Origin of the sequence: Vibrio sp. B183, assembly GCF_000740665.1 — a bacterium.
GTDB lineage: Bacteria > Pseudomonadota > Gammaproteobacteria > Enterobacterales > Vibrionaceae > Vibrio > Vibrio coralliilyticus.
Genome location: NZ_JPQB01000014.1, coordinates 1 through 409,659, shown reverse-complemented (window position 1 = coordinate 409,659; position 409,659 = coordinate 1). Strand labels below are relative to the sequence as shown.

The 409,659-nt window shown below is 44.0% G+C and carries 345 protein-coding genes, 1 tRNA gene and 4 pseudogenes; 188 read left to right on the top strand and 162 right to left on the bottom strand.

Annotated features, from left to right (window positions below; all coding sequences use genetic code 11):
- Nucleotides 1–19: 19 nt before the first annotated feature.
- Nucleotides 20–496 carry a peptide-methionine (S)-S-oxide reductase gene (locus tag IX95_RS16415; protein WP_038161961.1) on the bottom strand — a complete coding sequence of 159 codons (477 nt, stop codon included), beginning with the start codon at nt 494–496 and terminating at the stop codon, nt 20–22.
- A gap of 283 nt (nt 497–779) precedes the next feature.
- Between IX95_RS16415 and IX95_RS16410 the strand changes: the two genes are divergently transcribed.
- Entirely contained in the window at nt 780–1,433 is a 654-nt protein-coding gene (locus IX95_RS16410) for a Qnr family pentapeptide repeat protein (RefSeq protein WP_038161958.1), read from the top strand.
- A gap of 10 nt (nt 1,434–1,443) precedes the next feature.
- On the opposite strand, the gene IX95_RS27080 is transcribed toward IX95_RS16410, so the two are convergent.
- Genes IX95_RS27080 through IX95_RS16400 form a run of 3 tightly spaced genes read right to left on the bottom strand, consistent with a single transcriptional unit; the run spans nt 1,444 to nt 3,933 of the window.
- Complete coding sequence (locus IX95_RS27080) at nt 1,444–1,536, bottom strand: DUF2474 family protein (RefSeq protein WP_080555943.1); 93 nt, start codon at nt 1,534–1,536, stop codon at nt 1,444–1,446.
- Entirely contained in the window at nt 1,536–2,534 is a 999-nt protein-coding gene (gene cydB / locus IX95_RS16405; RefSeq protein WP_038161955.1) for a cytochrome d ubiquinol oxidase subunit II, read from the bottom strand. Before cydB ends, IX95_RS27080 begins: the two co-directional genes overlap by 1 nt.
- A 10-nt stretch (nt 2,535–2,544) precedes the next feature.
- Nucleotides 2,545–3,933 (bottom strand): cytochrome ubiquinol oxidase subunit I, encoded by a 1,389-nt coding sequence (locus IX95_RS16400; RefSeq protein ID WP_038161951.1) that lies wholly within the window; start codon nt 3,931–3,933, stop codon nt 2,545–2,547.
- Nucleotides 3,934–4,071: 138 nt separating this feature from the next.
- Between IX95_RS16400 and IX95_RS16395 the strand changes: the two genes are divergently transcribed.
- Entirely contained in the window at nt 4,072–5,313 is a 1,242-nt protein-coding gene (locus IX95_RS16395) for an NADH:ubiquinone reductase (Na(+)-transporting) subunit B (RefSeq protein ID WP_038161947.1), read from the top strand.
- Nucleotides 5,314–5,317: 4 nt separating this feature from the next.
- Complete coding sequence (locus tag IX95_RS25930) at nt 5,318–5,473, top strand: DUF2256 domain-containing protein (protein ID WP_080927308.1); 156 nt, start codon at nt 5,318–5,320, stop codon at nt 5,471–5,473.
- Here IX95_RS25930 and IX95_RS16390 read toward each other — a convergent pair.
- Nucleotides 5,446–6,153: an SDR family oxidoreductase gene (locus IX95_RS16390; protein WP_038161943.1), complete on the bottom strand. Its 708-nt coding sequence runs from the start codon at nt 6,151–6,153 to the stop codon at nt 5,446–5,448. The two genes, IX95_RS25930 and IX95_RS16390, sit on opposite strands and share 28 nt — an antisense overlap.
- A 310-nt stretch (nt 6,154–6,463) precedes the next feature.
- On the opposite strand from IX95_RS16390, the gene IX95_RS16385 reads away from it, so the two are divergent.
- From IX95_RS16385 to IX95_RS16375, 3 genes and pseudogenes are all read left to right on the top strand, one after another.
- A complete protein-coding gene (locus IX95_RS16385) occupies nt 6,464–7,435 on the top strand; it encodes an ABC transporter substrate-binding protein (protein WP_019275337.1) in 972 nt (323 codons plus the stop codon).
- A gap of 3 nt (nt 7,436–7,438) precedes the next feature.
- On the top strand, nt 7,439–8,800 hold the full coding sequence (locus tag IX95_RS16380) for a diguanylate cyclase domain-containing protein (protein WP_006961392.1): 1,362 nt from the start codon (nt 7,439–7,441) through the stop codon (nt 8,798–8,800).
- A gap of 188 nt (nt 8,801–8,988) precedes the next feature.
- A pseudogene (locus IX95_RS16375) lies at nt 8,989–9,599 on the top strand (YitT family protein).
- 40 nt (nt 9,600–9,639) lie between these two features.
- Here the strand turns inward: IX95_RS16375 and IX95_RS16370 are convergent.
- Nucleotides 9,640–10,113 carry an HAD family hydrolase gene (locus IX95_RS16370; RefSeq protein WP_038161940.1) on the bottom strand — a complete coding sequence of 158 codons (474 nt, stop codon included), beginning with the start codon at nt 10,111–10,113 and terminating at the stop codon, nt 9,640–9,642.
- A gap of 350 nt (nt 10,114–10,463) precedes the next feature.
- Between IX95_RS16370 and IX95_RS16365 the strand changes: the two genes are divergently transcribed.
- From IX95_RS16365 to IX95_RS16355, 3 genes are all read left to right on the top strand, one after another.
- Complete coding sequence (locus IX95_RS16365; RefSeq protein WP_038161938.1) at nt 10,464–11,603, top strand: efflux RND transporter periplasmic adaptor subunit; 1,140 nt, start codon at nt 10,464–10,466, stop codon at nt 11,601–11,603.
- Between the two features lie 10 nt (nt 11,604–11,613).
- Nucleotides 11,614–14,739, top strand: coding sequence for an efflux RND transporter permease subunit (locus tag IX95_RS16360; RefSeq protein ID WP_038161936.1), 3,126 nt, complete (start codon nt 11,614–11,616; stop codon nt 14,737–14,739).
- A gap of 119 nt (nt 14,740–14,858) precedes the next feature.
- Entirely contained in the window at nt 14,859–16,022 is a 1,164-nt protein-coding gene (locus IX95_RS16355) for a MerR family transcriptional regulator (RefSeq protein ID WP_038161933.1), read from the top strand.
- 55 nt (nt 16,023–16,077) lie between these two features.
- Here IX95_RS16355 and IX95_RS16350 read toward each other — a convergent pair whose 3' ends face one another.
- The 7 genes from IX95_RS16350 to IX95_RS16320 form a co-directional block, all read right to left on the bottom strand.
- Nucleotides 16,078–16,431, bottom strand: coding sequence for a hypothetical protein (locus IX95_RS16350; RefSeq protein WP_152562041.1), 354 nt, complete (start codon nt 16,429–16,431; stop codon nt 16,078–16,080).
- Nucleotides 16,432–16,498: 67 nt separating this feature from the next.
- Complete coding sequence (locus tag IX95_RS16345; RefSeq protein ID WP_038161930.1) at nt 16,499–17,062, bottom strand: response regulator; 564 nt, start codon at nt 17,060–17,062, stop codon at nt 16,499–16,501.
- 6 nt (nt 17,063–17,068) lie between these two features.
- Nucleotides 17,069–18,790, bottom strand: a complete 1,722-nt coding sequence (locus tag IX95_RS16340) for an EAL domain-containing response regulator (RefSeq protein WP_038161926.1) — start codon at nt 18,788–18,790, stop codon at nt 17,069–17,071.
- A 14-nt stretch (nt 18,791–18,804) separates the two neighbouring features.
- Nucleotides 18,805–22,293, bottom strand: coding sequence for an ATP-binding protein (locus IX95_RS16335; protein ID WP_038161923.1), 3,489 nt, complete (start codon nt 22,291–22,293; stop codon nt 18,805–18,807).
- Between the two features lie 424 nt (nt 22,294–22,717).
- Nucleotides 22,718–23,488: a substrate-binding periplasmic protein gene (locus IX95_RS16330; RefSeq protein WP_081885440.1), complete on the bottom strand. Its 771-nt coding sequence runs from the start codon at nt 23,486–23,488 to the stop codon at nt 22,718–22,720.
- Between the two features lie 302 nt (nt 23,489–23,790).
- A complete protein-coding gene (locus IX95_RS16325) occupies nt 23,791–24,075 on the bottom strand; it encodes a hypothetical protein (RefSeq protein WP_051912591.1) in 285 nt (94 codons plus the stop codon).
- A gap of 523 nt (nt 24,076–24,598) precedes the next feature.
- Nucleotides 24,599–27,529, bottom strand: a complete 2,931-nt coding sequence (locus IX95_RS16320; protein WP_152562040.1) for a hypothetical protein — start codon at nt 27,527–27,529, stop codon at nt 24,599–24,601.
- A 219-nt stretch (nt 27,530–27,748) separates the two neighbouring features.
- Here IX95_RS16320 and IX95_RS16315 point away from each other — a divergent pair, with 219 nt between their 5' ends.
- Complete coding sequence (locus IX95_RS16315; protein WP_038161914.1) at nt 27,749–28,126, top strand: hypothetical protein; 378 nt, start codon at nt 27,749–27,751, stop codon at nt 28,124–28,126.
- 87 nt (nt 28,127–28,213) lie between these two features.
- On the top strand, nt 28,214–28,777 hold the full coding sequence (locus IX95_RS16310) for a porin family protein (protein WP_038161911.1): 564 nt from the start codon (nt 28,214–28,216) through the stop codon (nt 28,775–28,777).
- Between the two features lie 4 nt (nt 28,778–28,781).
- Here the strand turns inward: IX95_RS16310 and IX95_RS16305 are convergent, their stop codons facing one another.
- The 4 genes from IX95_RS16305 to IX95_RS16290 all read right to left on the bottom strand — a co-directional run bounded on the left by IX95_RS16305 (nt 28,782) and on the right by IX95_RS16290 (nt 34,774).
- On the bottom strand, nt 28,782–29,537 hold the full coding sequence (locus tag IX95_RS16305; protein ID WP_051912589.1) for a hypothetical protein: 756 nt from the start codon (nt 29,535–29,537) through the stop codon (nt 28,782–28,784).
- Between the two features lie 167 nt (nt 29,538–29,704).
- Nucleotides 29,705–32,806 (bottom strand): efflux RND transporter permease subunit, encoded by a 3,102-nt coding sequence (locus tag IX95_RS16300; protein ID WP_038161908.1) that lies wholly within the window; start codon nt 32,804–32,806, stop codon nt 29,705–29,707.
- Entirely contained in the window at nt 32,803–34,119 is a 1,317-nt protein-coding gene (locus IX95_RS16295) for an efflux RND transporter periplasmic adaptor subunit (RefSeq protein ID WP_038161904.1), read from the bottom strand. Before IX95_RS16295 ends, IX95_RS16300 begins: the two co-directional genes overlap by 4 nt.
- A gap of 4 nt (nt 34,120–34,123) precedes the next feature.
- Nucleotides 34,124–34,774, bottom strand: a complete 651-nt coding sequence (locus tag IX95_RS16290) for a TetR/AcrR family transcriptional regulator (RefSeq protein WP_038161903.1) — start codon at nt 34,772–34,774, stop codon at nt 34,124–34,126.
- A gap of 488 nt (nt 34,775–35,262) precedes the next feature.
- On the opposite strand from IX95_RS16290, the gene IX95_RS16285 reads away from it, so the two are divergent.
- Nucleotides 35,263–35,991 carry an alpha/beta fold hydrolase gene (locus IX95_RS16285; RefSeq protein WP_038161901.1) on the top strand — a complete coding sequence of 243 codons (729 nt, stop codon included), beginning with the start codon at nt 35,263–35,265 and terminating at the stop codon, nt 35,989–35,991.
- Nucleotides 35,992–36,018: 27 nt separating this feature from the next.
- Here IX95_RS16285 and IX95_RS16280 read toward each other — a convergent pair whose 3' ends face one another.
- The 4 genes from IX95_RS16280 to IX95_RS16265 all read right to left on the bottom strand — a co-directional run bounded on the left by IX95_RS16280 (nt 36,019) and on the right by IX95_RS16265 (nt 41,227).
- A complete protein-coding gene (locus IX95_RS16280) occupies nt 36,019–38,292 on the bottom strand; it encodes a glycoside hydrolase (protein ID WP_038161899.1) in 2,274 nt (757 codons plus the stop codon).
- Nucleotides 38,293–38,385: 93 nt separating this feature from the next.
- On the bottom strand, nt 38,386–39,195 hold the full coding sequence (locus IX95_RS16275; protein ID WP_038161895.1) for a DUF2861 family protein: 810 nt from the start codon (nt 39,193–39,195) through the stop codon (nt 38,386–38,388).
- Nucleotides 39,192–39,842 carry a response regulator transcription factor gene (locus IX95_RS16270; protein ID WP_021455851.1) on the bottom strand — a complete coding sequence of 217 codons (651 nt, stop codon included), beginning with the start codon at nt 39,840–39,842 and terminating at the stop codon, nt 39,192–39,194. Before IX95_RS16270 ends, IX95_RS16275 begins: the two co-directional genes overlap by 4 nt.
- The gene (locus IX95_RS16265; protein ID WP_038161892.1) at nt 39,839–41,227 is read right to left on the bottom strand and encodes an ATP-binding protein; all 1,389 of its coding nucleotides are present in this window, start codon (nt 41,225–41,227) and stop codon (nt 39,839–39,841) included. The genes IX95_RS16270 and IX95_RS16265 overlap by 4 nt, the downstream gene beginning before the upstream one ends.
- A 176-nt stretch (nt 41,228–41,403) precedes the next feature.
- Between IX95_RS16265 and IX95_RS16260 the strand changes: the two genes are divergently transcribed.
- Entirely contained in the window at nt 41,404–41,892 is a 489-nt protein-coding gene (locus tag IX95_RS16260) for a GNAT family N-acetyltransferase (protein WP_038161889.1), read from the top strand.
- 34 nt (nt 41,893–41,926) lie between these two features.
- Here IX95_RS16260 and IX95_RS16255 read toward each other — a convergent pair whose 3' ends face one another.
- The 3 genes from IX95_RS16255 to IX95_RS16245 form a co-directional block, all read right to left on the bottom strand.
- Nucleotides 41,927–42,586, bottom strand: a complete 660-nt coding sequence (locus IX95_RS16255; protein ID WP_038161887.1) for an HAD family hydrolase — start codon at nt 42,584–42,586, stop codon at nt 41,927–41,929.
- Between the two features lie 84 nt (nt 42,587–42,670).
- Nucleotides 42,671–43,444 (bottom strand): substrate-binding periplasmic protein, encoded by a 774-nt coding sequence (locus IX95_RS16250; protein WP_038161884.1) that lies wholly within the window; start codon nt 43,442–43,444, stop codon nt 42,671–42,673.
- Nucleotides 43,445–43,593: 149 nt separating this feature from the next.
- Complete coding sequence (locus IX95_RS16245; protein WP_038161882.1) at nt 43,594–45,534, bottom strand: ATP-binding protein; 1,941 nt, start codon at nt 45,532–45,534, stop codon at nt 43,594–43,596.
- A 269-nt stretch (nt 45,535–45,803) separates the two neighbouring features.
- Between IX95_RS16245 and IX95_RS16240 the strand changes: the two genes are divergently transcribed.
- Together IX95_RS16240 and IX95_RS16235 are read left to right on the top strand one after the other, a co-directional pair.
- Nucleotides 45,804–46,736 (top strand): endonuclease/exonuclease/phosphatase family protein, encoded by a 933-nt coding sequence (locus IX95_RS16240; protein WP_038161879.1) that lies wholly within the window; start codon nt 45,804–45,806, stop codon nt 46,734–46,736.
- Between the two features lie 79 nt (nt 46,737–46,815).
- The gene (locus IX95_RS16235) at nt 46,816–47,184 is read left to right on the top strand and encodes a VOC family protein (RefSeq protein WP_038161876.1); all 369 of its coding nucleotides are present in this window, start codon (nt 46,816–46,818) and stop codon (nt 47,182–47,184) included.
- Nucleotides 47,185–47,221: 37 nt separating this feature from the next.
- On the opposite strand, the gene IX95_RS16230 is transcribed toward IX95_RS16235, so the two are convergent.
- Genes IX95_RS16230 through IX95_RS16220 form a run of 3 tightly spaced genes read right to left on the bottom strand, consistent with a single transcriptional unit; the run spans nt 47,222 to nt 50,198 of the window.
- On the bottom strand, nt 47,222–48,322 hold the full coding sequence (locus IX95_RS16230) for an ABC transporter permease (RefSeq protein WP_038161873.1): 1,101 nt from the start codon (nt 48,320–48,322) through the stop codon (nt 47,222–47,224).
- Nucleotides 48,319–49,242 carry an ABC transporter ATP-binding protein gene (locus IX95_RS16225; protein ID WP_038161870.1) on the bottom strand — a complete coding sequence of 308 codons (924 nt, stop codon included), beginning with the start codon at nt 49,240–49,242 and terminating at the stop codon, nt 48,319–48,321. Before IX95_RS16225 ends, IX95_RS16230 begins: the two co-directional genes overlap by 4 nt.
- A 5-nt stretch (nt 49,243–49,247) precedes the next feature.
- On the bottom strand, nt 49,248–50,198 hold the full coding sequence (locus IX95_RS16220) for an HlyD family secretion protein (protein ID WP_038161867.1): 951 nt from the start codon (nt 50,196–50,198) through the stop codon (nt 49,248–49,250).
- 184 nt (nt 50,199–50,382) lie between these two features.
- Between IX95_RS16220 and IX95_RS16215 the strand changes: the two genes are divergently transcribed.
- Entirely contained in the window at nt 50,383–50,733 is a 351-nt protein-coding gene (locus tag IX95_RS16215; protein ID WP_021456992.1) for a hypothetical protein, read from the top strand.
- A gap of 89 nt (nt 50,734–50,822) precedes the next feature.
- Entirely contained in the window at nt 50,823–50,972 is a 150-nt protein-coding gene (locus IX95_RS26675) for a hypothetical protein (protein WP_038161864.1), read from the top strand.
- A 37-nt stretch (nt 50,973–51,009) separates the two neighbouring features.
- On the opposite strand, the gene IX95_RS16205 is transcribed toward IX95_RS26675, so the two are convergent.
- Together IX95_RS16205 and IX95_RS16200 are read right to left on the bottom strand one after the other, a co-directional pair.
- Nucleotides 51,010–52,410, bottom strand: a complete 1,401-nt coding sequence (locus IX95_RS16205; RefSeq protein WP_038161860.1) for a class II fumarate hydratase — start codon at nt 52,408–52,410, stop codon at nt 51,010–51,012.
- Nucleotides 52,411–52,427: 17 nt separating this feature from the next.
- Complete coding sequence (locus IX95_RS16200; protein WP_006961363.1) at nt 52,428–52,808, bottom strand: hypothetical protein; 381 nt, start codon at nt 52,806–52,808, stop codon at nt 52,428–52,430.
- A 346-nt stretch (nt 52,809–53,154) separates the two neighbouring features.
- Here IX95_RS16200 and IX95_RS16195 point away from each other — a divergent pair, with 346 nt between their 5' ends.
- The gene (locus tag IX95_RS16195) at nt 53,155–54,102 is read left to right on the top strand and encodes an endonuclease/exonuclease/phosphatase family protein (protein WP_038161857.1); all 948 of its coding nucleotides are present in this window, start codon (nt 53,155–53,157) and stop codon (nt 54,100–54,102) included.
- A 149-nt stretch (nt 54,103–54,251) separates the two neighbouring features.
- Here the strand turns inward: IX95_RS16195 and trhO are convergent, their stop codons facing one another.
- From trhO to IX95_RS16175, 4 genes are all read right to left on the bottom strand, one after another.
- Nucleotides 54,252–55,232, bottom strand: coding sequence for an oxygen-dependent tRNA uridine(34) hydroxylase TrhO (gene trhO / locus IX95_RS16190; protein WP_038161854.1), 981 nt, complete (start codon nt 55,230–55,232; stop codon nt 54,252–54,254).
- 152 nt (nt 55,233–55,384) lie between these two features.
- Nucleotides 55,385–55,774 (bottom strand): VOC family protein, encoded by a 390-nt coding sequence (locus tag IX95_RS16185; protein ID WP_038161851.1) that lies wholly within the window; start codon nt 55,772–55,774, stop codon nt 55,385–55,387.
- A gap of 287 nt (nt 55,775–56,061) precedes the next feature.
- Complete coding sequence (gene yghU, locus IX95_RS16180) at nt 56,062–56,919, bottom strand: glutathione-dependent disulfide-bond oxidoreductase (RefSeq protein ID WP_006961359.1); 858 nt, start codon at nt 56,917–56,919, stop codon at nt 56,062–56,064.
- Nucleotides 56,920–57,156: 237 nt separating this feature from the next.
- Nucleotides 57,157–57,804 carry an HAD family hydrolase gene (locus IX95_RS16175; RefSeq protein ID WP_006961358.1) on the bottom strand — a complete coding sequence of 216 codons (648 nt, stop codon included), beginning with the start codon at nt 57,802–57,804 and terminating at the stop codon, nt 57,157–57,159.
- A 207-nt stretch (nt 57,805–58,011) separates the two neighbouring features.
- On the opposite strand from IX95_RS16175, the gene IX95_RS16170 reads away from it, so the two are divergent.
- A complete protein-coding gene (locus IX95_RS16170) occupies nt 58,012–58,590 on the top strand; it encodes a hypothetical protein (RefSeq protein ID WP_038161848.1) in 579 nt (192 codons plus the stop codon).
- A 63-nt stretch (nt 58,591–58,653) separates the two neighbouring features.
- Here the strand turns inward: IX95_RS16170 and IX95_RS16165 are convergent, their stop codons facing one another.
- Complete coding sequence (locus IX95_RS16165; RefSeq protein ID WP_038161845.1) at nt 58,654–60,051, bottom strand: alpha-amylase family protein; 1,398 nt, start codon at nt 60,049–60,051, stop codon at nt 58,654–58,656.
- Between the two features lie 258 nt (nt 60,052–60,309).
- On the opposite strand from IX95_RS16165, the gene IX95_RS16160 reads away from it, so the two are divergent.
- The 4 genes from IX95_RS16160 to IX95_RS16145 all read left to right on the top strand — a co-directional run bounded on the left by IX95_RS16160 (nt 60,310) and on the right by IX95_RS16145 (nt 66,439).
- Nucleotides 60,310–61,968 carry an ABC transporter substrate-binding protein gene (locus IX95_RS16160; RefSeq protein ID WP_038161843.1) on the top strand — a complete coding sequence of 553 codons (1,659 nt, stop codon included), beginning with the start codon at nt 60,310–60,312 and terminating at the stop codon, nt 61,966–61,968.
- 187 nt (nt 61,969–62,155) lie between these two features.
- Nucleotides 62,156–63,772, top strand: a complete 1,617-nt coding sequence (locus IX95_RS16155) for a hypothetical protein (RefSeq protein ID WP_235202646.1) — start codon at nt 62,156–62,158, stop codon at nt 63,770–63,772.
- 196 nt (nt 63,773–63,968) lie between these two features.
- Complete coding sequence (locus IX95_RS16150) at nt 63,969–65,429, top strand: hypothetical protein (RefSeq protein WP_038161841.1); 1,461 nt, start codon at nt 63,969–63,971, stop codon at nt 65,427–65,429.
- Between the two features lie 131 nt (nt 65,430–65,560).
- Nucleotides 65,561–66,439 (top strand): NAD(P)-dependent oxidoreductase, encoded by an 879-nt coding sequence (locus IX95_RS16145; RefSeq protein WP_038161837.1) that lies wholly within the window; start codon nt 65,561–65,563, stop codon nt 66,437–66,439.
- Nucleotides 66,440–66,785: 346 nt separating this feature from the next.
- Here the strand turns inward: IX95_RS16145 and katG are convergent, their stop codons facing one another.
- From katG to IX95_RS16120, 6 genes are all read right to left on the bottom strand, one after another.
- Nucleotides 66,786–68,963, bottom strand: coding sequence for a catalase/peroxidase HPI (gene katG / locus IX95_RS16140; protein ID WP_038161835.1), 2,178 nt, complete (start codon nt 68,961–68,963; stop codon nt 66,786–66,788).
- Nucleotides 68,964–68,974: 11 nt separating this feature from the next.
- On the bottom strand, nt 68,975–69,100 hold the full coding sequence (locus IX95_RS26960) for a hypothetical protein (protein ID WP_268745327.1): 126 nt from the start codon (nt 69,098–69,100) through the stop codon (nt 68,975–68,977).
- 185 nt (nt 69,101–69,285) lie between these two features.
- On the bottom strand, nt 69,286–69,903 hold the full coding sequence (locus tag IX95_RS16135; protein WP_038161833.1) for a glutathione S-transferase family protein: 618 nt from the start codon (nt 69,901–69,903) through the stop codon (nt 69,286–69,288).
- A 12-nt stretch (nt 69,904–69,915) separates the two neighbouring features.
- On the bottom strand, nt 69,916–70,947 hold the full coding sequence (locus tag IX95_RS16130) for an NADP-dependent oxidoreductase (protein WP_038161830.1): 1,032 nt from the start codon (nt 70,945–70,947) through the stop codon (nt 69,916–69,918).
- Nucleotides 70,948–71,028: 81 nt separating this feature from the next.
- Nucleotides 71,029–71,613: a TetR/AcrR family transcriptional regulator gene (locus IX95_RS16125; protein ID WP_038161828.1), complete on the bottom strand. Its 585-nt coding sequence runs from the start codon at nt 71,611–71,613 to the stop codon at nt 71,029–71,031.
- 132 nt (nt 71,614–71,745) lie between these two features.
- Nucleotides 71,746–73,470 (bottom strand): sensor domain-containing diguanylate cyclase, encoded by a 1,725-nt coding sequence (locus tag IX95_RS16120; RefSeq protein ID WP_038161827.1) that lies wholly within the window; start codon nt 73,468–73,470, stop codon nt 71,746–71,748.
- Nucleotides 73,471–73,655: 185 nt separating this feature from the next.
- Here IX95_RS16120 and IX95_RS16115 point away from each other — a divergent pair, with 185 nt between their 5' ends.
- Nucleotides 73,656–74,420 (top strand): substrate-binding periplasmic protein, encoded by a 765-nt coding sequence (locus tag IX95_RS16115; RefSeq protein WP_006961345.1) that lies wholly within the window; start codon nt 73,656–73,658, stop codon nt 74,418–74,420.
- A gap of 61 nt (nt 74,421–74,481) precedes the next feature.
- On the opposite strand, the pseudogene IX95_RS16110 reads toward IX95_RS16115, so the two are convergent.
- Nucleotides 74,482–75,729, bottom strand: a pseudogene (locus tag IX95_RS16110) (MFS transporter); the annotation flags it as partial.
- A 490-nt stretch (nt 75,730–76,219) separates the two neighbouring features.
- On the opposite strand from IX95_RS16110, the gene IX95_RS26535 reads away from it, so the two are divergent.
- Entirely contained in the window at nt 76,220–76,375 is a 156-nt protein-coding gene (locus IX95_RS26535) for a hypothetical protein (protein WP_160175002.1), read from the top strand.
- A 5-nt stretch (nt 76,376–76,380) separates the two neighbouring features.
- Here IX95_RS26535 and IX95_RS16100 read toward each other — a convergent pair whose 3' ends face one another.
- From IX95_RS16100 to IX95_RS16065, 8 genes are all read right to left on the bottom strand, one after another.
- Nucleotides 76,381–77,583, bottom strand: coding sequence for a type II secretion system F family protein (locus IX95_RS16100; RefSeq protein ID WP_038161823.1), 1,203 nt, complete (start codon nt 77,581–77,583; stop codon nt 76,381–76,383).
- A gap of 95 nt (nt 77,584–77,678) precedes the next feature.
- Entirely contained in the window at nt 77,679–78,083 is a 405-nt protein-coding gene (locus IX95_RS16095; RefSeq protein ID WP_038161820.1) for a type II secretion system protein, read from the bottom strand.
- A gap of 252 nt (nt 78,084–78,335) precedes the next feature.
- Nucleotides 78,336–78,779, bottom strand: coding sequence for a GNAT family N-acetyltransferase (locus tag IX95_RS16090; protein ID WP_051912587.1), 444 nt, complete (start codon nt 78,777–78,779; stop codon nt 78,336–78,338).
- The gene (yqfB, locus tag IX95_RS16085) at nt 78,776–79,099 is read right to left on the bottom strand and encodes a N(4)-acetylcytidine aminohydrolase (protein ID WP_152562038.1); all 324 of its coding nucleotides are present in this window, start codon (nt 79,097–79,099) and stop codon (nt 78,776–78,778) included. The genes IX95_RS16090 and yqfB overlap by 4 nt, the downstream gene beginning before the upstream one ends.
- Nucleotides 79,096–80,292 (bottom strand): DEAD/DEAH box helicase, encoded by a 1,197-nt coding sequence (locus tag IX95_RS16080; protein ID WP_038161814.1) that lies wholly within the window; start codon nt 80,290–80,292, stop codon nt 79,096–79,098. Before IX95_RS16080 ends, yqfB begins: the two co-directional genes overlap by 4 nt.
- A 121-nt stretch (nt 80,293–80,413) precedes the next feature.
- Nucleotides 80,414–80,884, bottom strand: a complete 471-nt coding sequence (locus IX95_RS16075) for an OsmC family protein (RefSeq protein WP_038161812.1) — start codon at nt 80,882–80,884, stop codon at nt 80,414–80,416.
- A gap of 38 nt (nt 80,885–80,922) precedes the next feature.
- Complete coding sequence (locus IX95_RS16070) at nt 80,923–82,113, bottom strand: sensor domain-containing diguanylate cyclase (protein WP_038161810.1); 1,191 nt, start codon at nt 82,111–82,113, stop codon at nt 80,923–80,925.
- Nucleotides 82,114–82,131: 18 nt separating this feature from the next.
- The gene (locus tag IX95_RS16065) at nt 82,132–82,380 is read right to left on the bottom strand and encodes a hypothetical protein (RefSeq protein WP_038161808.1); all 249 of its coding nucleotides are present in this window, start codon (nt 82,378–82,380) and stop codon (nt 82,132–82,134) included.
- 231 nt (nt 82,381–82,611) lie between these two features.
- Here IX95_RS16065 and IX95_RS16060 point away from each other — a divergent pair, with 231 nt between their 5' ends.
- Together IX95_RS16060 and IX95_RS26885 are read left to right on the top strand one after the other, a co-directional pair.
- Nucleotides 82,612–84,285 (top strand): amidohydrolase, encoded by a 1,674-nt coding sequence (locus IX95_RS16060; protein ID WP_038161805.1) that lies wholly within the window; start codon nt 82,612–82,614, stop codon nt 84,283–84,285.
- Between the two features lie 50 nt (nt 84,286–84,335).
- A complete protein-coding gene (locus tag IX95_RS26885) occupies nt 84,336–84,743 on the top strand; it encodes a hypothetical protein (RefSeq protein WP_021457018.1) in 408 nt (135 codons plus the stop codon).
- On the opposite strand, the gene IX95_RS16050 is transcribed toward IX95_RS26885, so the two are convergent.
- Nucleotides 84,740–85,615, bottom strand: coding sequence for a LysR family transcriptional regulator (locus IX95_RS16050; RefSeq protein ID WP_038161802.1), 876 nt, complete (start codon nt 85,613–85,615; stop codon nt 84,740–84,742). The two genes, IX95_RS26885 and IX95_RS16050, sit on opposite strands and share 4 nt — an antisense overlap.
- Nucleotides 85,616–85,843: 228 nt before the next feature.
- Nucleotides 85,844–85,966, bottom strand: coding sequence for a hypothetical protein (locus IX95_RS26955; protein WP_268745326.1), 123 nt, complete (start codon nt 85,964–85,966; stop codon nt 85,844–85,846).
- A 96-nt stretch (nt 85,967–86,062) separates the two neighbouring features.
- Here IX95_RS26955 and IX95_RS16045 point away from each other — a divergent pair, with 96 nt between their 5' ends.
- The 10 genes from IX95_RS16045 (at nt 86,063) to IX95_RS16000 (ending at nt 95,870) form a co-directional block, all read left to right on the top strand.
- Entirely contained in the window at nt 86,063–86,650 is a 588-nt protein-coding gene (locus IX95_RS16045; RefSeq protein ID WP_235202645.1) for a DUF3459 domain-containing protein, read from the top strand.
- Nucleotides 86,650–87,207, top strand: a complete 558-nt coding sequence (locus tag IX95_RS16040; protein WP_021457431.1) for a sugar O-acetyltransferase — start codon at nt 86,650–86,652, stop codon at nt 87,205–87,207. The genes IX95_RS16045 and IX95_RS16040 overlap by 1 nt, the downstream gene beginning before the upstream one ends.
- A gap of 806 nt (nt 87,208–88,013) precedes the next feature.
- Entirely contained in the window at nt 88,014–88,823 is an 810-nt protein-coding gene (locus IX95_RS16035; RefSeq protein ID WP_152562037.1) for a hypothetical protein, read from the top strand.
- A 64-nt stretch (nt 88,824–88,887) separates the two neighbouring features.
- On the top strand, nt 88,888–89,391 hold the full coding sequence (locus tag IX95_RS16030; protein ID WP_038161795.1) for a hypothetical protein: 504 nt from the start codon (nt 88,888–88,890) through the stop codon (nt 89,389–89,391).
- 881 nt (nt 89,392–90,272) lie between these two features.
- On the top strand, nt 90,273–91,313 hold the full coding sequence (locus IX95_RS16025) for an NAD(P)H-dependent flavin oxidoreductase (protein ID WP_051912586.1): 1,041 nt from the start codon (nt 90,273–90,275) through the stop codon (nt 91,311–91,313).
- A 143-nt stretch (nt 91,314–91,456) separates the two neighbouring features.
- Nucleotides 91,457–92,257, top strand: a complete 801-nt coding sequence (locus tag IX95_RS16020; RefSeq protein WP_051912583.1) for a hypothetical protein — start codon at nt 91,457–91,459, stop codon at nt 92,255–92,257.
- A 177-nt stretch (nt 92,258–92,434) separates the two neighbouring features.
- Entirely contained in the window at nt 92,435–92,812 is a 378-nt protein-coding gene (locus tag IX95_RS16015; RefSeq protein WP_038161788.1) for a RidA family protein, read from the top strand.
- Nucleotides 92,813–92,896: 84 nt separating this feature from the next.
- On the top strand, nt 92,897–93,292 hold the full coding sequence (locus IX95_RS16010) for a hypothetical protein (protein ID WP_152562036.1): 396 nt from the start codon (nt 92,897–92,899) through the stop codon (nt 93,290–93,292).
- Nucleotides 93,293–93,318: 26 nt separating this feature from the next.
- Nucleotides 93,319–93,933, top strand: a complete 615-nt coding sequence (locus tag IX95_RS16005; RefSeq protein WP_038161786.1) for a LysE family translocator — start codon at nt 93,319–93,321, stop codon at nt 93,931–93,933.
- A 308-nt stretch (nt 93,934–94,241) separates the two neighbouring features.
- Nucleotides 94,242–95,870, top strand: coding sequence for an endonuclease (locus IX95_RS16000; protein WP_038161784.1), 1,629 nt, complete (start codon nt 94,242–94,244; stop codon nt 95,868–95,870).
- Nucleotides 95,871–95,924: 54 nt separating this feature from the next.
- On the opposite strand, the gene IX95_RS15995 is transcribed toward IX95_RS16000, so the two are convergent.
- The 4 genes from IX95_RS15995 to IX95_RS15980 form a co-directional block, all read right to left on the bottom strand.
- A complete protein-coding gene (locus tag IX95_RS15995; RefSeq protein WP_006961308.1) occupies nt 95,925–96,872 on the bottom strand; it encodes a hypothetical protein in 948 nt (315 codons plus the stop codon).
- 331 nt (nt 96,873–97,203) lie between these two features.
- Nucleotides 97,204–97,953, bottom strand: coding sequence for a substrate-binding periplasmic protein (locus IX95_RS15990; protein WP_006961306.1), 750 nt, complete (start codon nt 97,951–97,953; stop codon nt 97,204–97,206).
- 154 nt (nt 97,954–98,107) lie between these two features.
- Nucleotides 98,108–99,787, bottom strand: a complete 1,680-nt coding sequence (locus IX95_RS15985; RefSeq protein ID WP_038161782.1) for an RluA family pseudouridine synthase — start codon at nt 99,785–99,787, stop codon at nt 98,108–98,110.
- A 123-nt stretch (nt 99,788–99,910) separates the two neighbouring features.
- The gene (locus IX95_RS15980) at nt 99,911–100,312 is read right to left on the bottom strand and encodes a hypothetical protein (protein ID WP_038161778.1); all 402 of its coding nucleotides are present in this window, start codon (nt 100,310–100,312) and stop codon (nt 99,911–99,913) included.
- Nucleotides 100,313–100,749: 437 nt separating this feature from the next.
- Between IX95_RS15980 and IX95_RS15975 the strand changes: the two genes are divergently transcribed.
- Nucleotides 100,750–102,822: a PhoX family protein gene (locus IX95_RS15975; RefSeq protein WP_038161774.1), complete on the top strand. Its 2,073-nt coding sequence runs from the start codon at nt 100,750–100,752 to the stop codon at nt 102,820–102,822.
- A 121-nt stretch (nt 102,823–102,943) separates the two neighbouring features.
- On the opposite strand, the gene fghA is transcribed toward IX95_RS15975, so the two are convergent.
- Nucleotides 102,944–103,783: an S-formylglutathione hydrolase gene (gene fghA / locus IX95_RS15970; RefSeq protein WP_038161771.1), complete on the bottom strand. Its 840-nt coding sequence runs from the start codon at nt 103,781–103,783 to the stop codon at nt 102,944–102,946.
- A 67-nt stretch (nt 103,784–103,850) separates the two neighbouring features.
- Complete coding sequence (locus tag IX95_RS15965) at nt 103,851–104,999, bottom strand: S-(hydroxymethyl)glutathione dehydrogenase/class III alcohol dehydrogenase (RefSeq protein WP_006961299.1); 1,149 nt, start codon at nt 104,997–104,999, stop codon at nt 103,851–103,853.
- Between the two features lie 526 nt (nt 105,000–105,525).
- Here IX95_RS15965 and IX95_RS15960 point away from each other — a divergent pair.
- Together IX95_RS15960 and IX95_RS15955 are read left to right on the top strand one after the other, a co-directional pair.
- Entirely contained in the window at nt 105,526–107,676 is a 2,151-nt protein-coding gene (locus IX95_RS15960; protein ID WP_038161768.1) for a metallophosphoesterase family protein, read from the top strand.
- A 157-nt stretch (nt 107,677–107,833) separates the two neighbouring features.
- Nucleotides 107,834–108,718 (top strand): LysR family transcriptional regulator, encoded by an 885-nt coding sequence (locus IX95_RS15955; RefSeq protein ID WP_038161766.1) that lies wholly within the window; start codon nt 107,834–107,836, stop codon nt 108,716–108,718.
- Here the strand turns inward: IX95_RS15955 and IX95_RS15950 are convergent.
- On the bottom strand, nt 108,695–110,524 hold the full coding sequence (locus IX95_RS15950) for an MFS transporter (RefSeq protein ID WP_038161763.1): 1,830 nt from the start codon (nt 110,522–110,524) through the stop codon (nt 108,695–108,697). The two genes, IX95_RS15955 and IX95_RS15950, sit on opposite strands and share 24 nt — an antisense overlap.
- Before the next feature lie 264 nt (nt 110,525–110,788).
- Here IX95_RS15950 and IX95_RS15945 point away from each other — a divergent pair, with 264 nt between their 5' ends.
- Complete coding sequence (locus tag IX95_RS15945; RefSeq protein ID WP_171354558.1) at nt 110,789–111,901, top strand: DUF481 domain-containing protein; 1,113 nt, start codon at nt 110,789–110,791, stop codon at nt 111,899–111,901.
- Nucleotides 111,902–111,941: 40 nt separating this feature from the next.
- Here the strand turns inward: IX95_RS15945 and IX95_RS15940 are convergent, their stop codons facing one another.
- Together IX95_RS15940 and IX95_RS15935 are read right to left on the bottom strand one after the other, a co-directional pair.
- Nucleotides 111,942–112,712: a siderophore-interacting protein gene (locus tag IX95_RS15940; RefSeq protein WP_038161757.1), complete on the bottom strand. Its 771-nt coding sequence runs from the start codon at nt 112,710–112,712 to the stop codon at nt 111,942–111,944.
- A gap of 96 nt (nt 112,713–112,808) precedes the next feature.
- On the bottom strand, nt 112,809–113,393 hold the full coding sequence (locus tag IX95_RS15935; RefSeq protein WP_006961294.1) for a LysE family translocator: 585 nt from the start codon (nt 113,391–113,393) through the stop codon (nt 112,809–112,811).
- 146 nt (nt 113,394–113,539) lie between these two features.
- Between IX95_RS15935 and IX95_RS15930 the strand changes: the two genes are divergently transcribed.
- The 8 genes from IX95_RS15930 (at nt 113,540) to lhgO (ending at nt 122,057) form a co-directional block, all read left to right on the top strand.
- Nucleotides 113,540–113,980: an Lrp/AsnC family transcriptional regulator gene (locus tag IX95_RS15930; RefSeq protein WP_006961293.1), complete on the top strand. Its 441-nt coding sequence runs from the start codon at nt 113,540–113,542 to the stop codon at nt 113,978–113,980.
- Between the two features lie 228 nt (nt 113,981–114,208).
- Complete coding sequence (locus IX95_RS15925) at nt 114,209–115,231, top strand: porin (protein WP_038161754.1); 1,023 nt, start codon at nt 114,209–114,211, stop codon at nt 115,229–115,231.
- Between the two features lie 276 nt (nt 115,232–115,507).
- Nucleotides 115,508–117,136, top strand: a complete 1,629-nt coding sequence (locus IX95_RS15920; RefSeq protein ID WP_038161752.1) for a methyl-accepting chemotaxis protein — start codon at nt 115,508–115,510, stop codon at nt 117,134–117,136.
- Nucleotides 117,137–117,389: 253 nt separating this feature from the next.
- Nucleotides 117,390–119,318: a threonine--tRNA ligase gene (gene thrS / locus IX95_RS15915; protein WP_006961291.1), complete on the top strand. Its 1,929-nt coding sequence runs from the start codon at nt 117,390–117,392 to the stop codon at nt 119,316–119,318.
- 3 nt (nt 119,319–119,321) lie between these two features.
- Nucleotides 119,322–119,873 carry a translation initiation factor IF-3 gene (gene infC, locus IX95_RS15910; protein ID WP_071881323.1) on the top strand — a complete coding sequence of 184 codons (552 nt, stop codon included), beginning with the start codon at nt 119,322–119,324 and terminating at the stop codon, nt 119,871–119,873.
- Nucleotides 119,874–119,976: 103 nt separating this feature from the next.
- Nucleotides 119,977–120,171, top strand: coding sequence for a 50S ribosomal protein L35 (gene rpmI / locus IX95_RS15905; protein WP_019275792.1), 195 nt, complete (start codon nt 119,977–119,979; stop codon nt 120,169–120,171).
- Between the two features lie 41 nt (nt 120,172–120,212).
- The gene (gene rplT / locus IX95_RS15900) at nt 120,213–120,566 is read left to right on the top strand and encodes a 50S ribosomal protein L20 (protein ID WP_004401084.1); all 354 of its coding nucleotides are present in this window, start codon (nt 120,213–120,215) and stop codon (nt 120,564–120,566) included.
- Between the two features lie 285 nt (nt 120,567–120,851).
- Nucleotides 120,852–122,057 carry an L-2-hydroxyglutarate oxidase gene (lhgO, locus tag IX95_RS15895; protein ID WP_038161746.1) on the top strand — a complete coding sequence of 402 codons (1,206 nt, stop codon included), beginning with the start codon at nt 120,852–120,854 and terminating at the stop codon, nt 122,055–122,057.
- Between the two features lie 83 nt (nt 122,058–122,140).
- Here the strand turns inward: lhgO and IX95_RS15890 are convergent, their stop codons facing one another.
- On the bottom strand, nt 122,141–122,509 hold the full coding sequence (locus tag IX95_RS15890; RefSeq protein WP_038161743.1) for a cystatin family protein: 369 nt from the start codon (nt 122,507–122,509) through the stop codon (nt 122,141–122,143).
- Between the two features lie 344 nt (nt 122,510–122,853).
- On the opposite strand from IX95_RS15890, the gene IX95_RS15885 reads away from it, so the two are divergent.
- The 4 genes from IX95_RS15885 to IX95_RS15870 all read left to right on the top strand — a co-directional run bounded on the left by IX95_RS15885 (nt 122,854) and on the right by IX95_RS15870 (nt 126,242).
- Nucleotides 122,854–123,687, top strand: a complete 834-nt coding sequence (locus tag IX95_RS15885; protein WP_229629158.1) for a DUF6279 family lipoprotein — start codon at nt 122,854–122,856, stop codon at nt 123,685–123,687.
- 121 nt (nt 123,688–123,808) lie between these two features.
- Nucleotides 123,809–124,576 (top strand): sulfite exporter TauE/SafE family protein, encoded by a 768-nt coding sequence (locus IX95_RS15880; protein ID WP_021456731.1) that lies wholly within the window; start codon nt 123,809–123,811, stop codon nt 124,574–124,576.
- Nucleotides 124,577–124,751: 175 nt separating this feature from the next.
- Nucleotides 124,752–125,903 (top strand): HD-GYP domain-containing protein, encoded by a 1,152-nt coding sequence (locus IX95_RS15875; RefSeq protein WP_038161740.1) that lies wholly within the window; start codon nt 124,752–124,754, stop codon nt 125,901–125,903.
- Between the two features lie 147 nt (nt 125,904–126,050).
- Entirely contained in the window at nt 126,051–126,242 is a 192-nt protein-coding gene (locus IX95_RS15870) for a hypothetical protein (RefSeq protein ID WP_006961283.1), read from the top strand.
- Nucleotides 126,243–126,275: 33 nt separating this feature from the next.
- On the opposite strand, the gene exaC is transcribed toward IX95_RS15870, so the two are convergent.
- On the bottom strand, nt 126,276–127,796 hold the full coding sequence (gene exaC / locus IX95_RS15865; protein WP_038161737.1) for an acetaldehyde dehydrogenase ExaC: 1,521 nt from the start codon (nt 127,794–127,796) through the stop codon (nt 126,276–126,278).
- 256 nt (nt 127,797–128,052) lie between these two features.
- Here exaC and IX95_RS15860 point away from each other — a divergent pair, with 256 nt between their 5' ends.
- Nucleotides 128,053–129,816 (top strand): sigma-54-dependent Fis family transcriptional regulator, encoded by a 1,764-nt coding sequence (locus tag IX95_RS15860; protein WP_038161733.1) that lies wholly within the window; start codon nt 128,053–128,055, stop codon nt 129,814–129,816.
- On the opposite strand, the gene IX95_RS15855 is transcribed toward IX95_RS15860, so the two are convergent.
- On the bottom strand, nt 129,809–130,213 hold the full coding sequence (locus IX95_RS15855; RefSeq protein WP_038161730.1) for a VOC family protein: 405 nt from the start codon (nt 130,211–130,213) through the stop codon (nt 129,809–129,811). The two genes, IX95_RS15860 and IX95_RS15855, sit on opposite strands and share 8 nt — an antisense overlap.
- 97 nt (nt 130,214–130,310) lie before the next feature.
- On the opposite strand from IX95_RS15855, the gene IX95_RS15850 reads away from it, so the two are divergent.
- Together IX95_RS15850 and IX95_RS15845 are read left to right on the top strand one after the other, a co-directional pair.
- Nucleotides 130,311–130,610 carry a putative quinol monooxygenase gene (locus IX95_RS15850; RefSeq protein WP_038161727.1) on the top strand — a complete coding sequence of 100 codons (300 nt, stop codon included), beginning with the start codon at nt 130,311–130,313 and terminating at the stop codon, nt 130,608–130,610.
- Between the two features lie 21 nt (nt 130,611–130,631).
- Nucleotides 130,632–131,075, top strand: coding sequence for a YtoQ family protein (locus tag IX95_RS15845; protein WP_019275802.1), 444 nt, complete (start codon nt 130,632–130,634; stop codon nt 131,073–131,075).
- Nucleotides 131,076–131,120: 45 nt separating this feature from the next.
- Here IX95_RS15845 and IX95_RS26670 read toward each other — a convergent pair whose 3' ends face one another.
- The 5 genes from IX95_RS26670 to IX95_RS15825 form a co-directional block, all read right to left on the bottom strand.
- On the bottom strand, nt 131,121–131,258 hold the full coding sequence (locus IX95_RS26670) for a hypothetical protein (RefSeq protein ID WP_006961277.1): 138 nt from the start codon (nt 131,256–131,258) through the stop codon (nt 131,121–131,123).
- 200 nt (nt 131,259–131,458) lie between these two features.
- Nucleotides 131,459–132,907 (bottom strand): decarboxylating NADP(+)-dependent phosphogluconate dehydrogenase, encoded by a 1,449-nt coding sequence (gnd, locus tag IX95_RS15840; protein ID WP_021456736.1) that lies wholly within the window; start codon nt 132,905–132,907, stop codon nt 131,459–131,461.
- Between the two features lie 37 nt (nt 132,908–132,944).
- The gene (gene pgl / locus IX95_RS15835) at nt 132,945–133,661 is read right to left on the bottom strand and encodes a 6-phosphogluconolactonase (RefSeq protein WP_019275804.1); all 717 of its coding nucleotides are present in this window, start codon (nt 133,659–133,661) and stop codon (nt 132,945–132,947) included.
- Nucleotides 133,658–135,160, bottom strand: coding sequence for a glucose-6-phosphate dehydrogenase (gene zwf / locus IX95_RS15830; RefSeq protein ID WP_038161723.1), 1,503 nt, complete (start codon nt 135,158–135,160; stop codon nt 133,658–133,660). The genes pgl and zwf overlap by 4 nt, the downstream gene beginning before the upstream one ends.
- 344 nt (nt 135,161–135,504) lie before the next feature.
- Nucleotides 135,505–138,381 carry an HD domain-containing phosphohydrolase gene (locus IX95_RS15825; protein ID WP_038161720.1) on the bottom strand — a complete coding sequence of 959 codons (2,877 nt, stop codon included), beginning with the start codon at nt 138,379–138,381 and terminating at the stop codon, nt 135,505–135,507.
- 166 nt (nt 138,382–138,547) lie between these two features.
- Between IX95_RS15825 and IX95_RS15820 the strand changes: the two genes are divergently transcribed.
- The 3 genes from IX95_RS15820 (at nt 138,548) to IX95_RS15810 (ending at nt 140,252) form a co-directional block, all read left to right on the top strand.
- Nucleotides 138,548–138,997, top strand: coding sequence for an SRPBCC family protein (locus IX95_RS15820; RefSeq protein WP_038161717.1), 450 nt, complete (start codon nt 138,548–138,550; stop codon nt 138,995–138,997).
- A 48-nt stretch (nt 138,998–139,045) separates the two neighbouring features.
- Nucleotides 139,046–139,789 carry a phosphatase gene (locus IX95_RS15815; RefSeq protein ID WP_038161713.1) on the top strand — a complete coding sequence of 248 codons (744 nt, stop codon included), beginning with the start codon at nt 139,046–139,048 and terminating at the stop codon, nt 139,787–139,789.
- A gap of 79 nt (nt 139,790–139,868) precedes the next feature.
- Entirely contained in the window at nt 139,869–140,252 is a 384-nt protein-coding gene (locus IX95_RS15810; protein WP_038161711.1) for a cytochrome b562, read from the top strand.
- On the opposite strand, the gene IX95_RS15805 is transcribed toward IX95_RS15810, so the two are convergent.
- From IX95_RS15805 to uhpT, 4 genes are all read right to left on the bottom strand, one after another.
- Nucleotides 140,249–141,568 (bottom strand): MFS transporter, encoded by a 1,320-nt coding sequence (locus IX95_RS15805; protein WP_051912580.1) that lies wholly within the window; start codon nt 141,566–141,568, stop codon nt 140,249–140,251. The genes IX95_RS15810 and IX95_RS15805 overlap by 4 nt on opposite strands.
- Nucleotides 141,569–141,578: 10 nt before the next feature.
- A complete protein-coding gene (gene uhpB, locus IX95_RS15800) occupies nt 141,579–143,090 on the bottom strand; it encodes a signal transduction histidine-protein kinase/phosphatase UhpB (RefSeq protein ID WP_038161708.1) in 1,512 nt (503 codons plus the stop codon).
- Nucleotides 143,090–143,701, bottom strand: coding sequence for a transcriptional regulator UhpA (gene uhpA, locus IX95_RS15795; protein WP_038161707.1), 612 nt, complete (start codon nt 143,699–143,701; stop codon nt 143,090–143,092). The genes uhpB and uhpA overlap by 1 nt, the downstream gene beginning before the upstream one ends.
- A gap of 149 nt (nt 143,702–143,850) precedes the next feature.
- A complete protein-coding gene (gene uhpT / locus IX95_RS15790) occupies nt 143,851–145,242 on the bottom strand; it encodes a hexose-6-phosphate:phosphate antiporter (protein ID WP_019275811.1) in 1,392 nt (463 codons plus the stop codon).
- Between the two features lie 340 nt (nt 145,243–145,582).
- On the opposite strand from uhpT, the gene IX95_RS15785 reads away from it, so the two are divergent.
- Both IX95_RS15785 and IX95_RS15780 read left to right on the top strand, forming a co-directional pair.
- Nucleotides 145,583–145,936, top strand: coding sequence for a hypothetical protein (locus IX95_RS15785; RefSeq protein WP_038161706.1), 354 nt, complete (start codon nt 145,583–145,585; stop codon nt 145,934–145,936).
- A 129-nt stretch (nt 145,937–146,065) separates the two neighbouring features.
- The gene (locus tag IX95_RS15780; RefSeq protein ID WP_038161705.1) at nt 146,066–147,520 is read left to right on the top strand and encodes a PepSY-associated TM helix domain-containing protein; all 1,455 of its coding nucleotides are present in this window, start codon (nt 146,066–146,068) and stop codon (nt 147,518–147,520) included.
- Between the two features lie 52 nt (nt 147,521–147,572).
- Here IX95_RS15780 and pyrC read toward each other — a convergent pair whose 3' ends face one another.
- The gene (pyrC, locus tag IX95_RS15775; RefSeq protein ID WP_038161704.1) at nt 147,573–148,601 is read right to left on the bottom strand and encodes a dihydroorotase; all 1,029 of its coding nucleotides are present in this window, start codon (nt 148,599–148,601) and stop codon (nt 147,573–147,575) included.
- 494 nt (nt 148,602–149,095) lie between these two features.
- Here pyrC and IX95_RS15770 point away from each other — a divergent pair, with 494 nt between their 5' ends.
- Nucleotides 149,096–150,913, top strand: a complete 1,818-nt coding sequence (locus tag IX95_RS15770) for a hybrid-cluster NAD(P)-dependent oxidoreductase (RefSeq protein ID WP_038161702.1) — start codon at nt 149,096–149,098, stop codon at nt 150,911–150,913.
- A gap of 300 nt (nt 150,914–151,213) precedes the next feature.
- Here the strand turns inward: IX95_RS15770 and IX95_RS15765 are convergent, their stop codons facing one another.
- The 4 genes from IX95_RS15765 to IX95_RS15750 all read right to left on the bottom strand — a co-directional run bounded on the left by IX95_RS15765 (nt 151,214) and on the right by IX95_RS15750 (nt 154,884).
- Nucleotides 151,214–151,936 carry a helix-turn-helix transcriptional regulator gene (locus tag IX95_RS15765; RefSeq protein WP_006961260.1) on the bottom strand — a complete coding sequence of 241 codons (723 nt, stop codon included), beginning with the start codon at nt 151,934–151,936 and terminating at the stop codon, nt 151,214–151,216.
- 146 nt (nt 151,937–152,082) lie between these two features.
- The gene (locus IX95_RS15760; protein WP_006961259.1) at nt 152,083–152,847 is read right to left on the bottom strand and encodes a DeoR/GlpR family transcriptional regulator; all 765 of its coding nucleotides are present in this window, start codon (nt 152,845–152,847) and stop codon (nt 152,083–152,085) included.
- Nucleotides 152,848–152,982: 135 nt separating this feature from the next.
- Nucleotides 152,983–153,894, bottom strand: coding sequence for a sensor domain-containing diguanylate cyclase (locus IX95_RS15755; protein WP_006961258.1), 912 nt, complete (start codon nt 153,892–153,894; stop codon nt 152,983–152,985).
- Between the two features lie 90 nt (nt 153,895–153,984).
- Nucleotides 153,985–154,884: a DMT family transporter gene (locus IX95_RS15750; RefSeq protein WP_038161699.1), complete on the bottom strand. Its 900-nt coding sequence runs from the start codon at nt 154,882–154,884 to the stop codon at nt 153,985–153,987.
- Between the two features lie 99 nt (nt 154,885–154,983).
- On the opposite strand from IX95_RS15750, the gene IX95_RS15745 reads away from it, so the two are divergent.
- Entirely contained in the window at nt 154,984–155,772 is a 789-nt protein-coding gene (locus tag IX95_RS15745) for an AraC family transcriptional regulator (protein WP_038161696.1), read from the top strand.
- Here the strand turns inward: IX95_RS15745 and IX95_RS15740 are convergent.
- On the bottom strand, nt 155,767–156,687 hold the full coding sequence (locus IX95_RS15740) for a M14 family metallopeptidase (RefSeq protein WP_038161693.1): 921 nt from the start codon (nt 156,685–156,687) through the stop codon (nt 155,767–155,769). The genes IX95_RS15745 and IX95_RS15740 overlap by 6 nt on opposite strands.
- A gap of 187 nt (nt 156,688–156,874) precedes the next feature.
- Between IX95_RS15740 and IX95_RS15735 the strand changes: the two genes are divergently transcribed.
- Nucleotides 156,875–157,777, top strand: a complete 903-nt coding sequence (locus tag IX95_RS15735) for a DUF808 domain-containing protein (RefSeq protein ID WP_038161690.1) — start codon at nt 156,875–156,877, stop codon at nt 157,775–157,777.
- Between the two features lie 3 nt (nt 157,778–157,780).
- Here the strand turns inward: IX95_RS15735 and IX95_RS15730 are convergent, their stop codons facing one another.
- The gene (locus IX95_RS15730; protein WP_038161688.1) at nt 157,781–158,437 is read right to left on the bottom strand and encodes a DsbA family oxidoreductase; all 657 of its coding nucleotides are present in this window, start codon (nt 158,435–158,437) and stop codon (nt 157,781–157,783) included.
- A gap of 208 nt (nt 158,438–158,645) precedes the next feature.
- On the opposite strand from IX95_RS15730, the gene IX95_RS15725 reads away from it, so the two are divergent.
- Complete coding sequence (locus tag IX95_RS15725) at nt 158,646–159,998, top strand: alpha-amylase family protein (RefSeq protein WP_038161686.1); 1,353 nt, start codon at nt 158,646–158,648, stop codon at nt 159,996–159,998.
- A gap of 32 nt (nt 159,999–160,030) precedes the next feature.
- Here the strand turns inward: IX95_RS15725 and IX95_RS15720 are convergent, their stop codons facing one another.
- Nucleotides 160,031–161,899: a methyl-accepting chemotaxis protein gene (locus IX95_RS15720; protein ID WP_038161683.1), complete on the bottom strand. Its 1,869-nt coding sequence runs from the start codon at nt 161,897–161,899 to the stop codon at nt 160,031–160,033.
- 95 nt (nt 161,900–161,994) lie between these two features.
- Nucleotides 161,995–162,597, bottom strand: a complete 603-nt coding sequence (locus IX95_RS15715) for a hypothetical protein (RefSeq protein ID WP_021455719.1) — start codon at nt 162,595–162,597, stop codon at nt 161,995–161,997.
- Between the two features lie 197 nt (nt 162,598–162,794).
- Here IX95_RS15715 and IX95_RS15710 point away from each other — a divergent pair, with 197 nt between their 5' ends.
- Nucleotides 162,795–163,895 carry a 1-acyl-sn-glycerol-3-phosphate acyltransferase gene (locus IX95_RS15710; RefSeq protein WP_006961248.1) on the top strand — a complete coding sequence of 367 codons (1,101 nt, stop codon included), beginning with the start codon at nt 162,795–162,797 and terminating at the stop codon, nt 163,893–163,895.
- 42 nt (nt 163,896–163,937) lie between these two features.
- Here the strand turns inward: IX95_RS15710 and IX95_RS15705 are convergent, their stop codons facing one another.
- Nucleotides 163,938–164,537, bottom strand: a complete 600-nt coding sequence (locus IX95_RS15705; protein ID WP_006961247.1) for a hypothetical protein — start codon at nt 164,535–164,537, stop codon at nt 163,938–163,940.
- 113 nt (nt 164,538–164,650) lie between these two features.
- Complete coding sequence (locus IX95_RS15700; RefSeq protein WP_019275827.1) at nt 164,651–164,950, bottom strand: YfcZ/YiiS family protein; 300 nt, start codon at nt 164,948–164,950, stop codon at nt 164,651–164,653.
- 506 nt (nt 164,951–165,456) lie between these two features.
- Between IX95_RS15700 and IX95_RS15695 the strand changes: the two genes are divergently transcribed.
- On the top strand, nt 165,457–165,918 hold the full coding sequence (locus tag IX95_RS15695; protein ID WP_006961245.1) for a TetR/AcrR family transcriptional regulator: 462 nt from the start codon (nt 165,457–165,459) through the stop codon (nt 165,916–165,918).
- Nucleotides 165,919–165,973: 55 nt separating this feature from the next.
- Here the strand turns inward: IX95_RS15695 and IX95_RS15690 are convergent, their stop codons facing one another.
- The gene (locus IX95_RS15690) at nt 165,974–167,530 is read right to left on the bottom strand and encodes a methyl-accepting chemotaxis protein (protein WP_038161679.1); all 1,557 of its coding nucleotides are present in this window, start codon (nt 167,528–167,530) and stop codon (nt 165,974–165,976) included.
- A gap of 242 nt (nt 167,531–167,772) precedes the next feature.
- Here IX95_RS15690 and IX95_RS15685 point away from each other — a divergent pair, with 242 nt between their 5' ends.
- The 12 genes from IX95_RS15685 (at nt 167,773) to IX95_RS27075 (ending at nt 180,513) form a co-directional block, all read left to right on the top strand.
- The gene (locus IX95_RS15685; RefSeq protein ID WP_006961242.1) at nt 167,773–168,693 is read left to right on the top strand and encodes a protoglobin domain-containing protein; all 921 of its coding nucleotides are present in this window, start codon (nt 167,773–167,775) and stop codon (nt 168,691–168,693) included.
- A 15-nt stretch (nt 168,694–168,708) separates the two neighbouring features.
- Entirely contained in the window at nt 168,709–169,062 is a 354-nt protein-coding gene (locus tag IX95_RS15680) for an STAS domain-containing protein (protein WP_006961241.1), read from the top strand.
- A 69-nt stretch (nt 169,063–169,131) separates the two neighbouring features.
- A complete protein-coding gene (locus IX95_RS15675; protein WP_235202644.1) occupies nt 169,132–169,488 on the top strand; it encodes an ATP-binding protein in 357 nt (118 codons plus the stop codon).
- A 1-nt stretch (nt 169,489) separates the two neighbouring features.
- On the top strand, nt 169,490–170,074 hold the full coding sequence (locus IX95_RS15670) for a SpoIIE family protein phosphatase (protein WP_006961239.1): 585 nt from the start codon (nt 169,490–169,492) through the stop codon (nt 170,072–170,074).
- Nucleotides 170,067–173,240 carry a PAS domain-containing hybrid sensor histidine kinase/response regulator gene (locus tag IX95_RS15665; protein WP_038161676.1) on the top strand — a complete coding sequence of 1,058 codons (3,174 nt, stop codon included), beginning with the start codon at nt 170,067–170,069 and terminating at the stop codon, nt 173,238–173,240. The genes IX95_RS15670 and IX95_RS15665 overlap by 8 nt, the downstream gene beginning before the upstream one ends.
- Nucleotides 173,233–174,363, top strand: coding sequence for a response regulator (locus tag IX95_RS15660; RefSeq protein WP_038161675.1), 1,131 nt, complete (start codon nt 173,233–173,235; stop codon nt 174,361–174,363). Before IX95_RS15665 ends, IX95_RS15660 begins: the two co-directional genes overlap by 8 nt.
- A gap of 188 nt (nt 174,364–174,551) precedes the next feature.
- Nucleotides 174,552–175,556 (top strand): response regulator, encoded by a 1,005-nt coding sequence (locus tag IX95_RS15655; protein ID WP_006961232.1) that lies wholly within the window; start codon nt 174,552–174,554, stop codon nt 175,554–175,556.
- On the top strand, nt 175,556–175,999 hold the full coding sequence (locus IX95_RS15650) for a PAS domain-containing protein (protein WP_019275301.1): 444 nt from the start codon (nt 175,556–175,558) through the stop codon (nt 175,997–175,999). Before IX95_RS15655 ends, IX95_RS15650 begins: the two co-directional genes overlap by 1 nt.
- A 66-nt stretch (nt 176,000–176,065) precedes the next feature.
- Nucleotides 176,066–177,547, top strand: coding sequence for a bifunctional ADP-dependent NAD(P)H-hydrate dehydratase/NAD(P)H-hydrate epimerase (locus tag IX95_RS15645; protein ID WP_038161671.1), 1,482 nt, complete (start codon nt 176,066–176,068; stop codon nt 177,545–177,547).
- A gap of 352 nt (nt 177,548–177,899) precedes the next feature.
- A complete protein-coding gene (locus IX95_RS15640) occupies nt 177,900–178,946 on the top strand; it encodes a GMP reductase (protein WP_038161669.1) in 1,047 nt (348 codons plus the stop codon).
- Nucleotides 178,947–179,435: 489 nt separating this feature from the next.
- A complete protein-coding gene (locus tag IX95_RS26665; protein WP_171354563.1) occupies nt 179,436–179,651 on the top strand; it encodes a hypothetical protein in 216 nt (71 codons plus the stop codon).
- Nucleotides 179,632–180,513 (top strand): acyltransferase family protein, encoded by an 882-nt coding sequence (locus IX95_RS27075; RefSeq protein ID WP_038161666.1) that lies wholly within the window; start codon nt 179,632–179,634, stop codon nt 180,511–180,513. Before IX95_RS26665 ends, IX95_RS27075 begins: the two co-directional genes overlap by 20 nt.
- 587 nt (nt 180,514–181,100) lie before the next feature.
- Here IX95_RS27075 and IX95_RS15630 read toward each other — a convergent pair.
- The 3 genes from IX95_RS15630 to IX95_RS15620 form a co-directional block, all read right to left on the bottom strand.
- Nucleotides 181,101–181,619: a WbuC family cupin fold metalloprotein gene (locus IX95_RS15630; protein WP_051912578.1), complete on the bottom strand. Its 519-nt coding sequence runs from the start codon at nt 181,617–181,619 to the stop codon at nt 181,101–181,103.
- 27 nt (nt 181,620–181,646) lie between these two features.
- The gene (locus tag IX95_RS15625; protein WP_081885438.1) at nt 181,647–182,258 is read right to left on the bottom strand and encodes an SGNH/GDSL hydrolase family protein; all 612 of its coding nucleotides are present in this window, start codon (nt 182,256–182,258) and stop codon (nt 181,647–181,649) included.
- Nucleotides 182,259–183,260: 1,002 nt separating this feature from the next.
- Nucleotides 183,261–185,213: a S8 family serine peptidase gene (locus tag IX95_RS15620; protein ID WP_038161663.1), complete on the bottom strand. Its 1,953-nt coding sequence runs from the start codon at nt 185,211–185,213 to the stop codon at nt 183,261–183,263.
- Between the two features lie 602 nt (nt 185,214–185,815).
- On the opposite strand from IX95_RS15620, the gene IX95_RS15615 reads away from it, so the two are divergent.
- Nucleotides 185,816–186,757: a hypothetical protein gene (locus IX95_RS15615; RefSeq protein ID WP_235202643.1), complete on the top strand. Its 942-nt coding sequence runs from the start codon at nt 185,816–185,818 to the stop codon at nt 186,755–186,757.
- A gap of 15 nt (nt 186,758–186,772) precedes the next feature.
- Here IX95_RS15615 and IX95_RS15610 read toward each other — a convergent pair whose 3' ends face one another.
- A complete protein-coding gene (locus IX95_RS15610) occupies nt 186,773–187,477 on the bottom strand; it encodes a substrate-binding periplasmic protein (RefSeq protein ID WP_235202642.1) in 705 nt (234 codons plus the stop codon).
- Between the two features lie 468 nt (nt 187,478–187,945).
- Here IX95_RS15610 and betI point away from each other — a divergent pair, with 468 nt between their 5' ends.
- From betI to choV, 6 genes are read left to right on the top strand one after another with little or no spacing between them, the layout of a single operon-like run.
- The gene (gene betI / locus IX95_RS15605) at nt 187,946–188,542 is read left to right on the top strand and encodes a transcriptional regulator BetI (RefSeq protein ID WP_038161657.1); all 597 of its coding nucleotides are present in this window, start codon (nt 187,946–187,948) and stop codon (nt 188,540–188,542) included.
- Between the two features lie 20 nt (nt 188,543–188,562).
- On the top strand, nt 188,563–190,023 hold the full coding sequence (gene betB, locus IX95_RS15600; protein ID WP_038161653.1) for a betaine-aldehyde dehydrogenase: 1,461 nt from the start codon (nt 188,563–188,565) through the stop codon (nt 190,021–190,023).
- Nucleotides 190,024–190,042: 19 nt separating this feature from the next.
- On the top strand, nt 190,043–191,743 hold the full coding sequence (betA, locus tag IX95_RS15595) for a choline dehydrogenase (RefSeq protein WP_038161649.1): 1,701 nt from the start codon (nt 190,043–190,045) through the stop codon (nt 191,741–191,743).
- Nucleotides 191,744–191,771: 28 nt separating this feature from the next.
- The gene (locus IX95_RS15590; protein WP_019274370.1) at nt 191,772–192,710 is read left to right on the top strand and encodes a choline ABC transporter substrate-binding protein; all 939 of its coding nucleotides are present in this window, start codon (nt 191,772–191,774) and stop codon (nt 192,708–192,710) included.
- 48 nt (nt 192,711–192,758) lie between these two features.
- Nucleotides 192,759–193,601, top strand: coding sequence for a choline ABC transporter permease subunit (gene choW, locus IX95_RS15585; RefSeq protein WP_006961210.1), 843 nt, complete (start codon nt 192,759–192,761; stop codon nt 193,599–193,601).
- Between the two features lie 2 nt (nt 193,602–193,603).
- Entirely contained in the window at nt 193,604–194,791 is a 1,188-nt protein-coding gene (gene choV / locus IX95_RS15580) for a choline ABC transporter ATP-binding protein (protein WP_038161646.1), read from the top strand.
- 148 nt (nt 194,792–194,939) lie between these two features.
- Here choV and IX95_RS15575 read toward each other — a convergent pair whose 3' ends face one another.
- The 5 genes from IX95_RS15575 to IX95_RS15555 all read right to left on the bottom strand — a co-directional run bounded on the left by IX95_RS15575 (nt 194,940) and on the right by IX95_RS15555 (nt 200,639).
- The gene (locus IX95_RS15575) at nt 194,940–195,557 is read right to left on the bottom strand and encodes an esterase/lipase family protein (RefSeq protein WP_038161644.1); all 618 of its coding nucleotides are present in this window, start codon (nt 195,555–195,557) and stop codon (nt 194,940–194,942) included.
- Nucleotides 195,558–195,738: 181 nt separating this feature from the next.
- Nucleotides 195,739–196,500, bottom strand: a complete 762-nt coding sequence (locus IX95_RS15570; protein WP_038161641.1) for a hypothetical protein — start codon at nt 196,498–196,500, stop codon at nt 195,739–195,741.
- A gap of 169 nt (nt 196,501–196,669) precedes the next feature.
- Entirely contained in the window at nt 196,670–197,458 is a 789-nt protein-coding gene (locus tag IX95_RS15565; protein ID WP_038161638.1) for a PhzF family phenazine biosynthesis protein, read from the bottom strand.
- A gap of 208 nt (nt 197,459–197,666) precedes the next feature.
- Entirely contained in the window at nt 197,667–198,806 is a 1,140-nt protein-coding gene (gene lldD, locus IX95_RS15560) for an FMN-dependent L-lactate dehydrogenase LldD (RefSeq protein WP_038161635.1), read from the bottom strand.
- Nucleotides 198,807–198,947: 141 nt separating this feature from the next.
- A complete protein-coding gene (locus IX95_RS15555) occupies nt 198,948–200,639 on the bottom strand; it encodes an L-lactate permease (RefSeq protein WP_038161632.1) in 1,692 nt (563 codons plus the stop codon).
- Between the two features lie 167 nt (nt 200,640–200,806).
- Here IX95_RS15555 and IX95_RS15550 point away from each other — a divergent pair, with 167 nt between their 5' ends.
- Entirely contained in the window at nt 200,807–201,706 is a 900-nt protein-coding gene (locus tag IX95_RS15550) for a LysR family transcriptional regulator (protein WP_038161629.1), read from the top strand.
- Between the two features lie 65 nt (nt 201,707–201,771).
- On the opposite strand, the gene IX95_RS15545 is transcribed toward IX95_RS15550, so the two are convergent.
- Both IX95_RS15545 and IX95_RS15540 read right to left on the bottom strand, forming a co-directional pair.
- Nucleotides 201,772–203,394: an ABC transporter ATP-binding protein gene (locus tag IX95_RS15545; protein WP_038161625.1), complete on the bottom strand. Its 1,623-nt coding sequence runs from the start codon at nt 203,392–203,394 to the stop codon at nt 201,772–201,774.
- 14 nt (nt 203,395–203,408) lie between these two features.
- Nucleotides 203,409–203,903: a hypothetical protein gene (locus IX95_RS15540; RefSeq protein WP_038161623.1), complete on the bottom strand. Its 495-nt coding sequence runs from the start codon at nt 203,901–203,903 to the stop codon at nt 203,409–203,411.
- A gap of 214 nt (nt 203,904–204,117) precedes the next feature.
- Between IX95_RS15540 and IX95_RS15535 the strand changes: the two genes are divergently transcribed.
- Nucleotides 204,118–206,478, top strand: a complete 2,361-nt coding sequence (locus IX95_RS15535; RefSeq protein ID WP_038161621.1) for an ATP-binding protein — start codon at nt 204,118–204,120, stop codon at nt 206,476–206,478.
- A 36-nt stretch (nt 206,479–206,514) separates the two neighbouring features.
- On the opposite strand, the gene IX95_RS15530 is transcribed toward IX95_RS15535, so the two are convergent.
- Nucleotides 206,515–207,513: a 2-hydroxyacid dehydrogenase gene (locus IX95_RS15530; protein ID WP_038161619.1), complete on the bottom strand. Its 999-nt coding sequence runs from the start codon at nt 207,511–207,513 to the stop codon at nt 206,515–206,517.
- Between the two features lie 309 nt (nt 207,514–207,822).
- Here IX95_RS15530 and IX95_RS15525 point away from each other — a divergent pair, with 309 nt between their 5' ends.
- Together IX95_RS15525 and IX95_RS15520 are read left to right on the top strand one after the other, a co-directional pair.
- Complete coding sequence (locus tag IX95_RS15525; protein WP_038161617.1) at nt 207,823–209,460, top strand: methyl-accepting chemotaxis protein; 1,638 nt, start codon at nt 207,823–207,825, stop codon at nt 209,458–209,460.
- 59 nt (nt 209,461–209,519) lie between these two features.
- Nucleotides 209,520–210,038, top strand: coding sequence for an NUDIX hydrolase (locus tag IX95_RS15520; RefSeq protein ID WP_038161612.1), 519 nt, complete (start codon nt 209,520–209,522; stop codon nt 210,036–210,038).
- Nucleotides 210,039–210,062: 24 nt separating this feature from the next.
- On the opposite strand, the gene IX95_RS15515 is transcribed toward IX95_RS15520, so the two are convergent.
- On the bottom strand, nt 210,063–211,097 hold the full coding sequence (locus IX95_RS15515) for a GGDEF domain-containing protein (RefSeq protein WP_019274695.1): 1,035 nt from the start codon (nt 211,095–211,097) through the stop codon (nt 210,063–210,065).
- A 141-nt stretch (nt 211,098–211,238) separates the two neighbouring features.
- On the opposite strand from IX95_RS15515, the gene IX95_RS15510 reads away from it, so the two are divergent.
- From IX95_RS15510 to IX95_RS15495, 4 genes are read left to right on the top strand one after another with little or no spacing between them, the layout of a single operon-like run.
- The gene (locus IX95_RS15510) at nt 211,239–213,047 is read left to right on the top strand and encodes an extracellular solute-binding protein (protein WP_436411204.1); all 1,809 of its coding nucleotides are present in this window, start codon (nt 211,239–211,241) and stop codon (nt 213,045–213,047) included.
- A gap of 11 nt (nt 213,048–213,058) precedes the next feature.
- A complete protein-coding gene (locus tag IX95_RS15505; RefSeq protein WP_019274693.1) occupies nt 213,059–214,147 on the top strand; it encodes a microcin C ABC transporter permease YejB in 1,089 nt (362 codons plus the stop codon).
- Nucleotides 214,147–215,184: an ABC transporter permease gene (locus IX95_RS15500; RefSeq protein ID WP_038161605.1), complete on the top strand. Its 1,038-nt coding sequence runs from the start codon at nt 214,147–214,149 to the stop codon at nt 215,182–215,184. The genes IX95_RS15505 and IX95_RS15500 overlap by 1 nt, the downstream gene beginning before the upstream one ends.
- 2 nt (nt 215,185–215,186) lie before the next feature.
- Nucleotides 215,187–216,779, top strand: a complete 1,593-nt coding sequence (locus IX95_RS15495) for an ABC transporter ATP-binding protein (RefSeq protein WP_038161601.1) — start codon at nt 215,187–215,189, stop codon at nt 216,777–216,779.
- A gap of 43 nt (nt 216,780–216,822) precedes the next feature.
- On the opposite strand, the gene IX95_RS15490 is transcribed toward IX95_RS15495, so the two are convergent.
- The 3 genes from IX95_RS15490 to IX95_RS15480 all read right to left on the bottom strand — a co-directional run bounded on the left by IX95_RS15490 (nt 216,823) and on the right by IX95_RS15480 (nt 221,589).
- The gene (locus IX95_RS15490; RefSeq protein WP_038161598.1) at nt 216,823–218,115 is read right to left on the bottom strand and encodes an insulinase family protein; all 1,293 of its coding nucleotides are present in this window, start codon (nt 218,113–218,115) and stop codon (nt 216,823–216,825) included.
- Nucleotides 218,116–218,378: 263 nt separating this feature from the next.
- On the bottom strand, nt 218,379–219,695 hold the full coding sequence (locus IX95_RS15485) for a GGDEF domain-containing protein (protein ID WP_038161596.1): 1,317 nt from the start codon (nt 219,693–219,695) through the stop codon (nt 218,379–218,381).
- Between the two features lie 118 nt (nt 219,696–219,813).
- Nucleotides 219,814–221,589 (bottom strand): EAL domain-containing protein, encoded by a 1,776-nt coding sequence (locus IX95_RS15480; protein WP_029236003.1) that lies wholly within the window; start codon nt 221,587–221,589, stop codon nt 219,814–219,816.
- A gap of 501 nt (nt 221,590–222,090) precedes the next feature.
- On the opposite strand from IX95_RS15480, the gene IX95_RS15475 reads away from it, so the two are divergent.
- Nucleotides 222,091–223,734 (top strand): response regulator, encoded by a 1,644-nt coding sequence (locus tag IX95_RS15475; protein WP_038161592.1) that lies wholly within the window; start codon nt 222,091–222,093, stop codon nt 223,732–223,734.
- A 9-nt stretch (nt 223,735–223,743) separates the two neighbouring features.
- Nucleotides 223,744–224,634, top strand: coding sequence for a LysR family transcriptional regulator (locus tag IX95_RS15470; RefSeq protein WP_021456509.1), 891 nt, complete (start codon nt 223,744–223,746; stop codon nt 224,632–224,634).
- On the opposite strand, the gene IX95_RS26880 is transcribed toward IX95_RS15470, so the two are convergent.
- The 3 genes from IX95_RS26880 to IX95_RS15460 all read right to left on the bottom strand — a co-directional run bounded on the left by IX95_RS26880 (nt 224,612) and on the right by IX95_RS15460 (nt 226,185).
- Entirely contained in the window at nt 224,612–224,791 is a 180-nt protein-coding gene (locus IX95_RS26880) for a response regulator transcription factor (protein ID WP_235202641.1), read from the bottom strand. The two genes, IX95_RS15470 and IX95_RS26880, sit on opposite strands and share 23 nt — an antisense overlap.
- A gap of 74 nt (nt 224,792–224,865) precedes the next feature.
- Nucleotides 224,866–225,216, bottom strand: a complete 351-nt coding sequence (locus tag IX95_RS26875) for a response regulator (protein WP_235202640.1) — start codon at nt 225,214–225,216, stop codon at nt 224,866–224,868.
- A 147-nt stretch (nt 225,217–225,363) separates the two neighbouring features.
- Nucleotides 225,364–226,185, bottom strand: coding sequence for a substrate-binding periplasmic protein (locus IX95_RS15460; protein ID WP_021456511.1), 822 nt, complete (start codon nt 226,183–226,185; stop codon nt 225,364–225,366).
- 78 nt (nt 226,186–226,263) lie between these two features.
- Here IX95_RS15460 and IX95_RS15455 point away from each other — a divergent pair, with 78 nt between their 5' ends.
- From IX95_RS15455 to vctC, 5 genes are all read left to right on the top strand, one after another.
- The gene (locus IX95_RS15455) at nt 226,264–226,680 is read left to right on the top strand and encodes an RNA-binding S4 domain-containing protein (RefSeq protein WP_038161984.1); all 417 of its coding nucleotides are present in this window, start codon (nt 226,264–226,266) and stop codon (nt 226,678–226,680) included.
- Between the two features lie 170 nt (nt 226,681–226,850).
- Nucleotides 226,851–227,762 (top strand): siderophore ABC transporter substrate-binding protein, encoded by a 912-nt coding sequence (locus IX95_RS15450; RefSeq protein ID WP_038161588.1) that lies wholly within the window; start codon nt 226,851–226,853, stop codon nt 227,760–227,762.
- 70 nt (nt 227,763–227,832) lie between these two features.
- Nucleotides 227,833–228,771 (top strand): iron chelate uptake ABC transporter permease subunit VctD, encoded by a 939-nt coding sequence (gene vctD / locus IX95_RS15445; RefSeq protein ID WP_038161587.1) that lies wholly within the window; start codon nt 227,833–227,835, stop codon nt 228,769–228,771.
- Nucleotides 228,761–229,711 (top strand): iron chelate uptake ABC transporter permease subunit VctG, encoded by a 951-nt coding sequence (vctG, locus tag IX95_RS15440; protein WP_038161584.1) that lies wholly within the window; start codon nt 228,761–228,763, stop codon nt 229,709–229,711. The genes vctD and vctG overlap by 11 nt, the downstream gene beginning before the upstream one ends.
- 7 nt (nt 229,712–229,718) lie before the next feature.
- Entirely contained in the window at nt 229,719–230,474 is a 756-nt protein-coding gene (vctC, locus tag IX95_RS15435; RefSeq protein ID WP_038161582.1) for an iron chelate ABC transporter ATP-binding protein VctC, read from the top strand.
- A gap of 52 nt (nt 230,475–230,526) precedes the next feature.
- On the opposite strand, the gene IX95_RS15430 is transcribed toward vctC, so the two are convergent.
- The 3 genes and pseudogenes from IX95_RS15430 to IX95_RS15420 form a co-directional block, all read right to left on the bottom strand.
- A complete protein-coding gene (locus IX95_RS15430) occupies nt 230,527–232,275 on the bottom strand; it encodes a formate--tetrahydrofolate ligase (protein ID WP_038161577.1) in 1,749 nt (582 codons plus the stop codon).
- Nucleotides 232,276–232,434: 159 nt separating this feature from the next.
- A complete protein-coding gene (locus IX95_RS15425) occupies nt 232,435–232,623 on the bottom strand; it encodes a hypothetical protein (protein ID WP_006961171.1) in 189 nt (62 codons plus the stop codon).
- A gap of 39 nt (nt 232,624–232,662) precedes the next feature.
- Nucleotides 232,663–235,020: pseudogene (locus tag IX95_RS15420) on the bottom strand (fatty acid cis/trans isomerase).
- Nucleotides 235,021–235,181: 161 nt separating this feature from the next.
- Here IX95_RS15420 and amt point away from each other — a divergent pair.
- Nucleotides 235,182–237,089: an ammonium transporter gene (gene amt / locus IX95_RS15415; RefSeq protein ID WP_038161981.1), complete on the top strand. Its 1,908-nt coding sequence runs from the start codon at nt 235,182–235,184 to the stop codon at nt 237,087–237,089.
- On the opposite strand, the gene IX95_RS15410 is transcribed toward amt, so the two are convergent.
- Both IX95_RS15410 and IX95_RS15405 read right to left on the bottom strand, forming a co-directional pair.
- Entirely contained in the window at nt 237,086–238,699 is a 1,614-nt protein-coding gene (locus IX95_RS15410; RefSeq protein ID WP_038161574.1) for a VRR-NUC domain-containing protein, read from the bottom strand. The two genes, amt and IX95_RS15410, sit on opposite strands and share 4 nt — an antisense overlap.
- A gap of 63 nt (nt 238,700–238,762) precedes the next feature.
- Nucleotides 238,763–239,995, bottom strand: a complete 1,233-nt coding sequence (locus tag IX95_RS15405; protein ID WP_038161571.1) for an L-lactate MFS transporter — start codon at nt 239,993–239,995, stop codon at nt 238,763–238,765.
- Between the two features lie 422 nt (nt 239,996–240,417).
- Here IX95_RS15405 and IX95_RS15400 point away from each other — a divergent pair, with 422 nt between their 5' ends.
- The 4 genes from IX95_RS15400 (at nt 240,418) to IX95_RS15385 (ending at nt 244,852) form a co-directional block, all read left to right on the top strand.
- On the top strand, nt 240,418–240,957 hold the full coding sequence (locus IX95_RS15400; RefSeq protein WP_019277721.1) for a DUF3332 domain-containing protein: 540 nt from the start codon (nt 240,418–240,420) through the stop codon (nt 240,955–240,957).
- Nucleotides 240,958–241,109: 152 nt separating this feature from the next.
- Nucleotides 241,110–243,110: a HAMP domain-containing methyl-accepting chemotaxis protein gene (locus tag IX95_RS15395; protein WP_038161568.1), complete on the top strand. Its 2,001-nt coding sequence runs from the start codon at nt 241,110–241,112 to the stop codon at nt 243,108–243,110.
- Nucleotides 243,111–243,321: 211 nt separating this feature from the next.
- Nucleotides 243,322–244,683 (top strand): transporter substrate-binding domain-containing diguanylate cyclase, encoded by a 1,362-nt coding sequence (locus tag IX95_RS15390; RefSeq protein WP_081885437.1) that lies wholly within the window; start codon nt 243,322–243,324, stop codon nt 244,681–244,683.
- A 94-nt stretch (nt 244,684–244,777) separates the two neighbouring features.
- Nucleotides 244,778–244,852: transfer RNA gene (locus tag IX95_RS15385), tRNA-Gly, on the top strand.
- Nucleotides 244,853–244,963: 111 nt separating this feature from the next.
- On the opposite strand, the gene IX95_RS15380 is transcribed toward IX95_RS15385, so the two are convergent.
- Nucleotides 244,964–245,884 (bottom strand): peptidoglycan DD-metalloendopeptidase family protein, encoded by a 921-nt coding sequence (locus IX95_RS15380; RefSeq protein ID WP_235202639.1) that lies wholly within the window; start codon nt 245,882–245,884, stop codon nt 244,964–244,966.
- A 903-nt stretch (nt 245,885–246,787) separates the two neighbouring features.
- Here IX95_RS15380 and IX95_RS15375 point away from each other — a divergent pair.
- Genes IX95_RS15375 through IX95_RS15365 form a run of 3 tightly spaced genes read left to right on the top strand, consistent with a single transcriptional unit; the run spans nt 246,788 to nt 254,460 of the window.
- Nucleotides 246,788–248,443, top strand: coding sequence for a hypothetical protein (locus tag IX95_RS15375; RefSeq protein WP_038161559.1), 1,656 nt, complete (start codon nt 246,788–246,790; stop codon nt 248,441–248,443).
- Nucleotides 248,444–248,465: 22 nt separating this feature from the next.
- Nucleotides 248,466–249,722 (top strand): hypothetical protein, encoded by a 1,257-nt coding sequence (locus IX95_RS15370; protein ID WP_019277717.1) that lies wholly within the window; start codon nt 248,466–248,468, stop codon nt 249,720–249,722.
- Complete coding sequence (locus IX95_RS15365) at nt 249,715–254,460, top strand: OmpA family protein (RefSeq protein WP_019277716.1); 4,746 nt, start codon at nt 249,715–249,717, stop codon at nt 254,458–254,460. The genes IX95_RS15370 and IX95_RS15365 overlap by 8 nt, the downstream gene beginning before the upstream one ends.
- A 56-nt stretch (nt 254,461–254,516) precedes the next feature.
- On the opposite strand, the gene IX95_RS15360 is transcribed toward IX95_RS15365, so the two are convergent.
- Nucleotides 254,517–256,154: a sigma-54-dependent Fis family transcriptional regulator gene (locus IX95_RS15360; protein WP_038161556.1), complete on the bottom strand. Its 1,638-nt coding sequence runs from the start codon at nt 256,152–256,154 to the stop codon at nt 254,517–254,519.
- On the bottom strand, nt 256,141–258,813 hold the full coding sequence (gene tssH, locus IX95_RS15355) for a type VI secretion system ATPase TssH (RefSeq protein ID WP_038161553.1): 2,673 nt from the start codon (nt 258,811–258,813) through the stop codon (nt 256,141–256,143). Before tssH ends, IX95_RS15360 begins: the two co-directional genes overlap by 14 nt.
- A gap of 462 nt (nt 258,814–259,275) precedes the next feature.
- On the opposite strand from tssH, the gene IX95_RS15350 reads away from it, so the two are divergent.
- The 13 genes from IX95_RS15350 (at nt 259,276) to tssG (ending at nt 274,715) form a co-directional block, all read left to right on the top strand.
- Nucleotides 259,276–259,794: an Hcp family type VI secretion system effector gene (locus IX95_RS15350; protein ID WP_006961152.1), complete on the top strand. Its 519-nt coding sequence runs from the start codon at nt 259,276–259,278 to the stop codon at nt 259,792–259,794.
- A 71-nt stretch (nt 259,795–259,865) separates the two neighbouring features.
- Nucleotides 259,866–261,944, top strand: a complete 2,079-nt coding sequence (gene tssI / locus IX95_RS15345) for a type VI secretion system Vgr family protein (protein ID WP_019277713.1) — start codon at nt 259,866–259,868, stop codon at nt 261,942–261,944.
- The gene (locus tag IX95_RS15340; RefSeq protein WP_006961150.1) at nt 261,944–262,429 is read left to right on the top strand and encodes a hypothetical protein; all 486 of its coding nucleotides are present in this window, start codon (nt 261,944–261,946) and stop codon (nt 262,427–262,429) included. Before tssI ends, IX95_RS15340 begins: the two co-directional genes overlap by 1 nt.
- Nucleotides 262,430–262,448: 19 nt before the next feature.
- Nucleotides 262,449–263,768, top strand: coding sequence for a hypothetical protein (locus tag IX95_RS15335; RefSeq protein WP_038161550.1), 1,320 nt, complete (start codon nt 262,449–262,451; stop codon nt 263,766–263,768).
- A complete protein-coding gene (locus IX95_RS15330; protein ID WP_038161547.1) occupies nt 263,749–264,732 on the top strand; it encodes a DUF2169 family type VI secretion system accessory protein in 984 nt (327 codons plus the stop codon). Before IX95_RS15335 ends, IX95_RS15330 begins: the two co-directional genes overlap by 20 nt.
- Nucleotides 264,729–265,682 (top strand): hypothetical protein, encoded by a 954-nt coding sequence (locus tag IX95_RS15325; protein WP_038161544.1) that lies wholly within the window; start codon nt 264,729–264,731, stop codon nt 265,680–265,682. The genes IX95_RS15330 and IX95_RS15325 overlap by 4 nt, the downstream gene beginning before the upstream one ends.
- Nucleotides 265,683–265,893: 211 nt before the next feature.
- Nucleotides 265,894–267,888 (top strand): serine/threonine protein kinase, encoded by a 1,995-nt coding sequence (locus tag IX95_RS15320; RefSeq protein ID WP_038161541.1) that lies wholly within the window; start codon nt 265,894–265,896, stop codon nt 267,886–267,888.
- 3 nt (nt 267,889–267,891) lie between these two features.
- On the top strand, nt 267,892–269,457 hold the full coding sequence (gene tssA, locus IX95_RS15315; protein WP_038161534.1) for a type VI secretion system protein TssA: 1,566 nt from the start codon (nt 267,892–267,894) through the stop codon (nt 269,455–269,457).
- 27 nt (nt 269,458–269,484) lie between these two features.
- A complete protein-coding gene (gene tssB, locus IX95_RS15310; RefSeq protein WP_006961144.1) occupies nt 269,485–269,994 on the top strand; it encodes a type VI secretion system contractile sheath small subunit in 510 nt (169 codons plus the stop codon).
- A gap of 9 nt (nt 269,995–270,003) precedes the next feature.
- Complete coding sequence (gene tssC, locus IX95_RS15305) at nt 270,004–271,479, top strand: type VI secretion system contractile sheath large subunit (RefSeq protein ID WP_038161531.1); 1,476 nt, start codon at nt 270,004–270,006, stop codon at nt 271,477–271,479.
- Nucleotides 271,480–271,542: 63 nt separating this feature from the next.
- On the top strand, nt 271,543–271,953 hold the full coding sequence (tssE, locus tag IX95_RS15300) for a type VI secretion system baseplate subunit TssE (protein WP_019277706.1): 411 nt from the start codon (nt 271,543–271,545) through the stop codon (nt 271,951–271,953).
- A gap of 18 nt (nt 271,954–271,971) precedes the next feature.
- Entirely contained in the window at nt 271,972–273,720 is a 1,749-nt protein-coding gene (tssF, locus tag IX95_RS15295) for a type VI secretion system baseplate subunit TssF (RefSeq protein WP_006961141.1), read from the top strand.
- Nucleotides 273,717–274,715, top strand: a complete 999-nt coding sequence (gene tssG / locus IX95_RS15290; RefSeq protein WP_006961140.1) for a type VI secretion system baseplate subunit TssG — start codon at nt 273,717–273,719, stop codon at nt 274,713–274,715. The genes tssF and tssG overlap by 4 nt, the downstream gene beginning before the upstream one ends.
- 68 nt (nt 274,716–274,783) lie before the next feature.
- Here the strand turns inward: tssG and IX95_RS15285 are convergent, their stop codons facing one another.
- The 3 genes from IX95_RS15285 to IX95_RS15275 are packed head-to-tail and all read right to left on the bottom strand — an operon-like array spanning nt 274,784 to nt 280,009.
- Nucleotides 274,784–275,236: an Lrp/AsnC family transcriptional regulator gene (locus IX95_RS15285; protein WP_019277704.1), complete on the bottom strand. Its 453-nt coding sequence runs from the start codon at nt 275,234–275,236 to the stop codon at nt 274,784–274,786.
- Nucleotides 275,237–275,273: 37 nt separating this feature from the next.
- Nucleotides 275,274–278,669, bottom strand: a complete 3,396-nt coding sequence (gene tssM, locus IX95_RS15280) for a type VI secretion system membrane subunit TssM (RefSeq protein ID WP_038161527.1) — start codon at nt 278,667–278,669, stop codon at nt 275,274–275,276.
- A gap of 2 nt (nt 278,670–278,671) precedes the next feature.
- Nucleotides 278,672–280,009, bottom strand: a complete 1,338-nt coding sequence (locus tag IX95_RS15275; RefSeq protein ID WP_038161522.1) for a type VI secretion system ImpA family N-terminal domain-containing protein — start codon at nt 280,007–280,009, stop codon at nt 278,672–278,674.
- A gap of 498 nt (nt 280,010–280,507) precedes the next feature.
- Between IX95_RS15275 and IX95_RS15270 the strand changes: the two genes are divergently transcribed.
- The 7 genes and pseudogenes from IX95_RS15270 to melB all read left to right on the top strand — a co-directional run bounded on the left by IX95_RS15270 (nt 280,508) and on the right by melB (nt 290,077).
- Nucleotides 280,508–281,110 (top strand): hypothetical protein, encoded by a 603-nt coding sequence (locus IX95_RS15270; RefSeq protein WP_038161519.1) that lies wholly within the window; start codon nt 280,508–280,510, stop codon nt 281,108–281,110.
- Nucleotides 281,111–281,122: 12 nt separating this feature from the next.
- Nucleotides 281,123–282,508, top strand: coding sequence for a type VI secretion system-associated FHA domain protein TagH (gene tagH / locus IX95_RS15265; protein WP_038161515.1), 1,386 nt, complete (start codon nt 281,123–281,125; stop codon nt 282,506–282,508).
- Nucleotides 282,501–283,001: a type VI secretion system lipoprotein TssJ gene (gene tssJ / locus IX95_RS15260; protein WP_019277701.1), complete on the top strand. Its 501-nt coding sequence runs from the start codon at nt 282,501–282,503 to the stop codon at nt 282,999–283,001. The genes tagH and tssJ overlap by 8 nt, the downstream gene beginning before the upstream one ends.
- Nucleotides 283,002–283,012: 11 nt before the next feature.
- Entirely contained in the window at nt 283,013–284,338 is a 1,326-nt protein-coding gene (gene tssK, locus IX95_RS15255) for a type VI secretion system baseplate subunit TssK (RefSeq protein ID WP_019277700.1), read from the top strand.
- A complete protein-coding gene (icmH, locus tag IX95_RS15250) occupies nt 284,335–285,126 on the top strand; it encodes a type IVB secretion system protein IcmH/DotU (protein ID WP_006961128.1) in 792 nt (263 codons plus the stop codon). The genes tssK and icmH overlap by 4 nt, the downstream gene beginning before the upstream one ends.
- Before the next feature lie 470 nt (nt 285,127–285,596).
- Nucleotides 285,597–288,644 (top strand): beta-galactosidase, encoded by a 3,048-nt coding sequence (locus tag IX95_RS15245; RefSeq protein WP_038161512.1) that lies wholly within the window; start codon nt 285,597–285,599, stop codon nt 288,642–288,644.
- Between the two features lie 80 nt (nt 288,645–288,724).
- A pseudogene (melB, locus tag IX95_RS15240) lies at nt 288,725–290,077 on the top strand (melibiose:sodium transporter MelB).
- A gap of 243 nt (nt 290,078–290,320) precedes the next feature.
- Here the strand turns inward: melB and IX95_RS15235 are convergent.
- Entirely contained in the window at nt 290,321–291,328 is a 1,008-nt protein-coding gene (locus tag IX95_RS15235; protein ID WP_038161509.1) for a substrate-binding domain-containing protein, read from the bottom strand.
- Between the two features lie 14 nt (nt 291,329–291,342).
- A complete protein-coding gene (locus tag IX95_RS15230) occupies nt 291,343–292,074 on the bottom strand; it encodes a TetR/AcrR family transcriptional regulator (protein WP_038161507.1) in 732 nt (243 codons plus the stop codon).
- Nucleotides 292,075–292,260: 186 nt separating this feature from the next.
- On the opposite strand from IX95_RS15230, the gene IX95_RS15225 reads away from it, so the two are divergent.
- The 9 genes from IX95_RS15225 to IX95_RS15185 all read left to right on the top strand — a co-directional run bounded on the left by IX95_RS15225 (nt 292,261) and on the right by IX95_RS15185 (nt 304,330).
- Nucleotides 292,261–293,337 carry an efflux RND transporter periplasmic adaptor subunit gene (locus IX95_RS15225; protein ID WP_038161505.1) on the top strand — a complete coding sequence of 359 codons (1,077 nt, stop codon included), beginning with the start codon at nt 292,261–292,263 and terminating at the stop codon, nt 293,335–293,337.
- A 1-nt stretch (nt 293,338) separates the two neighbouring features.
- Nucleotides 293,339–294,394 (top strand): efflux RND transporter periplasmic adaptor subunit, encoded by a 1,056-nt coding sequence (locus tag IX95_RS15220; RefSeq protein WP_038161501.1) that lies wholly within the window; start codon nt 293,339–293,341, stop codon nt 294,392–294,394.
- Nucleotides 294,391–297,453, top strand: a complete 3,063-nt coding sequence (locus IX95_RS15215; RefSeq protein WP_038161499.1) for an efflux RND transporter permease subunit — start codon at nt 294,391–294,393, stop codon at nt 297,451–297,453. The genes IX95_RS15220 and IX95_RS15215 overlap by 4 nt, the downstream gene beginning before the upstream one ends.
- Nucleotides 297,454–298,089: 636 nt before the next feature.
- Nucleotides 298,090–298,830 carry an SDR family oxidoreductase gene (locus IX95_RS15210; protein WP_038161496.1) on the top strand — a complete coding sequence of 247 codons (741 nt, stop codon included), beginning with the start codon at nt 298,090–298,092 and terminating at the stop codon, nt 298,828–298,830.
- Nucleotides 298,831–298,841: 11 nt separating this feature from the next.
- Nucleotides 298,842–300,050, top strand: coding sequence for an acetyl-CoA C-acetyltransferase (locus IX95_RS15205; protein WP_038161493.1), 1,209 nt, complete (start codon nt 298,842–298,844; stop codon nt 300,048–300,050).
- 59 nt (nt 300,051–300,109) lie between these two features.
- Nucleotides 300,110–300,457: a phasin family protein gene (locus tag IX95_RS15200; protein WP_006961111.1), complete on the top strand. Its 348-nt coding sequence runs from the start codon at nt 300,110–300,112 to the stop codon at nt 300,455–300,457.
- A 58-nt stretch (nt 300,458–300,515) separates the two neighbouring features.
- Nucleotides 300,516–302,300, top strand: coding sequence for a class I poly(R)-hydroxyalkanoic acid synthase (phaC, locus tag IX95_RS15195; RefSeq protein ID WP_038161488.1), 1,785 nt, complete (start codon nt 300,516–300,518; stop codon nt 302,298–302,300).
- A 171-nt stretch (nt 302,301–302,471) separates the two neighbouring features.
- The gene (locus tag IX95_RS15190; RefSeq protein ID WP_038161485.1) at nt 302,472–303,164 is read left to right on the top strand and encodes an aspartate/glutamate racemase family protein; all 693 of its coding nucleotides are present in this window, start codon (nt 302,472–302,474) and stop codon (nt 303,162–303,164) included.
- Nucleotides 303,161–304,330: an MFS transporter gene (locus IX95_RS15185; protein ID WP_031343086.1), complete on the top strand. Its 1,170-nt coding sequence runs from the start codon at nt 303,161–303,163 to the stop codon at nt 304,328–304,330. The genes IX95_RS15190 and IX95_RS15185 overlap by 4 nt, the downstream gene beginning before the upstream one ends.
- Nucleotides 304,331–304,393: 63 nt before the next feature.
- On the opposite strand, the gene IX95_RS15180 is transcribed toward IX95_RS15185, so the two are convergent.
- The 6 genes from IX95_RS15180 to IX95_RS15155 all read right to left on the bottom strand — a co-directional run bounded on the left by IX95_RS15180 (nt 304,394) and on the right by IX95_RS15155 (nt 315,147).
- Complete coding sequence (locus IX95_RS15180; RefSeq protein WP_006961107.1) at nt 304,394–305,635, bottom strand: SGNH/GDSL hydrolase family protein; 1,242 nt, start codon at nt 305,633–305,635, stop codon at nt 304,394–304,396.
- A gap of 482 nt (nt 305,636–306,117) precedes the next feature.
- The gene (locus IX95_RS15175) at nt 306,118–308,874 is read right to left on the bottom strand and encodes an immune inhibitor A domain-containing protein (protein WP_021457594.1); all 2,757 of its coding nucleotides are present in this window, start codon (nt 308,872–308,874) and stop codon (nt 306,118–306,120) included.
- A gap of 113 nt (nt 308,875–308,987) precedes the next feature.
- Entirely contained in the window at nt 308,988–309,254 is a 267-nt protein-coding gene (locus IX95_RS15170; RefSeq protein WP_038161482.1) for a hypothetical protein, read from the bottom strand.
- Between the two features lie 318 nt (nt 309,255–309,572).
- Nucleotides 309,573–311,129 carry an AbgT family transporter gene (locus IX95_RS15165; protein WP_038161479.1) on the bottom strand — a complete coding sequence of 519 codons (1,557 nt, stop codon included), beginning with the start codon at nt 311,127–311,129 and terminating at the stop codon, nt 309,573–309,575.
- 399 nt (nt 311,130–311,528) lie between these two features.
- Nucleotides 311,529–313,298, bottom strand: a complete 1,770-nt coding sequence (locus IX95_RS15160; protein WP_038161476.1) for a choice-of-anchor I family protein — start codon at nt 313,296–313,298, stop codon at nt 311,529–311,531.
- 145 nt (nt 313,299–313,443) lie between these two features.
- Nucleotides 313,444–315,147: an FAD-dependent oxidoreductase gene (locus IX95_RS15155; protein WP_038161473.1), complete on the bottom strand. Its 1,704-nt coding sequence runs from the start codon at nt 315,145–315,147 to the stop codon at nt 313,444–313,446.
- Nucleotides 315,148–315,301: 154 nt separating this feature from the next.
- On the opposite strand from IX95_RS15155, the gene IX95_RS15150 reads away from it, so the two are divergent.
- The 3 genes from IX95_RS15150 to IX95_RS15140 are packed head-to-tail and all read left to right on the top strand — an operon-like array spanning nt 315,302 to nt 316,486.
- Nucleotides 315,302–315,613: an ArsR/SmtB family transcription factor gene (locus tag IX95_RS15150; RefSeq protein ID WP_038161470.1), complete on the top strand. Its 312-nt coding sequence runs from the start codon at nt 315,302–315,304 to the stop codon at nt 315,611–315,613.
- A 2-nt stretch (nt 315,614–315,615) separates the two neighbouring features.
- Nucleotides 315,616–316,026, top strand: a complete 411-nt coding sequence (locus tag IX95_RS15145) for a YeeE/YedE family protein (protein ID WP_038161467.1) — start codon at nt 315,616–315,618, stop codon at nt 316,024–316,026.
- 10 nt (nt 316,027–316,036) lie between these two features.
- Nucleotides 316,037–316,486 carry a YeeE/YedE family protein gene (locus tag IX95_RS15140; RefSeq protein WP_038161464.1) on the top strand — a complete coding sequence of 150 codons (450 nt, stop codon included), beginning with the start codon at nt 316,037–316,039 and terminating at the stop codon, nt 316,484–316,486.
- A gap of 11 nt (nt 316,487–316,497) precedes the next feature.
- Here the strand turns inward: IX95_RS15140 and IX95_RS15135 are convergent, their stop codons facing one another.
- Entirely contained in the window at nt 316,498–317,403 is a 906-nt protein-coding gene (locus IX95_RS15135; RefSeq protein WP_038161461.1) for an endonuclease/exonuclease/phosphatase family protein, read from the bottom strand.
- A gap of 294 nt (nt 317,404–317,697) precedes the next feature.
- Between IX95_RS15135 and nrdD the strand changes: the two genes are divergently transcribed.
- From nrdD to IX95_RS15110, 5 genes are all read left to right on the top strand, one after another.
- Nucleotides 317,698–319,818 carry an anaerobic ribonucleoside-triphosphate reductase gene (gene nrdD, locus IX95_RS15130; RefSeq protein WP_038161457.1) on the top strand — a complete coding sequence of 707 codons (2,121 nt, stop codon included), beginning with the start codon at nt 317,698–317,700 and terminating at the stop codon, nt 319,816–319,818.
- A 106-nt stretch (nt 319,819–319,924) separates the two neighbouring features.
- On the top strand, nt 319,925–320,392 hold the full coding sequence (gene nrdG / locus IX95_RS15125; RefSeq protein WP_038161453.1) for an anaerobic ribonucleoside-triphosphate reductase-activating protein: 468 nt from the start codon (nt 319,925–319,927) through the stop codon (nt 320,390–320,392).
- Between the two features lie 170 nt (nt 320,393–320,562).
- On the top strand, nt 320,563–321,744 hold the full coding sequence (locus tag IX95_RS15120; protein ID WP_038161450.1) for an amino acid aminotransferase: 1,182 nt from the start codon (nt 320,563–320,565) through the stop codon (nt 321,742–321,744).
- A gap of 75 nt (nt 321,745–321,819) precedes the next feature.
- Entirely contained in the window at nt 321,820–322,476 is a 657-nt protein-coding gene (locus tag IX95_RS15115) for an ATP-dependent zinc protease family protein (RefSeq protein WP_038161447.1), read from the top strand.
- 216 nt (nt 322,477–322,692) lie between these two features.
- Nucleotides 322,693–323,103, top strand: coding sequence for an NUDIX hydrolase (locus IX95_RS15110; RefSeq protein ID WP_038161444.1), 411 nt, complete (start codon nt 322,693–322,695; stop codon nt 323,101–323,103).
- A gap of 35 nt (nt 323,104–323,138) precedes the next feature.
- Here IX95_RS15110 and IX95_RS15105 read toward each other — a convergent pair whose 3' ends face one another.
- Both IX95_RS15105 and IX95_RS15100 read right to left on the bottom strand, forming a co-directional pair.
- On the bottom strand, nt 323,139–323,612 hold the full coding sequence (locus IX95_RS15105; RefSeq protein ID WP_019275886.1) for an FKBP-type peptidyl-prolyl cis-trans isomerase: 474 nt from the start codon (nt 323,610–323,612) through the stop codon (nt 323,139–323,141).
- A 15-nt stretch (nt 323,613–323,627) separates the two neighbouring features.
- Nucleotides 323,628–324,254, bottom strand: a complete 627-nt coding sequence (locus IX95_RS15100; RefSeq protein ID WP_038161442.1) for a thiol:disulfide interchange protein DsbA/DsbL — start codon at nt 324,252–324,254, stop codon at nt 323,628–323,630.
- Between the two features lie 234 nt (nt 324,255–324,488).
- Between IX95_RS15100 and IX95_RS15095 the strand changes: the two genes are divergently transcribed.
- Nucleotides 324,489–325,106, top strand: coding sequence for an OmpA family protein (locus IX95_RS15095; RefSeq protein ID WP_021457580.1), 618 nt, complete (start codon nt 324,489–324,491; stop codon nt 325,104–325,106).
- A gap of 102 nt (nt 325,107–325,208) precedes the next feature.
- Nucleotides 325,209–325,991, top strand: coding sequence for a substrate-binding periplasmic protein (locus tag IX95_RS15090; RefSeq protein ID WP_038161439.1), 783 nt, complete (start codon nt 325,209–325,211; stop codon nt 325,989–325,991).
- 20 nt (nt 325,992–326,011) lie between these two features.
- Here the strand turns inward: IX95_RS15090 and glpC are convergent, their stop codons facing one another.
- Genes glpC through glpA form a run of 3 tightly spaced genes read right to left on the bottom strand, consistent with a single transcriptional unit; the run spans nt 326,012 to nt 330,206 of the window.
- The gene (glpC, locus tag IX95_RS15085; protein ID WP_038161436.1) at nt 326,012–327,241 is read right to left on the bottom strand and encodes an anaerobic glycerol-3-phosphate dehydrogenase subunit GlpC; all 1,230 of its coding nucleotides are present in this window, start codon (nt 327,239–327,241) and stop codon (nt 326,012–326,014) included.
- Nucleotides 327,238–328,542, bottom strand: a complete 1,305-nt coding sequence (glpB, locus tag IX95_RS15080; protein WP_038161433.1) for a glycerol-3-phosphate dehydrogenase subunit GlpB — start codon at nt 328,540–328,542, stop codon at nt 327,238–327,240. Before glpB ends, glpC begins: the two co-directional genes overlap by 4 nt.
- On the bottom strand, nt 328,539–330,206 hold the full coding sequence (gene glpA, locus IX95_RS15075; protein ID WP_051912574.1) for an anaerobic glycerol-3-phosphate dehydrogenase subunit A: 1,668 nt from the start codon (nt 330,204–330,206) through the stop codon (nt 328,539–328,541). The genes glpB and glpA overlap by 4 nt, the downstream gene beginning before the upstream one ends.
- Nucleotides 330,207–330,681: 475 nt before the next feature.
- Here glpA and IX95_RS15070 point away from each other — a divergent pair, with 475 nt between their 5' ends.
- Together IX95_RS15070 and glpK are read left to right on the top strand one after the other, a co-directional pair.
- Entirely contained in the window at nt 330,682–331,533 is an 852-nt protein-coding gene (locus tag IX95_RS15070) for an MIP/aquaporin family protein (protein ID WP_006961086.1), read from the top strand.
- Nucleotides 331,534–331,578: 45 nt separating this feature from the next.
- Complete coding sequence (gene glpK / locus IX95_RS15065) at nt 331,579–333,093, top strand: glycerol kinase GlpK (protein WP_021458028.1); 1,515 nt, start codon at nt 331,579–331,581, stop codon at nt 333,091–333,093.
- 56 nt (nt 333,094–333,149) lie between these two features.
- On the opposite strand, the gene IX95_RS15060 is transcribed toward glpK, so the two are convergent.
- Nucleotides 333,150–333,401: a YgjV family protein gene (locus IX95_RS15060; protein WP_029236068.1), complete on the bottom strand. Its 252-nt coding sequence runs from the start codon at nt 333,399–333,401 to the stop codon at nt 333,150–333,152.
- A gap of 294 nt (nt 333,402–333,695) precedes the next feature.
- On the bottom strand, nt 333,696–334,016 hold the full coding sequence (locus tag IX95_RS15055; RefSeq protein ID WP_006961083.1) for a DUF496 family protein: 321 nt from the start codon (nt 334,014–334,016) through the stop codon (nt 333,696–333,698).
- Nucleotides 334,017–334,209: 193 nt separating this feature from the next.
- Between IX95_RS15055 and IX95_RS15050 the strand changes: the two genes are divergently transcribed.
- From IX95_RS15050 to luxQ, 6 genes are all read left to right on the top strand, one after another.
- The gene (locus IX95_RS15050) at nt 334,210–334,404 is read left to right on the top strand and encodes a hypothetical protein (RefSeq protein WP_038161429.1); all 195 of its coding nucleotides are present in this window, start codon (nt 334,210–334,212) and stop codon (nt 334,402–334,404) included.
- Between the two features lie 29 nt (nt 334,405–334,433).
- A complete protein-coding gene (locus IX95_RS15045) occupies nt 334,434–335,093 on the top strand; it encodes a YceH family protein (RefSeq protein WP_038161427.1) in 660 nt (219 codons plus the stop codon).
- The gene (locus tag IX95_RS15040; protein WP_038161424.1) at nt 335,093–335,410 is read left to right on the top strand and encodes a GIY-YIG nuclease family protein; all 318 of its coding nucleotides are present in this window, start codon (nt 335,093–335,095) and stop codon (nt 335,408–335,410) included. Before IX95_RS15045 ends, IX95_RS15040 begins: the two co-directional genes overlap by 1 nt.
- Before the next feature lie 66 nt (nt 335,411–335,476).
- Nucleotides 335,477–336,616, top strand: a complete 1,140-nt coding sequence (gene traF, locus IX95_RS15035; RefSeq protein WP_038161973.1) for a conjugal transfer protein TraF — start codon at nt 335,477–335,479, stop codon at nt 336,614–336,616.
- A 148-nt stretch (nt 336,617–336,764) separates the two neighbouring features.
- Entirely contained in the window at nt 336,765–337,862 is a 1,098-nt protein-coding gene (locus tag IX95_RS15030; RefSeq protein WP_038161421.1) for an autoinducer 2-binding periplasmic protein LuxP, read from the top strand.
- Entirely contained in the window at nt 337,862–340,432 is a 2,571-nt protein-coding gene (gene luxQ, locus IX95_RS15025; RefSeq protein ID WP_038161418.1) for a quorum-sensing autoinducer 2 sensor kinase/phosphatase LuxQ, read from the top strand. Before IX95_RS15030 ends, luxQ begins: the two co-directional genes overlap by 1 nt.
- On the opposite strand, the gene IX95_RS15020 is transcribed toward luxQ, so the two are convergent.
- The 6 genes from IX95_RS15020 to yccS all read right to left on the bottom strand — a co-directional run bounded on the left by IX95_RS15020 (nt 340,418) and on the right by yccS (nt 347,155).
- Nucleotides 340,418–341,083, bottom strand: coding sequence for a PilZ domain-containing protein (locus IX95_RS15020; protein ID WP_038161415.1), 666 nt, complete (start codon nt 341,081–341,083; stop codon nt 340,418–340,420). The two genes, luxQ and IX95_RS15020, sit on opposite strands and share 15 nt — an antisense overlap.
- Before the next feature lie 106 nt (nt 341,084–341,189).
- Nucleotides 341,190–342,722, bottom strand: coding sequence for a glycerol-3-phosphate dehydrogenase (glpD, locus tag IX95_RS15015; protein WP_038161412.1), 1,533 nt, complete (start codon nt 342,720–342,722; stop codon nt 341,190–341,192).
- A gap of 222 nt (nt 342,723–342,944) precedes the next feature.
- Nucleotides 342,945–344,204 (bottom strand): hydroxymethylglutaryl-CoA reductase, encoded by a 1,260-nt coding sequence (locus tag IX95_RS15010; protein ID WP_038161970.1) that lies wholly within the window; start codon nt 344,202–344,204, stop codon nt 342,945–342,947.
- Nucleotides 344,205–344,294: 90 nt separating this feature from the next.
- Entirely contained in the window at nt 344,295–344,573 is a 279-nt protein-coding gene (locus IX95_RS15005; RefSeq protein WP_006961074.1) for a hypothetical protein, read from the bottom strand.
- A 56-nt stretch (nt 344,574–344,629) separates the two neighbouring features.
- Nucleotides 344,630–344,791, bottom strand: coding sequence for a hypothetical protein (locus tag IX95_RS26530; RefSeq protein ID WP_006961073.1), 162 nt, complete (start codon nt 344,789–344,791; stop codon nt 344,630–344,632).
- Between the two features lie 183 nt (nt 344,792–344,974).
- On the bottom strand, nt 344,975–347,155 hold the full coding sequence (gene yccS / locus IX95_RS15000) for a YccS family putative transporter (RefSeq protein ID WP_038161410.1): 2,181 nt from the start codon (nt 347,153–347,155) through the stop codon (nt 344,975–344,977).
- Nucleotides 347,156–347,355: 200 nt separating this feature from the next.
- On the opposite strand from yccS, the gene helD reads away from it, so the two are divergent.
- Both helD and cutA read left to right on the top strand, forming a co-directional pair.
- Nucleotides 347,356–349,422, top strand: a complete 2,067-nt coding sequence (gene helD, locus IX95_RS14995; protein WP_038161408.1) for a DNA helicase IV — start codon at nt 347,356–347,358, stop codon at nt 349,420–349,422.
- Nucleotides 349,423–349,437: 15 nt separating this feature from the next.
- Entirely contained in the window at nt 349,438–349,758 is a 321-nt protein-coding gene (cutA, locus tag IX95_RS14990) for a divalent-cation tolerance protein CutA (protein WP_038161406.1), read from the top strand.
- On the opposite strand, the gene IX95_RS14985 is transcribed toward cutA, so the two are convergent.
- Complete coding sequence (locus IX95_RS14985) at nt 349,722–350,342, bottom strand: DUF2238 domain-containing protein (protein ID WP_038161404.1); 621 nt, start codon at nt 350,340–350,342, stop codon at nt 349,722–349,724. The two genes, cutA and IX95_RS14985, sit on opposite strands and share 37 nt — an antisense overlap.
- Before the next feature lie 231 nt (nt 350,343–350,573).
- Here IX95_RS14985 and IX95_RS14980 point away from each other — a divergent pair, with 231 nt between their 5' ends.
- Entirely contained in the window at nt 350,574–351,413 is an 840-nt protein-coding gene (locus IX95_RS14980; RefSeq protein WP_006961067.1) for an isopenicillin N synthase family dioxygenase, read from the top strand.
- Between the two features lie 132 nt (nt 351,414–351,545).
- Nucleotides 351,546–352,163 (top strand): DNA-J related domain-containing protein, encoded by a 618-nt coding sequence (locus IX95_RS14975; RefSeq protein WP_019276866.1) that lies wholly within the window; start codon nt 351,546–351,548, stop codon nt 352,161–352,163.
- 33 nt (nt 352,164–352,196) lie between these two features.
- On the opposite strand, the gene IX95_RS14970 is transcribed toward IX95_RS14975, so the two are convergent.
- From IX95_RS14970 to tesA, 4 genes are all read right to left on the bottom strand, one after another.
- A complete protein-coding gene (locus IX95_RS14970) occupies nt 352,197–353,852 on the bottom strand; it encodes an ABC-ATPase domain-containing protein (protein WP_038161401.1) in 1,656 nt (551 codons plus the stop codon).
- A 72-nt stretch (nt 353,853–353,924) separates the two neighbouring features.
- Nucleotides 353,925–355,838 carry a sensor domain-containing phosphodiesterase gene (locus IX95_RS14965; RefSeq protein ID WP_038161399.1) on the bottom strand — a complete coding sequence of 638 codons (1,914 nt, stop codon included), beginning with the start codon at nt 355,836–355,838 and terminating at the stop codon, nt 353,925–353,927.
- 236 nt (nt 355,839–356,074) lie between these two features.
- Entirely contained in the window at nt 356,075–357,259 is a 1,185-nt protein-coding gene (fabV, locus tag IX95_RS14960) for an enoyl-ACP reductase FabV (protein ID WP_038161397.1), read from the bottom strand.
- A gap of 73 nt (nt 357,260–357,332) precedes the next feature.
- Entirely contained in the window at nt 357,333–357,932 is a 600-nt protein-coding gene (tesA, locus tag IX95_RS14955; protein WP_038161396.1) for a multifunctional acyl-CoA thioesterase I/protease I/lysophospholipase L1, read from the bottom strand.
- On the opposite strand from tesA, the gene IX95_RS14950 reads away from it, so the two are divergent.
- From IX95_RS14950 to IX95_RS14940, 3 genes are all read left to right on the top strand, one after another.
- Nucleotides 357,931–358,605, top strand: coding sequence for an ABC transporter ATP-binding protein (locus IX95_RS14950; protein ID WP_038161394.1), 675 nt, complete (start codon nt 357,931–357,933; stop codon nt 358,603–358,605). The genes tesA and IX95_RS14950 overlap by 2 nt on opposite strands.
- A complete protein-coding gene (locus IX95_RS14945) occupies nt 358,605–361,046 on the top strand; it encodes an ABC transporter permease (RefSeq protein WP_038161392.1) in 2,442 nt (813 codons plus the stop codon). The genes IX95_RS14950 and IX95_RS14945 overlap by 1 nt, the downstream gene beginning before the upstream one ends.
- A 289-nt stretch (nt 361,047–361,335) precedes the next feature.
- A complete protein-coding gene (locus tag IX95_RS14940; RefSeq protein ID WP_038161389.1) occupies nt 361,336–362,775 on the top strand; it encodes an FAD-dependent oxidoreductase in 1,440 nt (479 codons plus the stop codon).
- A 42-nt stretch (nt 362,776–362,817) separates the two neighbouring features.
- Here IX95_RS14940 and IX95_RS14935 read toward each other — a convergent pair whose 3' ends face one another.
- From IX95_RS14935 to IX95_RS14925, 3 genes are read right to left on the bottom strand one after another with little or no spacing between them, the layout of a single operon-like run.
- Nucleotides 362,818–363,747, bottom strand: a complete 930-nt coding sequence (locus tag IX95_RS14935) for a biotin-dependent carboxyltransferase family protein (RefSeq protein ID WP_038161386.1) — start codon at nt 363,745–363,747, stop codon at nt 362,818–362,820.
- Nucleotides 363,747–364,454: a 5-oxoprolinase subunit B family protein gene (locus IX95_RS14930; RefSeq protein WP_038161383.1), complete on the bottom strand. Its 708-nt coding sequence runs from the start codon at nt 364,452–364,454 to the stop codon at nt 363,747–363,749. The genes IX95_RS14935 and IX95_RS14930 overlap by 1 nt, the downstream gene beginning before the upstream one ends.
- 16 nt (nt 364,455–364,470) lie before the next feature.
- A complete protein-coding gene (locus IX95_RS14925) occupies nt 364,471–365,205 on the bottom strand; it encodes a 5-oxoprolinase subunit PxpA (RefSeq protein WP_038161380.1) in 735 nt (244 codons plus the stop codon).
- Nucleotides 365,206–365,448: 243 nt separating this feature from the next.
- Between IX95_RS14925 and galE the strand changes: the two genes are divergently transcribed.
- Nucleotides 365,449–366,465, top strand: a complete 1,017-nt coding sequence (gene galE / locus IX95_RS14920) for a UDP-glucose 4-epimerase GalE (protein WP_038161378.1) — start codon at nt 365,449–365,451, stop codon at nt 366,463–366,465.
- A gap of 87 nt (nt 366,466–366,552) precedes the next feature.
- On the opposite strand, the gene IX95_RS25925 is transcribed toward galE, so the two are convergent.
- From IX95_RS25925 to napF, 6 genes are all read right to left on the bottom strand, one after another.
- A complete protein-coding gene (locus tag IX95_RS25925) occupies nt 366,553–366,690 on the bottom strand; it encodes a TIGR02808 family protein (protein ID WP_006961048.1) in 138 nt (45 codons plus the stop codon).
- Nucleotides 366,691–366,702: 12 nt separating this feature from the next.
- Entirely contained in the window at nt 366,703–367,281 is a 579-nt protein-coding gene (locus tag IX95_RS14915; protein WP_006961047.1) for a NapC/NirT family cytochrome c, read from the bottom strand.
- A 29-nt stretch (nt 367,282–367,310) separates the two neighbouring features.
- Nucleotides 367,311–367,766, bottom strand: a complete 456-nt coding sequence (locus IX95_RS14910) for a nitrate reductase cytochrome c-type subunit (protein ID WP_038161376.1) — start codon at nt 367,764–367,766, stop codon at nt 367,311–367,313.
- 70 nt (nt 367,767–367,836) lie between these two features.
- On the bottom strand, nt 367,837–370,326 hold the full coding sequence (gene napA / locus IX95_RS14905; protein WP_038161374.1) for a periplasmic nitrate reductase subunit alpha: 2,490 nt from the start codon (nt 370,324–370,326) through the stop codon (nt 367,837–367,839).
- On the bottom strand, nt 370,323–370,637 hold the full coding sequence (locus IX95_RS14900) for a chaperone NapD (protein WP_006961044.1): 315 nt from the start codon (nt 370,635–370,637) through the stop codon (nt 370,323–370,325). Before IX95_RS14900 ends, napA begins: the two co-directional genes overlap by 4 nt.
- Nucleotides 370,638–370,655: 18 nt before the next feature.
- Complete coding sequence (napF, locus tag IX95_RS14895; protein ID WP_006961043.1) at nt 370,656–371,135, bottom strand: ferredoxin-type protein NapF; 480 nt, start codon at nt 371,133–371,135, stop codon at nt 370,656–370,658.
- A gap of 246 nt (nt 371,136–371,381) precedes the next feature.
- Between napF and narQ the strand changes: the two genes are divergently transcribed.
- Together narQ and IX95_RS14885 are read left to right on the top strand one after the other, a co-directional pair.
- Nucleotides 371,382–373,115: a nitrate/nitrite two-component system sensor histidine kinase NarQ gene (gene narQ, locus IX95_RS14890; protein ID WP_038161372.1), complete on the top strand. Its 1,734-nt coding sequence runs from the start codon at nt 371,382–371,384 to the stop codon at nt 373,113–373,115.
- Nucleotides 373,102–373,734, top strand: coding sequence for a response regulator (locus tag IX95_RS14885; protein ID WP_006961041.1), 633 nt, complete (start codon nt 373,102–373,104; stop codon nt 373,732–373,734). The genes narQ and IX95_RS14885 overlap by 14 nt, the downstream gene beginning before the upstream one ends.
- A 60-nt stretch (nt 373,735–373,794) precedes the next feature.
- Here IX95_RS14885 and dcuC read toward each other — a convergent pair whose 3' ends face one another.
- The 3 genes from dcuC to IX95_RS14870 form a co-directional block, all read right to left on the bottom strand.
- A complete protein-coding gene (gene dcuC, locus IX95_RS14880) occupies nt 373,795–375,162 on the bottom strand; it encodes an anaerobic C4-dicarboxylate transporter DcuC (RefSeq protein WP_019276629.1) in 1,368 nt (455 codons plus the stop codon).
- Nucleotides 375,163–375,406: 244 nt separating this feature from the next.
- Nucleotides 375,407–376,195, bottom strand: a complete 789-nt coding sequence (locus IX95_RS14875) for a lipase family protein (RefSeq protein ID WP_031342936.1) — start codon at nt 376,193–376,195, stop codon at nt 375,407–375,409.
- Between the two features lie 91 nt (nt 376,196–376,286).
- Complete coding sequence (locus tag IX95_RS14870) at nt 376,287–376,922, bottom strand: hypothetical protein (protein WP_038161370.1); 636 nt, start codon at nt 376,920–376,922, stop codon at nt 376,287–376,289.
- Between the two features lie 102 nt (nt 376,923–377,024).
- On the opposite strand from IX95_RS14870, the gene IX95_RS14865 reads away from it, so the two are divergent.
- The 3 genes from IX95_RS14865 (at nt 377,025) to IX95_RS14855 (ending at nt 378,541) form a co-directional block, all read left to right on the top strand.
- The gene (locus IX95_RS14865) at nt 377,025–377,273 is read left to right on the top strand and encodes a DUF2164 domain-containing protein (protein WP_021457133.1); all 249 of its coding nucleotides are present in this window, start codon (nt 377,025–377,027) and stop codon (nt 377,271–377,273) included.
- Nucleotides 377,274–377,435: 162 nt separating this feature from the next.
- On the top strand, nt 377,436–377,975 hold the full coding sequence (locus IX95_RS14860) for a cytochrome b (protein ID WP_038161367.1): 540 nt from the start codon (nt 377,436–377,438) through the stop codon (nt 377,973–377,975).
- Complete coding sequence (locus tag IX95_RS14855; protein ID WP_021457131.1) at nt 377,972–378,541, top strand: YceI family protein; 570 nt, start codon at nt 377,972–377,974, stop codon at nt 378,539–378,541. The genes IX95_RS14860 and IX95_RS14855 overlap by 4 nt, the downstream gene beginning before the upstream one ends.
- Before the next feature lie 85 nt (nt 378,542–378,626).
- On the opposite strand, the gene focA is transcribed toward IX95_RS14855, so the two are convergent.
- A complete protein-coding gene (gene focA / locus IX95_RS14850) occupies nt 378,627–380,081 on the bottom strand; it encodes a formate transporter FocA (protein WP_038161363.1) in 1,455 nt (484 codons plus the stop codon).
- 225 nt (nt 380,082–380,306) lie between these two features.
- Here focA and IX95_RS14845 point away from each other — a divergent pair, with 225 nt between their 5' ends.
- Nucleotides 380,307–381,212 (top strand): LysR substrate-binding domain-containing protein, encoded by a 906-nt coding sequence (locus IX95_RS14845; protein ID WP_038161360.1) that lies wholly within the window; start codon nt 380,307–380,309, stop codon nt 381,210–381,212.
- A 164-nt stretch (nt 381,213–381,376) separates the two neighbouring features.
- On the top strand, nt 381,377–381,862 hold the full coding sequence (locus IX95_RS14840) for a DUF1097 domain-containing protein (RefSeq protein WP_019277010.1): 486 nt from the start codon (nt 381,377–381,379) through the stop codon (nt 381,860–381,862).
- An 80-nt stretch (nt 381,863–381,942) separates the two neighbouring features.
- Here IX95_RS14840 and IX95_RS14835 read toward each other — a convergent pair whose 3' ends face one another.
- The gene (locus tag IX95_RS14835) at nt 381,943–383,574 is read right to left on the bottom strand and encodes an ATP-dependent endonuclease (RefSeq protein WP_038161356.1); all 1,632 of its coding nucleotides are present in this window, start codon (nt 383,572–383,574) and stop codon (nt 381,943–381,945) included.
- 233 nt (nt 383,575–383,807) lie between these two features.
- Between IX95_RS14835 and IX95_RS14830 the strand changes: the two genes are divergently transcribed.
- The 7 genes from IX95_RS14830 (at nt 383,808) to IX95_RS14805 (ending at nt 391,701) form a co-directional block, all read left to right on the top strand.
- A complete protein-coding gene (locus tag IX95_RS14830) occupies nt 383,808–385,553 on the top strand; it encodes a bifunctional metallophosphatase/5'-nucleotidase (protein ID WP_038161967.1) in 1,746 nt (581 codons plus the stop codon).
- Nucleotides 385,554–386,006: 453 nt separating this feature from the next.
- Entirely contained in the window at nt 386,007–386,966 is a 960-nt protein-coding gene (locus IX95_RS14825; RefSeq protein WP_038161353.1) for a TerC/Alx family metal homeostasis membrane protein, read from the top strand.
- Between the two features lie 286 nt (nt 386,967–387,252).
- Nucleotides 387,253–387,441: a hypothetical protein gene (locus IX95_RS14820; protein WP_006961027.1), complete on the top strand. Its 189-nt coding sequence runs from the start codon at nt 387,253–387,255 to the stop codon at nt 387,439–387,441.
- 123 nt (nt 387,442–387,564) lie between these two features.
- The gene (locus IX95_RS14815) at nt 387,565–388,263 is read left to right on the top strand and encodes a DUF1223 domain-containing protein (RefSeq protein WP_038161350.1); all 699 of its coding nucleotides are present in this window, start codon (nt 387,565–387,567) and stop codon (nt 388,261–388,263) included.
- Between the two features lie 93 nt (nt 388,264–388,356).
- Nucleotides 388,357–388,821, top strand: a complete 465-nt coding sequence (locus tag IX95_RS26870) for a transporter substrate-binding domain-containing protein (protein WP_235202638.1) — start codon at nt 388,357–388,359, stop codon at nt 388,819–388,821.
- A 12-nt stretch (nt 388,822–388,833) separates the two neighbouring features.
- Nucleotides 388,834–389,148: a transporter substrate-binding domain-containing protein gene (locus tag IX95_RS26865; RefSeq protein ID WP_235202637.1), complete on the top strand. Its 315-nt coding sequence runs from the start codon at nt 388,834–388,836 to the stop codon at nt 389,146–389,148.
- Between the two features lie 138 nt (nt 389,149–389,286).
- On the top strand, nt 389,287–391,701 hold the full coding sequence (locus IX95_RS14805; protein WP_051912572.1) for a bifunctional diguanylate cyclase/phosphodiesterase: 2,415 nt from the start codon (nt 389,287–389,289) through the stop codon (nt 391,699–391,701).
- Between the two features lie 28 nt (nt 391,702–391,729).
- Here the strand turns inward: IX95_RS14805 and aroQ are convergent, their stop codons facing one another.
- From aroQ to IX95_RS14790, 3 genes are all read right to left on the bottom strand, one after another.
- A complete protein-coding gene (aroQ, locus tag IX95_RS14800; RefSeq protein WP_038161346.1) occupies nt 391,730–392,260 on the bottom strand; it encodes a gamma subclass chorismate mutase AroQ in 531 nt (176 codons plus the stop codon).
- A gap of 282 nt (nt 392,261–392,542) precedes the next feature.
- Nucleotides 392,543–393,649 carry an alpha/beta fold hydrolase gene (locus IX95_RS14795; protein ID WP_051912571.1) on the bottom strand — a complete coding sequence of 369 codons (1,107 nt, stop codon included), beginning with the start codon at nt 393,647–393,649 and terminating at the stop codon, nt 392,543–392,545.
- 194 nt (nt 393,650–393,843) lie between these two features.
- The gene (locus tag IX95_RS14790) at nt 393,844–394,401 is read right to left on the bottom strand and encodes a PhnA domain-containing protein (protein WP_006961016.1); all 558 of its coding nucleotides are present in this window, start codon (nt 394,399–394,401) and stop codon (nt 393,844–393,846) included.
- A gap of 235 nt (nt 394,402–394,636) precedes the next feature.
- Between IX95_RS14790 and IX95_RS14785 the strand changes: the two genes are divergently transcribed.
- On the top strand, nt 394,637–395,719 hold the full coding sequence (locus tag IX95_RS14785) for a site-2 protease family protein (protein ID WP_038161343.1): 1,083 nt from the start codon (nt 394,637–394,639) through the stop codon (nt 395,717–395,719).
- 34 nt (nt 395,720–395,753) lie between these two features.
- Here the strand turns inward: IX95_RS14785 and IX95_RS14780 are convergent, their stop codons facing one another.
- Entirely contained in the window at nt 395,754–396,542 is a 789-nt protein-coding gene (locus IX95_RS14780) for a M48 family metallopeptidase (RefSeq protein ID WP_038161341.1), read from the bottom strand.
- Between the two features lie 84 nt (nt 396,543–396,626).
- On the opposite strand from IX95_RS14780, the gene IX95_RS14775 reads away from it, so the two are divergent.
- From IX95_RS14775 to IX95_RS14760, 4 genes are all read left to right on the top strand, one after another.
- Entirely contained in the window at nt 396,627–397,079 is a 453-nt protein-coding gene (locus IX95_RS14775; RefSeq protein WP_019277825.1) for a hotdog fold thioesterase, read from the top strand.
- Nucleotides 397,079–397,312 carry a DUF3389 domain-containing protein gene (locus tag IX95_RS14770; protein ID WP_038161337.1) on the top strand — a complete coding sequence of 78 codons (234 nt, stop codon included), beginning with the start codon at nt 397,079–397,081 and terminating at the stop codon, nt 397,310–397,312. Before IX95_RS14775 ends, IX95_RS14770 begins: the two co-directional genes overlap by 1 nt.
- A 75-nt stretch (nt 397,313–397,387) precedes the next feature.
- Nucleotides 397,388–399,115, top strand: a complete 1,728-nt coding sequence (locus tag IX95_RS14765) for an SgrR family transcriptional regulator (RefSeq protein WP_038161334.1) — start codon at nt 397,388–397,390, stop codon at nt 399,113–399,115.
- Complete coding sequence (locus IX95_RS14760; RefSeq protein ID WP_006961010.1) at nt 399,099–399,350, top strand: hypothetical protein; 252 nt, start codon at nt 399,099–399,101, stop codon at nt 399,348–399,350. The genes IX95_RS14765 and IX95_RS14760 overlap by 17 nt, the downstream gene beginning before the upstream one ends.
- Nucleotides 399,351–399,804: 454 nt before the next feature.
- On the opposite strand, the gene IX95_RS14755 is transcribed toward IX95_RS14760, so the two are convergent.
- Nucleotides 399,805–401,943, bottom strand: coding sequence for a TonB-dependent hemoglobin/transferrin/lactoferrin family receptor (locus IX95_RS14755; RefSeq protein ID WP_038161330.1), 2,139 nt, complete (start codon nt 401,941–401,943; stop codon nt 399,805–399,807).
- Between the two features lie 257 nt (nt 401,944–402,200).
- On the opposite strand from IX95_RS14755, the gene IX95_RS14750 reads away from it, so the two are divergent.
- Nucleotides 402,201–403,091, top strand: coding sequence for a LysR family transcriptional regulator (locus tag IX95_RS14750; RefSeq protein WP_038161327.1), 891 nt, complete (start codon nt 402,201–402,203; stop codon nt 403,089–403,091).
- 19 nt (nt 403,092–403,110) lie between these two features.
- Here IX95_RS14750 and IX95_RS14745 read toward each other — a convergent pair whose 3' ends face one another.
- Complete coding sequence (locus IX95_RS14745) at nt 403,111–405,810, bottom strand: bifunctional acetate--CoA ligase family protein/GNAT family N-acetyltransferase (RefSeq protein ID WP_038161325.1); 2,700 nt, start codon at nt 405,808–405,810, stop codon at nt 403,111–403,113.
- 219 nt (nt 405,811–406,029) lie between these two features.
- On the opposite strand from IX95_RS14745, the gene IX95_RS14740 reads away from it, so the two are divergent.
- On the top strand, nt 406,030–406,599 hold the full coding sequence (locus IX95_RS14740; protein ID WP_038161323.1) for an SPOR domain-containing protein: 570 nt from the start codon (nt 406,030–406,032) through the stop codon (nt 406,597–406,599).
- 158 nt (nt 406,600–406,757) lie between these two features.
- The gene (locus tag IX95_RS14735; RefSeq protein WP_038161320.1) at nt 406,758–407,747 is read left to right on the top strand and encodes a D-alanine--D-alanine ligase; all 990 of its coding nucleotides are present in this window, start codon (nt 406,758–406,760) and stop codon (nt 407,745–407,747) included.
- On the opposite strand, the gene IX95_RS14730 is transcribed toward IX95_RS14735, so the two are convergent.
- Nucleotides 407,744–408,700 carry a tyrosine-type recombinase/integrase gene (locus tag IX95_RS14730; RefSeq protein WP_031342364.1) on the bottom strand — a complete coding sequence of 319 codons (957 nt, stop codon included), beginning with the start codon at nt 408,698–408,700 and terminating at the stop codon, nt 407,744–407,746. The genes IX95_RS14735 and IX95_RS14730 overlap by 4 nt on opposite strands.
- A gap of 99 nt (nt 408,701–408,799) precedes the next feature.
- Between IX95_RS14730 and IX95_RS14725 the strand changes: the two genes are divergently transcribed.
- A complete protein-coding gene (locus IX95_RS14725; protein ID WP_019277817.1) occupies nt 408,800–409,171 on the top strand; it encodes a DUF3319 domain-containing protein in 372 nt (123 codons plus the stop codon).
- A 6-nt stretch (nt 409,172–409,177) separates the two neighbouring features.
- On the top strand, nt 409,178–409,489 hold the full coding sequence (gene yciH / locus IX95_RS14720) for a stress response translation initiation inhibitor YciH (RefSeq protein WP_006961002.1): 312 nt from the start codon (nt 409,178–409,180) through the stop codon (nt 409,487–409,489).
- Nucleotides 409,490–409,659 lie beyond the last annotated feature (170 nt).

Below are 409,659 nucleotides of genomic sequence, written 5' to 3'. Positions count from 1 at the left end.
TATGCAGGTGGATTTTTACTTATTGGTTTTTGTATTTGTGCAGTAAATCTATCGGAATGTGGCAATAATCGTCTGGGTGGAGGGTTAGGCGATCCTGATGTTCATCATCGCTTTTAACATAGTTGGTCAGCGGAAGTATCTCTACCACAATACGTTCGCGATCTGAACGAGACTCAATAAAGCCCTGAGCCTGAGTTAAATGCTTATGGTTTATGCTATATACGCCAGTGCGGTATTTTTTACCGATATCTTCGCCTTGCTTGTTGAGGCTGTAAGGATCGATAATTTCAAAGAAGAAATCCATCAATTCCAGAACTGATACTTTTTCAGGATCAAACTGAGTGCGGACGCATTCCGCATAGCCATCATATTCCCCTTTGGTATCCTGATTAGTGCCATTGGCTCTCCCGGCTTCAGTTACGATTACTCCGGGCAGATGTTTCATAAACTCCTGTACACCCCACAAGCAGCCTCCGGCAAAATAGATTTCTTCCATTACATGATCTCTTAAGATTAACTGCCATGTATTAGAGCAAAACTGCTCCAATTGCTCTACGCCTTTTTACTTTTTAAAACGGTCATCTGAACAGTAATTTAAAGGTTGAAACTTTTTTCTTGATACGCGCCTTCGAATTTCAAAGTAGCACACCCTTAGATCGCCATTTTGATGCCTTAAATTGGCGATTTTGGGGTGTTTTAAGTTCTTGATGTTTAAGGTTTTATTTTTGTGGAAAAATAAAGGCTTAGAGTGCTAGTCTTGCGCCAACTAAGGAGAACACATGTCTATAAAAGATCAGACGTATCATCAGCAAGACTTCTCTCATCAGGACTCACAGCAGCAGGTGTATGAGGGTTGTCAGTTCATTAAATGCAGCTTTGACCGAGCGGATTTACGTGATGCAAAGTTCATCAACTGCAAATTCATTGAAGCGCAAGCGCTGGAAGGGTGCAGCTTCCAATATGCCAACCTCAAGGATGCCAGTTTTGAAAACTGTATGTTAGCCATGAGTCAGTTTGTTGGTGCTGATTGTTTTGGTATCGAATTTAGAAAGTGCGATTTAAAAGGTGCGAACTTTCAGCGAGCGAATTTTGTTAATCGTATTAGCCATTCAGCTTACTTTTGTTCTGCATACATAACTGGGTGTAACCTGAGTTACGCCAACTTTGAACGTGCATTGCTAGAAAAGTGCGAGCTGTTTGAAAATCGTTGGAGTGGTGCCAACCTGTTCGGAGCCAGTATGTTGGGCGCGGATTTGTCACGTGGTGAATTCAGCAAAGAACAGTGGGGCACATTCAACTTGGAAAGCGCGGACTTAACTCATGTTGACCTGGAAGGTTTAGACATGCGTAGGGTCTCACTCAACGGTGTGAAGATCTGTGATTGGCAGCAAGAGCAGCTACTGTCGAAGTTTGGTTTGGTTGTGATTGGTTAAACCTACTCCTCTAAAAAAGTATCCAACGAATTGACATCGAAATAACGGCGAGTGAAAAAACACTCGCCAACCATATCAAGAAAAACCATCCAAATTGTTTCATCAGTGGTACCCCTCACCGTGTTTTAGCTTTCCTCTGAACACCCAGTATGAATAAGCGCTGTAGGCGATGATCATGGGTAGCAAAATAGCCGCTCCGACCAACAAGAAAGCAAGGCTTGAATCTGGGCCTGCGACCTCTTGGTATGTCAGTGCAAATGGAACTAGGTAGGGGAAAGTGCTTACGCCAAAACCAAGCGCAGAGATAACAAACAGCCCTATACCGCATAGGTACGCCTTGAGTGCCTTGTGTTCCAACAAAGCGGAAAATAGTGTCCAGATACACAATGCTGCAGCAATTGGAATGAAAAGGAAGAGCAGTGCGTTAGGGAAACTGAACCAACGTTCGAATACCAAACCATTACTGAGTGGTAACCATAAGCTAGCGATTGCGATACAAATAACGAGTGCCAACCCCCAACGTTTTGCGACTGTGTAGTAACGATGGATCAGATCATCGGGCAATTTCATGATTAACCAGCAAGCACCTAACAGTACATAAGCGCAAACTAAGGCAACAGCACAGAACACGCTGAAGGGGCTTAACCAGTCAAACCAGCCGCCAGCGTACGAACGTCCATCCACTTTGATACCTTGAAGAAGGGCACCGAGCATAATGCCTTGCATCGCTGTTGCTAGTAATGAACCCAAAAAGAAGGCTCCGTCCCACAGGAATTTGCCTCGTTTGGTTCGAAAGCGGTATTCAAACGAAACCCCCCGTAGTATGAGCCCTAAAAGCATAAGGATCAGCGGGGCATAAAGTGCTGGCATGACGACGGCATAAGCCAGCGGGAATACTGCGAACAAGCCGCCACCACCTAACACCAGCCATGTCTCGTTACCATCCCACACAGGAGCGATACTGTTCATCATGAGATCGCGTTCGTTTTCACTGTGTGCGCTGGGGTAGAGAATACCAATTCCCAGATCAAACCCATCCAAAATCACATAGATGAGGACAGCTAAACCGATTAATCCGTACCATATTAGTGCGTAATCCATATCGCCTTCCTCACGTTAGATGGTTGGAATGGGAAGCAGGTGGAGAATCTGTGCCATCAGGGAGGCGACTGTCCAACGACTCTTCATATTTTGTTGGTGATTTACGCATCAAGCGCAACAGATAAAAAAATCCAGCTCCGAAGACAACAAAATACACAACGATAAACGCGGTTAAGGAAACGCTTATCGCTGCGGCGTCAATAGGCGACGCAGAATCGGCTGTAGTGAGCAATCCATATACGGTGTATGGTTGGCGACCCACCTCAGTGGTTATCCAGCCAGCTAGTACAGCAATAAAACCTGCCGGGCCAAAGAGTACGCACAGTTTGTGGAACCAAGGCGTTTTAAACAGAGTTTTTCTCTTTCTTAGCCATAAGCTGCACAGACCTATGAATAGCATGCCAAAGCCAATACCGACCATAATCCTGAAACTCCAGAATACAATAGCAACAGGAGGGTGTTCGTCGGCTGGAAACGCATCTAAGCCTTTTACTTCACCATCCCAGTCATGTGTCAGAATCAGGCTGCCAAGTTTGGGGATTTCGACCTTATATTCCACTTCCTGAGTTTCATCATTGGGGATACCAAACAAGATTAGCGGCGCACCTTTGTGTGATTGGTAATGACCTTCCATAGCCGCGACTTTAGCTGGTTGATGCTCCAAGGTATTCAAACCATGCATGTCACCGGCAACAATCTGTATTGGCGTGACAATGGCCGCCATCCACATAGCCATTGAGAACATTGTCCTAGCCAGAGGGTTGTGGGGAGCCGATAGCAAGTGGTAGGCACCTACAGCAGCAACGACAAAGGCTGTGGTTAGGTAGGCGGCGAGTAGCATGTGAACTAATCGATATGGAAAAGAAGGGTTGAACACGATTTCAAACCAACTTTCTGGGATGAATTGACCCGCTTCATTGATTGAATAACCTGCGGGTGTTTGCATCCAGCTGTTGACGGAAAGTATCCAAAATGCAGAAAGAAATGTGCCGAAAGCGACAACACAAGTTGAAGCAAAGTGCAGCTTTTTACCGACCCTGTCCATTCCGAATAGCATCACGCCGAGAAAGCCTGCTTCGAGGAAGAAAGCGGTGAAAACCTCATAGCCCATTAAAGGTCCGAGTATTGGCCCTGTTTTGTCTGCGAAGACACTCCAGTTTGTGCCGAATTGATAGCTAAGTACGATGCCGCTAACTACCCCCATACCGAAACTGATGGCGAAGATTTTCAGCCAGTACTTGTACAGCTGTAAGTACTTTTCGTTGTTTGTTTTCAGCCACAAACCCTCTAACACGGCTAAATAGCTTGCTAATCCAATGGTAAAGGCTGGAAAAATGATGTGAAAAGATACTGTGAACGCGAACTGAAATCTTGCTAAGTCCACTGCCAGCGTTTCCATAACATGCTCCTCGCGACGAATATGCTGTTATGTACGATGTCTGGCAGTTGATTGTTCACAACGTAAGAAAATTAGTAGTGCGCCAAACGGCAAAAATGCTCGTAGATAAGATTGAAAACTTAATTCGGAAGTAAAGATATGAGCTTTAAAAGTAGACTGGATGCCATAGCCCCCGATTTCGAACCGGGCGGTAAGTATGAGAAGTTTTATCCCGTGTTCGAGGCCGCTGCGACCATATTTTATACCCCAGGTTTAGTGAATAGAGGTGTGACACATGTGCGTGACAGCATTGATTTGAAACGCATTATGATAATGGTGTGGCTGGCGACTTTCCCTGCCATGTTTTGGGGGATGTACAATGTTGGTAACCAGTCCTCCATGGCTCTGTTAAGCGTATACTCTGTGGCAGAATTGGAGACCGTTGTTGCTAATAGTTGGAGACTAATGTTGGCATTCGGATCCGCTCAGGGTGTCGCCGATGCTGGGTGGATGAGCAAAATGCTGCTTGGCGCAAGTTATTTTCTACCAGTTTACGCCACCGTTTTTGTTGTCGGAGGCTTTTGGGAAGTATTGTTTGCAGTTGTGAGGAAACATGAAGTAAACGAAGGTTTCTTCGTGAGCTCTGTACTCTTCTCTCTCATTCTCCCTCCCACCATCCCTCTTTGGCAAGCTGCACTCGGTATCACCTTTGGTATTGTCGTGGCAAAAGAGATATTTGGTGGCACAGGTCGAAATTTTTTGAATCCTGCTCTGGCTGGGAGAGCGTTTCTCTACTTTGCCTATCCTGCCAACATGTCAGGAGGCGCGGTATGGGTTGCCGCTGATGGTTATTCTGGAGCGACACCGCTGAGTCAATGGTATGAAGGTGGTCAAGGTGCTCCGATAAACAATATGACTGGTGAAGTTTTGCGTTGGAGCGACGCGTTCTTGGGTAATCTTCCCGGTTCGATGGGAGAAGTTTCTACGTTGCTGATCATGCTCGCTGGCTTGCTTCTCATAGCGATGAGAATCGCATCGTGGCGGATTGTCGCGGGGGTTATCATAGGCTTGGCTGTTGCTTCAACACTGCTTAACGTGATCGGTTCTCAAACTAACCCCATGTTCTCGATGCCTTTCTACTGGCACTTCGTATTGGGTGGTGTGGCATTTGGCACTTTCTTCATGGCCACGGATCCTGTCTCGGCTGCGTTTACTAACAAAGGTAAATGGGCATATGGCATCCTCATTGGTGTTATGACAATAGGCATTAGAGCGCTTAACCCTGCATACCCCGAGGGGATAATGCTGGCTATTCTGTTTGCTAATTTATTCGCGCCGTTATTCGATTTCATGGTCAAAGAAGGCAATATCAAAAGAAGGCTTAAGCGTAGTGAGCGCTAACTGCATGAAGAAACAGCATTTACCTAAAAAAATGTGTGTGGTCTGCAGTAGACCATTTATATGGCGCCATAAGTGGCGCCATTGTTGGGAGGAGGTTAAGTATTGCTCGGAGCGATGTAGAAGAAGTCGTAATCACCAAGGCAGTTCTTCGCCGTTATAAGCAAGAAAGCTGCCGCTGATATCTGAAGTTGCTTCGGAAATGATTTTGACGAGATCTGCGGCCACTCTATCAGGTTCAAACAGTTTTCCCTCCGGTAGATTGGCTTGAAAAGGTTTTGATAATTCGGTGTCCGTTGTCCCTGGATGCAGTGAAAGAACACACGCTTTGGGCATAGTTCTTCCCCATTCAATACTGAGGGTTTTGAGTAGCATATTGAGTGCCGCTTTAGATGAGCGATAGCTATACCAGCCTCCCAGTTGATTATCTTTAATGCTACCGACTTTGGCTGAAATAGTTGCGAGCTTTGGCTGGCTACTATGCTTCAAGGCGTTTTGAAAGTGTTTGGCGATCAACATAGTCGGTATTGCATTATTCATGATGTTTTCCAGGTAAAAATCGGGATCAAATGATTTGAGGTTCTTTTCGGGCCCGTGGTGTTCATCATGTAAAAATCCAACCGCGTTAATAATCCAATCTAGGTGCTCTATCTCATTCGCTAGTAATTGCAGTTGCGCTTCATTTGTCACATCTAGTTTGTGCCAAATGATTGTTTCATGAGAATGGGTTGGTTGCTGATTTCTATAAGTAGCGTGTACTTTAATATCAGGACTATGTTGGGCTAAATTCCGGCAAATTGCGTGTCCAATACCGCCGTTTCCACCAAAAATAAGTACTTTCATTAGATACCCTAGAGTTAAGCTGTTTGAGAGATATTTAAATGTATAACTATGACTTATAGTTTGTTTTACGACCTAGAGGTTGAGAGAGATTACTGTTCGAATACTTTTTATTGAGCGCCGCTTTTTGAGAAACGTGATGCTTTAGTCGCTGATTTATGTGATTAATTTCACGCAAATGATAAAGAGTTACACAGATTTCTATAAAAAGTCGTGTTCCCTTCCAAAGTCACAATTCTATAAGCTAACTTTATATGTGCTAGGTTTCTTATTTTAGAGTGTGTATGTTATGCCACTTGTTAAACGGAATTTAATGGCTTTAGGTCTTGGCTCCTTACTCATTGGAGTAGCAGCTTTGTTTGCCAGTCAGTATGAGTCGCGAAACAAGACCAATGATACCAAAATAAGAGTCGGTGTCTCTTTGACGCCGCTGGCTTCTCCCTTTTTGATCGCTGAACACCTTGGCCTTTTCGATGACTATGATCTTGATGTCACTTTGTACCCTTGTGCCAGTGGAATAGCCTGTACCCAATTGATGTTAAATCGAGATGTCGAGTATGCGACCGCCTCCGAATCGGTAGTGATGTTTCAGAGTTTTGAACGCAAAGATTTGGCATTACTGGTGAGTTTTGTTGAGTCAGATAATGACCTTAAGCTACTTACGCTAAACCCCTCTGAAATCGGAGACGTGGGAGCGCTACAAGGTAAGAAAGTAGGTGTAGTAAAAGGCAGTGCCAGCGAGTTTTATTTTGATTCTGTGCTAATTGCCAACAATCTCAAAACCCTCAATGTAGAAAAAGTCTATCTCCAGCCTCATGAGTTGGTTCCAGCGTTGCTGTCCTATCGTGTGGAAGCGATTTCAGCTTGGGAGCCAATGGGTTACAAAGCCGACATCTTATCTGCTGCTGAAGTGAGTAATCTGGGTACTCCGGGGATTTATCAACAGTCCTTCAATTTGCTGTCGACCACTCCTTATCTTGAATTTGCCGGTAATGAGCCTACGCAATTATTGGGCGCTCTTGATGAAGCAGTGGAATGGATCAATGCAAATCCGGACAAGGCTTTGGGCATCATTACTAAACGCCTCAATATTCCTGCCAATCAAGTTAAGTGGTCATGGGAAGACTATGTTTTCCGTTTATCGCTGGGCAATTCGTTGCTTTCTAATCTGCAATTACAAGCGAGATGGGCAGTAGAAAGCGGACTGGTCGGGAGCGAACAACCCGACTTCAGAGACTTGTTCTTTACTCAACCCTATCAACAAATCATTGCTTTGCGAGAGTAAGCTATGTTGGATTCACTGTTTAAAAAGCTGTTTGTACTATCAACGACAACCCTGATGCTGACGTTGTTCATCATCATTTCTTTCGCGAAAGTAGCGGGAGAACAACGTGAAACAAAAGCCGAATTGGATCAGATCATTGATTTACAATTGTGTGTCGATTTACTCAGAAGCCAGTTGTGGGTCTTCCTTCAGTTTGGTGATGAATCCAGCCTCAATCAAGTGGAATTGGCTCAGGCGGAGTTAGCGACCAAATTGACAGCTTATAAGCAGAACAACAGTCAGCTAGGAAATATCCAGCGTATGAATCACAGCTTAAATGCGCTGCTGAACAAAGAAAAACAAGTGTACTTTTTGTCCATCAATGGGCTCGACGAGCAGGGGTCCGCAAACATCAATGCGCGAGGTTTGCTCCACTCTCGTTACAACATGATTGTTCAGAACATGACAGAAGAGCTGGCTTATGTTCATCAGTCTGTACTTAACCGTAATGCAAACAGCCTGCATCAAGTTATGCTTTATGCGGCAGCATGGCTGATTATCTGTTCAGTCTTGGTCAGTGCGACGGCTTGGTTGATTTCGTTCCGCTTTAAATCAGGTGCCGAAGCAATGAAGAATGCGATTATCGACTTGGCTGAAGGGAAATTAGACTCAAAAGTCGAAGCAGTGAAAATGGATACTGAGTTTCGAATCATGGCGCAATTTTTTAATCAGATGACAATGTCATTGTGTGAAACAACAGTGACTAAGCAAGAACTGGAAGAAGAGGTGATGCGCCAGACTCAGCAGCTCAAACATAAGCAGGAGCAGCTGATCTTTTTATCAGAGCACGATCCTCTGACGAATCTCGTCAACCGCCGAGCATTTGATAAAGCATTAGAGAATGCGATCGTTAAAGCGAACCGTACTCAGTGCAAACTGGCTATTTTCTTCATTGATTTGGATGACTTTAAGTCCGTCAATGACACATTTGGTCATGAAGCGGGAGACGCCATTCTTGTTGAGGTGGCAAGTCGTATAACAGCGGCAATCCGTGAATCTGATTTTGTTGGCCGTTTTGGGGGGGATGAGTTCGTTATCTGCCTCGATCTTTTGCATGACTTTGATATTGTTGCAAAAAAGGCTGAGCAACTGCTGGATGCGATTAACGCACCGATTGAGTTCAACGGCCGAACTCTCAAAGTAGGAGCCAGTATTGGCGTCAGTTATTTCCCTGATCAGACTAAGAACAAAGAAGTCTTATTAAGTATTGCCGACGAGGCGATGTACAGAGCGAAACAGATGGCGGGATCCGCGTGTTTTGATGGGAAAACTACAGTCTGCAAAAAAGGTTCTAAGTCTGTTCGGTTAACTTCAATCAATGATTGAAATTAAGGCAGAATAGATTCAAATCGCCTTTAAATTCACTGGCCTTTCTAAGAGGTTGTACATTTCTTTAAACACCCGTTTATTGATAGATTTAACGCATTATCTCGACATTATTGTCAATTATCGACATCTTATCCGCGTTTGATTCACGCATGGTTTTGTGAATCGTATTTGGATAGGAAGCCAACATGGATAAAGAACACAGTTTACGTGAGAATTTGCTCGCACTTATCTTAGGGAGCGCTTTGGTCTCTCTCGGAGTTATTTTCTTCAATAAAGTTGGGTTACTGACTGGTGGGACTGCTGGCTTGGCGATATTCCTGACGAAAGTCAGCGACTTTAGCTTCGGTCAGGTATTTTTATGCTTAACCTGCCGTTCTATGCCTTGTCTGTCGCCCGCACGGGTTGGCGATTTACCGTCAATACATTTGTCGCTGTCAGTATTGTTTCCCTTGCTGTTGATCATCTGCATCATGTCATTGAGATAGCTCGCATTGAACCTTTATACGCTGCTCTGCTGGGTGGAGGCTTAATAGGCATGGGGATGCTAGTTATCTTTCGCCACAAAATGAGTCTAGGAGGGTTTAACATTCTGGCGTTATTCCTTCAGGAGCGCTTTGGCATTCGAGCAGGTAAAGTTCAGATGGTGCTGGACTGCACAATCGTTGTTTTATCTCTGTTTATTGTCGATCTTTCTCTTATTCTGCTTTCAGTAGTTGGCGCCATTGCCACAAACCTAATCTTGGCAATGAATCACAAACCGGGTCGTTATCAACCCCAGCAATCCTCAGCATCATAGATAAAGCTCTCAAACGGTTTAATGCTACGTTAAGCCGTTTTTATCTGTCTTCGAGTAGCGCTTCTAGACTTTGAATACTGCGAACGCCTTTTGGAACAGGAAGATTTGTTGGGTTGTACCAAATGGTCTGTAATCCTGCTTTGTCTGCGGGGTAGATATCTTTCTCAAGAATGTCGCCGACCATCACCAGTTCAGAGGGGTGATGGCAAAGTGATTTGGCAATTTCGAGATAAAACTCAGCACTATTCTTCTCTAGGCCTAAGTTAGCCTTGCAGAAATAGCCGTTAATATAGGGATCTAATCCGACCCTTTGAAAGGCTTGTTGGATCTCACGTTCGGTTGAGTCTTGAGCGCTGGTTGCTACGTAGACTGGGAAATGGCGGCTGAGCGACTTAAGCGTCTGTTCTGCTTTATCCACGGCCTCTACGTTCGGCCATAGATACATTTTCCCCAGCTGATCTGGGAAGTCGACCATGAGCGTGTTTCCCCAATCAAAAAGATAAACCTTATTCATTACTCTCTCCGTTTAACATGGCTGATTTCATTATTTTAAATCGGCTGTCATAAATCCAGAGGTAAATTTCGCCAACATATAAACATATTCACCTAATCTATTTATTTCGGTGTTTGGCTTGTTTTGTTTAACCGTTTGTATTTTATAAACTTTGTTGTTGGCACTCTCTTTGCTCACGCCTTTAGTGCAAGCTATTCGTCATCGGTGAAATGAGATCACCAATTAAAAGCATTAATTTTATGGATATTTCATATCTTTATGATGTCGAAGCTATAGCTTACTCGTATAAAACAAAGCCTGCCTCGTAAGAGCAGAAAAATAATAGGCTGTCATTCTAATAAGGAATTTTTATGAAAACTAAGCCGTTACGTTGGTTGCTTCCCGTTATTATTCTCGGAGGAGCCTACGGTGGCTATGCTGCAATTGCCTCAAGCGCAGCAGAAAGCACAGAAACTAAACCAGAGAAGAAGCCGTTAACTGTGACTGTAGCGTCAGTGAAATCAAGCGACCATAAAGTACTGATCATCAGTCACGGTGAACTGCTGCCCGTTGAGGTGACGCAAGTTTCTGCTCAGGTATCTGGTGAGGTAACGAGCTGGCACCCCAATTTTGTTGCAGGTGGGGTCGTTAAACGTGGAGAGACGCTGTTTTCAATTGAGAGCGATAACTATCAGGCCGCGGTATTACAGGCAGAAGCAAATCTAGCCAGCGCTCAGGCATCTTTAATTGAAGAAAAAGCAAAAGCGGAGGTGGCGAAGCGCCAGGCGAAAAACCTGCCAGCTAAGCAGGTAACAGATCTTTATTTACGCAAGCCTCAGGTGCTGAGTGCCATGGCACAGGTTAAATCAGCGCAGGCTGGTCTGAAGCGGGCAAAGCGCGATCTTGAAAACTGCAAAATCGTTGCACCCTATGATGCGCTGGTGGTATCGCGCGATATTGGTGTCGGGCAATATATTTCAGCTGGCGCACATGTCGCGACGCTTAACAATATTGAAGCAGGTGAGGTTCATATTCCGATTGCTGGCTTTGACAGCGCTTTCTTGCCGGAAAACTACGCCGGAGTCTCAGCCACAGTGGTGCAACGAGGTATTATTGATGCGAAGCGAGAGGGAGTAATCGAGCGTGATCTTGGCGTGGTTGATAGTGCTACTCGAATGATCAATATGGTGGTCCGTGTTGATGACCCGTACGCCATTGAATCCGACGCTTCACCGCTCAAGTTTGGCTCTTATGTGGAAGTGCAGTTTATCGGTAAAGAACTCAAACACATTTACCGTTTACCTCAGGAGTTGGTCAACAACCGACAGGTTTGGGTTGTCAACGAAGATAACGAATTGGAACCTCGTATCGTCAACGTGTTACGCGCCGAGCAAGAGTTTATGCTGATCAGCGAAGGTTTATCTGACGAAGACCAGATTGTTCTGACGGTACCTGAATATCCGCAAAAAGGTATGCGGGTAGAAGTTGCCGTCACTGAAAGTGAACAGTAGGGGTTATAGCATGGACGATTCTAAACAAAAGGGCTTGATTGCCTACTTTGCTCACAATCCAGTCGCCGCTAACCTGTTGATGGTGTTTGTCCTGATTGTTGGTACGGTGAGTTTCTTCTTCATTCAGAGACAAATGTTCCCCAATATTGAGGTTAACTACATCAATGTTAGTGCGCAGTATCCGGGCGCTTCGCCTCAAGAAATCGAAGAGAGTATTCTCATTAAGTTGGAAGAATCTCTAAAAGATGTAACGGGGATAAAAAAGGCGGTCACCACAGCTTCTCGTGGTAGTGGCGCTATTGAGATTGAAGTCGATGTCGATCAAGACGTCGAAGACGTGCTGGATAAAGTCAAACAAAAGGTCGATTCTGTATCTAACTTCCCAGCGGGAATGGAGCCGATTCAGGTTTACCAGTTTGAGTTTAGGCAGGATGTGATTGAAATGGCGCTGGTCGGTAACCGTTCGCTACTGGAACTCAAACCGATAGCTAAGCAGATCGAAGATGAGCTGCTGCAGTTGCAAAATGTTGCTCTGGTAGAGCTGAGTGCGCCAGAGTATGAAATTGCGATTGAAGTAGAGCCACAGGTGCTACGCAAATATAGTCTCACTCTCAATGATGTGAGTCAGGCGATTCAACGCTACTCCGCTAACTACTCGGCGGGCGAGGTCAGAACCAACGCTGGGATGATTTCGGTTCGCATTGAGAATCAGTATTACAGCGGTGAAGAGTTTCGTGATATTCCGGTCAAGATCGGTGCTAATGGCGGTCGGGTCTTGCTGCAAGATATTGCGACCATCAAAGATGGTTTTACCGAAGATGATCGCTACTTTAAGTATTCTGGCGAGAATGCTATTTACCTGTCTGTAAAAGCGACCAAAGACCAAAATATGGTCACGGTAGCGGAGTCAGTAAAGGCTTATATAGAGCAAAAGAACACAAGCTTACCCGCAGACCTGAAGATCAAAACGCTGGTCGACATGACCTATTACCTCAACGCACGCCTCGATATGATGCTTAAAAACCTGCTGCAAGGTGCTGTTCTTGTTGCATTGATGCTCAGCCTTTTCTTGCGTGTCAAACTTGCGATGTGGGTAATGATAGGCTTACCTGTCTGCTTCCTTGGGGCGGTGATGTTAATGCCTGCGATTGGCGTCAGCATCAATATTGTCTCTTTGTTCGCTTTCATTATGGTGTTAGGAATAGTCGTCGATGATGCCATTGTCATTAGTGAGAGTGCTTATTCTGAGATAGAGAAAAGCGGCGGCGGGGTTGATAACGTGGTACGCGGCGTTAAGCGCGTGGCAACTCCTGCAACCTTTGGTGTCCTGACCACAATTGCTGTATTTGCGCCGTTTTTAATGTCGAAGGGAATTGAGCGTGCCTTTTTCTTTGGTATCGCAGCGATAGTGATTCTGTGTCTCATCTTCAGCTTGATTGAGTCCAAGCTGATCTTACCGTCACATTTGGCACATTCGAACTTTAAGCCGATTAAAAAGGGAAGCTGGCGAGATAGATTCAACCAGCGTTTCTTTAGTTTTGTTCATGGTCCCTACAAGCGCTTTGTTACCGCTTGTACTTACTGGCGCTGGAGCGTATTTGCTGGATTCGCAGCGTTGCTTGTGATCAGCATTGCTTTGATTATGGCGAACTATGTGAGAATTATACCGTCACCGAAAGTGCCGCATGACTTCCCAAGCATTAAGCTGGTGATGAACGACAACGTGTCGAGTGAACAGACCATTGAAGCGCTCAAACAGATCGAAAGTACTGTGTTACGTATCGATAGGGAAACGGAGCAGCAAACCGGCCAGAAGATGATCCGGGATATTTTGACTTTCAGCCAGGGCCGCAAAGAAGGTCGATTGGTGATCCCGTTGGTTGACGAAGAATTGCGTCCTTTCAATACCTTTGAGCTGGCACGTCGTTGGCGCGAAGAGATGCCGAATATACCGGGGCTGAAGATGCTCAATGTCTCTGACAACGTCAATGACGATGAGAAAGGGGACGAGTTTGGTTTCCTTCTTTACGGTTCAGACATTGATACTTTGAATGAGGCTGGACGTGCGCTGATTGTGAAACTGAAGCAAGAAGAAGGCTTATTTGATATTTCGTCTTCTATTGATGCGGGTAGTCAGGAAGTTTTACTGTCGCTGGCACCGGTCGCTTACGACCTAGGGCTTAATTTGTCTGATATTGCCTTGCAGGTCGGTGGCAGTTTTTACGGTGGGGAAGCACAACGTGTGTTGAGGGATGGCGAAGAGATCAAAGTCATGGTTCGTTACCCTAAATTGACGCGAGAAGCCTTCGCCTCTCTACGCTATGCGGTGATTACAACTCCTGAAGGGAAAAAGGTGATGCTGGGAGACGTGGTAGAAATCAACCAGAAACCGGGTGTGAGTAGCATCCGCCGAGAAGGTGGCTTCCGCAGTGTGTATGTCTACGGCTCTATTGATGAAGAGCTGGTGGAACCGAGTGAAATTGTAGAGCGGGTCCATGAGCAAATCATACCGGATATTCTGTCTGGTTATCCTGGCGTGAAAAGCCAGTTGGGCGGAACCATTGAAGAACAGCAAGCTCAGCAAGATGAGCAAAAAATCTTCTTTGTCGCAGGGATGATCATCGTCTATATCTTATTAGCCGTACCGTTGAAGAGTTACACTCAGCCGCTGATCATCATGTCAGTCATCCCGTTTAGTCTCACTGGCGCAATCTGGGGACACTATTGGTTTGGTTTAGATCTCAGCATGATGTCGACCTTTGGCTTGATAGCCGCCGCTGGGGTAGTGGTGAATGACTCCTTGGTCATGACCGATTACGTCAATCATGTGCGTGCTCGTGGGGTGGCAATTAAAGAAGCTGTGATAGAAGCAGGTTGTGCAAGGTTCCGTGCTATTACACTGACTTCAATCACTACGTTCGTTGGCGTCTTGCCGATTATGTTCGAAACGAGTTTGCAGGCAAGATTCGTGATTCCAATGGCGGTTGCTTTAGGTTTCGCTGTGCTATTTGCAACCCTGTTAACTTTAGTGCTCGTTCCTTGCTTGTACCTGATGTTGGATGACATTAAGGGCATCTTCCGCTGGATAAAACAGAAACTGACCCGCCGCTCGCCAAGCGAGGTTGTTGAACAGTAATCCAGACACAAGGGGGCAACTAGGCCCCCTTTTCTTATATCCGCCCAAAGTCACTTTTCTCTATTGACCTGTCTAAAGCTTCATAGTTTATAGTGTTGATATCAACATGAGGATGAAGCATGTATCGAATTTCTCAACTCGCAGAACAAGTCGGCCTAAGCCGTTCCACGCTTTTGTATTACGAAAAACTGGGTTTGATTCAAGGGACCAGACAAGCCAATGGATACCGGATGTACACAGACAAAGATGTGCAAAGGGTGCGTCTGTTGCAGCAGTTGCAGGCCGGTGGTTTGACTTTGGAAGAGTGCCTTGAATGTCTGGAGTCGAAAATCGACAGAAACAAGTTACTGCAAAGGCTTAACGCGCTGGATGAGGAGATCCAACGTAAGCAGAAAGCCAAAGAACTGTTGTCAGCCATGTTGGGGAAGAATTCGATGCGTGATTGGCATCAGAAGATGGAGGAGCACGCCCCATCGGCTCACATGGAGTGGTTGATAAAACAGGGCTTTAGCGAAAAACAGGCATTGAGATTGAAATGGTTATCAAAAGATATGAATGAACACGAACAATATATGGCAGATTTCGAGCAGATTTTTGCGGGATTGAAAAGACTTGGCCCCGGCTCTGAGCAGGATACATTGCGAGCATTGAGTGCGTTATCCCAGAATAAAGGGGCTTTACTGGAAGTCGGTTGCGGTAAAGGGATCGCCACCGAGGTCTTAGCGTCTCATTCTGAATTCCGTATTACCGCGTTGGATAACGACCAAGCAAGTCTCAGAGGCTTACAAGAAGGAATACCCGCCGAAAAAGAGGTGAATGTGATCTGTGCCAGCATGACGGACATGCCATTTGAAGCCGCTCAGTTTGACGTGATTTGGTCTGAGGGCAGTGCTTACATCATGGGAGTGGAGAATGCGCTCAGAAGCTGGAAAGCTCTCCTAAAACCAAGTGGTTACCTTGTCGTGAGCGATCTTGTGTGGTTAACAGATAATCCTGACTCCGATGTCTCGAATTTCTATCAAAAAGAGTATCCGGATATGGTGACCGTAGATAAGCGCATCGCGCAAATGCGTCAGGCAGGCTATGAAGTAGTAGAGACGTTTACCCAAAGCCAACAGTCATGGAATAACTTTGTCGATCCTCTCATGTCTAGAGTTGATGAACTGGAAAGCTCTTTACAAGCTTCTCAGGCACTAATCGATATGAAGTCAGAATTACATATGCACCAGAACTACTTACATCAATACGGCTACCAGATGTTTATCATCAGAAAGGCAAGTTAGTGGTTGAGCTTTAATAAATGATTCAAGAGGGCTGTGTAATACACGGCCTTCTTGTTCAAAACTCAAAGCCTAAAGTGAATACTAGTGCGTTGCCCATGAGAAACAGGTGAGGCTTGGTGTAGGGAGTATTGACAGAGAGGCCTACAATGGCTGTTGGGCATACTTCCGACTGAAAGCATGGCAAATACTTGTACTGCTCATCGCTATAGCCTTTCACAACTCCTGCGGCTAAGTGAAAACTTAACCAATGATCTTTGTTCCATTCGGCAGAGTAACCTAATAGATATGAACGGTTGCCATAACTATTAATAAAGGTGCCGCCAATAATGTGATTGAACTCGAGTGCAACCAGTTCGTGATTTTCATTAGTTACGTTCTCATTGCCGAAGTGTTTTGATATTCCACCCAAAAAAATCTCGTGAGCGAGTGGGCTCTGAGAATATATCAGAACCAAAAATATTAATTTATTCATATGCTTAAATTAGTTTTATTATAGAAATTAGGTTGTTGAGTTTTTTTCTCATTATTTCATTTGATTCAAAAGACATGCTAGCCTGCGCTTCTTCTAATGCGCTTTTGCTACGATGGTGTGAAAGTAAGTTATAGATATTCTGGTACCTACTGCGAAACCTAATCTCGTTGTCTAATATTTCGTTGAGATAATCATAGGTAAACGGCTTTATTAAGTAGGCATTAGGATGATAGATTTTTATTTTTTGTAATAGACTTAAAGAGCGATCCCCCGTGATTACCACAATTGAAGCGTATTTATTTATTCTACTTTCAAGTCGAAACTTTCGGATGACATCGAATCCTGAGCTCTCAGATTTAGGTCCCAAGTTTATATCACAAAAAACGATATCAAACTTTTGGTCAACTTCTTTATCAATATCGAAGGCTTCTTTGTAGCTAGAGCTGGAGTAGATGTTTTTCCTTTGAAAACCATACTTTGATAAGTAGCTCTTTAATATTGATACAATCGGTGGCGCGTCATCAACGATTAATATGTTGACTTCGTTTAAATTATTAAAATCTAACATATTAAATTACTGAATGATCAGTCCTTTCAGTTGGTGAATGTTTTCAACTCTAAACTTCTCTAGAATTCGGTTTTTGTAAGTACTTACGGTTTTTTGGTCTATATCCATTTCATTTGAAATACGTTTATTGTTCAAGCCTTGTAAAATTCTTATTGCAACTTCTCGTTCTTGCGGAGATAAACGAACAATATCGCAGTCTCCGACTGAACCTTTTTCATCATTCGCAAAGGTCGTTATAAAGTCAGAGATGATGTCATTAATGTTGTTTGATTTAGAAATGACGTCTAACTTTTCTATGTTACCTGCATACCTTCCCGAATTGAGAAGCTCGTTCGAAGTGAGTATGACTAACTTTCCTATATAGTTGATTTCTTTTAAGTAACTGATGAGCTCTAAACCACTGTGCGTACCTAAATCTACATCAAGGGCGATAAAGTTAATCGGTTCTTTTTCAAGAATACTAATGGCATCTTTAATAGTATTTGAAGAGGCAACAGAATTAACAATCCCTTCTTTATTGAGTCCCATACTTAACGAAGAACAAATGACAGGGTGATCATCTACAACTAAGCAATTCATTTTTTCGAATAGGTCATTCATTTCATTCGATTCAATTAATGCTCGGAATGCATTAGCTGAAATTGGTTTGCTTGTATAAAAGCCCTGACAAGTATCAGCGCCCATTGAACGAAGCATCAACCAAGTTCTTTCATCTTCAACACCTTCAGCTACTGTTTTCATACCGAGTGTTTTCGCTATGTTAATAGTGAGTTGAATGACCTCATTATTATTCCGATTCGATGATGACTCCAAAATAAATTGTTTATCAATCTTTATCTCTGAAAATGGAATTTTAACCAATTTATTGAAAATTGAGTGCTCCGTTCCAAAGTCATCTATTGAAAAATTAAACCCGTGATGCTTTAATAAGCATATGTTAAATAGGGCTTCTGAAGAATCTAATAGCGTAGAGCTTTCCATTAGCTCAAGATATATGAGATGACTAGGAATACTTCTTTCTTCTACGGAAGATATGATGAAGTTAACGAAGCCACTATCTATCAACATATATTCTGGTAGGTTAAACGAGAACTTTAAATCTTCATCAATCGTTAGATGAAAATCTAAACTATCTATGAAAGATTTTTCAAAGAAATTTAGTCTATTACTACAGTGTTCAATTTTATCAATGAATTCATAAGGTGGAATAACTCCACGTTCAGGGTGTTCAATTCTGCAAAATACCTCTGAACCGATAATTTTTTTGTCATAGAAGCTAAATTGAGGCTGATACAAGTTAAATTGACTTTCAGACTCTAGAAGAGCCTCCAATTCTGTACAGCTCAAGTGCGTCGAAGACACCTCTTTTTCTTTGTCTTGGGAGGTTAGATTGTCAATGTTTGCTAAAACTGATGTTTTACTTTCAAAGTAGTTCAGTAAGGAAAATGAACGAACAGAGGATGAAGACTCCAGCAAGGTCGTGAGTAGACTACAGCTTTTGGGATCAGCGGCTAAGAGCAAGAGCCGAGTATCAGTTAAACCAAAAACAATAGTCTTGATGATATCTAAAATCGTACTATTCGGAGTATCGAAAATCACCGTAATAAAGTTTGCGCAATCCGTTGGAAGTGATTGGATACTTTCCAGATCGGCCTTGGTTAGCCCATGCTCGGAAAGATAATCAAATCTATTTCCATTGCTTTCTAAATCTATATAAATCTTGTTCATAATAAACCTTCAAATTAAAGATTCAAAAACTCTTCAGCCTCTACCAATACAACCTTCATTTCCGAGATTATTTTATCGATAGAGTCGTTGTAATCTTGTAAGTCGTTTGACTCAATGTCTTCACACGCCAAGATTGCCTGGTATAAACTATCTAGCCCTAACAACGTTGAGACACCTTTTATTCGGTGAGTTAAGCTTTTCAAATGTTCGGTTTTCCGTACTTTACTGAGCAGATCAATGTCATTCTCAAATGAACTTAACACCACACTTCCTAGCTCTTTGGCTTCTTCACCTTTGTACTTTTCCAGCCAGTTTGGGGTTTCTTGTGATACGGATTCGATTTTAGGAAGCTGCGCATTTTCCGACAGCGCTCGTTCGATGATCGACTGTAGGTCATTGAGAGAGTAGGGCTTTTTAAGCAAGGCGAACATACCAGACTCACGAGACATTTTTTGCATCTTGAGTGTGCTTTCTGCTGAGTAGCCAATAACGATGATATCTTTATCTATCTCACTTTTAATCTTTTTCGTGAGCTCAAATCCACTCATAAATGGCATGTGACAATCGGTCAAAACAACGTCAAAGCTCTTGTCTTTTAGCATCTTGAGAGCTTGTAACGCATTAGGGACGATTTCTTTTTGTACTTCAATTTCGTCGAGCTGCTTCCCTACTAGGTATCGATGAATGGTGTCATCTTCAACAAGAAGCAAGGATATGGACTGCTTGAAAGTAGACACTTTGTCTGAGTCGTAATCTAGATCTTCAGAAAGTATTGAATCGTAAAGCAGATCTGGGTAGTGCGAGATTATCTCATTGTTCTCAATATTCAGTATTTCGCCAGAGCAGTCTTCATGATCAAACTTCGATAGCCATCTGTTACATCTAGCTATATTGGTAGCTCGATAGTTAAACCTAGAAGGATCAATATGGCTATTAGATAATTCAAAAATCGGCACAGTAATATACGCCTCCGTGCCCCAGAATCGTTTACTCTTGAGCTCAATACTACCTCCAATTCCCTCTATAAGATTTTTGGTGATACTCAACCCCAAACCTGTTCCGTTGTGAGCTCGACTTAACGACGAATCGACTTGAACGTAGGGTGAGAAGATATTCTTAATGGATTTCTCATCAATACCGATACCTGTGTCACGCACTAAAATACGTAAATGCTCGGAGTCAAAACTGACGTGCATAGAAATACCGCCAATTTCCGTGAATTTGGCTGAGTTAGACAAAATATTGTTTACAACCAGCTTCAACTTAGTGAGGTCTATTAAGTAAGAGCTGGTATTAAAATCTGTCCATATCGTCTTAAACCATAGCCCTTTGCGTTTAGCGGTATTTTCAAAGACTCGGAACATTTGCCCCAGCTCTCGAAGCAAATAGGCTTGCTCTTCTTCGGATGAAAAGCTGTTACTTTCTATTTTTGAGTGGAGCAAGATATCATTGACGATCGAGTTTAGGTGCTCACCAGCATAGCGAGCATTGGTAAGGTCCAAACGCAACTCTTTATTCTCCGCACTTTGACTAATTGAAAGCTCAATGAGACCGAGCATTGAGGATAATGGGGTTCTAATCTCATGGCTCAATACTGATAGAAGGTACTCTTTACGTCGGTTTAGCTCTTCCAAGTTGTCGTTAGTAACTTTTAGCTCTCGTTTGGTCAGATACAACTCTGTGAGATCAACTAACAGAATTAGGCTGAACTTATCATTTGATTGCTCGTCGGCGATATCTTTGTACATCAACCTGAACGAGCGATTATGTAATTTACACTCTGGATTGTTTATTTCGATATCAAATACCTGCCCATCCAGCATAAAGCGATTGTTTAGTTTATAAAACAGACAGTCTTTGTTTGAACAGTATGTGTTATTTCCGCACTGCTTCAGCGTATTGGAGTAAGTTTTATTAATGAATACCGATTTCTTGTATTCATCGAAAATAATGACGCCTGCCGGTAGGCTATCCAGTAGTAAACTAAACAATCTTCTTTGCTTCTGAGACAGCTTGAGCTTGTTGAGGTTTATTTTGTACGACTTATCCGCGAGTGTTCGGTAGTAGTAAAATACTAATATGGTGATGAAAATGACGAAGATCAGTGTGTAAGGAAGTAGCTTTGAAGGCTCACGCCTAGCTAGAACATGCTCGTGGCTAACTTGCTTACGCTCTAAGAATGGAACGGTATTGAAGTAGTTTAAAGATCGGGTTAGAAGCTCATACAGCAAGTAATCTTCAAAGTTAATGGTGCACCCGATATGGACATCCTCAAATTTGATGTTTCCACTTTCAATGAGGGAGTCTATCGCCAGGTCATCGCGGACGCTGATTAGTGCCTTGCTAATTTCGCCACGATTTAGGCTGTCGACCATCTCCTCCAATTGACCATAGACTGAAGTCTCTGCTCCTCGCAAACCAGATATGATACCTCCAGAAACCAGCCAGTTATGTTTTTTCTCAACCCCAATCGCTTTACTGTTGGCATTGAGGTTTTCCAAGCTTATAAAGTGTTCATCGAATATGAAGATATTGCTGTGGTCTTCATTACATAGCAGGGTACTTTCATTAGAGCTATTCGTTGAAAATGTGGGTATCGACAAATAACGTGAAATATTTCCCGTTAAAGTTGCAAAATCACCCACAACGGTATGGCTTTCTTTATCAAAGTAATGAAATGGATATATATTTGAACGTATGTTAATGACGTTAGGTCTAGAAAGAACTTTGTAGTGCTTCGCTATTAAGTTATTCAAAGAAAGTTCAGGGTTATTATCTAGCGTTTCTTCTAATTCCGACTTTATTTCTTTTTTGAAAATATCAGAAACAATCGTATCAAACTCATCATCCAATTTATTTGATATTAATAGTTGCTTTTCTAGAACCGCCTTTTCCTTATCGATATAGATGGCTAAGTCGTTTCGATTAAGCGCTCTGAATCCCATAAGAATGTTGGCATAGTTGTCTAGGAGTAGGGGTAACTTACTTGACTCTAAGTCATTTAAAGCATCTATGTACCGTTCGTAAATGATCACTTCGCTCTTAGGATAGCGAGCAAGGGCAAGCGCACAGTAACCGGTATCTTTGATGCAGCCGATGGTTCTATCATCGAATAACTTTATGTTTTTTATGAGAGTCGTGTAAGTTGCACTGATCAACCCGATATCTCTGTAATCTGTTTGTTCAAGATATAAGGAGTTTTCATTGGAGCCTGCGATTATGTCTATCTTGCCGTTTCTGAAATCCGTATACATCGCATTTATGCTTGTATACACTTTGACATTGACGGTGTAGTTGTAATTGGCTTCGATTTTTTTCTTTAGCTGCTCCGATACCTGAACATTGAGTATTCTAAGTGGGCCTAATGGAGATAGACCTCGCTTACTGTACACACCAATTATTTTTGTATTATCAGAAGACTCTGCTTTGAGGTTAGCCGAGAGCAATAGCGATATAATAGTAATCACTAATGTAGTGGTTATTAATTTAATACTTATGCTCATACTGCTACCAAATATTGATTAATATATTTATAAATTTATTTTTTGAGCCTGTTAGATTAACACCTATGATATTTGTAGGATATATAAGAAAATTCTTACCTCTGCACTTAGATATATGAAGGAAATGTGACAGATTTATTAACCTCATTGCCCAATTGAAGGTAAAACCGTTGCTCACGAAGAGTGATTTAGGAATGAAGATGGGTGTGTTGTTGTATATGAAGTTGGTGATTGTGCATAAGTGCTGCCAACATAGGTGAGTAGGTGTTAGTGACATGCTTCCTCCCCTTGTTAATTTTAAAATTATTACTAATTCTAGTCTAAACGGTGCGTAATACCTAAATGGTAGTACTGACAACGTCATGAAGACTGGGAAAGGCGTTGGAGAGTAGGAAGGGACAGGGAGTGCTGTAGGCGTTTATCTTTAGTTAAAAAGATGCATTGGTAGCTTCGAGTTAAATTCTGAGTAGATATCGCCCAACTTTCCTTGTTCCACCAGATCAAGGTAAGTTTCGTTGAATCGAGTGATTATCTGAGAGCAGGGAGATTTCTTTGAGAAAGCCAAGTAGACATTGTTGACATTGATCGGAGGATTCAGCGGCACTACTTTGTCAGATAGCCCTTTCTGTTGCGCCAAATGTAAGCCGTCAGCATAGGTAGAAACCATGTAGTCAACGCGACCAGCAACAAGCATATTAATCATCTGTTGGGTATCGTTGGCAGAAATAATGTTTAAGTTTTTACTTGCGTACTCATCAAACTCATGACTAGACGAGACTCCCGCTTCTAGTGGCATAGCACCAATTTTGTCGCGCAAATCTTCCCAAGTATGAAACCTAAACCTGTTACTCGCCAACACAAAGATATGAACCGAATCTTGCACTATGGGGTATGAGTACAAAAATTTTTCCGCTCTTTCTTGGGTATAGTAAACACCGACGAGTGCATCTAGTTTACCAAACTCCAGATCCTTCAACTGCCTTTTCCATGGGCGAGCTGGTGTAACCTTTACATCGAAATCTAGTTCTACAGATACCTTGTAAATCACTTCAGGAATAAGCCCTGTGTATTTGTCATCAGCAAAGACGGAGTATGGGTACCAGCTGTCATAGCCGCTAATGCCGAGTGTCGAACACTCAGCGTTAACATGATCAAGCATCGTTAAAGATATTAGCGCTAAGTAAAACCTTATCATTGCGCACCCGATTAAGCGGCTTCCTTGCTAAGGATCTATAGCCCACCGATCATGCTTCTTCCACTTACGTGGTGAGTATTGGTTTTACTTTTCTTTCATGAACTGACTAAGGGACTGATACTCTTTGGTGTTTCTAAATGCCGTTTTGATCAAAAATGAGCTGTCTTCAACGGAAAAGTTAATTATGTCGCCTAGGTTGTTAATGTGTATCTGATCGTTAGATATACAGGAAATGAGGATATCCTGTATATCTAAGCGATTGATGTCTAGATTGCACCTTTCAATATGTGCAAGGCATTCATCTAAGCGCGAGCGTATTTCTTGTTCGGATTGCATCGTTCAACAGCCTCTCCATTCAGAACTAAAAGAATATTAAATTCTTCACTGTTTCTAACTACACCCCATAGAAGCTTATCTCTCATGGCATTGCGTTGGTCATCATCAGAGCTTATGTAAACTTTTAGCTGATTGACCGCTTCAACTTGGTCTATGTTAGGCACAGAGGCAATTGAAGAAATGATAGACTTTTCACGGTCAGTCCTGAGGTCAAATGACATGTCTTTGGCCGTCGCCAGTAAAGACTTCATGATATTATTTTCTGGGCTCTTAGCGCATACGCTTTTAACTCATGTTGATCAAACGTATATCCAATTTCATCAAGCAGATCGCAAAGTTGATTATACATATAAACTCCTTAGTTACTTCATTAGTGAGTTGTTTTGAATCGAGTTGGTATTTTATTTTTAATATTATATTTATCAATAGAGAAATTCCTACGTATTGTAAATATAACAATATCAATTTCTTATATTATTTAGTTTGAGATTAAGTAATAAATTTTATGTGTTAATACTGATAGGTAAGAATATTCCCACAGGAAAAACCGACCCTCCCATAGGTATTAATTATCGCTTCTACTTTGAGCCCAATTGAAGATAAGTTGGTGAAGCTATCGGATATGTTAACCCCCTAACGGCGCAAGGAAAAATATGATAATCAGAGGTTTTATCGATAGTATTAAAGGGAGATGCCCTGCGAGAGCTTATACTCTCGCGGGCATACTTTATATCCATAAAGACATGTTAGGAATGTATATTGTGAAAGGGCGAGTTAGTCGTTCCATGTAAACCACTTCCAAGTATCCTCGGTGTGGACTTTACGGCCAGTCGGAGCATGATATAAGTTTTTATAGCTATGGATACTGTTGACTACATCATAGGTATTAGGTACATCATTCAAATCTCTGTAATAAGTTAGCGCGGCTCCTAAGGAGTCCATAACACTATAAGCAGAAACATCTCCTATCGAATCACTGTTACTTTTAGTTGGCAGTGGCATCCCAAATGTTGCCGTATCAGGAAGGAATTCTGGGTAACCTGAAAGGCTGTGTCTTCTCTTCCACCCCATAACTGCAATCGCTTGGTTGATTAATTTTTGATGTGACAAATCAACATATATCCAGTTATTGAATTTACTCTCCTGGGCAACATCATAGTCGCTGGTAGCGGTGCCATACCAGCCACGCCAATGTGGGTACTTAATGTCTCTCTTTTTCACTAAATCACGATATAGCGGGTGGTTTAGCACGTCAAAAAAGTAGCTATGTGCATTAACGTCTTCGCCGACTGTATTGTTTACTCGATCATACCTATAGGGCCCAGTTTCTCCGCCGCTTGCGGCTTCAAACACAATCTGATCCATTGCCCCAAGAGGCGTATAATAGTTGCCTTTGATTTTAAATACATCAGAAGCTACCCAGTTCTCCGCAATCCCCTCAACTGCAAGTAACGACTCATTAGCTATAATATTCGCCTTGTCGATAGATGTTGCAGAGTCTTCCGTGACGGCACCGATAGCATATTCAAATAGACCAACTAAACGAGTTGTATTGTCAGCTTGTGATTCTCCTTCCTCCTGAAATAGTTGATACCAACTGTCATCTCTGTTTCTACCAAAGACTTCATTATTGGCTTGCTGCTGGATTATTTCCAGAAGAGCTATAACTTGGTTATCTGTTAAGTTGTTAATAGAAGAGTTTATTATGTCCAATAATTCGTTAGCGGCATTAGTGATATCAATAGTTAATGTTTCTTTTCCAGTAGGGCTAGCATCAGAAACTAAATTGCCATAATAATCACGTAACTTTGTTGCTTTGTTGTAAATAAAATCAAAGTCTTCAGAAAAATACGACATATCCTCATTTAGAAAGTTGCTATTTGAAGCTTCATACAGAGCCCATAGCACAGCGGTTTTATAGAGGTTGCTGTATGATTTAAATCTTTCTACTTCATCTTTTAGTTCGCTTGCACTCTTGAAATACTCGCTAAGCGCCCATGAAAAAGCCTCTTGAGATGGTTTTGAATTGATTGTTGATACCACAGAATTTTCGTAGGTTTTAAAGGAGTTGTAAGCAATGGTATTTTCTAGCTGAGGATCATAATCACGTCCTGATTCCACTGTTCCTAACATAGCGACTAATGTACTGCTTTGTTGCAACCCATATTTTGCATTGTTCAGTTCACTGGATAGCGGTTCGACGGTGTCAGGCAGTTTTTCGGGATACCACTTAGTTCTGGTTCCATCTCGGGTGTAATCGCCGAAAATAACTTGGCCTTTATTAAGATCTTGGAGCAGAGCTTTCTCATTCAATATCCATAGTACATTGGTCCATCTTTGTTCATTTGTGCCCAGGTATTCAGAAGTAGGAAGAAATATTGGATTTAGGACCTGAATCGCTTTAGCCATTGCTTCAGTCCGCGCTTTATATGTTTCACTAAGCCCTTTGACTGCAAGTGCTTCTCTAATGATAGAGGTAGCGTAACCATTCGCTGTTTCCTGATTGGTAGCAGCGGCTCCAACGTAGACGAATTGGTCAGGCTTTTCTTCCATCATAAGCGCGATATCTAAAGCAAACCCGATAATATCTCCTGCCACAGAAAGAGAAGATGTAATTCCCTTTACAACCTTTAATGCTTTTACTTTAGGTTTTGCCGCTGAGCTATACGAAGATAACTTTTTGTTGGGTTTATAATCGATATCTGCGCGGTACTTTTTCATCGAATCATCAATGTTTTGGGCCGCTGTCTTATATTGGTCCAGCGAGGAGTTCTGAAGCCTTTGTTGAATTTTTTGGTAGAGGTCTAGTTTTCCATCTGCACTGGTAATGCCTTTTAATTGATCTTTGTAGCCAGAAAGTAAGTTATGGTTAAAGGGCCGTGGTCGTGCAGAGGAAACCTCACCTGCAACCTCATCAATCAAAGTGTCAATTTGGCGTATTGTTCTCTCAGCGGCGGCTGACTTTACTTCTTTTGCTGCCTCAACTGCCGATTCTCGTGCTGCTAAAATTTCCTCGAGGCTGATGACAGACTCCATTCCATCTTTTACGACGCCAGCGATTGAGTTAGGTAACTTGAGAGAGTTTTTTGTAACTTTCAATTCTTCTTTTGGTATAGACGCAGGACTATCTTCGGAGAACACTTTGCTAATCTCAGATAGTAAAGTCATTTCACCGAGTGAACTTGCACTGCCTATATAGGTTGGGGCATGGTTGCCAATAACAGCTGTATCGTCGACCACTTCTACTTTGTATTCTTTGACATTATCAACGATCCAGTTTTTTGAAGCTGTTCGACTTGAAAGACTATATTGAGAGCCGAGCCTTGCTGGGCTTATAGTTGGCTCAGTCGTTCCTGATAATCTCTCCAAAATAGCTGTGTTGGTTAAGTAACAGAGAATCTGTTGATAGTTCCTTTCGCTATCCGAAGCTGGGATTGGGAAAATGTAGGCAGAGCCTCCATCCAAAGTCATTGACGTTCTTCCGTTATCAATGAGATAGATACTGGTTCTCTTGGTACGATCCATTCTTTCCACTACAGGAAGAAACGACGGATTTCTTGCCTCTTCAGATGTCACTGAACGATAGTTCTCAGGGCAAGTCCCTGTACCAGCTCCACCCCAAGCTGCATAATCTGGATTATATGCAAGCACCTGATATGTTGGTGTTGATAATAAGATAGGTATTAATATTTTTAGCCTTTTCATAAGTCCTGCCTGACAATGATTTATTGATATTCAGTTGTGAATATAATCGTATTTATTATGATTAAATCGAATCTCATCACAGTAATTGTTATTGTAAGTAAAATCTTACATGGCTAAATTTTTATCTTAACGTTATCTAAGATACGATTTTATAGTGGTTAGTGTATCAATGTGAGTTATTAATAACTCAATTTGGAGTTCATAAAACTTAAGTGAAATATGATGTTAAAACTCTCGATCTTGTTTTCATGTCTATTAGTGTCTGCTTGCACTTCAATTTACAATACTTGGACAACGGAACCTCTTGATTACATCGAGTTTGTCTCAGAAAACAATATAGATGTTGAAGAAGTATTGAAAAGATCAAACGAAAAATATTTTTGTGTAGGAGTAGAAGGCGAAAAGTCATGTTATGTACGTAGAACAAACTTAGATAAGTTGGAAATTAAAATGTATAAAACACCTGAAGCTATTGCCACCGATGTAGGGAACGTGATCTACGTTACTGGGTATATTCTGGTCGGCGCATATTTACCTAATGGCTTCTTGGATGACAATAAAATTAACCAAATATTTGATATATATGAAAGTGATTGAGATGTAAGAAAATTCCTAATTGAATGAAAATGAAAAAATATAAATAATGAAACTTAATTTATCTTAAATAACGTATAAGGAAGCGTAATGAGAGTTCGAGTTAGTGAGATGCTATTTTGGCTATTCGCCGGAATCGTGTCACTGTTGGTTGCTGGGGTAGCTCATGCTTCGATCTTCGTCGGCGCTGGTGTCGGGAAGCTTTCAGAAAGCAACTCCACGGGTGTTGATATATTGAATAAGGACACGTCTTACGAATTTTCTATCGGATACAGTTTTAATCGTTATTTATCCTTATCAGGTGAATTTCACGACTTGGGGAGCATAAAATCTCCTGACCAGTTTGGAGATTATAAGGTGAAGAGTGTGGGGATATCTATTGTGCCACGGCTTCCTCTGGGTGATATAGCGATTTTTAAAGACAATAGTATTTACGGTAAGCTCGGCTATCATCGATGGGATATTGATACACAACAAAATGACCATATTTACGATAACGATTTGTATTGGGGAGTAGGGGTTACCACATCAGTATTTTCCAATCTTTATGCTAATATTGGCTTCACGTATTACAATCTAGATATATCTCAAGGTAGTATTCCTGTAAATATGAATACGACTGAAATTTCTCTAGGTTTGGTTTATCGATTTTAATTATTTAGCTTAATTTACTTCTCAGTTTTATTAAGCCTCCTTTCAATCGCCTAGGGTTTGAGCTCTCTATTACATACTGAAAGGTGATACCTTCTTCATCCAAATGATAACCAATGTTTGATATGAAGGCATCGCCTTTTTTTCTTGTCGTCAAGATAACAAATTCGTTATCACTAATTCTAAAAATCTGTTCTTTACTACTTCTAGTTTCGTTAACAACTTGTGTGAAAAAGCTAATTATATGCTCTGTTTCTAAACGGCTTGTTCGACTTCTTTGATCCTTAAGTAAGTTTAATTTAAGGCAGATAAGATCAAATCGTCTACGAGTAGTGGAAAACAGCAATCTGTCATTAAAAAAGCCAGTTTGCTCATCGGTAAACGATCTTTCGTCCATCGTATCCATCAACTTTGCCATACCAAATGCGATAAGAAGGTAAGCAGCTTGCAGTGTTCCGTCTTTAATTAAGGTATGGAGAAGGTCATTGTTATCGCTCCATCTATCCAATATGTCGAACTCGGTTGCAATGTCGTAGCACTGGTTGGCAATCAATAAGATAAAGCCCCATTTAATGAAGCGATTGAAAAGCACAAGATGATGAGAGATGAGATAAACAAAAGTAATGATGAACAGGGTGTTTGACTCAAAAAGAATGTCATTTTTTCTTTCGATACTGCTGTCATAGTCAATGGCGTTTGGCAGGATGGCCAAAATGAATAACCCAACAAACAACGTCAAAAACACTTTATATTTGAGTCTCATATACAACTTACTCCTGGGGCGGCTTATCTTATCGCTTTCTTTTTTATCATTAAGTTTAGCAATCCCATAAGAAAATTTAACAATAATTGATATGAGCTGTTCACTTAGACGGCTAGAGAACAATGAATGCTGCAAACATTCATTGTTCAAGCGCTAGTTGCTAGATACTAAATCTCCTCATGCTTACGCACTACGCCAAAATCGGCGAGGATGGCGTACGCGGCAGGGATCATAAACAGCACCAGTAGAGTTGAAGCGAAGATACCAAACACAATTGAAATCACTAATGGTTGGATAACTTGCGCTTGCAAGCTGGTTTCAGTTAACAGGGGTAATAAACCGGCTGCTGTGGTCATAGAAGTGAGGAATACAGCTCTGAAACGTTCCCGGCTTGCTTTGACAACGGAGTCATGAACATTGTCTCCTTCGTCCACATGATGTCGGATGTACTGAACCAGTAGAATGGAATCATTGACGACAATCCCTGCAAGGGAAACAAAGCCCATTAAACTAGGCATGCTGAGTGAGTGACCGAGCAGGATGTGCCCCCAGACGACACCAACAAATGCCAATGGAATGGCTAACATCACCACGAATGGTTCGAGATAGCTACGGAACTGATAGCTAAGGATGGCGAACACACCAAATAGCCCAAGTAAGAAGCCTTTACCCATTGAAGCGCCCGTTTCCGCAGTGTCTTTTGCTTCGCCTTCAAAATCGAAGCGTAGCCCCGGGTATTTCTGCATCAACTTAGGCGCTTCGTCTTTTTGGAACTGGGCGATGATGGCTGTGGAATTGGCTTTGGTGTTATCGATATCTCCGAATACGCTGATGGTACGCAGCCCATCAATGCGTTGGATTCGCACATAGTTACGTTGGAAATCCAGAGTAGCGATAGTGGCCAGCGGGATCTGGCTGCCATCAGATAAAATGATAGGGAAGTTGGCCAATTGTTGCAGATCCCCAGCTTGGACTTTGTCCAAACGCACTTCTATCGAAATGTTCTCCACACCTACCTGAATTTCGTCTGCCGTTTGGCCGAAAAAGGCAGCGCGTAACTGATTGGCGATGAGTTGGCCGTTTACGCCATAGGTTTCGGCACCGGGGCGAAGTTTGACTAACACTTCCTCTTTGCCCATTCGCATGTCATCCAACACGCCGTGCACGCCATCAAACTCATTGAGATATTGCTGAATTTCGATAGAAGCGGCTTTTAGTGCGTCGAGATCATCATGCTTAGCACGGATCTCAATGGCACGCCCGCCCGGTCCCATTGTTGGTTGTTTGTAGACCAAAGATATTGGGTCAGCGAGCTCGCCGACGTCTTCACGCCAAGCTGCAATGAATTCCTCAATCAATGTGTTCCGGCTTTCAGCACCGAGTAAATCTAAGCGCACAGTGGCGATGTGAGGCCCAGACTCATTGGCGTCCGCATTGGCGTTGAACTGGCTAGTGATGTGTTGAACCAATGGTGTGCCATTTTCGTCTTTCTCACTCCATTCTTTATCCAGCTCTCGGGCTGAGGTGACGATCTTATCGACCACCGCTTCGGTTTGAGAGAGGGAAGAACCAGGAGGAAGAATGATTCGTGCTTCAGCAATATCCCCGTCAAGCTCAGGAAAGGGCTGAAATTTAAGTAACCCGCCTGCTAACGTTGCCGCTGAAATCAGAAGTAACGCAAAGACGCCACCAATAAAGGCGTAACGGTATTCTACGACTTTCTCAACCGCACTGACCAATTTGGTATTACGGAAGTTTTCAAATCCATCGAGCAGCTTTTGTTTGAACTTTGCTGGTGGCTTTTCCTTTTTCTCTTTGTGTAATGAGTGCGAAAGGTGGTTAGGTAAGATCAGAAATGCTTCGACTAGACTGAGTGTTAGTACCAGAATCAATACCTGCGGTACGGCTTTAAGTACTGCACCCATTTCACCTTGCAAGAACAGCAGACTACCAAAAATACACACAGTGGTAAGGAAAGACGAAATTACACCCGGTAGAACTTTTTTCACGCCATTGGTCACTGCATCGTCGACCTTTTCTCCTCTATCCAGATGCGCGGCGATAGATTCTGCAATCACAATCGCATCGTCCATCATAATACCGATGGCCATGAGCAGACCGACAAGTGACATGATGTTGATGGATAGGCCCAATTGAGCCATGAGGAACAAACCACCGAGAAACGCTACAGGTAACCCTGCTGCCACCCAGAATGAATAGCGTAGGCTAAAGAACAGCCACATAGTTGCAAACACCAAGATGATCCCTTGCCAACCATTTTTGACCATCATGGTCAGTCGATCCCAGAGTACCGACGACAAATCATTGGTCAGCTCAAGCTTCACGCCGTCTGGTGCTATTGCTTGTTGATCTTCAACAAACTGAGCAACACGCTCTTTGATCCTCAGCGCGTCATCTTCTTTGTTTTTGCTCACTTTGAGTAGTGCAGAAGGGTGACCATCAAACAGCACCTTTTGCTCGTCCAATTCGAAGCGATCGGTAATGGTCGCAATATCGCGTAGACGAATGAGCGAGCCGTTCGGACCTGAACCCACAACAATGGATTCGAGTTCTTGCGGTGTGACTCTTCTTTCATCAAAACGGATCAGAAAGTTCTTATCTGGTGTTTCGACATTACCACTCGGAAGTTTGACGTTCTGGCGACCAATCTGTTCGGCAATGTCGCCGACACTCAAACCCAGCTGCCGCATAGCCTGATTATCCAGCTCCACGCGAAATTGATGATCAGAGAAGCCAGCCACTTCAACCAGAGAGACGTCATAATCTAACTTTAATGTTCTTTTAAGCTGTTCAGCATAGGCTTTCAGTTCTGGCCAAGTGGTATCCGCAGTAATCGCAACATCCACAACAGGCTCATTCCAATCCAGTTCCTGAACTACAGGAGATTCAATCTCCTGAGGAAAGTCGTTAATGGCGTTAATTTGAGTCTGAACATCGACTAGCATACGGCCGATGTCTGCTTTTTCGTTCAGCTTTAAGATCAGACGAGCAGAGCCTTCGATGGCTTCACATTGGGTTTCTTCAATGTTGGCCAAGCCGTCAACGGCATCTTCTAATCGTACACAGATGCTTTCCTCAACTTCTTGTGGTGAAGCGCCTGGATAGGTAACCCCAGCCATAATGTAAGGCGGATCAAACTCGGGGAAGGTTTCGCGTTTTATATTAGGCAGTGAAGTGATACCCAAAATCAGCAACGTCAGCATTAACAGATTGGCGGCTGTCGGGTGTTTAGCAAAGAATCGAATCATGATTCAGACCCCTCTGCGCCACGGTTCTCTTCCTTAAGCAGCATACCTTCAATCGCAGGCAGCAGATCGTTAATGATCAGTTTTTCGCCTTGCTCCAGATTGCCGTCGATAATGACGTTATTGTCGCGGCGATAAAGCACTTTCACTGTGCGTATCTGCAGCTTGTTGTCTTGACCCTTGATGTAAATTCGGTCGCCATGCAGTGCTCGTTCTGGTATGACCCAGCTTGGGTTTTCCTGGCCTTCAATTTTAGCTCTGACAAACATACCGTTAACTAAAGGTGGGACAGACGTTGGGTTAAGGTTACGGTAATCCTGTTGCACTTCGAGGATGACGCCGACGGTGGCCTGATTTGGGTCAACGGTTTCGCTGATACGTGCCACTCGCGCGGGCCAGCTTGCATTAAGATTACCGCTGTTCAGTTCAATGGTTGCACCAATGAAAATGGTGTCAGGCTGCGGAATCCCATCAGAATCACGACCGAACTCACCAAGGCTCGACGCCAAGGTGTGCATATCGTGGATCGAGAGTTGTGCTTCCACTTCCATTATTTCAATGCCGTGCGCTGTAACCATGGTTTGTTGAAGGTTCACGACCTGATTCTGCTCAATTTCTATATCAGCAATTCTGAGATCGTATGGAAGCGTAATAATGGTTTTCTCCAGTGCTCGCTGTGCTTCTTCAACTTTAGAGGCATTGACTTTAACCAGTGCTTCCGCGACTCGTTTTTCATCTGGCATTAGGCCTATCTGATTGTCGATATCGAGGACTAATTTGCGCTGTGACAGCGCACTCTGCTCTTGCTGGTCGACATCAGATTGAGAGGTTAGCCCTTTCTTTCTCAGGTTCTGTTTGCGTTCCAGCTCTTTGTTAGCAATGTTCAGACGATTGGTTTCAATCTTTAACGTCTGTTTAAGATTTTCTTCTTCGAGTGTCAGTTTGGCTAAAGAGGTTTGAGAAGATTTAAGGTCAGCCTGAGCCTGCACAAGTTTGAGTTCATAATCGAGTGGGTCAATTCTGAGAATTTCCGTTCCCGCTCTTAACACTTGCCCTTTGTTGAGTTGGGGGTGGCGATAAACCACTTTGCCTGTCACTTCCGCAATTGCCTTCCATTCTAGCTTCGGTGCCACTTTGCCAAATCCGATGGCGATGGGGGCGACCGATTTTAGTTCGAGCGACATAGTTTCAACCAGTCGGGCTCGGTCACCAGCAGGTTTGACGGGTAACTCAGGCTTCATTTTAACCGCGAGAACTAAGATGAGTATTCCGACAGCAAGTGCCGGGAAAAAGAGTAGTTTTCGATTGAGTTTCATAACGTCATTCCGTTGTGTGTGAAGGTTGCAGAAAACCCTGCGTCATAAGTTTGATATTGTGCTCGAACAAGCGGTTCAAGAACTCTTCATTGAGTTCAATACCGTGGATATTGAGTAGGGCTTGCGGAGCAATAAAGGGAAAAACCATTAAGCTAACGTAGGAAACGCGGCATAAGGTCGGGTCAACGTCTTTACGTAGTACACCACTATCAGCCAGTTGATCGAAGATGACGTGCTGCATCGGTTTTCCAATGTCGTCAAAGACTTTCTCCAATAGCTTTCGTTGTGTTTCAGACGGTGGCATGTTCATGACTTGCGCGACCAGCCGAGGAAACTGGGGTATTTTGACCATTTCACGATAATAGGTGCGCATTAGATCGAGGAAGTTCTTCTGATTGCTGTCCGCTGCCAGTGTTTTGAGCTGTTGCTTCATTGGTTCGAGCGTTTCTCGAAGCATGGTTTCAAACAGCCCTTCTTTGCTACCGAAGTAGTAGCGAATCATAGCGACATTCAAGCCCGCACGTTTAGCAACTAACCGGGTCGACACTTTGTCATAAGCCATTACGGTGAAGAGATCTCTGGCGTGTTCAATGAGTTGAGTTCGAGCATCGATGTCTTTGCTCGGCCTGCCTGCTTTACGGGGAGAATCAGCCACGAATACTGCCTCTAATATTAAACGTTTGATTAATTATAGATTGGTGTATTTGTATCCGATATGTGAAAAATTCAACACTATTTAATCAAATGATTAATTAAAGCAATTTTGTGAAGAGAGTAGAGTTTGTAGAGTGGGCTTGAAAGAAAATACCCGCACAGTGGGCAGACTGTACGGGCAAACAAGGGCAACAATTTAAATTTTTTAGTTTGGAGATTGTTGGTCTAATTTCCGTATCCAAACTGTTATAAAGTATTCGTGGTCTTTAGAATGACTTTGTATCAGTGTAACCAACGCCGTTTAAAGTAACATTAATGTAAATTTAATTTAAATGATAAATATGAAATTATAAATTTCATTTATGAAAAATTCGTGCGACAGATTGCAGCTAGAATGGCGTGATGTGAATGCACAATGGCGTTAAATGAATCTCGGATGCGAGTAAGGGGAAATATAATTCACAGGCTGTCCTGAATCAGAGATTTCTTATGAATATCAAACCTAAACTGATGACGCTATTCATACTCACCAGCCTATTGTTGGGCTGTACTTCCACAACAATGTATTCGCCTGATACGCCACTTGTTGTTGTCGCTCATGGTTTAGGCCGCAGTGACTTCGCGATGCGAGGCCTGAAAAACAGCCTTGCTGACGCAGGTTATGCGGTGTGTCGTCTCAATTATTCTTCCATTGGTCAGTCTCTACAGAAGTGGAAAGAAGAAACCACCTCCCAGATTGATCAATGTGTATCAGGTTACTCCACCGTTCACTTTGTCGGTCATTCACTGGGCGGCTTGGCGATTCGCTCATATCTAGCAAACGATGAACGACTTGTGCAAGATAAGCGACTCGGTAAAGTTGTGCTGCTTGGCACACCGAACAAAGGCAGCGAAGTGGCTGATAGTATGAAAGGGCATTTTCTGATGTCGATTGCAGGAGAGGTCAGCCAATCACTGATAACAGGAGAGCAATCCCTTGGGCAGAGATTGCCTCCTCCTTATTATCCAGTCGGAGTGATCGCTGGTACTTCAGAATCATCGGGAACAGCCGAACTGTTCCAATCTCTCAATGACGGGCTGGTGTCCGTTGAGTCAGCAAAAGTCAGCAATATGGCAGATTTTATCACCTTAGACGTGAGTCACACTGCGATGCGCTACGATGCCGAAGTCGCGAAACAAACGATCAGCTACCTTCAAACCGGGCATTTTCTCCACTAGATAAAAGCGGTATTCGCCGCTCTGTTGTCATTGATTTGGATTGGCTTGCCACTTGATATTTCGACCAGTGCTGAGTTGTGCCAGTACAGACTGAGCTGGGAGCGTAATGTTAGCGTAGGTGATCGGTTTCGAGCTGAAATTGGCGGTGATCGTACTTCCATCGCTGAACGTCGTTTGCTGCACCAACCCAGACTTGTCGAGCCATTTGAACTCGGTAAGCTGTTTATCCCAAAGCTGTTCATGCATGGGGGTATAACCTTGCTGATAATGAGCCAGTGCTTTGAGCCTTGGGCTCTCAGGCGAACTCGCTTCGTCTCGTGTCAGGTGTACCATTGGAGGCGTGTTGTAGAGCATAGAGATCAAATCGCGCTCCGCTTGCACATTACTAAACTTGAGGCTGTCACTGTGCCAGTGATGACTGTTGATCACTTCGTTGTGGAAAACGATCTGGTACAGAGGTACTCGATATTGCGGAGCAAAGAGTAGGGTTTTATAGGGCTCTTTTACTTTTGCCTGTTTAAAGAAAAAGTCTGGTTTGTGGTCTGGATACCAGCGCCCCAGAAAATACGGTGAACGAGCATCGTTTTTCATTTCGTTGTCTGTCCAGCCAAAGCCAACGGTTTCAAGACCATGAGCAAACGCGATGCCTCGGGTTGTCAGGCTGTTACCATCTTCTGACCCCAGTATGAGACCGTCTTGGTTGGCTATCCAGTCCATACGCTGGTTAAAAGCTTCGAGCATATCGTTTTCGTTGCTGTCATCGCTGTAATCTTCCCTTGCCATCGCGGTGGCATCGACGTCGAGAAATAAGCTGTTGAAGCGACCATATTTGACGATATCCAGTACTCGCTGTTTTACGTAATCCAGTTCGCAGTTTGGGTTAAGGTAGTAACCGTTGCCTCGGAAGCCTTTTTTCTTTTCTCCATTAGCAAGCTCTATTGAGCAATGTTGTCTCATTGGTTCGGGTAACTGAGCCGTCAGCCATCCGTCATTAAGCCCTATAGGAATGGCAGTGTTGTAAGAGTCGTAAGTGGCGACCAGATAGCCCGCTTGCTTAGCGTCGTCCACGACGTTTGGCTGATAAAACGCCGGCATCCAGTTATCAAAACCCAGCCAGAGTTTGGTGAGCCCAGCTTGTTTTAAGTTGGCCAACATATCTGTTGATAATGCTTGCCCCCAGCGCTCAGGTTTGAGCAGATAAGACGCCGCATTTTCTTTCAGCCACTGCTTTTGCTGCTGGGCAGCATGGTATTGAGCTGCAATCACATTGTTGCTGAGTGTCGGTGCCGGTGAAGGAAATTTCAGGTGTAGCGAATCATTGAGCGAATCAACCAGCAACTGCTTGTGGTAGCGACTTAGCCAGTCCTTACCTTTTTTCAGTGGTTGAATCTCTTTGAGTGCTTGTGGAGGAATGGTCAGCTCTGCCTGCTCAAAATACCACTGCTTGAGTCCCCACCAGTTGGTGACATCATCGGTGCTCAGCAAATCCTTACCAAACAGATACACTTGGCTTGCCCCAATCAGTTGCTTGATCTGAGAGGTGTTCTTCATTCTTTCTGCGAGTGTCGTTGACTCATTATGATCAATGCGCCATTGCCTGTACGCTTTGGCTCCATCCATCCAATCATTACCAAGCTTGATCTGAACAGTAAAATCTTGGTGTTGATTGAGAGGAGTGAATTGATGCTCCGCCAACATGTCAATTTTGGGGTGAGTATTCGAGAAATTTAGCTTGTTGTTAGTGGCATTCAGTAACTGATAGCTGATGTAACGATTGTCTTGTTGTGCTGTCCAGAAGGGCATCTTGAGGCTTTGGGTGGTATTAGAACCAGAGTACTCTTCGGCCAAATAATCTGCCCATACTTGATTGTCTGTCGGGATGCGCATGCCTTCACTGAAAGGAAGAAAGAGTGTTTTGGTTCGCTCCTGAGGCAAATCAAACCAGCTTAACGTGAGCGGCTGGTTACGTTTAATGGCTGGCTTACTCGGAGCAGCGAAGCTTATTGTTAACGACTCCTTAACCAGTTTTGTCGATACACGAATACCACTTGGCTGAAGCGTCCAACGGGCTTCTGTTTTTGAAACTGATACCAAATCAGAAGCCACCTGAGTATGTTGATTCACTTTCATCGCTTGGCTGTTAACAATGAGATCATTCCAGCTAATTTCTAAATCCTGCGGTGAAATAGAAATCTGATTGTTTTTGTCACTAAGAGCGATGGCTTGAGCTTGAGCACTGGTTGCTAATACCAACAAAGGCAATGCAGCATATCGCGTTAAAGAACTGGCTTGAAAAAGCATGATGGATTCCTTGAAAAACTAAGGAGCTCATTACAGCTGAGGCGGCTTAAATGATTGTCACCCAATTGTCTCTATTCGTAGCCATTCGTGGATTTAGGGAGAAAAAGGAATGGCTATACGTTGAATGTACTCAATCTTTAAGCCTTGTTGGTATTCAAACACAGACACGGTGGCACTCAGGTGTTTGGCGCCGTCAGGGATCTGCGTTGAGCGAGGAACAGGAGCAACTAGTGACGAAATCGGTTTTCTCATTCCCAGCATCAAATATTGGCTGTCAAACCATTGCCACGTAGCTGTGGGCTTGGCGCAGCTGCTTTCGGTTACTGGAAGGGTTAAATGTATTTGTTGCATCGAATTGTCTAGACGTATCCAGTTTTGATTCTCTGGCATGGCCACCAGCAAAGGGTAAACAGTATTTCCCAACTTGAGTTTATATAGGCCAGATAAGGGCTCGATCAGCAACTCGTCGGTTTCAATTTCCTGATAGTCACGTTGTTGAGACAGCTCTCCGTTTAATAGCTGCTTGGCGGACGGATCAATAAGCTCAATCGTTAAGTCATTCTGAGTGCTTTCAGCCGAAATTTTGATTTGAAAACCTTGTGAAGAAAGACCTGAACGGCGTACAAAGCTGACGCTCAGATCCGCGGGCAGCGGTGAAGAGTTAGCCATAAGTTGCTGACCACACTGAGACTGGTTCAAAATCTCTTGTTTGACCGGTAACCAATATTGACGATCGATATCTTGCTGGTTAAGGGCCAGATGCAATTCCTGCCAGGCCAATTGAGGTTGATTGTTAAGCAGCGCTTGATAAGTGCGCGCAAGTGGCGTGTCCTCAAACCAAGTTGCCTGGGTGGAGAGTGGAAAGATGAGACAAGCAAGTGAACTCAAGAGCCGACGTTTCATAGCGCCTCCTCATTTAGACGATAGCCTACCCCTCGATGTGTTTCGATGTTAAGGACTGGAAGCTTCTGCCTCAGTCGCAAAATATGGTTGTCTATCGTTCTCGTACTCGGGAAGGCTTGATAGCCCCATACTTTGTTGAGCAGTTCATCACGGTGGAACACTCTTCCCTGATTTTGAATCAACAGCACCAGTAACTGAAACTCCTTGGGTTTTAACGTGACAAGTTGATCGTTGAACATGGCTTCACGTTTCGCTAGATGGAGTTCAATTCCGCCATAACAGAGAGAGCTCGCGCCCAAGGGCCTCAGCTGACTAACTACTCTGGCAAGCAATTCATCATGGGAAAATGGCTTAGTAACGTAATCTTTGGCACCAGCCATCAGGCCTTCCACTTTTTGCTCGGTGTCGATTTTGGCGGTCAGGATAATGACAGGTACTGCCTTTAGAAGCAGCCAGTGTGGTAAATGTTTCAGGCTGTCTCCATCGCTCAGTTGCCGATCAAGGATAACCAGATCCGCTTTAAACCAGAGTTGTTCTACTTTTCTGGTTTCTTGTACCCAGACGCATTGGTAGCCATTGGATTCAAATAGAGAAACTAATCCCTGTCCAAGTAGTTTGTCATCTTCGATCAGCAATAAGCTCTTCATAGCGGTAGCTCCAAAATACAGCGAGTGGGGCGGCGTCGTACAATCAACTTACCTCCCATGAGTTTCATTAAATGCTCGACAATGCTCAAGCCTATTCCCATGTTTTCATGGTTTGTTTTCCCTTGGAACTTAGTGAAAAATTGAGCCATGGCGGAAGGAAAGTCGCCTTGATCGGTCACTTCAATGACGAGCTTATGGGTGAGAGTGGCACGAATTTCAATCTTGCCATGCCCGTGCTGTTTGGCATTTTTAATCAAATTGTCTAAACAAATCGACAACCAGTAAAAGGGTAAAGTGAGTTCTCTATCTTGATTGAGCTGGTAGCTAAGGGCGTGCTTCTCACAGGTATGTTTTAGCCAATCATCCAGAGAAGCCGTTTGTTTGAGCAATTGTTGAGAACGCTGTGTGCTGAGGTAGATCTTACTGTTTTCAGTCAGTTGAGAAAGCCGTTGGTGATCAGACATTAGTCGCCACACGGCGTCTTGAGTGTCGTTTGGTAAGCGATCAAACTGACTGCGGAACATTTCCACGGTTAGGCCTAGGCTGGTGATCGGTGTGCGCAGTTCATGGGTCAACAACTGTAATATGAAGCGTTTCTCACGGCTTTGCTGGCGTCTCGTGTACAGGGTTTTGACCGTCATAAAGAGAATCAAAATCGACAAACCTGCGACAAATAAACGTAATGCGAGCACGTTCTCAGCAACATCACTGATGCAAAGGTTGCTGTAGCGGAAGGTGCAATTTGGGCCTGATAGCGTGATGTCCAGTCTCTTTGCAACAGGCTGCCACATTTCAGCGGTCACGGCTTTCCAACCTTGCTCTCCACTTAGCCATAGCGTGTCTTTTTCCATCCATGCACGGTATCCGTTCAGCAGGGCTTCACGCCCTTCATTGGACAGAGTGGATAATGCCGCATGCAAAGGGTGCTGAGGATTATCGATGGTTAAGTAGCGACGTACCGTATGGCTAGGTTGGTAGTTAGGTTGATGATCCAGGTAGCGGTCTGCAAAGCTCCCGCCAGCTGGGTGCAACAGCGTGTGCGCCTGAAACCAATCATCGGTGAGCAACTGATCATTGCACATTGCCAGTTCAAACTCGATGGCATCATTAAGGTTAGCGTTGTGCTGCTCATTTTTCTGACAGGTTTGAGACACTCGATAAACCTGCTCGATCTCTTGCCAGTTGTATTGTTTGAAATCTGGGTAGCGAGCCTGCTGTTTGAGTAATTCAGCAGGGTACTGGCTGAGCTGCTGCTGTGTGACTTTGAGTTCGGTAGCCTGCCAACTTTGCTGATAAAGCGATTGCCAATTTTCTTGGAGACTCTGCGCTTGTGCGGCTAGAGGAAACAGAAACAAAAAGCACGCAGCCAACTTACCTAAAGGCATCAATTTACTCATTAAATATAGGGTTCACTGTGATTTTAGCGGCTTTTGGGCTTGCTTTGTAACTTGTATGTCAACATTAGTCGGTTGAGCAGTTTTGTCGCCTAGCTTAACAAAGGTTAATGATTATTGATGAGGTGAATATTAATTTGGCTCCCACCAATGTAAGGAGAAATGCAATGTTAGAGTGGCGAGTAAAGAGGTTTGCCGAATTATCTGTGAATGAACTGTATGACTTTCTGCGTCTACGAGTTGATATCTTTATTGTTGAGCAACAATCGCCCTACAGTGACTTAGATGGGAAAGATACTCACCCTGAAACGCGACATGTGATGGGTTATGAAGACGGAAAGCTGGTTGCGTATAGCCGATTGATGCCGCAGGGCCTAGGTTACCCGGAAGAAGTGTTAGAACTGATTGATACCAGCGCTAATGATGTATGCATCGGGCGAGTGATCGTTGCGATAAGTCATCGTGGCCTTCAGATTGGTCATGAACTGATGAAATTGAGCTTTGATACGCTGAGAGAGATACATACTAGCAGCTCTATTTTCATTTCATCGCAGGAACATTTGAAAGACTATTACGGTGCTTATGGGTTTGAAGTGATCACGGGTCGTTACTACGAAGACGGGTGCACCATGCTTGGGCTGAGGTATACACTCTGAATTGAAGGCGGTGCAACCGCCTAAATTGACATTATCAGTCCCAATGTAGAATGGTCCAGTTTGGACGATCAGCGATGGCTTTTAGTCGAGGGCAAGGGTTGACCAAGTAGGCGTAATCAGCGCGCTCACATAACGGCAGATCATTGATTGAATCAGTGTAAAAGTGGATCTCTGAATAGGTTTCGTCTCTGGCACTGAGCCACTGTTCTAGTCTAGTCACTTTACCCTCTCGATAGCTTGGAACACCGGACACTTTTGCCGTGTAGCGATCGTCCTCGGTGACCAATTCTATTCCCATGGATTGCTCAACGCCCAGATGCCGTGCCACGGCTTCGACAATAAAGCTCACGGTTGCGGAGATAATTAATGTATCGACGCCTTGCTTATTGAGCTGTTCTAACAGCGGGATAGATTGTTGAAATTGCTTTGGGGCAATCCATTTATCAACGCATTCGTTGACCAGCTTCTCAACTTCTCCTAAAGAGAGGTGAGTAATAGGGGCCATGGCAAACTTAAGGTAGTCATCCATGTCTAGCTTTCCCTGAGAATACAATGCCATCAGTCGCTGATCTTCTGTGAGGAAACTTGCATCATCGACAATACCTTTCTCGACTAAAAACTCATTCCAAATCATCGCACTGTCTGCTTTGATTAATGTTTCATCTAGATCGAATACGTACAAAGGTTTGGTCATGGAGCGTTTCTCAGTGATGTAGGTTGTTTTCGCAAGGCAGGGTAACTAGTAATTATGACAGTTTATTTTCACTCAGAGCTCTTTTTATAAGTCGGACGGGTGAGAGACAGAAATTTGATTTTCTACACTGATGATCTTTTGGTATTCACCCGATTGAATCAATTGTTGGATGCCTAAACTGAGTGCTTCACTAAGGCGTGCACTACGCTCATGATCGTGCTTAGAGAACATGGTGTACATGTCTTTTTCCATAATTGGCTTAGGGTGAATCCGGATCTTATTTATCTGTATGGCAGAAAGTATCGTGCCCATCATGTAGTAACCACGTTCAACCGCCGCTGGGTAAGCGTCTATGCGTTGTTTCCCTAGTTTAATAAAATTACTTTGGTCCTCATTGGCAACCTCGACTTTTACGCCCTGAGACTGGAGCAAGCGGGTCACTTCATAGGCTTGTGTGGCACCAATATGGTAGTTGTTTAAATCCAAAGATTTTTGCCAATCAAAGTTGCTGTCGACATGGTAGAAAAAGACAATTTTTTGTGTGAACAGGGATTCTGAGAAGATGAAAAGGGATTGTCGTTCATCGTTCTTAAACCAAGGGAATGTTCCGTCATATTTGCCTGACTCAACGTAACGGTAAGCTCTGCTCCAAGGATGATAGTCGATAGTGACACGATAACCCTGCGTTTCGTAAGCGGCGATGACGAGGTCTTCGGCAATTTTATAGTTTGGATTATTAAGGCTGCTGGTATACGGTTCCCAATCACCGACAACCAATCTTACGACTTTGTCACTATTTTGGGCGACAGATAAGGGTGAGCACCCGAACAACAAAATTATCGCAAAAATCCTACTCATAGCTCGTCCCTTGATCACATCTACCTTCAAATTTAGATGATAATTCGATTAATAAGTAGTCTGACTCATGAAGATTAACTATTTGTGAATGCTTCTATCTCATCCTTTCGTTTGGCCCCTCTAGGTGCTTCAAGGTTTTAGCTCTCATACTAAGAGCGCGAGCTTGGTGTGTCCAAACTATTGCCATTGGCTACTTTGGCTCTGTTCTGTGCACTCTGATAAGCTGGGACGTAATCAATTAGTGCTTCTTCTATTTCTTTAGGCTTAACCGGTTTAGATAGAAAACCATTCATACCGATTTCAAAACAACGCTCACGATCCTCCTTGATCACGTTAGCTGTGACAGCAATGATAGGAACATAGGCCGCCCAACCTTCGAGCTGACGAATTTTCTGTGTTGCTTCGTAACCATCCATGACAGGCATATGACAGTCCATCAAGATGGCGTCCACCTCATTCTGCTGACAATATTCCAAAGCTTCGACGCCGTTATTCGCTATATCTACCTCCAAACCAAGCAAATTAAGCATGACTTGAATCACTTGTTGGTTTACTCGAGTATCTTCAACAACCAGCACTTTGAGGCCAGTTTTGTATTTCGGAGACAACTTCTTCATCTGGGTACCAGAAGAAGCTGGAAACTCAACCAGATTTGGTGACGATTGAACAATACCCCCAATAGCCGTTGATGGAGTATCTATTGGGATAGAAAAATAAAAGCTGCTGCCAAGATCAACTTCACTGGTTACCTGGAGCTTACCACCCATCAACTCAACGATTTTTTGGCTTATCGCCAGCCCCAACCCCGTTCCTCCGTATTGTCGAGCTGTGCTGCCATCGGCTTGTTGAAACTTGTCAAAGATTGAGTCGAGTTTGTCTTTGGCGATACCAATCCCTGTATCTTTGACTTCAAACTGAAGTTGGTTGCCTGTCTCGTTTTCCAACAGCTTGATGTTGAGCTCAACATATCCACGATGGGTGAACTTAAGGGCGTTGCCGATCAAGTTATTGATGACCTGCTTTAGCCTGACAGAATCAGCCTCTATTTCCTGAGGTACAGCTGGGTCTATATTGCAGTCGAAGAACAGCTCTTGTTGTTTGGCGCGGATGCTATATTCGTTGGCTTGCTGTTGGATGAGCGATTTAAGGTCAAACTTGGTAGGATCCAATTCAAAGTGGCCGGCTTCTATTTTCGAAAAATCGAGGATGTCATTGATAATATCGAGCAAGGTATGGGACGACGTCAGCAAAATATCGACGTAGTTGCGCTGAACTTCATTCGGCTTGGTTTCTTTAAGTAGTTCAGCGACGCCGACGATCCCATTCATTGGGGTGCGAATTTCGTGGCTCATGTTGGCTAGGAATTCACTTTTCTTAACATTAGCGATTTCTGCCTTTTCTTTTGACTCGATGATTTGCTGGTAATTGACTCGTAGCTGCTCTGCACATTGATTGTATTTGTCTGTCAGATGGCTGATCTCATCGTGGAATAATCGTTTTGGCATCACCAGTTTGTTGGGAGTCGGGCTGGTATGGAAATCAGCCATTGCAGATGAAAGGTGAGAAATAGGTTTTAAGATCAGTTTCATTGTTAGCCATAATAAGCAGGAAACAATGAGTAAGGTCTGTATCAAGGTCATCACCAGTAGAAATAAGAACTTTTGCCACAATGCGTGATAGACAGGAGCTAAATCGGTTTCAATTCTTAATTGCCCGAGCGTAAAGCTCTTGTTGCCGAGTTGGTAAGTTAAATCCCAGACGTTAGTAACCTTCTTACCTGTGATTTCGTTACCTAATTCTATAAGAGTACTTTTGCTGTCGATGATGGTTAATCGATCGACTGCACGTAACTGGAAGATGCTTGAGGCTTGAGTCGTGAGTTGCTTTTGGTCTTCAATCCACAGGCTGTTTTGCAGGCTTGCGACGTAGCTGTCTTCAATTTGAAGCATTTGTTTATCTATGTTGTTTTGCTCCGCTTGGTAATCAACGTAGAAGTTTACTCCCGCCATAACGAATGCGAGAACGAGACTCACGAGGAGCGTGACAATGACAAGTTGCTTGTCGATGCCAAGTTGACGTTGTTTATTCATAGCAAGTTATTATGTGTGTAATTGCTTACTAATAGCCTAGTATTAATTGTGGCATTAGGAAAATCGATATCCGGACATTCAGTCAGCTCATTCACGATTATTCCATTTATCTTGTTTTTTCAGTCAAATTGATGAGTGAGTTCAGGCATACATTAACACTCGTCTCAAAGTACTTCGTCAGTCTAGAAAACTGATTGAAATAATAAAAAACCATATTTAGCCAGAGATGGTACATACTTAAATAAAGCTCCACTTTAAAAGGACTTACAGTGAGGCGTTGGAAAATCTGGTTGATCGTTTACAGCCCAGCATTGCTGTGGGCAGGGCTCTCTTTAAAAGAAGCAACTTGGTGGGTGGAAAACATCGTTGCTTACCCAAGTCTGTTTTTAATCGTCTACATCGTTTTCGCACTGATTTTTGCCTTAAGATTAAAATGGGCGCCAAGTGCAATATGTATTGTTCTGGCAGGTGCGTTTACCTTGATGGCTCCAAAGTCCAATCAAAATTTGGTGTCTCGCTGTGCGAATTCTGTCTCAGTAGTGCAGTTCAACCTCTATTATGAGAACCCTGATGTAAATGCGTTCATCAATTACTTGCTTTCCAAGCCTGCAGACTTAGTTGTGATGCAAGAAGTCGCACCAGAAATTGGTGAAAGGCTGAAGATGCTCAGTGACATCTATCCCTACTTCTATGGCGGCCAGAAAGGTGTGGGTTATCCCTCAAGTCAGATGATTCTGAGTGTTTCTCCGTTAAAAAATATGTCGGTGTTTATGACGCCGGATGAACAAAATATTATTCGTGGGACCTGGTATCCCCACAATCAAAGCGCGATGACTCTCATTGTGGCGCATCCAACTTCACCAAGGACTAAAGAGTTGTGGTACAGGAGAAATGCACTAATTAGGACCATTGAGTCGCTGATAGAAATCTATCCCAGCGATGAAGTTATGGTATTGGGAGACTTTAATCTCTCCTCTGCTAGTTTACGTTTTGCCAAACTGTTTCCAACTTTCCAGAAAGCCCCAGTCGCAAGCTGGCCCAATTGGTCTCAAGCGTTCAATACGCCGCCGGTTTCCATGATCGCAATTGACCACTTGTGGCTACAATCTGTGAATGCAGGCAGAAAGATCTGTCAGCGCCAAAGTTCACCTAATCCTGCTGGTTCAGACCATTTCCTAGTCAAAACTGAGATTGGTTATTGATTATTATTCTCAACTTGTTGTGTGAAGATTTTAGCTAGGTTACCCTCCAAATAACTTAATCAGCCTTTGGATGGTAACTATGGCAAATCTGGCGATTACGGAAATTAAATCCTTTATTCCCAGCAAAGACTTTGACATTTCGCAACGATTTTATCAGGCGTTGGGATTTGAGGTTGCTTCAGTCTTTAGTGACGTTGCTTACATGCGAAAAGGTCACACCGCTTTTCTGCTGCAGAACTACTATCAAGTTGAACACGCAGAAAACACGATGATGCATTTACTGGTAGAGGATGCGATGGGTTGGTTGGAGCATGTTAAGGCGTCCAGTGTCGAAAAGGACTTTGAGTGCAAAGTGACAGAGTTGATTGAACAACCGTGGGGCATGTTGGAGTTTTGTCTGACTGATCCTTCTGGCGTGCTATGGCGAATCGCGCAAAATATCCGTTAATGTAAAAACGCCCCTCATCATCGAGGGGCGTTTTCCTTTAATCCAACGACTTCTTGAACCTCGTTGAGGCGATCAATAGACCAATCACAGTAAAGCAGGCGAGCCACAATGTGTCGTGCCACATACCACTTAGATCTGAGCCGCGAAGCACAATACCGCGAATTAAGCGCATGAAATGCGTGGCGGGTAAAGCCTCAGAAATCCATTGAGCCGCATTGGGCATCGCTTCATAAGGGAACATAAAGCCAGACAATAGTATCGAAGGCAGTAAGATAAAGACGGTCATCTGCATGGCCTGTAGCTGTGTTGACGCTATGGTCGAGATCACCAAGCCAAGTGTCAGGCTGGCGGAGATAAACAATAGCGTTCCTAGAAGAATCTGGCTAATGGCTCCGTTAATCGGGACATCAAAGATGAAGTGGCCTAACCCCAGAATAATGAACACCTGAATCAGGCCGACAAAAATGTATGGGACGATTTTGGCGACCATCAATTCGAAAGAGTGGATGGGTGTGGTGATTAACAGCTCCAGATTGCCACGTTCCCGTTCTCTTACAATCGCTGCGCTGGTAAACAGAATCATCGTCATTGTCAGAATGACACCAAGTAGACCCGGTACGATATTCACCGCAGAGCGACGACTTGGGTTGTAGAATAAAGCAACTTCAAAGGTTTTTTGTTGTTCAGGGCGGATATCAAAATCAAAGTCCGTTAATGGCATATTCTGCAATGCCAGAATCGCAGAACTGATCATGGTATCGGAACCATCAACCACCCATTGCCCCAGCACTCGGCCTTGGGCCATTCTTTGCGTCAGGTCAGATGGAATGATTAGAGCAGCACGTATTTCACCGTTCTGAATCGCTTGTTCTGCCTGTTCCGCGGTTGGGTAAGTGGCTTTGACGTCAACCACCTGAGTAACCTTGACCGATTCCGTGATGACACGTCCAGCGGTACTCTGACTTTGGTCTACAACACCGATTGGAATATTGCGTACATCGGTGTTTATCGCAAAACCGAATAGCAGCAGCTGAATCAGGGGAATCATCACGACCATGCCAAAGGTGATGCGATCACGGGAAAGCTGACGGATTTCTTTAAACATGATCGCCTTCATGCGAGCGATAGACTGGATCATTGTCTTCCTTCTCCCGTGACGGTGACAAACACATCTTCTAGGCTCGGTCTGGCTAGATTCATTTCCGCTTCGATGAGTTCAGGAAACTGCTGACGCAACCATGCAATCGGATCTTGGATATGTTGATGAATCAAAACTCGAAGGCGAATGCCTAATTGTGCGGCAGAGCGCACTTCCTCTCTGGCAAGAAGGGACTCCTTTAGTGCCCGCAAATTGTCTGCTTTGACTTCAACAATATTGACCCCCATATCGGCCATCAACTGTTCTGGCTCGCCATCGGCACGAATTCTTCCCGCCTCCATGATGGCCAGTCTGTGGCAACGTTCGGCTTCATCCATGTAGTGGGTTGTAACTAGAATCGTGGTACCTTGGTCTGACAAATCAAAAAGTTGTTCCCAGAATTCGCGGCGGTTTTCAGGGTCAACGGCTGAAGTCGGTTCGTCAAGAAACAAGAGTTCAGGCTGATGCATAGTAGCGGCAGCGAGAGAAAGGCGTTGTTTCTGGCCTCCACTCATTCCACCGACACGTTGTTGTCGTCGCTGGTCTAAGCCATAGGTTTTCAGCTGTTCATTGATACGCTGCTTGAGGTGCTTTGACCCCATCCCAAATATTTGACCGATAAACTCTAAGTTTTCCTCTACGGTTAAATCGTCGTAGAGAGAAAACTTCTGCGTCATGTAGCCAATTTTGAGGCGCAGCAGTTCAGATTGGCTTGGTATTTCAAGCCCCAGTACATCCACGTCACCTTCACTTGGGCTTAGCAAACCCGTCAGCACACGGATGGTGGTGGACTTCCCACAGCCGTTAGGTCCAAGAAAGCCGTAAATACTGCCCTTGGGTACATTGAGCGTGATGTCGTCGAGGGCGGTGAAATCTCCAAACCTCTTTACTACATTCTCTGCTTTAATCGCATATTCCATTGGCGCTACTCTCCAGACAAGTCGATTTGTGCCGGGATGCCAGATGGTAGTCGCTGTGCCGAGGACTCAAGGTCGACTTCCGCCAGATACATCAAGCGAGAACGCTCGTCTTCGGTGAGCGCATAATAGGGCGTAAATGAGGGCTCACTAGCAACCCAACGAACTGTCCCAGAGATTGGATTTTCAACGCCGTCTACCGTAACGGAAACTGATTTACCCGGCACGAAATCAACGCGATGGCTAGCTGGCACATAAACACGCGCATACGGGACACGGCTAGCCTGTATGACGGCGACCACGCCATTGACGGGAACGCGTTCGCCCAAGTTGTAAGGCAAGTTATCCAGTACCCCATCACGGGTCGCGGTAATGGTGAGCTCGCTAAGCTTCTGTTGCTGGAGAGTCACATCAGCAACAGAAGCCGCGAGCTCGGCTTTCGCTTGTTCGATATCTTCAAGGCGTGAACCAGCTGTCAGCTTGCTAAACTCTTCTTTAGCTGAGTCCAGTTCGGCTTTCGCGGAGTCACGTGCGGCAAGTGCGGTGTCTTGTTCTGATTGACTGATCAGCCGCTTTCCAACCAATTCCGCTTTTCGGGTGTAATTCTTCTGAGCTTCAGTTAATTGAGCTTCAGCACGTTTAACGCGAGCTTGGGAAGCCGCGATGTCTTCTGGGCGTTCACCATTGGTCAGTTTGAGTAGGTAAGCTTCTGCTTTGGATTGTTCAGCAACGGCACGTGCGAGTACCGCTTCTTGGCTGGTGGTATCAAGCTGCACCAACACTTCGCCTTGCTTTACTTGTGAGCCTTCTGTCGCGGGTAACGCAAGGATGATTTCGTTGGCTGTAGCAGTGAAGGTGACACGGTCTCTCTCCAACGTACCAAGTGCTTGGGATGAGTCACCTTGTGTACAGGCCGTTAACAGCGAAATCAGAACAGATCCGATCAAGAACCGTTTCATAAAGTACTCCAAATCAGCAAGTTAAGGGAAGGTTTCGCTAAGCGGAGCGATACCATTGATTGTGTAAATAGGATATATTCTCGCTTAACTATAGATACAGAAACTTAATTCATACAAAATTAATCTAGTGATTAATTTGTCATGGTTTCTTCTTTCCCTTCATGCAGTTACAACAGAGGTTAAAATGGACTTTGAGCAAATGAGTGAGCAAGCTCTTTGGGACCTAGCCAATCCACTAATGGATAATTTAATGCAGGCATCGACGGAGATAAATCATGCGAAGCATGTGCAGGATTTTACCCCGCGCTTGCGCGATATCGTAAAGCCCGATTATTTCGAGCGTGTCGTGAAACAGTATCAGTCACTAAAAGGCGTGTTCACTGACCGTACTCAGGTGGCGCTGTTCAAGCGCCCTGACTCAGCCGCTTTTGTCTGGAGGCAAGGTTTCAGTCGAGTTGAAGGAGATTATGTCGCGGAAATGGTCTTGGTTTATCGTGAAGGGAAGATCATGGTGGATCATGTGATGGTGTTTTAACCGAACTCTGACGGCTATAGGCATTGCGGTCCCTCAGATAAGGCTTTACAATCGCGCCTCCACTAACATAAGTGCATGTTTGAGGAACTATGAACAATGCCCAAGCGATAGTGGCGCATCAGGCGAAGCACACGGTATCACCTAAGCGTGAAATTGTACTTCGCGAGATGTTGTCACTGGCAAAAATGGCATCAATGATTGCTGTCCCATTTTTGCTTATTACTCTGGCTTGGATCTAAACCAGAGCACACAGCACAAGGATGTGTGCTATCGGGTTTATTCTGCAACACCACCTTGAGTCAGCTTCGTCGGATCAAGCAAACGCTCTAGCGTAGCGCGATCAAGATCCGTCTCTTCCTCAGCCACGTCAATAATGGCACGTCCTTCTTTGTATGCCTTCTTAGCCACTTCAGCTGCTTTCAAATAGCCAATCACTGGGTTGAGCGCCGTCACCAGAATCGGGTTTTTCGCCAATGCGACTTGAAGGTTGTCTTCACGGACATTGAAAGTTGCGACCGCTTTGTCTGCCAGAGCAATTGCGCTGTTAGCTAGCAGTTCGATGCTTTCCAGAACATTGTGAGCGATCACTGGCAGCATAACGTTTAGCTGGAAGTTGCCAGATTGGCCGCCTACGGTGATGGTGGTGTCGTTGCCGATGACTTGTGCAGCTGCCATGGCTGCGGCCTCTGGGATCACTGGGTTTACCTTACCCGGCATAATGGAAGAGCCAGGTTGTAGGCCTTGAAGTTCGATCTCACCCAAGCCAGCAAGTGGGCCGGAATTCATCCAGCGCAGATCGTTCGAGATTTTCATGATGGCTACGGCAGCTGTTTTGAGCTGACCAGAAAGAGCGACCAAGGCATCCTGACTGCTTAGGTTGTAGAAGAAGTTTTCGCTAGAAGTGAACTGTAAGCGAGTTGCCTGAGAGAGGTTATCTGCAAAGGCTTTAGCAAATCTTGGATCAGCATTGATGCCTGTGCCCACAGCAGTTCCACCTTGGGCCAGAGCTTTAACGCCAATCAGGCTTTGTTCAATTCCTTGCTTCGCTTGTTCAAGCTGGAATTGCCAACCGCCAAGCTCTTGATCAAATGTGATTGGCATGGCGTCCATTAGGTGCGTTCTGCCTGTTTTCACAACATGACCGATTTCATTACGCTTACTCTTTAGCGTCTCAATGAAATGATTTAACGCTGGGATAAGCTGTTTTTCGACTGTTAGTGCTGCGCTGACCTGAATCGCTGTTGGAACAACGTCGTTGCTGCTTTGACCCATATTGACATGGTCGTTAGGGTTCACGTCACCGCCCAGAATATCACTGGCTAAAGTCGCAATCACTTCATTAGCATTCATGTTCGAACTGGTGCCTGAGCCCGTCTGAAAAACGTCAATCGGGAAGTGCTCTAAGTGCTGACCATCAATAATGGTTTGCGCTGCGTCGGCTATCGCATTCGCAATATCACCCTCCATCAGACCCAGTTGAGCATTCGTTAAAGCGGCTGTTTGCTTCACGTATGCCAGCGCCTGAATAAACGCGGTTGGCATCGTATGTTTGCTGAAATGAAAGTTGTCGACTGCGCGTTGTGTTTGCGCTTGATACAGAGCGTTCGTGGGTACTTTCACTTCTCCCATGCTGTCTTTTTCAACACGGAATGTCTGTGAGGCAGAAGATTGAGTCATTGGTGATCCTTTTGAATTTAATCGTGCGGCGTCTGGATGCGCTGCAATTGTTGTTGTAGGTTTAAAAACTTAATGTCGCCGTCTTCCCACTGGTAGTAGTAGCGCTTTAAGCATAGTAGGGGAGTATGAATAGCGTCGAGGCAGACCCGTCGGAACGTGCGACTTCTCACCGGATCCTGAATGGCTTCAATCAAATGAAAATAAACCTGACGTAGGTAAAGTTCACACAGCAGTGGGTTTTCATTCTCGGTGCCTTGTTCATAGAACGAAGACAAGGTCATCGCCCAATGAATGTAATCGTGAATGATATCGGGCTCGAACCCACAGGGTGTGTAACGTTCAACAAATCTGTCTTGTGCTTTAAAGAAAGCATTATAAAGCGGCTTCTGGCTATCCATACTGACCTCAAATTTTTTGTAATGAGAATTATTATCGTTTTAAGTAATCGAATCAACCCTGTTTGATGTATGGATGTCAGACAGTGCGCTGGCGCACAATCAGGTGCAGTTTTCTTTTAATGCTGTCGGTGACTAATGAGGCACTTCAAGATAAGAGCAGTGCTGAAAAGAATAAACCGACGCCATAGGCGGAGTGGGTGAACAGACTTAATGTTCTCGCTAGCCAAGGTTTTGGTTCCAACCGTGACTATTACAGCAACTTGGACTGCTTAACAGGCTTATCAGTCAGCAGATTGATAGAGATGTGGTTACACTAAACACTAATTAGAACCAATAAGGTCGCACTTTGCTAACGGACAAAAGACTCACATTTGCCACCGCCAATTTGTTCAATTTCATCGAACCACCCGGTGCGTTTTATGACTTTGAAAATATCTATGACGCTGACGCGTGGGAAGCTAAATGCCAATGGACAAAAAATGCCATTCAGAGCCTCGATGCAGACATTATTGGAGTTCAGGAAGTATTTAGTCTCGATGCTGCCCGCCAGTTATTCGAAGAGATGGGGTACTCGTATTTCGCCAGCGTGGATAGCCCGAACATAGAAAGTGATTACATCTACTCCCACCCCGTTGTGGCTCTGGCTTCTAAATACCCGATCTCGCATGTTGAAGCGGTCACGTTACCGGCATCATCGCTAGCAGGCTATTCAATCCCGCTGCCGGAGTTTAGTCGTCAGCCCGTCTTTGCTGTGGTAGAAGTGCCAGATATCGGTGAAGTCGCTGTTTATGTTAGCCACCTCAAATCTCAGAGAGCCACCGAAGCGATGGAAGAAGGTGAAGGACCCCCGCTGGTGGGTCAATGGCTTTCAAGCCAGCAAAGAGGATGGGAGGCGGTGATGCTGAGATTAGCGATGGAACAACAATACGCGAAGCACCCGATTCCGACTGTTCTGATGGGGGACATGAATCAGCCGATCAGCAGTGACATCACAGGTTTACTGACCAAAACTATCGAAGGCGAATTTGGCCTTATGCTGCGAGACAGCTGGGACATTTTCGCTTTAAAACAGCCAGAGATAGAGCGTCCGCCCACACACTATCATTTTGCGAAAGGCAACGTTCTCGACTACATCTTACTGTCGCAGGAGTTTCAGCCCGACTCGCAGTACTCAATGGCCGATGTGACGTCCTATTCGACGCTCGATGCTCACCTGATCAACCCAAATTTTGAACGGGACAAGCAGGCGAGTGACCACGCGTTTGTCTCGGTGACAGTTAGGTTTGTGCTGTGATGTGTTCGACACCAATTGCTAGCTAGCCATCGAATTTCCAATGCTTTCAATAGGTAATGTGTATTCTTAGCGAGCGATAGCGTTTTCAAGCGTGCAAAAAAATCCCCTCGCAAAAATGCAGAGGGGATTGAATTCAGAACGAGTAGGCGTTACTTAGATTTTCTTTGCTGTTCTTTACGTGCAATTTTTTCTTTTCGACGTTGAGCAATTACCTGATCGGCCTCGCCTCCAACGTGTGTTTCGCCGCGTTTGTTAGCGAGTTGAACTTGTTTTTCACGCTCACGGAAGCGCGCTTTTTGCTCATCTGTATGCTTGTCGATACATTTAGGGCAGCTAACGCCTTTTTCAAACGCTTCAGATTCCATGTCTTCCTGAGTAATCGGCAAACGACACGCATTACACATTTCGTAGCCACTTTTCTCTAGCTGGTGGTTTACCGCGACACGGCCATCGAATACGTAGCAATCTCCTTCCCACATGCTTTCTTCTTCAGGCACTTCTTCAAGGTACTTCAGGATGCCGCCTTCTAGGTGGTATACCTCTTCGAAGCCTTGTTCCTTCATGTAAGCCGTAGACTTTTCACAACGAATACCACCAGTACAGAACATAGCGACTTTCTTATGCTTTTCTGGATCCATGTTTTCTGCCACGTACTCAGGGAAGTCACGGAAAGTGTCTGTTTTCGGGTTAACCGCATTTTTGAACGTACCAATTTCGATTTCGTAGTCATTACGAGTATCGACGACGAAAACTTCTGGATCTGAGATCAGCTCATTCCACTCACCTGGCTTCACGTAAGTACCAACGACATGGCGAGGATCGATGCCTTCTACACCGAGAGTCACGATCTCTTTTTTCAGCTTAACCTTGGTACGATTAAATGGTTGGTTTGCGTCGAATGACTCTTTGTAAACGATATCCGCAAGGCGAGAATCCTGCTTGAACCAGGCGAGAAGAGTGTCGATACCTTCACGGCTAGAAGCGACCGTACCATTGATGCCTTCGTTAGCCAGTAAGAGCGTGCCACGGATTTTATGTTGTTCCATCAGCGCTTTTAGCGGTTCACGAAGTTCCACATAATCTTCAAGACGCACAAACTTATAGAGTGCGCATACTACGTAATCTGTCATGTTTTTTCCTTTTAGCGAACTGGAGCGTAAATCCAGAGCTTTGAGTTAAATCGGGCGAAGTATAGCGGAGAGTACTAGCGACAAATACAGACAGTTTTTAGGGTTTAATCGACGAGCTATGTTTTGCCATATTCTGACGATTAAAGGTTTGTCTAAACCGTCAGCTCAATTCGGTTTCCGTCCGGGTCAAAGAAGCAACTTTCGTAGTAGCCGTCACCCGTCGTTCTTGGGCCACTGAGGATCTCGTAGCCATCTGTAACTAAACGTTGAGTCAATTGATCTACCGCCTGTTCTGAACCAAGTGAAATGGCAATATGGATAAAACCAGTGAACTGGTCATAAAGGTCATCTTTTGACTCTGGAATGCTGTCCATTTGCATCAGTTCTAGGCGGCAACCACTGCTAAAAGATAGGAAGTAAGAAGAGAAGCTCTTTTCACTGTTATGGTATTTTTGATTGGGCGTCGCGTTGAAATACTTGATGTAGAAATCTTTTAGTAACTCTAGCTGTTTGGTCCAGAGCGCAACGTGCTCAATTTTCATAATTGCATCTCAGTCGGTGTGTTTGATAGGAAATGCTAATCGTGAGCTAGGAAGGAAAAAAGAGATGATTTCTATCGGTGATTTTTCCTCATTGTTGACGATATTGATTGGGAAGAAGCGAGATGTGGCTATGGATTCGTGACACTTAACTCTTGCGGAGTTGTAGTGCAAGAAAAGAGGATGTGATTGCCGACGGCGTTTTCCTAATTAGTGTGTCTTGTTGGGGCGGTGGAACGAAATAAATCCTCTCATTTTGAGTGAGAGGATTTATTGTTGTGCTTTATGGCTTAAGGTTTGAGCTTAAGTACCTTATCGATATCTTCAGCGCTGTGGCGTTCTGGAACTTGTTCCCACTCTTCGCCCCATGCGCGGTTGACGATACGACCACGCTGGACTGCTTGGCGAGCTTCAATGGCTTCAGCCCAACGCTTAAGGTGTTTATAACTGTCGACATCTAAGAACTCACCTGCATCATAGGCATTTCCTAACACTAAGTTTCCGTACCAAGGCCAGATCGCGATGTCTGCAATGCTGTACTCTTCACCCGCGATAAAGGTATTGTTTGCCAGCTGCTTGTCCAACACATCCAGTTGACGCTTCGCCTCCATTGAGAAGCGATTGATTGGGTATTCAAACTTCTCTGGCGCGTAGGCGTAGAAATGACCAAAACCACCGCCTAGGTACGGCGCAGACCCCTGAAGCCAGAACAGCCAGTTCATGACCTCTGTTTTCGCCGCGACATCTGTTGGTAGGAAATGGCCGAATTTCTCGGCGAGGTAAAGCAGAATATTACCTGATTCGAATACATTGATTGGTGTGTCACCTGAGCGGTCAACCAATGCTGGGATCTTGGAGTTTGGGTTCACCTCGACAAAGCCAGAACCAAACTGATCACCGTCGCCAATTTTTATCAAATAAGCATCATATTCAGCTTCACTGACACCAAGCGCGAGAAGTTCCTCAAGCATAATCGTGACTTTCTGGCCATTTGGTGTGCCCATTGAATGAAGCTGGATTGGGTGTGAGCCCACAGGGAGCGCCTGCTCATGACGGGCGCCTGAGTCTGGTCGGTTAATGCTGGCCCACTGGCCGCCATTTTCATCTTCCATCTTCCAAACTTTTGGTGGTACGTATTGGTTAGTCATTGTTATTCCTTATCCAAAATTGATATCCGGCATTTCCTTATCTTGGGACAGATTCGAAAAGATAAAAGCCCCAACGGGTATTCTCATTAGAACCAAAGGTTCTGAAAAATTGTTTCTGGGTATAAGAATAACCTAGAGAGTCACCTCCTTATCGCAAAAATATGTTGAATGGGTGCCAGCAGGTATTTTAGTTAATAACGCGAGTGGAGACCTTACGGAATATGCAGGGCTGTTTTTTTATTGGGCTTTCAATTCTGCCAGTACGTTAAGTAGTGACGGTTGAATGCTATGCCCCAATGCTTTCACTTCTTCACAGGGTTCGAGCAAATCGGGGATTTGATAGGTGGTCATGTTGGCGGCGACTGCACTTTTTACCCCGTTATTAGAGTCTTCGAACGCGATGCAGTGTTCAGCTTCAACATTGAGGCGGTCGGCAGCCAATAGATAGATTTCTGGGTCCGGCTTGCCGACAGACACTTCACAGCCGCAAGTCAGGCTATCAAAGTACTTGTCTAAACCCGCAAGGCGCAGTTTAATTTCTGCGACGTCACGGTGAGTAGAGGTTGCCACTGCGGTTGGAATTTGCTGTTCTTTAAGCCATTCCAACAGTTCCACGACGCCTTCTTTTACTGGGATTGGTTGGTGTTTGACAATAGCGTCGTAGTTGCGGCGCCACTCATTGTGGAGTTTGTCGAGATCATCCCCATAGGCAGCTCGAAAGATCTTTTCTATGCCCGCGGCGTTACGCCCGATGATGGAGAGATAAACGTCTTCATAGAAAGGCAGGTTGACGTTCACACAGGCTTGCTTAAAGACTCGCATGCATACACGCTCGGTGTCTAACAGTAGGCCATCCATATCAAAGATAGCGGCTTGAATTTTCATGGGTACAGCATAATCCTTAACGGTTCGGGCGCTCATTCTTGCACACTTCTAAATTATAGTAAAAGCGCTGATATGACGTGGATTTATCGATTGTTAAGGTGAGGTTAGGGGAAGGTCACAGTCCGATATTTGGAGTGATTGAATCATTTGCTATTTATTGTTTTGTTATTTACTTTATCGTCAACTGTTCTATACCAAAGTACTCTCATGAAAAACATTTTCACTATAGCAGCGTTAAGCGCTGCATTGTCTGTTCCGTTTGCAGCAATTGCCAAACCGGTTGAATTTCAAAACATCCCTGAAATCATGAACAAATTTGAGTCTGCGGATTTGTACGTGAAAAAATCCGCAACATTGGGCCGTTTGCCTGAGGCATCAGAGCTGGGAAGCGATTTTCCTACCTACGTCTCAGATGGTAAAGGCGGTTATAGCCTTGAAACGCGCAACGTGATGACGGACAGCGTGGTGATAGCCAGTATGCCAGAGCCGATTGTGGGTGAAGTCTATAATCAGTGGTTAGTGCCAAAAGAAACTTGGCAGAAAACCTATGGAAAGCTGCCAACGTCGACTGAGTTTAAGCCGTTCAAGCGAATTAAAACCATCAAAGCCATCAAGATTGATGACGACATGCTGAAATTACTAGGCAGTGAAGATGGCAAAACCGCCATTATCAAAGTGAGCTGGGATGAGCAGGGAATGAAAGTCTACAAAGACGGTTACCTTGCTGATTACGAATACGGTATTGCTCCTCAGGAAATGCAGGAAAACTACGAATTAGCCAAGTAATATTAAAGGCTTACACATAAAAAAGGTCTGGTATTTACCAGACCTTTGTCATTTCAGCGGAAACTACAGCATCCACATTCTTGCTGTGCGTGCCGGAATGTTAAACGTATGGTTACGCGAACTCACGACAGTTGTATCTCCCGTTAGCGTGTCTTTGTACGAAACGTTCCAATTGAACTCGTGTTGGTACGTATCCACAGTAACGGATTTCGCATCGCCACACTTGTTGATGCCGACTACGCCTTCCTTACCACGTTTGAAGACCAGCGTGCACTGGTCACTGTGTAAGACGGTCATTGATTTACCCTGCATCGAGTTGTGGAACTTGAGCATGTTAATCATAGTGGCGTCTTTCCAGACGTCTGCCCAGCGACCATTATCTCTATCTTCGCTGTCTGGTAGCTCATCACTATAGATGAGTGGTGTGCCACCGTCTTTACCCAAAACGTATGCATAAGCTAACTGCTCATCTTTAGGATCCATGATTTGATAGCGGAAGCCATCATTGGTTGGAATGTCATGAGTCACGGTGAAGGTAATGGCGCGCGAGTTTTCTAACGCTTGGCCGTAGGCTTGAGGATCATGAAGTTGGTTTAATCCGCCACCGAAAGAGAAAGCGCCGCGAATAGAAGCGAACAGAGGGAAATCGTAAGCAGCGTGATTGGTATTGTTCAGATAAGGTGCCAAAAAGGCCTCATAACCACTATCGCCCTTACCCCCACTGGTAATGACTTCGCCAAAAACATGCATTCCAGACGTAATGTCTGATGTGAAAATCTGGTCGATCTGGTACTGACTCATGTGTTTGACAGCATCGATGCGGAAGCCTTTAATTCCCATCGACTTAAGTGCCTGAAGGTATTTCTTCTGCTGTGACACCACCCAGTTGTTTGGATCTAAATCTGGTAATCCGGTATCGCCATTGTCACCACAAAGTCGCCAGTACTGAACGTGGCCTGGATCGTTCCAGTTAGTGATACAACCTGCAGCGTGGAAGTCATTGCCAGAGAACAGGTTTTGGCTCAAGTCGCCAAACAATGTCTGGTTGGCGTAGTAGCTGCTGCGAGAAGCGTAGTCATTAAGCACTTCAGTGCCAGGGTAATTCAGGTCGCTACGCTTTGACGCTTCGTTGGCCATATGATTCAGAACGACATCGGCATAAACATCTACGCCTTGCGCCTTAAGCGCAGCAATCATCGCTTCTAAATCTTGTTTATTACCCAGAGGAGAATCGATAACACGAAAATCCTGAGGTTGATAGCGGGCCCACCATTGGGTGCCACTTGATTTCATTGCGGGTGAAATCAGAACCTTTTTGAATCCGTTTGCGGCGATTTTCTGGGCGTTATTCGTTACATCCGAATATTTCCAGTTGAATGCATGCAGGATTGCATCGGCATAAGTGACTTGCGGTATGCTGAGCGCAGCAGTGGCAGCGAGTAAAGTTGTTATTTTTTTCATAGGGTGTTTCTCGTTATTGATATTCAGGCTAATGATATTTTTATGGCTTGCTATTAGTAGTGCTCGAAATAGAAGACTGAATTACGGTCACATTCTGTAGGGGTTCAATTTATAAAATTTCTAGTAGAGTAGAACTTTGCAGGGATTGAGGTTGTTTTTTGAACGAATTGTTCGAAAGTTGTACAAAATGTCAGCTCGAGCACTTTTTTATAACGTTGACGAAACCGTCATTTATTATTTGCTGAGTTAAGGTGGCCATTGAACGACGTAAGCTTACGCAAACTCCAGCAACTGCTCATAAAATATGAGGCAGGGAAAACATATCATCTGTCGATCGATGAACTGGAGATAGCATTATCAACTTCGAGAAGAAACACTTCTAATATTCTGAAAAGCTTGTCTGACATAGGTTGGATCAGTTGGCTTCCCTCTAAGGGAAGAGGAAAGCTCAGTCAGTTTAAGATCTTGCATAATCTGCAGGGAGCACTAGAGCAAATCTTTTATAAAGAGCTAGAACAAGGGCGCTTTTCTTGTATTTCTCGTTTGATGGAGTTTTATGGGCACCTTGCTGTAAAAGCTATGGCTGAAGCAACAGCAACGCGAGCGAGTGCCAATGAGCGTTGCGATAGCTTGCTAATCACTGAATATCCATGGGTAGATACACTAGAACCAGCTAAGACATACCGCATCGCTGAGATGCAGGTAATCCGTAGCATTTACAGTACGCTATTAGTGCAAGATGAATCAGGACGTATTCAAGCGGGACTGGCGCATTGTTGGAAGGTAGAAGGGCGTTTTATTCATTTGTGGCTCCGTCAGGGGATAGTTTGCCATGACGGGGAAAATTTAGAAGCCACTGATGTTGCTGAATGTCTTAACAAGCTCAAGGTTACCGATGGACCGGTGAAGTATCTCTTTGAGCAGGTCGTTGAAATACGCATCCTTGGTGCAGGGCAAGTAACTATTGAGCTCCAGCAACCTAATGCTTTGTTTTTGAATGTTTTATGTTTGGTTCATGCTTCGATTTATCGCCTCAAATCAGCGTATTTCTCAAGTGGTCTAAGTACCTATATAGGAAGTGGTCCTTTCTATCTGAAGGATTGGGATCGAGAGCGCTTGGTATTAAAACGACATCGTAATTACTATGCGCAATCTGCCTTACTAGATAAGATCACCTTGTCGTCTTCTTCAGAGCTGAGTGACTTTAGCATCAGTTTCAATAAGGATGGAGATTGCGAGGAGAGTACTATCAATGCCTTATCTTACCTTGCCATCAATACAAGGCCTAATGCAGGAATCAGCCGAAACGACCTCCTTGAACTTGTTGAGTACTTACGTCGTTGCCGAGCTAATTTGGACTCAGAAACTGTTGTTAATGATGTAGGTTTTGCGCCTTGCTTTGACAGTGCTTCTGATGACGCTCCACCGCGCTTAAGTGGACACTTAGTACTGACCATGCCTCGACTGACGATTCCTTGTCTGCAAAAGATCGCTGGGTGGATACAAAGTACAATTCTAGAAACCGGACTAACCCTTGAAATTCTCGAGTTAGAGGATATCAGTAATCCAAGTTCAGTCAGCGGTCATGCCGATATTCTATTTATTGAAGAAGTCATAGAGCAGCCTGAAGAGTTTGGATTGTATGACTGGCTTCTTGCTAGCTCCGGCCTGAAATTCATTTATGATCAAACAGAAATGGATGTTCATTATGAGCAAGTGAAGCACGCAATGAGCGATATTTTGTACGTCTACTCATTGCGGAAAGTTGAGCAGGCTTTGTATGACAATAACCTGCTTTTGCCTCTGTTCCATGGCAAAGAAAAGATTTCACGTAGCCTTGAAGTTCATGGTGTTGAAACGAATAAATCTGGACTGAGTGAGTTCTATAAGCTTTGGATTGATAAGGAAAAACAATAAGTTAATATCACTTTTTTGATAATGGATGGTTAATAAAACATGCATGGTTTTCGTTAAACCCTTTCATGTTTTATGCCTATCAAAGCCTATACCATCGGCACGTGTTACCAATGATTACACATCAGGATGCACTTGCTCTGTGCGGTGCAGTTTTACCCATAGGAAATATGTGTCAGGGCTTTTTATCATGACTTCCAAAATTATAACTATCGCGACTGTTTCTACACTTTTGACAGCCTGTGGAGGTGGTGACGGAGGAGCAACCTCGTCATCCACTTCACCCTCCTCTCTTCAATCTAAATCAATTCAAGGTGTCGCTATTGATGGCTACATCTCAGGTGCGACTGCATTTCTTGATCTGAACTACAACGGTGAGCTTGATAGCGGTGAATCAAAGAGTATTACCGATGCCAATGGTCGATATGAGCTTTCTCTATCCGGAGATAATGCAGATTGTGTTGATTACGTGCCAATCGTGGTTGATGTACCTGTTGGTGCAATTGATGCTGACGATCCAAACAATCCAATTGAAGAGCCGTATCAGCTGTTCTTTCCTCCAGTAAAGATGACGACTTCAGATTCTGAAATTAGGTCAACGACCCCATTGACTTCCATGCTTTGGAACGAGATGAAGCTAAAACTGGACCTAGAAGATAATGCTATGAGTAGTTGTGCAGACCTAAAACTTGCGATTCAGTTGCAAGGCATTACAGACAATAGCATTCAGGAATTAGAAAACGGTGTGGCGAGCCGGAATAACGTTAGTGTAGAGCAACTGTATAGTGACTTCATAAAAGAGGATGACAGTGAAGTAAAAGCGCTTACACAGAAACTAATGCCAGTAATCAAGGAGTCTTATCGTGAATCAAAAATGTTGAGACAAGAAAACCCAGCAGCCGAAGAAGCTTATGTTAGTTACATTGTACGCAGTAAAAAGGATACCAATGGCGGACTGAACGACCAATGGTACAAAGTTCAAGTGACAAAGAGTGATTCAAAGGTAGAAACAAGAGCATATGAAGTAACGAGCGAGCTTGTTGACCCTCAATTGCTTGAGCATATTGTGACACACACAGCCGAGAATAGTGACTTGTCCTATACAAGAGAGTACAGCCTGCGTAGAGAAGCTGAGGGTAATCAAGAGTCTATTTTGAGTCGTTCATTTAATTGCACAATTAAAGAAACTATTGAGGAATCCCGAGTTACCGATGCAAATTCAATGACTATTTATGAAGTAACCAATCAATCTGGTACTAAAAAAGAGTCCAGTATGGACGATTGTTTTGGTAATTATGTTGGTGGGGCTGATTTTGAGCAAATCATAGAAGTGATGGCGATTAATAATAGTCAGGATCAAGGGACAGTCATTACTGGGCATCGTTTTACTTATGACCAATATACGCCCTATGCCAAATGGGTAGACGTGGATCCTACTTTGAATAATGTTAATGGAAATTTGCTGGGAAGTTTTTTCTATATAGGCACCGATTTTAGTGAAAACTCGGCTCACGGCTCGGTACGTTGGGTGAGATCGAAAGCTGAGTTTGGGCAAAGTGTGTTTGGTCAAAATGAGTCGTTACAGTATCAAGTGATTACAACAAAGGACTCAAATGGAGATTGGTATATGGAAACTGACTACGATGATGGCCGCTCTGTATATGAGTGTTCTGAAAGCCAACTTGGTGAGTGGGCTCAATGTTCAAGTTCACTGCCTCCTTTCACCAATAACGATAAGGTTCTTAACAATACCAGACTACCAGTACTTAAGGTTACAGCTGCACTTTTGCAACAAAACAATGAGTAGTTAAGAATAGTGGGCTTAGTGAGAAAGTAGGCCATTTGAATGAAAAAACATGCACTATTTTCCTCCATTTCTTACATGTTTTTCCGAGTGTATAGCCGTTAGTATTCTCAATGCGTTAACCACTGCTATAACGCTACGCGCCATTAAATCCTTAGTGGCGCGTTTTTGCCTTTCACTTTTCATCGGAAATTTTGCAATGAATCTTAAACTTCTTGCTGTTGTCCCCTTCTCTATAGGCATAGTCGCATGCGGGGGAGGCGGCGACGGTGGCTCATCTAGCTCTAGCGCTTCATCACAAACACGAAGTCTTCAAGGTGTGGCTATTGATGGATACATCTCTGGAGCGACGGCGTTCCTAGATATCAACTACAACGGTCAGTTAGATTCTGGCGAGCCGAGTGCTGTGATTAATTCTGAGGGCAGCTATCGCTTATCCTTATCTGGTAGCAACTCTGATTGTATTGATTACGCGCCTATTGTCGTAAATGTCCCTGTCGGTGCGATTGATGCAGATGCTCCTAATACGCCTATCAGTAAACCGTATCAGCTTGTTTTTCCTCCAGCGATGACACTGAGTTCTGAGCATGAGATAAAATCCACAACTCCTCTAACGACGGTATTGTGGAATCAAATTCAGGAAGATCTGCATGAAAGCGGTATCACCAGTTGTACGGCGTTGAGATCAGCTGTTAACACCCAAGAAAAGGTTATTCAAAATGTGAAGGAGCACGATCATCGTATTGCGGCCCGTTACAACATCGCAGTAGATAAAATTTACGGCGATTTCATTAAGGATGATAACAAAGAGCTGTACGAATTAGCTCAGAAGATGATGCCCGCGATTAGACAGTCGTACAGTGATACCAAAGCACTTCAACTGGAGAACTCAGGGGTTCATCAAGCCTACATAGATTACTACTGGAAGTACTGGGACGAAGATACAAAGCAAAAAGTCGATAAGTGGTATAAGGTCAAAACGGTCCTCACTGAAACTAAGCTGGTACACACAGAATATGAAGTGTTAGAAGACTTAAAGACCGAAGTGCTATTAACCCGCCATACAGAGCGAAATACGAAAAAGAAAGCAGGGTTTGATTACACTAAGAATGCTTCATTATGGATCAACGAAGATAACGCCAGCTACAGCTGTTATATCACGGAGTCAATTGAGCAGCTTGTTCAACCCAACTCTCTGAAAACTTACCGTGTCAGTAACAGCTCAAGCACGCAAGAACTGGATTGGGATAGCTGCAAAAACAATAATGTGGGAAGTAATTTCACCCAATCTTTGGAAGTGACAGTCGTTAATAATTATCGTGATGGTATGTTACGTGCCCAGCATATTTTTAGTTATCATCCCGATCCTAAATATCCAGAATGGGTAAACGTTGAACAGAAGATCGATAGTTTTAGCCGTAGTACATTGAATCAACTAAGTTATATATCCTCAGATTTCAATGACGACTCAGATTACGGGGCACATACATGGGTGAGATCCAAGTCTTCTCAAGTGGCTGTAACACCTTATAAATTCGACGGTATCTCAATTTCAAGAAATGCTGTTGGTGATTGGTGGAAGAATACTTATTACCACAATGGTACATCTTCGTTGGAATGTTCCTTGGACAAAGGTAAGACTTGGTCAAAGTGTAAATGAGTGTTGTCTTTAGAGATTGAGCCCCTTAATGGGGCTCTTCTTTAACTGGATAGTGAGTATTTGTAGTAAACCAAAGAGAGAATGTTTAGTAGACTGTGTCCCTAATTACAAAATCATAAAGGGAAATCAGAATGAGTCAGCAGAAAGTCGCGTTTATTGGCCTTGGTGTGATGGGCTACCCTATGGCGGGTTACTTAAGTAAAGCCGGATATTCCACCAAAGTGTTTAACCGCACTAAAACCAAAGCAGACAAATGGGCTGAGGACTACCGAGGTATTGCGTGTGAGACGCCTAAACAAGCGGCTCAGGATTGTGATGTTGTGTTTGTTTGTGTGGGTAATGATGACGACGTACGCAGTGTTATTTACGGTGAAGATGGCGTTCTTGCTGGATTGAAGGCAGGAGCCGTGCTGGTAGACCATACGACAACCTCCGCTGAGCTAGCAGTTGAATTGGCGGCAGCAGCAAAAGAAAACGGCAATCAGTTTATTGATGCGCCTGTTTCTGGTGGTCAAGCGGGTGCGGAAAACGGCGTGCTGACCATTATGTGTGGTGGTGACCAAGCGGTGTTCGAACAAATCTCACCAGTGATGGATGTGTACGCTAAACAAATGACGTTGCTGGGAGAGAATGGTCAGGGTCAACGCTGTAAAATGGTTAACCAAATCTGTATTGGCGGTATTCTCCAAGGGCTTAGCGAAGCGTTGCTACTCGCTCAAAAATCTGGTTTGGATGTAGAACAAGTGGTTGAAACCCTCAAACATGGTGCAGCGGGTTCATGGCAAATGGAAAATCGTGCCGTGACAATGTCACAAGATAAGTTTGATTTTGGTTTTGCCATTGATTGGATGCGTAAAGACTTAGGGTTCTGCCTAAAAGAAGCGGAACGAGTCGGACTTGATTTACCGTTAACTAAGAAGGTCGATGAGCAATACGCTGAGCTACAACAAGATGGCTACGGACGTATGGATACTTCTGTTCTGATGAAAGCGGTGGCGAAAAAACAATAAGCGCTGAATAAAACAATACGCCGATGCGTGCAGGTTAGCGATCGGCGTATGGATTTCAGTACTGACTCAAGCGGATTGCTCAGTATCAGTAGAAGATGAACAGCTCTTTGGTGTCAAATAACTTAAAGAATTCGAATCCTTTCATAGCCAACTCTCCTCATTTGTAACATCTATGGTTAATGGATTGGTGAAGCCGTATATGCGCTTCCTTTCTTAACTGCTGTTACATACTTAAAACTAGTGCAACCTACAGTTTTTTGCCAAATTGTTGATGAGTTAAACATCTATCCAGACCGATTCCCTGTTACCCCACGGACTCACAAAAGCCGTGGGGCGTCGGTGCAAGTTACTGTTTCAAATCGAAGCGGTCAGCATTCATTACTTTGGTCCAAGCGGCTACGAAGTCGCGGACGAATTTCTCTTTGTTGTCATCTTGAGCGTAGACTTCAGCGTAAGCGCGTAGGATGGAGTTAGATCCAAACACAAGGTCGACTCGGGTTGCTGTCCATTTTTCGTCACCGCTGCTGCGTTCGACAATAGAGTAGGAGTTACGCCCTGTTGGTTTCCATGTGTATCGCATGTCTGTCAGGTTGACGAAGAAATCGTTCGTCAGCGCACCAACATTATCTGTGAATACACCGTGGCGAGAGCCAGAGTGGTTGGTCCCAAGAACACGCATACCACCAATCAGAACCGTCATTTCTGGTGCTGTTAAACCCAATAGCTGTGCATGGTCTAGCATCAATTCTTCAGGACTTACTGCGTAATGCTGCTTCTGCCAGTTTCGGAATCCGTCAGCGACAGGCTCTAACACATCAAATGAATCGACATCCGTCTGCGCAGCACTTGCATCACCACGTCCCGGAGCAAAAGGAACGGAGATGTCTACACCAGCGGCGCGTGCTGCTTGCTCAATGCCAACGTTACCTGCAAGAACTATGGTATCGGCAACACTCACCCCTGACTCAGAGGCGATACCTTCTAGTACCGAAAGTACTTTAGTGAGCTTTTCAGGTTCGTTACCTTGCCACTGATCTTGTGGCGCAAGGCGGATACGAGCACCATTCGCGCCGCCACGTTTGTCTGAGTTACGATAGGTACGAGCACTGTCCCAAGCGGTTGAAACCATATCGCTAACGCTTAAACCACTTGCGGCGATTTTAGCTTTGACCGCTTCAACATCGTAATTGCTTTGACCAGCAGGGACAGGATCTTGCCAAGTTAGCTCTTCTGCCGGAACATCTGGGCCAAAGTAGCGAGATTTTGGCCCCATATCGCGGTGAGTCAGCTTAAACCAAGCACGAGCGAAGGTGTCGGAGAAGTAAGCAGGATCGTTGTAGAAGCGCTCTGAGATCTTGCGGTATTCAGGATCAATCTTGAGCGCCATATCGGCATCCGTCATGATCGGGTTGTGACGAATACTTGAATCTTCGACATCAACAGGTTTGTCTTCCTCTTTGATGTTGTCTGGTTCCCACTGCCATGCACCTGCTGGGCTTTTTTGCAAAGACCAGTCATAGCTGAACAGAAGATGGAAGAAGCCGTTATCCCATTGAGTTGGATGGGTTGTCCATGCACCTTCCAACCCACTGGTCACTGTGTCACGGCCAATACCGCGAGAGGTGTGGTTATTCCAACCAAGACCTTGTTCATCTAGCTCTGCACGCTCAGGTTCAGCACCGAGTTTAGCAGCGTCACCGTTACCGTGGGCCTTACCAACTGTGTGGCCGCCAGCGGTCAATGCGACGGTTTCTTCGTCATTCATTCCCATACGTTCAAAAGTGACACGCATGTCCTGAGCCGTTTTCAATGGGTCTGGTTTGCCATCGACACCTTCAGGGTTGACGTAGATTAAGCCCATCATGACAGCGGCAAGCGGATTTTCTAAGTCACGCTCACCCGAATAGCGACTGTTTTCACCACCGCTTTCTGCTAGCCATTCTGTTTCTGCACCCCAGTAGATGTCTTTTTCTGGATGCCAGATGTCTTCGCGACCGAATGCAAAGCCGAAGGTTTTCAAACCCATAGATTCATAGGCCATGTTGCCAGCAAGGATCATCAGATCAGCCCAGCTGATTTTATTGCCATACTTCTGCTTGATAGGCCAAAGCAAGCGACGAGCTTTGTCCAAGTTCGCGTTATCAGGCCAGGAATTGAGTGGAGCAAAGCGTTGGTTACCGGTATCTGCACCACCGCGACCATCGCCTGTACGATAAGAGCCTGCTGAGTGCCACGCCATACGAATCATTAGACCGCCATAATGTCCCCAGTCTGCTGGCCACCAGTCTTGGCTATCGGTCATCAGTGCTTTAACATCATTTTTTAGTGCTTCAACGTCGAGCTTTTTAAGTTCTTCACGATAGTTAAAGTCCAGGCCCATTGGGTTCGATTTCTGGTCATGCTGATGCAAGATGTCGAGGTTGAGCGCGTTTGGCCACCAAGCTACGTTAGATGAGTCTGAAGAAGTTGCACCGCCATGCATGACAGGACATTTACCGCCAGTATTCACGTTTTTGTGTTCCATGATTTGCTCCTTTAGTGTCGCTTATTCACGGTCGCCACTTTGATTTTTCTTATGTCGGTGGCAATCGAATTATTCGTTATTTGCTTAAAGCCAAAGACGACTTTCATTGGCAAAGCGTCTGATTGAATGTCCGTCATTGGACTGACTTTCTAGCATTGAGAATAGATGGCGAGTGGATTTTTATAAAACTGGTTGTAGCTATGTTATTGATAGATGTTTTCTATCTCATGCATATCGATAGTGTGAGGGGAGTAAATACTAAGAGAATTCTTAAGGGGAAGTAGGGCTGCCAGTGGCATTTGGCAGCCCTGTGTAGAAGTGATTAGCCAAACTTGATCTCAAGCTGTTCGGCGGTCTGCCAACTGTCGTGGTTCGCAAGTTGTGAGGCATACCGGGCAATATTGGTGTAGCGCTCAAGCAAGCCAAAGTTAGTCAGAATATCAACAATAAATGACATCATAATATCCGCACCAGTGAGTTTATCGGCGACTAGGTAACGCTTACCTTCCAAACGATGGTCGACATAACTCATGACCTTATGCAGCTCTACCTCAGCATAATCCGGAAGAAAGTTCATTTGAGCGCCATCTTTGGACACGAATATTTTAAGCAATAACGGTAGGGCAGCAGAGCTTTCTGCAAAGTGCAGCCATTGCAGGTAATCGAGGTGGTCATCAGAGCCTTTGGCTGGCGCAAGCTTTTCTGATGCATACTTGTCGATAAGATATTCAACGATCGCGCCAGACTCCGTAATGACGCGCCCGTCTTCTTCAATCACCGGAGATTTACCCAGAGGGTGGATAGATTTAAGCTCTGGTGGCGCGAGAAAGGTCACGCTGTCGCGGTGATAGGGGACGATGTCATAATCGATACCCAGCTCTTCCAACAGCCAGATAATACGCTTGGAGCGAGATTGATTAAGATGATGTAGTTTAATCACGTTGACCTCCGATTACAGTGGGCTGTTGGTTTTTACAACCAGCTTGCCAAAGTTCTTACCTTCAAGAAGGCCGATAAATGCTTCTGGTGCCTTGTCAAAACCTTCCACCAAATGCTCGCGATAGTGAATTTTGCCTTCCGCAAGCCACTGGCTCATATCGGTTGCAAACTCTTCATAGCGGTGAGCGTAATCATCAAAGATGATAAAGCCCTGCATTTTGATTCGTTTGATCAGCAGTTGAGCCATCAGCATTGACATTCTGTCAGGACCTTCTGGGAGAGACGTTGCGTTGTATTGAGAAATGAGGCCACACAGTGGAACTCGTGCTCCAGTGTTCAGAAGTGGTATCACAGCGTCAAACACTTTACCGCCAACGTTTTCGAAGTAGACGTCGATGCCTTTATCACACGCTTTGGCTAACTGATCTGCAAAATCTTCTGCTTTGTGATCGATACATTCATCAAAGCCGAGCTGTTCTTTAGCATAACGACACTTTTCCTCACCACCAGCAACACCAATTACACGGCAACCTTTTAGTTTACCAATCTGTCCGACCATCGAGCCTACCGCGCCCGTTGCGGCTGCAACCACCAAGGTATCGCCAGCTTTAGGTTGGCCGATATCCAGCAAGCCCATGTAAGCGGTGAAGCCTGGCATACCCATTACACCCAGTGCATAGGAAGGGTGTAATGGGTTCATACCCATTTTAATCAAGCCTTCACCATCTGAAATGCCATAATCTTGCCAACCAGTGAAAGCCAATACCCATTCGCCCACTTGGTAATCTGGATGATTCGAAACTTCAACCTGACACACTGTGCCGCCGACCATTACATCGTCGATAGCAACAGGGTCTGCATAGGATTTCGCATCGTTCATGCGGCCACGCATGTATGGATCGAGCGACAGATAGACGCTTCGTAGCAGCAATTCACCTTGAGAAGGCGTCGGTTTCTCCGCTTCTTCTAAACGGAAGTTTTCGGTAACAGGAGCCCCTACAGGGCGTGAAGCAAGGACAATGCGTCGGTTTACGTTGTTAGTCATTGTGTTTCCTATTATTAGACCAGTCGTCTAGTTATAATTTCAAAAAATTCCCGTTGGTATAGCCAAACGGGAATAGGTAACTTAAGCGCTAAGTAGAGACTGAGTGGTCTCTAAGCTACGTTCAAGATGTGATTGATCCTGAACCAGTTTGTTTAGAAGGCTAGCGCCAAGCCATTGTTGGTATAGCTGGGTCGCGACTTGCTGCGCATCCAATACTTTTATCGAACCGTCTTCGATACCGGATTCTATGCACCGAGCAATGGAATCAATGACTTGTCCCGCACCGCTTGCAAGAGTGATTCGCATCGGTTCAGACAAGTCAGAAACCTCGGCACTGAGCTTAACCACTAGGCAACGGTTGGCATTGCAGACGCCATTTTCTACGTCTAACCAGCGAGAGAAGCACCCCATTAAACGTTGGTTGCCAGTACCTTCATCAGCATTAAAAATCGCATTGATGCGAGCTAGGTAGCTTCTGAAATAGTCTTCAATAAGTGCTTCGCCAAATTGCTCTTTGGATTTGAAATAGTGGTAAAAGGAACCTTTTGGCACATCGGCAGTTTTAAGCAATTCAGATAAGCCGACGGCGGTGAAACCTTTGTTCACTACTAATTCGTAACCCACATTGAGAATATGTTGGCGAGTGTCGTTTGTTTTTTCATTCATGGAGCGGACTATAGATTAAATTAGACCAGTCGTCTAGTGGTTGTTGATCCTTATAAAACATGAACGATCGATGGAGTGGGAAATAGCGCTTGCTCCTGTGAGAGGAGCAAGCAGAGTAAGTAAGGTGAAGCCCTAGAGTTTCAGTGGTAACACGTCTCGGTTTTCTGAGTGGACGTCAGTGTTTAACTGTTTAAGGTATTCTTTTGATTGAGTATGTACTGCTTGGCTTCGTCCGTTGTCTTTGGCCTGATAAAGGGCAGTATCGGCCGCTTTAATCAGCTCTGTGGTGGAGGTGTTCAAGTCTGGGAAAGTAGTGACGCCAATTGAGACACCAAGCTGACCCAGAGATAAGCCTTTCATGTCTAAGTGCAAATCTCTGACAGAGTCGACAATCTGATTCGCCAGTTCCATCGATTCGCTGATGGAGCAATTAGGGCTTATCACCGCCAGTTCTTCACCACCAAGACGACAGGCAACATGCTCGTCGCCAATTTCACGTTTCAGCAAGTTTGCCACTTCCTTCAGGACATAATCCCCAGCATCGTGACCAAAGTTGTCGTTAAAGCGCTTAAAGTGGTCAAGGTCGAGCATCAGCAACGACATTGGGTTGCTATCTTGAGAAGCTTTGGCCCACTCTTTCTCGAATACCTCTTCAAAGTAACGACGATTGAAGAGACCTGTTAACGGATCGCGCATCGCTTGTGACCGGAGTTTTTCTTGAAGGCTCAAGTTAGCTAATGCCAATCCGAGATGCTCTGCAATCGTGAAGGCGAGTTGTTTGGTGTCTTCAGATATTTCTTCAGAGTGCTCATCAAAATAGAGGTGGAACATGCCGACTGTATTGCCGTGAGCGGTAAGTGGAACACACAATGTAAGCCCTTCAATGGAAGAGTCGGTCATATGGGTGCAAGAAAGATTATGGTGTCTTTCTTTCGATAGGTGGTATTTACCTTTGCGTAATGCCCAGCACTCATTGGGGGCGTAGAGTTTACTCGCGGGCCATTCTCCTCCCCAGTCGAGTTTAACTTCGAGTTGATTGCGTGAGTCACGCATGATGGAAACACAACCGTTCACTTTGCCTAGCACTCTTGGAATGATGTCGGCGACGACCACTTGTGCCTCTTTGACACTGTTACAAGCGGCGAGCATATTTGCGAGTTGGTGGAGTAGCTCAATCTCCTGAGTACTTTTTTGAATACGGTACTCCTGTTGATCTCTTTCTTCTTTAACAAGCTTGTAGATTTTTCGGTTACTCAACCAGGTTAAAAGAATCAAAATGGCCAGAGAAAATGCCATTAGCGCGTTCTCAATTAATTTGAGGTCGGCGGACATGGCATAAAGCGAAGTCATTGGCATCGCGAGTCTGAGAACATAAGTTGAGTCGTGGCCATGGTCGTCTTCAGGAAGTTCGAGCTTCTTAGCGACATAAAGTAACTCTTGGTTTAAGGACTGGCTAAATCGTTTGGATAAACCAGTTTCACCGGACAGAGCTGAGGTTATCTCGGCTCTGCTACTGTGATCTTCCAGCTGGGATATCTCCCTATTGGAAAGTTGTGAATCTCCCAGCACGGCTCCCGAGCTGTGTATGATGGTAAATCTTTGTTCAAAGCTGGATTGCGAAAGGTTATCGAGGAAGTCGTCTATTTCAGGCTGGCTCATGTCATAGAGGTCGAGCTCTTTTTCTTGAATCTGATGCGAGACATCGTTAAGCAGATTAGACATGTAGTTACTGACGATATCGGTCACCCAATTGTCTAGGGTTTTGTCGTAATAGTAACCACCGACTACCATAGAAAGAGCAAGGGCGAGAACTGGGAAATATTGAAAACGACTTAAACTTAAAGAAGAGCGAACCATAGAATCCTCGTGTTAACTGCTACAAAAACTGATGATTTACGTAAAAAGTCAAACGATATTGCCTAGTGATATTAATATTACGATATGTAAGTTTAGAAGGTCTTAAGTGTTATGCAACTTGGTTATTACTCCATAGTCGAATGACGCTTTCTCATTTAATCATTGGCTTATGTGAAGGAGACAGGATGAAGTGGTTGCGTTTAGGAACAATCATTCTTGCTCTAGTGGCACTAAAACCTTGTGCTGCAAGGCCGGTTGATTTGGTCACGCTTGAATACCCGCCCTACATAGAAATGCAGGGGCAGCAGGTTTCAGGGGTTGCTGTAGAGCTAGTGAGGTATGTGTTCCATCAGCTGGAAACACCAGTCAACATCACAGTATTGCCTTGGGCTAGAGCCCTTACACTGGTAAAGCGTGGTCGTGCGGATGGCATTTTCACCGCCTTTAAAAACCCTGAGCGAGAAAAATTTGCAGATTTTAGTCAAAATGTGCTCTTCGTCCAAAATATTAGTTTGATGGCGCTCAAAGGTAGTGACTACAAACCTGAGGAAATTTTAGCGGGTGATGTATCCAAAATCGCTTTGTGTGTCGTCAATGGTGTGAGTTATGGAAAACGAATGGACGCTAAGATAGAAGAGGGTCGCTTTCGGCTTATTTTCCAGAGAAACAGCACTGTCGAATGCGCTCATCTCGTCCGTACAAAACGCGCTGATATTTGGGTAAACAATGAATTTGGTGCCCGAAGCATTTTGGTCAGAGAAGGGCTAGATAGCGATATTGATATTTTATCGCCTCCTATTGAGGCAACGCCCAGCTATATTGCATTTTCCAAAGACCGCAGCCATGCCGAATTGCTCCAGCGCTTTGATCAAGTATTATTCGATATGAAGCAAGATGGGCGTTACGAAGCACTCATCTATGATTACTTCGAGAATATGAGAGTTAAGTAACAATCAATCGTCTAACTACTTAACTATTAACAATAAAATTAGAAGCGAGGTTGATTGACTTAATTGTTACGAACAAGTTCATTGCAGCAATCAATAGAAATAGTTGAGGAATGCTCATTTCTATAATCGCTAGGCAGACGATACCGAGTACGGCACTGCCTACCATAAACAATGAATTATAGATGTTGAGCGCTGCGATTACCTGAGCACGCTCCGTGACTTTGGCACGTTGTTGCATCAATGCATAGAGCGGAACAATAAACACACCACCGGATGCACCCAGCATCAACAGCGAGATGAACACAGGCCATAACGGCTGATAAGACACAAAGTCTGCAAAAGTTTCAAATTCTGGCAGACTGGTTGGTACAGACACTGCCATTAAGAAGCCAAAGATGGTGATACCTAAACTGCCCAGCGGAACGATACCGATATCAATGCGATGGTTAGATAGTCTGTCGTAGGCTAAGGAACCGACAGCAATACCAATAGAGAAAAGAGCGAGCAAGAATGAAACCGCACTTTCATTGCCATTAAGATAGATTTTAGTGAAATTGGGGAACTGAGTCAGGTAGGCTGCGCCTAAGAACCAGAACCAGCTGATCGCCATCAAGGCTTGGAAAATCGTTTTGTCCGATTTAGCAATGGCAATGGTATTTCGGGTTTGTTTGATCGGCTGCCAGCGGAACTTTAAGTCTGGCGCGCTTGCGGGCGCTTCAGGAATTGAACGACTGGCGAGATAACCAAACACTGCAAACAATACGACGCATCCGGCTGCTACGTATTTGGCGCTTTCGACTGAAGCAATAATTCCAGCACCGAGTGTACCAAGAAGAATTGCGAGAAACGTACCCGTTTCAACCAGAGCGTTGCCAGGCACCAGCTCTTGGGGTTTTAATTGTTGTGGAAGCAATGCGTATTTGACCGGGCCAAAAAACGCCGATTGTGTCCCCATCAAAAACAGTAGAATGAGAAGAATGATGTAGCTCTCAGTAATAAAGCCGATAGCTCCAAGGCACATGATGCCGATTTCAGCCAGCTTTACTTTGCGAATGAACCAAGACTTTTCGTATTTATCGGCTAAAACACCAGCGGACGCGGAAAAAAGGAAGAAGGGAAGAATGAATAGTCCCGCCGCTAGGTTAATAAACAAGTCGCTAGAAATAGGTAGCGCTCCAACTCCAGCAAAAGCAACAAACAACAGTAAAACGTTTTTGAAGATATTGTCGTTGAAAGCACCAAAAAATTGGGTGATGAAATAGGGCAGAAATCGTATCTGCCCTAAAAGAGAGGTTTGGCTGCGTGGCATTTTAGGTACACCTAACTTATTGGAAAACTGAGTTGCTTGTGCGTTTGGGCTTTCTATACTTTTGGTGCTGGATACGTTTCATTTTTCTCAATATTAGGTCAATTCTGATGTCGAGTGCTAAAAGGGATAGCCCTATAAATACATACAGGAAAATATGATTCTCTAGTTCATTGAAATATACACTATGAATCATCTCAATCATTATTGAAGATGCAATTATTAATATAAATGTGGATAAAAAATAAGGTTTTATCTCTTTTATTATCTCTAAATACATACCAACACCATTTGTACATAATAAAGTTGTATATAAAACTGTATCGAAGCGTTTAATGAATTTCTTAAATGATATTATTGTTAATTGTTGTTTTTTTTCAACGATTATTAATGTAAGAAAATTCAGTATATAGATGTAGGAAAAATCTTAATTTAAACCCATCTTGTTAAGTGGTAGAATTTTCATTTTATTTGTGTTGATGGGTGCGGTAGTATGGGGATAATTAATTTTATTAAAAGCATACTCAATATATTTAGTGATAGGTTTTTTTTATGTGAAGAGGAATTAAAAGAAATTAATAATATTCTTTCAGAAGAAGAAATTGACTTTATAAATAGAGTTATTTCAAATGAAGTAGGTGATGATTAGAATACTTATATTGATACCAGACGCTCAAGTATAGGTAAGTAGACACCTAGAGCAACTAACAGTACAAGGCCACCACATCCGAGTAGAATAAATGGCTGCAGCCTATCGTTTAACATCTTCAATTCGAAATCAATTTCTCTCTTGTATAGTGTCGAAATATTTTCCATTATCTTGCTTATAGATCCACTTTTCTCTCCTATGGAAAGCATGGTTTCGACGGTAAGAGGGAATATATCTGCCCGAACAGCGCTGTTTGCTATACTTTCACCTTGCTCTATACTATCGCACATTATTTTTACGCGCTGTTTATAATGTAGGTTTCCTGTTGATTCGATACTTATCATGAAAGTCTCAATGATCGGTATGCCAGCGTTATTTAACATAGCGACACTTCGGGTGAATTGTATCATTTCATGCTTTTGTACTATCTCTCCTATTATTGGAATCTTATGTTTGTTTTTGTCATACCAAATATCCCCCCCCTTGGACTTTATTAGCCTAAGAAACACATATGAATTGAGTATAACCAATACGATGAAATGCCAATCATTAGTAATAATATCTGACACTGATATTAAGATTCTAGTTGGAAGTGGTAACTCGCCTGTTAGCCCATGAACTAATGTGGGAATGACGAATATCATCATTAACGTCACAATAACTATAATCATAAAGGCTGTTTGTTTTGGTTTATTTAATGCTTCCCTGATTTTCCTTACATTACCCTGTTGAAATTCTAAGTGATCACCTAGCATCCTAAAGCCTTCAGACAATAGACCCGTTTTTTCACCAGCCATGAGTAGGACCTGCATAGACTCAGGAAAGGCCCTATTTCCATCAAAATATGAGCTCAACGAGTTTCCAATGTTTACATGGTCGTAGAGCTTACGTAGTTCGTGCTTCAACCTAGGGGATTTACTCACTTTAATAACTGAAGATAATGTGTTGAGTATATCAACCCCAGACTCAAGTAGTGTTTGTACCTGTCTACTGAATACAATTAGCTCATCAATGGTGATGCCATTGTAACGTTGTATTGTGGTTAAAGTGGTATCAACTTCAACAAGATGACGAGTCATTAAATTTTTCTTTGCCAATCGAAGGGTGGCATGCTCTTCTGACCGAGCAGTGACATGGCCAATAATATCTTGCTTATATGTATTGCTTTTAGGATTGGTATCTTTAGCTTTAAATTTGTAATACGGCATTATGTTTTCAATCGTACAAATATAAACAACTCCAACTTGTAATATGTTGGAGTTGTTGTGTTTTTCTAATACTATCTATTTTTGTAAAGCTAAACTTATTTGAACTCCGCTCGAGTGTCAGCCCCACTTCTTTTTAGTTCAATATCCTTATATCTAAGGTTCGCTGAAGTACCCACCGAGAACCTCACATCACCAGCCCCACTAACAGAGCCCCCAAAGCCCCCTTGTGTTGCAATAGTTACTTTACTGATGTCAATTCCAGCTTTTTTTGCAGCTGTTCTAATCGAAGCTTGAGTATAAGGTGTAGTATCTACAACATTGTTAATTTCAGAAACAACTTGTGAAGCAGCAGCTTCTGCCGTTCTTGCATTGGCGTCAGCTGTCATATCTGCAACATATGGTGCGCCAACAGCCGCCAATGTGCCCATAATAGCGACGGAAACTAGTATTTCGTTTAAAGAGAAACCACTCTGTTTATTTAAAATTGAACCTTTTTTCATCACATACTCCATGTATGATTTAGTCTAAGTTAACTGTCAATGGGAGCTATCTTGATTGTTGTTGTTTTTGTTATCAATAAGGAAGATTCTTACACTGAACCCATCTAATTTGTGGTTTGGAATTATTTTTATTGGAAATTCAAACTATTAGATTAAATTATTAATGATTTAACTTTTTGGAATAGGCACATTTTCTTTAAGGCAGGAATAGATCGAAAATTTTATTCGATAGCTATTTTTAGAATATGAGAGTTAAGTAAGCGGGTCTCTTTTCATATAGATAAAGTCATTATCTTCGGAAGTGATTTTGAACCCGAAGCGTTGATAAAGCCCACCCACACGACTTCCCTGCAAATAACACAGTTGGATCGACTTACGTTGGGCATCGGCTAGTTCAATACAGTGTTGCAGGATTTTGCTTCCCATCCCTTGGCCGTGGTAGCAGGCCAGAAGGAAGAAACGACAAAAGTAAAAGTGTTGCCCTTTGTCTTGCAGCAAAAAGCTGCCAGCAGGTTTCCCGTCAACCGTCACTATGGTGGGCTGGTCTTCCTGCCACTCTTCAAGATGAAGACGTTGCTGCATTTCTTCATCCCAACCAAACACGGCTTTTATCGCGTCGTATTCTGCGTTCTTTTTGAGAGAGAATAAAAAGTCGAAATCGCCCGGTGTCGCCGGGCGAAAATCAAAGGCGATCATGCATCAACCAGCTCATAAGTGATCAAGAAAAGCTCGTCGGTATTGGGGTAGATTTCACGAATTAGCTGCTTAAGCTTTGGCAGCTCAATCGCTTCTTGCTCAGCGTGAAACTTGTTGATGTCGTTAAAGTGAAGGGGCTCTACCGCTAGAATCTTCACCTCACACACTTTCTCATCTTTCTCCAACGTGAATACTTCAACCTGAGTACCCGGCACGTAATGAGATTCTGATTCATCGCGAATGGTAATGGTTTTCTTACCAGAAGTGATCAGTGGAGTAAGAAACTCAAAAAAGAGAATTTTGGTAGGTGCGTTCATCATGAATCCTTGTTTTGACGCTTGTGCTTAGGCACATAATTGAGAATGGAAATAGGCACAGGTTTACGCGGTTCAAACCCTTCAACTTCGCGACGCTCAATCAGGTGGCCGAGTCGGCTTTCGATCATGCACAAATTCTTGAAATTATCTTTTGAGACGAAGGAGATGGCCTCGCCTTGTGCATCCGCACGACCTGTTCGACCAATACGGTGCACGTATTCGTCAGCAGGGAAAGGCAGGTCATAGTTAATCACACGAGTTAGCCCTTCAATATCAATACCACGAGCGCCGACTCCAGTGGCGATCATGTATTGGATTTTTCCAGCTTTGAAATCTTCGAGTAATTTAGAACGTACCGCTTGGCTACGACCGCTGTGGAACGCCTCTGCTTCAATACCGCGCTTTTCCAACTGTTGAGCCAATTTCGCAGCACCGTGTTTAGTCTCGATGAAGATCAGCGCCTGATCCCAGTCATTTTCTTTGATCAAGTGGCTTAACAGCGCTGACTTCTTGTCTTTATCGACCGTAATTAGCCATTGTTCGATGTTCTTTTTCGACGCTTGGTTGGCCGCGATGGAAATCTCATAAGGGTCGTGTACTGCCGTTTTCGCCAAATCACGAACTTTGTTCGACAGAGTCGCGGAGAACAGCAAGTGCTGGATATCGGTTGGCAGTCGGTCAAGGATTTTATTGATGTCGTCAATAAAACCCATATCGAGCATGCGGTCGGCTTCATCCAGCACCAGCATTTCAACTTCCTCAAAATGTACGGCGCGTTTGCCATACATATCGATCAGTCGACCGGGTGTCGCGACCAGAATATCAACGCCTTCAATTAGGGCCTGTTTCTGTGCCTGTTCATCCACACCACCGTACATCGCAAGTGAAGTAAGAGCGAGGTGTTGGCTGTAATCTTGAATCTTCTCCTCAACCTGTACAGCCAGCTCACGTGTTGGCGTGAGAATCAAACCACGAATACGTTTCTTACGCTGAGTTTCGCCCTGACTCAATTTTTCGAGCATTGGCAATACAAAGCTGGCGGTTTTGCCTGTACCTGTTTGTGCGGCTGCAATTAAATCTTCGCCACGCAGAACCACGGGAATGGCTTTGGTTTGAATTGTCGTGGGTTTGTCATAACCCAGTTGCTGAATGGCGTCGGTAATTGGTTGGCTTAAGCCGAGCTTAGAGAATGGCATCTGTACACTCTGAATCTAAATAGTGAAGCGGGGTAAACCCTGTGTTTGGCGCAGAGTTTAGCATGAATACACTCATCACGGGATCTCTACCCGCCTTAATTCTTGTCGGATCAGCAGAGATTTAGGGAGTAAGAATTTCTGTCACGATTTCGGTTTTAACAGAGTTGGCGATGAAACAGTGTTGATGAGCGAGGTGATGCATCTTCTCTAACTGGGCGTAATCAGGTTGTTTGCTACCAGAAAACACGATGTTAGGTCTTAGGTTTACTTTCGTTACCGAGGTTCGACCTTTGTCATCTTCTTCCATAATGCCTATGGCTTCATCAACATAAGAGTCGATGACGTAACGACGTTTAGCAGCGATGCCCAGAAAAGTCAGCATGTGGCAGCTTGAAATAGCGGCAATAAATGCCTCTTCAGGGTCGACATTTTCTTCGACCGAATAAGGTAATGGAACCACATGAGGTGATGCTGAAGCGGGGACACAGACACCACCATCGAACTCCCACTGGTGCTCACGGCTGTATTGATTGTCACTAAATTTTTCGTGCTCGGCTCGCTGCCAACGAATAGTTGCCCTGTAGTCTGACATCTTTCCTCCTTGAATATCGCACTGGGCATCTTTACATACTAAGCCGTATATGAATACTGATTTCGGCCACCACTTTTGCTTTGATAAATTTGCTCATCAACGCGGTTGATGAAGGTTTCCACATCTTCACGACTTCTTGTTACTGCGCCGAGGCTTAAGGTGATGGCAATCGTCTTATTTTCAAAGAGTAATGGTGTCGAACGGATTGCATTGGTGATGTTCGACAGTAATGTTTCTACCTGCTCTGCATCTGTGTGTTTCACCATCATAAAGAATTCGTCCCCGCCCAAACGATAAAAACTGTCTGCGTCGCTGAGTAAAGGTGTGATGAGCGAAACAACATGCTGAAGTGCTTTGTCTCCAGCGGAGTGTCCGAAGGTATCATTAATGCCTTTAAACCGGTCGACGTCAAAACCAATCAGCGTGAATATTTCGTCATTAATGACTTTGTATTTGAGTGTTTCATTAAACGCACGCCTATTTTCAACGCCAGTCAAACTGTCGTGATATGCCATGTAGGTGAGCTTTTGTGTTTTCTTTGCGACAATGGCGTTAAGTCGTCGCCTATCTCTTGTTTGTTTAAAGGCAAGAAAGCTGACTAAGAAAGCGGTAAGGTGGCCGAGTGTAAATGTTGCCGCCAGTGTTACCATTTGGTTGTAATCCAGCTGGTCAGTGATGGTGACTCGAATATCCCAGTTGCGATTGGCCACGCTGACGGAATCAACATAAATTTGGCCTTCTGATTCCGACCAGTATTCGCTCTCATATAAGATCGGTGCGTCGCTGGCGTCAAAACCTTGATCGACAATTTGATATTCAAATCGCTTGACTGGTAGTCGAGACGCTAAGGCCTTAAAGTAACTATGTAAATCAATGGCTCCGACAATAACGCCTGACAGCTGTGTTGCATCTGATTTGCTGTAAACCGGAAAATAAACCAGAGCACTGTCTTTATCATTGACGGACTTAAAATCGTTTTGCAGTAAGTGAATTCGGTCAGAGATGAACGCTCTTTGTGTGGTTGTAATGATGTCTAAAGCGTGGGCAAAACGCGCATCTCGGGGCTGATAGCCGATGAGCTTGGCATTACTTGCATTATTGGGGAATACTTCGGTTACGACAAACTCTCCGGGCTTAGCTACCTCTCGCGAGCCGGGATTAGATTCTGTTCTTGGCATCCATTGAAGTGACGTGATGGAGCCAATATCGTCTTTCAGTGCACTTTGCACGAATAATGGGAAGTTTCGTCACTGCTCGGCGTCGGTCGCGTAAAAGAAATGTACGCTTGAGCCAATAATGCGAATGTCTTTTCGGATCAGATTGATAAGTGCTGCATTCTGATCTCGGGCAAAACCTACGCCCAAGTCATAAATGTTGTCTTTCTGTACGTGATAGAGGGAGTAGGTGACAAAATTAACGATCAGCAACACCAGAATCAGCGTTGCGACTGAATAGCCATACAGGTCAAAAGCTTTACGCCATTTTCCTTTGTCCATCGCGATACAGCCTCCCTATTCAGCACTTACTAAGTGGCAATGCATACTGATAACTATAGGTTAGGCTGATGGCTTGCGTTCAAAGCAATGGATTAGTTCAGGGCAATCAATGCTATCCCAAAACTATGATAGTGACTATTTTTCACTAAATCCAAGGACTTGTTAGGCTGTGCGTTAAGACAGCCCCTATACTGTGAAACGTTAGGGATGAATAACAAGGAAACCAAGCCAATGAAACGCGCTTACACTCTGACACTACTCGCGAGTCTCACTATGACAGCCAATACTTACGCAGCGGATTCCGCCGACATGGTGCTAACTAATGCCAGCATCTATGGCTATCAAACTGCGGATTCAATTGCCATTTCGAAAGGTAAAATTCTTTACGTAGGCAAAGCCTCAGACATGCAGAGCTTCACTCGCCCATCGACGGAAACCATAGATTTAGACGGTGGCTTTATCGCGCCTGGTTTTATCGACAATCACAACCATGTCTTCGAGGCTGCATCAGAAGCAGGAGGCCAGTGTGAGCTGAGTATGGATGCGGGATTAGAAGAACAAATCCCTTACCTGAAAGCATGTCGTAAAGACGCACGTCGGGGGGAATGGGTGATGGGCTATGGTTTCTCGATCGAGGCATTACTGGCAGAGGATAACAGACGTACGCCTCTGGAGGTCATTGATTCAGTCTTTCCTGATCAGCCAGTCATCATTATGGAGCAAACTTCTCACTCAATGTGGGTCAATTCTGCAGCACTAGAAAAAGCAGGGATCAACAAGAATTCGCCAGAGCCGCAAGGCGGGAAAATTCTCAAAGACGAATACACAGGCGAGCTCAATGGTATCTTGTTGGATAACGCGGGCGATATCGTGATGGAGATAGCGTGGAACAGCCTTGAAGAGCAATTCGATCAAAGCTACGAAGGCATGATGACAGGTTTGGATGAAGCTCGCTCACACGGTATTACGAGCATCGGTGATGGCCGACTTTACTGGAAGCGTGGGTGGTATGAAGTATGGAAGGAAGCCGAGAAACGGGGTGATCTCACTGCGCGTGTTTCCTTAAGACCTTGGATTTATCCGACGGATTCAATGCAGCCGCAGTTAACGTTTTTGTCTGAGGTATTAGCGACGGACAAATCTCAGCTACTGCTGGTGGATCAGGTCAAAATGTACAGTGACGGCATTTTAGTTAATGGGACAGCGAAGACGCTTGCACCTTATCTGGATACTTACATCCCAGATGAGCCTTACGGCATCAACTACATCCCACCCGAGGCGATGGAAGAGTGGCTCAAAGCATTGGATAAGATTGGCTATGGTGCCCACATCCATGCGATAGGTGATGGTGCGATTCGTGAATCTCTCAATGCGATTGAAGCGATGCGTCAGCAAGGCGGTGCAAAGGATTACACACTGACACACGTTGAGTTGGTGAACTCTAAAGATGTAGAACGTTTTGCTAAACTGAATGTGACTGCGGATTTTCAAGTCGGTTCAGATTACGTTGCTTATCATGATCATCAATGGGCAGAAGCGTTTCTTGGAGCCAAGCGAACCCGTGCTTTGATGAACCTGAAAGCGATCTTCGATACAGGGGCTAACGTCTCCTTAAGCAGTGACTGGAATGTACACGACATCAACCCACTGGTGGGCATTGCCAATAGCCTTATCATGGGGCAAACAGGCCTGCCAAGTGTTGAAGATGCGATAGACGCCTATACTATCAATGCAGCAACAAGCTTAGGTCTTGATGATATTACAGGGTCAATAGAAGTGGGCAAGGCGGCGGATTTTGCCATCTTGTCGCGTGACATTACCCAATTGTCTGCCGAGAAAATCAAAAAGACAGATATCTGGATGACGATTCTTAACGGTCAAATCGTCTACGATATCGACGAATAAGTCACAACGTCGCACGTTAAACGTGCGGCGTTGTCTTTTGAGGGATTAGCGTGTTGAAATCACCGATATTTTTAGCCGAAGTTGCTGTTAAACAAGCATTCATTCTAATGTTAGCGGTGCCCATGTTATTTGAGCTGACGTTTGATGCGATGCAGGAGATGGATAGAAGCAATCAGTCGTCCATTTTAGCGGTGGTCGGTCTGTTGATGGCGGCTGCGATTGTGGGAGTATTTGAAGCTACGTATCAGAAAACCAATATCCATCAGCAATCCCATCGCTTGCTTGCTCATCTTACTAAAGCGTTGCTTTTTATAGGTATTTCAGAGCTGATGATGTTAGCCGTCGCCACGATTGGCACGACAGAAAACGTTTACGACGACCCACTGCTTTGGGCTTTGGTACCAATTTATATCGCGTTATACCTTTATGACTGGTGGGACGCATTAGTCTCCGATTAAGCAAGAAACTCGTGGTATTGCTTCAGTGACTCGATGATCTGATGACCTGTTTTAGAGAGAGTCAATCCCGGTCTCCAACTTAATTCCACCCGTCGGGGGATCTCACTTTGTTCAAACTCAGACGTTAATCTAACCAACGTACCATCCTGAATTTTCTGAGTGATATTAGCGAGCGGGAGAAAGGCAAACCCTTGTCCAGCTTCGAGTAGCTTGATTAACATGGTTAGGTCATTGATTACCGCGTAATCTGGACTGTATCCTTCGCCTTCCTCGTCACCTAACTGTCCCCAAATTAGCTCTTTGTACTCGCTTAATACATCCACCGATATGGGCTGAGCAGAAGCAAGAGCGAGAGAGTGGTGGCATACCAGACCTTCAAGATAGTTGCCCAGCTTTGTGTACTCCACATCAGTCTGGTGGAGCTGATTTGACTCATGCTGGACAACAATATCGGTTTCGCCATTAAGTAAAGCGTCTCGTAAGCCTGCTTGTTCATCGCGATAGATTTCTACATGAAGGTTAGGTAATAGGAATAGCTGTTGAATGGCATTTAACAAAGGGGCCTCAGGCACGTAATGCTCAATACCAATACGAATTGTTGTAGGCTCTCCTGCGCTCAAAGCGGAAGCTTTTTCTGCCAGCTTTTCTAGCTGTGCCAGTGTATGAGTCAGTGATGGAAGCAGTTGTTCACCTTGTTGGCTTAGCGTGCTTTTGTTTCCTGTGCGGTCAAAGAAACTGACGCCAAGATCAATCTCCAGATCGGAGATCCATTGGCTAACTTGAGACTGCTTTTTGCCGAGCTTCCGCGCTGCTGCGGAAATAGAGCCAGCTTCGATAGCTAGAAGTAGCGCTTTTAGGTGAGTCGTGTTCATCCGTGAATTCCGAGAGAGAATAGCAACAGGGCTTATTGTAAAAGATACCAAATTCGTTGTGAATGGTTGATTAGAGCTCTGATTATCACTGTGAATGTCTCTCTTAATGTCTGGTGTGAACGATGAGATATTGCTCCCATACAGATGTTTCCCAACTGCATGCAATATCGACTTTTATGCCTATACGACTCAATCTAGAAAGCATCAGAATAGCATTCTGATCGCTGTTCAATCGCGCTTGTCTAAACTTAATAAGGGATCAGCTTCATCAGAAATGAAGGTCACGATGATATTGGTTGGACATTTGATGATGCTGTAGCTGAGCAGCTTGGCATTAACGGCTATGATCACCGCCGCTTCCTAAATCAGTTTTACACCGGCAAGTTTGAGGGTTCATTCTCTCAGGGCGTGCCGTTTCAAGAAAACCCGACTACGGGAGATTGTAGAGTGTGCGGCTCGTTAGCATCTCTAGCGGGCTTAGAAAAAGCGATTGAAGCTGACGATTCACAAGCAATCGAGTTTGCACTTAAACGTATTCGCCTATTGAACAGCATCAACCTTAGCATCGGTGGTATTCCGTTGATTTATCAGGGAGACGAGCTCGGTATGTTAAATGACCACAGCTACCTAGGTGATGAGTTCAAACGCGATGACACACGTTGGGTGAATCGCCCATCGATTACCGATAAGGCGATTGAACAAGCCAGAGAAAAAGGCACGTATCAAAACCGAATCTGGAGTGATTTAAATCAGTTGGTGGCAATACGCCAATCTCACCCAGAATTGGGTAATGCAAAGACTGAAATTCTTGAAACTTATCGTTCGCAACTTTTTGCTTACTGCCGAACCAACGCAAAGGGTGAGCAACTTCTCGCTCTCTGCAATTTTGGTGAAATGGAGCAAACAATCCCAGCGTCAATATGCGATATTTTGGGCACTCGACAGACGAAGGATCTGCTTTCTGGCAAGCATTTCCTCGGCGATGAGATTGTTTTATCAGCCTATGATGTGCTGTGGTTAAAGGTAAGTGCGTAATGAGAAGTGAAAAAGAGAAAATGCTCGCTGGTGAGCCCTATGATGCATGGGACAAGCAACTTTATGGCGAACGTATTGAATGTCGCAAAGTGCTGCAAAAGCTCAACAATAGCATTCCTGATACGGATGAATGGCGCGAGGCAATAGACACCCTAATTCCAGATTCCGAAGGTGCTTTTTTAGAGCCACCGTTTCGCTGTGATTATGGCTCCAACATTAAGTTAGGTAAAAACTTCTACGCCAACTTTAACTGCGTTGTGCTAGACGTTGCGGAAGTCCATATCGGCGACAACGTATTATTTGCACCGAATGTACAAATCTACACCGCTGGTCACCCATTGGATGTTAAAGGTCGAGTGGAAGAGGGTGTAGAGTTTGGTACGCCTATCACGATTGGCGACAATGTATGGCTGGGCGGTGGTGTAATCGTCTGTCCGGGCGTGTCCATTGGTGAAAACAGTGTGGTAGGTGCAGGCAGTGTTGTCACAAAAGATATTCCACCTAATGTGGTAGCAGCGGGTAACCCTTGTAAAGTAATAAAACCAATAGAGCAATAAAAATAAGTAATATTAATATTATTTGACTATATTTAAACTGCTGAATAAATATAGGAGGTAAAATGAAGGGAATATTTATTTCTTTAGCTTTGTTGTTTTCGCCATTTGTATTTTCATCGAATAGCTCGCTTCCAAGCTCAGATCGATACGAGCTCTGCTATCTTGATGGTAAAGCTATCATGCTCCAACCAAACATGTGCTACGCACTAGGCGGTATAAGGGGTGGCTAAGGTTTTACTCAATCTAATCAGGCCGTTTACGCGGCCTTTTCTTTATTATCTTCTACGTAAAATAATAACGTAAATATCAAATGGAGTAATTACTGTTACGATGATTTTCACTCGATACATAGAAAGTGTTTATTTACGTAAAACTACTTGATTAAGAGTAAATTTTTGAATTAAATAGAGCTAAACTATAAGCGTGTATTTATATAAGAATTGAACTCTTGGTTCATCTATAGATCTTACTTTAGGGTTACGACGCCTTGAGCTGACGCTTCTGCAGCTACTCTCACCCATTCCCTTGCTTCATTGCATCCCCCAAACCCGCTTTCTTTCACATTTTTTAAACTCAACTCGATGCGCATGTCATCAGTTGCTTATTTTTGAGATCTCCATACTCATTCAGCATGGTTATGTTTGGTATATTCCATGCCCTTAATAGGGTTACTAAAGTGCTAAGTACGTGATTGTTGAGTGGAATTGCGCACACGCACTTTGGGGAAGAGTGGCATATTTTATATGTAAAACTTTGCTTATTAGAGCATAGGGAAAGTAAATTTTATATAAAAAGAGGCAAGGAAGTTGAGCAAGAGTTTTTCACACGGATTAATGTTATTAGCCACAATACTAGCCTGTGTTTTTGCTGGGATTCAGACATTTTCATCTTGGGGGATTTTTAGTGAAAAATTAGTACAGTATGATTTTATGAACATATCTGATTCAAAAAATATGACGGGTGAAATTTCGGATATTTCTATTACAGTACGAACTACTGAAGGTATCAAAGAGCTTAATTCACCTTTGTTTTTTGATCTTCTAATTAAAAACACTGGAGATGTTGATTTAGCAAAATCGGATTTTGATAGCGATATTAATTTTTCATTTAAGGGCGATGTTGATATTATTAAATATCAGCAAGTAGATCAAAGTCATAGCTCAATAGAAACATCTATTAAAATAGACGGTAATACGCTTAGCATTTCACCTCTATTACTCAACTCAGAGGATTACTTCGTACTTAGAGTTTTGATAGATGGTAAACCTGACAAAATTATCGCAGTATTGAGAATTTTAGGAATGACTGAAGAGTTTACTAAAATTAAAGATGAATCTACTTCAGCTTTAAATGACATAATCATCATTTTATACTGCTTATTGTGTTTTTTTTATATGGGTAAAATGGCATCTGTAGATCTTATTTCAGGGGTTAAATATAATCAAATTGATGGGATTTTGACATTTTTCCTAGTTTACATAGGTGGATTGTATTCGAGCAACCAGTCAATCTACTTTGATAAATTAAATTCTTTTGTAAAGGTTTTTTTGATATTTTCTCCAGCAATAATATGTTTCTTGTATTACTATATTTTATCGAAATCTAGACAGAATTAGACCAATAAAGTGTTTAAGAGTAACTTTCAACACTTTAACACTGCGTTACATGTGAAGAGGATTTATGGAATCAGAAGGCGCAACCATTCAAAGAATAGCGGACCATCTAAGAGACTACGTGTTTAGTGATGACGTAACAGTCACTTGGGTTTTAAGGGCACACTTAGCTATTGAATCTTCTATCGATGATATGCTGCACGAATTTGTTCCTAGCGCAAGCCGGTTGACGAAAGGTAACCGTTTTAGTTTTAGTCAAAAACTGGAGATGTGTATGGCTTTAGAATTATTGAATGATCGAATGTATACAATTTTGAAGTCAGTAAATACTTTGAGGAATAGCTGTGCCCATAATTTATTAGAAGCTATTGTATATGATGATTTGCAACCATTAAGCAGTGCTTTGGGCCGGGAAGCATGTAAGGAAGCTTTGGAGTCTACAGTTTCAAAAGTTATTCCGTTTGAACATTCCGGAGATTTACAACGTTATCTTTGCTATTTGTTGTCAAGTTGTGTAGCGCAGATGTCCTCATGGGTCGTATTATATAAAAATTCGCAAAACAAAAAATAACATAACAAATGAACTAAGAGTGGCTTATTTACTTCGTATATTTTAGCCAAGCTTCGTTTCTGAATCTACGCTGGATAATTTTAGTGTGCTGCTAAAATTTAAGCTAAGCTCCCCTTCATTGATTAAAACTTTACTGTGGGTCTTTACTTCCTTATCTGATTTAGGCAATTACAATGAGGAGACTATGACGAGAATAATTAGTGTTTGCATTAGCCGGATGGTATTTTAAAAGTATTTAAAAGGGTATGAAGAGCTCCAATTGCCTCCTTTGAAATGGTAGATGTTCCAAAGGGGAATGTTGAACGAACTATATGCCAAGCCCTTCCCAAAAACTTGTGTAGCCCCATTTTGTGATGCGTTTTTGATATCTCTTCTTTTCAGAACGGTAAGTCTGAAGTGACTATTATTCAATGATATGCTTGCCATTTCTGATGGAAGACGTCTGCCAATACACTGATGATGTTGGAGTAGAGGAGGAGAAAATCGCCAGTAATCAACGTCAGCTATTCAGATGCTCAATGTTTATCGAATAGATTAATACCGAATCTGGTAAATCATACCGCTTACCCACATTCTTGTGTTATGTGAGTATGTCGCGCGTTCAGGATACGAGGAAAGTAATTATTGGGGAGAACCAGCACATGCTTAAAACGTTGATTGCAGTAACTTTGGTACCGATTGTAGTAGCAAGAAGACAGCTGCTGTAGGACCTGTCGCCAACGGTTTGGGTGTTTATGACGTGCTAGGGTATGTCTTAAGTGCCAACACGTTTTGGTTACGGCATATCGATATTCGAGAACCTTTTGCTAGTTTCAGTCTTGTAGAGGCGCTTTAAGTTTGATTTGACATAACTCAAAACTCAAATTAAGCAAAGGATGACGATGTATAGAGACTTTAAAAAATTACTAGGGACGGAACTGCCGATTATTCAGGCTCCGATGGCGGGGGTACAGGGTAGTGCCCTTGCGATTGCGGTTAGTGAGGCTGGTGGGCTAGGTTCGCTGCCTTGTGGAATGCTGACGACTGAAAGCATTGTCGGCGAAATTGAGTTAATCAAAGCATCTACGCGCAAACCTTTTAACCTCAACTTCTTCTGTCATGCTCCAAAACATTACGATGAAGATCGTCAGGTGATATGGCGAGACACACTTAAGCCTTATTTTGATGAGCTGGGGTTACAAATAGAGAAATCCGCTGGGGGCAGCCGAGTGCCTTTTAGCCATGATATCGCTGATGCAATTGAACCTTTCTCACCTGAGTTCATCAGCTTTCATTTTGGCCTTCCAGAGAAAGACTTATTACAGCGTGTGAAAAGCTGGGGAACCAAAGTTGTCTCATCTGCAACCACAGTTGAAGAGGCGATATGGCTGGAATCACATGGTGTGGATGGAATCATCGCTCAAGGGATGGAAGCTGGCGGACACAGAGGAATGTTCCTATCCAGTGATGTCTCCACTCAAATGGGGTTGGTGCCGCTTTTATCGCAAGTGGTCAATCGTGTGAAGGTGCCTGTCATCGCTGCTGGTGGCATTAGTGACCGCAATTCGGTGCTCGCTTGCATGCAGTTAGGCGCGTCGGCGGTACAAGTTGGTACTTCTTACATGCTATGCACAGAAGCTAACACATCAGAGCTTCATAAGCGGGCAATAACGAGCGACAAGTCTTCGCATACCGCATTAACGAATATCTTTTCTGGTAAACCCGCTAGAGGGATTGTGAACCGCGTTATGGCTGAGCTGGGCTGTATGACAGAGCTAGCACCAGAGTTTCCATACGCTTCAATAGAGATGTCTCAATTACGTAGCCGCGCAGAAAAGCAGGGGCTTGATAACTTCTCACCACTATGGTGTGGCCAGAATACGCAAGGATGCAAAGAGATTTCAGCAAAAGAGCTCACATTGCAGCTAGCTGGGAAATGCTGACTATAAACACTCGGTGCTTTGAAGTAATTTTGCTGTGCCGTCACCAGACGCGTGATTTCACATAGACGTGATTCTTAGTAGTAGCAATCAACCTTGCCAGTTGAATTGCTGTTGTTAATGGCTCTTTATAGAAGGAACTTATAATGGAAGAAGTAGCGTTAATAACATTACATGGAATGGGAAAGGTAAAACCAGATTATTATGATGAGCTAGAGAAAGAACTGAAAAAGGAATTAGGTTCTGAATGGAGGAAGGTGTCATTTCAGAATGTTCAATACGCGCCTATTTTACAGCAGCCAGAAGATGAACTCTGGCAAGCAATGATGTCAGAGCCGAGTAATGATTTGGATGCGACTCGATTGAGGCAGTTTTTCCTTTATGGATTTGGCGATGCTGGCTCGCTTGAACACAGCTCACACAGACGAAAAGACAAGTATCTCGCAGTTCAGAAGGAAATCTTCAAAACTCTTGAACACGCTTATCTTGATATCGGCGAGAATGAAAATAGGCCAGTTATCATTATTGCTCAGTCTCTTGGTTGTCAGGTTATCTCAAACTACATATGGGATGCAGAATATGGTCTCAATATTTTTGATAATTATGTTGAAGATGAAAACAAGAAGTTATTCATGAAGTTGAAAACTTGCGAGAACCTCATCACCACAGGTTGTAACATCCCTCTGTTTAACGCTGGATTACAAGAAAGAAAATGTTTCCCAAGGCCACATCCATCGTTCCGATGGGATAACTACTATGACCCAGATGATGTACTTGGCTGGCCTTTGAGACAATTAGGTGATTCATACAATTTGATAGTTAGGGATCATCCGATCAATGCTGGAGGCCTTATTGCATCATGGAACCCATTCAGCCATGGCCAGTATTGGGGTGATAAAGACGTGATTAAGCCGTTAGCAAGCATTATTAGATCAAAACTTAGTTAACCGTTTAAACCAACAGCTAACGCACCTTTCCTTTGGCGCTTTAAGTGAAACACTGGTTTGTTAGCTGTTGAATTTTGATAGATTCAATTCAGTGTGTTGAACATGTTTAGCGGTATTAGTTCTTTCCCATTTATCTAGATCTTTCTCTTCTAGCCGGTTACTCAGGATGTTCCTTTCATGACCCAAAAACTTAATTATGATTTTCTGCCGCCGATTTCTGGTCCCTATGTTCATGCGGCCAAACACAATAAGACGTTGTACATTTCCGGACTGACGGCATTTGGTACTGAGTCGCAATCTGGAGGCTTAATTGAGCAAAGCGCTGAGGTATTAGACCAGATCTCACGGATACTTGAGCACGAGCGGTGTACTAAAAGCGATTTAATTAAGCTGGCTATCTTCGTGACTGACATCAGCTTACTCCCTTCAATTCGTGAGCAGCTCTTTACCTTCTATGAAGGGCAGCTACCCGCTTGCTCTCTGGTTGAAGTCTCCAAATTGATTCATCCCGATTTGAAGATAGAGATAGAGGCAACCGTAGCTTTGAGTGATTAAGGCTGTGTTTTAACGCCTACTTAATCAGTAATGATTAGAGACTAAAAAGGATTTGAAATGAGTAATAAAAGCAATAGAGAAAACTTGGAATTGTATGCCCCTGAAAGCTACTGGGCGGCAACACAAGATGAGCTCGGGCAAATTGTGAATGGATGTGGTACGTCCGGTTGGAAAGGGAAGTTAGTACCGGAAGCTTTATATGGATTGTCGGTATCGGAAAGCTGCAATATCCATGATTGGATGTACCATCATGGCAAAGATATTAACGACAAAAATGCAGCAGATAGAGTTTTTCTGAATAATATGATTCGTACTATCGAAGATGAGGGCGGGTTCTGTCTCCTTCGAAAGCTTCGTTTACGTCGTGCAAGATTGTATTATCGAGCAGTAGAAAACTTTGGTGGCCCGGCATTCTGGGCGAATAAGAATAAACCGGAAGAATTTAAGTTCTCTCGATATGCGCATGTTCCGAGCGTATAGAAGAGATAACAGGAAAGAGATACAACATGGAATTTTGGAAGTTACTGCTATTTATCCCTGCGTGCTTTGCACTCAATATGACACCAGGGCCAAATAACTTATTGTCGATGAACAATGCCCGCTGCTACGGATTCAAAGCTGCGTTGGTTGCAGGGTTTGGGCGCATTGTCGCCTTCTCGTTTATGATTGCTCTGGCGGCATCTGGGTTAGCCGTGGTTCTTTATACCTCTGAGGCGTTATTCTTCATCATCAAGCTAGTGGGCGCTCTGTATCTTCTCTGGATTGCGTTTAACCTTTGGCGCTCAGAAGCCAACCCAGTCGCAGAGTTGGATAAGACTCGTAGCCACTTTGGGCTCGCGAAGCAGGAGTTTGCGCTGGCAGCAGGAAACCCGAAAGCGATTCTTATCTTTACTGCGTTTTTGCCTCAGTTTGTCGATGTGACGGCAAACGTGGATCAGCAATTCTTTACGTTAGGTATTACGTTCTTAACTCTAGAGCTTGCAGCAATCAGCATCTACGCATTATTTGGTTTGTATCTGAGAAATTGGTTTTCACGACCAGCGATGGCGAAACGATTTAATCGAGCGTGTGCTGCGTTTCTTGCTTTTTCAGGAGCCAATTTACTGATTAGCAGACAATAGAATAGCTACTGCCATCTTTACTTTTTATAAACAATAAAACCATCAGCATCACGCTGGTGGTTTTTTATTTTCCCCATGGGAATCTAAATATTTTAACCAACTGTTTATATCTCTCTTTTTCTATTCCTATTTTTTTGGAATTAATCTCTCATTGGATTTTATTGTTAAATCTGTTGAAAGTGGGCGGAATATTAAACTTTCTTGAATTCTTATTAGTGCTATTGCTTAAAATTGCGACACAGGTTTTAGTATTTCAATGGATAAAATTTAATCTATATTTCGGACTTATAAAATAAAAAGGAAACAAGATGAGTTCTCCGTTGAATAAAAGCGTCTTACTGGCGTCTCTATTTCTTACCCCTACGCTTGCTCTGGCTGAAATGACCAATGGTGATTTCGAACAATGGAGCAGTTCCTCTCCAACAGGGTGGAACACAATCGACAGTGGCATTTCGGTGTCACAGGAAACCAGCATTGTAAAAAGTGGTAGCAATGCAGTAAAAGTGACTGTCAATACTGGTACGCAAAGCAACACGGACTTTCAGCAGTCTGTGAGTGTGGTATCTGGGCAGACGTATAACTTTTCTGTGTCTGTTTATCACACTGAAGGCAATGTTAAAGCACGCCTGTATGTGGATGGATACCAAAATTACAGCGTGCCTAGCCAAACCGGTCAATGGCAGGATATTGCTTATTCGTACACGGCCAGCAGTACCAAGAGCATTAACGTTGGGCTGCGCTTCTATGACGAATCTGGATTTGATGGTTCCGAAGTCGTTTACATAGATAACTTCCAGCCATCTGATGGTGCTGTAACACCACCTCCGACAACTTGTAGCAATCATGAAGTCACACTCAACCTGACGACCGACAGTTATGGCTCTGAAACAAGCTGGACGCTGAAAAACAGTAGCAATCAGACTCTATTCTCTGGCTCTGACTACGGTAATAACACCAGCTATGAAAAGGCGATTTGTGTTGAATCAGGCTCGTATGTGTTTGAAATCGTTGATTCCTATGGCGATGGCATCTGCTGTAGCTCTGGAAATGGGTCTTACACGCTAACGTCTAACGGCCAAACCCTTGCGTCTGGTGGAGACTTTACCAACTCTTCTCAGCACTCCTTTACGCTTGGTGGTAGCGACCCTGATCCAGAACCACCAGTGCTCGGTGACTACTACAAATCAGCCGAAGGTAAGACAGGCTATACGTTGAAGACTGCGCTGTATAACATCATCAATAACCACAACTCGCAAGGCTACTCTGCCGTTTGGGATTTAGTCAAAACCGCTGATATCGACAACTACTATGAGAAGGACGGGACGATTCTCGATATCTACTCTGAGAAGGTATCTGGCAGTGATTCGATTAACTTTACTAAAGTGACAGACCAATGCGGTCAGTACAGTAAAGAAGGTGACTGTTACAACCGCGAACACTCTTTCCCTAAGAGTTGGTTTGGTGGAAAAGTGGAACCAATGAACTCGGATGGTCACCACTTGTATGCGACAGATGGCTACGTGAATGCGAAACGCAGCAACTGGCCATTCGGTGAAGTGGGTAGTGCGACGTACACGTCTTCTAACGGCTCAAAAGTCGGCTCTGCAGCTTCTAGCCTAGGGTACTCTGGTACTGTGTTTGAACCTATTGATGAGTTCAAAGGTGATTTGGCCCGTGCGTATTTCTACATGGCGACACGCTACGAAAATGAGATCGCTAATTGGGAAGGGAACAGCGATAATTCTAACGCAGTGCTCAACGGAACCAATACGACGGTATTTGAACCTTGGGTTTTGGCTATGTTAAAACGCTGGCATACCAATGACCCTGTCGACCAGAAGGAAATTGATCGTAACAACGCGGTGTACAATTTCCAAGGTAACCGTAACCCGTATGTTGACCACCCAGAGTTTGTTAACATGGTCTGGGGAAACTAACTTAAACAATCAAAGGCCTAACATATGTTAGGCCTTTTGGTTTGTGTGAAAGTACTAGTCCATAAAGGCTAATTCAAATGTGGTTCCACCTTGAGTAACGTACTCAACTTTTACGTTTTCGCCTGAGAGATCAGCAGAGTAGATTTCTGGCTTTCCGATCTGTACCCAGTAAAGCTTACCTGCATCGAAATCGACTTCCATATCTACAACGCCTTCAAATCCGTTACTTTCGTCAATTGAAAGGATTTTTTCGACCTTTCTCGACTCTCCTTTGATGTTTGCGCGATAAATGCCATGTTCATTAGCAAAGTAAAGGAACTTGTCTTTCGGATCTAAATGCATTGCGATGATTTTGTGCCAATCCTCGTAGTGGTCGATACCGTCTTCAACCGATAATTCTTGGCGTCTGTCTACAGTTGAGTGTTCACCTAATGGGAAGCTGATGACTTCCGTTTCTTGGTTAACGCCTAGTGCCATATACATCCGCTCGTTAGCGTTATCGATAGCCAATGCAGTGTTGTTAGCACAGTAGGCAATACCACACTCTTCCATCGTATCTCCGAATATAAACCGGAAATCTTCTCCCTCAATTGGCGCTCCTGGCGAGTCTGTGTAGTCCGGATAAACCTCAACCACAGTGTCTTGAGTGATACTGGAGGTATACACTTGCCCAGTTTCTTTATCGACCACAACCGGAATGTCACCAGTCATAGGAATTCTGTTCACCATCCGGTATTTTTGACCGTCCAAAGTGACACGCGACAAGGCTTGAGTACTCGGAGAACTTGTCGTCACATAGATTGAATTCTCTGTGACTGCCAAACGACCGCCATAATTAATATCTGCTAACTTACTCGTTTCTTTGGTATCGAGGTCGAGTATCTGCAGCTCATTGTAAGGCTTATCATCATAACTGCTGACTAAGTAAAGGTCTTTCGCGAGAGCGTTGTAGCTTAAAGTAATAAGCGCTAAAGCGGAGAGAGTTCGTAGTGTAGGTTTCATTAGTTCCTCGTTTAAAAAGTTGATTAAAATTGAGTGTTAGTTCAGGACGTGTCGAACATGCGTTTAAATCTAGTTGCATATAAATTGTTTTCTAGATGATTAATAATCATTAAGTGTGCTTGAGATTGTTTTTGGAGATTTGAGGCGAGGCGTCAGGACTGCTGACATTTATCGTGTTTGTTTAAGTTTGATGCATCAAGGGAATCTTAGGTTGTATCAGGTGAATAAATAGTCAGAATCGAGTTTTTGGGTGAAAGGTAAAGAAAACTAAAAGGGATGGTACTAGCCATCCCTTTTTAGAAATATCGATTCGTATTGCAATCAATAAGCGCTATTTATACTCGCCTCGGATTGATGCTTCACGATAGGCATCCAGTTTGCCTTCCGCTTTGAGTTTCGCCAGTCCTCGGTTGAAGGCATCAACCAGCTCTTGTGAACGAGGGGATTTTTTCGAAATGATAACGAAGTAGTCTCTTGCGGACAGTGTTTTGGCATTCGGCTCAATTTTATCGGTTAAATTGAGTTTGGTGATGGTCTCCATACCTACATCCATATCTTCCAACACAATGTCTAGTCGGCCTGCGCTGAGTTTTTTGTAGTTGTTTTCAGCACTGGCGATACGCTGTATGTTGATTTCTCCGGCTTTTTCCATATCCTCGACCCCATAGGCATAACCTGTTACGCCTCCGATTTTGAAGTTCTTAAGGTCTTCTTTGCTGCTCCAGCTTACAGGTTTACTTTTTTGTTGGAACAAGCCGGTACTTAACGTAATAACGGAGTCGGTATAGTGGAAAAACTGCTCTCTGTCAGGGTTTTTACTCCATATCAATGAGCCATCAAAGTTACCAGCTTTGGATTCTTCGAAGCCACGCTTCCAAGGCATATAAGTAAACTCAACTTGATAGCCCTCTGCTTCAAAGGCTTCTCTGACAATTTGAGTCATGAAGCCGCCGTTTTTAAGTGATTTGGATTGATACGGCGCCCACTCACCATTGGCGAGTTTAACGGTGTTAGCTTGAGCAAGGCTGGCAAAGAGCAGAGAAACGGTCAGACATAAAAAGGTTTTAATTAAGCTGCGCATTTTTTCTTCCTTAAACATGCAAATAGATTCAATAAAAGAATAGTTGCTGATAAAGATATCACCAAAAAGTTTAAGGGTATTTGTGCTGGTAAACCTAAGGTCTATTAAGGAAGGCAAACCAAAAAAGCGCCACTATATGACGCTTTTGGAAGGGTCAGAACTCGCATTCCGCTTCGAAAGTCATGGGCTGCTTACTGTAAGGATGTTCGATCTCTAATCGCTGTGCATGTAAGTGCAATCTATCGGCACGTTGGCCATAGAGACCATCACCAACCATAGGTAAATTAAGCCCAAGATGATGAGCACAGTGCACTCTTAGCTGATGCGTTCGACCTGTTTTTGGGTAAAGGTAGAGCTTGGAGCGACCATCACGAGATTCAATCAGTTCCCAATAGGTTTCAGCTGGTTTCCCATGTTCAAAACAGACGAGCTGTCGGGGGCGATCATCAGGATCGCCACGCATTGGTAACTCTATCTGACCATTGGTTTGGTTTACCTTTCCTTCAAGCAATGCTACATAGCGCTTTTGCACTGAACGTGAAATGAATTGTTTCTGTAGGCTCTTGTTCGCACGTTTTGTCAGAGCGAAAACCAGCAACCCTGATGTTGCCATATCCAGTCGATGAATCACGAAGGGGCCTTCCACATCTGGGTAGCGCTGCTGCAAGCGTGTGTAAGCTGAGTCCTTGATGGTTTTGCCAGGGACTGACAATAGCCCTGAAGGCTTGTTGACGACAACCATCGCTTCATCTTCAAATAGGATCTCAAGTTCTTTACCTTCAGCCCAGTTTTCTTCCAGCGGATTATCATCAACGGTCATTCCTTCCAGCATGTGGCCCAAAATAGGGAAGCACTTACTATGGCAGGAAGGGTAGAATTTTCCGTGCTGGCGAACTTCTGATTTAGGCGAGACACCCCACCAGAACTCGGCTAATGCCAGCGGCTTAAAGCCATGTTTAAAGGCAAAGTGCAGCAGCTTTGGCGCGGCACATTCGCCAGCGCCTGCTGGTGGTACGGGAGCACTGGTCGGTTTGAATATTGCATTGAGGGATTTCTCTTCCCCTCTGATATTCAGAAAGCGGTAGTTATCAAACAGCTTATTTTGCAACGTATTAGACAGGGTTTTACGCTGTTCTTTCAATGCATTTAAGTTGGTATTTAATTCATCTAGCTCGTGCTGCAAGACGGCGATTTTTTCGTCCCACTCAAGCTTGAGATATTTAAGTACGTTTTTTTCCGCAACGCTCTGCTTCGCCAGTTCATCGAGCCTGCTTTTTAGCGCTTCTCCTGCCAATGATGATTCAGCCAGTTTGCGTTGTGCTTTGCGCTCTGCTCTGCCTGCAATCATTGTGTCACGCTGTAACTGCTCTTGCTGCTGATACTCAGAAGTTAGTTGGTTTAGCTTAGAGGTCAGCTCGGCAATGCGAGGGTTGCTTTTCAATTGATTGAACTTCTGGTTCGCAGCCATGATTTCAGCGGTTTCTGCCCGAAAGAAACTTTCTTCTGCCAGCATATCGAAAACGGGTGGGACAAAGCCAGGTAGTAAGTTTTGGTCTGCTATCTTGCCTGAGAATGCTGAAAGGTAACCCACTTCACCCTGAGGGGACTCGACTAACAATACGCCGAACATTTTGCCTGTACCACTTTGGTTTCCATCAATACCAAAGTTATGCTGCCAATCAGTCTGCTCTACTAAGTGTTGCTGCAATTCTTGTGCAGCAAGTTCACACAGGGGATGCGGCTGATAGAAAAACGGAAAGGTGAACTTGTCAGGTAAGCTATAACCATCAATTGGGGTGTTGAACGGAGTAAACAAATTTTCAGGTTGATGCATTTCAGCTTGCCGTCGTGACGAAAAAACAGAAGGCGAGATTGTACCTGTTTGGAGTGTGATTACCAGTGTGGAAAGGGGAAGAAGCTTCAGCCCAACTCAGGCTGAAGCTAAAACACTGAAAGGCTATCGAACGTACTTGATGGTGGCGCTGATCAACCAGTGATGTGCTGTGCCGTCAGCTTTGGTGATCCATAAGTCGTTGTCGAAGGTTTTTACGCGACCAACGATGGTGACGTCCAGCTTATTGTCGACAACATTTTCCACGCGGATAAATGGATCCGAAGAAATAAGGAAAGGTTGTGCTTCTTTCACAGATTCACCCTGTGCGACGAGATAGTAGTGGTTGAGTTTGCCATCTGTTGGCTCAGTAGAGATGGCTTTGTATCCGACCAATTGAAATCCGTCGCCAATGGGTTGATTAATGCTCTCTTGCCCGAGGCGAACGTGCGTAGGGATAAAAACGTAGGCAAGGAGAATGCCCAGAACAGCGATAAGAGAGAGTAGTGAAAGTTTGACTTTAGACATGGTGTTGTTCTTTATCCAATATGAAGTGATAGCTTATCATAGGCAATCGCAAGGCGTGGATAGTAGCTTGAAACTCTACTTTCTGAGTTGATATTGATTAAATCAAGTAGAGTTAGCATTCAAAATCAGTTGGAGAAGGTAAGTTCAATTTCTTACTCGGATTTATATTATTTATTATATTAAACTAAGCACCATATTATATATGATGAATGTAGTTTATTTTTCGATTGGTTTAATTAAATTGATTATCGTTATTTATTGGTTGAGTTTATCTAAAAAATAATTAATAAATTAAATATTCACCTTGGTTCCAAAGACTCATTGGTTTTTATTTCTTTCTTTTAAATTAAACACAAATTTAACAATTCATGCCTATTAATAATTGCCACATAGGGAGCAAATGCTCGAGTAATAGATAGCAAATAAAAGGCAGTGTTATGAGTCGTTGTACAACTACCGGTGAAATTTTTAATAAAAGTAAGCAGACACCACTTTCTGAAATTATGTCGAAAGCGTTATCAAGACGAACCATGCTTAAAGGAACTGGCGGGGTAGCAGCATTTGGCGCCATGAGCTCTATAGGCTTGACGGGTTGTGGTACAGACGAAGCTACAGTAGATGTATCTGATCGTGTTAACTCACTGGGTTTCGATTCCATAAGCGCAGAAAGTAAGGATGCGTTTACTGTGCCTGAAGGCCACTTTGCACAGGTATTAGCGCCATGGGGAACTCGATTATTTTCAGTCTCATCGCATGGTGACATCATTCATCCCTTTAAACAGGATGGGACGAACAGTCATATTGACCAGCTCCACTCCGTAGGTCAAATGCATGATGGTATGCATTATTTCCCGCTGGATGATACCCAAGGTATTTTATGTATGAATCACGAATTCATAAATAATAAAAACCTTCATGAAGATGGTTATCCAGAGGTAGATGCCCAAGGTCGTCGATTACCTGATTATGTCCGTAAAGAGTATTATGCTCATGGTGCTTCGGTTGTTCATATTAAACTTGAGCAAAGTATTTGGCAGGTAGTGATAGATAGCCCATATAATCGCCGAATTCATTTATCAACCGAAATGGATGTAACAGGTGATATAGCAGATAGTGGCCTATTAACGACCAAATTTACAGATGAAAATGGCAAACCTAATGTCACACACGGTACATACAACAACTGTGGTAATGGTTTTACTCCATGGGGTACGTATCTAACCTGTGAAGAAAACTGGCCGGGACACTTTAAAATTACCTCGGAACCTGATGATGTCCAATCTCGTTATGGCACGACTAGCAAAAATGCGTTTAATGACTGGGATACGCCTGAAGAAAGTGAAGAAGCTTTTATCGGCGAGTTTAAACGTTGGGATATTTCTACTCTAGAGGCTACCCCTGAAGAGGATTTTCGCAACTACGATAATGGCTTTGGCTACATTGTCGAGATTGACCCATACTCGCCAAATGCTAAGCCAGCTAAGCGTTCTTCATTAGGGCGTTTCCGTCATGAAGATTGTACCTATGGAGCAATCGAACCAGGCAAACCAGTTGTATTCTATAGTGGGCATGATGGTAAGTTCGAATACGTTTATAAGTTTGTATCGGATGCGCTGTGGGATGAGAACGACGCAAGCGAAAACTTGTCTGTTGGTACCGATCGCATGGCTATTGGGGCTAAATATATGGATCACGGCACCCTTTACGTTGCACGTTTTGATGAGCAGGGGAAAGGTGAGTGGTTGCCATTGACAGAAGACGCTATCGGTTTAGATGGAAATTGTCTTGGGGACAAGATTGGTAATCGGGCTAACATCATTCGAAACACGCTTGGCGCAGCAGATGCTATGGGCGCAACGCCAATGGATCGACCGGAATGGACGGCAGTAGATTACGCCACCGGACTGGTTTATCTCGCTCTTACCAATAATGACAAACGAACACCAGACGATGTGAATGCAGCCAACCCGAGGCCTGACAATGAATTCGGTCATATTATTCGTTGGAAAGAAGGCGAAGTCGTGACGGAGTTTGAGTGGGAGTTCTTTGTCTTTGGTTCGTCCGCCGAAGCGGATGCTTCTAGCATCAATATGTCAGGATTAACGGATGAGAATGAATTCTCGTCCGCTGACGGTATTTGCTTTGACCAGCGCGGTATCTTATGGCTGCAAACCGATTCCGGTAGCAAAGAGGATATTAGTGTGGACAACCAGATTCTTGCTGTTGTTCCTGATGGCCTTGGTCAATCGGTTGATGGGTCGCCAGTAGTCAATGTGAGTAACCAAGATCAGCTCAAGCGGTTTGCAGTGGTGCCAAAAGGGGCTGAGTCGACGGGTATCACCTTCACACCAGATCATCGTCATATGTTTACCAATGTTCAGCACCCTGAGAACTGGCCACATGAAGCAATGAACGCTTCCGTTGAGACGCCACAAGACGGTCGTATTTGGCGAGCGCGTTCGAGTACTGTGGTTATCTCTCGCTATGATGGTGGAAAGCTAGGTATTTAGACGCATCATTTACATTCAGGTGCGATATATCGACAAAGCTAAATTTGGCGATATAGCGATATGAATAGAAAAATCCCCTCAACTAAGAAGGTTGAGGGGATTTTTATTTGGTGATTTATGTTTATTTGAACATGTGTTTCGCGTGGAACATCAGGTGTTCATCAATAAAACTAGAGATGAAATAATAGCTGTGGTCGTACCCAGTCTGCATACGCAGTTCTAAGTCTGAACCGTGGGTTTCCGCTGCGACTACCAGATTTTCGGGCTTTAGCTGCTCAACAAGAAAGTTATCTGCATCACCTTGATCGACAAGAATTGGTAAAGGTGACTTGGCTAGTTTGAGAAGCTCGCTAGAGTCGTATTCTTTCCAGCTTTCAAAATCGTTCCCCAGATAAGCATTGAAGGCTTTCTGACCCCATGGGCACTGGATTGGATTGCAGATTGGACTGAAGGCAGAAATTGACGTGAATTGCTCTGCGTTTTTCAGGCCGATAGTTAGCGCACCATGCCCGCCCATGCTGTGACCAGAGATGGCCTTGACAGTTGAGACTGGGAAGTTAGCTTCAATGACGCTAGGTAGCTCTTGAATGATATAGTCGTACATACGGTAGTGCGTAGACCACGGCTTCTGGATCGCATTGAGGTAGAACCCTGCGCCTTTGCCCAAATCATAGCCTTCGTCGTCAGCAACGTCGTCACCACGTGGGCTAGTGTCAGGAGCAACGATTGCCATGCCAAGTTCTGCAGCCTTCTTGAAAGCTCCTGCTTTTTGCATGAAGTTTTCATCGCTACAAGTCAAGCCGGATAACCAGTACAACACAGGAACAGGAGACTCCTTGCTTGCGTTTGGTGGCAGGAAGATAGCAAAACGCATAGTGCAGTTTAGTGCTGCAGAATCATGGATGTACTGCTTGTGCCAACCGTCTGCGACTTTATTCTGACTGATGTTGGATAAACTCATTGATACTCTCTCAGATAAAGTCGCCACATCGGATGATGTGGCGACTTATTAATGGCTTAATCTAGGATTACTGATCCATATGGATAACAGTACGGATGCTCTTACCTTCGTGCATTAAGTCAAAGGCGTCATTGACGGCATCAAGACCCATAGTGTGGGTAATGAACTCCTGAAGACCAAATTCCCCCGCCATGTAACGTTCAACAATTTCAGGAAGCTCAGAGCGGCCTTTAACACCACCAAAAGCACTGCCACGCCATACACGACCGGTTACCAGCTGGAATGGACGAGTTGAGATCTCTTGACCTGCCCCCGCAACACCGATGATTACCGATTCACCCCAACCTTTGTGGCAACATTCAAGCGCTTGACGCATTACGTTGACGTTACCGATACATTCAAATGAGTAATCTACGCCACCGTCTGTCATCTCAACGATAACTTCTTGGATTGGTTTGTCGAATTTTTGCGGGTTGATACAGTCAGTCGCGCCAAGCTGCTTCGCTAGATCGAATTTGCTTTCATTGATGTCTATGCCAATGATGCGACTTGCACCAGCCATACGAGCACCGATGATTGCAGATAGACCAATACCGCCAAGACCGAAGATAGCAACCGTATCGCCTTTTTCTACTTTAGCAGTGTTAAGAACTGCACCCATACCGGTTGTTACCCCGCAACCTAGAAGACATACTTCCTCAAGCGGTGCTTCTTTGTTTACTTTCGCTAGTGAGATTTCTGGGAGAACTGTGTACTCAGAGAAAGTCGAACAGCCCATGTAGTGGAATATAGTTTCTCCATTGATGGAGAAGCGGCTTGTTCCATCTGGCATCAGGCCTTTACCTTGAGTTTCACGCACTGCTTGGCACAGGTTAGTTTTACCTGAAGTACAGAACTTGCACTCGCCACACTCAGCGGTGTATAGAGGAATAACGTGGTCGCCAACTTCAACGCTTGTTACTCCTTCACCAACCATTTCAACAATACCACCACCTTCGTGACCAAGGATTGAAGGGAAGATACCTTCTGGATCGTCACCTGATAGTGTGAATGCGTCCGTGTGACAAACACCGGTTGCTACAATGCGTACTAGCACTTCACCTGCTTTTGGAAGTTGTACATCAACTTCTTCCATTTTTAGTGGCTCGCCAGCAGCCCATGCCACCATTGCTTTTGATTTGATAGATGTTTGACCTGGTTGGATATCAAGTGCCATTGGATGTTCCTTTATGTGTAATTGTTTTGACGTTCTAAGCGTAGACGAGGAACTCTCTTCTCGCTGTTTCGCTTGGTTGGTGACTATTCTAAATATTTCTTAAAATTTGATAATCCCTTTAATTTGAAAATAATTTTTACGTATATGTAATAATTAAGAGTGATTAGGTGCCAGGCTAACTCGTCGAAGTGTCGAAGTGTCGAAGTGTCGAAGTGTTGAAGTGTTGAAGTGTTGAAGTATTGAAGGTGTGTGTACACCCGGAGTAAATAAGCCAAAAAGTGGGTTTAAATAGCAATTACCAATCTTTAGCTGGTGTGATGCATCGAGATTTATATTCTTAATTTCGATGCTTTTTCCTATCAGGTTTGGGCTTTTTATATATTTAATTATCTAAAAATCAATAATTTGAACTATTGTCACGAAATGGCGCATTGAATCGAAAAGTGTCATTTGCCAGTAACGGAATTGTCATTTATTGCTCCTACTCTCCTCGCCAATTTTGGTTAATACATTTTGGGAAGAGTAAATGAGAAGAGTGAAGCATGCATTGGTTGCAGGAACAGTCGCAACTGTGCTCACGGGTTGTCCATTGGATTCATCAGATGATCAATCCAATGGTCTGGACAATACAGTGGAAGTCGCCTTTATGCCCGATATCCACTTCCATGATGTATACAGTGATTTCCAAGACGGCTCATTCGAGGGGCTTTTCAATGCTAAGAGCGGAGATAATGCCACTATTCGCACCATGCAGTCTCAAATGGAATCGACTCGATTGTTTAACGAAAACTACTTCGCAATGATCGCAGCACTCGATGATATCGTTGATCGAGGCATTAAGTACGTCGCGCTTCCTGGGGACTTTAGTGACGATGGTCAGCCTGTAAATATGCGTGGTTTAGTACAGATTTTTGACTATTATCGTGGCACTTATGGGTTGGAGTTTTTCGCAGCACCGGGAAACCATGATCCTAGTCGACCATTCACTATTCCAGCGGGAAAGTCTGATTATTTAGGGGAAGAGGGGCAAGAGCAGCCAATCTACAGCCGTGGCAAGGATGTGTGCGTAGATTACTCTGGAGATACGGCTGTTATCGATACTGGCAATGGCCTTCCTACTATCTGTACAGAAGAAGTTCGCTACTGGGGATATCGAGAGATTATGGATATCTTGGGTACCCATGGCTTTTATCCTCAAGAGAGCTATCACTACTTTGAAACTCCATACATCAGCGATGAACTAAAGGCGAACTACTCCTATGAGCGTGCGGCTTTTGAGTCGACCTATGACAAACGCATGTTCGAGATTTGTCACCAAGGAACTGGTGGAGAGTACAAGCAAGATAATTACACTAACTGTTCGTACGTTCCTGATACCAGTTACTTGGTTGAGCCGGTCAAAGGGCTTTGGCTACTGGCTATTGACGCTAACGTTTATCAGCCGAAGCAGGATTCAGCCTCAGGTTCAAATGATGGGGATGATTTCGAAGGGTCTAGCAGTGCTGGCTACAACATGATGCTGACCCATAAACAGCAAGTCATTGAGTGGATCAGTGAAGTGGTTAAAGCCGCAAAAGAACAAAATAAGACACTGGTGTCGTTCAGTCACTTCCCGATGACGGACTTTTACAATGGCGCATCAGAAGAGATTGAAGATCTATTTGGAGAAGGCAGCCATCAGCTAGCCCGTGAACCCGACAATGAAACCAGTAAAGCTCTCGCTGCGACAGGTCTTAATATTCATGTTGGCGGCCACATGCATTTCAACGATACAGGCAAGAAGACATATAACATCAATGGCGTAGAGCATACTCTGTTTAACATCCAGGCTCCTTCATTGGCTGGCTATATCCCAGCATATAAAGTTCTCAAGATCCGTCCAGATCAACAGATCGAAGTCGAAACGGTCGTCATTGATGAAGTTGCACGTTTTGACGAGTTGTTCGAGCACTATGCAGTGGAACATGAGCACTTAACCGATGTTGCCGGCAATGATGAAGAGGCGAAAGCGAAAATATGGAACAAAGAAATCTTAGACTCTGAGAGCTACTACCAATTGGTTGATTGGCACATCAAAGAATTGACGCGTTTACGATTCTTACCAGATGATTGGCCACTTGGAATGCGCAATATGATTATGCATATGGACGGCAAAGAAATGATGATCATGTCTCAGCTAGAAACAAACTTTACCGTGTGTGCATTGGCGGACGAGTTGGACGTTGATGTTGCTAAGTGTCAAATTTCACCTGCGGCAGATTTTGAACAGTTCGAAGAGGATTGGGAAGACGCAACAGCAAAAGCGGAAGTTATAGCCAGCGATGCAGGTCTAAGTCTCGATGATTTTGCTAGCTGGCAAGGTCAGGACTTGGCAATTGACTTCTACCGACTACGTAATGCTGATGAGCTGGCATTCCGTGATATTGAAACTTTAACACTTCAACAATACGAATTATTGAGTCGTGAGTTGTCTGAGTTTGCAGGGACTGTAGAGTCGGACATCGGTGATATTGGTGATTACACAGTGGGGCAAGTGTTCCGCTCTCGCTTTGGGAGCCTATTCGTCATATTGGACAAATTTGCTACGGGGCAAGCGAGCGATCATTTCCTGATTAATATTGAACAGCAATCGCTAACCGATCTTAAGCAAGCGGTAGAAAGAGAAATCATGCAGTAATGCAGAGCCAGCAGGTGCGCAACCAATAAAGCGTGAATTTGCGCTTTATTGGTTCACTGCATTGTGTTGACCGCTGCAAATTCATAAGCACGTACCTGTTGTGGGTTAACTGAATGTGGGACAATGAGCGCGAGTCAATCAGCTAGGAACCACCAGTATGGCCAATTGGGACGGTGTGAGTGAGTTTGTCGCAGTCGCAGAAACACAGTCATTTACCGCAGCAGCAAAGAAACTAGATACCTCTGTCGCGCAGATCAGCAGGCGGGTTTCTGCGCTGGAAGAAAGGCTGGCTGTTAAACTGCTTAACCGCACGACGCGAAAAGTCTCAGTTACCGAAGCGGGGCAGGTTTACTACCAACAGTGTAAGCATTTGGTCGAAGGCTTAGAGTTGGCGGAGCTGGCCGTGACTCAAATGCAATCTACTCCTAAAGGGCTGCTTAAAGTGACCGCTCCGGTGACATATGGTGAAACGCATTTAGCGCCGTTACTGCTCGACTTTCTAGAGTCTTACCCTCAGGTAGATTTGGATCTTAACCTGACGAACCAAAAAATCGATCTGATAGAAATGGGTGTGGATGTGGCGATTCGGTTGGGTCGTTTGCAAGATTCTAGTTTGGTAGCCAAGAGATTATCCAGTCGCCAATTGTATGTTTGTGGCAGTCCTGATTACTTAGCGCGCTTTGGCGAACCGCATACTTTATCTGAACTGGAGAATCACCAGTGTTTAGTTGGCTCTATTGATTATTGGCGCTTCAAAGAGAGCAAGCGTGAAAAATCTCTACGAGTTTCCGGCCGTATTCATTGCAATTCTGGCTCCGCTTTATTGGATGCTGCAAAACGAGGGTTGGGGCTAGTGCAGCTTCCCGATTATTACGTGCGAGAAGGCTTGGATTCTGGTGAGCTGATTGAAGTATTGTCTGACTATCGGGATGATCGAGAAGGGATCTGGGCTTTGTATCCTCAAAACAGAAACCTGTCACCTAAAGTTCGTCTGTTGATTGATTTTCTGGCCGAAAAGCTAGGTGGGAGTACTGGAATCTAAGTCTGCATCTTGAATGGATTGCTCGACCATTTCGGCTATTTCCTCGGCCTGTTCAGGGGCAGTTTCAGATACTGCATTGACCCATTCTTCAACCGATTCCGTCAGGTTAGCGTCGTCACGGTCAGCGGGTCTCAAATTGCTGCTGTTTTCTACCATGTTGGCCACCAGCTCCTGACTCACTTCGACTAGTTTGTCAGGGTCATGCTCTGCGAGCGTTTCAATTACCTTGGTTGGGTCTGATTCCATTGATTCAGTGATAGCCGCGATGATCGACATTGCATTTTCAGGTTCTTTCTCAACCAGCCATTCTACTAGCTCTTCTATCTGGTTGTCGTCAGATTCAGCGAGGCGCTTCGCTATATCCACTGAAAGCTCTGGGTTGGTCAGAGTCATTGCTCTGAAAAGCAGGACGGTATCTATACTTTCGATTTGTGCTGCGCGTTCTGCAATTGTCACAGCCCATTCGGGTTGCTTGTTAGCAAGGCTGCGAATAAAAGTAATTGCATTGGAAGGGTGTGATGCTGCTAGTTCTTCTACCTGTTCTAAAGCCTCTTCTACATACAACGAGTGTTCCTGATACTCAGTTCGAGGATCTAGTTCACCATGAATAGAGGCGGGTGTATGCATGACAAAACTTTCTTGTTCTTCCACTGGCAGTGCCTCGCGAACTGACATCCGATAAATAGTGAATACGATAAGGCCTAAGTCCACCATGATTAGGAACGTAAATAGTGCACTGTTATCGAGTCGCTCCATTAGTATGGAGGCTGTGTAGGGGCCTGCAATCGAGCCGATCGCATAGATACAAAGTAGGCCTGACAATACTGGCACAAGTTGCGTTTTCGTAGCTCGGTCAAAGGTTTCGGAAATACTTAAAGGGTAGAGACAGGCGATGAGGCCCATGGTCATCGCAACCAAAATCAGCGGAGTTATCGACCATTGCCACTCAATCGAAACAGGCAGCGCAAAACTGACAATCGCGAGTACAAAGCAGCTGCCAAGAATAACTTTGCGACGCTCAAATCGATCAGATAAATACCCCATTGGCAGCTGTAATAATATCCCGCCGGCTGTCGCTGCGCCCATAAAGACGGAAAGCTGGAAGCCAGTGATACCAATGCCGTCTGCGTAGATCGGCAGCATGTTGGCAATGGTGGAGTATAAGATGCCACATACGAAACAGGTGACAAAGCCAAGTGGAGAAAGAATGTAAATGGACTTGAGGGGAATCGAGTCCGATTGCTCGATTTGTGGCTCGAATTGGGAAATGAAGACCACTGGGGTAACTGAAATACTGAAAAGCACACCGCATACAATAAACAGGGTGGTTTCATTTGGCGGTGCAATGGCGAGGCCAAACTGGCCGAGTGTAATTGCGCTGAGAATAACCACCTGATTGACCGCAAGAATTTTCCCGCGGTTGGACTCGGTCGACACACTATTGAACCAAGTGTCTAAGGTGGTCGTTGCACAAGCGATACAAAAGCCCATTACAGCCCGCATTATCGCCCACATCCAGACGTCGGAATTCAGTCCCATAATAAGAATCGCACTGGCTCCTAGGCTGCCGCACATAGCGAAAGTCCGCACTAAGCCAATGTTACGTAGAATACGTTTTCCTAGGATTGCACCGAGCAAAAATCCGACTGAGTACATTGAGAGGACGAAACCAATCGACTGGATGCTGATCTTCGCTTCCGCAAGCGAAACAGGGAGTAGGATACCGCTCAAGCCATGGCTACTCATCAGCAAGAATGAGCTGATGAAGAGTAGTGCTAGTGGCCGGAGTGTCGCTGCGATAGTCATAACAATTGATTTAAAAGCAAAAAAGAGCCATTTACAAGAGGGTTGTAAATGGATTGTTATGGTTTGGTTTCTTTATTGGCTCGATGATTGTATGACTAATATCGCATATCGAGATTGCACTACTTCGCTTTTTTACATCATCTTGTTTAATTATCATGCCAATTAACATTGACAATCGCCTGTCTCGCTTCTGACATTGAGTGTTTATTGCCTCATTATCTTATGCGCAATGCGATTGGTTCCTACCAGACAGAAAAGGTACAGATGAAACTTAAAGTAACGGCTTTTTGTATTGCCACTGTTGTTGCCCAGCCAAATGCCTTTGCGGCCGAAGAAGTGACAGAAGAGCTTAATAGCCAAACTGTTTACATCGATGAAAGTGACGATTGGGTGAAATTGAAATCCGGTGAAGTGCTAAAAGGTGAATTGACTGGAACTGTTAAAAAGGAATCTAACTCATACGATCAGGAAATCGAATTCGACAGCGATGACCTTGGCGATCAGGAAATTGAACTTGAAGATGTCTCCGTCCTTGAGACAGCAAGTTATTTCACCATCCGCACGGCTAGCGGAGAGATCCATGACGGCTATTTATCAATCCGAGATAACAAGCTCTATCTGAAAAAAGGCGATCAGGAACAATCATTCCCGGTTACTCAGGTGGTTTCTATTTACCGAGGCTCTGAGAAAGATTCGGATTATTGGACTGCGGATTTATTCTTCGGTCTAGATATCAGCAAAGGGAACACTGATGAGTTTTCGATGCTGGGTGAAGTCGAAGCTGAGCGAAATACGGTGGAGTCTAGAACCAAGCTTAATGCACGCCATGAAGTGTCTGAATCCAACGAAGAGAAAACGGCTCAGAAGAGTCAGTTTGACGGCTCTTACGATATTTATATCAACAATCGACTGTTTTTCAGGCCGATCAAGTTCTCAGCGTTGAGTGACGAATTTCAGAACTTGGATTATCAGGTAAACGCTTCGATGCAGGTGGGTTACTTCTTTATCGCCAACTCTGATACAGAGTGGGATGTATCGATTGGTCCGGGTATGCAGTACAGTGAGTTTTCAACAGTAGAAGAGGGCGAAGACTCAAATGCCAGCAGTACGATTTTGACCTTAGAATCAAACTTCGAATACGAGTTGACCAAGGACATTGACTTTAGCTACACCTATAATCTAGATTGGGCGAGTGATGACGCGGGTGGTATGCGCCATAAAAATGATCTTGGATTTGACATCGACTTAGTCGGCGATCTGGAATTCAGTATCAAAGCCACTTGGGATCACGTCTCGCAAACCAAGGCCGATTCGGATGGCGTCGTACCAGAAAAAGACGACTACAAAATCAATTTCGGTCTGAGTTACGAAATCTAATAAAACGAAAAAGCGAAGCTATCGAGCTTCGCTTTTTTGATTATTGATTTTCGTCGGCGTCTTGTCGCTTGATTACCTTATGGCCGTCTTCTGACACGCCTTGTTTCCAGTAACTGCTGATATAGATATTCTCGCGAGCCACTTCCTTTTCATTACGGAAGTACTTCCTTAGTTTGCGCATTGAATCAAATTCACATGCACACCAAACGGAAGCGTTGCCCTCTAACCAAGGCAGGCTTCGTACTTGCTCTTCAAGAGATTGTGATGCAGTGAGCCAGATAACCTTGACGTTTTCTGGAGCCTCAATTGGCTGAACATCCGCTTCTGATTCAACCTGAATAACAGCGTAACCTTTTGCCTGTTCAGGTAGGCTTCGAACTTTAACACTTAAAGCTGGCAAAGCTGTCATGTCGGCGACCATAAAGAACCAATCTGCTTCCAGATTTAAGGCCGAAATGGAACCTGGCCCTGCAATAGCGATGTTGTCATTAACCTGAGCTTGCATTGCCCAACGTGCAGCGAAACCACACTGTAAATCCTGAGTGATGTGGCGAACAAAATCGACTTCAACTGTACAGGCTACTGGGTCAAAATGGCGAATTGTGTAAGTTCGCATTACGGGGCGTTCTTCTTCACCTAGTTGACTTAAATCTGTACCACCTTCTCGATTAAACAGGAGCTTGATGTAGCCGCCAGTGCAATCGGCTGGAAATTCAGCTAACTCTGAGCCATGCAGCGTAATACGTTGCATGTTCGGAGTGATTGCTTGTGTTGACTGGACGGTAAGTGATTTTGCTGATGGCTTCTTCATACTTCTACTCGATAACTATTCTCTTTCGCATTTAGATTAACAGCACTTTCGTCAGCGAGACAGCATCTTTAACATTATTTACATTGAAGCGCCTGATCACAGCATCGGCAAGGTTGAACCTACCAACAATGCCGCCATAAGCACATTAAAACTTCTCACTCTAATATTGCTTGTTAACCAGCGTTGGAGTTCACGACCAGCAATGATCCAGAAGCTTCCCGATGGAAAATTCACCAGTAAGAAGGTACAAGCGATGATCGAAAGCTCAAACCAACCGCCGCCGTTACTGTACAAAGTGACTGAGCTAAGTGCCATTGACCAGCCTTTAGGGTTTACCCACTGGAAACTGGCTGCGCCTAAAAAGGTCATTGGCTTGAAGTCTTCGACGTCTTTCGCTTTACCACTAAGGGCAATTTTAATCGCCAGATAGCCAAGGTAAGTTAGGCTGACATATTTGAGAATTTGGTGAGTCACTGGATAAGCTTCAAAAATGCCCGTCAGACCAATACCGACCAACATCACCATAAAAGCAAACCCAAAGGCTACCCCTGACATATGAGGTAGAGTTCGTCTGTAACCTACATTTGCTCCTGAGGTCATCAGCATAATGTTGTTAGGCCCCGGAGTGAAGGTCGAGACAAAGGCAAAAAGCACCAGAGCGCCAAGTTGTTCTAATTCCATGATGGACTCCTGTTCTTGCTTGGAGAAGCAAGATTATTGCGTTGAATGAATTGTCTGACCGGTCGAGTTCTATATTAGGTGGATTGGGGCGCAATTTTGTGTTTTTATTCGAAGGCTAACCTGAAATTGCACAATATAGAGGCGACATGGATAAGTTTGACGAAAGAATATTGCACGAGCTGAAATTGGACGGAAGGATCTCCAATGTTGAGCTCGCTGAACGGATTGGTTTATCACCTTCAGCAACATTGCGAAGAGTGCAGGAATTAGAAAAACAAGGCGTTATTAAAGGCTATCGTGCTGTATTGGATAGCAGCCAACTGGGTGTTGGATTTGCTGCCTATGTTTCCATTGGTTTGGCGAGTCACAGAAAACAAGCTCAGTTAGAGTTTGAAGAGCATGTCAGATTTGTTGACGAAGTCGTAGAGTGCCACAACATTACCGGCTCAAACGAGTACCTGCTTAGAGTTGAGACTAAGGATCTTCCTAGCTACAAGAAGTTTCACGCCGATGTACTTGGTGAGTGCCGACAGGTGAACTCTATTACCACTATGGTGGTGATGGACACACCTAAAGATGAACGCTAATAACATCAGTTTTTCCGAATAATACCACTCACCAATTTCATTAAGCTGTAAAAGTCACCCCATAAAGAGCTAACGCTATGAGTTGGCTCTTTTTATTGTCATTAATCAGACATTAGTTCGCCACTTAAACGTCATCGCTTAGCCATCAAAGCTTCACGCCGTTTATCTAGCTTAACCGTATCTCATATTTCGAGCATTGTGCTCATGGAAAATATAAAGGTAACTAAGATGAAAAAAGCAGTGTTAGCTTCAGCGGTAATCGCAGCTATGGCGTCGGGCTCTTCTTTGGCGGCAACCGTTTACAGTTCTGATGGTACCGAGTTGAAAATCGGTGGACGAGTTGAATTTCGTGGTGATTTTATTGGCACTTCTGATGGCGCTGAAATCGAAGGATCTATGGATGACAGCACACGTGCTCGTATCAACCTTAAAGGTCAAACCCAACTTAGCGAATCTTTGACTGGTTTCGGTGTTTACGAGGCTGAGCACAAAACTGGTGCTGGTGCTTCTAACAGTGACAACTCGGACACTGAAATTGAAAACCGCTACATGTACGCGGGCATGAAGGGTAACTTTGGTGAACTCTCATTTGGCCGTCAAGATATGGCGTCAGTCATTGTGTCCGACATGACGGATATTACTGAATTCTCTGGTATTCAGCAGAGCATCGACTCTTCGAGTGACAAAGAAGATAGTGTGATTGCTTACTCTGCTCACCTCGTCGAGGCACTGCAGCTAAAAGCGACCTTCCGTGCGAATGACGAAAAAGACAAAGATGGTTACAGCTTGGCTGGTTTCTATTCACTGCCAATGGGGCTTGATCTTGGTCTTTCGTTCTCTGGCGCAGATCTGGGTACAGGTAGCGGTAGCGAATCACAGATCCTAGCGGGTTTGGGTTACACATTTGATGCTTTATACCTAGGTGCAAGTTATTCAACGGGTGATTTGGATGACAAAGCAACAGGTGCGACTAATAAAGAGTTCACAGCAATGGAATTTGTAGCTCAGTACCAATTCACGGATCAATTCTCAGCAGCGGCGCTTTACACCAATCAGGAAAATGAAGCTGCAAACGGAACTAAAGCTGATGCGACCGATGGCGTAGAAGTAGTGGGTTATTACAAATTCAATGGCAATTTCCGTACTTACCTTTCTTACTACCTGAATGGTTTGACGGAAGTTAAAGACCCCAACGGCATCGTGACCGCTGGTGAAGATACTCTGCGTTTAGGTATACGTTACGACTTCTAATCAGACGTTTTCATCTGAATCGAAGCCAGGCATTAGCTTGGCTTTTTTTATTGCAGATAATTTAAATAAACATTAATTAATCTCGGCGTTTTCTTTAGCTAGATATATTTGTTTTGTTAATTAAATATCATTGATTTATATGTCTGTAACTATATGAAATTAAATAAATAATAGTGTGGACTTGGTCACATTTTATCTCTAGAATTGCCGCCTGATTTTATATGGGAATATTCCCGAATCAAGGAAGACGCTAACTAATTGATTGAGATTAATTCAATGCAACAATCATTAAATAACTTGTCTATTCGCCGTCAGGTCTTATTACCTGTATTACTAACAACGATTACTCTGCTCGTCGCACTTTGGATTACAAAGAACAACTTGCAAGAAGAGCAAGCAACGACTGCCTCTAACACAGATTCTCTAATCTTTTATAAAGATACGCTGGCAAATATCGATGATCAGGTATACCCGCTGAGAATCAGTGCCGTGTATGCGATTTATGATGCATCTCGTCGCGAAGTCTTCCTGAACGAATTGAGAGCTGGAATGGCTCAGATTCAAAAAGACCTCGACATGATGGCATCAAGAAAAACATTTCGTGATGATGTGAATGTGGTACGCCGTGCCATTGAGAATTACGTCAGTTTTTCCAATCGCTCGGTTGAATTGTTTACTCGTCGAGATAACGGTGCGGTCAGTGAGCAGGAATACAACAACTTCATTGCTCAGTACCGTAACGCGGGTAATGAAATGGTCGGTGCAATCAATACATTATCTCAAAAAGTGAATGAGTTTGCTGGTAAAGCAATGGAACAGAGTACTCGTAATAACGAGAAAGTTCAGAACACTGCGATGTATACGGTATTGGCTGTTTTGGCGGCTTCTCTTTTTGTCGCTTGGCTGCTATCGGGCATGATCGTAACGCCTATCCAAAAGTTACAATCGGTGATGCGCGAAATTGCTCAAGGTAACTTGAGTGCTCGTGCGGATTCTGAAGGTGAAAACGAAGTCGCTCAGCTAAGCAAAGATGTGAATTCCACGGCTGAGCAACTGCACATGACAGTAGACGAGTTGATGCGTATTAGTGAAGAAGTAGCATCGGCATCTACTGAACTAGCGGCAGTGATGACGCAAGCTGAAGGTAATGCTCAACAAGAGCTGGCGGAGATTGAGCAAGTGGCTTCTGCTGTCAACGAACTGGCTAGTACAGCAGATAATGTCAGTGACAATGCTCAGCTCGCTGACTCCACGGCACGTGAAGCTGATCAATTGGCAAAATCTGGGCTACAAATCTTCCAAGAGAGTAGTGAAGCCAGCGCACAGATGAGTCATGCACTGAATAATGCGGCTCAGGTTGTACTGACTCTTAAAGAGCAATCAGAGCAAATCAGTGATGTGATTGAAGTGATTCGTGGCGTCTCTGAACAGACAAACTTGCTAGCGCTGAACGCAGCTATTGAAGCGGCGCGAGCAGGGGAGTCAGGCCGAGGATTTGCTGTAGTCGCGGATGAAGTCCGAATGTTAGCAGCTCGCACTCAAGAGTCGACTGGTGAAATTCAGGCGATTATTGAAGAGTTGCAGAAGCAATCCGGCTTAGCAAACGACAGCATGCAGGTGAGCTTGGAAATGTTAGATAAAAACAATCAACTGGCGAAACAAGCTAACGAAGCGTTGGTCGGTATTACCGAGTCAGTGGTTAATATTAATGACACCAATACTCAGGTGGCCACGGCAGCCGAACAGCAGTCTCAGGTCACTCAGGATATTAACCGAAACGTGGTGAACATGTCTGAGTTGGTTAACCAAAACGTAACGGGCATTAGCCAAAGCGCGAGTGCTAGCTCGGAGCTGTCACAGTTGGCAGAAAAACAGAAAGCGCAGCTTTCTTTCTTCAAGCTTTAAGTTGTCATTGTTTTCATTCCAAAGGGCTGTTGAGCGATCATCAGCCCTTCTTCTTATTTAAGACATTTCTGTGACATGGATTGTTATTTTATTTGATTTGGTTACAATGCTCGTTCGCTCCTGAATTGTGCATTCGTATTTGCGCAGAAAAGGACAAAACTCTCGTCTTTAACCTTTTGTTTTTTCAGTTAATGACATGATTTTAAATTGCATGTGTTGCTTGGTGTGCAACACCACTGTAAAGGACAGTTAAATGCCTATTATTACTCTTCCTGACGGCAGTCAGCGTCAATTTGACAACCCAGTTTCTACTCTTGAAGTCGCTCAATCTATCGGTCCCGGTCTTGCGAAAGCAACCATCGCAGGTCGTGTAGATGGCAACCGTGTTGATGCATGCGATCTTATCGAACAAGATGCAAGCCTAGAAATCATCACAGTTAAAGATGAAGTAGATGGCCTAGAAATCGTTCGCCACTCATGTGCTCACCTACTTGGTCACGCGATCAAGCAGCTTTTCCCTGAAGCGAAAATGGCGATTGGTCCAACTATCGACAATGGCTTCTACTACGATATCGATCTAGAGCACTCTCTAACGCAAGAAGATCTGGATAAGATCGAAAAGCGCATGAAAGAGCTGGCTAAGACCAAATACCAAGTTATCAAGAAAAAGGTTAGCTGGCAGGAAGCTCGCGATGCATTTGAAGCTCGCGGTGAAACGTACAAGATTGAAATCCTTGACGAGAACGTATCTCGTGACGATCGTCCAGGCTTGTACCATCATGAAGAATATATCGATATGTGTCGTGGTCCTCACGTACCACATATGGGTTTCTGTCAGCACTTCACGCTACTTAACGTAGCTGGTGCTTACTGGCGTGGTAACAGCGACAACAAGATGCTTCAACGTATCTACGGTACTGCATTCCACGACAAAAAAGCGCTGAAAGCGCACCTAACTCGTTTAGAAGAAGCGGCGAAGCGTGACCACCGTAAGATTGGTAAGCAGTTAGACCTATTCCACATGCAGCAAGAAGCACCGGGTATGGTGTTCTGGCACCACAATGGTTGGTCTATCTTCCGTGATCTGGAAGTCTTCATCCGCGCTAAGCTAGATGAATATGGTTACCAAGAAGTAAAAGGCCCATTGATGATGGACCGAGTGCTTTGGGAACGTTCTGGTCACTGGGACAAGTACGCAGATGCAATGTTCACGACGTCTTCTGAAAACCGTGAATACGCGATCAAGCCAATGAACTGCCCGGGCCACGTTCAGATCTTTAACCAAGGTCTTAAATCATACCGTGATCTACCGTTACGTATGGCGGAATTTGGTTCTTGTCACCGTAACGAACCTTCTGGTGCGCTACACGGTATTATGCGTGTACGTGGCTTCACTCAGGATGATGCACACATCTTCTGTACTGAGAGTCAAATCCAAGAGGAAGTGACTAGCTGTATCAAGATGGTTTACGATACGTATCAAACATTTGGTTTCGATAACATCGTCGTTAAACTATCAACTCGCCCTGAAAAGCGTGTCGGCTCAGATGAGATCTGGGACCAATCTGAAGAAGCGCTTAAGCAGTCTCTTGAAGCAATGAATATTGAATATGAGCTTCAGGAAGGCGAAGGTGCATTCTACGGCCCTAAAATTGAATTTACACTGCATGACTGTTTAGACCGTGCATGGCAGTGTGGTACGGTTCAGCTAGACTTCAACCTACCAGGCCGTCTAGGTGCGACTTACGTGGATGAAAACAACGAACGTCAAGTTCCTGTAATGATTCACCGTGCTATCCTAGGTTCACTAGAACGATTCATTGGTATTCTGATTGAAGAATACTTCGGTTTCTTCCCGACTTGGCTATCTCCGGAGCAAGCAGTAATTATGAATATTACTGATAAGCAATCGGATTATGCTCAGGAAGTGGCCCAAAAACTACAAAAATGTGGAATTAGAGCTAAAGCAGACTTGAGAAATGAGAAGATTGGCTTTAAAATCCGCGAACACACTTTGAAGCGTGTACCGTATATGCTGGTTTGTGGCGACCAAGAGATGGAAGCTGGAGAGATTGCAGTACGTACTCGTAAAGGTAAGGATCTCGGCAAGTTTAAAGTGGATGACTTTATTTCATACATCCAAGACGAGATTTCAAGCCGTAAGCTCAATCTGGAGGAATAAACTATTAAAGGCGGAAGACGCGGCCAAGTACCGGCCAAACAAAATGCTCATCGTTTAAACGGTGAAATTCGTGGCGTTCGTGAAGTTCGTTTGACTGGCGCTGATGGCGAATCAGTTGGCGTTGTTTCTATTCAAGAAGCAGTAGCAGCAGCTGAAGAAGCGGGTATGGATCTAGTAGAAATCAGTCCAAACGCTGAGCCACCAGTATGTCGAGTAATGGACTACGGTAAATTCCTCTTTGAGAAGAGCAAATCTGCTAAAGAGCAGAAGAAGAAGCAAAAACAGGTTCAGATTAAGGAAGTAAAATTCCGTCCTGGAACTGATATTGGAGACTATCAGGTAAAACTACGCAACCTGACGCGTTTCCTTGAAGAAGGCAACAAAGTGAAGGTAACAATTCGCTTCCGTGGCCGAGAAATGGCACACCAAGAGATCGGTGTTGACGTTCTAAATCGTCTTAAGGAAGACACTGTTGATTTAGCAGTAGTGGAATCTTTCCCTAAGAAGATCGAAGGTCGTCAGATGATCATGGTTCTTGCCCCTAAAAAGAAGTAATTAACGGCTTACAAGTAATTAAACCCTGCCGTTTTTAAACGGCGGGGTTTTATTCGCCCTAATTACATGTTTATTAAACTACTACAATGCGGAGTTATTCATCATGCCTAAGATGAAAACCAACAAAGGTGCTGCTAAGCGTTTCAAGAAAACTGCTGGTGGTATTAAGTTCAAGCACGCTACTAAACGTCACATCCTGACTAAGCGTACTACTAAGAACAAGCGTCAACTACGTCCAAACGCAATCCTTCCTAAGTGTGAAGTGGCTGCAGTTGTTCGTATGATGCCATACGCTTAATTCTTTTTAGTTTATTTATCGTTTAGTTTAGGAGAAGCATAATGCCTCGCGTAAAACGTGGTGTACAAGCTCGTGCACGTCATAAGAAAGTTCTAAAACAAGCTAAAGGTTACTACGGTGCACGTTCACGTGTTTACCGCGTAGCTTTCCAAGCAGTTACTAAAGCTGGTCAATACGCTTACCGTGACCGTCGCAACAAGAAGCGTCAATTCCGTCAACTATGGATTGCACGTATCAACGCGGCATCTCGTCAGAATGGTCTATCTTACAGCCGTTTCATCAACGGTCTTAAGAAAGCATCTATCGAGATCGACCGTAAGATCCTTGCTGACATCGCGGTATTCGACAAAGCTGCATTCGCAGTTTTAGTTGAAAAAGCGAAAGCTGCTCTTTAATTAGAGTTAGTTATTAGGATTAAGAAAAGGGGAGCTTCGGCTCTCCTTTTTTGTTTCTGCTATTCCCACATTTCGTTCAAGATGACCAACCCCTACGTTATTGGTCAAATGTTTCAATCCATTCATTACTTTTCTTCTGCCAATATATTGGATAGCAAGTCACAAATCGCACGATTAATCTGGCTTAACTATTAGACATTGCTGTGACTGTGCTCCATCTATGCGCAATTAGGCACAATTGAGATTAAGATGCTGTCTTGATATGGGCTAAGAGAAAGGGACGTCGTGCACGATTATATTATTGTTGGTGGAGGCATTGTGGGTGCGTCTACTGCATGGCAGCTAAAACAAAAATACCCAGCTAAGCGAATACTTCTGTTAGAGAAGGAAGCCGATTTTGCGCAGCATCAGACAGGTCACAATAGCGGTGTGATTCATGCTGGCGTTTACTATCAGCCCGGAAGTCTCAAAGCGGACTTTTGTAAGCGTGGCGTGCAGGCGACCATCGATTTTTGTCAGCGTCACGGTATCGACGTAGAAAACTGCGGGAAGCTCATTGTCGCAACGACAGACGATGAATTAGAGCGGATGGAGGCGCTTTTTGAACGTTGCCAGCAAAACGAAATTGACGTTGAATTGCTCGACCAAGCTCAACTCAAATTGGCTGAGCCTAACATTACGGGCTTAGGTGCCATCTACGTTAAGCAGACAAGCATTGTCGATTACAAAAAAGTTGCTCAATGCATGGTTGAAGAATTCACGGCTTCTGGTGGGTTGATTGGGTTGAGAACGAGAGTCGTAGCCGCGCAAGAGCTTGAAGAGGAGGTTCAGCTTACGTGCGTCGTCGATGGGCAAACAATGCAGCTTAATACCCGACATTTGATCACTTGCAGTGGCTTAATGGCAGACAGAATGACGCGAATGTTGGGGATTAAAACTGATTTTCAAATCATCCCCTATCGGGGCGAATACTACCAATTACCTGAGAAACACAATCAAATCGTTAATCACCTGATTTACCCCGTTCCTGACCCTGCGTTACCGTTTCTTGGGGTACACCTTACTCGAATGATAGATGGCAGTGTGACGGTTGGACCCAATGCGGTGCAAGGCTGGAAGAGAGAAGGGTATTCGAAGTTTAACTTCAGCTTACGTGATACGTTGCAAATGCTGTTGTTTAAAGGCTTCTGGCGTGTCTCAGCGAAGCATTTAAACACTGGGCTAGAAGAGTTCAAAAACTCATGGTGGAAGCCGGGTTATCTCAAGCTCGTCAATAAATATTGCCCTGCAGTGGCATTGGAAGATTTGCAACCCTATCCAGCAGGTGTGCGTGCTCAGGCTGTGCTAGAAGACGGTACACTGGTACATGATTTTTTGTTTTCTGAAAGTGTTCGAAGTCTTCATGTCTGCAATGCACCTAGCCCTGCAGCTACCTCAGCCATACCTATTGGCGAATATATTTGCAAAAAAATAGAAGAGAAGTTTGAGTAAAGCAGTAGTGCTTCAGGTTATCTATTAATCACAAAGGGCGGAGTCGGGAATGGACTCCGCCTTTTTTGATTTATGTAATGAAGTTATGGACAAAGCGGCCCAGGTTTAGCTATTCGCTCAATCATATAATCATCCCGAAGGTTGCGATTGACCACGGCATGCCACACTTCGCCATTTTCGAGGGTAAATTCAATGGCGTAATTCATCCCGCTGACCACTTGGGTCCTCACCTGATTGATTTGTTTGACGGGTGATTCAGTGTTCATCTGGCCCAGAATGGTATCCATCGCCCTCATGACTTCAGGCGTTATGCTTGAGGTCGACCATCCACCAGGTAACCCTTTTTCCATGCACATCGGGTTTTTAGCCAGTTCCGGCTCAGGCTGTGATTGTGTAGCGCAGCCAGCAAGTGCCAACACAGATATGACTGACGAAGCAAAAATTCTGTTCATTATAATTATGCCTTGATGTTAAGAGTGTAAGCGAAGCTTAGGTCAATCTATTACTTAGAGTGAGTGGCTTCTGTTTAATTAATCATAGAGAGTTAGACGTTCAACACGTTAAATTTAGGTCAGAGTTGAGCATGAGGAAAGGTGTTGCCGCTCTTAAGCGTGGTGAGAGGTAAAGCGTGAAGTCAGGAGAGATGGTTGTCAGAGGTTTCTATGGAATATCAGCTAGCTAAAGCGCATTTAAAAATTCTGGTATTTAATTTGCTGGTAGTTTAACCAGCGCACACTCTCTAAAGGTGTGAGAGCTATAATTATAATGTTCTCAGCAGTGTTGGGCAGAGGAATGGATGATGAAAAAATGGGGATTATTAACAGCGCTCTGTTTTGCTTTAACTGGCTGTAGTACCAAGTTTGTTTATAACAATATGGATTGGTTGTTGGTTGAGTATCTGGAAGATTTTGTTGAATTAAATGACGAGCAAGAAGAGCTGGTCAGTGAAAAAATTGAAGTGCTCAGCGATTGGCATCGACGGGAAGAGATTCCAAATTATATCCAGCATTTGGATCAGCTCATTGCGCTTGATCCTAAATCGTTTACTGAAGAAGACTTAAAGCACCAAGAAGCGCAATTCCAGAGCCATACTCAAAGACTGGTCAGTCAGATAGCGCCAGAAATGTTTGCATTAGCGAGTGAGCTGTCTGATGACCAAGCGGAAGAGCTAATGGATAATATTCGTGTTCGACATACACGTTATAAAAAGAAATATCAGAAGCTCACTGAAGACAAAATTCGTGAAAACTATGAAGAAAAGATCACTGAGAATTTTGATGACTGGCTAGGCTCTGTAACGCCCGAACAAGAAAGAATGATTCAAGAATGGACCTCTCAACTCTATGTAACTTCATATGACTGGATAGATCATCAAACCAAAATGCGAGTGGAAATGAATGCTTTGCTTACCAATCGTATGCAAGTCGGATATTTTCAACCTCACTTCCAACAGCTGATGTTTAATCCCGCTAGCTTTTATTCGACGGAGTTGGAGCAAAAGATCGGTCACAACAAAGCGGTTGCCGATAAGTATTTGGTTAAAATAATAAACTCAGTGACAGACAAACAGACCGCGTATTACCGCCAAGAGCTGCGTGATTGGAAAAACATCGCACTCGATATTCAGTGATCTAGTTGGCGTAATAAGTCATTTCATCGTATTCCAAAGGGGCAAAAAATTTGCCCCTTTAGTTTACCTGAGGAGAGAACGTCGCTACATTGGGCTAATAATCCTCAACTGAATCAAAAAGATGGAATGGATTCTATTGTTTGTAGCCGGAGTGCTTGGCGGAATTCTTAACAGTGTTGCAGGTGGTGGTAGTTTCATCACGTTTCCTAGCTTACTGTTTGTTGGCGTGCCTCCTGTTGTCGCCAACGCAACCAATACTTTTGCCGCTTGTGCTGGTTACGTCAGCGGCGCTTACGGGTTTCGCCAAGACATCGGTAAACATCCTCAAACCATTTTGTTTACAGTCATCCTGAGCTTAATCGGTGGCGCTTTAGGGGCTTACCTATTGCTGAGCGTTTCTGAATCTCTGTTTCTGGAAGCCATCCCTTGGTTGCTGTTGTTTGCGACAGTGTTGTTCTTGTTCGGCAACAAAATCAGTGAGTGGTCTGGAAAGCTGGTTCGTAAGGGCTCTGTAAACCCAGTTTGGTCGACCATCGCACTCTCCGTGTTTTTGGTTTTGGTCTCTGCATATGGAGGCTTCTTCAACGCTGGGCTAGGGGTCATCGTACTGAGTTACTTGGTTCTTGCTGGGTACAAAGACATTAATCAAATGAATGGCCTTAAGCTTTTGGTGTCTTCCTGCGTTTCTCTAACGGCCATCTTAGTGTTTGTTCTGGATGGTTCAATAGATTGGCCTAGAGGCATTGTCGTGATGCTGGGGACGCTATCAGGAGGCTATGTCGCCGCGCGGGTGTCACGTAATGTGCCTCAGCAATACGTCAAAGGTTTTGTGGCTGTATCGAGCGTTTTGATGACCACATACTTTTTCTACGATGTTTATTGGGCGTGAATGAATCGACAGATCATAGTTAGTCATGTTGTGTCTCATAAATAACCACATAAATTATGATGAAATTCTAAGTTTGCTGATGTGTTGGTAAGCAAGTTGTTAAATATTTGATACGTTTAGTTTCTATACTGAGAAACTGCTTCAAATTATCACAACAACAAAGGTTACTCATTGCATGTTTGATTACACAGCGTTCAACCAGACGGCTGCTCAAAATCAAGACATCATCACCAAGCTGAACGAAATCTATGCTCTGGCAATGAAGTCTTACCCACCGCTCTCCCGTTTTTCCATCGCTTTGATTGGTAACAATACCGTGTCTAATTATTATGTCAGAGACAAGCTGGCAGACATCGGCCGATATGATTATCTCGAACAAGAACTAAGAGAAAACTCGTCACTTACCAGTATTGCATTTACTGCCAATATCAGAATTGTCGACTGTTTGCGCGATATGCTGCAGACAGAGCGAATCAAGGAACTGATTAAACTCGGCCATAGTAGCAGCTACACCTTTCCCATTTCTTATCAGGGAAAAACGATTGGCTTCATATTTTTCAATGCTTCTGAAGACGGTTTTTTCAGCCTTAGTGACAGTCAACGAGACTTTGCTTACCTGTCGCAGCTCATTGCAGGCTTGTTTGTCCAATTGTATGAAAACCAGAAACATTTTCAGTCTACCTTGGCGGTTGCGTTGAATATGGGGCACGCTCGTGATCCTGAAACGCAAGAGCATCTGACGCGGATGGGAATGTACAGTGAGCTGATTGCCCGTTTACTGTCAGAAACCGTTGCTGAAGTGACACACCCATTTATTCATCGTATCCGTTTGTATGCGCCCTTTCATGATATTGGCAAGTATATGATTCCTGATGAGATTCTGTACAGCAGTCGTCGATATACACCTCAGGAGCGAGAAATAATGAACCGCCACACGGTTTATGGTGAAGGCATTATCGACGATGTAATTTCGTTATCGAGTGTGAACTCCGTTTCGAGTGAAGAAATCTCGTTTATCAAGAATATTGTCCGTCATCACCATGAGCACTTTAATGGAAAAGGGCTCCCTGATGGCTTGAAAGGTGAGTCGATTCCGCTAGAAGCTCGGATTGTCACACTGGCGGATGTTTTTGATGCGCTGCTCAGTAAAAGAGCCTATAAGCCAGCGTGGTCTGTGGAGCAAGTAGTGGAATATATCGAAGAAAATGAGGGCGTTATATTCGATCCACAGTGCGTCAGGGTTCTAGTGTCTAACCTCGAACTGTTTCTTGATATTCGAGCGACCTACGTTGATCGAGCTGAAGCGGTAGACGCTATAGCTTCGTGATCGAAGCGCAATTATGAATCACATTGTTAGATGTTTTGATAAGGATTTAGGTTAATTTTTGCCCGAAAGTGCCACAATGACTGTGTAGAAAAAGCGCGCTCTACCTACCTCACTTTTTCCCTTTCTTTTCTCTTGGTAGGAGGAGTTATGGACAGAAAACTAGGTCGTGTGATGTCAGGCAGCAGAATGGTAACATTTATTGCTTTTCTGGCCGCAACCTTTGCCTGGATTTTAAAGATGCCGGCTTTGTTCACCGTTTCAGTGGTAGCGTTGATCGCCAGTGGCATGTTGTATTGGAATGACAAGCGTAAAGAAAGCGACAAACACGAAGAAGCCTGACAGTAAAAGAGCGCCCTAGGGCGCTCTTTATGTTTAGAAAAAACCGAGTGGGTTAACGTCGTAGCTAATAAGTAAGTTTTTGGTGTTCTGGTAGTGATCCAGCATCATCTTATGCGTTTCACGGCCAATACCTGACTTCTTATAACCACCGAAGGCAGCGTGTGCTGGGTAGGCATGGTAACAGTTCACCCAAATACGACCCGCTTCGATGTTGCGACCCATGCGGTAGGCTAGATTGGCATCTCGCGTCCAGACACCTGCGCCTAAGCCATATTCGGTATCGTTCGCAATGGCCAGTGCTTCGGCTTCGTCTTTAAACTTAGTAATGGCGATGACTGGGCCAAAGATCTCTTCCTGGAAGACACGCATCTTATTGTTACCTTCAAGAAGTGTTGGCTGAATGTAGTAACCCGATTCGATATCGTCTTTTTGCTGAGCGACTTCACCACCGAACACAACTTTCGCGCCTTCTTGGCGGCCTATCTCTAGGTAGCTCAGGATCTTGTCAAATTGTTCCTGAGAAGCTTGTGCACCTACCTGAGTGTCTGTATCCAGCGGGTTACCTTGCTGGATGCTCTTTGCACGTTCGGCCACTTTGGCGATGAACTTGTCGTACACGGACTCATGCACCAATACACGTGAAGGGCAGGTACAGACTTCGCCTTGGTTGAAGAAGGCCAATAGCGTACCTTCGATACACTTCTCCAAGTATTCGTCTTCATGGTCGAAGATGTCCGGGAAATAGATGTTAGGTGACTTACCGCCCAGTTCCACAGTTGAAGGAATTAGGCTATCGGCTGCACATTTAAGAATGTGGTTACCGACTTGAGTCGAGCCTGTGAAAGCGATCTTGGCAATACGGTTACTGGTGGCAAGCGCTTGGCCTGCTTCACGACCAAATCCGTTGACGACGTTTACCACGCCTGCTGGAATCAAATCACCGATCTTTTCCATCAAAAGCAAGATAGAAGTTGGGGTTTGCTCAGCCGGTTTCAAAATCACACAACAACCTGCCGCGAGCGCTGGAGCCAGTTTCCAAGCTGCCATCAGCATAGGGAAGTTCCATGGAATGATCTGGCCGACAACACCAATAGGTTCAGGGAAATGGTAGCTCGCGGTATTCACATCAAGCTCGGCAGCGCTGCCTTCTTGAGCGCGGATACAGCCCGCAAAGTAGCGGAAATGGTCGACTACAAGAGGAAGATCCGCTGCAAGAGTTTCACGCACTGGTTTGCCGTTTTCCCATGTTTCTGCCACGGCAAGCTCTTCAAGGTGCTGCTCAATGCGATCGGCAATCTTGAGGAGAATATTAGAACGCTCTGTTACACTCGTGGCTGCCCAGCTCGCTCTGACATTATGAGCCGCATCAAGTGCCAGGTTGATGTCTGCTTCACCTGAACGAGCAACTTTACAGTAAGCTTGCCCATTGACTGGTGAAGTGTTGTCAAAGTATTCGCCAGACACAGGTTTCACCCACTCTCCACCAATGTAGTTGTCGTAATGGGTTTTGAAGTTAACCACAGAATCCTGACTGCCTGGTTGTGCGTAAATCATAGAAATATCCTTATTATTTTCTCGTTCAAGTTATGTTTGAAGCTGTCACCAACAGGTGAACACTTCAGTTGCCATTCATCTAACTAACGCAAATCACAGACCAATTGTTAAAAACTTGTTGTGACTTTGTTCTGGCGCTAGAGTGTTCAAGGCTTAGACTGTGTTGTTTTAAACGCATGGCGATGGAATGAGGTGTTAACAAAATGTTCACCTGTTCCAAAATGGCACACCCCAAATGCTCAAGAGTGGAACAGGTATGGAACTACAAACCCATCAACCAGACAGCTGGCTCATGTCCTCATGGCAGAGAAGTACTAATGCGGGTCTCAAACAGATCAAGAAACCTGAAGACATTAACGTGTCCAACGCGTTGCTCAAAGAGCGACGTTATAAGGCTCAAGGCGTGATTGAGGCTGTGGAGCAGTGCGTTTTGCCTTTGTTTAATCAAGTTCTTTCTCGAACAGATAGTCGGTTGATTTTGACGGATGATGAAGGGGTCATTCTTGCGAGTTGGGGGCAGGAAAGATTCCGAGAAAAGTTGATGTCGATAGCGCTGGATTCAGGCAGTTGCTGGCAGGAAAGGCTGAAAGGGACGAATGCGATTGGAACGGCACTGTTCGAAAAGAAAGCAGTGTCTATTATTGGTGAGCAGCACTTTATCAAACAGCATCGTTTCATTAGTTGCTCGGCGAGCCCGCTCTTTAACTATCGTGGTGAACTGGTTGGCATTCTCGATATTACTAGTGAACAAAGCAAACATGATGTGACGACGCAGCTGTTGGTCCAGAACATGGTGCAGCTGATTGAAAACTACCTGTTGACGCAAATCCCTGAGGGAGTATTGCAAATCAACCTTGCGCACAATGAGTCAGTTTTGAAGAGTGGTTGGCAAGGCATAGTGATTGCTGATGAAAATGGTCAGGTGGTGGCACACAATCAGGTTGCCACTCAACTTATCCCTAAGGCAGCACTTGTCGGAGAGCATGTCGAGAGCCTTCTCAAGCAGCCAGAGCAGAGCGCGCAGTTCGTCTTCGAAAAACGGACCTTAGGCCAGAAGCCGATCCAGAAAAAATGGCTCAGCGTATCGAGTGAGCTTCACTATGGTGATCACCAAGTTGAACAGGCGTGGCAACAGGCAAATAAAGTACTGGATTGTGATATTAATTTGTTAATTCTTGGAGAAACGGGGGTAGGTAAAGGCGAATTCGTCAAAGCGCTACACAAACACAGTGCTCGATGTAAGCAGCCGCTTGTCACTGTTAATTGCGGGGCACTACCTAAAGATTTGATTGAATCTGAGCTATTTGGTCATGCGTCTGGAGCGTTCACTGGAGCGAGTAAGTATGGCTATTCAGGGCGAGTGAGACAAGCGGATAAAGGTATCTTATTTCTGGATGAAATTGGAGAAATGCCGCTTGATGCGCAGTGCCGTTTGCTATCTGTCCTGCAAGACAAAGTGGTTATGCCTGTGGGTTCGGCTCAATCCTATCAAGTGGACATTCAGGTGATTGCAGCAACGCATCAGGATTTAAACCAACTGGTCGCTCAGAGACGCTTTAGGCAGGATCTCTATTATCGATTGAATGGCTTAGTGATTACTCTACCTTCACTGTATCAGCGCGAGGACAAAGCCGCCTTGATTCGGGCAATTCACGCAAAACACCAACAAAACTCCCAGCAAATCTCGGCGTCGCTAATGCAGTTATTGCTCAATTATCGTTGGCCAGGCAATCTGAGAGAGTTGGATAACCTTCTCAAAGTCACCAGCTTGATTGCTAGCGATGTAGAAGAAATCAGTATTGAGCATGTGCCTACTCACTTTGCCCAGCCATTGTTAGAAAACACTCCGGTGCAAAGTGAAGTGGTAGAACAGGATTTGAAATCAACGCTTAATAGCACATTGGTCGACACCTACCATGCGCATAACGGAAATGTCAGCAAGGTGTCCCGAGTGCTGGGAATCAGCCGGAACACCGTTTATCGAAAGCTCAAAGCATTGGGGTTGATCAAAACTAAATGATGGTCTGGTGTGAAATCTCGGGATGATAAAGAGGCTGGATGACGTGACCTTCCGGATCGCGGCAATGGAAGCTTCTCGCACCATCGCTGTGATCATGAGGCGCGTCAAGCAGTGTGACTCCTTTCTCTTGCATGAACTCATACCAATGATGGAGCTCATCTTTACTTCTAACAATAAAACCAAAGTGATCGACGCTGATAGGCGAGCATACCCGTTGTGAGTGGGCGCGACCAAGTGAGAGATTATCGCAGCCGTTAGTCAGGTAAACCAGATTATCACTTGCTCGTCTCAACACTGTCATACCCATGATGTCAGTGTAAAAAGCCTCACACTCTTCGAATTTCTGAACCACTAACGCAATATGTCTCATACCATTAAATGGAGCGGATCTGTCCATAATTACACTTCCTTGTATTTTATTTTGAATTAAATTGTACACAATAAGGCAATTGTTTTGCAATGATGATGAACATTATCAAGGAAGGTTACTAATTATGTACTGCATAATCGTCTCCAGTCGAGTAAAGAAAGGTAGGGAAGAAGACTACATCACTATCATGAATGAAAATGCCAAAGCGTCCTGTCAGAATGAGTTGGGTTGTGTACAATTTGACGTAATCAGAGATCTCAACGACCCGCAGCTCTTCCATCTGTACGAGATTTATCAAAGCCAAGAAGCTTTGGCTGTGCACAAACAAACTGAGCATTATCTGGCAAGTCGAGTTCAGTTAGCTGATATAGTGGTTGAACAGTCAGTCATTCGTGCGGATGTCGTAGCAACAAATTCAAAATAACAATCAAAAGGAAACAATGTGATGATTTGGAAAGTCTATCTTAGCGGTGAAATTCATACCGATTGGCGCGAACGTATTGTGGAAGGTGCTCAGAAGCTGGATCTGAATATTGAATTCTATTCTGCGAATACCGATCACGACTCCAGCGATGCAGCGGGTGACGTACTCAGAGAGAATGAGTCAGGCTTTTGGCGTGACCACCAATCGTCCAAAGTCAACGCCATTCGAACGTCTACTCTTATCAAACAGTGTGATATTGGCGTGGTGCGCTTTGGTGATAAATATCGTCAGTGGAATGCCGCATTTGATGCAGGCATGTTAGCGGCACTTGATAAGCCGTATATTACGCTTCACGATGAGTCTTTGATTCACCCGCTTAAAGAGGTCGATGCTGCGGCAATGGCGTGGGCGGAGTCACCAGAACATGTCGTTGAGCTCCTAAAATACGTTACGAGCCAAAAATAAAAAAAGAGCGCCACAACGGGCGCTCTTTTTACTGAAACCTAGCCTTTACAGTCCGCCCTGTTGCTGCGCCTGTTTTACTAATGCCTGACGTTGAGCTTCCTTAGTTTTTACCACTTCACTTTCCTTTTTCGCTTTAGCTTCTTCAATAGAAGGAACAAAGACAAAGTACTTATTAATAGTCATTTCAAGAACCTCAATTTAGATTGTTATAAACCATCCAGGTTAAGCTATTCACCAATGCCGTTGTGAGAACTCACACGACTCCTTGTTGTAGGTTTCAAAAAATAGAGGATGTGAGCTAGGCTAACATCCTCCATAACGTCTTAATTGTAGTAGGAGTTTCGGGTATTACAAAATACCGTACTAAGCCCCTTTAAGCAGATTTATACGTCGTAAGTAGTAGACGCTGTGTCGCCGCCTGTACCAGTCCAGTTCGTGTGGAAGAACTCACCACGTGGACGATCAGTACGCTCATAAGTGTGAGCACCGAAGTAGTCACGTTGAGCTTGAAGAAGGTTCGCTGGCAGACGTGCTGTTGTGTAGCCGTCTAGGAACGAAAGTGCAGAGATAGTACAAGGCATTGGGATGCCTGCTTCTAGCGACTTAGCTGCAACCTTACGCCATGCGCTTAGGCTGTTTTGTAGGATGCCTTTGAAGTAGTCATCTGAACCTAGGAATGCGATGTCTGGGTTCGCTTCGTACGCATCACGGATGTTACCTAGGAATGCACTGCGGATGATACAACCACCACGCCACATAAGCGCTACGTTACCGTAGTTAAGATCCCAACCGTTCTCGTTAGATGCTTCGCGCATTAGCATGAAGCCTTGAGCGTAAGAAATGATCTTAGAAGCCAGGAGAGCTTGACGAAGAGCGTCAACCCACTCTTGCTTGTCGCCTTCAACTGGAGTGATTGTCTTACCGAATAGCGATTCAGCTTCAACACGTTGATCTTTAAGCGCAGACAGACAACGAGAGAAGACAGACTCAGAGATAAGCGTTAGAGGAATACCAAGGTCTAGTGCGTTGATACCCGTCCATTTACCTGTACCTTTTTGGCCTGCAGTGTCTAGGATCTTTTCAACTAGAGGCTCACCGTCTTCATCTTTGTAACCAAGGATGTCAGCCGTGATTTCAACAAGGTAGCTGTCTAGTTCAGTCTTGTTCCAATCTGCGAATACTGCCTGCATTTCGTCTGCAGACATACCTAGGCCATCTTTCATGAACTGGTACGCTTCAGTGATCAGCTGCATGTCGCCGTATTCGATACCGTTGTGAACCATTTTAACGAAGTGGCCAGCACCGTCGTTACCAACCCAGTCACAGCAAGGCTCGCCAGCGTCAGTTTTTGCTGAGATACCTTGGAAGATAGGCTTAACTGCTTCCCAAGCTTCCGCAGAGCCGCCAGGCATGATTGAAGGACCGAAACGAGCACCTTCTTCACCACCAGATACACCAGTACCGATGAAGTGAATGCCTTTTTCACGACAATGTGCAACGCGACGGTTTGTGTCTGGGTAGTTAGTGTTACCACCATCGATGATGATGTCGCCTTCGTCTAGAAGCGGGATTAGGTTGTCAATGAACGCATCTACAACAGCACCAGCACGAACCATAAGCATCACTTTACGTGGCGCTTCTAGTTTCTCTACTAGCTCTTCCAGAGAGTAAGCACCAACGATGTTAGTTCCTTTTGCTGGGCCTTCAAGGAATTCGTCTACTTTCGCAGCAGTACGGTTGTGAGCAACCACTTTAAAGCCGTGATCGTTCATGTTCAGGATAAGGTTTTGACCCATTACTGCTAGGCCAATTACACCGATATCACCTTTCATTATTTCTCTCCAATTTCTCTAAAAATGGACGCTCGCATTACGCGATTTTTGCTGCTGCGTCTGAATCTAAGTACCACTCGGTCTCGCCAGCTTTAGACTGGATTTTCGCAGCTGGATAAGGCAGCTCGCTTGCCGGAGTAGTATGAATTTCGTTTACGATTTCAACTTTGCCTGCACCAAGTACAAGATAGCTGATACGTTTAGCGGCTTCTAAAACTTTCGCTGTTTTAGAAACACGAATCTGGCCTGATTCAGGATGAGAAGCTAATACCGATAGATTCTCGTCTTGATAATCAGTTTGACCTGGGAACAGTGATGCTGTGTGTCCATCTGCACCGACGCCTAGCAGAATCCAATCGAAGACAGGCGTGTCGTTTTCCGTTGGAATCACATCCGCCATCTCTCGTGCGAATCGCTCAGCTTCTGCTTTTGGCTCTTCTTCACCACGGATGCGATGGATGTTTTCAGCTGGTAGGTTCACTTTGCTAAATAGCAAAGCGTTCGCTTCACCGTAGTTACTTTCTGCGTCGTCAGGTGCGACGCAGCGTTCATCGCCCCACCAGAAGTGTAGGTTATTCCACTGGATAGACGTAGCGTATGTATCGGTTGATAGCAGCTTAAACAGCATTTTAGGTGTGCTACCACCCGATAGTGAAATGTGAACAGGTCGACCAAGTTCGCTGAACGCTTTCATGTCGTTCGCTAAGCTTTCTACCACCTGTTCTGCTGTTGGGAAGATCTTATGATTGATCATAGTTCGCAGTAGTCCGTGTCTGTTAGGTTCTTACATGGGAAACGCCAAGCGCGGTTTGCGCGCTGAAGTAGATCGTCTGCTTCTTTTGGCCCCCATGTGCCACAGGCGTAACCAAATAGCGCTTGTGGGTCTTGTTTGAAATCGAGAATTGGCTGAACGTACTTCCAGCAAGCTTCTACCGCATCAGTACGTGCAAATAGAGTAGCATCGCCATTCAAAGCATCAAGTAGTAAGCGCTCATACGCGGTTAGCATCTGAGTCTCTTCCAAATCATTGTAAGAGAAGTTCATCTTCACTTCTTTGGCTTTAAAACCAGCGCCTGGCTCTTTTAGGCCAAAGCTCATCTGAATGCCTTCATCCGGCTGAATACGAATGATGAGTTTGTTTTCAGGCGCGTTCTGACCAAACACTGGGTGCGGCGTGTTCTTAAAGTGGATAACCACTTCTGTTACGCGTGTTGGCAATCGCTTACCGGTACGTACGTAGAATGGTACACCGTTCCAACGCCAGTTGTTGATGTATGCTTTTAGGCCGATGTAGGTCTCAGTCCGTGAATCGTCAGCGACGCCGTTTTCTTCTCGGTAGCCCAGTAAGTGCTCGCCGCGAACGTCAGATGCGGTGTACTGCCCAAGAACAAGGTTTTTACGCAGTGACTCTTCGTCTAGAGGTTTCAGACACTGTAGAACTTTAACGACTTCGTCACGCATAGAATCTGCGTTAATTTGTGCTGGTGGCTCCATACCAACCATTGCGAGAACTTGCAGTAGGTGGTTTTGGAACATGTCGCGTACCGCACCAGAGCCGTCGTAATAACCGCCACGTTCCTCTACGCCAAGGAATTCCGCACCGGTAATTTCAACGTATTCGATAAAGTTACGGTTCCAAAGCGGTTCAAACATCGCATTTGAGAAGCGCAGAACCAGTAGATTCTGTACTGTTTCTTTACCAAGGTAATGGTCGATACGGTAGATTTGGTGCTCTTGGAAGTGTTCGTGAATTTCTTTATCGAGCTTTTGAGCAGACTCTAGATCGTAACCGAACGGCTTTTCGATGATTAGGCGTTTCCAACCATCCTCTTCGTTACTTAGACCGTGTGCAGCAAGGCTTGCAGGAATAACGCTGTATAGGCTTGGTGGAGTAGCTAAGTAGAATAGCGTGTTACGTTGCTCGAAGTTGTACTGCTCGGACAGTTGGTCAAGACGGGTAACCAGTTTGCTGTAGTCTGCGGTATCAGAGGTATTGATCGCTTGGTAGTGCAAGTGATTAATGAATGCATCTAGCGTTGCAGGCTCAGTTTTTTCCATTTCCTGAAGTGAGTGCTTCAGTTTTTCGCGGTAAGACTCGTCGCTATATTCTGTGCGGCTGACACCCAGAATAGCGAAGTTTTGTGGAAGCTGCTTACTCGCATAAAGGTGGTATAGAGCAGGGATTAACTTACGATACGTCAAGTCTCCCGAAGCACCAAAAATAACGATGCTGCTGTTTTCTGGTATTACCATCATCTTTCCCTTAGAAACGAGGTAGTTATCATGTGCCGTCAATGCTGGCTCTTTGGAAGAGCCAACCCTATCAACGGGACTTCAAAATTGATAATCGGTGATGCCTATTACTTTGATAGCCAAAACCTTAATCTTCTTGAGCTATAGAGATAAATCTCAATTCGGCAGCGTATTGTCTATGAGTATTTGATATACATCAACCTTTGTGAAGGCAATCGATTAAATATTGACTAGCGAAAACTTCAGGTCATTGATTCTATGAGATTTATTTAGAATTCTGATGAACGTATTTGTATGGAGTTAAAACTCTATTTGTTTACATAATTGAAACGCTTAGGGTGGGTTTAGAATAAGGCTTTGAGGTGGGCTTTGACGGTTTGCATATGTTCTTCTCGTTCGACAGGAACGATTTGCTGCGGCGATAAGAACATCTCAGCGTATTTCTGATCAATTTCGTGCTCTAAGAAGAGCAAGTAAAGCTTAGGATCGATATGACCTGAAGTGGCCATGTGAGTCATGATGTTGAGTGACTCCTCCAGATTCTTCGCTTTTTTATAAGGTCTGTCACTGGAAGTGAGTGCTTCAAAAACATCGGCAATGGCCATGACTCTGGCTGGGATTGAGAGTTGGTCTTCGTTTAAGCCTCTTGGATACCCTTTCCCATCCATGCGTTCGTGGTGTCCGCCTGCTATTTCCGGAATATTTTTCAAATGCTCTGGGTAGGGAAGGCGACCAAGCATCGTAATCGTTTGAATGATATGGTCATTGATAATAAACCGCTCTTCATCGTTTAGAGTGCCGTAGCGAATCGAGAGGTTGTACAGCTCTCCGCGATTATATTTAAGGTTTCCAGGTTGAAGGATAAAGTGTTCTTTCCAGACATCCTGCGGACTCTCTCCCTGTTTCCATGGGATATGATGAACCTGTTTATCACTTAATAGTGGCTCCATCACTGGCAACGCCAATGCCTCACCAGCTCGTTGTTTTTCAACCCAAGATACACCAGCTTGATCATTCAAGGTTCTCTTCCACTGTCTTTTTGCTATGTTGTTGAGCCGCTCAATGGCAGATTCTTCCATTTGCTCACTACCGACATTACATTGAGCGATAAACTGAAATTCTTCATCTAACGTTTTGTGTGTGTCTTTCAGGGTGCGTTTTAATTCGGTCGCGCTACCTCCTTGGTAAAGGCCTTGCCAATAATCTACTTCTGCTTGAGTTTTTAGCAGTTCAAAGCGCATCCGAATCTCATGGATTCTGTCGTAGATGGTTTCAAGCTTCGTCGCTTTATCAATGACATACTCAGGGGTAGTGACTTTACCGCAGTCGTGGAGCCATGCAGCAAGGTGAAGCTCTTCCCATTGTTTTTTATTCATACCAAATTGCGGGAAGTAATTGTCATCGTCCTGAGCGACCTGAGTCAGCATTTTTGTCAGTTCAGGGACACGCTGGCAGTGGCTACCAGTGTAGGGTGACTTGGTATCAATCGCTGAAGCAATCAGCTCAATGAAGGCATTTAACATGTCTTTTTGTTGCTGCATCTGGTCGATATTTTCTTTGGCGATTTCAGCAAAGCTGAGCAACTCTTTGAGGAATGCATGTTTATCGCTTTGTTCTTTGGTGATGGCGCGCTCATACCCAAGCAACAAAATACCAACTAAACGTTTCTCTCGGCTGAGCAACGGGAAGAAATAAACGTCAGAGTTATAGAAATACTCTTTATGTCGGTTGAGCGCATTATCACTTCGATTGAGGTGCATAATCTCGCCTCGACGCAAATCGGTCTCTAACCAAGCCGTCTCAGTCAGAAACTCATTCAGTTCAATCTTAAATGGAATGATGGCGTGGTTCGCTGCAGTCTCAAATGTTTTCTGTTGTTCCGAGTAGGTGTAGAGAACAATGGTCTCCGCTTTCGTGACAAGGTAACTTTGGTGTGTGATGGTTTTAGCGAGAACTGAGAAATCCTGATTACTAGCCGTGTCGCGCAACAAGCGCAGCAAATCATGCAGAGTATGCTCCATCAGCTCAATCGACTCGGTCAGATTGGCGACTTCTTTGATGACACTTTTAGGGTAGCGGGTTTTTTTGAAATCAAAGCGAGCGATATTATCAGTGAGCAAGACAAGGTTTTGCAAAGGTGTCGCCAATTTATTCGCCACGACCCACACAACGACAAAACAAATAGCGAGCATAGCCATCGCAACGGTGATCTGTCGGTCACGCATCGAAAGTAAATTGGCTAACAGATCATCTTGTGGGGTCGCCTCTGCGAGAAGAAGGCGCACATGTTCATTTAGTACCACTGGGGTTAATGTTACCGCCCAGTTTTTACCATCGTCGACGACGGGCTCATAAAGTGTCTGGCTGCTATGACGATCGAGGATGGGGGAGAATAGACTGTTCTCAAGTTTTTGTTGAATTTTTTCATTATCTAGAGCGAGATCGACACCTGTCTGATGCTGAGCTAACACTCTGAATTGATTGTCAAAGAGCATAAGCTTGGTGTTGTCAGAAAAGCCAATCTCACCAATTTGTTGTGATAAGGAAGATAGCGTGAAATCGGCCGCTACCACTTTTCCGCCATCTGCTGAGCGACGAGATAAGGTCACGCCGTTGGTTTTCAGAAAGTAAAAAAAATACGGTTCGGTGAGGCGAATATCTCCGTCAGGATCGGCGTTGGTAAACCAAGGCCTGATTCTGGGGTCGAATTCGTTGTCGTTGGTTTGTTTGTATCCGATACGTTTGTGATTGCCATCTAAATAATGGAACTCATTTGAACCATCGACCTTTGTGAAATTGATCATCATGCTGGCTTTGGGAGGGGCGCCAAATCGTTCGCGAGATTTGTTGTCGCGCAGTGGACGAAGCATCGTAAACTCACCGTGCTCATTCGCATAGAACAAGGCGACTAGCCCCTGATTTCGTTGAAAAATTAACTCTAATGAAGAGAGGAATCGTTTCGCTTTGAGTGGAGCTTTACGCTCATCGATAACGGCACTCAGTGCCATGAAATCGAGAGTCGTGAGTATAGGGCCTGCACGCACCCTGAATGTGGACTCAAGTTTTCGACTGTTCTCACTGCTAAGTTCTTTAGCGCTGCCAGTCAGCAATTCCTGAGAGTGTCGATAGCTAATCGCAATTAACACGGTACCGACTAAGGTAGTCAGCACTAAAAACAAGCTTGTTATATGGATACTCAGCGAATAGCGACGTTTCTTCATGTCTTGCCCATTAACTAATTACTTAATAAGTATTGGTCAATATACGAATCATGCAAAAGTTGTCGTTAAGCTTTGCAAGACTAATGCGCTAGTTTTCTGATTTACAAAGTAATATGTCGTTAAATCAACTATAACTAATAGAGGATGGGAAAAGGAAAAAAACAGGATGCTAACGCTAAATTATCAGATTGAGGTGGCGGCAACGCCAGAAACTATCTGGAAAGTGCTTACGGAAGTTGAGCTGTATTCACAGTGGGCGAGAGTATTTTCACCTCAATCCCAGTTCGAAGGCGAATGGTTGGAGGGGAGCAATGTGTCCTTCTTCGATCCAGAGCTAGGTGGGACTCGAGCTATTGTTGACCGTATCGAGGAGCACAAAGTAATTGAATATCATCATATTGCTATCTTCAACCCAGATCATATACAAGACATAGACAGTGATTCTGCTAAGAAGTGGATTGGCAGTAAGGAAAGTTATCAGATCATGCCGCTGGAAAATTCAGTCTTGCTTAAAGTGACAATTGAAACTCATCCTGACTTTGTCAGTATGTTCAATAGTGGATGGGAGAAGGCGCTGCCATTGATCAAGGTAATATGTGAGCAACAAGGAAGTTAGACTGGTAAAATATCGACCAGACTTTGGGAGATTTAGGAAGCTGACATTATGAAGCTTGTTGTTGACACTCACACTCACACTTATGCGAGTGGTCACGCTTACAGCACACTCATTGAAAACGCTAAACTGGCAAAAGAACATGGTCTGGAGATGTTTTGCACCACTGATCACGCAGAATCGATGCCGGGAGCGCCACACTACTGGTTTTTTTCTAATCAGCGGGTCTTGCCTCGATTTATAGAAGGCGTTGCCGTCATTCGTGGTGTTGAATCCAATATTCTAAACACGAAGGGGGAAGTGGATATCCATCCCTCAACAGATAAGAATCTAGATTGGGCGATTGCCAGTTTTCACGAGCCTGTATTTCGCCCTTCTAGTAAAGAAGAGCACACTGAAGCCCTCATCAATACTATTCGTGGCGGTCGAGTTGATGCTCTGGGGCATCTAGGCAATCCGAACTTCGACTTTGATTTTGAATCGGTTCTAACGTGTGCCAGAGAGCATAACGTAGCAATCGAAATCAACAACACCACATTAAAAGGCAACAGCAGAGTGGGAAGTGTTGAACGCTGCCACGAAATCGCCCAGATTGGTAAAAAGCTGGGAGTGTATTTTACCACGGGTAGTGATGCTCATTTCTGCCAGGATGTTGGTAATCTCAGTTTAGTGTCTGATTTGATGGATGATGTCGGTATCGACAGTACGCGGGTTATCACGTATTCTGCTCGCCAATTCCTCGATTTCCTTGAACTACGTGGTCGAGCACCGATCGAGGATTACGTCAATTTATAAGTTGATACAATTTTCATCTCAAGTGTGCTGACTGAATTCAGTACACTTTCTCCTCCTATTACAAGATAAGAACAATACAATGAGAAATTTAATTCCAGCTCTGGTACTGATGGTATCGGTACAAGCTTTTGCGTCAGATTTCGACCTGAAAGCAACAATGAAGCAAATGAAAGTTGAATTTAAACACGCTGCTGAAGCAACTGAAATTACCGATATGAAGACAGCGGTGACTAATCTGTCTGAACTGGTAGAGCAGTCTAAGCGTGGTGACTACCCACCAGAGAAGTTTGATATCTACTTTGAGGGCTTCAATAAGCTATCAGGTGCGTTGGACAAAGTAGAAGCGCAATTGGAGGCTGGTGATATGGCGTCGGCAAAAGAGTCTTTGCGTCAGGTCGATGAACTTCGCATTGAATATCACGACAAACGTAACCCGAGCATCTGGAGCAAGCTATTCGGCTAGATTGATGTTTGATTTGGGCTGTTGCTGAACTGAGCTTGCAAGAAGGGCAGGAGTAACAGTCCAATAACCGCTGAGCAGATCGAAATTGTGACGAAAAATCCAGTCCAGTGGAAATGCTCCATAATGATAGCCATAGGGTAGCCTGCCAACGCTGCTCCCATATACGCAAATAGCCCGACAAAGCCCGTCGCCGCACCCGCTGAGTCTTTGTGCGAACATTCTGCAGCGGCCATCCCAATCAGCATTTGTGGTCCAAACACAAAGAATCCAATGGCAAAAAATCCAGCTGCCTGAAAAGCGAAATTCGTGACTGGCATTAGCCATAAAGCGGCCACTGACAAGAAAACTCCCATCGCAAAAATCAGGTTCATTGGGCCACGATTACCACCAAATAATTTGTCTGAGCCCCAACCCGCAACCAGAGAGCCGATAAAGCCACCGATTTCAAACAAGGATAAAGCGGCATTTGCGTTGATCAAGTCGAAACCGTGCTGTTCGGTAAGGTATAGATTACCCCAGTCATTGACCGCTGTTCTAACGATGTACACCAACACGTAGCTAAACGCCAACAACCAAATATATTTGTTGTTTAGGACATAAGTACGCAGAATTTGGTGGGGTTTCAGTCCTATACCGTCGTTCTCTTGTGCCAGCTCAAGCTTGTCGTTTTTCCATCGGCCAATGGTGGGTAGCCCCATGGTGATCGGTTTATCTCTTAGCCTCCAGCAAAGGAAAAGCCCGATGATGACACCGATAATCCCCGGAATAACAAAGCCTTCCCGCCAGCTGTAATGTAGTACCATGTAACCGACGACAAGAGGGATTAAGGCTCCGCCAACGTTATGAGCGGTATTCCAGATAGCCCAGAAGAAACCGCGTTCAGAGCGTGAATACCATGTCGTCAGCAGTTTTGAACAGGAAGGCCAACCCCAGCCCTGAAACCAGGCGTTGAGCACCCAAAGCGTGAACAGCGCATAGAGTGAGCTGGATAAGCCAAACAGAATGTTAATGATGCCTGTTGCAATTAATCCAAGCCCCATGAAATAGCGCGGATTAGAACGATCTGAAACGATGCCGGAAATGAACTTAGACAAGCCGTAGGTCAGATAGAAGAACGTGCCCATCAAACCTATGTCGCTTTTGTCTAAACCTAGGTCTGCGATCAAAGCAGGTGTCGCGTAGTTAAAAGTCTTGCGGGTGAAGTAAAAGCCGGCATAGCCGAGATACATACCGACCATGATATGCAGCCGCCAGTACTGGTAAGTCGATTTCATCTCGTGGGTAGTGTGATTAGATTGAGCGATAGAATCTGACATAAGTTACACCTCAAATTCCCGGTAATTCGACACGAATAGAAGTACCATGCTGCTCTGATTCATGCTGGCTATAGCTACGAATATTAAATCGCCCGCCGAGGGCCTGCACTCGCTCTTGCATGCCTTTTAAGCCAAAGCCTTTTTGGCTGTCCTGTAGTTTGAATCCAATGCCGTTGTCTTGAATCTTGAGTTCAACTTTGTCTCCCAGTTTGATATCAATCTCTAAACGGCTAGCCTGAGCGTACTTTTGTGCATTGTTAAGAGCTTCCTGACATATCCGATACAAGGTCGCACTGGTCGCATCGCTTAACGTAGATACATGCCCACCTTGCAGTTTGAACGAGACGTCAACGCCTTGCTGCTCAAACTCCATTTCGCGAACTAACTGTTGCAGAGCTTCGACCAGATCAAGATCATCCAGTGCTTTGGGTCTGAGGCGAGTCAACAGCCCTTTAGTGGTGTCATACACATTCAGCGATAAAGATTCTATGGTTGTGGCGCAATTGGCGCTCATCTCTGGGTTTTCAACTCGCTTAATGATGCTGGCTTGAGTGCGGATGGCAGTAATATTCTGGCCGATTTCATCGTGTAATTCGCGTGCGACTTCCTGACGCACGGATTCCTCAGCCTTAACCAACTGACGGGATAAGTTTTGGTTGCGACTTAACTCGTGGCGCAATTTTTGGTTCAAATCTCGTTGGCGCTGGACTGCCATGCCCAGCAATATCCCTGTTAAGGTCTGTGCCGTAATCGACAATAGAAGGTCGGTGACTTCGATTTGTGACACGCCGCTGCGTGCTGCAATCAAGGCGATACTGTTGAGTAGAGTACCAAGCATGGCACCTTGCCAGCCGTAGCGAAAAGCGAGCAGGATGATAGGAATCGCAAGGCAGAAGGGGGCAAAACGACGTAGTTCATCGGGAAGCCCAATTTGCAGCGCGATGCTGACAGAAAACACGATCACGAACAGAATAATCGGTTTGACGTTGAACTGAATAGGCTGGCTGATCAAATTGGAAGTCAACGGGAGCCAAGTGCTTTGAAATAGGTAGTTCCATACCAGATAACAGGTCGGGACCAGCATGAGCCCACCAGTGACGCTAACCAGCCAAACTAGGCTAGGTGACTCAACGTGACTGCTCACGGCAGCAACATTGATTAGCGATGACACAATAATCACAGCTGCTTGAACTAGCAATCGCTGCGATTGCGCCCCGTAGTTAAATCGCACCGCCATAGCAGTAACTGGAATACTAGCGGCACTGGCTGCTAAAACGGTAAGCCATTGAGGCTGGTCTAGCAATAGCGCTAGAGAGATCGTCAGCAGCCATTCGGCCGCATAAATTGCAGGCCAGTGCTTCTTGGCTGTATGCAGGGAGACCCCCAGTCGCAAAGCGAAGGGGAAAAAGAGAATAGCCAACTCAGCATCATTAACGAAGTAATAAGAAATGACCCATAAGCAAAACCAACTGCACAGGGTAATGAACCAAGCACAGGCAGAAGTGATTAGGTAGTTGCGCATTAGAGCGGGATTTCCTGACTGAACAGCTTAGCCAGCTCAACGTTGTTTTTGACCGCGAGTTTGTCCATGGCATTGGCGCGATGGACGTGAACCGTCTTGTGGCTCAAACCGAGCTGGCTAGCCACTAACTTAACATCCATGCCTGTCGCAAGCAGTTCACAGACTTGTTTCTCACGCTTAGTTAGCTGACTTAATGAAGCGGTCGCTTTTTTAGGAGAGGCCAACTTCAAGGCGATTTCTGGGGTTAAATAGCAGCCTCCAGTGGACGCGGTTCGTACCGCTTGAACCAACTCTTCCGGGCTGCATCGTTTAGTCAAATACCCTAGAGCCCCAGCTTCAAGCGCTTTTTCTACCATCGCGGGGGAGTCATGGACACTCAGCATAACGCAGGCGATGCCAGAGGGTAGCGACTCAAGTAGAGTGAGGCCACTTTCATCAGGCATCGATATATCGGTAATGCACACATTGGCGCCGCTACCGGGCAAGCCTTGTTTTGCATCGGACACGGAGTTGAATTCACCAACGACATTAATGTCACTTTCCAAGCTCAGAAGCTGGGCGAAACCGGATCGGACGATGACGTGATCATCAACGAGAGCAACATTAATCATGGCAATTATCCAAAGCAAGGCAGAGTGCGGGGTAAGTTACCGTTAAGTTTACCAATAGGCAAATAGCGTTTGGAACTAAAAAAAGCGCTATCTATATCTCTCTGATTCCAGGCAGAACAGCGAGTATTAGATAGCGCCAACTGGGGGTATTAAGCGTTTACTTGAGCGAGTTTTTTCTTAGCTTTACGAATCTTCTTCTCTTCAGCAATAGCGACGAACGCAAGTAAGCCGATACAGATAGCCGCAGAAGTATCGAGTGCAGCAAAAGTACCTTGCCAACCCGTCAGGCCAAAAATAGGCGTGCCGTCTGCAATCATACCCAGACCAAGTTTTGCAAAGCTGTCACCGATCAGGTACGCAAATGTGCCTTTCACACCGTCAGCAACACTGATGGCTTTCTTCGGTACAAAGCCAACGGCTGCAACGCCAATTAACAACTGAGGACCAAAGACCAGGAAACCTAATACGAACAGCGACGCTAGGTACATGAACTCGCTGGTGGCGTGCTGGTAGAACTCGAGTGAAACAATAATCAAGCCAAGTGATACACAAGCAACAAGCGCACGGCGACCGTTAGCCAAGTCTGACAAGTAGCCCCACATTAATGTACCGACCAGTGCACCCACTTCGAATAAGGTGAAACCAGAAATTGCCGCTTCTTTAGATAGACCAAGCTCTTGGTAGGCATAAACCGTTGACCATTGGTCGATACCGATACGTACGATATAAAGGAAAATGTTAGCGAAACACAGTAGCCAGATCACTTTGTTTTTCAGTACATATTCAACAAAGATTTCTCGCTTAGACATTTGCTGCTCTTCCGCGGCATTGTCTTCTTCACTGACAGCTTCATCGAACAGCTCCTCCACTTTACCTAAGCCGTAGGCTTCTGGAGAGTCGCTACCAAAACGCATCCCGATAAAACCTACAATTAAAGCGATGATAGATGGGAAGATGAACATACCAATCACGTGACCATCGAATAGGTAATTCGCGCCAAATAGAGCGACACCTGCAGCGCCTGCACCACCAACGTTGTGCGACATGTTCCACAGACCAAGGTATGAACCGCGCTTGTTACGTGGTGTCCATTTGGTGATGGTTGAGTAGCTAGAAGGGCCGCCCGTACTCTGGAAGAAACCACTTAACGCATAAAACGCTATCATGAGGAATAGGCTGATGCTACCGCCTCCCATGCTCATACTGAAACCCAGCATGGCAAGGCCCGAAAGGATCAACATGAAGGGTAGGAACTGCTTGGTGTTTTTGCCATCGGCGTAATAAGACACCACAGTTTTACCAATGCCGTAAGTGATCGAGAAGCCAAGGCCAATCATACCTAACTCGGTCATTGATAGGCCGTAAGTGGAAATCATATCGTTCTGAGCGATATTGAAGTTCTTACGGATCAGGTACATGGTCATATAGCCGATGAATACAACCAAGTAAGATTGTAAAAAGGGTTTAAACCACATTTTTCGGCGAACTTCGACTGGCAGATCCAGTGTTGGTTTGCGCACTTGTTCTAGAAATTTCAACATAGTGAATCCTTAGAGCCCGGCTTAGCCCGTTGGGCAAAGCAAATAAAAAATTCGGTTGATTTATCTGACAGGCAGTCAGGAGTAAATCGATGGCGCTAAGTGTATTCATCGCGGTTCGTTGTGGCTTGAGAGATGCTCCTAGGCGGATTAGGAAAATTTCCTAGATCGAGTTGGTTAGTGAGTGTTTCGTGAATAGTGTCACATGATTGGCAGGACTCGTTTCGGTTAGTTATTGTTCTTTTTGTAGAAAAGTTATGACTAAGCTTATGTTTTGCAGCACAACTGGCTGAGTTTGTTAACTTCACGTTATATAGTTACAGCTAACAAATCGAGAGTGATCATGTTACGCGCAACGAATTTTAACCGGACGATGTTATTGGCGAGTGCCCTGAGTTGGCTGCTCGTTTCTCTGATGCCGGTCATAAATGCGCACGGCTCAAACGCAGGAGTTTGGGCTACGTTATGTACCATCAATGGTTTCGAGCTGGTTCAGGTCGAAGAAGGTAAACCGGAAACTCAGCACGGCAAGCCTTGTCCATTCAGTCACTTTTCCTCTTTCCATCAGGATTCACTTCCAACACCACCTTACTTTACACGACAGTCGTATGTGAGTGATGAAGCGTATGCTTTTTTGGCTCTAAGCGTTCGCTATCACCTTGCACTCCCACGTGCGCCGCCTTTGTCGATTGCTTGATATAAAAATAAAATTATTAAATAAGGCATAGCGCCTCACTGTAAAGTCTACGTTCAGCAAACACTATTGAATGATCAATTCGGATTGAATCCGAAGGGTTTTGCTGCGCGCAATAAAAAGGAAATTGTAATGTTGGGTAGTCAAACTCAGACTTCACCTAAGGAATCTTCACACCTATCTTCAGAGAAGGCTCGAACCAAATCACGCTACTTCATGACATGGCGCTGGCACTTTTATGCAGGCCTTTATGTTATCCCATTTATGCTTATGCTCAGCCTGACAGGGCTTGTCATGCTGTTTGATGATGAAATCGAACAAGCTCGATATCAGGATGAGTTGGTTGTTATGCCTGAATCTTCAAAAGTTCCGGTTTTGCAGCAGCTAGCAAGCGTTCAAGCTAGTTACCCAACTGGGCAGGTTACTCAGTATATCCCTGCCGCTGAAGCAAACTTGGTCAATAAGTTCAGTGTGCGTCTGGAAGATGGTACCTCGGTGTTTGCCACCGTGAACCCCTATAGTGGTCAGGTATTAGGTGAAATAGATCGCAGTGACAGCTGGTATCAGCTTGCGAATGAAATCCATGGAACCTTGTTGATTGGCCAATGGGGTGATTACTTAATCGAGGTTTCTGCAAGCTTGAGTATCTTACTTTTGGTAACGGGCATCTATTTATGGTTACCACGGGACAATGCAAGTAAAGCGGGATTTCTGAAACTGCGCTTTACATCGGGTACACGGATCTTGATGCGAGATCTGCACGCGAACTTGGGTGGTGTGCTGTCTGTTGTGTTGCTGTTTTTTGTCATCTCAGGCTTGGCTTGGGCTGGCGTTTGGGGCAGCAAGCTGGTTCAGGCGTGGAATACGTTTCCTACTTACTACACTTGGGGCGATAAGCCAGAGTCACTGCTGACTCACGCTGACCTCAACCACGGTAGTGAGGAAGAAATGCCATGGAACTTAGAACAAGCTCCGTTACCTGAATCTAAGGGGCATGTTCATGGCAGCGATGATCATACTCATCATGAACGTAGCTCGTATGATATCAGTCAGAGTATTGGTATCGATTCGATAGTCGAGCAAGCACAGCGCCTTGGTTTTACTCAGTTTAATCTCTTTTTGCCCCAGTCTGAAACGGGTGTGTATACGTTAGCAGCGAATTCTATGGCGGGTGACATTAGCGACCCGAGAAAAGACAAAACCACTCACATAGACCAGTACACAGGTGAAGTGTTGGTGGATGTGACATGGGAAGACTACAGTTTGTTCGCTAAATTTATGGCAGCAGGAGTGTCTTTGCACCAAGGGGATGTCAGCGTGGTTAACAAGATACTCAATGTTTTGTTTTGTGTGGCGTTCATCGTTATTTCCATTACTGGTATTGTGATGTGGTGGTTCAGAAGGCCGTCAGGCAAGACTCGAGTCGGTATTCCGCCTCGCTTTGAAAGTGATGGTATCTGGAAGGTAGGTGCAATTACACTCGCTATGATTGCAGTCTTTTTCCCGCTAGCAGCTGTGACTATCGTGCTCTTTGGTGTGATTGATTGGTTTGTTTTCCGGCAGAAAATGGAAACGTCAGCAGCCTAGTACAACAACAAAAAAGGCCACCTATTGGTGGCCTGATTCACGTATGGTTCTGCTATTTTACTGACCAGTCGATGGTCTCACCAGCGCGAATTGGCACGACAATGTCCTGACCAAATGGCATTGATTCTGCAACTGCCCATTCTTCTTTAGTGAGCGTCACGGTATCTGAGTTACGCGGTAGACCATAGAAGTCGGGGCCATTGTGGCTCGCAAATGCTTCAAGGTTCTCTAGCTTACCCTCTAGCTCAAACACTTCTGCATAAAGCTCTAGCGCTGCGTGAGCGGTATATGAACCAGCGCAGCCACACGCTGCTTCCTTCATCCCTTTTGCATGCGGAGCGGAATCTGTACCTAGGAAAAACTTCTTGCTACCGCTCGTAGCTGATTCAATCAGCGCCTTTTGGTGGGTGTTGCGCTTAAGAATCGGCAGGCAATAGAAGTGAGGTTTAATTCCACCAACCAACATGTGATTGCGGTTGTACAGCAGGTGGTGAGCTGTGATGGTTGCTGCAACATTATCGTTAGCGTTTTTAACAAAAGTTGCCGCATCCGCCGTTGTGATGTGCTCAAGTACGATCTTCAATTCTGGGAAATCATTGACGATGGGCGCCAAAACCGTATCTAGAAACTCTTTTTCACGGTCAAAAATATCGACATCATGAGTCGTCACTTCGCCGTGGACCAGAAGCAGCATGCCGACTTCCTGCATTGCTTCAAGCACATGGTAGATGTTTTTAGCAGAAGTCACACCAGAGTCAGAGTTGGTTGTTGCGCCAGCAGGGTAGAGCTTGGCTGCCACCACTTTGCCTGAAGCTTTCGCTTTGCGAATTTCATCGGGTGAAGTGTTATCCGTCAGATACAACGCCATCAAGGGCTCAAATTGTTCGCTTGGTTTTTCTGCCATGATGCGCTCACGATAAGCGAGTGCCATTTCAGTGTCGGTAACTGGTGGGACTGTGTTTGGCATGATTAGCGCTCGACCATTGTAGCGGCTGATGTCGCGGACGGTATCTGTTAGAACATCACCATCGCGTAAGTGAACATGCCAGTCGTCAGGACGAGTGATCGTAAGTGTTGTCATTATTGCTCCCACCATAATAATAAGTTGTCTGATTGGAGCCTAAGCATCAACGAAAACTGTGAAGGCAAACGCTTACGCTTAGGCGACAGGATGATAGTGCAAAGTGCCTTTTAATGCATCTGTTTTTTACTTTTGAAGTGGATTGGATGAAAGAAAAGGGCTAATCCGTTAACCCTGAAATATCGGATTTTCATAATCCGTTATACAACACAACAATGTTTGGAGTACCGCACCTGGGATAATGCGGTAAATCCATACTAGCGAGGTGGTACATTAGAACAAGTTAATTTAATGGATTCTTACATAAGGGAGTGGGGTGTTAACAGTTTTCAAGACAAAGACATATTTCGATACGCTTTATGATGAGGTTTCGAGTTAATTATCGGATTCACAAAGTTTGAAGTGAATTTTATGATTGGAACTGACATCTTCATGAAACATCTCGTTAGAGAGTCGGGTATAATCGCAGCAAATAACAAAGCTCAGGATTAGCAATGTCAGCTCCAACTCTTTCTCAAATCAACGTTTTCCCAGTTAAATCCTTAGGCGGTATCAGTCAATCTTCTGCTTGGGTAGAAAAGCAAGGCCTGATGTTTGACCGTCGTTTTATGCTTGCTTTGGCTGATGGTTCCATGGTGACGGCGCGTAAGTACCCACATATGGTTAAAGTTCAGTCGAGCTTGACGCCAGACGGTTTAATTTTTGTTGCAGAAGGCAAACCGCCACTTCGCTTAAAGTACTCAGATTTCAAAATGCAGGAAGCCCCAGCTCAGGTATGGAAAGATAATTTCACCGCGTATACCACAACGGACGAAGCGGACGACTGGTTCAGCGATGTCTTACAACAGAGAGTAGAGTTGTTGTTTTCAGGTGAACAATCGAACCGTGTGCGAGAGAAAGTTGGGCACAACGTCAGTTTTGCCGACGGTTACCCAATGCTTGTGATTGGTCAGGGTTCTTTGGATGAGCTCAACCGTCGCAGCCCTGAACACCACTCAATGGACCAATTCCGTGCCAACTTGATTGTTTCAGCGACTGAGGCGTTTGAGGAAGACAGCTGGAAGCGAATCCGTATTGGGGAAGTGGAGTTTGAAGCGGTTAAAGCTTGTGAACGCTGCATCCTGACAACGGTTAATGTCGATAAAGGCGAATTCAGACCAAGCAAAGAGCCACTCAACACACTGTCTCAGTTTCGCGCGAACGAGCGAGGTGGCGTTTTCTTCGGTCAAAATCTAGTCGCTAAGAACGAAGGCATGGTTCGTCAGGGAGACGTTGTTGAAGTTCTCGAATACAAAGAGAAAGAATTTTATCCAGACAACACTCCGGCACAATTGGTGATGACGTGTGTTGAACGTGAAGAGATTGCTCGTGAATTTGTGACATTTTGGTTAGAACCAGAACACGGCACCGCTCCTGTCTATCTACCTGGCCAGCACTTACCGATTTCATTGGATATCGATGGTGAAAAAGTCGCGCGTCGTTATACGCTTTCTTCTAGTCCCTCAAGGCCTGGACGGTTGGCTATTTCTGTCAAACGTATTGACGGCGGGCGAGTATCTAACTGGCTCAACGACAATCTGAAAGTCGGTGATACGTTAGCTTGCGAAAACCCTGATGGTAGTTTCCATCTTGGAGACAAACACGACCAACCCATTTTACTTTTGTCTGCGGGAAGTGGCGTGACACCAATGCTGTCGATGCTGAGATACTTATCTGATAACGACCAAGCGGATGATGTTATCTTTTACCATCAGTGCCGCAGTGTAGAAGATATACCTTGTAAAGAAGAGTTAGATACCTACAAACGTAAACACCCTGGCTTGAGAGTGCTGATTTCGTTGTCTCAGCCACCTATCGACTGGTTTGGTTTAAAAGGGCGTTTAACGACCGCACACCTAAAACAGATAGAAAATCTTGAACAGCGTCAGGTGTTCGTATGTGGGCCTGATGGTTTTATGCAGAAAGCTAAGAATCTTCTGTTAAAGAAAGGTCTGCCAGAAGAGTGTTACCACCAAGAAGCATTTGGTGTTTCGCAAACCAGTACACAACCTTTTAAAGAAGTACAGATCAGTGTTAACGGCCAACTGTTTGTCGGTAATAACCAAAAGCCACTGTTGGAACAAGCTGAGGACGCAGGTATTCCGATTGCGCACAGTTGCCGCGCTGGTTTGTGTGGTGCATGTAAGGTGACGGTTGAATCAGGAAAAGTTCACCAACCAGATGTGCCAGGATTACAAGATCATGAAATGAACATGGGTATTGCTCTAGCTTGTTGTTGTGTCCCTGAAACTGATATCGAAGTGGTGAATTAAACACAACTTAGGACAAGTCATCTGAAAGGTAAAAGCCCCAGACCAAAGGCCTGGGGCTTTTTTTAGTGTGAATACTTTGTTTAATTTGTATTTAGGACGTATTCATCAGTCTGAGCCAACTGACGTGTCGTAACTCAGTCGCATAATGATATTAAAAACAATAGGATAGTGTAACTGTCCGATCGGACAGGTTTTGTGTTAAAATTGATACGATTTGGTAGATTAAAGCAGAAAATATAGACATAACTAATCAAGTTAACTTCGATTATTTGTGTTGAAATTGAGAAATACTATTTTCTGTTACTGGTACGGTTTAATATGCCCACCTAATAGCGCTCTCGTCACTGCTTGGCAGCGATTGGTTGCTCCGAGCTTCTTACAGGCATTACTGAGATGGAATTTTACGGTTCTTTCAGTGCAGTCGACAATATCAGCTATCTCAGAAGCGCTCTTTCCATCGGCGGCCCAAGTTAGGCACTGAATCTCTCTGTTAGTCAGCATGGCTTGCGAATGTTCGGTCTGCGATGCGTGAGATAAACGCGAAAGGTTTTGCACAATAAGAGGAACAATCAGTTGAGCAAATAGCAATACGTCGGTGTGGGTAGGGTAGGCAATAACATCTGAAGTCGCGAAACTGAGCATACCCACTTCACCATTTAATCCATGGATTGGAATGCTGATTCCTTGTTCAATCCCCTGAATATGAGACAAAGAAAAAAGCTCCTGACTGTGGATGTCTATTTGTTTGGAAGATTCCCAGACACTGGGCATACAGTTTGATGCGCCAAACTTGCAAATAGGATCTACGTACATCAGCCCCAAATTACATGAATCTTCTCGGCAATCGGCGGGGAAGTTGTCTACGACGATAAAACGACCATTTTTAATATGCGGGTCAAACGATACACCAAGTACAAAATACTCGCTGTTAACTATATGGTTTAACTGCTCAAGCAACCTTCCCATTGATTCAATAGAATCAATGGTTTGGTAGTCATCTATCAGACGTAAAATTTCTTTCATTGAGTGCCATAAACGCGACTTTTTATTACTTATAACAAATTACAATCGGGTTATGTAATATTTTTCTCACGTTAAAAGTGAGACTGAAGGATTTTTGAACATATTGGTAAATCGAAATAGAAAAAGGCGCCCAATGGCGCCTTTTCTTATTTTACCACCTGAAGAACGGTGTCATTTTCTTTTGCGTAAGATTCAATTTCTTTAGGTGGTTTTCTATCAGTAATAATTAGATCGACGTCAGCGATAGTGCCAAGTTTTACCATAGCATTGCGACCAAATTTACTGTGGTCAACACCGAGGAAGACAGAGCGACTGTTTTCTATGATGGCGCGTTTGACGCGAACTTCATGATAGTCAAAGTCGAGCAGTGAGCCGTCATAATCGATCCCTGAAATACCCAGAATGCCGAAATCGAGACGGAATTGAGAAATAAAATCTAATGTCGCTTCACCAGTGACGCCGCCATCTTTGCCACGAACCTCTCCACCTGCCAAGATCACTTTGAAGTCGGGCTTCGACATCAAAATAGTCGCGACATTAATGTTGTTGGTTACGATACGCAGATTCTGATGTTTGCCTAGTAGTGCTCTTGCGACGGCTTCTGGAGATGTTCCGATATCAATGAACAAAGTCGCTCCATCTGGAATGTGCTTGACCAATTCCAGCGCGATCTGGCCTTTTTCCTTTTGATAGGAAATCTGGCGAGTCTGATACGAGGAGTTCTCTGCACTAGATGTGATAGTCGCTCCACCGTGGTTGCGGCGAATCTTGTTGTCATCAGCTAGCTCATTGAGGTCACGACGAATCGTCTGTGGGCTCACGTTAAATCGTTCAACCAATTCGTCAGTACTGACAAAACCTTGAGTTTGCACCAGTTCAATAATTTCCTGATGACGCTTAATGGCTTTCACTAACAATGTCCTTGTCTGTTGGAATGGAGTAATTCTACGGTTTGCGTGAGGCAAAGCAATAATTTGTGAGCGAAACTGGCTGGTTAAAGTTCGTTTTAAGAAAATGTTCACATAAACGAGCATTAATCATTAGGGTTAGAGCTTCTGGCTGCGATTGCGTCCTTTGTTTTTCGATACATAGAGCGCTTTATCAGCACGACGGTACAAATCAAAAAAATCCTTATCTTTTTCTGTTAATTCGGTGACTCCGCAACTGATGCTGAAATTGTTGTTGTCAGTAAAAAAGGGAAAAGAATAAAAGTCACAACGCAGGCGTTCGGCGATCTGGAGTGCTTGCTCTGCGTTCGTTTGATGCAGAACGATGAGGAACTCTTCCCCGCCGATTCGCCCGCAGGAATCGGTTGAACGTATATGAGAGCGAGCAATATCTGCCAACTGTACGATGACCTCGTCACCATGGTCATGGCCGAAGGTATCGTTAATATGCTTGAAATGGTCGATATCAATCACGATGCAAGAAAGAGATAGATCGTGGGTTTGAGCATGAGCAAACTCTTCAGAGAATTGGCGCCACAACTTCCGGCGATTGTACAACTTAGTAAGATCGTCGGTATTGGCCAGCTCAGCCAACTTTTCACGCATTTCAACAATGTCAGTAATATCTGTTGAAACACCGATCAAGCCAATAACTTCGTTAGTTACAGAGCTGATGATCGGCTTTTTAATCGCTCTGTAAACTCTTAACTTGCCATCTGGAATAGCTCGAGCGTGCTCTTCATTGATCACCGTTTCACCAGTTTCGAACACAGATTGGTCGGTGTGGAGAATATCTTTAAGAAGATCGGGCTGAAAGTAGTCGTAGTCAGTTTTGCCTTTTAGTGACTCAAGATCGGTTTTAAACAGTTCTAGAGTGAGTTGATTAGCGTAGAGGTACTCTCCTTTGCGATTCTTAACGAAGACGTAAGAGCCGATTTCATTGAGTACTTCTTCATGCAGTGCAAACTTATTATCTTCGTATATCTCTTCAATATGCTCTAATTCGATCATAAGACCTCCCTGTAGTGTGAGGTCTAGCCTTATCCTGACGTCTTATTGATGTTGTTTAATATAAACATATACTCTTTTGCCGGACTCCACCTATACCTGCTTAACATTTTGCAGACTTTCATCCGTTCTTCGCACACGTTTTATTTGTGAGAGTATGACACCAGAGATCACCATAATTCCGCCCATGACGTGGTAACTCTCAATGTTCTCTCCCAGTAAGGTCGCAGCAAGAGCCACGGCAACCACAGGAAGCAAATTCATAAACATCGCACTCGAGTCCGCACCTATAGCATCAATCGCTTTGACCCACATCCAAGGCGCGAGGAGAGAGCCTGCCAAGGATGCATAAGCAATCAGAGAAACAGAGCCTGGCGTTGGGGCTAAATGCTCACTCGATAGCCAAAGTGGAGTCAGTATGAGTACAGCGAACAGCCCTTGCATATAGATGAGTATCCAGTTAGACAAAGGCATTCTCCAGCGCTTTATAAGCACACAATATGTGGCGTAGCAAATGGCTGCCAACACCATCAGGGCGTCGCCTTCAGTGACACTTTGGTGGAGGAAGAAAACCATATCTCCTTGTCCTAGCATGAAAGAGAGACCAGCCAGAGAGATAATACCACCGATAATACTGAGCGGTGAGATGCTTTTTCGAAGGAGCGGTACGCTCATAAATACACTAAGGAGTGGAACCAGTGAGGTGATTAACGCCATGTTGGAAGCCGTTGTGGTTACGCCCGCGTAGTACCCCAGAGATTGATTTAATACCATGCCAAGTAAAGCGAGGAAGGCAAGTTTGTTCAAGTGAGGCTTGATTACAGTCCACTGCTTGATGACTTGAGGTAGACAGAAAGGGGTGAGTACCAACATGGCAAAAAACCAGCGAAAGAAGCTCATAGCACTGGGTTCGATTACTGAAGCGGCCATTTTATTGATGATGGCATTGCCTCCCCAGATAAAGACAGTAAAAAGTGGAAGTAAGTAGATCATGTGATCTCAATCTCAAAGTGAACAGTGGAAGTGAGTTTGACAGGTCTGTATGATTGTAGATATCTCTTGAAAGACATCGAGCGCGATAGGAAGACAAATTTGAGAAAATCGGTCAAACACCTTCATCCTTCCTTATCAATAGATAAGGCACCATCAGATGTGTTTATGAATTTTGAAGCGTTCCTGTCGAACACGGAAACGAGAATGCATAGCCATCCGTGGGGCCAAGTTCAGCTCATTAGTGGTGGTATTCTGGAAATGGAGGCGGAAGGCACTCGATTTCTTGCACCACCGCATCTTGCTATCTGGGTGCCCGCAGGTGTTATGCATACCAGCTACAATCGCAAACCACTGTCGTATTGTTCACTGAACGTAGCACAAGATCTGACCACGCACTTTCCCGACTGTACCAGTTTGATCAAAATTACGCCTATAGTGTCCTCAATCATCGATGATTTTCGCCAGCGAGGGATCAATGTGGCGCAAACAGAGCAAGATAAACGCTTAGTGCAGGTTTTACTGGATCAACTAGCGACACGAGATACTCAACATCATTTTCTGCCATCTTCAGATAATAAATACCTAGCAAGAATATTGGCCGAAGTAGAAGAAAACCCGATTGATAACACCAGCCTGTCCGAGTGGGCTGAGAAGGTACATACCACAGAGCGCACCTTGGCAAGGCACTGTCAGTCTGAGTTAGGGATGAGCTTTACTGAGTGGAGGTTGAGAGTACGCTATTTATACTCAATGGATTTACTGAGAAAGGGTCATTCGGTGAAAGAAGTCGCTTTTACGTTAGGCTACAACCAAGCCAGTCCGTTCATCGCGATGTTCAAAAAATACTCCGGGCAGACCCCGGAGCAGTATAAGAGTAAGCTGTTATAGCTTTTTGATTACGAAATCCAATCCGCCTACGATGGCCGCAACTTGAGCATCGTTACACTCTTCGTCGGTTACTTTAGGACTATCAGGGTAGACTTCAGTAGTGGTGCCGTAAGTGCAGTTGGTTACACCGCCACAAAGGCCAAGTTTGACCATCGGGTAATTGATGACGCCATCCTGTACAACGGCTGAACCGATGATTTCGCCTTTTTCATCAGCTGGAGCAATATGAGTCACTTTTCTAACTGACTCAATCACCGCTGCCTGAAACTCAGGTTGAGGGTTTTCAGTATCACCTACCGTGTAGAAGCCATCTGGAATCATACCTTCGATATACTCAATACCATCACGGGCAGCCAGAGCCGGCCTGAATTCAGTTTCGTCGGTGTCGGTCGTCTCATGCAAATCAATATGAACCAGTACTTCTTGTCCTATTGATGCCACAAGAGCTCTTAGATTGGCGGATTCTTCTGCTGGGCTGTTTTCATAGAAAGAGCGGTTCGGGTCAATCGCTAGTGGGTTCCAGCGATTGATCGTCTCGTAACCCCATGGGCTGACACACGGTGCGACGATGATGTTGAAGTGCTCAGCGTATTTTTCCATCTGAGTGTCAGCAAATTTGAGTGCACCATGAACGCCGCTGGTCTCGTAGCCATGAACACCGCCTGTCACCAGAACAACGGGTTTTGCACTGTCCCAATTCTTACTTTTAATGCAAAAAAGTGGGAAGCGGCTTGGGTCGTAGGAGAGCGCACCATACTGTTCGATATCGAACCTTTCTTGTAGGGCTTGAATCTTTGGAACCACTTCTTGTTGGTATTCACGTTTGATGGTGGTTTGTTCGCGCCAGGCTAGTCGCTCGGCGTCTTGCCATTTTTGACCAGGTGTTCCGATAGGGTAAGAGTAAGAGCTGTGCATTACTTTGCCTATGTTTGTTATGAGATGTGGGCAACAGCATAAAACGCCCATTTTGGGGAAGCAATCAATATAAGTTCAGCCAATAACCGGAGTGTTGTTATTGACGCATTACTGACGAGAATTCGGTTTAAGTTCGATGTGGTCAATGTTACATTTGGTTACATGTCTTATTTCTAAGAGAAAACAAATGGCGGGTGCGAGTCTGTTAACCCTGTTAGATGATATCGCTACGGTGTTGGATGATGTCGCTTTGATGTCCAAAGTCGCAGCAAAGAAAACTGCTGGCGTGCTAGGTGACGATTTAGCGCTTAATGCGCAGCAGGTCTCTGGTGTGGCGGCGGAACGTGAAATCCCTATCGTTTGGAGCGTTGCTAAAGGCTCTTTTCGCAACAAATTAATTTTGGTACCTGCGGCATTATTAATGAGCTCACTCGCGCCGTGGTTAATTATGCCTTTGTTGCTACTCGGTGGGTTGTTTCTGTGTTTTGAAGGTGCTGAAAAGCTAGTGGAGAAGTTGTTCCATTCAGGTGAAGAAACAGAAGTTGAAGAGGAGGAACCGACAGGCTCCATTGAGGATTATGAGAAGAGGAAAGTTGCTGGTGCGATTCGCACCGACTTTATCTTATCCGCTGAAATCATTGTGATTGCCCTCGGCACCGTTCAAGGTCACTCCATGTTGACGCAAATTATTGTTGTCAGCCTGATTGCAGTCTTAATGACAATCGGTGTTTATGGCTTAGTTGCTGCCATTGTTAAGCTGGATGATCTCGGTTTTTATCTCAATCGTATTTCAAAAGGGCAGGGTATCAGGGCGTCAATCGGTAAAGGTTTAATTGTGTTCGCACCAAAGTTAATGAAGTTTCTCGCGGTCGTCGGTACAGCGGCCATGTTTTTAGTCGGTGGTGGCATAGTGGTACACAATGTTCCAGCGATCCACCATTGGATTGAGCCGGTTTTACTAAACCTACCCAACCTGACGCTGGCGAAAGCCTTGTTTCCATCGATACTAAACGGTCTAATTGGCGTTGTAGCTGGTGTGTTGATTGTACTGGCTTGGGGTGTTATCGGTAAGATTCGCCAACACAGCTAGTTTTTAGTCTATATCGCTCTTTTGATGAGTGATTTCTCTTAGAGCTGCAACCAAAATATCACTATTCTGAGCGCCAGAAATCAGGTGCTTGCGGTCAATAATGATAGCAGGCACCGCATTGATCCCAGCTTCTAGCCACTGTTGTTCCGTGGAGGCGACTGTCTCTTCCCAACTGCTGTCTTCCAGAACAGCCTGACAGGTTTCTCGATCTAGTCCAAATGACTCCGCTATATCGAGTAACACATTCTCGTCACTGACGTCTTTACCATCGGTAAAATATGCATGGAACATGGCTATTTCGAGATCAAGCTGCAAATCCTGCGATTGTGACCACAATAGAAGCTGGTGGGCTTTACGTGTGTTGTAGATGCGCATTTCATCGATGAAATTAAATTCAAAACCGAGTTCTTCACCTAGTGAGGCGATAGTTTGACGAGCCGATATACTAGCTTCTAGTGACGTGCCGTATTTCTCCGCTAAGTGTTCACGTAGGTTCTGGCCTTCTTGCTTCATTGCGGGGTTCAATTCGAATGGATGCCAATGTATTTCAGCCTCAATGCTGTCTGATAGCGTCATCAAAGCTTGCTCCAGTCGTTTGTATCCTATGATACACCACGGGCAAACTACATCTGACACTATGTCTATGCGGACACTCTTCATGATTGACGCCTTTTTCTTGCTTCATATTTCATTATAGCGAGTGAGGATAATTAAATTTATAAATAGTTCAAATTCTACGCCTTAGAACTACTACACCCATTCCGCTTTCTAGGGGTGAAGAAAAAAAGTCTTGGGTGATTATAATTGTTTCAACTCTTCATCTGTGGATGAACAGATGATTATGGAAATTGAATTTAAGGAACATGACATGACCGCTTTTAAGACAGCCAACGTCATTCTTCATGCCTTCGACTGGCCGTATGCATTAGTTGCTCAACGCGCTGATGAGATCTTTGCGGCGGGTTATAAATCTGTGCTGGTTTCTCCTCCAATGAAGTCTTTAAAACAAGCACAAGGTACAAAGTGGTGGCAGCGTTATCAGCCACAAGATTATCGTGTAATTGATAACCAGTTGGGCAACACACAAGACTTTACACGCATGGTCGACGTTCTGAATCAGCGTTCTATCTATGTGTATGCGGATGTGGTGTTTAACCACATGGCGAACGAATCTCATCAACGGTTGGATCTTCAATATCCAGCGAAAGACGTTCTGGAATCCTACCAAAGTGACTCTGATTACTACGAAGAGATAAAACTATTCGGCGATCTCAGCAAACCTCTATTTATTGAGGATGATTTTGTTGAAGCGTTCGGTATTGAAGATTGGCAAGACAAGTGGCAGGTGCAAAACGGTCGCATTACCGGTGGTCCAACGGATCCGGGATTGCCAACTCTGCGAGTGCATAAACGCGTCGTTGAACAACAACAGCATTACCTGAAGGCGCTGAAAGCACTGGGTGTGAAAGGGTTTCGAATCGATGCGGCCAAGCACATGACACTAGAGCATTTGCAGAAGGTTTGGAGCAAAGATATCTGTGAAGGTATTCATATCTTTGGTGAAATCATCACAGACGGTGGAGCTACCAAGCCCGAGTATGACATTTTTCTTGAACCTTTTTTGGCTGAAACACGTTTGGGTGCGTATGATTTTCCTCTATTCCAGACTATGTTCGATGCATTTGAAGCCAAAGGTAGCCTCAAAAGCTTGGTCAACCCTTATTGTTTCGGCCAAGCACTTTCTGAGAATCGAGCCATTACTTTTGCAATTACTCACGATATACCTAATAACGATGTGTTTGCTAATTTAGTGATGCCAGACAAAACAGAATGGTTAGCGTACAGCTACATCTTAGGTAGAGATGGTGGCGTTCCATTGGTTTATACCGATCTTGATACTAGTGGTTTGACTGGAGTGAATGGAAAGCCGCGCTGGGTAGATGCTTGGAACGATGAGCGAATGATTGCACGTATTCGTTTTTATAATTTAATGCATGGTAAAACGATGCAGGTTATTGAGGCATCGGAAGACTTACTGGTATTCGCGCGAGGAAAGGAAGGTATCGTGGTGATTAATAAATCGAAACGTTCGCAGAAAGTACAAATAGCAGTAAGCGGTGAATGGTTAGATTTGCTTTCCTGTGAGAAACATCAAGCTGAGAAGGGGACGCTAAACCTAACAGTGCCCGGAGAAGAAAGTTTGATGCTGGTGGCGGAATAAAAAAGCCCTCCCATTTGGGAGGGCGAGAGCATTTACACTTTAAACTTGTTGAGAATGGCATCCTGTTCGCGAATGTTTTCAGTTTGCGCCTGCATGGCAATGTTAGCGTTCTCTGCTGCATCGGCAACCTGAACAGACAGGTCTTTGATTTTGACCGTATTGTTGTTTATTTCCTCGGCGACTAAGCTTTGTTCTTCCGCGGCCGAAGCGATTTGAATGTTCATATCGCTAATGCTCTGGATTGCATCGCGGATGCTGTTTAGAGCGGTGTTGGCTTCTTCTGCACGAAGTACGGCACCGCTCGCAGTCTCCTTACTCATGTTCATCGCATTTGCCACTGCAGTTGCACCAGACTGCAGTTGTTCAATCATATTGCGGATTTCTGTCGTAGATTCTTGAGTTCTCTGAGCCAGTGTTCGAACTTCATCAGCTACTACCGCGAAGCCTCGGCCAGATTCACCAGCACGTGCTGCCTCAATGGCTGCGTTAAGGGCCAATAGATTGGTTTGGTCGGCTATATCATTGATTACTTTCAAGATGGTTTCGATGTTGTCTGTCGCCGATTCCAGAGTTTTCACTTCTTCTACTGCTTCATCAATGCGCTGTGACAGCTCAGTAATTGAAGTTGTCGTGTCACCTACCACGCGTGTACCCACTTCTGTGGCCTCGTCAGCATCTTTTGCAGCAGAGGCTGCCCCCTGAGCGTTATTGGCAACATCACCTGAGGTTGTTGCCATCTCATGCATCGCGGTTGCAAGTTGTTCGAGCTCTCTCAATTGATCTTGCATTGCCGCAGCAGATTCTTGTAGACCCATGGATGTCATTTCGGAGCCACGTAAGATCTCTTCACCAATGGCTTTTGACTGAGTGATTTGCTGTTGAAGTGTGCTGGTGAAAGTATTGAAATTTTCTGCGAGTGAAGAAAACTCTTGGTCTGTACTCGTATCTAAGCGTTGAGTTAGATCCCCTTCACCAGATGCAACATCTTGAATCGCTTCGTTTAGTGTACCAAGTGGGCGCATTAGCGCTGCCATCAATACTAAGAGAATGACGATACTAATAGCTAACGCAACGACGGTGTAAATAATGGAACTGTTACGTAAGTCGGCTAAGGATTGGTACGCAATCTCCTCATCAAGAACGACGCCTATATACCAGTCTTCTCCTGGAACTTTAGAGAAATCTAGCGTGTAGTCTTTGCCATCAATAGAGACCTGTTGCGGGTCATCCTGAATACCGGCGTCACCCAAGAAATCCTTCATCGGCTTGCCGTTTAAGTCGGTTTGTGGGTGTGCGATGGTTGTGCCATCACCTGCAACGATAAATACGTACCCTGCATCGAAGAGCTGTACCTTGTTTACAACATCAGCCAAACCCGCAAGGCTAACATCGTAGAAGATTGCGCCGATGAACTTACCGTTGTCGTTCACTGGAGTGGCAATGGATACCAGAATTTCGCCAGTCGCAGAGTCGGCATAAGGGGCAGTGATAATGAGTTTGCCTGCGTTTTTGGCGTCGATATACCAAGGTCGAGCTCGGGGGTCCCAGCTGGAGCCGGGATTCCAAGAAGGGTCATTGTTTATATTAGAGCCATCCTTTTCGAATCCCAAACCGACCAAAAGGAATGTGTCCTTTACTATGGGGCGAGTGATGACGGTAGAAATAGCATCGGGAGACAGGTTGGCTTCCAGCATACTAGTCGCGTAATTGGCGATGGCTTTTCGGCCATCAATCTCAGCGGCTGTGGTGTCTCGAACGCCATCAACGATTTCCGTTACGCTCGATGTAACCTGAGATTTAATTTCGGATTGAACGGTGTAGTACTGCTGTAGGGTGAGCAACGTTACTGTGGCCAGTAAGAGGAGAGAGGATGCTGCCACAATCTTATGGCTGAATTTCATATTCGCCTTCCTATTTTATCTACAAATATAGAGGATATTTATAGATTTATAGTTACGAAATCGACAATCAGCCAGTAACTTAGTTAAGTTTTCTGCTATTTACCCAGAATTGCATGTTCAATTTGTGAGTACATCGCCTCATTGTTGTCGAACAGGTCTGAAATGATCTGCTCTCGCTTCTTACCAGACTTCATTCGCTTATGGGCTTCACGAACCGTCAATACGAGCTGTTGCTCTGCCAATAGTTTGCTGTCGGTATTCGGTGACCACTGGCTAATTAATCGGGTTAGCCTGCTCTCTTTTAACTGAGGCTTTAAGGCGGACAGCTCGGCCTGTAATACAGTCAGAATATCTCGTTGGGCATCATGAGTTTCGTCCATCACCTTCAGTCTATTTAACAAAGCGTTAGTCAACTCATTAAGGGTAACGAATCCACCTTGTTTTGGCAGGGACGTTGTGACGCGACAAGAGACTTCTACTTGCTGAACTTGAGTTTGAGGGAAGAAGGTCAATGCGCACAAAACGTCAAACGGAATCCAAACTGTCTGACCTGCTTCAATCGCATACTCAGACTTTCCAAGTTTCATTAGTGCTAAACCTTGTTCCACCTTGAGTAACATGTGCTTGATACTCTTTTTTCGTGGAGTCATGGTTAGATACTGAAAATCACTCTTGTTATGCGAGATTGCGTAGTGCATGAAATTGCTCATATTCTTGTATGCTCAAGGGGCGCTAAGGTTAACGTTTCTTGCAGAAAAAGCCAACTTAACTCCGACTTTCTACAGAAACGGTGATTTTATGCTGGTCTGACCTTTTTGATTATGAGAGAAGTATAGCTGTTAATCCCCCCATCTCTGCGTAGAATAGGCCAGCTTTTTATCAGATGTAATAAGAAATGACTTCTAAAAACGACCCTTTTGTTGAAATTCGTCCATACAATGACGAAGAAATTCCAGCGGCGATTGACCGCCTGATTAACGATGAAGAATTCATCAGTGCGATTCTACAACATCGATTTGCAAACCATGCAGGTTGGTTTAAAGCGTTGATGTCACCAATCGTTAAAGTCTACCTCAAGATGAAGTGGTCTAAACTGAACTCCGTTGAAGCGATTCAGATGGAAGTGAAGAAGTACCTTGAGCAGACATTGAATTCAACAACTAAGGGCGTAACGTACTCAGGTTTAGATAAGCTGGATAAGCAGACGTCTTATCTATTTGTCTCCAACCACCGTGATATCGCCATGGACCCAGCGTTGGTCAACTACGGTCTACACCAGAGTGATCATAAAACAGTGCGTATCGCTATTGGAGACAACCTACTGAAAAAACCTTGTGCGACTGAATTGATGAAGCTAAACAAGAGCTTTATTGTAAAGCGCTCTGCAAAAGGCCCTCGTGAAATGATGAAGGCGCTAGGTACTTTGTCGGGCTACATCAAACATTCGTTGGATACGGGGAACTCTATCTGGATTGCGCAGAAAGAAGGTCGTGCTAAAGATGGCAATGACTTTACTGATCCGGCGATCCTAAAAATGTTCCACGTTGAAGGTCGTAAGCAGAAGTTAGAGTTCGCAGAGTACATCAAGTCGCTAAGAATTGTCCCTGTTGCTATCTCTTATGAGAATGACCCTTGTGATATTGCTAAAGCGCGTGAGCTTTTTGAGAAGGCTACAAGCGGTACGTATGAAAAAGGCGAATTTGAAGATATTGAAAGTATTATTCAGGGAATCGTAGGCGACAAAGGCCGTATCCATGTCGCATTTGGTGACGTGATTGGTGATGAGTTCGAATCACCGGAAGCTCTGGCAGAAGAAATTGATCGTCAGATACACGATAACTACAAGCTGTTCCCAATTAATGAATTGGCGGCAGGTGATGAGCAAGTCGAACAGCAGGTTAAAGACGTTTTGGCAGGCAAACTGAACCAGCTTCCGGAAGGCGCTCAGTCTTATTTGGTCGCAAGCTACGCCAATCCGGTTAAAAACCAAAGTTAAATAGATTAGAAAGGACGCGATTAGCGTCCTTTTTACTATTGGTTAAGGTGCTACTGCACCACCGAGGTCGAGTTGAGAAGGCCACTTGGTTATTCGGTTTCCACCTAAGAATATGTTGCCTTTGACTGTCATCTTGTCCGGAAACTCAGTAATTTTTGACCCGCCAATATAGAGATCTCCCTCAACTGTTAAACCCTCCGGTAACGATTCCAGTGGTGTTCTAATCACACTTAAGTCTCCTTTCACTTTAAAGCGAGGAGGGAGTTTGGTTAAGGGGGTATCTGTTAGGTTTACGTATCCACCGACTTTGATCCCTGCTGGCCATCGAACGATTTGTGACGCAAGTAAGTTGGCATAGCCTTTAATATTGACGCCTTTTGCTATCTTTTTTAGCTGACTGTTTGAAGCGTCTAGACTGCCTTGAATATCCACTCCTTGAGGAATCTCTTTAATGCTGGTTTTGGCAATATTAAGGTTACCTTTTACAACCAAACCCGATGGCAGCTCTTTATAAGGTTTATTACGCAGGTCTAGATTCCCGTAGTTATCCAGATGATTGAGAATACGATAATGATCAATCGGCTCACTGAGAGCAGGTGCAGACAGTAATACTACGAGAGAAGGCAGAAGCCAGTGCTTCATAGGACAATCCAGACAATGATTTGTTCTAAGTATTAATGAGGAGTTTGGTTAGGGTCAATAAAGAGATGATGGAGTGAACAAAAAAGCGGACTGAATGTCCGCTTTTTATTAGCTTAGCGAGCTAGGGAGCGAGTCTTTAGTTCAAAAATCAGTTTTTCCGCGCTGACTTCGAATTTGAATCGAGCTGTTAGTTCACTCGAGTCTTCTTCAATAGAAGACATTTCATACTCTACGCCTTCGCAGACCTGTTTTGCTAAATCGATGTACTTATTCAGCTCCGCTTCGAGAAGGGCTTTACCTTGGGCAAAAATCGTCACTTCTGCGACATCGTCCCCTTCTTTGATAATAAAGCCCATTTCGCCAGCGCAACCACATGCTTCACATACGTCAGCTTGTTCTCGTTCTGTGCTCATTACGACAATCCTCTTACAAAAATTATGGATATTTTATCGGGTTATTTGAAGGTGATCCATAAAAATACATCAGCTCCCAAAATGGGCTCTGAACAAGATGCTATGTTATAAGAGCGTTAAACAAATAGGTGAGAATTGATAAACCTGTCAAATAATGTGACGTTAGTCATGTTGTTGCGAAATATCATGTCATTATCGAGTCAGGATGGTGTGCAGTTAGTTGTAAGCAAGTTCGATTTGTATGATTATCGTGAGCCAAATTATATAAATGAAAGATAATGCTTATTGCTTTCATAAATCGAGCTGATGTTGTGATTTATGAAAAGTTATCTTACACGACATTGTGTGCTCCATCTAAGACGCCGTTCGTATTATATGGTACGATGGTTTCATTAGGTTCCCATAGGGATCCTCTGAGGCCAAAGCAGGTGTCATGTAAGATATCTAATAGGCGTCATTATTGACTCGTTTGAGTTAGATGGATTTACAGAGAGAAGAGCCTGAACATGCCAAAGCGTAGTAAAGAAGATACTGAAATCACGATTCAGAAGATTATGGACGCAGTAGTGGATCAACTTTTGCGTCTGGGTTATGACAAGATGTCATACACAACCCTAAGTCAACAGACAGGTGTATCGCGAACAGGTATCAGCCACCACTTTCCAAAAAAGACAGATTTCACGGCAGCGTTAGATGGTCGAATCTTTAAGATGTTTGTAGAACATCTGAATTTTGACAACAGTCTGCAAGATTTCTCAGACAGCTGGGTAAAAGCGTTAGACAACGCTGAATTCCTAGCGATTCTACGTCTGCTATTCCACCATATTGTGACATCTCAAAGTACGCACGAGTTTGCAATGAATGGGATTGAGCGTCTTTACAAAACGACTGAAGCGCAATTCGGTGCAGACAGTGCCAAAGAGCTAGAATGGTTAATTGGTAAGTCACTGGTTCGCATGGCGAAGTAAACGAATATATCGTTGCAGTGCTAAAAAAGCCTTCCGATTGGAAGGCTTTTTGCTTTTAGAGCTTCCTGAATTGATTGACCAGCTTACCTTGCGAGTCTAGGTTGTTGACTAATCCTTCGCATTCATCACGTGTGTCACTCGCTAGGATGTTGGTGGCGGAGCATACTTCACTGATAGATTGAACGCTTGAGTTCATGTCTTCGGTTACCCTGGCCATTTCTTCAATCGCTGTAGCTATTTGACTATTTCTATCTGAAATATCTGTGACTTGGCCAAATAGTGCGTCCAGCTTATCACCAGATGTATTTGCGCAGTCAACACAGATGTCAGACAACTTGTTTCCTTCTTCCATGGCTTGAACCGCTTTATCGGTGCTGGTTTGAATGAGATTAATAATGTTCTGAATTTCTTCTGTTGATTCGTGACTTCGCTGAGCCAGCTTGCGAACTTCGTCAGCCACTACCGCAAAGCCTCGCCCTTGGTCACCGGCCCGTGCTGCTTCTATCGCCGCATTCAGTGCCAGCAGATTTGTTTGCTCCGCTACGCCTTGAATGACCACCAGTACTTCACCTATGGTTCGGCCATGTTCTGACAATTGCTGAACAACATCCGAAGCGACACCTAATTGCTGAGAAAGCTCGTTCATGGATGAAACTGTTTGTTCAACTGAGGATTTGCCTTCCACAACGGCTGAGTTAGCTCGTTCAGTCGCATCCGAGGCGCTCTGAGCATTTTGCGCAATTTCGTTTGCGGTTGAGTGCATTTCATTGATTGCAGCCGCTACTTGTTCAGTTTCAGACGTTTGTCCTACAAGGTTCTCTGCTGTGGTCTCACAATTATTGGCAGAAGACTGAGCTGCGGTTGCGATTTGCTCATTGGAGTCCTGAATCCGGCCGACAACAGCGTTTATCTCCGATTGGCGCATTTTCAAAGCTAGCGAAATCTCAGAAATATCATCGACTCTCTGATTATAAACCAGCTCCATCAATGGGTTATCAAACACTTTACGCGCTTGTTCTGATAAATCTTCTAAGCGCCGAGTGAGAACATAGCCAGACAAGGTGGCCAATAAAAATAATGCCCAAACAGCAGCACCGGGTGCAAATGCCCCAATGATTGACGAAATAATCGCAGAGCCTAAAAAGGCTCCGCCTAGGCGTTGCCATAGGCGGGTGCGCGGCATTTTTAGCTGAAAGGGTGTTGCTCCTGCTTTTAACTGAGCGTAGATCTTTTCTGCATTCTTAACATGCTGACGGTTCGGGCTAAGACGTACTGACTGATATTCGACGATTTTGCCATTTTCTTTGATGGGAGAGGCGAACGCATCAACCCAGTAATGATCGCCATTTTTACAACGGTTCTTAACCACTCCCATCCAAGATTTTCCTGACTTGAGAAAATCCCACATGTCCTTGAATGCCTCAGGAGGCATGTCAGGGTGGCGAACGATATTGTGTGGTTGTCCAACAAGTTCATCCAAGGTATATCCAGCTACATCACAGAATTCTTTACTGGCATAGGTGATATGGCTGCTGGTCTTGGTGACGGACAACAAATTGTATTCCGGCGGGTAGGTGACTTCTCTCTGGGTCACTGGTTCATTTACGCGCATCGAGTTAACCTCGCATCGACAAGATAATGATAATGGCTCGTTACTTCTCGATCAGTATAAGTACAATTTTTAAAACTTGAGAGAATTACTCAATCATTTATTGACCGATTTGTTATTAATTTATGTTCTTATTCAACTTGTAGCTCACAAGTTGTTTTTATTGACTACCCTAATACTAATAGGTTGGGTTAGTGGTTTTGGCTCATTCTCGAACAAAAGTACTTAAACGCAAGGAGGCGGGAATGTCGCTTAGCTCTTCGGCAGGAAGTTATACCAGCGCACAAAGTTTACTCAAACTTCATGATCTCAATGAGGCCGATCTAGCATTGATTAGAAAATTTGGCAGCATGATGGTGCCCAAGTTGGACGATTATGTACGCCATTTCTACGACTGGCTTGATAAACAGCCCGAATACGTACAGTTTTTTGGCGATGAGAAAAAGCTCAAGCGCGTGCAAGATTCACAGGTGCATTATTGGACCGCATTTTTTGAAGCTAAAGTGGACGATGTTTATGTCAAGCAGCGCCGTGATGTAGGTGAAGTGCATGCGAGAGTCGGGTTGCCTCTGCCGACGTATTTCGCAGGCATGAATATCTCGATGGTGATTTTTACTAAACGTATGTATGACGGCAGCCTATACAGTGATGAATACAGCTCGCTAGTGACTGCCTTTACTAAGCTGCTTCACCTAGATACCACGATTGTAGTCGATACTTATTCTCGGCTGATCAATAAACGCATTGCTGAACAAAGTGAAGCACTCCTCGCCATGTCGACGCCTGTTACCATGATATGGCGCGATATTCTGATGTTACCTATTGTCGGTATTATCGATTCCAAACGAGCTCAGGACATCATGACGGCTGTGCTCAATAAGATTTCCGAACACAGAGCCAAGATATTCATCATGGATATTTCCGGTGTCGCTGTCGTTGATACAGCAGTGGCGAATCACTTCATTAAAATCACCAAGGCGACCAAGTTAATGGGGTGTGATTGTCTTGTGTCAGGAGTGTCTCCTTCAATTGCGCAAACCATGGTTCAACTAGGCATTAATGTCGGCGAAGTCAAAACGAATGCTACCTTGCGTGATGCACTTGAAAATGCATTCAAAATAGTGGGCCTCAATGTCGAAGGTCTGAAGAAGTTCTCAGATGAGTAATTAACAGGCCTAACTATGCATAAGTCGATTTCGATAAACCGATTGAAGCACGCGCTAATTGCCACCATTCAAGTGGACCTGAGTAAAAAGGTATTGGATGAATTTCGACAAGAGCTGCTTGATACGATCGTTATGTCGAGTACGGTGAAAGGTGTTTTGATTGATCTGTCCGGTGTAAAAACGCTCGACAGGCAAGACATGGATTCGTTGATGGAGATTGTCAGTGCTGTTGAGGTGATGGGACGTATCTGTCTGTTCGTTGGAATACGACCGGGTATTGCGATGGCGTTGGTCAATATTTCATATAAAACAGAGCAATTGAATTGTGTAAACAATATTGATGATGGTTTAGCAGTTTTGGAGCGCTAGGAAATGACGGCTTTTAATATAGTTGAAGATATTATCGAAACTTATGAGGTGCGTTCGGAATCCGATGTGATGAGCTCGGTAATTGCAGTCTATACATTGGCAAAACAATTTGGGTTTAGTACGCCTTCTGTCAGCGAGGTTTCCACAGTCGTCTCTGAACTGGGGACTAACATAATTCGATATGCGCAGTCTGGGGTGATATCTGTTTGGAAGTTAGAAGGCGAAGATGAACTCGGCATCAAAGTGATTGCACAGGATAACGGTCCAGGGATTGAGGATATTGCTAAAGCACTTGAAGAAAACTATTCGACTGGCCGCTCGCTAGGTCTTGGTTTACCAGGCGTAAAGAGAATGGTGGATGAGTTTGATATAGAAACTGCCGTTGGGAAAGGAACCCGAATTCAAGTAGTGAAATGGAGAGAGTAGGATGGGATTTGCTTACAGCTCTCGAACTGTGCCGTATTTCGGGGAAATAGAAACTGGAGATGGTTTTTTTATACAGGAATTCAGCGATGATTTACTTGTCGTCATCATTGATGCTCTCGGGCATGGAAGCAAAGCAGCGAAGTTAGCACGCGGCATAGAAGGTTTCCTTGAAGGGCATGGATGTGAAGATGTGGAATGGCTTATTACTGAGATTCACAGATCGTTTCTTGGTTCAATAGGTGCAGCAATCACAATTGTTTTCTTTGACGCTGCTAAAAAGTCAGCTTTTGGTGTTGGAATAGGCAACACGCTGGTTCGCCAGATTGCCAACGAAAAACGTTCGTTCCCTGCTCAACCGGGCATAGTCGGTGAGCTATTGCCTACGCTTCATCCCTTCCAATTTGCCTTCGCCGACGGTGATGTGTTCATGTTCACAACCGATGGAGTCAAAGAAAATATCAACTCTGAACTCTTATCCAATGCTAGTAATGAAACGGTCGAGTATCTATCGTCAAAGTTCATTGAGTCGTTCAGTAAGCCTTATGATGATGCGACGGCGATTGCTGTGAGGTATACAGATGAATAGCCCGCACGCGTTCCGTTTTACGAATGATGACGAGTCTCGCATCGCGTTACGGAGAAAGCTGATCTCAGTACTCGATATCATGGGCTACGACAGGCATTACCGCGACCAAATGGTGTTTCTCTGTGGTGAAATACTGTTTCAGTTGTTTTCTGTACTGGACTCCATTGAGCTCAAAGTGAAAATACACGACAACGGCATACAGACCTTGTGGTCGTCCGCTGAGGGTAGCGAGTGCCTGCCACGTGTTTCGATCCCTTTACTGTCAATTTCTCAGTCAGAATATGAGCTTGTCTGGACGTTAAATGCAAACAAGCAGCTCAGCGAGAATGATTTCCTCAATATTAAAAATGTGCTGTCTGAGAAAACACGCGATGATCTTATGCATGAGTTACAAATTAAGAACCGAGAGCTGGCGATTCATCAAGAAGGTTTAGAGGAGGAGATTGAGCGTCGGACAAGGGACCTGCAAGCTAGCGAAGCGTTATCACGTACTATCATTGAAGGTGCACCTTCTAGCGTTGCCATTTTAGATACACATAAAAAGATAGTCTTGTGGAATAAAACGGCGATAGAAACATACGGTTATAGTGTTGAAGAGGCGACAGGTCAGAACTTGTTTGACCTATTAAGAGCAGAGCTTCCATTGGAGCTATCTGAGCTACTTTCTCAAGACATCACGATTGAAGACCAAGACAAGGTCAGCGGGGCTTTCTTTGAGGTGCAGACTTACACTCGTGAAGATAAACCGATTCCAATAGATCTTGGTATGACAGTGTTTCTCTTCGATGACGAGTGTCGGATTGCTATGTTTCTTCGAGACGTCACATCAAGAAAGCAGGTCGAAGATGAACTCAACGAAGCTCGAGCAAAAGCAGAAGAAGCGGTTGAGATTAAGTCTATGTTTCTTGCCAACATGAGCCATGAAATTCGCACACCGATGAACGCCATTATTGGTATGTCACATCTGGCATTAAAGACCGATTTAACGCCCAAGCAGCACGACTACATCTCTAAAATCCACAACTCAGCTTCTCTATTGCTGGGAATCATTAATGACATTCTTGATTTCAGCAAAATTGAGGCCGGTAAACTCTCCATTGAAGAGATTGAGTTTTACCTTGATGACGTTCTCCATAATGTCTCCATGGTGACCGGACAAAAGGCATTTGAGAAGGGGCTGGAGCTACTGTTTGACATACCAAGAGATGTGCCTAAAACCCTGTATGGCGATCCACTAAGGTTGGGGCAAATCATTATCAACCTAGTGAACAATGCCGTGAAGTTTACTGAGCAGGGCGAAATCTCGGTTTCAGTCAAAGTGAGCCGATCGCTAGACGACAAAATCGAGTTAGGTTTTTCGGTTAAAGACACCGGCATTGGTATGAGTGAAGAACAGTCGAGTAAGTTGTTCAATGCATTCACGCAAGCGGATGGAAGTACAACACGAAAATACGGTGGTACGGGGCTCGGATTATCGATCTGTCGTCGATTAGTCGAATTGATGGGCGGCGAGATTTCCGTAGATAGCGAACTCAATGTGGGTAGTACTTTTCGCTTCAACATCTTGGTTGGCGCAGTGATGGATAGTGGCTACACGCCAGTCGTTGTTCCGGATTTGCTCAATCATGTTCATGCGTTGGTTGTTGATGACAATGAACACGCGCTCTTAATTATGGAAGACTTGCTCGACATCTTCCTGTGCAAGCCGACGTTTGTCAGTAGTGGTGAGCGTGCATTGGAAGAGCTTAAGAAAGCGTCTGATGCAGGGCAGCCATACGATCTGGTCTTTATGGACTGGAAGATGCCCACTATGAGTGGCATTGAGGCCAGCCAACAAATTCGTCAGCAAGTCATCAGCGAGCATCAGCCAAAAATCGTGATCGTGACAGCCTATGATAAAGACGATATTTCAAGCGAAGTAGAAGAACTGGACATCGCGGGCTTTCTCTCAAAACCAGTTGGGCAATCTTACCTGTTTGACTTGATTATGGATTTGTTTGGGCCAACCAACAACCACTCAACGCCTGGTGTGCAATCACGTAGACATAAACGAGATAAAGAGCTGGACGGGCTTAGAGTGTTGCTCGTTGAAGATAATGAGATCAATCAGCAAATCGCTGTTGAGCTAATGGAAGAGAAGGGTATTACGGTTACCGTCGCAAATAACGGTGCCCAAGCGATAGAGACTCTGGAAAAAAGGATTGGCACTTCAGAGATGTTTGAAATCATCTTTATGGATCTGCAAATGCCAGTGATGGATGGTTATGAAGCCAGCACGCGCATTCGCAGTGATGCTCGTTATGATGATATCCCACTGATCGCGATGACTGCCCATGCAATGGTTGAAGAGCGAGAGCGCTGCTTGAATATAGGCATGAATGATCATGTATCTAAACCCATCGATCCTGAACACCTGTTTTCTACTATCAAGCGTTGTTGCCAAAATGACTTCACGCAAAATTTTACTCCAATCAGTATTGAAAGTACGGAGCGAACGGAGACAACATTGGTTGAAGAAGGCGCTAAATCGGTCGCTTCAAGCCTCCAAGAGATAGATTCACTTGATACTAAAAATGGGTTATTGCGGGTTGCCAGTAATGAAGTGCTCTATCATCGTTTACTGTCACAGCTAGTAGACAAAGAGTACGATTATGATAATCGGCTTGATGTCGCTTTAGACAAAGGAGACTTTGAATACGCAACATTGATCACCCATACGCTTAAAGGTACTGCCGCCAATCTTGGGGCAATTCGTTTGTCCGACATTGCGTCAAGGTTAGAGCAAGAGCTAGGTCGAGGTGAACGCACGGAGTCACTGGATCAACTCAAGAGTGAAATGTCCGATTATCTCATGCCGTTTTTCAATGCTATTTGTGGTGCACTCAATCGCCCACAGCCATTGAATACCAAGGACAAGCTCGACAATGACAGTGTAAAAGTTATCCATCAATTAGACTTGCTTCTTCAGGAGCTTGACGCTCGCGCTATCGATTACCTTGACGAGCATTATTTGTACCTCAATACTTTACTAGGGTCGGAAGAGTTCGATACTTGTTGCAAGTGCATTCACGATTGTGATTTTTTGTCTGCCAGTGTCGCCCTGAGAAAAGCAGCCAGCATTTATCCGTTGGACATGGATAAAGTGTTTGGGGGAAACCATGGATGACCACCTAACCAGCGTCTTAGTTGTGGATGATAATGCTGAGAACCGAGTGTTACTCAGTGGCTTACTTAAACCTCACCATCGCGTATTGGTCGCGACGGGGGGCGTTCAAGCAATCAATATTTGCAAGCAGAAGAAACCTGATATTGTTCTGCTCGATGTCATGATGCCTGAAATGGACGGCTATGAAGTCTGTGAACGATTAACTTCGGATCCAGAAACCCATGATATTCCGGTGATTTTTTTGACGGCTAAGTCTCAAATAGAGGATGAACAACGTGGCTTTGATGCCGGAGCCGTTGACTACATTCTCAAGCCTATCAGTCCACCGATTCTTATCTCTCGTATCAATACTCATTTGAGACTGAGAGGAGCTATGGATGCCCTGGCAGAACAAAATGAAGAGCTTGAAGAGCGAGTTAGAAAGCGAACTCGAGAGCTAGAAATGCTTCAAGATGCGACGATTGGTGCAATGGCATCGTTGGCCGAAACGCGTGATAACGAAACAGGAAATCATATTCGACGTACACAACACTACGTTAGAGCGTTGGCGGAAGAGTTAGTACGGACTGGTCATTACACAGAGTCTTTAACGCCGGAAGCGATTGACTTATTGTACAAGTCGGCACCACTTCATGATATTGGCAAAGTAGGTATCCCTGACAGCGTATTGCTCAAGCCAGCTCGATTGACTGATGAAGAATTTGATTTAATGAAGTACCACACAACGCTAGGTAGGGCCGTATTAATGACCGTTGAAGACTCAATCGATTTCAAATGTGACTTTCTAACTATCGCCAAAGAAATCGCATATAGCCATCAGGAAAAATGGGATGGCAGCGGTTATCCGGAAGGTATTTCTGGGTTAAATATCCCATTGAGTGCGAGGTTGATGGCGCTGGCGGATGTATATGATGCATTGATTTCTGAGCGTGTTTATAAGCCCGCATTTCCTCATGATAAGGCTGTAGAAATTATTGCAGAGGGCTCTGGAACGCATTTTGAACCAGTGATTGTCGATGTTTTTCTTAGTATAGAAAGTACCTTCAAAGAGATTGCTTCTAAGTACAAAGATGAAGGTTTTGATGAAGATTCGTTTCAGTTGAAAGCTAGTGGAGAAGAATAATTTCAGGCTTTATTGGTTGTTGTTTTGTTTAACTTGTTGGTAGTAGGTTCAGCGTCTTTTGGCAGCATTAGTGTGTCTGCTCGGAGTTCTCAAAATAGATACGTTTAATCTCTTTAGATTCATGCCTGATGAGCTAACTATCTGTTACACTGAAATTATTAGCAACACGAATAGCAGTAGGTATATGCATGTCTTTTCCTGTCCTTATTTGTGACGACTCCGCGTTAGCTCGAAAGCAAATGGCGCGTTCATTACCTGCTTCATTGAATGCAGATATTACTTTTGCTGTTCATGGTTTGGATGCCTTAGAGCAGTTAGAGCAAAATGATTTCAAATTAATGTTCCTTGATTTAACCATGCCAGAATTGGATGGTTTTGGAACCCTCGAAGAAATAGGCACGCGTGGTATCGATATCCAAGTTGTCGTAGTGTCTGGTGACATCCAACCCAAAGCGAAAGAGCGAGTGATGACGCTCGGTGCAAAAGCGTTTATCCAAAAGCCGATTGATAAAGATGCTCTGAACGCTGTGCTGAAAGAATTGGTTGAAAAACCAAGCCAACCACAAATAGTGACGCCCGTAACTGTCGATTTACCCATACTTCGCAGACGCGATATTTATATGGAGGTGGCGAACGTTTCCATCGGCCGTGCGGCCGACGCTCTGGCTCGCCATTTTGATGTATTTGTTCATCTGCCCTTGCCGAACGTCAATATCTTTGAAGTGAGTGAGCTTCACATGGCACTGCGTGACTTAGCGGAAAATGATCAGGTCTCAGGGGTGTGTCAGGGGTTTAGTGGTGAAGGTATTGCTGGTGAAGCTTTAGTGTTGTTGAGTGATTCAAGTGTTTGCGACCTTAAGAAGCTTATGAAGGTTCCGGCAGACAGTGAGGAGCTGGAAGAACTGGAACTTCTAATGGATGTCTCAAATATTCTTGTCGGTTCATTTTTGAATGGTTTAGGTAAGCAAGCGGAAGTCCGTTTTTTCCAAAGCTCCCCCGTGCTCTTAGGCCAGCATATTTCAATTGATTCAGTGATTCAGTCCACAACGGGGTCGTTTAAAAAGACTATGACATTTGAGGTCAGCTACAACATCGATGGCACTTCAATCCGATGCGATTTATTGTTTATGTTTGTTGATGAGTCCCTTCCTTTGCTCGACAACAAGTTGTCTTATTTGATGGAGGACTTTTAATGATAAATCTTCCTGCAGAGTTTGAGCAATTCCACTGGATGGTGGATATGGTGCAAAATGTTGACCTAGGATTGATCGTTGTGGATCGTGAATACAAGGTTCAGGTCTGGAATGGTTTTATGACTCACCATAGTGGCGTTCAGGCTCACGATGCGATAGATAAGTCGCTATTTGAACTGTTTCCGGAGATCCCAGAAGATTGGTTTAAACTGAAGACCAAACCTGTGTATGACCTAGGTTGTCGAAGCTTTATTACGTGGCAACAACGCCCCTATCTTTTTAAATGTAGAAACGTACGACCTGTGACCCAGCAGGCGGAATTCATGTACCAAAATATTACACTTAATCCAATGAGAACGCCGACAGGCGAAATTCGTTCACTGTTTTTATCGATTCAGGATGCTACTGCGGAAGCATTGGTATCAATCAATCAGCACAAATAGTTCGACGCCAATCTTCAGCAATAAAGCCAGAAATTATCTGGCTTTATTTTTATCTTAGGAGAATCAATGTCTTCACCAATCCCTCTTTACACAGCAGAACAAGTCAAAAATGGTGAGGTTGATGCGGCGAGAGCCAAATCGCTCCCCATGTATGAACTGATGACTCGTGCTGGTCAGGCGGTATTTGATGTCATGATGAATCAGTATCCGGAATGCCAAAAAGTATTGATTGTATGTGGTGGTGGGAATAATGGGGGAGATGGCTATGTTATCGGCAAGCTCGCGCTGGAAGCTGGACTGCAAGTAACGCTTTGGCAGGTCGTTGAGGAAACAAAATTAAAAGGTGATGCCTTAACGGCTTATCAAGATTATTGTGCTGCTGGTGACGATACTAATGAACCGGACTTATCGTCTGATCTCGATTATGACTGCATTGTCGATGCACTTTTCGGAATTGGGTTGAGTGGTTCCGTCAGACCGGATGGAGTCCACCTCATTAACAGGTTAAATCGGGTTAACGCACCAATTGTCGCCGTTGATCTACCCTCTGGTTTATCAGGTAATAGTGGTCAGGTATTGGGGGCGTGCGTAAAAGCCGACCACACGGTGTCGTTCATTGGGCTTAAACAAGGCTTGTTTACTGGACAAGCTCGCGACTATACCGGAGTCATTCACTTCAACGGGTTAGGCGTAGAAGACATCTTTGATCAGCAAAATACTCCTTCTGCTTTGCTTCTCAATAATTTATCCGATTGTGAGCCTTTTGTACCGCGTTTAAAAACCTCACATAAAGGCATACACGGTAAAGTCGTAATCATTGGCGGTAATAGAGGAATGGGCGGTGCAGCTTTGCTTTCCGCTCAAGCATGCTTGAGGAGTGGTTCCGGTCTTACAGCATTGCTCACACATCCAGAAAATACGCTGGCGTCTCTAGTAGTATGCCCCGAAGTGATGGCGTCGTCATGGGAAGAGGGTTTAGTGAATAAACAAAGGCTAGCACACTGGTGCGATTGCATCGCTATTGGTCCCGGTCTTGGCACTGATTCTAGCGTGCAGAAGATGTTTCATTCGGTATCTCAACAACAACTCCCCAAGGTGTATGATGCTGACGCACTGAATCTACTCGCCAACCATGTCCACAAAGATGCGCAGCGAATTTTAACGCCTCATCCGGGGGAAGCTGCGAGGCTACTTAACTGTTCAGTCAGTGAAATTGAATCTGAACGATTCCTCGCAGTAAAAAGATTGCAGCAGAAATTCGATGGTGTAACCGTGCTAAAAGGAGCAGGTACGCTAATCTGCGATGGTCAACAAACGTATGTTTGCAATGCTGGAAATCCGGGAATGGCGACCGGAGGAATGGGAGATGTGCTCACTGGTGTCATCCTTGGTTTGTTAGCTCAAGGTGAAAGCTTAACCAGTTCGGCAGTGAAAGGGGTTATGGTTCATAGTCTGGCAGCTGACATGGATGCTGAAAAAAACGGCGAACGTGGACTTTGTGCAAGTGATTTGCTTCCTCATATTCGTCATTTGGTTAACGGAAAATAGATATTAAGATGCCTTTAAGAGACGTTTTACAAAAATTAACGACGTTAACGGTTTCGGTAAACGATTGCTTTCTGGTTTTGATAAGCGAGGCTATTGTGGTTAAGTCTTTGTTTACTATGAACTGTTTGAGGTTTGGTACGTATGGTGGGGAATTAGGTTTGCAAGATTTCAAAATGGTATCACAAAAAAAATGCAATTATCAGTCTTGCGAGAAATAAATCACGACCTATAATGCTGTAAACCGGAGCGTCTGCCAACGCTCCGGTTTTTTTGTGTCCGAAACTCAGTAAAGCGTCTGCCAACGTTTACCGAAAACGCACGACACGTAAATTTGCTTACAGGAAAATTTATCATGCGTATCGAACAAGAACTTAAGTTAGGCTTTAAAGATGTACTATTTCGCCCGAAGCGTTCTACTCTTAAAAGTCGTTCTCAAGTTGAATTAACCCGCGAGTTTACATTTAAGCATAGCGGTCGTCAATGGTCTGGTACCCCAGTGATTGCAGCAAACATGGATTCTGTAGGTAGTTTCGCAATGGCGAAAGCGCTAGCTGAACATGGTGTAATGACGGCTATCCATAAACATTACACAGTAGAGCAATGGGCTGAATTCGTAAAATCAGCAGACAAGAGCACACTGAACAATGTGTTTGTTTCAACGGGCACCTCAGAAGCTGATTTCCAAAAAACAAAGGACATCATGGACCTGAGTGATGACCTTATCTTTATCTGTATTGATATCGCCAACGGTTACTCAGAGCACTTAGTCGAGTACGTAGAAAAAGTACGTGCTGCATTCCCTGACAAGGTAATTTCTGCAGGTAACGTTGTAACTGGCGACATGTGTGAAGAACTTATCCTCGCTGGCGCAGACATCGTTAAAGTAGGTATCGGCCCAGGTTCTGTATGTACTACTCGCGTTAAAACTGGCGTAGGTTATCCGCAGCTTTCAGCAATTATTGAATGTGGCGACGCTGCGCACGGCTTAGGCGGTATGATTATCGGTGACGGTGGCTGTTCTTGTGCTGGCGATGTTGCTAAAGCGTTTGGTGGCGGTGCGGATTTCGTTATGCTTGGCGGTATGCTAGCTGGTCATGAAGAGTCAGGCGGTGAAATTATCGAAAAAGATGGCGAGACATTCATGAAGTTCTACGGCATGTCTTCTCAGTCTGCTATGGACAAGCATTCAGGTGGTGTAGCAAAGTACCGCGCAGCTGAAGGAAAAACCGTACTATTGCCATTCCGTGGCAGTGTTCACGGTACTATCTCAGACATCCTTGGTGGCGTGCGTTCAACCTGTACATACGTAGGTGCAGCAAAGCTTAAAGAGCTAACTAAGCGTACGACTTTCATCCGCGTACAAGAGCAAGAGAACAACGTTTTCGGTAAAGAGAAGTAATTCAACACTTCGGAAAATTCGAGATATTAAGAGCCGCATTTCGCGGCTCTTTTTTGACTGTAAATACTTATATCGAGATGAGCGAGGGTGCCTCGTAGGGCCAAGACTAGCACCGTCTAGACTATTCTTGTTGCTCAACGATATGTCGAAGTTTTAGTATAGGCTTTGAAACTTGCTCTGAGAATGCATAATTTCAAATATCGATTAATGCTTTGTTGGATTAGCCTAATTTGTGATTTGAGAAATTGATATAAAACAGTCACAAATAACGAAGAGGTTTATCTGCCTAGGCTTGATGCATTAGTAATTTTTTAAAGAAAATAAATACTGGATTGTAATGTCGCTATGTAAATTGTAAACTCCGGCGTGAATCTAAGTCGGTTTTTTAGAGTTTATGTTTTGGTTATGTAAGATATAATCAATTCTAATCTTATTTCCTTAAATGTATCATTTTGCTGCATTTTTCCTAGAATTTGGTAACAAACTTACATGAAAAACAAAAATTTTTATCTTTTAGATCTTCTTCGTTTTTATGCTGCTTTTGTCGTTTTTTCAGGGCATTACGTGCATTTTTCGATACACTATGGATTTGAGTGGAGTGATAGTATTCGACCAGACTTCTTTGCAGGGTTCGGATATGCAGCCTTGGCTGTACCAAGTTTTTTTGTGATTAGTGGAGTGATTTTTGCTTATATATGGAGATAAAATAAAAAATAATGAAATAACTGTTTATGATTACTTTATAAAACGGTTTGCGCGATTGTATCCGTTGCATATTATAACTTTGTTAGCTGTTTTGTTTCTTATTATCTTGCTAAATGAATTTACAGATTATAATTATTTTATTTACCCATATAATGATGTTAAACATTTCTTTTTAAATTTATTTTTTGCCTCGCATTGGGGGCTAGAAGATGGGCACTCTTTCAACGCACCGATTTGGTCTGTATCTAATGAAGTACTATTGTATGGTATGTTCTTTACATTTTTATTTTACTTTAGAAAGTGTAAACAGATTTTTATCTATGCTTCAATAGTCATCTTCATGATTTTAACATCTAAATTCAATATACCAAACTTTTCACTACTAGTTATCAAAAAAAGCACATTCATGTTTTTCTTTGGTTGTTTGCTATTTGAACTGCTCTATAAAAGCACGGTAAAAAAAGCAACTATTAGCGTAATAGTACTTTGTTTTACATACGCTTTCGTATCTCATGCTAATGTACTCGTAGAACGTGCAGGATTACCCTTTGGTCTTGAACTGATTATTTTCATATCATTTCTATTACTTTTCGAAAGATTCAATCTAGCTGAAAGACTTATGAAAAATAGAGTGTCAATACTGCAATATCTTGGTAACTTGACATATTCAACTTATCTGATTCACTTTCCTATTCAAATTTTATTTGTATTGATTTTCGAAAAGATATATCCAATAAATTTTAATTCAAAGTTTGTATTTTATTCATACATAATAACAGTTTTTATTTTAGGTAGGTTGACATACGTTTACATTGAACTACCAATGAAAAAAAAGATATTAAATGCATACTATTCATCGTGAATTTACATTTATCGTTAGAGTTGTTATCTATATCGATTATCGACAGTAAATTGTTTTGGCTAATAGTTAATTAGTTTTGTTATAGCAATATTTCACAGCGAACGCTTGTCTGCTTGCTAGGAGCGCATTGTGGTGCCAGCATTTGTTAAAGTAGCTATTGACTTCGAATTGAACTATTAGCCTAAGTTCTGCTGTCTTCTAAACATATTTTTAAATCCCATGCTATTGCTTTCCACCGCTCAATATCAATGCCCCCGAACCCGTTGTGTACCTATTTCTTGACTCTCACTGGCTCCAAGTGCTTTATAAACGTTGTCCAGCTGAAAGCCATGGAACACAACACATCAAGGTTCAGATTAGACCAATAGGTACGAAGTTTGCCTCAGGAATAAGGGCAGAGCCTTGGTTTGCACCCAGTGGACCTGAGTCCTGCTATAGTGGGTTTTATTTAGAGTGTTGAGATCTAAATAAAATTTGGGAATGCACTAGAAGATTGTTATCAAAGTGCTAGGTGTGTTGTCGTTTCTATAAAAAGCCGAACTTTGGTGTTCGGCATGTTTAAACATACTATATACGATGGAGGTTAACTATTGGGGGAAAGACGACTCAGGCTTAGAGCCTCCTTTCTTTAAATATCTATCACCAACTTTGGCTCTCTCTACCCAATAAAGTAGATCTTTAGCAGAAGAGTCAGTTTCCATAGGAGCCCAAGTTGCGAAGTTTGCGGCGGTCTCTGGATTATACGGCCCTTCTTTAATCTCTATAATAATTGCTTCGTCGCTAACCGGATAAACGGTATGCCAAGTGTTTGGCTTTAACTCCAAACCAGAGATTGAGTCACCTGGCGTTAATGTATCCTTATCAATGATCATTCCGTCATCGTCAAAAATGACGAGACCTACTGCTCCTTTCAGTACGAGTATCAATTCCCACCTGTTGGGGCCTACATGTTGATGAGGGCGAACGTATGTGCCCTTTATTAAGGCGATACAGAGTCTTTGAGTTGGGTCATTGAAACTTACGTGCAAATTTTGGTGTGCCCGTTTTCTTTCACTTTTGCTTGCTTGTTTAAGTAGTTGGCTGAAAAAATGTGTGTTCAATTTCATTTGTTAGGTGCTTCTCGAAGAATCTAGTTAGAAAGAGCTTTCAATAAAAGGAGAATGCAATAAAGAGTTAATAGTTGAGAATTGCCTTAGTATTTCATCAGATATGAGCTGATGACCTCTGTCGTTAGGGTGTGCTGGTGAACTCATGCATATATATAGATTTTCTGGTTTGTAGCAAGATTGCCTATAAAGCTTATAACTATTTATGAAAATAATGTTGTTTTCTTGCGCATACTGCATATATTTTCTTGTAAACAAACTTATTGTACGACCTTCGTACTGTTCGAAAGTTTGAATATCCATAAAAGGCCCAACTAATACGATTGGAACACTTTGAATCGACGCTAGTTTCACCATTTCGTTGATATTGCTGATAGATTTATCTACCCCAATAGCAAAATCATTTACTCCATAATCGACAAAGATAATATCAGGTTGTTTCGACAATACATCACGAGCGAAACGTTTCAATCCACTGCTGGAATTTTCGCTTGGGTAAGCTGTAACGATACTATTTATCATAGCTTTATCGTATCTTTTTGATAGGCTCCTAACGACTAGGTGTGGGTAGGCGGTAAAAGTCTTTACAAGAGGAGTTTGACGGTAGCCAGACGGAACAGAGTGACCATGAAACACCATGTTTATTTGTTTGTTTGTTGTTTGGAAACTGTTTATCTAATTCCGCGAAAAAGTTGTGGTAGTTTGACGTGAAAGAAGTGAGGGGCTCATTTGAGTATGAGTTAAATGATATAAGCAGAGTTGCTATATATAGTATGAATCGCATACCTTTCCTAGTTAGTGTCTGAACAAAAGTAATAGTTAGGACATACTACATTTTGAGAGAGGTTTAGACAACTCGACTCTTCGTGGGTTGGTAGGCGTAATAGCACGTTAGCAGGGAACACTTTTACACGTTACATAATAGAGACAAAACGCAGAGCGTAATTGGTTCAAGCAAGTTAATTTAAGGCTGTTATTACAATCTTCTATAGAGTCACATTTCCGACTTCCGGGTAGTGGGTTGTTGACTTCGGAAGTGTTGACAGGCACTTAAATATGCGAAGTACACGCCCCTAAGAAAAAGACACTAGCTTCTAAAAAGCACTTTTAAAATACACCTAATGTACCAACTTGTTATAATGGAGGGCTTTAGCTAGGTGATGTCTTGGCTATAGTTGATGTGGCTGTATGTGAACAAATTAAAATGAGTTTGTTAAAATTGAGATTCTAACTTATTTGTGTTTTGTATGAAAATTTTGTTTAGTGTTGTTTTTTATTAATTATAATTTGTATTACAAGTTATAATTAATAGGTGAAGTCGGCCGGGCTAATAAACGGTGACGAGCAATTAGATGCAAGGCATCGTGATATCTTGACTTTAAACGTTGATTAACATACTGCTTATATACGGATTTTTAGTTTAAAATTTTTATGTTTATTGATAAATTATATCTCTATTTAAGTGTTGCGGCATAACTTTTTGATAAAGAATGGATAAGTATTCCGATAGTCAATTGATACACCCAATATCCCGTATCTAACTGTACTTCCAGCGTTCTGTTCAATGTTAAGTACAGTGTCAAATCAAAAACACCGAGCTTTACGCTCGGCATTTTGTTTATTTTAAATAACTTACGAACTCTAGTTACACGAACGGACAGGTATCAACCTTGTATTTGATGCCAATGACATTGTGTAGGGAGTGAATGTTCCACTTTCGCTAGCTTCAATTTGTATGCAGAGATCTGTTCGGCGCTTCGTTTGAACCTGTAAGACATTGTGAATCCCTTCGCTGTGGTCCGACTGTATCTCATATCTGCTATTGTCCTTATATAGAGTCATATCGACGGAGAGTAACTTACTGGCATCATCGAAATTTTTGTGTTCCCAGACCAGAGTTGCCTTAAAGTTCTTGTCATTGCTGGCTACTCGATACGACTTCGATCTTGACCACGGGCGCAGCTCAAATTGTTTGGTGTTCTCGTATTCGCTGTATGCTTGAGTCAAATCCATGTAACCCCAGCCGCGAGAAGGGCACCAGTTGCCATTAGAATCACAGTACTGAGGAAGATCTTCAGATAACACATTGCGTGAGTTGTTATCGGCGCTGTTGATTAGCACGGCTTTTACCAAAGGAGAGAATTTTTGGTATTGGCGGTTGTTTGACTCTTCTAGTGCTTGTCTTACAAGTACCGCGGCGCCAGCAACGTGCGGAGATGCGAGACTTGTTCCTGTCGCAAGTCGTGTAATTGTATCTTCGTCATATTCTTTGTATTCGTCCTCTACAAATCGGTCTTTGTAAGGCCCTTCATAAGTGTATGCGTTGGGATCTGGCGCTGCGGTTCGAGTGTCATGACCGGGAGCGGCGATATCTGGTTTACGCCTACCATCAGTAGTTGGCCCGCGGCTACTTGTTGCACGTATTGAGTGCTGGCTTCTATCGGTGGTCTTTTCAGTTGGGCCATCTGCTAGAGTGGTGTCTACGTTGGCTACTGTTAAGCCGTTATAGTTATCTCCGGGTTTACTAATGGAATAAGGTTGTGGCTCTTCAGCACTACTACCATCGGGGTACTTTGAACCATCATTACCGGCAGATTTTGAAAGTAGAAAATCATTTTCGTAACTGACCGCATCGAAGTATCTTGCCCAAAAAGACCACGTTTGCCACTGGTTTAGTGAGCTTTGTTCTACAGGTGTGAGTATCCGTCCATTACCAAAGCTGTAATTAAGTGATACGGCATCATAGTTTACTAAGTAAGATAAACTCGACATGGTCAGATTAGCGGATTTTAGCTCCCTGAGTATTTGTGCGAACTCGCCATCTCCGCCTGGTAAGAGGGTGTCTGAGGCTGAACCCGCATAGCCACTAATCACATCAGCATCTTTGGCGATACCATCATGGGGGCTGATTGAAGAATTCCCTGCCATTGCGCCAGTTACAGCGGTGCCGTGCGTACTCCTTAGATGTCGACTGCCTGCTGTTTTTAGCCATTCTCTTTTCATTGGCCAGTTATAAACTTCTCCGTTAATTCCTTCACTCCCCATCACCAACACATTTTTATCAACAAATGCAGGGTGCTCAATATCGGTGCCACTGTCGAGCACAGCCGCAGTGTAACCAGTACCAGTAATTCCGTGCTCCCAGAAGCTGTTGATATAGGCATCGCCGGGTTGTGTTTCTGAACGAGACAATAGGATTGATTCCACATTAATATCGAGCTCTTCCTCACCTGCTTTTATCGGTTCAATAAGGCCTAGGCTAGCATTTTGTTTTTGGAAGCTCTTAATGTAAGAAAAATCAGAAGGAAACGGACCCACCAAAAATGTGTAGCCCGCCGCTTGGTAGCGGGTATAGAGAAGAGCATGGTCAGTATAATTTTTAAAACCTTTTAAATGATTCAAGACAGTAGCTTGGTGATTCAATTTTGATTCAACGTTCTGAATGTCATTTTCAGATACATCATTTTTGAAAACAAATCCAGTCACGACCCAAGATTGGGGTGCCAACGCTTCAACTTGTGCGGTTTCTGCATGAGTTGGCGCGACATAGCCTGCGACCAACATAGCTGCGAACAACGCAGTGTGTTTTATCATTTTATGTCCTTATACAACAATTGTTTTTGGGTATGGAGTTCCATATGCAATGTTGCCAAGTTTCCTATCGGCCTGCGCTGAAGTTTTGACAGAGTGATGTCAAGAAGAGAGGAGGTGTGAGTCTATACCCAAAATACCGAGTGATAATTATTAACTTTATAATTTTATTATGGTTTTCAGGGGGGGTGTAAGCTCATAGCTATAGTTGCATCTGTAAGTAGCACGAATAATTCAACCAATTATTGAATGCATCTCTCATCATTGATTTAAGACTGAAATCATTTGGCAGTCGGCAAGGTCTACTCGTATATTGGTAAATTGATATGCCAGAGTGGAGTAATAAAAAGCATGTATGAATTTTTAGTACGAGACTTCGATAGCGAAGGTGGATACATAAAAAGACGACTCTGGACGGTCGGCTTCCACGCAGTCGAGAGGAATCTTATGTACCGTGGGGAGTAACGTTAGATTCTAAAGTCGTTTATGCCAAAACAGGTGAACACACCGGCTTCAACGCGGGTAAGGGAAAATTCCGATTAAAACCTTATGACACGAATATAAGTCAGGCACGCCGTGCAGAAGCACAGTCGGTGCTTGGTGTAATGGCGCTGAATGTTGCAGAGTATACAGAAGAAGCGGTGAATAAGGTTTCAACTGGTATTAAGCAGTATCTTCAGGCTCATAAACGTAATGATTCTGAGGGTGTCACTGAAATGGTCAAAGCGCAGATTGGGCATTATTTCTTTACTGGTGGAAGAATGGGGTTTGGCAGAATCAGTGAGGAAAAAGCCAAAGATATTTCTGCTTCGGTCATTTGGGAAAAACTGATCCTAGCACTAGATAGTGGAACGCTGGAGCAGAAGCTCGCGATTCATGATGCGGTTGGGCGTAAAATTCTGCCAAAACTCAAAGGGCCTGAAGAAGTCAAATACGCGGTGTTAGCTAACAAAGTTCGAGAAGCTTGGTTTGATGACAGCCGCTATCGTGGCCGTCGTAAAAAATCTGGGTCAGCAGCACCAGCAAGCACAGTAGGGGGAATTGTTCCTGCGTCGAGTCAGGATATTGTCGGAACCGTTACCCAGAGCCGCAACCGAGGTGTCGATATGTTTGAGCGAGACCCTAATAGAGAAGCTCATGCTACCGCGGATAGCTTCTATGATGATGTTGATGTTCGTAACCTCTTATTTGGGGCAGGTATTTCGGGAACAACAGGTACATTGCTTCAAGCAGCGTGCGCGTTTGGTGGTTTGCACACTTGGAATGCTGAACTTTGTAAACAATACATGCTGGCGATTGTTGGCTATCTAATTGGAGGCGGGATGCACAGTTTTCACGAGTCTATGGCCATTGCCCAAAAGGCCGGGATTGTAAACTACAACCCTGGGTCATACGTCGAAGTGCTACCGACCTCATTTCTACAGAGCGTAAAAGGGAAAGCTTGGATCGCAAGGTATTATGATGTCTCTGTACTAGGTGCGATTCATTGGCGCTATAACTCCGGACGACTGCCATCTCACATTCAGAGAAGTTTAGTGTCAGATTAAGCCGTGAGTGCAGAGTTAACGACTCAGTTGCGTGCAGGGGCTTGTCACCTGTCTTTCTGATAGCGTGATGTTGATTTTATCTATGTGCTTTCTGGCTGCGCTATTTTCTTTGCTTGTCGCAACATGTAAAGGAATACAACTGAAATGAATCGTGCTGATATGGAAAAGGTCGCGGTTTAGCCGAGCCTTTTCTAATGTGTAGGTCAGCACGTTCTTGTCGACTAATATGGCGTCAACGCGTTGTTTTATCAGCTTTTCGATGCCTTCTTCTGCGCTGCTGACTTCATACTTTTTGAAATTGGTAAGTTGTTCAAAATCGTCACTGTATCGGTAGCCTCTCTGAACACCAATGGTGAGCCCAGTTAAACTTTTATGACCGCTATACTGCAGTCGGTTTTTATGTCGACTCAGTACCACTATTTCATTCCAGTAGTAAGGTTGGCTGAAATAAAGAAAGCGCTCTCTTTCTCTTGTTCTCCACGCGCCCAAAATGACGTCGTTCTCCATTGTTCGCACGCTCTTCAAGGCTCGATTCCAAGGTTGCAGCTTAATGTCGAGTTGAAAACCTGAATGTTCAAAAATATCAATCAGAATTAGCTGTGCTTTTCCTGTGTCTGGCGCTTCTTGAAAGTAAGGTGGCCATACGTCTTGTGTCCCTTTTACGGTGATTAAGGTACCCTGTGCAAGAAATGGAACAAAAGCCAGTAAAAACAACCTCATACCTTTTCAGCCCCATGTAATGAGTAAACTGTTCTTAAAATAGTCAATAAAGCGTTGATTGACTAGTTTCAAGTTGATGCCTATTTCACCAGCTTGATTTTTACAGAACGAAAGAATTCTTATCTTTAGTGCTCTAAATAATAAATTGGAGAATAGCAAAAGTCATAGCGTTGGATGAGTGATGTTTGTGCGTTTATATAAAGCCTTGTGCTTAAGTGTTTAAGCATTTGGTTGTATCTTATCTGATTGATATTTATTACTTTAATTGTGGGCTATTCTGCGGGTTGGATGTGTTTTCTGCTTTGTGGATTGATTGGTTTTGACTAAATTGATTGATCGAATTATTAATCAAAATTCTCTAAAATTTAGGTTTAATGTATCGGTTTTGTGAAAAATAGTTTGAGTACTAATTAATTTTCAGGCATTTTATATTTAATTGAACGTTCAATTAAAAAAGGAAATGCGGTAATGCCTAAGGTAGGGATGCCAGATATCAGGAAGCCTCAACTGGTTCAAGCCACCATGGCAGTGATCGATAAAGTCGGATTGCATGCTGCGAGTATTTCGCTAATTAGCAAAGAAGCAGGCGTATCGACGGGCATTGTTAATCACTACTTTGGCGGAAAACAGGGTTTACTTCATGAAACCATGAGAGAGGTACTTCGTCAGCTTTCCACTACCGTGACTGAGCGTTTAAGTAAGCTACCAAAACACGCTCATCAACAGCGTATTAACGCCATCATTGATGGCAACTTTGTTGGCTATCAAGCTGAAAACAAAGTGGCCAAAACATGGCTAGCATTCTGGTCCTATTCTGTTCACGAACCTGAGCTCAAACGCCTTCAACGCGTCAATGAAAAGCGACTTCTCTCTCACTTGAGAATTGAGTTGAAAGCGCTGTTTGAAAAAGATCAGGCGGAAATTATTGCTCATGGTATCGCTGCCTTGATCGATGGGATATGGCTTCGCGGGACAATGAACCCAGATGGCATAGATGCCGATAAAGCCAGATTGATCATCAATGATTATCTGGACAAACAACTTATTTTCTATTCTCAAAAATAACGAAAAGTCAGAACTATCAAATGGATATGAAATCACTATACATCGATGGCAGCGCATGTAACGCAACATCGGGTGAAAGCTTTATAACTTACAACCCTGCCAATGGCGAGCCGCTCGCTACTATTGGTCAGGCGAGCCCTCAAGACTTAGAGCGAGCGATCGAATCAGCCAAGCAAGGCTTTAAAGTTTGGTCTGCAATGACTCCAATGGAGCGAAGCCGCATTCTCTTTAAAGCTGTTGCAATCTTGCGTGAGCGCAATGATGAGTTAGCCGCCTTGGAAGTAGCTGATACAGGTAAGCCGCTTCAGGAAGCGATTGAAGTAGATATCGTTACAGGCGCCGATGTTATCGAATACTTTGCTGGTCTAGTACCTGGAATGCAGGGTGAGCAGCAACCGCTGAGTGAGAATCAGTTTTTCTATACACGTCGTGAGCCACTCGGCATTTGTGCTGGCATTGGTGCATGGAATTACCCAATCCAGATTGCAATGTGGAAATCGGCGCCAGCTTTGGCGGCAGGTAATGCCATGATCTTTAAACCGTCGGAAGAAACACCGCTGACTGCTTTAAAACTAGCGGAAATTTTCTCTGAAGCAGGTCTACCAGATGGCGTGTTTAACGTTTTGCAGGGAGACCACCGTGTCGGACAAATGCTAACGGCACACCCGGAGATTGCAAAAGTCTCATTCACGGGTGAATCGGGCACAGGCAAACTGGTTATGGCGGATAGTGCCAAGACACTAAAACAAGTCACGATGGAGCTCGGCGGCAAATCGCCAATGGTGATCTTTGATGATGCCAAGCTAGACAATGCGGTTTCTGCTGCGATGGTTGCAAACTTCTATACCCAAGGCGAAGTGTGTACCCATGGCACACGTGTTTACGTTCATGAAGCGATTTACGATGCGTTTGTTAGTCAGTTAAAAGAACGAACTGAAAAGCTCATTGTGGGTAACCCAATAGATATGGACACCCAAATCGGTGCCCTGATCTCCAAAGAGCATCTGGGCAAAGTCTTAAGGGCTATTGAAGAAGCGAAACAAAGCGGCGCGACGCTACTGACGGGCGGTTATCAAGTCAAAGACAATGGGTTGGAGAATGGCAACTTTGTTATTCCGACGGTATTCACCGATTGCACCGATGACATGCCACACGTTCAAAGTGAAATTTTTGGCCCCGTTATGTCTGTTCTGAAATTCTCAGAGGAATCTGATGTGATTGAGCGAGCTAACGATACCTCTTATGGCTTAGCTGCCGGCGTATTTACACAAGACCTGTCTCGCGCGCACCGAGTGATTCACCAATTGCAAGCGGGTATTTGCTGGGTTAACACTTGGGGTGACTCTCCAGCTGAAATGCCGGTAGGTGGCTATAAGCATTCCGGTATCGGCCGTGAAAATGGACCGGAAACGCTTCGCCATTACACTCAGACAAAGAGTGTCCTAATTGAACTTGGCGATTACGCCAGCCCTTACGCTTAAGCAGCAACGGAGATAGAAAATGGAGCAATGCTACGATTATATCATCGTTGGTGCAGGTTCGGCTGGTTGTGTGCTGGCTGACCGGTTGTCTGAAAGTGGCGAGTATCAAGTGCTTCTGCTTGAAGCTGGTGGCACGGACAAAAGTATTTTCATCCAAATGCCGACCGCACTGTCTTACCCGATGAATACAGAAAAGTACGCGTGGCAATTTGAGACCATCGCTGAAGAGGGCTTGGATGGACGCAAGCTACATTGTCCTCGAGGCAAAGTGCTGGGTGGCAGCTCTTCGATCAACGGAATGGTTTATGTCCGTGGACATGCGTGTGATTTTGACGAGTGGGAAGAACAAGGAGCAAGAGGTTGGAACTACCAGTCTTGTTTACCTTATTTCCGACGTGCTGAATCGTGGAATGGTGGCGAAGATGAGTATCGTGGAGGAAACGGTCCGGTCGGAACCTGCAATGGTAACGACATGAAGCTTAATCCACTGTACCAAGCCTTTATTGAAGCGGGTAAAGAAGCGGGTTATCCGGAAACTTCGGATTACAATGGTTATCAGCAGGAAGGTTTTGGCGCTATGCACATGACGGTGGATAAAGGTGTCCGTGCTTCCACCTCTAACGCCTACTTAAGGCGTGCACTGAAACGTTCTAACCTGACACTGATTAAAGGTGTTGTTGCCCACAAGGTGTTACTGGATGGCAAAAAAGCGATTGGCGTAGAGTTCGAACGCTCTGGAAAAGTCGTCAAGAGTTATGCCAATAAGGAGGTGGTATCGAGTGCAGGCTCAATCGGCTCAGTTCAACTGTTGCAATTGTCTGGCATTGGACCTAAATCAGTGCTCAAAAATGCCGGTGTCGAAGTAAAGCATGATTTACCGGGAGTAGGTGAGAACCTTCAAGATCACCTTGAGGTGTACTTCCAGTACCACTGTGAAAAACCAATTACGCTCAACAGTAAATTAGGTCTCGTAAGCAAGGGGATGATCGGTGCAGAGTGGATCCTGACCCGTAAAGGCTTAGGCGCAACCAACCATTTTGAGTCATGCGCATTTATCCGTTCTCGCAAAGGACTGAAGTGGCCGAACATTCAATATCACTTCCTGCCAGCGGCGATGCGCTACGATGGTCAGGCGGCGTTTGATGGTCATGGTTTTCAGGTTCATGTCGGCCCGAACAAACCGCAGAGCCGCGGAAGTGTCGCTATTACCTCAGCTAATCCAAGTGACAAACCAAAAATCGAGTTTAACTACATTTCAACGGAGCAAGACCGTCAGGACTGGCGTGACTGTATTCGTCTGACCCGTGAAATCCTTTCTCAACCTGCCATGGATGCCTATCGCGGTAATGAAATTCAGCCGAGTGAAACCATCGTAACTGATGAAGCGATTGATGAGTGGGTGAAACAAAACGTGGAGAGTGCCTACCATCCATCATGCAGTTGCAAGATGGGGGCAGAAGATGACCCGATGTCAGTATTGGATGAGCAATGTCGAGTCCGTGGTATCGAAGGACTGCGAGTTGTGGACTCTTCTATCTTCCCAACGATTCCAAATGGCAACCTCAACGCACCGACCATCATGGTCGCGGAACGTGCTGCTGATTTGATATTGAGTAAGCCTCTGATTGAAGGGAAAGAATTACCAGTATGGATTGCTCCGGACTGGGAAGAAAAACAGAGAACCAAGACACCGAAAAGAGACGTGTCGTCTATCTCGTAAAGTCAGTAAATATTACAAGGAAATTATTATGTCTATGATGACAAAAACGCTGTCGACTATCGCTCTTAGTACGATGGCAACAGCGGCATATGCCAACCAGTGTGAAACCGTTCGATTTGCGGACGTAGGCTGGACTGATATTACCGCTACAACAGCAGTCACCAGCGAACTACTTAAAGGCATGGGTTACAAAACGAAAACAGATTTACTGTCTGTACCGGTCACTTACTCGTCAATGGCAAACGGTGATATCGATATCTTCCTTGGCAACTGGATGCCAACCATGGAGGGAGATATCGCTAAATACCGTGAAGCAGGAACAGTAGAAACAGTTCGGGCAAATCTTGAAGGTGCGAAATACACGTTAGCCGTACCGAAATATGTTTATGATGCAGGCGTAAAAAGCTTTGCTGATATAGCAAAAAATGCCGACAAATTTAAAGATCGCATTTACGGCATTGAGCCTGGCAATGATGGCAACCGCCTGATTCAGTCAATGATTGATAGTGATGCTTTTGGCCTTAAAGATTTCAGCCTCGTTGAGTCTAGTGAGGCGGGTATGGTTTCGCAGGTATCACGAGCGGCTCGTCGCAACCAGTGGATTGTGTATCTCGGTTGGGCACCACACCCAATGAACAGCAATGTCGATATGGAATACCTTGATGGTGGTGATGACTTCTTCGGCCCGAACTACGGTGGCGCGAATGTATACACCAACGTACGATCTAACTATCTAAATGAATGTCAAAACGTGGGTCAGCTGCTTCAGAATCTAGAATTTAGCTTAGAGATGGAGAACGAATTGATGGAAGCGATCCTTAACCAAAACGTCAAACCATCAAAAGCGGCTCTAAAGTGGCTGCAAGCAAACCCAGAGCAAGTGAAATCTTGGCTTAAGGGTGTGAAGACTCTTTCTGGTAGTGATGCAGTTGAAGCTGTAAACAACTACGTCAAATCAAATGCATAAAGTGACTAGGTGGGCGTTTTCGCCCACCTAACAACGTAAGGTTTTATTGTGAATTTTATTACCAACAACAAAATCCCTGTGGGTGAATGGATGGAAACGGGCGTCGACTGGCTGACAATGAATGCAGCAGGTTTTTTCGACTCTGTTTCTTATTTTCTGGAAACCATCATTCTTTTTGTTGTCGATATTTTTAAATGGATGCCACCGGCGTTGCCCATTCTTCTTACCGCGGCTATTGCTTGGTATCTGCATCGCAGCATTCCTTTAGTGCTGTTTATCATCGGTGCACTTCTAACGATTCTGAACCTTGGCTACTGGCAAGAAATGCTGGAAACCTTTGTCTTAGTATTTGCTGCGACAACGATTTCCGTATTAATTGGCGTTCCAGTTGGCGTAATGGCAGCACATCGTCCGTGGTTATATACCTTATTGAGGCCAATATTGGACTTGATGCAAACCGTTCCTACTTTTGTGTACCTGATACCTACTTTGGTGTTGTTTGGTTTGGGCATCGTTCCTGGGCTAATTTCGACCATCATTTTTGCGATCGCTGCGCCTATCCGCCTGACTTATCTGGGTATTACCAAAGTACCAGAAGAGTTGATTGAAGCAGGGCAGGCATTTGGTGCCAGCAAAATGAAGCTGTTATTCAAGGTAGAACTACCTGCGGCGCTACCAAGCATTATGGCGGGTATCACCCAATGTATTATGTTGTCGCTTTCTATGGTGGTGATTGCTGCTCTAGTCGGGGCAGATGGTCTGGGTAAACCAGTTGTTCGTGCTTTGAATACAGTGAATATTTCTCAGGGCTTTGAAGCCGGTCTCGCTATTGTGCTGGTTGCGATCATCCTAGATCGCTTGTGTAAATCTCCAAATCAGAAGGAAGTGTAATCATGGATGCGATTAAGATTCAGAACCTTGATGTTGTATTTGGTGATCAGCCGCAGAAGGCCTTATCTCTACTGGATGAAGGAAAAGCACGTCAGGAAATTATCGATCAAACAGGGCAAGTCGTGGGCGTCGATAATGTGACTATGAGTGTAAAAGAAGGCGAGATATGCGTGTTAATGGGCTTATCTGGTTCAGGTAAATCAAGCCTACTTAGGGCGGTGAATGGCTTGAACTCAATCAGCCGTGGCTCGTTGCAAATCAAGGATGGCGATAATCAGGTCGAGCTCTCTTCTTGCAATGAAGAAACGTTAAGACACCTGCGCACTCATAGAGTATCTATGGTATTCCAGAAGTTTGCCTTAATGCCATGGCTGACCGTGCTCGACAACGTTGCATTTGGTCTTGAAATGCAAGGAATGCCAAAAGCTGAACGACGAGCGAAAGCACGTGAGCAGCTGGAAATGGTCGAGCTTTCAGACTGGGAGCACAAGTATCCGCATGAGTTATCTGGTGGTATGCAGCAGCGTGTTGGCTTAGCAAGAGCGTTCGCCATGGACACCGATATTCTCTTAATGGACGAGCCGTTTTCAGCGCTAGACCCATTGATTCGTACGCAATTGCAAGATGAGCTTATCCAGTTGCAGAAAAAGCTCAATAAGACGATTCTGTTTGTCAGCCATGATCTCGACGAAGCACTTAAAATTGGCAACAACATTGCCATTATGGAATCGGGAAAACTGATTCAGCACGGTAAGCCCGAGCAAATCGTGCTATCTCCAGAAAACGACTACGTTAAAGACTTTGTTTCTCACACGAACCCGCTTAACGTGCTAAAAGGTCGCTCTCTGATGCAACCCGCGAGTGAGTTAGAACAGGAAGATGCGAGATGGCAGATCTGTCCGATGCAGAAAGTCTGGGTTGAAGAGCGTAACAACCAACTGCATCTAGACAACAAAGCCGACCTTAAATTGGTTGACTGGCGCGATGATGAGATAGAACTGAGCGACATTGATAAAGAATCTGTGGTGATTGCTAGCCCAGATATCGGTATGCGAGAGGCAATCAAATTAAAACAGCGAAGTGGCCAACCAATCCTGCTAGTTGAGAACGGTGAGCTAATTGGCGTGTTAGACGACAGCGATTTTTACGCAGGTTTGTTGGGAAAGCACCATAAGCCACAAGCAGCGTAACGGTGGGGGTAGAGAAGAGTAGGTGAACAACGCACAAATCACGGTGATGAACTTACCGCTCTTCTCTTCGTTAACTGTGCCGTTCAGCGAACACTCAAACGAATGAATAATGGCTAAGTTATCTTAGCTTAGCCACTAGAGCTAAACCTCAGTGGCTGAAATTATCGGTGCGAATAAACTGATCAATTTGTTTTGGCACGAAAGAGGTGTAGATCATGCTCGTGTGAGCACTATGAACTTCAATATGATCGGTCATGCCGTCTATCGTGGTTTCTTCAACTGTCACCGTTCCATCCGATAATGTCTGATTCCCCATCATTAACAAGGCTCTGGCTCCTACGGCCATAGTACCAGCAATGCTGCCCAGCTTTTGTGGGAAGCGCCAGACGTCCTCGTGTTCTTCCAGTCCAAAGTCTGCTGCGTTACCCAAGACAGCCCCCATCCCTATATCTTGAATACGGCTAACAATTGATGCGCCCCGTAAGGGGGAGCCGACGGCAACAACGTGCGAAATCTGTTTTTCGTCTGGTCGTCGAGACGCGAGGTAATGTTTGATTATTAGGCCACCAAGGCTATGGCCGACCAAAACGTTAGGCTCGGTGAGAGAGAGTGCTGAATCTATTGTGCTGAATACTTTATGCTCATCAATAGACACACTGTTGTAGCTAATGGTTTGAGTGTTATAGCCATAAGAGCGCAACTTTTGGCTAAGTGGCTGCATCGCGATTCCGTGCATGTACAGACCATGAAGAATGATTATTTTCATCGGATTCCTCACTACAAAATCTATGTTTTATTTTGCCAACTCTGCTCAATGTAAGCCAGCGACAGATCGGATATTTGATGCTCAGCTGACAATAATCGCGCAGTGAGTTAGAGAGAGTACTCAGTGATAAGCCGCTAAATCGACAACGTGGTGTTTAGCGGCAAATGATTAGATCGCCTGATTAAGTGCGAGTGAAACGGAAAGTCTGTAATTTGGTTTGCTGACCATCGATGAATGCGTAGCTGTCGATAGTCCAGATATTGTTTCCGGCGAAGCCAAGCTCAACATGAATATCTGCCGAATTCATCCCCTCGTAAATAACGTCATTTACATTGGTCGGATAGAAGTTGTAACGGTTTGCTTGTGGTTGAAACTCTCCCGCAAAATTGACTGCGACGGATTTTGCGTTATTAACTAGGTTTAACTGGTAGCCTGCTTCCGGAGTGAAAGAGAACTCCGCGGTAAAGTTGATGCCTTGTTCATTAACTAAGGTCACATCGGCTTGAGTGGTTCTTGCGAGTTTGCCCTCTGCATTAATTGGCTCTATACCAGAAAGCTCCTGATGATGGTTTTGGATGTTTACATTCCAGTTTCCAACAAAGTTATCCAACTGCTCCCAATTTTGTGTTTGGCTGCTCTCGTTATTCCCGTTGGCGACATTAGCAATGGCTTGATCCCTGCTTTCTGAACGAATCCCTTCGCGGTTGTTTTGAATGTCGGCTGATGCACCAGTAACGCCACCGGCGACCCCTCCGGCCACCGCGCCTTTCATTGCGAGTTCAGCGTCACCAGTTAAAGCCCCAAGCGTTAAGCCAAGAAGCGCACCGCCAGCTGCCCCTTGCTTTGTGAGCGCATTGGGATCATCTTCGCCTGGGGTGACACAACCAGCTAAAAGAGGTAGAGAAATTGCCGCAGCCAGTGAGGTCTTCAAAAATGTATTCATAATACCTGCCCTAAAAAACATCGTTCAAAATGACTAAGACAGACTATCTATGAAATGTCAGAAAACGGTTATGAACAGTGTTCTATTATGTGTCGAGATGTTTCTTTTATAGGCAGGAAGTGAGCTTTAGTAGGGTAGAGAATAGGTGCCTACCCTAAAAGTACTTGGACTAAATATAGATTTTGCTTTTGGAGTAAAGGACGGCGTCACCGGACACAATTACAGAGTCGTCTTGTACATGGCAATAGAGTGTTCCACCTCGTTTTGAAGCTTGGTATGCCACGAGATTGGGTTTACCAAGTTGCTCAGCCCAGTAGGGGGCCAGTCCGGCATGAATGGAACCTGTGACAGGGTCTTCACAATCACCAACATCGGGCCAAAAGTAGCGAGAGATAAAATCATACTGTTGGCTTTTGGCTGAAATCACCAAGTCATAAGGTGCCAGCTTTTCTAAATATTCACGACGAACCTGAACCTCAATGATATCTTGCTCACTCTCATAGAAAGCGAAATAGGCCTGTGGGCTTTTTAGTACTTGGCTTGGTTGAATAGAAAGTGCTTCCATCACTTCCTGTGGTACTTCAGATTCGATTGGCTTCCGATTTGGAAATGTCATTAATATTCGCCCAGACAGGTCTTTTTCAACTTCTAGTGAGCCTACATGTCTTGTTTCAAACTCGATTTTTCCATTCAGAGCGAAAAATTGATAAAGCACATACGAGGTGGCGAGTGTCGCGTGGCCACAAAAGTCGACCTCTGCGACGGGAGAAAACCAGCGAATCTCATACCGGTTAGCACCTATGGGTTTAACAAAAGCAGTTTCAGAAAGATTATTTTCTGCTGCAATGTTTTGCATTATGTCATCGCTGAGCCAATCAGCTAAAGGAACTACTGCCGCGGAATTCCCTTTAAAGCGTTGAATTGTAAATGCATCGCAGGTGAACATCTCCAGTTCCATACTTCTCTCCAATCATTTTTGTGTATGTGTTATTTAAACTATATTCCCATGAATGATTATTTGTAATGGTTTACACACCGTGAGTGGGAGTGTCTTCGCAAAGGATAATACTTTTGTTACATGATGTTAATAGGAACTGGGATGGACGTAAGAATTAGGAAGGGAGAAAGTTAGGCAGCACAGCATGATGAATGTGCTGCCCAAGTTGTTAATTGAAGTTAACCAGAGATTCCATAGTCAGTTCTTGAATGTTTTTCGCACCAGTGAGTGTCATGGCAACGCGCATTTCTTTTTCGTACAGATCGAGAAGGTTTTCTACGCCTGCCTGTCCCTGTGCTGCAAGTGCATAGATATAAGAACGGCCTAGCATGGCGCAATCTGCACCCAAGGCGAGCATTCGTACTACATCCAGACCAGTGCGAATACCAGAATCAACAAAGATCTTCAGATCACCTTTTACGGCATCAGCAATGCTTGGTAATGCTTTAGCTGATGACATAACACCATCTAACTGGCGACCTCCGTGGTTAGAAACCACAATGCCATCAGCGCCAAATCTAACGGCATCTTTTGCGTCCTGCTCATCTAGAATTCCTTTGATGACCATGGGGCCATCCCAGATGTCACGAATCCACTCTAAGTCTTTCCACGAGATGGAAGGGTCAAAGTTTTCACCTAACCAGCCAATGTAGTCTTCGAGTTTTGTTGGCTCACCGCGGTAGGTTGAAATGTTGCCTAGATCGTGCGGTTTACCAAACAGGCCGACATCAAATGCCCAAGAAGGATGACGCATTGCTTGAAAGACTCGTCGCATTGCGGCATTTGGTCCGCTCATACCAGAATGCATATCACGATAGCGAGCCCCCGGCACTGGCATATCAACTGTAAAAACAAGCGTTGTGACTCCGGCTGCTTTCGCGCGTTCAAGTACGTTTTTCATGAACCCGCGGTCTTTCAAAACGTAGAGCTGAAACCACATAGGTCTTGCGAGCTCTGGTGTGACTTCTTCAATAGGGCAGACGGACACGGTCGACATCGTAAATGGGATGCCTTTGTTTTCCGCTGCAATAGCGGCCTGTACTTCACCACGTCTCGCGTACATACCAGTTAGACCAACTGGGGATAGAGCAATAGGTAGAGCGAATTTTTCACCAAAGATTTCGGTTTCCAGATTCAGATCAGACATGTTTTTGAGGACACGTTGTTTGAGGGCAATATCCGCGAGATCTTCGGTATTGCGTCTTAACGTGTGCTCTCCATAAGAACCACCATCAATATAGTGGAATAAGAACGGCGGAAGTTTAGATTTAGCCGCTTTGCGGTAGTCTGTTGAAGCTGAGATGATCATAAATTCAGTCCTACATTTACATATTGGGGGCCTAGATAAGGCTGGAACGACATCTTTATTAGATTAAAAAGGCGTTAATACCCGCAATTATTCGACACTAGTGTCCAGTCTTGTCAGGGACAGGTATTAACGCGAAAAGGTTTACTTCATTAGAGCATCGGTAATTTGGATACCATAAATGGCAACCAGACCAATAACGCCAGTCACTACAAGATAGTAGAACGTTGGGATAACGGTCTTGCGCAGCGTCGCACCTTCACGACCCAGAAGGCCGACGGTTGCTGAAGCCGCTACAACGTTATGAATCGCAATCATGTTACCTGCTGCCGCACCAACGGCTTGAAGAGCGACGACGACTGCACTTGAAATAGATAGCGTCTGAGCAACTTCAAACTGGAACTGGCTAAACATCATGTTAGAGACGGTGTTTGAGCCCGCGATGAATGCACCCAAAGCCCCAACTGTGGCACTGAGTGCTGGGAACGCTTCACCCACTAAACCTGCAGCGAAGTTTGCGGTAGTAACAGGCATACTTGCTAAATCAGCACCGTTGATTCCAGAGTTGATAAAGATACGTACCATTGGGATCGTGAACACTAGTACGAAGCCCGCACCAATCAATGTTTTGCTCGATTCACCAAACGCTTTCGTCAATGGGGCTGCACTTCGTGCTTGAAGAAGTACAGCAATCAAAGCAACAAACACTAAGATACCACCAGGCAGATATAAAGGTTGGATAGCAGTACTGATACCAGCTTCACCAAGAATGTTGCTAAACGACAAACTCACACTACGCAGCATGGCTTTGAACTCAGCGCTGACGCGACTTGCTACTAGGACGACAGCTAGAAGCACGTATGGCAGCCAAGCCATAACCATGCTCATCGGCTTGCCTTTAGAATCCGCCAGATCAATCTTAAGAGAGCCTAACCATTCTGCAGGCCATTTCTTCTCGTCTTCAAAATCCCACGTTGATTTAGGAACAAGGAAGCCGCGCTTAGCAGCTGAAACCACGATCGCTAAGCCAACCAGACCACCGATAAGTGATGGGAATTCTGCGCCCAAGAACACACCCGTTAATGCGTACGGAATAGTAAAAGCAAGGCCTGCAAAAATGGCAAATGGAAGAATGTCTAGGCCTTCTGTCCAGCTTCTGTTCTTGCCAAAGAAGCGCGTTAACATCATCGCCATCAGTACAGGAATCAGAGTACCCACAGAAGCGTGGATAAGCGCAACGCTGGACGTTATCTGCTGGAGGTATGCGTCCCAGTTTGAACCGTTAGCCACAAGCGCTTCAGTAATGTTATGTGTGTCTAGGCCTTTGTTCACGCCGACAATGATCGGGGTTCCTACAGCACCGAAAGACACGGGTGTAGACTGAATCATCATGCCCATTAGAACGGCAGCAAGAGCAGGGAAGCCAATCGCGACCAGAAGCGGAGCAGCAATGGCAGCTGGGGTACCGAAACCAGAAGCGCCTTCAATGAATGAGCCAAAACACCAAGCGATGATGATCGCCTGAACTCGACGGTCTGGCGAGATATTGGTAAATCCATTACGGATGGTTGATATCGCGCCGGTATGCTTCAGCGTGTTGAGCAGGAAAATGGCGCCGAAAACAATCCATAGAACAGAGACAGTGATGCCTAACCCTTGGAAAATAGAGGCAAGAACTCGGGTAGTAGACATATCCCAGAAGAATAGGGCAATAACAACCGTCAATCCGAAAGCGACAGGCATTGCGCGTTTAGCTGGCCAGTTGAGACCGACTAATAATATAGCCGCAACAACTATCGGCGAAAAGGCCACTAAGGCCAGTAAAGTTTCACTCATTGGTACATCCTCGTACAGGCTTTTACTTTTACAAATCAGGATTCTCTAGAATCTCTTGGATTTTATAATTGTGATATTTGTGTTAATTCGAGGTGAATTTACCCCTTTCTTTTTTATTGATATAGGGAAATAATGAAAATAATTAATTCCAAAAATGACATAATGGTATGCGTGCGGACGATATAATCTTGTTTTCTCAGGTCGTAGAACTGGGTAGTTTTAGTAAGGTGGCAGAGATAAATAACCTTACAAATTCGGTAGTTAGCAAAAGAATTGCTCGATTAGAAGAAGAAATTGGCGTTCAACTATTATATCGAACTACGCGTAAATTAACGTTAACTGAGGCTGGCAAGGCGCTGACCCACGGCGCGAAAAATGTGAAGCAAGCCGCTCAGGAAGCAATGGATGCGGTATCCGGGTTCGGTGAGAATATCAGCGGCCACATCAAAATGTCGGTTCCTTCAATCTCTGGTGACCTAATTTTGGCTGATGCAGTGGCGGAGTTTTGCAACTTACATCCAGGCTTAACGGTTGACATGTCCCTCGATAATCGCTTTGTCGACTTAGTAGAGGGCGGTTATGACTTGGTGATTCGTACGGGGTATCTTGAAGATTCAAGCCTGATTGCTCGTCATATTCTTGATTCTCAATGGGTGGTCTGTGCATCACCTTCTTACATCGCACGCAACGGAAAACCTATTAAACCTGAAGATCTTGTCACCCATAACTGTTTGCAATACGCCTATCAAACAACAGGTGCCTCTGAGTGGGAGTTTAAGTCAAAATCGGGCAACTATATTGTGAAGGTCTCTGGTTCTTTCTCGACCGACAATGCGACGGCATTAAGGAAAGCAGCGTTGGGTGGGCACGGGATTGCGTATGTACCGCGATGCTTGGTTTACCACGATATTCGTAATGGTCAGCTGGTGGATCTGTTTCCTGAATTGGTCGGTAAACGATTGGGGATTTACGCGGTGTACCCGTTTACTCGTCAACCACCCAATAAAGTTAAGCTACTGATTGAGCACATTCGGGCTCGCTACTTGGCTATTTCACACTATTTCTAAATAAAAAAGCCGATGCATCCTTGCATCGGCTTTGATTGGCGGCCAAACCAATGTATTTCTATTTACTATGCTGCGACGATCTCTTCGTCTAAATCGAAAGACGCATCGATAAGCATCTTAGTGTAGTCATTCTTCGGAGAGTGGAAGATTTCATCGGCCGTGCCTTCTTCCATCACTTCGCCTTTCTGCATCACTAATACGCGATCAGAAAGTGCTTTCACTACGCTCAAGTCATGACTGATGAACAGGAAGCCAATGTTGTGCTTTTTCTGAATATCTTTAAGCAAGTCGATAACGGTCAACTGTACAGAGCGGTCGAGTGCAGACGTAGGTTCATCCAACAAAATAAATGAAGGCTCTAAGATCAAAGCACGAGCAATTGCGATACGCTGACGCTGACCACCAGAGAACTCATGTGGGTAACGGTTGATTGAGTGAGGATCTAGTCTCACTTCTTCCAATGCTTTGCGAGCGCGCTGCATACGTTCAGCACGGCCCATCTGAGGCTGATGTACTGTTAGACCTTCAGTAATGATGTCACCGACGGTCATACGCGGGGAGAGAGAACCATAAGGGTCTTGGAAAACCATCTGAATGTCTTTTTTGAGCCCAAAGCGTTCTTTCTCACTTAGCGCCTTCACATCCTGACCTTTGAACTCAATCCCACCCGAACAAGGCAGTAGGCCGATAAGCGCACGGCCGAGCGTCGATTTTCCTGAGCCAGACTCACCGACAATACCTAAGGTCTCGCCTTGTTTAAGCTCAAGAGAAATGCCTTTAACCGCTTCAAAGTACTCATTTTTACTCTGAATAAAATGAGACTTTATCAGGAACTTGACTCGAATATTATCAGCTTTAAGTAATGGCGGAGCGCCATCCTCTACCGGATCTTTACTGCCTTTCGGAATCGAGTTGATCAGCATTTTTGTGTAATCATGCTGAGGGTTTCTAAACAATGCCTGACACTGGCCTTCCTCAACTACATCGCCTTTACACATAACAATAACGCGATCAGCAAGGTGTTTTACGACCCCTAAGTCGTGCGTAATGAACAGAATGGCCATGCCCATTTTAGCCTGAATCTCTTTGATCAGATTCAGTACTTCCGCTTGTACTGTTACATCAAGTGCAGTAGTCGGTTCGTCAGCAATAAGAATGTCAGGTTCGTTGATCAGTGCCATCGCAATCATAATACGTTGCAACTGACCGCCTGAGAATTCGTGTGGGTACTTGGTGTACGCTTGCTCCGGGTTTGGAAGATGAACCAGATTAAACAGCTCAAGCACTTTTTGTTTCGCTTGAGAACGCGATACTGGGCGATGACACATGATGGCTTCTGCCACCTGAATGCCCACTCGCATAAATGGGTTGAGAGAAGTCATCGGTTCCTGAAAAATCATACCAATGTGGTCGCCACGAATGGACTGCATATCTTTTTCAGGTTTATCGACCAGTTGCTCACCCTCAAAGATGATGCTGGACTGGGAGTGAACAATGGCATTATTTGGTAATAACTGCATCAGAGCGTTAGTCGAAACGGACTTACCACTACCGGATTCTCCTACGATAGCGAGCGTTTCACCCTGAAAGAGTTCGAAGTTAACATCCTTTACCGCGTCTACAATACCGTCGTTGGTTGTAAAGCTGACCGAAAGGTTTTTAACCTCTAAAATTGGCATCTGTGACATTTGCATTCCTTGTTTTAATTTATTTGATGCGAGCTTTCCGTTGCATTGCCATAGCTCTTCAATGCTGAGAAGTGGTGATGAGCTTTTTGAACTTGTTCAAACTCTAACATCCACTGAGCATTACGTTGAGCACTACAAAACGCGCCCATATGGCGCAAAAGATCCTCACAGTTTTTATCAAGAACGTGGTGGGTAGCCTGAACCAATTCTGCAGATTCAATCGACATAAACTGAAGCAAAGCATAGCTTTGGTTAAGCAAGTTGAAGGCACTTTGATGCTGACCCATTTTGTTGAGGATCTCTGATTGAGAGACAGCAGCATCACGTAAGCCAGTTAATAAGCAGCTGAATTGGCAAGGTTTGGTTTGGTCATCACTTAGCGCGCTTTGGATATGCGTCGGTAAATGATGCAGAACTTGATCGTACAAGTAGTGTGCCTCTGGCCAATGACCTTGTTCTAATAACTGCTCAGCTTTTAGGTAATGTGTCCAGCACTGTTGTAGATCCATGTTCAATTACTCCACCAAAATCGTAACAAGGCATATTTAAATGCAATTCATTAACCATTGCAAATAATTATCATTTAAATGATATTTGACAGCGTAATTGGTGAATATTTAGGCAGTTGAACCCGAATAATGCCTAAGTCACTAAAATATAAACAAAACTGGCCTACACTAGGTCGTTATAGAGTTGATGGAAAATAACAATAAGGAAAGAAAGATGGCAATTCAACGGCTAGAAATGAGCCAGCTGTATCATGCTGCGGAGCTGGAAATGCTACCGAGTAAGTCTACAAAAGAGCTGGCACCCATTGACGAAATCGTCGGTCAAGAACGTGCTCAAAAGGCAGTAGAGTTCGCTATGTCCATTAAGGAGAAGGGCTACAACATCTATGCTATTGGTCAGAATGGCCTTGGTAAGCGAACAATGATTTTGCGTTATCTCAACCGTCACCAGCACGATGCGAAAGCACTTTATGACTGGTGTTATGTCGCAAATTTTGAAGATATCAGGACACCGAAGGTACTAGCACTCCCATGTGGAATCGGTAGCCAACTTAAACAAGACATCGAGAAATTGATGTCAAAACTGGTCAACGCCATTCCTCTGGCATTCGACAATGAGCTCTACTACAGCCGAGCCGATAAGCTTAAAAACCAACTGGCGCAAAAGCAGGAAGCAGAGTTAGCCGTCATCACCAAAGAAGCAAAAACCAAAGGCATCAGTCTTACTATTACTACTCAGGGTGACTACCAGTTTGTCGCAATGAATGGTGAGGAGATGCACACTGAAGAGTCTTTTGAGGAGCTGACTAAGAAAGAGCAAGAGTATTTTGGCTCTACCATTGATGAACTTGAAATCAAGTTGAGAGATATGGTTCGTCAGTTGACGGAGTGGGAAGAAGCGTACAGTGAAAAAATTAAGAAACTGAATGACGATGTAACATTGGATGTCATCACTCACTTTATCAAACAGCTGAAAAAGGACTACTCCGGCTACGCAGAAATCAAAACTTATCTAACAGAACTTCAGCAAGATATTGTTGAAAACGCTGACATCTTTTTAGAGCAAAGTGCAGAGCAAGGAGAGGTTGCCACAGCGTCCTTAGATAAGAAACTTCCACGTCGTTACAAAGTTAACGTTCTTGTAAGCCGCAAAGATGATGAGTTTCCTATTGTGGTTGAAGAGAACCCGAACTATCACAGCTTGTTTGGTTACATTGAAACAGCCACCTTTAAAGGTACTGTGTTTACGGATTTCTCATTGATTCGCCCAGGTAGTCTGCATAAAGCTAATGGTGGCGTATTATTGATGGACGCTCAAAAAGTACTGGAACAACCTTATGTTTGGGATGGGTTGAAACGTGCGCTGCGAGCTCGCAAACTAAGCTTTACCTCGCTGGAGAAAGAAGTCACGTTAACAGGTGCAGTATCGCTTGACCCTGAAGCCATCCCATTGGACGTTAAGATTATCCTATTTGGTGATTACCGCACCTATCAACTACTTCAACATTACGATCCGGAGTTTAGCGAACTGTTCCGCGTAACGGCTGACTTCGAAGATGAAATGACACGTAGCCCGCAGTCTGAACTGCAATATGCGCGTTTTATTTCCAGTGTCGTCAACGACAACAATATGCTCCATTGTGATAAGAAGGCCATCGCTCGGATTATCGAGCATAGCTCCCGATTGTCAGGCGACCAGACCAAGCTTTCATTGCACTCAGCTAACATTGCTAACCTGATCCGAGAATCAAACTACGTTGCTCGTCAGGCTAACTCGAATATGATTCGTTCTAGCCATGTTGAAGAGGCGCTATCCAATCAGGAGATGCGAGTAAGTCGTCTCAAAGACAGTGTGATGGAAGGTTTCATCAACGGAACCACCCTGATTCAAACTGAAGGAGAAGCCATCGGTCAGGTTAACGCGCTATCTGTTTTGAGCACCAGTGAGTACATGTTTGGTGCACCAAACCGTATTACAGCGACGACTTGTTATGGTGGCGGTGAAGTGATCGACATCGAGCGTAGTGTTGACTTAGGTGGTAGCATTCACTCAAAAGGTGTCATGATATTAACCGCTTACCTCTCTTCAGTATTTGGTAAAACGGCCAAAGTGCCTTTAACAACCACCATCACGTTTGAGCAGTCCTACGGTGGTGTTGATGGTGATAGCGCAAGTATGGCGGAGTTCTGTGCGGTAGTGTCGGCCTTTTCTAAACAAGCTAACCGTCAAGATATTGCAATTACAGGCTCAATGAATCAGTTTGGTGAAGCACAGCCTATCGGTGGTGTTAACGAGAAAATTGAAGGCTTCTTCGATGTGTGTACGATTAAAGGTCGCAGTGAAAATCAAGGCGTGATCATACCAAGAGCCAACATGCACAACCTTATGCTACGCCCTGATGTTGTAAAGGCGGTTGAACGAGGCGAGTTTCAAATCTGGGCGATTGACCATGTGACTGAAGCCATTGAGTTATTCATGGGTAAACCTGCGGGTGAGCCAAGTGATGAGGGCAGTTACCCAATTGATACGGTATTTGGTATTGCTCAAGCCAAGCTCAATGCATTAAGGAAATAACCAAAAAGGGCTTTCAGATGAAAGCCCTTTTTAATGTTATAGCTCTACCAGTTCATTACCAGAGGTTTGGCTTTTCCCGAAGGCGTCAATATTGCCTAGGGTGGTGTCAGCTATGTTGCCGAGAGCTTCATCAGTCAGGAAAGCCTGGTGACCAGTGAAGAGAACATTGTGACAGGCAGACAAGCGACGGAAGACATCATCGACAATGACGTCATTAGACTTATCTCGGAAAAAGAGCTCTTTCTCATTTTCATAGACATCCAGCCCAAGAGCGCCGATTCGCCTTGTTTTTAAGGCTTCAATGGCAGCGGCAGCATCCAACAATCCGCCACGGCTTGTGTTGATGAGCATGACGCCATCTTTCATCTTACTGAAGGCTTTTTTATCTAGGAGGTGGTAGTTTTCTTCAGACATCGGACAGTGCAGCGTGATGATGTCACTTTTTTCGAATAATTCTTCTTTTGAGCAGTAGCTTGCTCCCAGCTCGATGGCTAGAGGGTTCTCAAATGGGTCAAAGCAAAGGATGTTCATGCCTAGACCTTTGAGAATGCGCATAGTGGCGATGCCGATCTTACCTGTGCCGATAACACCCACGGTCTTACCGTGAAAGTTAAAGCCAACTAAACCGTCTAATGAGAAGTTTGCATCTCTGGTACGCTGATAAGCTTTATGAAAACGGCGATTTAGGCTCATCATTAAGCCAACAGTGTGCTCTGCGACGGATTCTGGTGAGTAAGCGGGAACACGAACCACCTGAAGACCAAGGCGCTTAGCCGCGTCTAAATCAACGCGATCAAAACCAGCACAACGCATTGCAATCAGTCTTACGCCTTGTTCTGCAAGTGCCTCTAGCACGGGTGCAGATAAGTCGTCATTAACAAACGCACAAACCACCTGGCAGTCATGGGCCATTTTGGCGGTCTTTTTGGTTAACTGGAATTCATGGAAATGCAGTTCAAATCCATACTCTTTATTTACTTTAGCGAAGGACGCTTCGTCATAAGACTTAGCACTAAACACAGCGACATCTAACATGGTAGGCCTCTCTCAAAATATTACGGGAGGAAATAGAACGGGCTCTATTGAACCGTGATTCAAGAAAAAATTAAACCACAAATTTGCTGTGGAAAATTAAACACTTATATTCCTCAATTATTTACAGTGATTTTTTTGTTATTAATAAAGTTCCTCGCAAAATTAGCTCAATTTTCATCTCAAGATCACTTTTTTACTGCTAAAGTGGTATTTATAAATTAAATAGCTCTTAGCTTATTAATCATCGACTTAAGTGGAGGTGAGGCTAAGGGCAGATGGAATTTTGTTCTCTGGCTAGGAAATATGGATATGATTAAACAAAAGCTTTCTGAAGTGTCCATAGCAGCACGAGCGTGGTCTATATTAGGCTTGTTTGCTATTGGTTTATTTGCGAATACTCTCCTCAACATTGCCCAGTCCCGCGAGCACATGCGTGAAAACTATGAGCGAGGTGTGTCAACTCTGGTCGAATCTGCATCAGGTGTTGCGAAACACTACTACCAGCTCTATCAATCGGGTCAAATCTCAGAAAGCGAAGCTCAAGGTAGAGCGCTACAAACCATTTCTGCAATGCGATTTGATGGTGACAACTATATATTTGTCGGTGATTCTGATGGTGTGCAGTTAGCCAGTGGTGTGTTGTCTTTACTTGGAAAAAATATCCTTGGTTTGAAAGACAGCGAAGGTAAGTTTTTTGTTCAGGAACTTTATCAGGTGGCCAGAAATGGTGGTGGCTTTGTTGACTACAGCTGGAAGAATCCAGATAGTGAGAAATTGGATCCTAAAACCAGTTATGCGTTAATGTTTCAGCCTTGGGGTTGGATGATTGGCTCTGGCATGAATATGGTCGCGCTTCAGGCTGACATGCACCGCTCTGAGGTTGCATCTGCGGGTTATGCCATTGGTATTCTTGCTGTTCTTTCTATCACGATCGGTTTTTTCATCAAAACAATCACATCTCCTATTAAGCGTACCGTGCGAGCTATGCAAACGTTATCTAAAGGTGAAGGTGATCTGACCCAAAGGCTTCCAGAAGAGGGCAGTAAAGAACTCGTGCTTCTCTCTCGCTACTTCAACCAATTTGTTGCTTCCGTGCAAGGAATCATGCTCAGCATCAGCGATGCGGGTAGCCAAGTCTCTAGTGCTGCTAATCAGCTTTCTAATTCTGTTCATCATATCGACGACAGCCTTAACCAACAGCAAAGCGATGTGGATATGCTCGCGACGGCAATGACCGAAATGCTAGCAACAGTTGAAGAAGTAGCTGCACGCACTGTCGAAGCAAATGACGCTAGTCGTTTAGCTGCTCAGGAAGCCAACCACAGCCACAAGATCATTGACAAAAACGTTCAAGAAGCCAATGAACTTGCGGAGCAAATACAGTCCGCTAGTCAGGTTGTTCAGAAGCTCGCATCAGATGCTCGTAACGTTGACACGGTTCTTGAAGTTATTCGCGGCGTTGCTGAACAGACCAATCTACTCGCTCTAAATGCAGCAATTGAAGCGGCAAGGGCAGGTGAACAAGGACGCGGCTTTGCGGTAGTTGCGGATGAAGTAAGAAGCCTCTCTCTTCGTACTCACGAGTCTACTTTAGAGATTCAGAACATTGTTGAGAAACTTCAGGTCGGCGCTGAAAACGTGGTGAAAGTCATGGACCAGGGCACAGCTAAAGCGACTAATGCATCAGAGCTCTCAAGTCAGGCCGGTGAGGCTCTGAACAAGATTAACAAAGAAGTTCACACCATTGAGGAAATGAACCAGCACATCGCTACTGCTGCAGAAGAGCAAACCGTGACGGTGAATGATATTAACCGCAATGTGGTGAGCCTGAGTGATATGGCATCTACGGTGTCTGGAGAGTCTAACCAGATGGCCAGTTCTAGCCAGGAGCTTGGCCGAGTTTCAGATGACCTAATGGCCATGATTAACCGTTTCAAACTGGCTTAGCTTGAGGCCTCGGGGTGATATGGTAGAATCGCGGCAAATTTTTTAATCGTGAACACTGAATGCGACACTTAAAAACTGCTATTCACCCTGATATCAGCCATCTTGATGACAAAACGGTCTTCCAACGTAACGCTGCAAGAGCGATTGTTGTCGATGGTGAAGATATTCTTTTGTTATACACCGAGCGTTATCATGATTACACCATACCCGGTGGTGGTATTGATGATGGCGAGGACATTATCGCAGGTATGGTACGGGAGCTTCAGGAAGAAACAGGTGCGCAAAACATTCACAATATCAAGCCATATGGTATCTACGAAGAGTTTCGCCCTTGGTACAAAGACGACGCTGATGTCATGCACATGCACTCTTATTGCTACACCTGTAAAGTCGATCGTGAGTTAGGTGAAACTGCGTACGAAGATTATGAAATGAAAAATGGCATGAAGGCCGTATGGATGAACATCCATCAAGCGATTGCCCACAATGAAAAGACTATTGCAGAGAGCCCGAAGAAAGGCATGAGTATTGAGCGCGAGACGTTTTTGCTACATATGATTGCTAAAGAAATGCTCTAAAATAAAGCCCGTACCTTACGGGCTTTATCCTTTTATCAATTGGATCAAATTATCTTTGCTATCAAAATGGACGCTGTATTCATGGCTATGGTTGATGAGTGAACGTGCTCTCGCCAGTTCCATGTGCTCATGAGCTAGACCTAACAACTCATCACAGTCAATGTCACTATCTGATGAATAACTCGCTCCGCCAATTTGCAAGGTAATCGGTAATTCTGACGAGCCGTCTACGGCAGAAATGAGGCGTTCACAGATTGCTTTCCCGTCCCTGTTCGTGGTGTCTTCCAAGACGAAATAGAAGTTGCTGCGCGAACCCCTGGCAATCATATCAGATTGACGAATGAGTTCTTGCGCAGTGAATGCAAAGCTCTGCAATAAGGTATCACCAGCTTCGTATCCCAAACGACGGTTTATCGCGCCTAAGCCTTCCAAATGAATGTCTAACACCAGAGCACTGGTATTGTGTCGCTTACAGCGCACCAGCATTTTTTCTAGTTCATTGGGAAAGGTGTTGTGATTGTAGAGATCGGTTAAAGGATCTCTTATTTCCATTAGGGAGGCGTAACGACGAGAGTCTTCTATCGATTTGGTGTGTAAAAACTGAAGTAAAATAGATAAATCCAGCTGCAAGCGGCGCTCAAGTGAGTTGGAGCTCTCTAGGAAACAGCAGTGGCTCGCTAAATTGTCGATGATACATCGATGCAATACATGACTCACAATGGAGTAATATTCATGCACCTCTTCATATTTGGAAATACTAAGGATGTGTTCGGCGAGCCCCTCAATATACCTATCTTCTAATTCTTGAGTCAGCAGTATATCGAGGTAAGCATCCAAGGATTGGTGAATATGGAAGTGGCCAAGTATTTGGCTAACCACATCAGAGTGTTCAAAATGCTGAAGGAGTTGAGTGTAGACCGCCGTTTTAATCTCTTCTCGGCATTCTTTGGTGAGCTCACTTTGCCATGCCTGACTATCGCCATATGACAAGGAAAGCGCTTCCAGACGCTGGTGTAGTTCAAACGGTCCAAACTTAAATAGATCACTAATCTGTGGCATAGGCACATCCTTGACGTGAACTCTTCGATAGGTTTTTAGCGAACACCTATACTTATTCAAGTAATTGAATTATTAATGTTAATTAATAGTATAGTAATAAAAGAATAGCGAATTCAGCTGAGGACACAGGGAATGACCAAAATGCGCAACGTTCTATTAGGTGCCGTGATCGCGAGCATTAGCTCGATCGGTTACGCCAAAGTTATCGAAACGACCAGTTTAGTCGGTTTTGGTGAGGCTAAATACCCAAACAACTTTACTCACTTTGATTACGTAAACCCTGATGCCCCCAAATTTGGCAAAATTACTTATGGCCGAGTCGGGACGTACGATAACTTTAACCGATTTGCCTCCAGAGGTGTCGCCGCTGCCGCAACAGGGGAGTTGTATGACACACTCATGTTTTCCCCTAGTGATGAAATCGATGCCTACTACCCTCTGATCGCAGAGAGAGTGAGATATTCGGACGACTACACCTGGCTTGAAATGGACATCAATCCTAAGGCACGTTTTCACGATGGAGAACCAATTACCGCGCACGATGTGGCTTTCACGTTCGATAAATTCATGACAGAAGGTGTGCCGCAGTATCGCGTTTACTACAAAGATATTAAGTCGGTAACAGCCAAGGACGATCTGACGGTCCGCATTGAAATGGCAACACCTAATCGCGAAAAGATGTTCAGCTTTGCTCAATCTACCCGTGTGTTGCCGGAACACTTTTGGAAAGACAAGAAATTTTCAGAACCTCTTTCTACGCCCCCTGTTGGCAGCTCAGCTTACAAAATTGCCGATTATAAATCTGGTCAGAGTGTCACTTATTCGCTAGTAGATGACTATTGGGCGAAAGATCTGCCGGTAAACGTCGGTCGTAATAATTTCAAGGAAGTGCAATACGACTACTACCGGGATGACACTGTAATGCTGGAAGCTTTCAAAGCAGGTGAATTTGATTTTCGTTTGGAAACCTCGGCGAAGTTCTGGGCAAATTCATATACGGGTGTGAACTTTGATAAAGGTTACATCACCAAACAGGAAATCCCTCATCAAAAACCAGAAAACACACAAGCTTTTGTATTCAACACGCAAAGTGAAGTATTTAAAGATGCCAGAGTCCGTGAGGCGCTGACCTATGCGATGGACTTCGAGTGGATGAACAAGAATATGTTCTACGGTCAGTACACTCGCACACGCAGTTACTTCCAGAATACCGACTATGAAGCGAAGGGCGTACCGAGCGCTCAGGAGTTGAAGGTTTTAGAGCCGTTTAAAGACAAGATTCCACCTCGTGTGTTTACAGAAGAGTTTCAGCCTCCGGTTACCGATGGTTCGGGGCGTATTCGTGCTCAGATGCGCACAGCGTTTAAGCTGCTAAAAGAAGCAGGTTGGGAGCTGAAAAACAAAGTACTCACCAATACCAAAACAGGCGAGCCGTTTAGCTTTGAGCTATTGATCTATAGCCCGACTGCGGAGCGTATTGCGATTCCAGTACAGAAAAATATGAAGCGTATGGGCATCGATATGAAGATCCGCTCAGTTGATACCACACAGTACATTAAGCGACTTCGTGATCGTGACTTTGACATGGTCTCTTCAGCCTACTCCGCGAACCCATATCCAAGCCCGAACTTAATGATTGTCTGGAACTCCAACTACATTGACTCGACCTACAACAGGGCGGGCGTTATTGACCCAGTCGTTGATAGTCTGACGATGGAAATCTCCAAGAAACAGCAAGACCCAGATGCACTACTTTCTTTAGGACGTGCTCTCGACCGCGTGTTGCAGTGGAACTTTTACATCATTCCACAATGGCACGTGAGTGAATATCGTGTAGCGATGTGGGACAAATTTGAGCGTCCGGAAAACATGCCTAGATATGACTTAGGTATTGATACTTGGTGGATATCAAAGGATAAAGCCGCCAAGTTACCTGAAAAACGACGTTAACAGAGGGATAGATGGCAGCCTACATATTTCGTCGCTTACTTTTGGTGATCCCCACATTGTGGGCGATCATCACCATCAACTTCTTCATTATTCAGATTGCACCGGGAGGGCCGGTTGAGCAGGCTATTGCGCAGCTAGAAGGGCATAGCTCTGGCATTATGGAACGTTTTGCTGGGGGCGGCAGTGAAGTTGACCTCGATGTAGGGAGTGATGCTAACTCGACTGGCTATAAAGGCTCACGAGGCCTAGACCCGGAAGTGGTTGAAGAGATAAAAAAGCAGTTTGGTTTTGATAAGCCTCTGCATGTGCGTTACTTCGAAATGCTCAAAAACTACGCCACATTCAATTTTGGTGAAAGCCTTTTTAAAGGCGGCAATGTGATTGATTTGATTGTCGAGCGCTTACCCGTCTCTATTTCATTAGGTTTGTGGAGCACGCTGATCATTTACTTGATTTCCATTCCTTTGGGCATCATGAAGGCTATCCACCATGGCTCCCGGTTTGACGTTTGGTCGAGCGCTGTAGTGATCGTGGGCTATGCGATCCCCGGTTTCCTGTTCGCCATCATTCTGATTATCTTGTTTGCTAGTGGCAATTACTTTAGTTGGTTTCCGCTTCGGGGGCTGGTATCCAGCAACTTTGAGCAGCTCGTTTGGTATGAGCAAATCATCGATTATTTCTGGCATCTGACATTACCGATACTGGCGATGGTTATCGGTGGATTTGCAACATTGAGCATGCTGACGAAGAACTCTTTTCTCGATGAGATCAATAAACAATACGTTGTAACGGCGCGAGCGAAAGGTCTAGATGAAAGAAGTATTCTTTACAAGCACGTGTTTCGTAATGCGATGTTGATCATCATTGCTGGTTTCCCTGCTGCGTTCATCAGCATCTTTTTCACTGGCTCCATGCTGATTGAAGTAATGTTTTCACTTGAAGGGATTGGCTTACTCGGGTTTGAATCAACCATCCAACGAGATTATCCGGTCGTATTTAGTTCCCTGTACATTATGACCTTGCTCGGCCTAATTCTGAGCATAATCTCCGATTTAACATACACCTGGGTTGACCCAAGAATTGATTTTGAGGCGCGTTAATGCTGACGAAAAAAAGACGTAACCCGTTAAATGAAGCGCGCTGGCTGAGGTTTCGAGCAAACAAACGTGGCTACTGGTCACTGTGGATTTTCATGACTCTATTCGTGCTTAGTTTGTTTGCGGAATTGATAGCTAACGATAAGCCATTGCTAGTGGAGTATGAAGGTGTGTGGTATTACCCGATCACGACTCAATATGCGGAAACTGAGTTTGGTGGGGAGTTTGAGACCGAAGCGGATTACACCGATCCATATGTCATTGAGCTGATTGAAGAGAAAGGATACATCATCTGGCCTTTGATTCGTTTTAGCTATGACACTATCAATTACAACATCTCTGGTTCGGTGCCCTCTGCGCCCGACAACGTTAACCTACTTGGTACCGATGACAAAGGGCGGGATGTACTGGCACGAATTATCTATGGTTTCAGGATCTCTGTTCTGTTTGGTTTTGTGCTGACAATTATTTCCAGCGTGATTGGAGTGATTGTTGGGGCTACACAAGGCTACTACGGTGGCTGGCTTGATTTGTTAGGCCAGCGCTTCATTGAAGTCTGGTCAGGAATGCCGACGCTTTTCTTGTTGATTATTCTGTCTAGTTTCGTCGAACCCAATTTCTGGTGGCTACTTGGCATTATGGTTTTGTTTAGCTGGATGAGCTTAGTTGGGGTCGTCAGGGCAGAGTTTCTGCGTTGCCGTAACTTCGATTATGTTAGAGCAGCGCAGGCAATGGGCGTAAATGATAGCCGTATTATGAGACGCCATATGTTACCAAATGCGATGGTCGCCTCTTTGACTATGATGCCTTTCATTCTTTCTGGCTCCGTAACCACATTGACTTCTCTTGATTTTCTGGGCTTTGGTTTACCGGCTGGTTCACCTTCATTAGGTGAATTATTGGCCCAGGGGAAAGCTAATTTACAAGCACCATGGCTAGGTTTTTCAGCCTTCTTTGTATTGTCGGTAATGTTGACTCTGCTCGTGTTTGTTGGCGAAGCCGTTCGTGACGCCTTTGACCCTCACCATCAGGGGAGATAATCATGACCAAATCAGTATTAACAATTGACGGTCTATCGATAGGGTTTGGCCGCGGAAAAAATGTCGAACAAGTGACTCATCAGGTTTCGCTGTCTATCAACAAAGGCGAAACGCTTGCACTGGTTGGAGAGAGCGGCTCGGGCAAGTCTGTCACCGCTAATTCAGTGCTGAAGTTACTTCCTAAGGGCTCGTCCCATTATTTGGAGGGTAGCATTAATTTTGATGGCATCGACATGCTGAGCTGTTCGGAGAGGCAACTACGGGGTATTCGCGGTGGCCGAATCGGAATGATCTTTCAAGAGCCGATGGTTTCTCTTAACCCTTTGCACAAAGTTGGAAAGCAGTTGGTTGAAACGCTGTCCATTCATCGTGGTGTGCGACAGAAAAAAGCGGAGACCCTAGCGATTGAATGGCTAGGTAAAGTTGGGATCCGTAACCCGGATGTGAAGATTAATGCGTACCCTCATGAGTTGTCGGGCGGTGAAAGGCAGCGAGTGATGATAGCCATGGCCTTGATTAATGAGCCTGAGCTTCTGATTGCTGATGAGCCAACTACAGCATTGGATGTGTCTGTACAGGCGCAAATTTTGGATCTCTTGAAGGACCTTCAACAAGAACTGGGTATGGCAATGCTGTTTATTACCCATGACCTTAGTATTGTACGCCGTATCGCTGACCGAGTCGCAGTGATGCAGAATGGAGAGTTAGTCGAAGAAGCGGATTGTCGATCTCTCTTCTCGGAGCCTAAGCACCCGTACACGCAGAAACTCATTAACTCTGATCCTAGAGGCTTGCCTGTCGAAACTCCGGTTAATTCTAGCAGCTTGTTGTCAGTCGATAATCTTAGAGTCTGGTTCCCGATTACTGGGGGGCTGTTTAAGCGTGTCGTTTCTCATATTAAAGCCGTTACGGATATGAAATTTGACCTAAAGCGAGGGCATTCGATAGGGTTGGTTGGCGAAAGTGGCTCCGGTAAGTCGACTACGGGGATGGCCATCTTACGTCTTGTGCACTCCGAGGGTTCAATCTTTTACCAACAGCAGGAACTGCAAGGTTTGGATCGAAAACGCATGCTGCCGTATCGAAGTAAGATGCAGGTGGTGTTTCAAGATCCGTTTTCCGCGCTTAACCCGCGGATGTCTGTCGCACAGGTAATTGGGGAAGGGCTGCGTGTTCATCATGAATACGACGATGCTACTGTAGACAAGATGATCTGTGAGGTTATGGAGGAGGTAGATCTCGATCCTGAAACTCGTCATCGTTATCCAAATGAATTCTCTGGTGGGCAGCGTCAACGTATTGCGATAGCTAGAGCATTAATCCTTAAGCCTGAGTTTATTCTACTTGATGAGCCAACATCGTCATTGGATCGCACAGTTCAGGCTCAAGTCTTGGATTTGCTGAAATCGCTACAGGAAAAGTATCAGCTGGCATATTTGTTTATCAGCCATGACTTGAATGTCGTCAAATCGTTATGTCACTACACCATTGTCATGAAGCAAGGCGAGATTGTTGAGCAGGGCGAGACGGCTTTGTTATTTAAGCAACCAGAGCAGTCGTATACTAAAGAGTTGGTCGAGCTTTCGAGTTTTTAGACGCTAAGAAAGACAAAGGCTGCAAACAGCAGCCTTTGATTTTTTATATGCTTTTTAGTTTGTGAGCCCAGATCTTTTCAAACTCTTTGTTAATGTCGATTTCACTTAAATGTGCCACGTGAAAGTCGATAAGTTCTAGCTCAAAGGATGGTGTGGTGTAGACCGAACCATTATCAATCGCGTTGATCATGCGATCTGCAATAGCGGCTGGTCCAGCTTGTCTAAATACAACTAATTCTGCTTGTTTATTCAAGCGAATCTCACTGACTGCCGCCTCATATTCAGAATGTGTAAAGCCTACCGCTAACGCTGTTTTGATTTCTTGCTCAACGATCTGTTTTGTGGCTTGCTGCTCACCATCAGGAATCTTTGAAACCAGTACTTGAGATAACAGTTTCTGGTTAAACAAGATTTCATTCTTAACGGAAACGGTCGCCGAAGAATGGACATCAGCGAGCGCAGATTCAATTCGGTGCTCTAGGATCTGATTGGTAATCGTGGCGAGCAATAGGTCTTTTCGCATCAGTTTGCTATCGACGTCGTCCGACACATGAGCTAGTGCACTGAGTGAAACACTATGCTTTCCTTGAGTACCTGAAATTCCGTTGTTACCCATACTTAGAGCAGGCTGCTGAGTTTTTGTCAGAGGTGTTGGGTTATGCCATTGAGAGAATGCCTTTTGCACCTTGTTTTGCAGCGTACGAGCTTTGAAATCTCCCACGATAACCAAAGTCATGTTTGTTTGTACATAGTACTGAGAAAAGTAGTGCTCTAGATCTTCCAACTGCACTCGACTGGCTGATGTTTCGGTTACTGGTGAAGTACTTTTCCCAAGCTCAAGAGAGTCAAGTTGGTTCTGACTGACGACAGTTGGGTAATCGGTCAAATTTGCTGACTGTTTCCAAGCTTTTTGCACAAAACTCTGCTGTGAGAAGCTTGTCTCGATGAAGTCCAAAGCACCTTCTAATGAGTGTTGGCTGTCGTTTATTGTGCTCAGGCTGTAGACAGTTTGCTGGTAATCCGTCGTTGCTGACCACTTTGAATCACCAATTATTTGATTCGCGAGAACACGAGAGACTGGAAGGTACGAAGGCTCCTGAGCAACACCTGCTCCAACTCGAAGGCGTAACTCTAATGCTTGTTGTTTGTTAGGCGTAGCAACTAAAACCAAGCGGATACCATTTTCAAGAACCGATGTCTGAATATTACGAGGCATCGTAATATCGGTATGTTCGAACCAAAGAGGAGAGGTTGGTTTTGCGGTTACAGGTAACGCAGCGATAGCAGTAAAAAAAGCTGTCAACGTTATTGTTAAAGCGCGGTTATAGATAGACACAGCAAACTCCTGAAGAAGACTTAAGTGTTTCCCTGTTCATCAATCGACCTGCATATAGCTATTTAGAGGCGGTATTGAGCGAAAATCGTATCCGTGATTGAGAAAGGATGGCCTTTCCTCGCATTGCTGGTTTGTTACAACCAGAGTAGAACATATTCATTTATAAAATGTGGCGGGATTTTGTACAAATTCACGCTATTAGTCAAACTGTATTGGATTTTGAGTAGTTTTTGTCTCGTTATTGAAACAGCCCAGCAGTCGGACTACTGGCAATAGATAACGTTGCGTCCGCTCTCTTTGGCTTTGTACAGAAGAGCATCAGCCTTCTTTAAGGATTGAGGTATAGTACCGACGACCGGATGTATACCGCCCGATATTGTTACGTTCGGAGCCTGAGTGAATTGTGATACATCGATACGAATTCTATTCATCACCTGCTTGGCATCTTGAACTGAAGTTGTATTTATTAGGACGACAAATTCCTCTCCACCTATACGAAACGCGTAATCAGCAACGCGAATGCGAGATTTAATGATAGCTGCAACACGTTTGATGACTTGGTCGCCCACATCGTGACCATATTTGTCATTCACAGCTTTGAAATGGTCAATGTCGAATATTCCGATAAAGTAGCCTTTACTGGCTAAGCTCTGTTGCTCTACTTTCTGCAAGTAATGGCGGTTATGTAAACCAGAAAGTTGGTCTGTGTAGGTGATCTTATTTAACTCACGGCGCTCTTGCCTGAGTTTATAAAGATAATAGGACGCTCCAACACTGATGCACAAAAGTGCCAAGATAAGATACAGATATTTTGGAATAAACTCGTCTTTAGGAACCACTTTTAGAAGGAAATAAGGTTTACCACTAAAAAAGCCAATATCTCTATAAACAAAATAATTGTCGCCTTGTTCGAGTATACCTTCCGAGCGCTGACTGCGATTTAAATCATTCCAGACTTTTGAGTAAGCATCGGGTAAATACTGATAACTGTTGATGGCTGGGTGTGAGCTTGAGTAAATAAAGCCATCGTCATCCAGTAGTAGAATGTTATCACGGCTCGTGTTATTAAATTCGCTCATATCAACATCTAGAACAAGGTAACCAAGATGCTGGAGCCCTTGATACACAGGTGCAATCTCAGTAAATAAACCTAAGTCAGGTTGATAGAGTATTTGGTGCGCTTCTTGGTTAAGGCTACTAGCGTAAAAAGAGTTATAAGAATCAATCAGATGCTTGTATCGATAATGACGAGAAGGGGTTCTGCTGACTATCTCAATACTGGTAATTAAGTTCTGATTCTCCAGTAAATGCTGAGTAAGATCATAAAACAAATCGGGGTGTGTGAAGTACTGCTGAGCAATCTGGGTTTTGCTGAGCGCGGCATAGCTGCTGATTTGCTGTTTACGCAAATTCACGGTTTCGTCAATCGCTTTTAGCTGGAACGAAATGTCTTTCTTCTTAGCATCTTTGATGAAGCTTAGAGGCGTGTTTACAATGAAAACAGCGAAAAGCATGAGTGCCAGACAACGCAGTTCTATGTTGGCAGATGAGCTGAGAGGCCTGCTGTAATGTAAAAACATTTCCTATGTTTATCTTGTTTATATATTCATCAAGGACTCAAATGTTATGGAGCATTGTCACAAAAGTCTATTAAGACGGATGAAACTTTTGTGACAACACACCACTAAGCGAGCTGAATCAAACGAGAGTGTACTGGCTGGCGCTGGCGATAGAGAGCGGTTTAGAGAACCAGTAGCCTTGAAGGAAGGAGGCCCCCATGTCTGTGAAACGCTTTTGCATTTCAGCACTTTCAATACCTTCTACAACAACATCCACATTGTGAGCTTGGCAAAGGCGAGTGATGAAAGAAAGGTATTCCAAGGTTGCAGGGTTGTCCAAACATCGCCACGCCATCGATTTGTCCACCTTAATTTGGTTAAGAGGCAAATCAAAAAAGCTGTTTAATGAGCTATAACCAGAACCAAAATCATCCAATGAAAGTAGAAAACCGTAGTCGCTTAGTCGACTTAACTGGGAAATGGCACTTTTGTTACCATCGAGAATAATGGTTTCGGTTAACTCCAATACAATGTTTTTAGTATCAATGCCCAGACGGTCAGCTAACCGTTTTAGTCGGTCTGGAAACTGGTGGTTTAACAACTGAAGTACGGAAACATTAACGTTTACCCTGATATTCGTGCCATGAGTCTCTAGGTATCGTTTTATGAACTGACAAGCCTTTGAGAAAACTAAATAGCCGAGTTCAACGATCAATCCCTTTTTCTCGGCCACCTCAATGAATTCGTCAGGATAGATCTCGCCGATTTCTTCACTGCGCCAGCGTACCAGTGCTTCGAAACTAGCGACTCGATTTTTCTTGGCACAGATGATTGGCTGAAACTTAACGGTCAAGGTCTCGTTGTGGATCGCGTTAGCTAATTCGCGTTCGATGTAAAAATGCCGATCAACTTTGCTTTTGGTCTCTTTGCTGTAAACGCCGACTCTATTGTGCCGTTTTTCACCAGCGAACTGACAGGTGCGTGCTGCGACTTTAATTACTTCTTCAGCGGCAAGACCAATATCGAAACTAGGGAAGATACCAATACTGATATCCGTTCCATACATGTAGCCATTTGCCTGAACCGATTCTTGATAAGTTTGAGATATACGCTCGCCAAGCGTCATTAACTCTTCGGCTGTATAATGGCCTCTGACGAGAATAGCAAAGTCATCAGAGCGCACACGGTATATATCAATAAAGTCATCGGTAAAGGAGTTTAACGCTGTGATAAGGTGTGACATCACGTCACGTAAGATATGGGGTCCGTATGCGCTTAGGTAGGAGCGAATATCGCCAATCTGAATGTAGATCAGAGAATGCTGGCCGGGGAGTTGGTCGACTAAAGCATCGATATCGATAATCAGTTTCTGGCCATTCGATAAGCCAGAAGCGTTATCTCTAAATGCGGCTTGCTGGACATAGGTTTCCATCAACTTGCGATCGGATATATCGCGATGGCACCCAATCATAAAGCGGGTACCATTGATGGTTTTCGTCACTGCAGTCCCTTCAATCCAGACATATTGGCCGGTCTTGTTTCTTACTCGGTACTGAGTAGAGATCTTTTGTTCGTCTTTCTGAATGTGTGCATCTACTTCACCTTTGAGCATCGCTTTATCCAGAGGGTGGACCAAAGATAGCCATGCATCCAAATGACATTGGCCAGAGGCAATATCGTAGTTCTCGTAAAACGTGGGGTTATAAAAGAAGATGCGATCATCGTCTGTCATATAGAAAATACCATCGTTAAACACATCAAACATGTGCTTAAAATGGTTATCCATAAGCTCATCTAGCTCCGCGCCACTTAGTGCGATGGAGCTATTTCCCTGTGATTCTTCACCTGCATAGCGACATTTCGAGACCGACGAAGCGTTCGATTGCGGCGGTATATTCTTGATTATCTGTGACATTTGATTCGACGTACCTAATCCAACACGCGGTAAGCCTTCCATGAGCTTTATTTTTTGAATTTATAAATATCTTCCGTGTAACCTATATTTGTAACATGAAATATTTATTAAGCTCCAGCAGTGAGCCAAGTATGAGACAGTAAATGTGAGCTTTTATTGACGTGTGTTCATATTTTGAACTGAAATATCCTTTTTACTCTCACTAGATGAGAGAAATGAGATCTTCCTCTTTAATGAGGTGAATAAAAATCCACTGAGTTGTTTAATTTTTGAATTGTTTAGGGGGCTGGTAGCTCGTCTTAATTATGCTCAATAGGTAGCATATTCCTTGTGCGGAGTACCGCACAACCTATTTGAGTGTTAAATGTCACTTTCTTATATATTTATCAATGTTTTAATAGCGACTAATTTTGACAAAACTCTGATATATCAGGCGTTTTCATCCGCTTTCTCTTTCTATACTCTAGCGACCAATTTATCCAAAATAGCGCAGTTGGAATAATGCTCGGCCAAATTCAAAATGTCAGTCAGGCGGGTGTGCTGATCGCAGACGATTCTCCTTTGGTGGTTGCTAACCTAAAAATTTTACTAAGAGAGTCTGGCTTCAGTGATCGTCTAATATTTACGGCCAAAGATATTCGTTCGGTATACAAAAATCTGCGAGAAATTTCGATTGATCTGTTCATTTGCGATTATAGGTTTGGTAAGGAACTGAATGGAAAACAGATCTTAGAAGAGTGCCGTCATTACGGCCTTATTCGCCCACAATGCGCTGTTATTATGTTGACCAGTGAAACGACTGGTGAAGTTGTACGTTCAATATTGGAAGCAGAACCAGATGAGTACGTTCTTAAGCCGTATTCGTTGTATGAGTTTAAGAAACGGGTTTTACGCGTATACAGACGCAAGCAAACGCTGTCCGCGCTGCTAAAACAACCAAAGAATGCAAGCTATCAAGATATCGCGGAATCATTTAAAGCGGCACTAAAGGCATGCCCGGAATATACCGCTCATATACAGCGTCTTCAGGGAGTCACGTATTTAGAACGGCAATTTCATACTCAAGCGATTGAGCATTACGATTCATGTTCGACTCTGCGTAAAAGCCATTGGGCTATTGTGGGTAAGGCATCGGCTTTACTCGAAATGGGTGAGGTGAAGCAAGCTCATTCATTGTTAGAGCACTGGATTGAGGAGTCGGGTAGAGTCCCGTCAAGTGTCTCTGACATGTTAGCGTTAACCAGCCTAGTGCAAAGGAATAGCACGAGCGCTAAGAACGCATTGACTGACGCTATTAAATTTTCGAAAGGTAGTGCACCTCGTTTACTTGCCTATATTCGACTCTGTGAGATAGAAGAGAATTATGATGGCGCTTTAAGTGGGTTGGCTATTTATCGCCATCAAATTGCCAATACTCACCGCAATACCGTTGCGAACGCTATTCACTTGATGCGACTAAAACTAGTTGCGGCGTCTGCTCAAGGCAAGTCGATTTCCATGGTAGCGCATAAAGAGCTACACAATCTGATGAAATCCGATTTAGCAGAAAGTGAAATATTGGCACTGACGCTTGTGGACGTTCATATCGAACTGCACGACGAAAATTATAAAGTTGCGCGTATCAAATTGGCCAATTTGCTGAAAAACTATCAGCAGTTGCAATTGCCCCAATTGCACTACCTTTTGTACCTTCTTTTTGTAACGGACAACTATCACTGGTTTGATCAAGTCGCTGGTTTTGCTCGCTCCCATACTGACTACAGCAAAGTATCATTGTCGGCGTGTTCTGTGCAGATGCAATTAGAACATCAGATAGAGCACGGAATGAGACGAAAATCTGCGTTAGTCAGATTGCTAGCGCAAGTGGATGAATACTCGCTTCAATCGGTGGAAAAAGCTGTCGCGCTTGGCTTGGAAATATTCAAATCCCGTAAGCAGTGCGTGTTGGTGGCGAATAAAATGCTATCGCTTCTGAATCGTGAAATTCCCCGCGCCATCAATCCAGCTGAAATTAGAAAGGTTATATTCGATTGTGAGGCGGCGATTACTTGTACATCCAGTCTCAGAAAAACCGAACGAATAGATGCGCAGAAAAAACTAAACTTGGTCAAACTCAACTTTAATCGTGCATTAGCAGCGGTATAGGGTGGATGAATGAGACCTCCACTTGATCTTAACTTATTGAAAGTCCTTGTACTGATCCATAAGCACCGCCACCTTAAACCAGTTGCCAAAGAATTGGGCAAAACGGAGAGCGCAGTCAGCAAGCATCTAGCTAAGCTGCGAGAACAGTTAGATGACCCACTATTTGTGCGTGGTGTTCATGAATTTGAACCAACAGAGTACACGGTTGCTTTGCTTCCAAAAGTGACAGCGGGGCTGAGAGTTATTGAAGATGCCATTGTCGGTGACACATTTGACCCGCTAACCTACGATAAAGAAATCTCCGTGGCTATCCCAAATTTGGCGCAATATCTGGTTGGCAAGTCACTTCTGGTCGATCTGATTAAAACCTTTCCTAACGCTAAAATCACGCTGACCAGCTGGTCTGATACGTCCGTTGAACAAATTATGGATAATCAGTTAGATATTGGTGTTCAGTATTTCAATCCGGAGATGAGCAAGGCGATATATCAACATCAATTAGGCCGATACAGGGGAGGGATTGTCACAACCGAAAAGCATGCTTCTCTTTCGTTAGAAGACAAATTAGCTCTACCTTTCGTGTTTATGCAGATGAAAGGGTGGCAGGAGAAGAAGACGGTGATCAAAATGGCGCTCGAAGAGAGTGGAGTTTATGTCAACAAGATCGCCACAGTAGACAACGTCCTATGCTTATTCGAACTCATGAAAGAGCTCAATTGCGCGACCTTATTGCCTGCAATTAAGCACCTCAATCGCCCAGGCTATACGATGTGTGTATTACCTGATGAGCTTCAAATGACTCAGCCACCTGCCATAGTCGCCTACCATAAACTTTCTAACCAAGGTAACCCGCTTCACGAGCTACTCATCAGAAAGCTCAAATACTACCTTTTTGACTGAGGAGTTGATGCTCTTTCATCTGTATTAGATCAAACATGGTATCAACTTCATATTTGCTCAATATGCGTGATTTGTACGTACTGATCGTTTTTGCGCTAAGAGACAGTAATTCTGAAATTCTCTTGTTGCTATAGCCTTGAAGTAAATAGTTGAGCACAGTTGTTTCACGGCTTGAAAGGCAGACTATTGGTTTACTCTGAGCATTGTATCTGAACGCCGAGCCGTCTTGGATTATCGCCAGTATGGCTTCTTTGATGACTCTAGTTTGGACAAATACCCATCTGCTCCTAATTTAAAAGCGGCTTGCGAAAACATAGTGTGTTTACTTCCAGAGAAAAATAAAACCTTGCCGCTATAGCCATGAGCTTTCACGCGTCTGATAAACTCGAATCCGTCTGAAACCTCCAAGTTTATTTCTAGGATGATCAAATTAATCTCGTTATCGCGAAGTATTGTCAGAGCGGAAGTTGTGGAGTCCGACTGAAAGACTTGAGCGTTACTGATGATGCTGACGACGAGACGTTCAATGGAATCTCGCATTAAAGGTTGGTTGTCGAGAACGAGAACTTTATAGGATGGCATGATGATAAACTTCTTGGTAACGTCGCATCATTATTGGGATGCACTTATCACTGTTTCGAATAGGAACAATGTAAGTCAAAATTGAAGGAAAGAGTGGAAAACCGGACTTTCCAAAATGGAAAGTCACATGTTGAGTACGTTGGCGGGTTACATACCGTTATCGAAGTAAGCTTTGATTATGTTGTCGATTTCGCCTCGTTGCTGAAGTTTCATCAGCGTATCATTAAAGTTCTTAACGAAATCCTCTTTGAAGGGATATTTATCTGGCTCACGGTTGGTGAATCCTAAGTAACCTTTTTCGGCGCTTACTACTGCGCCAAGGGTTAGCTTCCAATCTTCAGGCAACAGTCCTTCTTTGGCCATTCTTTTCATTTCCCAAAGAATAGATAACCGGTCGTTCATGTAACAATCTATTTTCTTGTCATGAAGGTTAATTAGATTTGGACGGTTGCCTTTGGCCTCCAATAACGTGATTTTGCCGACTTTTACGGCATCCCAGAACTGAGTGCCTCCAAGAGCAAAGGCCTCATTGACACCAACGGTTAAGCCTAGGTAGTCCTCTGGCCATCGTTGCAGTGAGCGATCTTTGACGCTATCAGGGTGGCAGAAGACAACAACCTCTTCATCTAATATAGGTTTTGAATAAGGGGAAATATACAGGCGCTTATCTGGATAATAATACGGTGGATATAAAGCTAGTCCCTGACCGACTTTGAGCATTTTTAGGCCACGCTTCCATGGGATAGGGACAAGTTTAACTTCATAGCCAGGCATTTCTTCAAAAACTCGACGAAGAATGTCGCTGTAGATTCCTTTTGCAACACCTTCTTCACCATAACTGTAGGGAGGGTAAGAGTCGTCACCATATACCAGTACTTTGACTGGAGGATGGTATGCCATTGCCTGCGACGAGATAAGAAGCAGTATTAGTGTCCATTTGAGCAAAATCAGTACCTTTAAAGTGCCCATTCTATGATTAACTTTAGTTTATTTATTAAAGGATAGGGATTAGACTCAGTTTTTTTACACATGCATTTGAAGCAAAACATGACAGACGACTACGAAAACGAGCAAGAGATTGAAATTGAAGCAATCGGAATAGAAGTTTCAACACAACCAATTGAGCTTTACAAGGTATTCAAAATTGCCAACCTAGTCGGTGGTGGTGGCGAAGCGAAACACCTAATTGCGGAAGGCTACGTTGCTGTTAATGGTGAGCTGGAGACGCGTAAGCGTCGTAAGATGTACGATGGCGATTTTTTTGAATTCAATCAGGAATATTACGTCGTGATTTGCGATGCGCCAGTCACTGAGCCTGAAGAGCCCTCAGTCATGAAGCCTGAATCAAAGCCAGAAAAGAAAAACAAATCAAAGAAACAAAACAAGGCAAAGAAAGACGCTGGGCAGAAGAAAAAGGAAAGCAAGAAAAACGAGATTGGCCGCTCTAACATAGACTTTCTATAACAGTAAAACCTCACCGCGCACCTGCATCTAGGGTGCGCTTCATTATTTTAAGTATCAGAAATCAATTACTTTTTCCTTTCTATAACAAATGTAAAAAACGTAAAGCATTGATGACATCTCTATACATGTAAATGATAATGGATTTCATTTGTAAATATGGAGTCCGAATAATGAGATTGTCTGCAGCCGCGTTAACCGCAGGTTCATTGGCATTTAACGTCAATGCTGAGATGGTAGTGATTGAGCACGCGCAAGGTGTGACCAAGTTAGAAACAAACCCAGAACGAGTTGTCGTTATTGGCTTGGGCGCGTTAGATACTGTTAAAGCTTTTGATGTCAAACCTGTCGCCGTTTCTACAGTCAGTATGTTCCCGGACTACTTATCGGAATACCGTAGCTACGATTTTGTCTCCGCTGGCAGCCTTCACGAACCTGACTTTGAAACCATCTACATGCAAAAGCCAGATCTGATCATCATTGGCACCCGTGCAGCGGCGAAATACAAAGAGCTGTCCGAAATTGCGCCGACCATTGTCTATGCTTCAGACGCGAATAAAGGCTATTGGGAAAGCACCAAGGAGCAATGGCGCAATCTCGCTCAAGTATTTGAAAAACAAGATTTCGTAGAGAGTAAGATTGAACAACTAGACAGTGAGTTCAAAGCGATTCAGGAATCGAATCAGCAAAACGAACTGGATGCACTGACTGTGATGAGTGCGGGCGGAAACATTACCACGTTCGGCGCTCAGTCTCGGTTCTCCGCTATCTACAAAGATTTTGGTTTTAAGGAGTCTGTGGAAGGAATCAAAGAAAGCCGCCACGGCGATTTGGTTTCCTATGAATTCATTCGTGAAACAAACCCATCCGCATTGCTTGTGATAGATAAAGATATTCTGATCAATAAAGGCAAAGGTAGCACTGTAAAACGTGATTTTGAAAATGACTTGGTTAAAGCAACACATGCTTACCAGAACAAAAAAATGGCTTACCTAGACATCAATGCATGGTATCTGTCGATTTCAGGGATGCGTGCAACGGAACAGATGATTGAAGATGTGAAGACGGCGTCTGGTTTGAACTGATTGTCTGAACATGATTACGCAACCTCAAGCTGAATTGGCTTGAGGTTTTTTGCGTTGTAAGGGTTTTACATTGAAAAAGTTGTTATTTGTTCTGTTGTTACTGAGCACAGCGTCGATTTTTGTTGGGGTTGGAAAGCTAAATGTTGCCTCTCTGGTAGCTGGCGATACAGCCAGCTGGCATTTGCTGTTTGCGAGTCGAATTCCACGTTTGGTGGCGGTACTGCTGGCGGGGGCTGGGCTGAGTATTGCTGGTTTGATTATGCAGCAGATCAGTCAAAATCGATTTGCTTCACCTTCCACGTCAGGAACGATTGAGTGTGCCATGCTCGGTTACGTACTGAGCTTAGTATTATTTGGTAATGGTCAGCAACTGTGGCTTATTTTCTCGGTGTCTATGCTAGGTACGTTGCTGTTTGTGCAGTTCATCAATCGTATTCAGTTTAAGAACGCGGTATTTGTTCCACTGATTGGGATTATTTTCGGCAATGTTGTTGATTCGCTCGCGACGTTTGTTGCGTATAAGTACGATGCGCTACAAAACCTGTCTAGTTGGACCGTCGCTAATTTTGCGAATTTGTTGCAGGGCGATTATGAGCTGCTTTATATCGCCATTCCCTTTGCCATCTTCAGTTACTTGTATGCAGCGAGAATTTCCGCTGTCGGTTTAGGTAAGGATTTTGCCGTCAACTTGGGGCTGAACTACCAGCAAGTGCTAATTATTGGTGTGCTGTTAGTCTCTGTTATGTCTGCTTCCGTTGTGATGATTGTAGGGATGCTGCCGTTCCTTGGGCTGATTGTCCCTAATCTGGTCAGTCGGTTCTACGGAGATAATCTTCGCCGCAATATTCCACTTACCGCGATACTGGGTGCCCTGATTGTCCTTTGCTGTGATTTGGCAAGTCGATTGATCATCTTCCCATACGAGATTCCAATCTCGACCATTATCAGCATTTTAGGTGGTAGCGTATTTATTTTCTTCATCTTAAAGGGGCAGAAAAATGCAGGATAGGGTGAAGATCATTGGACTGACTGTCATCGTATTGTTGTTTGGTTTTCTTTTCATTGGCATTGGTTTAAATGCTGATAATTACGAGTACTTCCTTTCACGGCGAGTCCCCAAAGTGCTTGCCATGATTGTGGCAGGCATCGCGATAGGTCAGTCGTCACTGGCTTTTCAGACCATTACTCATAATCGCATCCTGACACCGAGTATCATGGGCTTTGATTCTCTATACATGTTTACACAGGTGCTGGTGGTCGTGATGTTTGGTGGGCTGAGCAGTATCGCGATGAACGCCTACTTTAACTTCAGTGTCTCTGTTGTCGTTATGCTGGCGTTCTCACTGCTGCTATTCAGCTTTTACTTCAGAGGCGAGCGACAAAACTTGATGGTGTTATTGCTGCTGGGCGTAATACTTGGTCAGTTGTTTGGCAGCGTCTCCTCGTTTTTCATTATGTTGATGGACCCGAGTGATTTTGCTTCTGTCCAAGCGAATATGTTTGCCAGCTTCAATAATGTCAGCGTTGAGCTTGTTTACTTATGCACGCCACTATTGCTATTGATCAGCGCGTTACTGTATCGCTTGAATCGTTTTCTGGATGTGTTTTGGTTGGACAAAGACAACGCCACCAGCTTAGGGGTTGACGTAAAACGCGTCACACTTTGGGTGTTGGTGCTGTCGGCTGCACTTATAGCTATTTCAACGGCATTGATTGGGCCAATTATGTTTTTCGGGCTTTTGGTGACCAACTTGACTCGTGAGTTTTTTAAGAGTTACCAGCACCGAGTATTGCTGGTCGGAGTATCACTACTTTCAGTGGCGGCCTTACTAAGTGGGCAGTGGCTGGTAGAAAAGGTGTTTGGATTTTCTACCACGCTAAGCGTTGTCATTAACTTTGTTGGCGGAATTTATTTTTTGACTATGTTACTGCGTAACCGAGTCGTCTAGAGGTTTTATGATTAAATTACAGAATCTAACCAAGTTGTTTGGTCAATCCAAAGTGGTTGATTACGCGAGTGCGGAATTTGAGAAGGGTAAGGTGACCTCGATCATTGGCCCCAACGGCGCCGGAAAGAGTACTTTGTTATCTATGGCTAGCCGATTGATTGATAAGGACGATGGGCAAGTGTTCATCGACTCCCGTTCTTTGTCTGAATGGGACACAAAAGAGTTGGCAAAGCGATTGGCAGTGCTTCGCCAAGCAAACAACATCACTATGCGTTTTACGGTAAGAGAAATGGTGTCTTTTGGGCGTTTCCCATATTCACAAGGTAAATTGACTGAAGTTGACCAGCTAGTGATCGATAAGTCTATATCTTATCTGGATTTATCAGACATTCAGAATAAGTACCTTGATGAGTTGAGTGGAGGTCAACGCCAGCTGGCATTCATCGCAATGGTGATGGCGCAAGATACAGATTACGTGTTCTTAGATGAGCCTTTGAATAATCTGGATATCAAACATTCATTGCAAATCATGCGTAACGTGGGTCGGTTGGCTCATGAAATGAACAAGGCCGTGGTAGTGGTGATTCACGATATCAACTTCGCGGCCTGTTATTCAGACCGAATTATTGCGCTCAAAAAAGGTAGGGTAGTCGCCCAGGGTCCAGTGAGTGAAGTGATTCAATCAGACATACTAGAGAGTATTTACGAAACGCCATTCAACATTATTGAAGTGAATGGCAAGCGGATGTGTACATATTATTAAGTGATTTGGCGCTATCGTATGTAAACCAGGCGATAGCGCGCAATGAATTGTGTTAACTCAGACCAATGATGTTTCCATTATCATCCAAATCGAGGTTCATAAACGCTGGCTTTTCTGGCAAGCCAGGCATTGTCATGACATTGCCGCAAAGGGCGTAGATGAACCCTGCCCCAGCACAAAGCTTCAGTTCTCGGACAGGAACATCAAAATGCGTAGGCGCACCTTTAACAGAACTGTCTGTGGAGATTGAAAGAGGCGTTTTTGCCAGACAGACGGCAAGATGGTCGAAACCCTGCTGTTTGAATTCTGCTAACTGCTGCTTAGCTTTCTCACTCAAAGTGATACTCGCTGCACCATAACCCGACTCAGCAACTGCCATCATCTTCTCTTCTGTTGTCTGTTCAAAGCGATAGAGAGGACTAAACCGAGAACCTTGCTGACATTGCTTGACTACTTTTTGTGCGAGTTCAACGGCACCTTCACCACCTTGAGCGAAACCTTCGCTGATGGCAACTTCAACGTTGTTGGGTAGATTTCGGATCATCTCAGCCAGTTGTTGGAGCTCTTGTTCACTATCTTGTGGGAATCGGTTGATGGCAACCACAGCAGGGATACCGTATTTATTTACATTGTTAATGTGCCATTTAAGGTTTTCGAACCCGGCAACTAAGGCGGAATCATCTTGCTCAAACAATGATTCAGGCAGAGCTTGGCCCGGTTTAAAGTTGTAAAGCCCCGAATTGGCTTTTAAACCTCGTAATGTCGCCACAACCACGGCGCAGTCAGGCGCTTTGCCAGCCACTTGAGCTTTGATATTGCAGGCTTTTTCAAACCCCATATCAGAACCGAATCCGCCTTCTGTTACGGTGTAGTCACACAGTTTAGTCGCGATGTTATCCGCAATGATGGAAGAATTTCCGTGCGCGATATTCGCAAAAGGGCCAGCGTGAACAAGAGTAGGAACACCTTCAAGTGTTTGCATCAGTGTCGGCTCAATAGCGTCTTTCATGCATACTGCCATGGCTCCGGCGACGTCGAGGTCTTCTGTTGTGACAGGTTCGCCTTCAATATTGTAAGCCAGCACAATGCGTCCAATCCGTTGACGCAAATCTTTTAAATCACTTGATAAGGCCAGCACTGCCATAAGCTCAGACGCCGCGGAAATATCAAAGCCATCTTCTCGCTCAATACCGTTGATCTGTTTCCCGTCTTCATTTCGTCCGATGGCAACCATACGCAGGGCACGATCGTTGTGGTCCATCACACGTTTCCAGACTACGCGTTCTGGGTCGATGCGTAGCGCTTTTAAACCGGAACGTTGTTCAAAGTTTTGGTAGCCGTTTCGCTGCTCGTGATAGATTCTCGCGTCGATAGCGGCAGCAGCAAGGTTATGTGCTGCGGTCACGGCGTGAATATCACCAGTCAGATGCAAATTTAGCTCTTCCATTGGCGCAACTTGAGAATACCCACCTCCAGCAGCTCCGCCTTTAACACCGAAAACGGGCCCCATGGAAGGTTGACGAATACAGGCCATAACCGATTGATTGATTTTGGCTAAGCCTTGCGCCAATCCAATTGTTGTCACGGTTTTGCCTTCACCCAGAGGCGTTGGAGTGATTGCGGTAACGAGGACCAGTTTTCCGGTGTTATTGTTTCCGAGCCTATTTAATGCACTAAGCGATATTTTGGCTTTGTATTTTCCCTGACTCTGGTATTCCGCTGAAAGTAATCCCGCATTTTCGGCGATACGGTCGATGGGGTGCAAAGTTTGGGAACGACAGATTTCGATGTCCGACAGCATAAAACCCTCCACTGATAAGAGTTTAAAGAGAGGTAAGCGCCTTTAAGCGTTAGGTGTGTAGGCAAACACTAAATGTAGGCTGCTAAATAGTGGAAAGGATTATACGTGTTACTTTGGCTGGAAGGCAAAAGAAAGCCCCGCAAAGCAGGGCGTTCATCGTTAATACCAATCGTCTTCGGGGATTATTTTGCCCTCTGGTGCATAGGGATCATCATCGAAAGGGTGCTCGGTCTTACCGCGCAGGCTTTCGAGCTGATGCTCAAGCATTTGGACAGTGTCGTAATCACCCTCTGAGCAAGCAACGTAGATTTGTTGCTCGATAGCGCGAATACTATCTCTAATACTCATGCCCACCTCCCGCGTTAATAAACGCTCGGTTGAACAGTTCTACCTATTCTCAAAACGATTATAGTCAAGCAGACCGAATTCGACAGGCTGATTTTCCTTGTACCAAGCGTGTACTCTGTCACTGAAAGGCCAGAATTTCTCTGAGCTTCGGCGGATTGCGAATCGATCCAATAACTTAACGTAATCCTACTCTGAACGGATATTTTTCATCATGTCGACGAGTTGAGAAATATCATTTTCATGCAAGGACAAATACGCTGCTGGGTAACTTCCGATCACTCCGCGAACTAACGTTAAATCGTCGTTTTCGTAGTCGCGATTTCCTTCTTCATCGAACAGGCTTGATATATTCGTGTGAGCATTGTTGTGTAGTAAGGTGAACAGTTGCTCTTGACCTGACTCGGACTCTATCAATAGCATGACTATCTGAGGGATGTATAACAGCCCTTTTCCTTTAATGTCGTCCAATGTTCTCAAGCGAGCCTCGTTGGAGGTGCTAAACCCGGTCTGTTCTATCGCGTAACGGTTTTTCAGAACGGGGCTAAGTTGGGTTTTCAAGATGTCATACAGCTCTTGCTTGGGGTTATCGGTCTGATAGGGTACCTGAGTCGGTTGATCGAACGGCTTAACGTTGCGCTGTAAGAAATCACTCAGCTGTGTACTTTGATTTTGGTACCAACTGGATTGTTCAACATGTCGAATATCTCTTGGAAGAAGTGCGACAAAATTACTCTCACCTTCGAGTCTCAAAAAGTCCATAAACATTCTAGTCATCAGTTGGTGGCCAAAGTTTCCGTAGACATCAAACCCAGCGACGAGTAAGTAGTGGATTCGTTCAATCAGAGCATAATCGAGAACCCAAGCAGTCTTCGGTGGTTTACCTACTAAACCTTGGACAACAGAAGCGCTGTCAAAATGGCGAAACACGGTCAAAGCTGCATTTGAATTGGTGCCATTGCCCGTCCAGATGACATCCGTAGTCAAATGCTTTCCATCTTTGAACCAGCTGTTGATGAAATCGGACTTTGCTGTCAGGTATCGTGCTTGCTGACGGGAGTAAGATACCCAGTTTGCGACAGGTAAGGTGTTGCTCTCCAACTCGCCTGGGAGTTTTAAGTTGTCAGCTTGTGAGTGATAAAACTCGTTAACTTCTGGTATGTCCGATTTATCGGGGTCGAGAAAGAAAACCCAAAAGCGATCATTGATGACATTTAACGCTAACTGCCCACGGCATACAGGGCCTTTGATAAAGGCGTTGATGGTGTTTTGTGCGTTGTCCAACATGAATTTGAAGCGAGATTTGACTGGTAACTCAATGAACGCCGTCATTGGGTTAGCGGCGACTTCAGGCTCGTATCCTGGTAACTGGGCGACGTCATAAGTGGTGTCGATGAACCACGCTTTCCAGTTGTTTATACGCTGCGAGTTCAGAGCGAACGGCATGTGGGTTTTGTCCACGATAGTTGCTTGCTCAGGAACAAAGCGATAATAGACACGGTCTACGTTTGGGTCATCGTAGGGCCTGCGAGTCGCAATGCGTTTAACGGGTTGACCCGGTGGTGTTTCAGAACGAACTAAGGTGAAAAATCGTGGCGTGGTTTCGTTTAGCTCCGAGAAATACAGGTGCGACAAGAATAAGTGCTCGTAGATGTAGCGAGCGGTGAGCTGCGCTTTGCGAGAGCCGTTGTTGAAAAACTGCTCGTATTCCTCTACCAGCGCTTGTTGTTCAAGTGTTAGTGGGATCGGCGCATTCATTATGGCGCCGTTCTGTAGCCAACTCATTAGAGTCGAATATTCGTTAGATGAGAGATTTGGCATCCCATAAGGCATGCCCCAAGTGGGGTGATCTTGGGCGTAGCTGTCGTATTCTTCAATGGTTGGACACACCTGCGAGCGATCAATAGAGAAATCGAACCCCTCAAGCTGAGTCTGGTTCGGTAAAGGGTGTGCCTCTTTTTGCATCAACATTTTTGCGACAAGGCCAGCTTCGATGTTCGCTGTGCGCGTTTGGTCACGCTCATTCAGCACCGGATGAAAGCCCATTGAGCGCCATTGTTCCGTGGTCTGAGCATCTTCAAATAATCGGCTAGGGGTAGCTGCGGTTAAGCGCGTACCTTGGTAAACCAGTTCATTACTCGCTCCTCGGTCAATCCCAGCAACGGAAGACATTTTCAATTGGCAAGGGGCGTCGTAGCAGGCATGGCAGACGACGCAGCGATTATCAATAATGGGTTTTACTTTGCTAAGAAAGAAGTCGCTGTGTTCTGTGGTGAGAGATACCTGCCTGTCTCTTACCTGAGCCTCACCAAATAGCTGGTCATAATTAAGGCCAGCAAAGGTTGCACAGCCTGCAAAGGTAGTGACCAAAAAGAGAGTGAAAAAGGTACGTAAATTCATTTGGATAATAACTGTATTGCCGAGGTTTGATAATTGCAGCAGAAGGATAATGAATTGGCAAATAAAACACTATTCAAAATATGAGAAATTGATGAAAAGTGGAGAAAACACGGCTACTTAACTATGCTCCAGATAAACCGATTGCATAAAAAGTGGCGATTTTGGATATTATAGTTACGGATAACGACACCATCGCTATTACGTGGATTTTACTCTGTACTGCGCTAGTTCTGCTGATGCAGCCGGGCTTTACTTGTTTTGAAAGTGGGTTGGTCAGGAATAAGAATAATATTAATGTTGCGCTCAAAAACGTGGCTGATTTTTGTGTTAGTGGTGTCTGCTTTTGGTTGATCGGCTTTGCGTTTATGTATGGTGACAGTTGGAAAGGGTTAATTGGCTTAGACCTGTTTGCTATTGGCCACCAGCATCCGCCTATAGTGTTAGCTTTCTTTCTTTTTCAGATGATGTTTTGCGGAACCGCCGCAACAATAATGTCAGGCGCAGTTGCAGAACGCATGCGCTTCTCAGGCTATCTAATCTGCTCATTTATTACCGCAACACTGCTTTTTCCGATCATTGGCCACTGGGTATGGAACGGAACACATTTGTCTGTTGGTGATACAGGCTGGCTAGCCAAGATGGGTTTCATAGACTTTGCTGGGGCAACGGTCGTGCATTCCGTTGGTGGCTGGGTTGCCTTGATTGCCATTATGATTGTTGGACCGCGGTTAGGCAGATTTTCGGATGATGGAAAAACGCGAGAAATGTACAGCCAAAACTTACCGCTTTCGGCGTTAGGGACGTTTCTGTTGTTCATTGGATGGTTTGGCTTCAATGGCGGTAGCATTATTGATCCTACTGCCGACTTGGCGAAAATCTTTTCTAATACTGCCATGTCGGCCTGTGCTGGCGGCTTTAGTGCATTAATGTTGTCGTGGAACATCCACTCTATGCGTGGGATCCGCTACCTTCTGAATGGATTACTTGCTGGTCTGGTGGCTATTTCAGCCAGTGCTAACGTCGTCGATTTAAGTGGCGCTGTGATTATTGGTGCCACTAGTGGTTGTATCAGCGTAGTTTTGGTGTCGGTGCTAGAAAAATCAAAGCTTGATGATGTCGTATCTGCGGTTCCAGTTCATCTTGGCGGGGGAATATGGGGAACATTGGCTGTTGCTTTGTTAGCCCCAACGGATTTTTTGGCTTCTGGTAGTCGTCTAGAGCAACTCTATATTCAAATGAGTGGAGTTGTTGCAACCGCAGCTTGGGTCGTTGGCCTCGGATACCCTTTGTTGAAGATTGTTAATCATTTCCATCCGCTAAGAGTTTCAGCACAAACGGAGACCATCGGCCTTAATTTCGGCGAACATGGTATGAAAGATGAGTTAGTTGACTTGATGGACCAGTTCGACCGGATAGTCAAAGCGCATGATATGGAATCCCATCTAAAGGTTGATCACGGTTCTGATTATTCCAATCTTTCAATGACATACAATTATCTGCTGGACAGCACTAATCGTCATTTTAGGGAAAAGGAAAGGGAATTATTGAAGATGGCGAGCTTGGATCCTCTTACAGGAGTTCCTAACCGCAGAGTGTATGAACAGGCGATAGAGAATACAGTCAAGAAAAGTCATGAAGAGAATAAAGACTTTGCTTTGCTTATTTTGGATCTCGATTACTTCAAGCAATACAATGACCATTATGGTCATCAACTGGGTGATTATTGCCTGCAAAATGTGTGTCAGGCACTGAGCAGTGTGACGCGGCGTCAGCACGATATATTGGCAAGAATCGGTGGAGAGGAGTTTGCGTTTATATTACGTGATACTAACCTGCATGACGCTAGACGAATCGCGGAGTTATTACGAAAAGAAGTCGAGAAACTTGAGATACCCCATGTCCACTCGGACTGTGATTTTGTCACGGTCAGCATTGGAGGAGCTGTGTGGGATATGCGAATAAACTTGCCACATACGGTGTTGTTTGATGAAGCAGATGCGGCCTTGTTCAAAGCCAAAGAGCAGGGTAGGAATCAAGTCGTGTTCTTCTCTGAACTCGAACAGCGCTAGCTGGCCTCAACATAGCAAACTGAGAACGGAACTTTCAGTTTGATGAACTCATGGAACCAGCGCCACTGGTTATCCTGCAAACGATCTCCGGGGCCTTTAACTTCAACCCATTCGAAACGGTCGTCTTTAAAGAGAACCAGATCAGGCATACCACTTCGGAATAATTTGAGCTGTTGTAGCATGACTTTAAACAACTGGCACAGTAATTCAGAAGAGATACTGTGGATCGCCTTGTCCAAAAGTTCTGGAGTGAAAGCATTCCAGACAACAAATGGATTACTGAGCCCTACTTTTTCCAGATAAATTTGCTTCAGATAATGGCTACCGTTTTCTTCTAGTCGAGTGAAAACATCATCTATCATTGACTGACGTTTGGAAGCAAAGTCGTGATGATAAAGGTCCAAAGGTCGATATTGATAGCGGTTGATAAAAGCGCCTTCTACAGGGCTGAAAATGACGTCCCAAAATGCTAAGCCAAACAATCCATTCAGCAGGGTATTTTCTGAGTAATAGACGTCATAACCTTGTTGCTCAAAATAATCTTTGACCACCAATTCGACGCGTTGCTGTGACAAATCAAGAGTAAGGTGGTGTTCCTCTATATTAGGCTTCTTTACCCTAGGAACTTTCAAACCTTTGAGGCGCTGCAAGCGTTGTTGCAGCTTCACGCCTACTTCTTGTTCCGACGTATCGTAAGGGGAATTTAATATTGAAGTGACGATGTCACTCATGACATCTATATCGCCTTGTTTGTCATACATGCGAGCTCGGCGTTCTCGTGAAGGTGGTAATACTGTTTGTTCGAACCAAAAAGTCGAGAGTTCGAACTCTTGCAATCTTTCTAAGTCACGCGCCATGTCATTGATCAGATGTTGGCGTTTACGGTCTATGTAGTTGTGGTCAATAGGATGGGTAAGTTGCTCAAGGTGGAGGAGTATTGTATTTACGCATTTTCGCTCAGCGTCATGATAACTTTGCTGCAATAACGATAATGAAAGCAGTTGATCTAGCTCATCACGTGAAGAAAAGAAACGGCATTGTTCGCTGAGTTGATAGTCCTCAAATTGATGCAAGCCAAGATCGTCTAATACAAACTGGCTTAAATCCTGATGAGTATTAGCAAAGAAGAGCGCGAGTAGAACATCTATCACTTGCGGTGATTCAAGCTTAACGATGGTGAAGGGCAAAGTGCCGTATTGTGAGAATGGGCTCTCTTCTAGCTGACTTACAATTGTGTCCTTTTTCGCCTGTTTGTTGGTTACTCTAAAGAGGTTAACCATTTCCGGTTTTGTCAGAAGCTTGGCGGCTAAATCTGGGTTGGAGATTTCAGGGTTGAGCGAGATGAAGCTCTGTGCATTGAGTTCATCTAATGCGACATCTTTTTCAGGGATCTCTACATAGTTCAGCTTATCGCTTCGAAACCATTCCCCTTTGCGAGAAAGCAATCTCACTAACAAGCACTTTGCCGGAATAGATAACTGAGAGAAATGTTGCAGCCACTTGTGCTCCAATTCAGACAACAGATCTGGATACATTTCTTGAGCATGACGTGTCAGTTTCAAGAAGTTGCTCAGGTAGTAATCTGAGGGTAAGACGACAGGTTCAGACATGGTTAATAGATACAAAAAAGGCCTAACCACAAGGTTAAGCCTTTCGAAGAGGTTTTCAAAGCGTTAAGCGTTTTTAAGCTGAGCCACTTTTGCTTCGTTAATTGGTTTGGTAATGAAGGCAAGAACGATACACACCGCCATCATTACGGCTGAAATAGTGTAAGCAAGACTGTAGCCTTCACCGTTCGTCATTGAGAATCCAACAACCGCTGCACCAATTGCACCACCAATACCCCATGACGTATAGAGAACGCCATAGTTAGTACCGTAGTTCTTCAAGCCGTAGAACTCTGCGGTTAGAGTCGGGAATACAGCAAGCAAAGTACCGTAACCGATAGCTGCGATAGCCGTACCGATTATCAGTGTAAATTCGGTTTTAAACGTAGCGAACAGAACCATGTTGATGCCTTGCAGGACAAAGGCTAATAGCAGTGTACGTACGCCGCCAATCTTATCAGCTAGCATGCCTGCAGCCACACGACCACCAGAGTTGAATATCGCTAGGATAGACGCTAGGTAAACCGCATTAGGTAGATTAGCCTGAACGCTAGCAATGGTAGTGATGTTGCCAATGATCATAAGGCCAACCGATGCAGCAAATGCGTACATGATCCATAGTGAGTAGAACTGAGGCGTTTTAAGCATTGATTTCCACGTCAGATCTTCTGTTTTCTTAGCGGCTTTCGGTGCTTGACCTGCTTTTACTGCTGGTTCAGCAGGAGTGTAACCCGCTGGTGGGTTGTTAATAGTTGCTGCAAGAGGCACGGCAATGGCCAATACGCCAGCACCAAGAACCATAAAGCTGGTTTGAATACCCATGCTGTCAATCAGAGCGGAAGTCACTGGTGCAAGGTAAATAGCGGCTAGACCAAAACCAGCTGCAATAAGACCGTTGACCATGCCTTTCTTGGAAGAATGGAACCACTTCATTGCAGAAGGAGAGAGACAAGCATATCCAAAACCGATGCCGGCACCTGTAATCACACCAAATGTAATGTTCAGCATTAGTGGAGTGGTTGCGAAACCTGAGGCAATCATACCTAAGCCAGTCAGCATTGTGCCCAGAATCAGAATTTTACGTGGGCCCATACGATCCTGAAGGATACCAGCAACAAGAAGACAAACAGAGAAGGTGATTGTTGCTATTGCGTATGGTGAAGAAGCTTCTGCTGCACTCCAGCCAGATTCAGTCACAAGTGCTTTGTTAAACACGCTCCAAGCATACAGGATGCCAAGACAAAGGTTGATACAGAATCCCGCCAGCAGGATACGTGTAGCTTTATCAATCTTGCTCATTTTTCTTCTCAAGTTCACCTCTGATAAAAGAGGTCTGGTTAACAGTCTATTTCTTCAAATTAAGTTTGCGTTTATCAACACAAAGCGTAATGGGCGCGAATTATAACCAATCTATATGTGATTGGAATCTCTTTTTAGGGGTATTTTAAAATTAATTGTGTTTGTTAATTTGATGTTTTTATTGTTGTTTTTATGTGTCTTGTTTTGGGGTTTAAGAAAATAAGCAAAGTCTGATATTGACACGCTGCAAAGCCGGAAAATACTGATGCCGTAAACCGAGGATTCTGCTCAATTTAATGCATTATTAGGCTTTGCTTAAAAAATGACTTAGTCAGTATTTCGTCAATTCAAAATTTTGACTCTAGGCAAGGGTATATAGCGGGAGTAGCATGCGCGTCGTCTTAATTTGAGTGGTGGAAAAAATGAGAAAAAATACATTAAAACTGGCAATAATTGCTGGCCTTGGCCTGACCTCTTTAACTGGTTGTATGGGGCAGATGGCGACTACAGGAATGGTGACGAAGTTCAACCTAGAGACAGTCGATAACCGTTATGCCCGCGAAGGTATGTTTGTCTTACTGTCTCCTGTCTACGGTATTGCTGGTATTGCGGACTTGTTTATCTTCAATGCAGTTGAGTTTTGGACGGGGACAAACCCAATTACAGGTAAGTCTCCAGCTGTTGTTGATACGCCAACAAAGAACTACATCAAGGTCAACGACAAGCTAGACAGCTCTCTAAAAGATGTACCATTGAGCAACAACACCGAGATTGAAAGTGCAACTATGGAACAGCTTGACGAAACGACGCTACAAATGGAAATAACCTATCTTGATGGCACTAAACAGGTTTTAAGTGGTAAGAAAGAGCAAAATGATGTGGCTTTCTACTTGGATGACCAATACATCACCACGGTATCGAATCAAGAGCTGACGGATTACATTGCGTCGGCAAATATCTAAAACAGCTTAGCAGAAGTGAGCATTGCCCCTGAGTTATCGGGGGCTGTTTAACTGAGCTATCAATCAAAAGTTTATAAAAGTAGTTAACTTATATTTAACAATAATAAGCAAAACGCTATAGTTAGGAGGTTATTTAAACAGGAGTTATTAGGATGAAACTCACGATATCAGGGAAGTTACAGCTGAGTTTTCTGTCGCTTGCAGTACTTTTTATCGTTGCCGCTCTATTTATATTCCGCAGTGTCAATACTGTAGAAGAGCATACAAAATCTCTATTAGAGTCCGATCTGCCAACTTTAGATACGGGCCGTTCATTACAACAGTCGCTCCAGGCGACCGTTTCTACCCTCAGAGCTTATATGCTTTTAGGTGGTGATGAAGCTATTGGCGCCACGCAGTTGGAGCAGTTGAATAGCGTTATCACTTCGACCGATGAAGCGTTACCCAAATTAGAAACCCTATTGGATGAATCTTCTTACCAACAAGTCCTAGGTCAATGGGAATCCGTCAAAGGGTTGGTTAACGAAATCTCTGAAACCAGTCATTCAGATGAGAACCTTCCGGCCCACTCTTTGTTTATCAATGAAGCCGCCCCAATTGCAGAGGTGGCATTGGATCAGCTCCAAGGCCTCATCAATGACGAAGCGGGTAATAAAGAGGGGGGCGAGAGAAAGCGCTTATTCCGATTATATGCTGACAGTTACACTTCTCTTGCCAATGCACTTTCTTCAATGCGTGACTTTCTTCTGTATGGCAAAGAGGAGCACCTCAGCAAGTATCAGGACTTTCTAAAATCCCACGGCAAGTACGTTGCTGAGATCGACTCTAAAGTCAGCCTGATGAGCGATAGCGATCAAGGCTTGTGGGATCTATTTAAAGAAATGCAGCAGCTTTATTTTCCACTTGCCGATCAGGTCGTTGCACTAAGAACGGCGAGTAGCTGGAATCTGGTAAACGAGAAAATGGCTAAGGAGCTGGTACCTGCCGTCGATACTCTCAATACAAGCTTAGAAAACCTGATTCGTAAGCAACAGCAGCAAGCTGACATCAGTGGTCAGGGAATCTTTAGCTCGCTAAGCAGTGTCGTGTCTTTGCTTGTTGTCTCCTCAATTATTTTCCTATTAGCGTCGTTAACCATCTCAACTTATATGGGTAGGAACATTGGCCGACGCATAAAAGTGGTGTCAAAACGTGCCCAATTGATTGCCGCAGGCGATGTGTCTCAACCAGCACTCAGCGTAGAAGGTAGTGACGAGCTAGCCAGCCTGACCAACTCAATCAACAAGATGAATGTCGCTCTGTTAGATATTGTGCGTGGCGTTAGTTCGAAAGCACGTACTGTTGGGGACAGCATGACGTCACTTCTCGATGCAAATAACAACACATCGAATAAAGTAGATAGTCAAATGTCGACGATGACACTTGTCGGTCAGCAGCTTTCTGAGGTTAGCCTGTCTGCCGATGAAACCGCCAACCAAGCCAAGCTGTCTGCTAGCAATCTTGCTGAATCAAAGAGCCAAATCGAAATCGGTTCTCAAGCTCTTGAGCAGAACATGCAGACCGTGACCTCTCTACATAACACGATTGAAAGTGCGAGCCAGCAGGTTACTGAGCTGAGTAAAGAGAGTGAAGCGATAGGCCGTGTTACGGAAGTAATCGAAGGTTTAGCCGAACAAACCAACTTGCTTGCACTCAATGCAGCCATTGAAGCGGCAAGGGCAGGAGAATATGGTCGAGGCTTTGCTGTGGTGGCTGATGAAGTGCGCCTACTTGCGACAAGAACTACTGAGTCCACTACAGAGATCAACAACATTGTGAATGCGATACAATCTTCGACGGCAGCTGTGGTATCGGAAATCGACAGGAGTAAAGTGTTAGCAGAAGAAGGGGCAGCGCATACCAAGCAGGCGCACGGAACACTAAGCGCCACAACAGATCAAATCGAGAGCCTAGATTCACAAATGAAAGATCTGCTTCACTCTGCAGAGAGCCAATCTCTGGCAACTCAGGAAATACACAGTTTAATGTCTGATGTCACTAGCCGAGTAGAGGAGGTTGCTGATATCTCTAGTTCGTCATCACAGATCTCTGAGCAGGTGCGCCATCAGGTTGAAGAATTGAACAAAGAGATGAGGCATTTCCGAACAGAGTAAGCATGTGTAACACCGATTTAATGATAGAAAACTAAATATATGAGATCTGCTTCAAATATAATTTTATAAAATAAGCAGATGTGAGACAGGTATTCTATACATAATCTCAATGCAATAAAGTGTATAGCAATTGAGCTCAAGCAACCTCCGTTGTTTGAGCTCGTTTTATTCTTTGAGGTTAGTTGTGTTACGTGTATTTGCAACAATGTGTATGTTGCTCTTCTTGACGAGTTTTGCCAGTGCTTCCAATAAACAGACCCTGATTGTCACTAACTCTAAGGCATGGAAACCTTTCTCTTATATCAACGAAGAGGGAGAACCTGCGGGTATTCTGGTGGATTATTGGAATGAATACGGCCTCAAAAATAACCAGAACATTGAATTCTTATTGCTAGATTGGAACGACTCTTTAGAGGCTGTTCGTTCAGGAAGGGCTGACGTGCACTCAGGCTTGCTTTGGTCCGAAACGCGTGAGTCCTTCTTAGACTACAATGCGCCTATTATGTCCATTGATACGCAACTCTATATCAGCAGCCGGTTGATGGGCTCTGATGTGAGTCTATTTCTACGCGGGGAACATGATCATCTCGTTGGTGTAGTGAAAGGCGCCTACGAAGAAGAATTTACTCGTCTTCATTTTCCTAATCTCAATATCATTTCTTTTCGTAATAATGAACGTATGATCGACGCTGCTTTTGCGGGCGAAATAGACGCATTTGTAGCTGACTTGCAAGTTGCAAACTTCTACCTTCATACCACTAAGGGATTGAATAAGTTTATCGGGATAAGACACCTCTACTCAGGAAACTTGCGGCCTGCAGTCTCTGAAGGCAACCTTGCGCTTCAAAATCACTTGTCTCATGGCCTTAAACTTATCAGTAATGAAGATAAACAAAGAATTCTCGGTCGTTGGATGTACATCAACACTGTCTACCCAGACTATCTATTGCCGTTGGCTATACTAATGATTTTGCTGGCTGGCGTTGCTTACATCTTTATCCTGCGCTTTTCTGTTAACGCGAAAACGCGGGAGCTGGCGAAAGCGAATCAGGAACTGAGAGTCCTCTCTGAGACCGATCCGTTAACAGAGCTAAGCAATCGCCGCCATTTTGTCGAAGAATTCCAGCAAAGGCTTGTAGCACCAGAATCTATTGCCGTTATGATTTTTGATATAGATGACTTCAAGGTGATTAACGACAACTTTGGTCATGAAGTTGGGGATATGGTTATTCGTCAGGTGGCGGAGGCAGTAAGAACCGTGATTAAGAATGATCATTTGTTTGGGCGTATCGGCGGTGAAGAGTTTGCGCTCGTTATCAGTGGGCATTCGTTAGGGCAGGTGACAACAATAGCGCATAAGGTTTGTCATTCAGTAAGGAGCGTTGTTATTGAAGATAAGGCGATCTCGGTCAGCTTAGGCTGCGCTTATTACCCATTAACGTCATTCAACATTACTTTGTCGGATGCTGACCACTTAATGTATCAAGCAAAATCACTCGGAAAAGATAGGGCGGTCATTCAACAAATTGCGCTAGAAGAGCTTAGCGAACAAAAAGCCGTCAACTATGAATGAGTTTGAACATAAAGTCAGCACTTAAACCTGAAAACTAAAAAAAGACTTTTCTTTTCAGACTGATGTGGCATATTGAATGGGTCTTCACGATGATGCGTGCATCGTATAATGGCTATTACCTCAGCCTTCCAAGCTGATGATGCGGGTTCGATTCCCGCTGCACGCTCCAACTCTTCTTGTAAAAAACTCCCTCTTAAACTTTCAGTAGCAAACATTGCCAGTTAGCTATCTTAGAAGCTAACGCACGTAATTTTTCTTACGTACGTTAACCGAGATGTCGTTAGTTTATCTGTTGACTTAGCTGTAAGTAGGCTTTTTGAGCTTCCTGAGATTGAGATGACACGAGCTGAACCGCTACCTTTTCGGCAAATGCGCGTTTTTTCTCAAAGTCGATTGGCCGACCGTTTTTCCATAGTTCAAAATGAAGGTGCGGGCCTGTTGTTCGCCCTGTATTGCCACTTGCACCGACGGTCTCGCCTTGTAAGACAATGTCTCCTTTTCTCACATAACGTTTAGAAAGGTGAAGGTAGCGTGTTTTCAATCCGCCTGGGTGTTGAATAACAAGGTAGTTTCCTGCTATCGGGTGGTATCGAGAGGCAATAACTTCACCTGAAGAAATACTAACGACAGGCGTACCAACTGGCACGGCGTAATCCGTTCCAAGGTGAGGGGCCATTGTGCGAGTCACTGGGTGTAATCGAGAGTGACTAAACTGCGAGCTGATTCTGAAGCGACGCGATACGGGAGAAAGGAGCAACTTATCTTTGTAAAAACGCTCTCCATCAGTACTGAACAATGTACCCGCCTTTGTACTATAGACATAATACGTATGTAACTTATCGCGATATAAGAAAGCAACGAGCTGATCTTTCTCGTTGAGTTTGAATGCAAATTGCCCTGAACCAGATACTGAGTTGATGAAATCAAACTTACCTGCTGAAAGGGAAGCAAGGTCTTGAATCGTATCTGGGGCAATGCCTAAACTCAGCGCCGTGCCATAGAATGAATACCCAACGTCGCTGCTAATAAATTTGTCTTTTGTTATTGGTGTTTTTGGCGCAATTTCTCTTTTGTTTTCGGTGTTATTAACTTTGTTGATGTTTGTTTCGTTTGAATATCTAGTAGATGTGTCGTTAAAGGTTGATATTTCAACTAGTGCACACAGGCTCAATGGAATAAGGGCTAGATACCAAAAAGACAAATAGTCTCGATAACTTTTTTGGGGAATAGACGTTGAATGCATTTTAATAGTTATTTGAGATTTTGGTTCAATGATAGAGTTTTACCAGACAAAATCTAGATAAATTTTTTCGATAAATAGTATTTACAATAAAAAATAACAGGACTCAATTACCTATTCCAATGGTTATTTAAGGAAGAGAAGGTAATTAAGAAAGATGCGGTAGTTGTTTTGACTGTATCGCCTTTCTATCTGTCGCCTAATTTAGGTTAAAGGTTAAATGCATTTTGCAGAAAATGAGAAGTCAGTATTGGATATGTGAGTAGTCAGGCCTTGTCCCAGTCTCGTTTTGTTGGCCAGCCGCGATTGTTGCTTTCTATCTAGTTGTTTTTGTGACTAGAAAGGACATTTGGACTGCTCTAACGTCTAAAATGGGAAGGTTTTTGAAGTTTTCGTAAAAAAAAGAAAGTAATTTAAATTAAATATGATGTAGAAATGAGCAGAATGAATATTGAAACGTTCTTTTTTTTCATTTGTCGTTTTATTTAACTATCATCGAAATCGATTATTGCTGTTAAATTGAAATATATGACCTGAATATTGCCACGTTGCATTGTCTTAAAGACTTTGTATAGTAGCGCAGCACCCAGAGGGTGCTATCCTGCACAGGTGGTACATACTATCTGTTTCGTATCTTAAAATAATGTTTGATACAATGACGTGATTATTAATCGCGTCTTTTTTTTATTTAAAAAACAGATGTAGTGAAAATTTAATTGAGTTTTATGTAAATAATGTGTCTTTTGTATGGGTTGCAATTATTAGATTTATACGTAGAATGGCCTTTCGCCAAATCGTTATATAAACCCTCTGGGTTTACTTGTTACCGCAATCAAAGGACATCAATGGTTGTGGAGAACTAAAATGCAATTAGTTTGCAAATTTGTTCCAGGAAACGTAGTTTCTAGGGACGTGTTAGACTACATACTGTCGCCAGATGAATGCATCGGGCAGCTCTCGCGTACGCGCAATCTTCAGGATGTGCTCAGACAGCTACCAAAGCCTTTGTCTGATACTATCCCCCAGTCGGCTAAAAAAGACATCCACAGCCTACTATCCAACATCAAACAGCGCCTTGTTCGCGTCGAGTGGGTCGCGTTATCCTCTTTTGCACGTCGAACCCCGCTTTCAGATGCACAGCTTCAGGCTTACCCTGCGTTAAAAATGCGCGTCGATGAGTTTGCCTCCGAGCAACCAAAAAAAGTCGTCAAAGCGAACTATGATACAGTCACTGACGATGTACCTTTGGCACGCAACCTTAGTTTCACTCCCGTAGAACCTTCTCCGGATAAAAAAATTGTGGTCGAGTTTGCGGGCCAGTGGCCGAACAACGCTGCCTACCTCATGTTGTCAGAGACAGACACGCAAAAAGAAAAAATCGCTAAACCACGCAAAGACTCCATCAAAAATCACCGCAGCGTCTCGGTGTTTAAGAGTCTAGAAGAAGAGCCAAGAAATCTTTACCTAGCTATTCCTCTGAGCGGTTCTGCAACGCCACTCAAACTTCTGCTTGCAGAAAATGTCGAGCCAGTGGAATCCAGTGACGAAATGGACGAGTGGGATAATGTGTTGGTGCCAGTTCGACCACTAGCCTATCTAGATGGTAGTAAAAGCAAAGATAAGGCTTCGGAGTTACGTGGTGGTTATCTTTACGTATTCTGGCAAGGCAAGCTGTGGCGTGAAATGGCGATTACAGACAAAGGCTACTATCGGGATGTAGATGTCGAGTATTACCGAAGCCTTTATCAAGAAGAACAAACGAAAGAGCAACCTGAAGCTATTCAACGTGAAGCGGAAGGATTTGCAATGCCTCAGTTTTGGGTTCCTTACAAAGTCCTTGGCGAGGTTCAAGAGGGAGAAAATGGACTTAAAGTCATATTTTCTCCAAAACAAAAGCGATTCACTCAGATAGAGTCATTAGAATCCGATACTGCATTACTAGAGAAATCGAGCACGCCACTCGATGAGCTCAGCAATTACAGTTCTGAACAAGCATTCTCTATACAGGAATTTACTTCAGACGTAGCGAATGCGAAAGTTCATGCCATTAATGAAGACGATATGCCATGGCTAAGCGACCAACAAGTCTTGGTTCGTAGTTACGATCAGAGTAATACTGTGATTGCGTATGTTGATGGTAAGAACGACGGCTTATTGTTCAGAGTTGACGTAGGGACATCAGGTATTACTGCGCTTAACTCTCTCTACATCGTGGATCACAACAGTGAATATAAAGATGTTTTCGAATTGGAACTGTTTCATGGGGAAGATCATGATTGGCAGCAAGCGCTTTTAAGCGGCTTACCTCCAGAAGGCATTTTTACAATATCGCTTGTATGCGACCAAGACCCAGACAGTCGGCATATTTTGTTTGATCAAGTGGCTTATCAAGATTTGTTTGCTGAACCGGAAGGCTTTAAAGAGCCGGAGCCTACAAAGCGCCTCAACGACCAGCCTAAGATGGTGAGTAATGAGGAAAAGCAGCGTTTTGAATCGTTGATGTTGGATTGGTCGCTGTAACTCAATTAAAAGTGGAACAAAAATGAACAAGAAATTACTACTTGGAGTAGGTTTAGCGACAGCTATTTTGGCCGGCGTAAGTTACTTCGCCACTAAGCCTTATTTTGAAGAAAAAACTCGGATAGAGAAATTAGCTGACTGGCTTAGAGTAAATAAAGGCGATACTAAAAGTTGGCTTCATCGTTATGATTTTGATATCCCAGATAACCCGAAAGTAGCGGACTGGAATACCGAAAACGTGAAACTACCCCAGGTTTTATTTACAGTCGCTAACCCAGAAGATGATTCAAAGGTCAGCTATTGGGCTTTGAATATTGATGGAACTAACCTTCAGCTATTGATTTCTGAAGGAGTTTTACCGCCAACCCCTCAGTATGGCACTGTTGACTATGGAATTTACATGTCCCGCTCACCTAACGGTCGTTATCTTATCGTACCTCAACAAACAGGTACTGTGTTATATGACTTAGAGGATCGAGAAGCTACAAAATTGGGTGAGGTTTCTACATCGGTACATGATGTTATGTGGAGCATGGATAGTTCTCAAGTGGTTGTAAAACGCAAAAATGAGTTAACTAAGGTAATGCTACCAAGTAAAGAAATTACTCAGTTCACCGACGTGAATGGTCCCTTGGCTAATGTAGTATTAACCTTTAGCAAAGCTTATATGGACCAAAGCCATGACGATGTTTTCTTGCACCTTGAAAATGAAGATGGAGGTGGTTGGCTATATTGTGCTGACGATAGCGATTTGAAAGAGTACCAAGAATCTTTTGGCGATAAACTAAACAAATGTGGAAATACACTAGTAGTTGATGCAAATACTCTCAAGGTGATAGATCGTGGTAATTACACACCACGTAGTGGTAACTGTAATGTCCGGGGGAGTAAGTTTGCTGATGGCTTCTATTGTTTAGGTCATGGAGGAGGGGTTTATAAGTCAGGTAAACCTTCACAGAAAGTTGCTCAATACCATACGCGAGGCTTCATGTTAGCTCTTAACGGAGGTGATACATGGTTCACTTCCGAAACACAGAGAAACATCTACCGAGTGCTAGAACAGCCGAATGAAAATAGCCCCACACAGCAAATGTTCTATACATATCGTGGCTTGAAAGATGGAAATCGAGTTGAGATGTCTGGCTTTGGCTTTGGCTTTAGCCGCTATGTTATCGAGAATAAAGACACAAACATATGGAGTGATTCGTTGTACCCGTTGCCTAACTACAGAGATATAGATAAAGCAAAATTAGTTTTGGAGGAACGAAAGAATGGCTAAAACTAAGATCGAACAGAAATCTCTATATCTTATGGGGCAACTGGTTGGTCCGAATGGCGAAACGGTTGATGGCAATGGCCTTTTCCCACTACCTGGTTATGTTATTAGCCTCCCCGAACAAGCGGTCGGTGATGTTAACGACGAAAGCACTAGTCAGAATAAGGCCCCGCTCTATTTTAGTGACTCTGCCGGGCGCCTACAAGGATGGAACAGCCAGATTCAATCACTAGAGAACTTGACTGATGCTAATCTATCAGCTTCTCCGTTGCAGGTGACTAACATTTCTGCTTCTATGAAGGCTGTTTTTATTCCTCCTTATCTTCTTCCTGCTGCTGTAATATCTGATAGTAGCTCTTGGGCTGAAGACTTATGCAAAATTGCAAAAGATGTAGCTGGTGCAAGCAATACAAAGCTACAAGCTACTAGAGTAAGAGCTAGTGTATTTAGCCAGGAGTTTGGTCTCTCGAAAAATGAGCGATCGTTTATGTCTCCTGAAAAAGCAGAGTTTTTTGTGAAAACAGCTGAAAACTCTGAAAAGGAATTAGGACTGAAAGAGGGGGCTTATAAGCGTTTATACAATCAGCTGTACAGCGGAAATTACTCGCACGATTTTTATTGTTTGCGTATACCTCAGATATGGACGATAAATCTTTTCTTTTCTGCGGATTACTTTGAAGGTGCAGAAGTTACAATCTCGGGACAACCAGAAAATTTAGTCATAAAAGGTGATGCTGATGATATAGTCAGCAAGGTTGCAAGTCGTGTAAGGCGAGTGAATTATTATGATATTGCTAACCAAGATGAGACATCGACTAGCGCGGAAGAAACTGCGCAATATGTAGCGACATTTTGGATCACGGGTGGCTACTTAGATAAAGATGAGCAGATAAAGCAGTTGCTGCGTTTTGACGTTGATTTAAACGGGATTGAAAGATACTGGCAAATAGAGCAAAAATCAGCAGAATCTCAAATGGCTGAGGTCGCTAAACTCAATATTCCCGACAACCAATACTCCATTTCTGAGCAAGTCCTGCATCTACCAATACACTCCATTGCTGGGCGTAGTGTATTGGTATCGGGTGACCCAATATCTGTAGAAGAAGCTCTCTTTCAGCATGCTCCGAGCACTTTTAGAGAGTGGGTCGATTGGAGTAAAAACCAACCTCATACTAGTGAAAATAAGGTTGCATCAGTCACTCAACCTTCACTCAATATTCTTAATACACTTGGCACTTATAAGGGGCTCATTGAAGCGTCGGCTTCAGGTATAATGGACCCCTTTAGTATGACTACGGTTCACAAGGCGTTCAGTGCTGGTCTGAACCAAGGTCAAGCTGGCGAACTATTGGAAGTAGTAAAGTTGGCTGTAGGTATAGATGCAAAAGCGAAGAGTTTTTTAGATTTTGCGCAAACGCTGAGCCCGCCAGCACAAGGCTCTATCGCGCCAGTGAATGGTCTTGCCAAGGCACTGAACTGGAGCGCAGGTGTAGGAGCTAATTTACCAACCGTGTTTACCATCCCTCCAGCTTTAAGGCATTTTTGGCATAAGGTAGATGACAGGATACTCACACCATTAAAACCTTTGGCTAAAGCCATTGAATTTGGGCTAGACAAACCATTTGGTTATGCTCAGCTCGTCTCATCGGGCCTAAATATTTATAGCGGTACTAAAAATGCTGAGAAGGCGTTTGAGGCTTATATTGGAAAGTCTATAGAGTATAGTCAGAATACACAGTCCGTAGTTTCAACGATTGCTCTGAGTGAAGAGGCTGAAAGGAAAGCCTTGCTGGATACTGAAGAGGAGCACAAAAAGGCCCTTTTGAATGCGTTCTCTGACAGTAATAGTCAAGATAAAGTCCTACTCAATGGAAAGCCAATCGCTTCAAAGCAATCAGCGAAGCCTGGTGAGGCGAGCTACTTAACTTTACTTTTTGAGTTCGACAGTGCAGAAGATAGTTTGTCTGTGTCGGATACTAAATTAGTGAGCAAGGTTGCCGATTATCTTCGAAACACAACGTCTGAAATGGTGCTCGAGATAGATGGCTATACTTGTGATATTGGAACTTTGGAATACAACTTAGTTCTTTCTGAAAAGCGTGCCTCAGCACTTAAATCCTCTATTTTAAGCTACTTAGGCAGTGATGCGGTAAAATGGCAACATCGTTTAATGGTCGTTGGCAAAGGTGTTGCCCCCAATAACGACAAGAACAAGCGTGAGGCAAGCAGGCGAGCAGAAATGCGCTTTTTCCTGAATTCTGCATTTGACTATCCTGCTTGTCGTAGTTGGTTGTTAGCTCTGGAGAAAAATCGACAGGTCTCGGTATCTGCAGAAATGAAGATACAAGATGAATTGTGGAACTTTGCTGGTCAAGCATTTGATATCGCTCTTGGTTTTGCCGCACCCGTTCTTGGGCCGTCCGCAGCTCTGGCATACGGTATTTATTGGTCAGGAGACATGATAGTTTCGGCATTGGGTGGTGCAGAAAAGATTCTTGAAAAGGAGTTAGCTAAATACAAGGAAGCTCAACGACGTTATTCTGAGTTAGATGTTATCAGTCAAGCATTATTGCATAAAGATGATTTGGCGTTTAACGAGTTGAGTGTATTAGGTAAGGCGTATATTAAGCGCGCTATTGCTCTTAATGGTTTGTTGCGCTTACTTCTGTTGGAAGCATCAGGCCCTAAAGGCTCCAGTAAGGGTATTGCTAGCAGCGATCCAAGAAATGCCGCTCATGCCCATATCTATGGAAGTAATCAAGATCTGGATATCAAAGGTTATATTCAAACCTATATTCTCAGTGATGATTGGGATCTTGGCGGCAGCTGGGTGCCTTCTTTTCATTTAGACGAAGCGTGGTTGGAAACAAAGGGTAACTTTAGTAGTGCAGCTGAAAGCGTAAAAAGTTACGTCGCTGCTACAAGCTATTTTGTCTACAAAATAAAGCAATCTAACGAAGGTGAAATCGCACTTGAGCAAGCTCAGACTTACCAAAAGTACTGTCCGATTCATACGCTGGCAGATCCATCGTTAAGTCAAATTAAAAAACTTTTGAAAACACCAAATCTTAGCAAGTTGGGTGATGATATTTATGCGGCGCACTGTATATCTATACAAAGAGATGGGGTGTGGAAGCCGATTGAGGTTCTCGTAAATGCAGGCGAAAAAATTTCTCCACTAGATCCAGTCAGAGTTCTCGTGGTTCTGAACATGAAGGATAAGAATCTGGCAAAATTTAAAGAGGAGGGAACTCTAGGTCTGGTTCCAATAGGAGTTAGACCAGTTAAACAGAACAGGTTTATTGATGATGTTGGAGCGTATACAACAGAATATGTTCGTGAATTGTCCCCTGAGTTGTTTACGGACCTAGAGCGGAATCATTTGTCCGAGCAAGGCTTATTAGCCAATAACACCCCGTTGTTTGGCGTTTGTATTACGCCGACTTATTACTTGGGAATAAATGTCATCAATGGTATTAAGCCTATAGCTGACGATTATGGCAGTAAGGATTGGGAGTCAGTGTTTGGTTCGGCTGAAAAACAAGAGCTGTCTTCTTACATTATGCGATATGTGCTGGAAGTGGGTGTACCCAACAACACAAGTACAGAAAAGAATTTGACGTTTACAAGACGTCTGCATTTTACCAATAGCCAAGGTAAGAAATTTGAGGTCGCTACAGATAATTCATCAATATTTAACCTTGCTATGTCCAAGGAGCACGAGTTCCTATATGAGAAAACATTCTTAGCAAGGACTAACCAGAAAAAGCGCCAATACCCAGAGCTATTTTCAGACACTAAAGTGAGCCTTTACGTCAACGATATAAATGTGAAATCACTCATTCCAGGCGATAAGCATACAGATAAAATGGAAGAGTTGGGATGGACAAAAGCACAACCATTAAATGATATTTCAACGCAAGCTACGAAGATTTTGATAGTGGTAAGCACCAAGTCCGTAGAGAACGCGCAAACGCTTCTTAAAAATGGAGGGTTCGATACAGAAACTATCTTAGTCGACACATGGTTAAGAGCGAATGATATCAAAGGGGATTACAAGCTTTCACTAACTGGTAGCTTACATCCACTGGGTACACTGACTATTGATTCTGGCAAAGGGCGAAATGGTTTTGTTAGTAAGCCTGTGCCAGACAACTTGTTTGTACTGTCGCAGCATGTAGAGAAACATGCAGCGAGTCTTATCAAGGATCTTGCCATTAAAGAAAGCAGTATTACTGACTGGAAACCTAAGCCAATAGATACAGATTTATACGTAATGGAAGTATCTTTGGAATACCTGAATGTAACGAGCAAGAAAACCCCTGGCATGCGTCCGTTTGTTTCACGTAGTGGTGAGCAATCATACATTTGGGTTGATATTGAAGGTAAAGACGGATTGGGTTTAAGTGCATCATCCCAAAAAGTGCCTGTAGTTGGAGTTAGCACGACAGCACCAACACTATTAAATTCGCGAAAAATTCATTTCAAAGAACAATGGTATGAAATGGACAAGCAAGAGTTTAACAATGTGCGAGCATATACTGCGGGCACTACTGACAACTACGATGAGAATGTTAAGTCATCAAAAGATAAACAGATAAAACACAAATCTTCCAAACTCAATAATTGGATTAAAGCAAAACCTGAATTACTGAGTTACGTGAAAGCTGAGGATCTTTCGCTTTCGGAGGAGCGTGAAAGTATGTTGAGAGATTGGTTATATTACGATTTCAAAAAGTAAAAAAAAACCGCCAGAAATGGCGGTTTTTTTATGGCTTAAAGACTAAAAGCAGTTCGTTAACCCGCTGCGGAAATATCGTACTTCTTCATCTTGTGGCTCAACGTGCTGACGGGCAGTGAGAGCTGCTCTGCAGCGCGTTTTATTTGCCAGTTTGATGCATTCAGGCAATCAAGGATGACGGTCTTCTCATACTCTCCTACAGCTTCTTTAAGGCCTTTAGAATAGTCTGCTTGTTCCGATGCATCTTGCTGCATGCTCTTAACGACAGGCTGTTGTATCACTTCAACCATAGCAGGTGTCGTCTGATGAGCTTCAGCAAGTGCTGCCGCTTCTCCAAACTCTATCTGGCTTATGGTTTCGAAGTCAGAAAGCAACAGGGCTCGCTCGACGATGTTTTTTAGCTCACGAACGTTACCAGGGTATGAGTACTCCTGAAGCTGTTTTTGCACGTTTGCACTAAACCCTGGAGCCTGTGAAAGGCCCAAGTTAGATGCGCTTTGCTTCACGAAGTGTTCGGCTAGTGGCAAAATGTCAGCTTCGCGCTCGCGTAACGGAGGGAGCGTTATCGGGAATACATTCAGGCGATAGAACAAGTCCGCACGGAATTCGCCATTCTTGATTTTATCCATCAAATGGCAATGCGTAGCGGCAACAACACGGACATCCACTTCGACTTCTTTGCTGGCACCCACCGGACGCACTTTACGCTCTTGCAAAACACGTAATAGCTTAGCTTGAAGCAACAATGGCATGTCGCCAATCTCATCAAGGAATAAGGTTCCACCATGGGCTGCTTCAAACAAACCTAATTTGTCTTTGTCTGCACCGGTAAATGATCCTTTTTTATGACCAAACAGTTCAGATTCAAGTAGCTGTTCCGGTATGGCAGCACAGTTCTGGACGATTAACGGCTGATCCGCGCGGTTCGAGTTTTCGTGAATATACTTCGCGATAACCTCTTTACCTGCGCCTGTTTCACCTCGTAGTAGAACGTCTACTGGAAGTGTCAGTACCTTCTCTAAACGACGTAGCACTTCGAGCATCTGTTCACTTTCCGCAATCGGGCCTTTGTAGTGGCTTTGTTTGCGTTGTTTGAGATGTTGGTTTTCGCGTACTAGAGCTGCGTTATCGGCGCTCAAGCTTTTAATCATATGGCCGTATTCTTCAAGCCAGACTGCTTGTCGAATACTGTTTGCTGCCATATTGCAAAACGCTGTTAGAGCCGACTCATTATCAATTACGCTCAAGTCGAATAGAGCTAATAGACCAATAGTCTTACCGCTGTCGTCAACGAGTGGCCAAGCGAGCAGGTTGGCGCTTTTAATGCCAAGCGCTAGCTCCGTCTCATAGACAGCTTCACAATCGTAACCGTTGTACTGATACAGCTCGTTAATCAAGACAACCTCGCCATTCTGTATTGCGTAGTTGAATGGATCTGTTTGGCTGGTTTGTTCAAACGATAGAGGTTGCCATGGATGAGAGGTGAGAGCCTGTTCGTTATGGTGAACAATGCTTGGAATCAATGCCTGACCAGTTTGATCGAGAACGTAGATGATGCCATGTTTGGAAAACGTCATCTGACGCGCTGCTGTGAGCACCGCGTCCAAAGTTTGCGCAAGCTGAGTACGATCAGCCAGAGACTGGCTGATCGCTAAAAGCGCGTTACTCAGATCGTTCTGATTAGCTGAACGCATAAGATAGCGTTCCTTGCTCATCGACAGATACAGTGATCTGACTGTGCGACTCATCCTTGTCGTGCACTAACAGTTGTGTCGATAGCTGAGGGAGTAACTGACGGTTGATTACCGCATCGATGTTACGAGCCCCTGTTTCTGCTAAACGACAGTTGCCAAGTACGAATTCGACTAAGGTATCGTCGTAGTTCAACGACAGTTTGTGATGGCTTTGAAGACGCTCAGACACTTTACCTAATTTGTGGTGGATAATGTCTGTCATCGCTTCGTCAGATAGAGGAACAAACGGCAACACAGACATACGAGCGAGTAGTGCTGGTTTGAAGTGTTGGTTCAGCGTCGGACGAATAGCTTCCGCAATCACGCCAGCATTGATGTCTTTCGACTGCTGTACCAGTGACTCAATCTCATGAGTCGCAAGGTTACTTGTCATGATGATTAAGGTGTTCTTGAAGTCGATAGAACGGCCTTCACCGTCGTTCAGTGTGCCTTTATCAAATACTTGATAGAACAGGTTAAGCACTTCTGGATCTGCTTTTTCAACTTCATCCAAAAGAACAACAGAGTATGGACGTTGACGTACTGCTTCAGTCAGCATGCCGCCTTCGCCGTAACCTACATAGCCCGGAGGAGAACCAATCAGACGTGACACTGTGTGTTTCTCTTGGAATTCAGACATGTTGATGGTGGTCATAAAGCGCTCACCGCCGAACAGCTGATCCGCAATAGCGCGTGCCGTTTCTGTTTTACCGACACCACTTGGGCCGACAAGCAAGAACACACCAGTTGGAGCGTCAGGGTTGCCTAGACCAGCTTTCGCTGTTTGAATGCCTTCTGCCAGAGCATCGATCGCATACTCTTGGCCTTTGATGTTGCTGGTTAAGCTGTCTTTTAGCTTTAGAGTTGTTTCTGCTTCGTCTTGAAGCATTTTACCCATAGGGATACCCGTCCAGTCAGAAATTACATGACTTACTTCATCTGGGCCAACTTCGAAATGTACAAGTGGGTTGCTGCCGCGAATGGCATCAAGTTGTTCCTGACAAGCTGCAATGGCGATGCGTACCGATTCTTCGTCCATTTCTGCATAAGGTGAGGTTTCCGCTTCTTCGCCTTCTTCCTCAGCTTCTGCAACTTCAATTTCTTCCCCAGAAACAAGCTCATGAAGGCGAGTACGCAACGCGATCATCTCTTCGATTTGCTCTTTCTCGTTTTTCCATTGTGCTTCTTGGACTTCTAGCTCAGCTTGTGTTTTCTCCATCGCTACTTTTAGATCTGGGATAGACGCTAGGCTGTGCTTGTCGCCAGTTTGCTGAAGCTGGTCACGCTCAAGGGCTTCAAGTTCGCGAGTTTGAGCTGCAAGCTCTTGCTGCAATGTTTCAACTGAAGCTGGTACCGCATTTAGGCTGATGTTTACGCGGGCACAAGCTGTATCCAGAACATCGATGGCTTTGTCCGGTAGTTGGCGACCTGAAATGTAACGAGCAGAAAGTGCGGCTGCGGCAGTGATGGCATCATCACGAACGTAAACGTTATGAGATTTTTCATAAGCAGGGCGTAGGCCACGAATAATCAGAGCTGCTTGCTCAGGTGATGGCTCATCCAGTTTAACCAGTTGGAAGCGTCGAGCTAGGGCAGGATCTTTCTCGAAGTATTTCTTATATTCAGACCAAGTTGTCGCTGCGATTGTTTTCACTTCACCACGGGCAAGAGCTGGTTTTAGTAGGTTTGCTGCGTCACTGCCACCTGCTTGGTTACCACCACCGACAAGCGTATGTGCTTCATCAATGAAGAGAATGATTGGTGTTGGCGAATTTTTCACTTCGTCTAGAACGGCATTCAGACGTTTCTCGAATTCGCCTTTTACGCTCGCACCAGCCTGAAGTAGGCCCATATCTAAGCCATAAAGTTCAACACCCTTCAGGTTATCAGGCACTTCACCTTGGACGATTTTAAGTGCTAGTCCTTCAACGACAGCAGTTTTACCAACACCTGGTTCACCGACTGCGATAGGGTTGTTTTTACGACGACGAGCAAGGATATCGACGATTTGGCGGATTTCCTGATCTCGACAGAATACAGGATCGATTTCACCTTTACGTGCTTTGCCAGTAAAGTCTGTTGTGAATTTACTCAGCGCAGAACCGTCTTCACGTGCTTGTGTCTTTTCAGAGGTTGCAACCTGCGCTTCAAGAGATTGGCTGGTAAGTTCACCAAAATTGCGTTTTAGGCTGTCTGGATTGACGCTTTCAAGAATTGCGGCGTATCCGTGCTGACCATAGCGTAGAGGGTTACTCACTAAAGTAAGTAGCAGCGCGCCTGAACGGATCTGTGTTTGAGATAAGTCTAGTGAAGATACTAGCCAGCTTTCTTGTAACCATTCGATCAATAAAGCAGAAAATACAGGTTTGCCACCGTTACCTGTTGGGCTTGTATCTAAAGTAGAGCGAATAGATTGGCGTAAAATGTTTTCCGAACAGTCAAAGTGTGCAAGTAGAACATCAAAATCGCTGTTTGGTCTTTCTAGTAGACTTAAAAGGAAGTGTTCAATTTGAACTTCGTTGGCCTTTTCTGATACAGCCAAAGCTGCGGCGTCTTCTAGCGCGACTTTTGCGATAGGGTGCAGACGTTGAATTAATGAAGATAGATTAATATTTATCATTGTCTTTATCGAGCTTATGGTTTGTTTAAAATTGGCTCGAATTATACTAAATAATAAAAGTCATTTTTTTTGCCTAGCTATTTTGACAGGCTTTTTATGGTTGTTTGTTATCCGATATTGAATAGATTAAAACCCTATTGTTTATATGTGGCGGTCAGTATGATTATTGTTTTAGTTATTATGTCTTAAATGCCCGTTAATAACGCTTTTTTCAGTCTTTTGTCATCCGTTGTTTTATCAAGATTTATAAGTAACAATTAATTGTTTTCGATCGACAATAACTTGTTTAATTTTACAATTTATTGAATTGATAAATTGCGCTAATTACAACATTAAAATCATAAGTTGTTGAAAATTAATGATTTAAAAGTTGGCACGGTGTTTGTATTAAGCTAATCGGGTCGCGGTAATAAGCGATTTGGTGAATTTAAATAAATAGAAATTTTTTAGAAGGAATATAAGATGCCAACTCCTGCGTATATGTCTATCACGGGCGAAACTCAAGGCGATATCACAAAAGATGCTTACTCAGCTGACTCAGTTGGTAACTCATGGCAAGAAGCACACGTTGATGAGTTTCTAGTTCAAGAACTTGATCACGTACTAACTATTCCACGTGATCCACAAAGTGGTCAGCCAACAGGTCAGCGTGTTCACAAGCCTGTAATCGTAACTAAGGCACAAGACTGCTGTTCACCACTTCTATTCAACGCACTAGTTTCTGGTGAAAAACTACCTGAGTGTAACATCAAGTTCTACCGTACTTCAGTACAAGGTAAGCAAGAGCACTACTACACAATCAAACTAATTGATGCTCTTCTAGTTGATATGCAAACTCGTATGGCTCACTGTCAAGATGCTGCTACTTCTGACCGTGTAACTGAAGAAGTATTGAGCTTCACTTACCGTGCAATCGAAGTTACTCACGAAGTAATGGGTAAAGGCGGTAACGACGACTGGCGTGCTCCACGCGAAGCGTAAGATTTTCTTACCGAACGCTAAGGGCCAACCTATGTTGGCCCTGATCTTATTATTTGTATCAGGTAAAAGGTATGACGATTGACGTAGAATTTAAATTTGAAGTTCAGGGTAGTGGCCATGAATTTCGTGTTGAAAGTTTTCAAGTGACTGAAGAACTGTCGAAACCATTTCAAGTCAGCCTCTCATTACTTTCACTTGATGCTGATATTACGTTCGACGAACTTATCCGCAAACCAGCATTACTGACATTGTTTGGTCAGGGTGTTGGTTCTGCTCGTTTGTTCCATGGCGTAGTAAATGAGGTACGATTCCTTGGCTCAGGCCGCAGATTCTCGCGCTACCAGATTATTCTTGTTCCACAGATGTGGTTCATGACCCAACGCCAAGATTGTCGAATTTTCCAGAATTTAGCCGCACCAGACATCATTTCTCAGGTGCTAGATGACGCCTCTGTCACCGATTACCGTCTTGACCTTTCTGGTGTTTATCCTCCTAAGGAATATGTGCTTCAGTATCGTGAAAGCGACAGTAACTTTGTTCAACGTATGCTTGCTGAACATGGTATGTGGTACTACTTCGAGCATACAGAAGGCAACCACACAATGGTCATTGTTGATAGCAATGACGCTATTCCAGAGCTGTTAAGTACACCGCTGAACGCATCCTACCTAGGTCCGGTGGTGTATCACTCGGATGCCGGCGGTGTGGCTGACCGTGAACATATCTTTGACCTTGCAGCGATCAACCGAGTTAGAACCGGTAGTACAACATATACCGACTACAACTATGAACAACCTAAGATCCCGCAGGAAATGTCTAGTGATGGTCCTTTAGATCAGGATCTTAAGCAGTTTGACTACCCTGGTCGTTATGTTGACCCTGCAATGGGACAAGTCCGTGCGTCAGAGTGGATTGCTGATCATCAGGTAGAAAATCAGCAGATTGAAGCGGCGTCTAACATCATGAGAATGGTGCCGGGTTACAGCTTTAATATTGGTGAGCACCCACGTAGCGCGATTAACCGTGATTACACTATGTTGTCAGTTATTCATAGTGGTCATGATCCTCAGGTGCATGAGGACGAAAACAGCGGCTTGCCAACTACTTATCAGAACCAGTTTATCTGTATCCCACGTGATGTGATTTTCAAAGCACCTAAACTGCCAGCACCTATGGTTGATGGTCCTCAGACTGCGGTTGTTGTTGGCCCTGCGGGCGAAGAAATCTATACGGATAAACTTGGCCGAATCAAGGTTCAATTCCATTGGGACAGATACGGTAACAATGATGAGCATGCTAGCTGCTGGATTCGTGTTAGCCAATCAATGGCAGCACCAACTTGGGGTGCAGTGTATCTGCCACGTATTGGACACGAAGTTGTGGTTACCTTCCTTGAGGGAGACCCAGACCGCCCACTAGTGACAGGCGCGGTATACAATGGTCTACATTACCCGCCTTACTCATTGCCTGAGAATAAAACGCGTACGACATTCCGAACTCAGACCCATAAGGGAACGGGTTACAATGAGATGAGCTTCGAAGACGAAGCAAATCAGGAAGAAATCTACTTCCATGCTCAGAAAGATATGTCGACCAAGGTGTTGAATAACCGTTACCGCGATATTGGCCAAGATGAGTTTCTGAAAGTAGGGCGCCATCAGACTAACGAAGTTCACGGTGATCATAAGGAAACCATCGACGGACATAAAACGACTCAGGTGAACAGCACGTTTACTGAGACCGTTGAACAAGATGTCACGGTTACCTACAACGCAAACGAAACTCAATCGGTTAAGAATAACTCGACACTCGAAATAGGTGACAACCGCTCAACTAAGATCGGCAAAAACGACGATCTAGATGTTGGTGAAAACAGCAACCTGACTGTCGGTGCTTCTCGCTCCGCTGATATCGGTGCTGATGACAATCTGACAGTCGGTGGCAACCTTACAGTCTCAGTGAAAGGAAACACGTCATACAAAGCAGACGCTGCAACACAGGTTATCAGTGGTGACAAAATCGTGCTGAAAACAGGTGGCTCTTCTTTGGTTATGAACAGTGATGGAAGTATCAAGCTTTCCGGTTCTTCCATCACAGTTGAAGGCAGCGACAAAGTTGTGATTAAAGGTGGCAACGTAGCGATTAACTAATGAAACAACACAAACACCTAGAACAATTTGAACAACAAACCCAGCAAGCCGAGCAATCGGCTTGCTTTTCCCGTTTTGGCACCATAGTAGATTTTAACGAAACTCAAGACAGTGTCAGAGTCGACTTTGAAGGCAACCCATTCGGACAACCTCTGTCAGCAAGACTGGGGCGTGGCTTTAGAAAATCTGAGCTTCAGTTGGCGATAGATAATAAGTTGAATTGTCGTATTGAATTCATTAATCAGGACATCAGCTTACCTGTAGTCACTGATGTTTTCTTCTCAATGCTCGATGATGGGAATGAGCTTGTTATTCGCGCAGAGAAAATGACGATAGAAACGTCTCAAGAGTTGATTGTGAAAAGTGGCGAGACTCAAACTCGCTACAGCGGCAGAGATGGGCGAATAACTACACAAGCTAAGTACGTGACCTCTCAAGCAGAAAAAGCACAGAAGATTCAAGGTGGAACGATTGCCATCAACTGATCGAACACGCAGATAAACTATGAGACAAAGAATTACCAAGGAACAGCTTAGCTCTGCGTTAACCAACGAAGATCTTGCTGAAGCGATAGAAACATTAGACGCAGAAATTGCCCAGCTGGTCGAGCTAAATCCAACGTGGCTCGAATTCTGTCGCGAAAAATCCGCAATCGCCATTGAATCACTGTCTTTTCTTTTTAGGCAATGGGTGAGGTTACATCGAAAAGGTTACCCTTCGAGTTCACAAGATTACCTGCGTTTGGTTGAACGTCAGATGCGAGACGTGAAGCAAGTTTATATTGCATTCTACCGATTAAGTCCCGGGTTGGTGTATGAACTAAAAGACTCTGCACCAGAGCTTTTTATTTGGCTGATGCTTGAACCTGAGTTTGAGCAGGAGCGTCAACACCTGCTCGCGGCAATCAAAACTGCTGAAACTATCGATTCTAAAGACGCGACATTGCTAATCCTACACTCCAAGTTAGCGCACCTTGACATTACCTTAGCTCAACTTATTGAAGGGAAGGTGTCTGCCAGCCAGTTATGTTTTGACTTAATGAGGTTACGTCAGACATTAAGTATTGGTCTTGCCAAGCATTGGATGAAAGAAGAAGCACTGAAAGAGCAAGATGTACATCCCGTTCTGGCTAAGTTCGATGTTGAAGACAGCGTTGAGTGGATCAATGAAATCCAAAACGACGAAAAATACCTGTTTGAGTTGCTACTTTGTAAGCATGATCGAGGCACCTGGTTTAGAAAACGTTTTGGTGTTCAAGAAGAAGATTTACCAAGTGAGTGCGTCATAACCTTTGCGAAGCTTTTGGAATTGGTTGAGTTCAACCAGTTTGACCCTAGTAAAGATATGGCTCCGATTCAGATGGTGCTGACTGGCAAACCAGAGTGGATCTTAGCTGCTTTAGATCATGTAATGACGCTTGACGAAGAGCAGGGCGAGGAGTGGCTGTTCGCTCTCGATGTTGTTTATGGCGAGCGCTTCCCTCTTAATCCTCATGAATTGGGTGTTGAGTATGAATGGGAAGAAGCCATCGCTTCACTTGAGGATTGGCGTGATTCCAACGAGCACAACGTGAACAAGTCGATGCGATTAGGTGAGGCTCTGACGTTTGAATCGACTATGCGTGCAATGACTAACGCACGAATTCCAGAGCATTATCGAACGTGGATATGGAGACATTTGTGTATTCATGGCCGCGTCTACATTCCATGGGAATGGTCCATGCCAGCGGTGCAGCAAGATTGGTTGTTTAGCAAAGTATCAGATCAACCTGCTGCTATCGAGCGATTTAACCTAAGGAATCAGAATGCAACTGTGGGATATTGAACAAGCAACAGACCTGCTGGTGAAAGGTCGCTTTCAACGTGATGAAAATGGTCATGAAGTCTGGGTTCTTACGGCTAAGCGCCAGTGGAACCTTAATGAAAAAGTGTGGGAAGAGGTTCCGGCCGAAGAAATCTACGATGACCCGATCTACCTTGGTGAGCCAGGTTTATCCGCGATGAAAGTTGACCATGAGTTTCCTGTCTCCAAACAAAACACTGATGTTTTGGTTTACGGTAAAGCTCGTGCTTATGCCAAACGCCCGGTGACTTATCACGAGTGCAGAATACTTATCGATAATCACATTGATAAAAGTATTGCCGTGCACGGTGAGCGACAATGGGTACAGCATGGCGGAAGTGTGACGGTTTCTCACCCCAAAGCTTATGTGGAGGCTGAGATTGACCACTCTAGGGCTTTAGGTGGTGATGAGAGAAACCGTGTTGGTTCTGGTATTGCAAAAAGCAGTGAAGAATTATTAACTAAACCTGTTCCGTCGGTTTTCTTTCCTAATGAAGAGTGGGCGCCGAACACCAAGCCTCTGAGAGTTGCTGGTCTTGGACCTATTCCTCCATTTTTTTCGGAAAGAACTCGATACGCCGGCACATTTGATGAGCATTGGGAAGAGCATCGACGTCCACTGCTGCCTGAAGATTTTGACAGGAAGTTCTATCAATCGGCGCCCGCTGACCAGCAGTGCGATGGTTTCTTAGAGGGGGGAGAACGGTTAATGATGAGTGGATTTTCTCATGATGACGTGTTCTCTTTCCGAATCCCCTCTGAGAAATTTGTGGCGATTGCAGATTTCGGTGACGAAAAGCTTAGTGCTCCAATGCCAATGTACACTGTGTTTATCGATACAGAAGAAAAACGTCTTACGATCAGCTACACCGCCTCTTTCCCGTGTCAGGCGAAAGAGCATCTTCTGGTTTCCTCAACAGTTTCAAAAGCGAGAGAAAGCGCATGAGTAATGTTTACGGTCGATACGTACTGGATGTGGATGTCCTGACCCCAATGGGGATGAATCTGGATATTTCTCTCGCCGTGGCTCAAGCTGACTTAGCGCGTTTTAATCAGCACGAAGCAGAAAATGGCGTGGATAAATTCACTTATGCTAAAGCTGATTATATTAAAGCAGAGGATAAGCAGGAAAGAGTAGTGGAAATGGTGGATACGTTACTTTCTTCCATGCTGAATAAACTGCCTAAAACACTAAAACCAGTTCCTGTCATTCTGTCTGTACCCGGGTCAGTGGAAAATAGCTACTTGTTGAAATGGGTAGAAGAAAGTGGTCACGCTAAGTGGTTGTCCAAAATTGAGATTTCTAATTCAGGCGGTCCTCGCTTTATTAATGAATCGTTAGGCATGCTTAACCAACAAGACGCCGTTATTTGTATTGCAGTTGATTCGTTATTTTCAGAGTTAGAAAGCCTTATTTCAGACCAGAAAGTGATGGGGAGTCAAAACCCCTGGGGCTTGATCCCTAGTGAGGGGGGGGCCGGTGTCATTTTAACTAAGAAGAATATTGTTGAGACACTTAAGCTGAAGCCGATTGCCACCCTGGAATATTTCCTCGCTGAGTGGAATACGACTGATCGTAGAGGCATGATGCGCTTAGTTCGAAAAGCAGCAAGTACTTTTGAGCAACTAGGGCGGGTTTATTCAGACATGAATAATTCTCGTGATAATACCGAAGATTACGGTTTTGCACTGGGTGCTCGAGCGGAAAAATTTACTAACCCTCAACAACCCACGTTAATCAATGACTTGTGGGGAACGATAGGTCAGGCGTCCGCATTGGCAATACTGTGTAGCTTTACACAAATGCATCGTTCATCAGAACCAGCTTCTATCTTCATGTACGGTTTGAACGGTGATCGTGGCTTATTAAGAGCTTCTTTGTGTGACTACGAGTAACAAACTCAATACTGCTCCACAATGCGTTAATATTAATTAATAAAATTATATTTAAGCTGTTAAAGAGTCACGTGTTATATCTGCTGAGCTGTCATTCTGACTAAATTGATAGATATAGTGGGCTTTTTATTTTTACGCAGTTGAAAAGCAATATTCAAAATAATTAATATGCCCCCCTAGTTATTATTATCAGTTGGCCAAAGAGTAAAACGTGTCTGATCAAAATGGATCAAGCGACAGCTATATCAATCAATTAGTTCATAAAGCGATTGAGAGAAAAAAACAGTTAGAGCAGCAGGAAGCACAAAGAAACAAGCCTAAGTTGGAATATGTTTTATTCTCGCAATTTGATGTATTGGAGTCATTTCCTTCAAAAAACGGTAATACAACACTTTATCACCTCGCCAAGCAAGGTGAGCCGGAAAAACAAGTGTGTTGTAAAGTCGCAAATGAAGGCACCTCCAACCATGAACACTCAATGTTGATTGGTGAAGCGAGTAAGCTTGAAATATCTCAACATCCTAGCGTTGCTGATTTCATTAAGATCGGCAATGAATTTGATCGCCCTTACATCATGTATGAGTGGATACATGGTGAGTCGTTAGCTGAAAAGATAGAAAGACACGCCAAAAAAGGCTTCCGTCATGATCATATCGCCTGGCTTATCTACCAGTTAGCTGGCGCTTTGGAATACATGCACACTCGTGGTGTATGTCATTTAGATATTAAGCCTGCCAATGTACTTGTTGGCGAAGACGACAGCGTTAAGCTCATTGATTTTGGGGCTGCTCGATACACTGAAGAATCGGAAGGGCCTTCAGAAGTGAGCATGAATTATGCCTCACCAATGTATGTCGAAAGCGGAATCGCTAAACCTCAAGATGATGTTTATTCTCTGGCACTGTTGACTGGGCACTTATTCCTTGGCTCTACCTATGGTGACGTTTGGCGTCAGCTATTGGGTCAGAACAAACGCTGCCAATTGATTCCTAAACACGTTTGGTCACTGCTTAAAAACGTACTTAACAAGCCGCGAGCGCATGGTTATACCGCAATTTCTTTCGCTCAGGCATTAGCTCGAATTGATACCCAGGCTTTGAAGTCAGATAACAGTGCGCCGATCTTCTCTAATCTAAGAAATGCTGATCTCGTTCTGACACAACATAGTGTGGCTGACAAATTTGCTCTCGGCCGCTTTAAGTATCTTGAAGCTGCGTTGGTGGCGTCAGTTGTGTTGGTTACCGGAACCTATTTTTATGACTATGTACAGCCAGAGTGGAAGCCATCGGTGAAATCTGGTTTTGGTGATTCAACGGCGCTGGTCAATACGATTAAACCTGCGCAAACGGCCGCGTTTCTAGCTCAGCCTCCATGGAAAATTGAATACGCGCTAGACGATATGTCTAGTGATGTTGTCATGATGGCACCTTATCAGGACGCTTACCGCGTGCAGCAAACCAAACTTCTTAATGTCTACCAGCACAACGAAGACAGCTTAGCGGCGAGAAGACAAGTTGCTGAGAACATCCCAGTTGTACTTAAAGATATTCGTTCTCAGTTGGTTTTACTGCATCAAAGTCTAAATAACGACGGCGTCCTTTTCGCGAAATCTGAGCGCTCGTTTAATGAAGTTATGTCTAACCTGAATAAGCTCACCGTAGAGGCACAGAAAGTGTCTAATTATATGGGTAAGCAGGATAACGAACTTGTCAGCTTGATTTTAAGTGGTCGTGCAAAAGCAGTTGATGACTACATGAAAACAGCTTGGGCAAATCACCAAGCTGAGTCTTACTACTACAGCCAAGTGCTGCCTAATACCGTGCTAAACAAGGTTTATGCGACCATTGATGCAAATGCCGAGCAGCATTACTACTCACGCGCTATTGAACAAGCAGAGGCGGCAAAGCAGTTTTTTGGTAATACCCCAGATTTGATTGCAAAGGTTCGAGCTCTAAAAGTAGCACGTAGCGAATACATTCTGTTTAGCACTGTGACAGAGCAGGCGATTTTCGAAACGGCAAAGCTTAATTCGTCACTAAACGATCTTGAGGTTAATGCGCCTAAGAAGTTTAGTGAAGTCACCCAACTACTCAATAGTATGGCGAGCGATGCAATTCGCAAGAGTCACAAAAAATCAAAGCCTGCACGTGGTGCGTTAGCCGTTCAGCGAGCAATTAGCGATTATCAGCCGAGCGTGAGGGGCTAAGCAGTGACAGCAGAAATAAATACACTTCTTGAACCAATTAGCGAAGCTTCGCCAGCTGGCGAAGACGCGCGCTATGAATTCAGTTTTGAAATGATGGAAGCTGAAGTCAAAAAATTCGGTTCTTTGTTTGGTGAAACGGTTGATTGGGCAGTAGTACAAAACCATGCAACAGAAGTTATCACTAAGCACAGCAAAGACTTTAAAGCGATGTGTTACTTGACGCGTGCTTTGGTAGAGAGTAAAGGGCTACCTGGTATTGAGCAGGGCCTAGCATTGCTTGCTGAGTCCTTAATTCGTTTTGGCTCAGATTTATACCCACGTAGAAAACGTGGCCGCGACGGAGCAGTGGAATGGTTGAACCATCAGCTCAAACTTGCGCTGCCTAAGCTTCCGAATGAGCAGCTAACTTGGGAAGCGTTGTCGAGATGTAATGATGCAGTAGAAGAGATACAACGCCACTTTGATGAAGTGTTCCAAGATTCAGAAGCCGATTTTTTTGAATTGCGTAGCGAGCTCAATCGTCTACTTCAATCTGCAGGGGTTGACGAGACACATACGGCACCTTCTGAGCCAGAGGCTCAGCAAGACCCAGTTGAACTTTCACAACCTAAACCTGAAAGTCAACCTTCACCAGAGCCGACACAATCTACACCTACAGTCGCTAAACCAAGTGTTGCGAAACCAGCAAGTCGACAGCAAAAAGAAGTGGATATCGATACCGACTTTTCTTCACCTACAGCCTCTAAACGAACGTTGAAGAAGGTTGCAGAAATGATTTTGGCCTCGGAGCCTGAATTGCCGCTGTCTTACCGCATCCACAGACATTTGACTTGGTCAGACATCGAAGAGTTGCCAGACCATCAGAACAATGAAACACCTTTAATTCTTGCGGTGTCTCAGGACAAACAATCCGAATACCGAGACAAAGCTAAGCAAGAAAGTGATATCGACACGATAAAACGTTTAGAGCGCACATTAACTGATGCGCCTTTTTGGCTGACTGGCCATTACTACGTTTATCAGATGCTGAAAAACTTGAGCTTGGAAGAAGCAGCTCAAGCCGTTTCAGAGGAAGTGAAGGCCTTTGCTCAATCCTTACCGGGTATAGAGGCTCTGTCATTTAAGAATTCGATTCCATTTGCCAACGAAGCAACGATCGAATGGCTGAATAAAGCCAGCTCATCGGCGTCCAATGCAGGTCAACAGGTTTTGCCTAGCGTAGTCGTGCAAGAAGGCGATTTGGTGTCAATGGACGATGTTACTCTCGAAAATTTGGGAGAACGCGTAGCAGAAGTTGCACAAAACCTTGAGCTTGATAGCTCTGGGCGAGGGCAATTTATGTTGCATTTACAAATCGTAAAAGCTTACCAAGCTGTTGGTCTTTACGCGCTCTGTTTACCTTATCTTGAAAAGTTATGGGTCATCAGAGACGAAATGAGTCTAAGCAGCTGGGAACCACACCTCTCTTTGCAACTAGATGAATTATCTCAAAAAATTCTGAAGCAGCTGTATCCAAACAAGGAATTGTTGCCTGCAAAGTTTGAGGAGTGGGAGTCAATCTATAACTAAACAACACAATTAGATAAGGAACTAATTATGTCACGCGATGGCTCGGTAGCTCCTAAAGAGCGAATTAATATCCGTTACGTTCCAGCGACTGGTGATGCGCAAGAAGACGTTGAACTGCCGTTGAATATGATGGTTGTTGGTGACTTTACAGCACGTGCTGATGAGACACCAATCGAAGAACGTACGCCAATCAATATTGACAAAGACAATTTTAACGAAGTTTTGGAAGGCTATGCTCCAAACCTAAAAGTTAATGTTGAAAACCGTCTGACTGATGAAGAAGGTGCACAGCTTGGCGTTGATCTAACGTTTACGAACATGAAGGACTTCTCTCCTGAGGCGATTGCTAAAAGTGTTCCGGAACTAAACAGCCTGCTAGAGCTTCGTGAAGCATTGGTTGCGCTAAAAGGTCCACTAGGCAACGTACCTGCATTCCGTAAGAAGATCGCTGCCGTTCTTCAGGATGAAGAAGCTCGTAAGAAATTACTAGAAGAACTCAGCATTGGTGAAAACCAAGATGCTGAAAAGGCTGAATAAGAGGGTATTATGACAGCAGAAGCACAAGCTCCAGAACAAGAAGCGGCGTTGGCTGAATCTGGTTCTCTTCTGGATAGCATTCTTAATGAAACACGCCTGAAGCCAAGCGACGAAGGTTTTGACGTTGCAAAGCGTGGTGTTGAAGCGTTCATCGGTGAACTTTTAAGTAACAGCTCTGCCGAGAAAGTTGACCAGTCTCTGGTTGATTTGATGATTGGTGAGATTGACCAGAAGCTATCAAAGCAGGTTGATGCGATTCTTCATAATGAAGAAGTACAGGCTATCGAATCTACGTGGCGTGGTCTTAAGTATCTGGTTGATCACACGGACTTCCGTGAAAACATCCTTATCGAACTTATTTCAGCGAAGAAAGACGAGATGCTGGATGACTTCGAAGATGCTCCAGAAGTTGTGAAATCAGGTCTTTACAAGCAGATCTATACGCGTGAATACGGTCAGTTTGGTGGTAAGCCAGTTGGCGCAGTAATCTGTGATTACCAGCTAACGTCTTCAAGCCCAGATATCAAACTGATGGAATACATGGCCAACGTTGGTGCGATGTCACATGCTCCGTTCATCACATCAGCATCTTCTAAGTTCTTCGGTTTGGACAGCTACGAAGAGCTACCAAACATGAAAGACCTGAAGTCGGTATTCGAAGGTCCTCAATACACGAAATGGCGTGGTCTACGTGAACATGAAGACTCACGTTACCTAGGTCTTTGTACTTCTCGTTTCATGCTACGTAACCCTTACTCAGTGGAAGACAACCCAATCAAGGCGTTTGACTACGACGAGTTGGTAACAGATGACCACAACAACTTCTTGTGGGGTAACTCTGCTTACGCTATGGCATCTAAGATCAGTGAATCGTTCGCTAAGTACCGTTGGTGTCCAAACATCATTGGTCCACAAAGTGGCGGTGCGGTATTCGATCTGCCAGTTTATAACTACGAGTCAATGGGCCAGATCGAAACGAAGATCCCTACAGAGATCTTGGTTTCTGACCGTCGTGAGTTTGAACTTGCAGAAGAAGGTTTCATTGCTCTAACGATGCGTAAAGGTTCGGACAATGCTGCGTTCTTCTCAGCAAACTCTATCCAAAAGCCAAAGGTTTACGCGAATACGCCAGAAGGCAAAAACGCGGAAATGAACTACAAGCTAGGTACACAGCTTCCGTACATGTTCATCATTAACCGTCTAGCGCACTACATCAAAGTACTGCAACGCGAGCAGATTGGTTCTTGGAAAGAGCGTTCTGACCTTGAAATCGAGCTGAACAAGTGGATCCGTCAGTATGTTTCTGATCAGGAAAACCCGCCAGCAGAAGTACGTGGTCGTCGTCCTCTTCGCGCAGCGAAGGTTGAAGTATCTGACGTTGAAGGCGATCCAGGCTGGTACAAAGTATCAATGTCTGTGCGTCCTCACTTCAAGTACATGGGTGCGAGCTTTGACCTGTCTCTAGTTGGTAAACTGGATCAGTAATCAGAGTAGCTAATTCAAGATTCGAACGGCCAGTTTTGCTGGCCGTTCTTTTTAGAGGTCAGTATGGAAAAAGGTTATCGCTTACTCGAACGCATTGAATTGGGTGAGCCCAAGAATTGCTACGAAAAAGTTGTTTCACACAAACATCTTATTGAATCTATACATATTCATCTCGCAGATTTGCTTAACACACATGCCGGGAATGCAATGATAGACAATGATTATGGTCTTCCTGATTTCAATGATGTCCTTGCTAGCCAATCAAACTTAGTACGTCATATTCAGCAGAATATCCGCACGACTATTCATAAGTTTGAACCTAGACTGGGCAATATCGAAGTGACATATCGTCAGGACTTTCATAATCCCTTACAGCTGAGTTTCGGCATCACTGGTGAGGTTTCTCACAACGGTGGTCAGGTTCCAATGTCTATCAATGTGTTCATGGGCGTTGACGGTAAGTTCAACGTTTAAAGTCAGGAGAAACTCTTCGTGAGCAGCAGTAAATATTTTCAGGATGAACTTTCTTATCTTCGCGAAGCGGGAAGCGAGTTCGCTAAATACCATCCTAAACTGACAAATTTCCTGGGTGAAGGTGTCTATGACCCAGATGTTGAACGTCTACTAGAAGGTTTTGCTTTCTTAACAGGAAGAATTCGGGAAAAGATTGACGACGAACTGCCAGAGTTAACGCAGTCATTGATGACTCTGCTTTGGCCTCACTACATGCGCTCTGTTCCGTCTATGTGTGTTTCAGAGCTATCACCACATGTAGGCAGTGTGACTGAAAAAACAGTGGTCAAACGTGGTGCTGAAATGGCAAGTGAGCAGGTTGAAGGGACGCAGTGTTTGTTCCGTACCTGTTATGATGTGGCACTCTATCCTGTCAGTATCACGAATGTGGAACAGTCCAACAGTCGCACGAGTTCAAACGTTGACGTCACAATAGCCGCAGAATACGGTCAGGAACTTTCTAGGCTAAAAATGGACTCGTTGCGCTTTTATCTTCACGGTGAAGTGCATGTAACACGAACTTTATATCTCTGGTTGTTCCGTTACCTGGACTATATCGAGCTGGATGTTGGCGGTGGATACAAACACAAATTGCCTGCAAGCAGTATTAAGCCTGTTGGCTTTGGTGATGATGAAGCGATTCTGCCATACGGAACCAACTCCTTTGCTGGGTATCGCCTGCTTCAGGAATACTTTTCTCTACCAGAGAAGTTTATGTTCTTCGATGTGACTGGGTTAGAGTGGCTAAGTGGCGTTCCACAACGTTCAACCGTTAAGATGTCTTTTGTCTTTAAACGCGCATTACCTTCGGAAGTGGTATTAAAAGACAAGCACTTACGATTGCACTGTACACCAGCAGTTAACCTATTTAGCAAAGACGGTGACCCGATTCGACTGGAGCATCGCCGAAGCGAATACAAAGTCAGGCCTCAGAGTAGTAGTCAAGATCACTACGAAGTGTACTCGATTGAAAATGTAGAGACCTGGAGTAAGAACGAGCGTAGCCGTAAGAAGCTGATTGAATTTGAATCGTTCGAACATCAGATTAATCAGCGCGACAAGCGTGAGTTTTACAAAACCAAGGTATCTGAGCGAGTCAGTGGACGTGGCTTAGAACGTTATATCTCTTTCCATACGCACACCAGTGATATTGCCGAGTTAGGCTCAGAAACGGTGCTTATGAAGCTCACGTGTAGTAATGGCGACCTAGCAGAACGTTTGTCGGTAGGCGATGTGACTTACACATCACACAATTCCCCTACGTACGCAACATTCACCAATATCACTAAGCCGACTCAGTCGGTGAGCCCACAGGTAAATGGTGAATTGCAGTGGCAATTGATCGCAAATATGTCGTTGAACTATCTGTCTCTGGCCAACATAGATGTCCTGAAAGTGCTTTTATCGACCTATGACTTTCATTCCCGCGTCGATCGTCAGGCGCATCGAGCGTCGATACATCGCTTGGACGGGATAAAGAAAACGGAGATGAAGCCAGCAGACAGGGTATTTAGAGGCACGGCTATTCGAGGCACTCAATTTACTCTCACGGTAGACTCGACGTATTTTGTCAATGAAGGTGATATGTTCCTGTTGGTGAGTGTACTAAATGAGTTCATTCGATTGTATTCCAGCCTGAACTCATTTACTGAGCTAGAAGTGTTTGATGAGAAAACCGGCGAAAACTATCACTGGCCAAGTCTAGCGGGGCAGCAGACTGTTTTATGATTAATCAGATTGAACAAGAAACCCATGAGTTTGGCTTCTTTCAAGCTGTCTCATTGCTGGAGAAACATTATCAATCTCAGACAGAATACAGTTACAACGGTATTGGCCAGAACAAGTATATCTGGCAGGAACACATTCGATTCAGTGTTTCTCCAAGTTTAGCGTTTCCGAAAAGCGACATAGACTTTGTTTCTCATTATGAAATGGACGGTAACCCTTATTCGCGCGTTGAAGTTACCTTTTTAGGTCTTCATGGCTCGAGTTCACCGTTACCATCCTCATACACTGAAAAGCTTGCGGGCCGCGACGACGAAGATAACCCGGTTAAGCAGTTCTTTGATTTCTTTCATAATCGACATATTTCATTGGTTTATCGAGTATGGAAAAAATACCGCTATCATATTCAATATCAGAGTGAAGCTAAGGACCCATTTTCAGGTCGTATGCTGCATCTTCTAGGCTTATCGTCGGTGATGCAGGAAGCAGAAGTTAGTGAGTTAGACAGAGCAAAGCTACTCTCGTACGTTAGCCAGCTCTCGACTCGTACACGCTCTCCTAAATTGATATCGGGTATTGTGGCTCATTACTTCAGCTTGCAGAATGTTATTGTCGATGAGTGGATTTACCGACGTGTTGCGATCCATCAATCTCAACGAAATAAGCTGAATCATGTTAATTGCGTACTTGGTCAAGATCTGCATTTAGGTAAAACCTTGCCAGATTTAGTGGGCAAGTTTCATCTACGTATTGAAGATATTGACTTCTCTACCTATCAAACTTTCCTTCCAGGCCGAGCAAACTACAAGACATTGATTGGGTTAATGCAGTTTATATTGCGAGATCCGTTGGCATGGGACCTCATTATGAAAGTTAAGCTTGATACCATTCCTAAAAATGAATTAGGGCAGGGGGAAGGCAATTTGTTAGGACAGACGATGTGGTTAGGTGACCCAGGTACAAAAGATGCGTCAATCAAACAAATAGGCCAACTCTAACAGTCAATAAAAAACCCGCGAAATCGCGGGTTTTGTTTTAATGTGTCCTACTCAAACATTGAGAAAGATTAGCGTCGGATAGGTTGATGCAATACTACTGTGTTGTTTAAAGACTGAATGCCGTTAAACGATTCAATTTCATTGCACAGGGTATGTATCGACTGAAGATCTGGCGCTTCAATTAGAGCAATAATGTCATAAGTTCCACCAACGATACTCGTTAGCCTTACCTCAGGAAGCTCTTTAAGAGCTTCCGTGACATTATTTTTCTTACCTTTCTCACATGAAATCAGCAAGTAGCTTGCTGCTGATCTGCCTTCTTGCTCGACTCTGATCTGTGCGGTATAGCCTTTAATAATACCGGTTTTTTCCAGTCGGTTAATGCGTTCAGCGACTGCGGTACGTGACAAGCCAATGTTACGCGATAGGTTAGCGATTGACTCGCGGCCATTAGACAAAAGGTTAGATAGAATTTTCCGATCTAGTTTGTCTAAGCCCTGAAGGTTAGTAGTTGACATCATATATCCTGCCTTACGTTGTTTTTATAAGTTTACTTTTTTATAGGTCGATGGTTTCGGGTAGAGAGAAGTTATACAGCTCCGCAAGGGTAAATGGGTTCCTCTGCGAGAGTGGCTTCACTCGTAGTTTCAGATCACGACCTGAAACGGTAATGTCACTAACAAAACTTCCATCATGTTGATTTGTTAGTGTGGATTGGCCCAACAGCCTGTAGATCGCCCACTGGCCATTTTCGCTTAGTACGTATTGTTTGCCCTCATCAGTTACGTCTTGGATAGTAATACTCACGTTAAAGTCACCGCTCTTAGGTGGCCATTCCAGTTCCCTAATGCGACTTGGACCGTGGTAGTAGCTCATTTGCGAATCTGCAACTTTGACTGTTGCACGAATCGCGCTGGAGTCTAGGTCGAGAATCTTAGTAGTAAATGGGATTGAAACACGGTTGGTACTCTTGTTAATCAACGTGTCACGAATCACATTGTAGTTTTTCAATTGGACCAGAAGTTCAGGCGTCAAAGGCATTGTCTCGCCATCGACACGCTTAGGTGTCCAAAGGTTAGTATCGTAGAAGGACGCCAAGTTCTTTTGTACGAAGGTATCGATGATGCCGCCGGTAGAGAAAAGAAGCTCGAAGTCTTCTAGCGCAATTTCTTCTTCTGCATTTAAATCAAATGGATATTTGTTCAATGCTAGATCACGATATTTAGTGTAAACCTCACTATACCATTGAGTTTGAACGCCTTTTGCTGACTCTGCGATCATGACAGACCAACTTTGCTGAACCATACCAAGCAGCCAACTGCGAACTGGTTCCGGAGACTTTTGAGCAATCTGCTTGAGGCGGATAATCGGGTCAGCTTCTGAACTTTGCATGCGTGAACGCGCTGCCAGCAGCGAGGCCATTTGTGGATCTGGTGAGTCGGCGATGTCCTTCATGTAGGTACGTAGGCGGCTCAACGCAGTCACTATCTCATCCCATGGAGTAGGGGAGTTTGGTGTCTCGTTAATTTGCAGACGGTTAAGCTGGAAGAAAGCCTGTTCGACGCGTTGCATCAGCAAGTAATCAGGTTGAACAAATTCCTCTGCTGAATCTGCTAGTTTATCTATCGCTTCGGTTGCTGCTGTAGGCAGTTTATTCGCTAGTAGCTCCTTTTCTCCTGTTGGAGAGAAGTGCGTATTGGAATACACCTGCTTAAGTACCGTCGTTAGAGGTGAAGAAGGGCCAGAAACAAGGTCGATAGCGTTAGTCAGTTCGCCAATTGAATTGTACTTTTTAACTTTTAGCTCACTGAGTGCGTTACGCCAGTAGCTGATATAGTCATCGGTATACTTCTTACGAATCTGGTCTTTGAACGCTTCATGCTCTTCTTTTGAAGGTGTGACATTCTTAGATAACCCCAGAACCCAGTTGTTTGTAATCACGTCTTTTGACATCAAATCGACGCGTGGACGATAGAAGGTACTAAATCCGGTGGCTGTGTAGACCTTGCTAATATCTAGCAATTCTTGGTCAATTTGGTCGTTAAATACATTGTTAAAGTCAAAACCAACCGCGCGTTCAATGTTTAAAGTACCAAGGTCAATAGAGTTCGCTTGGTTGATCAATTGAGCATAAACAAGGTCGACATTAGATTGTGCAAGCAAGTTTCTGCGTGTAGCACGCACGATGTCCATGTTAATGTTCACAGGCGCGAAGTCTGTTCTGAAGTATGCATTAAGATACTTCATCGCAGAGGCTACTTGTTCAGAATCACCAATGACTTTTGAGAGAGTCGATTGCGTTTGAGCTGTCATAAACGGCAGATCGCGTTTACTTGGCTCTTTCAGCATCAAGTAGCCTTTTAGCACTGGTAAGGCTTGAATTGGCTTATCCTGATACTTGGTTAGTTGAACACGGTAAGTTTGCTCAATAACAGGGATCAGTTCCTTCTGAATCGATTGAAGGAGCGTTTGATACGCCATTTTTGTCGCAGGCTCAAGGCGGCTCACATTCAGAGACACGATCTCTTCGTCTAATGCTTCGCTGCCTTCAACCCAAGCATCGTAGACAGGTTCAATCTGTGTGATTGCTTGTGCTAGCTTGTCATCCAGCAAACGTACTTGGCCTGATGCTTGATCACCTGTTTCAATGTTTAGCAACTGATAGATCACGCGAAGGTTGCTATCGAGTGTTGTACCCAACAAATAAGCGCCGCCAGCAAGGAAAACGATAGAGGCAATCATCGCTAAGCGGCTCTGACGCAATATTCGTTTTAGATAGGTTTTGTTTTCACCTGCAAAATCGGCTTCTGGAAGAATCTGAGATTCCACAAGGAAGCGTGTGAAATAAGGAGTTTCAGATAGCTGAGTGTGCTCTGAAGCGATAATCGGTAAGTTAAAGTATGTGCTGCAGCTTTTTGCCAACAGGTTGTACTTCCTGCCACCCTGGAGACATGATGAGAAAAACAGTTCTCTAAGGTCAATGAAGTACGCTCCGCGGTTAACTTCACTTAGGCGCTGAACAACGTACTCAACTTCCTTCTGACAAATTTCTAATTGTTTCGGGAAAGATAGTATCGCTTGTTTTTCTTTGGTGTCATTTGACTGTGATGTTGAATCCAACGCATTTTTTTCAATTACTTTTACCAAGTTGTTGAAACTATCGCGATAGTAGTCGACCAAAACACCTTTAGCGTCCTTAAGTGCGATGGATAAATATTCAACGTTGTGCTTAAGAGGGCTCAATTGAACATATTCTTTGAAGCCCTGAAGCTTATCTAACTTAGAGACGACCATATAGACTGGAAGTGCGGTATTTGTTTGATCGCAAATGGACGTGATTCGGTCAATCAGTGCCGTCAGAGCATAATCGATCTGCTCTTCTTCAGAGATGATTAAGAATTCTAAGTCAGTAAAGAATAAACAGCCAGCAAATGGTTTACGTGGACGGCTGCGAATCACTTCCGCGACCATAGTATCCCACAGTAGCGAGTCTGCCGCGGAAACTTCTTGGAACACCAATCTTTGATCGGGTTTTAGGTAAACCGCTTCGTCAGACTCATACCATTCGAAAAAGTCATTTTTCTTGGTACGTGATGTATCAATTGATTTGATAGCATTGGAACTAGTAAGAAACTGCTTTTTACCGGCAGCTTTATTACCAATCATTAAGTAGATTGGTTTTTTCTTTGAACCTACGAGTAGAGGTCTAAGAACTAAGCTCAAGGCCTCTTCTTCTGTTTCTAGCTGCTGGTCACGATTTTGTTTTCTCTTCTTAAAGAAAAGAACTAGTTGATAAGCACAAAGCGCTAATGCTATGGCCGCAATTCCAATATACAAAATGTTCTTTGAAACTGTTTCTGGGTATAAGAAATGTGCAGCCGTTAAACCACCAATGAGAACTAACGCAAGCAAAGTGGAGATGAATATCGGATGACGTATAATATTTTTTAGCATAGTTATTCAGCCACGACTTGGTTTAATGATTTATTCTCTTGCGTCGCCTTAAGTTGTGCGATTTTATGCAAGTAAACGTTGATTAAAATTAGAGAGCGATTGAGTTCTTCAGCGCTGTTTGTTTTTTCTGCGTACTCTATTCGTCCAAGTAGTGGGAATAATGAGTTGCTATACTGATAAGCGAGTTTCGTATTCACATCTTTAGAATCACGATTTAGATTAGCAATTGCTGTTCGGGCGCGTGAAAAACGTGAAGTTATATCGTCAAAGTCTTTTTCTAGCTGTAACTTGACTCGTTGGAGTTCAGTGGATAGTACTTTAACAGAGGAGGAGTCTGAATAAAGCTCAGATAAATTATCTGTAATGCTAACCAAGGCTGATATTTGACCTATTTTTTCTGGGGACTTATCTAGGTCGTAAACAATAGAATCTACCGTTCTAATTAATGGTTCTTTAAGCTTATTAAGCGTGTCTTTGCTTTCACGCTTTAAGTCTTCTGTAACCTCAAGAAGTGCAGGAATATTGTTCGATGCAATTTTCTGCTGGTAGCTATTTAAAACCTTATCATTGTGGATATAGTAGGCACTCAACGCGAACAAAAATAAACCAACAACAGCGGCAACGGTCCAAATTGTCGAGCGGTTTTTTTCGGCTTCCGTTTCAACAGGAGAAGGTTTCCCTGCTACAGGTGGTTTTACATTAACTGTGATACCACCCGGTACGGAAGGACTAGGCATTTTTTGTTGGGATTCTTTCTGCTCTTTGGCTTTTTTCTGAGCAGCTTCTTGCTTATCTTCGAGCTCTTTGATTTCGTCGATATACTGACTAAACAATCGTCTGATAGTGCCTAGAGAAGGTGCTTTATGACCATAGTGAAGTCGTAATTCTTCTTCAATACGAAGACATACTCTGTGCCCAGCCTCAAGCATTGCTCTATCTTCAACAGTGACATTGAATTGCTTTGCACGTCTTTCGGCATGTTCGACCAGCCATTCAAAAGCACCCATTCGCGCGCTTGCTTTCGAAACTTCAGGATATGAAGACGACCAATACACTACGCATAAATCGAGTATAGAGTTTAGCCCATCAACAAATCCGCTTAGGCCGTCATTGTGTGCAGAAGCTACGGCATAATAGCACCCGCAACGTAAATCTTTACTTTTATACTTAAGAATATCTTTAGATAACTGCTGTACTTTTTTCCACGATACGCGCCCAGTAACCTTATTGATATTATTGATCTGCCGTTTTATTTCCTCAAACTCTTCGAGATTGTTTGGGTTAACTCCACAAGGAGTATGCTCGTCCACTGGCCGCCGAGCAAAGTCTGAAAAGTACATTAAATCCTACCCAAATGACGTTAATTATAAAAATGTAATCGCACTTCTATTCGTTTCTTATTTAATAATGCTTAATTATCTCGTGGTGGATTTTACGTAGGAGAAAAGTAATTTGTAGATAAGATATTACTTAAAACTAATTAAAGTTTATTAAATGTGACCGCTATCGTTTACTACTAAAGTTTAATTGAGAAAAGAGTAAATAGTGGAAAGTGTAATATTTACAGTATGGCTACATGTACATCATATTATAAAGTTGTGTGATTGTTATTTAATCGTTACATGATAATCAGTTTTTTCACGGATTATCGTGTGCGCCTGCGCAATTTTGGCTCGATAGTTGAAATGTCCATTTTCGTAGGAGAAAGGAAGTTAACAATAGGAGAAAGAACATAATTACGCGGAGAATTTTTTTCGCTATTGAATTTGTTAGTTAGCCTGCTATTTTGCTGAATCTTTAATTTATCTTTTGACTTTAGACCTTTTGAGGATAAAAGGATGAGCAAGTTAAGTCGATTGGGCTTATTAGCATTGGCATGTACTGTGTCAGCGGCGGCTAACGCGAAAGGGGAGCGCTATGGTGGCTCCATTAGTATGCTGAGTATAGACAGCATTGAATACAAGGAAGGGTCGAGCGGTACAGCTGACACAATGCGATATGGCTTTGTGCATACCCGACCAATCGATGAGGATAATAACCGCTGGAGATGGTGGCTAGGATTTAATTACGTCAACGAATCTATCGATGCGCCTGCTAACGGTATCTATCAGGAAGTAACCAACTACGAGTTTCGTATTGTTCCGCAATACGCTCTAGGAAGCTGGTCTATTTTCACCCCTTACATTGGCGCCGGTCTATCTGCAGGTTACAGCCAGTATTCAAATCGTTGGGTAGTTGATAGTGATGGCTTTAAATACGGCTCTCAGTTAGAAGATATTGATCAGTTTGAAGCAGGTGCTGTCGCCACCATTGGTACAGTCATCAAGCTTGGCAGTAATCCTGATGCGCACCTACAGATCATCCCTCAGGCTTCTTACATTTTGCCTGTATACAACGATGGCCTTGGCGGTGTTGAGCTTACAGTGTCACTTCTATTTTAGGGGATTAGAGCTTTGTTAGAGCGCTTGGTTATAGTCATATCAAAGCATCCTGAAGAATACACGGGAGCAAAATTTGTAGAGCTACCAGAAAGTGGTGGCTCTATTGGTCGCAACCCGGGCTGTTCGGTTCCTTTGGTCGACCACAATCGTTACATATCAAGTACTCACTGTCTGGTGAGTATTTATGGTGATGCTTATTACATTAGCGATGTGAGTACCAATGGGCTCATCGTCAATGGGAATAAGTTGTTGAAGAATCAGCCTATTCCTATTCACGAAGGGGATACGATTGTTTTAGGTCAGTACGAGTTGTCAGTCAGTGTCGAGCGTACGACCAATACGACGGACATCGCGTTTGATATCACCCCTGACCGTGACACGACAGACCCTCTCGTCAATCTTGGAGAGGCGTATGTCGAGCAAGAACAGCAGGGGCCGTTAGAAGAAATTTTTCTAGAGACAAAACCTGAAGAGTCTGATGCCTCTGATCCAATGACTCACCTCGATTTTTCAATGGATAACAGTGACGATCATCTAATCCGAACCGAAAATGAAGAGTTAGATCAGTTTGTTGTGACGAACGAGTCTACTCGCCAGATTGCGGATGACAGTCTGAGCGTTTATTCCGAATTTGATGCACCAAGCCTCATCCCTGAAGACTGGATGGGAGGTGAGGAAAGCTCGACTCCTAAAATTGAAAAGCCTAAACCTGCTCCACAACGTCAGCAGGCATCAGTGAAGGTGGAGCCTACCATGGGCTCTCCTAAACAAACAGTTGCGCCTGTACCGAGTGAAATTAAGGCGCCAAGCGCGCAATGGGAAGAGGTTGCTCCTAAGGCCGAACATCAAACTTCATCAGAGCCTCAATTTAGTCAGATTAACACCAGCTCTTCCCACAGTGACTTATTAACTTCGTTTAAAAAGGGATTAGGGGTTACGGATGATGAGTTGCTAGAAAGCGATCCACAACTGTTTGAACAGATGGGAATGTGTTTGCGCTTATGTATGACAAAGTTGCAGCATGAACTTGTTGAGATTGAGGAACTGAAGCAGTCCCCAACGGCTGCAGATACAGATTTGATCAGTTTAATGCTTGATTTGAATAAGCAAAGTATGCTTTCACCAAATGAGCTGGTTGAACAAATGTTGGATGAGATAAGCGAGCATAAGTCACTGTATGAGCAAGCGCTCAACAGCTATGTACAGCAAAGTATTAGTCAGTATGACCCGATTATATTTGAGCAGAAAAGCGAGAATAAGGGTTTTCTTGCCAAGCAAAAGTTGTGGGATACCTACAAACTGCATTATTTGGAGAGTTTGAAAGGTGTACACGGTGTAGGCACAAAGAAACTCGTTCAGGAAAATTACAATCGACTTCTAAAAGAAAAATATGCGTAAACTAATCACTCTTTTCTTATTCCTGTCTTTAACTGGTTGTTCTATGTGGGACCAGTTCAAGGAATCAAGTGGTATCACACCTGAAACTTCCTCTATCGAGCTGATCATTGAGGCATCTCCTTTGCTTAACATGCGGGAGGGCGGACAGCCGTCACCTGTGATATTGAGAATTCATGAATTGACTTCGCCAGTCTTGTTTCGAAATTTAGACTTCTTTGCTTTGTTTGAGAATGACAAAGCTTCGCTTGGTGATGAGTACATTAAGCGCTATGAATATCAGTTGAAGCCGGGTGAGAAAATTCATGAGGTGCTGACTCTTGACCCTGGAACTCGTGCATTAGGTTTTTCTGCGGCGTTTCGCGATATCAATGGTTCCTCTTGGCGAAAAGTTGAATTAATTGAAGAGCAGTCTGAGTACTTTTTAAAACTTAAGCTGGAGGGAAGCGAACTGTCGTTTAACTCTACGCGTGGAATCGAGCAAACTTACTTTTAAGGGACAACGAAATGTCATTATATAATCCTGTAGTGTGGCAAGATGGCATGTTCATGAAACCACAGCATTTTCAGCAATTTGATCGTGCTCAGACAAAGCTAAGCACCATGCTGTACGCCAGCAGCACACCACTGCATTGGGGTGTGAATCGCATTGAGATTAACACTGAACTGCTGACTCAAGGCAAGATCGCGGTCACTCGAGCAATTGGTGTTCTTCAAGATAAGACGCCTTTTGACTTGCCGCTTTTAGCTGAGGTACCAGACGTAAAGGAAGTCGATCCTTCGATTACAGACAAAGTGATTTACCTTTGTTGTCCATTACCTTCTGAAAGAGAAGAGTTGTTCGGCTCTGACAAAGATGGTGCTCGTTACCTTGTCCGTCAACAAGATGCCGTTGATGCGGTTTACGAAAGTGAAGACACGGCTAATATTTCAGTTGGTCAACTTAAGTTCCGATTAATGTACGAAGATGAGGATCGTAGTGCTTACACAGCGATTCCAATACTCAAAGTGTCAGAAGTAAAACCTGATGGAAGTGTCGTGCTTGATGATCGCTACATTCCGACTTGTATTGACATCAACGCGTCGGAAGTCCTTAGCAAGTTTACCAATGAATTCGCTTCGATGTTAAAGCACCGCGCGGAATCGATTGTCGAACGCCTCGGTACCGTTGACCAGCAAGGTGTATCAACGGTCTCTGATTTTATGCTGTTACAAGCGCTCAACCGTTATGAACCTTTATTCTGGCACTTCTCTAGTGTTGAAGGCGTGCACCCCGAGTCGCTTTATCGTACTTTGCTTCAAGCCGAAGGCGAGCTGTCGACACTTTGCTCAGCATCCCGCAGGCCTCCAGAGTTTATCGAGTACAATCATGGTGACCTCACCAGTTGTTTGTCTCGTACTCTGGACAATGCTAAGCGCACGTTAAGTGTTATGTCTGAACAACGCGCAATACCACTGACATTACAAGAGCAGAACTTCGGCATTCGTACTGCGGTTATCCCAGATAAGAAAGTGGTTGAATCCGCGACCTTTATTCTTGCGGTTAAAGCCGATGTCACCCTTGATATTCTGCACACTCAATTTGTTAGTCAGACTAAGATTGGCTCTATCGATAATATCCGTGACCTCATTAATCTCCAGCTTCCAGGTATCGGTATCAAGCCAATGCCAGTGGTACCGCGTGCATTGCCTTATCATGCGGGCTATACATACTTTGAACTCGACCGAGCGAGTGAAGAGTGGGCAGCATTGGAGAGCGCTTCTGCGATTGCGGTTCATGTTTCTGGTGACTTTGCAAACCTATCGTTGCAACTGTGGGCGGTTAGAGTATGAGTTACATAGATAATGATGTAACCGTAGTACTGTTTCAGCCTGAGCCGGGCAAACCGATGGAGGTTATGCCCGCGCCTGATCTTTCAAGAAACATAGCGGTTAAAGATCCAAATATTGAGAAGATGGGGGTCAACCCTCTGGTTGATCAGTTTTCTTGGTTGATTGCTAGCTTATCTTGTATGTCTTCTATCCCATGGTTAGAAGACCCTATGCCATTTAGAGAACAGATCGCTCGAGAGATCCGCAAAGGTGAGCGTAAGCTGAATGAAATGGAAGTTGACCGTGCATCTATTCTGGTTATTCGCTATTGCTTATGTGCCGCTATTGATGAAGCGGTATGTCGCCAGGAGTGGGGGGCAAACAGTAATTGGAGCCAAAATAGCTTGCTGGCGGAGTTTCATAATGAAACATCAGGTGGTGATAAGTTTTTCACGATCTTAGAACGTCTGAAGGCAGATCCACGACGCTACCGTTATGTTATCGAGTTGCTTTATCTGCTTATTCAGCTTGGCTTTCAAGGTAAATATGGTCGTGAAGAGCGTGGGCAGGAAAAGCTGGCTGATATTGCCAATACAATTTATCGACTTATAAAAGATGAAAGATTGGCGGAAAATGAAAAGGTGTCTTTGGTTAATCTAAAAGCGAAATACCTAAAACAACCTTTGAAACGGGTGATTCCACCACGAGTGACCTTAGGTGTTTCAGCCATCGTATTTTCCATCATGTACGCTGCAACATATTTTATCATTGATACTAATTTCCAAAACCTACTCGCCAACTTCCAGTAAGTTCATACATAAACCTTGAGTTGCACGCTTCATTCAAGCCCGAGTACAGCTGTACTTGGGCTTTTTACGTTTAATTAGTGTGACCGCCTTCTAAATCTCTAAAACTAAATGATATTTAATTATTCTCTATGTAAATGTAACTTGCTAATTGTTTATGTAACACTGGCTGTAACAAGGTGGTTCGGAACATGTAATTGATTCACTATGATATCTGTTTTTGATGTGTAATAAATTTAATTGTGCATGTGGTTTTAACTGGGTATTATTTAAGTGCTTGTAAAATAAACTATTGGTGAGGTTTCGCTAAAGATTTTCAAAAAAATCCATCAAAGTGATAGATGGGTTTCATTCTAATTATCTGCAATTTTTCACTCCTGGAAACGTTTACATTGGTGTGAGAGTTGTCACAGTGCTGAAACGCCTCTGTCGTTAGGATCATAAGCAGTTGAACAAACGCTTAGGTTAGAAACATGCACACAATGAGCCCTCGTAATTGGGAAACACCAGAATTTACTTCATACAATCGCCTACAGGCGCATACTCCGCTGTTCAGTTGGAGAGATGAGTGTGACGCGCGCTATGATCGTGTGAGCTCATCCATTATGAGTTTGGATGGAGATTGGCAGTTTGCTTTATATCCTTCACCTGAGCATGTGGCCGCTGATTGGGCAAAAGAAAACCTAGATGGTGAGACGATTACCGTTCCAGGTAACTGGCAACTTCAAGGGTTTGATTATCCTATCTATACGAATGTGAAATACCCGTTTCCATGTAATCCCCCATTTGTGCCAAAAGATAACCCCACCGGCTGTTATCAGACATCCTTTGAACTGCCACAAAGCTGGGATCAGGAGTCGTTTACCCAGGTTGTCTTTGAAGGCGTAAACAGCGCTTTTTACGTTTGGTGTAATGGCGTTTGGGTAGGGTATTCTCAGGACAGTCGTCTAGCCGCTGAATTTGACCTGACCCCTCATTTGACAACAGGCACCAATACCTTGTCCGTTATGGTATTGCGCTGGTGTGACGGAAGCTACATGGAAGGTCAGGATATGTGGTGGATGAGCGGAATCTTCCGTTCTGTAAGATTGATGAACAAGCCCTTAGAGCATATTAAAGATGTAAGGGTGACCCCGAATCTTGATCACAGCTATCAAGAGGGCGAGCTAGAAATCGAAGTACAGACCACTCGCGGCCAAGGTTTACAAGTCAGGACGGTGTTGTTCGATGACCAAAATGAAGTGGTTGCCCAAGTCACTCCTGTTGGGACAAGACCTATTGACGAAAAGGGAGGCTATGATGATCGCTGCCACATTTCGCTTCCCGTTCCTCAGCCAAAGAAGTGGAGTGCGGAAGCGCCTCATTTATACCGCTTGGTCGTGAGCTTGCTAACTCATGACAACAACGTCATTGAAAGTGAGGCGTATGATGTCGGTTTCCGCAAAATCGAGGTAATTGATGGCCAACTTTGCGTAAATGGCGAAGCTTTGATGATTCGGGGTGTTAACAAACATGAGCATGACCCAGCGACAGGCCATGCAGAAAGCCTTGAACGTGTCGAACAAGACCTGAAGTTGATGAAGCAGCATAACTTCAATGCTGTGCGTTGCTCACACTATCCAAATCAGCCGGGTTTCTACAAACTCTGTGATCGTCTTGGTCTTTATGTCGTCGATGAAGCCAACATTGAAACGCACGGAATGACGCCAATGGGACGCATTGCAGACGACCCAATGTGGGCAAGCGCTTTTCTAGAGCGTATGACGCGCATGGTCGCACGCGATTTTAACCATCCGAGTATCATCATCTGGTCATTGGGCAATGAGTCTGGTTATGGCTCCAATCACGATGCTATGTATCAGTGGACTAAAAGGGTTGATCCATCACGAGTCGTCCAGTACGAAGGGGGAGGCTCCAATACTGCCGCGACGGATATTGTTTGTCCAATGTATGCTCGTACCGATGCTGACCAGCAACAAGGGCACACAGACGAGTCCAAGTTAGCGCTCAAAAAGTGGGTTGGTATGGGGGATGAAAATCGTCCAATCATTTTGTGTGAATATGCGCACGCGATGGGTAACAGTTTGGGCGGATTCGCTGAATATTGGCAAGCGTTTAGGACGCACCCTAGATTACAAGGCGGTTTTATTTGGGATTGGGTAGACCAAGGACTCGACAAGTACTCTGATGATGGTACGCACTATTGGGCTTACGGTGGTGATTTTGGAGATGCCATCAATGATCGTCAGTTCTGTATCAACGGCCTTGTTTTCCCAGACAGAACGCCTCATCCAACATTATTAGAAGCTAAACGGGCTCAGCAGCCTTACACGTTTGAGTTGGTATCAACATGCCCATTAGCAGTGAAAGTAACAAGTGAGTTATTGTTTGCTGCCACTTCAAATTGCAGTTTGGACTGGGTAGTTGTTGGCGATTGTGGCGAAATTGTTCACAGTGGGGAGCTGGAACTCTCACTTGAAGCAAAAGAAACGTGTGTGCTAGAGCTGGACTCCAGCTTCCAACTTCCTACGTCCAATTGCTATCTAAATGTTGCAATTCGTCATAAACAGGCGACACCTTGGTCAGACGCAGGCCATATTGTTGCCCAAGAACAGATGGCTATTGGCAAGCGACTGCACGTTGAATCAATAGCGCATGTTCCGTTCACGCCTGCAACGTTCGCACAGCAAAATCAAGGTTTGCTAGTAACCGCTGCGGAGAATGAATGGTTTATCGACTCAACGACAGGTGTTATTGAAAGTTGGAAAAAATCTGACCGTGAAATGCTGCTATCACCGCTGCAAGATAATTTTTTCCGCGCGCCGTTAGACAATGATATTGGCGTCAGTGAAGTAGACAGGCAAGACCCTAACGCGTGGATGGTTCGCTGGCAAAACGCGGGGTTGTTTGACCTGCAGCACCGCTGCCAAGGCGTCGAGGTGAACGCGGTCATGGGCGAAGTAATTGTCAGACACGCTTACTTTGCTGATGACAAACTCGTGCTTACTTCAATTTGGTCATACTGTTTTGCTCAAGCTGGAGAGGTCGACATTTCCGTTCGTGTTGATGTTGATGATTCTCTGCCACCATTGCCTCGTGTGGGAGCATGCATGCAGTTAACTGAGACTCCTGACAAGGTCGCTTGGCTAGGTTTAGGACCGCATGAAAATTACCCTGATCGCAAGTTGAGCGCAGATCACGGGCGATGGGAGTTGTCTGTCACTGACATGCATACCCCATATATCTTCCCTTCAGACAATGGATTGCGCTGCGATACCGAGAGGCTTCTGGTCGGTGGCATTGAAATCAATGGAAGGTTCCACTTCAGTGTCAGCCAATTTGGTCAACAACAGTTGACGCAAGCGAAACATACCCATGAGCTCGTAAAGCAACCCGGCGTGTTTGTCTACTTTGATGGTTTCCATATGGGCGTGGGTGGCGATGACTCATGGACCCCAAGCATTCGTCCAGAATATCGTCTGACTCGCTCACAGTATCAGTGGCAGTTCACTCTGAAATAACAACTGAGCCCACCTCCAATGAGAGGTGGGCCATTCTCTGACCCTAATTCAAACCAATAGCAAAGGCTAAGGAGCCTTATATGTCTGAAGGTAGTATATCGATTCAAACCAAGTTTTCGTATGGGCTAGGGGCGTTAGGCAAAGATTTTGCCTGCTCCATTATCTATATTTTTCTAATGTTCTATTACACAGACGTTGTCGGTATATCCGCAGCGTTTGTTGGCACACTGTTTCTTGTTGCGCGATTTGTTGACGCGGTAACTGACCCTATCATGGGGATGACTGTCGATAACACGCGCAGTCGTTTCGGCAAATTCCGCCCTTGGATTGTGATCGGAACCTTAGTCAACTCCGTCTTCTTATTGATGGTATTCAATACTCACAATATTGATGACAACATGGTGTACATCTATGCGACGGTCACTTACATCCTTTGGGGCGTGACTTACACCATTATGGATATTCCTTACTGGTCTATGATTCCATCCATGTCTTCCCTACGGGTAGAACGTGAAAAGTTAGTCGTATGGCCGCGCTTGTTTGCCAGCTGTGCTTGGACTCTTATGGGGACGTAGGGATTATACGTGGTTGGCTTTTTCGGTGGTGAAGATAAAGGTTCGGGCTTTTTGTACTTGAGCATGGCGATTATTGTTGCGTTTATCGCGAGTGCGTTGATTACCTTCTTCAATGTGAAAGAGCGCATCAAGAACAAGAAAGTTTCGACGGAAAAATTCTCGTTTAAAGATGTTAAAGATATCATCAGCAAGAATGATCAATTGAAGTCGCTGATTGGCGTAGTGCTGGCATTTAACATTGCGATTCAGTTGGTTGGTGGCTTTGCCATATACTACTTCAGCTACGCGATTGGCCGTGAAGATCTGTTCCCTATGTTCGCTTTGGTCTCAGGTATGGCGGAAATTGCAGGCGTATTCCTCTTCCCTAAACTATGTAACATCATCAATCGTAAATTTATGTGGCTGGTGGCTTGCGCATTCCCTTTACTATGCAGTCTCATTCTTGCGCTGACCGGACTATTTGCGCCTGAGAACGGCATCTTGGTAGGAATTGCGGGCGCGGCGCTGAAGTTTGGCGGCGGTCTGTCTAATGGGCTTTCGACGGTTATGTTGGCGGATGTGGTGGATTATGGCGAATACAAAACTGGTCATCGTAGCGAAAGTATCATCTTCTCCATCCAAACTATGTTGGTTAAGTTTGCCGGTGCACTATCAGGGTTTTTCGTAGGTATTGGCCTGACAGCAATTGGTTATGTACCGAATGTAGAGCAGAGTGACGAAACAATATTAGGTTTACGTGCACTAATGATTGGTATACCAACATTATTAGTTTTGCTCAGCGCTTATATTTATAAGAGAAGTTATCGCCTAAATGGTGATTACCAAAATATGGTTCTTAAAGAAATTTCTTCTACTTAATTATATCCAATACTAAAGGTCAAATATGAAAATAAATAACACAGCCATTTTGGCATGTGCAGCGGTAGTGTTTTCATCATCAAGGTTGGCATTAGCAAAACAATGAACCAATAATCGAATTTGAGAAGCTAGGTGATGAATATCAAGTGCCGGCTCGTTCTACGGTCACATTTGTCGCTAATCTCTAGGCGTTAAGTAAACCAAAAGCCCCGCTATGTTTTGACAGCATAGCGGGGCTTTTCTTTATACGGAGGACTGCTTTTTGACTGAATGGCGAACAACAAGCGTCGGCACATACAGGTGCTTATCGTGCTCGTAAGGGCTTTTTTCTGCGAGATGGATAGCAAGTCTTGCAGCGTGACTGGCCATGATTTGAATCGGGTAGCGAACCGTTGTGAGCGTCGGGGATAAATAACTGGCAATAGAAGAATCATCGAACCCTATGACAGAAACATCTTCCGGTACGCGTATGTTGTTTTCCGTTAGTACCTTTATCGCGCCGGCCGCCATCAAATCGTTGTAGGTTGCGACGGCGGTAAACGGGACGTTTTTCGCTAGCAGGTTTCTCATAGCCTCAGCACCACCTAGTTCATCAGGTTCGCCTGCAGCAACTAGGCTACCCGAATAGTTTAGGCCATGTTTTTCCAGCTCTGAGCGATAGCCTTGTTTGCGATCAGCAGAATCCTCAATCTGATGTGAAGAAGCAAGATAACCAACTTTTTCATGGCCAGCACGTAACAAGTGATTGAGGGCTAAACTGCTGCCTTTTACGTTGTCCAAAGCCACGCACCGTTCTGCAATTTCTGGGATAAAACGGTTAATGATGGTCAGGCCGGGGATCTCTCGAGAGAACTTGATTAGCTCCTGATCGGATAATCCTTTGCTGTGAATCACCAGCGAGTCACAACGATTGTTAATCAGGAGCTCAATCGCTTCCCGCTCATACGCTTCATCGTGATAACCATGGGTGATCAGAATATGCTTCTTGTATTCACGGGCGACTTCATCAATCGCTTGTACCATCGCACCATAAAAAGGGTTTGATACATCGGCAACTAAAACCCCAATGGATGGCGAGGATTTGCTCACCAAAGCGCGAGCATTGGCATTGGGGCGATAATTTAGCTTCTCCATCGCTGCGTGGACGGCGTCAATCGCTGCTTGGCTAGTATGAGGAAGCTTATTAATGACTCTTGATACAGTAGCAACAGATAGCTTTGCTTCTTTTGCTACATCTCGAATGTTGGCCATAGTCGTTGAATGGTTTATTCAGTTGTTAAGGTGTCTTCAGATGCTTCACAAGGGACGTCAAAGATCAAATCTTCAACCTTACCCGGTGAAAGAATATAGGCTTGAGGAACTTGAAAGCGGCATGCCATCATCTGGTTAAACATACTCCAATGATTGAGCAAGCATTGTTGATAGTCCCGGGTCTCATCGCTCCACGTTTCGCGCATAAACGGTCCGAGGCTGGCCGCACCATGGGCAAACATGATCATCTGCCATTTGATTTCCCAGATTTTAACCGGAGTTTGAGGAAAAGCCTCGTTATAGTCATCAGCGATGCGGTTGACCATATCTTCCAATTCACCTGAGTTATCGATGAAATAGTCGAATAGCGTATCTTCTTGACGGACGGCATCAGCAATCAACTGGATGGGTTGCTTAAAGGTCAATAGGTGCGCGAGTAGGCGAACAGAGAACAGATAAAGCTTAACGTTGGCGGTGATGTCTTTTGGCATGTTCTCAACGATAGTATGGATATAGCTCTCCATATAACAGTGCAGGCTGTCGCTAATCGCGTACCAGATTTTCTCTTTGCTACCAAAATGATGCCTGATCAAGCTATGCGAAACTCCGGCTTTTTCGCTGATGTTACGAAGTGACACGCGTTCATAGCCTAGCTCACAAAAGAGCTCTGTCGCGACTTTCATGATTCCACATTTTGTCTTTTCTGCATCTTGGGCGCTTCGGCGGCCTTGCTTTCTTTCAGTCATTTTCTCGTTCAATTGCTTACGACGCGGTATTTCTAACAGAAATCGAATCGCTTTTCATCTCATACGTCACTTATAAAACAAGCATACCAAAAAATTATACTGCACACATGGAAAATAAACATTGATCTCGCTTATATTATCCATATACTGCACAGCTGTGTAATAAAACTAAAATGAGATCACCACATGATCAAATCTGTATTCAGAATGAGGCCAGAAGCAAAGCTTTTGATCGCAAGTGCGATAGGGTTGACGCTGGTTGGCTGTAATAAAGCCGTATCAGAAGTGACAACACCCGTTGTGACACCAGTGAAGTTGATGGAAGTGCCGGATGTAACCCAAAGCCAGGTCGATTCCTTTATTGCCAAAATCGATGCCACTGACCGAGCTGCACTCTCTTTTCAAGTCGCTGGAGAAATTGAGAGCCTTAACGTAAAGATGGGAAGTATGGTTAAGAAAGGGGATGTGCTTGCTATTTTGGACCCTAATGATTACCAGCTCGCGTTGGATGCTCGTCAGGCCGAATACAGTTTAGCTAAGACAGCCTTTAATCGAGCAGGTCAATTGTACTCAAAAAAGCTGATCAGTACGGATGATTTTGACCAGACAGAAACTCAGTATAAAGCGGCCAAAGCTGCCTATGAACAAGCTGTCACAGATCTAAACTATACCCGTATTACTGCTCCTTTTGATGGTGTTGTATCCATTACCTTTGCCAAAGAACATCAAGTAGTTGGTGTAAACCAACCGATCCTAAACCTTATCGATAACAGTGTCATGGATGTTGTTTTCACCGTACCTGTGACTTACACCGAGCAATATGGATTAGACAAGTTCAGCACTTCGACACTCACAGTCTCTATGGACAGTCATCGCGATGTCGATATTCCCTCTGAGTTCAAAGAGATTTCCACGCAACCTGACGTTGATACTAACAGTTACAGCGCCAGCGTCACGATTCAACGACCACAAGAATTAAACCTATTACCTGGAATGACGGGCCAAGTTCGCTTGGTTAATGATGAGAAGAAAGCGACGATAAAAATTGCGCCTTCTGCGTGGATTTCAAAGCACGATACCACTGGACTTTTGTATCGATTTAATTCTGAAAATCAGACCATCCAACAAATTCAAGTAACGCTAGATGAACATGGTGACGTTATCTCCGGGTTGGAGAAAGGCGACCTGATTGTAGAAGCTGGCGTAGACAAATTGGCCTCTGGTCAACAGGTTAAAGCTTGGATCAAAGAGGGAGGGATCTGATATGAAAATGTTTAAAGCCTCAATCATTGCGCTCTCTGTTTTAGGTCTTGTGGCATGTAAATCATCTGTGGAACACAGAGAAAAAAATGAACTACGAGTTGATACATTTGAAGTTGGCTCACCTCTCACCAGTCAACATAGAAGCTTCAATGGTCAGGTGATGCCCGCTGAACTGACCCCTTTATCTTTCCGACTTGACGGCGAGATATCTTCGATTCTGGTTCAGGAAGGTGACAATGTCACAAAAGGGCAAGTCGTCGCGATTCTTGATGATGCGAAAGCAAAACAAAACCTTACCGATGCACAGGCCAAATACGAGCTGGCACAAAAGCAGTTTAAGCGTGGTCAGGAATTAAGACACAACAAAATGATCTCAAGTGCTGATCTTGATGAGTTAAGTGCAAGTTTCAAACTAGCAGAAGCGAATTTAGGTACTGCCAAACTCAGAGTGGTTTATACGCGTCTAAAAGCACCGTTTGATGGTGTGGTGTCTAGCGTAGACAAGCAAAAGTTTGAGAACACCAGCCCCGGTGAAATGGTTGTCTCCATTTATCAAGACGAAAAAGTTTACGTCAAACTCAACGTGTCGGATACCGTCCTAGCAATGCTCAAACCCGAGTTGAGTTCAGAAAGATATCAGCCAACAGCAACTTTTGCGGGTCATGATGGAACTTACACCGTGTCTTATTTGAAGCACACGAGTGAACTGCACCCAGATAGCCAAACGTATGAGTTCTGGCTGTCCATGCCTCAGATTGAGCAACGTATTCTGCCGGGTACGAGCGCGCAAGTCTCAGTCGATCTGGTTAAGGCTGGTCTCAACACAATTCAAGGTTATCAACTTCCAATGACAGCGGTTGATACAGGCGTTAATCCACAGGACTTTTTTGCATGGAAGTTGGAAGACAATATTGCACATCGTTATCCCATTTCGGTGAGCCAGATTAACGGCTCTGGCGCGTTAATTTCAGGAGGCGTCGATACGGGTGACATCATTATTAACTCTAACTTACGCAAGCTGCGTGAAGGCATGGAAATTAAAGGAGCGCAGCAGTGAGCATTGCGGAGTATTCAATAAAAAACAAAGTCATCAGTTGGCTATTTCTGGTCATTTTGGCGGTGGGTGGCTACACGTCATTTATGGATCTTGGTCGTTTGGAAGACCCGGCATTTACCATCAAAGATGCGATGGTTATCTCAACGTACCCAGGTGCAACCTCACAGGAAGTCGAAGAGGAATTGACATACCCGCTTGAGAAAGAAATCCGAAAGCTACCCTATATCGATAAAATCACTTCCATATCCTCAAATGGTATGTCGCAAATCATGGTCAGCATGGAGATGGAATATGGCCCGGACGAGTTGCCACAAATCTGGGATGAGATGCGAAGAAAAATTAATGATTTGAAGCCATCTCTTCCTAATGGTGTTAACTCAATTCAAATTATCGATGATTTTGGGGACGTATATGGCATTATGCTGATGTTGACAGGGGACGGATACGATTACATTGAGCTAAAACGTTATGCTGACTATTTGAGCCGTGAGCTGGAATTAGTTGATGGTGTCGGCAAGGTAACTATTTCAGGTGATCAGCAGGAACAATTGTTCGTCGAAGTTTCGCTGGAAAGACTCGCTGCCCTTAATCTGGATATGAACACCGTGGTTGGCCTGTTAAGTCAGCAAAACAGTGTACAGTCCGCTGGTGATGTGATGGTCAATGGCCAGTCACTAACGATTCGACCAAACGGAACTATGAGCTCGGAACAGGAGTTGGAAGACCTCATTATCCACGGCCGCGATACGGGTAACCTGATTCGTTTGAAAGACGTGGCGACCGTGTCACGAGGAATTCAAGACAAACCTTCTAACGTACTGACATACAACGGTAAACCAGCAATCAATCTAGCGATCTCTTTTGGATCTGGTGTCAATGTTGTCGAGGTAGGGAACGCGATTCAGGCGGAACTTGCGGAATTGGAAAACATTAAGCCAGCAGGCGTAGAAATTAATTATTTCTACAATCAGTCCGCAGAAGTCGATAATTCAGTCAATGATTTCATTATCAGCCTAGGGCAGGCCGTTGCTATCGTTATTATCGTATTGTTGTTTGCGATGGGGTTACGCAGTGGTTTGATCATTGGATCCGTTCTCCTTCTGACGGTCTTCGGTACTTTTATTTTAATGAAGCAGTTTGATGTGGAATTGCACCGCATTTCCCTAGGTGCTCTGATCATTGCACTGGGCATGCTGGTGGATAACGCCATTGTTGTCGTTGAAGGCATCTTGGTCGGGGTTAAGAAAGGTAAGACTAAACTTCAAGCTTCTATTGATATTGTTAAACAAACACAGTGGCCTTTGCTTGGCGCCACAGTTATCGCTATTACTGCATTTGCCCCAATTGGTCTGTCTCAAGATGCGACTGGTGAGTTTATGGGCTCTCTGTTTTGGGTATTATGTTTTTCGTTGTTCTTAAGTTGGGTGACAGCGCTAACATTGACCCCTTTCCTTGCAGATTTGATGCTTAAGGAAAATGAAACGATTACCGACGGTGAAGATGTCGACCCATACAAAGGAATTCTGTTTACTTTGTTTGGTGCATGCTTGAAGTTTGCGCTTCGTTTCCGTTGGTTAACGGTCGCCAGCATGGTTGGGTTGCTGGTGGTTGCTGTGATTGGCTTTGGTATGGTCAAGCAGTCATTTTTCCCACCTTCAAACACCCCCATGTTTTACGTAGATATGTGGATGCCAGAAGGTACGGATATTCGTAAAACTATTGAAGAAACGGAAAAGGTTGAGCAGTACATTCGTGCTAAAGACAATGTTGAGTTTGTAACTACTACAACAGGTCAAGGTTTGCAGCGTTTTGCTCTAACGTATGAGCCAGAGAAAAGTTACGAGAGCTATACACAGCTTCAAGTTCGAACGACAGATAGAGAAGTGATGTTCTCGCTTCTTGAGGAACTTGATAAAGAACTTTCAGTTCAGTTCAATCAGCCTACATTCCAGTTTAAAGTGATGGAGTTTGGCCCGTCACCAGCATCTAAGATCGAAGCGCGAATCACAGGTCCGGATCCTCAGACTCTACGTTCTATTGCGACTAAGGTGGAAAACATTTTATTGGCCGATCCAGGGTCACGAAATGTTCGCCATGACTGGCGTGAAAGGACGAAAGAGCTAGTGCCTCAGTTTAATGAATCAAAAGCTCGTCGTTTAGGTATCTCCAAAGAAGATGTATCCAATACCCTGCAAATGGCTTTTGGAGGCGCTCCTATAGGTTTACTGCGCGATGGAACACATATGCTACCAATTATCGCTCGTCTCCCAGAATCAGAGCGTGTCGATTTTGAGTCGATGAACAATGTCAAGATTTGGAGCCCATCACTACAGACATATATTCCCGTGGACCAGGTGATTGATGGAGTCACTCTACAATGGCAAGAGCCACTTATACTGCGTCGTGATCGCAAGCGAACTTTGACTGTATTAGCTGACCATGATGTGTTGGGTAATGAAACCGCAGCGAGTTTATTCTCTCGTATACAACCGAAAGTACAGGCTCTTGATCTACCAGAAGGTTACAGCATCAGCTGGGGTGGTGAGTATGAGTCATCTAAAGATGCAGAAGATTCTGTATTTGGCTCATTGCCAATGGGGTACATGTTGATGTTTATTATCACCATGTTCTTATTCAATTCATTGCGAAAACCGCTAGTCATTTGGTTTACAGTGCCATTGTCAATTATTGGTGTATCAATTGGTTTGTTGGCAACTGATACCTCTTTTAGTTTTACAGCAATACTCGGTTTACTTAGCTTAAGCGGTATGATCCTGAAAAACGGTATCGTGTTATTGGACCAAATCAATATTGAGATGGATTCAGGTAAAGAGCCGCATCAGGCTGTATTTGATAGCGCAATGTCACGTGTACGCCCGGTAAGTATGGCCGCATTGACAACGATACTAGGGATGATTCCACTTGTATTCGATGCTTTCTTTGGCTCGATGGCAATAACAATAATGGCTGGTTTGGGATTTGCTACGGTATTAACACTGATCGTAGTACCAGTTTTGTTTGCCATTTTCTACCGAATCAAACCATCCACTGCCGGATAAATTCACGGATAGAAATTCGATTCGATATTGGCCAACCCGGTAATTTTTACCGGGTTTTTTATGTCTTTATTTTATAAAATAAGCACAGAATTCGCCGATTTGGCTAGACTTTAGTATAAATAACGTCAATCGATATATATATTAAAATCAACATGAACTTATCGGTTTAATTAACCATATTATAAATTGCAATGGATTGCATAGTTAAACCAAAGTCTAATAACGAAATGATTCTTTTGTCATGTAAACGTAAACCTATCTGTAACGAAAATAAATACGTTTTAAAAGGTGATAAAGATTGATGAAATAGGTGTAAACGACGAAAAATGAAGTTAAAACAGTGTTTTAGCTATTGCTGATAAAAGAAGAGTTTAAATTTAATCCTTATAAAACAATGAGATATGTGGGATTAACAACTATATAACATTACATTCCTTATGAGATCTTGTTCAACATTATGCAACTAAACTCAAAAAGTATTTGAACTGTAACATTAAGACATTAGTTTTAATTAACAGAACGAGGACGGAAAGTTCCTTATTTAAGTATTACTAATAACGTTGGTTGGTGCTTATTGTTGGCACCGGTTAATGGCGAATAAATTATTTTAATTGCTGTTAAGAATGGAGTCTCTTAATGAAAAAAGTCGCTTTGATCACGGGATCAAAAGGCGGAATTGGTTCTGCAATTTCTTCTCAACTAGTTAACGATGGTTATCGTGTAATTGCTACCTATTTTACTGGTAACTATCAGTGTGCTTTAGATTGGTTTAACGATAAAGAATTCAATGAAGATCAAGTTCGCTTGTTCGAATTGGATGTTACCGATACTGAGCAGTGTGCTGAACGCTTAGCTCTTTTGTTAGAAGAGGAAGGGACTATCGATGTCGTTGTAAATAACGCAGGTATCACTCGTGATGGCGTGTTTAAAAAGATGACAGCATCGGCTTGGAAAGAAGTCATTGAAACAAACCTAAACAGCTTGTTCAACGTCACGCAGCCACTGTTTGCTGCTATGTGTGAAAAAGGCAACGGGCGTGTTATCAATATCTCTTCAGTGAATGGCCTAAAAGGTCAGTTTGGTCAAACAAACTACTCGGCTGCAAAAGCAGGCATGATCGGGTTCTCCAAAGCGCTTGCCGCAGAAGGTGCGAGAAGCGGTGTGACGGTCAATGTTGTTGCTCCTGGATATACAGGTACTCCTATGGTTGAGCAAATGAAGCCAGAAGTACTTGAATCAATCAAAGCTCAAATCCCAATGAAACGCCTCGCAACACCGGAAGAAATTGCTAAGTCAGTTTCCTTCTTAGTGAGCGATGCGGGTGCATACATTACAGGCGAGACACTGTCTGTAAATGGCGGCTTATACATGCATTAAGGGTGAGTGAGATGGAAAAAGTTTATATTGTTGCAGCTAAGCGCACGCCAATTGGTTCATTTGGCGGAACATTAAAAGACATTTCAGCAGGAAATCTAGGCTCAATTGCGATTAAAGCCGCTTTGGAGCAAGGTAAAGTTGCCCCTGAGCTAGTGGACGAGGTTATCGTTGGTAACGTCGTAGGTGCCGGACAAGGTATGGGTATTGGCCGCCAGGCTGCTCTCTATGCTGGTATTCCAGAATCAGTACCTGCTTACACACTCAATATGGTGTGTGGCAGCGGCATGAAAACGGTTATGGATGCGGTTAGTCACATTCGATCTGGTGATGCTTCTGTCGTGGTTGCGGCAGGTGTTGAAGTGATGTCCCAGATTCCTTTCATTGTGCCTAGCAACATTCGCGACGGCCACAAGATGGGCAACATGAATCTAACGGATCTGCTCATCAACGATGGATTGACTGATGTTTTTAATCAATACCATATGGGGAAAACAGCAGAGAACGTTGCTCGTGAAGTAGGAATCAACCGTGAGCAGCAAGATGAATATGCACTTGCAAGCCAAATGAAAGCCGTCGCGGCAATTGAGGCAGGTAAATTTGTGGATGAAATCGTTGCTGTTGACGTGAAAAAACGCAAAGAAACGATTGTTTTTGACACGGATGAATATCCGAAAGCGAATGCAACGTTGAGCGGTTTAGAGAAGCTACGTCCTGCTTTCGAAAAAGAAGGCACTGTTACTGCTGGTAATGCGTCTGGTATTAACGACGGTGCGAGCGCGATTATTGTTGCGAGTGAAAGTGCGGTTCAGAAGCATGGTTTGCAACCTATTGCTGAGATTGCAAGTTACGCGCAGTCTGGCCTAAACCCTGAAATCATGGGATTGGGTCCGGTAGAAGCTGTGACTCAAGCACTGAGCAAAGCAGAAATCACAATAGATGATGTCAATGTTTATGAATTGAATGAAGCGTTTGCTGCTCAAGCACTCGGCGTCATCCATAAGCTAGCGCAAGAACACGATGTATCCGTTTCTTCGATTTTAGATAAAGCCAATGTAAATGGCGGTGCGATTGCTCTTGGTCACCCTCTAGGTGCATCAGGTAACCGTATTTTGGTTTCCCTTGTTCACGAACTTAACAGAAGTAACGGTACTTATGGTGTCGCTTCACTATGTGTTGGTGGCGGTATGGGCACTGCAGTAGTTATTAAATCAATCGCTTAAATTCAATTCGAGCCTGAATTTTCGCTAAATTAAAATGGAATTAACCCAGGAGTAAGACTATGTACACTGATTTTTTCAAATCTTTCACAGACCAAACTGAAAAGAGCCTAGAACCATATGTGAAGTTCAACAAACTTGTGACTAAGAATGTTGAAGTCATGACTGAACTTCAACTGAATGCAATTCGCACATACAGCGAAATGGGTCTGACTCAAATGAAAGCGGCAAGTGAAATCAAAGACGTGACTTCTCTAACTGCATTCAACAGCCAGCAGCTTTCAGTTCTAACTAAGCTTTCTCAGCAAATGATGGACGACAGCAACAAGCTTCAGTCTATTGCTAAAGAGTTCAAAGATGACGTTGATCAGCTAACAACGGAAAACCTTAAGACAGTGACTCCCGCATAACACTGACTTGTTTGTGCCGCCGAAAGGCGGCATTTTTTCCGATCATAGGAGTAGCAATATGTATCAACACTTCTTTTCGGACTACCTTGTGAAGCTCCAGGAAACCAATCAAAAGTGGTGGGAAGATCTAGAACTAAGCAGGGCAGCCGTTAACTCCCCTCTGAACAAAGCAATGCAAGAAGTGAATTTCGAAGATACCACTAAGCTCTTCGAAAGTGCTGCAAACCAACCAGCTGCAATGTTGCAAATCCAAGCTGAATGGTGGCAACAGCAACTGCAAATTTGGCAAAACGTCGCGCTCGCTCAAAACAGTGAATCCATTGTTGAAGCGGAAAAGGGCGATAAGCGATTCTCCAACGAAGAATGGCAAAGTGATGTGTTTTACAACTTCATCAAACAGTCATACTTACTCTTCAGCAAAACTTACCTACAGACAATCGATAGCATTGAAGGCCTTGACGAAAAAGCGAAAGAGCGTATCAGCTTCTTCTCCCGTCAGGCAATTAACGCTATGTCTCCAAGCAACTTCATCGCGACTAACCCTGAGTTATTGAAGCTGACTCTAGAGCAAAATGGCGAAAACCTGTTGGCAGGTTTGGAGCAGTTGAAAGAAGATGTTGAATCGAGTGCAGATATCCTAAAGATCCGCATGACAAACAACAATGCTTTTCGCTTAGGCGACGATGTTGCGAACACGGCGGGTGAAGTGGTGTACCGCAATGAACTGTTTGAGCTGATTCAGTACCGTCCAATGACGGAAAAAGTTCATGCGACGCCGTTGTTGATCGTGCCTCCATTCATCAACAAATACTACATTCTGGATTTGCGTCAGAAGAACTCAATGGTTCGCTGGCTGCTTGAACAGGGACACTCGGTATTTATGATGTCTTGGCGCAACCCAGGCAAAGAGCAAAGTCAGGTAGAGTTTGGTGACTATGTTACTGAAGGTGTAGCGAAAGCGGTATCGGCAATAGAAGATATCACTGGTCAGGAGCAAATCAATGCAGCGGGTTACTGTATTGGTGGTACGGTTCTGGCTAGCACCATTGCTTACTATGCTGCTAAGCGAATGAAGAAGCGTATTAAGAGTGCGACGTTCTTCACGACCTTGTTAGACTTCTCGCAACCAGGTGAAGTTGGTGCCTATATTAATGACACCATTGTTAGCGCAATTGAAGCGCAAAACAATGCCAAAGGATACATGGATGGCCGTTCATTAAGCGTGACATTCAGCCTACTGCGTGAGAATAGCCTTTACTGGAACTACTATGTAGATAATTACCTAAAAGGCCAAAGCCCAGTAGATTTTGATTTGCTTTACTGGAACAGCGACAGCACCAATGTCGGCTCGACTTGTCACAACTTTATGCTTCGTGAGCTGTATCTGAATAACAAACTGGTACAAGACAAAGGCGTGAAAGTGGGTGGTGTATGGATCGATCTGAACAAGATAAAGATCCCGAGCTACTTTGTGTCGACCAAAGAAGACCATATTGCCTTGTGGCAAGGTACTTACCGCGGTGCTCTCAACGTCGGTGGCAACAAAACGTTTGTTTTGGGTGAGTCTGGCCACATTGCTGGTATCGTTAACCACCCATCGAAGAACAAGTACGGTTTTTGGACCAACGATAGCTTGGACGAGAGTGCTGATGAATGGCTAAGTAATGCCACTCATACTGAAGGCTCTTGGTGGACACATTGGCATCAATGGTTGTTGGGCTTTAGCCCTGAAGAGCAAGTTGAGCCGTTCAGTACAGGTAACGAACAGTTCCCTGTACTAGGGCCTGCACCGGGAGACTATGTGAAGCAAGTACTTCCCGTAAAAGAAGAAGTGACTAGCTAGCCTGATGTTACTAAAAAGACAAAAACCCTGAGTGAACAGCTCAGGGTTTTTTTATGGGGTGAGAATTTTAGGGTGAGGGAGGAGAGTAATAATCCTGACTCATTTTATTTTGTTTGTAATTTTGTTATGCATTTGATTAATTAGTGGAATATCTACGTGAAGGGAGTCGTGATGAAAACAATCGGTATTATTGGTGGAATGAGCTGGGAATCAACAGCAAGTTACTACAAGCAAATAAATCAGAGAGTTAAGGCCGAAAAAGGCGGTTTGCACTCAGCTAAACTCATCCTGAACAGCGTCGACTTTGCTGAGATAGAGGCTCTGCAACACAAAGGTGAATGGGATAAAACCGCAATTATTCTTAGTGAAGCTGCTCAATCACTTGAAAAGGCCGGTGCTGACTTTCTTCTAATTGCGACCAATACGATGCACAAAGTGGCGAGTCAGGTCGAAGAAGCTGTCTCAATACCGTTACTCCACATTGCCGATGCGACAGGTCAGCAACTGGTAGAGCAAGGAATCAGTAAAGTTGGCTTGCTTGGCACGGCCTTTACAATGGAGCAGTCATTCTACAAGCAACGCTTAACAGATAAGTTTGGAATAGAAGTGATTGTGCCAAATGGTGTTCAGCGAAGGCTTGTTCATGATGTCATTTACAATGAGCTTTGTCTTGGTGAGATAAACGCCAGATCGAAACAAGATTTTAAAACCATTATTGAGGATCTTTCTGCGGACGGCGCACAAGGCGTGATTCTAGGTTGTACCGAAATAGGCTTGTTGATTTCAGAGCAAGATACGGATATTCCATTGTTCGATACCACTGAAATACACGCCAACTCTGCGGTTAGCGAGGCGTTAAAGTGAATAGGAATGTTTGGATTCTGTCACTCTGTCAGGCATTACTGATGACGGGCAATATCCTGCTCATATCTGTGATTGGGTTAGTGGGTAAGGAAATTGCGCCAAGTGAAAGTATGATCACCTTGCCCGTCGCATTGCAATTCCTTGGGCTGATGAGCGCAACGATTCCAGCTTCTCTGATCATGGGTAAATTTGGTCGACGAAAAGGGTTTAGCTTAGGTAATTTGGTCGGTATTACCGGTGCGTCAGTGGCGACCTATGCTTTGTCCAATGAACAATTTTATCTGTTCTGTGTCGGGACCTTCTTGCTGGGTATTGGTATCGGGTTTGGTACCTTGTATCGTTTTGCGGCAATTGAAGTGTGTGAAGAAAGCGCACGACATCGTGCTATATCCATCTCTATGGCTGGTGGTGTGTTGGCTGCCGTCCTTGGGCCTAACCTCGCTGTGTACTCGCAACAAATGACAGGTGATTCACTTTATGTGGGTGCTTTCATGTCATTGATCGTGCTGAATATTATTGCATTGTGTTTACTACAGACCATTCAGTTCCCAGCGCATCATACGGGAACGGCTAAGGATAACCCTGAGCCACTGCTTCAAATCATCAAAGCGCCTAATTTTATGTTGGCGGTGTTTGCTGCCATGGTGGCGTATGCCGTGATGAACATTCTCATGACAGCCACGCCACTTGCGATGATAGGTTGTGGCTTCGACTTCGAGAAGGCGGCAGGTGTTATCGAATGGCACGTGCTTGGGATGTTCGTACCGGCATTTTTTACCGGTAAATTGATTGAAAAGTTTGGCGCGAGACAAATGATCCTGACGGGAGGTATTTTATTCGTGCTTTGCGTGGCGATTAATATCCATGGTCAGTCGATTTGGCATTTTTCGCTCGCTCTGGTTTTACTCGGTGTTGGTTGGAACTTTATGTTTATCGCCGCAACGGGGCTATTCAGTCAATCGTATGCCGCGCACAACAAATCTAAAGCCCAAGCCTTTAACGAATTTTTTGTCTTTAGCTGCGTGACAATTACAGCTTTGTTATCGGGTTGGCTTGAAGCAACGGTAGGGTGGGAGAATTTAAATATTTACGTGCTACCGTTTGTGCTTGCTGTTATCGCGTTATTTGGCATTAACGTATTCAGGGCTAAAAGTGTGACTGCTTAGCCAAGCATGAAAATTAGAAAAAGGAGGCAAGTAAACTGCCTCCTTTTTTGATTTCCGACCTAGCTAGAAGTTGAACTGGTTTAGCTTTGTCTGAATGATTTCGTCTGCAATGTACTTATGAGTTGCAGTTGTAGGGTGGGTAACCCCCCAGAAAACATACTTGTCCGAACTGTGGTAAGCACAGTCATTGGTAAGCTCATGGCTGTAGAGGTAGTCGACTGACGAGCTACGATTGATGTTTAAACATGCATCGGTTGAGTTTTCAAAACCATGTTGTTTAGGATTTGATGTGATTTGGTCGAATATATCATGTGCATCATAAAGTACGACGTTAAGCCCTTTCGTTTGGTAGAGTGTTGCCTGTTCTTTGATGAACTCATTGAACTCAACGATCTTGGCTCTTACCGTATCAATCTCGTCTTGTGTTGAATACTTAAACTGCGGCGCTTTAGTGGCATCAGGTAGGGTAAACAATAGGATGTTGTTTGCGCCAGATTCTGTTAATCGGATCATTGCACTACTTAAGTCCGCTTTAACATCTGCGACTTCACGGTCATAGTTCATGAAATCATTGAGGCCGAACTCAAGCGTAATTAAGCTATTCTGAGGGTTATAGTTCTTAGCCATTTTCATGTAAGTCAGGTATGACGTGACTTGGTCATAAATCCCCGTCAAAGCAACGTATTGATTGGTTCCAGCCGCACCGCCAACCGCCCAGTTATATAGGGGCACACCTTTGGCTTGGGCTAAGTATTCTGTCCATACAAGCCCATTAGAAAAGTGGCCTAAGAACCACGAGTTTCGGTTGGGGAATACCCATTGAGAGCCGTTGTAGAGATTCCCTGTGTCTGACAGGCTATCACCAAAGGCAACAATGCGATTGATTTTATTGTTTACAGCATTGTCGTTTGTCCAGATGCTGTGGTTGTATGAAAAACGGTTGTCAGATGCATAGTAAAGAAGATCGGCAGTGTTATGGTTAACCCCTAACGTTTCTTTGCAGCGGTTTTCTATGTCAGTTTGAGTGGCGTTGGTGTAGAACATGTTTTTGAATGAAACGGATGACCACCAATAGCCGTCAATTGTGTAGTAATCACCATTGTCATCACGCGCCCATTCCCAATCTGTAGAAGGGTCATCGTGATTTTGGGCTGGACGGTACCAGCAACGAACGTAGGTGTATGTTTGATTTGCTTGTACTTCAGCAGCGTAACTAGCGCTTACTGCTTCAGGAGCCATGGGTAGGTCATCTGCAAAAGCTGGTGCTGCCAACAAGGAACCAGCCAAAATTAACGTCTTTTTCATAATTATTCACTTATTGTTTTGATTGTAGAGTATTTACTCATCTTTGATCGCATACCTACCACGATGTAGTCAAAGTATTCATTGGATAAATGAGTTGGGATTGAATGAAGATCAAACTTTATACAGAAATGAGTAGTTAATAATTAGGTTCAATAAATAAGCGATGTGTGCAAATTTTGAACTTATTATGCATTTTGTTGAATTGAACGGATTATTAATATGTCTTTTAGTAAAGACTTTGAATCACGAAATTTAATTATTTTAATAATATATGTATTTATAGACGGTAGAATATTTTTAAGAGTATGTAATTTAGATTGAGGGGAAAATATTAATATGAAGCGAATTAATATATTGACTGAGTGTTGAAGTATTAGAAGTAATTAGTAGCTGAGTTTTAAGCAAAAAAAGAGCGCAACTAGAGTTGCGCTCAAATCTCACTCAAATAAGAGGAGTAGGGAAGTTAAGGAACGGAGAAATCCTTATAAATCGACAGTAATGATTTTAGATACTTTATCGCCGTTGTTATCCATAACGGTTAAACGAACTTCCTGTTTGCCGTAGCTTGGGAAGATAGAGGTAAATACGCGTCCACGTTTTACTTTTCCGTTTGGTAGAACCCATTCTGTATCAACGATGCGACCGTCAGGATCCGAGCTGGTAGACCACATGGTGACCCAACGACCTAGATGAATGTAACGTGCACTTGCTGTAGGAAGTACATTGTTCGCTTCAACTGTGATGGTTTCTGTCGCAGTATGCTGATCACCACGATCATCTGTCACAGTTAGAGAGACAGTGTAGCTGCCGTCATTCAAGTAAGTCCAAGAAGGTGACTGCTCTGAGCTTGACTCACCGTTACCAAAGTCCCAGTTGTACGCAACGATTGAACCGTCACTATCGGAACTAGAGTTACTTGCAGTGACATTTAGGCCATCCAATGACAATGTGAATGCTGCGACTGGAAGTTGGTTAGGTTCTTCCGCTTTCGATACTTTAATTACGCCATAGGTATTGTCGGCAGCTTGCTCGATCACTTCAATTTGAACACCGTGTTCAGCCAGAAGGCGGCCAGCATCAGGTGATTGTGGATTTGAGTAATCTTGATTGTCCGCGAAGTAAGCGTTACCAATCAAGCTGACATCTTCCAGCACATCACCGTCGCTGTTCTCAAGACGCATTGGCTTTTGGTCATTCATTGAGAATGCCGCATCACGTACTTGGTAACGAGTTTGTGCTGCAGTGCCAGAATTAGCCCAAATCATTGCATTTTGGTCCGCATCGACAACACCAAGCCAACCTTCACCAGGGTGTTTGCCAACCCAGTTATCGGTCATTGACTCATCGACATACCAAACAATCAGACCCGGCTCGAATGACATTAATTTGCCGAAGCGTTTAATGTTGTTCAGACCTTCGTCCACATCGTTATGGCTACGCCATTGAAGTAGGTAGTAATGTGCCGCTTCGTTGAAGCCATCGTTTAGACGGTATCCATTGAACGCAAAGCTAGATTTTCCTTCGGCATCGTCGATCAAGGTCGTACTGCCGTCAGCTTCAATCGAAATGTTATCGATGTGCAGACCTTCCATCGCTAGTCCGCCATCCGTCACGTAATCGAAGCTCAATTCGACGGTTTGGCCTGCCCATTGTGATAGGTCAAACTCTGCATCAACCCAACCGTCAGATTCACCTGCAATAGCAGGTACAAGCCCCGTATTGTATGGATCATCCATCGTTGTGATGTTACCAGCGATCTGTTGGCCATTGATTAGCACGCGAGCGTAATCGTAGTCTTTTTCAATCTGATACCAAGCTTTAAACGCTAGTTTGACACTAGTACCTTCAGGCAGAGTCAGCTGACGAGACATCTTGTTCTTAAGATCGTCGCCTTTACCTGAATGGAAGCTGTAGTTACCTGAGAAAGGCTTATGACCTTCGGTACGTTTTACAGGCAGGTCAATACGGACCATATTCTGCTTATCGTTATCGATAGTCTGGTGAAGAGTGATTTCTTCGCCTTTTGGAGTCAGGTCGTCTACCGAAATGGTTTGGTTCGCAATCCATTTACCACCAATCGATTCTTGAAGGAACTGTTTTGCCCATGAACTGAATGCAGTTGGCTGTGTGCCGCCAATCTTGCCAGCCCAGCTACCTGAAGACATGATTGACCAGTAAGAAACAGGTTCGCCTTTGCCCGTGTACTGAGTGTCGTATTCATCTGGCAAGCCTAAATCGTGGCCGTATTCGTGTGCACAAACACCTGCTGCGGCATCAATAGGCTGAATAGTGTAATCAAATGCAGCGTACTTTCCGTCAAAGCGACCAGGTAGAGTACTCGAGGTGCCTTCAAGCACATGGTACTTGCCAAGGTTGTAACGGTGTGACCAAATAGCATCGTCGCCCAATACACCGCCGCCGGCTTCTTCACCAACGGAAGAATGGAACACCATTAAGTGGTCAATAACGCCATCCGGTTCACGGAAGTTGCCATCGCCGTCATAGTCATAACGGTCTTCGATGTCGTAGTCGGCGAGGTTAATACTTGGATCTTGTGCTAACTGGTTCAGCGCTTCACGAACTAGTTCCTGAGCATTAAGATCGTTGTCTGTTGTTGGTGAGTTACCACCATAGAATGAAGCATCTTTTGAAGCTCGGTACCAGCCTGCAGCTTGACCAGCAACGCTATAACTTTCCCCAGATTCACTCTCATAGTACTGACGCATCGAGATGAGGTTTTCGCCATTCGGCCCAAGGTAACCAGCGCCAGAGAAAAGCAGATTCTGATAGTGTTCAGGTTTGTAGCTATCGTAGAGCATTTCGGTATGGTCAGACGTTAATCGGTTGTCATTCCATGGTAAGTCTGGGAAATCAACCAATACAGCTAACACCTTGTCTGTACGCTTCTGAGATAAATCAAAAGCGAACATGTGTGCTCTATGTTGACCTTTCTTTGCTTCTATTGATTTTAGGATCTTAGCGCGTTGTTCGAGTGCTTTCTTACCGAATTGCGCGTCACCTTTAAAGCCATTGTTGAGTTTCGCGTTGAGGTATTTGTTAAGTGCCGTTTTTTGATCGTCAACGGAAGAGTTTTCATCAAGAAGACCCTTTCGGACCAGCATCTCGATTATTTTCTCTTCGTTCATGACACCTAAATCTATAGGTGTTTTGGCGTGACCACTGACACTAAAAAGGGTCATCACCGCTGTCGCCAGCAGTGTTTTCCTCATAGGACTCATATTATTTCCTTATTATATTCTGATTGCCAAATCCCACTTAATAAAGTGGGTATAACGTTGCGTGAACAACAAAATCCCTAATCAAAGGGAAGATTGATAAATGAATTTACAGCTTATTTATTTTTATTTGCTGAGATGCATTTTGTTTCAGTCGGGTTACTTTGAGTATTTGTATTATTATTGTTTTTATTATTAGGTTTATTTTTGTCGAATCTGTTAGCGAGATAAATCTGTAAAGATTCCTGTTTTTCTTCAAAGGTTTGATTACCACAAATAACACCTCGTTCGATTAAAGAATCAAGAAGCTTCTCATCGTTAGGAAGTGGATTTGCAATAACAGCAGAAGAAAGAAGTGTTAACAGACAACTGACAAGTTTCATTTTATTTTTATAAAATATTAATGTTTCGAAACAAAATATAACTAAGTGTTATTAAATGCAATGGCTATTTTTTGATCGGCAAGATCTGGATTCATGTATCAACACAATATGTAAACAAGGTCACCTCTTGTTGTTGACTGTACTGTTATTTATATAGTTATCTTTGGTGAATAATTAATTTTATTAAATTGTCACTAACGAGGCTGAAGGCGTTGATAAATGAAAAATTCACGAAAGGCGGATAAATATTTATTTTATCGTATGGCTTCAATACAAAAAAAGCGCCATAAGGCGCTTTTTTACTGCTCAACGTAGAGATTAGAAACCAAGAGGTAAGCTAAAACCAAAGAAAATGAGCAGTACACCAGTCCATATGGTCAGGAAAGCCACTGAATAAGGCACCATCATTCCAATCACATCGCCAAAGCTTAGCTCTGGTTTGTACTTGCGCATGAAGGCAAGTACGATGCCTGCATAGCTCATCATCGGAGTGATGATGTTAGTAGAAGAGTCAGCAATACGGTACGCGGCAGAGACTAAGTCTGGTGTCATATTTGGGTTTACCTGATACAGCATAGGAACAAAAATTGGACCTAATAGCATCCATTTTGACGTCAAGCCACCAACGAACAAGTTGATAAGCGCTGTGGTAATGATGAAACCAATCAACATAAGAGCAGGGTACTCTTGCAGGCCCATAGATTGCAGAGTAGAAGCGCCAAGGTAAGTTACATAAGTACCTAGGCCTGAATAGCTCAGCAGGGCAAGGAAGTTGTAACAGAAAAACGTGAGAACCAGAACATAGCCCATGGTGTTCATCTGTTTCACCATGGCTGTTACTACGTCTTGTAGCTTGGTGAATTTGCCCGTGGCATAGCCAAAACATAAACCGGTTACCGCAAATACCATAGAGATAAGCAGAATGATGTTATCTAGGTAAGGCGTAACTTCTTTGCCTGCTTCGTTTGTGTACGTCGCTAGAGGACCAGTCGCTAAGCCGTAGATAGCAAGCAGTGAAACAATCAGGCCAATTCCCGCACTACGAAGACCTTTCTGTTCTTCCTTAGTCACTTCGAACTCGTCAAAGTTGATCTCTTCAGGAAGCTGGTAAGACATTTTCTCTAGTCGAGGCGTAACAACTTTTTGTGTAATAACTGCACCAACAGCAGCCAATACAAATGTCGAGACCAAAACGAAGAAGTAGTGCATGGTCGCAGGGTTGAGCATTTCTCCCGTCATACCTATGAAAGGAATGTTTTGCGATTCTGCAAAGATCTTCGCGTTAACACCAACGACGACGTCAACGGGTGTCGCAGGTAGCAAGTTTGCGCTAAAGCCCGCAGACACGCCAGCAAACGCAGCTGCCATACCAATTAATGGGTTTTTGCCTAAACCGGCATAAAGCAGGCCAGCCAGCGGCACCAAAACTAAGTAACCCGCATCGGCGGCTAACGAGCTCATAATGCCTAGGAAGACAATTAATAACGGAAGCAGGCGATCACTGATTTTTAAGCCAACTTTTTTGATGACAGCGGTGAGGAGCCCAGAATTTTCTGCGATACCGACACCCAGCATGACAATCAAAATAATGCCTAGTACACCATGACCAAATGCGAGCCAGTTTTGAAGTAGAGCGTTTTCAAACATCCAACGGAAGTTTTCCGCAGACATCATGTTTTTGATAGCGAATTCTACTGAGCCCCCGGCTTTTCCTGCGGCTTGAAAAGTGGTGCCATCCAGAATCCAAGTGACGACCAGACTGAACCCAAACAGAAACATAAAAATGATGATAGGGTCAGGGATCTTCTTTCCGGCTTTTTCTATTGCGCTTGCAAAGCCGTTCGGCTTCTTACTTTGCAAGGTTTGTTCTGCCATTGATACTTCCTATGTGTTGTTACATTTATAAATAGGAAGTGAACGCTATCATCCCTTGTTAAAAAGAGGAATGTCACAAAATGTGTGAAAAAACATACAACTTACAGGATGGTTGGTGTGATTAATTGTGGGTAGATGTTTATGCTGGATGTTGTTTAAATTTAGGTTGTTACCACTGCTTATTGATGTGTTTGTAGTTTATGAAAAATCTTAAATCATTATAAATTGCTGTAAATATTGAACGAAGTGGGTAAGTGGTGGTGGAACTATAACCAATTTAAATTGGTATTTGCCTGCAGGAGCTTGAGGGTGTTCAGCCGCAGGTTGTGTTGAAGGTATCTGATATGAAGCCGAGATGAACATGAAAGAGAAAGGCCACTTGATGTGGCCTTTTCAGTTTTAAAGCTCAATGCGATAAATAGATGTTGTACCGCTTACCTCGTTACCCACCGCGAGTAGGTGCTGGCCGCTGCGGGTGAAATAGCGAATTGATTCTGGGCCTAAATCTCCAGCTTCAGAATTGTAGGTACCGTTAGCGCATTCACCTTCAGACACTTGAGTACAAACCGGCTTTGAGAAGTCACGATTATTAACGTAGTTAATGAACATAGGAGCCGTGGGAGTGCTGACGTCGTAAATCATAATCCCTCCTTGTCGTTCCAATCCGATAAATGCGTACTGGCGACCATTGATGGAGGCGACTTCTATCGCTTCCGGTTCTACACCTTTATCATCGCTGCGATCATCAGCCGTATTGTTACTGTCATTGCTGCTATTTAGGTGTTCTGAGTCTAACGTGTGTACTATGTCTGCAAACTCATCTCCGCTATCAAACACCAGCTCACCGTTTTCATTCCATAGTGAAAAAGAGCGGCTGCCGAAGCTATACACTGTATCTTCTTGCTCTATTGCTCTTGTTGGCTTGACCACTTTTAGGCGACCCAGTTGTTTTTTATCACTGAGTGATTGTTTAAGTGGGTGGGAGGCAGCAACTTCGAGGTCTTTACCACGCAGTTCATCGCTGTAGGCGATACAGAAACCTTGTTCGCTGGAGTATTTCTCTGTGCCTGAGAAATCATTTTCATCCCACTCGAAACCACGCTCATCGCAGACATTTTGTGTTGTTTTGAACCCATACTCGCGGCCATCGCCCTCGTTGGCCGTTGCGATGTACGTATGACTATCGACTTGGAAACTGGCGATAGAATCTGGCATGTACAACCCTTCTAGCTGAGGGTAGGAATGGAAGTGACCGAGTTTTTTATCTTTGTTCGAGGCGTCTAGAGTGTTAGTTTCCCAGCTCTTTCCACCCAAACCATAGATAGATGCGATTGAAGCCGATTCGATATCCACTTTAGCGAGGGCGTTGTTTTCTTGCAGAGCGACGTACAAATAGCCGTCATCAGAAAAAGTGAGATACTCCGGCTCCAAATCTTGTGCGACGGTTGCGCCAGGCGCGGATATTCTGACCGAATCAGTGAGCTCATGGTGTCGAGACTCTCCCTGATTGAAGGCTTTGAAGGAGATTTGGCTAACTTTCGCTTGTTCAATACCCGAAGCAAGATCAACTAAAGTAATACTGCCTTCTGGATCAACGGTGTAATCGGCATTAGGCTCACCTTCATTCGCAGTTGCAATGTATCGACCATCTTTAGAGAAAGACACCATATCCGGCAGTGCGCCTGTAGGGTAAGTCTTAACAAGCTCAAGTGTTTCTGCTTTATACAAAGCAATTAGGCCATTTTTCTGTTTCACTTGATTTTCAATCGCGACAGCAACTAAGCCATTGTGAACGGAGACACTGTTTGCCGCACCAATCTCAATGCCAGCCATTTTACCAGCAGTGGATAAATCAATGTGCGCGGTTTTAGTGGGACGATTTTGTGTATCTAAAGCCATCACGTCGACACGTTTTGCTTGAGCATTAACCACAAACAATTGATCGCTGCATTCATCATAAGCAACGATTTCAGCTGCTGAAGTATCAAACTGGCTGTCAGCAACGTAAGTACCTAAGAGTGTTAACCCAGTGATGGAAGATTCAGATATTTCGGGCTTTTCGGAGATGTTACATTCCGGAGCTAGTTGAGTGTTTTGCTGAGAAGTGCAGCCCGATAGAGCGATAGCAGTGCAAGCGGCCAAAGTAGCCAATTTATGAGCAGTAAACAAAATTGTTCCTCCGTGAAATAACGCGCTGATACTACGGAAAAAATGTGAAAGAAATATTTAAGTTGTATAACGGTTGAGTGAATTGTCGATAATGATGAGAATACTATGCAGGGAGCGAAATGCTCCCTGCTGTTGGTAGGTTCAATTACCTTTTCGAGTACAGGTAAGTTCGATACCCACCAATTAAGTTTTTTGCTCTGTAACCATTATTCACTAACTGACGATAAGCTACGTTGCCACGTAGACCTACCTGACAGTAAATAACGATCTCTTTGTCTTTCGGTAATTCACTCATGCGTGGTCGTAGTTGGTCGACAGGAATATTGAGCGCTCCCTCGATAAAACCATTGTTCTCAAGTTCTGCAGGGTTGCGTACGTCAAGCAGTATTTGGTCTTCGGATAGGCTGTCAATTTCATCGAAATGTATCGCTGTTGCGTCACCTTTAATGATGTTGTTTGCTACAAATGCAGCTTGGTTGATGACATCTTTTGCCGAGCCAAAAGGCGGTGCATAAGTCAGTTCGAGATGCTGAAGCTGCTCTACCGTCATCCCAGCACGCTGTGCTACTGCCATTATGTCAATACGCTTATCGATACCATCTTTACCCACGGCTTGTGCGCCGAAAATTTTGCCAGATTTAGGGTCAAACAGCATTTTAAACGATACTGTTTCGGCTCCAGGGTAGTAGCTTGCGTGGCTTGCGGTGTGTACATAGACTTTTTCATAGTCGATACCATCACGCTGAAGTTGTTTCTCGTTTTGACCAGTAGACGCTACGGCCAGGTCAAAAACCTTACAAATAGCAGTCCCCTGTGTTCCTTGGTAAGTTTCATTGCGTCCTAGCATGTTGTCAGCCGCCATTCGACCTTGGCGGTTAGCTGGACCGGCTAAAGGAACTAAGGTTTGTGTGCCCGTGACAAAGTCATTCTCTTCGATTGCGTCACCAACGGCATATATAGAAGGATCGCTCGTCTGCATCATCTCATTGGTGTAGATACCGCCGAGTTGACCAATTTGAAGCCCTGCTTGCTGAGCGAGCTTGATCTCTGGCCTCACGCCAATGGCCATGACTAAAATGTCAGTTCTGATTGTGTCGCCATTGTTGAGCGTCAAGTCTAGCTCACCGCTTAAGTGCTGGTGTGCTTCATCTTCTCCAGATTCGAGAGTAGAAATGTGATCATTTGGAATGTGCTGAACAGATTCCAAAGCAACGCCTAAGCGCAGATCTATACCTTGGTTTCGAATCTCTTCGTGAATAAAACCCGCCATTTCTTTGTCCACCGTCGTCATGACTTGATTTGCTTGCTCGATGAGCGTTGTTTTAATTCCACGCTGATGAAAGGCTTCCATCATTTCTAATCCGATAAAGCCACCACCTACAACTGTTGCGTGCTCAGGTTTGTTCATCTCGATAGTTCGAATAATACGGTCCATGTCGGGGATATTTCGAAGAGAGTGGGTGAGTGGATTTTCAATACCGGGAATTGGAGGGACGATAGGCGCAGCTCCTGGACTCAATAGCAAGAAATCATAACTTTCGTTGTAATCCTTGTTATCAATGAGGTTCTTGACGCTAACGGTTTTAGTTTGTCGATTGATAGAAATAACTTCGCTCATGACACGTACATCAACATTAAAACGAGCAAGGAAGCTCTCGGGTGTCTGAAGTAAAAGCTTGCTACGATCCTGTATCTCGCCACCGATGTGGTAAGGCAAACCGCAATTGGCAAATGAAACAAACTCGCCGCGTTCAAACATAATGATTTCTGCGCTTTCACTTAAGCGGCGCACCCTAGCGGCCGCTGAAGCTCCTCCGGCAACGCCACCTACGATAACAATCTTAGTCATAGTGAATACCTATAAGAATGGGTCTTGATGTAGTAAATATTAGCTAATGCTAAACTAAAATAGTCTAAATGTGAACCATCTAATTTAGGGTTGACTAATGTAATGAGTTACGTACAATTTGAGGTAATTTAGTAACACCTAATGTAAAGGCGATATGAATCCAAACACAATTGATATCATGGAGATGAGGGAAAGTGCAGAGGAAGCATCGGATATTCTTAAGATCATGGCTCATCCGGTTCGACTAATGATCCTTTGCCAACTCACTCAAGGTGAAATTGGCGTTGGGGAGCTGCAAAGCAATTCTCTCCTCAGTCAGTCTGCATTTTCTCAGCATCTGACGGTATTACGTAAAAGCAATTTGATTAAGGGCCGTAAGGTGTCTCAACAAGTGTTTTACTCACTGGCTGACTCGCGCATCGAAGCTTTAATTCAGTGTTTCCACTCGGTCTTTTGTCGGAGGTAATCATGGCATTTGAGTCTTTTCCTTGGCTATCATTGATCGGGGGCGTGTTGCTGGGGCTGTCAGCAACTATGCTGTTGATGATTAATGGTAAAGTGGCGGGAATCAGTGGCATCGTCAACGGTGTGTTCTCACCAAAACGTAATGATCTTTTCTGGCGTCTGTTGTTTCTTATCGGCATGGTTTCGGGTGGGGCTCTAAGTGTAATGGTGATTGGTATCGAAATACCAAGCACCGAATCTATTTCCACTTTTGTTCTGGTAATAGCAGGTTTGCTGGTTGGGTTTGGGACTCGACTAAGCAACGGTTGCACCAGCGGGCACGGCATATGTGGTGTTGGTCGATTCTCCTTTCGTTCAATCGTCGCCACAGCCATTTTTATGGTAGTCGCGGCTCTGACTGTCTATATTCGCTAAGGTAATCGCTATGGGTAACGCTACTCTTCGAATCTCTGCATTAGTAAGTGGTCTGCTTTTTGGTATTGGTATGGCGCTGTCAGGTATGACAAATCCAGAGAATGTGATTGGTTTTTTAGATGTTACTGGAGCATGGAATCCAAGCTTAGTATTTGTAATGGGGGGCGCGTTACTCGTATTTGTTCCGGCCTATCACTTTTTGATAAAACCTCAAGCCAAAGCACTGTCCGGCGATGTGTTGTCTCTGCCTACGAAAGTGCAGCTGGACAGTAAGCTCATCTGCGGCGCAGCATTGTTTGGAGTTGGCTGGGGACTCGCAGGTATATGCCCAGGCCCTGCCATTACGAGTTTAGCGTTTGGTAATCTTGATATCGTTATCTTCATAGCATCTATGGTGTCGGGGTCCTTACTGGCTAAGTATGTGACTGCACCGAGCACCCAAATGATCTCGCAACACTGATAATAGGGCGCTCATAAGAGCGCCTTGTTAGTTAGTTGGGTGCTGATAGGGCAGTGGTCACTTAAATGTTGTTGGAGAACCAATGAAGTGGGAAAAACATCTTGATTGGTTTGAGCGGTGGTCAACCCGGGACTCACAACAATATGATCGATAAGGGAGCGAAACTGGTGCGTCTTATTCGGGTTCTTGCGTGAACGCACCTTACATGTTGCCGACGTGCCTTTTGTCGCCAGTACGGCTTGTGAAGAGTGAGAAATTACTTCCCATAACCAATCTCCGTTGTAACTGAGGTTGTGGTTGAAGTCGCCCAGTATGGCGTAGTTCTCTCCATGTCGCTCTCGTTCACTGATCCACTGGTTTAACGCTTTGCCCTGCGATTTGAGTATTTTGCAGTCCCGGTTGTTTTTATAGGCTCCGCTACAGCGAGCTTTTAGATGGACAGACAGGGCATGTATGGGTTGTGAGCCATTTGGGTTGAGTACAATGTAAGTGCCAAATCGGAGTTTACTGTTCTTTCTTTGATCGAGTTGAATGTCTGGCTTATCCGCCACCTCAATATCTTCTTTGACTGCAAATCCCGTAAATTGGTTGATCTCGTCAAACTGTTGCTCCATATAGGCGTCTGATGCACGGTCTGAGAAATATACGCGATAACCATCTCCAACCACTTTACGCAAAGCCTGTTGGTCGTTCACTTCTTGGAAAGCAAGTACATCACTATCGATTGTCGAAAAGTGCCCAGCGAGTGCCTGAAAATCTTGTTTGCTTCGCTGGGATTCTGAAAATTTGTCTGAAGGGTGAGATGTCAGCCACTCCAAATTCCATGCTGTGACTGTAAGGGAGGAGGAGGCAAAAGAAGCGGTTGAGGTCGTTATCAACAGGATAGCCAAAATCGCTTTGAATTTAGTGTTAGTCATACTCTATAAACTCTGTTCTCAGGTACAGCCTTTATTCTATAAGTCCTCAACAAAAAGCAAGTTAAAATCCAATAAAAATCACTTTTTTCATACATTTCTTTCAAGCTGAGATCACTGCCACTAAGATCGATTTGATCTTAATCTAGGGCCTAATTTTATTGATCGAAATCAATACACGAGCTTGGTTCATCTCGTTAAATACGCCACAACATATTGTGTCGATAGAATAAAAAATAACCCTATATAGTGTATTTGTGGATAAGTCTGTGAGTATGTAAAGGGTAAGGAGAGAAGGTGAAACCAATCGTAATCAAGCGTGACGGCTCTAGAGCTCCGTTTAGCAGGGATCGCATTCAGGCTGCTGTTGAAGCAGCGGCAGAGCATGTAGATAAAGAAATCGCTATATACGCGCTGAATGTCGCACTAGCGGTGGAGCTGCAGCTTAAAGATCACGATGAAGTTCATATAACGGAAGTTCAGACGTTGGTGGAAAATGAGTTAATACAAGGGCCTTATAAGTCACTCGCACGCTCGTACATCGAGTACCGCCATGATCGCGATATTGCACGAGAGAAGCAAAGCGCTTTGACTCGCGAGATCGAAGGGTTAATTGAAGAAAGCAATGTCGATCTGATTAACGAAAACGCGAATAAAGATGGCAAGGTTATCCCGACTCAGCGTGATTTATTGGCGGGGATTGTTGCTAAGCATTACGCTAAAACGCACATACTGCCACGCGATATTGTTCAGGCACATGAGCAAGGCGATATTCACTATCACGATTTGGACTACGCTCCGTTCTTTCCGATGTTTAACTGCATGTTAATCGATTTAAAAGGCATGTTGACCCATGGTTTCAAAATGGGGAATGCGGAGATAGATACGCCAAAATCGATTTCTACAGCAACTGCAGTTACCGCACAAATCATCGCTCAAGTTGCCAGCCATATATACGGCGGCACGACGATCAACCGTATTGACGAAGTGCTTGAACCTTATGTTATGGCCAGCTACGAAAAGCACCTTAACATTGCTCAGGAATGGGACATTCATGAACCTGAAGCGTTTGCACGCGCTCGCACTGAAAAAGAGTGTTATGACGCTTTTCAGTCTCTGGAATACGAAGTGAATACGCTGCATACCGCCAATGGTCAGACACCTTTTGTCACCTTCGGATTTGGCCTTGGTACCAGTTGGGCTTCTCGACTGATCCAACAGTCGATTCTTAAAAATCGCATCGCTGGATTAGGCAAAAACCGTAAAACGGCCGTATTCCCTAAGCTTGTTTTCGGGATCAAAGATGGTTTGAATCATAAAGCCGACGACCCTAACTATGACATCAAGAAGCTGGCACTTGAGTGTGCATCAAAACGTATGTACCCAGATATCCTTAACTACGAAAAAGTGGTTGAGGTAACGGGTTCATTCAAAACGCCAATGGGATGTCGTAGTTTCCTAGGAACCTACGAGGAGAATGGTGAGTTGATCCATGAAGGGCGCAATAATTTAGGCGTTGTTAGTCTCAATCTTCCTCGAATTGCGATTGAAGCAAAAGGTGACGAGGGCAAGTTTTATGAGATTTTGAATACGAAGTTAGAACTCGCACGCCGCGCTTTAGAGACACGCATTGCTAGGTTAGAGAATGTGAAAGCCCGTGTTGCACCCATTCTCTATATGGAAGGCGCTTGTGGCGTTCGCCTAAAGGCTGATGAGCCTATTGCTAACATTTTTAAACACGGCCGCGCGTCTATTTCTTTGGGTTACATAGGTGTTCATGAAACCATTAATGCTTTGTATGGCAATCAGACACATGTTTATGACAACTCAGAGCTTCGTCAGAAAGCGCTCGATATCATCAAGCACCTTAAAGATAAGGTAAACCAATGGGCCGAAGAGTCGGGTTATGGTTACAGTTTGTATGGCACACCTAGTGAAAACTTATGTAGCCGATTCTGCCGCATTGATACGAAAGAGTTTGGTGTATTGGAAGGTGTTACAGAGAAAGGTTACTACACGAACAGTTTCCATCTCGATGTAGAGAAAAAGGTCAACCCATACGACAAAATCGACTTTGAAATGCCTTACCCGCAGATCTCGAGTGGTGGTTTTATTTGTTACGGCGAATTTCCTAACATGCAGCGCAATGTGGAAGCGTTGGAAAACGTTTGGGACTATAGCTACAGCCGAGTTCCTTACTACGGTACCAATACACCAATCGATGAGTGTTATGAGTGTGGTTACAGCGGCGAATTTGACTGTACGAGCAAAGGGTTTACGTGTCCTAGCTGTGGTAATCACGACTCTACCAAAGTCTCTGTAACCCGCAGAGTGTGTGGTTATCTGGGCAGTCCTGATGCGAGGCCGTTCAACTTTGGTAAGCAAGAAGAAGTAAAGCGCCGAGTTAAGCATCTATAAAGCCAATGTGTGAATTCATTCGGTGATGAATATGGGGCGGGAAGTCACTTGCCCTTTATCATCAACACGAAAGCATTTTCTCAAATATCCAACATCGGAAAACGTCATGAACTACCACCAGTACTATCCTGTGGATGTGGTTAACGGGCCGGGTACGCGTTGTACTCTGTTTGTCTCTGGCTGCATACATCAGTGCCGTGGGTGTTATAACCAATCGACACAGCGACTCGACTCAGGGGTATTGTTTACTCAACAAGCGGAAGACCAGATTCTGCAGGACTTAAAAGATACCCGTATTAAGAGACGTGGGCTCTCGCTATCCGGTGGCGATCCACTCCATCCAGCCAATGTTACTGATGTTCTTCGGTTGGTAAAACGTGTACGCCAAGAGTGCCCAGACAAAGATATCTGGATGTGGACAGGTTATACGCTAGCCGAATTGACGGTAGAGCAACAAGAAGTGGTCGCACTAATTGATGTTTTAATTGACGGCAAGTTTGAGCAAGAGAAAAAGGATCTCAACCTAGAGTGGCGTGGTAGCTCCAATCAGATTATTCACCGATTCAAGATTTAGCTGTAACTCTTAGTGTTATATTCTGGCTGGTCTCTTGATGTTGCAAATATGTTAACAATAAAAGGTTTTTATCCTGTTTTGCTCTTAGGCACTAAAATTTTATTTCTGAATTAGGGGATTAAGTGATAAGTTGAACACCGTTACTTGAATTTCAAAGGGTTATGACTTTCATGTTCTCTCATTTACCAACACCTACACTGGATCCTATCCTTTCTTTATCAGTCGCTTACCGTAATGATCCTCGTCCTGACAAAGTGGATTTAGGTATCGGCGTCTACAAAAACAGTACTGGTGAAACACCAGTCATGAAAGCAATATCTCAAGCACAGGATATTGTGGTTGAAACGCAAAAAACGAAATCTTACGTTGGCTTGGCTGGCTGTGAAGAGTTCAACCAAAGTATGGTTGATTTGCTTCTGTCAGGTACTTCAGCCATGGAACGCGTTGCAGCCATCCAAACGCCGGGTGCCAGTGGTGCACTGCGTATGCTAGGCGACCTGATGAAAGTCGCTCAGCCTGAAACGACGGTTTGGATCTCAAACCCTAGCTACGTTAACCATCGTCCTGTTATGGAAGCTGCGGGTCTTAAAGTGAAGTTGTACAGCTACTTTAGCCCTGAAACCAAACAGGTTGATACAGCGCGAATGTTAGAAGAATTGTCTCAAGCGGGACCAAAAGATGTGGTCCTTCTGCACGGGTGTTGTCACAACCCAACTGGGGCTGACATCGACTTTTCTGCTTGGCAGGCGGTGACGGAGTTATCGCAGAAAAACGGGTTTACTCCATTTGTCGATATTGCATACCAAGGTTTTGGCGACGGACTGGAAGAAGATGCCAAAGGCTTACGTTTTATGGCTGATAACGTTGAAGAGATGTTGATTACCACGTCTTGTTCAAAGAACTTTGGTCTTTACCGTGAGCGTACGGGTGCTGCTATAGTGGTTGGCAAATCATTACAGGATGTTGGCAATGCAAAAGGTAAGCTGTTAACGCTCGCACGTGCTACTTACACAATGCCGCCAGATCACGGTGCGGCATTAGTCAAAACCATCCTGCAAAGCGAAGAGCTGACAGGCGTCTGGAAGCAGGAACTGAGCGAAATGCAGCAGCGCTTGCTCAATCTTCGTCAAACTTTGTGTAATGAATTGAGAAATACCCATAATACTTCACATTTCGATTTCATTGAAAGCCACAAAGGCATGTTTACTGTGCTAGGCTTTACTCAAGACCAAATGACGCAACTCCGTGAAGAATATGGTATTTATGGTGTTGGGGATGGTCGAATTAACATCGCAGGTCTGACTGAAAAAGATATTCCTTACGTAGCCGATGCGATAGTTAAAGTGTCTTAAGTTTCGCTTTAAGGCTCACACTGATGTGGGCCTTTTTTAAAGCGGTCGTATCTTGTTATTGAGTTAGGTGATCGAATGAACAAAACATGGAAGGTTCTAATTCCAGTTATGCTAAGTGGTGGTTTGATGGCATGTTCAACGACAGGCCAACAGCCAGCAGAGCCAGAGCAGAAGCCACAGATTGAAGAGCCTAAAGTAGAGCAGCCAGAAAGAGAAGTAGAGAAAGAAACTGAGCCGGAACCCGAACCGGAAGTGAAGCCAGAAGAAAAACCAAAACCTAAGCCAAAACCGCAACCAAAGAAAACATCAGATGGAAAACTGATTCTTGGTGAGCAAGAATGGGTTTACGTTCCAGGACTTGAAGAGAATTTCAAAGCTCGTATTGATACTGGTGCGACAACCTCATCGATCAGCGCTACAGACGTGGTCGAGTTCGAACGTGATGGCAAAGATTGGGTTAAGTTCAAAATTGAGCATGATGGGGTTAAGAGTAAAGAGATTGCTCTTCCCGTTGAACGTTGGGTTAAGATTCGCCAGTCTAGTGCGGAAAAATCAGAGCGTCGTGCTGTAGTCGAATCATGGATTCAAATTGGTGATCTGAAAGAGAAAACAGAATTCACGCTTGCAGACCGCACTCATTTGAAGTTTCCATTACTCCTCGGGCGCAGCTTCTTTAAAGATGTCGCGGTGGTTGATGTGAGTAAGAAGTTTGTTCAGAAAAAGCATAAATAGCCATTAAATCATTGAGCAAAACGGCACCTTTAACAAGGTGCCGTTTTTTATTGTTTTACATTTCGTTTTTTGAAGGCGAGCAAGAACTTAAATGCATATTCGGTTACCCTTCGCGGGTTCTTACAATCTTGAATCGGCTTCAGACATTTCAAATCTAAAAACATAAGCGTCTGAGCTAGAACGCCGATGAAGTCAGCTTAATCCAAGGAGCCCCCAATGAAGCATTTATCGATGGCAGTAGTCATCAGAGATGGAAAAGTTCTGATTCAGGAGCGTCACCGAAATACTCAAGGTATGATCATGGAATTTCCCGGCGGTGAAGTGGACAGCAATGAGTCTGGTACAGATGCCGCCATCAGAGAGCTGCATGAAGAGACTCACTTGAGTGGACTATCTCACGTCGCCACGTATAGCGATATTAATGAGTATGGTGGAAGAATTTACTACGTTGTTCTTCATGCAGGTGAATCAGCGCAACCTATCGCTCATTCTGAAGAAAGGCAGCAAATCTACCACTGGATGACAGCAGATGAGATTCCAACGCACGATTTTTATAAGGCTGATGTTAACTTTATTCAGCAACATTTAAACAAGCATCTTTGCAGAGAGTTAAAAGAGCTTGCATAGAAAAAAGGCCAATCACGAATGATTGGCCTTTTTGGTTATTGGATTTCCAACAACTCGACATCAAATATTAGCGTTGACGCTGGTGGAATTGGGCCACTTCCACCTTTGCCATAGGCTAGAGGGCTAGGAATGAACAAGCGGAACTTGTCACCTTCAACCATGTAGGTTAGGCCTTCTTGCCAACCTTTGATCACTTGGTTGAGAGCGAATGAAATCGGTTCACCACGCTCAACAGAGCTGTCGAACACAGTGCCATCGATTAGCGTACCGTGATAATGCACCTTCACTTTGCTCTTCGCGGTTGGATTTACTGTGCCAGTGCCTTTGTTTAGCACAAGGTATTGCAGGCCACTTTCCGTTGTTACCACACCTTCTTTTTCGCCATTCTCAAGAAGAAATGCTTGGCCTGCTGCAAAGTTTTGCTCGCCCGCTTTGCTGGTAACCATAGTGCGATAAATCATAAAGCCAGCTAGCACTAAAACGACGATTGGGATGATTATTTTAGACATGAGTCCTTTCCGTTTTTACTTAGGGTTGTTTTTAGTTAAATAGTTAATGGTCTTGGCGATGTCTTCAACATCTTTGTGACCGGATGTCAGCACCATATATTTACCGTTTACGATAAAGGTTGGAACTGAATTAATTTGACCTTTTTCAGTGATGTCTTCAGCGACTTGCATCGCTCTGAATAACTGTTTTTGCTGATCTTCTTTGAGTTCGTAAGGGCTGATTAGTCCGCGAGAATGGAAGGCATCATCGATGGCTTGCTTTTTCTCGGCCATTGTTGCGCCGTCGCCCATTTGAGCCGCGGTAAACAATTCATCCATCATTGATGGTTCTGGCTTTTTGCCCAATTGCATTTCGGCGGTGTAATAGATCATGGCGCCAACTTGTGCACTTTCGTTAAACGTCACGTGGATCTTGCCAATGTTTTGCTTGGTGAGCTCTTCCAATTGAGGCAAAACTGATTCCATCTTTTTACAGTGGCCACAATTGAGTGAGAAAACTTCAGTCACTTGAGGTAAGCGAAAGGTCGATAAGTTGACAGGAAGTTTTTGGAATTGCTTACCTTCCTGTGGGACATCGCTATCTGCACAACCAGCCAAGAGAGCGGCAAATGCGATGGTCAGTAAGGTCATTATCTTTTTCATAGTGTGTTCTCTTTATTATCGCTGTTCACGCTGTGTTTTCAGCGAGATCACGGTAGGCGGATTTTACTCTTTCACGGCTAGTAACTAAATAGCAAACCGCGCGAAATGCTTATTAAATCATTTCAGAACGTTAAGTCGTCAACAGGCGATAAGCAAAGGGTTAAATTATAATTAAAGTATTCCAGAAGTTGCCGATATAAATGATGTATCGAAACGGAAACGAATGGTGGATCAATGAAATATCTTGCCTTACCTTTGCTCTTGCTCCTCACTGGTTGTGGCAATCTGGCTAAAGAAATGAGTTATCTAACGGATGACATGCTAGAGACTGCGCCAAAAACAGATTTCGAAGTACGATACCCGAATTGGGGTGACGCGCCTCAACTGGCTTCGTCTGGTGTGAAAGGACCAATGGGGCAGATGCGCACCACGAGCTACAGTGATTTGCAAAGTTTCCTATTGAAAAATGGTGTGGACTACGAGGTACTGCCGGGTAATCACATCATGGTTAAGTTAACCGATACAATCAAATTCAATACGGGTTCGTCAATGGTGAAACCGGACTCTATGTATTGGCTGGACATGATGGGCCGATACTTAGCAACACAGCCAGGAATTGATATTGTGATTGATGGGCACGCAGACAGTACTGGAGCGCCGACTTTTAATGACTCACTTTCAATGAAACGCGCCAAAGCTGTGAAAAAACAACTGGTTAGCAATAATGTGGCAATGAATTCTATCTACACACGCGGCTACGGTGAATATGTGCCAGCATGTTCAAACACAACCAGCGCCGGAAAAGCTTGTAACAGACGAGTAGAAGTCCTGTTTATCGTTTCGAATAACTGACCAAAAATTAGCGTAACTCAAAAGCCAAAGCTAGACTCTTCAAATACAACCTGATGTCGTTTCTTCGGGTTGTATTTAGCCATTTAGTGTAGCGGAGAGTTTATGCTCCATCAGTCTGAGTTTTTATCAAAGCCCCTTGGCGTATTTTTTGCCCACTTACTTTTTATCGTCTCTCCAATGTCAGCATCTGCGATGACTCTTACCATTGCCGTTGGTGGTGAGTATCCTCCATATCACTCTAAACAATTGCCTGGTTATGGTATTAACGCCCAAATTGTTACTGCTGCATTTAAAACTCAAAATGTAGAAGTAAAGTATGTCCACTTGCCAACTTGGAAAGAGGCATTTGATTTCGCAGCGCAGGGGAAGGCTGATGCAACAGCGTTATGGGAGCTGAATGAGGAGTACCAAGAGTCATTTCTGATAAGTGATGTTGTGTATAAGATAAACGCGCATTTCTTCTACAAAGTAGACAAGACATTCGACTGGGATAGCGTGGAAGACCTGGAAGGTTTGAAGGTGAGCGCTTTGATTGGTGGCTATTACGGTGAACCGTTTGAAAAAGCGGAGCAAAGTGGAACATTGGTCGTTGAACGAGTGCATGATGAAGCTGAAAACATCAAGAAACTGCTCGCAGGGACTATTGATGTGTCACCACTGTACATTACGCACGTCAACTATGTACTTAAAAGTGAAGGGCTAGAGTCGGAAAGAGAGCTTCTGGCTTACCACCCTAGGCCTCTTTTTGTGAATACACTGCACCTGTTGCTGCCCAATCAAAATCCTGAAAGCGTACAGAACTTGATGACTTTCAATGAAGGTCTGAAAGTCATCAAAAAGAGTGGCAATCTACAATCTATCCTCAACGCACATCTCAATTATTGACGTACCCTCAGTGCGACAAGCTAATGGGCTATGGCCATTGCCAGTAATGTGACTGGATGGATAGTCTCTAGGTGTGTGTTCTCTTCGATTTGCCATTTGCAGGTTTCGCAATCAGTAATAGCAAAGTCTGCTTCGGCTGATTTGATCGACTCAAATAGATGATGGCCAATTTTCATGGAAACATCATAGTTTTCTTCTTTAAAACCATAGGTTCCTGCCAGACCACAGCATTCACTATCAAGGACGATTAATTCCAATCCAGGTATTTGTTTTAGCACTTCCAAAGTGAATATGACATTACCACTTCGTTCAAGATGGCAAGGTGTGTGGTATACGACCCGTTTGTTGAGCGGTTTCATATTCAACGTATTACCATTCATAAACTCCTTTAAAAGGAACTTAGTGATGTATTCAATACGATGGCTGACATGATCATTTTCAACGCCCAAAACATGCGGGTATTCCTGCTTGAGCGTAAATGAGCAAGTTGAAGACGTTGAAAGCACTGTATGACCCCGCTCAATAACGGCCTCTTCTATATTTTTAATGTTTAGTTCTGCATTGCGACGAGCCTTACTATGAAAGCCGTTCGCAATCAGTGGGACACCACAGCACTTTTCCTTTTCCAATAGTTGCACGCCGATGCCTAGTGCGTTGAGAACTTTGATCAGATCCTTTCCAAGTTGAGGGTGGTTGTAATTGACAAAGCAGCCGTTAAAGTAGCTGATTTGACGAGGATAGCCTGCTTGATCCGACACCTGTTTTTTGTACCAGCGACGAAATGTTCCGTGTGAGTATTTGGGTAACGATTTGTGATCGTGAATACCCACTGCTTTATGCATGATTTTTTTGACAGGCTTGTTGTCCGTTACTCTATTGATTATGGGGGCAACAGGGGTAGCCAAATTCCCGAAAAGATCGGTATGACTGAGGACAAAATCTCTAATGAGTTTCGGGCTCAAAGTTTTCTTCGCGTATTTTCCTCTTGCCACGGCAATAATGTCACCAATGTTGACGCCAGAAGGACAAGCCGTTTCGCAGCGTTTGCAGTTGGTACATAGCTTTAATGCTTCATCATAATAGTCGGCGTTTTTAATCCGCAGTCGCTCTCCATCTGGCCCAGATTGCTTAGGGCCGGGGTAGAGCGGGTTTGCTTTGGCTACTGGGCAGTAAACAGTACAAACGGTGCACTTAATGCAATGATCAAAACTGGTGACCTGAGGAGCGTGATCAGCAAAATAGGTGGTCATACTAAGGCCTCCTCTGACGTTATGGCATGGACAATATTACTTGCTACATGGAAAGCGGTTGCGATGGCAACACCGCCTCCACAGCCTTGTTGTATAGGATCGTAATGAGATAATACTGAACCGCAGCAGTGTAAGTTACGAACCGTTTGACCATTTAGAGTCGGGTTAAAGTGGTCATCAGTGACCACACCAAATTGCATAAATGGGTGTGAAGATTGGCTGAAAAAGTCTTTATCTCGCCACTGGCGTCTGTCTTGATGATAATGTACATCTAAGTCGAATATTGGTTCGACAACCCGATTCGATTCAGCAACCAGACCATGACTAAAGTAACTCCCTGAAGCGAGCACGTAGTGTTTGGCGATGAGCGAAAAGCCTTCTAAGTTGGCTGTCTGTATTGAGCGAATGGCCTTTTTATCCTCGTGCCAGTGTGCGGAAATAACTTTGTCACCTTTGAGTTGCACTCCACCCATTTTGGTAAACATGCCTTGTAATGCTTCTTCTAGCCTAATTCCTAACAAGGAAGGTGGCATTGTTGGCACTTCATGGAAACGAAGTTGGGTCTCGCTTTGTAATCTTTCCATCAGCGTAAGGCCGTCGCCATTTCCCATGATAGCAGGGAGAATGACAAGGTCATCCACCGTCGCTCCTGCGCTTAACTGATGTACAAGGCTCGAAAATGCTTTGGGTTGTTTTAGTATTCGGGCGATATCGATGGAACGCAGTTCATTTGGATTCTGTCGTAGAGAATCAAATCCGGGAATACGAACCGACAATATTTTCTTTTCGACCTGACTAAATTCTTCAATTTGGTTCAAGTTATCGAAAGCTAGTTGAGGTTGAAAATCACGAAACCCGTCAATAGAGACTAAAACGAGTCTCTCGAGTGACGAATGGGGAAGCAATTGATGGACAAATGGTTGCGACAACCATGTGGGTTTGAGTGTCCCCAAAGGTGTTATTCGATGGTGATTATGACCATTTTTGCTTGATGAGAGCGAAACCCCAGCCTGATTAAGTAGAGTCTGAAACCATAACATTGCACGTTTCACCTCAGAAACAGATAGCTTGCTATAAGGGTGCTCAGGTGAAAGCTTTTTGAGAGCAGCAACACCTTCAAAAGGGTCTGTCACTTCCAAGCCATTTGGCAGGTTTCCAAGTACATCAATTGAGCCTGAGGAGAAGTGCAGGGAGCTATGGCCTTGATTAATCAAGACCGTTTTCAACCCAGATTCCAAACATTTTAAAGCTGAGCAGTAACCGGCTATTCCGCCTCCTATAATAGCAACATCGTACTTCATCTGGGGTCCTCCTTAGTTTCGTTGTGAGGAAGTATTTGAGCAGCACCAAACAAACCTTCGTAAATCCAATGGCTAAATTCAGCCTCTCTAAGCGCATCGCCCCAGAAGATGGGCTTAATACCCTTCCATCTTTCTTCAAGGAATTCATTGAGAAGCTGACTACACTGATTACCACTATGGTTGGCGTACTGGTTAAACAAACTTGCAGCGCGATAACTGCAAAGCTCTCCCTGACAAGGCCCCATTCCAAGACGAGTGCGGCGACGCAAATCGACCAGAGTGTGCACATTGAGTTGTTTAATCGCGTATTCAATTTCTCCTGCTGTGACCATTTCACATTCACAAATAACTGCTTGCTTTTCTGTACTTTCATCCAGAAAGTCAGTAACACGTTCACCATGTCGGTAATGCGCTGATTCGTAGACAGGTTTTACGATACTGGCTGTTTTCTTTGGCTTGTTCACTGGTTTGTTTGAGCCGGGAAGAGGCTTGATGTGTGTGGTGCATGGCTCGTTAACAGATAGCTTCTCGGCTAACAAATCTGTCGCCCATTCAGCCATTAGGCGGTAGGTCATGAGTTTGCCGCCAGTAATGGTAGTGAAGCCTTTCAGGCCATCTCGCTTTTCGTGATCAAGTAATACGATGCCTCGGCTGATGTTGCGTCCGCTGCCGTCATCGTCGACTGAAACCAATGGTCGTACACCTGCATACGCGCGGAGTACTCGAGTATTAGCCATAATAGGCGCGAGCTTAGCGCCTTCTCTCAGCAACACGTCGACTTCTCGCTCGGTAACATGCAGGTCATCGATTTGATCGTAATCGATATGCTCTGATGTAGTACCAATGAGAGAAATTGTGTCACCGGGAACCAATATATCGGCGTCTGAAGGTTTTCGGCAGCGATTGATTACGAGATTGTTGATTCGATAATCGAGTATGAGTAACGAGCCTTTTGCCGGGAACATCTTGATGCTGAGATCGGCATACTCGCAAATGTTTTGTCCCCATATACCAGCGGCGTTGATGACTTGCTTGGCAAATATCTGAAAGGGTTCGTTCCGCATAGTGTTGTAGCAGTTAACGCCGAGGACGGTGTCTTTATGACGTATTAAGGAGGTGACTCTGGTTTTATTGAATAGACGCGCTCCGTGCTCACTGGCATCTAAAACATTAGACGCGCATAAACGAAATGGATCTAATGTGCCATCGGGGACTTGGACCGCGCCTAATAGGTTAGGGTTGGTGTTGGGCTCAAGAGCAAGTGTTTGTTTTGCTGTTAACCGCTTTGTTTCGATCCCTGCTTCACTGCATGCGCTTATAAAGGTGTCCTGAAATTTAATATCGTCTTCAGGCAAAGTAATAAAGAGTCCTGTTGTCTCTTCTACACAATGACTCGCGATTGACTTTAGTATGCGGTTTTCTTGAATACACTCTTTTGCTGACTCTTTGTCTGTGACGGCGTAACGAGCGCCTGAGTGAAGTAAGCCATGATTACGTCCTGTTGTTCCTGACGCAATGTCATCTTGTTCTAGCAGAACGCAGTTGATTCCACGTAATGCGCAGTCTCGCATGATTCCTGTGCCTGTTGCGCCCCCACCGATAATGACTACATCAGTTTCGAACCGTTTAACCATAGTAAAGTTGGCCTTTGGTGAAATATCCATAATTATAATGTGCCATTAATTTCATTTTGTTTTCGATATCTTGTTCACAAATGAGCGAACGAGTATTTAATGGTTATTGTGTTACTAGTAAACAATCAGGTTTGTTTTCAATTAGCCAAAATACGGGCAGGCGTACACTGTTTAAACTGTCAAAAAGTATACGTAACAATAGCTCAACATATGTCGGGGTAGTAATTAGAGTAAATACACCTGTTTTTATTAAAGGCCTGGCGGGCATAAGTCTTAGCGGGTAAGCGTTCAGATTATATGAGAATAGTGTTAATAGTTAATCTGAAAGTGAAGATCAAAAAATTGATTTAATTAACAAAATAGAGAACATAAAAATAACAAAATGTGCTCGAACGCTCATTAATGGGGAGTGAAAGTTTAATCTCACGCTCATGTATGCAAAATACAATGCGCAATCAATAAAAAAACTAAATTGCACATATTAATGTAAACAAGGACTCTTACTATGACTAATAGAAAACCAACCTTACTTGGTGAATGTATCGCTGAGTTTATAGGTACTGGACTGTTGATATTCTTTGGCGTTGGCTGTGTAGCCGCTTTAGTACTGGCGGGCGCTCAGTTTGGGCAATGGGAAATCAGTATTGTCTGGGGCTTTGGGGTTGCGATTGCTATCTACTGTACAGCAGGTGTGTCAGGAGCGCACATTAACCCGGCTGTGACGATTGCATTGGCTGCTTTTCATGGATTTGATAAAGCAAAGGTTGTTCCATACATCATCGCTCAAATGTTAGGCGCTTTTTGTTCAGCTGCATTGGTATACAGTCTGTACAGCAATTTGTTCGTCGATTACGAAATTGCACATGGTTTTGCTCGCAGCAGCCAAGATGCACTGGCCACGGCAGGAATCTTTTCTACATACCCTCATGCGTCGTTGTCATTTGCAGGAGCGCTAGCAGTTGAGTTTGTTATCACAGCAGTTCTGATGTTTGCTATTTTGGCGCTCGGTGATGAAAACAACGGTGCTGCACGCGGTGCAATGAACCCTCTACTTATCGGTGTTTTGATTGCTGTGATTGGTGGTTCTCTTGGTCCACTAACAGGTTTCGCAATGAACCCTGCACGTGACTTTGCTCCTAAGTTGTTTGCATACCTTGCAGGTTGGGATTATGCGCTCTCAGGTGCTAAAGACATTCCATACTTTATTGTTCCTATTTTAGGTCCGATTGCTGGCGCATGTTTTGGCGCTTGGGCTTACCCGAAATTTATCGCTCAATACCTACCGAATACAGGTACAGGTTGCACGATTCCAAATCAGTGTGAAGACACTGAAGAGAATCAAGAAGCGCATGTTTAATACTAAAATTACTAATAGAAATATAGAAACGAAAAGGAAATGATCATGACTGAGCAAAAATACATAGTCGCGCTAGATCAGGGCACCACAAGTTCAAGAGCGGTTGTACTAGACCACGACGCAAATATTGTTAGCGTTTCTCAGCGTGAGTTCACTCAAATTTACCCAGAAGCGGGTTGGGTAGAGCATGATCCAATGGAAATCTATGCAACACAAAGCTCAGTGTTGGTGGAAGCATTGGGTAAATCAGGTATTCGTAGCGACGAAGTGGCCGGCATTGGTATTACAAACCAACGTGAAACAACCATTGTTTGGAACAAAGAAACAGGCAAACCAATTTATAACGCGATTGTTTGGCAATGTCGTCGTACTGCTGCAATCTGTGAGGATCTCAAACAGCGCAATTTAGAAGAGTATATTCAAGAAAATACAGGTCTAGTTTTGGACCCTTACTTCTCCGGTACCAAAATCAAATGGATTTTGGACAACGTTGAAGGTGCACGTGAAGATGCTGCAGCTGGTAAGCTACTGTTTGGTACGGTTGATACTTGGCTGGTATGGAAGATGACTCAAGGTCGTGTTCACGTAACAGACTACACCAACGCGTCGCGTACGATGCTGTTCAATATCAATACACTTCAATGGGATGAGAAACTGCTCAAGGAAATGGACATTCCGTTGTCTATGATGCCTGAGGTGAAGAAATCATCAGAAGTGTACGGTCAAACGAACATTGGTGGTAAAGGGGGCACGCGTATCCCAATCGCTGGTATTGCGGGTGACCAACAAGCAGCACTGTACGGTCAGATGTGCGTCAACGCAGGTCAGGCGAAAAATACCTACGGTACGGGTTGTTTCCTTCTAATGAATACCGGTCAGGAAAAAGTGACCTCAAAGAATGGGCTTCTAACTACGCTTGCTTGTGGACCTGCGGGTGAACCAGCTTATGCATTGGAAGGTGCGGTCTTTATGGGAGGAGCATCGATTCAATGGCTGCGTGATGAAATGAAGCTTTTAGCAGACGCAAAAGATTCTGAATATTTTGCGACTAAAGTAGACACATCTAATGGCGTTTATGTAGTACCTGCCTTTACTGGTCTTGGTGCTCCGTACTGGGATGCATACGCACGTGGTACCATTGTTGGACTGACGCGCGGCGTAAACTCCAACCACATTATCCGTGCGACACTAGAAGGTATCGCTTACCAAACACGTGACGTCCTTGATGCAATGCAAGCAGACTCCGGAATTAAACTTGAAGCACTTCGTGTTGATGGCGGCGCGGTTGCGAACAACTTCTTGATGCAGTTCCAATCGGATGTTCTTGATACACAAGTACTTCGCCCTAAGGTCACAGAAGTTACGGCGTTGGGCGCTGCTTATCTTGCAGGCTTGGCAGTTGGTTTCTGGGATAGCTTAGATGAAGTGGCGGACAAAGCGGAAATCGACAAGACATTTGTTCCTCATCACGATGAAGAAAAGCGTAACCGACGCTACAAAGGTTGGAAGCGTGCCGTGAAGTGTGCTCAGGCTTGGGCAGACATGCACGACGAAGAGTGATATAAAAACGCCCCGGACATGTCCGGGGCGTTTTGATTCATTCAGCTAATTATTTGCTATGCAGCACTTTCTGCTTCAGTGCTCTTTTTTTCGCTTTGCATTTTCGCAAGGAAGTAAACATTAACGCATGCAATAAAGCCATTAGTCACAACGACTGGCCAAGCATCAATCATAAGACCGTAAGCAGTAAAAAGCGCACAACCAATGAAGTTCAGCACGCGCAGCTTAACAATGTCTTTCATGGTTAGAGAAATTGCTACCATGATAGATGCAGCGTAGCCTAGAATTTCAACCATATTCATATCCATAATTTGACCCTCTAAAAGTTTGCCGAACAGTGTCGGTACCAATTCTTCTCGCCTTGAGATAACTGAGGAAGCTCCATGCCTCGAATGGTCTGAATAATTATCTGTAGAAAATATAACAGGGCTAAATGTGTGATGAAAGCCCCAGTTTTGGGTTTGTAGAAGGTTAGCGATTACGCAAACGTTTAATGTAGTTTACTAATTTGTAATAACTAAAAATGTTGGCTGCTCTAACTGTCATTACTAAAAAAGCCCACATTTAGTAATGTGGGCTTGGTGTGCTACTAGTGATATCAACTACTTCTTTTTACCCTGAAGCACTTGTTTGTCTTCTTCCGTTAGCTCACGGATGCGACGACTAATATCACGACGTTCTTTCGAGATTTCTGCGCTCTTAATGATGTGGTCATCAACGCGATCTTCATAATCAGCTTTCATGTTTTTGATGATGCCGACGATCTCATCAGGCGTCATATCTGGCTTGATGTAGTCCATCAGGTTCTCAAGAAGATCGACGCGCTTACGGTTGTCACGAACCTTTTTTTCATTATCAAGCAGTTCACGCTTTAGCTTATTCTTACGACGGGCCTGAGCTACAATTTCAAATACACCACTCATAGGTTTCTTTCCTATATTTACTTACCTTTAACTGTCTTCGATTAAAACACAACATTCCTGCCGATAACAGTCTTAAGATCAATCATTACAAGGCGTTGACGATTTTATCACCAATCTACTTATTAGGTGATTGAGCAAGGGCTATAGTTCAGGATATGATTTCGCTATTGATATCAACTAACACCGCACCACTATGCGAACTTCTGACATTATTATCCCTAAAATTGAGCCTGCTGAAGTGCCCCAGCGTTCGAACAAAATCATCGAAGCTTACAGAAAAGAGCGTACTCGTCAGGAAGTGACGGAAGTCGAATTAAACCGTAGTAAAATCGTGATGATCGATGAAAACGGAAACATGAAAAAAGTTCCCATCCTTTCTGAACATTGATTTGGGAAGATTCAAATAAGGAAATAAAAATGAGCATAGAACTAAATCCTGTTGAAGCCCGTGTTATTGGCTGCCTGATTGAAAAAGAAGTCACTACACCTGATTACTACCCGTTAACTTTAAACAGCTTGACCAGCGCATGTAATCAGAAAAGCAACCGCGAGCCTGTTATGGCCTTAAGTGAATTGGATGTTCAAGAAGCAGTCGATAGCCTTATAGGGCGCAGGCTGGTTAGCGATGAAAGTGGATTTAATAGTCGTGCCAGCAAGTTTCAACATCGTTTTTGCAACACTGAATTTGGTGATTTGAAACTGACCAAGCAAGAGAAAGGTATTGTTTGCTGCATGCTTCTGCGCGGCGCTCAGACGCCGGGTGAATTGAGAACGCGTACGAATCGATTGGCCGAATTTTCAGATGTTAAAGAAGTAGAAGCAATATTGGAACGGCTGGCTGCACGTGAAGAAGGTGCATTGGTCGTGAAACTGCCGCGTGAAGCCGGTAAGCGTGAGTCACGTTATATGCATTTGTTTAGTGGTGACGTGGATGCAGAAGCTATGGCAGCGACAAGTGTTTCTTCTGTTCAGCCAGCTGTTAATAGTGATCGTGTCGAGGCGCTTGAACAAGAAGTGGCGATGCTAAAGTCGGAAATGGCAGAACTCCGTCAAATTGTTGAGCAACTAACCGCTTAATGTCTCAGCCAAAGCAAACTGCAACGTGTTCGGAATGGTACGTTTATCTTATCCGAACACGTTTGAATGCTCTGTATTGTGGTATCACTACAGATGTTGAGCGACGCTACTCTCAACATCAACTAGGTACCGGCGCCAAAGCGTTAAAGGGTAAAGGACCATTGACACTGGAATGGTCAGCTAAAGCGGGTCAAAATCGTTCAGTGGCTTCCCAAATAGAGTACCGCATCAAGAAGCTCACGAAATCTCAAAAGGAGCGTTTGATTTCAGGAAGCTCAACTTTGAGTGACTTTTTCGATATCGATCTACTCAATTAAATTCCCGTCATTTTCTGAAATTTGTATTAACCTTGATTATGAGACGTCAAAAAGGTTGATATGGATATGAAACTATTAAGAAAAACGTCAATAGCAGTGGCGACAGGTTTAATTTCTTTAACCGCTAACGCAGCAACAGTAGTCCCAGATGGTCGTGGGAATGGGATGGGGAACACGGGAGTCACCACCGCTGATTATGTGTTAGCGCCTTTCTACAACCCCGCTTTGGTGGCTGTGTATCGAGATTCGGATACGTTTGGGATACTGCTTCCTGGTATTGGAGCTCGAATTCGAGATACAGACAAAACCCTTGAAACGGTTGATGATCTTCAGGATGCAATAAAGCAGTTTGAAAGCAACCCTTCTACACCAGGAATTGAAGCCACTATCAATGGTTACTTAGACCAACTCGCAGACGACAAGCCACTTGGTGTGAATGGTGGTGTTGTTGCTTCGGTTGCGTTACCTCTTAATGCTTTTTCAACAAATTTATTTTTGCGAGGCTATGCGGATGTGATCGCAAAAACAGATATTTCCAGCTCTTCCAATACCCAAACACGCTATGAAAACTCTCGTGTAGACATGATTGCATTCGGATACAGCGAGCTTGGTGTTGCTGTTGCAAAACGTATGACTCTTGCAGGACAAGATGTTTCACTCGGCATATCACCAAAATTCCAGACGATGCGAACTTACAAACAAGCGCTGACGGTGGAAGATTTTGATTTGAGTGATTATGACCAAAGCGAAACCAAGGAAAACGCGTTTAACTTGGACCTTGGTGCCGTATGGTTTTATGAACAATTCCGTGCTGGAATCGCAATTAAAGACTTGTTTTCACAAGAGCTTCAAACGCTTGATATAAGCGGTGTGAGTACTTATAAGCTTGATACTCAGGTGACAGTGTCAGGTGCTTATGCGCTGGATTATTTTGTCGCGACGGTTGACTGGGATTTGACTAAGCAGGAGCGATTTACTGACCAAAATGATGATACCCAATTCTTACGTTTTGGTATTGAAGGTAATGCTATGGGGTGGGCACAACTCAGAGCTGGTTATGAAATTGATTTGGAAGATACATTAGACAACTCAATTACAGCAGGCATTGGTATTAGCCCAGGTGATTTGGTTAGCCTAGACTTGGCGGGAAGTTATGCTGGTGATAACCAATATGGCATCTCAGGTAATTTGTCTTTTACGTTCTAGACTCAATTATGCATAATTAGCCTATTAATGTAAGTTGATGTTTTTAATAGGTTAATTTGTAACCACATAATCGACATAGTTGGGAATCAAATAGTAACCTTTAATAAATTAAAAACTAAAGTTAGCTAGGTATCCAAGAGGGCAAACAATGTTTAAAGCAACGCTGTTATCATTGGCGGTCGCTGTATCAGCGACAAGTCAGGCACACACTACACAAGTCCTCAATGGTTACTGGCAATACGACGAATATCTCGATTCCCATCCCGTACAGAAGCAGTTAACGGATGCGTTGTCTGAAACAGTAAGAAATTACCCAACTCCGATTTCGGCGAAGCAAGATAAGCCAGTTTCTATTGCTGTGGTTTATCCTGGGCAGCAGATTTCGGACTATTGGGTTCGAAATATCAAAGCTTTTGAAACTCGTTTAGAAAAGTTAGGAATCAGCTACAAGATAAACCAAGTTTTTACTCGGCCGAATCTCGATGTCAGACAACAAAGTCTTTCGTTGCTTGAAGCGGTTCAAAATAAAGCTGACTACTTGATATTCACGCTTGATACGACTCGTCACCGCAAATTTATTGAACATGTTTTGAGTTCAACCGATACCAAGCTCATTCTGCAAAATATCACAACCCCTGTTAGAGCTTGGGACGATCAACAGCCTTTCATGTATGTGGGTTTCGATCACATCAAAGGCGCCCGAATTCTTCAGCAGTACTACAAAGACACCATCCCAAAAGAAAGCCGCTACTCGGTGCTTTACTTTTCTGAAGGTTACGTGAGTGACGCTCGTGGTGACACGTTCATTGAAGAAATGAGTCATCATGAGTCGTACAAGCTATCTTCATCGTACTACACTACAGCGACTCGAGAATCTGGGTTTAACGCTGCCGTTAAAGCGGTAGAGAAAGATCCAAGTATCTCCTTCATATATGCGTGCTCTACAGATGTTGCCTTAGGAGCTGTAGAAGCACTTAAATCGATGAAGAGAGAAGATATTCTTATTAATGGTTGGGGTGGTGGTAGCGCCGAGTTGGAGGCTATTTCTAAAGGTGATCTAGATGTTACAGCCATGAGAATGAATGATGACACTGGTATTGCTATGGCAGAAGCTATTAAGTGGGATCTTGAAGGTAAAGATGTACCGCACGTCTACTCTGGTGACTTTGAAATAGTGACCAGAGCGGATAGCCCTTCAAAAGTTGAGAAATTAAAGCAGAGAGCGTTTAGGTACTCGGATCAATAATGGCATTGTTAACGAGGCGAGGCAGCAAAAGTCGTCTCGCCACATTACTTACCCGTTCTATATTCCTCACTATCGGTGTCTTATCGTTGGTGATGGTGTTCCAGAACTATCAAGTAAATCGCCAGGTCGTCTCCCAAGAGGTGGCGCGCTCAAAGCTGCAAACGCAAAGCTTAGTGCAGCAAATTTTCAACTTCCGACTTAAAGCCCTAGAAATCCAGCAAGACAGTTACAGTCGCAATGAATCTTTGATTGAGGCTTTTGCTGAATCTGACGTAAATGGACTGGATCGCTTTTTTAATGGCATTGACCAAGCCGCTCCAGAGTTGGCGCCTGATTTTCGTTTTATCACAGCGGAAACAGAAGTCGTCTGGGATGACTCTAATTACCAGTTCTATGGTATCTCACCCGATCAGCTTTCTCATCTAAGTGATGATATGACCACAGGGGGCAGTTGGCACTTGTCACAAACTCCATCCTTGTTAGGTACGCGTTATCTGATGGTTCGTCGGGTGCCTATCATTAACATGGCTTCTGGCGAAGTACTGGGTTATCTCCACATTGGCGTTGTGATGAACAATAACTTTGCGTTGATCAATGCTCTCTTGAGAGGTAGTAACGCAGATCAAATCCTGCTTTCTGTTGGCTCAGAAGTGATCGCCTCGAGCACCAAAGACAAAGATTTCCGGCACATTGAATGGCTTGAAGAGTCTGCGTTGGATTTCACCGCCAGTAAATACATGGTATCTAAGACAGACCTGACCATTAGCAATGTGGCAACCTTTCTATCGATTTACACCATTCAAGATAATCAATCTATCGTGATCCTTATGCGAAGCCACTATATATGGGTGGCAGTAGCAGGGTTACTTTTGGTTGTCATTGCGATTTATAGCCGCTTGTGGCTTGGAAAACGTGTATCGAAAGAACTTGCTAACTTAATGCGCTATACCGAAAGTACGGTCGATATTAAAGATGCCAGTAAGTTTCCTGGCTCTCCGATTGAAGAATTTGATCAAATTGGTCAATCATTTGAACTGTCATTCCAACGTTTAAGCGAGCAAGAAAAGCAATTTGCTGATTTGTTCAATTTCTCCCTTTCTCCCATTACTCTTTGGGATGTCGAAGGAAAATTGATTAGAAGCAACCCAGCCGCAGAGCGCAGTTTTCGTGTAGAAATGGGTGATAAGCAAAATGATTATCAGCTTTTGGTTGAGAAGCTCGGGCCACATATTCGCATGTGTGCGAAAGGAGCAACGCTAACGGGTATTAATATTGCCATTAGAGAGAAAACTTATCGCTGGAACCTTTCCCCCATCTTTGTCGATAAGGGTATTAACAATATCATGGCGCAAGGTCAGGATGTGACCAGCTTTGTCGATGCTGAGATTCAAAGCCAAGCGGCAAGAAAAGAAGCTGAAGAATCTGCAAGAGTACGGGCGGATTTCTTAGCTAAGATGAGCCATGAATTGCGGACGCCACTTAACGGAATTTTAGGCGTTTCCCAGTTGCTTAAAGGGAAAATATCTAATACAGACGATATAGAGCATTTAGACGTACTGTGTAACAGCGGTGAACACCTGCTTGCGGTATTGAATGACATTCTTGATTTTTCTAAGATCGAGCAGGGTAAGTTCCATATTCAATCTGCCGATTTTCGCTTGGTCGAATTGATCAGCGCCGTTGAAAAAATCTATACGCCATTGTGTGATGAAAAAGGCATTGGATTTGTTGTGGAAACTAATGTCAGCAATAACACTTTCGCTCATAGTGATCAGGTCAGGTTGAATCAAATCTTGTTTAACTTGGTCAGTAACGCAATTAAATTTACTCACGAAGGTGAGGTAACGGTGTCACTATTTTGTGATGGCGAAAGTCCAGAATCGCGCTTGAATATCAGTGTTAGGGATACGGGGATCGGCATTGAACGTGAGCGTATTTCTCATATCTTCGAACCTTTCGTGCAAGCCGAAGCGACGACAACACGCGAATATGGCGGAAGTGGACTTGGTTTAGCGATAGTTCACAGTTTAGTCGAGATGCTAAATGGACAGATTGAGATTGAAAGTTCTATAGGCTGTGGGACTAAATTCAGTTTATCTGTACCGATTGAACTGACTGAGTCCGTTGAGCAGGTTGAAACCAGTACATTCCTGATTGAGCCTGAAAACCTGTTTGATAGAACATTGAATGTTTTACTTGTCGAAGACAATCATACCAATGCATTTATTGCGAAGGCGTTCTGTGAAAAATATGGAATGGAGGTGGCTTGGGTTCAGGATGGGCATAATGCTATCGATCATCTGAAGAAATCGGATAACGTCGATCTAATCTTGATGGATAATCAACTGCCAAATTTAGGTGGTATTGAAACGACTAAAATCATCCGCGAAGATTTGAAACTTGATATTCCTATCTTTGCCTGTACTGCTGACGGAATGCAGGACACCAAACGCGCATTTTTGAGCGTTGGCGCCGACTATGTAATTGTCAAACCAATTAAAGAACTAGCTCTAAATCAGGCATTCATTCATTACAAAGAAGAGTATCTTACCAAGCTAGAAGAGTGTTGATAGCGCAGATTGCTCTAGCAACTCTTGCTTCAATTCATCAGACATTTCAATTTCCTCACTGAACTTTATGCCAAAGCGATGGCCTTTCTTTTCTTTCTGAATCCCGACGATAGTATATTTAAGATCTTCTGGGATTAGCTCATTTAGCGGTGTGTCCAACTCTATATTGCTGCTTTTCTTTAATTCACACTCACCTGAAATAAAAAATGCGCATCCAGAAACTGAAAAATCGACCATAGCAGCTTTATAACTGATGGTGTTTGCTTTGACCTCAATAGGAATGTCCAAAGCATACCTTTCATGCTCGCGTATAGGTTTAGAAGCGAAGTGCTGAGGCATACGAAGGAAAATCAGATGTCCGGGTGAACTGATTTGAGAAATGACAGAGGTCTTAAAGGCAACGATATGACCGAGTTTGGTATTCGTTATTCCCCTTACCACTATTACCGCATTGTTTAGTTTTCTCATGACAAGCGATTCTTTTGCTTTCTGAGGTAAATCAATGATGAGAAACTGATTAGTTTTACAGCCAACATAGTGGGTGTTAAACGGGTATTGATCGGCAGGGCCAAACTCAATGGTTGCAGAGAGTCGCATTCCGGGAATAAGTAATTTAACAAGTTCAGTTGCAGCGTCATTCACAGAGGGCATGGTCAAAACATCTTATTATTATTTGAACGATATCTTTTTAAATATACTCCCTTCATGAACAAGTGTAACTTCTGAAACTAAAAATGGGGGCTTAGCCCCCAGTTTGTTAGGCGCATTGTTCGTGGATACTGTATTCAGTTCCATCAAGGTAGCTCTCAATAGCTTGATAGCATTCTTGGTCGCATAATAGGTGAAGTTTGCTTCGGCGCTTTAAGACATCTTCAGCGTTGGTGCCAAGCTCATGCTTTACCAGATAGTCGATTTCTTTTTGATAGATTCCTGCAGAGAACTTGATACCAAGATCTTGCTCTGTGCTCACACCTTCTAGAAGCTGTTCAACGCGGCTGCCGTAAGCTCTTAGCCAGCGTAAGCGTGTTTCATTGTCTATAAATGGAACTTGCTTCGCCAATTGAGCTTCCATCTTTTCCCATGTGAAGTCTTCGCCACCAGGAAGTGGGGCGTTCTTTGTCCAAGACTCTTTCAAGTTGAAGTATGGAGAAAGATGCTGCATCGCAGATTCAGATAGCTTTCTGTAAGTTGTTAATTTACCGCCAAAGATGGAAAGTAAAGGTGCTTCTCCATCTTTATGATCCAGTGAGAGTGTGTAATCTCGAGTAATCGCCTGTGGTGAATCTGACTCATCATCACAAAGTGGTCTCACGCCACTAAAATCAGCAACAACATCATCGATCGTGATTTGTTTGCGGAAGTGCTGATTCGTCACATCGATCAGATATTGTTTCTCTTCTTCACTAATCGCGACTTTACGAGGGTCACCTTTGTATTCGACATCTGTAGTTCCGATCATCGAGAACTTACCGAGGTAAGGAATGACAAACACAATACGGTTATCTTCATTTTGCATGATGTAAGCCTGCTCTTCATCATGAATTTTTGGAACGATGATATGAGAGCCTTTGATCAATCGAATACCGTAAGGGGAAGGCAGTTTAGTGTTCTCGGTCAGGAATTCTTTTACCCATGGACCCGTTGCGTTTACGAGCGCTTTCGCTTTCCTGAAAAACGTTTTACATGTACGTTGATCGTATAGCTCTACGTGCCAGATGCCTTCAATACGCTGAGCCTTAGTGACTTTACAATAGTTACTGACCTCGGCACCTAGTTCTTGAGCTTGGATGACGTTAAGGACAACCAATCGCGCATCATCGACCCAACAATCTGAGTATTCAAAGCCAACGTTCAGTTCAGGTAAGGTAACATTCTCATTATCTAGCTTAATCTTCTTACTGCTAGGCAGAGAGGTTCGTTTTCCCAAATGATCATATAGGAACAAACCTGCTCTGATCATCCAAGCAGGGCGAAGAAATGGTCGGTGAGGCAACCTAAAACGCATGGGAAAAGCGATGTGTGGTGCTTTAGCGAGTAAAACTTCACGTTCTGCTAAAGCTTCACCTACCAAGCGGAATTCATAATGTTCTAAATATCGAAGTCCACCATGAATCAATTTTGAACTGGCAGAAGAGGTCGCGCCAGCAAAATCTTGTGCTTCATATAGGCCGACTTTTAAGCCTCGACCTGCTGCGTCCACTGCGATACCGGCACCATTAATGCCACCTCCGACAACTATTAAGTCCAGCAATTCTTGTTCTTTTTGTTCTTTTAAGTAACTAACGGTCATCTTTTTGATTCCTAATGTTCGAACGAGCATTTGTTTTGAGCAATATAACCACATTATAATCACAGATGTTAGATTTTACCTCACTAAATATGATCTAGATCATTCTAATGAGTGTGTTTCGAAAGTTAATTGAGTGTTTTTTTTGATTAAAAGAAAATTAAGGAACAAAAAAAGGCCCTCGATTTATCGAGGGCCTTAATTAACGAAAGAGCTAGCTAGGTGCTATCTTGCAAGCTTTTGATGAGCTCGTGAAAAGTGTCCGGCGCAAAATGCACCAACAATTGAAAGTTCACCTGCGAGACATAGCACTGCAGCGACTTCCGCAAGGGCTTTTGCTTTTCCTGTACCTAACAGCCCCATCAACTCCAGACAGGCTTTTTGGCTAGGCAAATGTGTTCCTCCACCCACGGTTCCAACCATCAAGTTTGGAAGAGTGACACACGCATATAACCCACCTTGTTTGTTCAACTCCATGCGAGTAATGCCTATTGCCGACTCAGATACACACGCAGCATCCTGACCACAGGCAATATATAGTGCGGCAAGTGCATTCGCATAATGAGCGTTTACACCAATAGAACCACTCAAAGCGGCGCCTGTTGTGGTCATCTGACCGAACTTAACCATTTGCTCGGGTGTGGTATGCAAGTACTTTTCGACCAGCTCTCTGGTTAGTTGAATTTCAGCGGTCACTTTTTTACCACGAACATGACGTAGGGTGTGCGCATTTGGCTTCTTGTCACCAGAGAGATTGCCATCAAGGAAGGCATCTTGAGGCGAGATAGGGGAGTGATCCAATATGTAATTGAAGACTTCATTGGTTGCGATTGTCACCATGTTCTGGCCAGAAGCGTCACCAGTATGAAACTCAAAAATTAGATAGACATGGTTACCTTCAATATTGATGTTAATGTCGTGCAACTGACCATGCGAGGTGGTCGATTCTGCCACTTGCTTGAAATGGTCATATTGGGTGACAACCCATGCTACGAACTGACCAGCGTCTGCAAGGTTTTGAAACTCAAACACAGGAGTTCGGGTGACTCCTTCGTTTAAAAGCATTGCGCTAGCGCCTCCCGCTGCAGTAATTAATTGTGAGCCTCGATTATAGGAGGCGACCAAAGCAGCTTCGGTTGTCGCGAGTGGGATAAAGTAATCGCCATTGGCATGCAAGCCATTGACTCGTAGAGGTCCAGCAAGACCAACGGGTAGTTTCACTGTACCGATAAAGTGTTCGATGTTCTTATTGTAGAGCTCAGCTTGTTGCTCGGTTACTGGGTCGAGCAGCGCGTCACGATCAGTCAACGGACTGAGCTTATCCCAACGTTTAGCCAAATTTTTCTCAGAGATATAAGGGCTTGGTGTTAACCGCAAAGCGGGCCTCTCAAAATGGGGGCTCATTAGTTGTTCGAGTTGTTCGGATTGTGGCCCTTGATTGAAGACTGGATTATTGTCATGGTGAGACAAGTTTAGTTTGGGCATAGCGAAAACAGACATTAAAATTATCAGTGGATTCTAACGACTCTGAACGGGAAGACAATATCTTGTTTACCTATTGGTACAAATTTCCAGCTACACGTGTACGTCGAGTAATGTACCAATCATTTCTTGATCACGTTGTAGCATATTTGTCCCAATGCGGCTGTATTGCTCGGCTTGAGTCAGTTTGATCATGGGTTCGATGTCGGAGGGTTCTGGTTGTTTGAATTCAACTTTATTGAACTCATAGGATTCGTCTTTTTGAATAGGGTTGGGTTTGTGGACTTGATTGATCTCACGCGCAGCTTCGTCAGCCATTTTTGATGACTGTTCGATCAGTTGATAACCTGGCTGAACTGAGGAAACTGACATGGACACCCCCTATATAACTTAAGCTTAAGGTGTGTTTGCGTTTTCAGCAAGTTGTGCTAAGAAAACAGGCTAGAGATGAGCTTCTGCTCTTCATCCGTTACCAAAACAGGTCGTGAGCCTTCTAGTGTTTCTGTTATCTCGCCCTTTAGTGCACGCAATTGCTGAGGGCTTAAATTTTTTATCTGTTCTTTGAACAGTTCAAACTGTTTAGGGTTCATATTAGGCTGCCTCCGAATCAATCCAGTTTTCTGGTTCGAAAAGCAAGAGATGTTTCCTTTCATCTTCTTACTCCCGTAAGAATTATCTGACTCCAGTTTATGGAATAGAGGTGAAGTTTTGTCCGGATAATGTCAGGTAGTGTTAGAGAAAGGTGAAGGAGACCGCAACGAGGCCCCTTATAATTAGTGCTTTTTATCGATAGTATCTGATTGATTTACGCGCACTGCGAACTTGCTTGCTAATGAGTGTAATTCAGGCAGCATTCTGTATATAAGGTACAACTGCTGTAAGACCATTTTAACGGAATTGTCATCTTCTTCACGCCATTCAGCCAACCTTGCCTCCATTGCTGGATCATCGATGTCACTGGTATCGCAGGTATCACAATGGTCGTTCAACTGATTAAACAAAATGTCCAAATGGTGGTGGATAACCCGATGCGCATCGAGTACGAGCTTATGCGTGTCCTCGTCGTTAATTCTCGTTCTATGAGCACCTAACGCAGAGATGTAACTGAGTAGCGCGTGGCTTAAGGTTAAGAAACGAAAGCTCTCATCTACCGCTGAACGATACCGACCTGGCTCAGCGAGCATGGAACTGATCGCGTTAGTCAGATTAGCGTCATGGTTATGGGCACTTCGCCGCGCGACTCGATAGGTGAGACTGTCTTTCTTACCTATCCGGTATTGACCAATGATCTGTGCAAGGTAGCTTCGATTTGCTTGAATTGTATCTGCCATAACAGTGTGGAGTCGTTTTGACTGCCAATCTGGCAAAATTAGAGCGACGGCAACTACTGCTAAAGCGCAGCCAATAATCGTATCGGCTAAGCGTGGTAGAACGACTGCATAGCCTTCTCCAAGTTGGTGAAAGCAGAATAAAACCAATACAGTGATAAAGCCTGTAGCGTAACCGTAATTTGCCAACCGGAAAGCAAAGAAGGCAACACCGGATACGACAATAAAGACCAGTTGGCTCTCCTGAGAAGGGAAGAACGTTAATAACGGTACACCAATCAATAAGCCTGCAATGGTGCCTAATACTCTAGCGACGAGCTTCTGTCGTGTAGCACTGTAGTTAGGCTGACAGACGAACAAGGTCGTCAGTAGGATCCAATAGCCTCTTTCGATACCGAAAGCCTGAATGATTCCATAGCCAGCGGTCAGAGCGATAGACATGCGGATTGCGTGACGAAACAACATCGAATCTTTGTTTAGATTGGATGTAATACGTAGCCACATCGCTTTAAGTGTATGAGCCTCTGTATCATCAAGTACATCCTCTTCCAATGCACTGGCATCGGGGTTACTGATGTTACTGAGTTGCTTTTCTACTGTCGCAAGGTTATTGAACAGGTAATTGAGTTGGTTAAGAAGGGATTTCCACTGGGGATTATTTTGTTCCTGTAGATGAGTAAGCGAGCTCATTAACTCATCCAATGCAACGACGGAGTCCTCGCTGTGTTGATACTCTTTCCCTAACCGAATGGCCTGAGCGATGTTTCGACACGCTTGAGCTTGGGTTTCCAGTAAATGTTTAAACCTGAATAAAACGTCCGAACGACCAAAGTGCTCAGCTAACTCCTGATAACGGTAGTGGCTGGAGCTGACTCGTTCGTGAATATCTTGAGCGAGGAAGTAAATATTGAGAAATCGGTCGCTTGCGCCATCCACATGACCTCGTTTTGAACGGCTGAGCAATGTGGCTTTACACAGGTTTAATGCTGTAACCGTGGCTGCGTTGAGTGTTGCTTCTTTAATCCGGAAAGGCTGAGGCTCTAAATTGGTAACAGGGTGGAATAACTGGCTTCTAGATTCGAGGTAGTTAGCTAATTGAAGAAAAACGGTCGCTAGGCTTTGTTGAACGGGCTGCATAGGCCACAACGCTGACCAAACTATCGACATAAAGAAATACCACGCCGCGCCTGAAAGTAACATTATAGGCTGTAGCCATATGTTGGTGCTTTCATGAGCGCCTAACATCGTGTAAATGGCGATAAGCAGCGACCCAAACGCGATACTGGCGTATCTAGGGCCTATTGCTCCAAGCATGATAAAACCAAAAGTAGACGCAAATAATCCGGCTGCGAATAGAATGGGAGTTTCAAACAGCAACTCGATAGAAAACGATGCAATAGCGAAACAAGCCAGCGTTAACACAATAGATTTGAGTCGGCCTGTGAAATTGTCATCGCTTTCAGCCAGTGCTGCTGCGATCACGCCTAAAATAAGCGGGATGATGTAGGCATCAATAGGGTAGTACCAGCTAGGAATGACGACACCCAACAGAGTCACCAGAATGAGCAGGCTGTAGTTAATGGTCTTGTTTACCCAAAAAAGGCGGAGCTGACTGAAAAATTGCACGTTATCGATTCTTAGAGTTACTTGATACTGACTATTGTACCTAATAGTCAATGGTAAACTTCTGATACAGATAAAGAAACAAGTCTGTTTGATTACCTTTTCTACACCGTGAGCTTAGCAGTAGATATTGACAGGATCTTTTCATTCTTCAATCCGGTTGAGTTATGATGTCGGCAATTGAATTCAAGGACAAAACAAGAATGCAGCTAATCGCCAACAAGACTGCACAATATCTTATTCAAAATGAATATCATCAGGTTTCTCTAGAATCTGATTTTCTCGTATTAAGCTCTCGGGGCAGCGAAGAGCGCATTCCTTTTAATGTCTGGAACGGCAAAGTTAAACTTAAGCGTGGCCTTTTCTGGGGAGGTCTGCAATTCTTTGCGCACCCAGAAGAGGGAAAACAGCAGTCCTGGTTAATTCAGGGATTGCCATTGGAGCGTTGCCGCGACTTTGCCCGATTAGCGGTGGCTTCCTATCAGAAGTGGCACCACCATCAGTGCGTTCAACTCAATAAGTTTTTACCTGAATGGGAAATGGAAGTGCGTGGTTTTGAACGCCAGCCTGCGTTTTTAACCCATTCTACGGTCAATGCATGGCTTGAAAAGATGAATCGCGACTTTTTAACCATGGAAATGACGCTTGAAGATGCGCTTTTGCGAATGCCGGATCGTATGTCTGATATTTTACCTTGGATTGATGACACCGATGAGGTGATGGCTACACGAAACCAACGTTGGATGGTCACTGAGTTAGAAAACTGGAAAGTACTCTTTTCACAAATCGAGTCTTCGCCATTGAATTTGTCTCAACAACAAGCTGTCTTACTTAACGATGACAACAACTTGGTACTGGCAGGGGCAGGATCAGGTAAAACCAGTGTTTTAACAGCACGTGTCGCTTATTTGTTGCAAAGTCATTTAGCGCAAGCTGAAGACATTCTTATGTTAGCTTTTGGCCGCGATGCAGCAGAAGAGATGAAACAACGTCTCGAAAACAAAATCGGGCTTAGCGCTGAACAGGTGACAGTAAACACATTCCACCAACTTGGTCTTAAGATTCTAAATCAGGTTGAAAAAGATTCAGTCACTATTTCTCCCATTGCCTTGGATGACAACCTAAAAAGTGCATGGTGCGTAAATTGGCTTAAAAAGCACTGGATGACACCTACCGCTTTCAAACGTTGGCAAAAACATCTACAAAAATGGCCAATAGCCTATTTAGCGGGTGATGATGAGCTTGGTAGTCACGTTGAAAACCCAAAGCTGATCGCTTGGCTAAATAAACAATTGAATCAGCTATCGGCGATGGGCTGCACGAAAAAAGAAATTCAACAAAGGCTGGTGGATCACAACGATTATACTCGCCTGAATAGTGAGCTTGCGTTGGTGTGGCCTTGTTATCAAGCGTGGCTGGATATGCTTAAGTCGGAAGGTCATATTGATTTCAATATTATGATCACTAAAGCGACACAGCACGTGATGAAAGGTAAGTTCAAGGCACCTTGGAAGTACATCATGATAGATGAGTATCAGGACATCTCACCTCAGCGGTTGGCGTTGGTAGAAGCGTTATGTCAACAGAAGGATGAGCGCAACTGTGTACTATTTGCAGTGGGGGACGACTGGCAGTCTATTTATGAATTTGCAGGCGCGGATGTTGATTTGACGACAGGATTTGCCGAACGCTTCCCACATTCTACGATCCATCATCTTGATACGACCTACCGCTTCAACAATCAGATTGGGGAAGTGGCAAACCAATTTGTTCAGCAGAACCCAGCACAGCTCGAAAAAGTGTTGCAGAGCCACAAAGAGCAGAAGGCGAAAGCTGTAACGCTGGCACCGAGTAACACTGTTGAGAAAATATTGGACGAACTCAACCGAAAAGCTAAAAGTACGCAAACTGTATTGCTTCTCGGGAGAAATCATTATCACAAGCCGGAGCTTCTTTCTGAATGGCAGAAACAGTTCGCTTTGTTGTCGATTGAATTTATGACCTGTCATGCGAGTAAAGGCAAAGAAGCGGATTTTGTTATTGTTCTGTCTGTGGATGAAGGGCAGTTTCCTGCACGGGTTAAAGCGCTTCATATTGATGGAGCCTTGACTCAGTCTGAAGATATGTTCCCTTATGCTGAAGAACGCCGACTGTTTTATGTTGCTCTGACGCGAGCGAAGAAAAAAGTTTGGATAACTTATACAGGTTCAGGCTCGAGTTTTGTCAAAGAGCTTACTGAACAAGATTATCCGGTAATAGTTAAGAAATAGGGAGTTGGATTAAGTATGAGTGGCCAGTTCTGCATTACGCTAACGACAACAAATAGTGATGAAATCACACAGAAAATCATCAACTCAGTATTGAAGAAAGAACTGGCGGCCTGCATTCAGACCATGCCAGTCAATAGCCATTATATCTGGGAAGGTGAAGTTTGTTGTGACAACGAAACCCTGTTGATCATCAAAACCAAAAAAGCCTGCTATGCGGAACTTGAACAAGTGATCGTTTCCAATCATGACTATGAGGTACCTCAAGTTGTTCAAGTTCCGTTTACTGAAGGGTTTAATCCTTACCTTGCTTGGATTGAAGAAAACACCCGTTGCTGAGACACTAGCAAGCTCAGAGCAGTAAGTGCACCCAGCGTATCCATAAGCATGTCTTTTTGTGCATCCCAAATATCACCTTGAGACCCTAAAAACGCGCTGCCTTCGTCGCCTCCCGCGAGGGCAGCGTACCACCACTCAACAATTTCATAGCCTGCAGCCAGAGACATGATCGCAAATAGAGCAAAAGCGATTGCTAGCTTTGTGCTCATTAACCGTTTTTTGATCAAGTATTCGGCTATAGGGTAGGCGTACAAACCGATAGAGAAGTGCGCCACACGATCAAAGTTGTTTCTTTCTGAACCAATTAAGTTGTTAAACCAGTCAAATGGTACTTCGGCAAATGTGTATTTGGCACCGATGGTGTGCAATGTAAGCCAGATAAACATCAGGCAGTATGCGGTATTAGAAAACTGAAACTGACGCGATACAAGCCATATAAGTACCAGAATACCAATCGCTGGAATGATTTCAGCTATCCAAACTGCGCGTGAAGAAGGCTCGAAAGCGGAAAACAAAAAGACCAGAGCGTAAGAAGCCGTTAAACCACTTAAAAGCGAAAATGAAGACCTGTTGTTTGAGTTCATTGAAAGGTTCCCTGAATACATTTCTATATATCATGCCATTTAATAAAACGGCGTTCAATTGTTCATTTGAACGTTTTCGTCAACTAATAATTAACTATTTATGTTGAAACGCGTAAACATCGCACATTTAACGCTCAAACTGTCTGTTTCATTTCATCAAAGTTTGATTTACCTATATGTCACACTTAAAATTGCCGCTCCAACTATTAAATAACTACTCAAAGTAAAGCCATGAAACTGGAAACTGTCGATTATCTAGCTGAAGATGCTGCTCAGCAATTTGTTACCTCACTGCGTGAGACTGGATTCGGTGTATTGAAAAACCACCCGATTCCTAAAGAGCTTGTAGAGTCTATCTATGAGAACTGGTATCAGTTCTTTATGACTGAGCGCAAGAACGAGTTTACTTATAATGTTGAAACTCAAGACGGTTACTTCCCACCTTCAGTTTCTGAAGTTGCAAAAGGGCATACAGTTAAGGATATTAAAGAATATTTCCATGTATATCCTTGGGGCCAAATGCCAGAAGAGCTTAAAGAACAGATCATGGATTACTATGATCGTGCCAACAAGTTCGCTCAAGAACTATTAGGCTGGGTTGAAGCTTATGCACCAAAAGATGTGCAGGAGAAATTCTCTGTTGCTCTATCTGAAATGATCAATGGTAGTGACAAAACGCTACTTCGTATTCTTCATTACCCACCAATGACAGGTGACGAGGAACCAGGTGCAATCCGTGCAGCTGCGCATGAAGATATTAACCTTCTAACGGTTCTTCCAGCAGCGAACGAACCAGGTCTTCAGGTTAAAGGTAAAGATGGTAACTGGATTGATGTACCTTGTGACTTTGGTAACTTGATCATCAACATCGGTGACATGCTTCAAGAAGCATCTGGTGGCTATTTCCCATCAACAACACACCGTGTTATCAACCCTACAGGTGAACGTCAGGAAACATCACGCATTTCATTGCCACTGTTCCTGCACCCGAAACCAGAAGTTGTTCTTTCAGAGCGCCATACAGCAGGCAGCTACCTGATGGAGCGACTACGTGAGCTAGGTGTTATCTAACCACGAATTTCCAAGAAAGAGCCAGCAAATGCTGGCTCTTTTTTTGGGTGATGATCGTCAATTCTGAGATAATCTCTCGACAAATGGGCCATTTTGCATTTTCATTAAAAATAAACCCGTCGTAGAGTGGATATGAACGAACATCAGGAAGTCGCGGCCCAGTTCCAGCAGTATATGGAGAATCCTTTGCTGTGGCCTATTATGGAAGTTCTCAGAAAACAGCCTTCAGGATGGAAAGTTCATACACTATCTTCCCATCTCAGCGAGCTAGAGCTACTGCCAGTGTTAGACGGTTCGCCCGAGAAAGACCTCTTCAAGCGTAATTTTCTTATTATGAATGCATTGTACCAATTGCAAGAAACCTTGTACCCAGACAACTGGCTACAGGTGCAAGCGATGGATATCGTGCTGATGCCTCAATCTAGAGTCTTTGGACATGAAGTTGATCATGAAGACCCTTTGCGTGATTATTATCTCGATTGGCACAATTACGAAGCAGAAGAGGGGGAAGTTAAGAGGCTGCTGAATGAGTTCTGGACTCGTTATCGTGAATTTGTTGGCAGTACTAACGGCGGTGACATGGATCGAGCGAAAGCGTTGTCTTTGTTTAAACTCCCACACGACGCGAGCCCAACTGAAATCCGCAAGACTTGGCGTAAACTGGCGCTGAAATGGCACCCTGATAGAGAAAACGGAAATAGTGATCGCTTCCGCGTACTGTGTGAAGCTTGGCATGTATTAAGACATTGAAAAAAGCGCCTTATTGAATAAGGCGCTTTTTGGTTAATTTGCTGATTTGAACTGTGATTTTCTCATTCGGTTCAATGCTGCCATTGCATCTATAGTGCGAGGTTTGGCCAAGTCACCCTGATTTGGCATATTCTTAGACCAATCACCCTCAAGCATTTGCTGTATTTCCTTAGCTGGATTGTTCGACCAGCCTGGCAATTGTGCTAGCTGAAACCACAACCAACCGATGGCGTTGATTTCAGAGCTAGACTCCAGCTGTTCCAGCGCAGACAGGTCGGTAAATTCTTTACCAAATCGTAATGAGTCGACGCCCTTCGCTGAAACGCGGAATTTTCCGTCGGCGAGAATTTTTTGTAGAGCAGCTCGATTCAAAGATCTTGGTCGGAATGTGCTGAACTCACTTTCACACTCGTTGTTTCGTTCTGTAGGGTGTTGTTTTACAACTTGTCGTGCTTTTTCCGTTACATCGACGGCTTGATAATCGTGCATTTGAATCACAGTATCAGCCACGTCTAGATAATCGCCGGAACCACCCATGACAATAACCGTTGAAACTTCAAGTTCGTTACGTAGCTGGCCAATGCGGTCAACTAAAGGCGTGATCGGCTCGTCGCCCTTACTAACCAACGCCTGCATGCGCTCATCTCGGATCATGAAGTTTGTAGCGGACGTGTCTTCGTCAATCAGAATACCTTGAACGCCAGCCTCAATTGATTCCTGTAGCCAAGCCGCCTGAGAGGTTGAGCCTGATGCATCTTGCGTTGTGAAATCTTCGGTATCACGTTGCATTGGAAGATGATTGATATAGTTAGAAAGGTTGAGGCTATGTACACATCGGCCGTCTTCTGCCCGAATCTTCATCGCATTTAGATTCGCTACAATGCGCTCGCGGCCATCACCTGGAATATGGTTGTAAATGGAACGTTCTATGGCATTCAGAAGAGTAGACTTACCGTGGAATCCACCACCCACAATCAAAGTGATGCCTTTACGGATGCCTAAACCAGTGATTTCGCCTTGGTTTGGTGTTGCGATAGTCACCTGCAAAGACTCTGGTGCAGTCAGTGCGACCGCGTCTTTCATGGGTAAATCACAGTTACCAGCCACTCGAGGTAGAACAGAACCATTACCAACGAACGCAAGCAAGTTATACTCATCTAACTTACCGCGAATGAATTCTTGGTCTTCAACGATTTGACAGTGGTGCACTAGTGCTTCTTTATCCAGTTCACGCTCTAATGTGGCACGACGGATAAACTTAGGTAAGTGGAAGGTCAGGATGTTGTTCGTCTTTTTACCTAATACCGACCGGCCTTCAGCAGGAAGATTAACGCGGAATCGAAGTTCGATACCTTCGTCTGTGAACAAGACAGACGTGCTATCCATTACCGTCTGACCAGTTAGAGCAATACTAACGCTGTTTTCTTGCTTAGCGAATTCAGCAAAACTACGTGCAATGAAATCACGTGCAGCCACTTGATAGGCGTCGGACGTTTCGCGTAGCCACTGTAAACCGGTTAGTGACCATGGTCTAACCGCTCTCACTCGTGACGCTGAAGCATAAGGGTCTGCCTGAACATAGTCGATGAAAAAGGTGTAATCGCCGAAGTCATATTGACCTTTTATCTGCTGATAAGCGCGATAGTTTTGTTTTTCGATTTTTTTGAGCGTGGCGGTTAACTGATCCATAAGGCATTCACAAGCGAGATAAAATAAAGGCGAGGATTATAAGAATCGCTCGCCACAGAGTAAAGGATTAAGCTACTGATAGGTAATGTTTGTATTCCCTGGGTAGTTTTGTCTCAGCAGGCTGGTTTCAAATTCATCGCATGGCATCGGTTTACCGTAAAAGTAGCCCTGACCATATTCACAACCTTCACTAATAATGAAGTCTTCATGTGTTTCACTTTCAATACCTTCAACAGTTACAATTAAATTTAGCTTCTTAGCAACGTGAATGATTGAGCGCACAATCTCTTTGTCTTCTTCACTTTCATCCAGTTGTTGGACAAAGCTTTTGTCCACTTTGATAGCATCAAAGGGAAATTTCTTCAGATAATTGAACGAAGAATAACCAGTTCCGAAGTCATCAAGTGACAATGTCACTCCAAGATTGTTTAATGCAATCAGAGTATTACGAGCCGTGACTTCATCAGCAATCAAACCACTTTCAGTTACTTCCAGTTCCAGAAATTTAGCTGGCAATTGATACGCATTGAGCAAATCTTCAATCTGCTCGATAAAGTGAGGGTTTTTCAACTGGATGGCCGATATGTTGACGGCGATTTTAAAATCGTCAACATACTCGGCCCATTCGGCTGCTTTTTGAATGGCTGCACGTAAAACAAAGCTACCAACTTCAAAAATGAGCCCATTCTGTTCGGCCATATGAATCAGCGTTTCATTAGAGATATCGCCGAGGATAGGGTGGCGCCAACGCAAAAGTGCCTCAGCGCCTGTCCATTTATGCGTAGTTGGTGACACTTTAGGTTGGAAATAGAGCAACAAGTCATCGTTACGAACCGCTTGAAGTAAATAGCTTTCCATCTGATTGATATGTTTCTGTATGTCGGCGATGGCTTGCGAGTAATAGCTAAACTTATGCCCCGAGTCTTTGCATGATTGCATCGCTTCAGAAGCGTATTTAAGTAAGTTTTTGGGGCACAGTGTATCGTTTGTAGTGCTGATACCAATGTACGCATTGAGATGAAGTTTGTCGCCGTCAATATCAAACTCAGATTGACTCACCTCAACCAATTGGTGGCTGATCGAGTTTAGGTCGCGCTCGAGTTGAGACGATTCAAGTAGAAGCACTAGGTCGGTGGAAGTGGGACGAGCGGTCAGAAGTTGATACTGACTTAAATCGCCCAGCCTTTTACTATATTGGACTAAAACTGTCTCCCACGAGCTGTAGCCATATTTCGACTGAATCCTTCGGCCATTTGTAAAGCCGATATGAATGGCCGCGGCTTGTAGCGAAGGACTGACACCTACATCTTTAATGAAGTGTTCCGCTTCGTGTTCAAGAGCGGAGCGATTTAAAAATCCAGTGCCCAAATCGTGTCTCTGCTGATAACGGATCTTTTGTTCAGCGGCACGTCGTTTGTCTATTTCTTGGTTCAAAGAATAGTTGAGGTCGACAAGATCCTGCGTGCGAGTGTGGACTCTGGATTTGAGCTCTAAGTTGAGGTGTTTGAGCTTTTCATTTTGATATAGAGTTTTTAGCTGTGATTCTATGGAGTCACGAAAGCTCTCAATCAGCTGTTGATAAGTTTCGGAAAAATGATTTTCCTTGTTATCAAGTACACAGATTGTGCCGAACGTATCTCCATTCGGCCAGTTGATCGGCACTCCACAATAAGCCAGCATACCAAATTTAATATCTGGATTATCTTGCCATAGAGGGTCGATTTCGGCGTTCGGAACAATGAGTTGGCTCTGTTTATTAACCACGGTTTCACAATACAAGCCTTGCCCCAAGGTTTCTGAGTCACCGACGCGATAAGGGTGTTGCCCGTTGTTGTTTGATGAGTACACTTCGATATGTTTAGGGTAAATACGCATAACTAATGCAGCAGGCACCGACACAATCTCAGCAAGCAGGTCGACAATATTTTGCCAACCACTGGTCATTTCGTCTGGAATGACCAAATTCGAAGTATTTATTTTTGACATACATTTTTTATCCCTGGCAGCTTCGCCTTCTAACCGGGCAATCCTAGCCCTTATGTTAATAATAGTCGCTATTTAGTCGGAAGCAGGAGAAGGGGCATGCTTGGGAGACAACCTTCGTTCTTATTATTAAGAAAGGCAGATGCTACGTTTAAAAAAGCGCCCTGTCAGTAAGGCAGGGCGCTTGTTGCACTAGTGTTTCAAAATTAAGAATCTCTTCAAGAGCATACGGCTAGTTGTTAAAACTCACTCAAATCAACGGGTTTGGTATAGTCAATTTCGCTGAATCCGAATCCGTTAAGTTTTAAGAACTCTGATTTAAAGCCTGAATAGTCACCTAGCTCTTTAAAGTTTTCAGCATTCATAAGTTCAAGAATGTCGATAACTTGTTGCTGGGTATCAGGATTAAGCTCCCAGTCATCCATTCGGATCAAACGTTCACTATCTAGAGGTACCGAATTGTGATTGTAGAGCTTGTCACTGAACAAACGCTGCATTTGCTCGACGCAGCCTTCATGGGTGCCTTTTCGTTTCATTACTTGATACAAAGCGAGAATGTAAGGTGTTAATCCCGGAATAAAGACGCTCGCTTTAGTGACTAGCGCTTTACACACTGTCGCATAAGCACCCCCGTTGAAGTTTGCCATTTTGAGGTTTAAAGCGTGGCTCGTCTGATGCAAGTCGATTTTGGCTCGTCCAAGTGTGCCATCAAGATAGATAGGGTGGGTTGTTTTTGGGCCTATATATGAGAAGGCAATGGTTTTGCATCCTTGAGCGATCGATTCGGAGTTAATGAGAGTGTCTATCCACATCTCCCAGTCTTCGCCTCCCATCACTTTTCGTGTGAACTCTGCTTCTTCTTCCGTAGCAGATGTAAGTGTTGTTTCAATCCATTGGTCGTGTTCGAGGGAAATGGACGCACCTGAAACGCTTTGACCGATAGGTTTAATTGTCGAGCGCCAGACATCTTGGCAATCGGGTTTAAGCCTCATGCCGCTTGCAACACTATAAATAACTAAATCCACTTCGCCTTCAAAATAAGTTTCAATGGCTTCTACAACTTCCGATTTTGTTTGTGGTGAAAAAGCGTCACCTTGAATATTGATTGCTAAACGGCCTTCTTTTTGTGCGTGCTTTTTGAAAAAGGCGTTATTGAAATAGCCTGCAGAACCCACCGACTTCTCAGATGGCTCGCGTTCAAATGAAACCGAAATGGTATCTGCCTCTGCGCCTCCGAACGTCAACGCAATACGTGACGCGAGGCCGAGGCCCGACGAACCACCGATTATGAGTACGCGTTTAGGGCCGTTTTTGATCGGCTTGGCCTGGCTTGCGTATTCAATTTGTTGGAGAACAGATTGCTCGCATCCTAATGGGTGGGCAGAGCGAGCAATCACGCCGTCGATGATTGGTTCAATGATCATGGAAACATCCTTTTCAATACGGAGTTTCGCAACATTAACGTAAAGCTAGGTAAAGTTTATTGAGCTAGACCAATTAGAGGTGATTAATTAGCGCACTGGCAACGAATTCTGCTATCCAAGGTTGAGCGCTTGCTTTTGGATGGAGGCCATCGTCCATCATCCACTCAGGTTTGGTAATGACACCTTCAAGGAAAAATGGCAGTAACGGGACGTCAAGCTGCTTTGCTGTTTCTGGGTAAAGCGCAGAAAATGCCTGAGTGTAGCGTTTCCCGTAGTTAGGTAGCACGTGTATCTGCATCAATAATGGCTCTGACCCAGCGTCACGTACCATACTGATCAGTTGAGTTAGGTTGCTCTGAATCAGGTTTGGTGGGAAGCCTCGTAAGCCATCGTTTGCACCTAACTCAATCAGTACTGAATCAGGTTGATGTTTTTTTAACAATTCAGGCAAACGTGCTAAGCCGTTACCTGTTGTGTCACCCGAAATACTGCCGTTAATGACAGTCAGGTTTTTACCTTTCTTGGACATTACATCAGGTAATAATGTAGGCCATGCTTTTTCAATTGGCATCTGATAGCCTGCACTTAGGCTATCACCTAAAATCAAGAGCTTGGTCGCACTTACTGGGTTAACGAAGAAAAGAACAAATACAAAGGAAAGTAATCGAAACATGCATGCATCCGTAATTAAAGCTGAATCACTATCCAAAGTAGTCTCTACTAATCAGGAACAATTAACAATCCTGGAAAATGTAAATCTTGACATCAAGGAAGGCGAGAGTATCGCCATCGTGGGTACTTCCGGAGCGGGTAAATCGACGTTAATGACCTTGTTAGCGGGTCTCGATACTGCGAGTTCGGGTGACGTGCATTTACTGGGTAAAACGCTGAATACATTGAGTGATGAAGAGCGCGCAGCTATTCGAAGCGAATCCGTTGGTTTTGTATTTCAGAGCTTTTTGTTGATCCCAAGCCTCAGTGCATTAGAAAACGTGACCTTACCTTGCTTATTGAAAGGTGAAAACGAAGATGTAGAGCGTGCTAAAGCCTTGTTAGCATCGGTTGGTTTAGAACATCGAATTCATCATTCGCCATCACAATTGTCTGGTGGTGAGCAGCAGCGCGTGGCTCTTGCCCGTGCATTTATGGTTCAGCCTAAAGTACTGTTCGCCGACGAACCAACCGGTAATTTAGATCAGCAAACAGCAGCCAAAGTGGTAGAACTGCTTTTCGAACTGAATAAACAGCACGGGACGACTTTAGTGTTGGTTACGCATGATATGAAGCTTGCAGAACTGTGTGATCGCCGTGTTCATATTCAGTCGGGACATCTGGAGGAATCGTGATGGGAACGACCAATTCTCCAACCCTAAATCGACGACTCTTTTCTTGGAGTCTAAGTGAAATTAGACATGGTCAGCTCTGGCCAGTTTCCATTGCTTTGACTTTGATCATCGCCTGTATTTTTGCGCTAACGGCCCTCGCAGAACGAATGGAGCAGGTTGTCGTTAAACAGGGAAAGGAGGCATTGACGGCTGACACGGTTTTTGCGACAGCTAATCCAATTCCCGATACGCTCTACAAAGCTACCAATGACGCAGGGCTCGTAACTTCAACTCAAACTCGCTTTGCAACCATGGCGTTTAGCGATCAGAGTATGAAACTAATTACGGTGAAATCCGTCGACAGTGCTTATCCGTTGCGTGGTGAGATGGTGCTGTCAGATGACCAACAAGAGTTCAACACCGTTAAGCCTGGAGAGTTATGGCTTGATGAACGACTTTTCTCTCAATTGGATGTTATCATTGGTGACAGCGTCACTGTTGGTGATGCTGACTTTACCGTTACTGGACGTATTATTGAAGAGCCCGGCTTAAGCTTTAATCCTTTCCAGCAGATGCCCTCAGCATTTATCCATAATTCTGATTTAGACAAGACCGGTGCAGTTCAGTTAGGAAGTCGAGTCCGTTTTAGCCTATTTATTAATGGTGAAGAATCCGACATTGAGCAGATCAAACAGTCAATTGAGCTGACTCCTAGTGACCGATGGCGTGATCAAAATAGTGCTAGTCGAACCAACGAAGTATTTCAGCGCACTGAACAATACCTTTCCTTGACGGTGGCGATTGTTGTCATCATGGCAGCAACTACTTTGGTTTTGACCTGCCAGCATTATGTGGCGACGCGTCGGAAAACGATCTCAATGCTTAAAAGCCTAGGCGCAAGTAAGCGATGGATCAGCCGTTGGCTAGGTATGCAGGTAGTGATCTTGCTAACCAGTGCATCTGTTATCGGAGTCATAATTGGTATCGCGTTAGAATACCTGCTTCGCATACCGCTTGTGGATTTGCTACCCAATCCTCTACCGAGTTATGGGTTGCAACCTGCATTTCTATCTATTATCACCAGTATTCTAATCGCTGTCCCTGCATTGGGTATTCCTCTGCTAAGTCTTTTGAATGTCAGTGCAGTAGATGTTATGCAACCCCAGGCGACAACCAAAAAGGGGCGTAAAACAAGCTGGCTGATATTAGTGCCGATTGTACCAATGCTATTTGTTTATCGAGAAAACACGCTGGTTTGGATCGTTCTAGGGGGCATGATTGCTTTATTTGCTGCGCTTGCAGTCGTGAGCTTAATTGTCACCAGAATGTTGGGTCGTCTTCCGTTGTCGACGTCATTCAAACTTGCACTAAGTCGAATTAACCGCTCGTCGCTTGCTACAGGCATCCAATTCGGCGCGCTGGCGCTGTCGTTAATGTTGTTGGCCGTTATGTTGCTGGTTCGCACCGACTTGTTGTCTGATTGGCAAAAAACGATTCCTGAAAATGCGCCAAACGCGTTTGCTCTGAATATCGCTCCATATGAAAAAGACGCTTATTTGAGTGTGTTAGATGAGCATGAGATAGAGCGCTCAAGAGACTACCCAATTATTCGTGGGCGTTTGACTGAAATTAATGGCATTGATGCGAAAGAACAGGCCCAAGGAGAAGAGGGCAGTGACGTATTGAGACGAGAGATTAACTTTACCTTCGGTACAGAAAACCCGGAACATAACACTATTCTACAAGGAGAATGGTCTGAGAGTAATGGTGTATCTGTTGAATCGGATGTCGCTGAAGACTTTAATCTCAAGCTGGGAGATGAGCTTAAGTTCGTGATCAACAGCCAGGTTGTTACTGCGAAAGTAAATAGCATTCGCCATGTTGAATGGCGTGATATGAAGCCGAACTTTTATTTCATCTTCACACCTGATGTTTTAGAAAGCATCCCTGCGACATATTTAGTGAGCTTCCGGGTAGAAGACCAGCACAATGGGGTGTTGAATGAACTGTCCAGAAGTCATCCTACGGTTAGTTTGATGGATATACGCAGTATGGGTGCAAAAATCCAGGAACTACTCACGCAAATTGTCTGGTCGATTACGGTACTTGCCGCATTAGGCGTGATTGCCGGTGTGTTGTTGATATTCACTTTGTTACGCCTGAGTTTGGGCCAACGACAATCTGAAATTCAGCTCTACCGCACATTGGGCGCAAGTAAAAAGAGAGTAACCAGAACCATTTGGGCCGAATATGGATTAATGGCGCTTGTGGCTGGGTTGATAGCTACAATTGGCGCAGAAGCTGTTGTAGGGGGCATTATGTCATTTGGATTTGATCTTTCTCCCAACCTTCATTTTTCACTCTGGTTTGCACTTCCTTTGGTGACTTTTTGCACACTTGCGCTGGTTGTGAACAGTCTGATAAAACGGCTGCTAGTCCCTATAAATAAAGAGTTTAACTAACTCACCAGTGGCTAAGTTATCCAGTTATCCACAAAAACAGTGGATAAAGTTTGGGATAACTTAGCCTGTAGATAACTCCTTATTTCCTCCGAAGCCAATAAGCATAATGTTTAGAGGATTTTTGTTATTCACAGTGGCAATTTTTCTTCTTTTCACAAGATATGAGTCAAGAGTTTTTTTTCATTTTTTTTACTTGAAATTGTCACATTTATCCCCTTCAAAAAATGTGATTTTCTTGGGCGCACAAACTCAGTAAAATGTGCTGAGAATGAATAAATTAGCAACATAAATGCAGTCTGATAATACTAAAGTTGATACGCCTACTGTCGCTGTAATCGGTGGAGGCATCGCGGGTTCGACCGCAGCCTTGCACTTGGCGGAAATCGGTATAAATGTTGTGTTGCTTGAAAAAGGCAAAACTTTAATCAGTGGCCCACCAATTTGTCATTTACATGCTGGTGGAAATTTGTACAGGGAGATCTCGACCTCTCAGTGCATCGAGCTGTTAAAACAATCCATCGAATCTGTTCGCCTTTATCCACATACCATTAATCGCCGTCCGACCGTAATTGCTGTCCCTTACAGTGATGGTGGTAGCCCTGAAGAGTTGTATGAACGATTAATTACGATACAACGATGCTATCAGGAGTTGGTAGATTCGGATCCAGCGAATGAAGTGTTGGGTAAACCTTGTGACTATTACAAGTTCTATGGCAGAGATGAATTGGAAGAGCTTGCCAGCCGTACTCAACCTGAACACCCCAAACATGTTGACGACTGGATGATCCCTTTCGCGAAATCAGCGGATTTGGAATCTTTGAAGTTTCCGGTTGTGGCCGTTCAGGAACATGGTTGGAGCGTATTTCGTATTGCTGCATCCGCGACGTTAGCGCTTGAGTCAATCAACAACTGCGAGTTGTTAACAGAAACACAGGTTATCGGTCTCGACAATACTGAGACAGGCTGGCGTGTAGAGTGTATGAATGCACAAGGGCAACAATCCGTTTTGGATGTGGACTACTTGATCAATGCTTGTGGATACGAAACAGGAAACATTGACGATTTAGCACAAAAACCGAGAAATCGATTGGTCGAGTTCAAAGCAGCTTATGTCACTCGTTGGGACGAATGTAACGAACTCTGGCCAGAAGTAATTTTCCATGGCCCGAGAGGTACGCCAAAGGGCATGGCGCAGTTAACGCCGTACCCTAATGGTGTATTCCAATTACATGGTATGACGAAAGACATTACCTTATTTGATGACGGTTTGGTTGCTTCCGGTGAGCAATCTTCTCAGCCAACGCTTCCTCTTAGGTTAAGAAGAAAAATTCAACAAGGTTGGGATGAACCTGTTGTATTGGAGCGCACGAGACGCGCTATTGAACACATGGCTAATTTCGTACCGGACTACAAGACCGCTCATGAGTTTGGTACTCCCTTGTTTGGAGCTCAGCAGATTCCTGGATCAGATGAGACCCTTCGAGCGGCAGATGTCACCTTCGAAGGACAACACTATGCAAGGATCGAAGTAGTTAAGGGTTCTTCCGCTCTAGAAGCCGCCACCAAGCTAGTTGAAGAATGGGCGTTATTTGATTACCAAGGGGCATCTATTGAGTCTATGCATCCTGTGAGTATGGCATTGGATCCGAAAGTGATTGAATCCAAAGCGGAGGAATTGGCAAAAATGCGAGATTATCCGCCAGAACTTGCCAACGTTTATGGTCAATAATGAAAAAGCTCCCGAAATTGGGAGCTTTTTCACTAATATCGGTTAGTAGCCAAAGAATCTTGCCCATTGGCACCAAACATCTTGCAGCCCCAATAGATCACCTCTGACAAAGCGAACTTTCTGTCCTGGCTTGGCTTGAGCGAGTCTGGGAAGGTCAATGCGCGCAACGCAACCAATCTTGGGGTAGCCTCCAATCGTTTGTCTGTCATTAAGTAGAATGATGGGTTCCCCATTAGGCGGGATCTGAATCGCGCCAAGTGCAATGCCTTCGCTGAGATATTCTTTGCTAGGCGGGCTGATTTTCGCATCACATAGTCGATAGCCCATCCGGTCTACCAACTGACTGACAGTAAATTCCTGTTTGTAGAGGGAGTTTATTGCATCTTGTGAAAAATCACCCACTTGATAGCCTTCAATAACGCGTAGCTCAAGCGGTAAGTTGTAGTCTGGCTTATAACGGAAAGTCATTTGCAGTGATTTTTCCCTCACCTCATGAGGCTCGAAACCAATGACTTCACCTGCTTGTACTGGCTGGCCTGACTGAGTGCCCCCGAGTTGATCTCTAGTGACGGTGGCGCAGCTACCAAGTTGAGTTTTAACTTTAAAACCGCCTTTTACGGCGAGATAACTCCTTAACCCGTTCTTTGGCAAAGAAAAGGTCAGAGTTTGCCCCTGGCGTGCAACAAACGTAGACCAATTTTCAATCGCTACACCGTCAAGGCGGGCATTAAGGTCTCCACCAGTGATGGCCATTTCGCATTTTGAGTGAATGAGAAATTCGGCCTGACCAAGAGTAATCTCTAAGGAAGGACAATTAGTGGTATTGCCCAAAAGGTGATTCGCCCAGCTGTAGGCATAGTCATCGACAGGGCCACCTTGTGTAATACCAAAGTGAGCCAATCCGAATCGCCCAAAATCTTGGATGAGCGTTTGCTGGCCGGGTTTAATTACAGTAATTGCATTGCTATTCATCACTGCCACCCCTTGGCGATACGTCCGCCTAAACGAAGAAACTCATCACCGGAAATTGGTTTAAAACGAACTTTGGTGCCAATAGAGAAGGGCAATATTGGCGAGCTGTCTGGTGTGTAGAGATTTACTGGACAGTTACCAATAATATTCCAGCCACCGGGAGACTCTGCGGGGTAGATAGCTGTATTGGAATTGGCGATACCGACACTGCCTTTTGGCAACTTAACTCTTGGTGAAGACTTTCTAGGTAAGCGCAGTGATTCATTTACCGAAGTTAAAAACGCAAAGCCTGGTGCAAAACCAATGGCTCCTACCGTGTATTCCTGAGTGCAATGCAGTTCAATCACATCGTTGAGCTTTAGCCCTTGATCGTAGTAATAAGCTAAATCTGGGCCGACATCGTCATGATAATAGATGGGCAGTTCGATGTGTTGTGAGTCAGTATCATCAGGAAGCGCTTTAATGGCTTCTGTTACCAGTTTTTCCAAATAAGGCACAAATTCGAATATTGAGACTCGATGAGGCAGGTAGTCAATCAGGATTGAATCAAACGAAGGGGTCACGTTCATTATCATGGCCCCAAGTTGATTACTCAGATACTGACTTATCTCTCCAATTAAGAGAGATAGCTTGTGGCTTGGTTCTGCCTCAAAATGGATGAGTATTGAACATTCAGCAACGGGATCTACAGATGTTTCGATATTCACTCATGATCTCCTTAGGCTAAAGGACGTTTCGTATTTTCTGAATCATTTTAATCGCGTGCTCGTTGTCGCCGTGAACACAAATCGTGTCAGCTTCAATAGGGATTAAAAAGCCGTCAATGGTTCTCACCTTTCCGTAGTGCACAATCTGTTTGATTTGATCGAGTATATCTTCTTCTTTATGCAATACGGCACCAGGCATTGAACGCGGAGACAATGAACCATTTGATAGATAGGCGCGATCGGCAAATGCTTCGAATAGAACAGGAAGTTCATACTTGTCAGCAATATCCAAATGTTTTTCGCTATCATTAATGGCCAGCATCATTAGCGGTACATCAAAACACGATACAGCATCTGCAACAGCATCAAATATTGAGATATCTCGCATCATGTCGTTGTATAGAGCACCATGTGGCTTAACGTAGCCGATTTGCGCGTTATGGCTTTCTGCTAAGGATTTAAGCGCGCCTACCTGGTAGATAAGCATGTTGGTGATTTCTTCTGTAGCCATCGGAATGGAACGTCGACCAAAGCCTTGTAAATCTGGGTAGCTCGGATGAGCACCTATTTGAGTGTCATGCTCAATTGCCAGTTTAATCGTATTGGACATAATCTGAGGATCGGAGGCGTGAAACCCGCAAGCAATGTTTGCCATGTCTACCCAAGGCATGACCGCTTCATCGTCGCCCATACGCCAAGAGCCAAAGCTTTCACCCATATCGCAATTCAGTGTAATAGAACGCTTTGTCATTGAATCCATTCCAACATTCATCTATTGAGTCAACATGTTATAAAAATAACAAACAATCAATGATCTATTTCATTATTTTGCCAACGCTAAGCCTATTTATTGCTTTTATTGTAAGCATCTTGTTCTTATGGTTCGCTTAAGGTGTCTAGGAACGGAATTAGCGGTTTGATTCTCATTAGTAAGCTATGTTTTAACATGAAGATTCGTTAGTATTTGCACCAAATTTATCAGAAGGTTAGGGATATGAACGTACTGGTTACAGGCGGTATGGGCTACATAGGCAGCCATACATGTATACAAATGATCGAAGCAGGGATGACACCTGTAATTTTCGACAACCTATACAACAGTAAAAAGAGTGTTCTCAAAAGAGTAGAACAAGTCACAGGTGTGGCGCCATCCTTCATCGAAGGGGATATTCGTGACAAGCAGGCGCTTGTAGCGGTAATGAAAGCGCATCAGATCAACGCTGTGATTCACTTTGCTGGTTTAAAAGCTGTAGGTGAGTCAGTAGAGAAGCCACTCGAATATTACGATAATAACGTTAATGGTACGTTGGTACTCGTCGATGCTATGCGTGAAGTTGGCGTCAAGTCTATTGTCTTTTCATCTTCCGCTACTGTTTATGGTGACCCTGCAAGTGTGCCAATTACTGAAGATTTCCCTACCAGCGCGACGAACCCATATGGTCGTAGTAAGTTAATGGTGGAAGAGTGCCTGACGGATTTTCAGAAAGCGAACCCAGACTGGAGCGTTACGCTACTTCGATATTTCAACCCAGTAGGCTCACATCCATCAGGTCATTTAGGTGAAGATCCTCAGGGTATCCCAAATAACCTAATGCCTTTTGTTTCTCAGGTAGCGGTTGGTCGACGTGAATGTTTGTCTGTATTTGGTGATGATTACCCAACTAAAGACGGGACGGGAGTTCGTGATTACATTCACGTGATGGACCTCGCAGATGGCCACGTAGCGGCGCTAAAGAAAGTCGGTCAGAAAGAGGGTTTGCATGTCTACAACTTAGGTACTGGTAACGGTTACAGTGTCCTAGATATGGTTAAAGCCTTTGAGTTGGCATCTGGTAAGCAGGTGCCTTATCAAATCGTCGAACGTCGACCTGGTGATATCGCTGAATGTTGGGCAGACCCTTCCAAAGCAATGCGTGATTTGGAGTGGAAAGCAGATCGTACATTGGAAGAAATGACCACTGATACGTGGCGTTGGCAGTCCAATAATCCTCAAGGGTATCCAGACGCATAACTTATCGTTACAAAGAAGAAAGCCACCGCAAGCGGTGGCTTTTTTACGCATTATACAAAATAGGCAAAATTGACAATGCGGATGAGGTTAATCCACCTCTTTATCTTTGCCCAGCGAGAGTAGCCAGACAGAGATTGCGGCGACAACGGCAAAGCCAGACAAGATAATAAAAGGCATCGCGCCGTAGCCCAAGATATGCCAGATAACTGATTCTAAAGTACTCATGTATTAGTGCTCCTATTGCCAGCCTTCAACGCCATGCATGTCAGGAAGTTTGTGAGCAATGCCTTTATGACAGTCTACACAAGTTTTTTCACCTGAAGCCAGAGCTGTTGAGTGTTGTTTAGCACTACGTGCGCCTTGTTCTGAAAAATCCATATATTCGAACTCGTGGCAGTTTCGACACTCTAAAGAGTCATTCTTTTTGAATCGAGCCCATTCCCGTTCGGCCAAGTGAGCTCGGCGTTCTTTGAATTTTTCTGGAGTATCAATAGTTCTCAGCACGTAATGTGCAAACAGCTCTTTAGATGCCTGTACTTTACGAACGATCTTGTCTGTCCACTCATGTGGAACGTGACAGTCTGAACAAATAGCTCGCACACCAGAGCGATTAGAGTAGTGAATCGTTTCTTGAATTTCTGCGACAATAGGGGCATGACAACCAGAACAAAATTCCTCTGTGTTGGTTGCTTCCATACCCGTGTTAAATGCGCCCCAAAACAGAAGGCCACCAGCAAAGCCCATAAATAAAACGACACCAACGGCTGTTTTACTTGGGGATGCTAGTCTCTTCCAAAACGCTTTCAATAATTTCATAGATAGCCTCTTACTTACTCACGTAGTACTTACTTAAGTGAATCAACACTCTTGAAGTCGTTCTCAATTAAAGGCTGAGCATTTGCTTGAGGAACATGACATTGAAGACAGAAGTAACGACGAGGAGACATATCCGCCAGAACTGCATCTTCACGGTTTACATAGTGAGTTACACTAATCTTCGTTGCACCCATCTCTTTGGCATTCTTCCAGCTATGGCATGAAAGACATTTATTTGCGTTCAATGAGACTTCGTAACCACGAATGTTATGAGGAATCAAAGGTGGTTGATAAACATAGCTGCTATCAAGCGCCTGTTCGCGAGGATATTTCTTGAAATCATCAGCAGGGCGAGTCGCTTCTAGTTCACTAACACCGCGTAGTGATTCAAGACCACCAATACCACCTGGGTTTTCAAGTTCAGCTACTGCAAAACCGCTGGCTAAAGCACCAACAGATAACAGTGCAATAAGTAATTTTTTCATCTTACATTCTCCGCCTTTTGGCTAAATTCTTATCTGCGGTCGCCCATAAGAGCGACCGACGCTTTCTGGTTTATGCAACTTTGGTGATCTTGACAGGACACTTCTTGAAGTCGGTCTGTTTAGACAGAGGGTCCGTCGCGTCAAGGATCAATTTGTTGATCAGGATGCGTGCATCAAAGAATGGTACGAATACCAAGCCTTTAGGTGGGCGGTTACGACCACGTGTTTCAACACGAACACGTACTTCACCGCGTTTGTTGGCGATAAGCACCTCTTCGCCTCGACGTACACCGCGAGCTTTTGCATCTTCAGGGTGCATGTAGCACACGGCATCAGGAACAGCTTTGTAAAGCTCTGGAACGCGGCGTGTCATCGTTCCTGTGTGCCAGTGCTCAAGTACACGGCCCGTACATAGCCAGAGGTCGAACTCTGAATCTGGCACTTCTGGTGGCGCTTCGTATGGAGCAGAAATAATCAGTGCTTTACCATCGGGTTTACCATAGAAGTCCCAGCCACTTCCTGCTTTCGCATAAGGATCTGAACCTTCTTTGTAGCGCCAAAGTGTCTCTTTGCCATCAACAACAGGCCAGCGTAAACCGCGAACTTGGTGATAAACATCATACGGTGCTAGATCGTGTCCGTGTCCTCGACCAAAGGCGGCATACTCTTCGAATAGGCCTTTTTGTACGTAATAGCCGAAGTGGTGAGCATCGTCGTTCAACTCACGAGCTTCTTCAATAGGGAATTTATTGATTACGCCGTTAGCAAACAGCATGTCGTACATGGTTTTTCCACGGTATTGCGGTGCTTTTGCTAGTTGCTCTTCCGTCCACACTTCTTCCATCTTGAAGCGTTTTGAGAATTCCATCACCTGCCAAAGGTCAGACTTCGCTTCGCCGACGGTTTCCACTTGCTGGTACCAAGCTTGTGTACGACGCTCTGCGTTACCATAAGCACCTTCTTTTTCAATCCACATTGCTGTTGGAAGAACAAGGTCTGCTGCTTGTGCTGTTGCTGTTGGGTATGGGTCAGAGCAAACGATGAAGTTTTCTGGGTTACGGTAGCCCGGTAAACGCTCACCGTTGATGTTCGGACCTGCTTGCATGTTGTTGTTACACATTACCCAGTAAGCATTAAGTTTGCCGTCGCGAAGCATGCGGTCTTGAACGACTGCGTGATAGCCCGGTTTAGGGGGAATTACGCCATCTGGAATGTTCCAGATACCTTCTGCAATCTTACGGTGCTTAGGATTTGCAACCACCATGTCTGCAGGTAGACGGTGTGCAAAAGTACCCACTTCACGTGCTGTACCACACGCTGAAGGTTGGCCTGTTAGAGAGAATGGGCTATTACCTGGTGTTGCGATCTTACCGGTTAGAAGGTGAATATTGTAAATCAGACTGTTCATCCAAACACCACGAGTATGTTGGTTCATACCCATAGTCCACAAAGACATTACTTTAGTGTCTGGATCCGCATATTGTTTCGCTAACTCAATCAGTTTCTCTTCAGAAACACCTGACATTTCAGAAGCTTTTTCTGCCGTATATGGCGCTACAGACTTTTTGTACTCTTCAAATGAAATTGAAGACATTTTGCCTGAGTTCGGATTAGCAGCCGCCATCTGCAGTGGATCATCATCACGCAGACCGTAGCCAATGTCGGTCGCAGCCTGTTTGAAATTGGTGTGCTTGTTAACAAAATCCCAGTTAACCGCATCAGTTTCAATGATGTAGTTTGCGATAAAGTTAGCAATAGCCAGATCAGATTGTGGCTCGAAAATGTAACCTTTGTCTGCTAGCTCAAAAGAACGGTGATAGTACGTAGACAGTACATTCACTTTAACATGTGGGTGGCTTAGACGACGGTCAGTGATACGAGTCCATAAAACAGGGTGCATTTCTGCCATGTTTGAACCCCAAAGAACGAAAGAGTCTGCGTTCTCGAAGTCATCGTAACAGCCCATAGGCTCATCAATACCAAATGTACGCATAAACGCACCAACAGCAGAAGCCATACAGTGACGTGCGTTTGGATCGATATTGTTTGAACGGAAACCGGCTTTCATCATCTTAGCGGCAGCGTAGCCTTCCATTACAGTCCACTGACCGGAACCGAACATGCCAACACCAGAAGGGCCTTGTTTTTTCAGTGCTTCTTTCCATTTTTCGGCCATGACATCGAATGCTACATCCCACGAAACTGGAGCGAAGTCACCATCCTTATGGAACTTACCATCTTTCATACGAAGTAACGGCTGAGTCAGACGGTCTTGTCCGTACATGATCTTCGATAAGAAGTAACCCTTGATACAGTTAAGGCCTTTGTTAACAGGCGCTTCTGGGTCACCTTGAGTGGCTACCACTTTGCCGTTTTGTGTACCTACAAGAACGGAACAGCCAGTACCACAGAAACGACAAGGTGCTTTGTCCCATGTGATTTTTGTTTGGTCTGAGCTAGCAATCAGGTTGGTAGCAGAAGCTGGTAGAGTGATACCTGCGACCGCTGCTGCTGATGCTGCTGCGTTTGCTTTCACAAACGCACGTCTTGTCATCTTCATACTTCACCCTCGGTTTGGGAATATTGAGTTCCAGTGTTTTTATTTTTTGATTCGTCTTCTTCCAGCTCAGTCTCGATTTGGTGATAAACCAGTACTGTGCTCAAAACGTTCGGTAAGTTGTTAATAGCTTCGATGGTGTCAGTAATGAATCCCTGGTTTTCGGTTTCCAGAACCACGACAATTTTGCCTTCCGGACTATCACCGTAGATCTCGGCATTACTGAATGCTTCAATCTGAGACTTAATCTCAGTCAGGTGCTCAGGTGACACGTGTACCACTAAGCTAGAAATATGCACTTCGTTAAGTGACATAGATATCTTCCGTTCTTATTAAAAATTGCTCACATTGATGGATGAAGTAGGGCACACAGAGACACATGCGCCACAGCCGTTACACTCATCAAGGTTTAAAATGGGTTGTGCTACTTTGCCAACTTCTAATTTGAATGTGATTGCCATGGGCTCGCACATATCGCCACAAGTACGGCAATCAACGTTTTGTTTTGCTAAACAGCCCTCGTTAATAGTAGCTTTCGCTCCCCAAGGTTGCTCAGTTTTTGGGTTAAACAAGGGTTCAGGACAAGCGTCTGCACATTGATAACAAAAGGTGCATTCATCGACAGAAAAATCGACTTGAGGAAAACCGCCATCCCCTTTGACTATGATTTGAGTTTCGCAAGCGTCTACGCACTTGCCACATCTAGTGCACTGGTCAGTGAAAAAAGCAGGCTGCGATAGCCAAGGCAGATACAGTTCGTTATCTTCCAGCTTCTTTCTTGAGAAAAAACGTCTTTTTGAAAGGTCGACCACTACACTACCTAAAGTTGATGAAACCTAAACTAACCATAGCTCACATTTCTTATTAATAATTTGTCATTTAACCTCACACAAATTGTAGTTTTTGACATATTTGTATAAATACCCCTTAGGGGTTAAATAGAGGTGCTTCTTGTTTTAGATCAATAAATTCCGGAACATTTGATCAGATATTGTCTTCGTCAATATATAAAACTATAAATAGTGATATGGCGCCAAAAGGCGTGTGCAGGAGAGTGAGTGTTTAAAAGTGTGAAGAAATCGGTGACGAGTACGATTGCGAAAGCGATGGTGCTCATTTTGTCGTTATCGATAGCAACAACTAGCTTTGCGATCATTACCTTAGCGTCGAGTTTAAATGACGCGGAAGCAGTGAACGTTGCAGGTTCAATGCGTATGCAAAGTTACCGGCTAGCGCACGACATTCAGATCATGTCAGTCGACTATGCGGCGCATATAGAGATGTTTGAGCGCTCGATATACTCACCTTCCATGAAAGCGCTTCAGAGCTGGACAGTTCCTGAAGACATAACGCACGACTATTACCGTTTGATTATCCGATGGCATGAACTCAAGGAAGTACTCGGTAGTCATGACAGAGAACGATATCTCATTCTTGTAGCAGGTTTTGTTAATCAAATTGACGCCTTTGTGTTTAAACTGCAAAGCTTCTCTGAACAAAAGTTGATCAAGCTGGCTTGGGCTGGCGGTATGGGCTTAGGTGGGATACTGATTGTCAGCATTTTTGTCGTTCATTACATCCGCAAGCAAATCGTTAAGCCTCTTAATGCCCTGGTGACGGCAAGCGAGCAGATACAGTCTCGCTCATTTGATGTATCTCTCAATGTCTCGAGCGATAACGAAATGGGTATTCTGACCCGTACTTTTAATAATATGGCTGCGGATCTCGGTAAGCTTTACCGTGGTCTTGAACATGCAGTCAATGAGAAAACCCAGAAACTTCAACATGCTAATGATTCCCTTCAGGTTCTTTATAACTCTTCTCAGGAGTTAACCGCATCAAGGATCACCCAAGAAAACTTTGAAGCGATACTCCAGCACCTTGCTAGTCTTGAAGGTATAAAGGCAGTCAGATTAGAGATAAGAGAAAAAGGTGAGAAAACCCTGACTCTCACTGAAGGTGAGGAATGTTCAGACTGTGATTCAGACTGCCAGCGGAAAACATTATCCCTTGATGGCCAAGAGCTTGGCACCTTGTATTGGAAGGTCGTTCTTCCGTGTCCTGATCCTGCGTTGATTGATAACTTTGTCCAGATAATTTCTCGCGCTATTTACTATAATCAAGCCCAGAGACAAGCTGAACAATTATTGCTGATGGAAGAAAGGGCGACGATAGCGCGCGAATTGCATGATTCACTGGCTCAAGCACTGTCGTATTTAAAAATTCAGGTTTCTCTGCTAAAGCGTGGTATGAGTAAATTACCAGAGTCAGCACAACTTGAAAAAACACAGCCGATCTTGTTGGAACTCGATACTGGTCTTTCTTCCGCGTACACTCAGCTCAGAGAGCTGTTGACGACGTTCAGACTGACAATCAGAGAGGGTAGCTTCGGCAACGCTTTGCAAGAGATGACGGAGCAACTGGGAGAACAAACGGAATCAAATATCGTCCTGATTAACGAACTTTCATCAATTGAATTAGATGCAAACCAACAAGTGCACTTGTTGCAATTAATCCGTGAAGCAACCATCAATGCAATTAAGCATGCGCAAGCTTCAACGATAGAAATTAGATGCTGCGAGAGCGACACCGCCGTTACCGTGTCAGTGAAAGATAATGGTGTGGGTTTTGACAAGGGTGTTGAAAAAGTAAACCACTACGGTTTGAACATTATGCAGGAGCGAGCTTCGCGTCTGAATGGCCAGTTACAAGTGATAACTGCTTTACATTCTGGCTGTGAAATTTTATTAGAATATCCAAAGATTAAGGAACATAACATTGACAGAGTGTAGAGTATTGCTGGTGGATGACCATCCACTAATGAGAAGAGGTATTAATCAGCTATTAAGCTTTGAAGATGAGTTCACTGTAGTCGCTGAATCCAGCAATGGTACGGATGCAGTCGCACAAAACCACGAACATAAGCCTGACTTAATCTTACTGGATCTCAATATGAAAGGCATGTCCGGGCTAGATACTCTCAATGCTCTGCGCGCTGACGAATGTGACGCTACCATTGTTATCCTGACAGTCTCTGATAGCCCTGGTGATATTGAAGCTATCGTCAAGGCGGGTGCGGATGGTTACCTACTCAAAGACACTGAGCCTGATGAGCTGGTCGAGCTGTTGAAATCTTCGTTACAAGGTAACAAAGCATATAGCAAAGAAGTCGCTAAATACTTGGCTGAAAGAGAAAACATAAGTGATGTGTTTGACGACCTTACCGATCGCGAAATGCAGATTTTGAGAGAGGTCGCGAAGGGCTATCGGAACAAACAAATCGCGGATAGCTTGTTCATTTCTGAATCTACAGTGAAGGTTCACATGAAGAGCTTGCTAAAAAAACTTAAGGTTCCATCGCGTACCGCTGCAACTGTTTTGTATCTTGAGCGTTACGGCGAAATAAAATAATTGGTTTTAGAAAGTATCAAAAAAGGCGCTCAACGAGCGCCCTTACTATTTTTGTCTAGGTTATGCTGACATTGGAACTAAGACTAACGTTCCTAAAATAACCGTGATTAAGCCACATAGAACGGGTACTGATGTACGTTTTACCACTTCAAATGGGCTGATTTTACCCATACCTGATGTCGCAACTACCACACCAGACACAGGTGAAACAGTGCGGCCCAAGTTTGAAGCCTGAAGCATCGGAATGATCAAAAAGGCCGGGTTTAACCCCATTTTTGCCGCTAGAGCAGGTGCCAACTCTACAAACGCATAGAAAGGCGCGTTACCCGAGCCGGTCGCGATTGCTGCCGCAACAGTTAAACCTGTTAGTATAAGCATGAGCGCAATACCACCAGCCCCCGCTGTTTCAGCAAGATGAAGCAGGTTATCAATTGCTCCAATAGACATCAGACCTTGGGCGAATACACCAGCCGCAACTAACAGCATTACCACGCCCTTAAATGCATCAGCCATTCCTTGATAGCAAGACTCTAAGTCCTCTAGCGTCTCTTTGCCTTTGAATCGTTTAGTGACAAAGTCGACAAGTGCGCCAATGAAAATCGACAAAACAACAATGGTATAGATGTCCAGTTTCAGGCCTGGAATGGTGCGTCCATTGAACAGAAAAACGCCAATGATAGGTAGAAACGGCAATACTGCGTAATACGCTGGGGAATTAACTTCGATTTCAGAAACGTCAACGCGTTCCATTGGTGAGTTGTCTTTCTTATCCAGATATTTGTTCCAAAAGAATGCCGCCGCGGCCATGACTATAATGGCACAAATAGACACTGGTAGAACGGTTTGAACAGCAAACACATCCAAATCCAATCCTGACTTTTCTGCAGCAATAACTACATCGCCCGAAGTTGGGGAAAGAATGATCGCGGCTGGGGACGCACACACCGCTACCGCTGCTGGGCGTGAGATACCCATTGCGGTCATCATTGGGAATAGAGTTGCCATCAACAGAACGCCCAAACCAGTGGCAGAACTTACTGCTAGTGACATGAGACACGCAACGATATAAGCCGCAACCAGCAGAACGTAAGGTGATTTGATGACAGAAAGAGGCTTAGAAAATTGTTTAACAACGACGTTATTAGCACCGATATGTGTCATGTAAGACGCAAAACCACAAAGCAACATGATTTGCATACCCAAACCGCCACCACGATATTGGAGCATGTATTTCACGTACTCCAGGGCGTCTGTAAACATATTGCCAGTCGAGGTTATTTTTGATGGTAGAACCGTGTGGCCAATGAGGCCTGTAAGAATAAGTAGTAAAACACCTGCTGTTAAAAGTACACCCGCAGGTTTGTAACCTTTAACAATGAAATAGCCGACCGCCACAGTGACGACTAACCCAATGAAGAGCTCCAGCATAGATATCACCTTAAGATATGAAAATTATATAAAAACTGTTTCAAACTATGACAAGGAATGTACATAAAACTATGCTGTAGCACGAGTGCTAGTTAAACTTCTGATGATCTAGAACAATAAATGGATTGACTCATTAAAATTGGCGAATAATGTTGTAATGGATTGATGTTTTAGATGTTATTAATAGTTTGAAAGACATATGAGGATGTTTAAAAATGATAGAAATATCAAATGCTGGGTTTACCTATCTTTCGTCAAAGAAATCTTTGTTACGAATATATTTGGTCATCAAGTGGTATGAAAACGGACGAATTAGCCAGGATCCGATTGATCGGCCCAGTCGCATCAACGTCGGTGTGTTCTCATAAATACGACCATTATAGAGCCAAAGCACTTTGCCGACATGCCAGTAAAACAAAGGTAACGGAGGGAGAAAAGTCACGATATCGAGATCGCAGCAAATACGATACGTTTTATGACTGAGCTTATAGTGACTTTTAAATCCATACCCACCAATAGATGGTTGACCAAAGGTGACGACGCGTTTGATGGATTTTGGAAACTGTTTCTCAAACGCATCCGCAAGCACACATCCTATCGCTCCTCCTGAAGAATGACCGGTAAAGGTTAGACGTTTTCCCTGCTCAATGAGCGGGACTAGGACAGAAGAGAGTTGCTCATAAACGCTAGCACCAAGCTTGTCATTCTTATGCAGTGGGAGACTCTCTTGAAATATCAGGTAGTGGTAGCCCGCGTGAATGGCGTAGTTGAGATTAAGTTGCTTGCACCTTCGTTTCCACAACGCAAGGTTGAGTATCCAGTCCCAAGGATTGTGGGAACCTTTGATAACCACAATGACTTCTTCGCTGTCGTTGGACCAGAGCACGCGCATCATAGGTTTTCCAAATCGATTGGCAATAACGCGTTGTCCGTTAGGTGCAAAACCATATCGTGTCTGTTTGAGGACTCTAGAGTACGCCAGATTGCATAAAACGGCGTAACGTTCATATTGATAACGTTTTAGTTTCTTCACACTTAGCTCACGCACCGAATCATTGTTTGAGTATGGTCGAAGAACGTGAAATTGCGATGACACTACAATCAGTGCCAGTGAGTGAGGTTGGTTAGCTCAACTGCACAACAGAGTAGAGCTGAATATACTTGCGAACCAACTGCTGATCCGTTGAACGTCTAAGAGGGTGGGTGAACTTAACAAAATAGGGGCTTAAGCCAAAGTGGTGCTCTAATGAAAAAGCAAGTTGCGACTCACTTTCATATAAGCTGATCCCTTGTAACTTATATTGGTCTATTTCATCAGGTAATTGCCCCGTCCACCAGTGGAGTAACTCTCGGCTCTGCTTGTTTCGAGAAATCCAATGATCGCTGATTAATAACAAAAGATCATTGGGCTGAATAGCGAAAGCGTATTCTTCTTGCCAGTTTGTTACGGCTTTAAATAATTTTTGCCGACAATTGCTTCCTGCACTCAATAAATGTGAAGAAAGTATCCAAACCGTGCCAGCGTCAGATGTCACTCTATAGTGATGAGGTTGTTCCGTATTTGAGTGAGATTCTAGCGCTACGTATTCGCAGTGGTGGCCGAATTCGGTCAACGTTCGGGATAGACGTCGAGAAAATGCCAAGCTCAGATGGTGCTCACTCATTCCTTTGTTGTGAATTGTCGGATAATGTTTTTCACACAGCTTCATACAGTCTGCCTGAAATTCATTCACACTCTGAATTAGCACATCTAATAGCAAGACTTCTCTCCACAAGTCGATATTTACACAATGAAGATTAGCATGTGAAAGTATTATTTAGTTACACTTAGTCCGAAAAATATTGAGTATGGTTAAGGGTTTATGTCCAAGATTGAATTTACATCACAACAAAAACAAGCGATGTCATCTGCTTTATTGCGATATTTGGAAGATGAGCTAAATATAGAAATTGGTCAGTTTGATGCGGAATTTATGATGGACTTCATAATAGAAGCATTTGGTCCTGCATTCTATAACAAGGGGCTAGCCGATGCACAGACGGTTATGCAGCGAAAGATGATGGATATTGCTGACGAGATTTATGAGATTGAACAAGTCAGTGAGTATTAAGTTATTAAAGGTGATGAAAAAGTTCCTTCAAAAATTTTGAATGACTTAATCAAATTCGCTCCGTTTCCCGAATGTAAAGAATGGTAAATAATCTGTTATAGAAATAGGGGAGACGATAGTCTCGTTGAAAAAGAGAAGTATTCAACATTTGGAATTGGCGCAATGAGATCAGAAGTAAAGAATTACAACCCTGTAGCGCGGGGAATCCATTGGATATCAGCAATTGTCATTATCGGCATGTTTGCTGTGGGGCTGTGGATGGTTGACCTGACTTATTACAGTGAATGGTATAAAACCGCTCCGCATTGGCACAAATCAGTGGGTATCTTACTTGCTGCTCTGACGCTATTTCGCTTTGTTTGGAAGCACACAACACTTTCTCCAAAAGTTGAAGGTAAAGCGTATGAAATTCTAGGCGCAAAGTTAGTTCACTTAGCTATGTACCTTGTTTTGATTGTACTTTTTGCTTCCGGTTACCTTATTTCTACCGAAGATGGCAGAGGTATTGACGTCTTCAACTGGTTTACTGTTCCTGGGCTTGGCGCTTTATTTGAGAATCAAGCTGATCTTTCTGGTGAGATTCACTTTTACGCCGCCTGGGCACTTATTTTAATGGCAGCCGTTCATGCTTTGGCTGCGATCAAACATCACGTGATTAACAAAGACAACACGCTACGCAAGATGATAGGAGCTTCGAAATGAAAAAAACGTTATTTGCTACCGGACTAGCTATGGCAATGGCATTGCCATTTGGTGCAAGCGCAGCGGACTACGTAATTGACAACAAAGGTGCTCACGCATCTGTTAACTTCAAAGTAAGTCACTTAGGCTACAGTTTTATCAAAGGTCGTTTTAACACATTTGAAGGTGACTTTTCTTACGACCCTGCAAACATTGGTGCATCTAAAGTAGAAGTAACAATTGATACTACGAGCTTGGACTCAAACCATGCTGAGCGTGATAAGCATATCCGTAGCTCAGACTTTATTGACGCGTCGAAGTTCTCTACTGCAACATTCACAAGCACAAGTGTTGTCGATAAAGGAAACGGCAAACTTGAAGTCAACGGTGACTTAAACCTACACGGTGTTACTAAGCCGATTACTATTGATGCTGAGTTCATTGGTGCTGGTCAAGACCCTTGGGGTGGTGAGCGCGCTGGTTTCTTAGGTTCTACTCGCCTGGAGCTTGCAGACTTCAATATTCCAGTTATGGGCGCATCTAGCTACGTTGATATGGAACTTCATGTAGAAGGTATTAAGAAGTAATCCATTTACTGCTTAACAATAAAAGAGCCCCCAACTTGCGTCGGGGGCTTTTTGATCAAGCGACTTATTTCCTGACCAAAATGCGCTAGGCTGATTCAAGCTGTGTGCTGTTGTCTACGATAGTTACCCTGTCACCATAAATAGTGCGTAACGCCTTCAATACATCTTCTCTTGTTACGACTCCTACGAACTTTCCATTGTCTAGAATCGGTAATACATGAGGTTTGTGAACCTTGATGCTTTTCGCTCGTTCCTCAAGTGAGAGTGATGTAAACGTTGTGGCTATTCCAATGCTGGTTGTTGGGTATAGTTGCTCTTTGTCGATACAAAGAAACTCCGCGACATCAATTAATTTGTCGTTCACGCTGATAGCGATAACATCTCTCGACATCAAGTCCACGACTTTTTGACCTTCAACTGGGATATAGTCCTGACACCATAAATCGACCATGACATCGTGAACGGAAAAGAAACCGATCAAGCGTTCTTCTGCATCTACAACTGGTGCACTTACCACATGATTATCTAGCAAAGTGTCAATGGCCGCGGGAGTGGTCATTTCAGGTGTTAAAGTGATCGGATCATTGTTCATAATGTCTTTAACGAATAATAGGTTGTTCATGGTGGTTTCCTTAGCTGACGTAATGTTAGTGCTTGTAGTAATACTGGAAATGGATGCGGCTTTGAGTTGTGGTCTGCGGTAGATACTCCAATTGGCAAGGCCGACTAATACTGCACCGCCGACGATATTGCCCAAGGTTACTGGGATGAGGTTTGCAGTAATAAATTGATAAATGTTGAGATCACTGTATTGATCAGAGGTCGCGCCTACTTGACTCCAAAAGGCCTCAGGCGCGAAGTTTTGAATAACGATACCAAGCGGTACCATGAACATGTTTGCGACGCAGTGTTCGAACCCGCTGGACACAAACATCGCTACGGGCATGATGGTCATCACCGCCTTAGTCATTGCATTGGCACTACTGAATGTGAGCCAGATAGCGAGACACACCAATAAGTTACACAGCACGCCGAGTGAGAAAGCTTCGACTGTTGAATGGTGCAATTTATGTTGAGCAATGTTGAGAGCGTTTAGCCCCCATTGACCATGGTCCATTTGGTATAAGCCAGCAGCGGATACGATCAACAGAAGTAACATTGCCCCGACAAAGTTGCCTATATACACCTTGCTCCAAATTGATAGCATCTTACTGAAACTGATTTGCTTGTTAGCCCATGAAATGCTGGACAGAACAGAGCTGGTAAAGAGCTCGCCACCACAGATAACGATAAGAATCAGCCCCATGCTGAACGCTAATCCGCCTGCGAGTCTGCTTAGCCCCCAGCCAGATTCCGTATTGCCTGTGGTGACAGTAATGTAGAACAGAAAAGCCAGCCCAATAAAGGCTCCAGCCATTACTGCTAATCCCAAAGTCATACCGCTGGTTTTATTGGCTTTACTGAGTGCGAATTTTTCCGCTTCTGCCATCATCTCACTGGGTGAGAAGTAGAGATTATTCGTCTGAGCTTGTTGTGCCATCGTCGCCCCCGAATTTATTAGTCATGATTACCTCCTGTTATTACAGTGAAAATGTCTCACTGCCCATTCAGGTTATGGTGTCCAGGAATACACGTAAAATTGATAATATTTAAAAACCTTATCAAAATTGTTGATATGGACTGAGAGCAACGTAAAATGAAACAACTTGCTTATTTATAAGCGTTTTTAGTCGTTGTTATTCTCTGAGCAAAGGATTGAAGCTTAATGAGATATTCTCTTAAACAACTTGCCGTATTTGATGCAGTCGCAGATATGGGGAGTGTTAGTATGGCCGCAGATAAGCTGGCATTAACGCAGTCGGCAACCAGTATGTCACTGGCTCAGATTGAAAAAATGCTAGGGCGACCACTGTTCGAACGCCAAGGTAAGCAGATGGCGTTAACGCATTGGGGGATGTGGTTAAGGCCAAAAGCCAAGCGGTTGTTACAGGATGCACAACAAATAGAGATGGGCTTTTACGAACAGCATCTATTGAGTGGCCACATCAAACTCGGTGCAAGTCAAACACCTGCGGAACATTTGGTTCCAGACCTCATCAGTATTATTGATAACTCATTTCCTGAGATGCGGATCTCTCTTAAAGTCAAAAGTACCGATAGCGTGATGCAAGGCGTCTTAGACTACAAATATGATCTGGGTATCATTGAAGGGCGTTGCGATGATAACCGACTTCATCAGGAAGTCTGGTGCCGTGACCATTTAACCGTTGTTGCCGCCGCGCATCATCCTTTCGCAAGGCATGAAACAGTGAGCCTTGCACAGCTAGAGCAGGCAAGGTGGGTTTTGAGAGAGCACGGTAGTGGTACTCGCAAGATTTTTGATAGCTCCATTCACCATTTAATTGAGGATTTAGACGTTTGGCGTGAATACGAGCACGTCCCCGTATTGCGTAGTATGGTGGAACATGGCCAGTACCTGACATGTTTACCGTATCTTGACGTTGAACGTTTTATTGAGAACGGGCAGTTGGTCGCGCTCAACGTCCCTGAACTGAGTATGGAGCGGACATTATCGTTTATATGGCGGGCTGACATGGTGGAAAACCCCCTCGTTGAGTGTATTAAACGAGAGGGATTGAGAATGATGAAAGGTAAGCCTTCGGTACTTTAATATTTTCAATATCTGTTGAAATAACGTTTGCGTCACAAAATATTATTAATATTTCATTTTGTTGCTTATTCATTGTGATCAAGATCGTTTTGTTTCTTTTACTTAACCCTTAACATGCCGTCTTGTACTTTTGATGTGTGTATAAGCACACTTAGCGAGGCGGTATGAGCACACTTGTCGCGATTTCATTAACTACGGGAATTCTTTCAGGTCTATGGGGGTGGATTGCCATCTCATTAGGCTTATTGTCATGGGCTGGCTTCTTAGGTTGCACCAGCTATTTTGCGTCTCCAACCAGCGGCCTTAAAGGTCTGGCTGAAAGCTTAGTCACCAACATGACAGGAGTATTTTGGGCGATGGTGATCATCCACGCTTCTCAATACGCTTCATTAGAAATTCTGGGTTATGTGATCACTGCTATCGTGGCATTTATGATGTGTATTCAGGCTAAGCAAAACTGGCTTGGGTATATACCGGGTACTTTTATTGGTTCTTGCGCGACTTTCGCAGCAGATGGTAACTGGCAGCTTGTTGTACCTTCGTTGATTTTAGGTGGCGTGTTTGGTTACTTGATGAAAGCAAGCGGCTTATGGTTGCATCAGAAGTCATCTCAAACACAATCTACCAGCGAGTTACCAACTCGTTCGTGATTGTGAACCCCCGATTGATTAGTATCGTTTGATGTTTGATACGCGGCCTTGACTACCTAAAGTAGCCTAGGCCGCTTTTTTTATGTGTTGCCGTTAGCCATTGTTACTACGCGCTTTAACGTCCATCTAAGCAGTATTGGTATGCAATCCATTCCTCTGTCTTCACAATGAGAAACGATCGCCAATGCCAAGTCAGGTTTAGCGAATTTCTTGAGTACTCTGGTCACCACTTTCTTTGCCGGAATCGGGTGGTCGAGTGGTATACGAACCATGTCTTTAAAGAAGGGTTCGAAACCGTTGTTATAGAGGTAATGTTCAATATCTCGATCTGGTAACTCGGTAAGACGATGACGCTCCTGATCGTTCCCTAGCTGAGCACGAACGGCTGCCGCGTACTTTTTACCTGCGGCATCACCATCAGTTACTACATGCCAATCGATGCCAAATGCTTTGGCGATCTTAACCAGTGACTTCAATCCTGATTGTGCAAACTCGATGATTTGTACGCCTTCAGCGGCTAAGTTGTATCCGCATTGGTTAGCAAGCTCATTAAAAAGCCAGACTTCAGTTTCACCTTCAACCAATAGCCAGCATCTGGCAAACAATGCTCCGGAGCGGTGGAAGCGGATATGAAATCCAATTCGTCTCAGTTCGTCTTTACTAAACCCCTGTGCAGGAAGATATGTCGTGATGGTTCGATCTGATTGTCGGACTAAACGACGAATACTGTTAAGTGGCACCTGACCAAGCAGGTCTCCACTGTTAGTGGTGAGTATCTTTTGCATGGGAAGAAGCTGAAGTAGGCTCCACGCACGAGCAAGATGAGTTGGATGCAATCGACCTTCAGGATCTTCGAGAATAAGCAATGGTCTGGCACAGCGGCGAAGCTTGTTAGGCCCTTTAGCTTGAAGGTAGGCATTGAGTAAGCCCATAAACAGAAGTCGAGTCTGTTTACTTTTCGTTTCCTCTACAACTTGAGAGATGCTTTTGTTGTTTGGGGATCCACTGAAAAAGATACCATCTCTTTGCTTGCGAAGGTTTTTGCGCGCATTGGACTTAAATGAAAAGTAGTGATCAACCAATACATTCATAGAGCTCAGGCTACTTTTCATTTCGCCTTTGTTTACATGTCCAGGAATCGCCATTAAACGCCGGCAGGTATTATTGATTCGCTTCTCGATGCGGTCATTGGTATCACCCAAGCTGCCGATTGGGCGCTCGAAGCGACGCGAATCTTTAAGGCGAATGACAGGGTGGAGCGTCATGAGCTCTTGCGCTAACTTTTCTGAATGATGTAAGGGAAGTGGGTTACCTTCACGATCGAGAAAAGCGTATCGTGTGGTGACATCATAGCCGTCACGGCTGGCGCTTAAGCGATAAATGATCTTATTAGTGCCTTGGTCATCTTGAATCCAGACCGGTTTGATTTTGCGATAACGCCCGGAGTTTATTTCGTTCCTATCGTTAGAAATCAGGCTAATCACAATTTGTAGGTGCTGAGTTTGAGGGTGTGCAATTGAGTAGTCGACATGAAAGTCAGTCATCTCAAATTGATAAGGTACGCCTTCAGGAGGCAAGGCGACCGATAGGGCATCTAACAGCGAAGATTTGCCCCAGGTATTTTCACCAATTAGGGTCGTGAGCTCGTCAAAAGCGATGGATAGCCGTTTGATCCCACGAAAGCCGGAAATTTCAATCCGCTCTAGCAGCATGAAGTGACTCCGTTTGAGCTATTGTTACCTAAAGCATAATAGAAAAACCTCTAATAAGCAGAAGCTTACCTCACAAAGTTTGTGCTTGCTCGGTGTAATCTACTATCAACAACAAGAGATCTTGCTCAACTTAGTCAATGTATATAGAACGGCGTATACAATAAAAGTGTGAAAGTTAATGAATTTGTCATAAAGGATGGGATACGATGTAGTCGAATATGAGAGAAGAAAATATGAAATATAAAAACAATAAAGCGGCTAAGATTAGGCTTGCGCACATTAACGATACCCATTCTTATTTTGAACCAACGTCGCTACAGCTTACGATTAATGTAGAAGGCGAAACCCTTACTCCGTATGTGAGTGCTGGGGGCTTTGCGCGTATAGCGACACGTAAAAAACAGCTCGAAGAATCACTATCTGACAATCGCCAAATGGTGTTCGTCCACGCAGGAGATTGTTTTCAGGGCACTTTGTATTTCTCCCTGTTTAAGGGGGAAGCGAACGCGACCATGCTCAATGCGCTCAATATAGATGCGATGGCCTTAGGTAACCATGAATTGGATATGGGTAACCTGCCTGTTGCGAAATTTGTAGAACAAATTGAATTCCCTTTGCTTGCCGGCAACTGGGACCTATCGAAAGAAAGTCAGGATAAAGAACTGACTTTAAGAGATAAGCCGCGTGTCCATTCTTATGTCCCGGACACTCAGTCCGCTCAGTGGATAGTAAAAGAGGTAGACGGTGAACCCATCGCTATCTTTTCCTTGGCACTGGATAAAATGGCAGACATTTCAAACCCAGACCTAGATACGCCGTTCGTAAATGCGATAGAAACAGCAACTCGCACGGTAGAGCAGATTCGAAGCCAAGGTATCAATAAAATCATTCTATTGAGCCACATGGGATACGATGCTGACCTAGACATGGCGTCAAAAGTAGATGGAATCAGTGTCATTGTTGGTGGTCATAGTCACCGTTTACAAGGTGATTTCAGTGATCTCGGACTTAAAAAGGATGATGATTACGGCATCAAAATCAATGGGACCCATGTTGTACAGGCGGGATACCATGCGTTAAGTATGGGCCATTGTGACATCGATTTTAACGAGCAAGGTGAGATCGTTGAATTCAACGGTAAGAATGAGCTCTTGCTAGGTCGAAGGGTGTTCCTTGATGCCAGTATGAGTGAAACAACTAATGAGCTGCCTTATCACACCGCTCGTGAGTTTATTGATAACCACCCGAACGTCCTGGTGTGTAAGAAAGACAAAGAAGTACAGACTTTACTTAATGAAAGGTACGTTTCTCGTGTTAGAACGCTACAACGTAACGTCATTGCACACGCTAACAAGCCACTGAGACATGTACGAATCCCTGATGAGGTAGGAGCCAGTGAATTAGCGCCATTAGTTGCGGAATCTTTTGTTCACTCTATGAAAAAGCTTGGTCACAATGCTGAGTTTGCTATTCATAACGCTGGTGGTGTTCGAAACTCACTCAATGTCGGAAATGTTTCCGTTGCTGATATTGCTGGAAAGCTACTGCCGTTTGCCGTACCGATTGGCGTTTATCAACTCAAAGGGAAGGACATTGCCGCTGCACTCGAAGGGGCCATTAACAATGCCACTAATAATGGCGTAGTAGGGACAGGAGATGGCTCCTATCCATATACATTTAATTTGAACTTTGAATACGCGCCTGAAGCGCCAATCGGCAACCGGATCCTTGGTCTGGAAATCTTTAATTCTGATGCTGGTTGGCAAAAAGTCGATGATGAAAAGTACTATGTTGGGACGTCGTCAGCCTATACCATGAAAGGGAAAGAAGGGTATGAGGCGATGCTGAACATGCTAGATGAAGGCGTTGTTACAACGACATCCATGGCCGACTGTTTTATCGAGTTGCTGACAGACTGGCCCGATACTTTGAATAGACCACAGCAGTGCGTGCAAACGTGGTGGCATAAAGGTTGCTAATTTATTCTCCGAGTTAATTGAGTAAATGAATGTTACTCTGGGGGAATCTATGTGGAGTAGAGACTGGATCGACGTTGCTGTCGTGATTAGCTGGGTAGGCGTTTGGTCTGCACTGGTATACTTTATCCCTGTTGGGGGAGTATAACCTGGCGGTAAATTTTCCGCTTAATGTAAAAAAGGAGCCAAGTCGGCTCCTTTTTTGATTCTAGCTATAGACGTTTTCCATAAGCAAGAATACAATCCGATCTGTTTGGGGAGTAGTCGCCTCTAGTTTACTTATCGTCATCTCGTTAGACTCAGTTCTATCCGGTAAGTATAAATGTTGTCGTCTTTACGTGGCATACATTTCGACGAGACCAACGCAATCAAGTTACCAATGTAATTACACATTGGATTGGTTTGTTTGCGGTGGGATCGTCAAAAATGTTCAGATCCCTCCGCTCAGGAGGAGCAATGACCCTATCTACTTATCTCGGTTTTGGTTTGCTAACGCTATCTATGGTGGCTTTAGATATATGGCAAACTCGTGGCGGCAACATCAGTATCAAGAAATCGACAGCGTGGAGCTTATTCTGGTTTCTGATCGCGTTCATATTCGCTGCTAGCATCTATTTCTTTTGGGATGTTTATACACCAGCAAGCAATTACAGCGCTGAGAAAGCGACCGTATCATTCATAACCGGCTATCTGCTAGAAAAGTCACTGAGTGTCGATAACCTGTTTGTGTTTGCCATCATCTTCCATCAGTACTTAGTACCAGAACACTTACGTCCACGAGCATTACTCTGGGGTGTGATTGGTGCGCTTGTCTTGCGTGCCATCATGATTGCAGTGGGTGCTCAATTGCTCGCTCAGTACCATTGGATTCTTTATGTCTTTGCTCTGTTCCTCATTTGGACGGGCGTACAGTTGGCAACGGATAAAGGAGAAGATGAGGTGAATCCCTTGCCTGAAAAGCTAATAAGGAAGTGGGCGAACGTAACTGATGATTTTCGTGGTAACGCACTGATGGTTGTGGAGCAGGGCAAACGAGTGTTAACACCGATGGCGATTGTAATTGGTGTGATTGCATTTATGGATGTCATGTTTGCACTTGATTCCATTCCTGCCATCTTTGCTGTTACGCAAGAGCCGTTTCTTGTACTTGCGGCGAACGTATTCGCCTTGCTGGGCCTTCGCTCTTTGTACTTTGTTCTCCAAGGCATGATGGATAAGTTTATCTACCTTAAACCAGCATTGTCCTTCATCATGATTTTCATTGGCATTAAGATGATGCTAGTTGGGTCACCTTGGGAGATACCCACTCCGCTGTCATTAGCTGTATTACTGATTACTATGTCTATTGCAGTTGTGGCATCGGTGGTCAAACAAAAGAGATTGGTATCAGAAGTTGAAGTAAGTATCGATAAATAAACTAATTTAATCGAGACAAATTACCAGCTTGAATATGTGTAAGGTTGTAAAATATTTGTGACTTGAGGCGTATTTCTGAGTGGTCAATAAATAGCAAATGCAATCAAAGTGGATAAATAAGCACTATATCCAGCTTTGGTTGCATTTTTTTTAAACTGTCATGTTAATGGTTTGTTTCATTAGAAAAACTAATGTCAAATAGAAAAATTTGTCATTTTTTGAACAGTAATTTATTGCTTAATATCCCCTCAACGAAACGAATTACACGATTTATAGAGAGGCAATCATGGCACAGGCAATGCACATCGGAACTATCAACGCTCCAATCTCTATGGACAAAAAAACCTACTCGGTTACTTTCAAAGGATTGATTGCACACCTACTAGATATTCTTTTCACAGACAATACACCTCGCGCTTACTACGCAAGTGACATGTCTGGTCACATCCAAAAGGATATCGGTCTATATCGTTAATAGACGTACATTTACAGACTGTTAAGCGCCAGCAGAAATGCTGGCGTTTTTTTTGTTTTATTTTAATGAAATAGAGTCAGCATTAGGTCGGTCATAGTCAGTAGTACATCAGAGGATCTGTCTATGAACACATTATTAGCGATATCCGTCGCCTCAACCCTCTCTAGTGGACAAATCTGGTCACACGAAGGTCAACCTGCTCAAGTTATAGAGTTATTTACGTCAGAAGGGTGTTCCAGTTGCCCACCAGCGGACAAGTATTTATCGACGTTTGAAGAAAGTGATCGACTATGGAAGGAAATTATCCCAGTGGCTTATCACGTCGATTATTGGGATTACCTTGGTTGGCAAGACGATTTTGCTAAACCTGAATACTCCCAACTTCAGCGTCTTTATCGTGCATATGATGTCGTGGGTAGCGTCTATACGCCAGGATTTATTGTTGATGGTAAAGAATGGCGCGGCTTCTTCAATTGGGTTAACCGCGAGCTACCAGCTTTAGAGCCTAGAAACGCAGAGAGACTGACACTTAGTCGCAAAGGAAATAAATTCATTCTTAACTTCGACAAATCTGGACATCTAGACGCGACGATTGTGTTTCTTGCGAACAATCGAACCACCATAGTGAAGGCCGGAGAAAACAGAGGGAAGTCACTTGAACACGACTTTATCGCTAAGGAACGTCAGCAAAGTCGCTCCTCGACCGGAACCTGGCATTTTGAATTGACGAATGAACTGAATGACATTGATGCTGTGGTTGCTTGGGTAACAAAACCAGGCAGTTTTGAGAGAATTCAGACTGTAGCAGGAAAAATTGAATAGAGATTACCCGACTTAATGTGACGCCGTCACGCTTGAAGTGTTACCACTTTTGTACTAGAAGCATATTAATGGTTTTGTTAGCAGGGCATTAATATGGGCACTTTAAGAGACGCAATTAAATTGCCAAGTCTATTTGTACTGCTCGCATTTTTTACCAGTCAAACATATGCGAAGACGGTAACTTTTGTTACTGATGTTTGGCCTCCATATGTTTTAGATGCATCAAAAGAAGAAGGTAAAGGTTTTTTTGTCGATCTCGTTATTGAAATGTGTCAAAGCGAGGAGACGAACATTGAAGTGGCGTATGTTCCTTGGTTAAGGGCTGAAACTATGGTGAAACATGGTTCTGCTTTCGCCGCCTTCCCTTATGCTGTCACAAAAACGAGAAAGGAATTTGCTGACTTCTCTGTTTCAATAACTCAATCGGCAAACCCGCCTAGAATTTTTTATTATCGACCACTTGTTCCTAAGGCTGACTCTGTCAGTCTTGGAGAACTAATGTCCTATCGTATCGGAACTTATCTCGGTTATTACATTAAAGAAAAATTTGATGAGTAGGGGCACGAGTATGTGCTAGCTCAAACAGAAGAAAAAGCGTTTCAAATGCTACAAAAAGGCCGAATTGATTATCTCCCAGCTGATCCAGAATCTGGTTGGAAATGGATTGCTAAACTTTTTCCAGATTCACAGCATCTCTTCGGTATCTTACCCGACCCATTTCCCGGAACTTCGCTTCATCTCATGGTTTCCCGCTCTTTTCCCAATGCACAGGAGATTCTTAATCAATGTGAGCGAGGTTTTGAAAAAATGAGAGAGTCTGGGAAGTATTTTGAAATGCTTAAGAGTGAAGGAAAGCTCAAATATGCGATACCGGGCGACAAGTGACCTTGTATTACGAAAAGCTCTTAACAATCAAAAGCTATAATTAGAGAGTTGTGGTTATGGTTACAGGGCTCGTCTATGACAAATGATTCAGAATTATGGCTGTTACGAAGTATAAAAATATTACCGGTGACACTCACTATGACGGTAATGTTAGCCATAACTTTGATTTTTGTCGGAGAGGAACAAAGAAAAATTGATGCGTTGTTGGATGGCTTTCGACAAGACTTTATAGAGAGCCAACGCGAACAATCAAAACGCCAATTGCAAAATATCCATCAACATTTGCTTTTCGAAACCTCTCAAGCAGTCGATGTATTAAAAGCCGATATTCGAGAACGAATTTATGAAGCGCATAGCATCGCCAGCGGTTTGTATCGCTCTTTTCCCAATTACGCAGAAGAAGAACTTCAATCCTTAATATCTGAAGCATTGAGAGATGTGAGGTTTAATGAAGGTCGTGGCTACTTCTTTATATTTTCTATGGAAGGTACGAGCGTTATGCATGGATTGCTTCCTCATATTGAAGGAACGTCCAAAATTGACGCTAAAGACAGCAAGGGAACATTGATATTAAAAGAACATATCGATCTCATCCGACAATCGGTTAATGGCGAAGCCTTTTACCAATGGTGGTATAAGAAACCAGGACAAGGTGATGTTGAGTTTGAAAAGATCGGATTTGGTAAGGAATTTGAACCTTTTGACTGGTTTATCGGGACTGGTGAGTACGTTTCTGACGTCGAGGATGAGATAAAGCTTAGGCTTCTAGAATGGCTGACAGCATTAAGATTTGGAGAAGATAACTACGTATTTGTAATGGATATGAAAGGCGTGACACTAGCGCATAAAGACCCTGACCGAATTGGAGATCCTGAGCCTGAGCTCCTTGAAACAATTAGAACAACATTAAATGGCAACTTGTCAGGATTTGTGGAATACCAGAGTCCCTACACCCCAGAAGGCATCTTCAACTCAAATAAAGTTAGTTATGTTCAGGTATTACCGGAATGGGGATGGATTATTGGAACGGGTTTTTTTACTGAGCATGTTGAACGTGTTTTGAGCCCGCAAGTGGTTAAGCTAAAACAAGCCCATTCAGAAGACCTCCTTCGCGTGATTCTTATTCTAGTTGGATTAATGTCGCTTCTTGTCACTTTGTCGTTTTGGGCCAGCAAATTGGTCAAAAGGCGCTTTGATGACTATCAGCAAAGAATCGAAGAGGATATTAAGCAGCTTGAGATAAGCAGCATGCAATTGGAAAGGTTGGCCCACATCGATTCGTTGACAGGTATTCCTAACCGTAGCCGACTGGATGCGCAATTGGACAGCTGCATCGAAAAATGCAAAACAGATAAGTCGAAATACGCGGTCTTATTCGTTGATTTGGATGACTTTAAAAGGATCAATGATAAATATGGTCACCACGCTGGAGATGAGTTGCTTAAAGCTGTGAGTGCGACATTCTCGAAACTCAAACGTGATGATGAAATATTGGTTCGCTTTGGTGGAGACGAGTTTGTTTTTGGTTTTCCTATTGTTGAAGTGGAAGAAGCAAATCTCAGAGCTGAAAGGATTCAAGAGGCCATAGCCGTTCCTATTCTATTTCATGGTATTCAGTTATCCACCAGCTGCAGTATTGGTATCGCAATTTTCCCTGAGCATGGCGCTAATTCTTCCGAATTGTTATCTCACTCTGATGTTGCTCTTTACACTTCTAAAGAAAAAACAAAAGGTCAAATTCAGCTTTTCACCAAAGGAATCAGCGACATATTGGAATATCAGTTTGCGCTAGAAGAGCAGTTAAGTTTTGCTTTGGCGAGAGAAGAAATCAGCGTTCATTACCAACCTAAAATTAATGCTGCTAGCGGCGAGATCATTGGAGTTGAGGCATTGTGTCGTTGGCATTCACTGGAATTTGGTTATGTTTCTCCGGATAAGTTTATAGATGTCGCTGAAAAAACGGGATTGATCATCGAGATTGGCGACTTTGTGATGAAGCAGGCCTGTAAAGATATCGTCTTGTTCAATCGATTGAATCAAAGCCAAGTTGGCGTTGCGATTAATATCTCTCCATTACAGCTTCTTCATAAAGATTTTGAATCAAAAGCCAAAGACATTCTCCATTCAAACGAGTTGAACAATCATCTGGTTACTTTTGAAATTACAGAGAATGTTGTTATTGAAGATACGGACAGAGTCAAAGACATATTAACGAACTTGAGTGCGGAAGGATTTGGTGTTTCTCTTGATGATTTTGGGACGGGTTATTGTTCTCTCCGGTATGTTAACGAACTACCAATATCGGAGATCAAAATTGATCGACAGTTCATACGTGATATCAACGATGACAACTATTTGGACAGCTTAGCTAATACCATCATAGCGATGGGGCACTCTAATCAGCTTAATGTAGTGGCAGAAGGGGTGGAGACCAAACGTCAGGCGGAGTTGCTAAACCAAATGGGCTGCCAGGTGCTTCAAGGCTACTATTTCGATAAACCACTGACCTTCAATCAGCTATGCGATAGATACGCTCAGCGAGAGCGAGCGTAAAGGAGGCTCGTCGCCTCCTAGTAAAAAGTTATTGAGTTTTAATGAGCACCAACGCAGCAAAGAGCGCTTTCTTATCGGCGTCTGTCAAATATCTTTCGTTAATCGCTGCTTGAAATGTTGGCCAGTCACTTTGTTTAAATTCGCCGCCTTCATCTAGGTACTCCGCAATTCCCGACGTTATCTCTTGGCCAAGTTTGATTAGTTCAGGGCGAATAACTGTCTTAAGATCTCTTGGAGTACGCGTTTCTTGTGCGGTCAATAAATCAGCTCGGTATCGGAACTGAATCGCCTTTGCTGCGGAAATCTGAGCGGCAAAAAATGCTTCAACACTTTGTTTGTCTAAGCCTTCTTTTTCTGCCGCTACGCTAGCAGACTCAATGACGACGGCGTCTCTTTTCTTATCTTCTACCGCTATACCATTGTTTGCTTTGTGCAGTGCGACGTCCTCCATGTAACTGAGGCGATGATCTATGGTTGAGAAAATATCCGTTTTTGTAGGGGAGGCGAAGACTTGAAAAGACATGACTGCGCTGGTGAGGAGGAGGGGTAAAAGTCGCATTGAAATAAGTTCCTGATGTTAAGTTTAGAGTTGCAAAATAGTATATAAGCACAGATGCATAAATACAGTATCTAATTCTCCAAAAGGGCTGAGTTAACAAGCTATAAGTATTTTAATGACGATAAAAAAGGCCCCAACCGAAGTTGGGGCTAACCGATCTACGAGAGAGTAGAGATTAAATGTTGGTTTATCCGTAAGGCGGATAGATGTCGCACCTATGCTATGCGACGTTCGCAGACTAATGCATCACCCTGCGAGATTTGTTTCACCCATGTTTCAGCGTTATTTTGGGGCTGGCAAATTCAAAAGCTCACTTAGGTTCTCATCAACTTGTTCAACAAAGTGAATGTCCAAACCGGCAAGCGCAAAATGCCCATAAGGTGTTTTAAGTTCTTTATAGGTACTGTTCGGTGTTATTGTCTGAAGTTTCTTCAGCTCTTCTGGTGGGAAAACGCCGTCAGTGTCGATTGAAATAACGTAAGTGAGGGCGCGGATACCATGGAGTGTCTGTTCGAGAGATTTTCCCGGGAGTGTTACGTCATGACTCTGCCATTTATCAATCATAGAAAGGAGAACGTTAGGCTCCATTGATGTGAAAGAGCGTCTTGTAGCGCCATCGAGAAAGCTGTCTACGCTCTGAAAGCCTAACTTTTTGTATAGCTGCTGGTCATAGAAGGCTTTGCTAAATCCAAACACTGACCATAAATCAGCATGTCTACTCAAACCATCATTCACATTTCTATAGTCATCATATTCACCCTCGCTGAACGCAGGATCAGAGATGATCGCATCTTCTAGTATTTCAGAAATGAGTGAAGCCATTGCAGAGTTGGTTGCTGTGCCCGCTATTGGAGCCGCTCTCTGAACCATGTCTGGGTAACGAACCGCCCATTCCCAAACTTGTTGTGCTCCCATTGAGCCACCCACGACTAAAGCGAGTTGTTTGATGCCAAATTTGTCAGACAATAGCTGATGCTGTGCCGACACGTCATCGCTAATGCTTAATTTGGGAAATGTATCGTCAGGCTGTGTTTTGGAGTTGTTAGGTGATGTCGATAAGCCGTTACCCAATTGATTGACCACAACGATAAAGTATTTATCTGGGTTTAACGCCTTGTCCGGCCCGATGTAAACATCATCCATTACCTTATTCGTTGCGCCGTACCAGGTCGTGACAAGTATCGCGTTGCCTTTATCTCTATTGAGACGACCGTGCGTTGTGTACGCAAGTTGTGCATCACGCAAAACCTGGTCACTTTCTAGCTCAAAATCTCCCAAAGAGTAGAACTGAACATTGCCATGATGTTTTTCTGAATAGAACTCGTTACTGAAAGCAACGTGCGAAGAGGAGAGACTCACCAATATGAGCAAGAGTTTTATACTTTTCATAGCCAACTTTATGTTATCTCTAGACGTGAGGAATGCTGAATCTTAAACGGCCGAAGCATAAGTGTATGGCTTCATATTGGTTGATTAACAGTTAATCATTATGAATTAGACTTTAATTAGAAACTTTGGTGTGAAATTTAAGCGCATTAAAAAGGGCGCTGAATAGCGCCCTTAGAAAAATCATCAATTTATAACTACTTCTTACGGCAGTATTCAGCGATAACGTACATAGATTGACCACCGTTCGCTTTACCAGAAACAAGCTTAGGATCGTCGCCAATGCTGATTCCACGGATAACGGTACCTTGCTTGATGACTTGGTTAGTGCCACGTACCGGCAGGTCTTTGATTACCGTTACGTCGTCACCTTTTTTCAGTTCAACGCCGTTGCAATCAAGTGGTTTGTCATCTGCAGACATACCAATCATGGCCCAGTTCATTTGCTCTTCTTCCATGTACATCATGTCTAGCGCATCTTGTGCCCAGCTTTCGCTGTTTAAGCGCGTTAGCTGGCGCCATGCTGTGACTTGCACACCTGGAACTTGGCTCCACATGCTATCGTTCAAACAACGCCAGTGGTTGATGTCTTTAGGCTCGTCAATTTCACCAAGACATGTGTCGCAAACCATAATAGCGTGATCCACAGTCACATGGCTGTGTGGTGGAACGGCGTAGGCGGTTAGCTGAGATTCAGCACTGCACAATTCACACTTAGATTGGCAACGTTCTAGCATGGTCGCTTCTGAAGACATAATGGGCTCACATATAAATAGGTATTAAATCAAGGGCGCTATTATCCACTTTATCCATCGAAAATAAAGGGGTATTGGCTTTGTAGAGTACGAACCGCCTTGATTTAGCGGATTATTCCCGCAATAGTTATCTTATATGTGTGACGCTGTCACTAGTGCGATTCCTATTCTTTACCATTTTTATAACAATCGGCATAATGAGCGGCGTTTATATACCAATTTTGTAGGACTGACATTGGAACTGCTTTCTATCGATTTTTTGGGTAAGCCTTTGCGCCTTGAGGGCTCTTTGGCTGGTTGGCAGCAACTCTTTTGGGATAATCAATTAGTTTCCCAGCTTGATGCGGATTCTGAGCGTGGTAAAGAGTCGTCGCATGAATTCAAACTGTTCAACGGTGAAGAAGAGCTGATATGCCGACTTGAAACATCACTCGATTGGCAACCTTTTTTAATTGAATATAAAGCGATACTCAATGAACAGTTAATTGCTCAAGGTAGCCGTGATACAAAAGATATAGAGCAGCAAACACCGTTTACGCCACCAGAGCCTGAGAAAAGGTTTAGTCTAATTGGTTTGTTGTCACTTGGCATGAAAGCTTTCAAAAGTGCAAAGCTGATTAAAGTCGTTTTGGCCTCAGCCAGCCTGGCTGCATATTCGTGGCTGTTTTCCTTTCAGTTTGCTTTGGCATTGATTGCTTGTTTGGTATTCCATGAATATGGCCACGTTAAGGCGATGAAGTACTTTGGTATGAAAACCAAAGGCATTTACTTAGTGCCTTTTCTTGGAGGATTGGCGTTAAGTGATGAAAAGATCAATACGCGCTGGCAGGATGTCGTCATCTCCATCATGGGCCCAATGTTTGGTTTTGTATTGTCACTCATTCTGGTTGTACTTTATTGGATAACGGGTGAGATGTTCTTTGCGGGCTTGGCGGTTTTTAATGCTTTCCTCAATTTATTTAACCTCTTGCCAATCCTGCCTCTTGACGGAGGCCATGTTCTCAAAAGCATCAGCTTCTCTATGAACAGCCTGATGGGAATTATGCTATGTACAGCGGCTGCGCTTGGTGGCGTTGCGTTGAGTTACTCATTGGGATTAACGCTGTTTGGCTTCTTGCTTATTATGGGCACATTAGAAATTGTCATCGAGTGGCGAGGGAGGCACCACAGCCATCTATTGCCGCTTGATAGGTATGGTCAGGTTGTCGCCGCCGTTTGGTACGTTGCGTTAGTAGCTGGCCTGATTGGTATCATTTGGTATTTCGCCGGGACAGGCGATCAGCTTTTACAGCTGCCACTTATGATATTGGGGACTTAGAACAAATTGGGGAGCATTTCGCTCCCCAATTTGTTTACGAACAGTTTGGTTTCTTCACATTGTAGTTTGGCAACGTCTTTATCTTGGCTGATAAATCGTTTATGCGAGTGTCGTGTGAAGGGTGGGTGGAAAGCAATTCAGGCGGCTGACTTCCACCTGAAGCTTTAGCCATGTTTCGCCACAAGCTAATACTCTCGTTCGGATCAAAACCGGCTTTTGCCATGATTTCTAAACCAACAATATCTGCTTCAGACTCCTGAGTTCGTCCGTAAGGCAATAACACCCCGTATTGCACGCCAAGCCCCAAAGCGGCCATGGTTGCATTTTGATACTGAGCGTACTCTGAAGAACCTAGTGCGGCTCCAGTAATTTGCAAGCCAGCATTCGCTAACTGAGATTGTGAAAGCCTTTCGTTACTGTGATCGGCGAGAACATGCGCGATTTCATGACCAATGACAGTTGCCAGTTGATCTTCATTCTTCGCGACTTTGAGCAGCCCAGTATAAACGCCAATTTTACCTCCAGGCAGTGCAAAAGCATTGACTTGGTCACTATCAAAAACCACAACTTCCCAATCTTTAAACTCTGGTTGTTGAGGAACTTGCTGCGTGACGGCTTTCGCGACACACTGGACATATGCGTTTATCTTTTTGTCTTTGCTTATTTTTTGCTGCTGCTTCATTTGTTCAAAAGACTGGGCGCCGAGAGCACTCATGTCTTGATCAGAAAAAAGCAGCAATTGATTTCGTCCTGTTGGCGATGAGGTGCAGGCAGCTAACCCTACAACGGTAGCTAAGGCTGTATATTTCAACCAGTTATGCATGGAACGCTCCGTTTCACTCTTATTATTTTGCTAATCATACCATTAGGTTACAATGCTTTGTAACGAATCATCACGAGTACTTATATGACTATCTGGAAACGACCTATTGACCTTGATCGTCTAAATGCGACATCTGAAAATACTTTGATAGATCACTTAAAGATCATTTATAGCAAAGTTGGCGAAGATTTCATTGAAGCCACAATGCCAGTCTGTCATTTCACCCACCAGCCTCTGGGAATGCTACATGGCGGTGCTTCGGTAGTGTTGGCTGAAACCTTAGGTTCTGTTGCGGCAAACTTTTGTGTTGAAGATGATGCCTATTGCGTCGGGCTGGATATTAATGCCAACCACATTCGCTCGATGCGAGAAGGTCAGGTTATTGGTCGAGCGGAGCCGATTCATCTCGGTATCTCTACGCAAGTATGGCAAATCAATATTACTGATGAGCGAGAAAGATTAGTGTGTACCAGTCGTCTTACCATTGCAGTAAAGAAGAAACGCAACGCTAAACAATCTCTTAAGGCTAACCAATAATGGTTGTTGAATTTAAAAGCGGAAAAATCATCGTCACGTCTCATGAAATTGTGGTGAAAGTTGCTACAGAACACATGATCACATTGCAGGCTCAGGTGGATGCAATTCAACTTATCGGTCGAGGTGCTAACGTTATTGCTGCCAATGGCTCTGAGACCAAATGGTCTATCAAGCTTGATAACGAACAACAACTGTTCAAAATCGCAAGCGAAATCGGGATCGATATTCAATAACCCTAAAACGTACTTGCTTCTTCGATATAAATAAGGAAACTTAGTCTGGTCATGTTTATTTGAGATTTCCTCTTTATGAGTAGCCCCAGACTTCGTGTTCAATTTGAAACCTTATTTGAACACTACAATGGCAAAGATTGTGGTGTTCAACTTGAAGAAATTACCGAGATTCTGTTTTGTACTAGACGCAACGCACGCATCGTACTCAACAAAATGGAAGAGGAAGGGTGGATCGAATGGCATCCTTCTCCGGGGCGAGGTAAGCTTTCTCAACTTAACTTCAAACGCAGTCGTACTGATGTCAGCGAAAACCTCGCTAGGCGATATCTTGAAGAAGGGAAAATTGGCCAAGCGCTTAAAGTACTGGACCAAGACTCTGCGAAACTTGCGCAAGTAGTTGAAAGTTATCTGGGCGTGCAGCAGCTAGAAGGGCAACAAGTCTTAAGATTGCCATACTATCGCCCGCTATCCATGCTCAATCCTGAAAAGCCAGTTCGTCGTTCAGAGCAGCATATTGCTCGTCAAATCTTTAGTGGGCTGACTCGCCTTGATGACAGTGAGAAGCTCTGTCCTGATCTTGCCCACACATGGGAGATGCTCTCTCCTCAGCATTGGCGGTTCTATCTCAGACCAAATGTACGTTTTCACAACGGCGACCTCCTAACAACGGACATGGTTGTTAACTCATTACTCGCACTAAAGAGCAAAAACCTGTACTCACATATAGAAGATGTGGTTAGCCCAGGCCGTTGCGTTGTTGATGTGATTCTTAAAAAGAATAACTTCCACTTACCACTATTATTGTCTGAATCTGATGCTAAAGTCCTATTACCAGAGAACTCCAGAGCGGAAGATTACGACGTAAACCCGGTTGGAACAGGGCCTTACAAAGTAATTCAAAATGATGACAAAAGGCTTGTTTTACAAGCTTTTGATGGCTATTTTGGTTTCAGGCCTCTAATGGACCGTGTAGAAGTCTGGGTAATTGATGATATTCATTCATCAATGGTATTTCCGAGTATGACGAATCCAATTAAACCTGAAACAGGAACCTACAGTGATGAAGTTGAGCTTGACCCAGGCTGTACCTATTTGTTGCTCAACCGTAGTAGTGGGTTAGCGAAATCTGACGAATGGGCGAATTACTTCAGTCACCGCCTTGGATCCCTGAATCTATATCAGGAACTTCCTCAGGAAAAGATAGTGGAATTAGGTGTGCTACCTGCCCATGGGCTGAAGCCAGGCTGGTATCACCATACTAGGCAAGGGCACTATACGTCGCCGCCTTCCTACCGAAAAGTAACGATTGCATACCACGGACAACACCCAATGTTCCCGACATTGGTAAAGTGTATTGAGTCGCTATTGAAGCAAGATAACTTAGAAGTTGAACTTATTAAGTATGACATCACTCTACCGGATATTGATGATGTTGATATTTGGGTCAAACCGATGGGTATTGCAAACAATCGCGAAGATGGATTAGCAGGTTGGCTACTTAACTATAGCGATATTGAGCAGTTGAGTAAGCCTGAAGACTTTAAATATTGGTCTAGCCTTGTTGAGGTTTGGCAAGCAGAAGAAAATAGCGTTTTCCCAGCAAAAGACTTAGGAAAATCTCTTGTAGAGAAAATGCAGATCATTCCTATGTTTCATTGTTGGTTGGGAATCAGTAAAGACCAATGTGGCTCGCTGCAAAACGCAAAATGTAATGCGCTCGGTTGGTTTGATTTTAGTCAGGTTTGGCTGAAGCCAGAGAAGTTAAGCGAAGATTCAGAGATGTTAAATGGCAAAGCCGAATAAGAAACAACCCAGTAAAACAGTAGATATCTATTGCTCCAAGTGTAAATCTCAGCTCTTCAAATACCGAAAGGGCGGTAAAGGGGCACTGGTGAAGTGTTTTAAAGAGCGTATTGTCGAAGATTACACAAAACTGGCGTGCCATTGCCCTGAATGTGGTCGTGAGTTCGCGAGAGAAGCATTGATTAGAGGTGCTCCCGCATACAAAATTATTGGCGGAAAAGTCACTATGAAGTAGAGCTGACTTAGCATAATCTTTTAACAAAATTAACAGTAATATTGACCGAGAATTCTGTTGAAAATGAGGCTAGGCGCACTGATTTTGATCTTAGTCGATAAAAATCGTAAAAATATCGTTAAGAGCTATCATTGAATTTTAAAAGTGTTAGAATGGCGCTGTTCAAAAATTAGTCCAGTCTATCAACTTTGCAAACAATAGGGGTTATCAATGGAGCTAGGTCTCATCATCGCTTTCATCGTCACGTCAGCTGTAATGGTTAAGAAAGAGATGACAAGCTCAAAATAATTACCGTTTCATTCATAACATTTTTTGTTATCTTTTTTTGAATGAACTACGAAAGCTCCCAGATTCGGGGGCTTTTTTGTTTTTTGCGTTTAACTATCTGTAGTTTGAAAGTAAAAAAAGCCAGCATAAAGCTGGCTTTGAATTATAGACAGTGTGTTGGATTCTGTTAGAACTGGTAATCTACACTTACACCCCAGTTACGACCTGGTTGGCTTTTCGAGTCAATGCTAAAGGTCTCGCCTGTTGCGTCATACCCAGAAAGGTCTTCGTATAACCAGTACTTTTTATCTAGGATGTTAAACAAACCAGCACGCAACGTTAGATCGTTCATAGGACGATAAAATGCAGTTAAATCAACAAGAGCATAACCTGGGGCATCTGCATTTGAGTCGCTGTTCCATTCTGATTTACTAGCAACCATTTTAACATTTGCTAAAGCACCAAATTTCTCTCGATTGATACCTAAGCCAAGATCTGCTGTCAGTGGTGCTACTGAGTCTAAATCGTTCCCAGTCTTTTTATCTTCGCCATCTGCATATGCTACTGCTAAGCGAGAGTATACACCTTGAGGTGCATTGAATGCTTCATCGAGTAGAACAGTGGAGCTGAACTCGGCACCATATATCTCAACTTCATCAAGGTTTTTCTTAGAGATGACGTCTTTACCGCCTTGCTCACCAGTCTTCTCCTGCACAATAAAGTCTTTGTAGTCTGAGAAGAATGTTGAGAATTCAAACTTAGCGCTGTTGAACTGACCGCGTAGACCCGTCTCGTAGGAAATACTTTTTTCAGATTTCAGGTTTGGGTTAGCCTCAATAATGGCACCTTGGTTGTAAAAGTAGTATAGGTCATAAACAGTTGGGGCTTTAAAGCCTTGGCTGATTTGTCCAAAAACAGACAAGTTGTCATTCAAATGATACACAGCACCTAGCTTTCCTGTGAACGCACTGTCCTTGTTTTCAGGATACTCGGTGGTGTACCCAGAATCAGTTGACGGATCTGCATTAAATGAGTCATATCGTAGCCCAGCCGTCATGATTAAAGATTCATCAAGGAAGTACGCTTGGTCTTGTAGGAAAACACCCCATTGCAATAAATCTGCGTCAGGTATGCCTGTGCTTCCTGGTGTCACTGTTCCAAAGTCATATTTGTAATCAGTATTGTCTAACTCGAACTTAGTTGAAACGTAGTTTACGCCGTACGTGAATTCGTGCGGAGCTGCGCCTAATTCAGCCAGTTTAGATGCCTGTGCATTAAACTGTATTGATTTATCGCTAGAGTCTCTCTCACGCATACGTTTTCCGTTCATGCCGGTAGTATCGTAGTTTTTAGATAAAGAGCTAGAATCCTGATAGTTAAGTGACCAATCAAGCTTATCTGTTATAGCTGTCTCAAGCATCCATTCGTGTTCAACCCCGACACGCAGTCTTTGATTTGTGTCTTCGTTGTAATTATCGGTGTAGGTGAAACCAGGCATGATTGTGTAGCCGTTATAGTTAAGCTCATCTTCATCATACTGCTTGTTGTAGTATTCAACTGTCACACCTAATCGGTGTAATTCGTTTACTTGATAGAATGCTTTTGCCAAGAGGTTACCGAGCTCACTGTCGGCGGGGTTAGCAGCTCCACGATCAGGACCTTCCACCTCAGAACCAGAGCCATGTGTTTCTGTTTCATGACCTCTCGCATAAGTTGCCATTAGCAAAGTTTCTAACTTATCTTCACGCATTGCCCAAGTTAGAGTGTTCTTGAACTCTTCATTCGCTGAAGAGTAACCAGACTTGATGCCAAATCTATGTTCGTTACCATCAGTTACGAGGACATCTTCCGGGTTCTTTGTTCTAAACAGAACTACGCCACCTAAAGCATCTGAACCGTATAGTGTCGAAGAAGGACCCTTGTTGACCTCAATTGCCTGAAGAGTGTCAATCTCGATACTGTTAGGGTATTTTCTTTGTTCGGTAGCTCCTGGGTTATATGGAACAGGCTGTTGAACGTCATCAACCATGACCTTCACGCGGCTTTGATCCATACCGCGAATATTAAAACCAGATATTCCAAATCGACCAGTACCTTGTGCGTTTACACCCGGAGTGTATTTTAGAGCTTCTTTAACATCGTTTGAGAGTGTGCTGTCGATGTCATCAGCAGAGACTGTTTCAATAGAAGAGCTAACATCTGTTTTACTTTGCTCTGTACGAGTTGCGGATACCACTACTTCTTCAAATAGTGCATACTCTTCAGCATGCACACTCGGCGCTAGGGCGAATACAATAGAAGCTGACAATAATGATTTTTTATACATTGTTGTAATTACCTTTAAATCCATAATTAGGCTTATGTTTGAACGCAAAGAACTCTATAGGATCTAAATGATAATTACTATCGTTCGTATTATTGAGAATTGACGGCTTTTTTACCGATCTGCGTTTTAATTAGAGAAAAATCTTTAAAATACAAGCAGATGAACATTATGTTAACAATTGTAAAGGTTCAACTTACGTATCGGTGATGTGACTTAAATCACGATATTCACTGGGTGTATTAATAGGAAGAATAATATTGCAAAGTCCAATAACACTAGAGGCGATGCATATCCTTGATGCGATAGATCGCAGAGGAAGTTTCGCGGCAGCTGCTAATGAGCTCGATCGGGCGCCATCGTCATTGAGTTATCAGATTCAAAAGCTTGAGCAAGATCTCGATATCATGATCTTTGACCGCTCTGGCCATAAAGCCACTTTTACAGAAGCAGGAAAACTGATTCTTGAAAGAGGGCGAGTCATTTTGTCTGCAATAGAAAAACTGGTTAATGATGCTAGCGTTCTCGCTAATGGTTGGGAGCTCGATATCACACTCGCTTTCGATGGTATTGTGCCTGTTCAGAACTTTTTCCCTATGGTTGATGCCCTAGGGAATGTCAGCTCAACACTGATCCGACTACAAGAAGAAATCCTAGCGGGTTGTTGGGAATCACTCGATGAAGGTAGGGCAGATCTATTGGTTTGCCCAAAACCGGAAACGTTATCGCTTGATGTCAAAGCTGAATCGATTGGTTCGATGAAAATGATTTGGGTTGCGGCGCCGAACCATTACGTCCACAAGCGAAATGGGCCGTTTGACGAAGAGGCCAGAGCCAAGTATCGAGTTATCGCAATTGCCGATACGGCGAGAGAGCAGCCAGCAATTAGTGTAAATATCCTCCAGAGACAACCGAGACTGACTGTAACGAATTTGTCGGCTAAGGTTGATGCCCTGCAGTCAGGTTTGGGAATCGGAACATTGCCGAAATCGGTTGCCCAAGAATTGATAGAGAAAGGAACGTTAGCACAGATCTCAGATACTGAAGAATTTGATATAGACATTATTCTTGCTTGGAAACGCAATCAAATGGGTGAAGCAAAGTCGTGGTGTATCAAATACTTAAAGAAAAATTGGCCACTTAAAGAGTGATCCTGTTGAAGCTGGTGGATCATCCACGATCCACCAGCTCATTTAATGGTAAAACCATGTCAGCAACGCCATCCTCGAACTGCACATCTAGCTTAAAACCGAGCTTCTGAGCCAGCATCAACATTCCTCTGTTGGTTGGCATTGTCATTCCCGATATTTGCTTCGTTCCTTTGTGTCGGCAATAGGCAATGATTTTGTTCATCAAAATTTTACCCAGCCCTTTCCCTTTCAAGTCCGAGCGAATCAATATTGCGAATTCAGCATCCGTATTTTCTGGGTTAATCAATGCGCGCGATACACCGATGATTTTAGGTTCTGAATCATAGTTAGCCACCGCAACAAACGCCATTTCACGGTCGTAATCGATTTGTGTCAGGTTTGCCAAAGCCTCATGATTAAACTCTCCAACATCGCTAAAGAATCGTTTGTATAAGTCTTCTTTAGAGACATTGTTGATGAAGTCTGCATGACCGGGCTCATCTTCGGGAAGAATAGGGCGCATTAAGATCGTATCGCCACCTCTCAATTCTATCTTTTCTTCATACTCAACAGGGTAAGGACGAATGGCCAAGCGTTTCTGGGCATCACCTTGGTATTCTTTGAGCACTAAATCTGCGTCTAGGATCGTAAAACTATCTCCAACCGCAAGTACTGGATGAATATCCAGTTCATGTACTTGAGGGCAATCTACCACCATCTGGGAAATTCGAACTAATAATTCGGAGAGTCCTTGAATATCCATTGGAACGGGCAGCTTCTGCGGGCGTATCTTGCCACTCTTAATGGCCCTAACAATCAAATAGCGTGCGAGCGTCATGTTTAGAGGGGGCAGCGCTGAAGCAGCGTCAATCGATTCATCCCACTCCGAACCCCCTTGCCCAATCAAAATGACGGGGCCAAATGTTTCATCGGTTTTGACCTTGATTCGAATTTCTTCGCCGCCGGCAAGTTTCGCCATGCCCTGTACTAACAAGCCGTGTATATGAGCTGAAGGGTAAGAGAGCTTAGTCCTATCGAGTATTGCTTGAGAGGCACTCGCAACTTCTTGGCTGTTACGTAGATTTAGCATTACACCTTGCACATCTGACTTATGAGCAATGTCAGGCGAACGTAGCTTAACGGCAACGGGGTATCCGATTTGTTCAGCAACATGAACCGCTTCACTAGCGTCAGAAGCTATCCATGTCGGTAGGACATTAAAATCAAAATGCTTAAGAAAGTGGCCAATTTGGTGAGTATCCAAAGATACTGTATCTTTATCCAGTAGCTTTTCATCTATCCACTTTTTGGCTTCGTTTAACTCACCAACGTGCACTGGTTCTGCGGTTGTTGGTGTTTCCATCAGCTGTTTTTGGTTTCGTCTATATTCCACCAAGTGCATGAATGCAACAACTGCGCTTTCCGGTGTTCGATATGTTGGAATGCCAGCTTGAGTAAATATCTGACGAGCAGGTCTCGCGGTGAGTTCACCTGACCAGTTGGTCAGAATATTAAATCGCTTATGTCTAGTGTGCCCTTTAATTGCTTCCACAATCGCCATGGCCGTTTGCTCAGAATGAGCGATAGCTGATGGGCTATGCATAATTAAAATCGCATCAGCACAATCGCTATCCATAAGAACATTTAACGTATCGATGTACCTTTGATGTCCTGCATCACCTACCAGATCGATAGGGTTGTTATAACTCCAACTTGAAGGGAGCACATTGCTCAGTTTGTCCACGACGTCATCGGGCAGCGCCGCTAATTTGCCACCGCGGACTAACAATGTATCAACTGCCATGATTGCAGGGCCACCGCCATTAGTAATGATCGCTAAACGTTCACCCCGAAGCGGAACTGAGTGGGTGAGTGTTTCTACTGCAGCAAACAATTCATGGGAATTGTTTACTCTTAGCATGCCTGTACGGCGAATTGCGGAGTCATAGATAATGTCGAGTGTATCGTCACCGCCGGTATGTGCTTGAGCGGCCAATCTCCCTGCGGAGGTTTTTCCGCCTTTTAACACTAGAATTCGGCGATTTCGCGAGGCAGCACGAGCTGCAGACATAAATCGTCTTGCGTCTTTAATCGTATCTACGTAGAGCAATATAGCTTCAGTGTGGGAGTCAGTGCTCAGATAATCGAGTAAGTCCGCGAAGTCGATATCGGAAGCGTTACCTAGAGAGATAAAAGCTGAAAAGCCAATGTTTTTGTCGTTCGCCCAATCTAAGATCGTCGTGCACATAGCTGCCGATTGAGAGATGAAGGCTATCTTTCCTTGCTGCGCCGTTACTGGTGAGAAAGACGCATTAAAGTTGAGCCAGGGGAGAATAATGCCAAGGCTATTTGGACCCAATATACGAATACCTGACTGCTGAGCAATGGTAAGACAGGCATCTTGAATACTGTTGCCTTCTTCAGTTGCCAAGTGCATATCCGCTGACAACACGATAACCGTTTTAACTTTTTTATCCGCGAGTTGTTCGAAGAGTTCTAAATTCCGGCTGGCGTTTGTACATAGAATAGCGACATCAGGCTTAATAGGAAGAGACGCGATATCTTTATAAGCAAGAACGCCACACACCGAACTATAACGTGGGGTGACGGGCATAATCGCACCTTCGAATCCGCCTTGAAGAAGATTCTTCATAACGATATTGCCTGCTCGCATCGCTCTGGTCGAAGCTCCAACAACAGCGACTGACTTTGGTTTAAGCAAGTGGCTTAGACTATTCATTTCTGCACTCCGACATTCAGCGTTTAAGCTAATATTAACCAAGCACTTAAACGAATTCAGAGATAATTAGGCGTTGTTTTAATCAGATCACCTGACGTGACTCCGACTTTGTGCCATGTGTCACAGTGTATTGATATATAATTAGAATGTTGGGTTGATTCTAATCCTATCTAACGGCATGATTTACAGTAATTTCTACAAAAGGCATTTGAAGAATTCATGAAAAAAATCGCAATAGTTGGCTTATCAGTGGTGCTTTCAGCGTGTGTATCGAGTGATTACGTAACTGACGTATCCTCTGAAAGCTATCGTGAGGATTACAAAACAGCGGCAGTAGAAAAGCCGATTGTTTCAGAGCAAGGCGTTACCAACGGCGTCACGGAAGAAGCGGTTAAGACTGTAAGGCCGATGGCTGAGAAGCAAATGACTACTATGCAACCTCAGAAGAAGGCTAAGCCAGCAGTCGCGATTATCCCTCCAACAGCAAAACAAAAAGCGATGAACCCACGTTATGGTTTCACGATTCAGGTTGTTGCGGTTGGTAGCCAAACCAAAGTGGACCAGTTTGCACGTAAACTACCACGTGATGGCGAGCCAGTGTGGGAAAACTATAAAGTCGTCAACGGCACAAAGTGGTACACAGTCCTTTACGGTGACTACGCCACTCGCGCTGATGCGAAGAAAGCCATTTCTAAACTGCCAGGCGAGCTACAAGACATGAAACCTTTCGTTAAGAGTATTGATGTGATTAAGAACTCCGAGTTCCCAACGCTGAATAAGCTTAACTAATTTCATAAAAAGGGGCATCAGCCCCTTTTTTAATGCGTATTAATCAATCAAACAAACTGTCAGAACGGTCATAATTCGGTTAAATCGATGAATCCTTGCCGAGTTTTTATTATGATTAACTCTACTAATCCCTCTGTTATTTCACGGAAAGATCCTTAATGGCGAATACAACAATTTTACTACTTTGTGGCGGCGGTTCTGCTGAGCATGAAGTGTCGCTCGTTTCAGCAGATTTCATACAATCCCAACTTGAGCTAACACCTGACTTTGAGGTGATTAGAGTAGAAATGAAACCTGAAGGTTGGTATCAAGGTGAGCAACTGGTTTATCTCGATACAAACGCTGGAACCTTGAACTCTGAAGTAAATGCAACAAAATTGGATTTTGTTGTTCCATGTATTCATGGCTTTCCGGGGGAAACTGGTGATATCCAATCGATGCTCGAACTTACAGGCATTCCTTATTTAGGCTGTGGACCTGAAGCAAGTACGAATAGCTTTAACAAAATCACGTCCAAACTCTGGTACGATGCACTTTCCATTCCAAATACGCCTTATATCTTTTTGTCAGAGAATAATAAGCAGGCATATGATCAAAGCTTAGCGGCGTTCGAGCAGTGGGGAAGTGTATTCGTTAAAGCAGCAAGACAGGGTTCTTCTGTAGGCTGCTATAAAGTGACAGAAAAAGATCAACTGCAAAAAGCAATCAATGATGCGTTTGGATATTCAGATCAAGTCTTAGTCGAAAAAGCAGTAAAGCCCCGCGAGTTAGAGGTTGCAGCGTATGAATATAAAGGCCAATTGCATGTGACGCCACCTGGAGAAATTAAAGCTCCAGAAGACACGTTCTATTCATACGAAGAGAAATACAGTGCAGATAGTCATTCGACAACAGATGTTGAAGCGTCGAATCTTACAGACGATCAACGACTTATTATCCAACAAGCTTCTGAGAAAGTGTTCAAACAAATGAGGCTACGTCACTTGTCTCGAATTGATTTCTTTTTAACTCCAGAAGGAAATGTGTACTTGAATGAAGTGAACACCTTCCCAGGAATGACACCAATTTCGATGTTCCCGAAAATGGTTGAGCATAGTGGGCTAAAGTTCTCAGAATTTCTTGCTGATTGCGTCAAGAGCTCACTTTAGTCCCACGGCTTAAAGCGTTTAAACACCATCATTTCAGTTTCTGCGGTGACCTTATTTCCCAAATACTGATAAGGCATCGCAGGGCTAAGCCATCGACCATAATGTTGGATATCGATCGCTTTCACTCCCTTACGAGATAAATCTTTTACCGCGCCAACTCTTAACGATTGGCCAGAAAACTTAACGTTTAGTTTTAGTCTGTCGCTCGCAGCACGTAAAATTCTATAAATGGAAGAGTCATTCAATGGCTCAACGCCAATATTTCCATGTTTGTCTATCGCACTAAATAAGTAATCATTTTGGGTGGGAAGCTTGTTTAGCCATCGCAATAAATACTTTTGGCCATGTTGAGAAAGTGGGTAGCTAGAGCAACCGACGTGAACTGTTAAACCTTCACTATTTTTCTCGATGTCGGCTGGTGACATCTTTTTAAGCTCACTGCGTTTCAGCATGCATTCGAACATAAGATGATAAATCGCAAGATCTCGAACTACTTTTAATGAAGGCTTGTTATCCAGTTTTTGGGTCAACGCTTCAAGATGCTTTCGTTCAAACGGGACAGTAGGATGGGCGTCACCAGACTTTTCAATCCTTAATGCGGCTAGAGATTGTTGGACGGAAAAGTGTGCGGTCGGGTCACTCATTTCTAGCACTCTATGCACAAGTGATATTGTTACCACGTAACGCCTTAACGTGGAATATTTTCTTTGCCTTGATTCCCTTTCAAGAAACAAGCGCACGGCAGCGGTAGAAGCGGGTAGAGCATTAACAGATTTCTTCTGGCAATACTCGGAGAAAAGATTCCAGTCTTTTGTTAATGCTAACAAAGAGTTATTCGAATACTGACTGTCTGTCAGTGAGTTCATTGTGTCTATGGTCACACATTGAGTAAACTGTCTAATGAATCGATTTCTTGTAGCTAAATCTGTGATTGCTCTAATGTTTTTTTTCATCGAAGCGCACTATAACGATATTATCCTTATTCAGGATACTTGATTAAGGGCAATATACAATTATTATTAAATTAACTGATTAATAGAATAAAAAATATTATGGCTGCTGCGACATATCGAGGGTTCACCCTAAAAACTGCTGGAAGTTCTACCGACGTATGGCAAGTTCAGATTAAAAATCATGTTTTATCTGGAAGTATGCCTGCAGTAAAAAAGAGCATTGATTGGTTTTGTGATACTGCCACTATTATAGATCCAAAAGAGTTTGGTTCTTTAGGCAATAAAAAACAGGCCGAGGGTTCTCCATCACAAGAAAACTTTCATGGCTATACCATTAAAAACGATACCGGTGAAGTTAACACTTGGTATTGTTTCTTCAATGGCAAGTTAATTAAAGGTGGAAAGCTTGCCATTCAGAAGCATATAGAGGCATACTTGCTGGCTAAGCAAAAAGCCGAACAGAAGAAGTAGTTATTCATGAGTCTTGTTTATTCCACAGATGTTGGTCGTATTAAACCTGAAGAAGAAAAAGCCCAGAGACCTAAAGGCGATGGGATCGTGCGTATCCAACGCCAAACTAAAGGTCGAAAAGGCAAAGGTGTTTGTATTGTTTCTGGGTTAGATCTTGATGACGCGCCGCTTAAATTACTTGCTGCGGAGCTTAAGAAAGTTTGCGGATGTGGTGGCTCAGTAAAAGATGGCAATATCGAAATACAAGGCGACGCTAGAGATAAAATTAAAGCGCACCTTGAAAAGAAAGGCCTTACTGTAAAACTAGCCGGTGGCTGATCTAATAACAGTTTGGATAATCTTTGATTAAACTAACTGATTATTATATACTTTATGGTAAATAACTTATGTTGAATGAAATAATGAAAGAAGAGTTGGTGTACTAACTTACACTAAAGGTGAATTTAACATAACGTACATAATGCGCACTAAGGGTGTAGGTGCAATTT

Coding starts and splice junctions, on each gene's coding strand:
- IX95_RS16415 (WP_038161961.1), bottom strand. CDS start 496: ATGGAAGAAATCTATTTTGCCGGAGGCTGCTTGTGGGGTGTACAGGAG.
- IX95_RS16410 (WP_038161958.1), top strand. CDS start 780: ATGTCTATAAAAGATCAGACGTATCATCAGCAAGACTTCTCTCATCAG.
- IX95_RS27080 (WP_080555943.1), bottom strand. CDS start 1,536: ATGAAACAATTTGGATGGTTTTTCTTGATATGGTTGGCGAGTGTTTTT.
- cydB (WP_038161955.1), bottom strand. CDS start 2,534: ATGGATTACGCACTAATATGGTACGGATTAATCGGTTTAGCTGTCCTC.
- IX95_RS16400 (WP_038161951.1), bottom strand. CDS start 3,933: ATGGAAACGCTGGCAGTGGACTTAGCAAGATTTCAGTTCGCGTTCACA.
- IX95_RS16395 (WP_038161947.1), top strand. CDS start 4,072: ATGAGCTTTAAAAGTAGACTGGATGCCATAGCCCCCGATTTCGAACCG.
- IX95_RS25930 (WP_080927308.1), top strand. CDS start 5,318: ATGAAGAAACAGCATTTACCTAAAAAAATGTGTGTGGTCTGCAGTAGA.
- IX95_RS16390 (WP_038161943.1), bottom strand. CDS start 6,153: ATGAAAGTACTTATTTTTGGTGGAAACGGCGGTATTGGACACGCAATT.
- IX95_RS16385 (WP_019275337.1), top strand. CDS start 6,464: ATGGCTTTAGGTCTTGGCTCCTTACTCATTGGAGTAGCAGCTTTGTTT.
- IX95_RS16380 (WP_006961392.1), top strand. CDS start 7,439: ATGTTGGATTCACTGTTTAAAAAGCTGTTTGTACTATCAACGACAACC.
- IX95_RS16370 (WP_038161940.1), bottom strand. CDS start 10,113: ATGAATAAGGTTTATCTTTTTGATTGGGGAAACACGCTCATGGTCGAC.
- IX95_RS16365 (WP_038161938.1), top strand. CDS start 10,464: ATGAAAACTAAGCCGTTACGTTGGTTGCTTCCCGTTATTATTCTCGGA.
- IX95_RS16360 (WP_038161936.1), top strand. CDS start 11,614: ATGGACGATTCTAAACAAAAGGGCTTGATTGCCTACTTTGCTCACAAT.
- IX95_RS16355 (WP_038161933.1), top strand. CDS start 14,859: ATGTATCGAATTTCTCAACTCGCAGAACAAGTCGGCCTAAGCCGTTCC.
- IX95_RS16345 (WP_038161930.1), bottom strand. CDS start 17,062: ATGTTAGATTTTAATAATTTAAACGAAGTCAACATATTAATCGTTGAT.
- IX95_RS16340 (WP_038161926.1), bottom strand. CDS start 18,790: ATGAACAAGATTTATATAGATTTAGAAAGCAATGGAAATAGATTTGAT.
- IX95_RS16335 (WP_038161923.1), bottom strand. CDS start 22,293: ATGAGCATAAGTATTAAATTAATAACCACTACATTAGTGATTACTATT.
- IX95_RS16330 (WP_081885440.1), bottom strand. CDS start 23,488: ATGATAAGGTTTTACTTAGCGCTAATATCTTTAACGATGCTTGATCAT.
- IX95_RS16325 (WP_051912591.1), bottom strand. CDS start 24,075: ATGAAGTCTTTACTGGCGACGGCCAAAGACATGTCATTTGACCTCAGG.
- IX95_RS16320 (WP_152562040.1), bottom strand. CDS start 27,529: ATGAAAAGGCTAAAAATATTAATACCTATCTTATTATCAACACCAACA.
- IX95_RS16315 (WP_038161914.1), top strand. CDS start 27,749: ATGATGTTAAAACTCTCGATCTTGTTTTCATGTCTATTAGTGTCTGCT.
- IX95_RS16310 (WP_038161911.1), top strand. CDS start 28,214: ATGAGAGTTCGAGTTAGTGAGATGCTATTTTGGCTATTCGCCGGAATC.
- IX95_RS16305 (WP_051912589.1), bottom strand. CDS start 29,537: ATGAGACTCAAATATAAAGTGTTTTTGACGTTGTTTGTTGGGTTATTC.
- IX95_RS16300 (WP_038161908.1), bottom strand. CDS start 32,806: ATGATTCGATTCTTTGCTAAACACCCGACAGCCGCCAATCTGTTAATG.
- IX95_RS16295 (WP_038161904.1), bottom strand. CDS start 34,119: ATGAAACTCAATCGAAAACTACTCTTTTTCCCGGCACTTGCTGTCGGA.
- IX95_RS16285 (WP_038161901.1), top strand. CDS start 35,263: ATGAATATCAAACCTAAACTGATGACGCTATTCATACTCACCAGCCTA.
- IX95_RS16280 (WP_038161899.1), bottom strand. CDS start 38,292: ATGCTTTTTCAAGCCAGTTCTTTAACGCGATATGCTGCATTGCCTTTG.
- IX95_RS16275 (WP_038161895.1), bottom strand. CDS start 39,195: ATGAAACGTCGGCTCTTGAGTTCACTTGCTTGTCTCATCTTTCCACTC.
- IX95_RS16270 (WP_021455851.1), bottom strand. CDS start 39,842: ATGAAGAGCTTATTGCTGATCGAAGATGACAAACTACTTGGACAGGGA.
- IX95_RS16265 (WP_038161892.1), bottom strand. CDS start 41,227: ATGCCTTTAGGTAAGTTGGCTGCGTGCTTTTTGTTTCTGTTTCCTCTA.
- IX95_RS16260 (WP_038161889.1), top strand. CDS start 41,404: ATGTTAGAGTGGCGAGTAAAGAGGTTTGCCGAATTATCTGTGAATGAA.
- IX95_RS16255 (WP_038161887.1), bottom strand. CDS start 42,586: ATGACCAAACCTTTGTACGTATTCGATCTAGATGAAACATTAATCAAA.
- IX95_RS16250 (WP_038161884.1), bottom strand. CDS start 43,444: ATGAGTAGGATTTTTGCGATAATTTTGTTGTTCGGGTGCTCACCCTTA.
- IX95_RS16245 (WP_038161882.1), bottom strand. CDS start 45,534: ATGAATAAACAACGTCAACTTGGCATCGACAAGCAACTTGTCATTGTC.
- IX95_RS16235 (WP_038161876.1), top strand. CDS start 46,816: ATGGCAAATCTGGCGATTACGGAAATTAAATCCTTTATTCCCAGCAAA.
- IX95_RS16230 (WP_038161873.1), bottom strand. CDS start 48,322: ATGATCCAGTCTATCGCTCGCATGAAGGCGATCATGTTTAAAGAAATC.
- IX95_RS16225 (WP_038161870.1), bottom strand. CDS start 49,242: ATGGAATATGCGATTAAAGCAGAGAATGTAGTAAAGAGGTTTGGAGAT.
- IX95_RS16220 (WP_038161867.1), bottom strand. CDS start 50,198: ATGAAACGGTTCTTGATCGGATCTGTTCTGATTTCGCTGTTAACGGCC.
- IX95_RS16215 (WP_021456992.1), top strand. CDS start 50,383: ATGGACTTTGAGCAAATGAGTGAGCAAGCTCTTTGGGACCTAGCCAAT.
- IX95_RS26675 (WP_038161864.1), top strand. CDS start 50,823: ATGAACAATGCCCAAGCGATAGTGGCGCATCAGGCGAAGCACACGGTA.
- IX95_RS16205 (WP_038161860.1), bottom strand. CDS start 52,410: ATGACTCAATCTTCTGCCTCACAGACATTCCGTGTTGAAAAAGACAGC.
- IX95_RS16200 (WP_006961363.1), bottom strand. CDS start 52,808: ATGGATAGCCAGAAGCCGCTTTATAATGCTTTCTTTAAAGCACAAGAC.
- trhO (WP_038161854.1), bottom strand. CDS start 55,232: ATGACAGATTACGTAGTATGCGCACTCTATAAGTTTGTGCGTCTTGAA.
- IX95_RS16185 (WP_038161851.1), bottom strand. CDS start 55,774: ATGAAAATTGAGCACGTTGCGCTCTGGACCAAACAGCTAGAGTTACTA.
- yghU (WP_006961359.1), bottom strand. CDS start 56,919: ATGACTAACCAATACGTACCACCAAAAGTTTGGAAGATGGAAGATGAA.
- IX95_RS16175 (WP_006961358.1), bottom strand. CDS start 57,804: ATGAAAATTCAAGCCGCTATCTTTGATATGGATGGCCTACTGTTAGAC.
- IX95_RS16170 (WP_038161848.1), top strand. CDS start 58,012: ATGAAAAACATTTTCACTATAGCAGCGTTAAGCGCTGCATTGTCTGTT.
- IX95_RS16165 (WP_038161845.1), bottom strand. CDS start 60,051: ATGAAAAAAATAACAACTTTACTCGCTGCCACTGCTGCGCTCAGCATA.
- IX95_RS16155 (WP_235202646.1), top strand. CDS start 62,156: ATGACTTCCAAAATTATAACTATCGCGACTGTTTCTACACTTTTGACA.
- IX95_RS16150 (WP_038161841.1), top strand. CDS start 63,969: ATGAATCTTAAACTTCTTGCTGTTGTCCCCTTCTCTATAGGCATAGTC.
- IX95_RS16145 (WP_038161837.1), top strand. CDS start 65,561: ATGAGTCAGCAGAAAGTCGCGTTTATTGGCCTTGGTGTGATGGGCTAC.
- katG (WP_038161835.1), bottom strand. CDS start 68,963: ATGGAACACAAAAACGTGAATACTGGCGGTAAATGTCCTGTCATGCAT.
- IX95_RS26960 (WP_268745327.1), bottom strand. CDS start 69,100: ATGACGGACATTCAATCAGACGCTTTGCCAATGAAAGTCGTCTTTGGC.
- IX95_RS16130 (WP_038161830.1), bottom strand. CDS start 70,947: ATGACTAACAACGTAAACCGACGCATTGTCCTTGCTTCACGCCCTGTA.
- IX95_RS16125 (WP_038161828.1), bottom strand. CDS start 71,613: ATGAATGAAAAAACAAACGACACTCGCCAACATATTCTCAATGTGGGT.
- IX95_RS16120 (WP_038161827.1), bottom strand. CDS start 73,470: ATGGTTCGCTCTTCTTTAAGTTTAAGTCGTTTTCAATATTTCCCAGTT.
- IX95_RS16115 (WP_006961345.1), top strand. CDS start 73,656: ATGAAGTGGTTGCGTTTAGGAACAATCATTCTTGCTCTAGTGGCACTA.
- IX95_RS26535 (WP_160175002.1), top strand. CDS start 76,220: ATGGGGATAATTAATTTTATTAAAAGCATACTCAATATATTTAGTGAT.
- IX95_RS16100 (WP_038161823.1), bottom strand. CDS start 77,583: ATGCCGTATTACAAATTTAAAGCTAAAGATACCAATCCTAAAAGCAAT.
- IX95_RS16095 (WP_038161820.1), bottom strand. CDS start 78,083: ATGAAAAAAGGTTCAATTTTAAATAAACAGAGTGGTTTCTCTTTAAAC.
- IX95_RS16090 (WP_051912587.1), bottom strand. CDS start 78,779: ATGATCGCCTTTGATTTTCGCCCGGCGACACCGGGCGATTTCGACTTT.
- yqfB (WP_152562038.1), bottom strand. CDS start 79,099: ATGATGAACGCACCTACCAAAATTCTCTTTTTTGAGTTTCTTACTCCA.
- IX95_RS16080 (WP_038161814.1), bottom strand. CDS start 80,292: ATGCCATTCTCTAAGCTCGGCTTAAGCCAACCAATTACCGACGCCATT.
- IX95_RS16075 (WP_038161812.1), bottom strand. CDS start 80,884: ATGTCAGACTACAGGGCAACTATTCGTTGGCAGCGAGCCGAGCACGAA.
- IX95_RS16065 (WP_038161808.1), bottom strand. CDS start 82,380: ATGGACAAAGGAAAATGGCGTAAAGCTTTTGACCTGTATGGCTATTCA.
- IX95_RS16060 (WP_038161805.1), top strand. CDS start 82,612: ATGAAACGCGCTTACACTCTGACACTACTCGCGAGTCTCACTATGACA.
- IX95_RS16050 (WP_038161802.1), bottom strand. CDS start 85,615: ATGAACACGACTCACCTAAAAGCGCTACTTCTAGCTATCGAAGCTGGC.
- IX95_RS16040 (WP_021457431.1), top strand. CDS start 86,650: ATGAGAAGTGAAAAAGAGAAAATGCTCGCTGGTGAGCCCTATGATGCA.
- IX95_RS16030 (WP_038161795.1), top strand. CDS start 88,888: ATGGAATCAGAAGGCGCAACCATTCAAAGAATAGCGGACCATCTAAGA.
- IX95_RS16025 (WP_051912586.1), top strand. CDS start 90,273: ATGTATAGAGACTTTAAAAAATTACTAGGGACGGAACTGCCGATTATT.
- IX95_RS16020 (WP_051912583.1), top strand. CDS start 91,457: ATGGAAGAAGTAGCGTTAATAACATTACATGGAATGGGAAAGGTAAAA.
- IX95_RS16015 (WP_038161788.1), top strand. CDS start 92,435: ATGACCCAAAAACTTAATTATGATTTTCTGCCGCCGATTTCTGGTCCC.
- IX95_RS16005 (WP_038161786.1), top strand. CDS start 93,319: ATGGAATTTTGGAAGTTACTGCTATTTATCCCTGCGTGCTTTGCACTC.
- IX95_RS16000 (WP_038161784.1), top strand. CDS start 94,242: ATGAGTTCTCCGTTGAATAAAAGCGTCTTACTGGCGTCTCTATTTCTT.
- IX95_RS15995 (WP_006961308.1), bottom strand. CDS start 96,872: ATGAAACCTACACTACGAACTCTCTCCGCTTTAGCGCTTATTACTTTA.
- IX95_RS15990 (WP_006961306.1), bottom strand. CDS start 97,953: ATGCGCAGCTTAATTAAAACCTTTTTATGTCTGACCGTTTCTCTGCTC.
- IX95_RS15985 (WP_038161782.1), bottom strand. CDS start 99,787: ATGCATCAACCTGAAAATTTGTTTACTCCGTTCAACACCCCAATTGAT.
- IX95_RS15980 (WP_038161778.1), bottom strand. CDS start 100,312: ATGTCTAAAGTCAAACTTTCACTACTCTCTCTTATCGCTGTTCTGGGC.
- IX95_RS15975 (WP_038161774.1), top strand. CDS start 100,750: ATGAGTCGTTGTACAACTACCGGTGAAATTTTTAATAAAAGTAAGCAG.
- fghA (WP_038161771.1), bottom strand. CDS start 103,783: ATGAGTTTATCCAACATCAGTCAGAATAAAGTCGCAGACGGTTGGCAC.
- IX95_RS15965 (WP_006961299.1), bottom strand. CDS start 104,999: ATGGCACTTGATATCCAACCAGGTCAAACATCTATCAAATCAAAAGCA.
- IX95_RS15960 (WP_038161768.1), top strand. CDS start 105,526: ATGAGAAGAGTGAAGCATGCATTGGTTGCAGGAACAGTCGCAACTGTG.
- IX95_RS15955 (WP_038161766.1), top strand. CDS start 107,834: ATGGCCAATTGGGACGGTGTGAGTGAGTTTGTCGCAGTCGCAGAAACA.
- IX95_RS15950 (WP_038161763.1), bottom strand. CDS start 110,524: ATGACTATCGCAGCGACACTCCGGCCACTAGCACTACTCTTCATCAGC.
- IX95_RS15945 (WP_171354558.1), top strand. CDS start 110,789: ATGAAACTTAAAGTAACGGCTTTTTGTATTGCCACTGTTGTTGCCCAG.
- IX95_RS15940 (WP_038161757.1), bottom strand. CDS start 112,712: ATGAAGAAGCCATCAGCAAAATCACTTACCGTCCAGTCAACACAAGCA.
- IX95_RS15935 (WP_006961294.1), bottom strand. CDS start 113,393: ATGGAATTAGAACAACTTGGCGCTCTGGTGCTTTTTGCCTTTGTCTCG.
- IX95_RS15930 (WP_006961293.1), top strand. CDS start 113,540: ATGGATAAGTTTGACGAAAGAATATTGCACGAGCTGAAATTGGACGGA.
- IX95_RS15925 (WP_038161754.1), top strand. CDS start 114,209: ATGAAAAAAGCAGTGTTAGCTTCAGCGGTAATCGCAGCTATGGCGTCG.
- IX95_RS15920 (WP_038161752.1), top strand. CDS start 115,508: ATGCAACAATCATTAAATAACTTGTCTATTCGCCGTCAGGTCTTATTA.
- thrS (WP_006961291.1), top strand. CDS start 117,390: ATGCCTATTATTACTCTTCCTGACGGCAGTCAGCGTCAATTTGACAAC.
- rpmI (WP_019275792.1), top strand. CDS start 119,977: ATGCCTAAGATGAAAACCAACAAAGGTGCTGCTAAGCGTTTCAAGAAA.
- rplT (WP_004401084.1), top strand. CDS start 120,213: ATGCCTCGCGTAAAACGTGGTGTACAAGCTCGTGCACGTCATAAGAAA.
- IX95_RS15890 (WP_038161743.1), bottom strand. CDS start 122,509: ATGAACAGAATTTTTGCTTCGTCAGTCATATCTGTGTTGGCACTTGCT.
- IX95_RS15885 (WP_229629158.1), top strand. CDS start 122,854: ATGATGAAAAAATGGGGATTATTAACAGCGCTCTGTTTTGCTTTAACT.
- IX95_RS15880 (WP_021456731.1), top strand. CDS start 123,809: ATGGAATGGATTCTATTGTTTGTAGCCGGAGTGCTTGGCGGAATTCTT.
- IX95_RS15875 (WP_038161740.1), top strand. CDS start 124,752: ATGTTTGATTACACAGCGTTCAACCAGACGGCTGCTCAAAATCAAGAC.
- IX95_RS15870 (WP_006961283.1), top strand. CDS start 126,051: ATGGACAGAAAACTAGGTCGTGTGATGTCAGGCAGCAGAATGGTAACA.
- exaC (WP_038161737.1), bottom strand. CDS start 127,796: ATGATTTACGCACAACCAGGCAGTCAGGATTCTGTGGTTAACTTCAAA.
- IX95_RS15860 (WP_038161733.1), top strand. CDS start 128,053: ATGGAACTACAAACCCATCAACCAGACAGCTGGCTCATGTCCTCATGG.
- IX95_RS15855 (WP_038161730.1), bottom strand. CDS start 130,213: ATGGACAGATCCGCTCCATTTAATGGTATGAGACATATTGCGTTAGTG.
- IX95_RS15850 (WP_038161727.1), top strand. CDS start 130,311: ATGTACTGCATAATCGTCTCCAGTCGAGTAAAGAAAGGTAGGGAAGAA.
- IX95_RS15845 (WP_019275802.1), top strand. CDS start 130,632: ATGATTTGGAAAGTCTATCTTAGCGGTGAAATTCATACCGATTGGCGC.
- IX95_RS26670 (WP_006961277.1), bottom strand. CDS start 131,258: ATGACTATTAATAAGTACTTTGTCTTTGTTCCTTCTATTGAAGAAGCT.
- gnd (WP_021456736.1), bottom strand. CDS start 132,907: ATGAAAGGTGATATCGGTGTAATTGGCCTAGCAGTAATGGGTCAAAAC.
- pgl (WP_019275804.1), bottom strand. CDS start 133,661: ATGATCAATCATAAGATCTTCCCAACAGCAGAACAGGTGGTAGAAAGC.
- zwf (WP_038161723.1), bottom strand. CDS start 135,160: ATGGTAATACCAGAAAACAGCAGCATCGTTATTTTTGGTGCTTCGGGA.
- IX95_RS15825 (WP_038161720.1), bottom strand. CDS start 138,381: ATGAAGAAACGTCGCTATTCGCTGAGTATCCATATAACAAGCTTGTTT.
- IX95_RS15820 (WP_038161717.1), top strand. CDS start 138,548: ATGCTAACGCTAAATTATCAGATTGAGGTGGCGGCAACGCCAGAAACT.
- IX95_RS15815 (WP_038161713.1), top strand. CDS start 139,046: ATGAAGCTTGTTGTTGACACTCACACTCACACTTATGCGAGTGGTCAC.
- IX95_RS15810 (WP_038161711.1), top strand. CDS start 139,869: ATGAGAAATTTAATTCCAGCTCTGGTACTGATGGTATCGGTACAAGCT.
- IX95_RS15805 (WP_051912580.1), bottom strand. CDS start 141,568: ATGTCAGATTCTATCGCTCAATCTAATCACACTACCCACGAGATGAAA.
- uhpB (WP_038161708.1), bottom strand. CDS start 143,090: ATGCGCAACTACCTAATCACTTCTGCCTGTGCTTGGTTCATTACCCTG.
- uhpA (WP_038161707.1), bottom strand. CDS start 143,701: ATGATTAATGTTGCTCTCGTTGATGATCACGTCATCGTCCGATCCGGT.
- uhpT (WP_019275811.1), bottom strand. CDS start 145,242: ATGTTGAAATTTCTAGAACAAGTGCGCAAACCAACACTGGATCTGCCA.
- IX95_RS15785 (WP_038161706.1), top strand. CDS start 145,583: ATGTTACGCGCAACGAATTTTAACCGGACGATGTTATTGGCGAGTGCC.
- IX95_RS15780 (WP_038161705.1), top strand. CDS start 146,066: ATGTTGGGTAGTCAAACTCAGACTTCACCTAAGGAATCTTCACACCTA.
- pyrC (WP_038161704.1), bottom strand. CDS start 148,601: ATGACAACACTTACGATCACTCGTCCTGACGACTGGCATGTTCACTTA.
- IX95_RS15770 (WP_038161702.1), top strand. CDS start 149,096: ATGTCAGCTCCAACTCTTTCTCAAATCAACGTTTTCCCAGTTAAATCC.
- IX95_RS15765 (WP_006961260.1), bottom strand. CDS start 151,936: ATGAAAGAAATTTTACGTCTGATAGATGACTACCAAACCATTGATTCT.
- IX95_RS15755 (WP_006961258.1), bottom strand. CDS start 153,894: ATGATCGAATTAGAGCATATTGAAGAGATATACGAAGATAATAAGTTT.
- IX95_RS15750 (WP_038161699.1), bottom strand. CDS start 154,884: ATGATCTACTTACTTCCACTTTTTACTGTCTTTATCTGGGGAGGCAAT.
- IX95_RS15740 (WP_038161693.1), bottom strand. CDS start 156,687: ATGCACAGCTCTTACTCTTACCCTATCGGAACACCTGGTCAAAAATGG.
- IX95_RS15735 (WP_038161690.1), top strand. CDS start 156,875: ATGGCGGGTGCGAGTCTGTTAACCCTGTTAGATGATATCGCTACGGTG.
- IX95_RS15730 (WP_038161688.1), bottom strand. CDS start 158,437: ATGAAGAGTGTCCGCATAGACATAGTGTCAGATGTAGTTTGCCCGTGG.
- IX95_RS15725 (WP_038161686.1), top strand. CDS start 158,646: ATGACCGCTTTTAAGACAGCCAACGTCATTCTTCATGCCTTCGACTGG.
- IX95_RS15720 (WP_038161683.1), bottom strand. CDS start 161,899: ATGAAATTCAGCCATAAGATTGTGGCAGCATCCTCTCTCCTCTTACTG.
- IX95_RS15715 (WP_021455719.1), bottom strand. CDS start 162,597: ATGCACTACGCAATCTCGCATAACAAGAGTGATTTTCAGTATCTAACC.
- IX95_RS15710 (WP_006961248.1), top strand. CDS start 162,795: ATGACTTCTAAAAACGACCCTTTTGTTGAAATTCGTCCATACAATGAC.
- IX95_RS15705 (WP_006961247.1), bottom strand. CDS start 164,537: ATGAAGCACTGGCTTCTGCCTTCTCTCGTAGTATTACTGTCTGCACCT.
- IX95_RS15700 (WP_019275827.1), bottom strand. CDS start 164,950: ATGAGCACAGAACGAGAACAAGCTGACGTATGTGAAGCATGTGGTTGC.
- IX95_RS15695 (WP_006961245.1), top strand. CDS start 165,457: ATGCCAAAGCGTAGTAAAGAAGATACTGAAATCACGATTCAGAAGATT.
- IX95_RS15690 (WP_038161679.1), bottom strand. CDS start 167,530: ATGCGCGTAAATGAACCAGTGACCCAGAGAGAAGTCACCTACCCGCCG.
- IX95_RS15685 (WP_006961242.1), top strand. CDS start 167,773: ATGTCGCTTAGCTCTTCGGCAGGAAGTTATACCAGCGCACAAAGTTTA.
- IX95_RS15680 (WP_006961241.1), top strand. CDS start 168,709: ATGCATAAGTCGATTTCGATAAACCGATTGAAGCACGCGCTAATTGCC.
- IX95_RS15675 (WP_235202644.1), top strand. CDS start 169,132: ATGAGCTCGGTAATTGCAGTCTATACATTGGCAAAACAATTTGGGTTT.
- IX95_RS15670 (WP_006961239.1), top strand. CDS start 169,490: ATGGGATTTGCTTACAGCTCTCGAACTGTGCCGTATTTCGGGGAAATA.
- IX95_RS15665 (WP_038161676.1), top strand. CDS start 170,067: ATGAATAGCCCGCACGCGTTCCGTTTTACGAATGATGACGAGTCTCGC.
- IX95_RS15660 (WP_038161675.1), top strand. CDS start 173,233: ATGGATGACCACCTAACCAGCGTCTTAGTTGTGGATGATAATGCTGAG.
- IX95_RS15655 (WP_006961232.1), top strand. CDS start 174,552: ATGTCTTTTCCTGTCCTTATTTGTGACGACTCCGCGTTAGCTCGAAAG.
- IX95_RS15650 (WP_019275301.1), top strand. CDS start 175,556: ATGATAAATCTTCCTGCAGAGTTTGAGCAATTCCACTGGATGGTGGAT.
- IX95_RS15645 (WP_038161671.1), top strand. CDS start 176,066: ATGTCTTCACCAATCCCTCTTTACACAGCAGAACAAGTCAAAAATGGT.
- IX95_RS15640 (WP_038161669.1), top strand. CDS start 177,900: ATGCGTATCGAACAAGAACTTAAGTTAGGCTTTAAAGATGTACTATTT.
- IX95_RS26665 (WP_171354563.1), top strand. CDS start 179,436: ATGAAAAACAAAAATTTTTATCTTTTAGATCTTCTTCGTTTTTATGCT.
- IX95_RS15630 (WP_051912578.1), bottom strand. CDS start 181,619: ATGAAATTGAACACACATTTTTTCAGCCAACTACTTAAACAAGCAAGC.
- IX95_RS15625 (WP_081885438.1), bottom strand. CDS start 182,258: ATGGTGTTTCATGGTCACTCTGTTCCGTCTGGCTACCGTCAAACTCCT.
- IX95_RS15620 (WP_038161663.1), bottom strand. CDS start 185,213: ATGATAAAACACACTGCGTTGTTCGCAGCTATGTTGGTCGCAGGCTAT.
- IX95_RS15615 (WP_235202643.1), top strand. CDS start 185,816: ATGGCGCTGAATGTTGCAGAGTATACAGAAGAAGCGGTGAATAAGGTT.
- IX95_RS15610 (WP_235202642.1), bottom strand. CDS start 187,477: ATGAGGTTGTTTTTACTGGCTTTTGTTCCATTTCTTGCACAGGGTACC.
- betI (WP_038161657.1), top strand. CDS start 187,946: ATGCCTAAGGTAGGGATGCCAGATATCAGGAAGCCTCAACTGGTTCAA.
- betB (WP_038161653.1), top strand. CDS start 188,563: ATGGATATGAAATCACTATACATCGATGGCAGCGCATGTAACGCAACA.
- betA (WP_038161649.1), top strand. CDS start 190,043: ATGGAGCAATGCTACGATTATATCATCGTTGGTGCAGGTTCGGCTGGT.
- IX95_RS15590 (WP_019274370.1), top strand. CDS start 191,772: ATGTCTATGATGACAAAAACGCTGTCGACTATCGCTCTTAGTACGATG.
- choV (WP_038161646.1), top strand. CDS start 193,604: ATGGATGCGATTAAGATTCAGAACCTTGATGTTGTATTTGGTGATCAG.
- IX95_RS15575 (WP_038161644.1), bottom strand. CDS start 195,557: ATGAAAATAATCATTCTTCATGGTCTGTACATGCACGGAATCGCGATG.
- IX95_RS15570 (WP_038161641.1), bottom strand. CDS start 196,500: ATGAATACATTTTTGAAGACCTCACTGGCTGCGGCAATTTCTCTACCT.
- IX95_RS15565 (WP_038161638.1), bottom strand. CDS start 197,458: ATGGAACTGGAGATGTTCACCTGCGATGCATTTACAATTCAACGCTTT.
- lldD (WP_038161635.1), bottom strand. CDS start 198,806: ATGATCATCTCAGCTTCAACAGACTACCGCAAAGCGGCTAAATCTAAA.
- IX95_RS15555 (WP_038161632.1), bottom strand. CDS start 200,639: ATGAGTGAAACTTTACTGGCCTTAGTGGCCTTTTCGCCGATAGTTGTT.
- IX95_RS15550 (WP_038161629.1), top strand. CDS start 200,807: ATGCGTGCGGACGATATAATCTTGTTTTCTCAGGTCGTAGAACTGGGT.
- IX95_RS15545 (WP_038161625.1), bottom strand. CDS start 203,394: ATGTCACAGATGCCAATTTTAGAGGTTAAAAACCTTTCGGTCAGCTTT.
- IX95_RS15540 (WP_038161623.1), bottom strand. CDS start 203,903: ATGGATCTACAACAGTGCTGGACACATTACCTAAAAGCTGAGCAGTTA.
- IX95_RS15535 (WP_038161621.1), top strand. CDS start 204,118: ATGGCAATTCAACGGCTAGAAATGAGCCAGCTGTATCATGCTGCGGAG.
- IX95_RS15530 (WP_038161619.1), bottom strand. CDS start 207,513: ATGTTAGATGTCGCTGTGTTTAGTGCTAAGTCTTATGACGAAGCGTCC.
- IX95_RS15525 (WP_038161617.1), top strand. CDS start 207,823: ATGATTAAACAAAAGCTTTCTGAAGTGTCCATAGCAGCACGAGCGTGG.
- IX95_RS15520 (WP_038161612.1), top strand. CDS start 209,520: ATGCGACACTTAAAAACTGCTATTCACCCTGATATCAGCCATCTTGAT.
- IX95_RS15515 (WP_019274695.1), bottom strand. CDS start 211,097: ATGCCACAGATTAGTGATCTATTTAAGTTTGGACCGTTTGAACTACAC.
- IX95_RS15510 (WP_436411204.1), top strand. CDS start 211,239: ATGCGCAACGTTCTATTAGGTGCCGTGATCGCGAGCATTAGCTCGATC.
- IX95_RS15505 (WP_019274693.1), top strand. CDS start 213,059: ATGGCAGCCTACATATTTCGTCGCTTACTTTTGGTGATCCCCACATTG.
- IX95_RS15500 (WP_038161605.1), top strand. CDS start 214,147: ATGCTGACGAAAAAAAGACGTAACCCGTTAAATGAAGCGCGCTGGCTG.
- IX95_RS15495 (WP_038161601.1), top strand. CDS start 215,187: ATGACCAAATCAGTATTAACAATTGACGGTCTATCGATAGGGTTTGGC.
- IX95_RS15485 (WP_038161596.1), bottom strand. CDS start 219,695: ATGTTTTTACATTACAGCAGGCCTCTCAGCTCATCTGCCAACATAGAA.
- IX95_RS15480 (WP_029236003.1), bottom strand. CDS start 221,589: ATGTCACAGATAATCAAGAATATACCGCCGCAATCGAACGCTTCGTCG.
- IX95_RS15475 (WP_038161592.1), top strand. CDS start 222,091: ATGCTCGGCCAAATTCAAAATGTCAGTCAGGCGGGTGTGCTGATCGCA.
- IX95_RS15470 (WP_021456509.1), top strand. CDS start 223,744: ATGAGACCTCCACTTGATCTTAACTTATTGAAAGTCCTTGTACTGATC.
- IX95_RS26875 (WP_235202640.1), bottom strand. CDS start 225,216: ATGCCATCCTATAAAGTTCTCGTTCTCGACAACCAACCTTTAATGCGA.
- IX95_RS15460 (WP_021456511.1), bottom strand. CDS start 226,185: ATGGGCACTTTAAAGGTACTGATTTTGCTCAAATGGACACTAATACTG.
- IX95_RS15455 (WP_038161984.1), top strand. CDS start 226,264: ATGACAGACGACTACGAAAACGAGCAAGAGATTGAAATTGAAGCAATC.
- IX95_RS15450 (WP_038161588.1), top strand. CDS start 226,851: ATGAGATTGTCTGCAGCCGCGTTAACCGCAGGTTCATTGGCATTTAAC.
- vctG (WP_038161584.1), top strand. CDS start 228,761: ATGCAGGATAGGGTGAAGATCATTGGACTGACTGTCATCGTATTGTTG.
- vctC (WP_038161582.1), top strand. CDS start 229,719: ATGATTAAATTACAGAATCTAACCAAGTTGTTTGGTCAATCCAAAGTG.
- IX95_RS15430 (WP_038161577.1), bottom strand. CDS start 232,275: ATGCTGTCGGACATCGAAATCTGTCGTTCCCAAACTTTGCACCCCATC.
- IX95_RS15425 (WP_006961171.1), bottom strand. CDS start 232,623: ATGAGTATTAGAGATAGTATTCGCGCTATCGAGCAACAAATCTACGTT.
- IX95_RS15410 (WP_038161574.1), bottom strand. CDS start 238,699: ATGTCTGAACCTGTCGTCTTACCCTCAGATTACTACCTGAGCAACTTC.
- IX95_RS15405 (WP_038161571.1), bottom strand. CDS start 239,995: ATGAGCAAGATTGATAAAGCTACACGTATCCTGCTGGCGGGATTCTGT.
- IX95_RS15400 (WP_019277721.1), top strand. CDS start 240,418: ATGAGAAAAAATACATTAAAACTGGCAATAATTGCTGGCCTTGGCCTG.
- IX95_RS15395 (WP_038161568.1), top strand. CDS start 241,110: ATGAAACTCACGATATCAGGGAAGTTACAGCTGAGTTTTCTGTCGCTT.
- IX95_RS15390 (WP_081885437.1), top strand. CDS start 243,322: ATGTTGCTCTTCTTGACGAGTTTTGCCAGTGCTTCCAATAAACAGACC.
- IX95_RS15375 (WP_038161559.1), top strand. CDS start 246,788: ATGCAATTAGTTTGCAAATTTGTTCCAGGAAACGTAGTTTCTAGGGAC.
- IX95_RS15370 (WP_019277717.1), top strand. CDS start 248,466: ATGAACAAGAAATTACTACTTGGAGTAGGTTTAGCGACAGCTATTTTG.
- IX95_RS15365 (WP_019277716.1), top strand. CDS start 249,715: ATGGCTAAAACTAAGATCGAACAGAAATCTCTATATCTTATGGGGCAA.
- IX95_RS15360 (WP_038161556.1), bottom strand. CDS start 256,154: ATGCGTTCAGCTAATCAGAACGATCTGAGTAACGCGCTTTTAGCGATC.
- tssH (WP_038161553.1), bottom strand. CDS start 258,813: ATGATAAATATTAATCTATCTTCATTAATTCAACGTCTGCACCCTATC.
- IX95_RS15350 (WP_006961152.1), top strand. CDS start 259,276: ATGCCAACTCCTGCGTATATGTCTATCACGGGCGAAACTCAAGGCGAT.
- tssI (WP_019277713.1), top strand. CDS start 259,866: ATGACGATTGACGTAGAATTTAAATTTGAAGTTCAGGGTAGTGGCCAT.
- IX95_RS15340 (WP_006961150.1), top strand. CDS start 261,944: ATGAAACAACACAAACACCTAGAACAATTTGAACAACAAACCCAGCAA.
- IX95_RS15335 (WP_038161550.1), top strand. CDS start 262,449: ATGAGACAAAGAATTACCAAGGAACAGCTTAGCTCTGCGTTAACCAAC.
- IX95_RS15330 (WP_038161547.1), top strand. CDS start 263,749: ATGCAACTGTGGGATATTGAACAAGCAACAGACCTGCTGGTGAAAGGT.
- IX95_RS15325 (WP_038161544.1), top strand. CDS start 264,729: ATGAGTAATGTTTACGGTCGATACGTACTGGATGTGGATGTCCTGACC.
- tssB (WP_006961144.1), top strand. CDS start 269,485: ATGTCACGCGATGGCTCGGTAGCTCCTAAAGAGCGAATTAATATCCGT.
- tssC (WP_038161531.1), top strand. CDS start 270,004: ATGACAGCAGAAGCACAAGCTCCAGAACAAGAAGCGGCGTTGGCTGAA.
- tssE (WP_019277706.1), top strand. CDS start 271,543: ATGGAAAAAGGTTATCGCTTACTCGAACGCATTGAATTGGGTGAGCCC.
- tssG (WP_006961140.1), top strand. CDS start 273,717: ATGATTAATCAGATTGAACAAGAAACCCATGAGTTTGGCTTCTTTCAA.
- IX95_RS15285 (WP_019277704.1), bottom strand. CDS start 275,236: ATGATGTCAACTACTAACCTTCAGGGCTTAGACAAACTAGATCGGAAA.
- tssM (WP_038161527.1), bottom strand. CDS start 278,669: ATGCTAAAAAATATTATACGTCATCCGATATTCATCTCCACTTTGCTT.
- IX95_RS15275 (WP_038161522.1), bottom strand. CDS start 280,009: ATGTACTTTTCAGACTTTGCTCGGCGGCCAGTGGACGAGCATACTCCT.
- IX95_RS15270 (WP_038161519.1), top strand. CDS start 280,508: ATGAGCAAGTTAAGTCGATTGGGCTTATTAGCATTGGCATGTACTGTG.
- tssJ (WP_019277701.1), top strand. CDS start 282,501: ATGCGTAAACTAATCACTCTTTTCTTATTCCTGTCTTTAACTGGTTGT.
- tssK (WP_019277700.1), top strand. CDS start 283,013: ATGTCATTATATAATCCTGTAGTGTGGCAAGATGGCATGTTCATGAAA.
- icmH (WP_006961128.1), top strand. CDS start 284,335: ATGAGTTACATAGATAATGATGTAACCGTAGTACTGTTTCAGCCTGAG.
- IX95_RS15245 (WP_038161512.1), top strand. CDS start 285,597: ATGCACACAATGAGCCCTCGTAATTGGGAAACACCAGAATTTACTTCA.
- IX95_RS15235 (WP_038161509.1), bottom strand. CDS start 291,328: ATGGCCAACATTCGAGATGTAGCAAAAGAAGCAAAGCTATCTGTTGCT.
- IX95_RS15230 (WP_038161507.1), bottom strand. CDS start 292,074: ATGACTGAAAGAAAGCAAGGCCGCCGAAGCGCCCAAGATGCAGAAAAG.
- IX95_RS15225 (WP_038161505.1), top strand. CDS start 292,261: ATGATCAAATCTGTATTCAGAATGAGGCCAGAAGCAAAGCTTTTGATC.
- IX95_RS15220 (WP_038161501.1), top strand. CDS start 293,339: ATGAAAATGTTTAAAGCCTCAATCATTGCGCTCTCTGTTTTAGGTCTT.
- IX95_RS15210 (WP_038161496.1), top strand. CDS start 298,090: ATGAAAAAAGTCGCTTTGATCACGGGATCAAAAGGCGGAATTGGTTCT.
- IX95_RS15205 (WP_038161493.1), top strand. CDS start 298,842: ATGGAAAAAGTTTATATTGTTGCAGCTAAGCGCACGCCAATTGGTTCA.
- IX95_RS15200 (WP_006961111.1), top strand. CDS start 300,110: ATGTACACTGATTTTTTCAAATCTTTCACAGACCAAACTGAAAAGAGC.
- phaC (WP_038161488.1), top strand. CDS start 300,516: ATGTATCAACACTTCTTTTCGGACTACCTTGTGAAGCTCCAGGAAACC.
- IX95_RS15190 (WP_038161485.1), top strand. CDS start 302,472: ATGAAAACAATCGGTATTATTGGTGGAATGAGCTGGGAATCAACAGCA.
- IX95_RS15180 (WP_006961107.1), bottom strand. CDS start 305,635: ATGAAAAAGACGTTAATTTTGGCTGGTTCCTTGTTGGCAGCACCAGCT.
- IX95_RS15175 (WP_021457594.1), bottom strand. CDS start 308,874: ATGAGTCCTATGAGGAAAACACTGCTGGCGACAGCGGTGATGACCCTT.
- IX95_RS15170 (WP_038161482.1), bottom strand. CDS start 309,254: ATGAAACTTGTCAGTTGTCTGTTAACACTTCTTTCTTCTGCTGTTATT.
- IX95_RS15165 (WP_038161479.1), bottom strand. CDS start 311,129: ATGGCAGAACAAACCTTGCAAAGTAAGAAGCCGAACGGCTTTGCAAGC.
- IX95_RS15155 (WP_038161473.1), bottom strand. CDS start 315,147: ATGACTAAGATTGTTATCGTAGGTGGCGTTGCCGGAGGAGCTTCAGCG.
- IX95_RS15150 (WP_038161470.1), top strand. CDS start 315,302: ATGAATCCAAACACAATTGATATCATGGAGATGAGGGAAAGTGCAGAG.
- IX95_RS15145 (WP_038161467.1), top strand. CDS start 315,616: ATGGCATTTGAGTCTTTTCCTTGGCTATCATTGATCGGGGGCGTGTTG.
- IX95_RS15140 (WP_038161464.1), top strand. CDS start 316,037: ATGGGTAACGCTACTCTTCGAATCTCTGCATTAGTAAGTGGTCTGCTT.
- IX95_RS15135 (WP_038161461.1), bottom strand. CDS start 317,403: ATGACTAACACTAAATTCAAAGCGATTTTGGCTATCCTGTTGATAACG.
- nrdG (WP_038161453.1), top strand. CDS start 319,925: ATGAACTACCACCAGTACTATCCTGTGGATGTGGTTAACGGGCCGGGT.
- IX95_RS15120 (WP_038161450.1), top strand. CDS start 320,563: ATGTTCTCTCATTTACCAACACCTACACTGGATCCTATCCTTTCTTTA.
- IX95_RS15115 (WP_038161447.1), top strand. CDS start 321,820: ATGAACAAAACATGGAAGGTTCTAATTCCAGTTATGCTAAGTGGTGGT.
- IX95_RS15110 (WP_038161444.1), top strand. CDS start 322,693: ATGAAGCATTTATCGATGGCAGTAGTCATCAGAGATGGAAAAGTTCTG.
- IX95_RS15105 (WP_019275886.1), bottom strand. CDS start 323,612: ATGTCTAAAATAATCATCCCAATCGTCGTTTTAGTGCTAGCTGGCTTT.
- IX95_RS15100 (WP_038161442.1), bottom strand. CDS start 324,254: ATGAAAAAGATAATGACCTTACTGACCATCGCATTTGCCGCTCTCTTG.
- IX95_RS15095 (WP_021457580.1), top strand. CDS start 324,489: ATGAAATATCTTGCCTTACCTTTGCTCTTGCTCCTCACTGGTTGTGGC.
- IX95_RS15090 (WP_038161439.1), top strand. CDS start 325,209: ATGCTCCATCAGTCTGAGTTTTTATCAAAGCCCCTTGGCGTATTTTTT.
- glpC (WP_038161436.1), bottom strand. CDS start 327,241: ATGACCACCTATTTTGCTGATCACGCTCCTCAGGTCACCAGTTTTGAT.
- glpB (WP_038161433.1), bottom strand. CDS start 328,542: ATGAAGTACGATGTTGCTATTATAGGAGGCGGAATAGCCGGTTACTGC.
- glpA (WP_051912574.1), bottom strand. CDS start 330,206: ATGGATATTTCACCAAAGGCCAACTTTACTATGGTTAAACGGTTCGAA.
- IX95_RS15070 (WP_006961086.1), top strand. CDS start 330,682: ATGACTAATAGAAAACCAACCTTACTTGGTGAATGTATCGCTGAGTTT.
- glpK (WP_021458028.1), top strand. CDS start 331,579: ATGACTGAGCAAAAATACATAGTCGCGCTAGATCAGGGCACCACAAGT.
- IX95_RS15060 (WP_029236068.1), bottom strand. CDS start 333,401: ATGGATATGAATATGGTTGAAATTCTAGGCTACGCTGCATCTATCATG.
- IX95_RS15055 (WP_006961083.1), bottom strand. CDS start 334,016: ATGAGTGGTGTATTTGAAATTGTAGCTCAGGCCCGTCGTAAGAATAAG.
- IX95_RS15050 (WP_038161429.1), top strand. CDS start 334,210: ATGCGAACTTCTGACATTATTATCCCTAAAATTGAGCCTGCTGAAGTG.
- IX95_RS15045 (WP_038161427.1), top strand. CDS start 334,434: ATGAGCATAGAACTAAATCCTGTTGAAGCCCGTGTTATTGGCTGCCTG.
- IX95_RS15040 (WP_038161424.1), top strand. CDS start 335,093: ATGTCTCAGCCAAAGCAAACTGCAACGTGTTCGGAATGGTACGTTTAT.
- traF (WP_038161973.1), top strand. CDS start 335,477: ATGAAACTATTAAGAAAAACGTCAATAGCAGTGGCGACAGGTTTAATT.
- IX95_RS15030 (WP_038161421.1), top strand. CDS start 336,765: ATGTTTAAAGCAACGCTGTTATCATTGGCGGTCGCTGTATCAGCGACA.
- luxQ (WP_038161418.1), top strand. CDS start 337,862: ATGGCATTGTTAACGAGGCGAGGCAGCAAAAGTCGTCTCGCCACATTA.
- IX95_RS15020 (WP_038161415.1), bottom strand. CDS start 341,083: ATGCCCTCTGTGAATGACGCTGCAACTGAACTTGTTAAATTACTTATT.
- glpD (WP_038161412.1), bottom strand. CDS start 342,722: ATGACCGTTAGTTACTTAAAAGAACAAAAAGAACAAGAATTGCTGGAC.
- IX95_RS15010 (WP_038161970.1), bottom strand. CDS start 344,204: ATGCCCAAACTAAACTTGTCTCACCATGACAATAATCCAGTCTTCAAT.
- IX95_RS15005 (WP_006961074.1), bottom strand. CDS start 344,573: ATGTCAGTTTCCTCAGTTCAGCCAGGTTATCAACTGATCGAACAGTCA.
- IX95_RS26530 (WP_006961073.1), bottom strand. CDS start 344,791: ATGAACCCTAAACAGTTTGAACTGTTCAAAGAACAGATAAAAAATTTA.
- helD (WP_038161408.1), top strand. CDS start 347,356: ATGCAGCTAATCGCCAACAAGACTGCACAATATCTTATTCAAAATGAA.
- cutA (WP_038161406.1), top strand. CDS start 349,438: ATGAGTGGCCAGTTCTGCATTACGCTAACGACAACAAATAGTGATGAA.
- IX95_RS14985 (WP_038161404.1), bottom strand. CDS start 350,342: ATGAACTCAAACAACAGGTCTTCATTTTCGCTTTTAAGTGGTTTAACG.
- IX95_RS14980 (WP_006961067.1), top strand. CDS start 350,574: ATGAAACTGGAAACTGTCGATTATCTAGCTGAAGATGCTGCTCAGCAA.
- IX95_RS14975 (WP_019276866.1), top strand. CDS start 351,546: ATGAACGAACATCAGGAAGTCGCGGCCCAGTTCCAGCAGTATATGGAG.
- IX95_RS14970 (WP_038161401.1), bottom strand. CDS start 353,852: ATGGATCAGTTAACCGCCACGCTCAAAAAAATCGAAAAACAAAACTAT.
- IX95_RS14965 (WP_038161399.1), bottom strand. CDS start 355,838: ATGTCAAAAATAAATACTTCGAATTTGGTCATTCCAGACGAAATGACC.
- fabV (WP_038161397.1), bottom strand. CDS start 357,259: ATGATCATTGAACCAATCATCGACGGCGTGATTGCTCGCTCTGCCCAC.
- IX95_RS14950 (WP_038161394.1), top strand. CDS start 357,931: ATGCATGCATCCGTAATTAAAGCTGAATCACTATCCAAAGTAGTCTCT.
- tesA (WP_038161396.1), bottom strand. CDS start 357,932: ATGTTTCGATTACTTTCCTTTGTATTTGTTCTTTTCTTCGTTAACCCA.
- IX95_RS14945 (WP_038161392.1), top strand. CDS start 358,605: ATGGGAACGACCAATTCTCCAACCCTAAATCGACGACTCTTTTCTTGG.
- IX95_RS14940 (WP_038161389.1), top strand. CDS start 361,336: ATGCAGTCTGATAATACTAAAGTTGATACGCCTACTGTCGCTGTAATC.
- IX95_RS14935 (WP_038161386.1), bottom strand. CDS start 363,747: ATGAATAGCAATGCAATTACTGTAATTAAACCCGGCCAGCAAACGCTC.
- IX95_RS14925 (WP_038161380.1), bottom strand. CDS start 365,205: ATGACAAAGCGTTCTATTACACTGAATTGCGATATGGGTGAAAGCTTT.
- galE (WP_038161378.1), top strand. CDS start 365,449: ATGAACGTACTGGTTACAGGCGGTATGGGCTACATAGGCAGCCATACA.
- IX95_RS25925 (WP_006961048.1), bottom strand. CDS start 366,690: ATGAGTACTTTAGAATCAGTTATCTGGCATATCTTGGGCTACGGCGCG.
- IX95_RS14915 (WP_006961047.1), bottom strand. CDS start 367,281: ATGAAATTATTGAAAGCGTTTTGGAAGAGACTAGCATCCCCAAGTAAA.
- IX95_RS14910 (WP_038161376.1), bottom strand. CDS start 367,766: ATGAAAAAATTACTTATTGCACTGTTATCTGTTGGTGCTTTAGCCAGC.
- napA (WP_038161374.1), bottom strand. CDS start 370,326: ATGAAGATGACAAGACGTGCGTTTGTGAAAGCAAACGCAGCAGCATCA.
- IX95_RS14900 (WP_006961044.1), bottom strand. CDS start 370,637: ATGTCACTTAACGAAGTGCATATTTCTAGCTTAGTGGTACACGTGTCA.
- dcuC (WP_019276629.1), bottom strand. CDS start 375,162: ATGCTGGAGCTCTTCATTGGGTTAGTCGTCACTGTGGCGGTCGGCTAT.
- IX95_RS14865 (WP_021457133.1), top strand. CDS start 377,025: ATGTCCAAGATTGAATTTACATCACAACAAAAACAAGCGATGTCATCT.
- IX95_RS14860 (WP_038161367.1), top strand. CDS start 377,436: ATGAGATCAGAAGTAAAGAATTACAACCCTGTAGCGCGGGGAATCCAT.
- IX95_RS14855 (WP_021457131.1), top strand. CDS start 377,972: ATGAAAAAAACGTTATTTGCTACCGGACTAGCTATGGCAATGGCATTG.
- focA (WP_038161363.1), bottom strand. CDS start 380,081: ATGGCACAACAAGCTCAGACGAATAATCTCTACTTCTCACCCAGTGAG.
- IX95_RS14845 (WP_038161360.1), top strand. CDS start 380,307: ATGAGATATTCTCTTAAACAACTTGCCGTATTTGATGCAGTCGCAGAT.
- IX95_RS14840 (WP_019277010.1), top strand. CDS start 381,377: ATGAGCACACTTGTCGCGATTTCATTAACTACGGGAATTCTTTCAGGT.
- IX95_RS14835 (WP_038161356.1), bottom strand. CDS start 383,574: ATGCTGCTAGAGCGGATTGAAATTTCCGGCTTTCGTGGGATCAAACGG.
- IX95_RS14830 (WP_038161967.1), top strand. CDS start 383,808: ATGAAATATAAAAACAATAAAGCGGCTAAGATTAGGCTTGCGCACATT.
- IX95_RS14825 (WP_038161353.1), top strand. CDS start 386,007: ATGACCCTATCTACTTATCTCGGTTTTGGTTTGCTAACGCTATCTATG.
- IX95_RS14820 (WP_006961027.1), top strand. CDS start 387,253: ATGGCACAGGCAATGCACATCGGAACTATCAACGCTCCAATCTCTATG.
- IX95_RS14815 (WP_038161350.1), top strand. CDS start 387,565: ATGAACACATTATTAGCGATATCCGTCGCCTCAACCCTCTCTAGTGGA.
- IX95_RS26870 (WP_235202638.1), top strand. CDS start 388,357: ATGGGCACTTTAAGAGACGCAATTAAATTGCCAAGTCTATTTGTACTG.
- IX95_RS14805 (WP_051912572.1), top strand. CDS start 389,287: ATGACGGTAATGTTAGCCATAACTTTGATTTTTGTCGGAGAGGAACAA.
- aroQ (WP_038161346.1), bottom strand. CDS start 392,260: ATGCGACTTTTACCCCTCCTCCTCACCAGCGCAGTCATGTCTTTTCAA.
- IX95_RS14795 (WP_051912571.1), bottom strand. CDS start 393,649: ATGAAAAGTATAAAACTCTTGCTCATATTGGTGAGTCTCTCCTCTTCG.
- IX95_RS14790 (WP_006961016.1), bottom strand. CDS start 394,401: ATGTCTTCAGAAGCGACCATGCTAGAACGTTGCCAATCTAAGTGTGAA.
- IX95_RS14780 (WP_038161341.1), bottom strand. CDS start 396,542: ATGCATAACTGGTTGAAATATACAGCCTTAGCTACCGTTGTAGGGTTA.
- IX95_RS14775 (WP_019277825.1), top strand. CDS start 396,627: ATGACTATCTGGAAACGACCTATTGACCTTGATCGTCTAAATGCGACA.
- IX95_RS14770 (WP_038161337.1), top strand. CDS start 397,079: ATGGTTGTTGAATTTAAAAGCGGAAAAATCATCGTCACGTCTCATGAA.
- IX95_RS14765 (WP_038161334.1), top strand. CDS start 397,388: ATGAGTAGCCCCAGACTTCGTGTTCAATTTGAAACCTTATTTGAACAC.
- IX95_RS14760 (WP_006961010.1), top strand. CDS start 399,099: ATGGCAAAGCCGAATAAGAAACAACCCAGTAAAACAGTAGATATCTAT.
- IX95_RS14755 (WP_038161330.1), bottom strand. CDS start 401,943: ATGTATAAAAAATCATTATTGTCAGCTTCTATTGTATTCGCCCTAGCG.
- IX95_RS14745 (WP_038161325.1), bottom strand. CDS start 405,810: ATGAATAGTCTAAGCCACTTGCTTAAACCAAAGTCAGTCGCTGTTGTT.
- IX95_RS14740 (WP_038161323.1), top strand. CDS start 406,030: ATGAAAAAAATCGCAATAGTTGGCTTATCAGTGGTGCTTTCAGCGTGT.
- IX95_RS14735 (WP_038161320.1), top strand. CDS start 406,758: ATGGCGAATACAACAATTTTACTACTTTGTGGCGGCGGTTCTGCTGAG.
- IX95_RS14730 (WP_031342364.1), bottom strand. CDS start 408,700: ATGAAAAAAAACATTAGAGCAATCACAGATTTAGCTACAAGAAATCGA.
- IX95_RS14725 (WP_019277817.1), top strand. CDS start 408,800: ATGGCTGCTGCGACATATCGAGGGTTCACCCTAAAAACTGCTGGAAGT.
- yciH (WP_006961002.1), top strand. CDS start 409,178: ATGAGTCTTGTTTATTCCACAGATGTTGGTCGTATTAAACCTGAAGAA.